Annotated in this window: 463 protein-coding genes, 3 tRNA genes, 1 other RNA gene and 4 pseudogenes (2 of these 471 only partly in view); 333 read left to right on the plus strand and 138 right to left on the minus strand. The window is 63.9% G+C overall.

Annotation, left to right across the window (positions count from 1 at the left end; translation table 11 throughout):
• The 37 genes from MAB_RS08925 to MAB_RS09085 all read left to right on the plus strand — a co-directional run.
• Positions 1-293, plus strand: the end of a protein-coding gene (locus MAB_RS08925; RefSeq protein ID WP_005110240.1) for a helix-turn-helix domain-containing protein. The gene continues 397 nt to the left of window position 1, outside the view; the window shows 293 of its 690 coding nt (coding positions 398-690); its start codon lies beyond the left edge, outside the window; its stop codon occupies positions 291-293.
• Between the two features lie 679 nt (positions 294-972).
• Positions 973-1,206: a hypothetical protein gene (locus MAB_RS08930; RefSeq protein ID WP_005110243.1), complete on the plus strand. Its 234-nt coding sequence runs from the start codon at positions 973-975 to the stop codon at positions 1,204-1,206.
• Between the two features lie 324 nt (positions 1,207-1,530).
• Positions 1,531-1,761, plus strand: a complete 231-nt coding sequence (locus tag MAB_RS08935) for a hypothetical protein (RefSeq protein WP_005110244.1) — start codon at positions 1,531-1,533, stop codon at positions 1,759-1,761.
• Positions 1,758-1,907: a hypothetical protein gene (locus MAB_RS08940; protein WP_005110245.1), complete on the plus strand. Its 150-nt coding sequence runs from the start codon at positions 1,758-1,760 to the stop codon at positions 1,905-1,907. The genes MAB_RS08935 and MAB_RS08940 overlap by 4 nt, the downstream gene beginning before the upstream one ends.
• Before the next feature lie 20 nt (positions 1,908-1,927).
• A complete protein-coding gene (locus MAB_RS08945) occupies positions 1,928-2,101 on the plus strand; it encodes a hypothetical protein (protein ID WP_005110246.1) in 174 nt (57 codons plus the stop codon).
• Positions 2,094-2,291 (plus strand): hypothetical protein, encoded by a 198-nt coding sequence (locus tag MAB_RS25160; RefSeq protein ID WP_005110247.1) that lies wholly within the window; start codon positions 2,094-2,096, stop codon positions 2,289-2,291. Before MAB_RS08945 ends, MAB_RS25160 begins: the two co-directional genes overlap by 8 nt.
• A 136-nt stretch (positions 2,292-2,427) precedes the next feature.
• Positions 2,428-2,562, plus strand: coding sequence for a hypothetical protein (locus MAB_RS25305; RefSeq protein WP_005059202.1), 135 nt, complete (start codon positions 2,428-2,430; stop codon positions 2,560-2,562).
• A complete protein-coding gene (locus MAB_RS08950) occupies positions 2,559-3,761 on the plus strand; it encodes a helix-turn-helix domain-containing protein (protein WP_005110249.1) in 1,203 nt (400 codons plus the stop codon). Before MAB_RS25305 ends, MAB_RS08950 begins: the two co-directional genes overlap by 4 nt.
• Before the next feature lie 121 nt (positions 3,762-3,882).
• Positions 3,883-4,380, plus strand: a complete 498-nt coding sequence (locus tag MAB_RS08955; protein ID WP_005110251.1) for a hypothetical protein — start codon at positions 3,883-3,885, stop codon at positions 4,378-4,380.
• Complete coding sequence (locus MAB_RS08960) at positions 4,377-5,015, plus strand: ERF family protein (RefSeq protein ID WP_005110252.1); 639 nt, start codon at positions 4,377-4,379, stop codon at positions 5,013-5,015. The genes MAB_RS08955 and MAB_RS08960 overlap by 4 nt, the downstream gene beginning before the upstream one ends.
• Complete coding sequence (locus tag MAB_RS25165; protein ID WP_012296462.1) at positions 5,008-5,433, plus strand: HNH endonuclease; 426 nt, start codon at positions 5,008-5,010, stop codon at positions 5,431-5,433. Before MAB_RS08960 ends, MAB_RS25165 begins: the two co-directional genes overlap by 8 nt.
• Positions 5,430-5,846, plus strand: coding sequence for a hypothetical protein (locus MAB_RS08970; RefSeq protein WP_005114191.1), 417 nt, complete (start codon positions 5,430-5,432; stop codon positions 5,844-5,846). Before MAB_RS25165 ends, MAB_RS08970 begins: the two co-directional genes overlap by 4 nt.
• Positions 5,847-5,991: 145 nt before the next feature.
• A complete protein-coding gene (locus MAB_RS08975) occupies positions 5,992-6,252 on the plus strand; it encodes a hypothetical protein (RefSeq protein WP_005110256.1) in 261 nt (86 codons plus the stop codon).
• Positions 6,249-7,352 (plus strand): adenine nucleotide alpha hydrolase family protein, encoded by a 1,104-nt coding sequence (locus tag MAB_RS08980; protein ID WP_005110257.1) that lies wholly within the window; start codon positions 6,249-6,251, stop codon positions 7,350-7,352. The genes MAB_RS08975 and MAB_RS08980 overlap by 4 nt, the downstream gene beginning before the upstream one ends.
• 30 nt (positions 7,353-7,382) lie before the next feature.
• Positions 7,383-7,637 carry a hypothetical protein gene (locus MAB_RS08985; RefSeq protein ID WP_012296463.1) on the plus strand — a complete coding sequence of 85 codons (255 nt, stop codon included), beginning with the start codon at positions 7,383-7,385 and terminating at the stop codon, positions 7,635-7,637.
• Complete coding sequence (locus MAB_RS08990) at positions 7,638-8,573, plus strand: hypothetical protein (protein WP_005110260.1); 936 nt, start codon at positions 7,638-7,640, stop codon at positions 8,571-8,573.
• A gap of 800 nt (positions 8,574-9,373) precedes the next feature.
• Complete coding sequence (locus tag MAB_RS08995) at positions 9,374-9,517, plus strand: hypothetical protein (RefSeq protein ID WP_005110264.1); 144 nt, start codon at positions 9,374-9,376, stop codon at positions 9,515-9,517.
• Positions 9,510-9,815 carry a hypothetical protein gene (locus tag MAB_RS09000; RefSeq protein ID WP_005110265.1) on the plus strand — a complete coding sequence of 102 codons (306 nt, stop codon included), beginning with the start codon at positions 9,510-9,512 and terminating at the stop codon, positions 9,813-9,815. The genes MAB_RS08995 and MAB_RS09000 overlap by 8 nt, the downstream gene beginning before the upstream one ends.
• Positions 9,816-9,946: 131 nt before the next feature.
• Positions 9,947-10,108 carry a hypothetical protein gene (locus MAB_RS09005; RefSeq protein WP_005110267.1) on the plus strand — a complete coding sequence of 54 codons (162 nt, stop codon included), beginning with the start codon at positions 9,947-9,949 and terminating at the stop codon, positions 10,106-10,108.
• On the plus strand, positions 10,105-10,422 hold the full coding sequence (locus tag MAB_RS09010; RefSeq protein ID WP_005110268.1) for a hypothetical protein: 318 nt from the start codon (positions 10,105-10,107) through the stop codon (positions 10,420-10,422). The genes MAB_RS09005 and MAB_RS09010 overlap by 4 nt, the downstream gene beginning before the upstream one ends.
• The gene (locus tag MAB_RS25310; protein WP_005110269.1) at positions 10,419-10,544 is read left to right on the plus strand and encodes a hypothetical protein; all 126 of its coding nucleotides are present in this window, start codon (positions 10,419-10,421) and stop codon (positions 10,542-10,544) included. The genes MAB_RS09010 and MAB_RS25310 overlap by 4 nt, the downstream gene beginning before the upstream one ends.
• On the plus strand, positions 10,537-10,725 hold the full coding sequence (locus MAB_RS25505; RefSeq protein WP_419095318.1) for a zinc finger domain-containing protein: 189 nt from the start codon (positions 10,537-10,539) through the stop codon (positions 10,723-10,725). The genes MAB_RS25310 and MAB_RS25505 overlap by 8 nt, the downstream gene beginning before the upstream one ends.
• 1 nt (position 10,726) lies before the next feature.
• On the plus strand, positions 10,727-11,044 hold the full coding sequence (locus MAB_RS09015; RefSeq protein ID WP_005110270.1) for a WhiB family transcriptional regulator: 318 nt from the start codon (positions 10,727-10,729) through the stop codon (positions 11,042-11,044).
• Positions 11,044-11,358, plus strand: a complete 315-nt coding sequence (locus tag MAB_RS25475) for a WhiB family transcriptional regulator (protein ID WP_021269284.1) — start codon at positions 11,044-11,046, stop codon at positions 11,356-11,358. Before MAB_RS09015 ends, MAB_RS25475 begins: the two co-directional genes overlap by 1 nt.
• A 38-nt stretch (positions 11,359-11,396) precedes the next feature.
• A complete protein-coding gene (locus tag MAB_RS09025) occupies positions 11,397-11,828 on the plus strand; it encodes a DUF7448 domain-containing protein (protein WP_005110271.1) in 432 nt (143 codons plus the stop codon).
• A 276-nt stretch (positions 11,829-12,104) separates the two neighbouring features.
• Positions 12,105-12,473, plus strand: coding sequence for a DUF4326 domain-containing protein (locus MAB_RS09030; protein ID WP_005131124.1), 369 nt, complete (start codon positions 12,105-12,107; stop codon positions 12,471-12,473).
• A gap of 139 nt (positions 12,474-12,612) precedes the next feature.
• Positions 12,613-13,290 carry a hypothetical protein gene (locus MAB_RS09035; RefSeq protein WP_005110272.1) on the plus strand — a complete coding sequence of 226 codons (678 nt, stop codon included), beginning with the start codon at positions 12,613-12,615 and terminating at the stop codon, positions 13,288-13,290.
• A complete protein-coding gene (locus MAB_RS09040; RefSeq protein WP_005110273.1) occupies positions 13,287-13,487 on the plus strand; it encodes a hypothetical protein in 201 nt (66 codons plus the stop codon). The genes MAB_RS09035 and MAB_RS09040 overlap by 4 nt, the downstream gene beginning before the upstream one ends.
• Before the next feature lie 883 nt (positions 13,488-14,370).
• Positions 14,371-14,703 carry a type II toxin-antitoxin system RelE/ParE family toxin gene (locus MAB_RS09045; protein ID WP_012296467.1) on the plus strand — a complete coding sequence of 111 codons (333 nt, stop codon included), beginning with the start codon at positions 14,371-14,373 and terminating at the stop codon, positions 14,701-14,703.
• Positions 14,700-14,951, plus strand: a complete 252-nt coding sequence (locus MAB_RS09050; protein ID WP_005110276.1) for a helix-turn-helix domain-containing protein — start codon at positions 14,700-14,702, stop codon at positions 14,949-14,951. Before MAB_RS09045 ends, MAB_RS09050 begins: the two co-directional genes overlap by 4 nt.
• A gap of 271 nt (positions 14,952-15,222) precedes the next feature.
• Positions 15,223-15,447, plus strand: a complete 225-nt coding sequence (locus tag MAB_RS09055) for a hypothetical protein (protein WP_005110277.1) — start codon at positions 15,223-15,225, stop codon at positions 15,445-15,447.
• A 216-nt stretch (positions 15,448-15,663) separates the two neighbouring features.
• Positions 15,664-15,960, plus strand: coding sequence for a hypothetical protein (locus MAB_RS09060; RefSeq protein ID WP_005110280.1), 297 nt, complete (start codon positions 15,664-15,666; stop codon positions 15,958-15,960).
• A 38-nt stretch (positions 15,961-15,998) separates the two neighbouring features.
• The gene (locus MAB_RS09065; RefSeq protein ID WP_005110281.1) at positions 15,999-16,175 is read left to right on the plus strand and encodes a hypothetical protein; all 177 of its coding nucleotides are present in this window, start codon (positions 15,999-16,001) and stop codon (positions 16,173-16,175) included.
• Positions 16,176-16,322: 147 nt separating this feature from the next.
• Entirely contained in the window at positions 16,323-16,568 is a 246-nt protein-coding gene (locus tag MAB_RS09070) for a hypothetical protein (RefSeq protein ID WP_005110282.1), read from the plus strand.
• A gap of 38 nt (positions 16,569-16,606) precedes the next feature.
• Positions 16,607-16,843, plus strand: coding sequence for a hypothetical protein (locus tag MAB_RS09075; protein WP_012296468.1), 237 nt, complete (start codon positions 16,607-16,609; stop codon positions 16,841-16,843).
• Entirely contained in the window at positions 16,840-17,115 is a 276-nt protein-coding gene (locus MAB_RS09080; RefSeq protein WP_005115852.1) for a hypothetical protein, read from the plus strand. The genes MAB_RS09075 and MAB_RS09080 overlap by 4 nt, the downstream gene beginning before the upstream one ends.
• A 39-nt stretch (positions 17,116-17,154) precedes the next feature.
• On the plus strand, positions 17,155-17,427 hold the full coding sequence (locus tag MAB_RS09085; protein ID WP_005110285.1) for a hypothetical protein: 273 nt from the start codon (positions 17,155-17,157) through the stop codon (positions 17,425-17,427).
• A 480-nt stretch (positions 17,428-17,907) separates the two neighbouring features.
• Here MAB_RS09085 and MAB_RS09090 read toward each other — a convergent pair whose 3' ends face one another.
• Positions 17,908-18,189 carry a DUF732 domain-containing protein gene (locus MAB_RS09090; RefSeq protein WP_005110289.1) on the minus strand — a complete coding sequence of 94 codons (282 nt, stop codon included), beginning with the start codon at positions 18,187-18,189 and terminating at the stop codon, positions 17,908-17,910.
• A 129-nt stretch (positions 18,190-18,318) separates the two neighbouring features.
• Here MAB_RS09090 and MAB_RS09095 point away from each other — a divergent pair, with 129 nt between their 5' ends.
• From MAB_RS09095 to MAB_RS25510, 38 genes are all read left to right on the plus strand, one after another.
• Positions 18,319-19,581, plus strand: a complete 1,263-nt coding sequence (locus MAB_RS09095) for a TylF/MycF/NovP-related O-methyltransferase (protein WP_005110290.1) — start codon at positions 18,319-18,321, stop codon at positions 19,579-19,581.
• A 6-nt stretch (positions 19,582-19,587) separates the two neighbouring features.
• Entirely contained in the window at positions 19,588-20,409 is an 822-nt protein-coding gene (locus MAB_RS09100; RefSeq protein ID WP_005110291.1) for a hypothetical protein, read from the plus strand.
• A complete protein-coding gene (locus MAB_RS09105) occupies positions 20,406-21,101 on the plus strand; it encodes a glycosyltransferase family 2 protein (RefSeq protein WP_005110292.1) in 696 nt (231 codons plus the stop codon). The genes MAB_RS09100 and MAB_RS09105 overlap by 4 nt, the downstream gene beginning before the upstream one ends.
• Positions 21,101-21,346, plus strand: coding sequence for a hypothetical protein (locus MAB_RS09110; protein ID WP_005110294.1), 246 nt, complete (start codon positions 21,101-21,103; stop codon positions 21,344-21,346). The genes MAB_RS09105 and MAB_RS09110 overlap by 1 nt, the downstream gene beginning before the upstream one ends.
• Complete coding sequence (locus MAB_RS09115; protein ID WP_005110295.1) at positions 21,346-21,762, plus strand: hypothetical protein; 417 nt, start codon at positions 21,346-21,348, stop codon at positions 21,760-21,762. The genes MAB_RS09110 and MAB_RS09115 overlap by 1 nt, the downstream gene beginning before the upstream one ends.
• 74 nt (positions 21,763-21,836) lie before the next feature.
• A complete protein-coding gene (locus tag MAB_RS09120; protein ID WP_005110296.1) occupies positions 21,837-22,205 on the plus strand; it encodes a hypothetical protein in 369 nt (122 codons plus the stop codon).
• The gene (locus MAB_RS09125; RefSeq protein ID WP_005110298.1) at positions 22,205-22,423 is read left to right on the plus strand and encodes a hypothetical protein; all 219 of its coding nucleotides are present in this window, start codon (positions 22,205-22,207) and stop codon (positions 22,421-22,423) included. The genes MAB_RS09120 and MAB_RS09125 overlap by 1 nt, the downstream gene beginning before the upstream one ends.
• Positions 22,424-22,619: 196 nt before the next feature.
• Positions 22,620-23,252: a hypothetical protein gene (locus tag MAB_RS09130; RefSeq protein ID WP_012296472.1), complete on the plus strand. Its 633-nt coding sequence runs from the start codon at positions 22,620-22,622 to the stop codon at positions 23,250-23,252.
• A gap of 141 nt (positions 23,253-23,393) precedes the next feature.
• Positions 23,394-23,678 carry a hypothetical protein gene (locus MAB_RS09135; RefSeq protein ID WP_005110299.1) on the plus strand — a complete coding sequence of 95 codons (285 nt, stop codon included), beginning with the start codon at positions 23,394-23,396 and terminating at the stop codon, positions 23,676-23,678.
• A gap of 220 nt (positions 23,679-23,898) precedes the next feature.
• Complete coding sequence (locus tag MAB_RS25170; protein WP_227975875.1) at positions 23,899-24,009, plus strand: hypothetical protein; 111 nt, start codon at positions 23,899-23,901, stop codon at positions 24,007-24,009.
• Positions 24,010-24,141: 132 nt separating this feature from the next.
• Complete coding sequence (locus MAB_RS25175) at positions 24,142-24,597, plus strand: phage terminase small subunit (RefSeq protein WP_005115037.1); 456 nt, start codon at positions 24,142-24,144, stop codon at positions 24,595-24,597.
• Between the two features lie 7 nt (positions 24,598-24,604).
• Complete coding sequence (locus MAB_RS09150) at positions 24,605-26,257, plus strand: large terminase (RefSeq protein ID WP_005110302.1); 1,653 nt, start codon at positions 24,605-24,607, stop codon at positions 26,255-26,257.
• Positions 26,258-26,332: 75 nt separating this feature from the next.
• The gene (locus MAB_RS09155) at positions 26,333-27,640 is read left to right on the plus strand and encodes a phage portal protein (protein ID WP_225580871.1); all 1,308 of its coding nucleotides are present in this window, start codon (positions 26,333-26,335) and stop codon (positions 27,638-27,640) included.
• A 50-nt stretch (positions 27,641-27,690) separates the two neighbouring features.
• Positions 27,691-28,305: a hypothetical protein gene (locus MAB_RS09160; protein WP_005110304.1), complete on the plus strand. Its 615-nt coding sequence runs from the start codon at positions 27,691-27,693 to the stop codon at positions 28,303-28,305.
• A 21-nt stretch (positions 28,306-28,326) separates the two neighbouring features.
• Positions 28,327-29,157, plus strand: a complete 831-nt coding sequence (locus tag MAB_RS09165) for a phage capsid protein (RefSeq protein ID WP_005110305.1) — start codon at positions 28,327-28,329, stop codon at positions 29,155-29,157.
• Positions 29,157-29,729, plus strand: coding sequence for a hypothetical protein (locus MAB_RS09170; protein WP_005110306.1), 573 nt, complete (start codon positions 29,157-29,159; stop codon positions 29,727-29,729). The genes MAB_RS09165 and MAB_RS09170 overlap by 1 nt, the downstream gene beginning before the upstream one ends.
• The gene (locus MAB_RS09175) at positions 29,726-30,061 is read left to right on the plus strand and encodes a hypothetical protein (RefSeq protein WP_012296473.1); all 336 of its coding nucleotides are present in this window, start codon (positions 29,726-29,728) and stop codon (positions 30,059-30,061) included. Before MAB_RS09170 ends, MAB_RS09175 begins: the two co-directional genes overlap by 4 nt.
• The gene (locus tag MAB_RS09180; RefSeq protein ID WP_005110308.1) at positions 30,061-30,327 is read left to right on the plus strand and encodes a hypothetical protein; all 267 of its coding nucleotides are present in this window, start codon (positions 30,061-30,063) and stop codon (positions 30,325-30,327) included. Before MAB_RS09175 ends, MAB_RS09180 begins: the two co-directional genes overlap by 1 nt.
• The gene (locus MAB_RS09185; protein WP_005110309.1) at positions 30,327-30,704 is read left to right on the plus strand and encodes a hypothetical protein; all 378 of its coding nucleotides are present in this window, start codon (positions 30,327-30,329) and stop codon (positions 30,702-30,704) included. Before MAB_RS09180 ends, MAB_RS09185 begins: the two co-directional genes overlap by 1 nt.
• A 66-nt stretch (positions 30,705-30,770) precedes the next feature.
• The gene (locus tag MAB_RS09190; protein ID WP_005110310.1) at positions 30,771-31,358 is read left to right on the plus strand and encodes a phage tail tube protein; all 588 of its coding nucleotides are present in this window, start codon (positions 30,771-30,773) and stop codon (positions 31,356-31,358) included.
• A gap of 94 nt (positions 31,359-31,452) precedes the next feature.
• Positions 31,453-31,719 carry a hypothetical protein gene (locus MAB_RS09195; protein ID WP_005110311.1) on the plus strand — a complete coding sequence of 89 codons (267 nt, stop codon included), beginning with the start codon at positions 31,453-31,455 and terminating at the stop codon, positions 31,717-31,719.
• A 116-nt stretch (positions 31,720-31,835) separates the two neighbouring features.
• Complete coding sequence (locus MAB_RS09200; RefSeq protein WP_005067420.1) at positions 31,836-32,147, plus strand: DUF5361 domain-containing protein; 312 nt, start codon at positions 31,836-31,838, stop codon at positions 32,145-32,147.
• A gap of 10 nt (positions 32,148-32,157) precedes the next feature.
• Positions 32,158-36,171, plus strand: a complete 4,014-nt coding sequence (locus MAB_RS09205) for a phage tail tape measure protein (protein WP_005110312.1) — start codon at positions 32,158-32,160, stop codon at positions 36,169-36,171.
• Positions 36,172-36,174: 3 nt separating this feature from the next.
• Positions 36,175-37,284 carry a hypothetical protein gene (locus MAB_RS09210; protein ID WP_005110313.1) on the plus strand — a complete coding sequence of 370 codons (1,110 nt, stop codon included), beginning with the start codon at positions 36,175-36,177 and terminating at the stop codon, positions 37,282-37,284.
• Positions 37,285-37,286: 2 nt separating this feature from the next.
• Positions 37,287-39,083 (plus strand): Gp37-like protein, encoded by a 1,797-nt coding sequence (locus tag MAB_RS09215; protein ID WP_005110314.1) that lies wholly within the window; start codon positions 37,287-37,289, stop codon positions 39,081-39,083.
• Positions 39,084-39,178: 95 nt separating this feature from the next.
• Complete coding sequence (locus tag MAB_RS09220; RefSeq protein WP_005067425.1) at positions 39,179-39,616, plus strand: phage gene 29 protein family protein; 438 nt, start codon at positions 39,179-39,181, stop codon at positions 39,614-39,616.
• Positions 39,609-40,694, plus strand: a complete 1,086-nt coding sequence (locus MAB_RS09225) for a tail protein (RefSeq protein WP_005110315.1) — start codon at positions 39,609-39,611, stop codon at positions 40,692-40,694. The genes MAB_RS09220 and MAB_RS09225 overlap by 8 nt, the downstream gene beginning before the upstream one ends.
• Entirely contained in the window at positions 40,694-44,818 is a 4,125-nt protein-coding gene (locus MAB_RS09230; RefSeq protein ID WP_005110317.1) for a serine hydrolase, read from the plus strand. The genes MAB_RS09225 and MAB_RS09230 overlap by 1 nt, the downstream gene beginning before the upstream one ends.
• Positions 44,819-44,829: 11 nt before the next feature.
• Complete coding sequence (locus tag MAB_RS09235; protein ID WP_005115856.1) at positions 44,830-45,228, plus strand: hypothetical protein; 399 nt, start codon at positions 44,830-44,832, stop codon at positions 45,226-45,228.
• A 260-nt stretch (positions 45,229-45,488) separates the two neighbouring features.
• Entirely contained in the window at positions 45,489-46,628 is a 1,140-nt protein-coding gene (locus MAB_RS09240; protein ID WP_005114211.1) for a hypothetical protein, read from the plus strand.
• A gap of 15 nt (positions 46,629-46,643) precedes the next feature.
• Positions 46,644-47,075 (plus strand): hypothetical protein, encoded by a 432-nt coding sequence (locus MAB_RS09245; RefSeq protein ID WP_005067432.1) that lies wholly within the window; start codon positions 46,644-46,646, stop codon positions 47,073-47,075.
• A gap of 63 nt (positions 47,076-47,138) precedes the next feature.
• Positions 47,139-47,279 (plus strand): hypothetical protein, encoded by a 141-nt coding sequence (locus tag MAB_RS09250; RefSeq protein WP_005110322.1) that lies wholly within the window; start codon positions 47,139-47,141, stop codon positions 47,277-47,279.
• Positions 47,280-47,337: 58 nt separating this feature from the next.
• Positions 47,338-48,711 (plus strand): glycoside hydrolase family 19 protein, encoded by a 1,374-nt coding sequence (locus MAB_RS09255; RefSeq protein WP_005110323.1) that lies wholly within the window; start codon positions 47,338-47,340, stop codon positions 48,709-48,711.
• Entirely contained in the window at positions 48,708-49,124 is a 417-nt protein-coding gene (locus tag MAB_RS09260) for a hypothetical protein (RefSeq protein WP_005110325.1), read from the plus strand. The genes MAB_RS09255 and MAB_RS09260 overlap by 4 nt, the downstream gene beginning before the upstream one ends.
• Before the next feature lie 50 nt (positions 49,125-49,174).
• Positions 49,175-50,089 carry a hypothetical protein gene (locus tag MAB_RS09265; RefSeq protein WP_005110326.1) on the plus strand — a complete coding sequence of 305 codons (915 nt, stop codon included), beginning with the start codon at positions 49,175-49,177 and terminating at the stop codon, positions 50,087-50,089.
• Positions 50,090-50,424: 335 nt separating this feature from the next.
• Complete coding sequence (locus MAB_RS09270) at positions 50,425-51,552, plus strand: hypothetical protein (RefSeq protein ID WP_005110329.1); 1,128 nt, start codon at positions 50,425-50,427, stop codon at positions 51,550-51,552.
• Between the two features lie 437 nt (positions 51,553-51,989).
• Positions 51,990-52,196, plus strand: coding sequence for an HNH endonuclease (locus MAB_RS25480; RefSeq protein ID WP_225580851.1), 207 nt, complete (start codon positions 51,990-51,992; stop codon positions 52,194-52,196).
• A gap of 2 nt (positions 52,197-52,198) precedes the next feature.
• Positions 52,199-52,423: a DUF7213 family protein gene (locus tag MAB_RS25510; protein WP_012296477.1), complete on the plus strand. Its 225-nt coding sequence runs from the start codon at positions 52,199-52,201 to the stop codon at positions 52,421-52,423.
• Here the strand turns inward: MAB_RS25510 and MAB_RS09280 are convergent, their stop codons facing one another.
• Positions 52,424-52,744 carry a hypothetical protein gene (locus tag MAB_RS09280; RefSeq protein ID WP_005110331.1) on the minus strand — a complete coding sequence of 107 codons (321 nt, stop codon included), beginning with the start codon at positions 52,742-52,744 and terminating at the stop codon, positions 52,424-52,426.
• A gap of 180 nt (positions 52,745-52,924) precedes the next feature.
• Between MAB_RS09280 and MAB_RS09285 the strand changes: the two genes are divergently transcribed.
• From MAB_RS09285 to MAB_RS09295, 3 genes are all read left to right on the plus strand, one after another.
• Positions 52,925-53,167 (plus strand): DUF7427 family protein, encoded by a 243-nt coding sequence (locus MAB_RS09285; protein ID WP_012296478.1) that lies wholly within the window; start codon positions 52,925-52,927, stop codon positions 53,165-53,167.
• Positions 53,168-53,229: 62 nt separating this feature from the next.
• Complete coding sequence (locus tag MAB_RS09290) at positions 53,230-53,577, plus strand: DUF2746 domain-containing protein (RefSeq protein WP_005110332.1); 348 nt, start codon at positions 53,230-53,232, stop codon at positions 53,575-53,577.
• Positions 53,578-54,097: 520 nt separating this feature from the next.
• Positions 54,098-54,171, plus strand: a tRNA-Ile gene (locus MAB_RS09295).
• Positions 54,172-54,214: 43 nt separating this feature from the next.
• Here the strand turns inward: MAB_RS09295 and MAB_RS09300 are convergent.
• A complete protein-coding gene (locus tag MAB_RS09300) occupies positions 54,215-55,384 on the minus strand; it encodes a site-specific integrase (RefSeq protein ID WP_005110336.1) in 1,170 nt (389 codons plus the stop codon).
• Between the two features lie 23 nt (positions 55,385-55,407).
• A complete protein-coding gene (locus MAB_RS09305) occupies positions 55,408-55,620 on the minus strand; it encodes a helix-turn-helix transcriptional regulator (protein ID WP_005110337.1) in 213 nt (70 codons plus the stop codon).
• 840 nt (positions 55,621-56,460) lie between these two features.
• On the opposite strand from MAB_RS09305, the gene MAB_RS09310 reads away from it, so the two are divergent.
• Positions 56,461-56,847 (plus strand): DUF3846 domain-containing protein, encoded by a 387-nt coding sequence (locus MAB_RS09310; protein ID WP_005110339.1) that lies wholly within the window; start codon positions 56,461-56,463, stop codon positions 56,845-56,847.
• 310 nt (positions 56,848-57,157) lie between these two features.
• On the opposite strand, the gene MAB_RS09315 is transcribed toward MAB_RS09310, so the two are convergent.
• Entirely contained in the window at positions 57,158-57,820 is a 663-nt protein-coding gene (locus tag MAB_RS09315) for a hypothetical protein (protein ID WP_005110342.1), read from the minus strand.
• On the minus strand, positions 57,817-58,431 hold the full coding sequence (locus MAB_RS09320; protein ID WP_005110344.1) for a recombinase family protein: 615 nt from the start codon (positions 58,429-58,431) through the stop codon (positions 57,817-57,819). Before MAB_RS09320 ends, MAB_RS09315 begins: the two co-directional genes overlap by 4 nt.
• Positions 58,432-58,716: 285 nt before the next feature.
• On the opposite strand from MAB_RS09320, the gene MAB_RS09325 reads away from it, so the two are divergent.
• The gene (locus MAB_RS09325; RefSeq protein WP_005110345.1) at positions 58,717-62,427 is read left to right on the plus strand and encodes a hypothetical protein; all 3,711 of its coding nucleotides are present in this window, start codon (positions 58,717-58,719) and stop codon (positions 62,425-62,427) included.
• A gap of 202 nt (positions 62,428-62,629) precedes the next feature.
• Positions 62,630-63,529 carry a hypothetical protein gene (locus MAB_RS09330; protein WP_005115857.1) on the plus strand — a complete coding sequence of 300 codons (900 nt, stop codon included), beginning with the start codon at positions 62,630-62,632 and terminating at the stop codon, positions 63,527-63,529.
• Positions 63,530-64,041: 512 nt separating this feature from the next.
• Here the strand turns inward: MAB_RS09330 and MAB_RS25180 are convergent.
• Both MAB_RS25180 and MAB_RS09340 read right to left on the minus strand, forming a co-directional pair.
• The gene (locus tag MAB_RS25180) at positions 64,042-65,067 is read right to left on the minus strand and encodes a hypothetical protein (protein WP_005125064.1); all 1,026 of its coding nucleotides are present in this window, start codon (positions 65,065-65,067) and stop codon (positions 64,042-64,044) included.
• A gap of 198 nt (positions 65,068-65,265) precedes the next feature.
• The gene (locus tag MAB_RS09340) at positions 65,266-65,841 is read right to left on the minus strand and encodes a hypothetical protein (protein ID WP_005110349.1); all 576 of its coding nucleotides are present in this window, start codon (positions 65,839-65,841) and stop codon (positions 65,266-65,268) included.
• A 216-nt stretch (positions 65,842-66,057) separates the two neighbouring features.
• Between MAB_RS09340 and MAB_RS09345 the strand changes: the two genes are divergently transcribed.
• Entirely contained in the window at positions 66,058-67,128 is a 1,071-nt protein-coding gene (locus tag MAB_RS09345; RefSeq protein ID WP_005110351.1) for a DUF2971 domain-containing protein, read from the plus strand.
• 456 nt (positions 67,129-67,584) lie between these two features.
• Here the strand turns inward: MAB_RS09345 and MAB_RS09350 are convergent, their stop codons facing one another.
• Positions 67,585-68,280, minus strand: a complete 696-nt coding sequence (locus MAB_RS09350) for a hypothetical protein (protein ID WP_005110353.1) — start codon at positions 68,278-68,280, stop codon at positions 67,585-67,587.
• A gap of 198 nt (positions 68,281-68,478) precedes the next feature.
• Between MAB_RS09350 and MAB_RS09355 the strand changes: the two genes are divergently transcribed.
• Genes MAB_RS09355 through MAB_RS09385 form a run of 7 tightly spaced genes read left to right on the plus strand, consistent with a single transcriptional unit; the run spans position 68,479 to position 73,561 of the window.
• Positions 68,479-68,874, plus strand: a complete 396-nt coding sequence (locus MAB_RS09355) for a hypothetical protein (RefSeq protein ID WP_005110354.1) — start codon at positions 68,479-68,481, stop codon at positions 68,872-68,874.
• The gene (locus tag MAB_RS09360; RefSeq protein ID WP_012296481.1) at positions 68,874-69,479 is read left to right on the plus strand and encodes a DUF3558 family protein; all 606 of its coding nucleotides are present in this window, start codon (positions 68,874-68,876) and stop codon (positions 69,477-69,479) included. The genes MAB_RS09355 and MAB_RS09360 overlap by 1 nt, the downstream gene beginning before the upstream one ends.
• 25 nt (positions 69,480-69,504) lie before the next feature.
• A complete protein-coding gene (locus tag MAB_RS09365) occupies positions 69,505-70,719 on the plus strand; it encodes a hypothetical protein (protein ID WP_005110359.1) in 1,215 nt (404 codons plus the stop codon).
• 31 nt (positions 70,720-70,750) lie between these two features.
• Positions 70,751-71,068, plus strand: coding sequence for a hypothetical protein (locus MAB_RS09370; protein ID WP_005110361.1), 318 nt, complete (start codon positions 70,751-70,753; stop codon positions 71,066-71,068).
• Between the two features lie 3 nt (positions 71,069-71,071).
• Positions 71,072-72,433 (plus strand): C40 family peptidase, encoded by a 1,362-nt coding sequence (locus MAB_RS09375; RefSeq protein WP_005110363.1) that lies wholly within the window; start codon positions 71,072-71,074, stop codon positions 72,431-72,433.
• Between the two features lie 26 nt (positions 72,434-72,459).
• Complete coding sequence (locus tag MAB_RS09380) at positions 72,460-73,065, plus strand: sensor domain-containing protein (protein ID WP_172527629.1); 606 nt, start codon at positions 72,460-72,462, stop codon at positions 73,063-73,065.
• Positions 73,066-73,084: 19 nt separating this feature from the next.
• Entirely contained in the window at positions 73,085-73,561 is a 477-nt protein-coding gene (locus tag MAB_RS09385; RefSeq protein ID WP_005110366.1) for a hypothetical protein, read from the plus strand.
• Between the two features lie 122 nt (positions 73,562-73,683).
• Here the strand turns inward: MAB_RS09385 and MAB_RS09390 are convergent, their stop codons facing one another.
• Positions 73,684-74,511 carry an RsiV family protein gene (locus MAB_RS09390; RefSeq protein ID WP_005115041.1) on the minus strand — a complete coding sequence of 276 codons (828 nt, stop codon included), beginning with the start codon at positions 74,509-74,511 and terminating at the stop codon, positions 73,684-73,686.
• Between the two features lie 515 nt (positions 74,512-75,026).
• Here MAB_RS09390 and MAB_RS25485 point away from each other — a divergent pair.
• Positions 75,027-75,266, plus strand: a complete 240-nt coding sequence (locus tag MAB_RS25485) for an arylsulfatase (RefSeq protein ID WP_005110369.1) — start codon at positions 75,027-75,029, stop codon at positions 75,264-75,266.
• An 8-nt stretch (positions 75,267-75,274) separates the two neighbouring features.
• Here the strand turns inward: MAB_RS25485 and MAB_RS09400 are convergent, their stop codons facing one another.
• A complete protein-coding gene (locus tag MAB_RS09400; protein WP_005110372.1) occupies positions 75,275-75,538 on the minus strand; it encodes a hypothetical protein in 264 nt (87 codons plus the stop codon).
• 116 nt (positions 75,539-75,654) lie between these two features.
• On the opposite strand from MAB_RS09400, the gene MAB_RS09405 reads away from it, so the two are divergent.
• A complete protein-coding gene (locus MAB_RS09405) occupies positions 75,655-76,425 on the plus strand; it encodes a S1/P1 nuclease (RefSeq protein WP_005110374.1) in 771 nt (256 codons plus the stop codon).
• A 156-nt stretch (positions 76,426-76,581) separates the two neighbouring features.
• Entirely contained in the window at positions 76,582-77,673 is a 1,092-nt protein-coding gene (locus MAB_RS09410) for a GGDEF domain-containing protein (protein ID WP_005110376.1), read from the plus strand.
• Between the two features lie 48 nt (positions 77,674-77,721).
• Here MAB_RS09410 and MAB_RS09415 read toward each other — a convergent pair whose 3' ends face one another.
• From MAB_RS09415 to MAB_RS09425, 3 genes are all read right to left on the minus strand, one after another.
• On the minus strand, positions 77,722-78,546 hold the full coding sequence (locus tag MAB_RS09415; RefSeq protein ID WP_005074730.1) for a glycoside hydrolase family 16 protein: 825 nt from the start codon (positions 78,544-78,546) through the stop codon (positions 77,722-77,724).
• A 66-nt stretch (positions 78,547-78,612) separates the two neighbouring features.
• Positions 78,613-79,152 carry a cytochrome b gene (locus MAB_RS09420; RefSeq protein ID WP_005110379.1) on the minus strand — a complete coding sequence of 180 codons (540 nt, stop codon included), beginning with the start codon at positions 79,150-79,152 and terminating at the stop codon, positions 78,613-78,615.
• On the minus strand, positions 79,152-80,186 hold the full coding sequence (locus tag MAB_RS09425) for a catalase family peroxidase (protein WP_005067306.1): 1,035 nt from the start codon (positions 80,184-80,186) through the stop codon (positions 79,152-79,154). Before MAB_RS09425 ends, MAB_RS09420 begins: the two co-directional genes overlap by 1 nt.
• A 51-nt stretch (positions 80,187-80,237) precedes the next feature.
• Here MAB_RS09425 and MAB_RS09430 point away from each other — a divergent pair, with 51 nt between their 5' ends.
• Positions 80,238-80,906 (plus strand): M15 family metallopeptidase, encoded by a 669-nt coding sequence (locus MAB_RS09430; protein ID WP_005060503.1) that lies wholly within the window; start codon positions 80,238-80,240, stop codon positions 80,904-80,906.
• Positions 80,907-80,990: 84 nt separating this feature from the next.
• Positions 80,991-81,704 carry a hypothetical protein gene (locus MAB_RS09435; RefSeq protein ID WP_005110381.1) on the plus strand — a complete coding sequence of 238 codons (714 nt, stop codon included), beginning with the start codon at positions 80,991-80,993 and terminating at the stop codon, positions 81,702-81,704.
• A 2-nt stretch (positions 81,705-81,706) separates the two neighbouring features.
• On the opposite strand, the gene MAB_RS09440 is transcribed toward MAB_RS09435, so the two are convergent.
• Positions 81,707-82,597 carry a hypothetical protein gene (locus MAB_RS09440; RefSeq protein WP_005110383.1) on the minus strand — a complete coding sequence of 297 codons (891 nt, stop codon included), beginning with the start codon at positions 82,595-82,597 and terminating at the stop codon, positions 81,707-81,709.
• 189 nt (positions 82,598-82,786) lie between these two features.
• Here MAB_RS09440 and MAB_RS09450 point away from each other — a divergent pair, with 189 nt between their 5' ends.
• The 4 genes from MAB_RS09450 (at position 82,787) to MAB_RS09465 (ending at position 86,891) form a co-directional block, all read left to right on the plus strand.
• Positions 82,787-84,373, plus strand: coding sequence for an ABC-F family ATP-binding cassette domain-containing protein (locus MAB_RS09450; protein ID WP_005085191.1), 1,587 nt, complete (start codon positions 82,787-82,789; stop codon positions 84,371-84,373).
• A gap of 94 nt (positions 84,374-84,467) precedes the next feature.
• The gene (locus MAB_RS09455) at positions 84,468-85,502 is read left to right on the plus strand and encodes a M4 family metallopeptidase (protein ID WP_005110387.1); all 1,035 of its coding nucleotides are present in this window, start codon (positions 84,468-84,470) and stop codon (positions 85,500-85,502) included.
• 10 nt (positions 85,503-85,512) lie between these two features.
• A complete protein-coding gene (locus tag MAB_RS09460) occupies positions 85,513-85,776 on the plus strand; it encodes a protealysin inhibitor emfourin (protein ID WP_005060517.1) in 264 nt (87 codons plus the stop codon).
• Positions 85,777-85,847: 71 nt separating this feature from the next.
• A complete protein-coding gene (locus tag MAB_RS09465) occupies positions 85,848-86,891 on the plus strand; it encodes a M4 family metallopeptidase (RefSeq protein ID WP_005110388.1) in 1,044 nt (347 codons plus the stop codon).
• Here the strand turns inward: MAB_RS09465 and MAB_RS09470 are convergent.
• On the minus strand, positions 86,888-87,205 hold the full coding sequence (locus tag MAB_RS09470) for a hypothetical protein (protein ID WP_005087583.1): 318 nt from the start codon (positions 87,203-87,205) through the stop codon (positions 86,888-86,890). The genes MAB_RS09465 and MAB_RS09470 overlap by 4 nt on opposite strands.
• 99 nt (positions 87,206-87,304) lie before the next feature.
• On the opposite strand from MAB_RS09470, the gene MAB_RS09475 reads away from it, so the two are divergent.
• Positions 87,305-88,444 carry an acyl-CoA dehydrogenase family protein gene (locus MAB_RS09475; protein ID WP_005085196.1) on the plus strand — a complete coding sequence of 380 codons (1,140 nt, stop codon included), beginning with the start codon at positions 87,305-87,307 and terminating at the stop codon, positions 88,442-88,444.
• 125 nt (positions 88,445-88,569) lie between these two features.
• Here MAB_RS09475 and MAB_RS09480 read toward each other — a convergent pair whose 3' ends face one another.
• From MAB_RS09480 to MAB_RS09495, 4 genes and pseudogenes are all read right to left on the minus strand, one after another.
• Entirely contained in the window at positions 88,570-89,205 is a 636-nt protein-coding gene (locus MAB_RS09480) for a cysteine hydrolase family protein (protein ID WP_005093220.1), read from the minus strand.
• A pseudogene (locus MAB_RS09485) lies at positions 89,202-89,468 on the minus strand (DinB family protein); the annotation flags it as partial. The gene MAB_RS09480 and the pseudogene MAB_RS09485, both read right to left, overlap by 4 nt.
• A gap of 52 nt (positions 89,469-89,520) precedes the next feature.
• Positions 89,521-92,004, minus strand: a complete 2,484-nt coding sequence (locus MAB_RS09490; protein ID WP_005110390.1) for a glycogen/starch/alpha-glucan phosphorylase — start codon at positions 92,002-92,004, stop codon at positions 89,521-89,523.
• Positions 92,005-92,062: 58 nt separating this feature from the next.
• Positions 92,063-93,040 carry a quinone oxidoreductase family protein gene (locus MAB_RS09495; protein WP_005110392.1) on the minus strand — a complete coding sequence of 326 codons (978 nt, stop codon included), beginning with the start codon at positions 93,038-93,040 and terminating at the stop codon, positions 92,063-92,065.
• A 92-nt stretch (positions 93,041-93,132) separates the two neighbouring features.
• Here MAB_RS09495 and MAB_RS09500 point away from each other — a divergent pair, with 92 nt between their 5' ends.
• A complete protein-coding gene (locus tag MAB_RS09500; RefSeq protein ID WP_005060537.1) occupies positions 93,133-93,645 on the plus strand; it encodes a MarR family winged helix-turn-helix transcriptional regulator in 513 nt (170 codons plus the stop codon).
• Here MAB_RS09500 and MAB_RS09505 read toward each other — a convergent pair.
• On the minus strand, positions 93,642-94,082 hold the full coding sequence (locus MAB_RS09505) for a GbsR/MarR family transcriptional regulator (RefSeq protein WP_005110393.1): 441 nt from the start codon (positions 94,080-94,082) through the stop codon (positions 93,642-93,644). The genes MAB_RS09500 and MAB_RS09505 overlap by 4 nt on opposite strands.
• Positions 94,083-94,154: 72 nt before the next feature.
• On the opposite strand from MAB_RS09505, the gene MAB_RS09510 reads away from it, so the two are divergent.
• The 3 genes from MAB_RS09510 to MAB_RS09520 are packed head-to-tail and all read left to right on the plus strand — an operon-like array spanning position 94,155 to position 96,468.
• The gene (locus MAB_RS09510; protein WP_005130012.1) at positions 94,155-95,021 is read left to right on the plus strand and encodes an ABC transporter ATP-binding protein; all 867 of its coding nucleotides are present in this window, start codon (positions 94,155-94,157) and stop codon (positions 95,019-95,021) included.
• Complete coding sequence (locus MAB_RS09515; RefSeq protein WP_005110396.1) at positions 95,018-95,731, plus strand: fluoroquinolone export ABC transporter permease subunit; 714 nt, start codon at positions 95,018-95,020, stop codon at positions 95,729-95,731. Before MAB_RS09510 ends, MAB_RS09515 begins: the two co-directional genes overlap by 4 nt.
• A complete protein-coding gene (locus tag MAB_RS09520) occupies positions 95,728-96,468 on the plus strand; it encodes a multidrug ABC transporter permease (protein WP_005114222.1) in 741 nt (246 codons plus the stop codon). The genes MAB_RS09515 and MAB_RS09520 overlap by 4 nt, the downstream gene beginning before the upstream one ends.
• Here MAB_RS09520 and MAB_RS09525 read toward each other — a convergent pair.
• Positions 96,465-97,049: a TetR/AcrR family transcriptional regulator gene (locus tag MAB_RS09525; RefSeq protein WP_005093224.1), complete on the minus strand. Its 585-nt coding sequence runs from the start codon at positions 97,047-97,049 to the stop codon at positions 96,465-96,467. The genes MAB_RS09520 and MAB_RS09525 overlap by 4 nt on opposite strands.
• Positions 97,050-97,128: 79 nt before the next feature.
• Here MAB_RS09525 and MAB_RS09530 point away from each other — a divergent pair, with 79 nt between their 5' ends.
• From MAB_RS09530 to MAB_RS09545, 4 genes are read left to right on the plus strand one after another with little or no spacing between them, the layout of a single operon-like run.
• Complete coding sequence (locus MAB_RS09530) at positions 97,129-97,947, plus strand: CoA transferase (protein WP_005110400.1); 819 nt, start codon at positions 97,129-97,131, stop codon at positions 97,945-97,947.
• Positions 97,947-99,107 carry an acyl-CoA dehydrogenase family protein gene (locus MAB_RS09535; protein WP_005074754.1) on the plus strand — a complete coding sequence of 387 codons (1,161 nt, stop codon included), beginning with the start codon at positions 97,947-97,949 and terminating at the stop codon, positions 99,105-99,107. Before MAB_RS09530 ends, MAB_RS09535 begins: the two co-directional genes overlap by 1 nt.
• A gap of 21 nt (positions 99,108-99,128) precedes the next feature.
• Complete coding sequence (locus MAB_RS09540) at positions 99,129-100,337, plus strand: lipid-transfer protein (RefSeq protein ID WP_005067338.1); 1,209 nt, start codon at positions 99,129-99,131, stop codon at positions 100,335-100,337.
• A complete protein-coding gene (locus tag MAB_RS09545) occupies positions 100,334-102,088 on the plus strand; it encodes an AMP-dependent synthetase/ligase (RefSeq protein ID WP_005110404.1) in 1,755 nt (584 codons plus the stop codon). Before MAB_RS09540 ends, MAB_RS09545 begins: the two co-directional genes overlap by 4 nt.
• Here the strand turns inward: MAB_RS09545 and MAB_RS09550 are convergent.
• On the minus strand, positions 102,085-103,458 hold the full coding sequence (locus tag MAB_RS09550; RefSeq protein ID WP_005067341.1) for a styrene monooxygenase/indole monooxygenase family protein: 1,374 nt from the start codon (positions 103,456-103,458) through the stop codon (positions 102,085-102,087). The two genes, MAB_RS09545 and MAB_RS09550, sit on opposite strands and share 4 nt — an antisense overlap.
• A 75-nt stretch (positions 103,459-103,533) precedes the next feature.
• Here MAB_RS09550 and MAB_RS09555 point away from each other — a divergent pair, with 75 nt between their 5' ends.
• Positions 103,534-104,598: a GGDEF domain-containing protein gene (locus MAB_RS09555; RefSeq protein WP_005085215.1), complete on the plus strand. Its 1,065-nt coding sequence runs from the start codon at positions 103,534-103,536 to the stop codon at positions 104,596-104,598.
• A 9-nt stretch (positions 104,599-104,607) separates the two neighbouring features.
• Here the strand turns inward: MAB_RS09555 and MAB_RS09560 are convergent, their stop codons facing one another.
• The gene (locus MAB_RS09560) at positions 104,608-106,359 is read right to left on the minus strand and encodes an amidohydrolase (protein WP_005114225.1); all 1,752 of its coding nucleotides are present in this window, start codon (positions 106,357-106,359) and stop codon (positions 104,608-104,610) included.
• 10 nt (positions 106,360-106,369) lie between these two features.
• Positions 106,370-107,458: an S-(hydroxymethyl)mycothiol dehydrogenase gene (locus tag MAB_RS09565; protein WP_005115042.1), complete on the minus strand. Its 1,089-nt coding sequence runs from the start codon at positions 107,456-107,458 to the stop codon at positions 106,370-106,372.
• Positions 107,459-107,482: 24 nt separating this feature from the next.
• On the opposite strand from MAB_RS09565, the gene MAB_RS09570 reads away from it, so the two are divergent.
• Together MAB_RS09570 and MAB_RS09575 are read left to right on the plus strand one after the other, a co-directional pair.
• A complete protein-coding gene (locus MAB_RS09570; RefSeq protein ID WP_005087566.1) occupies positions 107,483-108,301 on the plus strand; it encodes a serine hydrolase domain-containing protein in 819 nt (272 codons plus the stop codon).
• Between the two features lie 182 nt (positions 108,302-108,483).
• Complete coding sequence (locus MAB_RS09575) at positions 108,484-109,017, plus strand: DUF3145 domain-containing protein (RefSeq protein ID WP_005085219.1); 534 nt, start codon at positions 108,484-108,486, stop codon at positions 109,015-109,017.
• A 5-nt stretch (positions 109,018-109,022) separates the two neighbouring features.
• On the opposite strand, the gene MAB_RS09580 is transcribed toward MAB_RS09575, so the two are convergent.
• Together MAB_RS09580 and MAB_RS09585 are read right to left on the minus strand one after the other, a co-directional pair.
• Positions 109,023-109,409, minus strand: coding sequence for a DoxX family protein (locus tag MAB_RS09580; protein WP_005067347.1), 387 nt, complete (start codon positions 109,407-109,409; stop codon positions 109,023-109,025).
• A 59-nt stretch (positions 109,410-109,468) separates the two neighbouring features.
• Positions 109,469-110,056: a TetR/AcrR family transcriptional regulator gene (locus tag MAB_RS09585; RefSeq protein WP_005067348.1), complete on the minus strand. Its 588-nt coding sequence runs from the start codon at positions 110,054-110,056 to the stop codon at positions 109,469-109,471.
• 93 nt (positions 110,057-110,149) lie between these two features.
• Here MAB_RS09585 and MAB_RS09590 point away from each other — a divergent pair, with 93 nt between their 5' ends.
• On the plus strand, positions 110,150-111,070 hold the full coding sequence (locus MAB_RS09590; RefSeq protein WP_005093230.1) for an NADP-dependent oxidoreductase: 921 nt from the start codon (positions 110,150-110,152) through the stop codon (positions 111,068-111,070).
• Positions 111,071-111,079: 9 nt separating this feature from the next.
• Here the strand turns inward: MAB_RS09590 and MAB_RS09595 are convergent, their stop codons facing one another.
• The 10 genes from MAB_RS09595 to aceE all read right to left on the minus strand — a co-directional run bounded on the left by MAB_RS09595 (position 111,080) and on the right by aceE (position 121,944).
• Entirely contained in the window at positions 111,080-111,919 is an 840-nt protein-coding gene (locus MAB_RS09595) for an alpha/beta fold hydrolase (protein ID WP_005085220.1), read from the minus strand.
• Between the two features lie 7 nt (positions 111,920-111,926).
• Positions 111,927-113,348, minus strand: a complete 1,422-nt coding sequence (locus MAB_RS09600) for an acyl-CoA carboxylase subunit beta (RefSeq protein ID WP_005060587.1) — start codon at positions 113,346-113,348, stop codon at positions 111,927-111,929.
• An 18-nt stretch (positions 113,349-113,366) separates the two neighbouring features.
• On the minus strand, positions 113,367-114,620 hold the full coding sequence (gene kasA / locus MAB_RS09605) for a 3-oxoacyl-ACP synthase KasA (protein ID WP_005060589.1): 1,254 nt from the start codon (positions 114,618-114,620) through the stop codon (positions 113,367-113,369).
• A complete protein-coding gene (gene acpM, locus MAB_RS09610; RefSeq protein WP_005060591.1) occupies positions 114,617-114,925 on the minus strand; it encodes a meromycolate extension acyl carrier protein AcpM in 309 nt (102 codons plus the stop codon). The genes kasA and acpM overlap by 4 nt, the downstream gene beginning before the upstream one ends.
• 118 nt (positions 114,926-115,043) lie before the next feature.
• Positions 115,044-115,976, minus strand: coding sequence for an ACP S-malonyltransferase (locus MAB_RS09615; protein ID WP_005087565.1), 933 nt, complete (start codon positions 115,974-115,976; stop codon positions 115,044-115,046).
• 159 nt (positions 115,977-116,135) lie between these two features.
• Positions 116,136-117,416 (minus strand): PucR family transcriptional regulator, encoded by a 1,281-nt coding sequence (locus MAB_RS09620; RefSeq protein WP_005085223.1) that lies wholly within the window; start codon positions 117,414-117,416, stop codon positions 116,136-116,138.
• A 48-nt stretch (positions 117,417-117,464) separates the two neighbouring features.
• Positions 117,465-118,094: a TetR/AcrR family transcriptional regulator gene (locus MAB_RS09625; RefSeq protein WP_005115862.1), complete on the minus strand. Its 630-nt coding sequence runs from the start codon at positions 118,092-118,094 to the stop codon at positions 117,465-117,467.
• Complete coding sequence (locus tag MAB_RS09630; RefSeq protein ID WP_005098137.1) at positions 118,084-118,566, minus strand: DoxX family membrane protein; 483 nt, start codon at positions 118,564-118,566, stop codon at positions 118,084-118,086. The genes MAB_RS09625 and MAB_RS09630 overlap by 11 nt, the downstream gene beginning before the upstream one ends.
• Positions 118,563-119,003 carry a DM13 domain-containing protein gene (locus MAB_RS09635; RefSeq protein WP_005085226.1) on the minus strand — a complete coding sequence of 147 codons (441 nt, stop codon included), beginning with the start codon at positions 119,001-119,003 and terminating at the stop codon, positions 118,563-118,565. Before MAB_RS09635 ends, MAB_RS09630 begins: the two co-directional genes overlap by 4 nt.
• 142 nt (positions 119,004-119,145) lie before the next feature.
• Positions 119,146-121,944, minus strand: a complete 2,799-nt coding sequence (gene aceE / locus MAB_RS09640; RefSeq protein ID WP_005110416.1) for a pyruvate dehydrogenase (acetyl-transferring), homodimeric type — start codon at positions 121,942-121,944, stop codon at positions 119,146-119,148.
• A gap of 150 nt (positions 121,945-122,094) precedes the next feature.
• Between aceE and MAB_RS09645 the strand changes: the two genes are divergently transcribed.
• The 6 genes from MAB_RS09645 (at position 122,095) to MAB_RS09670 (ending at position 125,764) form a co-directional block, all read left to right on the plus strand.
• Positions 122,095-122,652, plus strand: a complete 558-nt coding sequence (locus tag MAB_RS09645; protein WP_005110418.1) for a hypothetical protein — start codon at positions 122,095-122,097, stop codon at positions 122,650-122,652.
• Between the two features lie 91 nt (positions 122,653-122,743).
• Positions 122,744-123,169, plus strand: coding sequence for a DUF3052 domain-containing protein (locus MAB_RS09650; protein WP_005060606.1), 426 nt, complete (start codon positions 122,744-122,746; stop codon positions 123,167-123,169).
• Between the two features lie 31 nt (positions 123,170-123,200).
• Entirely contained in the window at positions 123,201-123,662 is a 462-nt protein-coding gene (locus MAB_RS09655) for a peroxiredoxin (RefSeq protein WP_005060609.1), read from the plus strand.
• Positions 123,663-123,693: 31 nt separating this feature from the next.
• Positions 123,694-123,768: transfer RNA gene (locus MAB_RS09660), tRNA-Val, on the plus strand.
• Positions 123,769-123,892: 124 nt separating this feature from the next.
• The gene (locus MAB_RS09665; RefSeq protein WP_005110421.1) at positions 123,893-124,336 is read left to right on the plus strand and encodes an acyl-CoA thioesterase; all 444 of its coding nucleotides are present in this window, start codon (positions 123,893-123,895) and stop codon (positions 124,334-124,336) included.
• Positions 124,337-124,414: 78 nt separating this feature from the next.
• A complete protein-coding gene (locus MAB_RS09670; protein WP_005110423.1) occupies positions 124,415-125,764 on the plus strand; it encodes a CoA transferase in 1,350 nt (449 codons plus the stop codon).
• A gap of 47 nt (positions 125,765-125,811) precedes the next feature.
• On the opposite strand, the gene MAB_RS09675 is transcribed toward MAB_RS09670, so the two are convergent.
• The gene (locus MAB_RS09675; RefSeq protein ID WP_005074775.1) at positions 125,812-126,156 is read right to left on the minus strand and encodes a DUF6319 family protein; all 345 of its coding nucleotides are present in this window, start codon (positions 126,154-126,156) and stop codon (positions 125,812-125,814) included.
• A gap of 592 nt (positions 126,157-126,748) precedes the next feature.
• Here MAB_RS09675 and MAB_RS09680 point away from each other — a divergent pair.
• From MAB_RS09680 to MAB_RS09690, 3 genes are all read left to right on the plus strand, one after another.
• Positions 126,749-127,489 carry an MspA family porin gene (locus MAB_RS09680; RefSeq protein WP_005060617.1) on the plus strand — a complete coding sequence of 247 codons (741 nt, stop codon included), beginning with the start codon at positions 126,749-126,751 and terminating at the stop codon, positions 127,487-127,489.
• A complete protein-coding gene (locus MAB_RS09685; RefSeq protein ID WP_005110426.1) occupies positions 127,489-128,763 on the plus strand; it encodes a hypothetical protein in 1,275 nt (424 codons plus the stop codon). Before MAB_RS09680 ends, MAB_RS09685 begins: the two co-directional genes overlap by 1 nt.
• Positions 128,764-128,887: 124 nt before the next feature.
• Positions 128,888-129,484, plus strand: a complete 597-nt coding sequence (locus MAB_RS09690) for an LpqN/LpqT family lipoprotein (protein ID WP_005110428.1) — start codon at positions 128,888-128,890, stop codon at positions 129,482-129,484.
• Here the strand turns inward: MAB_RS09690 and MAB_RS09695 are convergent.
• From MAB_RS09695 to nicT, 5 genes are all read right to left on the minus strand, one after another.
• On the minus strand, positions 129,474-130,532 hold the full coding sequence (locus MAB_RS09695; protein ID WP_005093241.1) for a DUF2235 domain-containing protein: 1,059 nt from the start codon (positions 130,530-130,532) through the stop codon (positions 129,474-129,476). The two genes, MAB_RS09690 and MAB_RS09695, sit on opposite strands and share 11 nt — an antisense overlap.
• Positions 130,533-130,543: 11 nt before the next feature.
• On the minus strand, positions 130,544-131,911 hold the full coding sequence (locus tag MAB_RS09700; RefSeq protein WP_005085236.1) for a hypothetical protein: 1,368 nt from the start codon (positions 131,909-131,911) through the stop codon (positions 130,544-130,546).
• 86 nt (positions 131,912-131,997) lie between these two features.
• Positions 131,998-132,534, minus strand: coding sequence for a DUF3558 domain-containing protein (locus MAB_RS09705; protein ID WP_005085237.1), 537 nt, complete (start codon positions 132,532-132,534; stop codon positions 131,998-132,000).
• Between the two features lie 13 nt (positions 132,535-132,547).
• Entirely contained in the window at positions 132,548-132,916 is a 369-nt protein-coding gene (locus tag MAB_RS09710) for a hypothetical protein (RefSeq protein WP_005085238.1), read from the minus strand.
• A 119-nt stretch (positions 132,917-133,035) separates the two neighbouring features.
• Positions 133,036-134,079: a Nickel transporter NicT gene (nicT, locus tag MAB_RS09715; RefSeq protein WP_005096616.1), complete on the minus strand. Its 1,044-nt coding sequence runs from the start codon at positions 134,077-134,079 to the stop codon at positions 133,036-133,038.
• A 125-nt stretch (positions 134,080-134,204) separates the two neighbouring features.
• Between nicT and MAB_RS09720 the strand changes: the two genes are divergently transcribed.
• Complete coding sequence (locus MAB_RS09720; RefSeq protein WP_012296485.1) at positions 134,205-135,149, plus strand: cobalamin biosynthesis protein; 945 nt, start codon at positions 134,205-134,207, stop codon at positions 135,147-135,149.
• On the opposite strand, the gene MAB_RS09725 is transcribed toward MAB_RS09720, so the two are convergent.
• From MAB_RS09725 to MAB_RS09735, 3 genes are read right to left on the minus strand one after another with little or no spacing between them, the layout of a single operon-like run.
• Complete coding sequence (locus tag MAB_RS09725; protein ID WP_005085241.1) at positions 135,134-135,949, minus strand: SURF1 family cytochrome oxidase biogenesis protein; 816 nt, start codon at positions 135,947-135,949, stop codon at positions 135,134-135,136. The genes MAB_RS09720 and MAB_RS09725 overlap by 16 nt on opposite strands.
• Positions 135,949-136,437, minus strand: coding sequence for a low molecular weight protein-tyrosine-phosphatase (locus MAB_RS09730; RefSeq protein WP_005090730.1), 489 nt, complete (start codon positions 136,435-136,437; stop codon positions 135,949-135,951). The genes MAB_RS09725 and MAB_RS09730 overlap by 1 nt, the downstream gene beginning before the upstream one ends.
• Positions 136,430-137,080 carry an HAD-IA family hydrolase gene (locus tag MAB_RS09735; RefSeq protein WP_012296486.1) on the minus strand — a complete coding sequence of 217 codons (651 nt, stop codon included), beginning with the start codon at positions 137,078-137,080 and terminating at the stop codon, positions 136,430-136,432. The genes MAB_RS09730 and MAB_RS09735 overlap by 8 nt, the downstream gene beginning before the upstream one ends.
• 34 nt (positions 137,081-137,114) lie before the next feature.
• Here MAB_RS09735 and cobC point away from each other — a divergent pair, with 34 nt between their 5' ends.
• From cobC to MAB_RS09765, 6 genes are all read left to right on the plus strand, one after another.
• Complete coding sequence (gene cobC / locus MAB_RS09740; protein ID WP_005129968.1) at positions 137,115-138,134, plus strand: Rv2231c family histidinol phosphate aminotransferase CobC; 1,020 nt, start codon at positions 137,115-137,117, stop codon at positions 138,132-138,134.
• A complete protein-coding gene (locus MAB_RS09745; RefSeq protein WP_005110434.1) occupies positions 138,134-139,273 on the plus strand; it encodes a Nif3-like dinuclear metal center hexameric protein in 1,140 nt (379 codons plus the stop codon). The genes cobC and MAB_RS09745 overlap by 1 nt, the downstream gene beginning before the upstream one ends.
• The gene (locus MAB_RS09750; protein ID WP_005085245.1) at positions 139,270-139,992 is read left to right on the plus strand and encodes a zinc ribbon domain-containing protein; all 723 of its coding nucleotides are present in this window, start codon (positions 139,270-139,272) and stop codon (positions 139,990-139,992) included. Before MAB_RS09745 ends, MAB_RS09750 begins: the two co-directional genes overlap by 4 nt.
• Positions 139,989-141,092 (plus strand): bifunctional RNase H/acid phosphatase, encoded by a 1,104-nt coding sequence (locus tag MAB_RS09755; RefSeq protein WP_005085246.1) that lies wholly within the window; start codon positions 139,989-139,991, stop codon positions 141,090-141,092. Before MAB_RS09750 ends, MAB_RS09755 begins: the two co-directional genes overlap by 4 nt.
• A gap of 9 nt (positions 141,093-141,101) precedes the next feature.
• A complete protein-coding gene (locus MAB_RS09760; protein ID WP_005085247.1) occupies positions 141,102-141,905 on the plus strand; it encodes a HugZ family pyridoxamine 5'-phosphate oxidase in 804 nt (267 codons plus the stop codon).
• A 124-nt stretch (positions 141,906-142,029) separates the two neighbouring features.
• Positions 142,030-143,226 carry an HNH endonuclease gene (locus MAB_RS09765; protein ID WP_005110436.1) on the plus strand — a complete coding sequence of 399 codons (1,197 nt, stop codon included), beginning with the start codon at positions 142,030-142,032 and terminating at the stop codon, positions 143,224-143,226.
• Here MAB_RS09765 and MAB_RS09770 read toward each other — a convergent pair.
• The 6 genes from MAB_RS09770 to MAB_RS09795 are packed head-to-tail and all read right to left on the minus strand — an operon-like array spanning position 143,196 to position 147,600.
• Positions 143,196-143,642, minus strand: a complete 447-nt coding sequence (locus MAB_RS09770) for a hypothetical protein (RefSeq protein ID WP_005093253.1) — start codon at positions 143,640-143,642, stop codon at positions 143,196-143,198. The two genes, MAB_RS09765 and MAB_RS09770, sit on opposite strands and share 31 nt — an antisense overlap.
• Positions 143,639-144,868 carry a DUF58 domain-containing protein gene (locus MAB_RS09775; protein WP_005110439.1) on the minus strand — a complete coding sequence of 410 codons (1,230 nt, stop codon included), beginning with the start codon at positions 144,866-144,868 and terminating at the stop codon, positions 143,639-143,641. The genes MAB_RS09770 and MAB_RS09775 overlap by 4 nt, the downstream gene beginning before the upstream one ends.
• Positions 144,865-145,827: an AAA family ATPase gene (locus MAB_RS09780; protein ID WP_005110440.1), complete on the minus strand. Its 963-nt coding sequence runs from the start codon at positions 145,825-145,827 to the stop codon at positions 144,865-144,867. Before MAB_RS09780 ends, MAB_RS09775 begins: the two co-directional genes overlap by 4 nt.
• On the minus strand, positions 145,824-146,309 hold the full coding sequence (locus MAB_RS09785; RefSeq protein WP_005093255.1) for a hypothetical protein: 486 nt from the start codon (positions 146,307-146,309) through the stop codon (positions 145,824-145,826). Before MAB_RS09785 ends, MAB_RS09780 begins: the two co-directional genes overlap by 4 nt.
• The gene (locus tag MAB_RS09790; protein WP_005110442.1) at positions 146,306-147,223 is read right to left on the minus strand and encodes a DUF4129 domain-containing protein; all 918 of its coding nucleotides are present in this window, start codon (positions 147,221-147,223) and stop codon (positions 146,306-146,308) included. The genes MAB_RS09785 and MAB_RS09790 overlap by 4 nt, the downstream gene beginning before the upstream one ends.
• The gene (locus MAB_RS09795; RefSeq protein ID WP_005060666.1) at positions 147,220-147,600 is read right to left on the minus strand and encodes a VOC family protein; all 381 of its coding nucleotides are present in this window, start codon (positions 147,598-147,600) and stop codon (positions 147,220-147,222) included. The genes MAB_RS09790 and MAB_RS09795 overlap by 4 nt, the downstream gene beginning before the upstream one ends.
• 37 nt (positions 147,601-147,637) lie before the next feature.
• On the opposite strand from MAB_RS09795, the gene rnpB reads away from it, so the two are divergent.
• An RNA gene (rnpB, locus tag MAB_RS09800) (RNase P RNA component class A) lies at positions 147,638-148,042 on the plus strand.
• 17 nt (positions 148,043-148,059) lie between these two features.
• On the plus strand, positions 148,060-149,484 hold the full coding sequence (locus tag MAB_RS09805; RefSeq protein ID WP_075864261.1) for an RNB domain-containing ribonuclease: 1,425 nt from the start codon (positions 148,060-148,062) through the stop codon (positions 149,482-149,484).
• Here the strand turns inward: MAB_RS09805 and MAB_RS09810 are convergent, their stop codons facing one another.
• Positions 149,485-150,924 (minus strand): CYTH and CHAD domain-containing protein, encoded by a 1,440-nt coding sequence (locus MAB_RS09810; RefSeq protein ID WP_005110443.1) that lies wholly within the window; start codon positions 150,922-150,924, stop codon positions 149,485-149,487.
• A 272-nt stretch (positions 150,925-151,196) separates the two neighbouring features.
• Between MAB_RS09810 and MAB_RS09815 the strand changes: the two genes are divergently transcribed.
• Positions 151,197-152,999 (plus strand): fatty acyl-AMP ligase, encoded by a 1,803-nt coding sequence (locus tag MAB_RS09815; RefSeq protein WP_005085257.1) that lies wholly within the window; start codon positions 151,197-151,199, stop codon positions 152,997-152,999.
• A gap of 10 nt (positions 153,000-153,009) precedes the next feature.
• Here the strand turns inward: MAB_RS09815 and panB are convergent, their stop codons facing one another.
• Positions 153,010-153,888 (minus strand): 3-methyl-2-oxobutanoate hydroxymethyltransferase, encoded by an 879-nt coding sequence (gene panB, locus MAB_RS09820; RefSeq protein WP_005085258.1) that lies wholly within the window; start codon positions 153,886-153,888, stop codon positions 153,010-153,012.
• Between the two features lie 181 nt (positions 153,889-154,069).
• Between panB and MAB_RS09825 the strand changes: the two genes are divergently transcribed.
• From MAB_RS09825 to MAB_RS09850, 6 genes are read left to right on the plus strand one after another with little or no spacing between them, the layout of a single operon-like run.
• The gene (locus tag MAB_RS09825) at positions 154,070-155,443 is read left to right on the plus strand and encodes a WS/DGAT/MGAT family O-acyltransferase (RefSeq protein WP_005093260.1); all 1,374 of its coding nucleotides are present in this window, start codon (positions 154,070-154,072) and stop codon (positions 155,441-155,443) included.
• A 23-nt stretch (positions 155,444-155,466) separates the two neighbouring features.
• Positions 155,467-156,996: an alpha/beta hydrolase gene (locus MAB_RS09830; RefSeq protein WP_005085261.1), complete on the plus strand. Its 1,530-nt coding sequence runs from the start codon at positions 155,467-155,469 to the stop codon at positions 156,994-156,996.
• 35 nt (positions 156,997-157,031) lie between these two features.
• Complete coding sequence (locus MAB_RS09835; protein ID WP_005110445.1) at positions 157,032-158,573, plus strand: alpha/beta hydrolase; 1,542 nt, start codon at positions 157,032-157,034, stop codon at positions 158,571-158,573.
• A gap of 19 nt (positions 158,574-158,592) precedes the next feature.
• Positions 158,593-159,933 carry a glutamine synthetase family protein gene (locus MAB_RS09840; RefSeq protein WP_005067488.1) on the plus strand — a complete coding sequence of 447 codons (1,341 nt, stop codon included), beginning with the start codon at positions 158,593-158,595 and terminating at the stop codon, positions 159,931-159,933.
• Complete coding sequence (locus tag MAB_RS09845; RefSeq protein WP_005110447.1) at positions 159,930-162,908, plus strand: bifunctional [glutamine synthetase] adenylyltransferase/[glutamine synthetase]-adenylyl-L-tyrosine phosphorylase; 2,979 nt, start codon at positions 159,930-159,932, stop codon at positions 162,906-162,908. Before MAB_RS09840 ends, MAB_RS09845 begins: the two co-directional genes overlap by 4 nt.
• An 11-nt stretch (positions 162,909-162,919) precedes the next feature.
• Positions 162,920-163,255: a hemophore-related protein gene (locus MAB_RS09850; RefSeq protein WP_005093264.1), complete on the plus strand. Its 336-nt coding sequence runs from the start codon at positions 162,920-162,922 to the stop codon at positions 163,253-163,255.
• A gap of 3 nt (positions 163,256-163,258) precedes the next feature.
• Here the strand turns inward: MAB_RS09850 and MAB_RS09855 are convergent, their stop codons facing one another.
• Positions 163,259-163,627 (minus strand): VOC family protein, encoded by a 369-nt coding sequence (locus tag MAB_RS09855; protein ID WP_005093265.1) that lies wholly within the window; start codon positions 163,625-163,627, stop codon positions 163,259-163,261.
• Between the two features lie 63 nt (positions 163,628-163,690).
• Between MAB_RS09855 and MAB_RS09860 the strand changes: the two genes are divergently transcribed.
• The 4 genes from MAB_RS09860 to MAB_RS09875 all read left to right on the plus strand — a co-directional run bounded on the left by MAB_RS09860 (position 163,691) and on the right by MAB_RS09875 (position 166,878).
• Positions 163,691-164,140, plus strand: a complete 450-nt coding sequence (locus MAB_RS09860; protein WP_005085276.1) for a MarR family winged helix-turn-helix transcriptional regulator — start codon at positions 163,691-163,693, stop codon at positions 164,138-164,140.
• A gap of 161 nt (positions 164,141-164,301) precedes the next feature.
• Positions 164,302-164,844 (plus strand): hemophore-related protein, encoded by a 543-nt coding sequence (locus MAB_RS09865; protein ID WP_005060698.1) that lies wholly within the window; start codon positions 164,302-164,304, stop codon positions 164,842-164,844.
• A 37-nt stretch (positions 164,845-164,881) separates the two neighbouring features.
• Positions 164,882-165,592: a response regulator transcription factor gene (locus MAB_RS09870; protein ID WP_005060701.1), complete on the plus strand. Its 711-nt coding sequence runs from the start codon at positions 164,882-164,884 to the stop codon at positions 165,590-165,592.
• Positions 165,589-166,878 (plus strand): sensor histidine kinase, encoded by a 1,290-nt coding sequence (locus MAB_RS09875; RefSeq protein WP_005085279.1) that lies wholly within the window; start codon positions 165,589-165,591, stop codon positions 166,876-166,878. The genes MAB_RS09870 and MAB_RS09875 overlap by 4 nt, the downstream gene beginning before the upstream one ends.
• A gap of 9 nt (positions 166,879-166,887) precedes the next feature.
• Here the strand turns inward: MAB_RS09875 and MAB_RS09880 are convergent, their stop codons facing one another.
• Positions 166,888-167,391 (minus strand): nuclear transport factor 2 family protein, encoded by a 504-nt coding sequence (locus MAB_RS09880; protein WP_005060706.1) that lies wholly within the window; start codon positions 167,389-167,391, stop codon positions 166,888-166,890.
• A gap of 51 nt (positions 167,392-167,442) precedes the next feature.
• On the opposite strand from MAB_RS09880, the gene MAB_RS09885 reads away from it, so the two are divergent.
• Positions 167,443-168,384, plus strand: a complete 942-nt coding sequence (locus MAB_RS09885) for an endonuclease/exonuclease/phosphatase family protein (RefSeq protein ID WP_005085283.1) — start codon at positions 167,443-167,445, stop codon at positions 168,382-168,384.
• Here the strand turns inward: MAB_RS09885 and MAB_RS09890 are convergent.
• The 4 genes from MAB_RS09890 to glnA all read right to left on the minus strand — a co-directional run bounded on the left by MAB_RS09890 (position 168,368) and on the right by glnA (position 171,725).
• Complete coding sequence (locus MAB_RS09890) at positions 168,368-168,790, minus strand: DoxX family protein (RefSeq protein WP_005090769.1); 423 nt, start codon at positions 168,788-168,790, stop codon at positions 168,368-168,370. The two genes, MAB_RS09885 and MAB_RS09890, sit on opposite strands and share 17 nt — an antisense overlap.
• A 34-nt stretch (positions 168,791-168,824) precedes the next feature.
• Complete coding sequence (locus tag MAB_RS09895; RefSeq protein WP_005093268.1) at positions 168,825-169,235, minus strand: DoxX family protein; 411 nt, start codon at positions 169,233-169,235, stop codon at positions 168,825-168,827.
• A gap of 38 nt (positions 169,236-169,273) precedes the next feature.
• Positions 169,274-170,152 (minus strand): glyoxalase III HchA, encoded by an 879-nt coding sequence (gene hchA / locus MAB_RS09900; RefSeq protein WP_005093269.1) that lies wholly within the window; start codon positions 170,150-170,152, stop codon positions 169,274-169,276.
• A 136-nt stretch (positions 170,153-170,288) separates the two neighbouring features.
• Positions 170,289-171,725, minus strand: coding sequence for a type I glutamate--ammonia ligase (gene glnA / locus MAB_RS09905; RefSeq protein WP_005074864.1), 1,437 nt, complete (start codon positions 171,723-171,725; stop codon positions 170,289-170,291).
• Between the two features lie 141 nt (positions 171,726-171,866).
• Here glnA and MAB_RS09910 point away from each other — a divergent pair, with 141 nt between their 5' ends.
• The 4 genes from MAB_RS09910 (at position 171,867) to MAB_RS09925 (ending at position 175,964) form a co-directional block, all read left to right on the plus strand.
• Positions 171,867-172,331 (plus strand): RDD family protein, encoded by a 465-nt coding sequence (locus tag MAB_RS09910; protein WP_005085293.1) that lies wholly within the window; start codon positions 171,867-171,869, stop codon positions 172,329-172,331.
• Positions 172,332-172,362: 31 nt separating this feature from the next.
• Positions 172,363-173,757, plus strand: a complete 1,395-nt coding sequence (locus MAB_RS09915) for an MFS transporter (RefSeq protein WP_005093271.1) — start codon at positions 172,363-172,365, stop codon at positions 173,755-173,757.
• A 91-nt stretch (positions 173,758-173,848) separates the two neighbouring features.
• The gene (locus MAB_RS09920; RefSeq protein WP_005085299.1) at positions 173,849-174,685 is read left to right on the plus strand and encodes a GNAT family N-acetyltransferase; all 837 of its coding nucleotides are present in this window, start codon (positions 173,849-173,851) and stop codon (positions 174,683-174,685) included.
• Positions 174,672-175,964 carry a lysine N(6)-hydroxylase/L-ornithine N(5)-oxygenase family protein gene (locus MAB_RS09925; protein WP_012296487.1) on the plus strand — a complete coding sequence of 431 codons (1,293 nt, stop codon included), beginning with the start codon at positions 174,672-174,674 and terminating at the stop codon, positions 175,962-175,964. Before MAB_RS09920 ends, MAB_RS09925 begins: the two co-directional genes overlap by 14 nt.
• On the opposite strand, the gene MAB_RS09930 is transcribed toward MAB_RS09925, so the two are convergent.
• Positions 175,847-176,431: a TetR/AcrR family transcriptional regulator gene (locus MAB_RS09930; protein ID WP_225580865.1), complete on the minus strand. Its 585-nt coding sequence runs from the start codon at positions 176,429-176,431 to the stop codon at positions 175,847-175,849. The genes MAB_RS09925 and MAB_RS09930 overlap by 118 nt on opposite strands.
• Between MAB_RS09930 and MAB_RS25185 the strand changes: the two genes are divergently transcribed.
• On the plus strand, positions 176,313-176,570 hold the full coding sequence (locus tag MAB_RS25185; RefSeq protein ID WP_225580866.1) for a hypothetical protein: 258 nt from the start codon (positions 176,313-176,315) through the stop codon (positions 176,568-176,570). The genes MAB_RS09930 and MAB_RS25185 overlap by 119 nt on opposite strands.
• 89 nt (positions 176,571-176,659) lie before the next feature.
• Positions 176,660-177,868, plus strand: coding sequence for a cytochrome P450 (locus MAB_RS09935; RefSeq protein ID WP_005114238.1), 1,209 nt, complete (start codon positions 176,660-176,662; stop codon positions 177,866-177,868).
• Here MAB_RS09935 and MAB_RS09940 read toward each other — a convergent pair.
• Genes MAB_RS09940 through sucB form a run of 5 tightly spaced genes read right to left on the minus strand, consistent with a single transcriptional unit; the run spans position 177,855 to position 182,968 of the window.
• Positions 177,855-178,604, minus strand: a complete 750-nt coding sequence (locus tag MAB_RS09940) for a DUF4191 domain-containing protein (RefSeq protein WP_005074878.1) — start codon at positions 178,602-178,604, stop codon at positions 177,855-177,857. The two genes, MAB_RS09935 and MAB_RS09940, sit on opposite strands and share 14 nt — an antisense overlap.
• Positions 178,605-178,638: 34 nt before the next feature.
• Positions 178,639-179,628: a lipoyl synthase gene (gene lipA / locus MAB_RS09945; protein WP_005060750.1), complete on the minus strand. Its 990-nt coding sequence runs from the start codon at positions 179,626-179,628 to the stop codon at positions 178,639-178,641.
• Positions 179,625-180,317 carry a lipoyl(octanoyl) transferase LipB gene (gene lipB, locus MAB_RS09950; protein ID WP_005085308.1) on the minus strand — a complete coding sequence of 231 codons (693 nt, stop codon included), beginning with the start codon at positions 180,315-180,317 and terminating at the stop codon, positions 179,625-179,627. Before lipB ends, lipA begins: the two co-directional genes overlap by 4 nt.
• Before the next feature lie 4 nt (positions 180,318-180,321).
• Complete coding sequence (locus MAB_RS09955) at positions 180,322-181,245, minus strand: TIGR01777 family oxidoreductase (RefSeq protein ID WP_005110454.1); 924 nt, start codon at positions 181,243-181,245, stop codon at positions 180,322-180,324.
• A gap of 4 nt (positions 181,246-181,249) precedes the next feature.
• Entirely contained in the window at positions 181,250-182,968 is a 1,719-nt protein-coding gene (sucB, locus tag MAB_RS09960) for a 2-oxoglutarate dehydrogenase, E2 component, dihydrolipoamide succinyltransferase (protein ID WP_005110455.1), read from the minus strand.
• Between the two features lie 137 nt (positions 182,969-183,105).
• Here sucB and MAB_RS09965 point away from each other — a divergent pair, with 137 nt between their 5' ends.
• Positions 183,106-183,336, plus strand: a complete 231-nt coding sequence (locus MAB_RS09965; protein ID WP_005091076.1) for a DUF167 domain-containing protein — start codon at positions 183,106-183,108, stop codon at positions 183,334-183,336.
• Positions 183,337-183,372: 36 nt separating this feature from the next.
• Positions 183,373-183,714, plus strand: a complete 342-nt coding sequence (locus tag MAB_RS09970) for a hypothetical protein (RefSeq protein ID WP_005085314.1) — start codon at positions 183,373-183,375, stop codon at positions 183,712-183,714.
• An 11-nt stretch (positions 183,715-183,725) separates the two neighbouring features.
• On the opposite strand, the gene MAB_RS09975 is transcribed toward MAB_RS09970, so the two are convergent.
• The gene (locus tag MAB_RS09975; RefSeq protein WP_012296489.1) at positions 183,726-185,234 is read right to left on the minus strand and encodes a leucyl aminopeptidase; all 1,509 of its coding nucleotides are present in this window, start codon (positions 185,232-185,234) and stop codon (positions 183,726-183,728) included.
• 83 nt (positions 185,235-185,317) lie between these two features.
• Here MAB_RS09975 and gcvT point away from each other — a divergent pair, with 83 nt between their 5' ends.
• A complete protein-coding gene (gene gcvT / locus MAB_RS09980; RefSeq protein ID WP_005085318.1) occupies positions 185,318-186,412 on the plus strand; it encodes a glycine cleavage system aminomethyltransferase GcvT in 1,095 nt (364 codons plus the stop codon).
• A 42-nt stretch (positions 186,413-186,454) separates the two neighbouring features.
• Positions 186,455-187,558 (plus strand): branched-chain amino acid aminotransferase, encoded by a 1,104-nt coding sequence (locus tag MAB_RS09985; protein ID WP_005110461.1) that lies wholly within the window; start codon positions 186,455-186,457, stop codon positions 187,556-187,558.
• On the opposite strand, the gene MAB_RS09990 is transcribed toward MAB_RS09985, so the two are convergent.
• The 5 genes from MAB_RS09990 to MAB_RS10010 form a co-directional block, all read right to left on the minus strand.
• On the minus strand, positions 187,555-189,264 hold the full coding sequence (locus tag MAB_RS09990; protein WP_005110463.1) for a metallophosphoesterase: 1,710 nt from the start codon (positions 189,262-189,264) through the stop codon (positions 187,555-187,557). The two genes, MAB_RS09985 and MAB_RS09990, sit on opposite strands and share 4 nt — an antisense overlap.
• Before the next feature lie 88 nt (positions 189,265-189,352).
• Positions 189,353-190,111 carry an adenosylcobinamide-GDP ribazoletransferase gene (locus tag MAB_RS09995; RefSeq protein WP_005110464.1) on the minus strand — a complete coding sequence of 253 codons (759 nt, stop codon included), beginning with the start codon at positions 190,109-190,111 and terminating at the stop codon, positions 189,353-189,355.
• On the minus strand, positions 190,108-191,130 hold the full coding sequence (gene cobT / locus MAB_RS10000) for a nicotinate-nucleotide--dimethylbenzimidazole phosphoribosyltransferase (RefSeq protein ID WP_005110465.1): 1,023 nt from the start codon (positions 191,128-191,130) through the stop codon (positions 190,108-190,110). The genes MAB_RS09995 and cobT overlap by 4 nt, the downstream gene beginning before the upstream one ends.
• Entirely contained in the window at positions 191,127-191,660 is a 534-nt protein-coding gene (locus MAB_RS10005) for a bifunctional adenosylcobinamide kinase/adenosylcobinamide-phosphate guanylyltransferase (RefSeq protein WP_005085328.1), read from the minus strand. The genes cobT and MAB_RS10005 overlap by 4 nt, the downstream gene beginning before the upstream one ends.
• Before the next feature lie 6 nt (positions 191,661-191,666).
• The gene (locus MAB_RS10010) at positions 191,667-192,341 is read right to left on the minus strand and encodes a DUF3043 domain-containing protein (RefSeq protein ID WP_005085330.1); all 675 of its coding nucleotides are present in this window, start codon (positions 192,339-192,341) and stop codon (positions 191,667-191,669) included.
• 22 nt (positions 192,342-192,363) lie between these two features.
• On the opposite strand from MAB_RS10010, the gene MAB_RS10015 reads away from it, so the two are divergent.
• Together MAB_RS10015 and MAB_RS10020 are read left to right on the plus strand one after the other, a co-directional pair.
• Positions 192,364-193,425 (plus strand): glycerate kinase family protein, encoded by a 1,062-nt coding sequence (locus tag MAB_RS10015; RefSeq protein WP_005085331.1) that lies wholly within the window; start codon positions 192,364-192,366, stop codon positions 193,423-193,425.
• 115 nt (positions 193,426-193,540) lie between these two features.
• Positions 193,541-193,912, plus strand: a complete 372-nt coding sequence (locus tag MAB_RS10020) for a HesB/IscA family protein (protein WP_005060786.1) — start codon at positions 193,541-193,543, stop codon at positions 193,910-193,912.
• Positions 193,913-193,926: 14 nt separating this feature from the next.
• On the opposite strand, the gene MAB_RS10025 is transcribed toward MAB_RS10020, so the two are convergent.
• Positions 193,927-194,469: an Rv0361 family membrane protein gene (locus tag MAB_RS10025; RefSeq protein ID WP_005093287.1), complete on the minus strand. Its 543-nt coding sequence runs from the start codon at positions 194,467-194,469 to the stop codon at positions 193,927-193,929.
• A gap of 150 nt (positions 194,470-194,619) precedes the next feature.
• Here MAB_RS10025 and MAB_RS10030 point away from each other — a divergent pair, with 150 nt between their 5' ends.
• Positions 194,620-195,591 (plus strand): carbohydrate kinase family protein, encoded by a 972-nt coding sequence (locus MAB_RS10030; RefSeq protein ID WP_005074905.1) that lies wholly within the window; start codon positions 194,620-194,622, stop codon positions 195,589-195,591.
• Here the strand turns inward: MAB_RS10030 and asnB are convergent.
• Positions 195,588-197,528 carry an asparagine synthase (glutamine-hydrolyzing) gene (gene asnB / locus MAB_RS10035; RefSeq protein WP_012296490.1) on the minus strand — a complete coding sequence of 647 codons (1,941 nt, stop codon included), beginning with the start codon at positions 197,526-197,528 and terminating at the stop codon, positions 195,588-195,590. The genes MAB_RS10030 and asnB overlap by 4 nt on opposite strands.
• Before the next feature lie 160 nt (positions 197,529-197,688).
• Here asnB and ctaC point away from each other — a divergent pair, with 160 nt between their 5' ends.
• From ctaC to MAB_RS10055, 4 genes are all read left to right on the plus strand, one after another.
• Positions 197,689-198,738, plus strand: coding sequence for an aa3-type cytochrome oxidase subunit II (ctaC, locus tag MAB_RS10040; protein ID WP_005085336.1), 1,050 nt, complete (start codon positions 197,689-197,691; stop codon positions 198,736-198,738).
• A gap of 15 nt (positions 198,739-198,753) precedes the next feature.
• Positions 198,754-199,173, plus strand: a complete 420-nt coding sequence (locus tag MAB_RS10045) for a cytochrome c oxidase subunit 4 (protein ID WP_005060801.1) — start codon at positions 198,754-198,756, stop codon at positions 199,171-199,173.
• 237 nt (positions 199,174-199,410) lie between these two features.
• Positions 199,411-200,277, plus strand: coding sequence for a membrane protein (locus MAB_RS10050; RefSeq protein WP_005093292.1), 867 nt, complete (start codon positions 199,411-199,413; stop codon positions 200,275-200,277).
• On the plus strand, positions 200,277-200,999 hold the full coding sequence (locus tag MAB_RS10055) for a DUF2561 family protein (RefSeq protein ID WP_005110473.1): 723 nt from the start codon (positions 200,277-200,279) through the stop codon (positions 200,997-200,999). Before MAB_RS10050 ends, MAB_RS10055 begins: the two co-directional genes overlap by 1 nt.
• Here the strand turns inward: MAB_RS10055 and MAB_RS10060 are convergent.
• The 5 genes from MAB_RS10060 to ctaE form a co-directional block, all read right to left on the minus strand.
• Positions 200,996-201,433 (minus strand): PPOX class F420-dependent oxidoreductase, encoded by a 438-nt coding sequence (locus tag MAB_RS10060; RefSeq protein WP_005110475.1) that lies wholly within the window; start codon positions 201,431-201,433, stop codon positions 200,996-200,998. The two genes, MAB_RS10055 and MAB_RS10060, sit on opposite strands and share 4 nt — an antisense overlap.
• Before the next feature lie 68 nt (positions 201,434-201,501).
• Positions 201,502-203,142, minus strand: a complete 1,641-nt coding sequence (gene qcrB / locus MAB_RS10065; protein ID WP_005096648.1) for a cytochrome bc1 complex cytochrome b subunit — start codon at positions 203,140-203,142, stop codon at positions 201,502-201,504.
• On the minus strand, positions 203,139-204,308 hold the full coding sequence (gene qcrA, locus MAB_RS10070; protein WP_005093315.1) for a cytochrome bc1 complex Rieske iron-sulfur subunit: 1,170 nt from the start codon (positions 204,306-204,308) through the stop codon (positions 203,139-203,141). The genes qcrB and qcrA overlap by 4 nt, the downstream gene beginning before the upstream one ends.
• A gap of 2 nt (positions 204,309-204,310) precedes the next feature.
• Positions 204,311-205,198 carry a cytochrome bc1 complex diheme cytochrome c subunit gene (qcrC, locus tag MAB_RS10075; RefSeq protein ID WP_005086661.1) on the minus strand — a complete coding sequence of 296 codons (888 nt, stop codon included), beginning with the start codon at positions 205,196-205,198 and terminating at the stop codon, positions 204,311-204,313.
• Positions 205,199-205,819, minus strand: coding sequence for an aa3-type cytochrome oxidase subunit III (ctaE, locus tag MAB_RS10080; protein ID WP_012296491.1), 621 nt, complete (start codon positions 205,817-205,819; stop codon positions 205,199-205,201).
• 190 nt (positions 205,820-206,009) lie between these two features.
• On the opposite strand from ctaE, the gene trpD reads away from it, so the two are divergent.
• Positions 206,010-207,083: an anthranilate phosphoribosyltransferase gene (gene trpD, locus MAB_RS10085; protein WP_005080256.1), complete on the plus strand. Its 1,074-nt coding sequence runs from the start codon at positions 206,010-206,012 to the stop codon at positions 207,081-207,083.
• Here trpD and MAB_RS10090 read toward each other — a convergent pair.
• A complete protein-coding gene (locus tag MAB_RS10090) occupies positions 207,055-208,857 on the minus strand; it encodes a DEDD exonuclease domain-containing protein (RefSeq protein WP_005110479.1) in 1,803 nt (600 codons plus the stop codon). The genes trpD and MAB_RS10090 overlap by 29 nt on opposite strands.
• Before the next feature lie 37 nt (positions 208,858-208,894).
• Entirely contained in the window at positions 208,895-209,623 is a 729-nt protein-coding gene (locus tag MAB_RS10095; protein WP_005080253.1) for a class I SAM-dependent methyltransferase, read from the minus strand.
• Between the two features lie 114 nt (positions 209,624-209,737).
• Between MAB_RS10095 and MAB_RS10100 the strand changes: the two genes are divergently transcribed.
• The 5 genes from MAB_RS10100 (at position 209,738) to MAB_RS10120 (ending at position 214,413) form a co-directional block, all read left to right on the plus strand.
• The gene (locus MAB_RS10100; RefSeq protein WP_005074915.1) at positions 209,738-209,959 is read left to right on the plus strand and encodes a hypothetical protein; all 222 of its coding nucleotides are present in this window, start codon (positions 209,738-209,740) and stop codon (positions 209,957-209,959) included.
• Positions 209,960-210,180: 221 nt separating this feature from the next.
• The gene (gene ripC / locus MAB_RS10105) at positions 210,181-211,287 is read left to right on the plus strand and encodes a peptidoglycan hydrolase RipC (RefSeq protein ID WP_255764541.1); all 1,107 of its coding nucleotides are present in this window, start codon (positions 210,181-210,183) and stop codon (positions 211,285-211,287) included.
• A gap of 32 nt (positions 211,288-211,319) precedes the next feature.
• Positions 211,320-212,492, plus strand: a complete 1,173-nt coding sequence (locus tag MAB_RS10110; RefSeq protein WP_005110481.1) for a hypothetical protein — start codon at positions 211,320-211,322, stop codon at positions 212,490-212,492.
• Positions 212,493-212,511: 19 nt separating this feature from the next.
• Complete coding sequence (locus MAB_RS10115; protein ID WP_005086655.1) at positions 212,512-213,669, plus strand: glycosyltransferase family 4 protein; 1,158 nt, start codon at positions 212,512-212,514, stop codon at positions 213,667-213,669.
• 66 nt (positions 213,670-213,735) lie between these two features.
• On the plus strand, positions 213,736-214,413 hold the full coding sequence (locus MAB_RS10120) for a class I SAM-dependent methyltransferase (RefSeq protein WP_005080245.1): 678 nt from the start codon (positions 213,736-213,738) through the stop codon (positions 214,411-214,413).
• On the opposite strand, the gene MAB_RS10125 is transcribed toward MAB_RS10120, so the two are convergent.
• Positions 214,392-216,203 carry an AMP-dependent synthetase/ligase gene (locus tag MAB_RS10125; RefSeq protein WP_005080244.1) on the minus strand — a complete coding sequence of 604 codons (1,812 nt, stop codon included), beginning with the start codon at positions 216,201-216,203 and terminating at the stop codon, positions 214,392-214,394. The two genes, MAB_RS10120 and MAB_RS10125, sit on opposite strands and share 22 nt — an antisense overlap.
• An 81-nt stretch (positions 216,204-216,284) precedes the next feature.
• On the opposite strand from MAB_RS10125, the gene MAB_RS10130 reads away from it, so the two are divergent.
• Positions 216,285-216,680 (plus strand): hypothetical protein, encoded by a 396-nt coding sequence (locus MAB_RS10130; protein WP_005067531.1) that lies wholly within the window; start codon positions 216,285-216,287, stop codon positions 216,678-216,680.
• Here MAB_RS10130 and MAB_RS10135 read toward each other — a convergent pair whose 3' ends face one another.
• Positions 216,681-217,109 carry a nitroreductase family deazaflavin-dependent oxidoreductase gene (locus MAB_RS10135; RefSeq protein ID WP_005080240.1) on the minus strand — a complete coding sequence of 143 codons (429 nt, stop codon included), beginning with the start codon at positions 217,107-217,109 and terminating at the stop codon, positions 216,681-216,683.
• 82 nt (positions 217,110-217,191) lie between these two features.
• On the opposite strand from MAB_RS10135, the gene MAB_RS10140 reads away from it, so the two are divergent.
• The 7 genes from MAB_RS10140 to MAB_RS10170 all read left to right on the plus strand — a co-directional run bounded on the left by MAB_RS10140 (position 217,192) and on the right by MAB_RS10170 (position 223,709).
• Positions 217,192-217,632, plus strand: coding sequence for an SRPBCC family protein (locus MAB_RS10140; RefSeq protein WP_005060860.1), 441 nt, complete (start codon positions 217,192-217,194; stop codon positions 217,630-217,632).
• Between the two features lie 19 nt (positions 217,633-217,651).
• Positions 217,652-218,923 (plus strand): ArsA family ATPase, encoded by a 1,272-nt coding sequence (locus tag MAB_RS10145; protein ID WP_012296493.1) that lies wholly within the window; start codon positions 217,652-217,654, stop codon positions 218,921-218,923.
• On the plus strand, positions 218,920-219,312 hold the full coding sequence (locus tag MAB_RS10150; protein WP_005110482.1) for a hypothetical protein: 393 nt from the start codon (positions 218,920-218,922) through the stop codon (positions 219,310-219,312). Before MAB_RS10145 ends, MAB_RS10150 begins: the two co-directional genes overlap by 4 nt.
• Positions 219,313-219,628: 316 nt before the next feature.
• On the plus strand, positions 219,629-220,366 hold the full coding sequence (locus tag MAB_RS10155; protein WP_005080236.1) for a lysophospholipid acyltransferase family protein: 738 nt from the start codon (positions 219,629-219,631) through the stop codon (positions 220,364-220,366).
• A 123-nt stretch (positions 220,367-220,489) separates the two neighbouring features.
• Positions 220,490-221,788 carry a glycosyltransferase 87 family protein gene (locus MAB_RS10160; RefSeq protein WP_005080235.1) on the plus strand — a complete coding sequence of 433 codons (1,299 nt, stop codon included), beginning with the start codon at positions 220,490-220,492 and terminating at the stop codon, positions 221,786-221,788.
• 9 nt (positions 221,789-221,797) lie between these two features.
• Entirely contained in the window at positions 221,798-222,301 is a 504-nt protein-coding gene (locus MAB_RS10165) for a polyadenylate-specific 3'-exoribonuclease AS (RefSeq protein WP_005060872.1), read from the plus strand.
• A 19-nt stretch (positions 222,302-222,320) separates the two neighbouring features.
• Entirely contained in the window at positions 222,321-223,709 is a 1,389-nt protein-coding gene (locus MAB_RS10170; RefSeq protein WP_005110483.1) for a class II 3-deoxy-7-phosphoheptulonate synthase, read from the plus strand.
• A 9-nt stretch (positions 223,710-223,718) separates the two neighbouring features.
• Here the strand turns inward: MAB_RS10170 and MAB_RS10175 are convergent, their stop codons facing one another.
• Together MAB_RS10175 and MAB_RS10180 are read right to left on the minus strand one after the other, a co-directional pair.
• Complete coding sequence (locus tag MAB_RS10175; RefSeq protein ID WP_005092429.1) at positions 223,719-224,984, minus strand: protein kinase domain-containing protein; 1,266 nt, start codon at positions 224,982-224,984, stop codon at positions 223,719-223,721.
• 78 nt (positions 224,985-225,062) lie between these two features.
• On the minus strand, positions 225,063-225,503 hold the full coding sequence (locus MAB_RS10180) for an SRPBCC family protein (protein ID WP_005080233.1): 441 nt from the start codon (positions 225,501-225,503) through the stop codon (positions 225,063-225,065).
• 82 nt (positions 225,504-225,585) lie between these two features.
• Here MAB_RS10180 and MAB_RS10185 point away from each other — a divergent pair, with 82 nt between their 5' ends.
• On the plus strand, positions 225,586-225,990 hold the full coding sequence (locus MAB_RS10185; protein WP_005060882.1) for an Rv2175c family DNA-binding protein: 405 nt from the start codon (positions 225,586-225,588) through the stop codon (positions 225,988-225,990).
• On the opposite strand, the gene MAB_RS10190 is transcribed toward MAB_RS10185, so the two are convergent.
• Both MAB_RS10190 and MAB_RS10195 read right to left on the minus strand, forming a co-directional pair.
• Positions 225,987-227,462, minus strand: coding sequence for an alpha-(1->6)-mannopyranosyltransferase A (locus MAB_RS10190; RefSeq protein ID WP_005086651.1), 1,476 nt, complete (start codon positions 227,460-227,462; stop codon positions 225,987-225,989). The two genes, MAB_RS10185 and MAB_RS10190, sit on opposite strands and share 4 nt — an antisense overlap.
• A gap of 91 nt (positions 227,463-227,553) precedes the next feature.
• Positions 227,554-228,609: a polyprenyl synthetase family protein gene (locus MAB_RS10195; protein WP_171512886.1), complete on the minus strand. Its 1,056-nt coding sequence runs from the start codon at positions 228,607-228,609 to the stop codon at positions 227,554-227,556.
• A 118-nt stretch (positions 228,610-228,727) separates the two neighbouring features.
• On the opposite strand from MAB_RS10195, the gene metF reads away from it, so the two are divergent.
• On the plus strand, positions 228,728-229,708 hold the full coding sequence (gene metF, locus MAB_RS10200; RefSeq protein WP_005080230.1) for a methylenetetrahydrofolate reductase [NAD(P)H]: 981 nt from the start codon (positions 228,728-228,730) through the stop codon (positions 229,706-229,708).
• Here metF and MAB_RS10205 read toward each other — a convergent pair.
• Positions 229,683-230,345, minus strand: coding sequence for an LppM family (lipo)protein (locus tag MAB_RS10205; protein WP_005074933.1), 663 nt, complete (start codon positions 230,343-230,345; stop codon positions 229,683-229,685). The two genes, metF and MAB_RS10205, sit on opposite strands and share 26 nt — an antisense overlap.
• Positions 230,346-230,359: 14 nt before the next feature.
• The gene (locus MAB_RS10210; RefSeq protein WP_005060891.1) at positions 230,360-231,019 is read right to left on the minus strand and encodes a GNAT family N-acetyltransferase; all 660 of its coding nucleotides are present in this window, start codon (positions 231,017-231,019) and stop codon (positions 230,360-230,362) included.
• A gap of 314 nt (positions 231,020-231,333) precedes the next feature.
• Between MAB_RS10210 and MAB_RS10215 the strand changes: the two genes are divergently transcribed.
• The 17 genes from MAB_RS10215 to MAB_RS10295 all read left to right on the plus strand — a co-directional run bounded on the left by MAB_RS10215 (position 231,334) and on the right by MAB_RS10295 (position 251,059).
• Positions 231,334-231,738 (plus strand): DUF3040 domain-containing protein, encoded by a 405-nt coding sequence (locus MAB_RS10215; RefSeq protein ID WP_005110487.1) that lies wholly within the window; start codon positions 231,334-231,336, stop codon positions 231,736-231,738.
• A gap of 360 nt (positions 231,739-232,098) precedes the next feature.
• Entirely contained in the window at positions 232,099-232,530 is a 432-nt protein-coding gene (mraZ, locus tag MAB_RS10220; RefSeq protein WP_005060894.1) for a division/cell wall cluster transcriptional repressor MraZ, read from the plus strand.
• Positions 232,531-232,675: 145 nt separating this feature from the next.
• Positions 232,676-233,671: a 16S rRNA (cytosine(1402)-N(4))-methyltransferase RsmH gene (gene rsmH, locus MAB_RS10225; RefSeq protein ID WP_005110491.1), complete on the plus strand. Its 996-nt coding sequence runs from the start codon at positions 232,676-232,678 to the stop codon at positions 233,669-233,671.
• Positions 233,668-234,639, plus strand: coding sequence for a cell division protein FtsL (ftsL, locus tag MAB_RS10230; protein ID WP_005080227.1), 972 nt, complete (start codon positions 233,668-233,670; stop codon positions 234,637-234,639). The genes rsmH and ftsL overlap by 4 nt, the downstream gene beginning before the upstream one ends.
• Positions 234,636-236,564, plus strand: a complete 1,929-nt coding sequence (locus MAB_RS10235; protein WP_005060899.1) for a peptidoglycan D,D-transpeptidase FtsI family protein — start codon at positions 234,636-234,638, stop codon at positions 236,562-236,564. Before ftsL ends, MAB_RS10235 begins: the two co-directional genes overlap by 4 nt.
• 131 nt (positions 236,565-236,695) lie before the next feature.
• On the plus strand, positions 236,696-238,243 hold the full coding sequence (locus tag MAB_RS10240) for a UDP-N-acetylmuramoyl-L-alanyl-D-glutamate--2,6-diaminopimelate ligase (RefSeq protein ID WP_005092426.1): 1,548 nt from the start codon (positions 236,696-236,698) through the stop codon (positions 238,241-238,243).
• On the plus strand, positions 238,236-239,720 hold the full coding sequence (locus MAB_RS10245; RefSeq protein ID WP_005115881.1) for a UDP-N-acetylmuramoyl-tripeptide--D-alanyl-D-alanine ligase: 1,485 nt from the start codon (positions 238,236-238,238) through the stop codon (positions 239,718-239,720). Before MAB_RS10240 ends, MAB_RS10245 begins: the two co-directional genes overlap by 8 nt.
• Complete coding sequence (gene mraY / locus MAB_RS10250) at positions 239,717-240,796, plus strand: phospho-N-acetylmuramoyl-pentapeptide-transferase (RefSeq protein WP_005060906.1); 1,080 nt, start codon at positions 239,717-239,719, stop codon at positions 240,794-240,796. The genes MAB_RS10245 and mraY overlap by 4 nt, the downstream gene beginning before the upstream one ends.
• Before the next feature lie 6 nt (positions 240,797-240,802).
• A complete protein-coding gene (murD, locus tag MAB_RS10255) occupies positions 240,803-242,269 on the plus strand; it encodes a UDP-N-acetylmuramoyl-L-alanine--D-glutamate ligase (protein WP_005080220.1) in 1,467 nt (488 codons plus the stop codon).
• An 11-nt stretch (positions 242,270-242,280) separates the two neighbouring features.
• Complete coding sequence (gene ftsW, locus MAB_RS10260; RefSeq protein ID WP_005086645.1) at positions 242,281-243,855, plus strand: putative lipid II flippase FtsW; 1,575 nt, start codon at positions 242,281-242,283, stop codon at positions 243,853-243,855.
• A gap of 71 nt (positions 243,856-243,926) precedes the next feature.
• Positions 243,927-245,048, plus strand: a complete 1,122-nt coding sequence (gene murG, locus MAB_RS10265; protein ID WP_005110497.1) for an undecaprenyldiphospho-muramoylpentapeptide beta-N-acetylglucosaminyltransferase — start codon at positions 243,927-243,929, stop codon at positions 245,046-245,048.
• Positions 245,045-246,517, plus strand: coding sequence for a UDP-N-acetylmuramate--L-alanine ligase (murC, locus tag MAB_RS10270; protein ID WP_005110498.1), 1,473 nt, complete (start codon positions 245,045-245,047; stop codon positions 246,515-246,517). The genes murG and murC overlap by 4 nt, the downstream gene beginning before the upstream one ends.
• Positions 246,514-247,446: a cell division protein FtsQ/DivIB gene (locus tag MAB_RS10275; RefSeq protein WP_005110500.1), complete on the plus strand. Its 933-nt coding sequence runs from the start codon at positions 246,514-246,516 to the stop codon at positions 247,444-247,446. The genes murC and MAB_RS10275 overlap by 4 nt, the downstream gene beginning before the upstream one ends.
• A 269-nt stretch (positions 247,447-247,715) precedes the next feature.
• Entirely contained in the window at positions 247,716-248,879 is a 1,164-nt protein-coding gene (gene ftsZ, locus MAB_RS10280) for a cell division protein FtsZ (RefSeq protein WP_005080214.1), read from the plus strand.
• A gap of 23 nt (positions 248,880-248,902) precedes the next feature.
• Positions 248,903-249,610: a peptidoglycan editing factor PgeF gene (gene pgeF, locus MAB_RS10285; RefSeq protein ID WP_005080213.1), complete on the plus strand. Its 708-nt coding sequence runs from the start codon at positions 248,903-248,905 to the stop codon at positions 249,608-249,610.
• Positions 249,610-250,329, plus strand: a complete 720-nt coding sequence (locus MAB_RS10290; protein WP_005080212.1) for a YggS family pyridoxal phosphate-dependent enzyme — start codon at positions 249,610-249,612, stop codon at positions 250,327-250,329. The genes pgeF and MAB_RS10290 overlap by 1 nt, the downstream gene beginning before the upstream one ends.
• A gap of 88 nt (positions 250,330-250,417) precedes the next feature.
• Complete coding sequence (locus MAB_RS10295; protein WP_005074951.1) at positions 250,418-251,059, plus strand: cell division protein SepF; 642 nt, start codon at positions 250,418-250,420, stop codon at positions 251,057-251,059.
• Between the two features lie 72 nt (positions 251,060-251,131).
• Here MAB_RS10295 and MAB_RS10300 read toward each other — a convergent pair whose 3' ends face one another.
• Genes MAB_RS10300 through MAB_RS10310 form a run of 3 tightly spaced genes read right to left on the minus strand, consistent with a single transcriptional unit; the run spans position 251,132 to position 252,693 of the window.
• The gene (locus tag MAB_RS10300) at positions 251,132-251,878 is read right to left on the minus strand and encodes a DUF899 domain-containing protein (RefSeq protein ID WP_005086643.1); all 747 of its coding nucleotides are present in this window, start codon (positions 251,876-251,878) and stop codon (positions 251,132-251,134) included.
• A gap of 9 nt (positions 251,879-251,887) precedes the next feature.
• Complete coding sequence (locus MAB_RS10305) at positions 251,888-252,232, minus strand: ArsR/SmtB family transcription factor (protein WP_005074955.1); 345 nt, start codon at positions 252,230-252,232, stop codon at positions 251,888-251,890.
• The gene (locus MAB_RS10310) at positions 252,229-252,693 is read right to left on the minus strand and encodes an SRPBCC family protein (protein ID WP_005110506.1); all 465 of its coding nucleotides are present in this window, start codon (positions 252,691-252,693) and stop codon (positions 252,229-252,231) included. Before MAB_RS10310 ends, MAB_RS10305 begins: the two co-directional genes overlap by 4 nt.
• A gap of 210 nt (positions 252,694-252,903) precedes the next feature.
• Between MAB_RS10310 and MAB_RS10315 the strand changes: the two genes are divergently transcribed.
• From MAB_RS10315 to MAB_RS10330, 4 genes are all read left to right on the plus strand, one after another.
• Positions 252,904-253,197 carry a YggT family protein gene (locus MAB_RS10315; protein ID WP_005060938.1) on the plus strand — a complete coding sequence of 98 codons (294 nt, stop codon included), beginning with the start codon at positions 252,904-252,906 and terminating at the stop codon, positions 253,195-253,197.
• Positions 253,198-253,426: 229 nt separating this feature from the next.
• On the plus strand, positions 253,427-254,254 hold the full coding sequence (gene wag31, locus MAB_RS10320; protein ID WP_005080209.1) for a DivIVA-like cell division protein Wag31: 828 nt from the start codon (positions 253,427-253,429) through the stop codon (positions 254,252-254,254).
• A gap of 45 nt (positions 254,255-254,299) precedes the next feature.
• Positions 254,300-254,764 (plus strand): hypothetical protein, encoded by a 465-nt coding sequence (locus MAB_RS10325; RefSeq protein ID WP_005110508.1) that lies wholly within the window; start codon positions 254,300-254,302, stop codon positions 254,762-254,764.
• Positions 254,765-254,778: 14 nt separating this feature from the next.
• Complete coding sequence (locus MAB_RS10330; RefSeq protein ID WP_005110511.1) at positions 254,779-255,375, plus strand: M15 family metallopeptidase; 597 nt, start codon at positions 254,779-254,781, stop codon at positions 255,373-255,375.
• Positions 255,376-255,387: 12 nt separating this feature from the next.
• Here the strand turns inward: MAB_RS10330 and MAB_RS10335 are convergent, their stop codons facing one another.
• Together MAB_RS10335 and MAB_RS10340 are read right to left on the minus strand one after the other, a co-directional pair.
• Positions 255,388-256,362, minus strand: coding sequence for an MBL fold metallo-hydrolase (locus MAB_RS10335; protein WP_005110512.1), 975 nt, complete (start codon positions 256,360-256,362; stop codon positions 255,388-255,390).
• Between the two features lies 1 nt (position 256,363).
• Positions 256,364-256,927 carry a carboxymuconolactone decarboxylase family protein gene (locus MAB_RS10340; RefSeq protein WP_005080205.1) on the minus strand — a complete coding sequence of 188 codons (564 nt, stop codon included), beginning with the start codon at positions 256,925-256,927 and terminating at the stop codon, positions 256,364-256,366.
• 124 nt (positions 256,928-257,051) lie between these two features.
• Between MAB_RS10340 and MAB_RS10345 the strand changes: the two genes are divergently transcribed.
• A complete protein-coding gene (locus tag MAB_RS10345) occupies positions 257,052-257,651 on the plus strand; it encodes a TetR/AcrR family transcriptional regulator (protein ID WP_005080204.1) in 600 nt (199 codons plus the stop codon).
• On the opposite strand, the gene MAB_RS10350 is transcribed toward MAB_RS10345, so the two are convergent.
• Entirely contained in the window at positions 257,626-258,657 is a 1,032-nt protein-coding gene (locus MAB_RS10350) for a LacI family DNA-binding transcriptional regulator (protein ID WP_017206489.1), read from the minus strand. The genes MAB_RS10345 and MAB_RS10350 overlap by 26 nt on opposite strands.
• Positions 258,658-258,683: 26 nt before the next feature.
• Positions 258,684-258,980 (minus strand): hypothetical protein, encoded by a 297-nt coding sequence (locus tag MAB_RS10355; RefSeq protein WP_021269025.1) that lies wholly within the window; start codon positions 258,978-258,980, stop codon positions 258,684-258,686.
• A gap of 42 nt (positions 258,981-259,022) precedes the next feature.
• On the opposite strand from MAB_RS10355, the gene MAB_RS10360 reads away from it, so the two are divergent.
• From MAB_RS10360 to MAB_RS10435, 16 genes are all read left to right on the plus strand, one after another.
• A complete protein-coding gene (locus MAB_RS10360) occupies positions 259,023-260,828 on the plus strand; it encodes an amidase (RefSeq protein ID WP_005110516.1) in 1,806 nt (601 codons plus the stop codon).
• A gap of 167 nt (positions 260,829-260,995) precedes the next feature.
• A complete protein-coding gene (locus MAB_RS10365) occupies positions 260,996-262,486 on the plus strand; it encodes a purine-cytosine permease family protein (protein WP_005110519.1) in 1,491 nt (496 codons plus the stop codon).
• A 131-nt stretch (positions 262,487-262,617) separates the two neighbouring features.
• Positions 262,618-263,646: an agmatine deiminase family protein gene (locus MAB_RS10370; protein ID WP_005080199.1), complete on the plus strand. Its 1,029-nt coding sequence runs from the start codon at positions 262,618-262,620 to the stop codon at positions 263,644-263,646.
• 697 nt (positions 263,647-264,343) lie between these two features.
• Positions 264,344-264,847, plus strand: a complete 504-nt coding sequence (locus MAB_RS10375; RefSeq protein WP_005092414.1) for an acyl carrier protein — start codon at positions 264,344-264,346, stop codon at positions 264,845-264,847.
• Positions 264,848-264,873: 26 nt separating this feature from the next.
• A complete protein-coding gene (locus MAB_RS10380; RefSeq protein ID WP_005110525.1) occupies positions 264,874-266,187 on the plus strand; it encodes a beta-ketoacyl-[acyl-carrier-protein] synthase family protein in 1,314 nt (437 codons plus the stop codon).
• Between the two features lie 6 nt (positions 266,188-266,193).
• On the plus strand, positions 266,194-267,336 hold the full coding sequence (locus MAB_RS10385; protein WP_005092412.1) for a beta-ketoacyl synthase N-terminal-like domain-containing protein: 1,143 nt from the start codon (positions 266,194-266,196) through the stop codon (positions 267,334-267,336).
• Positions 267,333-268,622 (plus strand): beta-ketoacyl-[acyl-carrier-protein] synthase family protein, encoded by a 1,290-nt coding sequence (locus tag MAB_RS10390; protein WP_005110527.1) that lies wholly within the window; start codon positions 267,333-267,335, stop codon positions 268,620-268,622. Before MAB_RS10385 ends, MAB_RS10390 begins: the two co-directional genes overlap by 4 nt.
• 22 nt (positions 268,623-268,644) lie before the next feature.
• Complete coding sequence (locus MAB_RS10395; RefSeq protein WP_005118792.1) at positions 268,645-269,901, plus strand: beta-ketoacyl synthase N-terminal-like domain-containing protein; 1,257 nt, start codon at positions 268,645-268,647, stop codon at positions 269,899-269,901.
• A 39-nt stretch (positions 269,902-269,940) separates the two neighbouring features.
• On the plus strand, positions 269,941-270,711 hold the full coding sequence (locus tag MAB_RS10400) for an SDR family NAD(P)-dependent oxidoreductase (RefSeq protein WP_005080193.1): 771 nt from the start codon (positions 269,941-269,943) through the stop codon (positions 270,709-270,711).
• A 96-nt stretch (positions 270,712-270,807) separates the two neighbouring features.
• Positions 270,808-271,557, plus strand: coding sequence for a thioesterase II family protein (locus MAB_RS10405; protein ID WP_005114250.1), 750 nt, complete (start codon positions 270,808-270,810; stop codon positions 271,555-271,557).
• Positions 271,558-271,617: 60 nt separating this feature from the next.
• Complete coding sequence (locus tag MAB_RS10410) at positions 271,618-272,559, plus strand: ACP S-malonyltransferase (protein ID WP_005080188.1); 942 nt, start codon at positions 271,618-271,620, stop codon at positions 272,557-272,559.
• Positions 272,560-272,616: 57 nt separating this feature from the next.
• Entirely contained in the window at positions 272,617-273,906 is a 1,290-nt protein-coding gene (locus MAB_RS10415; RefSeq protein ID WP_012296501.1) for a phthiocerol/phthiodiolone dimycocerosyl transferase family protein, read from the plus strand.
• Entirely contained in the window at positions 273,906-274,364 is a 459-nt protein-coding gene (locus MAB_RS10420; RefSeq protein ID WP_005110535.1) for an MmpS family transport accessory protein, read from the plus strand. Before MAB_RS10415 ends, MAB_RS10420 begins: the two co-directional genes overlap by 1 nt.
• 24 nt (positions 274,365-274,388) lie before the next feature.
• A complete protein-coding gene (locus tag MAB_RS10425; RefSeq protein ID WP_005080184.1) occupies positions 274,389-277,268 on the plus strand; it encodes an MMPL/RND family transporter in 2,880 nt (959 codons plus the stop codon).
• A 5-nt stretch (positions 277,269-277,273) separates the two neighbouring features.
• Complete coding sequence (locus MAB_RS10430; RefSeq protein ID WP_005110538.1) at positions 277,274-278,503, plus strand: MFS transporter; 1,230 nt, start codon at positions 277,274-277,276, stop codon at positions 278,501-278,503.
• A 13-nt stretch (positions 278,504-278,516) separates the two neighbouring features.
• A complete protein-coding gene (locus tag MAB_RS10435) occupies positions 278,517-279,497 on the plus strand; it encodes an alpha/beta hydrolase (protein WP_005115886.1) in 981 nt (326 codons plus the stop codon).
• Between the two features lie 342 nt (positions 279,498-279,839).
• Here the strand turns inward: MAB_RS10435 and MAB_RS10440 are convergent, their stop codons facing one another.
• Genes MAB_RS10440 through MAB_RS10450 form a run of 3 tightly spaced genes read right to left on the minus strand, consistent with a single transcriptional unit; the run spans position 279,840 to position 283,043 of the window.
• Positions 279,840-280,418, minus strand: coding sequence for a carboxymuconolactone decarboxylase family protein (locus MAB_RS10440; protein ID WP_005086626.1), 579 nt, complete (start codon positions 280,416-280,418; stop codon positions 279,840-279,842).
• Positions 280,419-280,452: 34 nt separating this feature from the next.
• The gene (locus tag MAB_RS10445; protein WP_005086624.1) at positions 280,453-281,553 is read right to left on the minus strand and encodes a zinc-dependent alcohol dehydrogenase; all 1,101 of its coding nucleotides are present in this window, start codon (positions 281,551-281,553) and stop codon (positions 280,453-280,455) included.
• Positions 281,550-283,043 carry an acetyl-CoA acetyltransferase gene (locus tag MAB_RS10450; protein ID WP_005110545.1) on the minus strand — a complete coding sequence of 498 codons (1,494 nt, stop codon included), beginning with the start codon at positions 283,041-283,043 and terminating at the stop codon, positions 281,550-281,552. The genes MAB_RS10445 and MAB_RS10450 overlap by 4 nt, the downstream gene beginning before the upstream one ends.
• An 84-nt stretch (positions 283,044-283,127) precedes the next feature.
• Here MAB_RS10450 and MAB_RS10455 point away from each other — a divergent pair, with 84 nt between their 5' ends.
• The 4 genes from MAB_RS10455 (at position 283,128) to MAB_RS10470 (ending at position 285,847) form a co-directional block, all read left to right on the plus strand.
• A complete protein-coding gene (locus MAB_RS10455; RefSeq protein ID WP_369816234.1) occupies positions 283,128-283,781 on the plus strand; it encodes a TetR/AcrR family transcriptional regulator in 654 nt (217 codons plus the stop codon).
• A gap of 45 nt (positions 283,782-283,826) precedes the next feature.
• Complete coding sequence (locus MAB_RS10460; protein ID WP_005086620.1) at positions 283,827-284,264, plus strand: PaaI family thioesterase; 438 nt, start codon at positions 283,827-283,829, stop codon at positions 284,262-284,264.
• Positions 284,264-285,175, plus strand: a complete 912-nt coding sequence (locus tag MAB_RS10465) for an alpha/beta fold hydrolase (RefSeq protein WP_005086619.1) — start codon at positions 284,264-284,266, stop codon at positions 285,173-285,175. Before MAB_RS10460 ends, MAB_RS10465 begins: the two co-directional genes overlap by 1 nt.
• 90 nt (positions 285,176-285,265) lie before the next feature.
• A complete protein-coding gene (locus tag MAB_RS10470) occupies positions 285,266-285,847 on the plus strand; it encodes a TetR/AcrR family transcriptional regulator (protein WP_005110548.1) in 582 nt (193 codons plus the stop codon).
• 16 nt (positions 285,848-285,863) lie between these two features.
• On the opposite strand, the gene MAB_RS10475 is transcribed toward MAB_RS10470, so the two are convergent.
• From MAB_RS10475 to MAB_RS10485, 3 genes are read right to left on the minus strand one after another with little or no spacing between them, the layout of a single operon-like run.
• A complete protein-coding gene (locus MAB_RS10475) occupies positions 285,864-287,063 on the minus strand; it encodes an NAD(P)/FAD-dependent oxidoreductase (RefSeq protein ID WP_005086617.1) in 1,200 nt (399 codons plus the stop codon).
• Positions 287,060-288,448, minus strand: coding sequence for a cytochrome P450 (locus tag MAB_RS10480; RefSeq protein WP_005086616.1), 1,389 nt, complete (start codon positions 288,446-288,448; stop codon positions 287,060-287,062). Before MAB_RS10480 ends, MAB_RS10475 begins: the two co-directional genes overlap by 4 nt.
• A 30-nt stretch (positions 288,449-288,478) precedes the next feature.
• Positions 288,479-288,799: a 2Fe-2S iron-sulfur cluster-binding protein gene (locus tag MAB_RS10485; protein ID WP_005086615.1), complete on the minus strand. Its 321-nt coding sequence runs from the start codon at positions 288,797-288,799 to the stop codon at positions 288,479-288,481.
• Positions 288,800-288,913: 114 nt separating this feature from the next.
• Between MAB_RS10485 and MAB_RS10490 the strand changes: the two genes are divergently transcribed.
• The 11 genes from MAB_RS10490 to MAB_RS10540 all read left to right on the plus strand — a co-directional run bounded on the left by MAB_RS10490 (position 288,914) and on the right by MAB_RS10540 (position 298,054).
• Entirely contained in the window at positions 288,914-289,918 is a 1,005-nt protein-coding gene (locus MAB_RS10490; RefSeq protein ID WP_005086614.1) for a helix-turn-helix domain-containing protein, read from the plus strand.
• Positions 289,919-290,200: 282 nt separating this feature from the next.
• Positions 290,201-291,367 (plus strand): thiolase family protein, encoded by a 1,167-nt coding sequence (locus MAB_RS10495; protein ID WP_005110553.1) that lies wholly within the window; start codon positions 290,201-290,203, stop codon positions 291,365-291,367.
• Complete coding sequence (locus tag MAB_RS10500; RefSeq protein ID WP_005061010.1) at positions 291,364-291,801, plus strand: Zn-ribbon domain-containing OB-fold protein; 438 nt, start codon at positions 291,364-291,366, stop codon at positions 291,799-291,801. Before MAB_RS10495 ends, MAB_RS10500 begins: the two co-directional genes overlap by 4 nt.
• The gene (locus MAB_RS10505; protein ID WP_005086613.1) at positions 291,798-292,841 is read left to right on the plus strand and encodes an LLM class flavin-dependent oxidoreductase; all 1,044 of its coding nucleotides are present in this window, start codon (positions 291,798-291,800) and stop codon (positions 292,839-292,841) included. The genes MAB_RS10500 and MAB_RS10505 overlap by 4 nt, the downstream gene beginning before the upstream one ends.
• Complete coding sequence (locus tag MAB_RS10510; RefSeq protein ID WP_005086612.1) at positions 292,834-293,292, plus strand: FAS1-like dehydratase domain-containing protein; 459 nt, start codon at positions 292,834-292,836, stop codon at positions 293,290-293,292. The genes MAB_RS10505 and MAB_RS10510 overlap by 8 nt, the downstream gene beginning before the upstream one ends.
• Positions 293,289-293,714: a dihydroxy-acid dehydratase gene (locus MAB_RS10515; RefSeq protein WP_005086611.1), complete on the plus strand. Its 426-nt coding sequence runs from the start codon at positions 293,289-293,291 to the stop codon at positions 293,712-293,714. Before MAB_RS10510 ends, MAB_RS10515 begins: the two co-directional genes overlap by 4 nt.
• Before the next feature lie 32 nt (positions 293,715-293,746).
• Positions 293,747-294,238, plus strand: a complete 492-nt coding sequence (locus MAB_RS10520) for an FAS1-like dehydratase domain-containing protein (protein ID WP_005115562.1) — start codon at positions 293,747-293,749, stop codon at positions 294,236-294,238.
• Complete coding sequence (locus MAB_RS10525) at positions 294,235-294,705, plus strand: hotdog family protein (RefSeq protein ID WP_005086609.1); 471 nt, start codon at positions 294,235-294,237, stop codon at positions 294,703-294,705. Before MAB_RS10520 ends, MAB_RS10525 begins: the two co-directional genes overlap by 4 nt.
• 43 nt (positions 294,706-294,748) lie before the next feature.
• Entirely contained in the window at positions 294,749-295,516 is a 768-nt protein-coding gene (locus MAB_RS10530) for an enoyl-CoA hydratase/isomerase family protein (RefSeq protein WP_005086608.1), read from the plus strand.
• A gap of 1 nt (position 295,517) precedes the next feature.
• Entirely contained in the window at positions 295,518-296,333 is an 816-nt protein-coding gene (locus tag MAB_RS10535) for a TIGR03084 family metal-binding protein (RefSeq protein WP_005110556.1), read from the plus strand.
• Complete coding sequence (locus tag MAB_RS10540; protein WP_005110557.1) at positions 296,330-298,054, plus strand: acyclic terpene utilization AtuA family protein; 1,725 nt, start codon at positions 296,330-296,332, stop codon at positions 298,052-298,054. Before MAB_RS10535 ends, MAB_RS10540 begins: the two co-directional genes overlap by 4 nt.
• Here the strand turns inward: MAB_RS10540 and MAB_RS10545 are convergent.
• From MAB_RS10545 to MAB_RS10570, 6 genes and pseudogenes are all read right to left on the minus strand, one after another.
• A complete protein-coding gene (locus MAB_RS10545) occupies positions 298,051-298,644 on the minus strand; it encodes a TetR/AcrR family transcriptional regulator (protein WP_005086604.1) in 594 nt (197 codons plus the stop codon). The genes MAB_RS10540 and MAB_RS10545 overlap by 4 nt on opposite strands.
• 213 nt (positions 298,645-298,857) lie before the next feature.
• Positions 298,858-300,295 (minus strand): annotated as a pseudogene (locus MAB_RS10550) (AMP-binding protein).
• 26 nt (positions 300,296-300,321) lie between these two features.
• Complete coding sequence (locus tag MAB_RS10555) at positions 300,322-301,476, minus strand: acyl-CoA dehydrogenase family protein (RefSeq protein ID WP_005086601.1); 1,155 nt, start codon at positions 301,474-301,476, stop codon at positions 300,322-300,324.
• 54 nt (positions 301,477-301,530) lie between these two features.
• Positions 301,531-303,564, minus strand: a complete 2,034-nt coding sequence (locus MAB_RS10560; protein ID WP_005110563.1) for an ATP-binding protein — start codon at positions 303,562-303,564, stop codon at positions 301,531-301,533.
• Between the two features lie 5 nt (positions 303,565-303,569).
• Complete coding sequence (locus tag MAB_RS10565; RefSeq protein WP_005110566.1) at positions 303,570-305,171, minus strand: acyl-CoA carboxylase subunit beta; 1,602 nt, start codon at positions 305,169-305,171, stop codon at positions 303,570-303,572.
• 565 nt (positions 305,172-305,736) lie between these two features.
• Positions 305,737-306,411, minus strand: a complete 675-nt coding sequence (locus MAB_RS10570; RefSeq protein WP_005110568.1) for a TetR/AcrR family transcriptional regulator — start codon at positions 306,409-306,411, stop codon at positions 305,737-305,739.
• 69 nt (positions 306,412-306,480) lie between these two features.
• Between MAB_RS10570 and MAB_RS10575 the strand changes: the two genes are divergently transcribed.
• Entirely contained in the window at positions 306,481-307,350 is an 870-nt protein-coding gene (locus MAB_RS10575; protein WP_005110571.1) for a metal-dependent hydrolase, read from the plus strand.
• Between the two features lie 183 nt (positions 307,351-307,533).
• Here MAB_RS10575 and MAB_RS10580 read toward each other — a convergent pair whose 3' ends face one another.
• Entirely contained in the window at positions 307,534-308,166 is a 633-nt protein-coding gene (locus MAB_RS10580; protein WP_012296506.1) for a TetR/AcrR family transcriptional regulator, read from the minus strand.
• Between the two features lie 128 nt (positions 308,167-308,294).
• Between MAB_RS10580 and MAB_RS10585 the strand changes: the two genes are divergently transcribed.
• The 14 genes and pseudogenes from MAB_RS10585 (at position 308,295) to MAB_RS10650 (ending at position 324,985) form a co-directional block, all read left to right on the plus strand.
• Positions 308,295-309,149 carry an SDR family NAD(P)-dependent oxidoreductase gene (locus tag MAB_RS10585; protein ID WP_005110575.1) on the plus strand — a complete coding sequence of 285 codons (855 nt, stop codon included), beginning with the start codon at positions 308,295-308,297 and terminating at the stop codon, positions 309,147-309,149.
• A gap of 13 nt (positions 309,150-309,162) precedes the next feature.
• The gene (locus MAB_RS10590; RefSeq protein ID WP_005110577.1) at positions 309,163-310,086 is read left to right on the plus strand and encodes a hypothetical protein; all 924 of its coding nucleotides are present in this window, start codon (positions 309,163-309,165) and stop codon (positions 310,084-310,086) included.
• Entirely contained in the window at positions 310,083-311,570 is a 1,488-nt protein-coding gene (locus MAB_RS10595; protein ID WP_005110579.1) for a flavin-containing monooxygenase, read from the plus strand. Before MAB_RS10590 ends, MAB_RS10595 begins: the two co-directional genes overlap by 4 nt.
• 50 nt (positions 311,571-311,620) lie before the next feature.
• Positions 311,621-313,137, plus strand: a pseudogene (locus MAB_RS10600) (flavin-containing monooxygenase).
• Positions 313,134-314,099, plus strand: a complete 966-nt coding sequence (locus tag MAB_RS10605) for an alpha/beta hydrolase (protein WP_012296509.1) — start codon at positions 313,134-313,136, stop codon at positions 314,097-314,099. The pseudogene MAB_RS10600 and the gene MAB_RS10605 overlap by 4 nt, the downstream one beginning before the upstream one ends.
• Before the next feature lie 76 nt (positions 314,100-314,175).
• On the plus strand, positions 314,176-315,705 hold the full coding sequence (locus tag MAB_RS10610; RefSeq protein WP_005110584.1) for a flavin-containing monooxygenase: 1,530 nt from the start codon (positions 314,176-314,178) through the stop codon (positions 315,703-315,705).
• Between the two features lie 115 nt (positions 315,706-315,820).
• The gene (locus tag MAB_RS10615; RefSeq protein WP_005061070.1) at positions 315,821-317,278 is read left to right on the plus strand and encodes a cytochrome P450; all 1,458 of its coding nucleotides are present in this window, start codon (positions 315,821-315,823) and stop codon (positions 317,276-317,278) included.
• The gene (locus MAB_RS10620; protein WP_005110587.1) at positions 317,275-317,928 is read left to right on the plus strand and encodes a transglutaminase-like domain-containing protein; all 654 of its coding nucleotides are present in this window, start codon (positions 317,275-317,277) and stop codon (positions 317,926-317,928) included. The genes MAB_RS10615 and MAB_RS10620 overlap by 4 nt, the downstream gene beginning before the upstream one ends.
• A gap of 26 nt (positions 317,929-317,954) precedes the next feature.
• Positions 317,955-319,574, plus strand: coding sequence for a fatty acid--CoA ligase (locus MAB_RS10625; RefSeq protein ID WP_005110588.1), 1,620 nt, complete (start codon positions 317,955-317,957; stop codon positions 319,572-319,574).
• A 38-nt stretch (positions 319,575-319,612) separates the two neighbouring features.
• A complete protein-coding gene (locus MAB_RS10630; protein WP_005110589.1) occupies positions 319,613-320,758 on the plus strand; it encodes an acyl-CoA dehydrogenase family protein in 1,146 nt (381 codons plus the stop codon).
• Between the two features lie 46 nt (positions 320,759-320,804).
• Positions 320,805-321,863 (plus strand): BtrH N-terminal domain-containing protein, encoded by a 1,059-nt coding sequence (locus MAB_RS10635; RefSeq protein WP_005110591.1) that lies wholly within the window; start codon positions 320,805-320,807, stop codon positions 321,861-321,863.
• Between the two features lie 90 nt (positions 321,864-321,953).
• Positions 321,954-322,364: an SCP2 sterol-binding domain-containing protein gene (locus MAB_RS10640; RefSeq protein WP_005110592.1), complete on the plus strand. Its 411-nt coding sequence runs from the start codon at positions 321,954-321,956 to the stop codon at positions 322,362-322,364.
• A gap of 147 nt (positions 322,365-322,511) precedes the next feature.
• The gene (locus MAB_RS10645; protein WP_005110593.1) at positions 322,512-323,618 is read left to right on the plus strand and encodes an NDMA-dependent alcohol dehydrogenase; all 1,107 of its coding nucleotides are present in this window, start codon (positions 322,512-322,514) and stop codon (positions 323,616-323,618) included.
• Between the two features lie 167 nt (positions 323,619-323,785).
• The gene (locus tag MAB_RS10650) at positions 323,786-324,985 is read left to right on the plus strand and encodes an acyl-CoA dehydrogenase family protein (protein ID WP_005110594.1); all 1,200 of its coding nucleotides are present in this window, start codon (positions 323,786-323,788) and stop codon (positions 324,983-324,985) included.
• Between the two features lie 40 nt (positions 324,986-325,025).
• On the opposite strand, the pseudogene MAB_RS10655 reads toward MAB_RS10650, so the two are convergent.
• Positions 325,026-325,469: pseudogene (locus MAB_RS10655) on the minus strand (DDE-type integrase/transposase/recombinase); the annotation flags it as partial.
• Positions 325,470-325,537: 68 nt separating this feature from the next.
• Between MAB_RS10655 and MAB_RS10660 the strand changes: the two are divergent.
• From MAB_RS10660 to MAB_RS10695, 8 genes are all read left to right on the plus strand, one after another.
• A protein-coding gene (locus MAB_RS10660) for an IS3 family transposase (RefSeq protein WP_225580817.1) occupies positions 325,538-326,700 on the plus strand; the annotation gives its coding sequence in 2 pieces (ribosomal slippage) (positions 325,538-325,822 and positions 325,825-326,700; 1,161 coding nt in all).
• 614 nt (positions 326,701-327,314) lie between these two features.
• The gene (locus MAB_RS10665) at positions 327,315-328,226 is read left to right on the plus strand and encodes a hypothetical protein (RefSeq protein WP_005110606.1); all 912 of its coding nucleotides are present in this window, start codon (positions 327,315-327,317) and stop codon (positions 328,224-328,226) included.
• Positions 328,223-328,966 (plus strand): nucleotidyl transferase AbiEii/AbiGii toxin family protein, encoded by a 744-nt coding sequence (locus MAB_RS10670; protein ID WP_005110607.1) that lies wholly within the window; start codon positions 328,223-328,225, stop codon positions 328,964-328,966. The genes MAB_RS10665 and MAB_RS10670 overlap by 4 nt, the downstream gene beginning before the upstream one ends.
• A gap of 177 nt (positions 328,967-329,143) precedes the next feature.
• Positions 329,144-330,259 carry a CBASS cGAMP-activated phospholipase gene (locus MAB_RS10675; RefSeq protein WP_005110609.1) on the plus strand — a complete coding sequence of 372 codons (1,116 nt, stop codon included), beginning with the start codon at positions 329,144-329,146 and terminating at the stop codon, positions 330,257-330,259.
• Positions 330,246-331,259: an SMODS domain-containing nucleotidyltransferase gene (locus MAB_RS10680; protein ID WP_005110610.1), complete on the plus strand. Its 1,014-nt coding sequence runs from the start codon at positions 330,246-330,248 to the stop codon at positions 331,257-331,259. Before MAB_RS10675 ends, MAB_RS10680 begins: the two co-directional genes overlap by 14 nt.
• Complete coding sequence (locus MAB_RS10685; protein WP_005110612.1) at positions 331,256-333,031, plus strand: ThiF family adenylyltransferase; 1,776 nt, start codon at positions 331,256-331,258, stop codon at positions 333,029-333,031. The genes MAB_RS10680 and MAB_RS10685 overlap by 4 nt, the downstream gene beginning before the upstream one ends.
• Positions 333,028-333,270 (plus strand): hypothetical protein, encoded by a 243-nt coding sequence (locus MAB_RS10690; RefSeq protein WP_005110614.1) that lies wholly within the window; start codon positions 333,028-333,030, stop codon positions 333,268-333,270. Before MAB_RS10685 ends, MAB_RS10690 begins: the two co-directional genes overlap by 4 nt.
• A 349-nt stretch (positions 333,271-333,619) precedes the next feature.
• Positions 333,620-334,156: an HD domain-containing protein gene (locus MAB_RS10695; protein WP_005110615.1), complete on the plus strand. Its 537-nt coding sequence runs from the start codon at positions 333,620-333,622 to the stop codon at positions 334,154-334,156.
• An 8-nt stretch (positions 334,157-334,164) separates the two neighbouring features.
• Here MAB_RS10695 and MAB_RS10700 read toward each other — a convergent pair whose 3' ends face one another.
• Positions 334,165-334,632 carry an NUDIX hydrolase gene (locus MAB_RS10700; protein WP_005110618.1) on the minus strand — a complete coding sequence of 156 codons (468 nt, stop codon included), beginning with the start codon at positions 334,630-334,632 and terminating at the stop codon, positions 334,165-334,167.
• A gap of 6 nt (positions 334,633-334,638) precedes the next feature.
• Complete coding sequence (locus MAB_RS10705; protein ID WP_005110620.1) at positions 334,639-335,439, minus strand: hypothetical protein; 801 nt, start codon at positions 335,437-335,439, stop codon at positions 334,639-334,641.
• A gap of 253 nt (positions 335,440-335,692) precedes the next feature.
• Here MAB_RS10705 and MAB_RS10710 point away from each other — a divergent pair, with 253 nt between their 5' ends.
• The 4 genes from MAB_RS10710 to MAB_RS10725 all read left to right on the plus strand — a co-directional run bounded on the left by MAB_RS10710 (position 335,693) and on the right by MAB_RS10725 (position 340,915).
• Entirely contained in the window at positions 335,693-336,037 is a 345-nt protein-coding gene (locus MAB_RS10710) for an SCO3933 family regulatory protein (protein ID WP_005114273.1), read from the plus strand.
• A 92-nt stretch (positions 336,038-336,129) separates the two neighbouring features.
• A complete protein-coding gene (locus tag MAB_RS10715) occupies positions 336,130-337,575 on the plus strand; it encodes an FtsK/SpoIIIE domain-containing protein (RefSeq protein WP_005110627.1) in 1,446 nt (481 codons plus the stop codon).
• Positions 337,576-337,579: 4 nt separating this feature from the next.
• Positions 337,580-339,079: a replication initiator gene (locus MAB_RS10720; RefSeq protein WP_005110629.1), complete on the plus strand. Its 1,500-nt coding sequence runs from the start codon at positions 337,580-337,582 to the stop codon at positions 339,077-339,079.
• 189 nt (positions 339,080-339,268) lie between these two features.
• Complete coding sequence (locus MAB_RS10725) at positions 339,269-340,915, plus strand: recombinase family protein (protein ID WP_012296512.1); 1,647 nt, start codon at positions 339,269-339,271, stop codon at positions 340,913-340,915.
• On the opposite strand, the gene MAB_RS10730 is transcribed toward MAB_RS10725, so the two are convergent.
• Positions 340,897-340,982, minus strand: a tRNA-Leu gene (locus MAB_RS10730). The two genes, MAB_RS10725 and MAB_RS10730, sit on opposite strands and share 19 nt — an antisense overlap.
• A 178-nt stretch (positions 340,983-341,160) precedes the next feature.
• On the opposite strand from MAB_RS10730, the gene MAB_RS10735 reads away from it, so the two are divergent.
• Together MAB_RS10735 and MAB_RS10740 are read left to right on the plus strand one after the other, a co-directional pair.
• Positions 341,161-342,489, plus strand: coding sequence for a M20/M25/M40 family metallo-hydrolase (locus MAB_RS10735; protein WP_005115891.1), 1,329 nt, complete (start codon positions 341,161-341,163; stop codon positions 342,487-342,489).
• A gap of 25 nt (positions 342,490-342,514) precedes the next feature.
• The gene (locus MAB_RS10740) at positions 342,515-343,036 is read left to right on the plus strand and encodes a YbhB/YbcL family Raf kinase inhibitor-like protein (protein ID WP_005061118.1); all 522 of its coding nucleotides are present in this window, start codon (positions 342,515-342,517) and stop codon (positions 343,034-343,036) included.
• An 11-nt stretch (positions 343,037-343,047) separates the two neighbouring features.
• Here MAB_RS10740 and MAB_RS10745 read toward each other — a convergent pair whose 3' ends face one another.
• Genes MAB_RS10745 through MAB_RS10755 form a run of 3 tightly spaced genes read right to left on the minus strand, consistent with a single transcriptional unit; the run spans position 343,048 to position 345,457 of the window.
• Positions 343,048-344,109 (minus strand): quinone-dependent dihydroorotate dehydrogenase, encoded by a 1,062-nt coding sequence (locus MAB_RS10745; protein WP_005110633.1) that lies wholly within the window; start codon positions 344,107-344,109, stop codon positions 343,048-343,050.
• Positions 344,109-344,369, minus strand: coding sequence for a DUF5703 family protein (locus MAB_RS10750; protein ID WP_005061122.1), 261 nt, complete (start codon positions 344,367-344,369; stop codon positions 344,109-344,111). Before MAB_RS10750 ends, MAB_RS10745 begins: the two co-directional genes overlap by 1 nt.
• Positions 344,366-345,457, minus strand: a complete 1,092-nt coding sequence (locus MAB_RS10755; RefSeq protein WP_012296513.1) for a YncE family protein — start codon at positions 345,455-345,457, stop codon at positions 344,366-344,368. The genes MAB_RS10750 and MAB_RS10755 overlap by 4 nt, the downstream gene beginning before the upstream one ends.
• A 65-nt stretch (positions 345,458-345,522) precedes the next feature.
• Here MAB_RS10755 and MAB_RS10760 point away from each other — a divergent pair, with 65 nt between their 5' ends.
• From MAB_RS10760 to MAB_RS10790, 7 genes are all read left to right on the plus strand, one after another.
• Positions 345,523-345,837 carry a hypothetical protein gene (locus tag MAB_RS10760; protein WP_005061126.1) on the plus strand — a complete coding sequence of 105 codons (315 nt, stop codon included), beginning with the start codon at positions 345,523-345,525 and terminating at the stop codon, positions 345,835-345,837.
• Between the two features lie 56 nt (positions 345,838-345,893).
• Positions 345,894-346,724, plus strand: coding sequence for an undecaprenyl-diphosphate phosphatase (locus MAB_RS10765; RefSeq protein ID WP_005086563.1), 831 nt, complete (start codon positions 345,894-345,896; stop codon positions 346,722-346,724).
• Positions 346,721-347,413 carry a histidine phosphatase family protein gene (locus MAB_RS10770; RefSeq protein WP_005086562.1) on the plus strand — a complete coding sequence of 231 codons (693 nt, stop codon included), beginning with the start codon at positions 346,721-346,723 and terminating at the stop codon, positions 347,411-347,413. Before MAB_RS10765 ends, MAB_RS10770 begins: the two co-directional genes overlap by 4 nt.
• A gap of 19 nt (positions 347,414-347,432) precedes the next feature.
• Positions 347,433-348,020, plus strand: a complete 588-nt coding sequence (locus MAB_RS10775; protein ID WP_005110636.1) for a DUF3090 domain-containing protein — start codon at positions 347,433-347,435, stop codon at positions 348,018-348,020.
• Entirely contained in the window at positions 348,004-348,822 is an 819-nt protein-coding gene (locus MAB_RS10780; RefSeq protein ID WP_005080175.1) for an SCO1664 family protein, read from the plus strand. Before MAB_RS10775 ends, MAB_RS10780 begins: the two co-directional genes overlap by 17 nt.
• 63 nt (positions 348,823-348,885) lie before the next feature.
• Positions 348,886-349,812 (plus strand): LppU/SCO3897 family protein, encoded by a 927-nt coding sequence (locus MAB_RS10785; protein WP_005086561.1) that lies wholly within the window; start codon positions 348,886-348,888, stop codon positions 349,810-349,812.
• A gap of 92 nt (positions 349,813-349,904) precedes the next feature.
• Positions 349,905-350,228: a DUF732 domain-containing protein gene (locus MAB_RS10790; protein ID WP_005086560.1), complete on the plus strand. Its 324-nt coding sequence runs from the start codon at positions 349,905-349,907 to the stop codon at positions 350,226-350,228.
• A gap of 3 nt (positions 350,229-350,231) precedes the next feature.
• On the opposite strand, the gene MAB_RS10795 is transcribed toward MAB_RS10790, so the two are convergent.
• Complete coding sequence (locus MAB_RS10795; protein ID WP_005098166.1) at positions 350,232-351,077, minus strand: LLM class flavin-dependent oxidoreductase; 846 nt, start codon at positions 351,075-351,077, stop codon at positions 350,232-350,234.
• Between the two features lie 55 nt (positions 351,078-351,132).
• Between MAB_RS10795 and MAB_RS10800 the strand changes: the two genes are divergently transcribed.
• The 4 genes from MAB_RS10800 to MAB_RS10815 all read left to right on the plus strand — a co-directional run bounded on the left by MAB_RS10800 (position 351,133) and on the right by MAB_RS10815 (position 354,493).
• Positions 351,133-351,897, plus strand: coding sequence for a 3'(2'),5'-bisphosphate nucleotidase CysQ (locus tag MAB_RS10800; protein ID WP_005061144.1), 765 nt, complete (start codon positions 351,133-351,135; stop codon positions 351,895-351,897).
• A 20-nt stretch (positions 351,898-351,917) separates the two neighbouring features.
• The gene (gene mshC, locus MAB_RS10805; protein ID WP_005110640.1) at positions 351,918-353,156 is read left to right on the plus strand and encodes a cysteine--1-D-myo-inosityl 2-amino-2-deoxy-alpha-D-glucopyranoside ligase; all 1,239 of its coding nucleotides are present in this window, start codon (positions 351,918-351,920) and stop codon (positions 353,154-353,156) included.
• Between the two features lie 9 nt (positions 353,157-353,165).
• Positions 353,166-354,047: an SDR family oxidoreductase gene (locus MAB_RS10810; protein ID WP_005080168.1), complete on the plus strand. Its 882-nt coding sequence runs from the start codon at positions 353,166-353,168 to the stop codon at positions 354,045-354,047.
• Positions 354,048-354,118: 71 nt separating this feature from the next.
• Entirely contained in the window at positions 354,119-354,493 is a 375-nt protein-coding gene (locus MAB_RS10815; protein ID WP_005080167.1) for a hypothetical protein, read from the plus strand.
• Positions 354,494-354,527: 34 nt separating this feature from the next.
• Here the strand turns inward: MAB_RS10815 and nbtC are convergent, their stop codons facing one another.
• From nbtC to MAB_RS10830, 3 genes are read right to left on the minus strand one after another with little or no spacing between them, the layout of a single operon-like run.
• A complete protein-coding gene (gene nbtC / locus MAB_RS10820; RefSeq protein ID WP_005110643.1) occupies positions 354,528-357,560 on the minus strand; it encodes a nocobactin polyketide synthase NbtC in 3,033 nt (1,010 codons plus the stop codon).
• Between the two features lie 55 nt (positions 357,561-357,615).
• Positions 357,616-358,941 (minus strand): beta-ketoacyl [acyl carrier protein] synthase domain-containing protein, encoded by a 1,326-nt coding sequence (locus MAB_RS10825; RefSeq protein WP_005080165.1) that lies wholly within the window; start codon positions 358,939-358,941, stop codon positions 357,616-357,618.
• The gene (locus MAB_RS10830) at positions 358,938-359,702 is read right to left on the minus strand and encodes a thioesterase II family protein (protein ID WP_005080163.1); all 765 of its coding nucleotides are present in this window, start codon (positions 359,700-359,702) and stop codon (positions 358,938-358,940) included. The genes MAB_RS10825 and MAB_RS10830 overlap by 4 nt, the downstream gene beginning before the upstream one ends.
• A gap of 227 nt (positions 359,703-359,929) precedes the next feature.
• Between MAB_RS10830 and MAB_RS10835 the strand changes: the two genes are divergently transcribed.
• From MAB_RS10835 to MAB_RS10845, 3 genes are read left to right on the plus strand one after another with little or no spacing between them, the layout of a single operon-like run.
• Positions 359,930-364,957 (plus strand): non-ribosomal peptide synthetase, encoded by a 5,028-nt coding sequence (locus tag MAB_RS10835; RefSeq protein ID WP_005110645.1) that lies wholly within the window; start codon positions 359,930-359,932, stop codon positions 364,955-364,957.
• Positions 364,954-369,483 (plus strand): non-ribosomal peptide synthetase, encoded by a 4,530-nt coding sequence (locus MAB_RS10840; protein ID WP_005110647.1) that lies wholly within the window; start codon positions 364,954-364,956, stop codon positions 369,481-369,483. The genes MAB_RS10835 and MAB_RS10840 overlap by 4 nt, the downstream gene beginning before the upstream one ends.
• Before the next feature lie 17 nt (positions 369,484-369,500).
• Positions 369,501-372,968, plus strand: a complete 3,468-nt coding sequence (locus MAB_RS10845; protein ID WP_005110650.1) for a non-ribosomal peptide synthetase — start codon at positions 369,501-369,503, stop codon at positions 372,966-372,968.
• A gap of 4 nt (positions 372,969-372,972) precedes the next feature.
• On the opposite strand, the gene MAB_RS10850 is transcribed toward MAB_RS10845, so the two are convergent.
• A complete protein-coding gene (locus MAB_RS10850) occupies positions 372,973-374,400 on the minus strand; it encodes a SagB family peptide dehydrogenase (RefSeq protein WP_005092398.1) in 1,428 nt (475 codons plus the stop codon).
• Between the two features lie 227 nt (positions 374,401-374,627).
• Between MAB_RS10850 and MAB_RS10855 the strand changes: the two genes are divergently transcribed.
• On the plus strand, positions 374,628-375,782 hold the full coding sequence (locus MAB_RS10855; RefSeq protein ID WP_005086552.1) for an alpha-hydroxy-acid oxidizing protein: 1,155 nt from the start codon (positions 374,628-374,630) through the stop codon (positions 375,780-375,782).
• Positions 375,783-375,863: 81 nt separating this feature from the next.
• Here the strand turns inward: MAB_RS10855 and MAB_RS10860 are convergent, their stop codons facing one another.
• Positions 375,864-376,532, minus strand: a complete 669-nt coding sequence (locus MAB_RS10860; protein WP_005110652.1) for a trimeric intracellular cation channel family protein — start codon at positions 376,530-376,532, stop codon at positions 375,864-375,866.
• 30 nt (positions 376,533-376,562) lie between these two features.
• Complete coding sequence (locus tag MAB_RS10865; protein ID WP_005061177.1) at positions 376,563-377,444, minus strand: PAC2 family protein; 882 nt, start codon at positions 377,442-377,444, stop codon at positions 376,563-376,565.
• A 257-nt stretch (positions 377,445-377,701) separates the two neighbouring features.
• Here MAB_RS10865 and metH point away from each other — a divergent pair, with 257 nt between their 5' ends.
• From metH to MAB_RS10970, 21 genes are all read left to right on the plus strand, one after another.
• Positions 377,702-381,469, plus strand: coding sequence for a methionine synthase (gene metH, locus MAB_RS10870; protein WP_021268943.1), 3,768 nt, complete (start codon positions 377,702-377,704; stop codon positions 381,467-381,469).
• Positions 381,470-381,515: 46 nt separating this feature from the next.
• Positions 381,516-382,199, plus strand: coding sequence for an HAD family hydrolase (locus MAB_RS10875; protein ID WP_005080152.1), 684 nt, complete (start codon positions 381,516-381,518; stop codon positions 382,197-382,199).
• A 16-nt stretch (positions 382,200-382,215) separates the two neighbouring features.
• Complete coding sequence (locus tag MAB_RS10880) at positions 382,216-382,497, plus strand: phosphoribosyl-ATP diphosphatase (protein ID WP_005061184.1); 282 nt, start codon at positions 382,216-382,218, stop codon at positions 382,495-382,497.
• Between the two features lies 1 nt (position 382,498).
• A complete protein-coding gene (gene hisG, locus MAB_RS10885) occupies positions 382,499-383,368 on the plus strand; it encodes an ATP phosphoribosyltransferase (protein ID WP_005075024.1) in 870 nt (289 codons plus the stop codon).
• 83 nt (positions 383,369-383,451) lie between these two features.
• Positions 383,452-383,859, plus strand: coding sequence for a chemotaxis protein CheY (locus MAB_RS10890; RefSeq protein WP_005061188.1), 408 nt, complete (start codon positions 383,452-383,454; stop codon positions 383,857-383,859).
• Positions 383,860-384,067: 208 nt separating this feature from the next.
• Positions 384,068-384,454 carry an NADH-quinone oxidoreductase subunit A gene (locus tag MAB_RS10895; protein ID WP_005061193.1) on the plus strand — a complete coding sequence of 129 codons (387 nt, stop codon included), beginning with the start codon at positions 384,068-384,070 and terminating at the stop codon, positions 384,452-384,454.
• 70 nt (positions 384,455-384,524) lie between these two features.
• Positions 384,525-385,079: a NuoB/complex I 20 kDa subunit family protein gene (locus MAB_RS10900; protein WP_005061196.1), complete on the plus strand. Its 555-nt coding sequence runs from the start codon at positions 384,525-384,527 to the stop codon at positions 385,077-385,079.
• On the plus strand, positions 385,076-385,762 hold the full coding sequence (locus tag MAB_RS10905) for an NADH-quinone oxidoreductase subunit C (protein WP_005080149.1): 687 nt from the start codon (positions 385,076-385,078) through the stop codon (positions 385,760-385,762). The genes MAB_RS10900 and MAB_RS10905 overlap by 4 nt, the downstream gene beginning before the upstream one ends.
• On the plus strand, positions 385,762-387,060 hold the full coding sequence (nuoD, locus tag MAB_RS10910) for an NADH dehydrogenase (quinone) subunit D (protein ID WP_005080148.1): 1,299 nt from the start codon (positions 385,762-385,764) through the stop codon (positions 387,058-387,060). Before MAB_RS10905 ends, nuoD begins: the two co-directional genes overlap by 1 nt.
• Positions 387,057-387,800, plus strand: coding sequence for an NADH-quinone oxidoreductase subunit NuoE (nuoE, locus tag MAB_RS10915; protein WP_005110657.1), 744 nt, complete (start codon positions 387,057-387,059; stop codon positions 387,798-387,800). Before nuoD ends, nuoE begins: the two co-directional genes overlap by 4 nt.
• Positions 387,797-389,101: an NADH-quinone oxidoreductase subunit NuoF gene (gene nuoF, locus MAB_RS10920; protein WP_005080146.1), complete on the plus strand. Its 1,305-nt coding sequence runs from the start codon at positions 387,797-387,799 to the stop codon at positions 389,099-389,101. Before nuoE ends, nuoF begins: the two co-directional genes overlap by 4 nt.
• Entirely contained in the window at positions 389,098-391,476 is a 2,379-nt protein-coding gene (locus tag MAB_RS10925; protein WP_005110659.1) for an NADH-quinone oxidoreductase subunit G, read from the plus strand. Before nuoF ends, MAB_RS10925 begins: the two co-directional genes overlap by 4 nt.
• Entirely contained in the window at positions 391,473-392,741 is a 1,269-nt protein-coding gene (gene nuoH / locus MAB_RS10930) for an NADH-quinone oxidoreductase subunit NuoH (RefSeq protein ID WP_005114281.1), read from the plus strand. Before MAB_RS10925 ends, nuoH begins: the two co-directional genes overlap by 4 nt.
• Entirely contained in the window at positions 392,734-393,270 is a 537-nt protein-coding gene (nuoI, locus tag MAB_RS10935; protein WP_005086544.1) for an NADH-quinone oxidoreductase subunit NuoI, read from the plus strand. The genes nuoH and nuoI overlap by 8 nt, the downstream gene beginning before the upstream one ends.
• A gap of 29 nt (positions 393,271-393,299) precedes the next feature.
• Positions 393,300-394,046, plus strand: a complete 747-nt coding sequence (locus tag MAB_RS10940; protein WP_005092390.1) for an NADH-quinone oxidoreductase subunit J — start codon at positions 393,300-393,302, stop codon at positions 394,044-394,046.
• Positions 394,036-394,335, plus strand: coding sequence for an NADH-quinone oxidoreductase subunit NuoK (nuoK, locus tag MAB_RS10945; RefSeq protein ID WP_005061219.1), 300 nt, complete (start codon positions 394,036-394,038; stop codon positions 394,333-394,335). The genes MAB_RS10940 and nuoK overlap by 11 nt, the downstream gene beginning before the upstream one ends.
• A 13-nt stretch (positions 394,336-394,348) precedes the next feature.
• Positions 394,349-396,214 carry an NADH-quinone oxidoreductase subunit L gene (gene nuoL, locus MAB_RS10950; RefSeq protein WP_005110664.1) on the plus strand — a complete coding sequence of 622 codons (1,866 nt, stop codon included), beginning with the start codon at positions 394,349-394,351 and terminating at the stop codon, positions 396,212-396,214.
• A complete protein-coding gene (locus tag MAB_RS10955; protein WP_017206477.1) occupies positions 396,208-397,818 on the plus strand; it encodes an NADH-quinone oxidoreductase subunit M in 1,611 nt (536 codons plus the stop codon). The genes nuoL and MAB_RS10955 overlap by 7 nt, the downstream gene beginning before the upstream one ends.
• Positions 397,815-399,431 carry an NADH-quinone oxidoreductase subunit NuoN gene (nuoN, locus tag MAB_RS10960; protein ID WP_005110666.1) on the plus strand — a complete coding sequence of 539 codons (1,617 nt, stop codon included), beginning with the start codon at positions 397,815-397,817 and terminating at the stop codon, positions 399,429-399,431. Before MAB_RS10955 ends, nuoN begins: the two co-directional genes overlap by 4 nt.
• A gap of 186 nt (positions 399,432-399,617) precedes the next feature.
• Positions 399,618-400,862 (plus strand): fatty acid desaturase family protein, encoded by a 1,245-nt coding sequence (locus MAB_RS10965; RefSeq protein WP_005110674.1) that lies wholly within the window; start codon positions 399,618-399,620, stop codon positions 400,860-400,862.
• 110 nt (positions 400,863-400,972) lie between these two features.
• Positions 400,973-401,626 (plus strand): ABC transporter permease, encoded by a 654-nt coding sequence (locus MAB_RS10970; protein WP_005110676.1) that lies wholly within the window; start codon positions 400,973-400,975, stop codon positions 401,624-401,626.
• 3 nt (positions 401,627-401,629) lie between these two features.
• Here MAB_RS10970 and MAB_RS10975 read toward each other — a convergent pair whose 3' ends face one another.
• Together MAB_RS10975 and MAB_RS10980 are read right to left on the minus strand one after the other, a co-directional pair.
• Entirely contained in the window at positions 401,630-402,307 is a 678-nt protein-coding gene (locus MAB_RS10975) for a nuclear transport factor 2 family protein (RefSeq protein ID WP_005080133.1), read from the minus strand.
• 42 nt (positions 402,308-402,349) lie between these two features.
• The gene (locus MAB_RS10980; RefSeq protein WP_005110678.1) at positions 402,350-403,750 is read right to left on the minus strand and encodes a cytochrome P450; all 1,401 of its coding nucleotides are present in this window, start codon (positions 403,748-403,750) and stop codon (positions 402,350-402,352) included.
• A 129-nt stretch (positions 403,751-403,879) separates the two neighbouring features.
• Here MAB_RS10980 and MAB_RS10985 point away from each other — a divergent pair, with 129 nt between their 5' ends.
• Both MAB_RS10985 and MAB_RS10990 read left to right on the plus strand, forming a co-directional pair.
• Positions 403,880-404,545, plus strand: coding sequence for a TetR/AcrR family transcriptional regulator (locus MAB_RS10985; protein ID WP_005080131.1), 666 nt, complete (start codon positions 403,880-403,882; stop codon positions 404,543-404,545).
• A 36-nt stretch (positions 404,546-404,581) separates the two neighbouring features.
• Positions 404,582-405,232: an MOSC domain-containing protein gene (locus MAB_RS10990; RefSeq protein ID WP_005110680.1), complete on the plus strand. Its 651-nt coding sequence runs from the start codon at positions 404,582-404,584 to the stop codon at positions 405,230-405,232.
• Here the strand turns inward: MAB_RS10990 and MAB_RS10995 are convergent.
• Positions 405,229-406,038: a thioesterase family protein gene (locus MAB_RS10995; RefSeq protein WP_005110683.1), complete on the minus strand. Its 810-nt coding sequence runs from the start codon at positions 406,036-406,038 to the stop codon at positions 405,229-405,231. The genes MAB_RS10990 and MAB_RS10995 overlap by 4 nt on opposite strands.
• Positions 406,035-406,916 carry a RecB family exonuclease gene (locus MAB_RS11000; protein WP_012296515.1) on the minus strand — a complete coding sequence of 294 codons (882 nt, stop codon included), beginning with the start codon at positions 406,914-406,916 and terminating at the stop codon, positions 406,035-406,037. The genes MAB_RS10995 and MAB_RS11000 overlap by 4 nt, the downstream gene beginning before the upstream one ends.
• A gap of 172 nt (positions 406,917-407,088) precedes the next feature.
• On the opposite strand from MAB_RS11000, the gene MAB_RS11005 reads away from it, so the two are divergent.
• Both MAB_RS11005 and MAB_RS11010 read left to right on the plus strand, forming a co-directional pair.
• Positions 407,089-409,056: a CocE/NonD family hydrolase gene (locus MAB_RS11005; RefSeq protein ID WP_005080127.1), complete on the plus strand. Its 1,968-nt coding sequence runs from the start codon at positions 407,089-407,091 to the stop codon at positions 409,054-409,056.
• Between the two features lie 95 nt (positions 409,057-409,151).
• A complete protein-coding gene (locus MAB_RS11010; RefSeq protein ID WP_005110688.1) occupies positions 409,152-410,072 on the plus strand; it encodes an acyl-ACP desaturase in 921 nt (306 codons plus the stop codon).
• Between the two features lie 13 nt (positions 410,073-410,085).
• On the opposite strand, the gene MAB_RS11015 is transcribed toward MAB_RS11010, so the two are convergent.
• Positions 410,086-411,402, minus strand: a complete 1,317-nt coding sequence (locus MAB_RS11015) for a DEAD/DEAH box helicase (protein WP_005080124.1) — start codon at positions 411,400-411,402, stop codon at positions 410,086-410,088.
• 329 nt (positions 411,403-411,731) lie between these two features.
• On the opposite strand from MAB_RS11015, the gene MAB_RS11020 reads away from it, so the two are divergent.
• Entirely contained in the window at positions 411,732-412,568 is an 837-nt protein-coding gene (locus MAB_RS11020; protein WP_005080122.1) for a tRNA (adenine-N1)-methyltransferase, read from the plus strand.
• 8 nt (positions 412,569-412,576) lie between these two features.
• Here the strand turns inward: MAB_RS11020 and lppK are convergent, their stop codons facing one another.
• Positions 412,577-413,161 carry a lipoprotein LppK gene (gene lppK, locus MAB_RS11025; protein ID WP_005118513.1) on the minus strand — a complete coding sequence of 195 codons (585 nt, stop codon included), beginning with the start codon at positions 413,159-413,161 and terminating at the stop codon, positions 412,577-412,579.
• 107 nt (positions 413,162-413,268) lie between these two features.
• Positions 413,269-413,796: an MTB12 family secreted protein gene (locus MAB_RS11030; protein ID WP_012296517.1), complete on the minus strand. Its 528-nt coding sequence runs from the start codon at positions 413,794-413,796 to the stop codon at positions 413,269-413,271.
• Positions 413,797-413,959: 163 nt separating this feature from the next.
• Here MAB_RS11030 and arc point away from each other — a divergent pair, with 163 nt between their 5' ends.
• From arc to MAB_RS11065, 7 genes are all read left to right on the plus strand, one after another.
• Positions 413,960-415,768 (plus strand): proteasome ATPase, encoded by a 1,809-nt coding sequence (gene arc, locus MAB_RS11035; protein ID WP_005086527.1) that lies wholly within the window; start codon positions 413,960-413,962, stop codon positions 415,766-415,768.
• 259 nt (positions 415,769-416,027) lie between these two features.
• Entirely contained in the window at positions 416,028-416,510 is a 483-nt protein-coding gene (locus MAB_RS11040) for a sigma-70 family RNA polymerase sigma factor (protein WP_005061267.1), read from the plus strand.
• On the plus strand, positions 416,507-417,256 hold the full coding sequence (locus MAB_RS11045) for an anti-sigma factor family protein (RefSeq protein ID WP_005110694.1): 750 nt from the start codon (positions 416,507-416,509) through the stop codon (positions 417,254-417,256). Before MAB_RS11040 ends, MAB_RS11045 begins: the two co-directional genes overlap by 4 nt.
• Before the next feature lie 215 nt (positions 417,257-417,471).
• Complete coding sequence (locus tag MAB_RS11050; RefSeq protein WP_005098174.1) at positions 417,472-419,172, plus strand: thiamine pyrophosphate-binding protein; 1,701 nt, start codon at positions 417,472-417,474, stop codon at positions 419,170-419,172.
• Positions 419,159-419,818: a hypothetical protein gene (locus MAB_RS11055; protein ID WP_005110697.1), complete on the plus strand. Its 660-nt coding sequence runs from the start codon at positions 419,159-419,161 to the stop codon at positions 419,816-419,818. The genes MAB_RS11050 and MAB_RS11055 overlap by 14 nt, the downstream gene beginning before the upstream one ends.
• Positions 419,815-420,828 (plus strand): 3-oxoacyl-ACP synthase III family protein, encoded by a 1,014-nt coding sequence (locus MAB_RS11060; protein ID WP_005110699.1) that lies wholly within the window; start codon positions 419,815-419,817, stop codon positions 420,826-420,828. Before MAB_RS11055 ends, MAB_RS11060 begins: the two co-directional genes overlap by 4 nt.
• Entirely contained in the window at positions 420,807-421,865 is a 1,059-nt protein-coding gene (locus tag MAB_RS11065) for an aminotransferase class I/II-fold pyridoxal phosphate-dependent enzyme (RefSeq protein ID WP_005110702.1), read from the plus strand. The genes MAB_RS11060 and MAB_RS11065 overlap by 22 nt, the downstream gene beginning before the upstream one ends.
• 78 nt (positions 421,866-421,943) lie before the next feature.
• Here the strand turns inward: MAB_RS11065 and MAB_RS11070 are convergent, their stop codons facing one another.
• Positions 421,944-422,768, minus strand: a complete 825-nt coding sequence (locus MAB_RS11070; protein ID WP_005080109.1) for a class I SAM-dependent methyltransferase — start codon at positions 422,766-422,768, stop codon at positions 421,944-421,946.
• Between the two features lie 92 nt (positions 422,769-422,860).
• Between MAB_RS11070 and dop the strand changes: the two genes are divergently transcribed.
• The 10 genes from dop (at position 422,861) to MAB_RS11120 (ending at position 431,945) form a co-directional block, all read left to right on the plus strand.
• Positions 422,861-424,357 (plus strand): depupylase/deamidase Dop, encoded by a 1,497-nt coding sequence (dop, locus tag MAB_RS11075; protein WP_005080108.1) that lies wholly within the window; start codon positions 422,861-422,863, stop codon positions 424,355-424,357.
• 90 nt (positions 424,358-424,447) lie between these two features.
• A complete protein-coding gene (locus MAB_RS11080; RefSeq protein WP_005061283.1) occupies positions 424,448-424,642 on the plus strand; it encodes a ubiquitin-like protein Pup in 195 nt (64 codons plus the stop codon).
• A complete protein-coding gene (gene prcB / locus MAB_RS11085) occupies positions 424,639-425,517 on the plus strand; it encodes a proteasome subunit beta (protein WP_005080106.1) in 879 nt (292 codons plus the stop codon). Before MAB_RS11080 ends, prcB begins: the two co-directional genes overlap by 4 nt.
• The gene (gene prcA, locus MAB_RS11090; protein ID WP_005075070.1) at positions 425,514-426,296 is read left to right on the plus strand and encodes a proteasome subunit alpha; all 783 of its coding nucleotides are present in this window, start codon (positions 425,514-425,516) and stop codon (positions 426,294-426,296) included. Before prcB ends, prcA begins: the two co-directional genes overlap by 4 nt.
• A 131-nt stretch (positions 426,297-426,427) precedes the next feature.
• Positions 426,428-426,790, plus strand: coding sequence for a hypothetical protein (locus MAB_RS11095; RefSeq protein ID WP_005075071.1), 363 nt, complete (start codon positions 426,428-426,430; stop codon positions 426,788-426,790).
• Positions 426,787-427,986 carry a hypothetical protein gene (locus MAB_RS11100; RefSeq protein ID WP_005110706.1) on the plus strand — a complete coding sequence of 400 codons (1,200 nt, stop codon included), beginning with the start codon at positions 426,787-426,789 and terminating at the stop codon, positions 427,984-427,986. Before MAB_RS11095 ends, MAB_RS11100 begins: the two co-directional genes overlap by 4 nt.
• Positions 427,987-428,111: 125 nt before the next feature.
• Positions 428,112-428,969: an ABC transporter permease gene (locus tag MAB_RS11105; RefSeq protein ID WP_005086514.1), complete on the plus strand. Its 858-nt coding sequence runs from the start codon at positions 428,112-428,114 to the stop codon at positions 428,967-428,969.
• On the plus strand, positions 428,966-429,994 hold the full coding sequence (locus MAB_RS11110; protein WP_005110709.1) for a taurine ABC transporter substrate-binding protein: 1,029 nt from the start codon (positions 428,966-428,968) through the stop codon (positions 429,992-429,994). The genes MAB_RS11105 and MAB_RS11110 overlap by 4 nt, the downstream gene beginning before the upstream one ends.
• On the plus strand, positions 429,978-430,787 hold the full coding sequence (locus MAB_RS11115; protein WP_005080101.1) for an ABC transporter ATP-binding protein: 810 nt from the start codon (positions 429,978-429,980) through the stop codon (positions 430,785-430,787). Before MAB_RS11110 ends, MAB_RS11115 begins: the two co-directional genes overlap by 17 nt.
• A 9-nt stretch (positions 430,788-430,796) precedes the next feature.
• Positions 430,797-431,945, plus strand: a complete 1,149-nt coding sequence (locus MAB_RS11120; protein WP_005086511.1) for a serine hydrolase domain-containing protein — start codon at positions 430,797-430,799, stop codon at positions 431,943-431,945.
• Between the two features lie 167 nt (positions 431,946-432,112).
• Here MAB_RS11120 and MAB_RS11125 read toward each other — a convergent pair whose 3' ends face one another.
• The gene (locus tag MAB_RS11125; RefSeq protein ID WP_005092361.1) at positions 432,113-433,588 is read right to left on the minus strand and encodes an amidase; all 1,476 of its coding nucleotides are present in this window, start codon (positions 433,586-433,588) and stop codon (positions 432,113-432,115) included.
• A gap of 27 nt (positions 433,589-433,615) precedes the next feature.
• A complete protein-coding gene (locus MAB_RS11130; RefSeq protein WP_005075081.1) occupies positions 433,616-434,860 on the minus strand; it encodes a glycosyltransferase in 1,245 nt (414 codons plus the stop codon).
• 166 nt (positions 434,861-435,026) lie between these two features.
• Here MAB_RS11130 and pafA point away from each other — a divergent pair, with 166 nt between their 5' ends.
• The 8 genes from pafA (at position 435,027) to MAB_RS11170 (ending at position 444,281) form a co-directional block, all read left to right on the plus strand.
• Positions 435,027-436,385 carry a Pup--protein ligase gene (pafA, locus tag MAB_RS11135; RefSeq protein WP_005061320.1) on the plus strand — a complete coding sequence of 453 codons (1,359 nt, stop codon included), beginning with the start codon at positions 435,027-435,029 and terminating at the stop codon, positions 436,383-436,385.
• Between the two features lie 110 nt (positions 436,386-436,495).
• Complete coding sequence (locus tag MAB_RS11140) at positions 436,496-437,383, plus strand: hypothetical protein (RefSeq protein ID WP_005110712.1); 888 nt, start codon at positions 436,496-436,498, stop codon at positions 437,381-437,383.
• Between the two features lie 63 nt (positions 437,384-437,446).
• Entirely contained in the window at positions 437,447-438,439 is a 993-nt protein-coding gene (locus MAB_RS11145; protein WP_005080096.1) for a helix-turn-helix transcriptional regulator, read from the plus strand.
• On the plus strand, positions 438,436-439,392 hold the full coding sequence (locus tag MAB_RS11150; RefSeq protein WP_005080095.1) for a helix-turn-helix transcriptional regulator: 957 nt from the start codon (positions 438,436-438,438) through the stop codon (positions 439,390-439,392). The genes MAB_RS11145 and MAB_RS11150 overlap by 4 nt, the downstream gene beginning before the upstream one ends.
• A 57-nt stretch (positions 439,393-439,449) precedes the next feature.
• Positions 439,450-439,716 (plus strand): Sec-independent protein translocase subunit TatA, encoded by a 267-nt coding sequence (gene tatA, locus MAB_RS11155; protein WP_005115899.1) that lies wholly within the window; start codon positions 439,450-439,452, stop codon positions 439,714-439,716.
• 45 nt (positions 439,717-439,761) lie between these two features.
• Positions 439,762-440,703 carry a twin-arginine translocase subunit TatC gene (gene tatC / locus MAB_RS11160; protein WP_012296518.1) on the plus strand — a complete coding sequence of 314 codons (942 nt, stop codon included), beginning with the start codon at positions 439,762-439,764 and terminating at the stop codon, positions 440,701-440,703.
• A 22-nt stretch (positions 440,704-440,725) separates the two neighbouring features.
• On the plus strand, positions 440,726-443,494 hold the full coding sequence (locus tag MAB_RS11165) for a DEAD/DEAH box helicase (RefSeq protein ID WP_005086507.1): 2,769 nt from the start codon (positions 440,726-440,728) through the stop codon (positions 443,492-443,494).
• A gap of 79 nt (positions 443,495-443,573) precedes the next feature.
• Positions 443,574-444,281, plus strand: coding sequence for a DUF4333 domain-containing protein (locus MAB_RS11170; RefSeq protein WP_005061338.1), 708 nt, complete (start codon positions 443,574-443,576; stop codon positions 444,279-444,281).
• A 58-nt stretch (positions 444,282-444,339) separates the two neighbouring features.
• Here MAB_RS11170 and MAB_RS11175 read toward each other — a convergent pair whose 3' ends face one another.
• Positions 444,340-445,311, minus strand: coding sequence for a 5'-3' exonuclease (locus MAB_RS11175; protein ID WP_005110715.1), 972 nt, complete (start codon positions 445,309-445,311; stop codon positions 444,340-444,342).
• Positions 445,312-445,386: 75 nt separating this feature from the next.
• Here MAB_RS11175 and MAB_RS11180 point away from each other — a divergent pair, with 75 nt between their 5' ends.
• On the plus strand, positions 445,387-446,511 hold the full coding sequence (locus MAB_RS11180) for a M24 family metallopeptidase (protein WP_005080086.1): 1,125 nt from the start codon (positions 445,387-445,389) through the stop codon (positions 446,509-446,511).
• Here the strand turns inward: MAB_RS11180 and MAB_RS11185 are convergent.
• Positions 446,501-446,926 (minus strand): F420-dependent biliverdin reductase, encoded by a 426-nt coding sequence (locus tag MAB_RS11185; protein ID WP_005080085.1) that lies wholly within the window; start codon positions 446,924-446,926, stop codon positions 446,501-446,503. The two genes, MAB_RS11180 and MAB_RS11185, sit on opposite strands and share 11 nt — an antisense overlap.
• A 101-nt stretch (positions 446,927-447,027) precedes the next feature.
• On the opposite strand from MAB_RS11185, the gene MAB_RS11190 reads away from it, so the two are divergent.
• From MAB_RS11190 to MAB_RS11205, 4 genes are read left to right on the plus strand one after another with little or no spacing between them, the layout of a single operon-like run.
• Positions 447,028-447,753 (plus strand): SDR family NAD(P)-dependent oxidoreductase, encoded by a 726-nt coding sequence (locus tag MAB_RS11190; protein WP_005080084.1) that lies wholly within the window; start codon positions 447,028-447,030, stop codon positions 447,751-447,753.
• Positions 447,750-449,006, plus strand: a complete 1,257-nt coding sequence (locus MAB_RS11195) for a bifunctional cobalt-precorrin-7 (C(5))-methyltransferase/cobalt-precorrin-6B (C(15))-methyltransferase (RefSeq protein ID WP_005110717.1) — start codon at positions 447,750-447,752, stop codon at positions 449,004-449,006. The genes MAB_RS11190 and MAB_RS11195 overlap by 4 nt, the downstream gene beginning before the upstream one ends.
• The gene (cobM, locus tag MAB_RS11200) at positions 449,003-449,758 is read left to right on the plus strand and encodes a precorrin-4 C(11)-methyltransferase (RefSeq protein ID WP_005075099.1); all 756 of its coding nucleotides are present in this window, start codon (positions 449,003-449,005) and stop codon (positions 449,756-449,758) included. Before MAB_RS11195 ends, cobM begins: the two co-directional genes overlap by 4 nt.
• 20 nt (positions 449,759-449,778) lie before the next feature.
• Positions 449,779-450,507, plus strand: a complete 729-nt coding sequence (locus MAB_RS11205) for a cobalt-precorrin-6A reductase (protein ID WP_005086499.1) — start codon at positions 449,779-449,781, stop codon at positions 450,505-450,507.
• Here the strand turns inward: MAB_RS11205 and MAB_RS11210 are convergent.
• The 3 genes from MAB_RS11210 to cobG are packed head-to-tail and all read right to left on the minus strand — an operon-like array spanning position 450,479 to position 453,781.
• Positions 450,479-451,978: a precorrin-2 C(20)-methyltransferase gene (locus tag MAB_RS11210; RefSeq protein WP_005086498.1), complete on the minus strand. Its 1,500-nt coding sequence runs from the start codon at positions 451,976-451,978 to the stop codon at positions 450,479-450,481. The two genes, MAB_RS11205 and MAB_RS11210, sit on opposite strands and share 29 nt — an antisense overlap.
• 6 nt (positions 451,979-451,984) lie before the next feature.
• Positions 451,985-452,611, minus strand: a complete 627-nt coding sequence (locus MAB_RS11215; RefSeq protein ID WP_005080079.1) for a precorrin-8X methylmutase — start codon at positions 452,609-452,611, stop codon at positions 451,985-451,987.
• 9 nt (positions 452,612-452,620) lie between these two features.
• Entirely contained in the window at positions 452,621-453,781 is a 1,161-nt protein-coding gene (cobG, locus tag MAB_RS11220) for a precorrin-3B synthase (protein ID WP_005086496.1), read from the minus strand.
• Between the two features lie 33 nt (positions 453,782-453,814).
• Between cobG and cobN the strand changes: the two genes are divergently transcribed.
• The 6 genes from cobN to lnt all read left to right on the plus strand — a co-directional run.
• Positions 453,815-457,438: a cobaltochelatase subunit CobN gene (gene cobN / locus MAB_RS11225; RefSeq protein ID WP_005086495.1), complete on the plus strand. Its 3,624-nt coding sequence runs from the start codon at positions 453,815-453,817 to the stop codon at positions 457,436-457,438.
• A 9-nt stretch (positions 457,439-457,447) separates the two neighbouring features.
• On the plus strand, positions 457,448-457,852 hold the full coding sequence (locus MAB_RS11230) for a PPOX class F420-dependent oxidoreductase (protein WP_005086494.1): 405 nt from the start codon (positions 457,448-457,450) through the stop codon (positions 457,850-457,852).
• A 10-nt stretch (positions 457,853-457,862) separates the two neighbouring features.
• Positions 457,863-458,264, plus strand: coding sequence for a PPOX class F420-dependent oxidoreductase (locus MAB_RS11235; protein ID WP_005080074.1), 402 nt, complete (start codon positions 457,863-457,865; stop codon positions 458,262-458,264).
• Between the two features lie 38 nt (positions 458,265-458,302).
• The gene (locus MAB_RS11240) at positions 458,303-458,815 is read left to right on the plus strand and encodes an FxsA family protein (RefSeq protein WP_005086493.1); all 513 of its coding nucleotides are present in this window, start codon (positions 458,303-458,305) and stop codon (positions 458,813-458,815) included.
• Positions 458,816-459,006: 191 nt separating this feature from the next.
• Positions 459,007-460,542 carry an amidohydrolase gene (locus tag MAB_RS11245; protein WP_050438729.1) on the plus strand — a complete coding sequence of 512 codons (1,536 nt, stop codon included), beginning with the start codon at positions 459,007-459,009 and terminating at the stop codon, positions 460,540-460,542.
• Positions 460,535-461,373, plus strand: partial view of an apolipoprotein N-acyltransferase gene (gene lnt, locus MAB_RS11250; RefSeq protein ID WP_005086490.1) — the start only. Its footprint extends 970 nt past the window's final position; 839 of the gene's 1,809 nt are visible here — the first part of the coding sequence; the start codon lies at positions 460,535-460,537; its stop codon lies beyond the right edge, outside the window. The genes MAB_RS11245 and lnt overlap by 8 nt, the downstream gene beginning before the upstream one ends.

A 461,373-nucleotide genomic window follows, 5' to 3' on the forward strand; every position in this document is an offset into this window, starting at 1 on the left:
AAAGTGTGTCTAGTGACTGGCTTGCGGTTCCAGAAGCGCCCCTGAGGCGTATCAAGGCTCTCCTACAGCGCAGCGTTCGCGCACTGAATGAGGCAACCAGCGACGGCTCCACGGTGGGTAGGAACTACTGGAAGGGCGCGCATGACAGCCTGCGACAAGTGCTACTTGGTCTCGGTCTATCACACATAGACATCGCCGCAGTGGAAGAAGATTCTTACCCCGCACGTCAGGCACAGCGACGCGCGTTCGATGAGTTGCGAGAACTAGACGAAGAGATCGGCCTGGAGCCATGAAGGAATTTTCTGTGGATGATCAGGTTCGGCAGATGATCGAGCGCCTGACACGCGAGGCGGACCGCCTTGATGCGGACAGCTCTGCGCGGATAGCAGCGTTTCATCGCGACGAAACACGCCAGGCCAAGAAACGTAGAGAAGCCCATCTCATTGCCGCCGGCCGACGAATACACAACTGAATAACCCCCGAACGCTGGGGCGGGACATCTTGGCGGAAGACCGCCCCAGCGCCACTGCAACCAACACCTTGGAGGTGTGGCGTGTTCAAGCATAGATCCATCACGGCGGTAGCCGTAACAGTCCTAGCGGTTTCATGTGCTCCACCAGCCCACGCGGACTCGGCTCAAGACCTAGCCGAAAAGTACGGCATCTCGGTGTGCCGCAGTCTGGACGCTGATCCCACGATCGATGGGGTTCTCAACACCGGGATATCACTCACCAAAAAAGCGAACATCGACCCGTATGTAGCGGGACAAGTGTTGGCATACAGCGCCATCTGGTTTTGCCCCACGCACATCACTCTCTTGAAGCGGTTCGCCGACTACTACAAGGGAGGGCGAGAAGCATGAACCCCAGTGGTTTCCATCTTCATTGTGATGGTGCATATCCGTTGCCGCCGTTGAAGATTTACGGGCCTAGAGCTGCTGGAACTCGCAACGTTCTTGACTGCATCGCAGAGATGGATTTGGAGGACATCGAGGAGATGTTGGCCTCTGTCCGTAGCCAACTACCCAACCCGGAGTCGGTGTTGTGGCGGTACGACAAGTGCGAGTTGGAGACCTACACGGCGCTAAGCGCTGAACTCAAGGTCAACCCACGGGCATTGAATGCCGAACTCAAGCACGGATGCGAATTCAACTGGGACTCAGATGGCCCCGAGTATTCCGAAGATGAAGAAGGGGAGGCGGCGTGATGTTCGCCCTACTCATAGCTGTATGCGCGATCGTCTTCCTTGCAGTCATTCTCGGCGGGCTTGGGCTTGGCGGGTGGGCGATGTGGGAGTGCTGGAAAACCGCACACCGTCCTGGCTATCAGTCCCCGCTAGTGCACGGTTGGGAGGACTGATGCGCGAGCTATTCACGTTCCCAATCTGCCACGCACACCAAGTGTTCCACCCATGTAGGCCGTGCGAGAGGGAGCAGGCCCGTAACCAGGTCAAGAACTGGACCGCTATCGGGTGGCTGCTCACGTTCTCGGTGTTTTTCATGGTCGTTCTATGGTACTCGGCAGGTGGGCGATGAACATCCGAGAACTAGGCGCCGTGGACCAGCTGTTCGCGGCAGCCAACGACCACCTTTCCGAAGCGGTGATCACCGTGAAGGAAATGGTTGATGCACATGGACCAGAAGAGGTGTGGGACAGATTCATCCGTGTGCTGACCGAACGTATTGAAGCAGGCGATTCGGATATCAAGACCATCGTCCATATTCACGCTACAGCGTTGATCCGGTTAGCGAGGCAGTCATGAGCCTGTATGAATTCCACTGGCGCAATGGTGTATCCGAAGAGCTGTATGGCGATAGTGCTGCCGACGCTCTCGTCCGTGCTGGTTATGGAAGTGGCGCACTAGCCGCGCTCGACTACTACGAAGAGAAGCGGGGGGCGTCACAGTGAGGGATCAAATCATTGCCGTCATGGTTGTAGCTGTCCTCGCCCTGATGATCGCATGGCAGACATCCGATACTCGGGAGTGGCGTAAGGAAAACAAGGCCCTGCGCCGTGAAATCGCCCGCCTGTCAAAGCATCCCTCTACCTATGAGCCTGAACCACTCCCGTATATGCAGAGGTTGTATGCGGACGATGAGTAGGTACACGATCAATCATGACGAGGCCGATGCGCGGGTGTTGTTGATGTGCGCGGAAATGCTCAAGCACCTTGACCTAGCCGGCCGTGGCGGTGTTGATGTGTCCGCTTCTATTGCCGAGGTTATGGCCAGGCGTGATGAAGTGTTGCGTTCCAGGGGTATTGAGCCGAACGGGCAGGGGACATGCAAATGAGTGGGTTGAGTGATGCGCAGCGCGGGGCGCTCAAGAGTTGCTTGGAAGAGATCTATTTCGGGTACGGCGAGAAGGATTGGGAACGCCTCGCTGGTGAAGCTACTGATCGGATCGCGTCTGCGGTGAGGACGGCGTCATGAGCGACTACATCAAGGATGTTCTTAAAGACGCTATCGAGGAAGAGCTTTCGTTGGGTGGTGATGCGGGGACTGTGATGGCCCGTATCGGTGAGGTGTTGTCAGAAGAGGGCTACAGGGTGGTGGCGTTGTGAAGCTGGAACCGACCGAAGCGCAGCGGAAAGCCATGAGGCACATAGCGGGGATTCGGCTCGATGCAGCCGCGCACCACCGCTTTAAGCCTGATCCTGAAGAGTTCCTTACTGAGCTAATCGCTGCCGCTAACAGCATCCCTGAGGGGCCACCTGTTGGCACCATCGCACGACGACCAGACGGGGAGTGGATTGCATGGCGCACCGAAGACGGTTGGGGGTACCGGTTCATCGGGGATGAGGAACCGAACGAATGGCCTCCCGGTAGTAGCATCGCCGACTTTTGGCCGCAGATCCGCCCCGACGAGTGGCCCGAACAAGTAGGGTTGGATTGGTTCCCACCTGGCGAAGAGCCGATTGTGCCTCGGCCCGACCCAACAGCACAACAGGAACCGGGGGCGTTCAACCGCTTTCCGGGAATTGAGAATCCCACCACCTCCGACTACATCGGGGCGGCTGTTGCCGATGAGCAGCTGAAGTTGGTGTTCGCTCTCCGCGATGTGCGTAAAGAGCGGGGTCTGGAAATAGCGGAAGTGGCAGAGGCCGCAGACGTGCCCGCCTCTGAGATCTCCATGTTTGAGAGCGGTTCGAGTAATCCGACTTTGTCGTTGGTTCGCCGTTACGCCAAGGCGGTGGGGGCGGTTTTCACGGTTGATGTGCGTAAGTGGGAAGACACTCAGCCACAACGGGAACCGGCGCTACGCGAACGGTTTCCCGAGCAGGCATCGGCTTACGTGGCCGACCCCGAGTTAGCCGAGGTTGACGATGAACCACTCCCATCCGGGTCACTGATCACCCCCAAGCCCCGTACACCCCGTGTCGTTGACCGTCTAGGGGTAGACGAGCAGGGATCACGGTGGCGGGATGAGAACGGATTAATCCACTCGTTCACGGAGGGTGCAGACGGTGGGCGATGGAAGACGCAGATTGGTGGGTCCTGGTACCCGTGGGCGAAGGGTGTAGTGCCGCATGGCGGCGAGTACACCGAAATCCTTGAGCCCCGTGTACTAGCCAGCCTGGCCTATAACGAGGCGCGCGAGGGCGCGGTGTGGAGCATCGTCACCAAAGCGGGGGTTAGGCGCCTGTTTCAGTGTCAATCCGACAGGTGGCACACGCGACTCGACCTTCCTGGTACGCACTGGACACTATGCGAGAACTTCGGTGACGGCCCCTACACCGAAGTTCTCGGTGATCCCTCATGACTCGTGGTGTCCGTATGTCCGATTGGCTCGCAACCGATTACCGGCGTCTGTCTGATCCTGGTCCTGCTGTTCCTGACTGGTTTTGGGTTGATGACGAGTACGACGAGAAGGGGAACCCGCGGTGAGTGAGACGGCTAGAGCGGCGGTTGCTTATCTTGCCGCACTGAACGTGTTGGGCAAGGCCGCGCCGGCCGCGAAAGAAGCAGTGAAGGCTGAGCTTGTCCAGGGCGACGGACTGGCCGGGTTTATTGACGGACACAAGGTCGGCACCGCCACATGGGTCACCTCGAACCGTGTCGCCACAGTCGCCGACGAAGCGGGATTTGTGCAGTGGGTCAAAGACCACTGCGGCGAAACCGAAATCGTTGAGGTTGTGCGCGAAGCGTTCCGCAAGCACCTGTTAGTCAATGCCCTTGAGCAGGACGGCCAAGTGTGGCTGCGCGGCGAGGTATGCCCTTATGTGGTGTTCGAACAACTCAAAGAGCCCTACGTGAAGATCACCCCCACTAAGGATGCCGCCGAGATCGTGTCAAACGCACTCGCCAGTGGGCGGCTATCGCTTGACGGAACCGTGAAAGCCCTGGAATCCAACATTATTGATGCGGAGGTTGAATCATGACCACCATCTACCAAGCGCTATCCGAGGTGATGAAGGATGTCGGAGCCGTCCGCAAGGGTGAGCGGAACCAGCAGCAAGGCTTCTCATTCCGCGGGATCGATGCAGTCACATCGGCGGTGTATCCAGCTCTCACGAAGCACGGCGTGATCGTTGTACCGAAGGTCTTGGACTACGAGTACGGGACTGTTGAGGTGGGCCGCAACCGCACCCTCATGGGGCATGCACGGCTGACAGTAGAGTTCACCTGGTATGGACCAGATGGTGACTCGATCACCTCTGTCGCCGCAGCAGAGTCAATGGATGCCGGCGACAAAGCTACCGCTAAAGCGCACTCAGTGGCTTTCCGTACTGCAATGCTACAAACCCTCTGCCTACCAACGGATGAGCCGGACCCAGACTCACAGGTGTATGAGAGGTCATCGGCACCCCCAGAGCGCACCGACGTAGACGACGCACTCGACGAGCTCGCCGCGGCCTGCACCGAGAACGGGTGGGACCAACGTGAGACCGCAGGGAAGTTCTTCTCTGAGCATGGCAAGCCCCCGCGGCAGTGCACCGCAGATGTGATCCGCAAGTTCATTGGCGATTTGATCAAGCCTCACCCCGCGGAGCGAGCGGAGGCCGCTAGTGCCTAGGCCGGATATCGGGGATGTGCGCGCCGGCCTGCTAACAGTGAAGCAGGCGGCCAGGATCCGAGGATGTAAACCCAAATATCTTGAGCAGTTGGTATGGCAGGCGGTAAAGGCGGATGTCCTGGAACGGGATGGGGCCTGTGTTATCTGCTCCCGCCCGGACGGGGTGTTGGACGTTCACCACCGCATGGCCCGCGGGAGCGGCGGAACTTCCGTGGCCCATATCGCTTTCGGTATGGCCAATCTGATCACTTTATGCAGAGAGCACCACATGTGGGTGGAGGGTAACCCCGACGAGGCTCGCGAGCATGGCTGGAAGTTAGACCATGGCGACACCCTGCCGGCGGATCTTGAGGTTCTGAGGTTCGGCGCAACAGTCCGTCTCTTTGACGACGGCTCTTTCTTGGCGGTGGTGGCGTGATGGCAACGTTTGATCCGCTGAATGTGGAGGCCGCTCTTCAGGGATATCCGGTGTCGTTGTCAAAACCGGATCGTGTGGTGGCGGCGAAAGCCCTAACCGCTCAAGGGTTGTCCGGGACAGAGGTGGCGCGCCGACTGAATGTTACCGACCGCCAGATCGAGCGGTATAAGGCTGAGCCGATGCCTGAACCTGAAGGCCCTCCAGAGGTGGATTACGAGTTCTGCGGCAACGAAAACGTTTTGGTTCGTAAAGCCACCGAGTTGATCCGGTCTCTGCGAACCAAGGATCACTTGGAGGTGTTGGGGGATTGTGTGGACTTCTGTGCCTGGCATCCGGGTGTAGCGGCACAGGTTATGTGTGCGTTGGCGTTGTGGGCTGATTCGGGGGAGTGGGCGTTGGGGAGGTCGGCGTGACTGTTTGGCCTACCTACCACTTCTGCCGTTGTGGTCATCAGAGATACCAGCATAACGGTCAATCAGCTGAGTGTTACGGGGCTTTGGATGACGGTGTGACCCTTTGTGATTGCGGAGGGTTTGTTGAAGACAAGAAGGAATGCGCATGAGCGAGCCTAAGAACGCCAATGAGATCATCACGCAAGCCGCGATCAGATGGTACGGCCCCGCCTTCACCCTTGGCAGCGCCGGATTTGGTGGCTTCATCCTTGAAGAACTGAAGGCCAACGGATACGCAGTAGTAGAACTACCGAGATCCCTGCCGGTAACACCGGAGGTGCAATCCGGGTGTGAGCACACATGCCTTATTGGGTCTGATCTTCTCGCCGCTGCTGCTGCGGCTGCACGTGATTCGGAGGAGCGATGAGCGACCTGCGGGAAGGGCTACTTTTTCCCAACCTCCTAACCCGTTCTGAACGTCGTGAATTGGATCGCGAACCAGAGCCCAGATTCCTGTATCAGAGCATGGGCGCGGGGTGGCAGTCGACGGCTATAGCGCTCTTAGCGGCGCAGGGGGTCATTGAGAAGCCCCGGTTTGCGGTATTCGCCGATACCGGCTGGGAGCCACCGGAGGTATACGCGCATCTCGCTCGTCTAGATGAGGAGGTGTTGGCGCCGGCTGGGATAGCCCTGGTGCGCGTTCGGGCAGGGAGTATCTACGACGAGGCTTTGGACCCCCACTTTCCAAGATCCCTGCCGTTGTACACGAGGGACCCAAAGACTGGCGAGCCAGGCGGTATTACCAGCCGGGCCTGCACAACCAACTTCAAGATGATCGCCATCTATCGGTGGTTGCGTGAGCAGTTGGGAGCCAAGGTAAGCGAGGGGTCCTGCACTTTCTGTAGCGGCGAGGGGCAGCGCAATGCCCCCTGGTTGGTGAAGTATGGACACGAAAAACCCTGGGGTATCTGCTCGGTCTGCCGGGGGACTGGCACTGTCCGGAAGGTTGGCGCGCCACCACAAGGGGTGTGGGCGCGCAGCTACGTGGGCTTCTCTGCTGATGAGATGGGCCGGATATCGCCGTCGCGCGTGTCCTACGCCTTCGACACTTTCCCTTTGGTTGGCAGGGATCAAAACGGCGAGGTTGTGCCGCCTGATCTTTCAATGTCTCGGCACGACTGCGGTGAGTACAACACGCGTCACGGATTCCCTGAGGTGATGAAGTCGGCGTGTATCGGCTGTCCGTGGCATTCGGACGCTGAGTGGATCCGCATCAAACAAGATGAGCGGCAGTGGCAGCAGGTTGTTGATCTGGACCGCAGTATCCGAAACACCCCCGGTTTAGACAACGAAGCCTTTCTCCATAAGAGCCGCATTCCTATTGAGGATGTGACTTTCGAGTCGGCGGATGACGTTGAGCGTCCCAGCTGCTCTCCGTACGGATGCCGTAGCGGGCTGGATACCGATTCCGTGGCACCGCCCTCGCTTTTCGATGACGACTGGATCGATCTAGAGGAGACCGCATGACCGACCTTTGTTCCTGCGGCCACGATCTCGATGAGCATCAACGTCACTACGGCACTTGTAAAGCCACTATCCCTGGTTCTTTTGAGCCTCTTTACCGGTACTGCCCTTGTGGGGGATTTGATAGGAGTGACGATGAGTGACGAGCGTCTGGATTCCTTGGCGAAAGAACTCTGCGAGAAGCGTTCTGTGTCCGCGCCGCTGCGATGGGATTCGCTCACATCTGACCAGAAAGACACATGGCGGCGGATGGCTGCGCAGCGCCTCAACGACCAGGAGGCGGTGTAGATGGGCTGGATACGCGTCTCTGATGACTTCTACGACAACGACAAGTTCAGTGAAGTCGGACCACTGGGGGTGGCGCTGCACTTCGCGGCGATGGGTTTCTGTAACCGGAACCTAACGGACGGATTCTTCAAAAAGAACAAGGCTCGACTTTTCCTTGACTTCGACGGCATCGGTATCACCACTAGTCAATCGGATTGCTTCGGTGTTGGCGTCGACGGTGATGACGCGGTGAAGTTGGTCATCGAATGGATGATGGCATCAGAGCTTTGGCACGAGTGTGGCCATGGGTGCGAGGAATGTCATTCCCGCGAAGACGGCGGCGAACCTGGCGGCGATGAGTACCTGATCCACGACTACCTGAAGTTCCAGTTTTCGCGTCAGGAAATCGAGGAGAAGGCCGAGAAAGCTAGGGCGCGCAAGGAGGCCTGGAAGGCTAGGCAGGCGGTAGAACGTAGTTCGGAACAGCGTTCGGAACGGGGGAAGAACGGCGTTCGGAACGCTGCAGGAACGCTGGCGGAACACGACAACCCAACCCCAACCCCAACCCCAACCCCAACCCCAACGAAAGATTCATTCTTCGTTCCTCAGAATGAATCTTTAGGGGGGTCACCAAAACCGGGAACCTCACCAGAGCCCGAGTCGGCGTCAGCCCCGCGCTGCGCGCGCCACCCCTACGGAAATCCCGAAGACGAAAACTGCCGGGGCTGCAAGCGAGTCAAAGACGCCGAGAAGGCACAGGAACTCCAGGCCGAAATCGCAGAGAAGGCGGCACGCACAGCAGCAGCCGAGCGGCGACGCAACTGCAAGCTCTGCGGCGGCAGCGGATGGATCGACCTCCCTGACGATTCCGGCGTCATCGACTGCGAATGCAAGACGCCCATCCCAAATCTCCAGCTTGTCCATGACGCCACAAACCAAAGGAGGTCGGCATCGTGACTACCCAAGCCATAACAGACATCAAAGAACTCGTAGGAGAAATGCCAGCGAGGGGATGTGAGTGGCCCAGCCACGCGTGTGATTCGCAGGCGCACTGGATCGCTCGCTGTCATTGCATGCGCGGATGGGTCTGCGTGTCGCTCGTGCTGGAGTTATGCGACCGCCACAAAGATGAAGCCCTGTCTATTGCGACGGAGGCCGTCACCGAACGTCGTTTCTGCTACAGCTGCGGCGTCGCGGCATTGAGCTCGTCTGACGTGGTCGGTCCGGTGATGCCGCTATGACCGCCTGGTTTAAACGCACACAGCCCAAACCCCAACCAGTGGTGTCACTACAACCCCGAACCGGTGAAGAGACCCCTACGGCGTTCCTAGCCCGATTAAAGATCGAATGCACACCCCCATGCGAAGACTGCTACAGGCCCGCGGACTTCATGGTCACCATCCACCTCGTAGACCACTGCGACAGACCAGCCGTTGAAGTGTTCATCTGTGCTGCGCATGTATCCACGATCGGGAACTGGGTACAAGCCTCGATAGAGACAAGACGCAGAGGACGCTGCACCTGCTGCGGGCATGAAGTAACAGCACCACACGACCTCATAGAAGACGTGGTGAAGCTATGAGCGATCACGTCGGGCGCGGTGGTGGCGGCCGGAACAAGTGGTGGAAGATTCGGAAGCTGGGAACCGGGTGGGAAATATGGCAATTCGAGACTGGAACATCCCGAATTCTCATGATATGCCAAGGGATCTACCCCTCTGGTGCTGAGGCTATAGCAGCATTCGCGGCAGGTGGAAGATGAGCGACCCATCCGAATCCGCAGTGATAAAGCTCATGGGGTACGCCCACGGCTTCATGAACCCCGAGTACATCCACCTGACGAGGGAAGAGGCGCAGGTGATTTTGCAGGCGCTGGAAAGGTTGGCTGATCTAAGTGTCTGATCCTGCAATCGAAGCCGCACGCAAGGTATTCACCGAGTACTGGCCGGATCAAGGCGACTTTGAGTTCAACTACAGCAACGAGGGCCGCTTCGGTATCGAGGTCGCCCGTGAGATGGCTAAGTCGGTACAGGAACAACTGGCCGTCATCCGTGAACGCTACGAATTGGTACGTACGTGGATGCTCGCAGCTGAGACATCAGCGGAACTATCCCGGCACTCAAGCGAAATGGCTGGTCTCAAGTACGCATACGACCTGATAGCACCCACGGTTTACCCAAGTGAGGAACTAGAGCGATGAGTGAGCTTGTAGACCGCGCTAAAGCATCCCTAGAAGGCGTAACCGGAGGACCGTGGGAGACCCGTCCTGGTGCTACCGGTGATCCGACGACGACAAGTGCATCGGTACATTCCGGCCACCGTTCAATTCTCGTGTCTAGTGACGGCTACCACTACGGATATGCCGACAAGGCGGATGCCCGATTCATCGCCGCTGCAAGGCAGTTGGTTCCTGAACTCATCGCGGAAGTAGAGCGGCTGGAGGAACGTATCGCTGAGCAGGACCAAGAGCTTAGGTACTGGAGTAACCGATGAGTGACGAACCTTCGGACGCACAGAAGCTCATAGCGGAAGTGATAGCCACGCACCGCGCTTTATTCGATGGAGAGGCTTGCGACGCCTGCGACTGGAAGTTCACCAATGAGTATTACGGGCACGACGAACACGTTGCCGTAGAGGTGGATAAAGCCCTTGGAGGACTCACGCGGAAGCGGCGGATTGACTATCAATGGCGCGAGACGGGCGAGGTGCATCACGACCGATTCTTTGAAGGGAAGCCCGTCCCCAAGACGCGGCTGCACTATGTGCAGCAGTCCCGTTGGGCGTCTGGCTGGACGGTGACCGAATGAGCTACATCGACATGTTCGGAATCGAGTATGGCGGCTGCGGTGACTGTGATTGTGATCATGGTTGTCAGGGCGTTGGCTCCGACGATGAGGCCAAGTTCTACCCCGAGGCTTCCGATGACTGACTACCAAGACACCGGTAGCCGACGGAAACCTACGGCATACACCGAAACGGGGGCCGCTGAGCGGGTGTGCCCGGACTGTAGTGCCCCAGAAGGACATCCCTGTAGATGGATAGCCATGGATGGGCAGGGGGATTTAGGGAAACCAAGGCATTGGCCGCATGAGACACGTTGGAGGAAATGAAATGCGTGACGATATTCACCCTGGACCGCGCATCATCTCCGGTAAAGCGGAACTACCCTGCCTGAAACCGGAGCCCTGGATGATCCAGGCGTCCTGCGCCACCGCAGACCCGGACGCGTTTTTCCCCCATAAGCGTGGCGACGGTGATAGCGAGTCGATCACCGTGCAGTACCAATACGCCAAGAAGATATGCCGCTCATGCCCAGTCAGGGTTGAGTGTTTGACCTACGCGATCGTCAACGACGAACGCGACGGGATCTACGGCGGCTTAGGCCCTCGTGAGCGCGCGAAGATCATGCGTAACAGGGAGGCAAGCTGATGCCGCACTCAAGCCCTACCGACTGGATAGCCGGTGGAAGTGTCGCCGCAGACATCGTTGGATGCCTCACCGGTCTGGTCGCGGACCTGTCCTGGCAGGATAAAGCGGCGTGCCGTGGACTCCCTACGGAGTGGTGGTTCCCGGACCAAGGCGGCAGCCGGGAATGTAAGCGGGCCAAGGAAATCTGCCACGGCTGCCCAGTCAAACTCCAATGCCTCCAATTCGCGATAGAGGTACACGACCAGCACGGAATTTACGGGGAGCTGTCATTGAAGGACAGGCGCAGGTGGAACCAGGAAAGGAAAGCGGGCTAGACACCGCGAATGTCAGTGTATCGGAGGATAATTGAGGTATGGGAATGACTGATTTACAGAACGTCCACGAGCGCATTGCGGGCAAGCGTATAGCCTCCGTCGAGGCCGACGGTACGAGGCTGGTGCTAAACGATGGCACTGTGCTGCATCTCTACATGTCAGACAGTGACTGTTGTGCTTCCGCCGATGGGAAGTGGGTAATCCAGCCGGACGCGCTGGAGGCGATTATTACCGGCGTTCAGGTTACACCAGACGCGGATCGGAGCGGTTATGACGGTGACGGAAATACCAACTACGCCACCATCTCAATTCTGCACAACCAGAACCCCATTGCCCTTGCAGACTGCTATGCCAATGACGGTAATGGGGGCTACTACTTCTCCGTGCTATCCCTCCGTGTTGTCATGCCCGGTGACGAAGATGACGTCAAGGTGGAAGTCCTGAACTCTGACTCCTCGTCCAGCGATTGAGGAGGTAGTGAGAGTTGAGTGCTGAACCGCTGCAATGGGACCACAACCCAGATATTCGCGTCCCAAAGAATGGGTGCCGCGCCGAAGTTGACGGCGGTGCTTACATTCTGTTCAAGTACGGCGCTAGTTCGTGGCAGGTGCTTTTCAGCACTGGGTGGCATATACCCGATGAGGTCTATCTCGGCGACAGCGAATCAGACGCACTAGCCGCAGCAGAAGCTCACCATATCGCCATTAGGCAGAGAACGATCTACCGTCGAACGGGCAGGAGTGACGATGCCGCAGCGGATTCAGCGGAAGCGCACTAGGGGTTGGCGAATGCCCGAGGGTGCTATCTACGTCGGGCGACCGAGCCAATGGGGCAACCCGTTTCGACCTGTTCTCGTCGGTGGCGAGTGGCTCATAGAGGATGACAACGGCGTCCAGTACGACGGGTTCGGGAGCAAGGTAAGCGCTATCGGTCGGTGCGTTGCGCTCTACCGGTCGCTCGATATGACGTTCATGACAGACGCAGACCTAGACGAGTTCGTCGCGCCGCTACGGGGCCACGATCTCGCCTGCTGGTGCTCTCTCGATTCCCCTTGTCATGCAGACGTGCTGCTTGAACTCGCTAACGATCCACCGTCGAACGGAGAAGCTTTGTGAGCGAACTACGTAGAGCACTGTTGGTAGCCAAAGCGGAAGCGGCACTTATCCCCACCGGCCGACGGGCTGAGCTCGACCGCAGATTCACTGCGGCCCAGAAGGCGGCACAGGCTCACGCCACGTACAGGAGGTCCGCTTAGTGTCCGTCTCCGACAGCTTCTTTCTCGATAAAGGCTCCCAACACAAGCTCCGTGAAGAGTTGGCCAGCATCCCCCGCATGATCGGGGAGCTGTCCGTCACCCTCACCCGCCAGGCTCGCATCCAGAGGCCAGGGTTGAGTATGTCCCGAAGGCCCAAGCCTGAGTCTCAGGTCCCCATCCATATCGGGGCACACAACGCCGCTGACGTACTGCACAACTGCCTAGGTACGTGGGTGAGGCTGGTATGCGAACAACGAGCGATCGTGTGGGATAAGGGCAACGACATCATCACGCTGGCCAAGTGGCTGCGAGTCAACATGATCGCCCTAGCCCTCACTGAAGGTTCAGAAGAAGCGTACGAGGACATCAAAGCCGCTATCGATGACTGCTGGCGACAGATAGACATCCCCGCCGACGATGACATTGTGATCGACCGAGGACGAGTACATGAAGCGAACAAACACATCGTCACCGCCGACACCATCGAACCTATCGCCCGCCGGATAGGGGAGATGGGAAAGAAGCTGAATGCGCAGCGGGTGCACTCGCTTACCCGTGGTGGGCATCTGCGTCCAGTCTCTAGCGACCCGGACACGGGTAAGAAGTTCTACCGACTGGGGGATGTGCTGCACGCGCACAACAACTGCGAGAAACGAGACCGAAAGAAGGGCGCATGAGCGACGGACGCGGCATGTACATGAAGTACCGAGTTGAGCGGATGGACGGCAAGGATATGGGGCCATGTTTCATCCTTGAATACAAGAAGGATCGCCACGCGCGGGTGGCACTTGCGGCGTATGCCGACGCGTGCGCCGAGGACAATCCTGGACTAGCCCAAGACCTGCGGTGGACGCTAGAGGAGCTGGAGCGGTGAGGGTCGGGACCTGTCCGAAGTGTAAGCACTTGGAAGGTCGACACATCCAGTCCACGTACTTCGATGAAGAGACGTGGACTGGCCGATTCGTGTACGCCAGGTGCGATTGTGGCTGCACCCACTACGTCGTAGTGGAGCCGGTCTAGTGTCGGCCCTCGACTGTGAGGGGAGTGACCTAGATCCTGGTTGGTGCTGCACCCATAGATGCGATTTCAGGGACCCTAGGCATCCGCACTGCTGGCAGAACTGTGACGAAGAAGATTGCGCCGCCCCTGAGTGTGATTGGGTTGAGTAGTTCACGCTGGTCGCACATACTGCGCAGGCCAAGGTATCTCACGCATCTTCCACGCCTGCGTAGGGTTGGCCGCAGTGACCCAAACGATAGGCATATCGCGTCCGGGAACTACCCGAGTGGTAGTTAGACACTCAACTTCACCACCGGTTGCGGTGGTTACGTAGACACGCATTCTAGCTTCAATACCCATACGTCTAGCGTCGGTCTTGCCAAAAGATCTGTAAAGAAAAATCTATGCGACACCGCGTTATGGCAGTGCCTTATGGCAAGCCGCAAAGGGAGTGAAACTGATGAACGTATGGATAGTCTCTGCGCATCGGTCCTGGGGCGACAGGATTGAATACCACGGACACAGGGGGGATACCCACCGCTGGATGGGCTGGACGCGACCCATACCCAAGGTGGGGGAAGTTATTGAAACTGAATTGAAGTCCGGACGGGCGGCCCGCTTTCGGATAGTTGAGGTTGAGCGCGGGTACGGCACGGATGATATGTGGTGGGCCACAACCTCGGACGCGCCCATTTATGGAGCGACGACGTAACTGCCTCCACCTTGCATAAGTATATCGGTTCTGATATATTAATGAGGTGACCGACGAAAAGCCTCTCCGCTGGATAGGTACCTCACTTGAGGACCTACGGGACTTCCCCGAAGCGGCACGGCAGGACGCCGGTTACCAACTGGATAGGGTTCAGCACGGCCTAGAGCCCCACGACTGGAAGCCAATGCCAACAGTCGGCAAGGGCTGCCGCGAGATACGCGTACGCACCGAAGACGGCGCGTACCGTGTGTTCTACGTAGCCACCCTTGGGGATGTGGTGTTCGTACTGCACAGCTTCGTCAAGAAGTCACAGAAGACTTCCCAGCAAGACATCAACACCGGTAAGGCTCGATACAAGAAAGCGCAGGAGGAACTATGAGCGTATGGGACGACATCGCCGACACCCCGCGCGAAGCGGAGAACCTTCGCGTGCGGTCTGAGCTGATGATGGCAATCGAAAAGAAGATCAACGAGCGCGAATGGACCCAGGTCCAGGCCGCCGAAGCACTCGGACTGACCCAGCCTCGGGTGTCGGATCTGCTGCGCGGCAAGATCTCCAAGTTCTCCTTGGATGCTCTCGTGGACATCGCTTCCGGGTTGGATGTGCACGTGAAGGTGTGCGTCTGATTGCGACACGCCGACCAGGGGATATACCCCTTAACCGCTGTCAAGTAGTAAACTGCGCATAGGCGCGACTTACACCCATTCTTTTAAACCCCCATCGACATTTGTTCGGTGGGGGTTTTTCTATGCCCAAACGGAGGTTCCCTTATGCCTCTGTCTCGTGTCCGCTGCTGCATCCCCTGTGGCCGTATCCGCTACGCCCCCTGCTCTGCAGGGTGTCGAGTAGATCCCGAGAACGACCCAACAAGCTGGACAGAACAGGTGCCGCCGAGCGATGAAGCTGAGTAAGGAAGCGCGCAATACCGTCGCCGACTGCATCAGTAAGGGCATCCACCTGACGCTGGACGTTCAGTGCGATGGCGAGCCGATGGGCGGCTGGTGCGATAAGTGCGAGAAACCGTCGATGGTCGAAGTGCAACTGCGTGGCATCTCCACTGACGCCGTGTACGACCTCGGACCCGCCGTCGTATGTGCAAACCATGAGGCTGGCGATGATTGAATGTCTTGGTTGCGGCTCGACGGTGGGGCAAGACGGCGATTGCCCGCGCCCCGAACACTGCGGAAACTGCCCACCTTGGGACTGTGACGAATGCGGCCAGCAGTGCTCGATCAACACCCCTTGCGGGTGCTGGATTTTCCTTGAAGGCATGAACCTCGCCGACATCAAGGCGGTACTCGCCGCAGCCGATCTGAGTGTCAATGTGGAGGTGCCGCCATGCTCGACAGATTCTTCGCGGCACTAGCCGGCGCCATGGCCCCTCCACTCGTGGCCATGTGTGAGCGCATCGCGGATAAGAAGATCCCTGACGACACCGTGCCGAAGTTCATGGACGGCCTGCTGGATATCGCCCGCGACGGCGTTGACCGCGCCGTGAGTGTGGTGCAGACGTCCGCTGACGGTATTGCCGGTAGCGCGGAAGCTGAACTAGGTCAGCTCGGCTCGGAGATTAGGGGAGTGGTCAAAGCGGCCAACCCCATAGATATTCTCGGCAGCCTGTTCGGGCGACGCTAGACACCGCTGATGTCGCTGCACCGCAGTAAAATTGAGGTATGAGCATTGAGACCGAGCGGCAGTTGAATCGCCGCTGCATTGAGCTGCAAGACGAGATAATCCGCTGGGGCGAGAAGGCGCAGTGGGCGCTTGAGCAAGATGACACCGGATGGTGGGGCGATGTCCTCGGTGGCATCGTCAAGCGCGGCAAGCTGATGGCAGAGAAGGGCACCTAACGATGTGCCCTCCACGCTGTCAGAACTGCATCCATCCGCAGCATGACCACGAAGGCTGGTTTGGTCGCTGCACCCGCGACGACTGCGAATGTAAGGCAATGCAGGACTGACTTGCCCCTACAGCCTCTCCGTTCTACTATCGAACACATGTTCGACAAGGTGTCATACCGTATCGAAGGTGATGGACCCGTCACAGCGGTACTCACTTACCAAAACCGGGAGTACCGGCACACCTCCCGAACCATGTGGCTCGGACACGAAGACGGCATGCCCCAAGGCTCCATCCAACTCGACGAGCATGTGTGGGCGCGGCTACAGCGCATCAACGGAACCATAGAAGCCACCATCACCGACTCTAAGACTGGTGAAAGCTACACCCTCACACCTGAATAGACACCGCGACTTACGCTGTAGCTCGGTAAAATTGAGGTATGGATGATCCCGAGATTGAAGTCGCTGAGGCGGTGTGTAAACGGCACAACTGGGACGGCATGATGTTTTGCGCTTGCACTGCCGCTGCTCGTGAAGCTTTGAAGCGAGTGGGCGCCGATCTGCAATCCGTCGATGGCGTCTTAGGTCTGCTTCATCATCGAGGGCTTGTTGACTCCGAGCGCAATAGAGCTGATGTGAAAGCTGCCCTCGAAATCGTACAGAGGTACACCCGATGACTGAACCATCTCAAGCCCATATAGACCGGGCACGTGAACTCGGCCTCTCTTTCGATCCTTCTGATACATCGGATGAAGAGTTAAGCCGTGCTATCGCAACGTATGAGCGGGTTTACATCGAGGCGATGACCGAGAATGCTGGTAGGGACACTGATACTCCTACTGAGCGCCGCAAGATGCTGGGCGTATGGACTCAGCGCGATGAAGAAGAGGCCAAGGAAGCCGCTGAACGGCGGCGGATGTTCGGCTCCCGACGAATCCCACCCGCCTAGACACCGCTGATTCCTCTGAAACGTCGGATAATTGAAGGTATGGACATCACCGAGAAGCCATTGACCAACCTGGCTGACACAATACATACAGCCCTGATCGGACACAGGCCGGACGACTACGCCTGCTACTACAAGCAGCTTTTCAATGTGTTTGGAGCGCCCGGCATCCCGAACACCTACGAGGCGGTACTCAAGCGTTACGGCAGGGTAATCCATCGAGAGACATTCTGGCGGCGCAAGAGCGCAGAGAAGCAATGCATCGCATGGAAGCGCTTGTATGACGCCGTCGTACTACCACCTCCACAGTCCTAGACACCGCTGATCCCGTTGAAACGCGGGATAATTGAGGTATGAACGACGAATTGAGCTTCCTGCTTGAGGCGTCGCCGGAAGAGTGGGATACCTTCATTGGATGCCCACATACAGGCAAGTCCTACACGGAAGTGGGACGGCTAACCGGCGAGGTGTTCACGCGCTGCTGCGACTGTCACACGGCTTTGCCTAATCTCCCGTCCTAGCTGAATCCCTTTGGGAGGTAATCATGCTTGATGGTCAACCGTTGGGCGAGTACCCGGAACTGGGGCCGACGCACACCGCCGAGTATTTCGAGCTCCTAACACTGGCCTACTTAGCCAGGCTCATGGGTTACCACATCTAGTGCCATGCCCCTCACTGCTAACCAGCTCCGCATCCTAGAGGCGTTGCAGCGGTTACGTATAGCCCGTACTGAGGGCGATGTTGACGCCGAGCTCGTGGCCTACAGCCGCATGGATGAGCTACTGGATCGTGAACCTAGGGGCATAGGTTCCGTTTCGCCGATCGCGCCATAGCCAACAGATTGGCTGGTGTCGCGTTCGGATAGTTGGAGTGCGAGGCGACCTGCTCGGGGGTTTCCCCGTTGCGCAAGTCATTGCACATGCCGTTCCCGGCGGCCAGTAGGAACGGCCGGGACTGCCACATCACTTGAAAACCCTGCCCGGACAGTTCGTCCAGGTAGGCGTCATCGTCCGCGTACGCCGCGGGCGCGAAAACAATGCTGGCCGCTACGGCGGCTGCAGCTGCGATCTTGATCATTGGCGGATCGTAGACCTCCACCCCGACGGGTACAGGCGAAACGGGAGATCAGATGGCCGTGCAGCACTGCGAGTACTGCGGCCGCCGCCTCCGGTACGACTGCTGCCCGCACTGTGAAGAGGGTGAGTAGTGCTCGGGGTAGCGATCACCACCCACAACCGCCGAGATGTCCTCCTCAACGCGTTAACGCACTGGATCGAGCACACCTCGGCTGATGTGCCAATTGTCGTTGTGGACGACGGCAGCGACGAGCCCCTATGCCTTGAAGGCTGGCGCGGTATCCCGGTGCATCGAGTTCCTAGCGTGAGCGTTGTTCGCCATCCACAACCTATGGGGATAGCGGTGGCGAAAAACCGTTGCATCGCCGAGCTCATGGACTTGGGGTGCGACCACCTGTTTCTCGCTGACGACGATGTGTGGCCCACCGTAGACGAGTGGTGGAAGCCTTACGTTGAGTCGCCGGAACCGCATCTGTCGTTCCAGTGGCCCAGCGGCGGCCGACACAGCGTCACCCACCAAGACGAGCAGCATTTCGCCATCGGATTCCCCCGCGGAGTTCTCCTATACGCCGAACGCCGAGTGATCGACACGGTGGGCGGCATGGACACCGGATATGGGGCGCACGGCGGCGAACACGTCGACTGGTCACAGAGAATCCACGACGCAGGGTTGACGCGATGGCCGTTCGCCGATGTCCGAGGATCACACAACTTGATCTACTCCCGCGACAAAGCCGAAGGAAACCGAACAGGTTCTTCCCGGTTTGAGCTTCCCGAGCGTGCCCGGATGTGTGAGGCCAATGGAAACCGTTGGGGCCACAAGCACCCAACATGGCCGTACTTTCCATTCCGGGGAGGCGAGGGCGTCCAGGACTACCAGTTAGGCCCGTACTTCCCGCCCGCGGAGCATTATTCGCTGCTGCGGCATGTGGTCGGTTTGAGACCTTCCGGTGTGGCTTTGGAGTTTGGGGTGGGTAAAGGCGAATCGACCCGCATCATTGCCGAGCACATGCCGGTGATCGGATTCGACAGCTTCACCGGACTGCCTGAGGATTGGCGCGACGGATTCCCTAAGGGGTCGTTCGCGCATAAACCACCAGCCATCAACAACACTCGCCTAGTGATAGGTCGGTATGCCGACACCCTGCCAGGGTTCACGTTCCCTGAGTGTGGTTTGGTGCATATCGACTGCGACCTGTACTCGTCCACGGCAACAGCTCTGGAATATCTACAGCTCAAGCCTGGAACTTATGTCGTTTTTGATGAGTGGCACAGCTACGACGGCTGCGAAGACCACGAGATGAAAGCCTGGCGCGAATATGCCGACCGCACCGGCATCAACTGGTGTGTGGTTGGGCATTCGCATGAGGCTTGGGCGATTCGGATCACCTAGGGAGTTGTGTTGCGAGTCATCCTCTTTGTGTTCGCGGGCCGTAAAGCCAATATGCAACTCCAGGTACCGTACATCAAACGCATCCTGGCTGAGCATCCGAATGTTGAATACGACATCTGGAACCTCGCCCGCGACCCCAAGGACGCGGAGTATCTGCAAACCATCACGGGCGAGCGGATCACCGTCCGTAACGACTTCCATGGCGGATGCCATTGGACCGGTTTCAACAAGGTGTGGTGGTACTACGCCCAACCCGAGTATCGGGACTGTTTGTTCGTCAAGGTCGATGACGATGACGTGTTCTTCGAGACCGCACGCTTCGGTGAATACCTTGAGGCGATAGACAACAACCGCGGCAGCGTTGTCTCCGCGCTGACCGTGAACAACGGCGCCTCAACATGGTTGGAGCCGCTGATTTGGCGCGGCTTCGAGAACCTGAACATCCCTTTGTTGGATGTGCACATGTCCGGCGACTACGCCCACATGTCACACGAGCATTTCCTGACCAATTGGCGGGATGTGACTGGTCAACCCAACCAGGTCATCCCGACGACGGACTGGTTGTCGATCAACTGCATCGGACTCGACCACCCCACCCTGAAACGCATCGCAGACCTACTGGACACCCCTTCGCCTGCCCATATCGCAGGCAGGGATTGGCCGCACGGCTTCAAGATCGGTGACGAAGGTGCAGCCAATATGCAGCCCCGAGTCATCCATAGAGGGTTTGTGGTGTCGCACCTATCGTTTGGACCTCAAGAACTCCCCGATGAGACGTGGGACCAGCTGCGCGCTGGTTATGCGAAGGTCGCAGGGGAGTACCTGTGAACGTCGCCGTGATCATCCCGTTCCGGGACCGCGGTAAGGACCCTCTAAGGCCCGCGAATCTGCGACGCGTCCTGATGGGCATGGAGGGGCTGTACCGCATCCATGTTGTTGATGACGGCCGCTCAGGCTATGAGTCGTTCAATCGATCCGCCGCATATAACCGCGGTGCCGACATGGTTGACGCCGATGTACTTATCTACTGCGAATCAGATCTGCTGGTCGACCCTATCCAGATTCGGGAAGCGGTCGCGCTGGCTTCGTTGACACCAGGTTTAGTCGTTCCGTTCTCACGCTTCATGGCCATTGCCCCCGAGGACTCGGTTCGCGTCCGAGACCTTGAGTTAGAGCCCGAAGAAGCTGTATCGCATCAGGTCCGAGGCGACCGTCAGTCGATCGGTGCCGTCAATGTCGTCTCCCGGGAATCACTCTCACTGATCGGTCAATACGACGAGTCGTTTGAGGGTGCTTGGTATGACGATGACGCGATGTGCCGAGCGTTTGAGGTGTGCTGCGGCCCAACCCGCTTCATAGACGGCCCCGGATATCACCTGTACCACCTACCCGGCGCCAGCGGCGATCATTTGACCGACGCTGATCGTGCCGCCACTGAACGCAACAAGGCCCGCTACCAGCTGTACCGGCAGGCAACAACACCGGAACGTATCCGCGAACTCACCGCAGGGGGTGTGTGATGGCCGACCATCTCATCACCGGCCCTGACGGCATCCAGTACACCTTGGCGGAGTGGGTGAACTCCCACATCGTTGGAACTTTCGAGCAGATGCTCCCCGGCGGGAAGACCCGCAAGGGCGGTGCCTGCTCGTGTGGGTGGCGCACCCCGCCTTTCGATCCTGTCGGTGATCGCGCTAAAGCGATGGCCGATGAACATAAGCGTCTAGAAGACCTCGCTGATGAGATGCGAAGGGAGAATGGTTAATGGCAGCCTTCGTGTACTTCACTGTGGCCGACACCTATCAGGCCATCGTCTCTGATGGGTCTGATGAGGGTAGCGAGCCGGATCTGAAGATGATTTCCGGCACGGTCACTTTCACTCCGTCGGTGAAGGAAGTGCTGGCCACCATCTCCGATATCCCCACCACGGTGCGTTTGGAGCCGATCATTGGCCGCATCGAGGAAGACGGTGTGCTGAAGACTCTCGATTCCACACCAGGTGTGAAGCTGCTCGCCAACACCGAAGCAATCGGGCCACTGCCTGAGCTGACGTATCGGGTGGACTTCACGAACGTGGTCTACAACCGCAAGACCAACCAGCGCATCGAACCGTTCCGGTTCGCCGCTGCCACAAGCGCCACCACGCTGCGCTTGTCTTCGGTTGAGCGCCTGCCGCTTTAGGCACACGTACTAGGCGCCCCTACCCGTCCAAAGGTAGGACCAGTTAAGTCAAGTCGAGAATTGAGGGAACAACTATGTCTGTCGACGTGATCCATGTGCCAGGCGGTATCGGTGGCCGCTACGAGGATTACTACTTTCCTGTCCAAGCGGCGCAGGTCCGAAACCTGCTAGGCAAGATCCTGACCCATATCGAGGCCATGAACCTTCCACCGCGCGTTGAGAAGGCCAACAAAGACCTGGTCCGCCAATCCATCTGGGACTGGTGGTCCGACGCCATGGAGAACTCCACCACCTCAGCGGGCGGATGCATTGGGCCGATCGAGAACATTCGGGAAGCCCGCACATCTGACGACAAGCCAAACCGATATGTGTGGCACACGACGGTTGGAGAGCTGGCGCCCAAGGCGCCGAAGATGTTCGTCACATACAGAGACAAGCGCTGATGAGCGACGAGCAGTACTTCGGCCCCTTCTGGGTCGGCATCAAGACTCGAGATTTCTGCGGTAAGCGCCTACCGAAGCGAGATCATAAGCCGTGGATCGACGACGGCGTCTATGGGGAGATCTACTGGGGCGATAGCGCGGGGGCCCGCGAGCTCGCGCAACATCTACTCGACGCAGCGGACGCCTATGACGCACTCGCTTCGGAGTTCAACTCATGAGACCCGACGAACGCATGAACCAGCTCCAGCGAAGAGTGGTTAACCATGCCCTGGCGGATCGGATGCTGAAAGTATCGCGGGGCGAGCCGATATCCGTTATGCGGGGATGGGCCAAGGATGGAAAGACCTTTCACTTCCTTGAGCCAGACCTATCTGGCGTGGATTGGCACCATGAGATGCAGAGGCTTTGGTGGGCTTGACCTACCGCATCGGCATAGTTGGCCATAACAAGCGGGCCGCCGCGGCCCATAACCTGATGGAAGCTACTGGTGCAGCGTTCCTGTCGTTAGACAACGGATCTAAGGGCTGCAACGGCAACCACCGCCATGTACTCGAGTGGCTATCCACCAGCCCTACTGAGTGGGTAGTTGTCCTTGAGGATGACGCCCAACCCATAGACGACTTCCGCACACAGCTCGATAAAGCGCTCACCGCGGCCCCTTGTGACATTGTGTCCCTGTATTTGGGGACCAACTATCCGCGTCTATGGCAGCGCGGCATACAACGCGCCACAACCCAAGCCGACCAAACTGATTCGCCCTGGCTGGTATCCGAGCATCTACTACACGCAGTGGGGTATTGCATCCGCACCACCCTGGTACCTGATCTTCTCGACGCCCTACCTGAGATGCCCATTGACGACGCCATCACCACATGGGCCAGAGACCAAGAGCACCGCATCGCCTACACATGGCCAAGCCTCGTAGACCACGAGGATGCGGACACCTTGATCTCCAAGCGCCCCACACGTAACGCCCCACGCAAGGCCCACCGCACAGGCACACGCACCCAATGGGCTGGCCCCACCGTAGAACTGGAGTACTGCTGATGCCCGAAGAGATGACTACGGCCGCCTTTCATGTCGATGCGGGCACGTCCCGTACGGAGCGCACCACAGTAAGTGCAACGTTCGAAGTCGTGGGTTGCGAAGCCGTGATTGATCTAGGTACCTCCTAAGGGGGATTCACTAATGCCCGTCCTAGTCTGCTCACGAGGCAAGGAATACGTACACCCATCAGGCACGCACTACCTGTCCAGTCCCACCAATGTGCTGCACATCTTCAATGGTGAAACCAACGTCGCGTCCTACCGCGAATGGGACTATGCCTGGATACCCAACGGAGAACCCGGCACAGGCCAACACGTCGACAACTCGATCAACTTCAACAGGCCAGTCGGTGTCACCACCGTGGAGGAGCAGCAGAAGCGCGCGCGTCTGCAGTTGTCCCGAGATGGCCATGCCCCGCGCACCTAGAGTCTGCGCACACCCTGACTGCACAGAGCTGGTGCATGGCGCTAGGCGCTGCCCCCAGCATCAGGTAAGCGGCTGGTCCTCTAGTCCACGCACCGCATCCGCAGGACGCACAGGAACCAGCGCATGGAGACGCACCAGAGCCTACGTCCTACACCGCGACAACCACACATGCCAGATACGCGGACCACGATGCACCACCCACGCCACCGAAGTCGACCACATCAAACCAGTCAGCCTCGGCGGCACAGACTTCGCAATCAACTGCCAAGCAACCTGCCACACCTGCCACGCCTGGAAAACCGCACAGGAAGCCAACACGGCCCGGCAATGACCCCCTGGGGACCACCCCCACCCCACCCCACGCCCCGACATCGGCCAGACGCCGTCTTTTCGGCCTGTACGGGTTCCCCAGCTTTTCCGGCCCCGAAACGGGGCGTCCAAGTCCCGAAACGGGAGGTTGATGATGCCTGGACCCACCAAGAAAGATCCGAGTCTGGTTGCTCGGCGCAATAAGACGACGACCAGGGCTGTTTTGTCTGCCGATCACGACATTGAAGCGCCCGAGCTCCCTGCGGAGATCGCGTGGCATTCGATGACGAAGCGTTGGTGGGCTGATATTTGGTCGTCTCCGATGGCTCCCGAGTATGCGGAGTCGGACATCAACGGTTTGTTGCGTGTGGCGATGTTGTACAACGACTTTTGGTTGGCGGAGACAGCGAAAGAGCGGGCTGAGATTCAGGTTCGGCTCGAGAAGGCCGATGTCGACTACGGAACTAACCCGATGGCTCGGCGCCGGCTGGAATGGCAGATCGAGCAGTCGGAGGATTCGAAGGCAAAGGGACAGAAGCGCCGCGGCGTCCCCAACCCCGCCCCGATGCCAGAACCCGACTCCGATCCGCGGCTCAAGCTAGTCCAATAGTCCCGCCATGGCGGTTCTGATTGTTCCGCCGCTCGACCTGTCCTACCCGACATTGGGGCCGCAGGTCTGCCAGTTCATCGAAGAGCGGATGGTGTTCGGCCCCGGATCCCTATCGGGGCAGCCGGCACGCCTCGATGACGAGAAGCGCGGCATCATCTACCGCCTCTACGAGATCTACCCGCAAGGGCACCGGCTTGCGGGGCGGCGCAGGTTTCAGCGTGGAGCCATTGAGGTCCGTAAGGGGCTGGCGAAAACCGAGCTCGCCGCTTGGATATCGGGTTGCGAGCTGCACCCCGAGGCTCCGGTTCGGTGCGACGGGTTCGACGCCAGCGGCAATCCGGTCGGCCGGCCCGTGGAGTCGCCCGTCATTCCGATGATGGCGGTCACCGAGGAGCAGGTGGAAGAGCTCGCGTACGGCGTGCTCAAGTATGTGCTCGAAAATGGGCCTGACGCGGAACTGTTCGTGATCACTAAAGAGAAGATCATCCGAAAGGGCTGGAACGGAACCGAAGACGGCTTTGTCGTCGCGGTATCCAACGCCCCCGGATCCCGAGACGGTGCACGAACCACCTTCCAGCACTTCGATGAACCACACCGATTGTTCATGCAGCGGATGCGGGACGCGCACGAAACGATGCTCCAGAACATGCCGAAGCGGCCCCTCGAGGATCCGTGGACGCTGTACACCTCCACCGCGGGCCAGCCGGGGCAGAACAGCATCGAAGAGGATGTTCTCGCCGAAGCGGAAGCTATCGACAAAGGTGAGGTTGACGACCCCAGCCTGTTCTTCTTCCGCCGATGGGCCGGCGACGAGCACCGCGACCTATCCACTGTGGAGAACCGGATCGCAGCCGTCGCAGACGCCACCGGCCCCGTAGGGGAGTGGGGCGTCGGCCAGTTTGAGCGGATCGCAAAGGACTACGACCGCAAGGGCATCGACAAAGCCTACTGGGAACGGGTGTGGCTGAATCGGTGGCGCAAATCTGGCTACCAAGCGTTCGACATGCTCAAAGTCGAATCCCTGCGCTTCGAGGACGAAGACAAACCGTGGGGTCCGATACCGGACGCCGCGTTCGTCACCGCAGGGTTTGACGGCGCGAGGTTCCGTGACGCCACTGCACTCACCATCACGGATATCGAGACCGGACGGCAGATGCTTTTGGGCTGCTGGGAGCGCCCTGAAAACGCTGAGGACTGGGAAATCCCAGAGGATGAGGTCACGGACCTAGTCACGGACATGATGTCCCGGTATGAGGTGTGGCGCATGTACTGCGACCCGCCCCACTGGACAGAAACCGTTGCTTCATGGGCGGCCCGATTCCCCGATCAAGTTGTCGAGTGGTTCACCCAACGCAAAACGCCTATGGCCGCCGCGGTTAGGGCGTATGTCGAGGCTATCGATTCCGGGATTGTCACTTATGGCGAAAACGCCTGGCAAGAGACGCTGATCAAGCATATGGGAAACGCTGGCAGACACGAGTTGAAGCTCCTTGACGACCAGGGAGCGCCGCTGTGGATCCTCCAGAAGCAAGACGGGCGCCTCGAGGACAAGTTCGACGCAGCAATGTCCGCGGTCCTGTCCTGGACAGCCTGTGTCGATGCTCGACGATCCGGGGCTAAGCCGCGGCCGAAATCTTATGTGCCGAGGCGCATCTACTAAATGACAGAAGGGAGTCCCATGGCGTCTACACCAGAAGAATGGCTCCCCATCCTGACCAAGCGCATCGACGACAACATGCCGCGAGTCCGGCTCCTGGACCGGTATGTGTCCGGCGACGCACCGCTACCGGAGCAGTCGAAGAACACGAAAGCATCCTGGAAAGCGTTCCAGAAGATGTCCCGCACCAACTGGGGCATGCTGATACGAGACTCAGTTTCTGATCGCATCGTGCCGAACGGAATCACAGTCGACGGGTCCGCGGACTCGGAGACTGCTAAGCAGGCGCAACGCATCTACCGCGACAACCGCATGGATGCCGTTGTGCGGCAGTGGCTCGACTACGGGCTGACCTTCCGCGATTCATACCTGACTTGCTGGCAGGGAAATGACGGCCAGGCAATAATCACCGCCGATTCCCCCGAAACCATGTACGCCGCAGTAGATCCCCTGCAGCCTTGGCGAGTGCGTGCCGCGATCCGCTACTGGCGCGACATAGACGAAGAGAAAGACTTTGCGTTCGTTTGGGTGAACGGTGCGCGCCAGAAGTTCTCACGCCCCTGCTACGTGCAGAACATCAACTCCAAGCGCCTCATGACCAGAATCTCGGGCGGTTGGGAGCCTGAAACCGACCTGATCGAGACTGACGGCGCCCCACCTGTGGTTGTGTACACCAACCCGGGCGGTGCTGGGGTTTTCGAGACCCATATAGATCTCATCAACCGCATCAACTCCGGCGTTCTGCAGCGCTTGTCGACGATGGCGATGCAAGCGTTCCGTCAGCGCGCTCTAAAGAAGGAGGGAGACAAGCCCCTACCGGCGGTCGATGACAAAGGCAACGCCATCGACTATGCGGCCATCTTTGAACCAGCCCCCGGAGCGCTGTGGGATCTCCCACCAGGTGTTGACATTTGGGAATCTGCCACAACCGATGCAAGCCCCATGCTCGCCGCGTCGAAAGAAGACATCCGGCATCTCTCGGCGGCCACGAAAACGCCCCTTCCCATGCTGATGCCCGATGGCGCAAATCAGACGGCGGAAGGCGCGATGAACACCGAGAAGGGCTTCATTTTCAAGTGTGAAGCATGCCTAGCGGTAGTGAAACTCGGCCTCGAAGCCATCATCGTTAAGGCGCTAGAGACCGAAGGTGTCGCAGACGTAGGCAATGTTGAGGTGTCATTCGAGGCGCCAGCCCGTGTGACACTCTCTGAGAAGTACTCTGCCGCAGCACAAGCGGCGGCAGCAGGGGAGCCGTGGGGCTCAATTGCGCGGAACATCCTCAAGTACTCACCCGACCAGATTGCACAAGTCGAAAAGGATCGGGCCAAGGAAGAGGCGATGGCGCCACAAGTAGCGCCACCTGCTCCACAAGACTTCCCCCAGTAGGGGGTTCGCCCGTACGGGCGCCACCAATGCGAAACGCAAAGGAATTTCACATGTCTGATGTGACCCCGAATGACATGCCGGGAGCCGTAACGGAACCGGGCGAACCAGAAGGAACCGTAGACGCCATCAAGGCGCCGAAATCCGAAGCCAAAACCGATGGTTTGACCGCTGAGGAACGGCAAGAGCTGGACAGACTTCGCGCCACCCGCGTTGAGGAACGACGCTGGGAAAAGCGCGCGAAGGAAAACTACGACGACGCCACCAAGTGGCGTGAGCTCATCGAGAAGAGCGGCGGAGACAAGAAAGAGTTCGACCCAAGGGCCGAAATCGACAAGATCCGAGCCGAACTGACCACCGAACGCACCGAACGGTTGCGATCAGAGGTCGCCAGAACCACCGGAGTTGACCCTGAGGACATCAAGGGCGGCACCGAAGAAGAGATGCGCGAATCCGCCGAACGGTGGAAGGTGCGTTTCAACGCTCGACTCGAAGAAGCGATCAAGTCGAAGTCCGCACCGGCCGCAGCGCCGGCAGCCGAGGTTACTTCAGACAAGAAAGTCACCGGTCCCAAGCAGTTGACCCGTGATGACCTCAAAAACATGTCCCCCAAGGCGATTCGAGAAGCCCGCGAGAGCGGGCAGCTCGACGAGCTGATGGGGAAGTAAGCATAGGAAGGAGCCAGTCAGATGGCTGTTACCCATTTCATCCCCGAAATCTGGTCGTCCTACATTCTTGAGCGCTACATGGCCAAGAATGTGTTCGCCTCCCTCGTTGACCGCAAGTACGAAGGTGAAGCCCGCAAGGGCAACACCATCCACATCCCCGGTGTGGTCGCCCCGGCGGTCAAGGACTACAAGGCGGCTAGCCGCACCACGTCGGCAGACGCCATCAGCGACACCGGAATCGACATCCTGATCGATCAGGAGAAGAACTTCGACTTCTACGTCGACGACATCGACAACGCGCAGTCGAACGAAAACCTGCTGCCGCTGTACACCGACGCCGCCGGTGACTCGCTGGCCACCGACGCCGACCAGTTCATCGCCAACCTGCTTGTCGCCAACGCCACCGGCATGCCATGGTCGTCCAACCCCACCACGGGAGATGGCGCGTTCAACGTCGTCAAGGACGCCCGCAAGCTGATGAACAAGGCCAACGTTCCTGACGACGATCTGCGTGTCGCGGTTGTGAACGCCGAGTTCGAAGCCTTGCTGGTCGGTGCTGATTCGAAGCTCACCAGCTTCGATTCGTCCGGCGACACCGCTGGTCTGCGCAACGCCACTGTTGGAAAGCTGCTCGGATTCCGTGTGGTTACCTCGAACAACCTGCCTGAGTCTGACTCGCCGCAGGCCGTGTTCTTCCACCAGCGTGCCGCAGCGTTCGTGTCTCAGATTGACGAGGTCGAAGGCATGCGCGCACAGGACAAGTTCGCCGACCGCATCCGCGGCCTGCATGTGTACGGCGGCAAGGTCGTTCAGGCCCCCGGCGTGCTCGTCTTCAACCGGGCCGGCAGCTAGTGCTGGCATCTCCCGCTGACGTCGCCCACGCCCTAGGGCTGGAAGACGAGAACGAGCTCACCGCCTCCCAGCAGGCCCGTGTCGAGGGCCTGCTGGAGAGGGTGTCTCGAAGGTTTCAGCGGGAGGCCGGACGAACCCTGACCGCAGGGGCGGTGACCGTGCGTGCACTCACGGTGGAGGGCCGGGTACATCTACCGGACCCCCCGTCTGGAGACACTGTTACGGTCACCGACCTCTGTGGTAACACGCTCGAAGGTGTCATCGAGGGCGACTACGTTGATGTCACCCGCAACGGGTGCCCTGTCGCCACGGGTGAAATCCTTGTCGTCGAATACACCCGAGATGAGCCGCCCCAGGCCGCAATAGATGCGGTAGCGGCGATGGTCGCGCGCCACCTCACGGTGGAACCCGGTTCACCCGAATCGAAGTCCACCGACCTCACCGCGGGCGCGGATTTTCGGCAGCGTCTTGCCGACTGGGTGTCTGACACATCCTTGTTCACCGACGAGGAACTAGCGGAGGCGAGAAGCTACCGCTACCCCGTCCCTAATGTGATCATCCACCGCCTGTGACCTTCGAATCACTGGCCAGGATCCCGGTCACGTACACCCCATACACGGGTGTCACTCAGGATTCCCTAGGGAACGATGTTCCCTCATTCGGCCCCACAGTGGACCTGAAGGCGTACTCGTATGCCCCGCACCGGACTGAAGACACGGACGGGCACACCTCACGCGATATCGCAGAAGTCGATCTAGCCATGCCCCCCATGACCGTTGATCTGATGTCCCGATTCGGGATCAATGGGAAAACCTACGAGGTGGTGGGTGAACGCGACGAAACAGGCGGATTCCACGGCTGGAAGCCAGGAATCATCGTCGAGCTGAAAAGGGTGACCGGATAGTGGCCAAGTTCAGGCTGAATCGTAAGGCGCAGAGCGAATTGACGAAGGAAATCGTCGAGAAGGTCTGCGTTCCCATGATGCAGCGGGTCGCTGACGCCTGCAACCAAGAAGCGGGACTGGAAGACGGTTTCCGCGTCTCGGTAGAAGGCGATGATCCTTTGGATAAGCGCGACTACCGGGCAACAGCTATCGCCGCAACGGCAGAGGCCATCCGGTACGACCACAAGCACGACGCACTGCTACACAACTTTGGCGAGGCTGGCTGATGTTCGCCTACCACGCCCAAGTGGTCAGGGACTGGCTGGACGAAAACATGCCGGTTCGGGTGTCCACTGACGTGCCGAAAACGCGCCCAGCGCAGCTGATCACAATCGATTCAGCGCCAATCTCTAGCGGATACTCGGGAACCAAAGCCCGCGTACTCGCACGGCGCCGACTGATCATCTACTCATGGGGCGCCAACGAACTGGACGCATACAACCTGATCGAGCAGACGCGTGAATGGCTCCTCAAACTCCCCGGCAAGGGCCGCGGAGTGCACGCTGTAGACATCGCAGGGGAACCTGCCCGCCGCGATGACATCGAAAGCGAAACGCGACGGTTCGTGATGACCGTCGATGTATTAATGCGTTCAAATCCCTGAATTTACAACTAAATACACCCTTTCAAAGGCTCGGCTGCACCGATCTGCTTCTGAAAGGGGCACATCATGGCTGAAGAAGTCGGCAACGTTTTCGCCGCAGAGCCGTCCGCCGCTGGGGCCGCGTTCGTCGCCCCGCTCGGAACTACCCTCCCAACCAGTGTCGACGGAGTGCTCGATGCCGCGTTCGTCGGTCTTGGGTATGTCGGCGAGGACGGTATCACTGAAACATCGGAGCGGTCCACCGATGAGAAGAAAGACATGGGTGGCCGCATCGTCAAGGTGCTGCAGACCGAGTACAACCACTCGTTCAAATTCGTCCTCCTGGAATCGCTGAATGCCGATGTCCTCAAGGCGATCTACGGTGCTTCAAACGTCACCGTCACCCCCGCTGACGGTACTCACGGCACCCAGGTGAAGGTCCGCAAGACCAGCAAGAAGCTGCCCCACCAGACGTGGGTGTTCGACACCATCGACTCGGAGCTGTCCGCGAAGTACCGCAACTGCGTCGCAGACGGGCAGGTCATCTCTGTTGGTGATGTGACCTTGGCTAGCAAGGACACCATCGAATACGAGGTGGAACTGAAGGTCTTCGAGTCGTCCACCGGTGAATACGTGACCACGTACACCGACGACGGGCGGATCGCGGGCTCCTAATAGACGCGGCGGGGCCGAATTCCCCTGCAGCCGAGCGCGGCCCCGCCGCTCTCCAAGCGCTACGGCTGCACACAAACCCCTTGAAAGGGCGCTCATGGCTGCAAAAAACGCAACACCCTACGTCCACATCGTGGAAATCGAAGGCGTCGAAAAGAAGATCAACCTCAAACCCTTCGGGTCCGTTCCATCCGGTGTCATTCGGCGAAACCGCAAGAACCCCGAAGAGGGTATGTGGGAAATCTTTGAGTGGGGCGCGGTCTCGGAAGCCGATCTTGCTGTGTTCGACGAGCTGCCCCTAACTGAGGTGGAAGACCTTTTCACCGCCTGGCAGGAGGCCGGACAGGTCACCGTGGGGGAATAGTCGCGCTTCTCGACCTCATCGAGAAGCATGGCACCGCACTAGAATACGACCTGATCAAAGACGGGCTACGCCTACGTGACTGCCCGTCTGACGAATTCAACTGGCGCGATCTGTGGGTGTATGTCAATCACCCGGAAGAGACAAGCGCGCTATGGAAGTCCAGGAACCCGAAGTATGCGGGCTGGACTCTGACTACCCGCCTTCTGGCGATTATCGCCAATGCGCTGCGCTGGCTGGTGTGGGCGAAAACCAAGGACGGACACCGTAACCGGAACCGTCCGGTGCCAATCGGCCCTGATATGGGCGATCAGCAGTCACGCCCCGGCCTGAAAGTCAAAGCCGCGCCCCTCTCGAAGGTCAAAGAGCTACTCGGCCTTTCAGGCGAAGAGCGGCGCGAGAAGAAACTGCGAAACCTGTTCGGAAATTAGGAGGTGACACATGGCTGTTGAACTTTCATCGGGATATGTGTCTGCCACCGTCAGGTTCGATGGGGTCAACAGGGGCATCAGCAAGCTCTTTGACAACGTCCAGAAGCAGGCAGTCAGCGCGGGAAAGAGGACCGGCTCCGCATACGCTAAAGCCCTTGCCGACGAGGCGAAAACCGCTGCGGATCAAGTTAAAAAGATCTCCGAAACGGTCGCTAAGTCTCGCGACAAAGAAGCTGACGCCGCGGGCAAGCTCAAGGTGGCCCTTGAGAAGCTGAATGAGGCTCGCGAGGCGGGAACCAAGGGCTCGAAGCTCACCGCTTTGTCGGAAGCGCATGCGTCGGCGATGCGTAAGCAGCAGGCCGCGGCGAGTGAACTCGCCAAGGACTTGGATGCGGTAGCACGCGCCCAGAAGCGTGCCTCCGACGCGCAGTCCGCGATCGACAAGTCGTCCAAGCCGATACGTAACCAGGTATCCAAGCTCCTCTCTGGCTCATCTGACGCCGCAGGACGTGAAGGCGGACTTGCGGGGCGCAGGTTTGGCGATTCATTCTCCAGTGCGCTACGCACAACCGGGATTGTTGCTGCGGGTACCGCGGTAGGGAACCTGGCTGCTAATGCGATGACTAAGGCTGCGAGCCTGGCCACGAGCGGTGTTTCAGCGGTTGTCACCAAGGGCTTGGACTTCGAGAAGACCATGAACACCCTCTCGGGTGTCACAGGTGCTTCGGCAGACGTGATGCAGCGGTTCCGCGACACCGCCAAGGCCCTCGGTAACGACATGACGTTGTCGAATACCTCGGCTGCTGATGCGGCGCAGGCCATGACGGAGCTTGCCAAAGCCGGTTTCTCGGTGGATGAGTCAATAACCGCGGCCAAGGGCACCCTGCAACTAGCCGCCGCCGCACAGGTGAGCGCCGGACAAGCTGCCGAGATCCAAGCCAACGCGCTACAGGCATTCGGATTGAAGGCCGACTACGCCTCTAAAGCTGCCGATGTGCTGTCCAATGCCGCCAATGCATCATCGGCAGAGATAACCGATGTCGCGTTCGCTCTTCAGGCTGGCGGTTCTGTCGCACGCCAGACGGGGGTGTCCCTCGAGGACACCGCGGCAAGTATCGCACTGTTGGCCAACAACGGAATTAAGGGTAGCGACGCTGGAACCCTGTTGAAGTCGGCGCTTTTGAAGCTCTCCGCCCCGAGTGATCAAGCCTCGGGGGCGCTGCAAGAACTGGGCGTGAGCGCTTTCGATGCGCAGGGCAACTTCGTTGGCATGGAAGCCCTGTTCGGGCAGCTGCAGGCCGCATCCAAGCGCATGACGCCCGAAATGTATGCGATGAACACCGCCCTCGCGTTCGGATCGGATGCCGCACGTCTGGCAGGTGTGGCGGCCAAGGACGGCGCAGCAGGATTCGACAAGATGCGCGACGCCATGAACCAGGAAGGTTCAGCGTCGAAGCTGGCGGCAGCCCAAAATCAGGGCCTACCTGGCGTAATTGAGCGGCTGAAGAACGCTGCGGAAACCCTCGCCATCACGTTGTTCGAGAAGATCCAAGGCCCCCTGTCAAGCATCGGCGATGGACTGACCGGATTCACGAACAAGATGCAGGACGCTTTCGAGAACCCTGCCGTGAGCCAAGCCGCGGGGAATATCGGTTCAGCTCTGTCGACCATCGGAACCGCCTTCGGAAACGTCCTGTCTGCGGTCGGTCCGTCGTTGGTGAGCGGACTATCCGATGCGGTCAACCTGATCGTCCGGTTCAAAGATTTCCTCATCCCACTAGTGGCCGGTTTGGCCGCCTACAAGACGGTGATGCTCGCCATCACTGTCGCCACTAAGGCGTGGGCTGCCGTGCAAGCACTGTTGAATATTGCACTCACAGCCAACCCGATCGGCCTGATAATCGCCGCAATCGCCGGTTTGGTCGCCGGAATTGTGGTGCTGTACAAGCGCAACGAGACATTCAGAAACATCGTCCAGGCCACGTGGACCGCCATCAAGAACGTTATCGGGGCGGTGTGGGGCTGGCTATCCACCACCGTATTCCCGGCACTGAAAACCGCGTTCACCGCCATCGGCACAGGGGCGATGTGGCTGTGGAACAACGCCATTAAGCCAGCTTGGAACGGAATCAAGGAAGTTATCGGCCTCGCGTGGGAGGTCGCCTCCGATCTGTTCGCGAACTGGAAGCGCGCAATGGACCTGCTGGGTCAGGGCGCATTGTGGCTGTGGAATAACGCGATTTCCCCGGCATGGGAAGGCATCAAGACCGCTATCAGTGCGGCCTGGAGATTCGTGTCACCAATCTTGGATAAGTTCTCCGAGGGGTGGGACGCGCTCAAGTCCGGCATCTCTGGCGCTTCAAGCGCGATTAAAGACGCTGTTACCTCGGCATTCTCGGGTCTCGCAGCGGTCATCAAGGCACCCCTGAAAGTCCTAGGAACGTTCCTCGCCGCAATCCCATCCGAGGTGTTCGGATTCCAGATTCCCGGCGCAGACAAACTCAACTCGTGGGGTAAGTCGCTACAAGGCTTCGCTGCGGGTGGCATGGTCCGCGGCGCCGGCACGGGCACAAGCGACTCCATCTTGGCGTGGCTGTCTAACGGTGAGGGTGTTGTCACTGCCAAGGGGATGAAGAACGGCGGCGCGGGCATCGTCGCTGCCCTCAACTCAGGCTGGGTGCCATCTGCCGCATATCTGCACGACATGATGCGTGCCCCCGGATACGCCCAGGGCCTCAACCCTGGCGCCGACTATCTGCGGTCACTGGTCATGAAGATGTGGCCCCAGATCAAAGACATTGGCGGCCGACGGGCTGAAGATGGCTTCGGGGAGCACTCATCCGGCAACGCCATCGACATCATGATCCCCGGCTGGGACACGCCCCAAGGCAAGGCGCTGGGTGACGCGGTCGCGGCGTTCATCGCCAAGAACGCGTCAGCGCTGGGGCTTGACGGATTCATTTGGCGTCAGCAGAGCTACGGATATGGCGGCTCGCTCACCTCCGGTAAGCAGATGCCCGACCGGGGTAGCAGCACCCAGAACCACATGGATCACGTGCACGTGATGCTAGGCAAGGGCCGGGGTGCCGGCGCCGCGGCTGTGGGGCTCCCGACAAGCAGCATCTCCCTTCCCTCAGGTGGTGGTTCGGTATCCGCTTTGGGATTCGGGGGCTCATCGGGATCTGCGGGGTCCTCGGGTGCCAGCCCGAAGCAGGTGCGCGAAGCCGACGACCGTATCAATGATCTGTCCAACCGCCTGGACGTGACCGAGCAGGAGCTAGCCGACCTCGAGTCCAATCCTAAGGCGAAAGAAACGACCAAGCAGCGTAAACGCGACATGGTCGACAAGCTCAAGCGGGATCTTCAGCAGGCGAAAGACGACCGAAATGCCCTCGGTTCAAGCGGGTCTGGCGGTGGATTCGGGGGCGGCAACAACCCGTACGCCAAGATCGCCGAAGGACTAGCTGAAATCATGCCGGATGCCGGGGGCCTCGCTGACATCGGCATCGGCGGACTCAAAGAGTCCCTTCTGCCGCCAGGATTCTCCGACCCCACCCAATGGGGATTGGTACAAGCGGGCTCAACTCTGCTGAAGTTCTTTGGCGGGCTGCGCAATAACTCGGATGGAAAACCGCTACTAGGTGAGGGCGGGGCGCTGTTCGCCAATATCGCCGGATCTGCCATGACTGGATCTGGCAGCGGAATCGTCGACGCGATCAAGACAATCATTCCGGCCCCGTTCGGGAGCATGGATGCTGCGCAACTCCAAGGCGCCCCAGGGGACATCAACCCCGTCATTGCAGGTGCTCAAATCCCAGGCACCGGCTTCGGCGATATGGGCTCCGCTTTCTCCAGCGGCAGCGCCGGTCCCGCACAGGGCGGAAATGGCGCAAACGTCGACCAGTCCATCAACTTCAACGCCCCCGTAGGAACCGGCGTCGATCAGGCGATGCAGAAGTCGCAATCCGCCCAAAACCAACAGTGGCGCCAGAACTTCGGAACACGAACCGGACCGGTGGGGTAGTAGATGGCTCTGTCTAACCCTTGGATCCACGGCCCGGAAACCGGCGAAGACTTCACACAGCTCCCGCCGCACCTGCAAGGCGTGGAAACGAAGATCGTCTACATCGGCGTCGTGCATCCGATCCACAAGAAGCGGTTCACCTGGAACCTCTTGGGTTCACACAAGGGCCGCGAGGGCATTGTGATGGCGCCCGTCGCCACCGGGTTGTTCCACACCCCGTTCGAAACTCTCATGTCCGAGGGCCCGTACCAGATCGGTGCCGAACCAGAGCGCACCGACTGGAAGAAGCGCATGATTTCCATCGGCGTTCACGTGAATCCCGATATCGCCCCCTGGATAAGCGGCAGTAGTAGCAGGGTCATTGACACCCCGTTCCGGTATCGGATGATTGAGGAACGCTGGTGGGGTTCATGGTCGGCCACCGAAGACGGCTACCTGGGAGTGTTTACCCGCACCCATGGGTGGCGGTGGCTGCGGGTCAGGCTCGCTGAAGAGCCCAAAGACCCGTGGGAACTCGACCCGGTGGCATTCGGCAACAACTTCATGACCTGGAGCATGAACATCGTTGCCACGCAGCCCTATTTCGCTAAGCGAACCGAGTTCAAGACGTGGCAGAACGATGTCGAAACCTCCACCCTGTGGGACAAGATTGAGGACCTGCTCAACGAGTTCATTCCCGGGCTGGATGTGGGTGAAGGCGCCATTCGTGTGCCGAACCGCGGAGACATCGCCGTCTACCCGAAGTTCTTGGTGTCCTCGCCAGGCAAATGCTGGATTCAAGAGGGTGACCGGTGGGTCCAGCTGCCGCTACTGAGCCCGCAAGACGGCTACGTGATGGTAGATACCGACCCGAACGCGCAAACACTCACCGCAACAACAGATCCAGTGGACCCGCTGTTCATGCGGATCCTGCGAAACTCTCAACTCCTAGATGTCCTTCTGCATGACCTGCTTTCCATCACCCTGCCGGTGTGGAGGCGTATGGAGGACCGATTCACCGAAGCATCCAAGATCCCGCCACGCACGCTCGCGGCGGTCAAGGTGCGCCACTCCAACGCTGACGGGCGGGTCACCATGTTTGTTCCCCAACGCTATTCGAAGGGCTTCGCGTAGCAGTGTCGGGTGATTGGTCGGTCGATCTGACCGACTTCACAAGCCTGCAAGGAATCCTGGACCGGCTGCTCCGCGAGACGCAGACCACCCCAGACCTTGGCGACCCCATGGTGGCGTACCGCTACCTCAATGCGCGCCGCAAGGCCATGCGGGACGCCTACAAGCAGCGACCTTTGCTGAGGATCTGGGACAAGCACCACCGCCCGATCGCCGACCTAGCGGGCGAGAAATCGGTTGTTGTAGAGGAAGTCATGGCGGACTCAGGTACCGCCACGGTGGTCATCAGGCATTCGAACTGGCTGTCAAAGTTCCTTCTCTATGACCGCCGCGCTGAAGAAGATATCCAGTTCACGCTAGATCCGAACCCTACTGATCGGTCTTGGAAAACCCGTTGGGGCGGAAAGATCGTGAACGTCAACGCAGTGCGCGACAAAGACGGGTTGCACACCGTTGAGCTCGAGATGATGCACAACCGGGAGCACGCCAAACACATCCTGGGTGGCGCGAATCCTCTGTTACCGCCTGAAATTCAGTTCCCGAAGATGTTCTTCCTTCCCTGGAACATGCGCACTGCCGGTTCGATCATCATGTTCTTGAACCTGGCTCGCCAGTTCTTTCCGCTATTGAGTATCCCCACGAACATTTTCAACCCTGGCGCCTGGCTAGGGGTTCGGGACATCATCGGCGGCCTGAACCCGTTGGCGTGGCCTATCCAGGTCCAATTCGTCAACCCACTGTTCGATCAGTCTCGTACCACGATCCTGTCGTCCCGCTGGCAAGACCTGCACACCGTTTTGGCTGCACCGATGCAGGACGCCGGCTGCATGCTGCGCGCCTACACCTGGCTGACCGAAGATGACACCTCGCCGCACCCAGAACTGGGGGCACTCGGGGATGCGCTGGCGCGCCCCACCCGCAACTGCGTGGTCTTCGCATTCGAAGACAAGTCCGGGGTTACTGGACCCACGGGGACCTTAATTGACGGTCCTCTCCGCCTAATCGCTGAGACCGCCGACGATTTGATCACCAACGCCATCGTCCCGCCCGACATGTACGACGAAGACGGCGACGGCAAAACCGATCCACTGATCAGGAAGTGGTTGGGATTCGCCCCCGCTAAGCCCAAGGTTGTTTTCCGCGAGGGTGAATACACCGGGATCATCGACGCTAAACGGTCCATGAAGGGCTCAACAGCGAAGACCGTGATGACGGGCTCCCGGTCACCGGCCTGGCTGAATCAACTCCAAACATTCGGCATCAAGTACGGGCTGTCCCAGCTATCCGCTGTCATTTCATACGGTTTGGGTGCTTACCAGCAGCCGGGAACCCCCGGTTTGGAGGAGCTGTACCAAGGGCAGCTGGATAACACGCTGTTCGCATGGCAACGATTCACCGATCCGCGCCGCGTACTTCTCATGGGCGATCTGGGGTATCTGGAGCATTTCGAACAAGGTCAAGGGACCGCCTACACGTCAGCGGGAATCCTGGATCTACGGAACGGGCATTGGAAGACAAGGGCGTTCGTCAGCTTCAAGACAAGCATCCGCAACGGGATGCCTTGGATAGCCGATGAGCATTTCACCCTCGGCGACAGGGTGGCCTTCCAGTTGGGAAGCGTCCTGCACGTCGACCAAGTGTCGGCGATCCGCCGCTCCTACGATGCGGACTCGCCACTACTGGTTGAACTATCGCTCGGCCAGGACTTGGACGAAGAAGACCCAGTAGCCAAGTCGATGCGCACCCTCGCGGGCTTCTGGAACCTCGCCGGAACCTTCTTCGGTTCCGACTCAATGTTCTGAGTAAAGGAACGAAATTGGCTGCAGATAAGTACGTTCCGCGTGCCTTACAAGCCTATGCGGAGAAGCAGAAGGCCCAGGACGCGCAGAAAGCGGAGATGGAAAGCGCCTATCAGGACTTTCTGACGGACTGCCACTACCCGCAGGACAAAGACGGAAACCGCATGGACTCGGCGCATTTCGTGTGGCTTGTGGGTTACCACATGATCAGGTGCGGGTGGCGGCGCTCGGCGCAACCCCTCATCAAACCGCGGGCCGTTGAAGCGCCCGGGGTAGTCGAAGGCGCAATCGAATGGGTTCCTATCGACGCACCCGACGACCCCTTAGAGGGCGTCGAGAACATGACGTTCGCACAGATCAACGCCCTACCGGAGTGGCTGAAACGCAAAGCGATACAGCGACTCAACGGCAACCAAGACGCAGATGACGACCTACCCGAAATGGCCGAACCGGCATGGCGGGTGACTCCGAACATCGCCATCAAGGATGAGCGACCCATCGGGGATGACTTCGTGAAGGGAATCGAGAATGGCTGAACCGGGCGATACCCCCTACCTTGGGTCGATCCTTGCGCGCCTGCACTTCTGGGGTGTCGTCTCCGATATGGACGTACCTGGCGGCGTCACAGGCACATTCGAGCTCGCCGACCAAGACGGCGCAGTCACCATGGACGCCCTCGTAGGGCCTCCTGGTCCCGCTGGTGAGAATGCCCCCATCGTCAAGATGCAGTACCAGTCCAGCATCGACGACCCCGCCGATCTTCCCCAAAACCTCACCGACGATCCGATCGATATCGGAAAAGCCTGGTGGGTAGGCAACATCGTCTACCTGTGGGACGGCGAACACTACGTCCAGAAGCAGATGGGCACACAAGGCCCCCCGGGACCGCTGCCGAACATCACTCCCACGGTCCAACTGCTGGACCCGGACAACCCCAGTTTGACCTCGGAGATCATCGTTTCGGGTACCTCCGCCAACCCGACATGGCTCCTGAAGCTCAAAGCACCGCGGGGTCCGCAGGGCGATAACGCCACCATCCGAGACGCAACCGACTATGACGACTCGGTCGCGCCCGCCGCGGGACAGGTCATTGCCTGGAACGGTGTCGACTACGCGCCAGCCGACTTCAACCCCTTGGCGACAAGGTTCTACACCGTCCCCGAGTCTGCGTTCACCGACTTCACGGGTCTAGCCACGCGACAGACGATCGGCTCATTCATCATCCCGCCGATGCCGTTCGACTACGTACCCGTAGTGCACGGGCATTTCAAGGCCAACGGCATCGAACTCGACGCCGACCCATTCATCATCGGCTCCGAGGTCCGCATAGGGAATGCCACAAGCGGCCAGCTGATCGCCAAGGGCGCCGGCAACATGTCCTCCTGGTCCGCCCTGTTCCCGCACGCCTCATCCACGGGCTCCCCGAACACCGCTATCACCCCCGACAACGGGATAGGCATGATCCCGGCATACAGCACCGGTACAACGTCAACTTTGTACGTGAACCTCGTCAACGAGGGCATGGCGGGCTTCTACTCCTTCAACAAAGCAGGCGCACAGCTCTCAATCCTCATCGTCCCCGTCTCTCCGTTGAAGCCTGAGGACGGCTCCTAGTGCCACGGTCTTTCGACCGAATCCCGCTGCCGTTCAACGACCCTAACCAGGGGCTCGAGTTCCATATCGGCACCGCTTTCCAGCAAGGGCTGGAAATGTGGAAGGCAATCATCGATGGAATCATCGAGTACGCCGAAAGCCTGATCAAGGAACTCATCCAGAAACTCCTGGGCTTGGATGTTGACCCGGAGCAGGCGCTCGAGGATCTGTGGAATCTACTCACCGGCTGGGTAGATGACATCCCGATCATCGGCGACATCATCGAGATCATCAAGGACTTCCTGAACGGGAACCTGTTCGGGCGTGACGGATTCATTCTGTCGAACCTGATCCCGGCGTTGTCGTTCAGCTGGATCACTGATGAGCAGCCGAACCTGTTGGTGGCGGGCAATTTCCAGGACGGCTCCAGCATCGCCGACAACCCGTACTGGACCTGGGAATCCGGGGTTACGCATAGTGCGGACAGTTCCGGCAGTGTGAAAGTCACCGCGAATGGTGTCACGAAAGCGTTGCGGTCCAACGAGATCCTTGCCAATCCTGGCCAAACCATGTCGCTGGAGATGTGGGTTAAGTGGTCCGGGTACGCGGGCACTAATTCGCCGATCAAGTTGCAGATGGTCGAGTTCTCCGGTCGCGGGGATAGCGCTGTACAGGTTGGGGTTGAGGACGTTGCGACGCTGAACCCGAACACGTCAACGGGGGATTGGCGTCAAATGGTCGGGAACTACACGGTTCCCGACGGTGTGCATGCGGTGCGTGTGCGGATCCTGGTGACCAAGGACGCCACCTCGGGTGTTTTCAACTTTGATGACGGTGTTGGTAAGAAGACCAACAAGATTCAGCAGGGCTGGATCGACGGGTTGTCGAACACGTTCCAGGAAGTTCTGTCTCGGTGGCAGTTGATCATCGACACCGTAGTCAACGGGATCACGGGATCCAACAACGCGTTACACACCCTGGAAGATCTGTTCGACGCTGTCACTCATATCCCGTTGTTCAAGATCCTCGGCTTCGGTGGCCCGGGGGATGCGAACACAACTTTCGAGGAGTTCCTTTCACATCTTCTCGGGGGAATGTCGGGATCGACTGACCCGAACTCCAATGGCGGTTTCGCTGACCTGTTCAACGTTGCCAAGCTGCTACAGACCGCGGCGGCGATGGGGGAGAGCGCCTTCCAGATCCTCTCTATCCGCAACAACACCCCCGTCAACACCGGTTTGTTGCCGTCGGGTAGGTCGAACTACGGCCTGACCAGCGTCAACACCACCCTGTCTGCCACACAGAGTGCGTCACTGATCGCGACAATGCGCGTGGAGCAAGACATCGCTTTGGGCGTGGTGTCGTGGCTGGGCTGCGGCACCAGCGGCATCACAGCGTTCTACGTCAACATCTGGAAACTCGACGGGGTTTCCGGGGACTGGGCTTTGGTGCATCACTCCCCGAACATCCTGTCCGAGCTGACCGCCGGTACTACACCGAACTGGACGTTCTACCAGCTCGACACCCCAGTTGATCAGAAGGCGGGGGAAATCTACGCCTACGAACTCGTCCCCGTCGGCGGAACCCACAGTGTCCGCGGCATTTCCACCACGGACGATATTCCTGATCACCCGTTCGCGCAGGTCGTTGGCTTGGCCGCGACACGGGATAACTCGTCGTCCCCGAACACACCTCCCTCGACCATCGCCAAGGCGAGCGTTGTTCGGTCCGGGAACATCCCGTGGATTGAAACAGCTATCGACACCGGAAACGGTGTGGGCTACTACGACCCCATCTCGGTGTATGCCGTTGACGATGGCACGATTCCGATCCCGTCGTGGTGCAACTTCGTTGATGTTGTAGCAGTAGGTGGTGCCGGTGGCGGCCAGATGGGGTTCACCGTCGGATTCCACGGAGAACCGGGATCTCCGGGTCTCTACAAGGCCGCAACGTGGCAACGGGGCGTGCACTTCGCCGACGACACGGTTCTCACGTTCACCAAGGGTCCCGGCGGACTAGGTGGACGCCTCGGCCACGATGACGGCGAAGACGGCACGGCTACTAGTTGGTCAATTCCTGACTACAGCATCACGGCGGAACCCGGAATCGGCGGTACTGAACTACAGCTGGGCTACAACCCCATTGGTCGCGGTCCCGGGAATTTCGAGTACAAGGGCGAGAACCATGTCGGTGGCGCGGACCAAAAGATACCCGGCCGCGACGGTGTATCCCCGGGCGGTGGCGGTAACGGCGGCAATGGGCTGACGTTCCAGAACGGCGGTAAGGGGGCCGACGGCGCAGGCTGGGTGAGATTCCGGCAGAACCCACTCGAGGGGGAAGAGGTCATCGGCGGCCCCGGCCAAGTCTTGGTCCCCAGCATCGAATCCACCGCATCGCTGGGCACACCGACCGTCTCGGGTGGGTTGTCGCTGCTTCCGCTGGAGGATCAGGCCGCTATCGACGCGATCGTGGCCGCGAACATGACCGCCCCGGGTGGGGTGTTGGCCATCCAGTCCCCAGACGGGTACTACACGAAGGCGTACGGCAAGGTCTCCACCGCCGCAGGGGCGCGGAACGTGATCCCGGAGGACCACTTCCGTATCGGTTCCTGCACCAAGTCGTTCACCGCAACCATGATCTTGCAGGCAGTTGATCGTGGCTTGTTGTCGTTGGACGATCCGCTGGAGAAGTTCCTTCCCGGCGTTCCGGGCGGCACCAAGATAACGGTCCGCCACATGATGTGTCTGCGGTCGGGTCTGTTCAACGAACAAACCGACCTCGGCATGATGATGCGCTACTTCCTGATGCCGACCTCTGACTGGACGGACGAAGAAACACTCGCGATCGTCAAACAGCACGAACCGTCATTCGAACCCGGCCAAGGTTGGGCGTACGTCAACTCCAACTACTTCCTGCTGGGGATGATCGTTTCGATCGTCAACGGCCGCCCCACGAGAGACGTGCTACAGACGGACATTCTGGATCCGCTGGGTTTGACGCAAACCAGCTGGCCCACCACCGCGAAGATGCCCGAACCGTATGCGAACGGACACGCCTGGGCCACCGGAATTTTCGGTGGCGGGGCCTGGCAGGATGCCACCGAAACCGGGCCGGGATATGCGAGCGCCGCCGGTGTCATGATTTCCACCGCCCACGATCTGCTGCTGTGGGCCAAGGAATTACGCGACGGCACCCTATTGAGTCCTGAGCTGCATGAGCTGAGAACCAAATGCTACTGGCCTGTCCCGTGGGGCAATGATGACCAGCTGACCTATTTCGGGTACGGGCACGGCATGTTCGAGCTTGGGCAGTGGCGCGGCCATGGCGGGTCGTGGCGCGGGTACGAAGTCTCGGTCTACTACCTGCCGAACGGCACCTTGTTCGCGATGTGTGAGAACGCCCAGACACCGACCGTTGAGGTTGAGGTGTCGATGATGTTCAAAATCGGCAAGTACCTTTACCCGGATTCTCTGACGGTCCCTGATTATCAGGCGAATCGGGTGTTCGGTATCCCATCGAAAGCCTCGGTCGGTAAACCGATCGTCGGCAGTATTGATGTCAAGTTCGACAACAAGAGCACCTTGGGTACAAGTCAGGCGACGATCCCGGAATTCACGCTGGACCCCGAAGCGAACATTGTGTTCGCCTATCTGGCAACGCAATCCGGCATTGATCTGTCTGTAGTGACGGCGAAAATCGGCGGCGTCACCATGAACAGGCTACCGATTATGTCCAATGGGTCGAACCAACTGGTGGTGTGGTGGCTGCTCGATCCGCCCACAGGGGCTAGGTCGATCAACCTGCTCAATGCCCCGTATGGGTCGAACTATGCAACCGGTGCGGCGTCCTACAAACTCGCCGCACCTGCAGGGATTGAAACACCCGTGATCACTCAGGGCTACAGCGCGTCCCCATCGGTCAGTGCTACCACCAATAGCCACGGCAGGATCGTCAACGCCTTCCTGTATGGGGGACAGACCAGCGCCTACAACCAAACCGAGCGTGGACATTTGGATGCCGTCGCGTTCGGTGCCGGACTGATATTCGGCGACGCACCAGGCGGTTCGGTGACGTTCACCCAAACCCTCACAGCTGCCGCCCCATGGATCGGTATCGCGATCCCCATCGTCTCCAACGCGGAATAGGGAGAACCTTAATGGTAAACGCTTTGTACGATCACGCCCGAGAAGCATTCCTTAAGGGCGACCTCGACTGGGAAGTGCACAACTTCAAAGTCTGCGGAGTGGACGCCACATACACACCCAATATCGCAACCCACCAGTATCTTTCGCACATCACGGGAATTGTGTGCACATCCTCGAACCTGTCCGGTAAGTCATGGACCGCCGGTGTCGCAGATGCCGCTGATGTCGTATTCCCGACAGTCACGGGTGCAACGATCGTGCGCTGGATCATCTACCAAGACACCGGCACCGCGGGCACATCGCAGCTTGTCGCGTTATACGACACAGCATCCGGGCTGCCGGTGATCCCCGATGGCACCAATATAACGGTCACCTGGGACAACGGGGCTAGTCGGATCCTCCGCATCTAGCTATGGCTGGTGTAACCGGCTGGTGGGCTGAAACATTCAGTGAACCGGCCCCTAAAGTGCTCGCCCTAGCCGGGGGCGTTCCTGGGGTTGCGGTGACGCACGACGTATACGCGTTCACGACCGGGGCAACCTTGACCCTGACGGGATCTGAGCCACCCGTCATTGGTCCACCACTGCGGCCGGGTTCGCCGGAACTCACCCTTACAGGCGGGGTCCCTGGCATTCGGGTCGGCAACGTTCTGTCGCCGGACGACGGCGAGATGGCATTGGCTGGCGATATCCCCACGATCGTTCAGTCCAACAACAACCTTGTATTCCCCACGGCAGCTGCGGGTTCACTCACCGGGGGAACGCCGACGATCATCACCGGCCCAATCCTTATCCCGACCGCCGCCACACCGTCGCTTACCGGCGGAACTCCCGCGTTGGCGCATCGTTTGGTGCCCACCGCTGCCACACCGACACTCACTGGTGTACGCCCGCTGATCAACGTGACCTACCCGCCACCCACGGTGCAGCTCACCCTCACGGGCGGCACCCCACGGATTGCCATCACAGTCACCCCGACTGGCGCAGCCCCAACCGTCACGGGCGGTATACCGTCCATAGCCCTGTCACTGGCCCCCACAGCTTCGCTGACTATTACCGGTGGGACGCCGCGCATAGTGCAGACCCTCGCACCGCCAGCAGCAGCACCGACGCTTACCGGCGGGGCTCCGCTGATTGCCGCGAAGGTAGCACCCACAGGTGCGACCCCATCCTTGACTGGCGGCACACCGGTAGTCACCACCATCCACACAGTCTCTTTCGTTGCCGCCAACGGGAACGCGAGCAGTTCTGTCACCATCCCCACTCATCAAATCGGGGATCTGATCGTCCTGTTCGCGTACAACCCGTTCTCAACCTCCGCGCCCACCAAGCCGTCGGCGGGCGGCACGGTCCCGGACTACACCTATATCGACAACGCCAACAGCGGAAGCGGATCAGGCTGCACCACCGCGTATTTCAAGGCGACAGCTACTAACACGACATCGGGGACTTGGGGCAGTGCGTCCCACATGATCGCGGTCATTGTGCGTGACCAGAACACAAGCTCGCCGATCGGTGGTCATGGCCAAGCTGCGGGAACGAGCGCCTCGTCCACTGCGCCGTCGGTGACGTTGACCCACACCGACGGGTCCTCGGTACTGCTGCATTTCCACGGCCACTCCAGCTTGGGTGCGAGCGGATGGGATGCCGCGCCAGCCGGTTACACACGCCAAGCCTCATCGGGCGCGGCGTTCGGTTCAGCGACCGCCCTCAACACCAAGAACATCACCACCACCGATGGATCTGTAGCCCAGACGGGCGGCCAGTCCGGCCAAAGCTACGCGGCAGCCACTGTCGAAATCATCAACTAACGAAAGGGCACTACCTTGACCGCAGGCACATGGACGTTCCCCAATGGGGCACGCACCAATCTACTTAACGGAACGTTCGACATCGACTCCGACACCTGGCGGGTCGCCCTCGTCACTTCGTCATCCAATATCGGTTCCTCCACCACCACTTGGGCTGGTGTCACCAATGAGGTTGCTCAGGCGAACGGCTACACCACGGGCGGTGTGGCTGTGACCCTCACCCTTTCGGGCACCACGAGTGTTACGGCGTCGTTCTCCACGAACCCAACCTGGACCGCATCAGGCGGCAGCATCACCGCAAGGTGGGCCGTCCTTTACGAGCTCGGCGGAAACGTGCTGTGCTACGTGCTCCTGGACAACACCCCAGCCGATGTGACAACCACCAACGGCAACAGTTTGACGATTGACAGCGATGGGGCACCGGCTCCCGTCTTCACCTTGTCGTAGCACTCTCACCTCCTTGTGGGCCTCGCTAGTGCGGGGTCTTTTTTAATGCCCGAAAGAGGTCGCATGTTCTCTCAACTGCTGCGTTACCCCGCCTACTACGCCGTTATCGGGTTGGCGGGGTTCGGGTTCGGAGTGTGGTTCCGGCGCTCCCGCTGGGTGACGGCGGGTCGACCAGGGCTCGATCCCCGGATCGGAGGCATCTAGTGAATTGGTTGCGCCGCAAGATCAATGAGTGGCTGGCCGCGATCTGGTGGTCGTACTAATGGCCGTCCTACGCGCGAATGTTGAGTTCGCGAAGCGGATTTTCCAGGACCGCGTCGGCAACGACTACGTGTACGGCGGCAACTGGAATCCGTTCAACCTCAAGGTCGGTACCGACTGCTCCGGTCTGGTCATTGACATCTGCGACGCTGTGCGCAACGGGACCGCGATGGCCTGGACCCGGCATGGGATGTCCACCGAGAGCTGGCGTCCGATCGAGGTAGGTCAGACCGGAACGATCTTCAACACCATATGCGTGGCGTCGCCGAATGACTTCCCGGCTGATGCTGCGGTGAAGATCGCCATCCATCACGGCCCCGGCGGTGGGGCGAACAGTCACATGTGGTGTGAGGTTGAGGGAATCCGCATGGAGTCCAACGGCTCCGATGGGTGTGTGACCGGGAACCAGGCGCGGTCCGTGTACGACACGAGCTATGCGAACGACTGGCACTACCTGCCCGGACCCATCACAGGCCAGGTAGGTGTCGATCCCGCAGGAGTGCTGGCACGTGCCACCGGGCTAAGTGTCGCGAGGGCTTCGCAGATCCTACCCGCGGTGTCGGACGGGCTCAAGGCTAGTCAGTGCACGAACGTCAATCGGATCGCGATGTGGCTGGCGCAGGTCGGCCACGAGTCAGCCGGCTTCAATGCCACCGAAGAGTATGCCTCCGGTGCCGCCTATGAAGGGCGTGCAGATCTGGGTAACACCCAACCCGGGGATGGGGTGCGGTTCAAGGGCCGCAGCTGGATTCAGATCACCGGCCGCAACAACTACGCAGCGTTCTCGCGGTGGTGTTCGGGTAAAGGACTCGTTCTGTCGCCAACGGAATTCGTTGATAACCCGAACCGACTGGCCGAACTGCGGTGGGCCGGTATAGGTGCGGCTTGGTACTGGACGGTCGCCCGCCCGGACATCAACGCCCTGTCGGATCGGCAGGACTTAGAGACCGTCACGCGCCGAATCAACGGCGGCACCAACGGCTTGGCTGATCGTCGCGACCGATACAACCGCGCCCTACTCCAGGGCGATGCGCTTCTGCAACTACTCACTGAACCGCTGGACCCGATTGAGGAGCTACTGATGTCAGACCTTCAGGTCGAATCCCTATCCATCTACGCCACCCCAGGTGAGCCGTTGATCCCGATTGTTCGCATGGTGCAGGCCATCGACGCCGCGGAGCACCGCAAGCTCGTCGAGGACTGGGCGCGCACCGGGGATGCAGACGCACTATCCCGTATCGCCCGCACCGCGGCGGGGCAAGGGAAGTTCCGTGACGCCGCCACCATCGCACACGCCAAAGCCGTGCTCGCTGACATTGAAGCCACTAACCCTGCAGTCCTGCAGGAGTTCATCTCTCAGAAGGGACAATCATGACCGCCCAGATTCGCAAGTGGTACTACCTCATCGGCGCACTGGTGACAGCGCTCGTGCCGATTCTGGTGACCTCCGGTGTCGTCAGTGACACCCAGGGCAATGCGTGGATCAACGCCGTTGTAGCTATCGGTGGCGTTCTGGGTGCTGCGGGTCTCGGCACTGCCGGTGTGGTCTTGGGCAAGCAGATCAAGGGAGCCCCCGGTGCCGCAGCGGACAAGGCCGTCACAAGCCTGCAGGACATCCAGGCTCAGCTGAACTCCACCGCGCAGGCCGCGCAGGACCAGCTTGCCGCCGCCACCCAGGTTGCCGTGGACAGCATCACCAAGATTCAGGCCACCGTAGGCAATGTCGTCGGCCCGCAGGTTTCCCTCGGCCCGCTGGCTGCCGAGGTCATCAAGAGCGTGACTGAGTGATCCTCACCCTCGGTTCTCACGGGGAGGTAGTAGCGAGGTGGCAGCGGGTCATGTTGGCCCGCTTCGCCTCCTACGCCAAAGCCGCCGATGGGGGACCACTGAAGGTCGACTCGTATTTCGGGTACGACGACCAAGCCGTCCAGAAGGAATATCAGCGCCGCACGAACCAACCTCAGACGGGTGAGGTCTCGCAAGCGGATCTGGTGAAGCTGGGTTTGACGCCGCTGTTCTTCACGGTCGAGGGACACCTGTCCGACATGTACCAGGGGCCTTGTGCTTTCGTGGCCTCTACTTTGGAGCGTGAAGGGCGGGCGGTGTGGCGGCCCACCGGCTATGACAACGTGCGGTTGCCGTTCAACAACCAGTCCGGTGTGGACGAACTCGTCAACCGTCTGGATACCAAGCTGTTCGACGACGGCACACCCTTCCCTGAAGGAACACCCTGGAATCTGGCGATCTTCAGCCAGGGCGCGATGGTCGGCTGCGAGGTCATGGAAAAGCACGTCCTACCGACTAATGGCAGGTTGCATTACCGGCTCAAGGACTTCCGCAAGGGTATTGCATTTGGGAACCCCTACCGCCTGATCAACCAGTGCGCCCCTTGGGTTCCCGACCCGCCCCAGCCCAACACGCAGGGAATCATGGACTGGCACTTTGACTTCCTGAAATACCCCGAGCTGGCGGGGAAGTGGCAAGAGCATGCCCGCACCCGCGACTGGTACGCCGAGAACCGGTTGGACGAGGCAGGTCAGAACATGACCGCGATCGCAAAGATCATCACCCAATCCTCCTGGACCGGTGGGGCTTCCTCGATAGTTGCCCGAATCATGGACCTATTCATCAACCCATTCGACGGGTTGATCGACATCGTGTGGGCGATCGTCCGAACCTTCCAGGGCATCGCCCACTTGGAGGCCCACGGCACGTACGACCTGAATCCAGTCCTTGACTGGTTCCGTGCTTAACAACTGAATAGAGCCCTCGAAGCGCCCCATGAAAGGCGGTTCAAACAAATGTCCATCCGGGAACAACTGGCCGAGGCCGCCAAGCCGAAGCAGCGCTGCACATGCTGTGCATGGGTCGCTACGCAGAGTGCAGATGACCGTAAGGCTATTGAGGAATGGGTAGCCGAAGGGAAGTCGATTGAGGCGCTTGTCCGCGTGCTGCGGAATGAGGGTCTTCCGGTGGGGCCGGTGCAGTTCCGGCGTCACGTGCGAGAGTGTGTGCGCTCTTGAGTATCCGTGACAGCCTCAATAGTCGCCGCCCCGTGCCGGAAGAGTCGGCACCAGAGCAGGCGAAAATGCGCGCGGAGTGGGACGGCACCGCAGGTTTTATTCAGACGGGCAAGGTCTCAGATGACTTCGATGAGCAGGACTTCGAGGGCATCCTTCGCGAGTTCGCCGACGAACTGCACTACGACCCAGCCAAGGTTGAGATTGCCGGTAACCCACAGGTCGTGGTGTGGGAGACGGGCTTCCGCAACAAGGAGGGGGAGTGGGAGAAGCATAAGCACCACTCCTGGCGGTATCACCTCGCCGTCCGGCGTTGGGCTATAGACCTACCCGCCTTGTATGCGGAGGTCCGCAAGACGAGGCCGGTGCAGCCGAAGAAACCCACAGGGGAGTCGACGGTTGTGGTGTGCTGGGCAGACATTCAAACCGGGAAGGTCGACCACCTCGGCGGCGTCAAAGAGTTATTACTGCGCCTTCAGGAAAAGCGGGAAAACCTGAACGCCTACCTGAAACGTTCAAGGTTTGATCGCATCATCATCGCGGACGTGGGCGACATTGTGGAGGGCTTCGACAACGTCACAGCCCAAACCCGCACCAACGGCCTATCTCTCATGGATCAGGTCGAGGTTGCCGCCACGGAGTTCTGGAAGACCATCACCCTGTGCGCCAAGCACGCCCCGGTGGATGTGCTGTCCATCCCGTCCAATCACGGCCAGTGGCGCCGCGGGAAGGATCTAATCGGGAAGCCCACCGACGACTGGGGATTGGCTATCTCGAAACGTCTTGAATGGCACAACAACCCCGACAACCAAGGCCCGAACCTGCCGGTAGATTTCCACCGGCCGCCCGAGTGGTGCGAGACACTGCAGTTCGATGTACGCGGCACCAGGTTGGGGTTGGCGCATGGCCACCAAGCCTCCGGCGCTGACCGGGTTAAGACGTGGTGGGAGAAGATGACCCACGGCGGCGTCATGGACTGCCACGTCCTCTTGACTGGACATTTCCACTACGCCAGCCTGCGCCCCCATGGGCGGGATCAAGTAACGGGTAAGGCGCGCTGGCACATCCAAGCCTCAACCCTGGACAACGGCTCCGCATGGGTGATGAACAAGATGGGCGAAGACGGAGATCCGGCACTGACGGTGTTCCAGATCAACAACGACGGCTTCGACGTACAGAGCTTCGCCCTCCTATGAAACGTCACGATACGATTCAAGTAGGCGCCAACGCTGAAAAGCGCTGCCCGAGATGCGAAACCGTCAAGCCCGTCACGGCATTCTCGGTTGACCGTAACCGAAAAAGCGGCCGAAACTGTTACTGCCTCGAATGTACGCGTAGGACCAACCGGGCGTCGTATAGCCGGAACTTCGAGGGTGGGAAAGCCCGGAAGGCGGCAGCCTACAAGCGTGACCGTGAGAAGTTTTTGGCGCGAAACAGGCGCTGGCGGGCTGATAATTACGAACGCGAGCTGGAAACGAACCGTAAGTACTACCACGATAACAAGGCTCAAGTTCGGGCCTGGCACAAGCGCTACTACGAAGCTAATAAGGATGCAGCTTTCGCGGCAAGTCAGCGGCGGCGAGCTCGCATGCGGTCCGCTGCTACCGCCCCGTTCTCCATGGACGATCTGCGGATGAAGTGGCGCTACTGGGGTAATAGGTGCTGGATCTGCGGCGGGAATCCCACTGCGACTGATCACGTCAAGCCACTGAGCAAAGGCGGTGCCCATATGCTGTGCAACCTCAGGCCGATCTGCAAACCTTGCAACTCGGCAAAGCATGACAAGTGGCCGTATCAGCGTCCGATACCCGCTGATACTTCCGAAGATGTCGCGAGCTAGCTATGAGTGAACACCCTGACGAACTCATACAGAAGTACGTCGAAGCAATGGATCAAGAACCGGGCTGGCGGGTATCAGATTTCGTGCTCATGGTCGGGTTCGAGAGAGTCCAAGCGGACGGCACCATAGAGCACACTTACGGCGTGCATGAAGGTGAGAACCAATCGCCCTGGGCTACACACGGTTTAGTCGCCAACGGTATAGAACACCTAGAACGAACTGAGTGACTACGGCTGGCTGTTCCAATGGGCTAGGTCTTCATCGTCGATCAGTGTGACGACTATCTGGGCGATCCGCTCATCACTCTCGTCAGTGCCGTAGTCCACGATCCACGCCCAGATGTCGTAGCCGCCGTCGCCGAATCCTGCCGAAAACTGCACCCCGGACCCGTACTTACTGAATAGGTTGTGACCACTACCGATTCCTGGATACTTGGCTGGGGCAAAAGCGGGGTCGGTGATCGCGGCCATGGCCGAGTCGACCGAGACGCCGCCGATGCGTTCCCATCGACCGTTGCGGCCTGGGGCTGGTGTTGGTGGTTCACCCATCCCTCAATTTTACGCCGTTGCAGTCGAAGTCGCGGTGTCTAGGCCCCGCGCGAGGAGAGCGCGCAGGGAACTAGCTCACCGTACCGCGCTCTTTTTTAGATGTATCTGGTGTTGCGTCGAAAAATAGCCCGCTGCCTGCATGTTTCTTTTTTATCCACAACCTAATCGGGGAGGGTTCCCATGGCCTTACATCCATCTGATTGGGCGTGGATCACTATGGCTGCTGGGATCGTCGCCTACGAGATAGCTTGCCCACCCGGGGAACTGCTATCGGACGCCACTGCACGGTACGGGCAGTCCCACATGTTCCTCAGCTCCGCCGTGATCGGGGTAGTGGCCGTTCATCTGCTGCGCACCACCGGACTGCTGCGGTTCATCCCCGAACAGCTCGACCTAATCCATTTGTTGGCTTCACTGAAATGAGAGGACACCGCTATGTGCAGAGTTGAGACCTGGAAGTGTGAGCCGACAGTGGAGACTTCGCGGTGAACATGGCCGACTGGCAGCTGCCGCCACTTGCTCAAGACGGCTGGGGCCTAGCGACCTGGGTAGTAATAGCATTCGTCGTCATGTGTTTCCTCGGCATCCTGTGGACGCTGCAACACTTCGACCTCAAAGCCATCCGGCACCAAACAGAGAACTCCCACGACACCAACCTGCGTGACGACATCGACGAGATACGCGAGATGGTCCGCGACGGAATGGCCGACATCCGCAGCGATATCTCCGGTATCCGAAAAGACATCGGAGGACTGCGCGGAGAGCTGCGCACCGAACGCGAAGAACGCATCGAATCCGACGCCCGCATATGGCGGGGACCCTGGAAGGCTTAGACCCCGCCGTTAGCGCTTACCGCCAATAGAATTGGGGTATGACAGCGGGGCAATGGTTTGGAACCGTTCTTATGATCGTGTTCGGAGTGTGGTTCGTTGGATTCAATATCCTCCTTTGGGTAGGCGACCGCATAGATAAACGGAACCGCGCCGAACTGGCAGACATCAGTCGGGACTTCGACGCGCTAGGCCCAAATCCGAGCCTTGAGGAGATGCAGCCAGCGCTAGATCGTCTCGCCGCCTACCGAATCAGGTTTGAGAACTGGCGCTCGCCCACCAGTAATCCGACCTGAGCCCCCTCGCTTCACAGCCGCCCCCGGCTCCCGTGCTTCCCCCCAGCATGGTTGAGCCGGGGGCTTTTTTGCGTTGTGGACCTGCGGCGATGCTTCCCAGCAACGGGGTGCGGTGGCCCGTAAGGGCTCTCGGTATGCTCTCTAGGCTCGGAGCGAAAACCGTTAGGCTACAGTCTAGGCTACAGTTGGCTTAGGATTTAGTCAGGAAATACGCCCTGAGCAGCGATGGGGCGGTAGCTCAGTTGGTTAGAGCCGTGGACTCATAATCCATTGGTCGCGGGTTCGAGCCCCGCCCGCCCCACTTCATCGGCTGTTTTTGGCGTTTGTAGGGTCCAATCCATCGTTTATTCATCGCTTATGGTGGCGTCTAGCAGGTCTGCGACCTCGTGATGCACCTTGCCCCTGGCCATGTAGCGGTCCTGCGTCATGCTGACTTTCGCGTGTCCGAGCTGATCGGCTCCGACCCGTGCAGACAACCCGTTGTCATCGATCAGGGTGGCCATCGTCTTGCGGAAAGAGTGGGTAGTGACCCCGGGGACGCCCAGGTCGTCGCGTACGGCACGCCACTGTTTCCCGAAGTTGTTCGGGTCGCGCCATGTGCCCGCCGTGGACGGGAAGATCATCAGCTGCTGACCGACGTAATCGCGCCCTTGCCGATGACGAAGCGCAGTGACGGCAAACGAAGGCAGCGCCACCGTGCGCATGCCTGCTGCCGTCTTCGCCTCATCGATCCGCTGCAGACCCGCACCAGTTGCACGGACCAACTTGCCCGTCACTGTGAGGGTGCCTGCATTGGCGTCGAAGTCCGACCACCTCAACGCCAATAACTCGGATCGGCGGAGCCCGGTCGCCATCAGAATGATGAGTGGGTCAGCGAGGTCGTTGCCTGCGCAGTATTCGGATGCTCGGATCTCAGCGAGTAGCGTTCGCAACTGATCAGCGCTCAGGGCTGTTGCGCCCTTTGGCCGTGTCTTGCTTCGCAGCGATTGCACGTCACGTACGGGATTGGCTGGGATCACGTTGGCCATGACCGCAAGCTGGAGGCCACCCTGCAGGATTGTTTTCGCTTGCCTGGCCATCGTTGTGCCGTGGGCGGTACGCATGGACCGTAGGGCCGCGTCCATCCTCGCGGCGTGAGCTTCGCTGACTCGTACGCCGCCGAGGAAGTTTCGGAGTTTGTCCGATGCGAACTTGTACGTAGCGACAGTGGCGGGGGACCGGCCGTCATCTGACAACCGTCCGATGTGTTGATCGACCAGCGCCATCACGAGCGTGTCGTAGCCGATGGTGTCAGTATCAGCTGGAAGCCGACGGTCGGACAGTGCTTCGATGAGCGCATCCTCGGCTAGCTTGCCGTGCTTGTCGAAGTCATCGACCGGACCGCGTCGTTCAACGATTCGTGTGACCCCGTCACTGTCTCGATAGCGGCATCGCGCTACCCAAACGCCGCCGCCGACATACTGTCGGCTGATCTTGCCGTGCTGCCCAATTCGCAGCGGAGGTCGTCCTGCCACAGGTGTTTCTTCCGTTCGTGGTGCTAGCGTGCGTCGAGCACGGCGTCAGCGTCCGACAACAGGGAATTTTCCCATGCCACAACGTCGGACAAGCGGTAGCGGACGTGCCTGCCGAACCGTGCGTAGCGCGGTCCAGTTCGCTTCGTCGCCCACTCCGCTGGAGTCTTCGCCGGTACATTGAGGCGCTCGGCAAGTTCTTTCCTGCTCAGCCAGATCGATTCGTTCGTTTCGCTCATGCAGCCATCGAAACTGGTCCCTGTAATCCCTGGTCGACCGATACTGGCTTCCCTGTAATCGACTCCGGGACAGTGCTTTCCTGATCGTGAAGACACGATCAGGCGGCGATCATCGCCGGGAGAACGATAAGGACCGATCACGGATGGCATCAATGCCCTCACCGCCGAAGCGGAGCATTAACTCATGGCGTAGGACGTACCAATCGGTCTGGGACGAGCACGCGTTGAACTACCGTGCTCATGACGCGTGGTTCCGCGTCTTTGCTTTCGCGGTGGCGAGGGCCGGGGCTAACGGGCATGCACCGTGCCCCCAAGGTGAGATCGCAAAGGTGCTCGGTCGCCCGCGTAACGAAGGTATGTGGATTCCAGCATCTCCCAGTGGTGTTTCGCAGGCAATCTCGCTCGCGAAGGAAAAAGGGTTGTTGCACAACACCTCTCACGCACGGTGCTTGGTTCTCCCTTCGCATGCTTGGGCTGGAGGATTGGGGTCAGCGGTCAGGCAGTGCCCGGTACACGGATAACGCTCGCCACCACATGCGACGTGTGACAAGGCTAAATAGATATAGAACCGGTCGCTGTTTCCGCAGGTAGAAGAAAATTTCCTTTAGGCGGAGCCGCAAGCGGATTGCGGTGCGTCCTTCTGTTCCGCCCGGCGTGGTTTTCGATTGTCCGTCTTGGTCTGGTTGCTGTATCTGCAGGTCGCGGCGATCAGGAGTATTAGGCAATCAGGTACGAAATCTCCTCCCGTGCAATAGAAGACAAAGTCATTCACTGCGTCTACGCTGCGCAAGCAACATCTTTCACCGTCAGCGTGGAGAGGCATAGAGGAAACGAGCAGCCGTGTCTGAATCACGTATACAAGCGTTGGTTATCCGACCTGATCAGGCTTACGAAGTCCGCAAACTTGACGACAAGCCAAGCGCCTACAGAAAGCTGGTCGGCGACACCGATGGGACCTTCGAGGTCGCCAACATCACCATCTGGTGCAGCAACAGGCCGGGCCCGTTCAACTCGATGGCCAGCTTCCTCTGGTGGAAGCTGGAGCCCGCTATCGCCGAACTCGAGCGCCTGGACGGCACTGTCGTCATCACCGGTCTACCCGACGAGGCTGGCTACCCCACGCCCCTCCCTGACAACATCCTGGAGACGTACCGCAACCTGGAAGCCAGCCAACTGCCATGGCGCTTTCCTACCGACGAGGGCGGCGAATCAAGCGACGCTCGGTAGCAACGGATCGGCGACGTACGCGGGGCCGCGACATGCACATGTCAGGTGTGTAGCAGGTTTGCGGCAGGAGGCATGAGCCGAGCTGCGACCGGCTCTCATTGAGCATCGCTTTGCCCCCGAACTGGAAAGTAGGAGCAAAAGTCCTGCCCACCCCAATGACCTAAGGTGTTCCCGAAGCGGATTGAAAATGTAAGCGGTCCATCGAATTCCGCTGGGGAGAGGGGGCCGGATTTGCGTGAGTGTCTGGTGTAACAACGGCTTCAGGGTGCCCCCCCAGGCGACGAAGTAGAGACACTCTAGAGGCAGGAAGTCAATCGTCGAGGTGGTCGGAGCGCATCAGCGTCTTCCTGAGCCCCTTACAGACAAGCCATTCGAGAGCTTCAGTACCGAGAGAATCAGGGCTCGACAGGAGGATGCGGTGCATGACGTCTCGGTCTTGCAGCGCAGGCGGCAGTCCTGGCGGTAGTTCATCGACTGTGTCGAGAAAGGCCGTGACCATCTCGGGCCAATCCGGGCCGCTCCACCAATGCGGCGCAACCAGGTTCGCGAAGGTCACGTACTTCACCAGTACTTCCCTCAGCCCGTCCTCGGAGATCTGGTTTGAAATCCATTCCGCCTTCTTCTGAACCGCGCCGCACCACTCTTCGTAGTACGGTCCTAGCAGGTCAGTGACATCGCGATGGCACAGCTCTGTGCCTTCCCAACGTCCAACGCGCAGCTGACCAGGTTCCGTCAACCGTTGAACGACGCGTTCCAGGTCGAAACCTGATCTGAACTCTTCCAACATGATTCGTGTGACCTTGATGTTGGCCGCGAACATCTCTCCGTCGCTGATTCGCCGTATTCTGTGCGGAGGTCTGTGGATGTGTGCCTCTTCGACGGTTGACCACTGGCCGCGCCAGAAATCGTGGGCTAGCCCGATCGCTATCAACCCGTCAACTTCGTCTGTCGACAATTCCGTCGGCCGGCTCATTGGTCCTCCTTACCTGCGTGAAGATCCTCGGCCAGCACCCGATAGACCGTTGCCCGGCTCACACCGAGTGTGTTCGCGATTGTCAGTACGGGCTCGCCTGCTAGGTGCATACGTTGCGCCAATGCAGCCTTTGCGTTGTCAAGAGCTTTTGGTCGACCGATGTGCTGGCCCCGCGCCCGACGGGACTCTCGTGCCGCAGCTCGGCGCTCTCGACCAAGCTCGAGCTCGAGCTCAGCAAGGCTCGCTAGCACCCCAGCGATCATGCGGCCGGTTGCATTTGAGCTGTCGATGCCTTCACGGAGAGAATGCAACACGATTTCCCGCTCGGCTAGGTCGCGGATGGTGGCCATCACCTCCGCTGCATTCCTACCAAGGCGATCGATGCCAACGACGACGATGCCGTCGCCGGGGCGGGCGTAATCCAGTAGGGCGGCAAGACCTGGACGCTGCTCACGTGTGGAGGTCCCCGACAGTTTGTCTTTGTAGATGCGGTCGGGCCCGACTCCGGCTTCGGTCAGTGCGTCGAGTTGCTGGTCCAGGGACTGATGAGCGGTGGACACTCGCGCGTAGCCCAGCAGTACACCAGTGTCGGCCGTCGTCGATGTGTCCATTTTCCAAGCCTGTCTCAAATCTATCGCACATGCAAGGTTTTGCGACCATTGTTTTGAGGCGAGTTTTGCGACAGCTTGACCTCGGTGTATTTGCGCTGCTGTGATACTCGCCGGTCGCTGTCCGAAACTAAAGATTTGAGACAGAGAGGCAGAGCAGCCTACGAAGCCCGTAGTGCAGTCTGGCTGGTGCCGCCTCATCTGCACTATCCGGAGTTTGTCGAAGCAACCACAGATAGTCCGAGTGGCGATTTGGTGTGCCCAGTTCTCCTAAGGTGATGGTGCTAGATGGCACACGACTACCCCGACGATCACTGTCGAGCGCAGGCGGAAAGAGGTCAACACAGAGTGGATCTGAAGATTGATCATTGGATACGTGGGCAGGACGAGGACGGTGCGGTGTCTTTGGCTCGAACCCTGTGCATGGCCGAGCGAGGGCGCCTCGGACTGCCACTGGATACTGTCGCCATCAGCGGAAGAGTCAAGACAGCCGATGAAGGCATTGATGGGCGCACGAAATTCCCCGAGACGGCTGACACGGACTTCCCGCGAGGGCACAACGTCTGGCAAATCAAGAGCGGAAAGACGGCCCCTTCGGTCTCTAAAGAAATCAATCCGACGAAACACGCGGCGCTCATCGAGGCAATCAAGAACGGCGCTGACTACGTGTTGTTTTGGACCAACGACCCGATCGATAAACAACGAAAGGCAGTCACAACGGCGTTCACAAACGCGGTCAAGAAGATTCGAGCTGACGCTAACGTCGTCACGATTTTTGCCGACGAGATCGAGCAACTCTGCTACCAACATGTTGCTGTACTCGCTCAACATGGGCCGATGCCGATCAGCGGCTTGGTGGGTCTCGAGGTGTGGGCGCGCGGGTTTTCGCCGATTGAATTCGAACCGGACGCGCCACGCCTCGCAGCGATCGACGCTGTCCGCCAACACGTCGCGGTCCGCAACGAACCGAACGCAATTCTCGTCTACGGAGACACCGGCGTTGGCAAAAGTCGCCTTGTCTACGAGGCTCTCGCTCAAGACGGCGTACGTGAACGCGTTCTTGTCGCACGCGACCCAAGCGGATGGAATCAGGGGCTCCTATCTGACATCGCGAACACCCCCGGCAGCTCTCTTATCTTGGTAGTTGACGACTGCGATGCCGACGAGCGGCGCAGGCTCAACAACCTGGTCGGACTGTGCCAAGGCCGCATTAGGCTCATCACGACTGGACCTCGCACGACCCGCGAGCGAGCGATCGAAGACCGTCGCCGGCTCGAACTGCTTCCCCTCGAGGCTCAGGCCAGCAAGAACATCGCGTTGTCGAGGGGGCTCGACGAGCAACAAGCGTCCCTCGTCGCGAGTCTCACTGACGGCTATCCGGGTCTCGCAGATGCGCTTGCTATCGCGCTCGCGAACGGCGGACCAGACTCCACACTGTTGGAGCAAATTCGCGCAGACGATGCTATCGGCCCAGTCTTTGCAACACTGATCAGTGACGACGAAGTTCCCGCCCTTGGGCTGGTGGCTTTATTCGAACGCCTCGGGTTCGAAGGTGACTTGGCACTTGAGTTGCGATTGGCCTGCGAAGTCTTTGACATCGACGAGGCTTCAGTGCGCGGGGTGGCCGACCGAGAATTGCGGCGTTTTGTATCGACTGCCGGACGCTATCGTCGGGTGACCCCGAGAATCTTCGCCGTCTGGCTCGCGGCACGGTTCTTGCAGCTGCGTTCGACCACGATTGCTGACGAGCTCGACAAACTGCCTGAAGTTCTGCGGGAACGGATCGTAGACCAGATGCGACAGTTCGCCGGAGACCCGGTAGTTTCGCGCACCCTTGGGGTGCTTCTGGAGGAAGCCCCTTTTACGGACGGCGCCATAGCTGACGTGGACGATGGCGCCGCTCGACTTTTACACGTCGCGTCCATTGTGGATCCGGCAACTGCGATGCTGACAATCGAACGGATCATGAACGGAGTAACCACCGAGCAACTCGCCTCGGTTCGAAGTGGCCGCCGCGACCTCGTTCAAGCGATCGAGGTGTTGCTCTGGTCTGGTGACCTATTCGAGCGGGCCGCTACTGCAGCTTTGCGACTCGCGATGGCTGAAAACGAGCAGTGGTCGAACAATGCGACCGGCGCGGTTCAGGGCATATACCGAGTCTTCCTTGGCGGAACAGGCGCAGATTACGCACGAAGGATTAGTTGGACACGAGAAGCGCTGAGGGCTCACGGGCAAGCCGCGACACGGATTGTTATTCCCGGCCTCGCATCGGCTTTCGACCCCCACGAAACCCGCTTCGCGACAGACTTTGGTGGCCGAGTGCCGCCGATCGAGTGGCGACCAGCCACGTTCGCGGAAGAGGCTGCTGCACGTATGTCAGCGTGGGAATTGCTAATCGAGATCGCACGTAATGAGTTGGATTCGCGCGATTCGGTTGCACGCTCTCTCGCCCAAGGACTCCGCACTGCGTTGTCGCGCGGCATCCCCACCGAAGCGCTTGCGTCGCTCGGCGAAGTTGAATGGCCTCCGCGCGGGCGCGCAGAACTGATCGAAGCTCTCAATCACGCACGCACATACGACGAGCCAGATCCAGAACTCGACGCCAAAATTTTCGATCGCATCACACATCTAACTGGTGAAGGCATATATCAGCGCGCTGCTTATGTCTTCGCAGCTTCCGTCTGGGAGCTCTCCGAGGACCTCGACGAGCGCGTTGCTGGCCTGCCAGGACCGCTTGTCAATCTCGTTGAGGAAACGGCAGTTGGAGGAGTGGCCGTCTGGCGGCAGATCATCGAAATCGCAAAGGACGGAAACGCGGATACTGCGAGCAGATTCTTTGAAGAGCTTGCGAAGCGGGCCCCTAGCGTTGAGTTCGAGGTTGAGATGGAGACGCTCCCGCAGCCCCCACTTCCGGCGTTAGTGGGTTATCTTCGTGGCCTCGCCATGGTTGATGCGGTAGATCCGGTGGTAGTACTCGAAAGATGGATCACCAGCAAGGACCTGGGAAAGGCGGTACTTCAGGGCATCCACCTGTTACCCGCGACCGATGTGCTTGCCGAGCTCGCGATCAAAGCGGTTAGGCAAGGGTCGGCGCCCGCCGAGGAGGTTGGCCGCTTCCTGTATGGCGGCTGGACTCGTCCGCTCAGCGCCGATGCGGTGGCCGGTCTGCTGGAACTGCTGGTCGAAGCAGCACGGAACCAAATTCGAGATGGCAACGACAACCGCGTGCACCGCACGTTGGATCAAGCTCTTGGCATAGCGGATCAGTGGACTGAAGTCACTCCAGTTCCCCCTGTCGGTTCCCGGCTCAGGTCGGTCTTGACCGATCTACTCACCATCTCGGAAGCAGCAGAAGGCACTCCTGGCGGTTCCACAATGGTGGATCTTCACGTCGGTAACATCCTTCCGCGCCTGGGCCTGACTACCGCGGAACGACTAGAAATGCTGCTGCGACGCCTTCAATCACTGAACTCATTTCCGTCCGATTACGTTCTGAGCGAGCTGGACGAGCTCAGTCGTGCTGAACCGGTCGTGGTGGTGCCAGCGATAGTCGAGTTTTTGGAGGCTAGCGCGGATGGCACCTTTCACCGATGGTCGTTGTGGCTTGACGACGCCAAGGTCCTAAGCCGTATTCAGCGGGTGATCGGGCCCGATCAGCTCCTTCCTCTAGTAGCCGATATCGACGACCCGAAGATCTGGTCTCAACTAATTGGTCATGTCGCGTTTGATACTGACGAGCCCGACCCTTTGCTAGTTGCGATTCTTGGCACGTCCGACGATGCAGAACTGCGTGGAGCGGCGACGGTCCGATTCATGCACCCGCATTCGACCGCGTGGGGACCTGAGTCCGACAATCTCAAAGGTCGACGCGAGACGGCCAGTCAATGGAGTGCCTTGCCTGGACAGCCGCGACTTTTCACCGAATGGCTCGCTGGAGTTGTCGAAGCGCTGGACCAAGCGATCAGTTCGGCGGAGCTGCGCGAAGCCGAGGAACGGTGACAACCATCGAACGCTCGCCATCACCAAGCCATCATTTATCCACCCTCGTATGAGTTCGAGGACACCGCTGGTGGGCGCGATTGCCTCGGTGGTGGCGCGGTTTGCAAGCCACTGATGACTAAGTCGAGGACGAAGCCCCAAGGTGCCATGCTGGTGGGCGGTTACGACAGCTAATTGACTCGGAAACTGCGTGGATCGACCGATGTTGACTGAGAAGATCAGAAGTGTGAGCAGGAACTTGTACTCGGATCGGCACGGCCGCGGAACACCTCAGACTGCCCAGAACCTTTCTTCTACGACGAAGGATGCGCTACTGAACTTCGTGCGATCCCGCGTTGAAGCGAACTGGCTCGCGGAGTCGTTTCCCGAGCATTGCTACGACGGGAACGGCATAACCGGCAGCGATCGCGATGCAGTCGTGTCCTACTTGGGCGCAGTAGTGCCGCAGATCAAATGGCCGTTGTCAGTCAACCGAGACGCCAGCGACGACGCTGTGTTCGATCTCCTTGAAGTAGTAGCGCAGAAGATTTCATTGCCGAAGCGCGCGGAGTGGCATGGCTTCTTCAAGCACCATGAGCTGGAGTTCGACGGAGATGCAGGGAAGATCGATTTCCGCGACGCCGTCAACATGATCCTCAGCGGAGGCGGTTCTGCATTCGCGATGGACATCCGAGGGGAGGTGCAGCGGATCATCCCCGAGGAGGTCGTTCATTCACTCGATTCGCTTCAAGTACCGACGGGCGATGAAGTTCTCGACAATCTACTAGCGGAAGCGCATCGTCTGTACGTGTCGCGCCGTGCAGCGGACCGCTACTTGGCACTAGAGAAGCTATGGGATGGTTTTGAGCGGTTGAAGACAATCGACGGCTGGACCAAATCGACTGGTGCTGATCGGCTTGCCGCGAACGTTGAACCGCCCGAACTGCGCGACTCCGTCAAGGCGGAGATGTTGGAACTAACGCGGATCGGCAACCAGTTCCAGATTCGGCACCATGAAACCGACAAGATCGGTGTCCCGGTCGCGGCTCAGGACTACTTGATGCGACGCATGTCTGCCGTGATTGCTCTCCTCATCGAGGCCCGCGAGCGATCTGTGGGCTAGCACCTGTGCATAGCCGTTGACGGATCGTGAGTGTCAGCGGCCTATGTGCGCGCTTCGCCAATGCCGGACGAGGCAGAAGGCCATCGGTTATTCACCGATAATGGCCGGGAATCGACAGGAATCGTCCGGTGCTCACCGGAGGACGCGACGGTTTATGTGCCTGGTGCGCAAGCGAATCCCGAATCAGTGGGAATAGTCAGGATCCGTGCTCCGGTAATCCCTTGGTCGCGGGTTCGAGCCCCGCCCGCCCTACAAGAGAGACAGGTTTTCAAGGTCACCCATCTTGAGTCGTGGTCTTCATCGTTGTACGGATTGCGCGGTCCAGCAAGCGATGGATGGCAACAGATCCCCCACTGCGGGAGCGTTCGATGATGTCATCCCATCAATGCGCGAGTCCCTCGAAAACAAGAGGCGGAGGACCCGCATAGCGCAAGCGAGGCCTCAAGACCACAGTGTGGTCCGCGGTATAACTGAATGTGGTTATGGAAGTCGGATGCGACTACTTGTCACCTTCAAATTTTGGGCATGAGAAGTGTCGTAGTGAACCATGATTTGCATGTAGTGCACCACCCATCGCGGCCCTCGGCCGTCACCGCTGGGAACACAGTGCCGCATTGGGCGCATCCGAAGTGGGGGTGTTGTGCGCAACCACGGCTGGTCGCTTGTGCGACTTGCAGTGGGAGCGCTTCCGGCTTGAAGTCGACGGTGCCAGATCCATCGTGTTGTTCAATACGATATTTGTCCTCGCGGCTGATCAGGCGCGTGTAGTCAGTTCTGTAAGGCTGAATGGGGACGATCTCGCCCGCAGGCATCAGCTGGGTGACATCGTCCACGCTGAGTCCCTGCCGTGGCACAAATTTGTAGTGCCACCTGCCGCAGAACCCTTTGTCTGAAACAGGGCAGTGATCGAATGCGTTGATGTCGCAGCGCTCGAACACCAGCGTAGAAATTCCGAGGGCAGTTGCCTCATGAGGCTTCGGCAGCGCTTGTGCCCAATAGTCGATCCTTAGTGTGGTACTGAGCGAGGAAATGTGGCCCCACCACTGTGGACGTCTTTCGGCCGTGGTGAACCACAGCGGGTGCCATCCAGCGTTGGCGGACCTCCGAGTACGAGACTTAGCCGCAGCCAAGTGGAGCGCTGATCTCTGTACTTCCACTCCTATATTTACTGTCGCGGTGATTGCTGCGTCCAGGCGCGTGCCGTTGCCTGTAGATAGTTCGCGGGTCACTGCGTAGCCAGCCGATTCAGCGGCTCGAACAAAGTAGTCAGTCTGCCTACGATGCTCGTCGCTCATGGTGGCGATGCGGTGCGGGCCGTGGGCGTGTCCGCTGAAATGGGAGGCAAAATAGTTGCCCTTGGAACTGCGCTTGACGTACAGGCTGGCCTCTTCTGGTCTAGCCCCGAGACACAGTAGTTGCGGCTCGTCATCTCGACGGATTTGCCCCTGCAGCGCAATGACAGACTGATAGTCATCGGAGCTGAGCTTAGCCAGGTCGATCTCTCGGTTCTCGCGGACGAGGAGCGCACGTGTCGTCATGTGGGCGGTCCTCCTCGCCATGCACGTGAAACGGTCTGATGTCGTAGATCATTGCACTGGAGAGTGACAAACGAGATCAGAATCTGTAAGCCCTCGGAAACTCCTGCGGTCCGTGTTGCGGGTTGTCCCATTTTTTGAGAAAGGGCGGTGCCCCAATACCGTCTCGACCGTTGCCGGTCATTCGGGGTTCGAGATGGGCTAGTCAAACATTTCCTTCTGCTTTTCCGTCGCCGCTTCACGTGCGGATTGGTACATCGCTTCGATGCTGAAAGCCTCAACTTTTTCAACTGTTCGCCACTCCCAGGCGAGCCACGTCCCGACAATGAGTGCGCTTATCTGCCAAACGGCTGGCATCGGTAGGGCGACAACGCTCAAAAACCAAAGAAGCAGAGGCGCGCACCCTAGGTCGCGGATCACCCGTTTACGTCTGTCCGCACTGTTACTTGCTGTGATCCGTGACGCCTCTTCCATCTGGTGTCCCTTGGTGATCGCCACCAGCTTCCTCATGTGCCGCAGCCGGTCCCAGAAGACCAGGACGAGTGTGGCCCACACGCCAACCGTGACCGCCAGCGCGATCCAAGCTTCGGCCCCGTAGTCGTTCCAGTCGACTTGGAATGGGTTTAGCTCAGTTTCACGAACTTGCTGGTCGGCAGTGATCGCCCATATGACGGCTGCGGGCACCGCCGGAATGAGCAGCGATTCGGCGGATGTGAGCCAATCAAGCCGCCGCCGGTACTTCTCGACGATGGCAGGCCCGTCTGTGTGCGATTTCATTGTTCGACGTTTCACGGTACGCCGTCGTTCCAGCAGGCCGAGGCTTTACATCGTTAACAGCGGCCTTAATAGGAAAATAGATCCGGCAGGCCCGATTCACTGCAGCCTGGCGGCGTCACCGGATCGCGAACTAGATCTGCGTTGTGGCATTTGTGGTGTGACGGGATTCGGCGGGTTACCCGGGCGCTTTCACGTGCTGCGTCTAGGCTGCGGCCTGTGGTCAGCGCGGAACCAGCAGATGCCGAGGCGTCGACAGCCGAGGCAGCGGATATAGATGAGACCCCGTTTATTGGTGTTGAGGAACCTGCCGGGTACCTGTATCACTACACCAGCGCTGCGGGGTTGATTGGCATCGTGGACAGCCGACGCAACGAGATAGCTTCCCGCCAACTGACCTTTTTCGCATCGGATCTGCTGTTGATGAACGACATCTCCGAACTCGCGTTCGGCTTAGGGATCGTGCGCGAGCACGCCGAGCTTATTGCGCAAGGCGAAGAGTCGATCAAGGCCATCTCGGACTGGTTGTCGACGGTGGATAAGTATCTTAAGGCGCCGACCCTTGATTCGCTTCGCCTGGAGCCACGTCCATCCGTGTGTGCGGCTAGCTTTACGACTAGCGACGATCTCTTGAGTCAGTGGGTCACATATGGAGCGGGCGGTGGGTTCGCTCTCGGGCTGGACTCCCGGACCTTGAGCAAGGGCAAGTACACCGGTCACAACGTCAGGACCGGCGAATCGCACGCGTTCAGGTCCGCCCTGATGCGCGTCTACTACGGCGATGAGGCGCGAAGCAGAATCAAAGAGATTCCGCTCTTCACCGGGCCAGGCACACTCGGACTGCCGATCCTTACGATCCTGCAGTCCTTGGTTTCGGGATTTGAGGCCCTCAGTGACTGGTCCAAAGACCCTCAGAAAAGAAAGCCTGCCAACGTTGTTGAACATGCTTCGACAGCCGTCGGGATCGGATTCGCAGCGCAGTCCAAACACGATGCGTTCGCGGCAGAGAAGGAGTGGCGTCTGCTTGTAGGTGGCGAGAGCCTCGGAGACCTCGTGAAGCTACTTAGCGGGCATTATCCGCCGAACTTTCGCACCTCCGGAACTCGGCTGCTGCCTTATCGGCCGATCACGATCACCGCGACAGACGGCCAGCCTGTAATCCGCGACCTGATCGTTGGCCCGGCACCGGATCAAGTGCAGCATGTTCATGCAGCGCAACAGCTACTTATCGCTAACGGTCACGACCCGAGCGTCGTGCGGGCATCGCCGATTCCGTATAGGGGTTGGTGATCGTGCTATTCAGTGCACCGACGACATCGAGACAGTTCCTGTCGCGCCGACGCGGCAGCACTTGCAACGAAAGATGTTGCAAACCATCATCTTCGGGTGAATGTGTATTCCTGCGCCGTGACATGGCGGGTCGAATTCTGCCTGTCTGGTGGCTCGGTCCAGCAGTTGGGCCGCGCGTTGAGCTGGGGGATTGCCTGTAGCCGCCAATGGCGGCGAGACACAGGAATGCCGTCGAACCTCTTGCACGGGTTGTCGGCCAGCTCGCGGACGCTTTGCCATTCCAACTTGGCGCTACCAATACAAGAAAAACGGCACTGAATAAGTCAGTTCAGCACCACCACCAAGGAGCAATCCGAATCTAATTTCCGTATGCAGAGTAGTTGTCTATCAAATCTTGAATCGACGAATCTAGCTGGGCTGAGCGTTGGGTAAGCGAACCCCGTTTGTAGGCTGCGACTAGAACGCCCTGGCGCCATCGACGTTCACGCTCATCCCGCGACCGGTCGCATCGTTCGTAAATGTGGTGCCCTCACTGGTCGGCGTGATGGTCCAACCTAGAGCGTGATAGAGCGTTCCGTAATTCAAAGTGTGGGTTTGCAGCTGGCCCCCGTCGCCGACTGTCCAATCCATGATCCCGCCGGACGTGATCATCACCACGTTGGTTGGCACGCCGTATCGAATTGGTGTGCGCCCAACGAATCTCACGATGCACGAGACGGTATTTACCGTGACCTGGCAGGCGGTCTTGCCCGATTTGGTGCTCACATACACCGAGTCGCCCGTGGCCGACAGCTCGATGGGCGTGGGGGGTCGGCTTTGCGTTGGTGGCGGCGGTAGCACGACAGCGGACGTCGGTGCTGGCGGGGAGGCGATCAACACCGTGCTCGTCGTAACGGGTGTCTTGCCTCGTTCCTGACGGAGGAAGACGAACGCCCCTCCTGCCGCGAGTCCCGCAACCGCGGCTGTCGCCGCAAATATGGCGCCGCTGATTAGCCAATTGCGCCGCACGGGATCCTCGTACGGATCAATGTCGTCAATTTCGTCTGAGTCGGACCAAGCAGCCGGGGTGATTTCCACGACGCCCGTTTCAGCTAGGGCGGTTGGTGACGCCCTTGTCGGCTCTTGTTCGTCTTCGTCGTCTTCGGCACTCACGGACTATCAATCCTCCATAACTGCCTGCTGACCAGCGAATTCTACGCCGCATCAAGATCGCGTCGCATCCGTTTCGTAGCCCGAATTCTGAGTCCCGCCTAGTTGCTGATTTTCTTGAAGATTGATGGAACCGGATCGCTCCCTGCATCGTCGTATCTAGATGAATGCCAGTTGTGACGACGAAACGCGAGGTCAGCGGTGAGTGTTCGGGACTATCAGTTCGATATGGCCGGGATGAGCCCTGAGGATCGTGAGCGCGCTGCCACGGGAGCACAGGGGATCTTGCACATGGAAGAAGGCGCCGGCAAGACCATGGCACAGAAGCTCCTAGTTGTGCGTGATTCGCTGAACGATGCACTGAAAGCAGCCGAGCGTGCTCAAGAGGTGGCGGGGTTCGGAGAGTTGCAAACCGGTTATGACGTCACCAAGTTTTATAAGGACCAGTCGACGGAGGCACGCGCCAAAATCACGGCTGATAGGGATGCAGTGCAGAAGCAGATTGACCATTTCCTGGCGATGGAGCTGCTGTACAAGAACCAGGACGATTACAACGCTGGCAACTTCGGCGCGTACCAAGCGAGCGTTGTTTACTGATGCGCTGGCCCATGTCGTTGCCCGTAGCCGCCTGCATAGTTGCGTTGACCGCCGCAGGGTGCACCGACACCACCGGGGGCATCGCGAAAACTGATTCACCCGCGAGCAATCAATCAGTCTCAGCCTCGGCTTCGACGCCCGTCACCAATACGTTGCCGGGCCCGCACCCAGCCCCGACGGACAACAACAACGGGACGAGCTTTGATCCCTGCCTTGCGTATTCAGCAGATGAACTGCGGGCATGGGGCGTGAAGCCGGGTTCGGTTGAAGACCTCGCCAACACGCCCTCGCTGCAGCGGGGCTGCGCCTGGTCCGGGGATGGATGGGACGTACAGCAGACAGTGCTCAACCGCCCCGTTACTGAGTACCTCAACCAGGACCTGTTCCCTGGATCCGAACAAGTGACCGTTGAAGGGCTCACCGCGGTGCGATGGCGCGATGAAGTTGACCCACAGCGTGTCTGCTATGTAGAGCTCCCCGCGCAAAAAGCTTCCGTGGGAACGATCGTTGGCGTACGCGATCCAAAGGCGCAGAAAGTGATTCCCGACGCCTGCACCAAGGCGATGAGCATCGCAACAGATACAGCCAAGAAGCTGCCCAAGTAGGGCCTGAACAGGGGAGACGATTTTCATGGCTGACGATGGATGGCAGAGCCGTTCTCATGCTGACATTGTCGGGAAGCTAGGTGCGCTGAAGGCGGACAACGCGTTCACCCTGGCCAACACATGGAGCGATGTATACACGAAGCTCTCTGATGCAGCCGTCTCATACGGCAATGCGAAATCCAAACTGGCAGAGCCTGATTTCTGGACGGGCAAGGGGCCAGAGGCTGCGCTCGATGAGATGACTACCAAGGAACGCGAACTCACTTCGGAGAGTGGGACGTCCGCCAAAGCGGGCAAGATGAGTACAGCCTTGTTCCAGGACGGAGAGGTGCTCTCGCAGTCTTCGCGGGTCGCGCAGGCGTATCCGGTGCCGCCCGATGACACCGATGCTGATTCCAAAAAGAAGCTGCTGGAGGCGGTTAGAGCTGAGGCACAGCGGCTTTACACCTCGCCGTTGGAGGCCGACCGGCCCAAGTTCACGGAAGACTCGAATACCACTGCCAGTGGCCCTATGCCTGCTGGGCCTGGTGGCAATAACGGCGGCGGTGGTGGTTCTGGTTCGGGCGGTTCCGGCAGCGGTACTCAAACCCCGCCGTCATCCTCGGACGGCTTGGCCAGCAAGGACACCAAACCGCAACTGGCCGGTGGTGAGGGTCAGCAGGCTGGCGCAGGTCAAGGACAGGGCGGCCAGGGCAGTGGTTCCGGTGGAGGCACCCCGGGTGGTGGTCAGGGCGCGGGTTCTGGTGGTGCTGGTTCTGGTTTGGGTTCTGGCTCGGGTGGTTCTGGCCTGCCGATCGGTAGCACGACTGCCGCTGGGTTCTCGCCGTCGTCGACGAGTACGGGTGTCGGTGGGTCAGGTTCAGGTGTGGGAGGACCTAGCGGGCTGAGCGCGCTGCGCGGTGGGGCGGGCTTGCCGGGCGGTGCCGCAGCTGGTGCTGGCGGTGGTGGCGTGAATCCCGCTGGTGTGGGTGCTGCCGGTGTACGTGGCATGGGCCCCATGGGAATGATGGGCGGCGCCGGTGGGCACGGTCGTGGGGGCAAGGATGAAGACGATGACGACCATGCGACGCCGCAGATCCTGATCAATTACGACAACACCGACGAGTTCATGGGCGACATGCCAGCAGCTTCACCGGGGGTTATCGGTGACTGGTCCGAGCAGGAGAAAGCCGAAAAGGCCGCGCGGGAACGAGAAGTGCGCCGCTACAAAGCCCTTGGCTGGGACGTGAAGTTCGAGTGACCACGGCCGGTGTGCCGGAAAGGGTACGGCGATGAGTGAGACCTTCAATGTGAGGCCCGAAGATCTTCACCGGCACGGTGAGTCGATTCTTGACGCGGTGAAGATCTCCCGCGACGAGCATGCGGGCCATCACGATCAGATCGAGGAGGCCTCTTCCGGTTGGATCGGTAAATCGGCCTCTGCCCTCGTGGATCTACACAAAGCATGGGTTGACCAGCGTGCGACGCTGCATCACCAACTCAGCCAAGTTGGTATCGGTATGCAGGAAGACGCCAAGACGTTCGCGGCCATGGAGGAGCAGAACCGTGGCTCGATCGGTAAGGCGAGTCCCGCAAATGGGGGAGCTTAGGTCATGGTGACCCCCGCTGATATCGAGAAGTGGAATCCGGACAAGCTACTTGCTGTGATCGGGACCGCTGAGAGCGCCCACAAATCTCTGGAGAAACTTGGCGAGAATTACGACGGCACCAAACGGAGTTTGAGTGACTGGGGTGGTTTGACGGCCGAGGCGTGGAAGGCCCAACACGGTAAACTGCGTACCGACATCGCCGAGCAGGGTCGGCAGGCTAAAGCTGTCGCCGACGCGATGAAGCCCCTCTATGACGAGGTCCTGGCCGTCAAGCGCGAGTACCAAGACATCAAGGGGACTGTCGAGCGAAATGCGTCATTCGACAGCTCGGGTACCACCGTCCACTGGAAACTCAATCCGAACGGCACTATCAACACGGGTGGCGCGTCCCTGGATTACCAGTCCGCGATGGTCAAACAGGACCTCGAACAACGTATGCAGAATGTCTTGGCCAGGGCAACCACTGTCGATGCGGACATCGCAAATGCATTGCGTGCCATTACTTCCGGCGGTATGCCAACCATCGGCGGCCAGGTGCCAGCAGACAAACCAAAGGACGAGCCCAAGCCCGCGCCGCAAGACCCATCGATGTTGGCGTCTGGGCCCGTGGGTGGGCCGGATGGAAACCCGCCATATCCCAATGGGGCCACGCCGACCATGATCCCCGGCAAGACAATTCCGATGGCCGATAACCCGCCTGGGTGGGACCAGAACATGGCTCCCGGACCGCAACGCGATCAGGCGTGGAAGGACTACCTGTCGGGTAAGAATCCGGACGGCAGCCAACGTGCACCCGGAACGCCGCCGCTGGCGTTGCCTAAGCCGGAGGCTGTGAGTGACAAGGGGTTACGTGTTATCGGTGCGGCCGGACGTCAGCAAGGCGTTTCGTACGCCTGGGGTGGCAACAAGTCTGTCGGCGGGCCAACTCAAGGGACGCTTGCGGGGGATCCGCCAGACGGAGGCGCACACCGGTATCACGATGACCAGCGCACAGGGTTCGACTGCGGCGGGCTCGTGCGCTATTCGACTCAACAGGGCGCTGGATACGATGTGTTCCAGCGGGCGGACGGTCTCGACTCTGGTGCAGGCACGGACAGGATCGACAAGAGTCAGCATCTGACGCCGGTATCCGGCGGCGCCAGAATTCCATCCGGGAAGATCTCGAGTATCGCGCAGTCGGGCGACATTCTTGTCTTCGAGACCCCGGGCAGTGGCCATGAAGCATTTAGCGGCAACAACACTCAGCACACCGGTATATATGTCGGTAATGGGTACATGATCAATGCGCCTGAATCGGGAAAGCCTGTCAGGTTGGACAATGCGGACGAGGATAGCCGTATGACAGACGTGTTGAGGCTCAAGTGACGAGGGTGTTGCTTGCCGGACTGCTGATGGTGTTGGTGGGTTGCACGCAAGCACCCACTGCGACAACGGAACCTCCCGCGCCGCCGGACAGTAGCACCCTGACTCTGAGTGTTGCGGAAGTGCGTGAGATAACGCCGCCAGCACTCGAATCAGAACCCGACTTCGACCTGCATAAGCCATACACCGACACGCAGCCTGATTTCGACATGTCCGTCGCGTGCCAAAAACTGTTCAACCAGGACCAGAAGTTCGGTGAGGGGTGGACGAACTTCCGCACCCTCACATATTCCGGGCCGAGCAACATTGGAATCAAGCAGAGCATCGCTGTATACCCAGACCGCAACGCAGCCCAATCGGTCTTCGGCGGAATCCAGGACAACCTGTCGGCTTGCCAGAAAAGCTATCCCGTCGCGCGTTACGGCGCTCCATACACGCTGAGCAAGTTAGCAGGCGATGACAAGACCGTTATGGCCCAGTACGCCGACACCGTCAACGGACCGGGCAGTGTCGAGCTGTATCGACTGGACGAGCAAGTGATCATCGATGTCAGCGCCGCCCACTTTTCCACCGACCCGCATGTGGCTGAAACCGTCCTGCAACGGATTCGAGAGAAACTGCGTTCTCGCGCGTGACCGCCAAGAGGTATGCCCAATGACGAAGCCGCAGCCCCAACTAGATCCGCCGCGGCTGGAGCTGGCCGCGGGCTTGTACGATATGGCGGCCTGGCAGCTCGATGTATTCCTCGATGACGCTGCTGGCTACAGTATTTCGCCACAGGACGCTGCGAGCCTTCAGGCGCTGGTTGATCTGATGCGGTGGCAAGCCGAGGGGTACCGGCGCTATGCGGTGAAGATGCGCGCCGAAGACGAGATGGTGGATGCCTACTTCGCGGGTGACGTGGTGGTGCCGAACACTGCGGCAGCTTTCGAGGCATCGATCACCCGCCCCGACCATCCGCCCTTCCCGAAGCGGTCCGAAGCCATCGATTACCAGCTACTGCGGCCCGTGCGAGAACAACTCGAAGAGGCCCACACAGTGCTCACTCGTGGCTCCAGGCCGGTGATGGCCTATGCGGCCAAACAGGCCGCGGCGCTTTACTCTTGGTGTCATCCGCCGTTGCCGGTGTGACGATCGAAAACGTGCACGGAGTGAGTAGCGGGTAACGGCACCCCGGAAGCCTGGCATCTCCACGCCACACCGGGTGTATGTCGTCGCTCATAAGGCCCTTGAAGAGTTGGGACGCTCCCGCGTCACGCAATCATCGGGTCAATCGCCGACCGCGGCACCAGTACCTGCAGCGCCCCATATGAGTCGGGCAGTATCGCGCCCTGGTCGAAGAAGAACCGAATACCGTCGTTGAGCACCGCGAAGTTCTGGTAGTTGGCGGGGTCGTAGAGCGTCGCCGGTGAGAACGGCAGCGGCGGCGGGGGAGGCGGTGGCGTCGTGGAAGTAGTAGTGGTCGATGTGGTGGTAGTCGGCTGCCCCGAGGTCGTGGTCGGGGTGGGGGTCGCCACCGGCGGCGGGGCCAGCTGCTGCTGCAGCTGCGCCTGCACAATCGGCGCGACGGTCTTCAGCGGATCGTCCACCCGCCACAGCGGCGCATCGTCTTTGTCGTCCTTGGGCACCGTGTAGAGAACCGGTTTGCGATAGCTCTGATCCCAGTTGAACGCCTTGTAGGCGGTCTGCGGCTGCCCGTTCCCGCCGGTTTGGTACACCTTGAACACCACGGTCTGCGTACCGCGCGGGGGCAGGTCGGAGTTGTATTCGGTCGGCTTCATGCTCAACTGGGCCGTCGTGCTGCGGGCCGCACCGGACTTGGCGGCGTTGACGAAGGCATCGCGCGTCTTGGCCACGTATTCGGCGATCGACTTCTGATCCGGGTAGTTCAGCGGAATGGTGACGTCGACGCTGTATCCGGTATCGGAGAGGCGGATCTCACATGTCTTGCCGGTATTGGTGCCCTTCAAGTCGCCGCAGTAATCGTGTGGTGCCGCCCCCGCCACACCAGAAAAACCGAAGATGGAGGCGGCCGTGACCAGCACGGACGCGCTGATCGAGCGCAGAGATAAGTAGGGCACGTCTGCACTTTAACTTCGGAAGGTGAACCAAGTGCCTGGACCGGTGAGATCAAAGGCCTCTCCATAGCCGCACCGCCTCGCTACGATCACACCGTTCTTGGATCTTGAACCCCTTACTAGGGAGCGGCCATGACGGGATCGCCAGACGCCGTTTCCACGGCAAAATCGCCTTGGATATAAGGGATTCCGAACCCGATTGGACTCCGTACGCGGCGCCCACCGCGCCGGAGGGCGCCCCAACATCCTGTACCTCAACGCTGGTTCGACGGGGCCGCCAAGTACAACGGCCTACCGCTAACCGACCTGAACATCCTGGAAACCATGACGCGATGGCGCCCCTACCTGGCAGGGGAGCGCACCTCGTTTTCCTACTACCCCAACAGTGCCGCGGTAGGTCTCGGTGCGATGGTTGAGATTCGCGGCCAATCCTTTTCGATCCTCGCCGAAGTCACCACGAAACCGGCAGCGCAGGGTGTCATCTTCAAGCAAGGTGGCGCGCACGGCGGGCACGTGCTGTGTTCATCGACGAACAGGCCGTCGGCGCACTCAGAGACGTCGAAATCCATCCCGGCACATTCGGTCTGGCCGGGGCCAGCCTGTCCATCGGACGCAACGGCGGCTCGGCGGTGTCCTCGGACTACCCGGCGCGCTACTCGCTTACCGGCGGCACCATCGCCCAGGTGGTGGTCGATATCTCCGGGGAGCCCTACGCCAACCTGGAGAAGAAGCTCGCCATCGTCTTCGCGAAAGACTGAGCCAAAGACTAAGCGGGCCACTCGCTGAGCTGTTCCCACGCACCGAACGGAGGCTTGGCGGCGGCCTCGATCACGATGTGCCCGGTCACTGCCGATCCGGGGTGGTATTCGTCGATCGCGAAGCCGCCCGTGCGGTTCTCGGGGGTCGCGCCGTCCCAGATGTAGATGGGCCCGGGTGCGGCGGCCTCGGCCACCTCGGTGCCGCACTCGGCGGCGGGCTCGTCCCGGCCCACGCCGGTGTGCTTGCCGTCGATACGCCGCCAGATGCTCACGAACGGGATGCTACGCGCTGGTGTGGTTTCGGGGCGGCGACAACTTGACCAATTCATAGATGGAGTAGGCGTCTACCTACGCCGGTACGGCCCCACTGTGTCACCGTGGTGTGGTGATGAAAAGGCTTGGTGCGTTGGTGGTTGCGGCCACCCTGCTACTGGTGACGGCTCCGCTGGCCGCCGCCTGGGGCCCGCAGGGACACAACATCGTGGGCGCGGTCGCCGATGCGAAGCTCTCACCCGCGGCCCGTGCCGAGGTCTCGCGCTTGCTGGCCGGCGAGGCCACCCCGACACTGGCCGGGGTCGCCAACTGGGCCGACCAGGTGCGTCCCAGCCGTCCCGAGACCGCACCCTGGCACTACGCCGATATCGCCGAGAACAACTGCCAGTACGTGCCCGCGGTGAACGGCGACAACGGCAACAACGTCATCGAGGCCATCCGCAGCCAGACCGCGATCCTGGGCGACACCACCAAAACGGATGCCGAACGCACGGAGGCGCTGAAGTTCGTCGTGCATTTCGTGGGTGACATCCACCAGCCGATGCATGATGCCTACGCCCGCGACCGCGGTGGCAACGACATCCCACTGACCTACAACGGCCGATCCACCAACCTGCATTCGGTGTGGGACAGCGGGTTACTGAATACTCGCGGCCTCAGCGATGCCCAATACGCCCAGGTGATCGAGGGATTGCCCGCACCCGATCTCGGCAGCGCCGACCCCGTCGACTGGGCACAGGACACCTGTCAGATCGCTATCGGGGTATACCCCAGTACCTCGACCATCGGCACCGACTACACCAACCAATACCGCCCGGTCGCCGAGGCGCAGCTGCGCCTGGCCGGTGAACGCTTGGCGCGCTTGCTCAATGCCACGTTGACCTAGCGGATGGGACCGGCCTGACGCCGTCAATACCCGTCATCGCAATGGTCTACTATGCCTGGATTGGGGATTGGCGGTGACCACAGTTGGCTGGCCGTCGATTGGGTCGGGCAATGTCGGTTTGCGGTGTGTCGATGGTTGCTTGGGTAGGGGCGATACGTGGTTACCACATATCCGGGTCGGAACGGCTTCGGATCAGAGTCGAACCGGTGTAGTACAGGCGCACAGGTTTACGGGGCCAACAACGACATTCTTGAACGGGTCGGGCTGCGGCGACCGGTCTCGCGGGCGAACGCGGTATTCATCACGGCCGTCGGTGCGGCGGCAATCCTGCTCGCCGCCACGGGAATGTCGACAATTCCCTTGCTGTGTATCTCCCTGTCGATTCCGGCGTTCCTCTGGGGAATTCGTTACGCGAGGGCCCGGGCGGTGACCTATGGGGAGTCGGTCGCGTACGTCCTGTACTGCGATGTGGCCATTCTGATCGGCATCTGCGTCGTGACGACGACCGGCGTCGCCTTTGTGAAGTTGGCGTGGCTACTGGCGGTCAGCGCGTACGTATCCCTGGTCCATGGCCGGGTGGCGGTCGCGATGCAATCGCTGGTGACCACTGCCGGAACCGTGCTGGCGGTAGTGGGAGCGGTATCCCGCGACGAGTACTCGGCGGCCGCTCTCGCCGCGGCGGTGGTAACGATGCTGTTGGCGAATCTGTTTGCCGGATTGGTCATCTACGTGGGTAAGGCGCAGTTCAGTGAGCACGCCGACGGGCGAGATCGCCTGGCGCGCCACGATGTGCTGACCGGCCTGCTGAACAGGCGCGGTCTGCAGGAAGCATATGAGGCCACGGTCGGCGTTCCCGGCATGCACGTGACTGTCGTGGTGGTCGATCTGAACCTGTTCAAGCAGATCAACGATACCTTCGGTCACCATGTCGGTGATCAGGTGCTGCAACGCACGGCGCACCGGCTGCGATCGGTGGTGGGGCCGGATGCCTTGTTGGCCAGGCTCGGTGGCGATGAGTTCGGCATCGTGGTGGTCGGCGACGCGCCACCGCACATCGACTATCAGCGGGCGGTGGAAGAGGCGTTGAACAGTGCGAGCGAGGACGTCCCGGTGAGCGCCAGCGTCGGGGTCGCCGCCGCGATCCTGCCCGAATCGGACCGTACGACGATCCACACCCTGGGGCCCATCGTCACCCACCTTTTGGTCGAGGCTGACGGCGCGATGTACGGCGCCAAGAAGGCGGGATAGTTCGGCGGCGGCCCGGACACCAGGCCGCCGCCAACAACTTCCGCCCGGCTACCAGACGCGCACGTAGTCGACGAGCATCTCCGCCGGGTACGAGCCGCCGGCCGGATCGCCACCGCCGGAACCGGCGACAGCCAGGTTCAGCATCGGCTGCAGCGTGTAGCCCGGATCGTTAAACGGCCAATCGTCAAGGGAATTGGCGTCGACCGTCAGGTACGGCTCCATGCCGTCGTGGTAGTCCATCCAGAAGTACAGTCCGGCCTCGGTCCAGGTGCAGCGCCAGGTGTGCCAGTTGCTGTCGATGGGCACCGGCAGCGTCTCGAAGGAGGTGCCGTCCAGGCGTGCGTGCACCGTGGTGCCCGAGGGCCAGTCGCGGTTGCCGTACCACTCGGCCATGTCGATCTCGCCGCCGCGCTCCGGGTTGTCGTTCAGCAGCCACCAGGCCGGCCAGCAACCGTCGGTCAAGCAGTTGAACTTGATGCGTGCCTCGAAGGTGTGGCCCATGCCGCCGCGGAAGGTGCCGTGCAGCTTGCCGCTGAAGTACTTGTTGCCTTCCTTGGTCGCACGGATCACCAGGTTGGAGTTTCCGTCGAGGAAGATGTTGGTGCGGCTGTCGCGGTACTCGCCCATGTTCTCGGGGCGATCCCAGAACACCGGGTTCTTGATGCGCTCGCGGAACTTCGCGGCCACCCACTTGGAACCGTCGGGCGCCGAACCGGCGGGGCCGTCGAACTCGTCACGGAACACAAAACCGCTGGACTGGGCGTCGGGCGGTGCCGCCGGAGGATGCACCCGATCGGCCTGAGCCTTGGGAAGGGGCAAAGCAGCTGCGGCCATGCCGAAGCCCATGGTCAGTATCAATTTACGGCGATCCATTTCAGGCACCCCGAAACGATAATGGTTGTTCCCCGGCGTTGGGCGCAGCCCCGGCCATTTTGGCTGCTAGTGGCGCGGCAGCATTCTGGAGAGCAGCCGGTCCCGCAACCCGATGGTGTGAAACAGCACGGCGCTGACATGGGCAACTATGCAGGCGAGCAACCCATACGCCACCCACGCGTGCGTCTCGCGCAGTAATCCGTACCACTGCACGCTGGTGGGTGTGATCGACGGAAGACGCAATCCGGCGATCTGCACCGGCACCCCCGAGGCCGATACCAGCGCCCACCCGATCACCGGCTGGGTCAGGAACAACGTGTACATCGCCAGCTCCGAGCCCGCCGCGATGAACCGCTCCGGGCCTGCCAATGACAACGGCGGCGGCCGGTGCCAGATCCGGTTGCCGATCCGCAGCACCGCCAGCACCAGCACCAGCACGCCGATGGCCTTATGCCAGGCCAGCACCATCGGATAGTCGCCGAGCGACCCGACCAGCAGCGCACCCAGCACCAGCATCGCGATGATCGCGACCGCCATCACCCAATGCAGCAGCTGTGCCGCCAACCCGAAACGCTCATCTGCCGGGGGCGCGGTGGTTTCCGTCATCACATGTCCTGCCCGAATTGCTCCACCGGCGCGGGCGTCTCCCGCGCACGCCGCCGAAACGATTCGGCGTAGATTGCCGCGCGCGCCGCGAGAATCGGATCATCGGACAACTCAATTCCCGTGGGCAGCACCGTCGGATCAAAGTTGGTGTCCCGGATGTGCTCCTGCTCCCGCGGAATCGCATGTCCTAGCACCAGCGTGCCGGCGTCGATCTGTCTGCGGTCCGGCGGCCACGGAAGCGTCGGATCATTCGTCGGATCCTGTCCGGGAACACCGATCTGCAGCAGCAGTCGATAGCGCAGCTCACCGAACCGCACCCGCTGGGCCAGGGCCTCGAACATCCAATTGGGCCCGTCCTTGGCCGCCGTACCGGTGGGGTTCCCGTCGGGCACCACCCGCCACCGCACCGGTGTTCGCACACCGTTTTTCGTGACGAAGATGAAGGTGTTGAGGCTCGAATAGCTCGCCGCGGCGAAGGACGACGCCTTGGGCCCGGCTTCGATCAGCTTCTGCGCGGCCGCCGCGGGCGGGTTGTCCCGCATGAAGGCCGCCACCCGGTCCTTGTCGCCGGACAGCCGCGCCGAGAGCAGCCCGAAGAACATCTCCGGCGTGGGGGCCATGAACACCGGGGCCGCGGCCATGGCGGTACGCCATTGCTCTCCACCGGGAAGTGAAAACTCAAGAGCCAGCGCCTGTCCGGAGCCGGTGTCGGGTTGGTGCGGGTTCTGGCCGCCCACCGAGAACCGTCCGGACACCGGATATACCCCCGCGGTGAACACCGAGGCCGACGAGATCTCCGCGCCCGCGCCATTGCTCTCGAAACGGCCCGACACCGCAAGGGCTTTGGCGTGATTGCGGCGATACCCGACGAACCGTCCGCCCGTGGCCTCAAACAGGTCGATGAACGAGCGCCCCGTCAACCGGGAGCCAGCCCGGCCCTCCAATGCCAAGAAGCCGCCCAGACCCGTCACGGTGACGGCTCCGGCAGCGACCAGACCCACAAACATGCGGCGATCCAGCTTGTGTGCGACCACGATGTGAAGGGTAATACCGGATTATGAAGGTCCAATGAAGACAATGAAGAGATGATGAAGCGTCTGATCCTCGGTTTCGGGTACGCAGCTCTCGGTATCGGCTGTGCTCTCGGCCAGGTTGCCCCCGCCAGTGCCGACCCCGACATCCCGCCCGTCAGTGAGGCCGCCCGGGCCGCCGGGCTGGTCGACGTGCGCACCGTGGTGCCCGACGCCGTGATCGACCTGCGCTACGCCACCACCAACAACTTCACCGGTGTGCAGCTGTATCCGGCCGGTGCGCGCTGCCTGGTGCACGAGTCGATGGCGCCCGGCCTCAAGACCGCCGCCGACACGCTGCGCACCAATGGGGAGCGGCTGGTCTTCTGGGACTGCTACCGCCCGCATGAGGTGCAGGTCCGCATGTTCCAGGTGGTGCCCAATCCCAATTGGGTCGCCAAGCCCGGCCAGTACGCCCGCAGCCACGAGGCCGGACGTTCGGTGGACGTCACCCTGGCCAACGCGCGCGGCCTGGTCGATATGGGGACCGGCTTCGACGACTTCTCGCCGCGCTCGCTGGCTTTTGCCACCGAAGGGGTGAGCCCCGACCAGCAGGCCAACCGTGCACGCCTGCGTGCGGCCATGCAAGCCGGTGGGCTGCAGGTGTATTCGGGGGAGTGGTGGCACTTCGACGGTCCCGGCGCGGGTGAGGGGCGCCCGTTCCTGAACGCGCCCGTCAACTGACCGTACGGTGGTACCGCAAACCGGGAAAAATTGGGTAGTCCAGTACCCGGTGTGCGGGCGCCCTGCGGGAGTAATTTCCCTGGCATGGCTGCGTCACCGAATCTTGCTGGACGGCTACATCACAGCGTCCCACTGACGCTACTGACGGCCGCCCTCGCCGCCTGCGGGGGAGCCGGTGAAACGGTCACCCATACCGTGACCCAGACCGTCACCGATCAGACGACGATCATCCATGAGGGCGGCGGATCCACATCCGGAAAGAAGCCCAAGGACGACGGGCTCGCGTGGGTGCCCTACGGCCCCAAGGACCCCGCCTTCCCGACGCCGGGCTGGGACGTATACGTCTACTTCCTCAAACATGACTGCGACAGCCTGAAGAACGTTCAAAACCCCAGCGGCAATCTGTACGACGCCGCGGTGGGGGTGTGCCGTGCCGCGGTGAACGGTGAAGAGAGCCAATGGGATGCGGCGGCCAATGCCTTCGCGGCGCGCGGGGCGGGAATCGAGATCGGCCCGGCGCAGTGTGTGGACGACACCATCGCGGCGATGATCACCAAACTCCTGGCCTGGCATCGGGAGAACCCCGGGCGCCAGCCCGCCTTGACGTTCCCGCAGACCGACGGCCGCACCGCATGCTCGAAGGACAACAACAGCTTTGTGCCGCCGGATGAGAATGGCGATACCGGTTCCTCCACAACCAGTTCCACCACGTCGAGCACCACCTCATCGACGACCACGACCACGACGACCACGACCACGACGACGACGACCACAACGACAACGCCGTCTGCGCGATGAGGTCAGTGCGAGAACTGCCAGTGCACCGAATCGTTCTCGTCCAGCACGATGATGCTGCCGTCGCGGATGGTCCAGCCCTCGGTCATCAGGAACAGTCTGCCCCCGGATTCGGCCAGCAGCCGTAAGCCGGTGGTGCGGTACAGCGTTTTGGGGCCGGCGGCGATCTGCTCGGTACGTACCACGGGAGAGTCGATACCCAACGGGCTTTCGCTGACCGCCGTCGCGCGGGGCAGCGACGACACCGAATCTTCATAGCGCTGCGCGTATCCCCGGCCGACGATATCGGCATATCCCTGCACTGCCCAGAACAGCGCCGCCGCAATCACAATGCCGACCAGCACCGCTTCGAGCACATCGTGCGGACGGGCAATGGCATTACGGGGCCGTGCGCGTTCTCGCCCCTGACGGCTCACATGTCTGCCGTACACCGCCAGTGCCGTGCCGATCGCGATCATCAGCGGCCACACCACCGAACCGGGCTCCCAGTGGCGTGTGAGCGCGGGCATCACCACTCCCAGGATCGCGACGGCTAGCCCGCCGAGCATCGTCACCCGGCAGATCGCCCGGATGGTGTCGGTCATGCCGTCGCGTTCGATCTTCTCGGTCACCGCGCGATGCGCTGCCAGCCAGGCGATTCCGATGACCGCCGTCGCCAGGATCGGCAGGTACAGGGTGCTGATGCTGCGCAGCACATAGTCCTGAGTGCTGAAGCGAAACAGGCTTACCTCGATGCCCATCCACTGGGACTGCGCGTCGCTGCGTGCCCAACCGAAATACAGCAGCAGCGCGGTGATCATCGTCAACGGTGTTCCCACCGTGGTGATCACGGCGATGACGGGGCGAAGGATCGATACCGGATCCTCCGAGTCCTCCGACGCTGTCTCGGCCGGCATGGCAGCATGCTACGCGCGACGGCCCTGACCTGGCGGGAAAATTCCCTTGCCGCTCAGGCCCGTCGCGCCTATCCTGGCTGACGTCCTCGTCCCCGACGAAAGGTACGGCATGGATCTGTGAGGTCTGGCAATCCGCCGGCGCGCCATCGCGCGATTTCGGCGACCCCACCTCACAGGAAGGTTCTTTCCATGTCTGCTGTCATCTCCTGCGGCGCACTCACCTACACACATCCCGATGGCTCCGTCGCGCTCGACGGGCTCGACATGCTGGTTCCGGCGGGGCGTTCCGGACTGGTAGGTGTCAACGGTTCCGGTAAGTCCACGCTGCTCAAACTCATCGCGGGCGAGCTGCGGCCCACCTCCGGTATGGTGCACGCCTCGGGTGAGATTGGTTATCTGCCACAGGATCTCACTATCCGCGCCGATCAGTCGGTGCCCGACCTGCTGGGCCTGACGCCGGTGCTGGCGGCCATCGAGGCCATCGAGAACGGCTCCACCGACCAGACCGACTTCGACACCGTCGGTGACGACTGGGATCTGGCCGAGCGGGTGCGTGCCGAACTGGACCGGCTGGGCCTGCCGGCGGCGGTGCTGGACCGCTCGCTGGGCGAGCTGTCCGGCGGAGAGGTGATTCGGCTGGGCCTGGCCCGGCTGCTGTTGCGGCGTCCCGACGTTCTGCTGCTCGACGAGCCCACCAACAATCTCGACGGTGAATCCCGGCGGCATCTCTACGACGTGGTGTCCGCCTGGCAGCGCACCCTGCTGGTGGTCAGCCACGACCGCGAGCTGCTGGAACACGTTGAACGCATCGGCGATCTGCGCGACGGCGGTGTGACCTGGTACGGCGGCGGATACAGCGATTACGCAGCCGCGGTCGCGGCCGAACAGGAGGCCGCCGCGCAGGCGATCTCCACGGCCAAGGCCGAGGTGCGCCGTGAGCGGCGTGACCTTGCCGAGGCGGAACGGGTGATCGCGCAGCGCCGCCGCTACGGCGCCAAGATGCAGGCCAACAAGCGCGAGCCCAAGATCGTCATGGGGCTGCGCAAGCGGGCCGCGCAGGAGTCGGCGGCGGCGCTCAAGCAGACCCAAACCGACCGGCTGGACAAGGCCCGCGAGAATTTGGGCGAGGCGCAGACCCGCCTGCGTGCGGACCGTTCCATCCGTATCGACCTGCCCGGCACCGAGGTTCCCGCCGGACGCGTCGTGCTCACCACCGAACAGCTGGTGCTGCGCCACGGGGTGCCCGCGCATCTGGATCTGCGGGGACCGCAGCGTGTCGGCCTGGTGGGGCCCAACGGTTCGGGTAAGACCACCCTGCTGCACACCATCGCCGGACGCATCCCGGCCGCCGAGGGTTCTGCGACGGTGCATGTTCCGCTCGGGCTCCTGCCACAGCGCCTGGACCTGCTGGACGATTCGCTGAGTGTTGCCGACAATGTGGCGCGCCGTGCTCCACACGCCGACGTCAATGCCGTCCGGGCCAGGCTGGCGCGATTCCTGTTCCGCGGCAATGCAGCCGACAAACTGGTCGGGGCGCTCTCCGGTGGTGAACGGTTCCGGGCGACACTGGCCGCCGTGCTGCTGGCGGACCCCGCTCCACAGCTGCTGCTGCTCGACGAACCCACCAACAACCTGGACTTCGCCTCCTACGACGCGCTGGTCTCCGCGCTTGCCGAGTATCGGGGCGCGGTGCTCGTTGCCAGCCATGACCTGGGCTTTCTGGAGGACATCGGGGCCGCGCAGGTGGACTGGAGACCCGATCCGGTAATCGGGTAGTGCAATACGCAGGCCCCGCACAACCCCGCCTCCACACACTGAGCTCGTCATGTTTCACGACCGCGAATGCGCGGCCATGTCAAGGAGACTCACGATGTGTTTCATTATCCCTCAAGATGTCCTGCTGCGATTGGCCGACGATGACAGCGTCGCCGACGATTCGCGAACCGCACTGGCGGCCACGGCCGCATCTGAAACCGCCTGGCGCACATTGCGTGAGGCGCATACCGAGGCCACCCAGGCGGGGCTGGTCGCCCGCATAGATGCCTTTGCCGGCGTGGCCAAGGCGCTGGCCAAGGCCCCCGGCACCCCGGTGTTCGACTGCAAGCACACCATGTCGCTGCCGGGGGTCGCGGTGGCTAGCCCGGGCAGCTCTACAGATGCCTCCGCCAAGAGGGCGTTCACCGAAACCGCTGCGGTGGCAAAGTTTTACAAGGAGTGCTTCGGCCGCAATTCTGTCGACGACGAGGGCATGACGTTGGTGTCCTCCGTGCACTACAGCGTGAACTACTCCAACGCGTTCTGGAACGGCTCGCAGATGACCTACGGCGACGGTGACGGGGAGATCTTCGTCGACTTCACCGCGTCGAACGACGTGATCGGTCACGAGCTGACTCACGGCGTCACCCAGTACACGGCGGGTCTGCTCTACAAGAACGAGGCCGGTGGACTCAACGAGAGCATGTCGGATGTGTTCGGATCGATGTTCCGGCAATGGAGCGCGGGCCAGACCGTCGATCAGGCCGACTGGTTGATCGGCAAGGACATCATGGGTCCGCGCGCCGTCGCCAAGGGCTTCACCTGCCTGCGCGATATGGCCGATCCGGGCGCCCGCCACTGCCTGGCGCCGCAGCCGTCGCACTACCGCGACTACGTGCCGGGCAGTGATCCGCACGAGAGCAGCGGCATCCCCAACTACGCGTTCTACCTGGCGGCGACCAAGCATGGCTCGTACTCCTGGCAGGGCGTGGGGACGGTCTGGTACGAGGCGCTGACCAGCCCGAAGGCACGTCCGAACATGAAGATGAAGGCCTTCGCCAACCTGACTCGGGAGATCTCCGCGGCCAATACGGCCACCGAGTCCGTCCACAAGGCGATTGACGACGCGTGGACCGCGGTCGGGCTGTAGCGTCGGCGTCATGGTGGAGTACCTCATCGACAGACGGGGAGGATTCACCGGGCTACCGGCCAGCGGCACGGTTACTGACCAGAGCTTGGACCCCGAGGCACGACGTGCACTGGATGGATTGTTGGACAGCCCCGGGTCGCTTCCGAGCGACCCGGGTGCCGACCGTTTCACCTACACGGTGACCCGCGTCAGCGGTTCCGACCGGACCACCCGCAGCATTCCGGAGAGTCTGCTGCCCGACGCCGTCAGGCAGTGTGTCCAAGAACGGATCTGACGAACCGGACTTGACATTTCACCGCTCGCGCGATCAGCGCGCATGGGCGCGAGCGGGTAGGGTCGGTTGGAATGTGCCAGCGTTTCATCATCCCTCCGGCCGTGCTGTCCCGATTGGCCGAGGACGGCGATATCGCCGAAGACTCACGCGCCGCCCTCTCGGCCACCGCGGCATGCGAATTGTCTTGGCGCACCTTGCGCAATGCGCACACGCGCGCCACTCAGGCCAGCCTCCTGACAAGCCGGGCCGCCGCCCTCGGAGCCGCCGCCACCGGGCTGGCCAAGGTTCCCGAGACGCCCGTGTTCGATTGCCGGCAGACCACCTCGTTGCCGGGCGTGGCCGTGGCCGACCCTGCCACCTCCAAGGACGCCACGGCACAACGGGCGTTCGACGAGACGGTGGCGGTCGCAGAGTTCTACCGGAACTGCTTTGGGCGCAACTCCGTTGACAACGCGGGGATGACCCTGGTGTCATCCATTCATTACGGCGTCAAGTACTCCAATGCGTTCTGGAACGGTTCGCAGATGGCCTACGGGGACGGTGACGGCCAGATATTTCTGGACTTCACCAAGTCCAACGATGTGATCGGTCATGAACTGACACACGGGGTCACGCAATTCACCGCCGGCCTGGATTACGAGAACGAAGCGGGGGCATTGAACGAAAGTGTCTCGGACGTCTTCGGTTCGATGTTCCGGCAATGGCAGGGGCAGCAGAGCGCGGACAAGGCCGACTGGCTGATCGGCAAGGACATCCTGGGACCGCGCGCCCTCGACAAGGGATACACGTGCCTACGCGATATGGCCGACCCCGCCGCCGCGCACTGCCTCTCACCGCAGCCCTCGCACTACCGCGACTACGTGCCGGGCAGTGATCCGCATGAGGGCAGCGGCATCCCCAATCACGCGTTCTACCTGGCCGCCACCAAGTACGGCTCCCACTCCTGGGAGGCCGTGGGAACGGTCTGGTACCAGGCTCTCACCAGCCCGAAGGCAACGAAAAACATGACATTCAAGGCCTTCGCGAAACTCACCCGGCAGATCGCCGCGGGCCGGACCGGGGCAGACTCGCCACAGGCGGCGATCGATGAGGCCTGGACCGAGGTGGGGCTCTAGTCGTCCTGCCAGAAGTCGGGGCAGGAGATGTCGACGTAGACGGTGGTGAAGGAGTCGACTGGCTTGCCCGAACGGTTCGGGTTGTGCACCGCCAGCACCCTGCACATGTCCAGCGGGGTATTGCTATTGCCCATCACATAGTTGATCTGGACGTCGTAACCCTGATCCTCGAGATCGGAGATGGTTTGCGACGGAGACTCCCCGCCGACCGGGAGTGCCGGCGCCGCCGCGGCAACCGCGGGGATGGCCAGGGATAGTGCAATAGCGCCGAGCCACAGCGGCATTAGCGCGATACGGCCTGTCGCCGAAGCCATGGCACACCTCCAACGGACCGCGACGACCGCCGTCCTCCATCATGTTAGCTCGCGTGGCTGAGGCAAGATGGCCAGCGACACCTACACGAGGAGAGACCGATGACGTTCTCGTCCGAACACGACGACTTTCGCCGCACTATCCGCAGGTACATTGAGGAAAAGATCAACCCCCGCGTCGACGAGTGGGAACGCGAGCAGATGATGCCGCTGCACGAGGTGATCGCCGATATGGCCAAGCTCGGATTCGTCGGCCTGGAATACGACCCTGAATACGGCGGACAAGGAGCGGATCACCTCTTCACGCTGGTCCTTGCCGAGGAACTCGGCCGGGTGGATCACGGGTCCTTTCCGATGGCCTTCGGGGTTCACGTCGCGATGGCCACCCCCTCGCTGCACAAACACGGCAGCGATGAGCTCAAGCGCGAGTTCCTGGCTCCGGCCTTGCGCGGTGAGCAGATCGCGGCGATTGCGGTGACCGAGCCCGACGCCGGGTCCGATGTGGCGGGCATCAAGACTCATGCCCGGCGTGACGGTGATGACTGGGTGATCAACGGCTCGAAGATGTTCATCACCAACTCCGTTCAGGCCGACTGGTTGTGCGTGCTGGCCCGCACCTCCGATGAGGGTGGCTACGCGGGCATGAGTCAGATCATCGTTCCGACCAAGGCCCCCGGGTACGAGGTCCGCAAGCTGGACAAGCTGGGCATGCACGCCTCCGACACCGGTCTGATCACCTTCGACGATGTCCGGGTGCCGGTGTCCAACACCATCGGCGAGATCGGCCGCGGGTTTCAGCAGCAGATGTCGCAGTTCGTCATGGAGCGCATGTTCGGCGCGTACGGCATCCCCGCGAGTGTCAACCGGGCGCTACAGCGCACCAAGGAATATGCGTTGGCGCGCCACGTTTTTGGCAAGCCGCTGACCAAGAACCAGCATCTGGCCTACCAATACGCGGGGCTGGCGGCGCGGGCCGACATGCTGGAGGTCTACAACCGTGACATCGCCGAGCGGTACATGGCGGGGGAGAACGTGACCCGCAAGGTCACCATCGCCAAACTGACCGCCGGGCCGCTGGTCCGCGAGGCCGGCGATTGGTGCCTGCAGGTGCACGGCGGCATGGGGTATATGACCGAGACGTGGACATCGCGATTCTTCCGGGATCAGCGTCTGCTCAGCATCGGCGGCGGTGCCGACGAGGTGATGATGCGGGTCCTATCCCAGATCGACGGATTCTCCTGATGCCGCGGGTTTCGGTGTGAAGCACAGTCCGAGTTGCCCGCCTCTATGCGACAAACCGGCGTGCCCGCCGAGTTGTCGCATAGACGCGGGCACCTAGGTGTATGCCCCGGAAACCCGGGGCGCTCCTAGGCTCCCGTCAGCTCCTTTTCCACCGACGCAACATCGCTGATGTTCACGCCGATGAGCCTCAGATCGTGCAGCCGCTCCGGCGTCACCTGCGAGGTGGCGTCCTCGACGACCACGGCGCGGTAGTCCCGCTCGGAGGCGTCGAACAGCGTGGCGCGCGGGCAGTTCGGCAGGTTGCAGCCCGCGACCACCACGGTCGATATGCCGCGCTCACGTAGGTGCTGTTCCAGTTCGGTGCGGTAGAAGGCGCTCCAGCGCGGCTTGAACAGGATGTGTTCGGCGGGCCCGACCTCCTGGAACCCACCCGCCAACAGCAGCGCGGAATCCAGTTGTGCGCCGGTGGGCAGGAGCTCGTGGGGAATCTGTGATCCGTCGGTGCCCGGTGCGGCGATCTCGCGTCCGGCGAGAATCTCCGCGCGACGGGGCAGATCGGTATCGGAACCGCCGGGCACGTACAGCCGCACCACATGCACGATCGGCCGGCCCGCCTTACGGAACGCCGAGGCCAGACGGGCGAGAGCTGGAATGCGGTCCGCGGTTCCCGGCACTGTCATCGCGCCGGAGACAAACTCGGTCTGCACGTCGATGATCACCAGGGCTGAGCTGCCCCACTCGGGAGCGACAAAATCAGTCACCCCACAACAGTAGGTGCCCAATCCGGGGAGCGGCCCAGGTGGCGCAGGACGAGGTCGAAATCGTCTTGACCTTCTGCGCCGGCCAGGGCGCGCGCGAATACCGAACCTTCGTCGGAACGGAAGTCCCCGTCGGGCACCGCTAAGGCGATCGGGACGGCCGCGGCGATCACGTCATCGGGAAGGTCGAACGGCGCACCGATGCTGCGCGCCGCATCCCACCCGTGCACCACGTAGTCGATGAAGTGAAAGCCGATGGCGGTGGCGTCGGCGGACGTCTGTACGGCGGTTTTGTGTACATCTCGAAGATCAGCAGGCCTACACCTGGACGGTGACCGGCCGCACGCCCCAAATCTCCTCGCAGTACTCGGCGATGGCGCGGTCCGAGGAGAACTTGCCGCTCCGCGCGGTGTTGAGGATCGACATCCGCGTCCACGCCGACACGTCATGCCAGGCCTCGGACACTCGTTGCTGGCATTCGATATAGGAGGAGTAGTCGGCCAGCACCAGGAACGGGTCGTGGGCGCGCAGCGCCTCGACAATCGGCGCGAACACCGACGGGTCTCCACCCGAGAAATGGCCCCCGGCAATCAGATCCAGCACCGCTCGCAACTCGTCATTGAGTTCGACGAAATCCTCGGGACGGTAGCCCTCGTGTACCAGGCGCTGCACCTCCTCGACGGTGAGCCCGAACAGGAAGAAGTTCTCGGGGCCTGCCTCCTCGCGGATCTCGACATTGGCGCCGTCGAGCGTGCCGATGGTGAGTGCACCATTGAGCATGAACTTCATGTTCCCGGTGCCCGAGGCTTCCTTGCCCGCGGTGGAGATCTGCTCGGACAAGTCGGCCGCCGGGTAGATCAGATGCGCGCTCTTGACGTTGAAGTTCGGCAGGAACGCCACCTTGATGAACTGGCTGACATGCGGATCGTTGTTGACCGCCTCGGCGACCGCGTTGATGAGCTTGATGATGCGCTTGGCCATGAAGTACCCCGGCGCGGCCTTACCCCCGAAGATGAAGGCGCGCGGCGCGATCCGCAGCTCCGGGTTCTGCTTGAGCCGGTGGTAGAGCGTCACGATGTGCAACACGTTGAGGTGCTGGCGCTTGTACTCGTGGATCCTCTTGACCTGGATGTCGAACATCCAGCTGGGATCCAGGTCCACTCCGGTGGTGGCCAGCACGTATTCGGCGAGCCGGGCCTTGTTGAGGCGCTTGACCTCGCGCCACTGCGTGCGGAACGAGGAATCCTCCGCGTACGGCTCCAGCTCGCGCAGCCGGTCCAGGTCCGCGACCCAGCTCTCGCCGATGGCGTCGTCGAGCAGCTCCCGCAGCCCCGGATTGGCCAGCGCCAGGAAGCGGCGCGGCGTCACCCCATTGGTCTTGTTGCTGAACCGCTGCGGCCACAGCTCGTAGAAGTCCTTGAGCACACTTTCCTTGAGCAGCTCCGAATGCAGCGCGGCAACACCGTTGATGGCGTGGCTGCCCACGGTGGCCAGATGCGCCATCCGCACGCTCTTGCCGCCATCCTCGCCGATGAGCGACATGCGGCGCACGCGGGCCTCGTCACCGGGGAAGTGCGCACGCACCTCGTCGAGGAAGCGCCGGTTGATCTCGTAGATGATCTCCAGGTGCCGGGGCAGGGACTCGGCGAACAGTCCCAGCGGCCAGGTCTCCAGCGCCTCGGGCAGCAAGGTGTGGTTGGTGTAGCCGAACGCGGCGACGGTGATCTGCCAGGCCTCGTCCCAGCCCAATCCGCGCTCGTCGACCAGCAGCCGCATCAACTCCGCGACACCGATGGACGGATGAGTGTCGTTGAGCTGCAAAGCGAATTGCTCGGCCAGCTCGTTGACCGGGCGCTCGGCCACATCTTCCAGGATGTGCAGCACCCGCTGCAGGGAGCAGGATACAAAGAAGTGCTGTTGCAGCAGCCGCAGGCGTTTACCGGCCTCGGGCTCGTCGTTGGGGTAGAGCACCTTGGTGACGGTTTCGGACGACACCTCGTCCTCGACGGCCTTGTAGTAGTCGCCCGCGTTGAAGGCGTCCAGCTCGAAGGACTGTACGGCCCGCGCGCTCCACAGCGTCAGCGTGTTACAAGTGTTCACTCCGTAGCCCTGGATCGGGGTGTCGTAGGGGATGCCCTTGAGGAAGCGCTGCGGAACCCAGCGAGCCCGGAAGTTCCCGTGCTCATCGAGATACTGCTCGGTGTGGCCGCCCCACCCGACAATGAAATTGAGGTCGGGTTTGCCTATTTCCCAAGGGTTTCCGTTGTCGAGCCAGTTGTCGGTCTTCTCGACCTGCCATCCGTCGCGGATCTCCTGGTCGAAGATCCCGTACTCATAGCGGATGCCGTAGCCGATCGCCGGGCGATCCAGGGTGGCCAGCGAGTCCAGGTAGCACGCCGCCAGGCGTCCGAGCCCACCGTTGCCCAGCCCGGGTTCCTCCTCGCAGGCGAGCACCTCATCGATGTCCTGACCCAGCGCGGACAGGGCGTCGCGAGCCTGCTGTTCGATCTGCAGGTTCAGCAGGTTGTTGCCCAGTTGCGGACCCATGAGGAACTCGGCCGATAGGTACACCGCCACCTTGCGGCTCAGGTCCAGATAGGTCTGCATGCTGGCGATCCAGCGCTGCTGCATGCGATCCCGGACCGCCAGGGCCAGCGCGCGGTAGTAGTGCGCGGGGGTCAGCACGCTCGCCGGGCGCCCGATCGAGTACCGCAGATGGTCGATGATGGCTCGCCGCAGAGTGTCGGCATTCAGACCGGTGCGGGAATGCTCGTCGTGCTCGGGCTCGGCGGAGTGGTTCATGAGTACCACCGTGCCATCGAATGGCAGATGGGAAAACCGGAAACGGGCGACCGGCAGGTTACTGGGGAGTGACCACCACCCGCACCCCGGACGGCTCCTTTGCCGCCCAGATGGTTTCGATATCGGCGAGCGGCCGGGCCAGTGTCTGTAGCTGCAGGTCTCCGTTGTTGACCATGGCGAAGAGTTTCGGCAGGGCCTCGGTGCGGGCGTGCTGCAGCGCCTCGGGCGGCACGCTGCCGATCCCGACACCGGACAAGGTGATGCCGGTGCTGCGCAAGGTGGAAGCGTTCACGCTGATTGTTTCCCCGGTCATTGCACCGATCTGGACAAACCGGGTGGCGTGGAAGTGCGCCGACGGGTGACTGGCCGCCAGTGCGCTGAGCGTCTGTTCGGCGGGGGAGCCCCACAGGTAGTCGAGCACCGCGTCGAACGGCCGCGTGGCGTGCCGCGCGGTGATGGCCTCGGTCAGGTCGTCGCTGCCGAGCATGATCGCGTCATCGGCGCCGACCGTCCTCAGCCAGTCCAGCCGCTCGGCATTGCGGCCGGCGACGGTCACATGCCCGGCGCCGAACACCGATTTCGCCAATTGCACGGCAAGTGAGCCGGTGACCCCGGTGGCTCCCAGCACCAGCACGTGCTGGCCGGGCTGCACCGCGGCGCCATGGGACAGGGCTACCCAGGCCGATATCCCCGGATTGGGTATCGCGGCAGCGGTCACCGAGTCGACATGCTCGGGCACCTCCACGGCACCGGCCGGGTACACCACGGTGCGTTCGGCCATCATCCCGTAGGGCGCGAGCGAGCCGGAGTACACCCGCTTGCCATTGGCCAGCCGGGCGACGCCGTCCACGCCGGCGATCGCCGGGAGGGTTATTTCCTTGCTGCTGTAGTGTTTTCCGGAGATGACGGCTCGGGTGAGATTGGTCAACGCGGACGCCTCGACGGTGGCGACCTCGGCGCCGCCGGTGGGCTGTGGGTCCGGGAAGTCGGTGTAGGCGGGCTCCTGCCCCCACTCATGAACGACTGCTGCCTTCATGGTGTCCTCCTCAAAGTTTCCATAGAAATGGTTTCCAATGAAACCATGTCAACACTGTACGGCGCGGGCTGGCGGATGGCAATATGGTTTCCATGAAAACCAAGCCTGCGCTGATCTCCAGCATCAACGCGCTGGTGAGTGCGGTGGGGGACAAGTTCGAACCCGATGAGGATGCCGACGCCGAGCGGGATTTCATGGCCCAGCGCTGCCCACGCCGGATGGAGCGGCTCATCAGGACGCTGCCGACGCTATCGCTGCATCTACTGGCGGCCATCGCCGAGGGGCCGGTCAGTGTGGTGGGCCTGGCCGCGCGCTCGGGTCAGCTCAAGGGCACGGTATCCAAGCATGTGCAGCGCTTGGTGGATGCGGGCTGGGTGGAACGTGCGCCGATTCCCGGTAACCGCAAGGAGATTGAGCTGATTTTGACGGCGGACGGACGTACCGTTGCCGACGCGCACGCGCAGCTGCACGAGGAAATGGATCGTGGTGTGCAGGACTTCCTGCTGCGCTACAGCAATGCCGATCTACAGGTTGTCGAGAAGGTGTTGCAGGACCTGTTGGCCGCTGGGAAGGACGGTGTGCGCATCGTGGCCGCCGGGCGCTAGTGCTGCTCCTGGCGCCAGCGCTCCAGCAGGGTGGGGATCTCGCCCAGTAAGAACGCATAGAAGTCACGCATCTGGGTCAGGCGGGCGCGGGCCAGGCTGTCCTTCTGTGTTCCCGCGATCCCCGCTGCCGCCGCCTCCTGCATGGCGGACAGCACGGCGTTCTGGTTGGTGAACAACACCGCCCATGCGTTATCGCGCAGCCGGTAGTGGTCGCGACGGCTCGCCGGCACGGGCACCCGCTCGGCAAGGCCCACCGAAGTCAGCATGCGTATCGAGGTGGAGATCGCTCCCGAGCTGGCCTGCAGCTGCTCGGACAACTCGCTGGAGGTCATGGTCGGTTGCTCGGTGAACAGCAGCGCCGTAAGCACCCGTGCGGTCATACGTTGCATGCCGTGGGTTGTCAGCATCAGTGCGAGCTGCTCGGCGGATTCATCCACCTCACGAGGGTACTCGACTAGTCGTGATTTCTGAATCTTCAGAAATCACTGAAAGTTAGTTACTGTGAAGGAGTGACCGAGGTGATCCAAGTGCGCGAGCTGACCTTCACGTATCCGAAGACCCCGGAACCTGCGGTGCGCGGCATGGACTTCACCGTCGGTGAGGGCGAGATTTTCGGATTCCTCGGCCCCAGCGGTGCGGGCAAGTCCACCACCCAGAAGCTGTTGATCGGGCTGCTGCGCGGGCACGGCGGTCGGGCAACGGTGTGGGGCAGAGAGCCGGGGGCCTGGGGGAGGAACTACTACCAGCGCATCGGAGTGTCCTTCGAGCTGCCCAACCACTACCAAAAGTTGACCGCGCTGGAGAACCTGCGGTTCTTTGCCTCCCTCTACGCCGGACCGACCCGTGATCCGATGGAGCTGCTGGATGCGGTGGGGCTTGCCGACGATGCGAACACCCGCGTCGGGGCCTTTTCCAAGGGCATGCAGATGCGGCTGACGTTCGTGCGTGCGCTCATCAACGACCCGGAACTGTTGTTCCTGGATGAACCGACCTCCGGCCTGGACCCGGTGAACGCCCGCAAGGTCAAGGACATGGTGCTGGAGCTGAAAGCGCGGGGCCGCACCATCTTCATCACGACCCATGCCATGTCGGCCGCCGACGAGCTCTGTGACCGGGTGGCCTTTGTGGTGGACGGCCGGATTGTCGCGATGAACTCTCCTGCCGAGCTCAAGCTCGAATACGGGCGACGCTCGGTGCGGGTTGAATATCGCGGCGCCGCAGGAGAACTCGCCGGGCAGGACTTTCCACTCGACGGGCTTGCCGACAATGACGCCTTCCATGCGGTGCTGCGTGGCCATCACGTCGAGACCATTCACAGCGAGGAGGCCAGCCTCGACGATGTCTTCGTGGCGGTCACCGGCCGGCGGCTGGCATGAACCGATTTTCCCAGGCGCTGCGCCTGGAACTGACACTGCAGGTGCGGCAGAAGTTCCTGCATGCCGCGGTCTTCTCCGGATTCATCTGGCTGGCGGTGCTGTTGCCGATGTCGCGCTCGTTACGGTCGGCCGCCGAGCCCTACATCCTGATCGGTGACATCTCGATCATCGGTTTCTTCTTCATCGCGGGCACCGTCTTCTTTGAGAAGCAGGAGCACACGCTGGGCGCGGTTATCTGCACACCGCTGCGCTTTCGCGAATATCTGTCCGCCAAACTCGTCGTGCTGCTGGCGATTTCGCTGGTGGTGGGGGTGGGGGTATCCACCGTCGCCAACGGGTTCCACTACCGGCCGCTGCCATTGCTTGTCGGCGTGGTGCTGGGGTCGCTGCTGATGCTGCTCAGTGGATTCCTCACCTCGCTGCCGTTCGCATCGATCAGCGATTGGTTCCTCGCGGCGACCATACCGCTGGCGATCTTGACGCTGCCCATCCTTGGCTTCTCCGGGCTCTGGAACACCCCGGGGCTGTACGTGGTCCCGACCTACGGTCCGCTGCTGCTGTTCGGTGCGGCATTCGGGCAGGTAGAGCTGACCCCGTGGCTGGCCGTGTACGCGGTGGGCTATCCCGTGCTGGGCATCGCCGGGCTCTCCTGGCTCTGCAAGATCGCCTTCGGCAAGTACGTCGTGGCGCAGTCCGGCGGAATGTCATGATGCCCATAAGGGTGTGGGCCGCGTTCGGCCGCAACGATATTCGTGGCACCTATCGCGATCCGCTGCTGATCATGGTGGTGCTGGCCCCGATCATCTGGACCACTGGCGTGGCGGTATTGACCCCGCAGGCCACCGACTTGCTGTCTGCTACCAGGGGATTCGACCTGGTTCCGTACTACCCGTTGGTGCTGACAGCCTTCCTGCTGCTCACCAGCATCATCATCCCCGGAGCGCTGGCGGCGTTTCTGGTCCTGGATGACGTCGACGCCGGGACGCTGACGGCGCTGCGGGTCACGCCGGTGCCGATGTCGGGGTATTTCCTGTACCGGGCCGCCACGGTCGTCGTGATCACCACCGTGTACGTGGTCGCGACCTTGTCCCTGAGTGGCATCTTGGAGCCCGGCGTGCTACCCGCCCTCATTCCCATCGGGATGCTCTCCGGGCTTTCGGCGGTGGTGACACTGCTCTTGGTGATCGCCTTTGCCAACAACAAGATTCAGGGACTGGCCGCCGTACGCGCGCTCGGCATGCTGATCGCGGGATTGCCCTGTTTGCCGTGGTTCATTCACTCCAACTGGGGATACGCCTTTGGCGTGCTGCCCCCGTTCTGGGCGGCGAAGGCCTTTTGGGTGGCCAGTGCCCACGGCATGTGGTGGCCCTTTGTGCTCATCGGGGTTGCCTACAACCTGCTGATCGCATGGGCGCTGCTCCGGCGTTTCCTTGCCAAGAATCTCTAGTCGAGCACCTTGATGGACAATGTGGGTTTGGGGGCATCTCCTGACTGCACCCGATCCCATGCGGCATCGATGAGCGGCTGAAGCAGCAGCGCTCCCATCTGGCGCACCAGCACCGAGACCACCTGGGTTGACGCGGTCCGGTCCGTCGGCGCCATGCCCTCATCGCGCAGCATGGCCACCTCATCGCGCGTGAGGCCGATCAGTGCGTCGAGTAGGTGCATCTGCTCGTCGGACGGTTCCAGCACCGCCCGGCGCACGTAGTTCACGATGGGCGGGTTGGCCTTCAGCATCGAGGTGACCGCGGCGTCCCGGGCGGCAACAAGCTTGCGCGGATCCTTTTCGGCGTCGACCGACCTCAGCGCCTCGACAAAGTAGTCCACCACCAATTGATCGACGGCCTCGCGCAGCCCGGCCTTGGTCTTGAAATGGTGCTGCACCAGCCCCAGCGTCACTCCTGCTTCGGATGCGACCGCACGCAAGGAAATTCGCTCCTCGCCGTACTGGGCGTACAGGTCCAGTGCGGTGTTGCGAATACGCGCCTTCGCGGTCAGGTCCTCATCGCTAGCGCGCGGGTTTGCCATGAGTGCCATCGTACCGCACCCCTTTACAAATGAATTTCAAACGATACGCTTGTATCGTCTCGACGAGGAGGTCTTTGACGTGCTGCCCCTGACCGGCGTGAATGTGGTGTCCCTGGCGATCAACCTGCCCGGGCCCGCGGCATGTGCCCGGCTCGCCGAATTCGGAGCCGCGGTGACCAAGGTCGAACCGCCCGGCGGTGACCCGTTGGCCCGAGCCGCCTCAGGCTGGTATGCGGAACTCGCGGGAAGGCAGACGGTGTTGACGCTGGATCTCAAGGCTGCCGCCGACCGCGCCACGCTCGACGAGCTGCTCACCGGGGCCGACCTACTGATCACCTCGATGCGGCCGACGGCACTACAACGCCTGGGTCTGGCCGCCCCACACGAACAGTTCCCGCGGCTCTCGCTCATCGAAATCGTGGGCCACGATGGCGATCTGGCCGACGAGCCCGGACATGATCTCAACTACCAGGCTGCCCAGGGCACGCTGACACCGCCGCATATGCCCAGGGTGCCGCTGGCCGACCTGCTGGGCGCCGAACGCGCGGTGAGTACCGCGCTGGCCGCCCTGCAGGCGCGTGACCGGAGCGGGGGCGGAGCCGTCTTCCGCGTCGCGCTGGCGGATGCCGCGGCCTGGGCCGGCGGAGCGGTGCGGCACGGACTGATGGGGGACAACGCCATTCTGGGCGGTGCGTTTCCTGGCTACGGAATCTACGAATGCGCCGACGGGCACGTCGCCCTCGGTGCGCTCGAATCGCACTTCTATGTCCGCACGCTGGAGATCTTCGGGGCCGACGGCACACATGAAAGTCTGCGTACCGCGTTCTCCGGCAAGACCATCGCCCAGCTCGAAGCCATTGCGGCCGAGGCCGATATCCCTCTGAATGGAGTGAAGTAATGTCCGAACTGTTCCCTGCCTACCGTGCGTCCTGGGAGACCGACGCGCACCGCGACCTGCGTAAGCATGCCGCCGAATTCCTGCGCAAGGAATCCACGCCCAACCAGGAACGTTGGAGCGCCCAGCATCAGGTGGACCGTGAGTTCTGGAACAAGATGGGCGATGCGGGTCTGTTGGGCCTGGACCTTCCGGAGGAATACGGTGGTGCCGGCGGTGATTTCGGATTCTCGGCGGTGGTGGGCGAAGAACTGGCGCTCGCGCAGGACACCTCGACCGGATGGGCCGTGCACTCGCCGATCGTCGCGCACTACATCAACACCTACGGCAATGAGGAGCAGCGTGCCCGCTGGATGCCGGGCATCATCAGTGGCGATTTGGTCCTCGCCATCGCGATGACCGAGCCCGGCACCGGCTCGGACCTGCAGGCGGTGCGCACCACCGCGATTCCCGACGGTGACCACTACGTCATCAACGGATCGAAAACCTTCATCTCCAACGGAACTCACTGTGACCTGCTGGTCATTGTCGCCAAGACTGACCCATCTCAGGGTGCCGCCGGCGTCTCACTCATCGTCGCCGAAACCAAGGATCTCCCCGGATTCGAGCGCGGTCGGGTGCTGGAGAAGGTGGGTCAGCACGGTCAGGACACGCGGGAGCTGTTCTTCACCGACATGCGTGTGCCGATCGCAAACCGCCTCGGCGACAAGGACGGCCTGGGCTTCTACCAGCTCATGGAACAGCTGGCCCGCGAGCGGCTGATCATCGCCGCCGTCTGCTCCGGCATGGCCGAGGGCGCCTTGATCGAGGCCATCAAGTACACCAAGGAACGCGAGGCATTCGGCAAGCCGCTCATCAAATTCCAGAACACCAAATTCCAGCTGGCCGAGCTCAAGGCCGAGGTGCTGTCCATCAAGACCACGGTGGACTACTGCGTTCAGGACTACATCAACGGGAACAACGACCCGGCAACGGCATCCATGGCCAAGCTGATCGCCGCGGATAAGGCGGTCTCGGTGGTGGACCGTTGTGTGCAGTTCTTCGGCGGTTACGGATACATGATGGAGTACCCGATCGCACGGGCCTACGCCGCGGCGCGCGTCAACAAAATCTACGGCGGTACAAGCGAAATCATGAAGGAAATCATCAGCCGGTCCCTGTAGACGGCGCGAAGGAGACATGCAATGAAGCAGCAGAACAAGGTGTTCGTCGTCGGTGTCGGCATGACCAAATTCGAGAAGCCCGGGCGCAGGGAGGGCTGGGACTATCCGGCGATGGTCAAGGAAGCCGGCACCAAGGCACTCGAAGACGCCGGGGTTCAGTACCCGGAGATCGAACAGGCCTTCATCGGAAACGTCTACGGCGACTCGTGCTCCGGCCACCGCGCGCTCTACGAGCTCGGCCACACCGGTATTCCGATCTATAACGTCAACAGCAACTGCTCGACCGGTTCCACCGCACTGTTCATGGCGGCCAATGCCATTCGCAGCGGCCAGTCCGATGTGGTGATGGCCGCGGGATTCGAGAAGATGGAACCCGGCTCGCTGGGCATGAAATTCAGCGATCGTGAGTCGCCCCTGCAACCGCACATCATGGCGCTCGGTGAGCTGAGTCAGCCGCAGTTCCCGATGACGGCCTGGATGTTCGCCGCCGCGGCCGAGGAGTACATGCGTGAATACGGCCTCACCGCAGAACAACTGGCTTGGATCGGTTACAAGAACCACAAGCACTCGGTCAATAACCCCTACAGCCAGTTCCAGGACGAGTACTCGTTGGAGGACATCCTGAGCTCGCGGACCATCGTGGGCCCGCTGACCAAGCTGCAGTGCTCACCGACCTCCGATGGGTCCGCCGCCGCGATCGTGGCGAGTGAGGAGTTCGTCGACACGCACGGGTTGGCCGATCAGGCGGTGGAGATCGTGGGACAAGCCACCGTCACCGACCGCGAGGACACCTTTGACGGCACCGCCGCCGGCATTGTCGGTGCGAACATGAACAAGGCCGCCATTGCCAGCGTGTACGCGCAGGCGCAGATCGGTCCGGACGATCTGGATGTGGTGGAGCTGCATGACTGCTTCTCCGCCAATGAGATCTTGGTCTACGAGGCACTCGGATTCTGCGAACCGGGTGCGGCCGGCAAGCTGATCGACAACCAGGACACCACCTTTGGCGGTAAGTGGGTGGTCAATCCGTCGGGCGGGCTGATCTCCAAGGGGCACCCGCTCGGTGCCACTGGCCTGGCGCAGTGCGCCGAACTGAACTGGCAGCTGCGCGGCAAGGCGGACAAGCGCCAGGTTGCCGGCGCCGCGACCAAGGACGGCGTGGCCCTGCAACACAACATCGGGCTGGGTGGCTCGGTGGTTGTCACGGCATACCGCCCGGCCAACCGGTGACCGGTCCGGCCACGCTCTGCGCGGCGTTCCAGCGCACCGCCGCGCAGCATCCGGACCGCGTCGCGCTGCGCACTGTAGGTGGCGGTGTGGTGATCACGTGGCGCCAATATCGTGAACGGGTCCGCGAGATCGCTTCGGGCCTTGCCGGATTGGGTGTCGGTCCGGGGGACACGGTGGCACTGATGCTGACGAACCGCCCCGAGTTCCATCTGTGCGATACCGCGGTATTACATTGCGGGGCTACGCCCTTTTCGGTGTACAACACCAACCCGCCGGAGCTGTTGGGCTACCAATTCGACAACGCGGACAACCGGGTGGTCATCTGTGAACAGCAGTTCCTGCCTCAGGTGCGAAGCGCTGTCGGCCTCGGCGGCAAGGTCGAACACATTATCTGCGTCGACGGCGCGCCCGAGGGCACCCTTGACCTGCGATCGCTGCCGCCCGCAGCAGACTTCGACTTCGAGAGCGCCTGGAGGTCGGTGCGGCCCGATGACGTACTGACCATCGTGTACACCTCGGGGACCACGGGCCCACCCAAGGGCGTGGAACTGACCCACACCAACTTCATCGAGAACGCCCGCATCACCGAAGAAATGGGCCCGCTCGGGTTCGACGATCGGGCGGTGTCCTACTTGCCGGATGCCCATGCCGCCAATCGTTGGCTTACGCACTACCAGAATCTGTTGTACGGCCTGCAGATCACCACCGTGGCGGACCCCAAGGCGGTGCTCAGCGCACTCACCGATGTGCGTCCCACGCTGTTCCTGGGGGTGCCCCGGGTCTGGGTAAAGGCCAAGATGGGCCTGGACGCAGCGCTGCAGGAGGCCGGCCCCTTGCGCCGTACCTTGGCGCACTGGGCTATCGGTGTGGGCCGCCGGAAGGCGCGCGCGTCATCGGCCGGTGCCCGGCTGAGTGCGCTCGACAACATGACGCACGCCCTCGCCGATCGCCTGGTGTTGTCTTCGATCCGCGCTCGCATGGGTCTGGACCGGGTGAAGGTGGGTGCCAGCGGTGCGGCGCCCATCCCGGTCGAGGTTCACGAATTTCTTTTGGCGCTCGGCATACCAATCTGCGAGGGCTACGGCATGACCGAATGCACGTGCGCGGGAACGATCAACCGTGCCAGCCGAATCAAGATCGGCAGCGTCGGCATCCCGGCACCCGGCGTCGAAGTCTCGCTGGGGCCCGACGGCGAGGTGCTGCTGCGCGGCAAGAACATCATGCGTGGATACCGCAAGATGCCGGAAAAGACCGCCGAGACCGTCGACCCCGAGGGGTGGCTGCACACCGGCGACATCGGAGAGATCGACGCGGAGGGCTATCTGAAGATCGTCGACCGCAAGAAAGAGATCATCATCAACGAGGCCGGCAAGAACATGTCACCGACCAACATCGAGAACGCCATCACGGCCAATACCCCGCTGGCCGGGCCCGTGGCGGTGATCGGCGACCGGCGGCCCTACAACACCGCGCTCATCACGCTGGACCCCGAGGCATTGGCCCGGTTCGCCGAACGGCACGGCCTCACCGGGCGGCAGTCAGAGCTTGCCGAAAGCCCAGTCGTGCGGGCGGCAATCGACGAGTGTGTGCAGAACGCCAACCGCAGCTTGTCCCGCGTCGAACAGATCAAGACGTTCACGGTGCTGCCGGATGTGTGGGAGCCGGGATCGGAATACCTCACGCCGACAACCAAGCTCAGACGTAAGCCGATCGAGGAACACTACTGCGAGGTGATCGACGCGATGTACTAGGCCGCAGGGGCCAGCCCGGAGCGCGCGAACCGCCCGGCGGGGGAGAACCGCTCCAGGATGGCATCGGCGGGTTCCCCTGCCCATTCGGTGATGAGCTCCTTGGCGGCCTCCACGGAGGTGACCCGCTCAAACGGCTTCGGGTCGTCCAGGAGGCTGAACAGCTTGGAAGCGAATCCTTGATGCACGTGCCCGGCCGCGAAGAACAGATCGCCATAGTCGTGTAGTTCGTCGTCGCCGAGATAGAGCCTGGTGACCAACTGCGCGGCGCGGGCTCGCCGGTCGTAGAACTCCTCGAAAGCCGCGGTGAGCCAAGCGGTATCGAAGGGGCCGTCATGCGCGGCGGCCTTGTGTACCAGCGCGGCGGCCTGTACGAGACCGCCCTGCGCACCCTGCCCGGCAATCGGGTCGTAGGCCACCGCGGTGTCACCGAGTGCCGCGACGGGGTGTCCGCTCGCGGTATGGCCGACACCGTGGCGCACCAGCTGCGTCACCGCGCCGGTGATCCATGAGTGTGGGTCCTCCTCGATAACGTTGAGCGACAAGACCTCCGGCAGATCCCAGTCGATGTATTCGCGGTGTACATCGGTGACGGCCCGCAGCGCCGATGCCGCACTGTCGACCTCGGCGTAGCGGCGCTCCCAGTCGCTGCCGGGCTTGGCCCACGTCAAGAAGGACCATGACGGCCCGGCGTCCTTATGGAGATAGGGCCCCCACCAGGCCTCGCCCTGATCGGTGATGAACGAGAAGGCACTGTGTGCCGCGCCGGCGGTGCCCCGGTGCGCGAAGACGTCGGGCCCGTGGCCCAGACCGGCCACCGTCAGCATCAACAGCCGCCGCTGCGGGCGGTCGTACACCGTGCGGGAGGCATCCACCGGGAACAACGATGACAGCCCGCTACGTCCGGTCGCCACCAAGGTCAGATCATGCTCGGCGGCTATTCCGTCAAGGCGTTCCGGGTGCACCTGCTCCACGACGAATCGACCGCCACGCTCCTGGAATTGGGTGAGGCGGTCATCGGCCTTCAGCCGCGTGTCGACGGCAACACTGCGTGTACCGCCATCGAAGTCGGCGTCGAAGGCGATCACCTCCGGCCGGCCGGGCTCGGTGCCGTCGACAAGGCGCACGCTGAGCCCGCTGGCGGTGGGACCCGGCTCCAGGTAGCTGGTCAGTCCCAGGCTGGCCTCGGCGCGCTGTGCCTGGCCGAAGATGAGCGCGGTGCCGGTCGCGGGCACGTCTTCTCGCAGGCTCCGCTGGTTGCGGTCGCTATAGACGGTGACGTCAAAACCCTTGTCCAGCAGACCCAGTGCTGCGGTCGCGCCGGTTTGGCCCGCTCCGATGATAGCGGCCTTGCGTCCATGTTTCGTCGTCATGACGCCACTATCGGCGTGTGAACTTATGCGCGAAAGGCACCCGCTCACGGTGATTGCAAGGTCCATAATTCCGGTGTGCAAAATCCGCCCTATGTGGAGACGGGATACCAGTACGACCTGGTGACCAATGCTCTGCGTGACACCGGTCAGCTTGGACGGCTCAAGACCGGTATCGGGCTGTTGTGCTTCGTGATCGTGTTTCTGCAGGGAGTGACCCAGTTCTATCCGCTCGGCCCGCACGGCATCTGGCCGCGCGTCGTCCACGGCATCACCGCTGCATCGGCGGTGGTCGCCGGCCTGTGTTGGCTGAGCTTCTCGTGGCCGGGCCGCCGGGCGATGGCCGCGTTCGTGGTGTGGGCGGATGTCGCCCTGGCTGTCGGGGCCGCGCTGCTCTCCGACCCCACCGCCAGAATTTGCGCGATCGTGTATTTGGGTCCGGTCGGCCTACTCCCCACCTTCTTCCTCAGTAGGCGGGCACTGGTGGCGCACTGCGCGTTCGCCACGTCGCTGCTGGGGGCGGTGCTGGCGGTGAATGTGCTGTCCGGTGGGGCGCGGATGTTTGAACAGTTCTTTTACGCGGCTCCGGTGATCTCGGCGATCGTGTTGGTGCCCGCCGTCATCCAATTGGTTCTGGAGGGAGGCCGCGACTCGATTCTGTCCGCGGCATTGGCTGCCGACAGGGACCCGCTTACCGGTCTGTTGAACCGGCGGGGTGTGACCTCCGCAATGGACCTGCTGCATCGGGGCCGCCTGGACGCCATCGACATCGTCGTGGTGCTGATGGATGTGGACGGGCTCAAAGAACTCAACGACACCCACGGCCACGGCGCCGGCGATATGACTCTCAAGGCGGTGGCAGACATGCTCAAGGCCCGGACTCGGGTCGGTGAGATCGCGGCGCGTTTCGGCGGCGATGAGTTTCTGGTGGTCGCGTTTCCGGGCCGCGGGGAGGACATCGAATCGACCATTCGGCGCGTGAGTGCACCGCGAGCCGGTATCGACTACTGGACCGTCAGTGTGGGAGCCGCATGGCAGTCACGGACCGGAAACAAGGTCGACCTGGAATCGCTTGTGCAGCAAGCCGACCATGCGCTGTACGAGGCCAAGAAGACCCGCGGAATGCTGGACCCGCAGCGCTGAGGGTGCGAGTCAGCCGACGGGTGCGGCATAGGTCTGCCGACCGGCCAGGTAGGTGGCGCGCACCGAGATATCGCGCAGTGCCTGCGGGTCTACCGCGTGCGGGTCGGCGGATAACACCACCAGGTCGGCGTACTTGCCCACTTCCAGACTGCCGACCTCGTTGTCGAGATGCAGCTGCCAGGCCGCGTCGATGGTCTGGGCTCTTACGGCCTGCGTGACGCTGATCCGTTGTTCGGGGGCCAGCACACGGCCGGAGCCCTTGGCCGTGCGGGTGACGGCGGTGGCGATGTTGCCCAGCGGGTTCGGCGGGGACACGTTGCCATCGTTGTGAAACGAGATTCTGAGCCCGGCGTCCAGCGCAGATTTTGCCGACATCCAGTGCGCGCCATGGTCTTGACCGAACAGCTCGTCGATGAGTGGGTCGCCCCAGAAGTAGACATGTTCGATGAACAGGCTCGGATGCACACCCAGGCGTGCCGCGCGCTGGAACTGTGCGGGAGTCATCGCGCCCACATGTTCCAGGCGGGAGCGTAGCGAGGCGGGGGACTGGGCCTTCTCATACGCGTCGAGCACCACATCGATCGCGCGGTCACCGTGGACGTGACACGCCAGCTGCCAGCCCTGCTCGATGAAGGCCGTCGCCAGCTCGGTGACCTGGGCCGGCGTGTAGTTCATGCCGCCGTGATGGTGTGGCTCCAGGCCCATGCGGCGCGTAGCCGCGGTGTCCAGGTAGGGGAACGAGGTGAAAATATTTCCCTGCCAGGGTGATCCGTCTGCCCACAGCTTCATGCCGATCTGCGCGAACAGCTGATCGGCGCCGGCCGCCGGCCCGGCGACATGCGTGGGGTCCTTGGCCAGCTCGGGGGCGCCCATCTCATAGGCGCGGATGCGCAGTTTGACACCCGGATCGGCGGCCATCCTGCGGTAGAGGTCGCCCTGCTGCGCGGCGCTGTAGCTGTGCTCGCTGGCGGTGGCGATGCCCACGGCGGCCAGCTGCCCAAACGCCCAGTGCAGATTCTGGAAGGCGTTGGGCTCGGCGACATTCCGTAGATACGGCATTGCCAAGGTGGTCAGCGCGGCGGCCTCGCGAACCTCGCCGGTGAGCTCGCCGTCGGGTCCGTGGACGTATTCGGCGCCGACGGGATTGGGTGTGTCCCTGGTGATTCCGGCGAGCCGGAAGGAAGCTGTGTTGGCGTAGGCGGCGTGTCCGCTGTTGGCGACGATGATCACCGGATGGTCCGGAGCCAGCGCGTCAAGAATTGTGCGCGTAGGTAATTGGAGATCCGGCTGCAGCAGCACGTCGATGCCGTAGAGCAGTACCTGGGTACCCTTCGGGGTACTCCGGACGGTGTCGGCCAGCTTCTGCATGACCTGCTGACCGGTGGGAACGACGAAAGGGCGCACGTCCACGGCGGGCGGACCGAGGGTGGCGGCGATCTGGCTCGGGTGGCTGTGCGCCTCCACGAACGCCGGAAGCAGCGCCAGGCCGTCGAGCTCGATCACATCCGTTTGGGCACCGCGCAGCCTCATCACGTCCTGCCGTGAACCGACCGCGGCGATCTTGCCCTGGGCAACGGCCAGTGCCTCGGTCGTGGTGCCGTGCCCATCGACCGTCACCACCGGGCCACCGACAAAGATCAGGTCGGCACCGGTATCGGGATCGGTGGTGTCGTGGCCGCACCCGGCCAGTGCCGCCAGTCCCGTGGTGGCAGCGGTAGCGGCGGCTCCGCCGACCACGAACTGCCTCCGATTGATCGACATCGGAGTGCGGCTAGAGCACCACTACGGAGCGCAGGACCTCGCCATGGTGCATCTTTTCGAACGCGGCTTCGATGCTTTCGATGCCGATGCGCTCGGAGACGAATCGGTCCAGGGGCAGTCGGCCCTGTTGGTAGAGCGATACCAGGGTGGGGAAGTCGCGCTCGGGCAGGCAGTCGCCATACCAGGAGGACTTCAACGAGCCGCCGCGTGAGAAGAAGTCGATCAAGGGCATCTCGAGCGTCATATCCGGTGTGGGGACGCCGACCAACACCACCGTGCCGGCCAGATCGCGTGCGTAGAAGGCCTGTTTCCAGGTTTCGGGGCGGCCTACCGCGTCGATCACCACGTCGGCGCCGAATTCGTCGGTCAGTTCCTGGATCGCGGTGACCACGTCGTCGACCTTGCGGGCATTGATGGTGTCGGTGGCCCCGAAGTCCTTGGCCCAGGCCAGCTTGGTGTCATCGGTGTCGATGGCGATGATCTTGCGCGCCCCCGCCAACCGGGCCCCGGCGATCGCCGCATCGCCGACCCCACCACAGCCGATGACCGCGACGGTGTCGTCGCGGCCCACATTGCCGGTGTTCACCGCCGCGCCGAGTCCGGCCATCACGCCGCAGCCCAGCAGGCCCACCACGGCCGGATCCGCGGTCGGATCGACCTTGGTGCATTGCCCGGCATGTACCAGCGTCTTCTCGATGAATGCGCCGATGCCCAGGGCGGGGGTCAGCTCGGTGCCGTCGGTGAGTGTCATCTTCTGAGCGGCGTTGAAGGTGTCGAAGCAGTACTGCGGCCGCCCGCGCTTGCAGGCCCGGCACACCCCACACACCGCGCGCCAGTTCAGGATCACGAAATCGCCCGGCTCGACGGTGGTTACGCCTTCGCCGACGGTCTCCACAATCCCCGCCGCCTCATGGCCGAGCAGGAACGGGAACTCGTCGTTGATCCCGCCCTCGCGGTAGGTCAGATCGGTGTGGCATACCCCGCAGGCCTGCACCTTCACCACGACCTCACCGGGGCCCGGATCAGGGATCACGATGTCCACCAGCTCCACAGGAGCTTTTACCGACCGAGCGATCACACCGCGCACAGTTTGAGACATGCGCATGACGCTACAGTCCCAGGCATGGGTGCTCTCGACCTTGTCGCCGACTGGCCGGTATCCACAGTCGCTGCCGCGGTGGTGGCGCCGGAGGGCATCAGAGCCCAAATCGGGCCTGTGACCCAACAATTCGCCCTGGCGTCGGTGACCAAACCGCTGGTGGCCCGGGCCGCACAGGTGGCCCTCGAAGAGGGTGCCGTCGACCTCACGACCCCGGCCGGGCCGTCCGGTTCCACCGTCGAGCACCTGCTGGCGCACGCGTCGGGCCTGTCACTGCTTTCCGGCGCCGTGATGGCCAAACCCGGAACGCGGCGGATCTACTCCAACTACGGCTTTGCCGTTCTCGCGCATGCGGTCGAGGCCGGTGCCACCATCGAGTTCGATGCGTATCTGCGCGAGGCGGTGCTCGAACCGCTCGGTATGAGCAGCACCACGCTGCCCGGCGGGGCCGATACCGCCGGATACGGCGCGTCGTCGACCGTCGCCGACCTGGCGGCCTTCGTGGGTGATCTGCTGCGGCCACATCTGGTCAGCGCCGAAACGCATCAGCGTGCGACACATGTCGTCTTTCCGGGGCTGGACGGGGTGCTGCCGGGTTACGGGGTGCAGCGGCCCAACGACTGGGGCCTGGGTTTTGAGATCAAGGGAAGCAAGCTCCCACATTGGACGGGCGCCGAGAACTCCCCGGCCACCTACGGCCACTTCGGTCAGGCCGGCACGTTTATCTGGGTGGATCCGGCCGTCGACCTCGGACTCGTGGTGCTGACGGATCGGCCCTTCGATGGCTGGGCCAACCAGGTGTGGCCGCAGCTGTCGGATGCGGTGCTGGCCGAATTCGGCTGAGAATCAGATCTCAAACTCTCAGGAAGCCGTTACCTCAAATTCGTCCGTGGGACTGGCGCAACACGCGCACCACAGGGCACAATGGTGTCACAAGGCACATTGATGTAATTCGGTAACACGCTCCAGAAGCTTCGCGAGTCGTTGGGGAAGACGTCCTCGTCGAAGACAAAGGAGCACTACGAATGCACGCGTCGCCTCAGTTCGCCGACTCGACAACCGGCGTGGTGTATATCCATGCCTCACCGGCCGCGGTATGCCCGCATGTCGAGTGGGCGCTTACGTCAACGCTGACGTCGACTCCTTCGGCCCGCGGCCTGGAGACGCTCAAGCTGCGCTGGCAGGCTCAACCGGCCATGGCGGGGCAGTTGCGTGCCGTCACCAACTGGGTTGGCCCGGTCGGTACCGGTGCACGCCTGGCCAACGCGCTGCGCTCGTGGCCGGTGTTGCGCTTCGAGGTCACCGAGGACCCCAGCGAGGGCGTGGACGGTCAGCGGTTCAGCCACGTGCCGCAGCTCGGCATGTGGAGCGGAGCAACCAGCGCCAACGGCGACATCATGGTCAGCGAGATGCGGTTACGTGGGCTGATGGAGTCCGACCCCGGCAGCATCACCTCGGAGCTCGACAACATGCTGGGTACCGCATGGGATGACGCGCTGGAGCCGTACCGCAGTGGCGGCGACGGCGCCGAGGTGACCTGGCTGCGCGGAGTCGGTTAAGAGCCTTAGCTCTTGCTGGCGTTACCGACCAAGCGGCTCACCAGGAAAGCGACGTAGGCCAGGCCGCCGAGGCTGCCCACGATGCGGGTGCGCCGGAATGCCAGGGCCAAGCCGAGCAGGAGCTCGGTGAAACCGTTTTGGTACACCCAGCGGCGTGTGTCCTCCGGGAAGGCGACCTTGGAGATGGACTCGAACGGCTGGGGCGCGACGAAATGCGCCACGCCGGTGGCTGCCAGACCCGCGCCGCCCGCGCGGAATCCGATGCGGATCAGATTCGCGATGAGGACCGAAAGTCGCTCGAAAAGACTCGGGCCGACCTTCGTCGTCACGAGCGTTGCGGTCGGCTGACCGTCGACGAGCAACTTGAGTGCTTTCTTGCGCCGAAGTGCCATTCCCCAGACTCCCTTGTCAATTATGTGAATGAAGCGTCACTCTAACAGTACGGGCCTGGTTAGGAATGGGCTTGCCGGGCGGCGGGTCGGAGTCCGTCCATCAAGAGATTCAGTAGGCGATCGGCCTGGGCTTCCTGCTCGGGCCGGGGGGCCACGGTGAAGATACCGATGAGGGAGGCGGCGATGTCTTCGGCCGTGACATCGGCGCGGAGGTCGCCCGCCGCGTGACCGGCATCGAGGATGGTGGTGACGGCCTTAAGTAGTTCGGCCCGGGTCTCGGCGTGGCCAATGTGGCCGGATTCGATCATCGTGTGCAGTGTGTCGAGCATGCCGTTCTTGGTCGCGATCCAGTCCCCGAACGAGTCCATCCAACGCCGCATTGCCGTGGCCGGAGGTAGCTGCCCGAGCAGCTCGTGGGCGCCCGTGGTCAATCGCACCACCTGGTCCCGGTAGACCGCGTCCACCAGCGACTCGCGGGTAGGGAAGTGCCGGTAGAGCGTGGCGATGCCGACCCCGGCCTGACGGGCGATGGCACGCATCGACGGCTCGGAGTCGGCGGACGCGAACGCTCGGGTCGCCGCCGCGAGCAGTTGGTCGCGGTTCCGGGCCGCGTCCGCCCGCGGCGTGCGCAGCTCAGCCTCGGACAAAGCGGATCACGCTCCGTTTATGTTACGGTCGCTCATGTAAACGGAGCATAGTCCGTTTATCTACGTTTCTTCGATCCCAAGGAGGCGGCGCATATGCGGGCCGTGCAACTCGATTTTTTCGGCGGACCCGAGCTCCTGGCTGTCCGTGAGATTCCTGCTCCGCAGGCCGGTCCGGGACAGATCCGGGTGCGGGTCACCGCGGCCGGCTTGAACCCGATGGACTGGATCATCACCGCCGATGCGGACACCGCCGCCCGCTTCGGCCTGAGTCTTCCGGTCGGGTTTGGGACCGATTACGCGGGCGTGATCGACCAGGTCGGTGACGGGGTGTCCGGCTTCGCGGTGGGCGACCGGGTATTCGGGGGCGCGTTGTCCCGCGCGGTGGCCGACTTCGTGTTGATCAATGTGACCGGGGGGATCGCGGCCGAGGAGGCGCATCACATTCCCGACGGTATCGACGACCGCACCGCCGCAACCCTGGCGATCGCCGGTCGTACCGCGTCGGCGGCCCTGGCCGTGGTGAACCCGGGCCCGGGTGACACGGTGTTGATCGGCGGGGCCGGCGGCGGGGTTGGCGTCTTCGCCGTCCAGTTGGCCCGAATCGCCGGAGCGCGCGTGATTGGCACGGGATCGGCGACATCGGCCGATTTCCTGCGCGGCCTGGGGGCCGAGCCGGTCGCCTACGGTGACGGCCTGGCCAATCGGGTCCGAATACTCGCTCCCGGCGGCATCACCGCGGCCATCGACCTGCATGGAACGGAAACTGTTTATGCCGCAAGGGAACTCGGAGTACCGGAGAGCCGGATTTGCACCATCGCCACACAGGTGGAAGGCATTTCGGCAGCCAACGGCGCGAACGCCGCCGAGGGCGCGCTGGAGGAACTCGCCCGGCTGATCGCCGCAGGCCAACTTCGGGTGCCAATCGCCGCGAGCTTCCCGTTGGCGCAGATCCGCCGCGCGGTTGAACTGCAGGCCGGTCGGCACGTGCACGGCAAGATCGTCATCGACCTCTAGTTGTGTGGCCTAGGCGTCCGCCTGCCGGGCGGTGACGTCGATGCCGAACGTCTCCACCAGGAAGCTCACGATCGCCGGCGTGACCCGTCGCGGCCAAAACCGCAGGGTGGCCAGGGTTCCGGCCGAAACAACTTGCGCACCAACGATATCGACGGCCAGGCTATGCGCGTCCGACGCCGGATGTAGCGGGTCGGCGGTCAGCGAGAGGATCATCGTGGGCACGTTCACCGACCGGCGTACCGCCCGCGGCGGGGCCATCCGGCCCACCAGCATCCCCCGCATGAACGCCGCTGATCGCGCCGGGGGAGCGGTCAGGAAGGCGCGGATCAGGCCCAGGGTGGGTTGTTCGGTCTCCGGGAACGAGCGGGCCACCGCACCGGCCAGCCACACGAGCGGACGGCCCAGAGTGAACAGCGTGAGCCCGGCCGACCACAGATATCCGGCGGCACCGATGCCGTGCTCCAGGAAGGGCCCCTCCAACAGCAGGCCCGCCACCCGCTCGGGCGCCAGCGCCGCGGCCTCGATGGAAATATTCGCGCCGACGGAGGTGCCGCCGAGCACCGCGCGTTCGATGCCCAGGGCATCCAGGGCGCCGATGAGCTGACGGCCCAACGCCTGCGAGTTATACCGGTCGGGCTCCAACGGGCGCTCGTCGGCGGTGGTACCCAGCAGGTCCAGGCAGATCACCCGGAAGCCGCGTGCCGCCAATTCCTGGGCCCACGCGTGCTCCAGGTAGTGCGAGGTGAGAAAGGCGTGAGACAGCACCACGACGCGGTCCCCGGAACCGAACTGGCGATATGCCAGCCGGTGTCCGTCGACGGAGATGGACGTGCGCCGGTGCTCCGACATGCAGGGTCTACAGCGGGATGTTCTTGTGACGGCCGCGGCGCGAGGGCGCCTCGGCCAGCGCGCGGGTCAGTACCGCGCGGGTCTGCGACGGCTCGATCTCCTCGTCGACCACGCCGATCTCGATGGCGCGATCCACGCCACCGGCGATCCGCTCGTGCTCGAGCGCCAGCTCCTCGTGCAGCGCCTCGCGCTCCTCGGGTGCGGCGGCGGCGAGTTGCTTCTTGTGCAGAATGCCGACGGCGGCCTTGGCGCCCATCACGGCGACCTCGGCGTCCGGCCAGGCGAACACCTTGGTGGCGCCCAGCGAGCGGGAGTTCATGGCGATGTAGGCGCCGCCGTAGATCTTGCGGGTCACCAGCGTGACGCGCGGAACGGTGGCCTCACCGAACGCGTGCAGCAGCTTGGCGCCGCGGCGCACCACGCCGCCCCACTCCTGGCCCACACCGGGCAGGTAACCCGGCACGTCCACGAGCACGATCAGCGGGATGCCGAAGGCGTTGCACAGGCGCACGAAACGTGCTGCCTTCTCGGCGCTTTCGGAGTTCAGGCAGCCGCCCAGACGCAGCGGATTGTTGGCCAGCACGCCGACGGTACGTCCGGCCAGCCGGCCCAGGCCGATGACCATCGAGGGGGCCCACTTGCCCTGGAACTCTTCGAACGGGTCGTCCCCGTCGAGCAGCGCGTTGACGATCGGGTGCACGTCGTAGGCGCGCTTGGCCGACTCGGGGAGCAGGGCGCGCAGATCGGTGTGGTCGGCCTCGGCGCGGCCCCGGTCGAAAACGCCTTGCTGGCAGAAGAAGCCGACCAGCTTGCGGCCGCGGGCGTAGGCGTCCAGTTCATCGTCGGCGACGATGTGGCACACACCCGACTTCTTGTGGTGGGCATCGGGGCCACCCAGGGTCGCCATGTCGACGTCCTCACCGGTGACGCTGCGGACCACGTCGGGCCCGGTGACGAACACGCGGCTCTCCGGCGCCATGATGATGACGTCGGTCAGGGCCGGGCCGTATGCCGCGCCGCCGGCGGCGAAGCCCACGACCACCGAGATCTGGGGGATGTAGCCCGAGGCCCGGATCATGGCCTCGAAGACCAGCCCGACGGCGTGCAGAGCCTTCACACCCTCGGCCAACCGCGCACCGCCGGAGTGCCAGATACCCACGATGGGGCTCTGCTCCTCGATGGCGGTGTCGTAGGCGTTGACGATGTGGCGGCAACCCTCGACACCCATGGCGCCGCCCATGACGGTGCCGTCGGTGCAGAAGGCGATGGTCCTGACTCCGTTGACCGTGCCCGCGGCGGCCAGCACACCCGAGCGGTCACGCTCATGCAGCAACTCGACGCTGCCGTCATCGAAGAAGGTGTTAAGCCGTAGCAGGGGGTCACGCGGATCGAGTGATTCGTCGATGGCCTCGGGAGCCAGGATCGTCATCTTCAGCCTCTCTGGTTCTTAATACTTGCCAAAGGCAAGCGCGACGTTGTGCCCGCCGAATCCAAACGAGTTGTTGATCGCATACTTAAAATCCCCGTGACGAGGCTCGCCCGCAACGACATCCAGGTCGATTTCGGGATCAAGGTTGTCAAGATTGAGCGTCGGGGGGATAACACCGTCACGCAGAGCCAGCACAGTAAGCACGGACTCCAACGCGCCGACGGCGCCGATCGAGTGGCCGAGCGCCGACTTTGGCGCGTAGACCGCGGCGTGCTGTACGCCGGCGACGTGAATGGCGTTGGCCTCGGCGACATCGCCGATCGGGGTGGCCGTGCCGTGAGCGTTGATGTGGTCAATGTCCTTGGGGGACAAGCCTGCTGTCTGAATTGCGCGGGTCATGGCCGCGCCGGCGCGAATGCCGTCGGGGCCGGGAGCCACCATGTGGTACGCGTCGGAGGTGATACCGGCACCCATCACGCGGCCGATGATCTGTGCGCCGCGAGCCTTGGCGTGCTCCTCGGTCTCGATGACCATGAGAGCACCGGCCTCGCCGAACACGAATCCGTCGCGGTCCTTGTCGAACGGGCGAGAAGCCTTCTCCGGCTCGTCATTCCGCGTCGACATGGCGCGCATCATGGAGAACGCGGCGATGGGCAGGGCTTCGATCATGCCCTCGACACCACCGCAGACGATCATGTCTGCATCGCCCATCACGATCTGGCGCCACGCGTGCGCGATGGCCTCGGAGCCGGAGGAACACGCCGACACCGGCGTGATGACACCCGCGCGGGCGCCGATCTCCAGGCCCACCACCGCGGCGGCACCGTTGGGCATGCACATCTGCACGGCGAGGGGCGAAACCTTGCGAATGCCATGCTCGTTCATGGTGTCGTAGGTTTCGACGATGCGCTCGCCGCCGCCGAGCCCGGTACCGATGACGACACCAAGGCGGTCCTTGTCGATGTCATCGGGCGAGCCGGCGTTCTGCCACACCTGACGGCCTACGTGCAGCGCCATCCGCTGCACGTAGGCCATCCGGCGAAGTTCCAACCGGGTCATGTGGTTATCGATGGGCTCCTTGAGGTGCCCACCGATCCACACCGGCAGTCCGAACTTCTCGACGAATTCGTCCTCGAGAACCTCGATACCGCTCTCCCCGGCGATCAGTCCCTTCCACGTGCCCTCGATGTCAGGCGCGATAGATGTCGTTGCGGCGAGAGCCGTCACAACGACGTTGGGGAAGCCACCGTTGGCAGTGGAAGGGAGTGTCACTTGTCGGAGCCCTCCAGCTGCGCGCGGATGTTGGCCGCGGCCTCGGGGTTCTCCTGCTCGAGCTTCTCGATGTAGTTCACGACGTCACCGACGGTGCGCAGTCCGGCCAGGTCCTCATCGGGGATCTTCACGCCGTACTTGTCCTCGGTCTGGACGGCGATCTCAACCATCGACAGCGAGTCGATGTCCAGATCGTCAACGAACGACTTCTCGAGGGTGACCTCGGAAGGCTCGATACCGGTGACCTCTTCGATGATCTCGGCGAGACCGGCGACGATGCGATCTTTTTCTTCTGCGGTGGCCACTCGGTGGCTCCCTTCGGTGTTATGGACTGCGGATGCAGCCCTGGGGTGAACTCTGTTATCTGGAACTGGACGAGAGGGCGGCTTTGCCCGCCCATCCGGGGTACTGCTAGTTGGCCGCTTAGAGCTCGGCCAGTGCTTCTAGATCTTCGGGGGTCTTGAGAGCGTGGTTGGGAACCCCGCGCATCTCGCGCTTGGCGATGCCGGACAGCGCCCCCGAGGGCGGCAGCTCCACCACGGCGGTCGCTGCCGGGGTGTCGTTGGCTGTCTTGAAGTACTCGGTGCACAGATCCCAGCGCACCGGCGAGGTCATCTGGTTGACCAGCTTGGCCATGGCGTCGGCACCGGAGGTGACGGGGGAGCCGTCGAGGTTCGACAGCAGCGTGACGGTCGGCTCGGACGGCGTGATGGCGGCGGCCGCGGCGGCGTAGGCCTCCTGCGCGGGGGCCATGAAGTGGGTGTGGAAGGCACCGGCGGTGGCGAGCTGGCGTACGCGGGCCTTGGCCGGCGGATCCTCGGCCAGCTTCTCCAGCGCCGTGATGCGGCCGGCGGCGACGATCTGTCCGACGGCGTTGCGGTTGGCGGGAACCAGTTCGAGGGCTTCGAGGCGCTCCAGCACCTCTGCCTCGTCGCCGCCCAGCACAGCAGACATACCGGTGGGGTCCAGCGCGCAGGCCTTGGCCATCTCGGCGCCGCGGGTGGCGGCCAGGGTGATGGCCTCATCGGCGGAGATGACCCCGGCGATGGCATAGGCGGCGATCTCGCCCACGGAGTGGCCGGCGACGATGACTTCGCCGCTGGCGATTTTCCCGTTGAGGTGACCGCGCTTGTTCAGCTCGTCATAGGCCAGCAGCGTCAGTGCGACGACCAGCGGCTGGGTGATGGAGGTGTCGGTGATCTCCTCGGCGGTGGCGGTGGTTCCCAGGCGCACCAGATCGAGTCCGCTGGCTTTCGACCACTGCTCGACCTGATCCGTGGCACCGGGCAGTTCGAGCCACGGGGTCAACATGCCGGGAGTCTGGGATCCCTGTCCGGGAGCGAGCAGTGCAATCACGTGTTTAAGAGAACACTGTGAAGGGCCGTTCGCGCCGTGTAAGAGAAAATGAATCTTGTCTTAAGTATTTGTGGGATGCCTACAAAAAGTCATCCATTGCGACCCGATCTATACCGTCTCGCAATGTGGGACCTCGCAGGTGACCGGCCAGTAGCCCTTCTAAGTCTTGATGACATTAATTGTGACGGGTGTGACTCCTGGTTCAGGAGTGAAGGCGTCGGCATGGTCCTGGGCCAGTCTGCCGACGGTTGCCGCGACGCGCAACACATAGGCATCACGCGGGGACGTTGGGTCCCTTCCGGTGAAATCGGTGATTCGCTTGAGTCGATAACGGACGGTGTTTGGGTGAACAAACAGTGCCCGCGCGCACGCCTCGATGGCGCCGCCGGAATCTAAATAGGCGTCCAGCGTTTCCGTGAGCGCTGGGCCGGCGTCGGCCAGCGGACGCATCACTTCGGTATTGAGCGCCGCGATGGCGGCCTTATCGCCCAGTAGGGCGCGCTCGGGCAGCAGCTCGCGCGATGAGACCGGGCGCGGCGCGCCGCGCCATCCCGAAACCGCGTCCATGCCCGAGAGCGCTTCCACGGCGCTGGTGTGTGATGCGCTCAGTGATCCGGCGGTCGGGCCCACCACGACGGGACCGTCGGAGAAGACCTTCATCAGGTCGGCCAGGAACTTGTCGTGCGCAGTGATCGGACCCGACACGATGGTCAGCAGTCGGGTGCCCTGGATGACGGCCAGCGCTCCGCGTCCGTGGCGCTGCGCCACCTCGTGTACCAATGTGGTTGCGGTGGCGATGATGTCCGGGCGGGGCGTGCCGACGATGACGGTCGCCGGGGCGTTGGTGTCCCAGTTCAGTGCCGCCGCGCGCGACAGCATGTCCGGTCCGGTGTCGCCGCGCACCACCGCGTCGACCACGGTCGCCTCCAGCCGCGAATCCCAGGCGCCACGGGTCTCGGCGGCCTCGGCATAGGCGCTGGCGGCGCCAAAGGCCAGGTCACGGCTGTAGCGCAGGATGCCCTCGGTGAGCGTCACCAGCTGCTCGTCGTTGCGGGCGAGTAGGGGGAGCACCTCTTCGAAGAACTCCATCGCGGTGCGCACCATGTCCACCGAGTGCCGCAGTGCGATGCGTTTGGCCAGATCCTGCGGCACCACCTCGAAGGCTTGCATGGTGAAGCCGACGGTGCCCTCGGGGTCGCGGATCCACTCGACGAAGTTGTTGATCGCCGTCTGGACCACCAGTGCCACGCTGGCGCGCTGCGAGGCCTCCAGGTCGGTGAAGAACGGCAGCCGGTCCTCCATGACGTGCACGGCCTCGGTGGACAGGCGTCCGGAGTACTGCTTGATCCGGTGTAGCAGCGCTTCGGGGACCTCGGCGCGCTCCCGGGGTTTACGTGCGGCACGAAACCCGCGGGGAGCGGTGGCCGGATTGTCGGGCATCCCTAAAAGATACCCGCGATTCCTAGTGGGAAACTGCTAAATTCTGGGCTAGTCGCGCAGTGCGCGTCGAATGCTGTCGAGGGCCATCTCGAGGCTGTCTCGCAAGACGGTGATGTCCATGGTGGCCCGTCCCATCAGCATGCCGCCCTGCAATGTCGCGAGAACCGCCGCGGCGAGCCGTTGCGGATCTTCATGCGGGTCAAGGTGACCGCGATCCTGCATCCGGATCAGCCCGTCCGCAAGCAACGACTGCCACTGTCCGAACGCCGCGGCCAGCGCCGGCTGATACGCCGGATCGTTCTTGAGTTCGGCGGCCATGCTGCCCAACGGGCATCCGAACGGGCCTCCCGGCACGTCGTGGTTGGCCAGGATCGCCTGGGCCCATTGCTCGACACCGTCCATCGAGTCGATCTGGGTGAGCGTGGGTTGTGCCGCCAAGACCAGCTCGGTCTGACGCTCCACGACCGCCTTTACTAATTCGGACCTGTCCTTGAAGTAGTGATACAGCTGCGATTTGCCGGTGCTCGAGGCGGCCAGGATGTCGTCGAGACTGGTTGCCGCGACGCCCTTTTGGTACATCATCTGCGCGGCCGCATCGATGATGGCCGCGCGGGTGCGGCGGCCGTGTGCGGTCGCGGGGAGCTTGGCGGCGCTTGGTGGTGACGACTTACCTACCATCCCGGACAACATTAGTTGCGGCCCTGGCGTGCCTGAACCGCGCTATCGAATAGTGGCCGCTCGGCGCCGGAAAAGCGATGATGATCGCCGAGAGCGCGGCCATCACCGGGTATTGGCTGATCAGCTGGTCAGAGCTCCAATACGTGAGCAGCGTCAACAGCGAGATGATGGCCGCCGGCTGAGGAAGCAGTCCCAACACCAGGACCGCTCCGAGCGCTACCTCCAGCACCGGTACCGCGACGCCGAAAAGGCCCGGCCATGCGCGCAGCACATTGTCCGAGAAGACGGTGAAGTACTGCGGCACACGCGTATTGGTCTGCGCGCTGTGGGCGATGAGCAGAATGTCCGCGCGTCCGAAATGCGCGCTGTACTTGAAGATTCCCTCGTGCAACCACAGCACGCCCAGCATCACCCGTGCCGCGCCAAGGGTGATCGGCGCGGCACGAGCGATCCATCCTGCGTGAGTTCTCACATCAACGCTGCCGCGCCGAAGGCCTCCTTGGCCTTGTCGCAATTGATCATGACCGTGTCGTACATCGACGCGTCCGTGTCGCTGAGCGTGAATGTCTGATCGGCTTTGTCCGAGGCAACCATGCCGAGCTCCTTGCCCGTGCTCACGGCGTTCTGGTCGGCGCCCTTCGTCAGGTAGATATGCAGGTCCGGGCCCTTGTCAGAAGAAAACCCGGTCAACGTGAGCTGCCCGTTGGCAAGGGTGGCGGTGCCGGCGACGTGCTTGCCGTCGATGCCGTTGAACGAGCCGGTACGCGTCTTGCCGGCCATGGCCTGGGACGTCGTGGCCGGCTGCGGAGATTGGGTGCTGGGCGAGGAGTCAGAGGCGGGCGCGTGACAGGCGGCAACGGTCAAGCCGATGCCCAGAAGTGCTGTGCCAGTAAGAACGGTGAACCGCATGGTGGATTCCTTCCGGGAGATGTGAGCGAGCGCCCTCGACTGTACCGATTAGTACAATTGATGTCGACAAAAAGAGCGAGCATGCTCAAATGTGCGGAAATCGGCTCGAAATCCGCACATTTGAGCATGCTCGCGGGGGGGGCTAGGCGCTGCCGGTGTCTTTATAGGAGACGTCGGCGGCCGACACATCATCGATCTTGTACTGGGCGGCCGCCGTGACGGCGACCTGGCGGTCGACCGAACCCTCGTCGGCCAATGCCTCGAGCACCGCGACGACGACCGACTCGGCGTCGGTGTTGAAGAACCGGCGTGCGGCGGGACGGGTGTCGGAGATGCCGAACCCGTCGGCGCCGAGCGTGCGGTACATCCCGGGCACCCACGGCCTGATCTGCTCGGGCACCGCGTGCATCCAGTCCGAGACCGCCACCTTGGGGCCCTGGGCGCCCTCCAGCGCCTTTGTCACGTACGGCACTCCCTTGGGGCGGTCCGGGTGACGCAGCGCTTGGTGATCGATCGCCAGGCCGTCCCGGTTGAGCTCACCCCAGGAGGTCACCGACCACACGTCGGCCGCTACATCCCACTGCTCGGCCAACAAGTCCGCGGCCCGCAGCGCGTCGGGCACCGACACCCCGGAGGCCAGGATGTTGGCCCGGTGCGTGCGCGCTTCGGGTGCCGCGCGGAACTTATAGATGCCGCGCAGAATGCCCTCGGTATCGACGTTCTCCGGCTCGGCCGGCTGCACGTACGGCTCGTTGTACAGCGTGATGTAGAAGTACACGTTCTCGCTGTTCTCGCCGTACATCCGCTGCAGGCCATGCTCGACGATGTGCGCGATCTCGTACGCGAACGCCGGATCGTAAGCCACCACAGCGGGATTGGTGCTCGCCAGTAGCAGCGAGTGGCCGTCGGCGTGCTGCAGGCCCTCGCCGGTCAGGGTGGTGCGGCCCGCCGTCGCGCCCAGCACGAAGCCGCGGGCCATCTGGTCGGCGGCGGCCCACAGGCCGTCGCCGGTGCGCTGGAAGCCGAACATCGAATAGAAGATGTACAGCGGGATCATCGGCTCGTCGTGGGTCGAGTACGCCGTGCCCACCGCGGTGAACGAGGCGGTGGATCCGGCCTCGTTGATGCCCTCGTGCAGGATCTGTCCCTGCGCGCTTTCCTTGTACGCCAACATCAATTCGGCATCCACCGAGGTGTACAGCTGGCCGTTGCGGTTGTAGATCTTCAGCGACGGGAACCACGAGTCCATGCCGAAGGTGCGGGCCTCGTCGGGGATGATCGGAACGATGCGGTTACCGATGTTCTTGTCGCGCAACAGTTCTTTGAAGGTGCGGACCAGCGCCATGGTGGTGGCGACTTCTTGCTTGCCCGAGCCCTTCTTGATCGAGGCATAGGTCTCCGAACCCGGCAGCGTGAGCGGGCGCGACGTGGTGCGACGCGACGGCACAAAGCCACCCAGGGCGCGGCGCCGGTCCAGCATGTAGCGGATTTCCGGAGCCTCGGGGCCGGGGTGGTAATACGGCGGCAGATAGGGGTTCTCTTCGAGCTGGGCGTCCGAGATCGGGATGCGCTGCTTGTCGCGGAAGTCCTTCAGGTCATCCAGCGTCAGCTTCTTCATCTGGTGAGTGGCGTTGCGGCCCTCGAAGTGCTTGCCCAGCGTGTAGCCCTTGATGGTCTTGGCCAGGATGACCGTCGGCTGGCCCTTGTGCTCGGTGGCCGCGCGGTAGGCGGCGTATACCTTGCGATAGTCGTGGCCGCCGCGCTTGAGGTTCCAAACCTGGGCGTCGGTAAGGTCTTTCACCAGTTCCTTGGTGCGCGGATCGCGCCCGAAGAAGTGCTCGCGGACGTAGGCACCGTCATTGGCCTTGTAGGTCTGGTAGTCGCCGTCGGCGGTGGTGTTCATCAAGTTCACCAGTGCGCCGTCGCGGTCGGCGTGCAGCAGGGCATCCCATTCGCGGCCCCACACCACCTTGATGACATTCCAGCCGGCGCCGCGGAAGAAGGACTCCAGCTCCTGGATGATCTTGCCGTTGCCGCGCACCGGGCCGTCGAGGCGCTGCAAGTTGCAGTTGACGACGAACGTCAGGTTGTCCAGGCCCTCGGTCGCGGCGATGTGTGCCAGGCCGCGCGATTCGGGCTCGTCCATTTCGCCGTCGCCGAGGAAGGCCCACACCCGCTGATCGGAGGTGTCCTTGATGCCGCGGTCACGAAGGTAGTGGTTGAACCGCGCCTGCATGATCGCGTTCATCGGTCCCAGCCCCATGGAAACCGTTGGGAACTGCCAGAAATCGGGCATCAGGCGCGGATGCGGGTAGGAGGGTAGGCCGCCGCCGGGGTGGCTCTTCTCCTGGCGGAATCCGTCCAGCTGATCGGTGGTGAGCCGGCCCTCCAGGAAGGCACGGGCGTAGATGCCGGGGGAGGCGTGGCCCTGGATGAATATCTGGTCGCCGCCGCCCGGGTGGGCATTTCCCCGGAAGAAGTGGTTGAAACCGACCTCGTAGAGGGCGGCCGAGGAGGCATAGGTCGAGATGTGTCCGCCCACACCCACGCCTGGGCGCTGCGCGCGGTGCACCATGATCGCGGCATTCCAGCGGATCCACGCGCGAAAACGGCGCTCGGTGTCCTCATCGCCGGGGAACCACGGCTCGTTCTCGGTGGGGATGGTGTTGACGTAGTCGGTGGACGTCAGCGCGGGGATGGCCACGCGGCCCGCGTTCGCCCGCTCCAGCAGCCGCAGCATCAGGTACCGGGCCCGGGCCGGCCCCGAGCGGGCCAGCAGGCCGTCAAACGACTCCAGCCATTCGCCCGTCTCATCCGGATCGATGTCCGGCAAGTATGACGCGACACCTTCGCGGATCACCCGGACACGTTCTGGATTCTCGGATGGACTTGGCACACTTGAATTTCCGGCCAGATCCTGGCGAGCGAACTCCGTGGTCAACTTTTCTGCTCCTTAGGGGTGGGGGTGCAGATCTCAGTCACAATCAGATCGGTATCCCCATCGTGCCCCAAGTCACTTGCTACTAGCGAGTCTGGTCTCTCAACATGCGGCCTACCGGCCTACGGGGCGCGCAGCGGGTACCGTCGTTACATGCGTATGGCGGCGCTGTTGATCGCGCTGGCGGCCATCTGTGCCGCGGTCGTGGCGGGCTGCACGGTGGCCACGGGAGGGCAGGCGTCGGCGCCCAGTGAGTCGGTGTCGGAGTACCGCACATTCGTCTCACAGTCCGTCGAAGCGTCGCGGTCCGAGGAGTCCAAGCGTCAGGAGACATCGCGTGCGCAGGCTCAGGCCGATGCGTGCGAGACGTTCGCGATGACCTCGGACGCGGCTGTTTCAGCAGGTAATGACCTGATTTCCGTCATGAATGACGAAGGTGGCTACGGATCGAGTGCCGAAGCCAAGGTGGGGCCGGTGATCAATGCGCTCAACACCAGCGCCGGCCAAATTGACTCCGTCAAGGCGAAGGCCCAGACGGACGAGTTGCGCGATGCACTCACGCAGTACGTCGAGCAGTCCCGAAAACTGGCCGGTGCGTTCGACAATCGGTTGAGCAGTAGCACTCTCAACGCGGTGGTGCGCACGTTCAACGACGCGCGGGAGCGTGCCGGGAAGATCTGTGAACCGCTTCTACAAACAAAAGGCCGATAGTGCCTGACGAGGATTGCCATCGGCATGCGACGATGTGAGCATTCATCCCATGTGCGCAAGCACGCACCTGTGAATAAGGAGGGGCCGAACGGTGGTCGCGGCGGCTGACGCCTCGAACTATGCCCGCAAGTTGGGCATCCAGCGTGATCAGCTTGTGCAGGAGCTGGGCTGGGATGAGGACACGGATGACGACATCCGGGCTGACATCGAGGACGCATGCGGTTCGGAGCTCCTCGACGAGGACTCCGACGATGTGGTCGATGTGGTCCTGTTGTGGTGGCGCGATGACGACGGCGACCTGGTCGACGCGTTGATGGACGCCATCACTCCCTTGGCTGAGGACGGCGTGATTTGGGTGTTGACACCCAAGACCGGCAAGTCCGGCCATGTGCAGCCCTCGGAGATCGCCGAGTCGGCGCCGACGGCGGGTCTGGTGCAGACATCGTCTCTCAACCTGGGGGATTGGAGCGCGACGCGGCTGGTGCAGCCCAAATCATCCCGGGGCGGGCGGCGATGAGCGCTCGCGCGAAGAGCAGAAGGTCTCGCTAATGCTGCCTGTTGGCACCGTCGCCCCCGACTTCACCCTGCGCAACCAAAACAACCAGCCCGTCAGCCTTAGCGATTTCCGGGGCAAGAAGGCCGTGCTGCTGGTGTTCTTCCCGCTGGCCTTCACCGGCGTGTGCCAGGGCGAGCTGGACCATGTGCGCGACCACATCGGCGACTTCGAGAACGACGAGGTGCAGATCATCGCGCTGTCGGTGAGCGCCGGGCCGATCCACAAGATCTGGTCCAGCTACAGCGGCTTCACCTTCCCGATCCTGTCCGATTTCTGGCCCCACGGCGCCGTCGCCGAGGCGTACGGGGTGCTCAACGAGAAGGCCGGGTATCCGAACCGCGGCACCTTCGTGGTGGATGCCGACGGAATCATCCGATTCGCCGAAATGCTGGACCCCGGGCAAGCCCGTGACCAGGCGGGTTGGGTACAGGCGCTGGCCGCGCTACATTCGTGAGCTGATTCCCACGTTGGTCACGACGTGGACCGGGCGTGTAGCTCAGTGGTAGAGCTCTGGTTTTACACACCAGCGGTCGGGGGTTCGAAACCCTCCGCGCCCACCAAGGTGCCTGGCTTTTGACGAGCTGACGGCGCACCACATCGACCCTCTGACCGCAGGCAGTTAGCCCAATCACAACTCGTGGTGTCGATTGGCTGCGATTCGATGTATCGGCGAAAGTTAAGGGCATGGGAGTCGAAGTCAAGGTCGAGTTGCGCTGGGCCGATATGGATGCCTATCGGCATGTGAACAACGTGGCCATGTTTCGGCTGATCGAGGAGGCACGCATCCGGTTTCTTGCCGACAAGCTCATGGGCGTGGAATCCGGTCGGATAACCATGTTCGTCGCGCATCAGGAAATCGACTATGTGCAGCCCTTGCTGTACTCGCACGAACCGGCGCGGGTGATCATGCGCGCCACGCGGATCGGCACGGCGGGGTTCGGTATCGGCTACGAGATTATCGGCGCCGACGGAGCCGTTGCGGCGATCGCGGAGACCTCGATGGTGGTCGTCGACGATGATGGTCGCCCCGCCCAGATTCCAGAGCACCTGCGTGCCGTGCTGGATGGTTTGCAGGGAGAGCCAGTTCCCTTCCGCCGCCGCCGCGCCGAGGCGGCGGTAACCCCGTAGCTGCGCGAGCCCTGCCCTTACCTCGCGTGTCGGTTGCTGAAGGGCCACCAAGATCATGACCCATAGCATCGAGGTGTGATGCATTCCGGGGCGGATATCCCGTCGCTATACGAATGGTTGTCGCCAGCTCTCGGTCCGGTTTCTCCCGCGGCGGTGGCGCCTTGTACGGGGCCGCGGCACTGGTGGGGTGGCCAGCTCGACGTTGAAGGACTTGCGCTGGGCAGCGTGCAGGCCGCGCTGACGGCTGCGAACATTGCCTGTACCGGTGAACGTCTTAGCACCGATAGTCGGGCCGTGGCTGCTGCGTTCGCATCCCTGGACCATCTGCGTGTTGACGGGCGCCAGCCGGTCGGGTTCGCCGAGTTGTCCGGTTTCTTTCGCGCCGCTGATGGCTGGGTTCGACTGCATGCCAACTACCCACACCATGCCCGTGTCCTCGTGGAGACATTTGGGGTGGACTCCAAAGATGCTTTGGCAGAGCAGATTCTGCGGCTGGGTGCCGACCTGATCGCGGAGCGTATCACCGCCTCCGGTGGGCTCGCTGTGGCTCTCCGGTCGCCCAATCAGTGGAGAGGCGGCGGCGCTGGGAAGTTCGTCGACACTCAGCCGTGGATTCGGTTCGAGCTCGGTGAGACCCTCGGTGCGCCGCTGGCGCCCGGCCGAAGGCTTTCGGGAGTACGGGTTTTGGACCTCACCCGGGTGATCGCCGGACCGGTCGCGACACGATTCCTGGCACTCCTGGGCGCTGACGTGTTACGCGTAGATCCGCCCTCGAATCCCGAGCTGGTTGACCAGTATCTCGATACGGGTTTCGGTAAGCGCAGCGCTATTTCTGACTTCGCCGATGCCGCGCAGCGCGATCGTATCGAGGCACTGCTGGCCGAGGCCGACGTCGTTATATCCGGGTACCGGCCCGCAGCGTTGACGCGATACGGGTTGGACTCTGCGGCGCTGCGTGAGCGCTTTCCTGCGCTGTCGGTCGTCACCCTGGATGCGTGGGGTGATGGTGGCCCCTGGGGCGATCGGCGGGGATTTGATTCGTTGGTGCAGTCAGCGATCGGGGTCGGGGAGCTGTATGGGCAAACGGATAGCACCGGAGCCTGGCGTCCCGGAGCGCTTCCTGTCCAGGCCCTGGATCATGCGACCGGCTACGGCGTGGCGGCGGCCGCGCTTGCGCTGTTGGCCCGTCGATCGCAAATTGGGGCAGGCTCTGCGCATCTGTGTTTGGCGCGAACCGGGCATCTCCTTCTGGATCTCGCGAGGAGAAACGGAGGGCGGCAAGAGTTCACCGTTGCCCGGGAGAGTGTCGAATCGTCCTTTGGGACTTTGTCTTTCGCTCAACCCGTGGCGTTCTCCGGCGGGGTGCGACTGACCTATCGTTTTCCGCCGGGGCCGTACGGGAACGACCCGCTGAGCTGGGCGCCATGAGCCCGATGGTTCCGGTGCAGCGATTGCCGCTGCGCCCCGTGTCGTGCTCAGTCCAGGCAGGCGAGGGCCTTACGCGCTGCCTCTAGCTCGGCTTCGAGCGCGGCGACCTTGGCTGCCTGCTGGGAGCGTGCCTCTTCGATCACCGCATCGATCGGGGTTGAGAGGTCTTCGTGTAGTTCCCTGGCCGCACGGGAGACCGCGGCGGCTGCGACGGCGAGATCACGGACCAGATGGGTACTGCCTTGCTTGAGCTCGGCGTGCCATTCACCGTCCGCGGTCCCGGTGACGGTGAGGGTCAGCTGCAGCGTCTTGGTTCGCTTGCCGGCCGCCCTCTTGGGCTTGTCCGGGGTATCCGAGGCTTCTGCTACTGGGTTGTCCACGGTCATCGTCATGGCGGCTCCTTCGTGAGTTCATGTCTAGTGGGCGGCGACCGGGGATATTAGAACACATGTTCGACGCCCTGGGGTGTCGTTGCGGCCGCCGCGCTAATGGCGTGTCCGGCCCGGCGGGGTCGGGATTTGTGGTCCTCGCCCTCGTAGGTGCGAGGTAGCAGGCAAACGTCTCATCATTGCCCGTCAGCAACTTTGTCGCAGTGTCTGCCATGAGAGCCGGTGGCGCGAGGCCGGGCACCGCTGGCGAAGTTTTCCCAGATGTGGCGCCTAAGGCTGGCTGTATGGCTTGCGGCTGGCTCCGCGTGCGGCGTCCAGCCAGGGCGTTTGCACTGACAATGTTTTCTGAGATCCGTTGCAGTTGCTCGCATCGACTTTCCCGGTCATCTCTGCAAAGTTCGCGATCTTGAATGTGCAAACTGTCACAAAACGATCTCTGTGTTGACAACGGGAGGTCTCGGCCCTAGATTTTCCGACATTGCCATGTGATGTGTTTTCGCAGTAAAACACGATTGATGGCATTGCCTACATGAAGGCAAGTGAACGGGGGTCCGGCCGGTTGGGGCCAGGACGAGACACGGAGGGGTTCGGTTTCATGAAGTTGCCAGATCTGGCACGTCGAAGCTGCATCGCTGTACTCGCTACATCTGCGACCGTTGCGACGGCGATCTTGACCGCAGCCTCGGATGCTGCGGCGGATCCGCAGGGGATGCCGGATCAGTATCAGCAGTTTGTGACCGACGATGGCTGGACGGTCGGCTTGACGCTGACGAATGAAGTCATCGATCACATCGACAACATCGCCGGTGCGAGCAACTCTTGGCAGGCGCGGGTGTCGTATCGGGCCGAGGCGACGATCACGGGTTCTGGATCTGCTGTGATCCAGGATGCGCAGTTGGAGACGGGGTATTTCGTGGGTTGCCGCACCGATTCGTCGTCGGGTGTGGAGCTGGGCGGTGATCTCGGTTTGACGCTGTCTCAGCAGGTGTTCGGTCAGGGATACGCCGGCGGGTATGGCGGTGGTCAAGGTGGTTCCGGTGGCGGTGGTGGCCAGGGCGGCGGTTTCGGTGGCGCCTCTGCCGGTGGCTCGCTCGGCGCCCAGGAGCACATCGGCGGTTACATGCGCGTGCTGCTCAAGCCGGGTGGTTTGGCGCAGCTGCCGATGGACCGGATCAATTTCCGGAATATGCGTGCGGTTTCTCAGGTGCGCAACCAGAATGTCGAGGCCGATGGCTGTGGTGGTCAGGTGAAGATTCAGTCCTTTGCGACGTTCCGGATCCGTACCGAGAACGGCAATGACACCCAGACCATCTACGGCGAGCCTAAGGACCTGTGATGAGCATCCGCACCCGTGGCGCCGCGTTGTTGGCCGCGTTGGCATGTGTTTCGTTAGTCGTAATCGGTTCTATGCCAAAAACTTTGGCGGATCCTGGGCAGCCGCCTCCGCCCAAGCCCCTTCCCAATCCGGTGGCCCAGCCCGATGATCTTCCGCGCATAGCGCCGATCGGTGGGGCGCAGGTCAAGACGAATACCCCGTTGGGTTTGGGGCCGGGAACCGGGAGGCCGCTGGCGGCGGGCCGTGAGCGTTCCAATGCCACCATCTCACCGTCACCTACCGACGGTACGCATCTGCCGACAGCGATCGCCGGTAAGGATGTTGTCCTGCATCTGCCGCAGGAGCGCGATCTGACTCCGGCGCAGTGGGGCGATGGGGGATCGGCCACCTTCACCTCTCGCGACACCGATTACCGCATTTCACCGTTCGCCGGGGGCGGTGTGGACGTGAACATCATTCGGCGCACCATCTTTACGCCGGAGAACTTCACCTTCGGTCTGCGGGTTCCTGAGGGCACTCATGTGCGCCAGGGCGCCAATGTGGTGTTGGTCGAGTCCGATGCCGCACCGGGTCTGCCCGCCACGACTATCGCAACGTTGTCAGTGCCTGTGGCACGCGATGCCAAGGGCAATCCGGTGCAGGTGACTCCGGTGATCCATGGCGATTACGTGTATCAACAGTCCAACCTGGCGCTGGACCTGGGGCCTGCGGACATCTTCGCTTTCCCGGTGACGATCACGTTGTCCTACCGCGCGTCCTCGGTTCCGGCGAGTGGGCAACTGGCCAGCGACTGGGAGGGGCTGCCCGAGGGTGGTGGTCCGCCGGAGGCTAAGAAGGCGGCCCAGATCATCGGCGCGCCAGGAGATTACGTGGTCGATCCGGGTGGCGCGCATCGGCCGGGGAATGTCGATCCGGTGCTGTATGCGCAGCGGCATGCTGACCGGTGCCTGTCGGGGCCCAACGAATTCCGCTCGGAGGATGGACGCACGGCCGACTTCTGGAGCTCGTGCCAGCGCCAGGCCATGTGCCTAGATGTCACGCCGGGGCAGACGTCGGTCGAGGTGTGCAAGAACCAGGCGTTCGCGAACATGTCGGCCCAGTGCACCGCAACGTTCGGACAGACCGGGCCCGATTACGAGGCATGCCTGAACGTCGCCAACGGACACGCGGCATGGTCCAAGGAGAACCTGTTGGGCGGGGGACTATGCCAGCCCGTCGGGCCGGGAACCAACACCAGATTCTTGCCCTCCAACAACAACCGATATTGCAGTTGACCGTTGAGGCAATCGCTACCAACACCCGCGGCGCCGGTTCACTGTTTGCACGCAATCTTTGCCTTAGGCTGAGCTGGTGATCCGACCACCTCGCTGGATGTTGGCTGCGGTCTGCGCTGCGACGATGCTGACATCGGGGTGTACTGCCGTCGTCGACGGTGCCGCGGTCGCCACTCCGGGTGAGGAGGGCAAGTGGCTCACCAACCCGAAGTGCAGCTCGGTGTCGGTGCCGTTGTTGGATGTGCCCTTGGACAACGATTCCGAGCCGCGGGTCGAGGTACCCCAGCCGACCGGATGGGAACGCATCAACCGCTTTGAAAGTGGAGTGGTCCGCGTCTACCTGGCCGCGCCCGACTTGCAGGCTGGCGGGTTCGTACCCAATGCCACCGTGGCCATCGCGAACCTGTCCGGAAAAGCCGGCACCGAAGAGGCCGCCTTCGCCGCCGAGCGGGGCGGATTGGAGTCCTTCGGCGTCACCGATCTGGTCGAAGCTCAGGGCGCCATCTGCGGGTACCCGTCAAGGACCATGACCTACAACATGGGACTGGGCAATATCCCGGCCCACCGGGTTACCACCACCATCGTGGCGGTCAAGAACAACACCAAGATGTACACCGTCGGGGTGTCGGTGCAGGCATTGGACGATACCGTCCGTGGTTTTGACACGGCGCGCGAGACGATTCTGGCGGGGCTGCAAGTCGGCCCGCCCGCTACAGCCTGATATCAGTTGCCGGAGTGGACCATTGGGCATCGATGACGGTGCTGTGCTCCGGTAGCGCTGGTCGGTAGGTGCTGTCTTGGGCCATACGGTCGGCGACACTGGCGTGAATCCAGGCGCCGTCGGGGATGCGACGTCGACGGAATAACAGCAGTGCCCAGAGCCAGCTGACGCGATGAATCCTGCCCATGGCGTAGGTGGGTTCAACGGAGCAGTAACGTTGGTATTTCTCGATGTTGAGCAGCAGGCCGTGTTCCGCGGCTCCCTCTATCACCCATTTGAGGGCGATGTCGGAGAGTCTGTCGTCATCGGCATAGTCACCGCCGATATCGGAGTGGATGCCCGCGAACCACGCCTCATCGACCAGTCGCTGATCGCCCAGGAATTTGATGAGGTATTCCCGATAGGGTCGGCGTCTCTCGTCGATGGCCACTGCGTGCCGCCCGGCCAATGCGTTGGGAACACTTGGGGCATAAGGCCATTGCATGCTCCGCTTGAAGATGCCCGGAGCGCTGACTGTGTCCCACAGGCCCAGGTAGGCAACAGGGATGGAGAACTTACCGTCCTCGCGGCGGGCCACCGTGCGTGAGAACGAGTGCAGCTCATCCCATCGTTCTGCGGACCAGTCGGTGCATGACTGTGCATACAGACTCACCGCATAGGGGACCAGGTTTTGAGAACCGGCGCGCAGCATGCCGACCGAATTGAGTAGACCCGCAAGACCTCTCGCGCAGAACGCGCCGCGGCTGAACCCGAAGATGAAAATCCGGTCCCCGGGCTCCCAACGCTCAATCAGATAGGTATAGGCCTGAGCCAGCTTGGCGCGCAAGCCGATACCGAATGTGACACCGAGTAGGCGAGCGATGAACTGGCCCCCCGGCGTGTAGGTGCCGACGACGGGATCGGTGCCTACACCGGGGTCGTAATACGAGATCTGTCGGTCGGTGAGGTCATGGACCATCATGTCGTAGCCGCGGACCACATTCGTGTTTCCCGAGGCCCGGATCTGATTACCGGTGCCGTCAAAACAGATGACGATGTTCTTGGCCATCGCCGTTCGGTTTAGTCCTCGCCGTCGTACGGCTTCGGGTCATACGGCGAGGCATGCGGATTCTGATACTCCACATGTTCTTCGTTCCACACGCCGATGACAGCGGGGGACACCTTTGGCAGCGGGCCGACAAGCTCGTTGCCGTTGTCGAGGCTTACCAAGAACTCCGGGGTGAAGTGCTGGTCTTCGTCTTCCTGGCGATGCTGACCGGCCGCGCCCGCCGTCATCATGGTCGGCGGCTGGGCAATACCCATGCCGGACATCGGGGAAGGTGTCGGGGCAGCGGAAAGGCCCATACCCGCACCCGCCGTGTAGGAGCCGGCGATAATCGGCCCGGCAGCGAGTGCCCCGAGGTCGGACTTCTCGTCCTTCTTTTCGTCCTTGTTAGTGGTCGGCTTGCCCCATCGTCCGATCCCGTAGGTGCCGGGTACCGAGCCGGTGTTGGGTCCGGTCGCAGTGGTGTTGCCACCCGACGACGGTCGGGTGCTCGTTCCACCGCCTGCGCCGGCCGCGGCGGCTGCTGCAGCGGGGCCGCCAGCGCCCGCTCCAGAGGCGCCACCCGCCGCACCAGCTGCGGCTGCGGCACCGCCTGCGCCGCTAGCACCGGAAGCGGATGCTTGCGATGGATCGGCCAGGGCCGCAGCGGCAGCTGCACGAACTGAGGCTTCATCGATGGGTTTGACCTGGTCGGGCTTGATGTCCTTGCCGCTGCCCAATCCGGACAACGATGACGCCGCGTTGACCGGCATGGACGCTGCATCGGCGAACTGCGGGGCGGGAGGGAGGGCAGGGAGTCCGGAGCCGGCCTGCTGCGAGACGGGTGACCAGACATTTCGCATGATCATGCGAGCCTCGTCTTGCTTTTGGTCGGCGAGGGCTTGCTGTGCGTAGTACTGCTCGTACGCGGCCTGGGTGTGTTCCTTGGGCTGCTGGACCTGTACAACCTCCGGCATGAGGCCCTTGATCTGCGTCATCGCCGTTTCGACCTCAGCGGGCTTGGTGGCCATGAGTGAGAGGCCGTCGCTGACCTTTTCAGCGTGGCTCTTGTAGTCCGAGATGCCCTGCTTGGCGGCTTCGGCGCCTTCGCCGGTCCACTGAGCGCCTACTGCAACGTCGAAAGACCGTTTGAAGTCGTCTAATGCCTTGCTGAAGCCGGTGGCGAGTTTCTCCCAGTCAGCGGAGACTTCGATTGCTTTGCCGGAATCGAAGGCATCTGATGCCGCCTTGATCTTCGCGTGAGTCCAACTGTTGAAGTCCTCCGTCGGAACTCCGACAGATTCCGTACCGCCATCGATGTTTGCACCATGCTGGCGCTGGTTCGCGTAGACGATTTCACGCTCGCGGTTGCCCCTGGTCCAGCCGTCTTCTTCTCCGGTCATGGCCGCTCCTTCGTATCGTGGCGTGCAACTAGCTCTTTAGATCGGACGTCGCGCGAGGCGATTCGGTTCCGTCATTTTTTGGGGTTTCAAAGTGGGAAATACGAGAGGAGCGCGTCAGTGTTTGCACGGGCTGCTGTCATGCAGTCGGGGTATGGCGTGAAGTCTTCATGCGACGTGTCGACCGCTACTCCATACACTCCGGTGGTCGCTTCCACATTGATAATGCAAGAGTCTTTTGCGGGTTCGGTTCCTCGGTAAGCGAAAAGAGCTCGGCGGCCGCCGACTTCAAGGTCTTGGTACCCCCAGTGGTTGTTTGCCTTCTTGAGCATGTCGAGCGTGTAGTTCGAAGCTGAAACAGTGAGCAAGTATCGAGTCTGCGGGTAGTACTTGCAGAAGACAGTTTCTATCTCCCCGTCGGTCTGGGTATCTGGACGTGGCGGTTTCCTGTCTAGATGCAGTTGCCCGACAACACTCGCAGGGATTTCCTTACACGGGTCAAAAGTTATATGGACGCGGCCCTTGGAATTGGTTGGGAGCTGCGATGTCGTGGGTGCTCCAGTGACGGGACTGGAACACGCGGCGGCTACAAGGACAAGTGAAGCGAGGAATGCTAGGCGAGACACCGTCGTTGCCCTGCTAGCGGCCCTGCTGCCCAAAGCTGTTGGCGTTATTTGCGTCAGTTGCTTTGTAGCCCTTGCGGAGAGCGGCAAACAGGGTCTTCATCTCTTCGACTTGATCGATGTGCGACTGGAATGTGTTGTCGGCACTTGTCGAGCTGCCAGAAGCCTTCTTTTGGAAAGCCTGGGCCAATGCGGCGCCTGACGGGAGTTGTGCCTCGGCGAACCCCAGAGGGTAGTCAGCCAGGTCACGTGCGTCTCGGCGGAGGTCGTCGAGCGCCCGGACGTAGTCGTCACATGCAGCGATGATCGAATCGATCGCACCATCTTCGAGGTGCAGTACGAGCCGGCCGTCAGCAGCATTCTGCTTGAGGTCTTCCAACGACATAAAGCCCCCTCAGATCGTGGCCCGTTTTGGCCAGGTGAGATTCATCGTATGTGTATAGGACGTTGGGCGGCCCGGATCGGTTCCATCGAATTTGGGCCGCTGTTTCCGCAGGTCTGCGCCTACCCACCCCAGCGCCTACGCACCCCGGTGTACCGCCAGCCCAGCGCCGCTGCCGCCCACGTCACGATGAACAGCGCCACGATCACGTAGCCCATCGCGGCCAGATCCAGCTCACCGACGGCCGCCAGTGGCCCCGAGGTGATGTCCAGTTTCTCGGTGAGAATCGAGATGATCTCCTGCGAGCCGATCAGCACGGCCACTGCCACCGACAGCCCGGTGACCACCAGGTTGTAGTAGATCTTGCGCGCCGGCTCTTGAAACGCCCAGTCGTAGGCGAAGTTCATCAGCGATCCGTCGAGCGAATCGAACAAGGACATCCCCGCGCTGAACAGGATGGGCAGCACCAAGATGGCGTACCAAGGCAGGCCGGTCACCGCGGCACCGCCGGCGATCACCAGCAGCGACACCTCGGTCACCGTATCGAACCCCAACCCGAACAACAGGCCCACCGGATACATCTGCCAGGGCTTGCGTATCGCCGCCATCAGCGGTCCGAAAAGCCGGTTCAGCCCACCGCGATTGGACAGCTCGCGCTCCAATGCCGCCTCATCCACCTCGCCGCCACGCATCCGCTTGGCGATGCGGTAGATCCCGATCAGCGATATCAGATTGAGCAGCCCGATGAGCAGCAGGAAAGTGCCCGAGACCGCCGTTCCGAACACGCCCGTCCACTGTTGCAGCGACGAATGCTCGTCGGAAACATTGGCCGCCAACGTTTTAACGCCAAGCGCAAGCAATCCGACCATGATGAACACGATCGAGGAATGCCCCAGCGAGAACCAGAAACCCACCGACATCGGTCGCCGACCATCGGCCACCAGCTTGCGGGTGGTGTTGTCGATGGCGGCGATGTGATCCGCGTCGAACGCATGGCGCATGCCGAGCGTGTACGCGGTGACACCTAATCCGACCCCGAACACGCTGCCCTGCACCGTGAAATGCGCGGGGGCAACCAGGAAGATCAACATGCCCCAGCCGAGAACATGCAGCGCGATCACCGCGACACTCATTCCGATGACGCTGCGCCGCTGACCTATATCCAACCGACGCCAAGCGCTGAGTAACGGCACGGCTGCGAGCCTAGACGACCGCCTTACCCGTCCGCTCGCGTAAGCGCATGTCCCAGGTGAGTACCTCCATTGCGTAGCGAATTCTATAGGGTTGCCGCGTGTCGCGCCGAGGACTTCGCGCCGTGGGTATAGCCCTCGGTTACGCCCTGGATCGCTGCTTCGCCGACCCTCAGCGGTTCCACCCGGTCGCCGGATTCGGCCAGGCGGCCGCCGCGCTGGAGGCCTACAGTTACCGCGATTCCAAGCTCGCCGGGACCGCCCACACGGCCGCACTACTGGTCGCTGTCGCCGCCACCGGATGGGTTGCCGAACGTGCCACACACCGCTCCGCGACAGCAACGGTCGCCGTGACCGCCGTTGCGACCTGGGCCACGCTCGGCGGGACATCATTGATCCGGGTGGGTGCCGAGATGTCCGAACGTCTCTATGACGACGACATCGATGAAGCTCGGGCACTGCTGCCGTCCCTGTGCGGCCGCGACCCGAAACTGCTCGGTGTCGGCGGCATCGCCCGGGCCACCACGGAATCTTTGGCGGAGAACACCTCCGACGCGCACACCGGGCCCTTGGTCTGGGCAGCGCTTGCCGGAGTCCCCGGGGTCCTGGCCTATCGCGCCGCCAACACCCTCGATGCGATGATCGGTCACAAATCCGCCCGCTATCTGCGGTTCGGCTGGGCCGCAGCGCGGTTGGACGACCTGATGAACGTGCTTCCCGCCAGGATCACCGCGCTGGCTACCGCGCTGACCGCGCCATTCCTCGGGGGTTCTGCGGTGGCCTCATTGCGTGTCTGCTTGCGCGACGGACGAAGTCACCCCAGCCCGAATGCCGGCGTCGCGGAGGCAGCCTTCGCCGGAGCCCTGGGCGTGCGGCTGGGAGGCCCCCTGCGCTATCCGTACGGCGAAGAAGTGCGTCCGGTGCTCGGCGACGGCGCACCCCCGCGAGTCGGGGATATGCATGAGGCGGTGCGGCTTTCGCGCGCGGTGCAGAATGTAACGGCCGTCGTGGCAGTGCTCGCCACGCTGCGTCAACGCCGCCCGTAGCGGTCCGCGAGCCTCTCCTCGGTGGTCTGCGGTGTCCCGGGTTTGACGGCCTTGACGGCAGCGGCTGCCGCACGGCGCTGTCTGATCTCGGAGAACACGAAGTATCCCAATCCGATCGGTGCCAGGATTCCGAACGCGATCCACTGAATCCCGTAAGACAGGAATGGGCCGGCATCGAGCTGCGGCAGCGGGATCGCCCCTAGACCGCCCGGCTGCCCCTCGGAGAGTTGCAGATAGGGGCCGGCCAACGGGATTTTCACCAGCGTTGACACCTGAACCGGAACAATCGAATACACCTGGTATTGACCGTTTTCCAGAAATGGGGACTTCTCAGACTGCTGTTCAGGCTCCCGCAGCCGCGCGTTGATGGTGACCTGCCCAGCCGGTGCCGGAGGAATCGGGGGCACGCTGGTGCCCTGCTCGGGCCGCACATACCCACGATTCACCAGGATCGCGGGTCCGTCATCTACCTGAAACACCGTCAACGCCTCGTATGCGGGTTTGGCGTCCACCACCCGCAGCCGCGCCAGCACCTGCCGATCCGGCAGATAGTGACCGGTCGCCGTCACCCGCCGCCACTCCGCATCCTCGGGCATCGAATGATCGGGTCTTAGCTCGTTTTTCAGCGGCACCGGATCGGCATTCACCGATTGCGCGATGCGGTTGTTCTCCCGCGAAGTCTTGGTGTTCTTACCCAGCTGCCACGGCGCCAGCACCGTGAAACACAGGTAGGCGAATGCGACGACCACCAGCGCCAGGGCGATCCACCCCGGGCGTAGGAGAAACGCGAGCCGTCGCATCAGCTGTTCTCACGCTCCGCGAGGGTCTTGTCGACCCACTCGTGCACACCAGGCAGGGCCGCCTCTATCACCGCGAGCACCTCCACGAAATCCTTGCGGTTGCCGTAGTACGGATCCTCGACATCCATCGCGGCGCGGCTGGCTCGTGGGTCGAAGGACCGTAGTAGCCGCACTCGTTCGGGGTCGGCTCCCAGGTGCAACAGCATCCGGGAGTGGTTGCGCGCCAAGGCGATGATGAGGTCGGCGCTCAGATGGTCCTCGTCGACCTGGGCGGCGCGATGGGCCGTCGGGTAGCCGTACTCGGCCAGCACGCTGGACGCGCGTTCGTCGGCGGGTTGCCCGGCATGCCAATCGCCGGTACCGGCGCTGGTGACCCGGACTCGATCGGCCAGCCCGCGTTCGGCCAGCTGATGGGCAAGCATCTTCTCGGCGATAGGGGAGCGGCAGATGTTTCCGGTGCACACGAAGGTGACATGCAGCTCAGACATCGAGTTCCTCCAGCAACTGCTCCGGAGTGCTCACGCGCCCGATGATCCACTCAGCCAACTGACCGGGATCACCTTCGAAATCGGTTGCCCCGTAGCCCCAGTCGACGACGACGGTGCCAATGCCGTGGGCGGCTGCGCCCTCCACGTCATGCACCCGGTCGCCCACCATCACCACACCGGTCGGCGGAACGTCGTCCAGCTGGGACAGCGCATGCTTGATCACGTCGGCCTTGCTGGACCGGACGCCGTCGGGGCTCGCACCGGCAATCACCTGGAAAAACTCGGCCAGTCCGAAATGCTCAAGGATGCGTGCGGCAATCGGCTCGGATTTCGAGGTCGCAACCACCATGGGCACTCCGGCCTCACGCAGCCGGGTCAGCACGTCGCGGATTCCGTCGAACATCTCGTTCACCGCCCAGCCGCGTTCGCCATAGTCGGCGCGGTAGGCAGCGATGGCATCGTCGGCGCGTTCGCCAAGGCCCATGGAACCGAGCGTGATGTGCATGGGCGGTCCCACCACCCGCGACGCGATGTCACCTGTGGGTTCGGGGGCCCCGACATGGCTGAGCGCATGGCGGAAACTCGAGACAATCCCTGGTGCGGAGTCGGTCAGGGTGCCGTCGAGATCGAAGATCACCAGCATCGGAGGGGCCACCCCCTTACATTAGTGTCGAGACATGACTGGGCCGCGAAAGGGAGCGCGCTACCACGGCGACCAGGCGCTGATACCAGGCGTCCTGGACTTCGCTGTGAACGTGCGCGCCGCGGCGCCACCGCCGTGGCTACGGGATCGGCTCGCGTCGCGGCTGGACGAGCTGGGCAGTTATCCGCGCCGCGAGGACGAGCAACGCGCTGTCGACGCCGTCGCCGAACGGCATGGTCGCCCGCCCGACGAGGTGCTGCTGCTGGCGGGGGCCGCTGAGGGTTTCGCGATGCTGCCGCGGCTGAATCCGCGACGGGCGGCCGTCGTCGCCCCGGGGTTCACCGAGCCCGAGGCAGTCCTGGCCGATGCCGGTATCCCTCTCGAGCATGTGGTGTTGCCGCCACCGTTCACCCTCGGCGACACCGTGCGAGTTCCAGATGAGGCCGATCTGGTGGTTGTCGGGAACCCCACCAACCCGACCGGTGTGCTGCATACCCGAGAACAATTGCTTGCGCTGCGTCGGCCCGGACGCATCCTGGTTGTCGATGAGGCCTTCATCGACGCGGTGCCGGGCGAGCCGGAGTCGGTGGCCTCGCTGAGCCTGCCCGGCCTCGTGGTGCTGCGCAGCCTCACCAAGACCTGGGCGCTCGCCGGACTACGCGCGGGCTATGCCGTCGGCGATCCCGAGCTGCTTCGCAGGCTTGCGCGGGGGCGTGCGCATTGGCCTTTGGGCACATTGCAACTGGAAGCGTTGGCTGCCTGCAATACCGCGCAAGCGGTGGGAAGCGCGGTGCTGGATGCGCAGCGGCTCGTCGAGACGCGACACCGGCAGGCCGAGGGGCTGCGTGGGCTGGGTTTGGCCGTGACGGAAGGTGTCGCGCCCTTCCTGCTGGTGGCCGTGCCCCATGCGGATTTGATGCGAAAACACCTGAAGGTCAAAAATATCGCGGTCCGGCGTTGCGACACCTTTGTCGGGCTGGACGGCGACTACCTACGGGTGGCGGTGCGACCGGAATGGCCGGAGCTGGTGCAAGCGATGAAGGAGATCTTGTAGTGGGTGTGCGGCTCGCGGACATCATCGGCGTGCTCGACGCGGCCTATCCGCCGGCGCTGGCCGAATCGTGGGATTCGGTGGGCTTGGTCTGCGGCGACCCGGATCAGCAGATCGACACCGTGACGGTTGCCGTTGATGCAACTGCCGCGGTGGTGGACGAAATGGACGGCCCCGGTGCGCATCTGCTGCTGGCTCATCACCCCTTGCTGCTGCGCGGCGTGGACACGGTGGCGGCCAGCACGCCCAAGGGCGCGCTGGTTCATCGTCTCATCCGTGCGGGCGGCGCGCTGTTCACCGCGCATACCAACGCGGACTCGGCCAGCCCTGGTGTGTCGGACGCGCTGGCGCAAGCCCTCGGGCTGACGGTCACCTCGGTGTTGGCCCCTCGGTTCACCGACTACGACAAGTGGGTCGTGTTCGTGCCCACCGAATCTGTGCACGCCGTGCGGCGGGCCATGTTCGAGGCCGGTGCCGGACATATCGGTGCCTACTCGGATTGTTCATGGAGTGTCACCGGCACCGGCCAATTCCGGCCGTTGGCGGGCTCCGATCCCGCTGTAGGGGAGCATGGTGTGGTGGAACAGGTCGTCGAGGACCGCGTGGAGATGGTTGCCCCGTCGCGGCTGCGTTGCGAGCTTTTTGCGGCGATTCAGGCCGCCCACCCCTACGAGGTTCCGGCCATCGACGTGCTGCCCATGGCGCCGGCGCCGTCCGGCACCGGCCTGGGGCGGATAGGCGCCCTACCCACGCCGGAGACCTTGCGCGACTTCGTATCCCGTGTTCGAGGTGCCTTGCCTGAGACTGTGTGGGGGGTGCGGGCCGCTGGCGACCCCGACGAGTTGATCCAGACCGTCGCGGTCTGCGGTGGCGCCGGTGACTCGCTGCTGGGCGCGGCGGTCAAGTCGGGAGCGGACGTCTACGTCACCGCCGATCTGCGGCACCATCCGGCGGACGAACATGCCCGGACAAGTAGCGTCGCACTCGTCGACGTCGCGCATTGGGCCAGTGAATTCCCATGGTGCGCGCAGGCGGCGCGCGTACTCGACACCGAGTTCGGGGAGAATCTGTCGACGCGCATCTCACCGGTACGCACCGATCCCTGGACGCTGGGCGGCCCAGAGAAAGAAGAAAAAGCATGAAAGCCGATGTGGCACAACAACGCCTATTAGTGGATCTGGCGTCGGTGGATGCCGAGTTGACACGTGTCGCGCACCGGCGCGCAAACCCGCCCGAACGTCAGGAACACGGGGAGCTACAGGCGCAGCAGCGCACCATCCTCGACGAGGTGGGCGCGCTGGCCATCGCGCTGGAAGACCTGGATGAGCAGGTCGCCAAGTTGGACGCCGAGGTGACTGCCGTGCGCCAGCGCGAGGACCGTGATCGATCCCTGCTGGCCTCCGGCAGTACCAACGCGAAGGAACTTACCGAGATACAGCACGAACTCGACACCCTGGAACGTCGTCAGTCCAGCTTGGAAGACTCGGAACTGGAGTTGATGGAGCGCCGTGAGGAACTGCAAAAGCAGCAGGCCTCGGCGCAGGCCAAGGCCGACACGATTGCCGAGAGGCTCTCGGAGATCGAACGTATCCAACGGGCGGTGGCCATCGATACCGATGCCGAGGAGAATCAGGTTCGGCAGCGTCGTGATGGTCTGGCGTCTTCCATCGATGGGCTGCTGCTGGAGACCTATGAGCGGCAGCGTCGTTCGGGAGGTGCCGGAGCGGGATTCTTGCAGGGCAACAAGTGTGGCGCGTGCCGCATCGAGCTGGACCGCGGCGAACTGGCCCGGATCTCGGCGGCCGACGCCGACGAGGTGCTGCGGTGCCCCGAGTGCAGCGCGATTCTGGTGCGCCCGTGAAGGTTCTGGTCGAAGCCGACGGTGGTTCACGCGGCAACCCGGGTCTGGCCGGATACGGCGCGGTGGTGTTTTCTCCCGATCACCAGACGGTGTTGGGGGAGGCCTGTGATGCCATCGGCCATGCGACCAACAATGTCGCCGAGTACCGGGGCCTGATAGCGGGATTGGCCGAGGCGGCACGCCTGGGGGCCACCGAGGTGAGCGTCTCGATGGACTCCAAACTTGTCGTCGAGCAGATGTCCGGCAGGTGGAAGGTCAAACATCCTGACCTGATCACGCTGTACCAGCAGGCCGTCACTGCCGCGATGCAGTTCGAGTCCGTTGACTACACGTGGATTCCGCGAGAACGCAACAAGCATGCCGATCGGCTGGCCAACGAGGCGATGGATCGTGCCAGTGGCATCGAGCCCAAAAAGCCCAAGGAAATCGCAGAAATCAAGGAGACGAAGCCTGCCGATACTGCGCCGGGCTGGACCGGGGCGCGGGGGAAGCCCACCCGGATGTTGTTGTTGCGCCATGGGCAGACCGAACTCTCGGTGCAGCGCCGGTACTCGGGCCGCGGAAACCCCGAGCTAACCGAACTGGGGCGCGAGCAGGCGGCGCGGGCCGCGCGCTATCTGGCCAGCCGGGGCGGCATCGCGGCAGTGATCAGCTCGCCGCTGAGCCGTGCCAAGGAGACTGCCGCGGCAGCGGCCGGTGCGCTGGGAGTGCCGCTGACGGTCGACGACGATCTGATCGAGACCGACTTCGGTAAGTGGGAAGGCCTGACCTTCTCCGAGGCATCCGAGCGCGACCCCGAGCTGCATCGCCAATGGCTCAGCGACACCTCGATAACTCCGCCGGAAGGGGAGAGCTTCGATACGGTGCACCACCGAGTGCGGCGTGCGCGCAACCGGATCATCGCTGAATACGGTGGCGCAACCGTTTTGGTGGTCTCGCACGTCACGCCCATCAAGACACTGCTGCGGCTGGCGCTCGATGCCGGCCCCAGCGTGCTGTACCGGCTGCATCTCGATCTGGCCTCGCTGAGTATTGCCGAGTTCTATTCGGACGGTCCGGCATCGGTGCGACTCGTCAATGAAACGTCCTACCTGACTTAGGCTGTCGCCATGGTTTCTCGTGATCACGGCGATCCTGGCGATGCGCCCACCATCGCTCCACCCCTGGCAGATGTCGCCAACCCGGCCCGGCCGTCGGCGGCCGAGGAGGCCAGGACCGTCGCGGCGTCCACGAACACCGCGACGTTGGCCAGTTTGTCGGCGGACGGTGCCCCGTGGGCATCGCTGGTCACCTACGGGCTGCTGGGCGGCGCTCCGGTGCTGTGTGTCTCACAGATGGCCGAGCATGGCCGCAACCTGGTACGCGACGCCCGGGCCAGTGTCTCGATTGTGGCGCCGAATCCGCCACAGGATCCGCTGGCCAATACCCGAATCACCCTTGCCGGCAAGGTGCGCAGGCCCAATGAAGATGAGTTGCCGGCGGCCCGCGCCGCGCACGTCGCGGGGGTGCCCGCCGCGCGGTTCTACATCGACTACAGCGATTTCTCCGTCTGGATTCTCGACGTCGAACGGGTGCGGTGGGTCGGCGGCTACGGTCGGATGGACTCGGCCAGCGGTGCCGAATACCATTCGGCCACACCAGATCCGGTATCGCCAGAGGCTGCCCGTGCGATCAAGCACCTCAATGACGACCACGGGCAGGCGTTGCTCGCCATGGCGCAGCGGCTGGGCGGATATCCGGATGCCACGGAGGCTCGTTGCGAAGGCGCCGACCGGTACGGCCTCGATATCCGGGTCAGTACGCCGCGGGGGTGGTCCGTGACCCGGGTCGGATATGCCGAACCGATCGACTCGATTGAGCAGCTGCGTGGCGCGACCGTGCACTTGGCGCGGCTCGCCGATCCACGCGCTTAGCCTGCGCGTCTCGGTTTGTCCACTGATCGGCAAGATTGTGGATAACGTGGATGTCGATCGAACGGTTGTGGATAACAACAGAAGTCGCAATATATCGAACTGATGTTCGGCTAACGTCAGGGGTGTGTTACCGCTCGATCCGGCTACCCGCGCCGCCCAACTCGTCGACCGAATCGCCGAATTGGAGCGCGTCAAGGCTGCCGCGGCGGCGGAGCAGGCTCATGCCGCGGTGTTGTTGGACAGGGCACGCCGCGAAGAAGAGGCGGCCAATGGTGTGCCCCGGCGGCGGCAGGGGGCGGGCGTCGCAACAGAGATCGCCCTGGCGCGGCAGGATTCACCGGCGCGGGGCAGCCGTCACCTCGGCTTCGCCAAAGCACTGGTGAACGAGATGCCGCACACCCTTGCCGCACTGGAGTGCGGCGCGCTCAGCGAATGGCGCGCGACGATCCTGGTACGGGAGACCGCCTATCTCGCGGTCGAGGATAGGCAGAAGATCGATGTCGAGATGTGCGCCGAGACCTCGCGGCTTCGGGGATTGGGTGATACCCGGCTGGCCGCGGAGGCGAAGCGTCTGGCGTATCGGCTGGATGCCCAGGCTGTGGTGCGCCGGGCCCGCCGGGCGGAAAGCGAACGCAGGGTTTCTCTCCGTCCCGCACCCGACACCATGACGTATCTGACGGCGTTGCTGCCGGTCAAACAGGGTGTGGCCGTGTATGCCGCGCTCAAACGCACCGCCGACGCGTCGATGGATCCTGTTCGCGGCCAAGGGCAGATCATGGCCGACACCCTCGTGGAGCGCGTGACCGGAGTATCAGCTGCCGCCGCGGTTCCTGTCGGGGTGAACATCACCGTCTCGGATGAGGCGTTGTTGGGCGGAGGCGACGAGCCTGCCACGATCACCGGCCACGGGCTAGTTCCGGCTGCCGTCGCGCGGCGGCTCATCTCGGAAGCCGTCAGTGCCGAAGCTAAAGTTCTTGTGCGGCGGCTGTACCGGCGCTGTACCACCGGTGCACTGGTCAAGGCCGAGTCGCGAAGCCGATTGTTCCCCAGGGGATTGGCCGAGCTGATCGATCTGCGCGATCAGACCTGCCGGACGCCGTACTGCGATGCCCCAATCCGGCACCATGACCATGTGGTGGGCAGTATGCGCGGAGGTCCGACGGCCCTCGACAACGGGCAAGGCCTCTGCGAGCGATGCAATTACGTCAAGGAGACGGCGGGCTGGAACGTGGCTCCGGTGCCCGGCGCCGATCGGCATACCGTCGAGTTCACCACGCCGACGGGAACAGCCTATCGCTCGACGGCACCGCCATTGCCCTGAGTGAAGGGCCGAAGGGCCAGAACATAAATGACGATCACAGCGACCGGAACGGTCAACGGTAACCAGGATGATCGTCCCATGGGTATCGCCGCCGCCAGCAGTGCCGCGCAACCGAATACCAGCGCGGGGACGATCACCTCATATCGGAGGGCATTGACCTGAGGCGGCCAGCGCAGGGGATAGGCGGTGAGCAGATACAGCACCGCGGCCAGTCCCGAGAGCAGCGCCGACACCGGGGAGGAATCAGTGAAGGCGAGGATACCGATGGCGCACAGCACGGCCAGTATTGCGAAGCCCCGCAAGAGAAGACCGGCGATCACAAGGACCGCCGCGCATACCGAGACCGGGAACCCGCCGACGGTCGCGAGCACCATGACGAGCCCGAAGACACCGGCCAACATCGCACGTGTGTTCACCGCCGTCGTCCTCGCCGGGGACGGCGTGGCATCAGGTGCATCGCATGATTGAGCCCGGAGTCATGGCTCCAGCCGACAACGTCGACCCCCGTGACGGCGATATTGCGGTACATCCGCGAGCGTTCCAGCCGCCACCACCGGGCCACGATGGGATCGGGTTCCTCGCGGAATGGCAGGCGATCGAGCACATCGACCACCACAACGGGATGCCCGCGGCGCCGCAGGTCGGTCAGTGCCAGGCCAAAGTCGGCGTTCAGAAGGGTGGAAAACGCGACCACGATCGCGTTGGGTGGCACGGCGGCACGTGGGGCAAGGGCACTTGCGCTGTGCGAATGCCATTCTCCGGCATCGAGAGTGGCGTCAAGCAGCCGATAGAACTGATGGCGGCCGATGTTCGGGGCGAGCCAGCGCGCGGAACTGCCCAGCACGACGACCCCCGCACGGTCACCCCGCTGCAACACCGACTGCACCAGCTGGGCCGCTCCCCGTGCCGATCGCTCGGTCGCGGTGGTCGCCGGGCCGGACGGCTGCGGGTACGTGTCGATGAGTACGACAACATCGGCGGCTCGATCGGTGAGCCGGTCGGTGACATGTAAGCGTCCCCGTTGCGCACTCACCCGCCAATTGACGGTGCGCAGCGAGTCGCCCGGTACGTACTCGCGGATGTCCGCGTACTCGACGCCCGGGCCGTGGTGGCGCGTCAAACGCGTGCCGATCCGGTCGGGCAGATCGGCTGGGGGCAGTGCGACGTCTTGCGGATCGGCCAAGGGATACACGCGCAGCTCGCTGGCAGGCAGCGTCAGCGCGGTACCGGCCCATAGACCGGAGGCCGACACCGACCGAACCTCAACCGGAACGCGGTACCGGCCCCACCGCTGGGCTGATGTCCGCATGGTCAGTTGGTTGGGCGCCGCGGGCCTGTCCGCGTCGATCCGCAGCCCCTCGACGAGTGCCGGGCGTAGTCCACACACCACGGCGGGTCCGGTAGATTCCACCGACACGGCAACGGTTATGGTCTCTGATTCCAGGCACCGCAAGGGTTCTGGCTCATCGGTGACCCACGCGCGGGCCGCCGGCGGTCGCCGCGACGCCCCGGCGAGCGCACCGACGAACGGTGCCGCGAACACCACCAGCTGCCAGCGTCCCGTCATCACCGCGAGTGCCAACGCGGCACCGGTGCATGCCGCCAGCGCCGATATCAACGCAGACGCACGCCAGGTGATCATCCGGAAGCCCGAGGCACCGGCAGACGGTGCAACAGCTCGTCGACCACGTGTGCGCCGGTGATGCGGCGCACCCACATCTCGGGGCGCAGACTGATCCGGTGGGCCACCGCCGGCACTGCTAGCGCCTTGACGTCCTCGGGGATCACAAAATCGCGGCCGAGCAGCAGCGCCCGCGCGCGCGACATCTGCACCAGGTCCAGCTCGGCACGCGGACTGGCCCCCACCTCGACATGGGAGTGACTACGGGTCGCGGCAGCCAACGCGACGATGTAGCGCAGCACATCCGGGTGTACCGAGACCGCTTCGACAGCTTCTCGCATCGCGATGAGGTCGTCGGCGGCGATCACCTGGGACACCGTCGGCAGCGTAGATCCTCGGCTCAATCGGCGCTGCAGCATTTCGATCTCGAGATCTTCGGCCAGGTATCCCAGTTGCAGCCGGACCGCGAACCGGTCCAGCTGCGCCTCCGGCAGCGGGTAGGTGCCCTCGTACTCGATCGGGTTGTCCGTTGCTAGGACCACGAATGGTGATGGGAGTTGCCGAGTTTGACCGTCGAGGCTCACCTGGCCCTCCGCCATCGCTTCCAGCAGTGCCGACTGCGTTTTGGGCGGCGTCCGGTTGATCTCATCGGCCAGGAGAAGATTCGTGAAGATGGGCCCCGTCCGGAATTCGAACGACCCGGAAGACATGTCATAGATGGTGGAACCCAGCAGATCCGCGGGCAGCAGATCCGGAGTGAACTGCACACGTGTGAAATCAAGCCCCAGCGCGGACGCGAACGACCGGGCGATCAAGGTCTTGCCGAGTCCTGGCAGATCCTCGATCAGCACATGTCCCCGCGCGAGGATCGTCAGCAAAATGAGTTGCAGCGCATCGCGTTTCCCGACGACCACCCGCTCGATCTCGGTGAGCACGGCATCCGCGTGCCGGGTCGCGATGGAAATCGGAACCGTTGTCACATCCGCTCCAATCGTTCGAGAATCGATTGCAGTACGGCCCGGCCGGGCGCGGGCGCGGCGCGGTCGGTATCCGAGGCGCCGTTCGGATCGACCCAGCGCCATAGCTCGGGGCCAAAGGTCATGCGTCCGGTCGCGGCGAGTGCGGCCGGATTGCGCGACTGTCGGTGTCCGGCGGCGGTCTCGAAATCCGCGGCGATCAGCGGGCGCAGCTGCCGGTCCCAATCGCCGCGGGTGCGTTCGGCCCAACTGATTCTGGCCTCGGCGCGGGCATGCCATCGGCGCAACGTCTCGTCGGCCGGAAGGCTGGCCGGCGACGACGGCATGTCTGCACGCGCGCTGCGCAGGTTCCCCCACAGCAGACCCAGTGCGGTCCCGACCACCACACCGGTGATCGGAAGAGTGAATGCGCGCAATGGGCTGGCAGCCACACAGGCTTCGGTGAGGACCACCAGCAGCAGCACCGCCGGGACGAGCCATTTCATTGCCGGCTCCGCAGATCGTCCACAACGTCTTGCAGCCACCGTGCGGCGGACTGCCGATGTGCCTGCGTCATCTCATGCGGGCTGAACCGGGCCTCGGAGAACAGCGAGACGAGCTGCGTGCCCGCCTGCGATTGCAGGGCCCCGATATGTACCGCTCGTTGCAAGACTTCCGACGGCGTGTCCGACTCCAGCGGTGCGGCCTCGGGCGCCGCGGTAAGCCCCTGCTCCATGGCCGCGTAACACGCGATGATCGCTGCCCGCGGATCACGGCCCGGTTCGGCAACTTCCGCGAGGCCTAGTTCCACCAGGTGGACTAGCGATCGGGGCGTCGTGGGGGTGGCATCTGGCTCGGCCGGCTGACCCGTGCTGCCGTCCGGCGCGTCCGGCTCGTGGCGCCTGAGCACAAAAACCGCGGCGGCGATGCCGACCAGCACCACACCGAGGATCATCATCGGCACCTCGGAATACCGTCGTGGGGATGGCTTGCCCGGCGCCGGTGGTTCGGCGCCGGGCCGTGTCGGTTCGGCACTGCGTGACGCGGGCTCGCGAACGGGACCTTCTCCCGCCGGCCCGCTCAGGTAGAGCGCCGTCCACACCCCGCCCATCAGGACGAGCACGGTGGCAGCGGCAATGATGGCTTCGCGTCGCGTCAGCGCCGGTAATCGCAGATACGGCGGGTTCTCTTGCGGCAGCGGCATGTTGGGCCGCTGTCGGCGAAGACTCACCAGAATGAGGATGGATACCACGCCACATAGCAAGAGCTGCAACGCGTTTGAATGGGGCTGCGCACGAGGTTTCTCGGGTGGGGGCAGGGCTGCCGCGTCCGGTAGATAGCTACGCAGCGCGACGACCGACAGCGCGATCAGGACGATAAGCCCTGTCGCTCGCAGGAGCGGTCTGTCGGCACCGGTCAATAGGTGCCCTCGGGAATCATGTTGGTGATGCAGAACGGGTGCCCTGCCGGGTCCACCAGCACCCGCCAACCGCTCGGGTTCGGCTGGACCTCGGCCTTGGTAGCCCCCAACCCGAGGATGCGGGCCTCTTCGGCGTCGAGGTCCGACGCCGCGAGCTCGAGATGTAGTTGTTTGGGTACGCCACCTTCGGGCCACTGTGGCGGCTGATGGTCGGCCACCCGCTGGAAGGTCAGCAACACGGCGGCGCCCTTCAACGCGACGAACTGCTCGCTTTCAAACAGCACTTCCAGATCCAGGACCTGTCGATAGAACTGGGCCAGCGCAGCGGGATCTGCACAATCGATCGATATCGCGCCGAGTCGAGCCGTTGTCGTCATGGAGATGAGCTTGTCACGAGTACGATGGCCGCGCGGACGAGTTGGCCGGGCGGCCGCGGATCACGAGAGAAATCTCGCGGTTCGAGGAAAGTCCGGACTTCACAGAGCAGGGTGATTGCTAACGGCAATCCGAGGTGACTCGCGGGACAGTGCCACAGAAAACAGACCGCCACCACTCGTGGTGGTAAGGGTGAAACGGTGCGGTAAGAGCGCACCAGCGGACCGGGTGACCGGTTCGGCTCGGTAAACCCCACCCGAAGCAAGGCCAAAAGGCTGTGCGTGCACAGCTGCGGAAGTGTTCGAGGGCTGCTCGCCCGAGCTTCCGGGTAGGCCGCTCGAGGTACCCGGCGACGGTGTACCCAGATGGATGGTCGCCGCCGCGTGGCCGCGGCTAGCCCGTGGCTGTGCGGAACAGGATCCGGCTTACAGGCCAACTCGTTCGCCTCTTACCCTGAACCGGTGACGTTGAAGCGACTGGTTGCTCGCGACCTCAACTTCGACGGCATTCGTACCGAGTTCGGGTTGCCCGCAGAATTCAGCCCCGAAGCCCAGCGCGATGCTGCCCAGGCAGTGGACCGCTATCGCGCAGCACGCGTCGATCGCACCGATCTGGAGCTGGTGACCATCGACCCGCCCGGATCCCGTGACCTGGACCAGGCCCTGCGCCTGGAACGCACCGCCGACGGCTACCTGCTGCACTACGCCATTGCTGACGTTGCGGCGCAGATCGAGCCCGGCAGCACACTGGATATCGAGGCACGTGAACGCGGCGAGACGATCTACCTACCCGATGGTTCGGTACCGCTGCATCCGTTGGTGTTCTCCGAGGGCTCGGCGAGCTTGTTGCCCCACGAGATCAGGCCCGCCGCCTTGTGGCGGATCGAGACCGACCACGATGCCAACCCGGTGGCGTGGACCGTGCAGCGCGCCCTCGTGAAATCCGTGCGACAGCTGACTTACCGGGAGGCTCAGGACGCGGCCGCCGCGGGCAATCCGCATCCCGCCGTGGCCGTACTCCCTGAATTTGGCCGCAAAAGACGAGATCTCGGGCTAGCCAGGGGCGCCATCGAGCTCAATCTGCCCGAGCAGGATGTGGTGCGCGGCGCCGGCGGTGACTGGGAGCTCGTCATCGAGGCGCGCACCGAAACCGACGGCTGGAACGCGCAGATATCGCTGCTCACCGGGATCTGCGCGGCACGGATCATGCTCGACGGCGGGATCGGCATGCTGCGTACGTTGCCGCCGGCGGACGGCGATGTGCGCCGCTGGATGCGCCGCACCGCCGAGGCCCTCGGGGTTCCATGGACCAACGACACACCGATAGGGGAGCAGCTCGCCGCGCTAGACCCCTGCGCCACAACCACATTGGCGATGATGACGCAGGCCACGACGCTGCTGCGGGGTGCCTCGTATCTGGTTTTCGACGGTGTACGTCCCGACGAGCAGGCCGCTCAACACGCCGGTATCGCCGCCCCCTACGCGCATGTGACCGCACCCTTGCGCAGGCTGGGGGACCGGTTTGTCACCGAAATCTGCCTGGCACTGTCCGCCGGCACCCCGGTGCCGCAATGGGCCCGCGAGGGCCTGGCCGACATTCGATCGTCCTTGCTGAAATCGAACACGTTGGCCAACAAGGTGGAGCAGGCGTGCCTGGATCTCGCCGAGGCCCACATCCTGGCCCCGCAACAGGGGCAGACCTTCGACTCGGTGGTGCTGCGAGGCGCCGAGAAGAAGCGGGCTGCGGAGGTTTTCGTGAGCGATCCGCCGATTCTTGCCCGGTGCGAGGGCAATCCGCCCGAAGGTCAGCGCGCCAAACTCACCCTGCGTGAAGCCGACCCCGTCACCAGGACCGTGCTATTCGGGTTCCCGGCGGACGGCCGCTGATCACTTCTTGTGACGCACCGCCTTGCGGAGCGCCTTCAGTGTCGCCTCCACCTGGTGGCGCGCCGTCTCCGCCGCATCGTGCTCACGCTGGTACAGCACTCCGTAGGTGAAGGTGTCCTCGCCGGCGCTGTGTGCCTCGGCGGCCTGGGTGGCCAGATAGGCGCGGCTGACCGTGCTGTCCTGGTGCTCGCCCAGTAGTTCCTGAATGTCCTTGGCGGCCTGGGAGATTTTCTTGGCACCTTCGGCGCTGGCCACATAGCGCAGCCGCTTGGCCGACTTGCGGATGCGATGCAGCGCCTCGTCCCGATACTCGCCCTCGGCCCGCGCCGCGGCCCGGGCCGCGCGGCGCACCTTGCGGTAGGCGGCGTCGAGTGTGCCGCCCTCATCGGAGTGATGAGTATCGGACGCCGGGCCGGCCGATGCGACCAACTCGTCCAGCGAGTCGAGCAGCCGGAAATAGCGGTGGCTGCGCATTGCCGCCAACGCACGGCGCAACCCTGCCTCATACCGCTGTCTGGCCGCGTCCACCAGCCGCTCGTACACCGGACCGCGGATCAGCGTGTCGGGAAGCTCGGCGAGAGCCTCGTCGTACCGCTGTGCGAGCACCTCGGCGTCCCTGGCCACCCCGAGGATGTTGGCCAGCAGGCGCAACTCGTCGAGCGGTTCCGGGTTGGTGTCCAGACCGAAACGCTCGGGATTGGACTGCAGCAGACTGCGGATACGCCGAATGGTGACCCGCATCTGATGCACGGAGTCGTCAGTGTCCACCCGAACCGCGCGATCCCAGCCCTGGAGTTGGTCCAGCTGCTCGAGCAGTGCCCGCTGGATGGAATCCTTGCCCTTGGGCCGCTCACGTTCGGGCACGTCGAGAACACGGGCCAGTTTGGAGCCGTGCCCGGCGGGCACCGCACCGGCGTCGAGCAGACGGGCGGTAATCCGGTCGAACAGTGCGATGTCGGGGCCGCCCGAGAGCTCCAGCTCCCATTCCCGCCAGCTCAGGTCTCCCGCGGTGACGTGATCGTCGCAGAATTCGGCCAGCTCTTCGCCGTCGGCGCCGATCAGCCGCGACACCAGGCGCACGGTGCTGATCCGCGCGACCGGCGCGAGTTCGTCCTCGCGCACCACAGCCAGCACGGTGTCCCGCAGCTCTTCGGGGACCGCGTCATCGTCCTCGGTGAGGGGCAGACGCAGCTCGGTCCGGGTGTCCGGCCCCGCCGGCAGCTTCAGATGCCACCCGGCATCGGTGCCGCCGGTGCGGCGCCGCAGGGTGATGTGGTGCTGCGCCAGCCGCTGGCCGGGTGTGTCGAAGTACACAGCGTCTAAATTTTGCTGTGGTTGCTGCTCCACGCGCGCGACGACGGAGATCCCCTCAAAGGAGGGGCTGATTGTCGCGTCGGTGACGTCGAACTTCCGCTCGACCTCGACGTGTTGAGATGGCATGGGGTGTGTGCCCTGACGGTCGAAGGGACGGGAGGCTCGGGGTGTGCGAGCTGGGCGAGCACGCGACACGGTGCCACATTCAGGTAAACAATGGTCACGACTTGCCACGGGGTAATCTAAGATTCTCTTAGGGTTCTCATAAGGTCGGGGTATCGGTTTGGGATGCGATATTCGCTTCGCACCGCGCGTGGTGCCGAGTGTGAGTGTTGCCTGGTCGGTATTGTCCCCCTTATGGGACGCCAGTCGTGTTCACAGCTAGACCGAGGTCACCCATGAAGTTGCGTGTTGAGGAGTACTTGGACGGCAAAGGTGCTATCACCTTGCCAGACGGTTATACCGTCAACTACTACCTTGAGCGTGCCGTGGAAGAGCTGGGCGACACGTTCGCCTACCGGTATCTGGACTTCAACGCCAACTCTGACGGCGAACCCAATGATCTCAACTGGACGCAGCTTGGCCAGCGTTCTCGGGCCGTTGCCGCGCGGCTCCAGCAAGTAACCAAGCCCGGCGATCGGGTGGCCATTCTGGCCCCGCAGGGCATTGACTATGTGGTGGGTTTCTTTGCCGCCATCGAGGCCGGGAACATCGCGGTTCCATTGTTTGCTCCGGAGCTTCCCGGCCACTCTGAACGGCTCGACGCGGTGCTCACCGACGCACAGCCGACGGTGGTGCTGACCAATAACGCCGCCGCCGAGTCCGTCAGCCGTTTTGTCCGCGGTCTGCCGCGCGACCGCCGCCCCCGCGTGGTGGCGGTGGACAGCGTGCCCGACTCGGTGGCCGCCACCTACGCCAAGGTGACGCCGGATACCGATGACATCGCCTATCTGCAATACACGTCGGGATCCACCCGGGTGCCCGCGGGCGTCGAGATCACGCACCGCGCGGTGATGACCAATGTTCTGCAGATGATCATCTCGGTCGGTCTGGACGACAGCATCCGCAGCGTCAGCTGGCTGCCGCTGTACCACGACATGGGCCTGCTGATGATTCTGTTCCCGCTGTGCGGTGGCCGGATCACCCTGATGTCCCCGGTGTCGTTCGTGCGACGGCCCGGGCGGTGGATCAAGGAGCTCGCCGCCGAGGGGCATCTGGGCCGAACCTTTGCCGCCGCACCGAACTTCGCATTCGAACTGGCCGCGGAGCGGGGTCTGCCCAAGGACGGCGAAGAGCTGGACCTGAGCAACGTCGCGGGCCTGATCAACGGTTCCGAGCCCGTCAGCATCTCCTCGATCCGCAAGTTCAATGACGCTTTCGGGCCGTACGGGCTGCCGCCGACCACCATCAAGCCGTCCTATGGAATGGCCGAGGCGACGTTGTTCGTCTCCACCATCCCCTCCGACGCCGAGGCGTCGGTGGTGTATCTGGACCGCCGGGCACTGGGCGACGGACACGCGGTGCGTGTTGAGGCCGACGACGAGAACGCGGTGCCGCAGGTGTCTTGCGGGAAGATCGCGCGCAGTCAGTGGGCGGTGATCGTCAACCCGAACGCCGATACCGAGCTGGCCGACGGCGAGGTTGGGGAGATCTGGCTGCACGGCGACAACATCGGCCGCGGTTACTGGGGCAGGCCCAAGGAGACGGACTTCTCGTTCCGCAACAAGCTGCAGGCACGGCTGGATCACGGCAGCCACGCCACCGGTACCGAGCCCGGCGCCACGTGGTTCCGCACCGGCGATCTGGGCGTGTACCTCGATGGTGAGCTCTACATCACCGGGCGGGTCAAGGACCTGGTCATCATCGACGGTCGCAACCACTACCCGCAGGACATCGAGGCCACCGTCGAAGAGGCCTCGCCCGCGGTGCGCCGTGGTTTCGTGGCGGCATTCTCGGTGCCCGCCGAAGGATCTGGGGAGCAGCTGGTCATCGTGGCAGAGCGCGCCGCCGGTGCGGGCCGGGCCGAGCCGGAGCCCATCATCGATGCGATCCGCGCCGCCGTCTCGCGACGCCACAACCTGCCGATCGCGGATGTGCAGCTGGTACAGGCGGGTGCGATTCCCCGCACTACCAGCGGAAAGCTCGCACGCCGAGCCTGCCGCCAGGAGTACCTGGACAACAAACTCGGCGTGCGCGCCTGACGATCTCGATTTAGTACGAGTGCTCGGGAGCGGGGAACACTCCGCGAGCCACCTCATCGGCGTACTGCTCGGCGGCCTTGCGTAGCTCGGCACCGACCTGGCCGAATTGCTTGACGAACTTGGCGGTCTTACCGCTGGTCATTCCGGCCATGTCCTGCCACACCAACACCTGGGCGTCGCACTCCCGGCCCGCGCCGATGCCGACGGTGGGGATGGTGAGCTTGCCGGTGATCTGTGTGGCCAGCTCCGCCGGCACCATCTCCATCACCACGGCGATGGCCCCCGCCTCCTGAACCGCGATGGCGTCGTGAATGAGCTGTGCGGCAGCGTCGTCGCGACCCTGGACTCGGTATCCGCCAAGGCCGTTCACGCTCTGTGGCGTGAACCCGATGTGCGCCACCACCGGGATGCCGGCGGCGGTCAGTGTGGCGATCTGCTCGGCAACCCGTTCTCCGCCTTCGAGTTTCACGGCGTGGGCGCCGGCTTCCTTCATGAACCGAGTGGCGCTCGCGAGCGCCTGAGCGGCGCCGCCCTCATAGGAACCGAAGGGTAGGTCGGCGACCACCAGCGCCTCGGGCGCGCCACGAACCACGCCACGCACCAACGGAATCAGCTCGTCGATGGTGATCGGCACGGTGGTGTCATATCCGTAGACCACGTTCGCGGCCGAATCTCCGACCAGCAGAACGGGAATCCCGGCATCGTTGAATACCCGCGCGGTGGAGTAGTCGTACGCGGTGAGCATCGACCACTTGTGGCCCTCGGCCTTCCACTTTTGCAAGTGGTGCACACGGGTCTGCGATGAGCGTTTTGCGCGAAGAGCATCAGGCTGCGTACGCGGCTCAGTCGATTTTTCGGAAGCAGCGCCATACAAGGCAGATTCGGACATGAAGAAGTCACCTCATCGTTTTGAAATTCCTCAAGGCCCATCCGGGTCCCTGGGTTTCTAACGATGTTCAGTGTGCCACCGCATAGCGAGGAGATGAATATCCGATCGCGTGGACTTGGTCACATCGGGAGTCCCCGCATTCAGGCACGCCGCACTACCCGGCTCGCTTAGCATCTGCGACATGCAGCGACTTTCCGGATTGGACGCCAGTTTCCTATATCTGGAAACACCCACCCAGCCCATGCATGTGTGCGGGGTACTGGAATTAGACACCACAACCATTCCTGGTGGCTACTCGTTCGAGAAACTGCGGACCAAGCTGGCCGAACGCGTCGAGGGCATCCCGTCCTTCCGGGAGAAACTCGCCGACAGCCGGCTGAATCTGGATCACCCGGTGTGGGTCGACGACGACGACTTCGACATCGACCGTCACCTGCATCACGTCGGTCTGCCCGCGCCCGGCGGCAAGGCCGAGATCGCGGACATGTGCGGACATATCGCCTCGCTGCCGCTGGACCGCGCCCGGCCGCTCTGGGAGATGTGGGTCATCGAGACCGGAGACACGAATCGCTTGGTCGTCATGACCAAGATGCACCATGCCTCCGTCGATGGCGTCACCGGCGCCAACCTGATGTCGGCGCTGTGCGGTCTGGAACCCGATGCCGAGGCGCCCGAGCCCGCGCCCGGTGTGGGCGGCGCCAACAGCCTTGAGATCGCGGTGACGGGAGCCCTCAAATGGGCTTCGCGGCCACTGAAATTCGCCAAGCTGCTGCCCGCGACGATCGGGGTGATTCCCGCGTGGCTGGAGCGCTCCAAGCGAGGCGAGGCCATGTCCGCACCCTTCTCGGCTCCGCGTACCTCGTTCAACTCCACGATCACCAGCCGCCGCAACGTTGGGTACGCGCAGCTGGACCTGGAGGATGTGCGCACGGTCAAGAACCATTTCGGTGTCAAGGTCAACGATGTCGTGATGGCGATCTGCGCCGGTGCGCTACGCAAGTATCTGGATGATCGCGGTGAGCTCCCGGACAACTCGTTGGTCGCCATGGTGCCGGTGTCGGTGCACGAGAAGTCGGACCGGCCAGGCCGAAATCAGGTGTCCGGCATGTTTTCTCGGCTCGAGACCAACGTCGATGATCCCGTTGAGCGGCTCAACGCCATTGCTGCGGCAAACAACATCGCCAAGGATCACACCGCGGTGCTCGGGGCGACCCTGCTGCAGGACTGGAGCCAATTCGCGGCTCCCGCGGTGTTCGGCACGGCGATGCGGGTCTACTCCCGCATCCGGCTCGCCGATCGTCATCCGGTGATCCACAACTTGGTGGTTTCCAACGTGCCGGGACCGCAAGTGCCCCTGTACTTTTTGGGCGCTCAGGTGATCGGCATGTATCCGCTGGGTCCGATCTTCCACGGCGCGGCACTCACCGTCACGGTGATGTCGCTGGACGGCAAGCTCAATGTCGGGCTCATTTCGTGCCCGGATCTGATGCCCGATCTTGGCACCTTGACCGACGATTTCGGCGTGGCGCTCGAGGAGCTAAAGGCTCGCATCTAAGTTCGCATGGCAACATGGCTGACATGATGTTGCGTGGGCTTGGTCGCCCTGGGCTGTTGCCGCTACTGGCTCTCGCCTCGGTGGTAGCCGTCGTCTCTGGTTGTGTGCGGTCGGTCGAAGGTGAGGCGACGGCGGCACACCCGTCGGAAACCTCGCTGAGTTGGGGAGATTGCGACGGCTTCACTCCCGAAAACGTCACGGTGCCGGCGAGTACGGTGTGTTCGGAACTCGAGGTGCCCGTCGACTACACCAAGCCTGACGGCGCCAAGGCGCGGTTGGCGATCATCAAGTACCCGGCCAAGGGCAACAAGATCGGGTCGCTGCTGATGAACCCCGGTGGGCCGGGGCAGTCCGGCATCGAGGCCGCGACCGCCATCGTCAAGCAGGTGCCCAAGGAGATCCGCGATCGCTTCGACTTCATCGGATTCGATCCCCGTGGTGTCGGTTCCTCCACACCGGCGATCGAGTGCAACTCGGATAAAGACGTCGACCGGCTGCGCGCGCAGAACGACACCGACTACAGCCCCGAGGGCGTGGCCCGGATGGAGCAGGACTCCAAGGACTTCGTGAAGCGCTGCGTCGACAAGGTGGGGCTGGAATTCCTGGCCAACGTCGGCACCGTGAACGTCGCCAAGGACATGGACCGGCTGCGCGCCGCGCTGGGCGACGAGAAGCTGACTTACCTGGGGTACTCGTACGGCACCCGGATCGGCACCACCTACGCCGAGGAGTTCCCTCAGAACGTGCGGGCACTCATCCTCGACGGGGTCATCGACCCCAATGCCGATCCGACCCAGGCGGACATCGACCAGATCGCCGGATTCCAAAAGGCTTTCGACAATTACGCCGCCGACTGCGCCAAGAGCCCGAGCTGCCCGCTGGGCACCGATCCGGCGCAGGCGACCGCGCGGTACCGGGCCATGGTCGATCCGCTGGTCGATCATCCGGCCAAGACCAAGGACGGCCGCGGGCTGTCGCACAGCGACGCGATCATCGGCACCATCATGGTGATGTACTCACCCACGCTGTGGGAGGCCTTCACCAAGGCGCTGCGCCAGCTCAGCGAGGGGTCCGGCGATATCCTGCAGTTGCTCGCCGACGCGTACATGAAGCGCGACGAGGATGGTCACTACAGCCATGCGCAGGACGCACAGACCGCCATCAACTGCGTCGACGAGCCACCGGAGAAGGATCGCGCCAAGGCCGTCGAGAAGGACCGTCGCATCCGTGAGGTGGCGCCGTTCCAGGACTACGGTGAGTTCACCGGAAACGCACCGCTGGGTGTATGCGCGTTCTGGCCGGTGCCGCCGACCAGCAAGCCGCATCCCATCCACGCCGCCGGACTGCCCAAACTGCTGGTGGTCTCGACGACGTACGATCCGGCGACGCCGTACCAGGCGGGTGTTGAACTGGCCAAACAGCTCGGCGGAGGCCTGCTGACCTACGACGGGACCAAGCACACCATCGTTTTCGACGGCAATCAGTGCGTCGACAAGGCGGCCGAGGACTATCTCATCAAGGTCACGACTCCGCCCGAAGGCGCCCGCTGCTGATCCCTTTCGGGGTGCGACATGGCACGATGTGGCCCATGATGCGGATGCGCCGGGCGTTGCCAGTGATTTTCTTGATGTTGACGGCGGCCGTCCCCGCGATCCCGGCGGCTGCCGCGCCGCTGCCGGCTCCGAGCCCGTCGCTGCAGGCGTTCTACGACCAAAAGGTCGTGTGGGGTGGGTGCGACAGCTTCGTCACCGACACCAGCCGCATCCCGACCGCGCGCTGCGCCAAGGTCAAGGTGCCCGTCAACTACGACAAGCTGATGGGCGCGGTGGCCGAACTGGCCGTGCTCAGGGTGCCCGCCACCGGCAAGCGCGTGGGTGCGCTCCTGGTCAACCCCGGCGGCCCGGGCGGATCGGGTGTGGACCTGGCGGCCGGTATGGGCGCCAAGCTCGGTGATTCGGCGATCGGGCAGAGCTTCGACATCGTCGGATTCGACCCGCGCGGTGTCGGCGGCTCCACTCCGACGTTGCGCTGCCGTACCGACGCCGAGTTCGATGCCTTCCGCAAGGAGCCGCTGGCCGACTACAGCCAGGCCGGGGTGGCCCACATCGAGGACGTGTACCGCCAATACGTCAACGAATGCGCGAACCGGATGGGGCTCGACTTCCTGGCCAACGCCGGAACTGCTTCGGCAGCAAGAGATATGGATATCGTCAGGAGCATCGTAGGGGCCGGTGCGGCGGACACCAGGCTCAATTACCTGGGCTACTCCTATGGCACCGAGCTGGGCACCCAGTACGCCGAATATTTCCCGCAGAACGTGCGCACCATGGTTCTGGACGGCGCGATCGACCCGACCATCGACCCGGTGGAGTCCAACGTGCGGCAGATGACGGGGTTCCAGGTGGCGTTCAACGACTATGCCGCCGACTGCGCCAAAGACCCCAAGTGCCCGTTGGGCCCCGACCCTTCCCAGGCCGTGAAGCGTTTTCATCAGCTGATCGATCCGCTGGTGACCAAACCGGCCAAGACCAACGATCCGCGCGGGCTGAGCTACCAGGACGCCATCACAGGCACCATCCAGGCGATGTACACCCCGCGCTACTGGAAGTACCTCACCTCGGGTCTGTCCGGCCTGGCGGACGGCAGCGGACCCGATGACCTGTTGTGGCTGGCCGACCAGTACCAGGAGCGTGACGATCACGGGCGTTACGACAACTTGCAGGACGCGTTCAACTCGATTCGTTGCGTCGACGGGCCGACGCCGAAGGACTCCGCGCCGTGGGTGGCCGCCGACAAGACGCTGCGCGAGCAGGCCCCATTCTCGAGCTACGGGTCGTTCACTGGCTACGCCCCGCGCGATATGTGCGCCTTCTGGCCCGTGCCGCCGACGTCGACCCCGCACACCCCGTCGACTCCCGGCCTGGCGCCGGTGGTGGTCATCTCCACCACGCACGACCCGGCGACGCCGTATGAGGCAGGAGTGGCGCTGGCGCGCCAGTTGGGTGGATCGCTCATCAGTTACGAGGGCACCCAGCACACCGTCGCATTCAACGGTGAGGCATGTGTCGATGACGTGGTGACGCGCTACTTCGTCGACGGCACCGTGCCTCCTAAAGACGTGCGCTGCTGACCTGCGGCATACTCTCCCCATGGATCGTCAGAAGGAATTCGTGCTGCGCACGCTGGAAGAACGCGATATCCGTTTCGTCCGGCTGTGGTTCACCGATGTGCTCGGCTACCTCAAGAGCGTCTCCATTGCGCCCGCTGAGCTGGAGGGCGCTTTCGAGGAGGGCATCGGTTTCGATGGCTCGTCCATCGAAGGCTTCGCCCGTGTCTCCGAATCGGACACCGTCGCCCACCCCGATCCGTCGACCTTCCAGGTGCTGCCCTGGACCACGAGCGCGGGCAAGCACCACTCGGCGCGCATGTTCTGCGACATCAAACTGCCCGACGGCTCGCCGTCGTGGTCGGACCCTCGGCACGTGCTGCGCCGTCAGCTGGCCAAGGCGAGCGATTTGGGCTTTTCCTGCTACGTACACCCGGAGATCGAGTTCTTCCTGCTGAAGAACCTGCCCGACGACGGGACGGCACCCATCCCCGCCGACGACGCCGGATACTTCGACCAGGCAGTGCACGAGGCCGCGCCCAACTTCCGCCGGCATGCGATCGACGCGCTCGAATCCATGGGCATCTCGGTGGAATTCAGCCACCACGAGGGTGCGCCCGGCCAGCAGGAGATCGATTTACGGTACGCCGACGCCCTTTCCATGGCGGACAACGTGATGACATTCCGGAACGTCGTCAAGGAAGTGGCGATCATCGACGGCGTGCATGCCACGTTCATGCCCAAGCCGTTCAGTGATCACCCCGGCAGTGCCATGCACACCCATATGAGCCTGTTCGAGGGCGATACCAACGCCTTCCACAATCCCGATGACCCGCTTCAGCTTTCGGATGTCGGCAAGTCGTTCATCGCCGGCATCCTGGAGCACGCCAACGAGATCAGCGCCGTCACCAATCAGTGGGTGAATTCCTACAAGCGCCTGGTGCAGGGCGGTGAGGCGCCGACGGCGGCGTCCTGGGGTGCGGCCAACCGTTCGGCGCTGGTGCGGGTTCCGATGTACACGCCCAACAAGTCGTCGTCACGTCGCATCGAGGTACGCAGCCCGGACTCCGCGTGCAACCCGTATCTGACGTATGCGGTGCTGCTGGCCGCCGGTCTGCGGGGTGTGGAGCAGGGCTACACCCTGGGCCCGGAAGCCGAGGACGACGTCTGGGGCCTGACCCGTGCGGAGCGCCAGGCCATGGGCTACAAGGAGCTGCCCAGCACGCTGGAGAACGCCCTCATCGCGATGGAGGGCTCCGAGCTGGTCGCAGAAGCCTTGGGAGAGCATGTCTTTGACTTCTTCCTGCGCAACAAGCGGGCCGAGTGGGCGCGCTACCGCAGCAATGTGACGCCGTTCGAACTGCGTGCCTACTTGGGTCTGTGACGCGATCTTCTGAGCGTTCGAAGGTCCCTGGTGTCGGGCGGCTGGGGCTTGTCGATCCGCGGGCCGCGGCACTGCTCGAAGAGCTGGGCTGGACCACCGAGGCGCATGTGCCGCTGCTGTGGTCGCTATCGCGTTCCCCGGACGCCGATGCCGCGCTGCTCACGCTGATCCGGCTGCGCGAGGAGATGGGTCCCCAGTGGGCCGCGCTGGATCAGGAGTTGAGTGCCAATACCGCACTGCGGGGTCGGCTGCTGTCGGTGATCGGCTCGTCCTTGGCGCTCGGTGATCATCTGGTGGCGCACCCCGACCGGTGGCAGCTGCTGGTCGGTGAGGTCGAACTGGAGTCCAAAGAGACTCTGCAAGAGCGATTTTTGAAGGTTGTCGGCGCCATCGACGGACGTGCGTCGGTCTCGGAGTTCGTCGCGATCTCGGCGCTGCGAGACGCTTACCGGGACCGGCTCTTGGTGCTGGCCGCGCTCGATCTGGCGGCCACCGTCGAGAACGAACCGGTGTTGCCGTTCCCGGTGGTGGGTCAACACCTCGCGGATCTGGCCGACGCCGCGCTGACGGCCGCACTGGCCGTGGCAGTGTCTCTGGTGGTTCCCGAGGGGCAGGAACCACCCCGGCTCGCGGTTATCGCGATGGGCAAATGCGGTGCGCGCGAGCTCAATTACGTCAGTGATGTCGACGTCATCTTCGTGGGGGAGCAGGCCGACTCGCTGACCACCCGTGTTGCCGGGGAGATGATGCGGGTGGGCTCGAGCACCTTCTTCGAGGTGGACGCGGCGCTGCGCCCGGAGGGTAAGGCCGGGGCGCTGGTGCGCACGCTCGACTCGCACGTCACGTACTACCGGCGCTGGGCCAAGACCTGGGAATTTCAGGCACTGCTGAAGGCACGCCCGGCCGTCGGCGATCCGGACCTGGGCAAGGCGTATGTGGACGCGCTCATGCCGATGGTGTGGACCGCGTGTGAGCGTGAGGATTTCGTACCGGAGGTGCAGGCCATGCGCCGCCGGGTGGAGTCGTTGGTGCCCGCGGATCTACGTGAGCGCGAGATCAAACTGGGCACCGGCGGGCTGCGTGACGTCGAATTCGCGGTGCAGCTGCTGCAGCTGGTACATGGCCGGGCCGATGAGTCGCTGCACGTGGCATCGACTGTCGACGCGCTGAGCGTGCTGTCGGCTGGGGGATACATCGGTCGTGACGACGGTGCCAATCTGACGGCATCCTATGAGTTTTTGCGGCTGTTGGAACATCGCCTGCAGCTGCAACGGCTCAAGCGCACGCACACCCTGCCCGCGCCGGAGGACACCGAGGCCATGCGATGGCTGGCCCGGGCGGCGCATGTGCGTCCCGACGGACAGAACGACGCGCTCGGGGTACTGCGCGCCGAGATCAAGCGGCAGGCGTTGCGCGTGTCTCGTCTGCACGCCAAGTTGTTCTACCAACCGCTGCTGGAATCGGTCACCGAGTTCGACAAGGAAGCCCTGGGGCTGTCCAACGAGGCGGCGGTGCGCCAGCTCGCGGCTCTGGGATATCAGCAACCGCAGCACGCCCTCAGTCACCTGGCCGCCCTGACCAAGGAGGGCGGGCGCCGGGGACGCATTCAATCCATCCTGCTGCCAACGCTTTTGGATTGGCTGGCGGATACTCCCGATCCGGATGCCGGGCTGCTGGCCTATCGCCGGGTGAGCGAGGCGCTGGCCGACCAGACGTGGTACCTGCGCACGTTGCGTGACGAGGGCGCGGTGGCCAAGCGGCTCATGCAGATCCTGGGCACCTCGGCGTATGTGCCCGATCTCGTCATGCGCGCACCCGAAGTGATCCAGCTGTATGCCGATGGCCCCAACGGGCCCAAACTCCTTGAGGCGGAACCTGCTTCGGTTGCCAAGGCGCTGATTGCCTCGTCGGCGCGTCATGCCGACCCGGAACGCGCGATCGCGGCGGCGCGATCGTTACGGCGCCGGGAGTTGGCACGAGTGGCCTCGGCGGACCTGCTGGGCTTGCTGGATGTGGTGGAGGTATGTGGCGCACTCACCTCGGTATGGGTGGCAGTCTTGCAGGCCGCCCTGGACGCGGTGATCAAGGCGAGCATTCCGGAGGGCGAACAGGCGCCTGCCGTCGTCTCCGTTATCGGTATGGGCCGGCTGGGCGGCGGTGAGCTGGGCTACGGGTCCGACGCGGATGTCCTCTATGTGTGCGAGGCGCGGGGAGAGGCCACCGATGCCGAAGCGGTCAGGTGGTCGGCGACCATTGCCGAGAAGGTGGGCAAGCTGCTCGGCGCTCCGAGCACCGACCCGCCGCTGCAGGTCGACACGGGGCTGCGGCCCGAGGGACGCAACGGGCCGATGGTGCGCACCCTGGCCGCCTACGAGACCTACTACGCGCAGTGGGCGCAGCCGTGGGAGGTGCAGGCGCTGCTGCGCGCGCACAGCGTCGCCGGAGACTCGGATCTGGGGCTGCGCTTCCTGCACATGATCGACAAGACGCGGTATCCGGCCGGCGGTATCGCCCAGGACGCGGTGCGCGAGATCCGCCGGATCAAGGCGCGGGTCGATGCCGAGCGACTGCCACGGGGTGCGGACCCGAACACCAATACCAAGCTGGGGCGCGGCGGGCTGGCCGACGTGGAGTGGACCGTGCAGCTGCTGCAGCTGCGCCACGCCCACGAGCATCAGTCCCTGCACAGCACCTCGACCCTGCAGACGCTGCGGGCGGCGGCGGAGGCAGGGCTCATCGAGACCGAGGATGCCGAGCTGCTGCGGCAGGCATGGCTGACGGCGACCAATGCCCGCAACGCGCTGGTGCTCGCGCGCGGCAAGCCCACCGACCAGCTGCCCGGGCCCGGGCGGCTGCTCAATACGGTGGCCGCCGCGGCCGGTTGGCCGGACAACGACGGCGGCGAGTTCTTGGACAACTATCTGCGGGTGACCAGGCGTGCGAAAGCCGTCGTGCAGAGGGTTTTCGGGGAGTAGCTTTCTGCTTCATGCGGATCAAGATCCATACCATCATGGTTGTCGGGGTCGTTGCCGGCACTCTGGGTGTGGCGGCGCCGGTCCAGGCGAGCCCGGGTGACTGCACCGTCTCCGAGGAAGCCCGGCTCGACGCGGTCGCGGCCACCAAGCGCGCCGAGTATCTGGAGCGCCATCCCGACGTCAACACCGCGATGAGCGATGCCCTGAAGAACACGCCGGGGGACGGCGGGGCCAAACATGAGGCGGTGCAGGCCTACCTCGACGCGAATCCGGCGGCCAAGACCGATCTGGACGCGATCCGTCAGCCGGTGCGGGACTTCACGAACCGCTGCTGGCCGAACGGCTAACCGTCAGGGGCGGTCGTGGAGCGTCACCTGGTAGCCGTCGGGATCGGCGAAGGTGAAGGTGTGGCCGAAGGGGCCGTCGATCGGCGCGGAGACGATGGTGTGGCCGTCGGCGGCGAGGGCGTCGTGGATGGCCTGAACGTCTGTGGCGTGCAACCAGATTGCGGCGCCGATGCCGGGCTGGGCGACGGACGTGAGATCGGTGCCGGGAATGACATCGCGTAGCGCGAACGCGATCGGTTTCGTCTCGAAGACGACGGCATGTGGTGGTCCTGCCGGCGAGCGGACGAGGCCGAGGTACTGCTCGTAGAAGGCTTGCGACGCACTGAGGTTACGTGCTTGAAGTGAGATGAAATCTGGACCGGTGACCGGCATGGGAACGCTCCTTTTATTCATGTCAGCTTACTGACATGAATAAATGTATGTCAGAATTCTGACATGAGTCAAGATGGTGTGGGTGTCGACTTGGAGACCTCGCTGGGCTACCTGCTCAAAGAGACGTCGAGCGCTTTGCGCACGGCCATGGAGGAGGTGTTGCGGCCGCTCGGGATGAGCATCACGCATTACTCGTGCCTGGAGCTGTTGGCGCAACGCCCGGGGCTTTCGAACTCCGAGCTCGCACGAGGGGCATTCGTGACACGGCAGACGATGAATGTGCTGCTGCAGAACCTGGAACGAGACGGCTACGTGACCAGGCCCGCAGAAGCGCCCGTCGGCAAGGTGCTTCCCGTCCGGCTCACGTCGCGGGGCAGGCGCAGCCTGCAGAAGGCGAGTGCCGCGGTCCGCTCCGTAGAACTCAGAATGCTGGCCGGCATGACCACGACCGAACAGTCGGACGCCTTCCGGCTGTTGCGGCTCATGATTCATGCCCTGCGAGACGGTGCCTAGTCCACCCGGGGTGTCCGACCTCCTGAACTACAGCACTGTAATTTTCAGCACGCTTCTCATGGTTTCTTAACGTTCAGGCCATGACCGTCCAACCAATGCTCGATAGCGTCCCGGGCGGGCCGGCACTTCGCCGGCTGTAACGCTGAACAAGGAGTTACTCCATGAAGTTCACCTCTGCTGTCCTCAGTGGTGTCGTCGGCGCCGGTGCGGTGGCCAGCGCCCTGGCATTCGCGGGTGCTGCCGACGCGGCTCCGAGCAAGTGCACCGCCGCCGAATTCGCCCGTACGCACTCGACCGTGTCGAGCCAGGTCGCGAGCTACCTGGACAAGAACCCGACGATCAACGACGGGATCACCAACGCTGCCAAGGGCGCGCCCGAGGGCCAGCGTCGTGAGGCCATCAAGACCTACCTCGACGGCCAGCCCGCCGCCAAGGCCGAGCTGGAGAAGATCCGTCAGCCGCTCACGAGCCTCAAGAACAGCTGCGGCGCGGACACCGATGACGCCGCCCCGGCCGCGCCCGCCGGCCTGATGGGACAGGCGCCTGCCGCCGAGCAGCCCGCCGTGGAGAACGCGCCCGCCGAGCAGCCGCAGCAGCCGTGGAACCCCTTCGCGCCGCAGCAGCCGGCCCCGGAGACGGCAACCGCCAATACCCCGCAGGCGGCCCCGAACGTCGCCGCGGTGGTTGATCAGCAGGACGTCTAACAACACCTCCGGGCGGGCGGCTTAGCCTTATGTGGCGATGACACAGGAAACTACCGCCCGTCACAAGGTGTTGATGGTCGATGACGACCCGGACGTTCGGAACTCGGTAGCCCGCGGGCTACGCCACTCGGGTTTCGACGTCCGGGTCGCCGTTGATGGCCGCGACGCGCTCACCCAGCTCGCGGCCGATGAGCCCGATGCCCTGGTACTCGACGTGCAGATGCCCGAGCTGGACGGGGTTGCGGTGGTCACCGCTCTGCGGGCCCTGGGTAACGACATTCCGATCTGCGTGCTCAGTGCACGCGACACCGTCAACGACCGAATCGCCGGCTTGGAGGCCGGTGCCGACGACTACTTGACCAAACCCTTTGACCTCGGCGAGCTGGTGGCTCGCCTGCGTGCGCTGCTGCGCCGTCGCGGCGCCGGTTCGGGCGGCCTCGCCGATTCCGCCATCACCGTCGGACAGATCACCGTGGACGTGTCGCGCCGCTTGGTCTTTGTCAACGGAGAACGTGTCGAGCTGAGTAAGCGGGAGTTCGATCTGCTGGTGGTGCTGGCCGAGAACACCGGTGTGGTGCTGAGCCGCACCCGGCTGCTGGAATTGGTGTGGGGGTACGACTTTGACGTCGAGACCAATGTTGCCGATGTCTTCGTCAGCTATCTGCGCCGCAAGCTGGAAGCTGGGGGAGCCGCGCGAGTCATCCATACCGTCAGGGGAGTCGGCTACGTGATGCGGGAAGAGCCGTGAAACGCTCGCTGTCCCTGCGTACCCGGGTCGCGGTGGCGGCCTTCCTCGCCGCCGGCCTGGTGGTCGCCCTGATCGGCATTGTCGCCGGTATTGCCCTGGTGCGCAACGACACCCGGCAGCTCGATCGGCGTCTCGACATGCTGACCGATGCGGTGCAAGCCACCACTCGGCACGGTGAAACCACATTCGTGCTGACGGTCCGTGACACCAAGAGTGGAGGACTGGTGATCTTCCGGGGCGTCGAGCTGCCACGGCTGCCGTTGGGCACTCGGAATGTGACCGTCGGCGACGTGAACTACCGGGTGCGCACCATCGAGAACCCGGAAGAACAGACGGTGATTTCGCTCGGGACCCGGTCGGACACGGTACTGGTCAATCACCGCGGGATCCCGGTATTCATTGCCCTGGGTGTGCTTTCGATGCTGCTGGCCGGTGGTTTCGCCTGGCTGTTCGCCGGGCGCGCGGTGCGGCCGCTGCATCAGCTCACCGACCAGACCCGCCAGCTCGATACCGACGGCCTGCAGGTGGCTGCGGTGCGCGGTGCCCGAGAGTCCGAGGAGCTTGCCGAGGCCATGGCCGCCATGCTGAGCCGAGTCTCGGCGGCACAGTCCGAAACCACCAAATCTCTTCTGGCGGCCCGTGATTTTGCCGCGAGTGCGGCACACGAATTACGCACGCCGCTCACCGCGATGCGCGCCGACCTGGATACTCTGCGCGCACACGACTTGTCGGGCGATGAACGTGTCGAGGTGATCGGCGACCTGCAGCGCGCCCAGCGACGTGTCGAGGCCACCATCACGGCGCTCGGCCAGTTGGCCTCGGGCGACCTCGCCAGGACCGAGGACCGCGAACTGGTGGACATCGCAGACCTGTTGGACCGGGTGGCGGGGGATGCGTTGATGCACCGGGCCGACGCGCCGGAGATCACCGTCCATGCGGACGACTGTGGTGTGGTGCTGGGTTGGCCCGACGGGCTGCGGCTGGCCGTGGACAACCTGGTGCGCAACGCGATCAACCATGGCGAAGCCAGACATATTGTGCTGTCGGCAAATCGGATCGACAACCGGCTGGTTATCGAGGTCGATGACGACGGTCCCGGCCTACCCGAGGCCGACCGGGAGCGGGTGCTCGGACGATTCGAACGCGGCCCCGGCGCTAAGCCGGGCGGGCTGGGCCTGGGGTTGGCACTCGTGGCGCAGCAGGCCGCGTTGCACGGCGGAGACGTGGTGCTGTCGTCAAGCCCGCTGGGCGGGCTGCGGGCGACGCTGACGATCGCCGCGGAATAGACGCGACTATCAGTTCTGGCGCGGCCCGTATTTGGCGAGCCACTCCCTGGCCTCGTCGGGCAGATTGCCGGCAGCCTCGGCCGCCCTACACCAGCGCCGCACCATCTTGACCATGTTTGCGGGGTTGTAGGCGTCTTCCTGCTGCGACCACAGCCCGTCTCCGGCGTAGTGCAGCACGGTCAGGTTCGGCTCACCCCAATGCTGGCCGTCGCCCGGATCGCTCATCACATTGTCGATTTCGCAGACCACCCAACCCTTTTCGGGGTCGAAGACCGTCCAGGTGGCGGGCAGACTCGGCATGTGGTTGCCGGGGAACTCCGCCATGACCGCGGTGATGTACTGCCGAATGGCCTCTTTACCGTGCAGGCGGCCCACCACGTGCTCGATGTACAGAGCATCCTCGGTGTACATCTCGGCGTATGGGTTCCAATCGCCGGTTTCGATGCAGCGATGGACGGTGGCCTGGTGTTGCGCGAACGCTTCTTCGAGCTCGGCGCGGGTAAAGGATGGCATGCTCAAAGACTGCCATAAGGTACCGTCCCTGAGGTGCGAGGACGGACCGCCGTGGGGGCGTTGGGTTGGCTGCTGGCCGTCGTGGCCATCCTGGCCATCGCTTCGCGTTGGGTGCGGTCCAGCTGGTCGCCCCTGATCGGGCTCACCGCCGGCTTTCCGCCCACCTGCCTATTGGCGATCCTGGGGCTGGTGTTCTTCCTGGTGGTCCGGCAGTGGTGGGGCGTGCTCACCGCGGTGGTGGTGATCGCGTTGCAGGCCCTCGCCATCGCGCCGATGTACTTGCCCGACAGCGCCGCCGAGGGAACCACCGTCACCGTGCTGCAGGCCAACCTGCGCGTCGGTGCCGGCGATGCCGGGGCAGTGGTGGCCGCGATCCGTGAACACGATGTGGGTGTGGTGACCATTAACGAGCTCACACCCGAGGCGCGGGCCAAACTTGTTGCCGCGGGTATCGATTCGGCGCTCCCGTATTCGTACACCATCGCCGAACCGATGGCGCTGGGCACCGGGATCTGGAGTCGATATCCGCTGACCCCGGTACATCAGGACGACCAGGGATTCGCTATGCGACAGATCTGGGCGGAGGCCGAAATTCCCGGCGCGGGACCGATCATGCTGGTCGCGGCGCACACCCGCCCCCCGGAGAAGGACATGAGCTCACCGGGCTGGCTCACCGAGTTGGATACCATGGGACGACAGCTGCATGCGCTGCGTGCCGATGTCAAAGTCATTGTCGGCGGAGACTTTAACGCCACCTACGACCACTTCGCGTTCCGGCAGATCCTTACCGGTGGTTTCGCCGATGCCGTGGACCAAGCCGGCGGCGGTTGGCTACCGACCTGGCGTGAAGGCCACTGGTACACCAGGCTGATCGGGATCGACCACGTGCTGACCCGCGGCGCGACCGCGACGTCGGTGAGCACCGAGGAGATCTATGGCACCGACCACCGGGCGCTCATCGCCACGGTGGTCGTGCCTAACTCTTCTTCTTGAGTGCCGCGTCGATCGACAGCGATCCGCCGCCGGTGAAAACCAACAGGAGAAAGCCCCAGCAGAACAGGGCGGCCAATTCGCCATTGTTCTCAATGGGCAGCAGGCCTTCCGGCTGATGCTGAGTGAAGTAGGCGAACGCCATGGTGCCCGAGGCGATGAACGCCGCTATCCGGGTGCCTGCGCCGAACAGAATCGCGACGCCGGTGAGGAATTCGATGGCGCCGGCCCACCAGCCCAGTGACCATGACTCGACAGGGGGCATCGAAGCCAGGTCGGGCCAGCGGAACAGGATCGCCGTGCCATGGATCGTGAACAGTAACCCGAAGACGATACGGAACAGTGACAGGACAATGGGGGTGGCGCCGTCGAGCTTGGCGACCGAGCTGGGCGTGCTGGAGGATGCCATGGTCAGGATGCTAAACCAATTCTGGCGTAACAACTTAGCGCTTAGCTCGGGTAATGAATCGGTCTAGGGACAGGGACCCGCCACCGGTGAACACCAGCAGCAGGAAGCTCCAGCTGTACAGCGCGGCGGCCTCGCCGCTGTTCTGGATGGGCAACAGACCCTCGGGCTGGTGGTAGGTGAAGTACGCGACCGCCATCGCGCCGGATGCCACAAAGGCGGCCAATCTGGTGCCGATGCCGAGGGCGATCGCCGCGCCACCAACGAACTCGATGATTCCGGCCCACCACGGCAGCGTGCCGACAGGCTGCAGATACGAGGCGAGGGGCCAGCCGAACAGGTGCGAGGTGCCGTGCAAGAAGAACAGGAATCCGGTCACGACCCGGAACGCCGACAAGGTGATCGGCGTCAGCGCGGTGAGCTTGTTTTCGATATCAGCGGGAGCCATGTGTCTAACAATAGGACCATGGTCCGCTTTATTCCTGTCTACCCTTCGGTGACCGCCTTCACCAGGGTCTCGGCGGCCAGTAGTCCCAGGTTGTTCGATGCCAGCGGGCTGTCGCCGGTGAGTAGCTTGCGATCGGCGTGGGTTTGCCCAGTGATACCGGTGTTGAGGATCGTGACGCCCTGCTTGCGTAGGTTCTCACCGACCAGCCACGGCATTTTTCCTGGGATGTAACCGATTTCGATGTTCACACCGGTATCCAGCGCATCGGGGAACACGCACAGGCTGTATCCGCGGAAGGGGGATTCGTCCCGGTCCAGGCCGGCGGCGAGCAGTGCGCCGGGACCGTGACAGAGGGTGATGACGTACTTGTCATATTCGAGCGCCCAGTCCAGCACGGTCCGGACTTCCTCGCTATCGGGGATGCCCAGCAGTACGCCATGGCCCCCGGGGATGAAGACCGCCAGGTAGTCCGAATCGGGCCCCAGGGCGTCGGCGATGATATGTGAAAGCTTCTGTGGCTTCTTGAGTTTGGCGGAGAGCTCGGCATACGTGTCCAGCACCGCCTGGTCCTCGCGTGGCATGGCCCACAGCTCGAGCTTGGCCGGATTGCCCGAGACCGTCGCCACATCGATCCCGAAACCCGCGGCCTTCAGATGGTGCAACGGCAGCAGCATCTCCACCGGATGGTTTCCGGTCGAGAACATGGTGTCGTTCTGCATGAGCATGTAGCGCTCTTCGGTGGCGATCATGAGGATCTTCCAGCGGCCACCGGTGTAGGCATTCTCGTACTGAACACCGGTGAAGTCGGTTTTGGACGGCACGTACTGGCTCAGCGAGTACGGGGAGGGGAAGTAGGCATTGTCCTCGGCCGGGTCTGGGACGGGGGTTCTACTCAGTTCGTCGGCTGCGTCAGGCATGAGATTCCACGCTCCTTGAAAAGTTAGACGGGACGTCTACTTTCAACCTACGCCGACCCGCGGTATTCCGTGCCGTGAGTCAGAAAATGACAAGGCCCCCGGGAGGCTTTCCCGGGGGCCTTGTCCTAGAGCCGATTTACACGTCGTAGTAAAGCGCGAACTCGTACGGGTGAGGCCGGATGTTGACCGGCTCGATCTCGTTCTCGCGCTTGTACGAGATCCAGGTCTCGATCAAGTCGGAAGTGAAAACGCCACCCTCGGTGAGGTATTCGTGATCCTTCTCGAGGTTGTCGATCACCGTGGCGAGGCTGGTCGGGGCCTGCGGAATACCGGCGGCCTCCTCGGGAGGCAGCTCGTACAGGTCCTTGTCGACCGGGGCCAGCGGCTCGATCTTGTTCTTGATGCCGTCGATGCCTGCCATCAGCATGGCCGCGAACGCCAGGTACGGGTTACCCGAGCTGTCCGGGCAACGGAACTCGAGACGCTTGGCCTTCGGGTTATTGCCGGTGATCGGGATGCGCACGCACGCGGAGCGGTTGCGCTGGCTGTACACCAGGTTGATCGGGGCCTCGTAGCCCGGCACCAGACGCTTGTAGGAGTTCACCGTCGGGTTGGTGAACGCCAGCAGCGACGGGGCGTGGTGCAGGATGCCGCCGATGTAGTGGCGGGCCAGGTCCGACAGCCCGGCGTAACCGGCCTCATCGTGGAACAGGGGCTTGCCGTCCTTCCACAGCGACTGGTGCGCGTGCATGCCGGAGCCGTTGTCACCGAACAGCGGCTTGGGCATGAAGGTGACAGTCTTGCCGTTGGCCCAGGCGGTGTTCTTGATGATGTATTTGAACAGCAGCACGTCGTCGGCCGCGGCCAGCAGCGTGTCGAACTTGTAGTTGATCTCGGCCTGGCCGGCGGTGCCCACCTCGTGGTGGCCGCGCTCCAGGGTGAACCCGGCGTTGATCAGGTTGGTCGACATCTCGTCGCGCAGGTCGACGTAGTGGTCGTAGGGGGCCACCGGGAAGTAGCCGCCCTTGGGGCGGACCTTGTAGCCGCGGTTCGGGCTACCGTCCTCCTCGTAGGGCTCTCCGGTGTTCCACCAGCCCGACTCCGAGTCGATCTCGTAGAAGGTGCCGTTCATCTTGGAATCGAAGGTCACCGAGTCGAAGATGTAGAACTCGGCCTCGGCGCCGAAGTAGCAGGTGTCGGCGATGCCGGTGCTGGCCAGGTACTGCTCGGCCTTGCGGGCGACATTGCGAGGGTCACGCGAGTAGGCCTCGCGGGTGAACGGGTCGTGCACGAAGAAGTTGATGTTCAGCGTCTTGGCGGCGCGGAAAGGGTCGACGCGCGCGGTCGAGATGTCGGGGAGCAGGAGCATGTCCGATTCGTGGATCGACTGGAAACCACGGACCGAGGAACCGTCGAACGCCAGGCCGTCGTCGAAAACGCTCTGATCGAAGGCCGAAGCCGGGATCGAGAAGTGCTGCACGACGCCCGGCAGGTCACAGAACCTGACGTCCACGTACTCGACCTTCTCGTCGGCAATGAACTTGAATACCTCGTCGGGGCTACTGAACGCCATGCTTCTCCTTGTTTTCCCTCTTGTGCCACGGATAATGACCGCGCGATGCGAACCTATGGAGCCGGTGTTGCCCGCCGGTCAACCATATGTTGCGCGGATGTTACGCGTAACCACGGATCGGTTGGCATTTACGCTGTGAGTATGGCGCGAGACCTGGGTTCATGGTTGTCGGGGCCCGGCTCGGTGGAGGGCGCGGGCAACTCTCGGTATCCGGGGGAGCGGCTTGGTCTGCCCGAAAGCGGCCCCGGGTCGGCGGCGCCGCTCTCACGACGGCTGCTGGCGCTGCTGATCGACTGGTTGATCGCCGGTGGTCTGGCATTGCTCTTTGTCAAGGGAAACCTGTTGTCGCCCAGCCTTTCCTCGGCGCAACTGCTCACCTGGCTGGGTATCGGCGTGCTGGCGGTGCGGCTGTGGAGATTCACTCCTGGGCAGTACATGGCGGGTTTGCAGGTGGCGCCCGCCGACGGAACCGACTCTATCGGCATCGGCCGGGCGTTCATCCGGAATCTGTTGATCGCCCTGATCGTGCCGCCACTGATCACCGACATTGATGGCCGCGGTCTCCATGACCGGGTGACCCGCACTGTCGTGATTCGTGTGCGATGAGCGCTTGCGCGAAGAGCGTGGGCAGCGCTAGATGATCCTGCTCGCCGTCTGCCTGGCGGTGTTCATGTTGCTGCTCGACATGACGATCGTGTCGAGCGCGCTCGCCGACCTGCAGGCATCGTTGGGGGCCGACCTCTCGGACCTGCAATGGGTTATCGACGCCTACGCCCTGCCGATGGCCGGGCTGCTGCTCACTGCCGCCACCCTCGGCGACCGGCTGGGCCGTCGTCGCCTCTACCTGTTGGGCATGGCCCTCTTCACGACGGCGTCGCTGGTCTGTGCGCTATCGGGCAGTGCGGCCATGCTGATCGGGGTGCGCGCGGTGCAGGGGACAGGGGGTGCCATCCTGCTCGCGGTATCGCTGCCGATCATCGCCGCCGCGTATCCGCAGGAGCGCCGCGGTGGCCCCATCGCGATCTACGGCGCTGTCATGGGCGCGGGCAGCGCCGCGGGTCCGCTATTGGGCGGATTCCTTGTCACCCACTTCGGGTGGCAGTCGATCTTCCTGGTGAACCTGCCGGTGGGTGTGATCGCGTTGATCATCGCGGCCCGCCACCTGCCCGAGACACGTGCCGAGCAGACGCGCCCGGTGGACTGGGTGGGCACGATGCTGCTCACCTGCGGACTGTTGACCGGTGTATTCGCGGTGATCTCCCTGCACGGCGGGGGAATCGGCGCCCGTGCCTGCGCGGCCCTCGCACTCTGCGCCGTGGTGGCCCTGGCGTTGTTCCTCTGGTGGGAAGGGCGCACGCCGGCTCCCATGTTGAGCCTGCGGCTGGTCACCTCACCGGGATTCGCCGGAGTGTGGGTGGCCGCCGCGGCGGCCTCGGGCACGCTCATCGGTGCCACCAACTATCTGGCGTTGTATTTCATGAACACCCTGGGTTACAACGCCTTTGAGACCGGGCTACGTGCCGGGCCGCTGACACTGGCCACCATCGCGGGGGCGCCGTTGGGGATTCTCGTGGGCAAGCGGCTCCCCAGCGTGGTGACCATTCCCGGGGGTGTGGCGCTGGTCGCCGTCGGGTTGTGGGCCGCGACCGGGGCCCATGCGGGTACGGTCTGGACCCACTTCATTTTTGGTTCCGCGCTGGCCGGGCTGGGGTTGGGCGCGCTCTCGGCGGTGACATCCGATGCCGCCCTGCAGTTCGTGCCGCTCGACGACGCCGGAATGGCCACGGGATCGGTAAGTACCGGCCGTCAGATCGGCATTCTGCTGGGCGTCGCGGGCATGGGTGTGGCATTCGGTCTGGCCGCCGCGGGCCAGTCCGGACCCCGTGCCGCCGGTGCCGCCGCCATCAACAGCGTGTTGGCATGGGGAGCCCTCGCCGCGGCCTGCGCGGCGTTCGTTTCGCTGATTCTGCTCAGTGTGGCTACGATAAGTCGCTCGCACGATCCGGCCACCGGAGAGTCGCTAGCTATCTAGCCATCGGTGAAGAGCGCCTGCCAGTACGGATGCCCACAGGGATTTGTGCATTGCGGTCGTGCTCCGTAGACAGAGGGAGTAGCTTTCGATCATGGAGAGCGCGGCGGTTCTCATCGCGGCGCCCGGTGTCGGTTCCGATCGGGGGACGGACGCGAACCCGCGGCCGCGGTACAGCATTGTGTTGTCGTCGGATCCGGCTGAAATTGAAGCCGCGCAACGACTTCGATACCAGGCATTTGCCGATGAAATGGGTGCGCCGCTGCCACATGCCGTGCGCGGCCCGCTTACCGGCGAGATGATTGATCTGGACAAGTTGGATCCTTTCTGCGATCACCTATTGGCTCGCGACGAGGACACCGGCGCCATCATCGGCTGTTGCCGGCTGCTGCCACCGCAGGGATACCAGGCTGCGGGGGAGACCTTCACCGATTCGATGTTCGACGCCACGGCGTTGGACCCGTTGCGGCCCAAATTAGTTGAGATCGGCCGGGTTACCGTTGCGCCCGAACATCGCAACGGCGCGGTCATGGGAATCCTGTGGGCCGGGATCTTCCGGTATCAGCAGATGACCGAACACCAGTACGCGATCGGCTGCCTGTCGGTCCGCATGGAGGACGGCGGTCCACGCGGATCGCTGGTGCGCTCGGTGCACGACTTCGCGCAACGATTCGCCGCCCCCGAGGAGTATCGGGTCATACCGCGCCAGCCCGTCGTGGTCGATGGTGTGCCGCTGGAAGACATACCGCCCCAGGAGAAGGCGAAGATTCCTCCGCTGCTGCATGGATGTCTGCGCATCGGCGGACGTATCTGCGGGCCCCCGTCCTTCGACCCGGAGTTCGATATGGCGGACTTCCTGGTGTTGGTTACCAAAGATACTGCGCGTCAACGCTATCTGGAGCGTCTGGAGCGGTCCCTTGCTCTCGGATAGTCACGCGTCTCATGATGTGCTCGGTATCGGGTTCGGGCCGTCGAACCTTGCCCTGGCGATAGCGCTGTCCGAGCACCCGCACCGGCTTTCCGCCCAGTTCGTGGACGCACAGTCGCGGTTCGGGTGGCATCGGGGCATGCTCATTCCCGGGGCGCGGATGCAGGTCTCCTTCCTCAAAGATCTGGTGACCCTGCGGAACCCCAAGAGCCACTACACCTTTGTCAACTACCTGACCGAACGTGGACGGCTGCCGGACTTCATCAATCAACAGAGCTTCTTTCCGACCCGGCAGGAGTTCCACGATTACCTGGATTGGGCGCAAGAGGCCCTTGAGCCCGACGTCAGCTACTCGTCGAGAATGACCGGAATCGAGGCCACCTCCGACGGGTTCGAGGTGCGGCTGCAGGACACGATGGGCTCGCGGCCGGATCGCCTGATGCGTGCGCGTGCCCTCGTGTTGGGCTGTGGCACGTTCCCTGCGATGCCTTCCGGTATCAATCCAACTGCCCGGCAATGGCATAGCAGCCAGCTGCTACACAGGCTCGAGGCTTTGGATGTCCCGCCCGCCCGCGTCGCGGTGGTGGGTGCCGGTCAGAGTGCGGCCGAGGCGGTGGCGTATCTGCACAGTCAGTATCCCGGCGCGCAGGTGCACGCGATTTTCGCGCGGTATGGCTATAGCCCGGCCGACGACAGCCCCTATGCCAACCGGATCTTCGATCCGGCGGCGGTCGATGACTTCTATGGAGCGCCCGCCGAAGTCCGGCGGCAGCTGGTCGACTACCACCGCGACACCAACTATGCGGCAGTAGATTCCCCACTGATCGCCGACCTCTACGACCGCGAGTACCGGGAACGGGTCAGTGGCGAGCGGCGTCTCTGGATGCACAACGCTTCCCGGATCGCGGCCGTCGACGAGACACCCGATCGGGTGCGCCTGGCCATCACCCATCTGCCGACGTCGTCGACCGAATTGCTGGACTGCGACGCGGTGGTCTACGCCACCGGGTACCGGCCGTTGGACGTACGGGCTTTTCTCGGCGCACTGGCCTCGTGTTACGAGTTCGACGAAGAGGGGAGGCCGGTGGTCGAACGTGACTACCGGCTACGGCCGCGCGCGGATGCTCCGGGAGAGATCTATCTCAACGGATCCGTCGAGCACAGTCACGGACTGTCGTCCTCACTGCTGTCGAATGTCGCCGTGCGGGCGGGCGAGATCGTGGATTCGCTTGTCGCCGAGGCGGAGACCCGCGAAGCGGTGGCGTCCTTCAAGACCGGGTAGACGAACCGCTCGATCATCTCCGATTCCTGAGCGGGGTCGCTTGTCGGCCAGAACAGGAGTGCCATCACCACCCGCGAGATCCACTGCGCGGCGGTCTCATCGGCAAGCCCGGTGAATGCGGACGCCGAACGCGGGATTTCGGACGATGCGTTCAGATAGGACCCGAGCGAGGTGGGCGACATGGTCGCGATCATCGTGCTGATGACGGGGTCGTGGCGGATGGCGGTCAGCGAGGCGGTGATGGCGACGACGGCGCGCCGCCGGGCATCTGCCGATTGGACCGCTCGCTGAATGTCCGCGGTGACTTTTGCGATGTTGCGGGCCAGGACGGCGTCGACAATCGCGGTCTTGCCCCCGACATGGCGGTACACCGTCGCGCGGGAACACCCCGCCTCCCGGGCCACCGCGTCAAGGTTCAATCGGTCCAATCCGTGGCGCGCGATCTGCTTGGCCGCGACCGACACGATGCGGTCGGCGGCGATCGTGTGCCGATCGGACCCATGTAGCCAATCTGCGTACGGTGACATCGTCGGTCAAATCTATCGCAGGTTGAGACAAATAGTGCTGAAATTCTCAGAGTTCCCGCAGGTGGCGGGCCTGCCCTGAGACGGCGAGCATCAGGGCCTTGACCTGGCTTTTCTCATTTTTCGGAATGCCTTGACGTGCGGTTTTAAGGTCTGTCAGCCTCGTTGGCGATGAACACCGATGAATTGTTCGACCCGCAGGTCCTGGAGGATCCGTACCCGTTCTATCGGCGGTTACGTGAGACGGCGCCGGTGTGGCCGGTGGGCGACTCCGGCTTCTACTTCGTCTCACGCTGGGATCTGGTGGTGGAGGCCACCGAGCGTGCCGAAGATTTCTCGTCCAATCTCACGGCCGCGCTGATGAAATCGGCGGAGGGCCTGGCCGTCGCGCCGATGGGGCCGCCGGCCGACCCAACCCACGTGCTGGCCACCGGCGATGATCCGCTCCATCACGCCCACCGCAGACTGGTGCTGCCGACATTGGTCGCCAGGCGCATCACGGCTCTGGAACCCGTTATGGCGCAGACCGGTTCGTGCCTGTGGGAGCGGGGCGTCAACGGCGACGGCATCGACTGGATGGCTGCCATGGGCGATGCGCTGCCGATGACGATGGTGGCCCGGCTGATCGGGCTACCCGCCGGCGACGTGCCGCAGCTGGTGCAGTGGGGCTACTCCAGCACCGAGATGCTCGGCGGGCTCAATACCCCGCAGCGGCAGGCCCAGGTGGTCACGGACACCATGCACCTGGTGCTGTACCTGCGTGAACACCTGGAGGAGGAGCTGGCCGCACCGGGTGACGATTTGCTCGGATACCTGGCGCAGGCGTGCAATCGGGGAGATATCTCCCTGGATATCGGGGTGATGATCCTGGTGCAACTGGTCGGTGCGGGCGGCGAGTCGACCGCCGGCCTGATGGGCAACGCCGTACGCATCCTGGGCGAGAACCCGCGACTGCAGCAACGCATCCGCGAAAACCGCGCACTGCTGCCGACGTTTCTGGAAGAAGCACTGCGGCTGGAGTCGCCATTTCGCGGACATCACCGCCATGTGTTGACGGACACCACACTCGGCGGGGTGCAGCTGCCCGCGGGCAGCCACCTCACGCTGCTGTGGGGCGCGGCCAATCGTGACCCGGCGATCTTCGAGGACCCCGATGTGCTGCGCCTCGACCGGCCCAGCCCCCGCGGTCACATCACCTTTGGTAAGGGGCTGCACTTCTGTGTGGGCGCGGCACTCGCGCGCCTGGAGGCACGCACCGCGATCAATCTGCTGTTGGACCGCACGCGCGAGTTCGCCATCAAACCCGATGGTGCGCATTGGGTTCCGAGCATCATGGTGCGCCGGCACCAGAAATTGGAGCTGGAGGTCAGCGCCGCCTGATGGTGCGCTGCATGCCGCCGCGCATCTTCGCCTGGCCGGGCAGCGGGCCCTTCGGCATGGCGGCGGCACGCGAACCCAGCGCCGCCAGCCGCGACTCCAGTGAGTCCATCTGCTTGGCGGTGATGTTGGCGGGAAGCTTGGTGAGGTGGCGCTCCAGCTTGGACAGCGGCACCTGACCATCCTCGTTGCCGACGATGACGTCATAGATCGGCGTATCCCCGACCAGGCGTGCGGTGCGCTTCTTCTCCTGGGCAAGCAATGGGCCGAGTCGGCCGGGGGCGCCCTCGGCGACGAAGATGATGCCCGGACGGCCGATCACACGGTGTACAACGTCCAGTTGCGTGGTGCCGGCCACGGCGGTGGTGACGCGCCACCGTCCGCGCATATTGTCCAGCGCCCAGCCGGCGGCACCCTTCTGGCCTTCGGCCTTGGTGAACACCGACTTTTGCACGCGACGGCCGAAGATGATGAACGCCACCAAGACGCCGAGCACCACACCCAGGATCGGGAACAGGAACGTGCTGATGCCCCCCGAGAAGTATCCGGCGACCGCGAACGCGGCCACGATCACCACGATGGCGCCGATCATGTACGGCAGCAGGCGCTTGTCTTCCTTGCGCTGAATCTGGAAGGCCTGCCACATCTGGGCGCGGCGCGCCTTCGATTCGGCCTTACGGCGCGCCTTTGCCTCGGCCTTGGCGGCCTTGGCCTCGGCGGGACTCAGTGATTTAGCCATGGCTAGAGAATATCGCCCGCCCGCGACGCGCTTCTCATCCGATGAGGTTGATGGCCTCTTGCCGCGCCGAACCCGCCGTCGCCAGGTGTTCCAGTGCGGCAGGCAGCGGACGCCCATGATGAGCCATCGCCTGTGCGTACAGTCGTCCGGCCCGGTAGGAGGAGCGCACCAGCGGGCCGGCCATCACACCGGCGAAGCCCAGCCCCTCCGCGAATTCCGAAAGCTCCACGAATTCCTGCGGTTTGACCCACCGGTCAACCGGGTGGTGGCGTGGCGAGGGCCGCAGATACTGGGTGATGGTGATGATGTCGCAGCCCGCTTCGTGCAGGGCGACCAGCGCTTCACGAATCTCGTCATTGGTTTCGCCCATACCGAGAATCAGATTGCTCTTGGTCACCAGCTGCGCCTCGCGCGCGGCGGTGATCACCGACAGGCTTCGCTCATAGCTGAACGCGGGCCGGATGCGGCGGAACACCCGTGGCACCGTCTCCAGGTTGTGCGCCAGCACCTCCGGACGGGACGCGAATACCTCGTCCAGCTGCGCGGGAATGGCGTTGAAGTCGGGGATGAGCAACTCCACCCCCGTGGCCGGATTGAGGTCCTTGATGTATCGCACCGTTTCGGCGTACAGCCAGGCACCGCCGTCGGGCAGGTCGTCGCGGGCCACTCCGGTAACCGTCGAGTACCGCAGGCCCATGGTGTGGACGCTCTCGGCCACACGTCGTGGTTCGTCGCGGTCCAGGTCGGCGGGCTTACCAGTGTCGATCTGGCAGAAATCGCAGCGGCGTGTGCATTGCTCACCGCCGATGAGGAAGGTGGCCTCACGGTCCTCCCAGCACTCAAAGATGTTGGGGCATCCGGCTTCCTCGCACACGGTGTGCAGTCCGCCGGAGCGCACCAACGACTTGAGTTCTTTGTATTCGGGGCCCATCTTCGCGCGGGTGCGAATCCAGTCCGGCTTGCGCTCGATCGGGGTTTGGGCGTTGCGGACTTCCAGCCGCAGTAGCTTGCGGGGTTCTGTCATGCCGTCGCTCCGACGGGAAGCCGGCCTTCGAGCGCGTCCAAAACCGAGGAAACAACCTGGTCGTGCACCTCATCGACGGTGACGTCGCGGCCCAGCTCGGCGGACAGGGTCGTCACTCCGGCATCGGTGATGCCACACGCCACGATGGGCAGGTAGGCATCGAGACTGTTATTGCAGTTCAGCGAGAACCCGTGCATGGTGACGCCGCGCTGCACGCGTACGCCGATCGCGGCGATCTTGCGTTCCGGCTTGCCGCCGCCCGCGGCCAGCCACACACCCGAGCGGCCCTCGACACGCTTGGTCTGCACGCCCAGTTGCGCGCAGACCGCGATGATCGATTCCTCAACGCGGCGAACATAGTTCACCACGTCGATGGGCTCGGCGAGCTGCACTATCGGGTAGCCGACCAGCTGGCCGGGTCCGTGCCACGTGATCTTGCCGCCACGGTCGGTGTCGATGACGGGCGCGCCGTTGATGGGCCGCTCCTGCGGTTCGGTACGCCGCCCCGCGGTGTAGACGGCGGGGTGCTGCAAGGTCAGCAGGGTGTCGGGTCCGCCGGCGACCCGTGCTTCGACGATGTCACGCTGCAGCTCCCATGCCATCTCGTAGTCGATCACGCCCAGATCCCGTACCTCGACGGGGGCTGCGCTGGACCGGATGGATCCATGGGAGCGGTGCACGGGTTCCATTATCTCACTTCATCGGTCGACTGTTGTTGGCGTAGGCCAGCGCCTCGCCGATGGTGTGGTGCTCGAATTCGAATCCGTGCTGTTCCAACACGGCGGGGATGACACGCATGCTGCTGGTCAGTTCGGCGTCGGCGAACTCTCCGAAGATGAGGCTCAGCGCGAACTGGGGGGCCACCAGCAGGGTGGGTCGATGCAGGACGCGGCCGAGGGCCGCGGTGAATTCTGCGTTCGTCACCGGCGCGGGTCCGGTCAGGTTGACCGGACCCGACACGGCCGGTTCGGCGAGCGCGAACTCGAGGGCACGAATGTGGTCCTCGAGGCTTATCCAGGGCATGTACCAGCGTCCGTTGCCCAGCCGCGCCCCCAGGCCGAGGGAGAACAGCGGCCGGGACCGGCCGAAGAGCCCACCGGCGGGAGACAGCACCAGCCCCGTGCGGACGATCACCACCCGGGCGCCTGCCTGCGCGGCCTCGGCGGTTGCGGCCTCCCAGTCGAGACACACCCGTGCCAGGAAACTGGTGCCGCTGGAGGCGGTTTCGTCGATGATGCGGTCACCGCTGTCGCCGTAGTAGCCCACCGCCGAGGCGTTGATCAGGACCGGCACCCCGGCCTCGGCGACGGCCCGTGCCAGTACCTCGGTCGGGATGACGCGGCTGTCGTAGATCTCCTGCTTGTAGGCGCCCGACCACCGTTTGTCGCCGACACCGACCCCGCACATGTTGACGACGGCGTCGGCGCCGTCGAGGCCGCCGGGCTCGATCTGGCCGCTTGCTGGATCCCAGCGCCGCTCGTCGGGGCCCATCGGGTCGCGGCGAACCAGGCGGACCACGGTGTGGTTCGCGGAACGCAGCGACGCGACAAGTGCCGACCCGATCACCCCCGACGATCCGGCGATGACGATCCGCTTGTGCTGGGATTCAGCGCCCATAGGCCTACAGACCCAGGTCCGCCTCGAAAGCCCCCTCTTCCAGACGGTGTTTGATGGTCGTCAGGAACCGCCCCGCGTCGGCTCCGTCGATCAGGCGGTGATCGTAGGTCAGCGGCAAGTAGCACACCGACCGGATACCGATCGACTCGTTACCGGCGTCATCACGAATAACCCTGGGACGCTTCACGATCGCGCCGGTGCCGAGCATGGCGGCCTGCGGCGGCACCAGAATCGGCGTGTCGAACAAGGCGCCCTGGCTGCCGATGTTGGTGATGGTGAAGGTGCCACCGGCCAGCTCGTCGGGCTTGAGGTTCCCGGAACGGGCCCGTGCCGCGATATCGGCGATCGCGCGCGCCAGACCGGCCAGCGACAGGTCACCGGCGTTGTGGATCACCGGGGAGAGCAGGCCTTGGTCGGTGTCGACCGCGATGCCCAGGTGCTCGGCGTCGAAGTAGGTGATCTCCTTGGATTCCTCGTTGTAGCTCGCGTTGACGTTCGGGTGCGTCTTGAGTGCCTCCACCGCGGCCTTGGCGAAGAACGGCAGGAACGTCAGGTTCACACCCTCGCGCTCGGCGAACGCGGCCTTGGCCCGGGCGCGCAGGGCCGCGATCTTGGTGACGTCGACCTCGTGGGTCTGGGTCAGCTGGGCGGTCTCCTGCAGTGACTCGCGCGTCTTCTTGGCAGTGATCTGACGAATCCGGTTGGCCTTCTGCGTGGTTCCGCGCAGGTGCGCCAGGGACGGTGCTACGGCCGCAGGCGCGGACGCGGCGGGAGCCGCGGGAGCGGGAGCCGCGGCCGGAGCCTTGGCGGCCTCCGCGGCGGCCAGCACATCCTGCTTGCGGATGCGTCCGCCCACCCCGCTGCCGGACAGCGCGGAAAGGTCCACGTTGTTTTCGGCGGCGAGCTTGCGCACGAGCGGGGTCACGTACGGGTTGTCGCCGGCGGCACCGTTCGCTGCCGGGGCCGTCGATGCGGGAGCCGGGGCCGCCGGTGCGGGGGCTGGGGCTGGGGGAGCAGGCGGTGCCGCTGCCGCGGCAGGAGCTGCGGCAGGCTCGGGAGCGGGCGCCGCAGGAGCTGCGGGGGCCGCGGGCGCGGCGTCGGCGGCTCCGACGACGGCAAGCTCGCCGCCCACGGCCACGGTGTCGTCCTCGTTGGCCGAGATGCTGAGCAGCACACCGGCCACCGGCGACGGAATCTCGGTGTCGACCTTGTCGGTGGACACCTCGACGAGCGGTTCGTCCACGCCGACCTCGTCGCCGACCTTCTTGAGCCAGCGGGTCACGGTGCCTTCGGTGACGGACTCACCGAGCTCGGGCATCTTGACCGAGGTGCCCGAGCCGGCCGGGGCAGCGGCGGCGGGCGGCTCGGCAGCGGGTTCGGGAGCAGCCGTAGCAGTGGCTTCGGGGGCCGGTGCGGGTGTCGGTTCCGGAGCCGGTGCGGCTGCGGGGGCGGGGGCGGGGGCGGGGGCGGCGGGAGCCGCCTCTCCGGCCTCGCTGATCACACCGAGCTCGCCGCCGATCTCGACGGTGTCGTCCTCACGGGCGACGATCTTGGTCAACACACCCGAAGTGGGAGCTGGGATCTCGGTGTCCACCTTGTCGGTGGACACCTCGAGCAATGGCTCGTCGACTTCGACCGTGTCGCCTTCTTGCTTGAGCCACCGCGTCACCGTCCCTTCGGTCACGCTCTCACCGAGGGCGGGCATCTGGACGGAGAAGGCCATGGTTTCCACTCCTGAAAACGGTTCGGACAGCGGCACTAACAAAGACGACTCTTCATGGCTTACCACAGCTGCGTGTCAGCCGGGTCAATCCTGTCACTGAGTGGAACGACGCGCCTGCCCGGGTCCAAGATCGAGGAGTGAGCGAGCGCACAGTGGTCTGCGTCATCAAGCCGGGCAGCCGCAAGGGTCCGGCGGTAGAGGTTGCCGACGATGGCGCACTGACGCTGTTCGTGCGCGAGCCGGCCATCGACGGCAAGGCCAACAAGGCAGCGATCGCGTTGCTGGCGGAGTACCTGGATGTTCCGAAATCGACGGTACGGCTGGTTGCCGGGCAGACCAGCAGACTGAAGCGATTCTCGGTCGGATAACAGCACGTTCTCAGAATTAGCTGGCACCATGAGCCCATGGCATGGATCGACGCCTTCCGCGGCAAGCGAGAGGGGCAGACCAAACAGGGCACGAACGATGACCTGCGTTACCTGGCCGCGTGGTCGGCGGCGCGCACCGGCGTAGAGGCCTATGTCGAGCCGCAGACCAACTTCTCCGACGTCACCGTGATCCTCATCGCAGGGGATGGGGAATGGACCCGCCGCCGCGTGGGCGGGGTCGCGGGCGCGCGGAGAATCTCGGAGAGGCTGCAGATCCCGGTGTACGACGTGCACCGCACCGGGTATCCGCAACGCAAACGCGATTACGACGCGCGACAGAAGATCCTCAAGCGCCGGGCCATGGACGAGGGCGCCTAGCGCTCACGGCGTCACCCGTTGGCGGCGATGTCCTCCAGCACCCCAAAGATGGTCCGCACCGGCACGCCGGTGCCGCCCTTGGGCGTGTAACCCCACGGCCCGCCGGTGTTGTACGCGGGACCGGCGACGTCGATGTGCGCCCACTGGACCCCGTCGGCGACGAACTCGCGCAGGTACTGGCCGGCGGCGAGCATGCCGCCGTTGCGGTGATTGGTGACATTGGCCAGGTCTGCCACCCGGGACTTCAGATCGTCGCGCAGCTCCTCGGGCAGCGGCATGGCCCAGCCGTTCTCGCCAACCGACTGCGAGATGGCCGACACCCGGTCGCGGAACTCGTCGGTGCCCATCACCCCGGGGGTGCGGGTGCCGAGCGCCACAACCTGCGCACCGGTCAGCGTCGCGGTGTCGATCAGGTAGTCCGGCTGGTCCCGGCAGGCCCGCACGATCGCGTCGGCGAGGATCAGGCGGCCCTCGGCGTCGGTGTTGATCACCTCGACGGTGGTGCCATCCAACTGGGTCAGCACATCACCGGGACGCTGCGCCGTCGATGAGGGCATGTTCTCGGCCATCGGCACGGTCGCGATCACGTCGATCGGCAGCTGCTGGCGCGCGGCCAGCAAGGTGACGGCGATAACCGCTGCCGCACCGCCCATATCGGAGGTCATGTTCTCCATGCCGCCGGCCGGCTTGATCGAGATGCCGCCGGTGTCGAAGGTGATGCCCTTGCCCACCAGCGCCACCGACTTGGCTTTCTTGCCCTTCGCGCCGCGATAGGTCAGCCGCACCAGCCGTGGCGGACGCGAGGAGCCCTTGCCGACGCCGACGATGCCGCCGTAGCCGCCCTTGGCCAGCTCCTTCTCGTCGAGCACCTCCACCTCGATGCCCTCGGCGGTTGCCAAAGCCTTTGCGCGCTTTGCAAACTCGGCGGGGAAAAGGTGGCTCGGCGGGGTGTTCACAAAATCACGGGCAGTTACGACGGCAGTCGCCACCGCGGCACCGCGTTCCATGGCCTCTTTCTGCGCACGGCCCTTGTCGCCGACGAGCAACGTAACCTTCTGCAGACCCGCGTCCTTGGGGGCGGTCTTGGCGCTGCGGAACTCGGCGAAGCGGTATCCGCCCAGCACCAGGCCCTGCACGGTGGCGTCGACGTCACGTTCGGACAGCGTGGTCACCAGGATCTCGACATTGTCGAGCGAGCGGGCGGCCACTGCCGCGGCGCGGCGGATCGTCTCGGCGTCGTCGGCCTTGCCCAGCCCGACAGCCAGCACGCTGGCCACCGGCAACCCGTCGACCACGACCCGGGTGAGCTGCTCGGCGGAGCCCGTCGCCCCGACCGCCGTGAGCGCGGCTTCGATGGACTTGACGGCCGCCTTGTCCAGCAGTTGCGCGTCGACCACTCTGGGGCTCTTGTCGGAGTCCTTGTCACTGGGGCGTACACCCACCAGCAGCACCGCGGCGGAGACTCCGCGCTGCGGAATGGATGTGGCCAGGGTGAACGAAGGTGCCGTGTATGCGCTCATAGGTTCACAGCCTAGTGAAGGCCGATGAGGCGCCAACCGGGATGAGGCCCTGGTGCGAAGACCATGTGGCTAGGGTGAACGCCATGACGGACCTCTTGCTCGGACCACTGCACGATCGGCACGCCGCTCAGGGCGCAACCTTTGCCGAGTTCGGCGGCTGGAATATGCCGGTGTCGTACGCGGGAACGGTGGGAGAGCACACCGCCACCCGCGCGGCGGTCGGACTGTTCGACGTGAGTCACCTCGGCAAGGCGCTGGTACGTGGACCGGGAGCGGCAGCCTTCGTCAACGCGTGTTTTACCAATGATCTCAACAAGGTTGGGCCCGGCAAGGCGCAGTACACCTTGTGCTGCACCGAGACCGGCGGGGTGATTGACGACCTCATCGCGTACTACGTATCCGACGACGAGATCTTCCTGGTGCCCAACGCCGCCAATACCTCCGCCGTGGTCGCGGCATTGCAGGAGCAGGCGCCGGAGGGGATCGCCGTCACCAATCAGCATCGCGACTACGCGGTGCTTGCGGTGCAGGGGCCCAGGTCCGCGGACGTGCTGCAACGGCTGGGTCTGCCAACGGATATGGAGTACATGGCCTACGCCGACGCCACGCTCGCCGGTCTGCCCGTGCGGGTGTGCCGTACCGGTTACACCGGCGAGCACGGTTACGAGCTGTTGCCGTCCTGGGACGACGCCGGTGCCGTGTTCGATGCCCTGCTGCCCGTGATCACCGAGGCGGGTGGGCAGCTCGCCGGTCTGGGAGCGCGTGACACGCTGCGCACCGAGATGGGCTATCCGCTACACGGGCATGAGCTTTCCCTGGACATCAGCCCCGTGCAGGCACGGGCCGGATGGGCGGTGGGCTGGAAGAAGGACGCGTTCTGGGGTCGCGAGGCGCTGACGCAGGAGAAGACGGATGGTCCACGCCGCACGCTACGAGGCCTGCGCGCGACCGGCCGGGGGGTGCTGCGCCCCGATCTCACGGTGCTCTCCGATGGCCAGTCGATCGGTGTCACCACCTCCGGGACCTTCTCACCGACCCTGAAGACCGGAATCGCCCTGGCCCTGCTGGACACCGCGGCCCAGATCCCGGACGGCGCGAGCGTCGTCGTCGATGTGCGTGGCCGTGAGATCGAATGCGAGGTCGTCAAGCCGCCATTCGTGGACGTCAACGTCGGATAATGGGTTCGGATTCGGCGACGGCAGACGGTTAGACTGCCGAGCATGAATCCGCTTCCCGCGTTCACCCGGCAACTCAACCCGTCACCGGCCAGCCCGGCGCGGCGGGCTGAGGTACTCGCGGCGCCGGGATTCGGGAAGTACTTCACCGACCACATGGTGTCCATCGACTGGAACGCCGAAAACGGCTGGCACAACGCGCAAGTGGTGCCTTATGGTCCGATCACGCTTGACCCGTCGGCCATCGTGTTGCACTACGCACAAGAGGTCTTCGAGGGACTCAAGGCGTACCGGCAACCCGACGGAACCATCGCGGCGTTTCGCCCCGAGGCTAACGGTGAACGGCTGATCCAGTCCTGCCGCCGCATCGCCATCCCCGAGCTGCCGCTGGAGCTGTTCATCGAGTCGCTGCGCCAGCTCATCGCGGTGGATGCCGAGTGGGTGCCGCCGGGCGGCGGCGAGGAATCGCTCTACCTGCGGCCGTTCATCATCGCCACCGAGGCAGGCCTGGGGGTGCGGCCCGCCGGCGAGTACCGTTACCTGCTCATCGCCTCACCGGCCGGTGCTTACTTCTCTCAGGGCATCAAGCCGGTCAGCGTGTGGCTCTCGCACGAGTACGTGCGAGCCGCGCCGGGCGGTATCGGCGCGGCCAAGACCGGCGGCAACTACGCCGCCTCGCTGGTCGCTCAGGCGCAGGCCGCCGAGGAAGGCTGCGACCAGGTGGTGTGGCTCGACGCCATCGAGCGCCGGTACATCGAAGAAATGGGTGGCATGAACCTGTTCTTCGTCTTCGGGCGCGACGGTGAGGCGCGCCTGGTCACCCCCGAGCTGTCCGGGGCGCTGCTGCCGGGCGTGACGCGGAAGTCCTTGTTGCAGCTGGCCTCCGACGCCGGTTTTGCCATCGAGGAACGCAAGATCGATGTCGACGAGCTGGAGAAGAAGACGGCCTCGGGGGAGATCACCGAGGTGTTCGCCTGCGGCACGGCGGCGGTCATCACACCGGTCGGCCGCGTCAAGCACTCGGGCGGCGAATTCACCATCGGTGACGGGGAACCCGGCGAGGTGACCATGGCCCTGCGGGACACACTGACGGGAATCCAGCGCGGTACCTTCGCCGATACGCACGGCTGGATCACCCAGCTCGGCTAGCGCACTGCCGCGTGAACCCGGCGGCGATACGTCACCTTGTCGAACTCCCGGCCATATTCGTCCACGGCGGTGACGTCCATCTCGCTGACCAGTGCTCCGGGACGCACATCGACGCGGATGAACGCGTAGTTGCGATACCTCACCCGCGACCAGGCGACCGCCTCGGCATGCTTGCTGCCATCGGATGCCCAGACAAAGCTATTGGGTACCAGCGTGTCTGAAAGCTCCCTGCCGCGGTACCCCTCCGGCTCGCCGGGCTGAAAGTCGTAGCGTGGCCGACCCGCGGAGCCCACCGTGTAGTACACGGTGCCATCGGTTTCCGGGTCGACGGTGGAGTTGTCCCCGGCCTCCCGGGTGGGCTGTCCGGCACGAATCGGATCGGTGCGCTCGAAGACGTGGTTGTGTCCCTGCAGCACCAGATCGACCTGATAACGGTCGAACAGTGCGCACCACGCGTCACGCACGCCCCCGTCGCTGGCATGCGAGAGCGTCGTGGAGTAGGCGCAGTGATGGAAGAAGCACACGATGAAGTCGATATTCGGGTTGGCCCGGTACGTCGCTAAAGTTCTTCCCACCCAACCGGTTTGGGCGCCACCGGAGTAGCCGGTATTCGCGCGGATCTCATAGGACACATCATTGGCGTCCAGGGAGAGCACGGCGACGTTGCCATAGGTGAACGAGTATGCCGAAGGGCATCCGGTGGGGCCGTTGCCGGGGAACCCGAGGCGGGCCAGATGACCGCCGTAACCGTGGTTGCCATACGCGGCCTCCATGTCGTGGTTGCCGGTGGCGAACATCCACGGTGTGGTTGAGGCGCTGGGCTCAATCGAGGTCAGATAGACGTCCCAGACGAAGGGGTTGTACTTGTCGAAGCCGGACGGAGCTTTGGCACCGGACACGAACTGCGGCGACTTGCCCATCCCGGACGGGTCGGCATAGGCGATATCTCCGGCCAGGATATGGAAATCGGGTCGGCTGGCCACGATCTGATTCATGACATTCTGCGTATGCGGCACCGCCGGATCGTTGTCCGCACCGTAGTAGTTGTCGTCGTATTCACCGGCAGCCAAATTTGGTGGGAGGGCGGGGGTCTCGTCGGTGCCCTGATCGCCCATCATGGTGAAACGGAACGGCGCAAGTGCATTTCGCGCAGCGGGGACGGCTGTGGCGGCCGAGCGGATATCACTCAGGAAACCGTCGGCGGTACGCCACCGGTAGAAATGCCCGGTGCCGCCGGGCAGCCCGTGTACGGGCGCATGGACATAGAACTGTTCGGCCGCCAGCACGCCGTGGTCGCTGGATGGAATTTGGGTGACCAGGTTGCGCACCTCGGCCTCGAGCGAGGCGCCCAGCTCGGGTGTCGGCCCATGATCGAGAAAGATCTTGGTGCCGTGTGGATTCCTGGACAGCTGCGCGGAGAAGCTGAGCTGGCTGGAGGAATCCGCTCCGTATCCGACGCGCCTGCCGGCGACTCCCAGCTGGGCCTCGTCCGCGTATGCCCGGCGTCCGAACGGTGACACTCCCAACGCGGCGACGGCCGCGGCTGCCGCCGAGCCTCGCAGGAAGTTACGGCGCGAGACCGCATGACGACGCAGATACCCGCGATGCCACTCGTACTGTTCGGCCATCGACATCGATCCGGCGATCGACTGCGGGATTCCCATATCCGGTGTCTCACCGGCGGGGTTCAACGGATTGCGCGACATAGATTCGAATGGTGGCCCACGGCGGCCGGTAACGCGACCGCACAGGCCGATGCAACCGCGAACTCCTGATGAATCTTTCCTGGCCGCATCAGTGTGCCGCGAAACCCAGGGCCGCCACGGTCGTGGTTATCTCGATGCTCGCGCCCAAGACGTCGCCGGTGATTCCGCCGAACCTGCGCACACAATGACGTACCAGCAGCGCCCCGGCGATCAGCGCCACCGCCACCACCACCGGTCCCTGCCAGGGACGCCAGGTTTGTGCCAGCAGGCCCACGGCCATCGCCGCCGCCACCCACATGCCCGCCAGCCACAGCGGTTGAGATCCGGCGACCCTAGTCCCGAATCCGCTCGCCGCGGCGCCGGGCACGCCGCGGCGACAGGCCACCACCGCGCTGATTCGCCCCACCGTTATCGCCAGGGCGACGGCCAGCCACTCCTGCCGGGAGGCCAGTACGCCGAACGACAATGCTTGTGCTAGAAGGCAGATGATGAGCACAACCACCCCGAACGGTCCGGCCGAGCCGTCCCGCATCACGGTCAGCGCGCGCTCCGGCGGCCCGTAGCAGCCCAGCCCGTCGGCGGTGTCGGACAACCCATCGATATGTAGGCCCCGGGTTGCGAGGATTGTCGCGGCGACCGCTGCCAGTCCGGCGATCGGCGCCATGTACGCGAAATGCATGACCCAGGCCACGAACGCGGCCAGGACTCCCAGCGCTGCACCCACCACCGGCAGCGCCCCCAGCACCGGGCCGGAAAGCGTGCCAGCCAGCCGGGCCGGAACCGGTGCCACGGTGGCGAATTCGAAGGCGCCGCCCACCGGCCGCAGGATTCGCAGCAGGGCATTCACGCGGTGTCCACCCGGGCCTCATCGAAGGTCGCCATCTGAGCGAGCGTGCCGACCGCGGCCTGTAGCACCGGCAGCGCCACCAGCGCGCCGGAGCCCTCGCCCAATCGCATCTGCAGATCGAGCACCGGGTCCAGCCGCAGGCGTTGCAGGGCGAGGGAATGCGCCGGTTCGGTAGATCGGTGTCCCGCAAGCCACCACTGGCGCGCTCCGGGTGCCAGCTGCTCGGCCACCAGCGCGGCGGAGGTGACCACCAGTCCGTCCAGCAATACGGGTGTGCGCCGCACTGCCGCCTGCGCCAGGAAACCGGTCATGGCGGCGAGATCGGCGCCGCCGGCCACACCCAGCAGCGCAACCGGATCCGTACGTACATCCTTGGTGCGGCGCAGCGCGTCACGGACTGCGGCGGTCTTGCGCATCCATCCGGCGTCGTCGACCCCGGTGCCGCGGCCCACCACCGCCACCGGCTCGCTGCCCGTCAGCGCAGCCACCAATACCGTTGCGGGCGTGGTGTTCCCGATGCCCATATCGCCGGCAATGAGGAGGTCGGCACCACCGTCCACCTCGGCGTCGGCCAGTGCGATGCCCGCCGCGAGCGCCGCGTGCGTCTGCTCGCCGGTGAGTGCGTCCTCGACCGCGATGTTTCCGCTGGGCCGGCCGACTGCCATATCGGCCACACGCACACCCGCTCCGGTCAAAGCCGCCAGTACGTTGACCGCGGCGCCACCGGCGTCCATGTTACGCACCATCTGGGCGGTGACCGACGCAGGATAGGCGGATACGCCAGCGGCGGCCACGCCGTGGTCGCCGGCGAACACGACAACCCGTGGTCGCTGGAATGTCGTAGGGGGGCAACGATTCTGGCAGGCTGCCGCCCACACCGACAGCTCTTCCAGCCGGCCCAACGCGCCGGTGGGCTTGGTGAGTCGGTGCTGGCGTGCGCGTGCGGCGTCGGCGATACCCGGATCGGGTGCCGATACCGGCGCGAATCGCGGCGCCTCTGGTGGTTCGGCCTGTGTCACGAGCGTCCCCCCTTGATGGTCAGCGGCTGACCCGCCACCACCAGCAGCACCCGATCGGCGCGCGCCGCGACCGCCTGATTCAGGGCTCCGAGTGCATCCGCAAAGAGCCGTCCCGCCGCGGTGGCGGGCACCACGGTCAGGCCGACTTCAGGGCTCACGATCACTAAGTCGACGGGGTAGTCGGCGACGGCCTCAACCAGTGCGCCGATATCCGCGCTGACCGCGCCGGCCCCGACATCCCAGGCGCCATGAGCATCCATCGCCGCGGTAAGCCAGCCCCCAAGATCATCGACGAGCGTCGGTAGCGGTGCGCGTGTGCGCAACTCGGTCGCGATATCCGTGGTTTCGGCGGTCGTCCACTGAGACGGACGGCGGGATCGGTGCGCGGCAATCCTTTCCGTCCATGCCGGGTCTCCGGTATCCGGGGATCCGGTGGCCAGATACCGTGCGGGGCCTTCGGCGGGTAGCAGCGATTCGGCGAAACGGGACTTCCCCGAACGAATTCCACCAAGAACCAGCGTGGTAGCCACGTGAGGCTAGACCGGTTCGCCGCGGTTCACCCGGGGGCGCGGCGCGCGCATCTTGCGCAGCTGTGACGCGCGGCTCGCCGCATACCACCCGAGCTTGAATCCGCCCTCGTCACTGGTCGGGAAGCGTTCGTAGACACGCTTGTTCACCAGCCGGCCCACGAAGATCCCGTCGACGATCATCACGATCATCAGCACCAACATGGCTGGTGTCATCCACATCTGCACCTGGACGGACGGCACCGCGAACATGGTGAAGATCAGGAACAGCGCCAGGGGCATGAACAATCCCAGCACGTTGCGCCGCGAATCGACGATATCGCGTGCGAAGGCGCGCACCGGGCCCTTGTCGCGGGGCAGTAGGTACGCCTCGTCACCGGCCATCATCTTTTCGCGATTGTCGGCCATGCGGGCACGCCGCTCGGCGTTCTCCACCTTGCGTTCGGCGCGCGAGAGCTTGGGGCCGCGCAGGGCTTTACGACGCTGACGGGCCTCGGCGCTGGTCAGCGGGGCCGGGGCGACAGGTCCGCGGCGCTTGCCGGCATCCCGCTTCGGGGTGGGGCGGCCCTTTCCGGCCTGCGCCGGCCCGGATGCATCTGTGACGCTCGTCTCACCGGATGGCAATGCGGACGTGGCGGCAGCATCGTCGGAGGGGGCGGATTTCTTTCGGCCGAGCAGATTCACGAGCCCAGATTATCCTGCGCGAATGAGTCAGATTCTGGTGGCGCCCGACAGCTTCGGTGACACGCTTACGGCCACCGAGGCCGCCGGCGTCATCGCCGACGGCTGGGGCAGTGCTCGCCCAGGCGACACGGTGATTCTCAGCCCGCAGTCCGATGGTGGCCCGGGGTTCGTCGAGGTGCTTGCCACGCAGCTGTCCTCGGCGCGGCGGCACACCGCGCGGGTGCGCGGCCCCCTGGACGAGGATGTCGACGCCGCCTGGCTGCTGGATACGCCCACCGCCTACGTCGAATGTGCGCAGGCCTGTGGGTTGCCGCTGCTGCGACGACCACCATCCGTCGATACCGCCTGGCGCGCACACAGCACCGGGGTGGGTCAGCTGATCGCGGCGGCGCTGGATGCCGGGGCGGCTCGCATCGTGGTTGGCCTCGGCGGCAGCAGCTGCACCGACGGGGGCGCGGGCCTTATCGAGGGTCTCGGTGGGATCGAGCAGGCGCAGCGCCGGTTGGCCACCACCGAACTGGTGGTGGCCAGCGATGTCGAACACCCGCTGCTGGGGCCCACCGGTGCGGCGGCCGTGTTCGGACCGCAGAAGGGCGCCGATCCGGACACCGTGCGGCGCCTCGAGGCCAGGCTCGCCCAGTGGGCCGCCGCGCTAGAGGCGGGCACCGGCCGTGGCGTCCGGGACCTCGCCGGTGCCGGTGCCGCCGGTGGCATCGGGGCGGCACTTCTCGCCCTCGGCGGCCGTCGCGAATCGGGGGCACGAATCGTGGCCGAACATACCGGTCTCAAGGAGGCGATCGAGCGGGCCGACCTGGTGATTACCGGGGAGGGCAAGTTCGATGACCAGACCCTGCACGGCAAGGTGGCGGGAGCGGTCGCCGCCCAGGCCGCGGCATCAGGCACACCGGTGCTGGTGCTGGCCGGTCAGGTGACGCTGGCTGTGAGTGCGTATGAGCAGGTGGGTATCGCCCGGGCTGAATCGATCGCCCAGTTCGCGGGCTCGGTACAGCGGGCCATGCGGGACGCGGCCGGTCAGCTCGCCGGACTGGCGGCGCATGTCGCGCAGGAGTGGGCGCCCCGCTAGGCCCGGATAGTCGGGCACAGATGTAGGAATAGCCGCACACGAGGTACCGTTGAGGTCAGAAGACGTCCCTGAAGTGGACGTCCACCCGAGAGCTTCGACCCAGGGGAGATCCCACATGACTGTCCAAGACGAATCGACCGCTACCACCACCGATGAGGGCACGCATGGCGTCGTCTTGACCGATGCCGCCGCCGCCAAGGCCAAGGCGCTGCTGGATCAGGAAGGCCGTGACGATCTTTCGCTGCGTATCGCCGTCCAGCCGGGTGGGTGCGCGGGTCTGCGCTACCAGCTCTTCTTCGACGATCGGACCCTCGACGGAGACCTCACCGTCGACTTCGACGGCGTCACTCTGACCGTGGACCGCATGAGCGCACCCTATGTGCAGGGCGCCTCCATCGACTTCGTGGACACCATCGAGAAGCAGGGCTTCACCATCGACAACCCGAACGCCACCGGCTCGTGCGCGTGCGGCGACTCCTTCAACTGATCGATACCGACTGATCAGTACGCGTTGGCTCCGCGCATGTAGGCGGAGCAGACGTAGATCTTGCCCTCGTTGAGCAGCAGCTCCGCCTGACCCTGCGGGGCGTCCTTGCGCTTCTGGCTGGTGGCGGTGAACAGCACCTTGAGCTGGTACTGGGAGAAGTAGACGATCTTGTCGATCGACTTGACCGTGGCCGTGCCGAATGTCGCCACAAACTGCTGGGCGTTGGCGCGCACGATCGTGTCGTCGGTGTCCTTGTCGCGGACGGCGTCATACAGGCCACAGCCGGCATTGCGGGCCAGCGTGACGGTGTCGAGTCTGGCCATCGCGTCCAGGTAGGCCTGGATGGTCTGTTCGATCTTCGCCTCGCTCGGCCGCTGGGACACGCCCGAATTCTTGGTCAGAAATCCCAAGACCAGCGCCAGTATCAGCAGGGCGGCCACCACCGCGGCGGGCGCGAGCCAGCCGGGTACCTTGCGCTTGCGTTCGGGGTAGTCGACCGGTGGCGGCATGGGCGGTAAACCAGGGTAGGGCACCGTCGAATAACCTGGTTCAGCCATTAATTCTCCTGAAAATCGTGTCCCCGATCTCACTCCCCAACAAACCAGGCTAGCAATCGGAGACAACCGCCCGAACAGTTACGTTAGGTAAGCTTTTGGGGTTGTCTCTCGACTGCCCAACCCGCCCGAATCCTACGAAGGGTCTCACGCGTGTCCATCATCGTCACCGGATCCATTGCGACCGACCACCTCATGAACTTCCCCGGCAAGTTCTCCGAACAGCTGTTGGTTGAGCACCTGCAGAAGGTGTCCCTGAGCTTTCTGGTGGACGATCTGGAGATCCGGCGCGGCGGCGTCGCAGGGAACATCGGCTTCGCCATCGGCGTGCTCGGCGGCAAGCCGACCCTGGTGGGTGCGGTGGGTGCGGATTTCGCCGAATACCGTTCGTGGCTCGAGGACCACGGCGTCAACTGTGACGCCGTGCTGATCTCCGAGACCGCCCACACCGCGCGCTTTGTGTGCACCACCGATCAGGACATGGCGCAGATCGCCTCCTTTTACCCCGGCGCCATGTCCGAAGCCCGCGACATCTCGCTGGCTGATGTTGTGTCCCGCACCGGCACACCAGAATTGGTGATCATCGGGGCCAATGACCCCGATGCCATGTTCCGGCACACCGAGGAATGCCGGAGCCTGGGTCTGCCGTTCGCCGCGGATCCGTCGCAGCAGTTGGCCCGTCTGTCCGGAGAGCAGGCGCGCGACCTCGTCGGTGGTGCGGCCTACCTGTTCACCAATGACTACGAGTGGGATCTGCTGCTGTCCAAGACGGGATGGACCGAGGCCGATGTGCGCGAGCGCGTCGAGCTGCGCATCACCACTCTCGGTGCCAACGGTGTTGAGATCGTGGAGAAGGACGGCACTTCCCTGAAGGTGGGGGTGGTTCCGGAGAAGGGGCAGGTCGACCCCACCGGCGTCGGCGACGCGTGGCGCGCCGGGTTCCTTTCCGCCCGCAGCGCCGGCCTGAACCTGGAGCGCTCGGCGCAGCTGGGATCGCTTGTGGCCACGCTGGTTTTGGAGACCGTGGGCACTCAGGAATGGCTGTGGGAGCGCGACGAAGCGCTGGTCCGCCTTGCCGACGCCTACGGCCAGGAAGCCGCCGACGAGATCGGTGCCGCTCTTTAGAGCTGCACCGGGTAGTGCGGCTCCTGGATCTGGGGCCGCACTGACTGCTCGACGAAGATCGCGTGCCACAGCATGAAGATCAGCACTGTCCACAGCCTGCGGCTGTGATCGCTGGCGCCGGCGGCGTGTTCGGTGAGCATGCGGCCGACGGCGGGCACGTCGATCAGGTGCCCTGCCTGTGTGGTGGAGAGCATCTCGCGGGCCCAGTCGTGCAGTAGCCCGTCGACAAACCAATGCCGGATGGGCACCGGGAAGCCGAGCTTGGTCCGGTGCAGAACATGCGCCGGCACAATGGGTTCCAGTGCCTTGCGCAAGGCGTACTTGGTCGTCCTCTTGGTCGGTTGCCCGTTGATCTTCTCCCGGTAGGGCAGCCGCGAGGCCACCTTGAACACCTCGGGGTCGAGGAACGGTACCCGCAGTTCCAGCGAGTTGGCCATGGTCATCTTGTCGGCCTTGACCAAGATGTCGCCGCGCAGCCAGGTGAACAGATCCAGATATTGCATGCGGGCCACGGGATCCCATCCCGCACACCGCTCGTACAGGGACGCCGTCACGTCCTGGTGGCCCCATTCCGGGCGGTAGTGGGGGAGCACCGCACGCAACTGCTCATCGTCGAAGCTGCGGGCGTTTCCGTAGTAGCGCTGCTCCAGGGTCATCGATCCGCGGTGTAGCAGGCTCTTACCGCGCATTCCGTCCGGGATGGCGGCCGACAATCGCGCCGCGCCGCGCCGTAGTGCGTCCGGCAAGTATTCGAAAGGTTTGAGCGACAAGGGCTCCCGGTAGATCGTGTATCCGCCGAACAGCTCGTCGGCGCCCTCGCCGGAGAGCACCACCTTGACGTGTTTGCGGGCCTCGCGTGCCACGAAGAACAACGGCACCAAGGACGGATCTGCCACCGGATCGTCCAGGTACCACACGATTTCCGGAAGTGCGGAGACGAACTCCTCCTGGCTGACCACCTTGACGATGTGGCGGGCGCCGATTGCCTGCGCCGACTCCACCGCCACATCGACCTCGGAATAGCCTTGCCGCTCAAAGCCTGTCGTGAAAGTGATGAGCTTGGGGTTATGCCGGATCGCCAGTGCGGCGATGGCCGTCGAGTCGATGCCGCCGGACAGGAACGAGCCCACCGTCACGTCCGCGCGCATATGCTTGGCCACCGAATCGGAGAGCACCTCGGTGATCTCGTCGTACCGGGACTGACGCGTGGCACGCGTGAACGGGGCCACCTCGAATCGGGCCGGGAAGTAGCGCGTGATGCGCGGCTCCTGTCCGGGGGCGATGCGGGCGTACGAACCGGATTCCAGGCGGCGGATCTCGGTGTGCAGGCTCTCGGGCTCCGGAACGTATTGCAGCGTCGTGTAATGCTGCAGCGCGCGCAGGTCCAACTCGGTCCCGATGCCCAGCTGTTCGACGAGATCCAGCAGGCATTTCTTCTCGCTGCCGAGTGCGGTGCCGCCCGGGCCGGTCGCCATGAAGAGCGGCTTGATACCGAAAGGATCGCGGGCGCAGAACAACTCGCGTTCCACGGTGTCCCAGATCGCGAATGCGAACATGCCGCGCAGCCGGTGTAGCGCGTCCGGCCCCCAGAAGTGGTACGCCGCCAGGATCGCCTCGCCGTCGCCCTCGGTGGAGAATACGGCGCCATGTTCGGCGGCCAGTGTCGCCCTGAGTTCCAGGTAGTTGTAGATCTCGCCGTTGAAGACCAACACATACCGGCCCGGCGCGTCCGGGGGACCCCAGCGCAACGGCTGATGTGAATGCGCGATGTCGATGATCGACAGCCGGTTGAAGCCGAAGAGCACGTTTCCCTCGTGCCAAACGCCCGGTTCATCGGGGCCGCGGTGGCGCATGTGCACCATCGCGGCATCCACCGCCGGGCTATGGGATTCGAGGGAAGACCCGGGCGGGCCCAGCCACGCCACCAGTCCACACACGCGGCCAAGTATGCAACATCACGGGGACCGTCTCAGGACCTAGGTCCCGATACCGGCCCCGTCGCAGCCCTGATGCGACCGCGTGGTCTACGCTGCGTAGTATTCGATTGCTGCCACTGGTCAGCGATGGATTCTGCAGGCGAAACAGGAGGCTAAAAACGTGACGTCACGGTCCGGCTCACGGCCGTCCCTGCTGGCCACTGTGGTGCTGTTGGGCGCGGCGAGCTTCCTGCTCAGCGGTTGTAGCGTCCAAGAGGTGCTGCGGTTCGGCTGGCCCGAGGGCATCACCCCCGAAGCACACGACTACATGGCCCCCTTGTGGACCTGGGCGGTCGTCGCCTCGCTGGTCGTCGGCGTCATCGTGTGGGGTCTGACCTTCTGGACCGTCGCGTTCCACCGCCACAAGCCGGGCGACACCGAGTTCCCGCGTCAGTTCGGGTACAACCTGCCGCTGGAGCTGGTCCTGACGGTGGTGCCCTTCTTGATCATCGCGGTGCTCTTCTACTTCACCGTCGTGGTGCAGAACAAGGTCATGCACAAGGACCCCAACCCCGAGGTCGTCGTCGACGTCACCGCATTCCAGTGGAACTGGAAGTTCGGCTACCAGAAGGTCGCGTTCAAGGACGGAAGCCTCAACTACGAAGGCGCCGACCCCGAGCGCAAGAAGGCCATGACCTCCAAGCCCGAGGGCAAGGACGCACACGGCAACGAGCTCGTCGGCCCGGTGCGTGGCCTGAACCGTGAGGACCGCACCTACCTGAACTTCGACAAGATCGAGACGGTCGGAACCTCTTCGGAGATCCCGGTGCTGGTCGTGCCCAGCGGCAAGAGCATCGAGTTCCAGCTGGCCTCGGCCGACGTCATCCACTCGTTCCGGGTGGTGCCGTTCCTGTTCACTCGCGACGTGATGCCCGAGCCCAAGGCCAACAACTCCGACAACGTCTTTCAGGTCAGCAAGATCCTGAAGGAGGGCGCGTTCGTGGGGCGCTGCGTGGAGATGTGCGGCACGTACCACTCGATGATGGCCTTCGAGCTGCGCGTGGTCAGCCCCAATGACTTCAAGTTCTATCTGAAGGCGCGTCAGGACGGTAAGAGCAACGCGGAGGCACTGGCCTCGATCGGTCAGTCACCCGTCTCGATCACCACCAGGCCGTTCGATGGTCGTCGCGGCGATCTCGCGCCGGTAGACAACAACGCGGCCAAGAACTAGGCGAGGGAGCGCAGCATGCATATCGAAGCCCGACTCTTCGAGATCCTCACCGGATTCTTCGCCCTGGCCACCGTGGTGTACGCGGTGCTGACCGCCATGTACGCCAACGGCGGCGTGGAGTGGGCCGGTACCACCGCCATGGTGATGACCACGGGTCTGTCGCTGATCATCTCCACGTTCTTCCGGTTCGTGGCCCGTCGTCTGGACACCCGTCCCGAGGACTACGAGGACGCCGAGATCGCCGATGGCGCCGGAGAGCTCGGCTTCTACAGCCCGCACAGCTGGTGGCCGATCATGATCGCGCTGGCCGCCGCCACCACTGCCGTGGGCGTGGCGCTGTGGCTGCCGTGGCTGCTCGCCGCCGGTGCGGTGTTTGTGCTCAGCGCGGTCGCCGGCCTGGTCTTCGAGTACCACATCGGCGCGGAGAAGCACTAGCTCATCTCGCATTTTGCCCGTCAGCCATGGCCGCTCCCGTACTTTGCGGTGGGACGGCCGTGGCTGGTGGGACATTGCCGTGCGCACCATCACGTTTTCGATAACAATCCGGTGGTCAGTTTGTTTTTTCTGGCCTTCGGGATTCGTCGCCCCGGATTGCGTTGGCTATCGTTGCCATGGCCCCTCAGGCAGGTGGCTCGCCGGGGAGCGGGAAGTGACGAAAAGGAACTTGTGTAGATGAGTGGGACGGACAACCCAGGGTCGGGGAATCCCGGGGAAGTTCCGGATCTGGACGGTCCGAATGAGGAAGCTGCGGCTCCCGACTCTTCCGGGGCGGATTCTGCCGCGTTTCATTCTCAGGCGTACTCGGCGCCCGAATCCGAGCAATTCACCAGCCCATACGTGCCCTACGACGAGTACGAGACCCAACTCGTCGATGGCGAGGAGCCGCCGCCGCCGCGGTGGCCGTGGGTCGTCGGCGTGGCAGCGATCATCGCCGCCATCACCCTGGTCGCCTCCGTTGCTTTGCTCGTCGCGGGCCGTTCGGATGAGACCAACGGTGCGGCCAAGAGCAGCACGGTGATACCAACGCCGAGCACCACGCCGTGGAACGAGATCATCACCACCACGACCCCGCCGCCCCCACCGCCGCCGCCTCCACCGACCACCGAGCCGCCGCCTCCTCCGCCTCCGCCGGTGGTGACCGAGACGGTGACGGTGGAGCCGCCACCGCCGCCCCCTCCGCCGGTGACGACGCATGAGGCGCCGCCGCCGGTGACCACCACGACGACACCGCCGCCGCCTCCGCCCCCGACTACCACGACACCGGCCGGGCCACGGCAGATCACGTACTCGGTGACCGGTTCCAAGGCTCCGCTCGATCGCATCTCGATCACCTGGACCGACGGTTCGGGACGCACCCGGGTGAACCCGAATGTGTACATCCCGTGGTCGATCACGGTTACCCCCATTTCGAATTCGGAGATCGGATCGGTGTCGGCGAGTAGCTTCCTGCGGCTGAGTCAGCTCAACTGCACGATCACCACCAGCGACGGTCAGGTTTTGTCCTCCAACAACAACAATTCGGCGCAGGCAACCTGCTGATGCCAGCAGGTCGATTGGCCAAGCCACTGGAGGCAATCGCGGGCCCGCTGCGGCGGTCATCGCCGGAGTCCGTTGACCGGATGCTCATCGGCTTGTGCGCGGTCATCTGGTTGGCGTTCGTCGGGATGTTGGTCGGTGCCATCGTGGTGATCGCCGGAATGGGGGAGGACTCGGGTTCGTCGGGGTCTTCGTGGGGCATCTACATCGTCATCGGGGTATCGCTGGCCGTTATCGTCGGAGCCGTGCCGCTGTTGCTACGTGCCCGCAAGAGCGCTGCCCAGCGCACCGCCCGCGGTGCGTCGAAAACGGCCCCTAAACCCAAGGGCGCCAATTCTTCCGGTGGGGCCACTGCGCCGTCTGGACCGCCTCCCACGGAGGCGTCGACCGAGAAACTCAAGACCTTCGGTGGTCTCGCCGATCACGTGAGCCATGTTCCCAAGGACTACAACGGTCCTGGGTCTCCCGCGTACCGGGCAGCCACTGAGGCGGCCGCGAAGAGAGCCGTGATCAACCGGCTGTGGTTGCGGGCCACGGTGGGGATCGCCGGCGCGATCGGCCTGGCATTGCTGGCGGTGGTGACCGGCACCTATCTGCTGGCAGTGGAAAGCGACACCGCCGCCGTCATCGCGTTCGTCTTCGCCGGTGTGATCACCTGCGCGATGGGGGCCATTCCGTGGGTGACGCTCAAGAAGCTGCGCGAGCTCGGCTCGTCAGGGTCTTAGTCCGCGATGCCGGCGCGGGCGATCACCGTGGTGATTTTCGCCCGGACGAGTGACTCCTCGGGCACCGCGTTGCGCCGGCCGAACTCCTCGGCTTTGTCGGCGCCCATGTAGCGTCCGCCGATGGCGGTCGCCCAGGCGAGCATCTCGTCGTGATCGTTGGTCAGCCGCGCCTCTGCGGTGAACTGCACATAGGAGAACGGCGGCCGCTGATCATCGACCGCCAGCGAGATGCGTGGGTCGCGCCGAATCGCTTTGCCCTTCAGTGTGTTGGTTCCCGTGTTGAAGATCAGCTCGTCTCCCTCGGGTCCCTCATGCAGTACGAACCAGACGGGTGTGACGATGGGTGCGCCGTTGGCACGGACCAGACCGAGCATTCCGGTACGGGTTCCCGCAGAGGCGAAGGCCCACCATTCCTCTCGGCTCATCTCACGCATACAGCCACCCTAAAACAGGTGCGCCCCGCACGCTTTCGCATGCGGGGCGCACCTGTCAGAGCTGCCTTCTAGTGGCCGTGACCGTTGGTCGACGGCTCGCCGTCCTGGTACTCCTTCAGCGCGAGTAGTGACTTGTGGTGCGCCTCGTGTTCGGCTTCGGCCAGTGCGTGTTGTTCGTCGGCGGGGTCGGCGAACAGGAACGAGCCGGTGCCCGGTGCTCCGGCGGACCCGAGCTTGTTCATGCGCTGAGGCACCGGTGCCCCCTGGTACTCCAGCGGAATCGCATGGCCGTGCTCATCGACTCCGGCCAGCGGCTGGTGGATCTCGATGTACTCACCGTGCGGCAGGCGCTTGATGATGCCGGTCTCGATGCCGTGCTCCAGCACCGCGCGATCGCTGCGCTGCAGGCCGATGGCCCAGCGATAGGCGATGTAGTACACCACCGCCGGCAAGATGACCATGCCGATACGACCGATCCACGTCGTCGCGTTCAGCGAGATGTGGAACTTCAGCGCGATGATGTCGTTCATACACATGAGCGTGAACAACATGTAGAGCGAGATCGCCGCCGAGCCGATGGCCGTCCTGACCGGAGCGTCACGCGGCCGCTGCAGCAGGTTGTGGTGGGCATCATCACCGGTGAGCTTCTTCTCGAGGAAGGGGTATGCGATCAGCAGACCGAACACCAAGCCCATTCCGACCGCAACCCACACGGCCTGGGGGATGGTGTGGCCAAACGGGTAGATCTCCCAAGCCGGGATGATGCGCAGCAGGCCGTCGGTCCACATCATGTAGAAGTCCGGCTGGCTACCCGCGGAGATCTGTGAGGGCTTGTAGGGGCCCAGCACCCAGATGGGGTTGATCTGCAGCAGACCGCTCATCAGCGCCAGGATGGCGGTGGTGAAGGCGAAGAAGGATCCACCCTTGAGGGCGAACACCGGGAGGATGCGCACACCCACCACGTTCTTCTCAGTCGCACCCGGGCCGGGGAACTGGGTGTGCTTCTGGTACCAGACCAGGGCCAGGTGGATACCGATGAGCGCCAGGATGATCGCGGGGATCAGCAGGATGTGCATGGCGTACAGACGGGGGATCAGGATGTTGCCGGGGAAGTCGCCACCGAACAGCGCCCAGTGCATCCAGGTGCCGATCAGCGGAAGGCCCATGGTGATGCCGGAAAGCGCCGCGCGGATACCGGTGCCGGAGAGCAGGTCGTCGGGCAGGGAGTATCCGAAGAAACCTTCGAACATCGCCAGGATGAACAGCAGCGCGCCGATGACCCAGTTGGCCTCACGGGGACGCCGGAACGCACCCGTGAAGAAGATACGGGCCATGTGCACCATGATCGACGCCGCGAACATCAGCGCCGCCCAGTGATGGATCTGCCGCACGAACAGACCACCACGCACCTCGAAGCTGATGTTCAGGGTGGTCTCGTAGGCCTTGGACATCTGCACGCCGCGCAGCGGCTGATAGATGCCGTTGTAGGTCACTTCGGACATCGACGGGTCGAAGAACAGGGTCAGATAGACACCCGAAAGCAGCAGAACGATGAAGCTGTACAGCGCGATCTCACCGAGCATGAACGACCAGTGGGTCGGGAAGACCTTGTTGATCTGCCGCTTCATACCGGCAGCGAGGTGATACCGCGAATCCATCGCCTCGGCTTGTTTGGCTGCGCGCGAGGGCTTTTGGGCTGTGTCGCTCATGATTTGCGCTCCCAGAATGCGGGTCCGACGGGTTCAACGAAGTCGCCGTTGGCGACGAGGTATCCGTCCTTGTCGACGGTGAGGGGCAGCTGTGCCAGCGCACGAGCGGCAGGCCCGAAGATGGGCTTGGCGAAGTGCAGTGCGTCGAACTGCGACTGGTGGCACGGGCACAGGATGCGGTAGGTCTGCTGCTCGAACAGCGATGTGGGGCAACCCAGGTGCGAGCAGATCTTGGTGTAGGCGAAGAGGTCTCCGTAGTTGAAGTTCTCTTGCCCCTTGCGCTTGACCACCTTGGGCATATCGGTGGGGCGCACGCGGATCAGCATCACGGGGTTACGGATGCCCATCTGGATATGCGACAGCTTCTCGTGCGATTCGACGGTGGTGCCGTCGCCATCGGACTCGCGCCACGGGAACACGGTCTCCATGCCGCCGGCGTCGATGTCCTCGGGGCGGATCTTGAGCAGCACGTTGGAGCTGCTGCCGACGGCGCGGCCCAGGTAGATGGTCTCACCGTGGTAGCGCGGGGTCCAGCCACTGGTGAGCAGCACCGGCTGCTTGCCGTTGGCGGTGGGAACCACCCTGGCCCACGGGTTCTTGATCATGCCGCCAATGAAGGCGACGGCGGTACCGGCACCCATGGCACCGACGCCGAAGCCGAGGGCCCGGACGATCATCTTGCGGCGCGGCAGGGTCGAGGTGTCCAGGGTGTCCTGCAGCTGGGCGACGATGGTCTTGCGATCCACCTCGGCCGAGCCGGGGCCGTCGTGACGGTCCTGGATGGAGATCTCCTGCGGGATGAACTTCTTGGTGTACAGCACGGCACCGATACCCAGCGACAGCACCGACAGGCCCAGCGTCAGACCGTAGAGCGGAGTCGCCAGGTTGTAGAGCGCGTTGCCCGGGTCGCCGAAGGGCTTGTACTCCCAGGGCCAGAACAGGAAGACCCCGAGCAGGGCCAGGCCGAACACGCCACCGAGTGCGAACCACAGCGCCACCAGACGCTCGGCACGCTTCTCGGCCTTGGTGCCCTCGACGGGCCAGCGCGGCTCGCGGTAGACAATCTCGACGCCGTCGAGGTTGGTGCCGAGCTTGACCAGCTCGTCACGGCTCATGGCCGCGAGCTGCTCGTCGCTCGGGATCTCTGGCTTGTCAGCGTCACTCACGCTCACGCGCGTGCTCCAATCCACAGTGCCGCGGCGATGGCGGCGACGATGCCGATGATCCACATGGCCATGCCCTCGGACGTCGGTCCGAAGCCGCCCAGGCCGTAACCGCCCGGGTCCGGGGTCTCGGACGAGGCGCGGACGTAGGCGATGATGTCCTTCTTCTCATCAACGGTGAGCTGGCGATCCGAGAACTTGGGCATGTTCTGCGGTCCGGTCAGCATCGCGGTGTAAATCTGCTGCTCGGTGGCGGGGTCGAGCTCGGGGGCGAACTTGCCCGACGAGAGTGCGCCACCGCGGCCGGTGAAGTTGTGGCATGACGCGCAGTTGAGACGGAACAGGTCACCACCACGGGCGATGTTGTTGCCGCGCAACGACTCCTGGGCCACTGCGCCGTCGCGGTCGCGGATCACCTGGGGGCCGCCGCCGTTGGCCTGGATGTAGGCGCCCAGGGCGTCGGTCTGTTCCTCGTCGAAGATCGGGTCCTTGCGCTGGGCCTGAGCCTCATTACGCATGGCCGGCATACGTCCGGTGGAGACCTGGAAGTACACCGCGGCCTCGCCCACGCCGATCAGGCTGGGCCCGCGGTCCGGCACACCCTGGAGGTTTGCGCCGTGGCAGGTGATGCACGAGGTCTCGTACAACTGCTTACCGGTGCGCAGCAGAGCCGACTTGTCCTCGTCGGCCACCGCGACCTGCGGGGTGGGCGTGAAGGTAGAGGCCAAGCCGCCGGCAACCACCAGCGCGATCAGCAGCAGCAAACCTGCTGAGACGCGACGGCGGAACTTGCGGCGTGCGCGATTCTTGGCGGCTGTGTCCTTTACGGGCTCCACGCTCACCTGTTGTGCTCCCTTCACCGGGCTGGGCTGGGTCTTTGGGCCGTCGGGCATTTAGCGGACAAAGTAGATGGTGGCGAACAACGCGATCCACACGATGTCGACGAAGTGCCAGTAGTAGGACACGACGATCGCGGAGGTCGCCTGGGCCGGAGTGAACTTACTCATCCGGGTGCGAATCAGCAGATAGACGAAGGCGACGAGACCGCCGATAACGTGCAGTCCGTGAAAGCCGGTGGCCAAGTAGAAGGTTGAACCGTAGGCGCTGCCCGCGATAGTGGTGCCCTCGTGCACGAGGTTCATGTACTCGTAGCCCTGCCCGAGCACGAAGAAGGTGCCCATGATGAGGGTGATGACGTACCAGCGACGCAGCCCGAAGACGTCACCGCGCTCCGCGGCGAACACACCCATCTGACAGGTGAACGACGAGGCGACCAACACCGCAGTCACGGGGATGGCCAGGCCAAGGTTCAGCTCGGTGGGCTCCGGGGGCCAGTTACCGCCGGACTGCGCCCGGGCGGTGAAGTAGAAGGCGAAGAGTCCAGCAAAGAACATCAACTCACTGGAAAGCCAGACAATGGTGCCAACACTCACCATGTTGGGGCGATTCAGTGAATGAACGCGCTGGGTAATGGCGGTTCCCGCCGGCGATCCTGGGGCTGCTGCGGTCGTCACGTCGTAAGTATGACGCTTTGTAGTTGTCGAGAGCCACCCGGGTCCGACATTGATTTGTGACCGACTCTCCACAACACGTGTGGCCTCTGGCGAGAGCGATGCCGATGACCTGCGCCCGGCGTGTCGCGGCAGACCCGGAAGGCATTTAGTCCTTTGTTGTCTGCGTCGCCTCCATGGGAGCATTTGCGGCGTGTTGGAACATTCCTGGCCCCGGGTATTGGGGGAGCTGACCAACCGCCGTGACCTGACGGCGGGGCAGGCGGCCTGGGCCATGGACCAGATCATGACGGGGACGGCCACCCCGGCACAGATCGCGGCCTTCGGGGTGTCGATGCGGATGAAGCGCCCGACCTCCGACGAGGTCGGGGAGCTGGCCGACACCATGCTGTCGCACGCGATCACGTTTCCGGGGGATCCGCAGGGTGCGCAGATCGGCGCGAACGCCGTCGACATCGTCGGCACGGGCGGTGACGGGGCCAACACGGTGAATCTGTCGACGATGGCCTCCATCGTCGTGGCGGCCTGCGGGGTGCCCGTGGTCAAGCACGGCAACCGCGCGGCATCCTCGCTGGCCGGCGGTGCCGACACGCTCGAGAAGCTGGGTGTGCGCATCGACCTGGGGCCCGAGCAGGTGGTACGCAGCCTCGCCGAGGTGGGGATCGGATTCTGCTTCGCGCCGCATTTTCATCCGTCGTATCGCTACGCCTCCGCGGTGCGCCGCGAGATCGGCGTCCCGACAGTGTTCAATCTGCTTGGCCCGCTGACCAACCCGGCCCGTCCGCGGGCGGGTCTGATCGGATGCGCGTTCGCCGACCTGGCCGAGGTCACCGCCGGGGTTTTCGCGGGCCGCGGCTCCAGCGTGCTGGTGGTGCACGGTGACGATGGTCTCGACGAGCTGACCACCACCACGACCAGCACCATCTGGCGGGTGCAGGCGGGCACCGTCGACAAGCTGCGGTTCGATCCCGCGGCCTTCGGTTTCGCGCGTGCCCGACTGGAGGAGCTGGTCGGCGGCGATCCCGAGTTCAATGCCGCCGAGGTCCGGGCGGTGTTGGCCGGCGGCACCGGCGCGGTCCGGGACGCGGTGCTGCTCAACGCCGCGGGTGCCATGGTCGCCCACGCCGGACTGGCCAGCGACGCCCAATGGTTACCCGCGTGGGAGAGCGCGCTCGCCCGGGTATCCACCGCGATCGATTCGGGAGCCGCGGCGGCATTACTGGATAGGTGGATAGCCGTCAGCCAGCGACTCGGGACCGGGCAGTAGGCGCGACCCTAGTCAGCTCGGCCATTCCCCAGTCGTCCTGGTGAAGGGCGGCCGCCATGCGCGCACTGCGTGCCGCCGCGGCCCAATCCCGCAGCGATGCGGCACATCCGGTCGCCTCGGCATAGCCATCCGTCGAGGACACGATGCGGACTCCGGGTTCGGCCAGCCAGCGGGTGATCAGCCCGGTCTCCTCGGGCGCGGCACCGCCGAACGGTTCGGGGGTGGGCAGTACCACCTGTGCGGACGCGGAGGCCGCAGCCACCACCGGCATCGGCGGCACACCCCGTCGGGCCACCGCGGCCCCGGCAAGCTGTCCGTGCCGGACCACCGCGATCTGCCATCCGCCCTCGCCATCAGGGCGGGCGGCAATCAGCTCTTCGATGCGTGCGAGGGCATGCAGACGATGCTGGCGGGCCAGCACCTCGATGAGTGCCGTGGTCGCATCGCGTTGCCGCGCAGCGGTTTCATAGCGCCGCTGGGCACCCAACTCGGCAACCCTGTCGCACATGGCCTGCAGCGGTTGTCCGTGTGTGCCGTCCAGGACGGCGAGCATGGGGGCGAGCCCGTCCCGGTAGACGGTCGCGTCCACCCCGGCAGCAGCGGGGCAGGGCGAGGCAGTGTCGTGTGGATACGACTGGCCGTCACAAGCGGAGCCGTGTCTGCCGCCTGCTCCGATGCGGTTGGTGCAGGTGCGTACACCGGTGAACCGGGCAAGGACCAGTGCGGCGGTTGTCGCGTCGCCGCGCGCGCGAAACGGGCCGAGCGTCGGCCGCCCGTTAGTAGTGCGGACGACGGAGAATCGGGGGAACGGCTCCTCGGTGAGCACCACCCACCACCAGCGGTGCGGGAACCGGGATTTGCGGTTGTACGGGGGTGCGTGCGCACCCAACAACCGCAGCTCGCGCACCGCCGCCTCCAGTGGATGCGCGCAGATGACATGGTCCACCGCGGTCGCGATGGTGACCATCTCACGCATCCGGCCGCGCGGATCTGCCCCGGTGAAGTACTGCTGTACCCGTCGGCGCAGATTGACGGCGGTGCCGACGTACAACACCTCGCCCGATGGTCCACGGAATAGGTAAACGCCTGGGGCATAAGGCATTGCGTCGGCCAGGCGGCGCTTGCCGCGCAGGGCGCTGGGCACCTGGGTGCGATAGCGCCGCAGCTCGTCCATGGTGCCGACGCCCTGGTTGCCGACCCGGGAGATCAGCGCGTGGAGGACATCAACGGTGGCCCGGGCATCGTCGAGAGCCCGGTGGTTGGGTGTGGTGGACGCGCCGAGCAGCTGCGCCAGCGCACCCAGGCTGACGCGCGGGGCCTCATCGCGGGAGAGCACCCGGCGGGCCAGCCGGACCGTGCACAGAACGGCGGGCTGTGGCCAGTCGATTCCACATTGCCGTGCCGCCGCCTTGAGGAACCCGATATCGAAGCCGGCATTGTGAGCGACCAGTACCGCACCACGGGCGAATTCGAGAAAAGCCGGCAGTACCTGTGCGATCGGCGGTGCGTCGACCAGCATCGCCGAGGTGATGCCGGTGAGGCGCACGATCTGCGGCGGTAGCGATCGCTGGGGATCGACCAGGGTGGCCAGTTCCCCGAGTACCTCGCCACCACGCACCTTCACGGCGCCGATCTCGGTGATCGCGTCGTTTTCCGCGCTGCCGCCGGTGGTCTCCAGGTCCACCACCACAAAGGTGGTGTCGCGCAGCGTGCCCACCTCGTCGAAGGTCAGCTGCGATGGGCCGCTTGCGTGCAGAGCATCACGCCGCGTCATGGCCTGAACCGTAGGACGCGGGACCGACATGCCGGGCTCAGGTCACTGGCGTGCAGATCACGGCGAGCGCGTCGTTCTTGGTGTCGACGCCGCCGTCTCCGATTTTTTCCTCCAGCCGAGACCGCAGCTCATCGCGCTGTGCAGGGTCGAGCGTGAGGTGATTGGAATAGGTGAACACCATGTCCAGATATGCCTGGGTGGCGAAGTGCCTCCGCTCCAGGAAGTGCATGTGCTGCACGCGATATCCGGATTTTTCGACGATCGGGGTCACCGTGTCCTCGGTGTCGATGGACGGTCGTCGGGCGGTGTCCATGAAGTCGGCGTAGACGGTGTCCAGATCGTGCTGGGTGGGGACGGTGGGCTCAATGCGGTTCCACACCAGGGCGAGCCGGCCCGCCGGAGCCAGCACGGTCCGTACCTTCTGTAGCGCGGTGGTCGGCTCCACCCAGTGGAAAGACTGGGCGAACAGCACCAGATCGAATGTGCGGCCCTGCGGCTGCCAGTTCTCGAAGGTGGCCACCTCCACCTCGATGCCCTTCGCGGCGGCCACCTGTGCCATCCGGGCATCCGGTTCGACGGCGAGCACCTGCGCGCCGGCCGCCGCCAGCTGCGCCGCCGCGATCCCGGTGCCCGCTCCGACGTCCAGCACACGCGGCCGCCCGGACATGAGCTCAGCGATGAGCGGCTCTGGATAGCGCGGGCGGTGCCGGTCGTACGCGCCGGCGGAACCTCCGAACGACTCGGCCCGGCGGCGGTCGGTGTGCACTGGCTGTTGCTGATCCGTCATACCGCCAGCGTGCCAGGGAGCGGCCACTTGTCGGTGGGCGCGGTTACCGTCCGCTCGAACCCGAAAGAACCACTCAAGGGATTAGGAGGAGCCATGCTCATCGATTGCGACGATTGCGCGATGCGTGGGCCGGGATGCGACGACTGCGTGGTCAGCGTGCTATTGGGGGTACCCCAGACGCTCGCCGATGACGAGCGTGCCGCACTGGCTGTTTTAGCCGAGGCCGGGATGGCGCCCAAGCTGCGCCTGGTGCCGATTCAACGCACTTACGACACGCCTGTTTCGGCGAAGACGCCCGATGCCGGAGTCGCATAAGGCACACTCGGATGAGGCACGTGATGGCCCACCCCGGAAGCGGGGAGGAGAACCGGCGCTTTACGCGACGTTGACGTCGTTCCACACTGCGGTGGACAACGCCGATGCCATTTCGTAACCTATCTGAGACCTATCGGCGCCGTGCTTCGCGGCGATCACATTGCAGTAAAGGGATGTAGTCAGTGAGTGTCGGGCGTCTTCTTCGAAATCACTCGGATCGACTGACGCCCTCTCCGCTCCGGCGCGCCATGCTTGCGGTCACTGCTGCGGCCCTGGTCGGCGGGGTATTTACGGGCGCGCAGACCGCGACCGCGGACCCCAACAACGACGCCGTCAAAAAGCTCAACGAGCTGTCTCGTCAGGCCGAGGCAACATCCGAAGCAGCTAACACGGCGAAGATCGACTTGGATGCCAAGCTGGCCGCTCAGCGCGACGCCGAGAAGACGGTTCTCGCCGATGAGGCCGTCGCGAAGGCCGCACGCATGGCGGTGTCCACCTACCAGGTAGACGTCAACAAGGCGATGGTCGCCGCCTACATGGGCGGTACCACCAGTGGCTACGGTGCCGTGCTGACGTCCAACTCCCCCCAGAACCTGATCGATCAGCTATCGGTACAGCGCACGGTCGGAGGTGAGATGCGCAGCCGGATGGACAGCTACCGCGCTGCCCAGACCTCAGCCGACGAAGCCGAGCAGCGGTCCCGGGACGCCGCCGAGGCGGCGCGGGTGGCCGCCGAGCAGGCCAAGAATGTGCGCGCGTCGCTGCAGGCGAAGCAGAGCCAGCTGCAGGTACAGATCGCCGTCGTCAAGTCGCAGTACAACACCCTGAGCCCCGGTCAGCGTGCCCAGTTGGCCGCACCGGCGCCGGTGCCCCCGCCGCCCGCGGCGGAGCCGGGCGAGGCCGGCGACGCACCCGAGCCGCTGATGCAAGCCGCGGCCGCGGCACCGGCCCCGGAGGCCGCCATCGGCGGTGGCGGATCGCCGGCCGGCGCGGGTGCTGTCGCAGCGGCGCTGACCCGGATCGGCGCACCCTACTCGTGGGGTGGTTCCGGCCCCAACGCCTTCGACTGTTCGGGCCTGGTCATGTGGGCCTACGGCCAGCAGGGTGTGTCGCTGCCGCACTCCAGCCAGGCGCTGGCGCGTGGCGGTACTCCCGTCTCGCTGAGTGAATTGCAGCCGGGCGACGTCATCAACTTTTACGGAGACGCCTCGCACACAGGTATCTATGTCGGCAACGGCATGATGGTGCACGCCTCCACCTACGGTGTTCCGGTGGCGGTCGTGCCGATCACATCATCCGGCCCGATCTACAACGCACGCCGCTACTGAGTCGCTGCGCGCCGCTTCTCGCGGTGGTCTTCGTGACGCTGTGCGGGGGGTGCGCGACACGGCCCGCCGCACCGGCCACTCGGGCCGGCGATGCACGCACATCGATTCAGGCGCTGCTGGGCAGCTACGCCACGGCGCTGCGTAGTAACGATGTCGCGGCATTGCGAGCCGTACTAGTCCCGGACAATCCCACATTCGTCGCGGCGCAACTGCGACTGCAAGCCAATCTCATACATCTCAAGACCGATACGTTCGAGTATCGGACGGCGACTGACGTGCCCGCCGATCCCATTGCTACACACCAGCAATGGACATTGGATGCCGAGCTGTTCTATGCGGTCAGCGGTGTGGACACGGTCGGTGTCCAGCGCCCCGTCACCATCGGGGTGCGGCGCGACAACGATGCCTGGCGGTTATCGGACGTCAGTGCGATAGCGGTGCCCTGGCAGTTCGGGCCGGTGATCGAGACGCGGAAGAACGTCGGCGACAAGAAGGTGGTGGTGCTCGGGCATCCCGGTGCGCAGCTCGCCCCGCGGATTGCCGACGAGGTCGGCGGCGCGATGAGATCTCTGTCGGAGTTTTGGGGGCCACAGGGATATCCGGGAGTGCTCTTCGTCGCGGCGGGTACCGAGGCGGAGTTCGCAGCGCTTGTCGGTGGCGAACACACCGAGGGCATCGCCGCCGCGGCGGTGGCAGACCGGGTTGACGGCGGCATCGCGGTAGGGCAGCGGGTGGTGGTTGCTCCCGGCGCGGCCGCGCTACCGGCCGACCAGTTCCGTGTGGTGCTGCGTCACGAGCTCTTCCATGCCGCGGCGCGCACCGTCACCGGTGATCATGCGCCGCTATGGCTGGTCGAGGGAGTCGCTGATTACAACGGGCGCCGAGGCAGCGGTACCCCGTTCCGGAACGCCGCGCCGACCTTGGCGAATGCCCTTGCCTCCGGCCAGGTCCCGGACCATCTGCCCACCGACGAAGAACTCGACAATGCCGGGACGCGCCGCACTCAGGCCTACGAGGAAGCCTGGTCCGTGGCGCAGTACGTGGCCGAGACGTTCGGTGAACCCAGGCTGGTGCGGCTCTATCGGGACGGAGCCGGGCTTGCCCCGCAGCCCCGGGGGGCGGCGATCCAGCGGGCGCTGGGCGTTGACGAGGCAACGCTGGTGCGTCAGTGGCAGGGCTGGCTCGGCTCTCGCCGACTGCGGTAGGCGCAGTACGGTGGGTGCTGTGACATTTCACCCTGGCGGTCTGCGGCAACGGATCCTGTTGGTCACCAACGATTTTCCGCCCAGGCCGGGAGGCATCCAGTCCTACCTGCAGGAGATGGTGTCCCGGCTGGCCGGATCGCACGAGGTCACCGTCTACGCGCCTCGATGGAAGGGGTGCGAGCGCTACGACGCTGCCGCCGAATATCAGGTGGTGCGGCACCCGACCTCGTTGATGCTTCCGGGTCCCGGCGTTCGTCGGCGCATGGTAGACCTCATCCGCGCGCAGCACGCCGATGTGGTGTGGTTCGGCGCTGCGGCGCCGCTGGCGCTGCTGTCCTCCGCTGCGAAGGCGGCAGGAGCCGCCGTGACGGCCGCCAGCACACATGGCCACGAGGTGGGCTGGTCCATGCTTCCGGTGGCCCGGTCCGCATTGCGGCAGATCGGCGAGAGCACCGATGTGATCACCTATGTCAGCCGCTACACCCGCGGCCGTTTCGCCTCTGCCTTCGGCCCGCGCGCAGCCCTCGAATACTTGCCGTCAGGTGTCGATACCAATAGGTTTTGCCCCGATCCGGCGGCACGTGAAGAGCTGCGAGAGCGCTACGGGCTCGGCGACAGGCCGACCATCGTATGCGTGTCCCGTCTCGTTCCGCGCAAGGGACAGGACATGCTGATCGAGGCGTTGCCCGCGATCAGGGAACGCGTGGACGGTGCCGCGCTGGTGATCGTGGGCGGCGGTCCTTACGCGGAACCCTTGCGGGCGTTGGCAAATCGCTTCGGTGTCGATGAGCATGTGGTATTCACCGGGGGAGTGCCGTGGGAGGAGCTTCCCGCCCATCATGCGATGGGCGATGTCTTCGCGATGCCGTGCCGCACGCGCGGGGCAGGGCTCGATGTCGAAGGTCTGGGAATCGTGTTCCTGGAGGCGTCGGCCTGCGGCGTGCCGGTGGTGGCCGGAAATTCCGGAGGCGCGCCGGAAACGGTGCGCGCTGGTGAAACAGGCGTCGTCGTCGACGGCAGGTCGGTGTCCGCCATCACCGACGCGATTGTCCAGATCCTGGTGGACCCGGCCCGCGCCGCGGCGATGGGAGCGGCGGGACGCGCCTGGGTGACCGAACAGTGGCGCTGGGATCACCATGCCGCCCGGTTCGCCGATCTGGTCAGCGGGTCCGCATAGCCTGGGTCGGTGGACCCTGCAGAGCACGCGCGGCACACGCGCGACGTATACGACAGGCTCGCTCCGGTGTGGTCGGCCACGACCGATGACGGGCCATTCAACGGGCTGCTGGAGCGACCGGCGCTGCGCTCGCTGATTCCGCGTCCGCTGGCCGGCCGCTCGGTGCTGGACGCCGGCTGCGGTTCCGGTGCTCAGTGTGCCTGGCTGCTCGGGGAGGGGGCCGATGTCACCGGCCTGGATCTGAGCCCGGCGATGGTTGACCAGGCGCGCCAGCGCTGTGGTTCGGCGGCGAAGCTGATGGTCGCCGATCTGGCCGACGACCTACCGTTGGAGCCGCGGTCATTCGACGGCGTGACGTGTTCACTTGCCTTGCACTATCTGCGCGATTGGCAGGTGCCGCTGGCATCCTTCGCGCGCATACTGCGCCCGGGGGGTTGGGTGGTCATCTCGCTGGACCATCCCTTCGGCGCGCCACTGCCCGATCAGCGCGGCGGCTACTTTCAGCACCAGCTGGTCAGCGACACCTGGAACAAAGCGGATGTCGAAGTGACTCAGCACTTTTGGAGACGTCCACTCGGCCAGGTTGCCGATGCGTTCGCCGACGCCGGCTTGCTCATCGAGCGGATCTCAGAGCCGCGTCCGTCGGCTGAGGCGATACGGCGGTTTCCCGCTGAGCTGCGCAATGTCGTCGACTCGCCCAGCTTCATCGTCTATCGACTGCGTTACTGGGGTGCTCCCGCGTAGATCGCGTCGATGTCGGAAGCGAACTTCTCCGCCACCACGTTGCGCTTCACCTTGAGTGTCGGCGTCATCTCGCCGGTGGCCTCGGTGAAGTCGACCGGCAAGATCCGGAACTTCTTGATGGCTTCGGCATGCGAGACAACCTGGTTGGCGGCCTTCACGGCGGTTCCGATCTCCGCGAGCAGATCGGAGTCCTCGACCAGGTCGGCGACGGTGGCATCGGCTGGCTTTCCGTTGCGCTGTTTCCAGCCGTCGATGGCCTCCGGGTCGATGGTGATCAGGGCACCGATGAAGGGCTGCTTGTCGCCGACCGCCATGGCCTGGCTGATCAACGGGTGAGCACGCAGCTGGTCCTCCAGCACGGCGGGTGCGACGTTCTTGCCGCCGGCGGTGACGATGATTTCCTTCTTGCGGCCGGTGATCGTGACGAACCCGTCCTCGTCGATCGCGCCTAGGTCGCCGGTGTGGAACCAGCCATCCACGATCGATTCGCTGGTGGCGGTCTCGTTGTTCCAGTAACCGCTGAACACCACGCCACCGGACACCAGCAGCTCGCCGTCCTCGGCGATCTTCACGGCGTTTCCGGGCAAGGGTCTTCCGACACTGCCGATCTTGAGCCCGCCGATGACGTTGACCGCGCAGGCGGCCGTCGTCTCGGTGAGGCCGTAGCCCTCGTAGATGGTCAGCCCGACGCCGCGATAGAAGTGGCCCAGCCGGGCGCCCAACGGGGCGCCACCGGAGATGGAGGCCACGCATTCGCCGCCGAGCGCCGCACGCAGCTTGCCGTAGACCAGCTTGTCGAAGGCGGCGCGCTTGGCGCGCAGCACGATACCCGGGCCGCCCTTGTCCAGCGCCTCGCTGTATTCGATGGCGGTGTCCGCGGCTGCGTCGAAAATCTTTCCCTTGCCGTCGTTCTGGGCATTCTGGCGGGCGGTGTTGTAGACCTTCTCAAAGATGCGGGGCACCGAGACGATGAAGGTCGGCTTGAAGATCCCGAAGGTCGGCACCAAGGTCTTGATATCACTGGTGAATCCCACGCTGACCTTGGACTGGAAGCAGGCCATCGCGATACCACGCGCCAGTACGTGGGCCAGCGGCAGGAAGATCAGCGTACGGCTGCCCTTTTGTAGGTAGTCGGGGAAAACCGCACGCGCGCCCCGAGTTTCGTACACCAGGTTGGAATGTGTGAGTTGGCAACCCTTGGGGCGCCCGGTGGTGCCGGAGGTGTAGATGAGGGTGGCGGGATCGGTCGCCTTGATGGCGGCCAGCCGGCCCTCGAGTTCGGCGGGGTCCACCCCGGCTCCGGCCTCGGCGAGCTCGTCGAGGGCCGCGGGCGCGCTCGTGCTGGCGATGTGGAACACCGTGCGCAGGTTGGGCAGTTCCGGTGCGAGTTCTTCGGCGATCTTGGCGTGGGCATCGGATTCCACGAACAGCGCCACCGCCGCCGAGTCCTGCAGCACCCACCGGACCTGATCGGCCGAGGACGTCTCGTAGATCGGCACGGTGATGGCGCCGATCGACAGCACCGCGTAGTCGATGATCGTCCATTCGTACCGTGTCGCCGATATCAGGGCCACGCGATCGCCGGGGGCCACGCCCTTGGCGATAAGACCGTTGGCCACCGCGCGGATCTGTGCCGCCGCCTCCGCGTAGGTGACGGGCGTCCAGGTGTCGTCGATAAGCCGGGAGAATGCCGCCTGGTTGGGGTCTTCGCGCTCGTAGTCGTAGACGGCACGAACAACCGATGCGTTGTCCTCGACGGTGAACGGGGCAGGAACGCTGAACTCTCGCACCCGCCTAGACTAGTCGGGGCCTCAAGATCGTCGAAGACGTTGCCGCATTTCCTGTGACGGCGAGGCTTAAGCTTGTCCGCGATGAACAGCATTCAGGTCGCCGACCAGACCTTTATCGCGGCAGATCCCGCGGACATCGGCCGCGCCATCTCAAGCCCCGCGGACTGGCGCCGTTGGTGGCCTGACCTGCAGCTCAACGTTGTCGAGGAACGCGGTGAGAAGGGTATCCGCTGGACGGTGGCCGGGCCGCTCACCGGCACCATGGAGGTGTGGCTCGAACCCGCCCTGGACGGGGCGATCGCGCACTACTTTCTGCATGCCGAGCCCACCGGTGCCAGCCCGGCGCAGCTGGCCAAGCTGAATCTGGCCCAGCTGAATCATGCCCGTCGTGTGGCCGGCAAGCGGTTTGCCTTCGAGGTCAAGCAACGGCTGGAGGCCGGCCGCCCGATTGGTGAATCACGGGCCCGGCAGGCCTGATCACGCCGGGGCGAGCACGACTATCGGGATGGGCCGGGACGTCGCGCGCTGATATGCGCTGTAGTGGCCAGAGTTGTTGGTATCAGCCAACTTCCATAGCCGTTCATAATCGGCATCGCCCGGGAGCAGGGCGGTGGCGTGTACGCGGCGTTTCTCGCGGCCCAGCTGAACCTGCACGTCAGGGTGGGCCTTGAGGTTGTGATACCAGGCAGGGTTGCGGCGGGCCCCGCCGTTGGACGCCACGATGACCAGATCCTTGCCGTCGTGGGCGTAGGTCAACGAGTTGATGCGCCGGGCGCCGGACTTGGCGCCGACAGACGTCAGCAACAGGTTGGGAGCCATCCCCGGAACGTGATGACCCAGATAGCCTTTCGAGGCGATATAGATGCGCTGGTGCACACCGAGCACCTTCGCCACCAGTCGGCTCATGGGTGTCCTTCCGTGGTGAGGCCGCGGCGAATTGCCAGGATGGGAGTATCCGAGCGCCATCGAGAAGGGTAGCGTCTGTCAGGTGGCTGAGAAGACTACCCAAACGATTGCCATCGATGCCGAGCCCGGCAAGGTGATGGCGGTGATCGCCGATATCGGCGCCTACCCGGAATGGGTGTCGGAGTACAAGGAAACCGAGGTGCTCGACACCGACTCGGAGGGCAGGGTCAAACGCGCCCGGTTGGTGTTGGACGCCGGTGTCCTCAAGGACACGCAGGTCCTGGAGTATGTGTGGTCCCCGGATGGCCGAAAGGTCACCTGGACCCTTGCGGAAAGTTCCCTGTTGCGCTCGCTGGAAGGGACATACCTTTTGGCGCCCAAGGGCTCTGGCACCGAGGTGACCTACGAGCTGGCGGTCGACCTTCAAATTCCGATGATCGGAATGCTCAAGCGCAAGGCCGAGCGCAAGATCACCGATTCCGCGCTCAAGGACCTGAAGAAGCGAGTCGAATCTGACCGCTAGCGACGTCGGGGAGGAACTCGTGTCCCGTCCCGGAGACGCCGCCCCCGAGGTCCACGCACCTCCCGCAGCCACCATCGGTCTGTTCGTTGGCAAGGGGGGCGTGGGCAAGTCGACGCTGGCCGGCGCCACCGCGGTGCGCCATGCGCGTGCCGGGCAGCGGGTATTGGCGGTATCGACCGACCAGGCCCATTCCCTGGGCGATGTCTTCGGTGTGCGGGTCGACCCATCCCCGGGCGCTCATTGCGTGCGGGTGATCGAGGATCCGTACGGGGGCGAACTCGATGTCATGGCGCTGGACACTCTGGGCTTGCTGGAACGACGTTGGGGTGACATCGCCGACACTATTGCCGCGCAATATCCGGAATCGGATATCGGATCGCTTGCCCCCGAAGAGCTTTCCGCGTTGCCGGGCGTGCAGGAGATGCTCGGACTGCATGAGGTGCAGCAGCTCGCCGATACGGGCGAATGGGATGTGGTGGTGGTCGACTGTGCCTCCACGGCCGACGCCTTGCGGATGCTCACTCTCCCTGGAACTTTCGCGATGTATTTGGAGCGGGCCTGGCCTCGGCATCGCAGGCTCGGCGGAGTCGGCACACCACGCGCGCTGATATTGGCCGAACTGCTGGAACGCATTGCGGCGTCGGCCGATCGGCTGGCTGTCTTGCTCTCAGACGCCGAACGGGTGGGGGCTCATCTGGTGCTGACTCCCGAACGGGTGGTGGTGGCAGAGGCCATCCGCACCGTGGGAGCGCTGGCGCTGATGGGAGTGCGGATCGACCAAGTGATCGTCAACCAGGTTCTCATTCAAGATGATTCGTACGAATATCACAATCTTCCGGATCATCCCGCCTTCGACTGGTATATGCAGCGCATCACGGATCAGTCCGCCGTTCTCGACGAGATGGGGGAGGCGATCGGAGATGTCCAAATGCTGTTGGTGCCGCATCTGCCCCGCGAACCCATCGGGCCGGACGCGCTCGGGGAACTGGCCGAGTCGGTACGCCGCCGCGACGGCGCCAAGCCGCCCGCGCCGCTGGCAACCGTCGTCGAACATGAATCCGGATCCGGAGCGGACACCGTCTATCGGTTGCGGCTAGAGTTACCGCAGATCGACCCGGCCACGTTGAGCCTCGGCCGGGTGGGAGATGACCTGGTCATCGGCGCAAACGGGATGCGCCGGCGGGTCCGGCTGGCCTCCGTGCTGCGGCGCTGTGTGGTTGTCGATGCCCGGCTCGTCGGTGGCGAGCTGACCATACGGTTCAGAGCGGATCCGGAGGTGTGGCCGACGTGACGGGTACTCATCCGGAGCTCGGCCCTGAGCTGCGTGCGTTGGCCACCTCGATCCTGGACAAGCTTGATCCCGCGTTGCGTCAGGCCGCGCGTGCCGCGGCGGACGGCGGGACGCCCGGGAAATGCAACCAACTGTTCTGCCCGGTGTGCGCGCTGGCCGCTCTTGTCGAGGGTGAGCACCATCCGCTGTTGGCGACGATCGCCGAACATAGCTTGGCCCTGGTGATGGTGGTGCGGGCGATGCTGGAGGCAGAGGGTGCGGGCGATCCGAGTGGCCCGGACGATCCCGACGGCGGTGGAACTGATCCCGAGTATCGCAGTCCCTTCCCGCCGCCGCCGAGCTCGCAATCGACTGGCTACCAACCGATTCCGGTTGATATCGGAGAGTAGCTAGCGGCTCAGAATCTGGGACGTCGCGTCCCATATATCGGCCTGTTGCCCGCTGTCGGGGAACCTGACGCGTTATAGGCCTCTACCAGCGTCGGGGAGTTTCACAATCCTGGTAAACACCGGGGCACCGGTGGTGTCACGTGCCCAGCAGACACGCTCGGTCCGTGTCGATCGATCGCGCGGACTCCAGGCGCGGGCACGTTAGTTTCCGGGACCTTAAACAGTCCACGGAGTTTCGCAGTCGCCGAGGGTAAGCTCGGCGCCAGCCCCATGGGATTCATCGGGGATTGGCATGGGGATCGGGAGAGGATGCGCGATGTTCTATTGGCTGCTGAAGTACATCTTCATGGGGCCGATCCTGCAGCTGATGGGCCGGCCGAAGGTGGAAGGCCTGGAGAACATCCCGTCGTCCGGGCCGGCGATCTTGGCCGGAAACCATCTCGCCGTGGTGGACAGCTTCTTTCTCCCGTTGGTCTGCCCGCGCCGGGTGACGTTCCTGGCGAAGAGTGAATACTTCACTGAGCCCGGTTTCAAGGGCTGGCTCAAGAAGGTCTTCTTCGGCGGTTCGGGACAGGTGCCGATCGACAGAACCAGTGCCGACGCCGCCGAGAACGCCCTGAGCACTGCCAAGCGGCTCCTCGGCGAGGGGAAGCTGTTGGGCATCTACCCGGAGGGCACGCGCTCGCCCGACGGTCGTCTGTACAAGGGCAAGACCGGGCTGGCGCGTATGGCGCTGGCAACCGGGGTGCCGGTCATTCCCGTCGCCATGGTCGGCACCAATGTCATGAACCCGCCGGGGACCGCGCGCTGGCACTTTTCCAAGGTCACCGTGAAAATCGGCAAGCCCCTCGATTTCTCGCGATTCGACGGGATGGCCGGTAACCGATTCATCGAACGAGCGGTCATCGACGAAGTGATGTACGAGCTGATGCAGTTGTCCGGTCAGGAGTACGTCGACATCTACGCGGCCTCCCTCAAGAAAGACGCAGACACGCCAAAGCCTGCGGGCCCTGCTCAGCAGCCCGATCGCATGCCGGAGAGCGCCGCCGGTTAATTCGGTGTTCAAGCATCTTGCCTGCGTCTGAGGCGCCACCTCGTCGTGGGGCGTTGGTCAGCTATCCGTGCCGGTACCGCTACTCTTGATCCACCGGCGGGAGAACTGAGAGATGCGAGGGCCGTGCCGAATTCAATAGATGCAACCACCATCGCGGACGGCGGCTCCACTCGTCGAGTCGCCCGATGGATTACGTGGGGTGGCCCGCTCGTCCTCGCGATTGCCTTGTTGTTGCACGCGATCGTCTTCATCCACTGGCCCACATATGCGCTGCAGATCGATGTGTTGGTGTACCGATTCGGCGGCACACGGGTACTCGACGGCCTGGACCTGTATTCGATCGGGCGCAACGGCGAGATCGACGATCTGCTGTTCACGTACACCCCGTTCGCGGCCTTGGTCTTCACCCCGCTGGCGTTCATCACCGACTTCACCGCCCAGGTCCTGTCGCTCATGGTGTTCCCGGCGCTACTGGTCTATTCGGTCTGGCGCATGCTGAATTGGCTGAACATCTCCGCCAAGGCGGGGCTTTGGGGGCTATTGGCCCTGCTGGTCGGGCTGGTCTCGTGGCTCGAGCCGGTCCGGCTCTCCATTCAGTTGGGGCAGATCAATCTGTTGATCCTCGCGGTGGTGGTCACGGACATCCTGGCTCCCAAACGATGGAGGCTGGCAGGCATCGGCATCGGCATCGTGGCCGGGATCAAGCTGACTCCGATGATCTTCATCGTCTTCCTGTTCGTGGTGGGACGGATCCGCGCCGCTGTCGTCGCCACGGTCACCCTGATCGCCACCGTCGGACTGGGCTTCATTTTTCTGCCCTCGGCCTCCCACTACTACTGGGTGGATCGCTCCTTCGAGAAGATCAGCCGCATCACCCGGGACCCGACCGCAAGCACCAGCATCAGCGGGCTGTTCCTCAGGCTGGACCTTTCCGCCGGAATCGCCACGGCGCTATCGGCCCTGGTGATCGTGATGAGCCTGGTGGTCGCGACCCTGGCCTACCGGCGAAATCAGCTATTGCTGGCGATATCCATCGTCGGCATGGCCTCGGCGGCCGCCTCCCCGTTCAGCTGGAGCCATCACTGGGTGTGGTTCGTACCGTTGGTGGTGCACCTGGGCTACCGCGGCTACGTGCTGGGCAAGCGCGCATCCGCGATCACCATGTGGGCGTTCTGCGTGGTGTTCGCGGCCTGGTTCACGAGTTTGAGCGGAAAGACGCCGGATTCGGGCGCGCTGACGCTGCGGCCGGGCGGCGTGCTGAACGAGGTGATCCCCAGCCTGTACGTGTTCGTTCATCTGGTGGTGCTGGTGGCCAGCTGGATATGGCTACGGCGCGATACGCCGGGTGTGAACGATGTTGCGGGCGAGGATGAATCGCCACCGGCCGATGAGCTCGCGCCGGCGTCGCCGGCGCATAACTAGGCGGCTTGCGTGCGCTATTTCTACGACACCGAGTTCATTGACGACGGCCGCACCATCGAACTCATCTCCATCGGGATGGTGAGCGAAGACGGTCGCGAGTATTACGCCGTCTCCACCGCGTTCGATCCACAGCAGGCGGGCCCCTGGGTGCGTCAGCATGTGCTGCCCAAGCTGCCGGCGCTGTCGTCGCCGCTGTGGCGTTCCCGCGGGCAGATCCGTGACGAGCTGGCCGAGTTCATGGGACTGAGCGGGGGCAGCGGGCCCGCCGACCCCATCGAACTGTGGGCCTGGGTGGGCGCCTATGACCATGTGGCGCTCTGTCAGCTGTGGGGGCCCATGACCGCGCTGCCGCAGCCGGTCCCACGGTTCACCCTCGAACTCAAGCAGCTCTGGAACGACCTAGGGCGCCCGGCCATGCCGAAACGGCCCGCCGACTCCCACGACGCGCTGGTCGATGCCCGGTTCAACCTGGCTCGCTACCGTGCGATGGTCGGGGAAAAATCCGCTGGTTAAGGCCGGTTAAGATGGGTTCGTGAACTGGACAGTCGACGTCCCCATCGACCAATTGCCGGAGCTGCCGCCGCTCCCGGCGGATCTGCGTGAGCGCCTTGATGCTGCTCTGGCCAAACCTGCTGCTCAGCAGCCGAGCTGGCCCGCGAATCAGGCCGCCGCGATGCGCACCGTGCTGGAAAGCGTGCCGCCGATCACGGTGCCCGCGGAGATTCAGCGTTTGCAGCGTCAGCTGGCTCAGGTGGCGCGTGGCGAGGCGTTCCTGCTGCAGGGCGGCGACTGCGCCGAGACTTTCGCGGACAACACCGAGCCGCATATTCGCGCGAACATCCGCGCGTTGCTGCAGATGGCTGTGGTGCTCACCTACGGGGCGAGCATGCCGGTGGTCAAGCTTGCCCGCATTGCCGGCCAGTACGCCAAGCCGCGCAGTTCTGACACCGACGCGCTGGGCTTGAAGTCCTACCGCGGTGACATGGTGAACGGTTTCGCGCCCGACGCGACCCTGCGTGAGCACGACCCATCGCGGTTGGTGCGCGCCTACGCCAACGCCAGCGCCGCGATGAATCTGGTGCGGGCACTGACCGGCTCCGGGATGGCCTCATTGGCCCTCGTGCACGACTGGAACCGCGAATTCGTCCGCACCTCGCCGGCCGGGGCCCGGTACGAGGCGCTGGCCGGCGAGATCGATCGTGGTCTGAAGTTCATGAGCGCCTGCGGTGTGGTCGATTCGAACCTGGACACCGCGGAGATCTACGCCAGTCACGAAGCGCTGGTGCTCGACTACGAACGTGCGATGCTGCGCCTGGGTGAGGACGAGAACGGCGAGCCCGCGCTGTATGACCTGTCGGCGCACTACCTGTGGATCGGCGACCGCACCCGACAGCTCGATCACGCGCATGTCGCGTTCGCCGAGATCATCGCCAACCCGATCGGGATGAAGATCGGCCCGACCACCACACCCGATCAGGCGGTCGAGTACGTGGAACGTCTTGACCCGCACAACAAGCCGGGCCGCCTGACCTTCGTCTCCCGCATGGGCAATTCGAAGGTGCGCGATCTGCTTCCACCGATCATCGAGAAGGTGCGGGCCACCGGGCACCAGGTGGTCTGGCAGTGCGACCCAATGCACGGCAACACCCATGAGTCGCCGAGCGGTTACAAGACAAGGCATTTCGACCGGATCGTCGATGAGGTGCAGGGTTACTTCGAGGTGCACAACGCCCTCGGCACCCACCCGGGCGGCATCCACGTCGAGATCACCGGTGAGAATGTCACCGAGTGTCTCGGTGGCGCACAGGACATTTCGGACGACGACCTCGCCGGTCGCTACGAGACTGCGTGCGATCCGCGGCTGAACACCCAGCAGTCGCTGGAGTTGGCGTTTCTCGTGGCGGAGATGCTCAGAGACTAGGGCCGCGGCCTAGAGCAAGTTGGTGATGTTGGCGCCCAGCGACCAGCATCCCGCCGCCACCGAGCTGGTGAGGATCAGGACGATCACCAGCCAGATGAAGATGGCGCGGCGGCTCTGTTGGCGTTCGTATCGGTAGTCCGAGTCGTCGATATCGGCAAAGAACGCCGATTCATCTGGTTCGCCGTCGAATTCCTCGTCGTAACCGGCGTCGTACGCAGGGACGGGGTCCATCATCCGCGTGGGGTTGGGCACTCGGGGGCGTGGCGGGGTGCTCGGCCGTGCCGAAACGCCCAAGGCGGCCGCGGCCGAGGCGGCGTCGGCGGCATCGGCCTGGCCAGGGGCGCTGAGGTTGCCGGTGGTATTGCCGCCAGAATCGATCAGCCGGCTGCGGTACAGCTGCTCGGCGACATGCTGTTTGGAGTCGCGGGGGGCCGGCACCCGAAACGGCGGCAGTCGTAGTTCGGAGGAGATCGCGTCCAGTTCTGCCCCGAACTGTGCGGCGTCGGCATAACGTGCGTCCGGGTCGCGGGAGGTGGCACGCAACACCAGCTCATCGAATTCCTCCGGGACACCGTCGATCGCCTCGCTGGGTGCCTGCACATCGCGATCGATGCGCTGGTAGGCCAGCGCCAGCGGGGTATCGCCCGTGAATGGTGTTGAGCCGGTGAGTAGTTCGTACATCAGAATGCCAGCCGAGTAGACATCGCTACGCGGGCCGGCCGACCCGGTGCGCACCTGCTCTGGGGACAGGTACGCCGCGGTGCCCAAGATCACGCTGGTCGACGTGATGCCTGCCTCGGCCACGGCACGGACCAGTCCGAAATCGGCGAGTTTGACCTCGCCGTCATCGGAGATCAGCACATTCTCGGGCTTGACGTCGCGGTGAACCAATCCTGATCGATGGGCCACCGCCAAACCACCCAGCAGGGGATTGAATACCGCGGCCACCGCGTGCGGTGGCATCGGACCGCGTTCCCGCAGTAGCTCGCGCAGGGTGCCGCCGTCGATCAGCTCCATCACCAGGAAGGGATGCCTACCGTCCATGCCTTGGTCGAAGACGGCCACCAGTCCCGGATGTCGCAGCCGGGCCACCGCACGCGCCTCCAGCCGGAAGCGTGCGAGAAACCCGCTGTCGGACGCGTAACGACTATCCATCACCTTGACGGCCACGGGGCGATCCAGCCGGGTGTCCAGCCCTCGGTACACGGTCGACATGCCGCCCGTCGCGATCGGAGCTTCGATGCGATACCGGCCATCGAGCACCGCGCCGATCATCGGATCGAGGCGGCCGGTCGGGGACTTGGGCGATGTCATCGCACCGATCGTATCGAGTGATGCGGGCACCTCCCGCCGTCAATGCCGCTTATCGAGCATTTCGCGCAAAGAGTTGAGGATCGGCCCGGCCCCCGAGAACAGCATGGTGCGCCACTGGCGGTGCAGCGGGATGGACGGGTCGAACCGGCTGTAGGTGACGCGCAGGCGGGTGCCGCCGGGCTCGGGGAGCAGGTTCCATCGGGAGGTCACTTCGATGCCGGGGGCGGTCAACACCTGCTCGATGTGTTCGTAGGGCTCCACGCTGGTGTAGGTGGTGCACACCACACCGTCGAATCCGACGGCAGGTTGAGGGTGGGTGACCATCACGCGAGTCGATCCGACCTCGACCGGTGCGTCGCTGACTTCCTTCACCTGTGAGGCGGTGAGCTCGCGAGAGACGAGCACATCCCACACCTTTTCGACAGGGTAGGGGTAGTACTCGCTGTGGGTGATCGATGTCGGATCGCCGGAACTCGTCACCGTCCGAAGGTTACGCGCGTCACCACACCCGGAGGACACTTTTCGACGACGGTGGCGCTCGGGGCGACTAGCGTCATTTGTCATGAGCGCAATTCCGTACGTTGCCGACACCCTTGACGCCGATGAGCCGCTGTTCACCCTCAAGGAGGTGGCCGCGCGCCTACGAGTGCCGGTGAGCAAGGTTCAGCAGTATTTGCGCGACGGTGAGCTGATCGCGGTCAAACGTGACGGCGAAATCAAGGTTCCCGTCATCTTTTTCAGCCCGGAGGGGCCGGTGGTGAAGCACTTGTTCGGGCTGTTGTCCGTGCTGCGGGACGGTGGGTACCACGAGCCCGAGATCCTGCGCTGGCTGTTCGCGGGCGATGAGTCGCTCACGGTGAGCAGGGATGGCACCACGGAGCGAATCGAGGCGGCCCGCCCGGTCGACGCGCTGCACGGACATCAGGCACGTGAAGTGCTGCGCCGGGCGCAGGCCATGGCCTACTAGGCGGCCGGCGCCGAGCCGTCCGGTTCGGGAGCGGTATTGATCATCCGCCAGGCGATGGCAGCGCACGTCGCAGCGATCAACACGTGGATCCATACGTACATGCCGTGGGAGCCATCGGGTTTGAAGATCACCATGATCCACGTGGAGAACCCGGCGATCGCCGCGATGGCGCCGCGCGATTGCAGTAGCGGCGCCGCGATGGCCAACGGCCAACTGTAATACCAGGGTAGGGCGGCCGGCGCCATGAGGACCACGATCGACATCGCCCACAGGATGCCGAACATCGCGTCACGCTCGTTGTGCCGATGGCGCCACCACACCACCGGCAGGCTGACCGCGATAACCAAGACGCCGATGATGCGCATGACCTCAAGCACGGCATCGAAATTGACGGTGACGAAGAGACCGGCCACTACGTTGATGACGTTGGCGACGGCGGTGGGGATGGTCAGCCAGTTGATGATCTTGACGGCTGAGCCCGCGAAGGCGGTGAGCCAGCCGAAGCCGACACCGGTGATCCAGGACATGAGGGCGAACGTCGTCAGGGAGATCGCCACCGAACCGATTGATGCAAGGGCAAACGCCGCCGGCGGGCGGCGCGGTGGTGCACCGTCCACGTGGTCGGAAGCCAGGCGGCGCATCCAGATCCACACCAGGAAGGGCAGCGCCAGGCCGGCGCTCGCCTTGACCATGACACCGAGCGCCACCACTGCGATACCCCAAACATGATGCCGCTCAAGGGTGAGCGCGATGCCGGCCATCATGAGACCGACCATCAGCATCTCGTTGTGCACACCACCCATGAGATGGATGATCACCAGCGGGTTCAGCACGCAGATCCACAACGCCTTGCTGGCGCTGGCCGAGAAGAATTGTGCGACTCGGGGTGTGGCCCACACCAGCAGCGCCAGCCCGGGCAGCATGCACAGGCGCAACAGCATGGTGCCCGCCACCACGTCGTCACCGACGATCTGCGTGACGAACCGTGCGATGAGCAGGAACAGCGGTCCATACGGCGCCGTGGTCGTGGTCCAGATCGGGCTGACGTTCTCCAGCAATGCGTTCGGATTCTCGACCGGTCCCACCAGATAGGGGTCGAATCCATCGCGCAGCAAGGCACCCTGAGCCAGGTACGAGTAGGCGTCCCGGCTGAACACCGGAACCGAGGCCAGCAGGGGTAACAGCCAGCACGGGATGACGATCAGCAGAGACTCTTTGGTCACCTTGCCCGCGATGACATGTCGGCCCAGCCCCAGCCAGGCCAGCAGCATGAGAACCACCCCGAGCCACATGCAGATCGAGGACACCACCAGCCCGTGGCCGAAACGCAGCCAGGACAGTCCGGCCGATTCCAGCAGCGGGTCGTGCTGGCGCGTGCTTCCCGCACCCAGTCCGCCGATGGCCACGAGGATCGCGCCACCGAATCCGATCGTGGCCGCACGCCCGGCGGGGGAGCGCAGGAACGAGGACACCCATCCGGGGGCCGGTGCGGGCGCCGGACTGTCGGGATCTGGTTTTGGTTCTTGGGAAGGCTCCAAGGCCTTTGACGATGTACTCACGTGATCATGCGCTCCGGTTGGACACCAATCGGACCAGGTCTGATAGTGCGGCGCGGGCATCGTCGGCAATATCTGCGCCCGCCAACTGGTCCAGGGCGCGATGCGTGTGTTCCTCGATGCGAGATTCCACCGCCCCGAGCGCGCCCAAGTCGACTATGAGTGAACACATCTCGGCAACCTGCTGGTCGGTGAGCGGGGTACCGATCCAGGAATGCAGCAGATCCTCGGCGGCGCTGTCGCGCTGGCGGGCCAACCGGAGGGCTTCGGCCAGGAGTACGGTGCGCTTTCCGGAGCGCAGATCATCTCCGGCGGGTTTTCCGGTCACCTTCGGATCCCCGAACACGCCGAGGACGTCATCGCGCAGCTGGAACGCGATGCCGATATCGAGCCCGACATCGCCGAGGAGACGTGAGATTTCCGCATTCTCGCCTGCGATCGCGACACCGAGCTGCAACGGTCGCTGCACCGTGTACCCGGCGGTCTTGAATCGGATTACCCGCAGGGCGGTTTCGACGGATTCGTCACCGGAAGATTCGGACAGGATGTCCAGATATTGGCCGCCGAGCACCTCGCTGCGCAGGATCGACCAGACACCACGCGCCCGCACGTGCGCTTCGGGCGAGAGCTGTGCGCCGACCACCATGTCGTCGGCCCACGTGAGCGCCAGGTCGCCGAGGAGGATCGCGGCCGATATCCCGAACTGCTCAGGGGAGCCCGACCAGCCATTCTCGCGGTGCAGCGCGGCGAACTCCACGTGGATGGTCGGTTCGCCCCGCCTGGTCGCGGAGCTGTCGATGACGTCATCGTGGATGAGCGCGCAGGTGTGGAGAAGTTCCAGCGCGGCACATACCCGGAGAACTTCGGGGTTCCACGGGTCTGGGTCGTCGGTGATCGCGCGCCAGCCCCAGTAGGCGAATGCCGGGCGCAGCCTCTTACCGCCGCGCAGCACAAACCGGTCCAGGGCGGTGATGGCGTGCTCATAGTGCTGCCCGATGTGCGCGGTGTGCTCGCGGCATTCGGCCAGGAACTGGCTTAATTGGTCGCTTACCGCATCGGTCAGGTGCCGGGCGTTGGCAGCGGCTACGTTGACACTCAGCGCGGCGTCCTTTCACGGTGCGGTAATTCAGTCCCGGATGTGCGGGGAGTGAACCTAGAGTAATCCCACCTATCCTGAACAGGTGACAACCAACCCGCTCGACCGCGATGGACCGGTCGCCGAGCTGCAGGATCCGGGGTCGATCGCCGATCGGCTCACCGCGGTCCAGCCCGGCGAGATCGCGTTCTCGGTCGAGTTCATGCCGCCCCGGGACGAGGCGGCTGAGGCTCGTTTGTGGCGGGCGGCAAGAGTTTTCGAGCGGTACCGGCCAGTGTTCGTTTCGGTCACCTACGGTGCGGGCGGTTCCACCCGTGACCGCACGGTGCGGGTGACCGGTGAGCTTGCCGAGAACACCACGTTGCTGCCGGTCGCGCATCTGACGGCCGTCGGACACACCGTCGATGAGCTGCGCGCCATGGTGGGTGCGTATGTCGATCGCGGTATCACCAATATCCTTGCCCTGCGCGGCGATCCGGCCGGCGACGTGAACGCCGAGTGGGTACCGCATCCGGGCGGACTGACCTACGCCGAACAACTGGTGCGGTTGGTCCGCGACCTCGGCGATTTCCATGTCGGGGTCGCCTCTTTCCCCGAGGGGCATCCGCAAGCGATCGACCTGGAAAGCGATACCGCCAATCTGGTGAACAAGTTGCGTGCGGGTGCCGAGTACTCCATCACGCAGATGTTTTTCGACGTCGACGACTATCTCAGGCTGCGCGACCGGGTGGTAGCGGCAGATCCGGAGCAGGGGGCCAAGCCCATTGTCCCCGGCCTGATGCCCATCACCTCGCTGCGTTCGGTACGTCGTCAGGTGGAGCTTTCCTCGTCCACGCTGCCCACGGCATTGGAGGAGCGGCTGCTCAGGGCGGCGGGCGACGGTCCGGAAGAGAACCGCGACGAGGTCCGCAAGGTGGGTGTCGAGGTCACCACCACGATGGCTTCGCGGCTGCTGGCCGAGGGTGTGCCGTGTCTGCACTTCATGACCCTCAACTTTGCGCGGGCCACCTCAGAGGTGTTGGAGAATCTCGGGGTGAGGGTTACTCCGGGAACTGCTCGGGGGTAAACCGCGGCGATTGGTCGCGGTCTAGCCACGCCATGGAGGCGACGAGGGCGCCGACCAGCAGAGCGGCGATCGATACGAAGATCGCGGCACCATTGAACGAGCGGGTGCTGGGATCGGTGTAGCGGGCGGTGGCGGTAAAGGAGCTGACCACACCGGGATTGAGTTTCCACTGCACGGAATCCGAGCCGAGCATCTCTCCGTTGGTGGATTCGATATCACCAGGGAAGGAAACCGCCAGCGAGACGTCTGCGTTCGAGTTGTCGCCCAGCGCGGTCAAGTCGGCACGACCTTCCAACACAACCACGTCGCCATTGCGGCGCAGGGTCAGGTCGAAGCCGGCCGCGTTCTTGTTCATGCCTGCCAGCTGAGGGACCTCGGAGAAGGTGAGGTCGTTGAAGATGGCGCGCGACCCGACCATGCCATTCTCTTCGTACTCGCTCACCTGAACCTTCTCGGCGAAGGACATGTTGCGATCGAGCTGGGGCCCCTTATCGTTCTTGCCCTGGGGTTTGGCGACGGCGATCAGCTGGCCGGAGACGTGATCGTCGGTGGTGACGGTCATCGAAGCCTTGACGCGTACGCATCCTGATAGCAGCGGAAGCGTCGCCAACAACAGCACGGCGGTGATCCGTGCCACCCGCCCTCGTCTAGTCATCGCGGATTATCGTGCCAGACGGCTGACACGCCCGGCTGTCGATATCCGGGCTCCAGGGGCAAAGCACGACCCAACACCGCGAATCGCCTGGGATCTCCTGCGAACTGGTGCTGCCGGATGACATCAGTGAATCCGAGCCGGCGGTACAACCGCCATGCGCGGTTGGATTCCCCGCTGATCTCGGGAGTGGACAGCAGGACATGTGACTCTGTGCGGCCCGCGAGCAGCCGTCGCGCCAGGGCCTCACCGTACCCGTGCCCCTGCAGACCGGGGTCGACATGCAGTTCGGTCAGCTCGAAGTACTGGTTGAGCAGGGCGTTTATCCGGTCGCGCGGCAGCCCCGTCTTGCGTAGACCCTGGCTGACCTGCTGATGCCACCACTGATCGGCCGCGCCGCGGTAGCCGTACGCGATTCCCACGATGCGGGCCTGCTCCGTCAGGTCCTCGGCGGGGCCGGTGATACCGGACGGGGCGGCTGGAGTATCAAAGATGGCAGCCGCCTGCCAGCCGGGCCTGCGGCTGTGCTCCAGCCACATGGGGGCGCGCTGATCCTCGGTGCCGTGCGGGTAGCCCATGGCGATGACGTAGACACGAAGGGCTTCGCTGAGCCGACGCTGCATATCGCGTTGCGACAGGTCGGCCAGAAATGTCGTCAACGTGGGTCCTCTGGGGTTCCGGTGGGAGGCTTCGGGTGTACTGCCCGGGTTTACCACGCCCGGCTGATTCCCGGGTGCAGTCGCGGCTTTCGCCCGGTTGTCGGCGCGCCGCGCTGCGCGTTGCCGGTGGGGAGTGGCTGGGAGATTGATGGGTGAACCGGGTGGTATGGCGGGTATTCACCTCGTATTATGAACGTGAGGGTGTTGTAACCACGGCACCCTTGATAAATAAGACATTCGGTGTCAGCGCTGCCCCGGCACTGATGCCAACACGACATAGCCAACCGGTTGCGGTGCGCCAGAGGGAGGGACCGATGCCACTCTCCGAGCACGAGCAGCGCATGCTCGACCAAATTGAGAGCGCGCTGTACGCGGAGGATCCCAAGTTTGCGTCGAGCGTGCGCGGAGGACGGCTGGGTGCGACCTCCGGCCGTCGCCGCTTGCAGGGTGCGGCACTGTTTTGCATCGGATTGGCCATGTTGGTGATCGGTGTCGCGGTACCTGCTACTCAGGTCGGAAACTTCCCGGTCCTGAGCGTGACCGGATTTGTCGTCATGTTTGGCGCGGCTGTCTTCGCGATCATCGGAAGCCGGCGCTCGGAGGCAAACCCGGCGGGACAGGGGGCGGGCGGCGCCGCCAGCCGTGTCCGCAAGAATCGCGCGGCCGGCTCCTTCGCGCAGCGCATGGAAGAGCGATTCCGCCGCCGCTTCGACAACTGACCAACATCCGCTAAGCCACTCCACATCACAGACCCGCGCAATCAGCGCGGGTCTGTTGCTGTTTGTGTTGCTGTCTGAAGCCGGCGACCGCGCCGCTCCATGTCATGGGACGAGTATGCGCAAGCGCGGTGGGCCGGCCAGGCCAAATCGTTATCAACTCGTCTAGATACCGGTGCCCCACTCGTCCCCACCGGGTTTACCTGCGAAAACAGTGTGCTGATGCGGCGCGACCCCCCTGGCGTGGGTGCAGGGTGGGGAGACACGCGGCAAATCAGATTCAAAGTGGGGGATTGTGGGGTAAAGTGGCGCATATCGGAGGGAAGGGTAGCTCCGAAGGGCCTTGGGCAGGGAGGTGGCGAGATGTTTCTCGGTACCTACACGCCCAAGCTCGATGACAAAGGGCGACTGACATTGCCTGCCAAGTTCCGGGACGCACTAGCGGGAGGGTTGATGGTTACCAAAAGCCAGGACCACAGCCTCGCGGTGTACCCACGGGCCGAGTTCGAGCAGCTGGCACGCAAGGCCGCCGCGGCTTCCCGGAGCAACCCGGAGGCTCGGGCCTTCTTGCGTAACTTGGCGGCGGCAACCGACGAGCAGCATCCGGACGCGCAGGGCCGCATCACCCTGTCCGCCGACCACCGGCGGTACGCGGACCTGTCCAAGGACTGCGTCGTTATCGGATCCGTTGATTACCTAGAGATTTGGGACGCTGCGAAGTGGCAGCAGTACCTGGAGGAACACGAAGAGAACTTCTCGACGGCCAGCGATGAATCTCTCAATGGCATTTTCTGAGCGGACCCGCGCAGCGCGGCCTCTGTCCGATACGACCCTGGCGTACTTCCCCGACGCCAGGTTCGCACCATCGGACAGGGACCGGGCGGCGCGGGTTCGTTGCACCTACCAGTGCTCCCATACCCGCTCCTGGAGGGCTGTTGCCGTGTCTGACAACGATTCTCGGTATGGTCACATTCCGGTCATGCTCGACCGCTGCTATGAGCTACTCGCCCCTGCGCTGACCGCCGATTCCACCGACGGCTCGGGCGCGGTTCTGGTCGATGCCACTCTGGGCGCCGGCGGGCATACCGAACACTTTCTCACCATGCTGCCCGGTCTGACGGTCATCGGCCTCGATCGCGATACCAATGCCCTCGATATCGCCCGCTCGCGGTTGGCGCCGTTCGGAACACGATTTGTCGGTGTGCATACCCGCTACGACGGTCTGGCTGACGCCCTTGATGGGTTGGGTTACCGCACAACGTCTTCGGTCGACGGAGTGCTGTTCGATCTGGGTGTTTCCTCGATGCAGCTCGATCAGGCCGAGCGCGGATTCGCCTATTCGGTCGATGCCCCGTTGGACATGCGGATGAATGCCCAAGATGAACTCACTGCTGCCGATATTCTGAACACCTACTCGGCCGTTGAGCTGTCCCGGGTGCTCAGCAGGTTCGGTGAGGAGCGCTTTGCGCGCCGAATCGCCGATGAGATCGTTCGGCGGCGAGCCAACGAACCCTTCACGCGCAGTGGACAGTTAGTCGAATTGCTGTACGCCACCATCCCCGCGGCCACGCGCCGTACCGGTGGCCACCCGGCAAAACGGACCTTCCAAGCACTCCGGATCGCGGTCAACGCCGAGCTGGAATCCCTTGCCACGGCAATACCGGCCGCGATGGCGGCACTGAGACCGGGCGGTCGCGTCGCGGTCATGGCCTACCAGTCGCTGGAAGACAAGATCGTCAAGGCGGAATTCGCGGCCGCCACCGCGTCCCGGTCGCCGATCGACCTACCGGTCGAACTCCCCGGTGATGCGCCGGAGTTCACGGCAATCACGCGTGGGGCAGAGCGCGCCAATGATGAGGAAATAGAAGTCAATCCACGTAGTGCGCCGGTGCGGTTGCGGGCAGTCGAACGAGTTGCGGACAGGAGGAACGCATGATCGGTGTGCGCAAGAAGGCAGGCGAGGCGCCCAAGAAGACCAAGCCCGCCAAGTCCGCAAAGCCCACCAAGCGCCGCAACGGTGCGTCCAAGGCAACCGCGACGGGACCCTCAGCGCGGCCGCGTCGCTCTGCTCCGCAGACCATGCCGATCCCGGTGCAGCGCCAGGCTCCCGAAAAGATCCGCCCCGCCACCAGCACGCGGCAGGCCAAGGCGCGCGCGAAGGCCCGTAAGGCTAAGGCACCCAAGGTAATCCGGGTACCACTACGCGAACGAGTACTCGCCCGTCTCTCTGAAGTGGACCTGCGGCCACATGTCTGGATCACCAGGGTCCCGTTCGTCGTCTTTGTCATCGGCGCCCTCGGTGTCGGCCTGGCGATCACCCTGTGGTTGTCGACCGATGCTGCGGAACGTTCGTATCAACTGGGTACGCAGCGGCGGACAAACGAAGAACTGTTGCAGCGCAAAGAAGCGCTTGAGCGTGATGTGCTGCGCGCGGAATCGGCTCCCGCGCTGGCCGATTCAGCGCGCGATCTCGGCATGATCCCCTCGCGTGATATCGCGCACCTAGTGCGCGACCCCCAGGGCAACTGGCTTTTGGTGGGTGCGCCCAAGCCTGCCGAGGGTGTGGCGCCGGCCCCGTTGAACTCCGTGATTCCCGATGATGCCGACGCCGTTCCGAAGGCTGGAAACTCGGTCGAGGTGCCGGTTCAGTTGCCGCCGGTGCCGCCGCCGGTGGCCGTCGTACCGCATATGGCTCCGCCCACCGCGGCGCCCGCGCCGGTGGTAGAGGCTCCTATCGGACAAGATCCGGCGGCGGTGCCGCAGGTGGCTCCGGTGCCGGCGGTCCCGGCCGATGTACCGCCCCCCGTGGCCGACGCGCCGCAAGCATCAAATATCACGAATTCTCCAGTAACCGGGGAACAATTCAATCCCGTGGCAACAACGAGTCCCCTCCCGGCGGCGTGAACCGGCAGGATCGGTCCCGGCCGGTCGGCGCCCGTCGCACCCGGCGGCCGGCCGCTGCCGTTTCGCGGACGGCAGGGTTCGCCTTTCGCCACCGCACGGGCAACATCATCATTTTCTTGACCTTGGCCATCGCGGCCATTCAGCTGTTCACCCTGCAGGGCCCGCGTGCGGCGGGTCTGCGTGCGGAGGCCTCGGGGCAGCTCAAGGTCACCGAGACCGAGAAGGCGCTGCGCGGCACGATCGTGGACCGTGCGGGCAACAAGTTGGCGTTCACCATCGAGGCTCGCGCACTGACTTTCCAGCCGAAGAAGATCCGCGAACAACTCAACAAGGCGTGGGAGAAGAGCCAAGAGATCCTCAAGGATCCCGGGAAGAGTGACGCCGATAAGGCTGCTGCGGCGAAAATCAGGTCCGTCGAGCCCGAGCGCCGGCTGCAGGACATCGCCAATGGGGTTTCGGCCAAGCTGGGTAACAAACCCGACGCCAAGAGTCTGCTGAAGAAGATCCGCAGTGATGACACCTTCGCCTACCTGGCGCGCTCGGTCGACCCGGGTATCGCCGCCCAGATAACCAAGGAGTTTCCCGAGGTCGGCGCCGAACGTCAGGATATTCGCCAGTATCCCGGTGGCTCGCTGGCCGCCAACATCGTCGGCAGTATCGACTGGGAGGGTTACGGCCTTCTTGGGCTTGAGGATTCACTGGACAGTGCGCTGGCCGGCAAGGATGGATCGCTGACCTACGATCGCGGCTCCGACGGTGCGGTCATCCCCGGCAGCTACCGGGACCGCCATGACGCGGTGAACGGGTCCACCGTTGAACTCACGCTGGACAACGACATTCAGTTCTACGTGCAGCAGCAGGTCCAGCAGGCCAAGGACTTGTCCGAAGCGCGCAGTGTGTCCGCGGTTGTTCTTGATTCCAAGACCGGTGAGGTCTTGGCGATGGCCAATGACAATACCTTTGACCCGTCGCAGAACCTGGGTAAGCAGGGCAACCGCGAGATGGGAAACCTCTCGGTCTCCTCGCCGTTCGAGCCGGGATCGGTCAACAAGGTCATCACCGCGTCGGCGGTGATCGAGAATGATTTGTCCAATCCCGATGAGGTGCTGCAGGTTCCGGGTTCCATCAACATGGGCGGGGTCACGGTCCGCGATGCGTGGCCGCACGGGACGGTGCCCTTCACCACCACGGGTGTTTTCGGGAAGTCGTCCAACGTGGGCACGCTCATGCTCGCCCAGCGGGTCGGGCCGGAGCGATTCATGGACCTGGTGGACAAGTTCGGCCTGGGACAGCGCACGGGTGTCGGCCTGCCCGGGGAGAGCGCCGGTATTGTGCCACCGATCGAGCAATGGTCGGGCAGCACGTTCTCGAATCTGCCGATCGGTCAGGGCTTGTCGATGACACTGCTGCAGATGGCCGGCATGTACCAGGCCATCGCCAACGACGGGGTGCGGATCCCGCCGCGCATCGTCAAGAGCATCACGGCGCCGGATGGGTCCCGTAAGGAGGAGCCACGCCCGGAACCCGTCCAGGTGGTCAACGCCGGAACCGCGCGTACCGTCCGGAACATGCTGCGCGCGGTGCTGCAGCCGGATGCGCGCCAGATTCAGAACGGCACCGGCGCGTCCGGCGCGGTCGACGGTTATCAGCTCAGCGGCAAAACCGGCACCGCCCAGCAGATCAATCCGGCCTGTGGGTGCTACTTCGATGACGTGTACTGGATCACATTCGCGGGCATCGCCACCACCGACGATCCCCGATACGTCATCGGCATCGAGATGAACGCGCCGAAACGAGGCTCGGATGGTAGTCCGCACATGACAGCCGCGCCGTTGTTCCACAACATCGCGTCCTGGCTGATGCGGCGCGAAAACGTGCCACTATCACCTGATCCCGGACCGCCACTGATCCTGCAGGCGACCTGAGCCCGTCCTCGTCTGATCGGCGGCAGCCTGCCCGCCCGGTAATGTCGTTTGACGCCCGAGGACGAGCAGCCGGCGCGAATACCGTCGAGCCAGGGCATGGTCGGCAGAAATACGGCAGGAGGTGACCGCAGGTGGCGGCATCCGGAACCCATCGGTTCCTTCCCCGGACGCACCAGCACCTGGTCTCCGACCTCGCGTCATTGGTTTCGGCCGAGCTACACGGGCCAAGCGCCACCACGGTGGGGGGAGTCACGCTCAGGGCGCAGGACGCCCGTACGGGTGACCTCTTTGCCGCGCTGCCGGGCACCAGCACCCATGGCGCGCAGTTCGCCTCTGAGGCGGTCTCCGCGGGCGCGGCGGCCGTGCTGACGGACGCCGCCGGCGCCGAACTGGTGGCAGGACAGGGTCTTGATATCGCGGTACTGGTTCATCCCGTCCCGCGCTCGGTGCTCGGTGAGCTGGCCGCGACCGTGTACGGGGAGCCCTCCCGTCATCTACAGGTAGTGGGAGTCACCGGTACCTCCGGCAAGACCACGACCACCTACCTGGTCGAGGCCGGGCTGCGGGCGGCGGGTAAGAGGGTGGGTCTCATCGGGACCGTCGGGGTGCGGATCGACGGCGAGGATGTGCCGAGTGCCCTGACCACGCCCGAGGCGCCGGCGTTGCAGGAACTGCTCGCCGAGATGGTCCAGCGCGGGGTGGACACGGTGGTCATGGAGGTGTCCAGCCATGCGTTGGCCCTCAATCGTGTGGACGGCACCCGTTTTGCGGTAGGCGCATTCACGAACCTGTCACGCGATCACCTGGATTTCCATCCCGACATGCAGGATTACTTCGCCACCAAGGCTCGCTTGTTCCGGCGCGATTCGCCGCAGCGCGCGCACCGCAGTGTCGTCTGCATCGACGATGATGCCGGCCGCGCCATGGCCGAGCTGGCCCGTGAGGCGGGACCTGATGTCACCACCGTGAGCTCGCTCGACGGCGGCGTCGCGGACTGGAGATGTTCGAATGTGGCGGTCGGTCATGATGGTGGCCAGCGGTTCGTCGCGAATGGTCCAGACCGCGATACCGAGCTCACAATCGCGTTGCCTGGGCATTACAACGTGGCCAATTGTCTTGTGGCCATTGCGATCTTGGATGTTCTCGGAGTTTCGGCCGCGACCGCCGCGCCTGGAATCGCGACCGCGGGTGTGCCGGGGCGTATGGAAGCCGTGGCGGCGGGGCAGCCATTCCTGGCTGTCGTGGACTATGCCCACAAGCCCGGCGCGCTGCGGGCAGTCCTGGAAAGTCTGCGCAGTCACCGCGATGGCCGCCTGGCCGTGGTGTTCGGTGCCGGAGGCAACCGTGATCGCGGCAAACGGGCCGACATGGGCAAGGTCGCCGCGGAGCTGGCCGATCTGGTGGTGGTCACCGATGACAATCCGCGCAACGAGGAGCCGGCGGCGATCCGTACCGAGATCATTTCCGGGACTACCGGTTCGGAGGCTCAGATCATCGAAATCGGCGACCGTAGAGCTGCTATCGACTTCGCCACGTTGTGGGCGCGGCCGGGCGATACCGTCCTTGTCGCCGGCAAGGGGCATGAGAGCGGTCAGAAGACCGGCGATGTCACGGTGCCTTTCGATGATCGTGTGGAGTTGCGCGCAGCCCTCGAAGCGCTTGGGAGCCTGGATGATTGAGATGACTGTGGCCGAGATCGCCGAAATCGTCGGTGGGCGCCTTGACGGAATCAGCGCGCAGGAAGCTCGGCAGGCGCGCGTCACCGGCACCGTGGAATTCGATTCACGTCAGGTGAGTCCCGGCGGTCTGTTCTTGGCCCTGCCGGGAGCCCGGGCGGATGGCCACGACCACGCCCGAGGTGCCGCGGAGGCCGGGGCGGTCGCGGTGCTGGCCGCCAGGCCGGTGGGCGTACCCGCCATCGTGGTGCCGCCGACCGGGGTGGCACGTACCGAAGTATCTGCGCTGGAACATGATTCGGATGGGTCTGGCGCAGCGGTGCTCGCCGCGACGGCAGCGCTCGCGGCCGAGGTCGCCCGTCGGCTGACGGCGCGGGGGCTACGGATCGTCGGGATCACGGGCTCGTCGGGCAAGACCTCGACAAAGGATTTGATCGCCGCCGTGCTCAGCCCGCTCGGCGAGGTGGTGGCTCCTCCCGGGTCGTTCAACAACGAGCTCGGCCATCCCTGGACGGTGCTGCGGGCGACGGAATCCACCAAGTTCTTGGTGCTGGAGCTTTCGGCCCGGCGTCCGGGCAACATCGCGGAATTGGCTGCCATCGCGCCGCCGTCGATCGGGGTCGTTCTCAACGTCGGTACCGCTCATCTGGGTGAGTTCGGGTCGCGGCAGGCCATCGCCGATACGAAGGGGGAACTGCCGCAATCGCTTTCCGGTGGCGGCGTGGCGGTGTTGAACGCCGATGATGCCGCGGTGGCGGCGATGGCGGCCAAGACTCCCGCCCGCGTGGTACGCACCAGCGTGCACCATCCCGCCGATATCTGGGCGACCGAGGTGAGCGTCGACGACCTGGCCCGGGCCCGTTTCACGCTGCACGCCGGGCAAGACTCGGTGCCCGTGCAACTGGCGGTGCACGGCGAGCACCACGTGAGCAACGCGCTGGCCGCCGCCGCCGTGGCGCTGGAATGCGGCGCCACCCTCGCACAGGTGGCGGCGGCGCTCGCCGGGGCGGGGCCGGTCTCTCGCCGCCGCATGGAGGTCAGCACCCGAGATGACGGGGTGACCGTGATCAACGATGCCTACAACGCCAACCCCGACTCGATGATGGCGGGCCTGAAAGCCCTGGTCTCGATGGCGCGGCACGGGGGCGAGCCCCGTCGCAGCTGGGCGGTGCTGGGGGAGATGGCCGAGCTGGGACCCGATGCGATATCCGAGCATGACCGCATCGGGCGGGCCGCCGTGCGATTAGATGTCAGTCGATTGGTAGTCGTCGGGACTGGGAGGTCACAGCGGGCAATGCATGCGGGTGCGGTGATGGAGGGGTCGTGGGGGTCCGAGGCGGTGCTGGTGGACGATCCTGCGGCGGCCGCCTCACTGCTGGCCAGTGAGCTGGCCGCGGGCGATGTGGTGCTGGTCAAGGCGTCACGGTCGGCGGGCCTCTGGGTGGTGGCCGATGAACTGCTGAAGGTGGGTGACGCATGAGGCAGATCATCATTGCCGCCGGTATCGCGATCCTGGTCTCGATCATGCTCACCCCGGTACTCATCCGGGTGTTTTCACGGCAGGGATTCGGCCAGGAGATTCGCGACGACGGCCCGCAGCATCATCAGAAGAAGCGGGGCACCCCGTCGATGGGTGGTGTCGCGATCTTGGCGGGCATGTGGGCCGGTTACTTCGGGTCGCACCTGGTCGGCATCGCGTTCGGGTCCGATGGCCCGTCGGCATCGGGTCTGCTGGTGCTCGCGCTGGCGACCATGCTCGGGGGCGTCGGCTTCATCGATGACTTCATCAAGATTCGCAAGGCGCGCAACCTGGGTCTGAACAAGACCTCCAAGACGGTCGGACAGATCCTCTCGGCGCTCGTATTCGGCGTTTTGGTGCTGCAGTTCCGCAACACCGACGGGCTGACCCCAGGCAGCCCGCAGCTGTCCTACGTGCGTGAGATCGCCACTGTCGCCATGCCCGCCGCGATCTTCGTGCTCTTCTGCGTGATCCTGGTCATGTCCTGGTCCAATGCCGTCAACTTCACCGATGGGCTCGACGGGCTGGCCGGCGGCTGCATGGCGATGGTGACGGGCGCCTACGTGATCGTCACCTTCTGGCAGTACCGCAACGCGTGCTCCACCCATCCGGGCATCGCCTGCTACAACGTGCGTGACCCACTGGATCTGGCGGTCATCGCCGCGGCGACGGCGGGCGCATGCATCGGATTCCTGTGGTGGAATGCCGCCCCGGCCAAGATCTTCATGGGAGACACCGGATCGCTGGCCCTCGGTGGGGTCATCGCGGGCCTGTCGGTGACCACCCGGACCGAGTTACTTGCCGTGGTGCTGGGGGCACTGTTCGTCGCGGAGATCGTGTCGGTGGTTTTGCAGATCGCGGCATTCCGGACCACGGGCCGCCGGGTCTTTCGGATGGCGCCCTTCCATCATCATTTCGAGCTACTGGGGTGGGCCGAAACAACCGTCATCATTCGGTTCTGGTTACTGACCGCCATCGCCTGTGGCTTGGGCTTGGCACTGTTCTATGGCGAGTGGCTCGCCACGATCGGTGACTAGGCGACCATGACCACGTGTGAAGTCGCCGAACTGACCGGCGGAACAAGGGTTCTGGTGTGCGGTGCGCGGGTCACCGGCGACGCCGTGGTCGCGGCGTTGACCGGGCTAGCCGACCTCGGTCTGCGCATTACGGTCTGCGACGACGATGAGGACGCCCTGCAACGCCATCGTGATGCCGGGCACGGGGCACTGACCACAGCAGCAGCGCAACGTCACATGGCCGATCAGGACCTGGTGATCGTCAGCCCCGGATTCGGCCCCTCGGCACCGGTGGTGCAGGCCGCGGTACAGGCCGGGCTGCCCATTTGGGGTGACGTCGAATTGGCTTGGCGTTTGGACGCTTCCGGTAGGTACGGGCGGCCCAAGCGGTGGGTGGTGGTCACCGGGACCAACGGGAAGACCACGACCACGGCCATGGTCCACGACATGCTGACGGCGGCCGGTGGCACCAGTGCGTTGTGCGGGAATATCGGCGATCCGGTGCTCAACGTGCTGGATCGTGACGTCGAGTTCCTGGCCGTCGAGTTGTCCAGCTTTCAGCTGCACTGGGCGCCGTCGGTGCGACCGGTGGCCGGCGCGGTGCTCAACGTGGCCGAGGATCACCTCGATTGGCATGGGGGCATGGAGGGCTACACCCGGGACAAGGCCCGGGCGCTCGATGGCGAGGTCGCCGTTGCCGGTCTAGATGATGCGATCGCCGGGGGTCTGCTTGCCGCTGCCGCGGCACCGGTCAAGGCGGGATTTCGTGCCGGGGAGCCCGCGGTGGGCGAGCTGGGGGTGCTGGACGGTTGGTTGGTGGATCGGGCATTCGGTGTCGACATACCGCTGATCGAGGTGTCGAAGCTGCCGGTGGGGGGGCCGATCGGCGTGCTCAACGCGCTGGCGGCCGCCGCGCTGGCCCGTGCCGTAGGTACACCTGCGGTGCACATTGCCCGGGCGCTGGAAGTTTTTCAGGTGGGGCGGCATCGGGCCGAGCTGATTGCCCGCGTCGCCGATGTTGCCTACGTCGACGACTCGAAGGCCACCAATCCCCATGCTGCCGCCGCGTCCATCGCGGGGTATCCGCGTGTCGTCTGGATTGCTGGAGGGCTGCTCAAGGGAGCTGCGGTCGATGATTTGGTGCGCGATTGTGCCGACCGGCTAGGTGCGGTTGTGCTGATCGGCCGGGATCGGGCACTGATTGCTGAGGCTTTGGCGCGACACGCGCCGGATGTCCCCGTAGTTGCGGTTGTGACGCGCGAGGATGCTGGGGTGCAAGAGGCAAATGTGGTTTATGTGACTGATGAGGCGGATGGGGGTGGCGCTGACCTGGGTACCCGAGTCATGGCCGCGGCCGTCCGGCACGCCAGCTCACTGGCCCGGCCTGGCGACACCGTGCTTCTGGCTCCGGCAGGCGCGTCCTTCGACCAATTCAGCGGGTATTCCGAGCGTGGCGACCGGTTCGCCGCGGCGGTGCACGCACTTACCGGTTAGGTGATTGCGTCGTGTCCACCCTGACTGCTCCATTCGCCAGGATTTTCCGTTCCGAGAAGCGCGACGAAGCAAAGACCTCCGTCACGTCGGTCAAGAAGTCCGGCGCCAAAAACGACGGGCTGATCGCGCGCACCCGCTTGGGTGCCTGGCTGAACCGGCCGATGACGTCGTTTCACCTGGTGGTCGCGACGGCGGCGTTGCTCACCACGCTCGGCCTGATCATGGTGCTGTCCGCCTCGGGCGTCGAGTCGTACTACGACGACGGGTCCGCGTGGACGATTTTCGGCAAGCAGGTGCTGTGGGTCTGCGTGGGTCTGGTCGGCTTCTACATCGCCCTGCGCACCCCGGTGGCGGTGATGCGCAGGTACTCGTTCCCCGTCTTCGTCTTCACGGTCATCTTGATCACCCTGGTGCTCATTCCCGGAATCGGCACGTATTCCAACGGTTCTCGGGGGTGGTTCGTCTATGCCGGTCTGTCCATGCAGCCCTCCGAGCTCACCAAGGTCGCGTTCGCGATTTGGGGAGCGCATCTGCTGGCCTCACGCCGCATGGAGCAGGCCAGCATGCGGGAGATGCTGGTCCCGCTGGTACCCGCGGCGCTGATCGCGCTGGTGCTGATCGTCATCCAGCCCGACCTCGGGCAGACGGTTTCCTTGAGCATCATCTTGTTGGCCCTGCTGTGGTACGCGGGTCTGCCGTTGAAGGTCTTTCTGAGTTCGGTGGTGGCGGCCGTGCTGGCCGCGGCCATCCTGGCGGTATCGGCCGGGTACCGGTCCGACCGGGTCAAGGCGTGGCTGGACCCGTCCGCTGACCCGCAGGCGACCGGATATCAGTCGCGGCAGGCACGTTTCGCGCTCGCGCAGGGCGGTTTCTTCGGCCAGGGTCTGGGGCAGGGATCGGCGAAATGGCATTACCTGCCGAACGCGCACAACGACTTCATCTTCGCCATCATCGGCGAGGAGCTCGGATTCGTCGGCTGCATCGGAGTGCTCGCCCTGTTCGGTGTCTTCGCGTACACCGCGATGCGCATTGCCCGACGCAGCGCGGACCCGTTCTTGCGCATGATCACCGCGACCGCCGGGCTGTGGATGATCGGCCAGTCCTTCATCAACATCGGATACGTCATCGGTCTGCTGCCGGTGACGGGTATCCAGCTGCCGCTGATCTCTTCCGGCGGAACGTCGACGGCAACGGCGCTGTTCTTCATCGGTTTGATAGCCAATGCGGCCCGCCACGAACCCGAGGCGGTGGCGGCCCTGCGCGCTGGTTCCGGCGACCGGATGAACAGGCTGCTGCGGCTCCCACTGCCGGAGCCGTATGTGCCACCGCGGATCGACGCCGCGCGTGACCGCCTGCGCGCCAAGTCGGCAGCGCAGAGCGCCGCAGCGGCCCGGCCGCAGCCCGAGCGCAAGCGACAGTCCGCGTCGGCGCCGGGGCCCAAGCGCACGCCGCGTGCACGCACCGATAACGAAGCAGGGCATCATAGGCAGGTACAACAGGCGCGGCGAGGCTCCGCCACGCGCGCGAGCGGCAGGTCCCGTGATCAGTCACGGACCGCGGGCTCACGCGCCCGAAGCTACCGATAGCCGCTGACATGTGATCGCCGCCAGACCGAAAGGATGCTCCCGGAGTGAGTGATGAACTTCGGCCGCTTTCGGTGGTGCTGGCCGGTGGCGGCACCGCGGGACACGTCGAGCCGGCCATGGCGGTTGCCGACGCGCTGCGCGAGATTGATCCCACGGTGCGGATCACCGCGCTGGGTACCGAGCGCGGCCTCGAGACGCGGCTGGTTCCCGATCGTGGTTACCACCTGGAACTGATCGTTCCGGTGCCGCTGCCGCGTCGCCTCACCGGCGATCTGGTGCGGTTGCCACTGCGGGTGCGCCGGGCGGTTCGGCAGACGCGCGCCGTGTTCGACGGCGTCCAGGCCGACGTCGTGATCGGTTTCGGTGGCTACGTCGCCTTACCCGCCTATTTGGCGGCTCGCCGCGGTCCGTTGCGCCGCCGCCGCGTGCCGGTCGTCATCCACGAGGCGAACGCCCGTGCCGGCCTTGCCAACCGGGTCGGAGCGCGCGGAGCGCAGCGGGTGTTATCGGCGGTCCCGGACTCGGGCCTGCGTGATGCGGAGGTAGTGGGAGTGCCGGTTCGGGGGTCGATCACCGCCCTGGACCGCGCGGCCCTGCGGCACCAGGCACGTGCTCACTACGGGTTTGATGACGATGCCCTGGTGCTATTGGTGTTCGGCGGTTCGCAGGGAGCGGTCTCCCTCAACAACGCGGTTTCCGCAGCGGCCAATGACCTTGCCGCCGCCGGTGTTTCGGTGTTGCATGCACATGGCCCAAAGAACACGATTAAATTGCCGGAGCGCCCGCCTGGCGCACCCAGATATGTTGCGTTGCCGTACCTGGACCGCATGGACCTGGCGTACGCGGCCGCGGATATCGCGGTGTGCCGATCCGGTGCTATGACCGTCGCGGAGGTTTCGGCGGTGGGGCTGCCCGCCATCTACGTGCCTCTACCGATCGGCAACGGTGAGCAGCGGCTCAACGCGTTACCGATTGTGGACGCCGGTGGAGGTGTCATCGTCGCGGACCGCGACCTGACCCCTGAGTCATTGGCGCACATGGTGATTGAGATGGTGTCCGATCCCGCCAAGCTCGCCGCCATGACATCGGCCGCGGCACTGTCCGGACACCCGGAAGCCGCTCGACAGGTGGCGCAGGTGGCGTTGGATGTCGCGCGTGAGCGGCGTTCGCGGGAACGGGGTGGCCGTCGATGAACGCAGGTCCGCTGCCGGAGCATCTGCGCCGCGTGCACATGGTCGGTATCGGTGGTGCCGGAATGTCCGGTATCGCCCGCATTCTGCTGGATCGCGGCGCCCAGGTGTCGGGGTCCGACGCCAAGGAATCTCGTGGTGTGCTGGCATTGCGCGCCCGTGGGGCGCTGGTCAACATCGGCCACGATGGTGACGCCCTGGATCTGCTGCCGGGTGGCCCCACGGTGGTCGTGACCACCCACGCCGCCATTCCGAAGACGAATCCGGAGCTGGTGGAAGCGAATAGGCGTGGGATACCGGTGCTGCTCCGGCCCGTGGTGCTGGCGGACCTGATGGCCGGATATCGCACCCTGATGGTTACCGGCACACACGGCAAGACCAGCACGACGTCCATGCTCATTGTGGCGCTGCAGCATTGTGGATACGACCCGTCCTTTGCGGTCGGCGGTGAACTCAATGAAGCCGGTACCAATGCCCATCACGGCAGCGGCGATGTATTCGTGGCCGAGGCGGACGAAAGCGACGGCTCGCTACTGCAGTACCGGCCGAACCTGATCATCGTGACCAATATCGAGGCGGATCACCTGGATCACTTCGGCAGCGTGGAGGCTTACTCCGCGGTGTTCGACGAATTCGCCGAAACCCTGGGTTCCGAAGGGGTGTTGGTGGTGTGTCTGGATGACCCGGGTGCCGCGGCGCTGGCCCGCCGGGCACATGAGCGCGGTATCCGGGTGCGCGGCTACGGCAGCGCCGACCAGGCCGAGGCGGGCGATGTCCCGGTGGCGGGGCAACTGCGGGATTGGCAGTTCAAGGACACCGGGGCCACCGCGCAGATCCAGCTGGCGGGGGAGAGCGCGCCGCGGACCATGCGGTTGTCGGTACCGGGCCGGCATATGGCCCTGAACGCACTGGCCGCCGTGGTGACGGCCGCCGAGATCGGGGCGGCCGTCGACGATGTCCTGGACGGATTGGCCGGATTCGAGGGTGTGCGCCGCCGATTCGAACTGGTCGGGTCGGTGGAGTCGGTGCGGGTTTTCGATGACTATGCGCACCATCCCACCGAGGTGCGTACGGTGCTGCAGGCCGTTTCCGGCATTGTGGCTCAGCAGGGTTTTGGGCGTTCGGTGGTTGTCTTCCAGCCCCATTTGTATTCCCGCACAGCGGCTTTCGCTACAGAATTCGCCGACGCGCTAAGCATCGCCGACCTGGTGTTCGTGCTCGATGTGTACGGCGCGCGAGAAGCGCCACTGCCGGGCGTCACCGGCGCGCTGATCGTGGAACAGATCGCCGGGGCGCCGGTGCACTATCTGCCCGATCTTTCGACGGTGGCCCAGCAGGTCGCCGCGGCAACCGCGCCCGGTGACCTGGTGATCACCATGGGTGCGGGCGATGTCACCTTGCAGGGCAAGGAGATTGTGCGCGCACTGCGTGCCCGTGCCAACGACTGGCCGCCGCCGGGAAACGGTCGATGAGCGAGCCCGAGAACACCGCCGAGGACAAGGATGCGGAGGCGGCGATATCGGCGGATGCCGTCGAGTCCGAAACCACCGCGGATGGCGGCGAAAATCCCGCGGAGGGCGAGTCGGCCGAAGGGCCGCGGATGCGGGCCAGACGCGAACGGATGGAACGCCGTGAAGCGCAGCGGCGCGCGATCGCCCTGGAGCAGGCTCGGCGTGAGGCGAAGGCCGCGGCCAAGGGTAAGTACGTCGAGCAGGGCAAGGGTGCCGGTCGCGGCAAGGTTCAGGGTCTGCAGACCCTGCTGTTGGTGGTGCTGCTGGCGCTGATCGCGGTGGGCCTGGGGTCCATCCTGTATTTCACGCCGCTGATGTCGGTGCGCCAGACGGTGGTCACCGGTACCGGCGTCGTCACTCAGGAGGATGTCCTTGGGGCTCTGAGCATCCCGAAGGGGACCCGGCTGCTACAGATCGACACTGCCGCGGCGGCCGATCGGGTGGCCAGCATTCGCCGGGTGGCCAGTGCCCGGGTGCAGTGCGAGTACCCGTCCACCCTGCGGGTGACGATCGTCGAGCGGGTCCCGGTCGCGGCGTGGACCGGTGCCGATGGCACGCACCTCATCGACCGTGACGGGGTGGACTTCGCCAACGAGCCGCCGCCGCCGGGCATTCCGGCGCTGGATGTGGTGGCGCCGGCCCCGCAGGACCCGACGACCAAGGCCGCGCTGCAGGTGCTGACCTCGCTGGCACCCGATTTGGCCCGGCAGGTGGCCAAGATCGCGGCGCCGTCGGTGTCGTCGATCACGCTGACCCTCGACGACGGACGCACCATCGTGTGGGGGACCACCGAACGCACCGCGGAAAAGGCCGAGAAGCTCGGGGCGCTGCTGACACAGCCCGGCCGCACCTACGACGTCTCCAGCCCTGACCTGCCCACCGTCAAATAGGCGGCTTGTCGCGCGAACATGCCGATATGTGCCCATTTCGGCCAGAATCCGGCACATTTGAGCATGCTCGCCACACGTGAGTCGTGAAATAGCCACGGGAAAATCGGGGCATCCTTCGGCGCGCCTCCCGTGCGCGGTATACCGCGCCCCCTACCGTTCTGTTTCAGCGGGACAACCTGACATAACTCTAAGCCTGAGGTAGAGGTTGAGAGTTTGCAGAGAGCCCCTCGCTACCTAGACCACAGCAGCAACCAGGGAGGAAGGCGACCATGACGCCTCCACACAACTACCTCGCGGTGATCAAGGTCGTCGGCATCGGTGGCGGCGGTGTCAACGCCGTCAACCGGATGATCGAGCACGGCCTCAAGGGGGTCGAGTTCATCGCCATCAACACCGACGCGCAGGCGTTGTTGATGAGCGATGCCGACGTCAAGCTCGACGTCGGTCGCGATTCCACGCGGGGCCTGGGTGCCGGCGCCGATCCCGATGTGGGCCGCAAGGCCGCCGAGGATGCCAAGGACGAGATCGAGGAGCTCCTCAAGGGCGCCGATATGGTCTTCGTCACCGCGGGCGAGGGCGGTGGTACCGGCACGGGCGGCGCACCCGTGGTCGCCAGCATTGCGCGCAAGCTCGGCGCACTGACCATTGGTGTGGTCACCCGGCCGTTCTCGTTCGAGGGCAAGCGGCGCAGCGGACAGGCCGAACTCGGCATCACCTCGCTGCGGGAAAGCTGCGACACCCTCATCGTCATCCCCAACGACCGGCTGCTGCAGATGGGTGACGCCGCGGTTTCCCTCATGGATGCGTTCCGCAGTGCCGACGAGGTGTTGCTCAACGGCGTCCAGGGCATCACCGACCTCATCACCACACCGGGCCTGATCAACGTCGACTTCGCCGACGTCAAGAGCGTCATGTCGGGAGCCGGCAGTGCCCTGATGGGTATCGGCTCGTCACGCGGCGACGGCCGCGCGCTCAAGGCCGCGGAAACCGCCATCAATTCGCCGCTGCTGGAGGCCTCCATGGAGGGCGCTCAGGGCGTGCTGATGTCCATCGCCGGCGGCAGCGATCTGGGGCTCTTCGAGATCAACGAGGCGGCCTCGCTGGTGCAGGAGTCCGCGCATCCGGAGGCCAACATCATCTTCGGAACGGTGATCGACGACTCCCTCGGCGACGAGGTCCGGGTCACGGTCATCGCCGCCGGCTTCGACGCCGGTGGCCCCAGCCGCAAGCCGATCACCCCCGGCGGGGCGGCGGCACCCGGCACTGTCGCGCCCGGGAAGGCCGGCCAGGTCAACGGCGGTGGCTCGAACGGCACCAGCATCTTCGACACCATCGACGCGCAGAGCCTGCCCAGGGACACCAACGGATCCACGGTGACACTCGGCGGTGGCGACGAGGACGATGTCGACGTGCCGCCCTTCATGCGGCGATGAGCGTACGAACTACCCTCTGACGTATGGGTTTTCGAGTTCGGCGTGTCACCACTACCCGGCGTGGCGGGGTATCGCGCGCTCCGTTTGACAGTTTCAACCTCGGCGATCACGTCGGCGACGATCCCGGTGCGGTGGCCGCCAACCGGTCCCGTCTCGCCGCTGCGCTGGGAGTGCCCGACGATCATTTGATCTGGATGCAGCAGGTTCACGGAGACCACGTGCACCTGGTCGAAGGGCCGGGCACATCAACCATTCCGGAGACCGACGCGCTGGTGACCACCGAACCGGGTATAGCGCTGGCGGTGCTGACGGCCGACTGTGTTCCGGTGCTGTTCGCCGATGCCGCGGCCGGGGTTGTTGCCGGTGCTCACGCCGGACGGGTGGGTGCCAAACTCGGTATCGTGCCGCGGACCATCGACGCCATGGTGGCGGCCGGGGCACAGGTGGAACGCATCTCCGCCTTCCTCGGGCCCGCGGTCAGTGGTCGTCACTACGAGGTGCCGGCCGATATGGCCGCCGATGTGGAGCAGTCGCTGCCGGGCAGCCGTACCACCACATCCGCCGGAACTCCGGGCCTGGACTTGCGTGCCGGAATTGCCCGGCAGCTCTCTGGTTTGGGTGTGCGCGCGATCGATATCGACCCCAGGTGCACGGTCGAGGACCCGGATCTGTTCAGTTATCGTCGGGAGCCCCGCACGGGCCGACTGGCGTCGGTGATCTGGCTCGGCTGATGACGCGCGCCGAGGAATTGAGTGCGGCACTGTGCTCGGTGCGGGAGCGCGTGAGGCGGGCCGCGGAAATCGCTGGTCGAGATCCGGGCGAGATCCAATTGCTGCCCGTCACAAAGTTTTTCCCGGCCAGTGACGTCGAGGAACTGTATCGGCTGGGCTGTCGCGAGTTCGGGGAGTCCCGCGACCAGGAAGCGGCGGCGAAGGTGGCTCTGTTGGATCAGGCCGGGCACGCCGATATCCGCTGGCACATGGTAGGCAACCTGCAGCGTAACAAGGCGAAATCGGTTGCGCATTGGGCGCATTCGGTGCACTCGGTGGACAACGCGAGGCTGGTGACGGCGTTGGACGGCGCACGCGGTGCGGGGGAGAAGCGGGAACCGCTGGGCATCTATCTTCAGGTCAGCCTCGACGGCGACAACGCACGGGGAGGGGTGGATATCGCGGCTGCCGACGAGATTGACCAGCTGTGCGCGCAGGTGGTTGCCAGCGAGCATCTGGAGCTTGCCGGGCTGATGGCGCTGCCGCCCCGGGAGGCCGATCCCGACCAGGCCTTTCGCCGACTCCAGCAAGAACATGAACGTGTCCGTGACCGTTATCCGCAGGCGAACCGTTTATCGGCGGGAATGTCCAACGACCTGGAGGCCGCCATTAAATATGGGTCCACATGTGTGCGTGTCGGAACGGCGTTGATGGGGCAACGACCGCTAACGTCACGGTAGATCGTCACTCCAGTCACATTTGCAACACAGCTGTAGAGACCGAGCGAACAACTGAACTCCATTTAGCCCAAGCACGGAAGGTCACGCGATGAGCACGCTGCACAAGGTCAAGGCCTACTTCGGCATGGCTCCAATGGACGACTACGACGATGAGTACTACGACGACGTCGACGCTCCCGCGCCCCGCCGCGCACCCGTCGAGGATCGCCGGTACCCCCGTCGTGGCGAGCGGTTCGCCGATGATGCCGAGTACGGCTACGACGAGCCCGGCTACCGCGCCGGTGGCCCGGCCGGGTACGCCGACGAGGACCGCTTCGTGTCGCGTCATGCGCCGTCGCGTGAATTCGACCGTCCGGCACCGCGTCTGGGCTCTCTGCGGGGTAGCGCCCCGACTCGCGGCGCGCTTGCCATGGACCCCCGCCGTGCCGCGATCTTCGATGAGGGCAGCCCGCTGTCCAAGATCACCACCCTGCGCCCCAAGGACTACAGCGAGGCGCGCACCATCGGCGAGCGCTTCCGCGACGGCACCCCGGTCATCATGGACCTGGTGTCGATGGATAACGCCGATGCCAAGCGAGTCGTGGACTTCGCGGCCGGGTTGGCCTTCGCGCTGCGCGGTTCGTTCGACAAGGTCGCCACCAAGGTGTTCCTGCTGTCGCCGGCCGATATCGACGTGAGCGCCGAGGAGCGCCGCCGGATCGCCGAGAGCGGCTTCTACTCCTACCAGTAACCAAGCTTGGCTGAATGCGAGCCTGGCACGGATTTCGATGACTGATCTCCGCGCCCGGCTCGCATTCGGCGTTTAGTGGCAAGCCTTGGTGGGCCGCGGATCGTATGGGTCGTCGGGGTCAGGCTCGCCGAACCACCGTGAGGGCTCATGCGTGCCGTATTGGTCGTGCCAGTCCCACCATTCATACGCGGGGGACTGCGGGTAGCCCTCCGGTGAGTCTTCCCAGGTCTCCTGGCGGCCGAGCGCCGTCATATCCAGGAAAGTCCAGGTGTTGTTGAAGGCCTCGTCTCCACGGTTGTTGATGAAGTAGGTGCGATAGACGCGGTCGCGGTCGCGGATGAACGCGTTGTGGCCATGCCAATCCTGTACGCCGAAGTCCCTGTCGAAGCTGCTCTCGGGAACCATGGTGTACCAAGGGATCTGCCAGCCCATCCGGGTCTTGATGCGCTGCAGGTCGGTCTGCCGTCCACGCGAGACATAGACAAGTGTCGTGTCCCGTGCGTTCAGGTGGGCCAGGTTGCCGATGTGGTCGGCCATCAACGAGCAGCCGATACATCCGTGCTCGGGCCAGTCACCGGTGCCCGGGTCGACGAAGGCGCGATACACGATGAGCTGGCGGCGCCCCTGGAACAGGTCGAGCAGGCTGACGGCGCCGTCCGGTCCCTCGAACCGGTAGGAAGTGTCCACCTCGGTCCAGGGCATGCGCCGGCGCTTGGCTGCCAGCGCGTCGCGGGCCCGGGTGAGCGCCTTTTCTTCGACGAGCATCGCCCGGTGCGCGGTTTCCCATTCCTGCGCCGACACGATCGCGGGTGTCTTCATCCTTTTCTCCTAATCTTCGGCTTTCTGTGCACTGCTCAGGCTTTCTGCGATCAGCTTGATCCGCGCCAGCCGTCGATCCCATGCGGCGCCCACTGCGGTGAGCTGTTCGGCGATGCGCGCCACCTGTTCGGCATCGGCGCGATACTGCTTCTCGCGCCCGTGGGTGGTGGCGTGAACCAAACCGGCCTTATCCAGGACGGAGAGATGTTTGGTCACCGCCTGGCGGGTGACCGGCAGCCGATCGCTCAATGTCGTGGCGGTCGCCATGCCGTGGGTAAGGATGAGGTCGAACACCCGCAGCCGGGTCGGATCGCCGACGGCGGCCCACAGGTCGTCGTCGATGACGGCCGTCATGACCGGCTCGCCAGGGCGTCCACGCACGGCGCGAGGCGCGGCAGGTGCCGGGCCCAGCCTTCCTCATGCGCCGCGTACTGCTCGGCGATCTCGGCTTCGGTGCGGCCTTGGTCGCGGAAACCGATCTCGGTCATGCGCACCCGCGTGCCCGTGCCCTCCTGGGTGAGGTCAAAAGTCACCAGTAGCGAATTTTCGGGGTTCGCGGTGTGCCCCTCGGGATAACACCAACGGAACGAAAATCGCCACGGCGGATCCACCTCGACAAGCGTGAGCCCGAAGACGTGGATCTGACCGGCCTCGTCGCCGTTGAAGGAGATCTCGCCGGTCGCGCCGGGAGCCCGGGCGAACTCTGCCTCGTCGGGCCACCACTGCTTCATGTGTTCCGGACGGCTGATGACAGAGAAGACGATTTCCGGTGTCGCTTCGATGTGAAGCTCCCGCTCGATCCGCTCGTATGACATGTCTCTCCCAACTCGCAACAATCGGTTGCGTATCACCGTAGTGCCGACTGCCTCGACATGCAACCACTAGTTGCGTGTCGGACCTTGGCTCGGCACGGTCCAGGGGATTCGTTGTGCGCCAAGCCGTCCGAAGGGGCCTGACGGTAGGCTGGGGCTGTTGTTATCAGAAGCCCGCGCGTGGTAGTTCACGCTTGGCCGGTGAGGGGTCCGTTGGCGCTGTTCTTTGAGATCATTGGTTACGCGCTTTTGCTCTTCTGTTTGCTGCTGTTTGCGCGCATAGTGATCGAGACCATCCAGTCCATTAGCCGCGACTGGCATCCCAGGGGTGCCACGGTGGTGATTTTGGAGCTCATCTTCACCATCACCGACCCGCCTGTGCGGTTATTGCGTCGTCTCATTCCGCCGCTCTCGCTTGGTGCGGTGCGATTCGATTTGTCGATTACTTTGCTGCTTTTGGTCGGATTCTTTGGCATGAAGGTGGCGTTCGTGATGGCGGCTGGCTAAGCCGTTAGCGACGCAGAATTTCGGTATTCAACTCACATCGATCTGGATACGAATGCGCGTCATATGCAAAGCCTCAGAGTATTTTTATGCACGTCAGAGGGATACTTAACGAGCTCTGCTGCGACCGGCGGGTCTGATGTGACAGGATGGACGCCAGTTACAGTGAGACCGCACGTTCGTTTTACACTGCAATACGATTCCAGACGTCGAGACTTGATAGGGGCAGGCAATGCCGCTTACACCAGCTGATGTACACAACGTCGCGTTCAGTAAGCCACCCATCGGTAAGCGTGGATACAACGAGGACGAAGTTGATGCCTTCCTCGACCTGGTGGAGAACGAGCTGGCCCGCCTGATCGAGGAGAACTCGGATCTGCGTCAGCGGGTTCAAGAGCTTGACCAGGAGCTGGCCGAGGCCCGCAAGGGCGGCGGTGCCGCGCCGGTCTACGAGGCACCCAAGCCTGAGAAGAAGCCCGAGCCCGCTAAGCCGGAGCCCACTCCGGCGCCGGTGGTGGCGGCGGCTCCGGCCGGAGCCTCGACCGAGGAGCATCATGTGCGCGCGGCCAAGATTCTGGGTCTGGCACAGGACACCGCGGACCGGTTGACTGGTAACGCCAAGTCCGAGTCGGAAAAGATGCTCGCCGATGCTCGCGCAAACGCGGACCAGATTGTCAGCGAGGCGCGTGCCACCGCCGAAAAGACGGTCACTGAGGCGCGGACCAAGGCCGAGGCGCTACTGTCGGATGCTCAGACCCGTTCCGAGACCCAGCTGCGCCAGGCGCAGGAGAAGGCCGATGCCCTGCAATCCGACGCCGAGCGCAAGCACTCGGAGATCATGGGCACCATCAACCAGCAGCGCACGGTGCTGGAAGGGCGTCTGGAGCAGTTGCGTACATTCGAGCGCGAGTACCGCACCCGGCTCAAGACGTACCTCGAGTCTCAGCTTGAGGAGCTCGGCCAGCGCGGTTCCGCAGCGCCCGTCGACGCCGGTGCCTCGAATGAAAACGCATCCAAGGAAGCCGGTTTCGGCCAGTTCAACCGTGGGAACAACTACTGATCTAGATCGGTCTATGCTCGCGGCACGTATGAGGAGTGATTCGCGATGCTGATCGTCGCATTGGTGTTGGCTGCCGTCGGTCTGGCGGCACTGGTGACCGCCGTGGTCACCAGCAACGAGGTTCTTGCTTTCGTCTGTATTGCCGCGGCAGCCGTCGGTGTGGTGCTCATGATCATCGATGCCATCCGGGATCGGCATGCGGGCGCTCTTGATGCCGACGAGGAGTCGGACGAAGAAGCCGATGTGGACGCGAGTGAGTCCGACGATGCGGATTCTGATCTCGACGCCGACGCCGACGCCGATGCCGACGGGGACGTGAAAGCCGATGCGGCGGAAGCTGATCCGAGTGAGACGTCGGTGCTTCCGCAGGTGTCAGAGAAGTCGGCCCCCGCTGCCGCGGTGAGTCTCAAGGAGGCCGCGACGGCCGCTCATCACCATCCGTCTGCCGAAGAAACGTACGAGCAGTTCGATATCGATGATGAGGACGAAGACGAGCCGCACCGGCCTTGACGGCGAAGCCTCCGATGTCGCGTAGTGCAGTCCTGAGCCTGGCCGCCGTCGCGGCGCTCGCCCCATCTGCTTGCCATTCCGCGGATTCGGTCGCAGGGGACCGGCCGAATGCCACCATCGTCTTGGTGACGGCTCAGACGACGGTGCCCCCGCCGTCCACCCCCAGCACGCTCGGCGAGGAGCCGGATGGGGGCGCTTTGTCGGCTCCGGTCAGCCCGTTCGATACTTCCTCTCTTGCCGTCATCCGGTTGGATCCTTCGCTACTGCGCGCCGTCCAGGACGCTGCCAACAGTGCGGCGGCCGACGGGGTAACCCTTCTGATCACGTCGGGCTGGCGTTCCCGGGCTTTTCAGCAGCAGTTGCTCGACGATGCGGTACAGACGTATGGAAGCCTGGCGGTCGCCCGGCAGTGGGTGGCCACCCCGGATGAGTCGCATCATGTGTCGGGCAAGGCTGTCGACATAGGTCCGGCAGCCGCGTATGGCTGGATGTTGGCGCACAGCACGCAATTCGGCTTGTGCCAGGTCTTTGCCAACGAGAAGTGGCACTACGAACTCACCGCGGATGCCGAGGGGCAATGTCCACCGTTGCGTACCAACGCAGCAGGCTAGCCAGACACGCTTCTACTTCGGGCCGGCGGCGGCCTTGGCGAGCTGACCTGAGATGGATTCGAGTGCCTGGGTGAGGCTTTGGAAGGGGATCTCGGGGTTGCGTTCGTGGTAGATCGCGGTGACGATGATCGGCAAAGTGACCATCGCTTCAGGGTATTTTGCGATATCGATGAGAGCCGTGGCGTCCTGGGCGGGGACGCCCTGGTCATAGAGTCGGTTCGCTTGCTCGTGTAAGTCCGACCAGAACGCGATGCCGCGATCGATGGCCGCGTCGACCTCGGCATCGACGAGCAATGGACCGTGCCCGGGCACAACGATTTTGGCGCCGAAAGCGCGGATGCGCTCCAACGCCACGATCCAGTTGGGGATAGAACCCGACCAGACAACCTTCACGATTCCGCGAGTCAGCAGGTCGCCGGAGAAGAGCACCCTGTGTTCGGGGAGGAAGGCTACTGCGTCGCCGACGGTGTGGGCCGGACCGAGCTCATGCAGTTCTACATCGAGTTTGCCCACCCGAAGCGCCCGCTCGCCGGAGAACGTGGTGTCCGCGGGGCGAACGCGCACTTCATTGAAGTGGAAGGGCTTGGCGAGTGGCGCCAACACGTGCATGTTCGATGCGGGGTCGGAGCTGCCGCCAAGGAGTTCGGCGGTCAGGTCCGCGTGCTCCTGCACCATGAGTGCGCGCGCGGCTTCGGTGGTGATGATCTCGACATCGTCGGCGAATACCTGATTGCCGAAGAAGTGGTCGCCGTCAGTGTGGGTGTTGAACACATATCGCACCGGGGCGGTGGCCGTGTGCCGGCCGAACTCATCAAGCATCTCCCGTGCGTGCCGCACGTCGTAAAGCGTATCTACGACCAGTGATTCGTCATCGCTGACCACCAGGCCCGCGTTGGCCAGTCCGAAACCCTCGTCACCAGAGAGGAAAACGTGTGCGCCGCCGCCGAGCGGGACGAGCCCCTTCTGGAACGCGAAATCTTGTGCCATGTCAGTTCTGCCCTTCGTCTGTGCGCAGTTTGTTCGTAGCGCTGGTGAGGATGTCTCGCGTCTCGCCCTCTCCCTCGGGGCCGATGCCCAGTGTCTTGAGGAAGAGTGCTGTCATCACGTAATGCCCAGTGAGCAGTATGATTTCGGCGATTTCGTTGTCTGAGTAGAACTTCTGGATCACGGCGGTGTCTGCGGGCGCGTTGGTGATCCCGGCGACTAGGTCGCCGACGAAACCGATCAGCGCGTCGAGGCGCTCGTCGCCGAATGAATCTGCTCCAGACACCACGGCGTCGATCACCTCGGCCGGCACCCCCACGCGCTGCGCCTCCGGGGCATGGTGGTGGATCTCGTACTGCGCGTTCGTAATCGCGCCGACACGCAAGATGACCAATTCCCTGGTCTCCGGTGCCAGCCCGCCATCTCTGAAGGAGAGGCCCAATGCGAGATAGGGCTTGGCGCTATTTCTCGTCATCACCAGGCCCCGGGTCAGATTGGCCGGGAACAGATCGAATGCTTCCCGTTGGGTGGGGTTCAAATCGGCCACGGTGGGCAGAACGACGCTCATGGTTTCCCCTTCCTGGGCGGCCTGGCGGCAACAGTAATTCGTAAGAAACGGCCCGTATCTTGCGTGGTTCGATCGTATCACGAGTAAGATACGCAACGTGTCTAACGGAGGCTTGAAGGGAAGTGTGGCCGCGCCACGGGCGGACGTGGGCACGCGGCGGCGCGACGACGCGCTGATGTCAGCCATCCGCGATGCGACGTACGCGGAGCTGCAGGACCACGGCTATGCCGGGGTCACTTTCGAGGGTGTGGCCCGCCGTGCCAAGACCAGCAAGCCGGTGCTGTACCGACGCTACCGATCTCGCGCGCACATGGTCGCCGACGCGCTGCCGACGCTGCGATATCCACCCACGCGGCTCGCATCGGCCACCTCTCTGCGTGAAGACGTGTTGGCACTGTTGGGGGCCTTACTCCGGGAGCTGCACCGGATCGGGGTCGGCAATTACCGCTGCCTATTGGCCGAGGCCGACGACGGGTTGGCCGACGATATGACGACGGCAATCGCCGGATGGGTCGATCAAACGGTCCTGAGGGCCCTGGCCGATGCCCGCGAGCGCGGCGAGATCGGTCCGGAGGACATCCCGTTGCCCGTTGCGACGAGCATCCTCGCGCTCATGCGTCACGAGCTGTTCTTCACCCGCAAGCCTTTTGGCGAGAGCAAGCTCGCGGAATTGTTCGACACCGTCTATCTGCCACTGATCAATCTGACATCGCGCGGCGGATAGCGGGCGGAGATGAAACGCCGGCTATTTTTAGCCGCGCTTGATGAGTTCTCCGGTCGTTCGCAGAGGCCCGCCCTGCGATGATGTCGTGTAGGAATGTCACGGCTTGGTGTCCGAACTCGCGGGGGCGCAGGTCCACGGCGTGGATGTCGGGGTTGGTGAGCTCTGTCGCAGGATCGCCGACAAGGGTCCCGAGATGAAAGTTGCTCCCGACTTCGTGGCCCAGGGACTGTAAGACGGGGAGTGATCGAGCGGCTAGGCCTTGCGCTCCGACCACCAGAGCATCGATTCCCTGGTGCTCCACTATTCCCCGGATGGCTTGCGCCAGTTCAACATCGGTGGGTGTCGCGGAAAGGCGCGTCGCCAGCGGGACGACACCGGCCTTTGCGCACCACTCCTGGTATCCCCGCGAAACATCGAAGACATACGATGAATCGGCCCCCTGGTCGAGAGCCGCCAGGGCGGGACGCTTGCCGCCGGCGGCCCGGATCGCATCGAGTAACAAGGTGACCATTCGGTAGTGGTCGATTTCAATCTCGGCCGCATGGTGGGAAACATCTTTATCCAAGATGCGCCCCACCGTCACGATGGGGACGTTTGAAGTAAGCAACGACTCGAGTGCGGCGTCCCCCGGGACGGGATCAACGGCGATGATTCCGTCTACTTGCGGTGGGCGGCTGCGGTTTTCGCCGGTTAGATGGCGGCCTATGAGCGTCAGGTCGAGGCCCAAAGCTGCCGATTCGTCTGCGGCGCCGAATGCTAACTCCATGTAGAACGATAGATTGCGCACGTCTCCGGGGATGTAGAGGCCGAGGGCGCCGGTCTCGTTGCGTCGCAACAAACGCGCCGCCCTGTTTGAGACATAGCCCATCCGCTCCGCGACGAGGCGAGTCTTCTCCCGTGTTGCCTCCGAAACCCGGCCTGAGCCGCCGAGGGCATCGGCGACCGTCGTCTTGGATAACCCCATTTCCCGCGCTATGTCCACGATGGTTACCGGAGCGCGAGGCATACCTCAGTGTATGCGTTTGAGGCCAATCAGTACCCGGTGACTGAACTGGAACCGGTGCGCTTGTCCGGTGCCCGTGCCACGTAGGCGTTGGCACAAGCCTTGACCGGAAACGTGATGTACCGCATACTTTCGACAACCCGGTGCCGGAACGTTCCGGCATCGGGTGTGAGACGCGGCGCGTACCTCATATCGGGAGGAAAGATCCATGACCTTGGCTTGGCTTCTCGCTGACGGTCATGCGGCCGGCTGCGGAACGGGCATGAATCGATGAACAGCCCGGATCGCTGCGGGAACTGGGGATGGACGTCATCCCGGTCAGACACCGCCGAAGCTATACCGCCCCACATACATTGAGGAACCACACAATGAACTACTCCGGATTCACCGCACAGCCCACTTCCTCGACACGGCGCCCTGACGCTGCCCGTAACGCGGGGGAGTGCCGCGGAAGACCGCTCTTTGAGGTGGTTGAGGCCTCGATTGCCGAGCTTCGCGCCGCACTGGAGTCGGGTGAGACGAGCAGTGCCGAACTCACCCGCGCGTATCTGGAGCGCATCGATGCGTATGACAAGAGCGGTCCGACGCTGAATGCGCTGGTGGTGATAAACCCAGACGCGATGCTCGAAGCTCGCGCATCCGACGCGCGCCGCGGCCGCGGTGAACTGCTCGGTCCTCTGGACGGCATCCCGTATACGGCCAAGGACAGCTATCTGGTGAAAGGCCTCACCGCTGCCGCTGGCTCGCCCGCTTTTGAACACCTTGTCGCGCAACGAGATGCGTTCACGATCGAGCGGCTGCGTGCCGGTGGCGCGGTATTGATCGGGCTGACAAATATGCCGCCGATGGCGAACGGTGGCATGCAGCGGGGAGTGTATGGGCGCGCGGAGAGTCCTTACAACGGTGATTTCTTAACGGCGGCGTTTGGTTCCGGTTCATCCAACGGTTCTGGCACTGCCACCGCTGCCAGCTTCGCGGCGTTCGGGCTCGGTGAAGAGACCTGGTCGAGTGGCCGTTCGCCGGCTTCGAACAACGCTCTTTGTGCCTACACTCCGTCGCGCGGCGTGATTTCAGTGCGTGGTAATTGGCCGCTGGTCCCCACCATGGACGTGGTGGTGCCGCATACGCGTTCCATGGCCGACATGTTCGAGGTGCTCGATGTGATTGTCGCCGACGATGCTGAAACACGCGGTGACTTCTGGCGCATGCAATCGTGGGTCGAGATTCCCGCCGCATCCACTGTGCGACCGGCGTCCTACCCGACGCTTGCCCCCGCGAGTGCGGCGAAAGCCCGTGCGGCTTTGAGGGGCAAGCGGTTTGGGGTGCCGCGCATGTATGTCAACGCTGACCCTGAGGCTGGCACGGGCGAAAGCCCTGGCATCGGCGGGTCCACGGGGCAGCCCATCGTCACGCGGTCGTCCGTGATGGATCTTTGGCGTGTTGCCAAGCTGGATTTGGAAAGGGCAGGGGCTGAGGTGATTCTGGTCGATTTTCCCGTGGTGTCGAACTACGAAGGAGACAGGCCCGGGGCACCGACGATCGGCACACGTGGACTGGTGTCCCCGGAATTCCTTCGTACCGAGACCGGACTGCTGGCAGCCTGGTCGTGGGATGACTTTCTGCGGGCCAACGACGACCCGGCCCTGAACCGTCTTGCGGACGTGAATGGAGAGATGATCTCTCCTCATCCGGCAGGGGCGTTGCCAGATCGCTATGCCGGATTTGACGATGACATCGCTGAATACCCAGCGTGCATTCGGGAAAATGCTGTCTCCGGGCTGGGCGCGATCCCGCACCTTCCGGAGGGTCTGCGAGGACTGGAGGAGACCCGCCGTCTCGATCTGGAGGAGTGGATGGACGGACACCGGCTGGATGCCGTGATATTCCCGGCCTCCGCCGATGTGGGGGCTGCGGATATGGACGTTGACCAGGAGTCGGCTGATAGGGGATGGCGTAACGGGGTCTGGGTGGCCAACGGCAATCTCGTACCGCGTCACTTGGGCATCCCGACCGTGACCGTTCCGATGGGCACTATGTCGGATATCGGCATGCCTGTCGGGCTCACTTTCGCAGGGCGCAGCTACGACGACGCTGCTCTGCTCACCTTGGCTGCGGCGTTTGAAGCAACCGGGATGCGCCGAACCGTGCCTCCGCGCACCCCGCGGCTTGGCTAAGTACTGGGCGGGGGCAGGTAGCACCTGCCCCCGCTCGTGTGGAGGTGCGGAACTACCCGACTCGCTCTTTCAACCCTGGAAGGGAATTTCCATGACTGTGCGCGAATTGCGCGGCATCGCCATCGGCGGCCAGCTGCGTAGTTGTCAAAGGTGCTGGGAGAAGTCCCATGGATGAGATTCAAGCATGTTGCAGCGCAACGTCCTTAATCGCAAGCCGCGAATCGGTCGGGCGGGATCGCGTTGGGGCCATCGAGAGAGCCGGCATTGACTATCTACCAGAGGCGGCCAGGGGATCTTCGCCGAAGAATCTATTCGCGGTCTTCGTCGGAGGGAACCTTGCCTTCTCCACGATCATCTTTGGTTGGCTACCGATCGTCATGGGCCTGACCTTCTGGCAGGCCGTCTCATCGAGCGTGACCGGCCTGCTGATCGGCCTGATGCTCACGGCACCCATGTCGCTGTTTGGGCCCCGTACCGGCACCAACAACCCTGTCTCTTCGGGTGCTCATTTCGGTGTTCGGGGACGTCTTATTGGCTCATCGCTTACCCTGATGTTCGCTCTGGTGTATGCGGCGATCGCCGTCTGGACATCGGGTGAAGCGCTCATTGCCGGTGCCAGCCGGCTTTTCGGCGCACCCCAGAATCACGTAGCCTTCCTTCTCGGCTATGGAGTCATTGCGCTAGAGGTAATCCTGATTGCGCTATACGGTCACGCGACCATCGTGTGGGCTCAGAAGATCATTATCCCTTTGGCGGTCGTTGTTCTCGCTCTCGGCGTGCTCGCGTACGCGCCAAACTTCCATCCGATGGGCAGCGCCCAACACGGGTATGCACTACAAGAATTTTGGCCGACTTGGCTTTTCGCCGTGACGGTCTCGGTCGGAGGGCCGCTCTCGTACGCACCGTCGGTAGGTGACTACACGCGGCGGATTTCACGTAGCAGATATTCCGACCGGCAAATTGCTGTCGCGGTTTCCGCGGGGATTTTTCTGGGTCTATTCTCGACCGCTACGTTTGGGGCGTTCACCGCGTCCACATTTTCCGCACCGACCGCGTCGTATGTCGCGGACATGGTGGCTACTGCCCCCGGTTGGTACGTCGTTCCGTTGCTGATTCTGGCTGTGCTTGGCGGCTGTGGCCAGGGGGTGATCAGCATTTACTCAAGCGGTCTCGATCTTGAGTCGATTGTGCCGCGTCTCAACCGCACTCAGACCACACTCATCGCCTCGGGGATCGCAGTCGTGCTTATGTATCTCGGTGTCGTCGTCACTGATGCGATTGACTCGGTCACGGGCATGACCGTGGTGCTCAATTCCTTTGCAGGATCCTGGGTTGCCATCAATATTTGCGGTTTCTTCAAAGCGAACCGGGGCCAGTACGACCCAAAGGCGTTGCAACGCTTCGGGCAGGATGGCCGCGGCGGCTTGTACTGGTTCTCCCATGGATTCAATGTGCGCGCCGTCGTGCCGTTCATCGCGGGTTCCGGGCTTGGCCTGCTCACTGTGCAGAACGATCTATACCAGGCACCGTTCGCCAATATTGCCGGGGGCATCGATGTCAGTCTGTTGTTGTCAGTTGTGGTTGGCGGCGGCTTGTACTGGCTCGCACAAGTGTCGTGGCCGGCACCGCGCGTCGTGTCGTCCGGAAGTTCCGCGTAGGGCCACGAATCATGTCCGGTTCCCATCGAGACGACGCCCCCGTCGTTACGAAACATTTTGCCCAAAGACCACCTGTTGTAGTGACACCCTCCGGCGTGAGCACCACGTCGGACCATCCCCAAAGGAGTAGCATGACCCCCTTCAGTACATGGCGTATGCCGAGCGAGACCGCTCCCCAGGAGCGCATCTTCATGGGCTTCCCACCTCTTGGCGAGCTGTTCGGTGCCACGCACGATGAGGCGCTAGTTGCCCGTACCGCCTGGTCTGAGGTCGCCAACACTATCGCTGGCTTCTTGCCAGTCGAGATGGTCGTCGCGCCAGGGGACCAAGAGGTCGCACGATCCATGTTGACCTCATCGATTCAGTTACATGAGGCCCCGCTCGATGAGGCCTGGATGCGGGATTTCGGGCCTACGTTCGTGGTGGGAGAGAATGGACAGCTGGGTGCAGTTGACTGGGGTTTCAACGGCTGGGGGCAGCAGCCATCATGCTGGGCAAATGATGCGAAGATTGGTGCCTTTGTGGCGAATCTCGCGGGCGCAGAGCTGGTGTCGTCCGACCTCGTCAACGAGGGTGGCGGAATCCATGTCGATGGTCGTGGCACCGTGTTCCTCACCGACACCGTCCAACTCGATCGGTTCCGTAACCCTGACTGGTCCCGGACGCAGATCGAGCGGGAACTTACCCGCACAATAGGCGTCACATCGTTCGTATGGCTTCATCGCGGGCTGTTTCGCGATGCGCTGCCGGGGGCGACAAGGGGCCACATCGACATTCTCGCTGTGCCTTCCGATGACGCGACATTGCTGCTGCATCGACAATTTGACCCATCCCATCCCGATTTCCACCTCTACAGTGAGTGTCGATCTGTACTGGACGCGGCCCGCACGGCCGACGGTGGGGCCTGGCGGATTCTTGACCTGCCCGCGCCACTGCGGCTCCGGGATGAAGTGACATGGGTTGACTACAGCTACGTGAATCACGTCGTGACAAATGGCGCCGTCATAGCCTGCACCTATGACGATCCAAACGATGAGATTGCCCTCGACGTACTCGCTGAGGCCTACCCCGGACGTGAGGTTGTTGGCGTCGACGCGCGGAACATTTTTCGATACGGCGGCGGAATCCATTGCATTACACAGCACATGCCTGCGGTATAGCGCACGGCAGCGAGGCCCGGTACCTCCGCTTGAGCTGGTACCGGGCCGCGCCCTCAATCCCCTCGGGCGCGAGGCGGATTTATCCACGTATGCAGTGCCGCGGCGAGGGCACGCCAGCTGGGCAAAATGTGTCCGAGGATGAGTTGGTCACCTGCGACACGAGTTGAGATGTTTGATTTGAGTTGTTAACCCGCAGTTTCCTATGGCTGCGGATACGCGGACTCGTCACCGATCACTAGCGCCTGCGCATATGATCCCGTTCTTCTCCTGCTGCGATGCGGTGGGCTTTCTGGTATCAGTGTCGACGGGACGCCGGTTTGTCGCCTACATCTCAAAGAATTTGTCGTGCAACAAATTCAGTCGAGGGATGTAAAAATCGACCGTGGTGCGGGGCCTGCGTCCTTCCTGCATGATCACGGGGTGGGGCAGGGTGTCGCGGGCGTCACAATCACGCTGCGGTAGTGACCCATTCGGTCCGTAGGCGCCGGCCATCGACCTATGGCGCGGGGCGGTCAACCTATAGATGACAGATTTCGTCTACCAGTTGCGAAGGCTATCGGCCGGTCTTATCGTTTGTGGTATCAGGTTCACGGCGAGTGATCGCCAAGTGCCAACGTTGTCACCTGATCGAAGTTCGAATCTATCGCCAAGTGGCAGAGCAGTTTTCGGCTCGCCCGGAGCGAACCAGACGGCAGAGATGAAAGGCACTCTGATACTCATGAGCAATCCGCTTAGCTATGACGAGGTTCACGCTATTGTGCGTGAGGAATTGGCCGAGGTGCTGGGAATCGAGGCCGATGAAGTGACGACGGCGCCGATGTCTGATCAGGGCGTAGAGTCGCTCGACATCGTCGAACTCCGGCGCAATCTGGAGTCGAAATTCCGCGTTACCTTCCCGCGCAGCAACGTTCTGAGCGCTCTTGCCGATGAGCTTGGGGGTAAGGATCGCGTGTACGACGCGGAAGGTCGAATCACCAAACTGGCTGAAAGTGCGCTGTATCAATCTGCGTTCGGCTACACGGCTGCCGACTTCCAGGCCGGTGCTTGGCCGCACGAGGTTTCGGGAGCGACGACGACTGCTCATTGGGCGTCCATGGCGTATCGCCTGCTCAATCCTTCGGCTGGGCAGATCACCGGCGATGAACTTCTGGTCGCCGATGTGCGAGAAGCGCTTACTCAGGCCAACTCGGTTGTCGCATAGCGCCTTTAGCTAAAGCATCATCACAGATGGAGCTACAGAAACAGTCACCTGACGACGACGATGTAGTCATCACAGGGATTGGACTTGTCGCGGGGACGGTTACTGATCCCGAGGAGCTATTTTGGCAGTTGGCTGACGGTGCCTCCTTCATCCGGCAACACCAAGAGCATCGCGATGCTGAGTTGCCCGCGTCGGTTTCTGGGCATGTCGATGAGGAGACCGTGCGCAAGCTGGCGCGCGCGCTGCCCGAGCAGGCGGCTCGGGTTGGTGCGGCCGGCGTGCTCGGATGGCATGCGGCAGTACAGGCTTGGAAGCGCAGTGGCCTGCCTAACCTTGCGGGCAGCGACCGGGTCGGCGTGTTTGCCGCGTGCAACAAGCTGGCCTTCGCGCCAGACACGCTCGCGGATCTGTCTCGGCTCTATGACCGGCAAGCCGGCACGTTCGATCTCGACGCCTACCTGGACCACCTCGAGGCCGTATCGGATCTTCCGGATGATCTTCTGCAGTTTCTTCCGGATACGATGACCGCCTCTCTGGCCGAGTATTTCGGCCTTGGTGGGCCGCTGGTGACGCATGCGGAGGCTTGTGCCGCGGGCGGTGTGGCGATCGGCAGCGGTTACCGGCATATTCGCTCAGGCGAATTGGATGTGGCGCTGGTCGGCGGCGCCGAGCGGCTGACCACCTACAGCATCGTCACGGCTTTCGCCGCGCTCGGCGCGCTCGCTCCCACCGGTGACAAACCAAGCGCCGAGATAAGCAGGCCATTCGACAAGGGGCGCAACGGTTTCGTCATCGCGGACGGCGCCGCGTTCCTTGTGCTGGAGCGACGCTCGCATGCCGAAGCACGTGGTGCACAGGCGCTGGCAAGAGTCGCCGGCTACATGGGTACCGCCGAGGCGGTACGGATAACCTCAAGCGAGCGAGACGGCGCGACATACGCGGAATGTATGCGGGCCGCGATCGCTGATGCCGGTCTGAGTCCGTCAGACATACATCATGTGAACGCGCACGGGACGGGCACGCAAGCCAACGACGAGTGCGAAGCTGCAGCCCTGCACTTGGTGTTCGGTGCCGGTGCGGCCTCAATTCCGTTGACCAGCACCAAGTCTTCGCTCGGCCATGGTTTTGCGGCAAGCGGCGCCATCGAAGCCGTGCTGTCTGCGATGAGCTTGCGTGAACAGATTATTCCGCCCACGCTGAATTTCAGCGAACCGGACGATGTCACGAAAGGGCTCGACGTAGTCACCAAGGCCCGGCACCACGAATTTGACACCGTGCTCTCGAACTCCTTCGGCTTTGGCGGCATGAACTGCACACTGATCCTGGCAAAGGAAGCGTGACCCTCAATGAATCAACGCTTGGCGGTAGGACTGTGTAATCCAGGCTTGTATTCGGCAACCGGGCTTGGCGTGGAGACCGTATGGGAAGCACTGCGAGTAGGAAAAAAGAACACTGTCCCAAACGAATTCATGTTCGGATCGTGGTCCGAGCTTCCTGAAGTCTTCGCAGTTCCCGATCCAGATGCATCGACGCTTGGCATCCACCGAAAAGCGTTGCGCACGACGGTGAAACAAACTCGCTTGGCGATGTATGGGGCCCAACTGGCGCTGAAGGGCATCTCAGATGTTGGCCGCCCTGAGTGGGGCGCCTATCTCGGACTGCCCATGGTTCTCAGTCCGCTACTGCCGCAATGTGATACGCCTAACCTTGGCGAGGTGGCGAAAGATCCCGAAAAGATCGCCGAGCTGTATCTTCGAGATATTCCACCGTTCTTCGCGCTGACAGATTCGAACAACACGGTGGCCGGCCATATCGCAATCCTGTTTGGGTTGACCGGCCCTACATCGGTGTATTCGCCCTTCTCCGATGCAGGCATGCAGGCACTGATCGAAGGCGCACTCGCAGTTGCCGAGGGCGACTGTGAGACCGCGTTGGTCGGCGCGGTGAGCCCGTCCATATCCCCGTGGCTGGCATTGCAATACGAAGATCTGGGCTGGAACGGAGCGATCCCAGGCGAAGCGGCGGCATTCTTTAGCGTCGGACAGTCCAGCGATGTTGTACTCACGGGCTACAGCCGCGGGTTCGCCACCAGTCAGACTCGCCCCGAGGTACTCGCGGAGACACTACGAAATGCGTTGCGCGTAGCTGAATTATCGGTTGAGGACGTGGGCTGGATCCTGGCCGATAGTCCATGGACGGACGAGGTAGCCCACGCGCAGCATGCCGCGATTGGCAGCGTGTTCAACGACCAGGCACCGGTGTTCTCCGCGGAGCAGGCTATCGGAGTAACCGGGCCCGCTCAGCCCTTGGTGCACGTGTTGTTGGCCCGGCATGGACTGCTGCGCGGGCTACGGCTGCTCCCGGTGAACGGCAACGGCGACGATGCCGTGGCCGAAGAATCACTGTCAAACAATCAGGCGGTTGTGGTGCTCAGTTGCGGTGTCCAAGGACAGGTTTGCGCTGTCGTAGTGGAAAAGGTGGCGCGATGAGCGATGTGAACCAGCCCAGACACGGCAATCGTGTACTGGTGACGGGCCTTGGCGTGGTCTGTGGCCTTGGCATGAACTGGCAGTCCATGTGGGACGGATTGGTCAACGGACGCTCGGCAATACAGGCATGGTCGCCGCCCGATGTTCCGAACTTTCCCGTCGGCTACGCGGCACCGGTAGACGATCAAGCGTTTACCGCGTTGTTTCCCGATTTCGGTGCGCCGATGGAGAAGCGCACCCGGTTCGGCCTCGCCGCCGCGCAGCAAGCACTGGAGGACGGCGGTGTGACGAATGCCGCGGCACTGGCCCGCGTTGGTGTTTCGATCGCGTCGGAAATGCCAGAACGTGAATCGGGAGAGTTGTTGAGTGCGTATGTCGATGGCGTCGTGGACTGGAAACGCGTACACGAACAGCAGATCGGCCTTGACCGGTCCCACGCGCCGTTGGCCACTGGCGATGCCTTGGCGACCGAAATCGCTACGCGCTCCGGCCTAGCTGGTCCCACGCTCAACCTCAATACGGCGTGCGCCGGAGCAACACATGCACTCGGGCACGGCTTCCGGATGATCCGGCGTGGGGAAACAGACGCCGTGATCGCCGGGGGAGCGGTTAGCCCCCTGAATCTGCCGATAATGACGAGTCTGTACCTGCTCGGCGCCCCATCAACATCAAAACTTTACGGCGACCGGCTATGTCGAGCGTTTGACCGCGATCGCAGTGGGATGGTCACCGCCGAGGGGGCGGCAATGGTGCTGTTGGAGAGCGAGTCGTCGGCACTGGCGCGCGGTGCGCACGTGTACGGCGAGGTGGCGGGATTTGGCAGCTCGCTGGACGCATATCAGGTGACCGCACCGCACCCGCAAGGAGGCGGGTCGGTTTTGGCGATGCAGCGTGCCCTCGCCGATGCTGGAGTCGCCCCGTCCGAAGTGGGTTATGTCAGTGCGCACGGTACATCCACCCCGCTGAGCGACGCGGCCGAGACAGCTGCGATCAAAGAAGTGTTCCGCACCGGTGAGCATTACCGCTCACTCATGGTCAGCTCTATCAAGACGATGCTGGGTCACATGCTCGCCGCGGCAGGTGCCCAACAGCTGATATCTACGGTGCTGTCGTTACGCGACGGGATCATTCCGCCGACGCTCAACCTGGAGAACCCCGACCCGGCCTGTGACCTTGACTATGTGCCGGGTCAGGCCCGCAAGGCTGATATCGAGGTGGCAATCAACAACTCGCTCGGGTTCGGTGGGCTCAACGCTGCTTTGGTGGTACGCCGTTATGACAACTGAACATTCAGGTCAATCAATAGTCGTGACAGGAACCGGCGTGGTGCTGCCGACGGGTCGTCACATCACACCCCTGTGGGACGCCTGGACTGACGGGAAACCGGCTATCTCGCCGTACCTCGATCCGCTGGTCTCCACGCGCCGGATCACGCATTTCGGCCATATACCCGCCGAGGTCGTGGAGCAAAGCCGTGAAGCAGTGCCACACAGACAGCGGAAATACGGCACCCCATACACCTTCAACGCGGTGTTGGCAGCTCAAGATGCGATCGCCGAGGCTGGACCTGGCTGGGCGAGGGTCGAGGACCGTCGACGAGGACTATTTGTCGCACAAGACAATTCCACTACTCCCAGCATCGGAACCTTCGCTCGAGGACTGACGCAACTGGGTGAGGGCCGCGAAATCGATTTCGGCGCATTGACAAACGAGCTACTCATGAACGGAGGGCTTGATCCGTTCACCATCATTCATGCCCTTAACAACAACACGCTCGCGCTGGTAAGCATCGTCCATGAGCTCCGCGGTGATTGCGCAGCGCTGGTCCAGGGCGAATCCGCGGCGGTCACCGCACTGCAACGTGCCACGTTCAGTCTGCGTAACGGGCATTGCGATATCGCACTGGTAGTGGGTGCGGGCAGCTACAACGAACCACTCACGCTGGCCGGGCATTACCGCCTGGGCCATCTCAGCAAGGACGCTGGCGGCGATGGCCAGCTGCGGAGCTTCGATAGTGCGCAAGACGGAACGGTCCTGAGCGAGGGCGCGGTAGCGCTGGTGTTGGAACGCTCGCGAGACGCGACCGCGCGCGGTGCCACACCGCTGGTCCAATTATGTGACACGGTTGTTGTTTCGGGCAGCCGCGGCGCCGGGCCCGCCCACATCGCTCAGCGTTACGACGACATGCTGCACCAGAACGGGATCGGGACAGAGCAACTCGGCGCGGTGCTGGCCGACGGCAAGGCGGCCCCCGGCTACGACACCGCCGAGATCGAACTGCTCACCACCTTGTTCAAGGGCAGTGCGATACCCGTATCGACCGTTCGACCGATAACCGGCACGCCGGGAGCGGCCGGCCCGCTGGTCGATCTGGCACTCGCCGGGCAAATTTTCACCGAAAGTACTCTGCCGGCAATCACCCATCTCGGGGATCCACTGTCTGATCAGCTCGAGTTCGTCCAGGGCGGACCCCGAAAGCAGCGGATCGACTCAGTTCTGGGCACCTATACCAACTTCAACGGAATCTCCAGTGCGGTACTGGCCAAACGTCCAGACGCGGCGTGACCATCAGGACCACTTGAGCATCACAAACCAGGGAGAAACGTGTCTTTGAGCGGCAAAGAGTTTGAGGGTCAGGTCGCGCTTGTCACCGGGGCCTCACGCGGAATCGGACGTTCCATCGCGTTGGCGCTTGCCGAACATGGGGCGGATATTGCGTTGCACTATGGAAACTCGAAACCAGCAGCAGAAGAGGTCGCCGAGAAAATATCCGCGTTGGGTAGACGGGTCCTCCTCTGTCAGGGCGACATAGCCGATCCGGCAGTACCCGAGCTACTAGCAGATACCGTGCACGCCGAATTCGGCCGGATCGATGTCCTCGTGAACAATGCGGGCACCCACGGAGCCGGACTGCTCCTTGACATCGCCCCGGACTATCTCGAGGAGACGGTGGCCACCAATCTGCTGGGCCCCATCCGGATGACGAAAGCTGTCGTCGCACACATGCTGGGCCAGCGATACGGACGAATCATCAATATCTCCTCGGTGGCCGCCGACAAGCCCGACAGCGGTCAATCTACTTATGCCGCAACCAAAGGTGGCTTGGAGTCGTTTACCAAAGCCATAGCGGTCGAGTTCGCGTCGCGAAACATCATCTCGAACGCGGTGGCACCAGGCGTTGTCTACACCGACATGGCAGAGATCACGCGTACACACGTTCCAGCCACCTTCGAACGCTTGAAGGCCCAGATACTGGCCAAAGACTTCGCGAAGCCGGAAATAGTCGCCGATGCCGTCCTGTACCTCGCGAGCCCCCACAACACCTACATCACGGGCGAGGTTCTACATATCGATGGCGGGTACAAGATGAAATAGCGCTCAAACCCGAAGAGCGCGAACGCATCAGGCATTCTCAAACAGCGTCCGCCGGTTTCATCACCGACGGACGCCTCGACAGACTAAGGAGGACAGGTGCGCAGGACCGATGAGTTACTGCCTGGCAATCCTTGGCTGCGCAGGCTCCGCGACGGGAACGGTGCGACGCGGGTGATCTGTTTCCCTCACGCAGGCGGTTCCGCCAGTTACTTCAGGCGATTGGCGAAGATGCTGCCGGCCGACACCGAAGTGCTCGCCGTGCAATATCCGGGACGGGGAAATAGATTGCGCGAGCAGCCGATAGCGTCAGTGCCCCTGCTCGCAGAAGGCATTGCATCGGCCCTGCCCGCCAGCGACAAGCAAGACGTACTTTTCGGTCACAGCCTCGGTGGTCACATCGCGTTCGAAGTGGCGCAGAGGCTGCCCGTTCGCAAACTTGTGGTGTCCGGGATAGTGGCACCGTCCAAGGTGGTCGATCTCGGTTACCGCCTGCTCAACGAAGCCGAAGGAATCGAAAGAATAGCGGCTTTGGGCGGCCTGCCACCCGAGATCCTCGACGACCCTTCGGCCCTCAGCGCTCTTTTCCCGGTGCTGCGTAGCGATTTCACTGCCGGCGAGACATACACTCCACCGCCGGATGCGACCGTCGCCTGCGATATCACCGCGCTCATCGGTGACAAGGATGTCTTGGCCCCACTGGAGCGGGTGAGTTCGTGGCGCGAACACACCCGCGCCAATTTCGATCTGCAGGTATTCCGCGGCGGTGGGCATTTCTACTTGGAAGACCACATCGACGAAGTAAGCGCCTGTCTCATCCAGGTGTGCAATGTCAGCCCAATCATCTAGGCGGCGATGCAAAAAGCTAGTGCCGGAGAATATCTGACCCCACTGGGAAAGCGAGGAAGTGTGTACAACTACATCGTCACGTCCCCTGGGCAAGGTGTGCAGAAGCCGGGCATGCTCGATCCTTGGCTGACCCTGTCCGCTGCGCGCGATCGCATCGCGATCTGGTCTGACGCGGTCAAGTTCGACCTGGTGACCGCCAGCAGAGATGAGAACTCCTTGCGTGATACCGCCGTCGCTCAGCCCGTCATCATCGCGGCGGCCCTGCTGTCACTGAGCGTGCTGCGCGAGAAAGTCGATATCTCCGGAGACGGCGCACTGTTCGCCGGCCACTCGGTGGGTGAGCTCGCTGCCGGGGTTGGGGCGGGCTATCTGACTGATGAGGCCGCGCTGACGTTGGCCGGCGTGAGGGGCGGCGCGATGTCGTCGGCATGCGCCCTGGCCGCCACCGGTATGGCCGCGGTGATGCCGACGAAGAGGGGCGGCGCGTCAGATGACGAGATTGTGGCTAAAACGCATGAACATGGCCTCTCGACGGCCAACCGCAACGGCTGCAACCAGTTCGTCGTCGCCGGGCCCCTCGACGCTGTCGAACGTTTTGCCGACGCGCCACCCGAGGGCATGCGCGTCATGAAACTGGATGTGGCGGGTGCCTTTCACACCTCGGCGATGGACACCGCGATATCGCCGTTCGCAGAAGCAGTGAACAGCTGTCCGGTTTTGACCCCGTCGTCCCCCATGATCGGCAATCGTGACGGCGCGATCATCGAAGGTCCCATGGACTTCAAAAAGCGGTTGATCGCCCAGATCAATTCGGTGGTCCGTTGGGATCTGTGTGCCGCCACGATCGCTTCGGCAGCAACCGCCGACACCGTCGTCATCGAACTTGCGCCGAGTGGACCGCTGACCCGTCTCGCCGAACGTCTCAACGCAGAATTTCAGACCGTTGCCATCCGGGAGCCAGGGGACGTGGAGTTGCTTTCCGGCGAGTTTGCGATTGATTAGCCGAGTTCCGTGCGAACACTATGCGTAACAGGGCGAATAGCCGAGAAGGGAGGCAACGTGACAGACACGCGACCGCATCAGGACACGGTGGACGCGCCTGGCGAGCCAATTCGTCCACTTAGCCGCCTGGAGACATACTTCACTTTCGGGTTTGGTCATTTCGGCGGGCAGTCAATGCTTATCTCGGGGGATTTAGATATCGAGGCGCTGAATGACACTTGTATTGAGATGCAGCTCCGCCACGAATCCCTGCGAAGCATCATCCGTAAGAATGATCAAGTCCCCGAGTTTGTGGCGACGCACCGACCGCCCAAATCGATCCGCGTATTCGAGGGAGAAGACCTTGGGGCCCGGTCCACTGGGCGTGAGGCCGTATTCGATCAGACGCAGCAGCTTTTCTACGTCGATCTGCTGCTCGGGGACGGCCAGGCCCGCGTAACGTTCTTCGTCCACCACTCCATTGCGGACGGTCGCCACGGATCTGCGATCCTCATCGAGTTTTGGAGCCTTTACGTTCAGCGCGTCGAGGAAGGGCAGTTCCCGCCGATCCTCACCCAAAAATTCCCACAGTCGGGGGAGTACTTCCTGAACCGCACTCAGTATCCGGGCGCGGATCCGAGCGTGAAGGCGGATGAAGTATTGCGTGTGCCGCTGTGGGATGAGGCCGCGCTTGCCCAGAAACTCCCGCCCCCTCGGGAGCCCGCGCTCGCCAAACAGATGACGTTGGAAAAACTCGGCAGAGCAAGCCTCGCCCGCCTCGGCAATATCGAAAGCATCTCGATCAACGCGCTTGTGTCCGCAGCTCTGATTCGTGCGCATGTCCGCGCTGGCGACCCAGTCCCACTGTATTTCTATCCGGTAGATCTTCGCGACTGTGTAACGCCTCCGGTTGCCCCCACCGAAGCGACCAACTTGCTCTCCAACGCATGGTTCGGCGATGTTGAGATCGGGCCGGACCTCGTCACACTCGCCAGAAAGATACATGTCCAATTCGACAGGGACTTAGCGGACGGCACAATTCACCGAACGCGCGTCAGAAATGAGCCAACGAAGCTTCTCGCTGATAAGTCTTTTGGTGGCGCAATTCATGCCACCCAGCTAGGTCGAATTCGTGTTCCCCGCCTACCGGGGAATCTGGTCGTAGACGACATCACGTCCAGTCATGCATCGGCATTGGGGCCAGCTATTTATACGTTCTTGTACGGTCGGGAAGTTTCGGTGTACACGATTGACTCGCTGAATCAACGACTGCGGGTGGGTTTCCTAGCCGGAAGTTACGAAAAGAGCGATGAGCTTCTTGCGTACATCGAAGACGAACTGACCGCGGCGATAGACGCTCGCATCTGATGGCGTTCCCTCGAGGGCTCGGTGCGTTCGGGCGCAAGGTCATCCGACACGGCTGGTTGGTCGTGGTGATAGCGGTCGTGGCCTCGCTTGCGTCCGTATCCGTGATGAAGGTGCGCGCGCTATCTGCCCCGTCGGGGCCGGTGGTGAGTCCGAAGGGCGCGCCGAAGCTCCCGTCGTTCGCTCCCAAGCATGTGGTCTACATGGTGTTCGGGGAATCCGCGGGCACAGGGACGCTCACTTACCTAGACGTCGACAGCAGACCACACCGTGTCGACTTCACGACGTTGCCTTGGACGCACGAAGAAGTCACGACGCGTACGTCGATGTTGGCCAATCTCATGGCCCAGTCAACGGGAGATGAACTCGGTTGCAGGATCATCGTCAACGGCGAGGTTCGCGACGAACAGGTCCAGAGTCGCGAGCAGGGATCGGTCGCATGCAAGGTGAAGTCGGCATGACCACCGCACGAGACGACGTGACACGTGGGTAACAAGCATGTGGGGCGCGACCGCGGCGAAAGGCGCCCTTTCGTCGCGCACGCTGTTCGGGTGCTCGCGATCCCGATCGTCCTCTTCTGGGTCGGCGTCGCGGTGCTGCTCAGCGTGTTGGTCCCCAAGCTCGATGGCGTGACAAAGCAACACGCGGGGCCGATGGTTCCCCTGGATGCGCCTTCGCAGCGCGCAATGCTGCACATTGGTGAGAAGTTTCAAGAATCGACTTCCACGAGCCTCGCCTACATCCTGCTGGAGACCGAGGGCCGAATACTGGGGGATGCCGACCACAAGTACTACGACGAGTTAATCCGTTTGCTCGACGCGGACAAGCAGCATGTTCAGTTCATCATGAACATGTGGGGTAAGCCGATCACGGCCGCGGGCAGTCAGAGCCCCGACAACAAGGCCGCCTACGTGATGCTGCGTTTGGTCGGCGATATCGGCGAGGCCGCCGCCAACGAGTCCACCATCGCACTGCGCAAGACGGTGCAAGATACTCTTCAACGCACTCCGCCTCCGCCCGGACTACGTGTATACGTCTCGGGGGCGGCGCCGCTGTCTGCGGACCTGCTTGACGCCGGCGACAAAAGTATGAAGCGGGTGCTGCTTTTTACGATTGCCGTCATCATCATCATGCTCGTCCTGGTTTACCGCTCCATTGCATGCGTAGTGCTGATATTACTCACCGTCGCCTTCGAATTCACGGTATCCAACGGCATTGTTTCCTTTTTCGTGGTGCACAACATCATTGGCATATCGACATTCGCGACCAGCATGGTCGAATCACTTATCATCGCGGCCGGAACAGATTACGGCATCTTTCTGCTCGGCAGGTATCACGAGGCACGCAATGCGGGCGAGGATCGGGACCGTGCGTTTTACACCACGTTTCACGGCGTATCGCACGTCATTCTGGGGTCGGGGCTCACCATCGCGGGGGCATGTCTATGCCTCGGTTTTGCGCGACTTGGCTACTTCAACACGATGGGGCCGGCCTGCGCCATCGCGATGTTGGTGACGGTCGCGGCAGCTTTGACGCTCGGCCCGGCCCTGCTGGCAATTGCCAGTAAATTTGGCCTTCTCGACCCGAAGCAGACCGGGCAATCCCGGGGATGGCGCAGGGTAGGCACGATCGTCGTGCGCTGGCCAAAGCCGGTCCTCGTTGCCTCAAGCGCAGCAGTGCTGGTGGGGGCCGTCTTTCTGCCGTCCTACCGGGTGAGCTATAACGAGCGGGCCTTCCAGCCGGTGAACACTCCAGCTAACGCCGGATTCATGGCCTCGGACCGACATTTTGCGGGCGGGAAACTGAACTCGGAAATGCTCTTGATCGAGTCCGATCACGATATGCGAAACCCCGCCGATTTCATCTCACTCGATCATGTCGCCAAGACCATCTTCCACACTCCGGGGATTGCCCAAGTTCAAGGCATCACCCGGCCGGAGGGCCGTCCGATGGAGCGCGCGTCAATCGCCAACATACTGGCGGGGCAAGGCAGCAGCAGTGGTCAACAGCTGCCATTTACCGAGAACCAAGTGGCAGATTTAGACAACCAAGTGGCCGTCATGGATCACACCATCTCGATCATGCAGACAGTTATTGGGCTCATGGATCAAATGACGCAACTCACCCATGAGATGGTGGGGACAATGGAGGAGATGAAGGCACTCGCTGACCAGGTGGAAGTAAACATCAGTGCCGTCGACGATTTCCTCAGACCTATTAAGAACTATTACTACTGGGAACCGCACTGCGCGGACATCCCCATTTGCTGGATGGGGCGGTCGATGTTCGAGTCGATGGACAGCATCGACGGGATGACGGCACTAACAGCGGAGGCGCTGGCCTCCATGCAGGTCATGGATCAGCTGCTGCCCCGCATGCTTGCGCAGACACGCATGGCATTAAGTGACATGACCATCATGCGAGGGATGATGGTCAAGTCGCGCGGCACACAGGCGCTGAACACCTACACTGCGGCCGATGACGCAAACGACATGATCGATATCGGTCAGGATTTTGACGATTCTCGTAATGACGACCTCTTCTATGCGCCGAAATATATCTTCAGTAATACTGACTTTCAGGTCGCTCTACGGTTTCTTGTCTCGCCGGACGGCACCGCGGCCAGGTTCATCATCAACCATGACGGTGAGGCCCTGAGCCCCGAGGGGGTGGCCCATGTTAATGCCATCGAAAAGGCCGCCTATGAGGGGCTGAAAGGCACATCTCTCGCCGGGGCGAAGATCTACCTCGGAGGCTCGGCCTCGAATTATCGAGACATCGAACAATATGTAAAGTCCGATCTGCTGATCGCGGCTATCGCCTCATTCACCTTGATCTTCGTCATAATGCTGATCATCACGAGGAGCCTCATCGCCGCGTGCACCATTATCGGCACAGTGGCGTTCTCCTTCTCGGGAGCATTCGGGTTGGGCATATTGATCTGGCAACACATAATTGGCCTCAACCTGCACTGGATGGTCCTCCCACTCACCTTTATCCTCTTGGTCGCGGTGGGCTCAGATTACAATCTTCTGTTAATCGCACGAATGAAGGAAGAATTACAGGGCGGAATCCAGACTGGAATCATACGGTCGGTGGGATCGACCGGTGGCGTTGTGACAGCCGCTGGTTTGGTTTTCGCGTTCACCATGCTGTCCATGGTGCCGAACGATCTACGTGCCATCTCGCAAGTGGGCTCGATTATCTGCGTAGGCCTCCTGCTCGACACTTTGATTGTGCGTTCGTTCATTGTCCCAGCAATCGCCAGGATTTTGGGCCCATGGTTCTGGTGGCCGCGGGTCGTGCGTTGGCGCCCGGCGCATGCATCTGGGGCGGTGCTCACGAGCGCGCCGAAAGGAACGTGATTCCTATGCCTGCCGCCGAATCACAGCAGGATGACACCGCACACAGAATCCGTGCCGAGTCCCGAGAGTTTCGGATCGCGGCTGTGGGTCTGCTCCTGGCCTCGATGATCGGCCCCGCACAGCTGTATTGCATTCAGGGAATTCTGCCGCAGATCGCGCAGGGACTGCATATCTCTGAGGGTGACAGCAGACTGGTTTTCCTGGCTGCCTTTGCCGGTTTCGCCGTCGGATTGATCCCCATCAGTCTATTGTCTGAACGCTATGGTCGGCGCAGCATTCTCTTGATGTCGTCAACGCTTGCGACGTTGATCTGCCTACTTCTGGTGTTCTGCCATGACCTCACGGAAATCGTCTTACTCAGAGGGCTCCAAGGCGTCCTCTTGGCCGGTGTTTCCGCCATTTTGATGGCATACATAGGGGAGGAGTTCGAGCCCCCGGCCGTTACCCCCGCGATGGGGATCTACGCTGCCGGAAATGCTCTCGGGTCGCTCTTGGGTCAAATGCTGCCAGCTTGGATCGTGGGGGGTACGGGTTCATGGAGGCTGGCGCTTGGCGTGCTGGCCGTGCTCTTGCTTGTGGTCGTCATGATTTCTGGCATGACACTCCCGCGTTCGAAATTCTTCGTACCCAGCGCGATTTCCTACATCAAAGAATCTGGACTCTTCCTCTCTCACCTTTCAAACCGCCGGTTACTCGTCATCTACCTGCTGGTTTTTTGCTTCATGGGCGCGATTATTTCTATATTCAATGCCTTGCCCTTTAGAATGGAATCGCCACCGTTCAATATATCCCCGAGTGTGTACGGCACATTTTTTCTGGTTATCCTGGCGGGCGTTTTCGCCGCGAAGGCCTCGGGCGCCGTGGCCGCGAGAATCGGAATCAGAATAACGCTGCTGCTGTCTGTTGTCTTGATGATGGCCGGAGTTGCGCTTCTAGCTATTCCCACTGTCTGGATCATTGTTATCGGAGCAGCGCTTGTCACCGCAGGCGCTTTTGCCGGTTACACGTGCCTGACTAGTCTGTCGGCAAAAATCGCGGATAGAGGTAGGGCTCAGGCATCGGCGCTTTTTCTCGCGTCGAGCTTCACGGGGAGCGCGATGTTGGGACTAATCGGTAGCCGTGTGCTCACTGATACAGGGTGGAACGGCCTATTGGCATACATCAGCGGGCTGATGGGGCTTGGTTTCTTTTTGGCGCTGACCGTCCGCGACACAACATCCGAGGACACCGAGTAGAAGGTAGGAAATCGTGACCAGCCCCGTTGACCCGCTCCTGATGTCAGTCCTCGAGGCGAGCCCAGCGGTACAGCTCGATCGGCCCGAGGATTTGACCCTGGCACGTGAGTCCCGCCGCCACGCTGCCCCTAGCGATGCGCAGTTGCCCACGGTGGGTCGTGTGAAGGACACCTCGATTCCTGTCACCGATGCACCCCCTATTGCGGTGCGCATCTACTGGCCAGCGGGCTTTGAAAGCGCCGGAGAACTCCCACTTGTCCTCTACTATCACGGCGGCGGTTTCGCGTTGGGCAGTATCGATACTCACGACTGGGTGGCACGGTCGATATGTGCACATATCGAAGCGGTGGTGGTGTCGGTGGATTACCGACTCGCACCGGAAAACCCCTACCCAGCCGCTGTCGATGACGCATTTGCCGCACTCAGCTGGGCGGCAGAACACGCCCCCGAATTGGGGGCGGACCCAGCCAGAATCGCCGTAGCTGGCGATTCTGCCGGTGGCAACCTCGCCACCGTGGCCGCTCAGCTGGCCGAAATCCGCGGCGGCCCACATCTTAAGTTTCAACTGCTCTGGTATCCGGGCACCACCAGCGATCTTTCCTTGCCGTCGGTCGTCGAGAATGCCGACGGTCCGGTCCTTTCCCGGGACATCATGAGGATCTTTGGCCAGGCATATCTCGGTGAGCTATCGGAAACCGCTGACCCGACAGCATTACCGTTCACCGTTGCGCCGGTCAACGGGAAGCTCGATGGTCTGCCCCCCGCATATATCGCCACCGCGCAACACGACCCGCTTCGAGACGACGGCAAAATCTACGCGACGCGACTGGCAGATGCGGGGGTGCCGGTCCAGCTTCGCAACGCCGACACTCTGGTCCACGGCTACCTTGATTTCGCCAGGATTGTTCCGGCCGCGAATGAGGAGTTTCGGCTTTCCCTCGACGCTTGTAAAACCGCGTTGCAGGCATCTCCTCGCCCGAAAGCCGGGCCCTGAGATCAGAATTCGAGCAAGTTCCACGTTGAGGCCGCAGCTGAGCAGGGTGGCTTGGCGGGTGCTGGGGAGGCCAGCCGGGGCAGGACATGCCGAGGTCCGTGGGCAAGCCCGGCGCCCCGCGGTCTCGATTACGGCTCGCTTAAACCAGCGAGAGTCGTATCGCTGGGTGTGATCGCGGCTTCGCCGCTCAACACACTTCATCGGCGCGGAAATGAACACGAGCGTTCATTTCGGTCGCCTCAGTCTGTGTCCGAGGGGGGACTTGTCCGTCTACGACACGGGTCGTGGTCTGGCGATTGGGGCGCTGACCGCTTCGGTCAAGCACCGGTCCACCTTTTTCGCTCAATCGCGACGCCGAGGAGCTCGCCCATCGGGCGGCCAGCCGTCGGTACCGGACTCAAGCGGAATATTCAGAGATCGAAGCAGGATCGAAAAGAGCCGCCAATTGGCGATTGCTCCGACAAGTTCGACCAAAACCGCGTGATCGCTATTGAACGCCTTCTGGCACCCAGCCCAGTTTTCCTCGGAGATGACCCCGTCGCGTACCACATCATCGGTCGCTGCGAGGACCGCACGCTCGACTGGCCCGAGGCTTTCGGAATTCTGCCAGTCGCGCACCGCGAGGAGATCACGCTCAGGCACGCCGAGCAGTGTGGCGATTCGCCAATGTTGAGTCCATTCGTATTCGGAGCCAGTGATCCAGCCGATGCGCAAGATGACCAGCTCGCGTAGCCGCGCGTCAAGGGAACCGCGGAAGAGTAACGCGTCCAGCAGCCCATACAGCGCAACCGCCACACGCGGCTGATGAAGTGCCACGCGGAATACCGACAGCTCTGCCAACTCTTCGGGCAACCCACATTCGGCAGCTCGCAGCTGGGCCTGCTCACGGTCGAGCATCGGTACGCGTTCCGCCATGGTCACGGGTGGCCCTCTCTGTTGAACCTCTGCACCGCCGTTAGGGCGTGGGCAAAAAGACGTTGTGGAGCGCCCCACTTGATCGGGCACTTTCATCTGCAAGCGAAGTGAGCAGCTGTGCGAGCCCAGCGAATCCGGTTGATTCTCTGGTGATCCGGTCGAACGGCCAGCGGCCCATGGCGAGAATCTCGAGGGCTGCCCGGTAGGCGGGATACTCCACGCCGAGTGCGCCTACGACGTGTAATTCTTTATAGACCAACAAGTCTGGTTCAAACCGGGGCGCGCCGCCTCCTCCGCGGGTGCCGGCCACCACAATTGTGCCGCCGGGCCTGGCAAGGCCGACGGCATCGGCGAACGCGGAGGGTGCTTTGGCGGTGACGTCGACGACCACGTCGGCAAGCCGTCCGCCTGTCTCACGCTGAAGCGCGGTCGCTGCATCGTCCTGCGATACATCGATGGGCAGGTCGACACCGAATGATCTGGCGATGGCCAGTCGTTGTTCGTCGCGTGGGCCGACGCCGGTCATCGCGACGAACGCGGCTCCCGCCTCTTTGGCCGCCACCGCCGCACAGATTCCGCGGATGCCGGGCCCCAGGATCGCTACGACGTCCCCGGCCTTGGTGTCGGGAAGAGTCGCCCCCCATTGGATACCGGCCCCGAGAGGGTTGAACAACGTGGCGAGAACGGGGTCCATGTCTTCGGCAATCGGGAGCAGCATCGCGTCCCACGGAAGCTCCACATGGGTGGCGTATCCGCCCCATAAGCCCGCGCCGATCTCCACGTCGACGAACCCGAACATGGTGGCGATGCCGTTCACCGCGCACCGCCGGTATTCGCCGCGGCGGCACTCGGGGCAGTCTCGGCAGGACCGGAACACCTCAACGGCCACGCGCTGGCCGGCTTGTACACCCCAGCGTTGGCCGGCCGCAGCGCCGACATGTTCGACGATGCCGACGATTTCGTGCCCTGGAACGAATGAGAAGCCGGCAGGCAGGTGTCCGGTGAATTGTTCGTGATCTGTTCCGCACAGACCGCATGCTTCAACTCGCAGGATCGCACCCCGGTCGCCGACGTCGGGGATGATCATCTGGCGCCGCTGCAGACTCCGCGGTCCGGTCAGCACCATCGCCTCGGCGATCATGGAAGCTCGAATCCGGTGAACGACCCTGTGTTTCGGAGGCACACCGTTTTACCTACATACATTTCCCCGCCCATCGCCTCGGCAATCTGCGGATCGTCGCTGCGTGCGACGACTCTTCGCCCGTCGGACAGGTGCGCGATGATCGGAGTCCATCGAGGTTGCCCGTCTCGGTCGTAGACGACGGTGTATCCGTCCACTGTCGCGCAACCGGTCGCCTCGTCGACGCCTGCGACACCCAACCTCGATGAATCGATCTGAGCTTGCTCGACCGCCGTGTCGAGCAGTCGCCACCCGGTTGGTGGCGGGGTGGCCGACCACAGACCGACCGAATGCTTCGTCGAATACCACCCGAGGCCGGTGACGAGTCCGACATCGGTTGGGTCGCGTCTACACCGTCGGACCATCTCAACGATCGAGTGGCTGACGTAATTGTTTCCGGGACCGCCGTGATACGGCAGGCCTCCGGTTACTGTGAGGCCTCTGTCGTCGAGGGGGTCCAAGTCGAGAGCCTCGGCAGTCATCTCAATTGCCGACGGGAAGCAGGAGTAGAGATCGAACCACCGGATGTCGTCGATGGTCAACCGCCCCGCATTGAGAGCCTTCCGTGCCGCTACCTCGATACCCGATGAGCGACTGAGGTCCGGCCGTTCCACGGGGAAGTACACGTCGTTGCAAGTCGCTGCTGACCAGGGAAAGACCCAACGATCGCGCGCGACGCCCAATTCGTCCGCCACCTCGGCCGCCATGAGAATGAAGGCGGCAGCCATGTCGACGGACATGATGCTGTTGAGCAACTTGGGATAGGGCAAGCAGACCATGCGGTTTTCCGCGGTGACTTCGCTGAGTTCGGTGGCACTTCGTGCGCGTGGGAACCAGGCCTGTTCCGGATGGCGTGCCGCCTCGGCTGTGAACGGTGCCATCAGCGTGCCCAGCCACTCCCGTTGAGCATCGAAGTCGCGGCCGTGGCGCGCGGCGATCGCGGACTCGAAGATGGGATACACCTCGTGCGGCCAACTCAGACCCACCGACAATTCGGCTTGACTCAGCCCGGGGCGGGCGTCGCCCAGGGATTCGTCGCCGGAGCGGGGTGGGGGCGGCGAGTCGAGAAGTGCCCTGCCCTGAAGCTTGCGTGCGGAATGCCCGCTCTCCGCCCCGACGACCAGGACGACATCTGCACGGCCTTCGCGTATTTCGCCACCCAACACCTCGACGAGATACTGCGGGGTGTTTCCGCCGACGGGACAGCTGATGCGGCGGGCGGGACTGATGTGCATCGCTTCGGCGATCCTGCTGGCGGGATTGTCGCGCGGTATGACCAGGATGCCGGGAGTCGCGACGGTGTCGATGCGCCGCTCGACCGGGCGACCTGCGTCTTTGACCGCGCGGCGTGCGGCTTCTACCGCCAAGTCGATCGGGTCCACGAAGTCGTTCCCGCGATGGGTAACTTCGCCCACGCCGACGACAACCGGGGTACGCGCTTCTACCAACATCGGCATCGGCATCCGCTCAGGGCCACGGGGCTGACTTGAGACATAACTGCGATGGTGTCATGTGCGTGGGCAAGTCACAATGGTGTGCGCGCGCGGCATACTGGCTGTGTGTCGACGAGGTTGTTGAGATGGGGCGCCGCCGCGCCGACAGATCGTGGGTCCGCTCGCGACCGGTTGCTCGATGCTGCCGAGCGGTGCCTCGAGAGTTGCGGTGTGGTGGGCACGACTATGGAGGACATCGGCAGAACAGCGGGTGTGTCCAGGGCAACGGTGTATCGCTACTTCCCCAGTCGGGAGGCGGTGATGTCGGGCGTCATCATTCGCGCCGCCGAGCGCTATCTCGACCGCATCAGCCCGCGGATCGCGGCGCACGCCGACCTGGGCTCCGCGCTCGTCGACTTCGTGGAATACACGGTTGAGGCCGCGCGCCGCGAAGAGATCATCGGATTGTTGTTCGGCAGCGACGAGGAACTAGCCGGCGTGGGTCTCGCGGCGGGGACCTCGACGTCCCTCTTCGAAATCGTCACCGAATTTCTGCGTCCCATCTTCACCAGACACTGGAGTTGCGTGGAACCGGGGGTCTCCGTCGACGACGCCGCCGAGTGGGTTGTCCGCACGATACTGAGCCTGCTGACTGTTCGAGGGCCGCGGGAGCGCAGTCGTGACGGACTCCGGGCGTTTCTGTCGAGGTTTCTCCTTCCGGCGATCCTGGCGGGTGACCACGCTCGACCGATGTGACATCTATGGAGTAATGTCTCGACGGCAGATGAGGTAGGAGGGCCTGTGCAATTCACCACGTTCAACGAACAGGTCGCTGAGCAACTCAAGAGCGCAGCAGAAACCACGGGCGGGTTGGCCGGTTACCTCGGCTTCCGTCACACCGAATTCGCTGCGGGACGGCTCGTCGCGGAGATGGACGCACGCGACGACCTGAAGACGCCGTTCGGCAACCTGCATGGGGGCTGCTTATCGGCCATGGTCGACCACTGCCTCGGCGTGGTGTTTTATCCCGTGATTCCACTGGGATCTTGGGTCGCGACAACGGAGTTCAAACTGAATCTGCTTCGTCCGGTCTCCAGCGGCACCTGTGTAGCCACAGCTGAGATCATCGCGCTGGGCAGAACCAGCGGGGTGGCGCGGATCGACATCTGCAACGACGGCAGAGCGGTGTGTGCGGCCCAGGGAACCGTCACCGTCGTCGCACCGAAGACGAGCTCCTGATGTCGGCAAAGAGAACAGGCGATTCGTCGGCTCCTGTGGTCGAGCGCGTGCCCACGGCAGACGGGCTGGCGCTGGCCGTCGACCTCTACCACTGTGACGCACCGCGGGCGGTCGTGTTGCTCCTTCACGGCGGCGGTCAAAGCCGACACGCCTGGGACGTCACCGCCCAACGCCTGCACCAGCGGGGATACACGGTGGCCGCGTACGACACCAGGGGACACGGGGACAGCGACTGGGACCCCGACGGACGCTATGACATGGACCGGCTGGGGTCCGACCTATTGGCCGTGCGCTCATACGCCGATTCCGGCCGCCCCGTCGCCGCGATCGGCGCATCTCTGGGCGGGTTGACCATTCTCGGAACACACTTGCTCGCCCCGCCGGATCTATGGCAGGCCGTCGTGCTGGTTGACGTCACTCCGCGAATGGAGATGGACGGCGCCCGACGAGTCGTAGCGTTCATGTCGGCACACCCCGAAGGTTTCGACAGCCTAGAGTCGGCCGCTGACGTGATCGCCGCCTACAACCCGCACCGCCCTCGCCCCGAAAACCTCGACGGGCTCCGAAAAGTCCTCGCCCGTCGCGAAGACGGTCGCTGGTCCTGGCGATGGGATCCAGCCTTCGTGACGTCGAATTTCCAGTTCCTGCAGGGTGATCCAGACGAGGGCGCTGAGTACTTCGAGATGATGAGCGCCTTCCTTCTCGATGGTGCGCGGCAGGTGTCCGCGCCAACGCTGCTGGTCCGGGGCCTACTATCTGACATCGTCTCCGAAGAGACAGTAAGGCATTTCCTGACCGTCGTTCCGCACGCGCAAACCGTTGACGTGTCGGGCGCGGGACACATGATTGCCGGCGACAACAACGACGCATTCTCGACGGCGGTCGTCGAATTCCTCGACAGGACCATATGAACCCTGCTGTCGGTTGACTGCCCATGTAGGGCTGGCGCCTATCCTGCTCCTATGCCAACTGAACCAGTGCGGGTGTCTTTCCGCCGGCATGTGCGCGAAAAGGTTTTGAGGGCGACACGAGAACTCGCCATCGAGAAGGGCTGGGATCAGGTCCGGATGAGCGAGGTTGCCGAATCGGTCGGCGTCTCCCGCCCGACGTTGTACAAAGAGTTCGGCGACAAACAGGGGCTCGGCGACGCGCTTGTGGTGTCGGAGGGCCAGCGCTTTATGGAAGGCATTCTTGCCGTCCTTGCCGAACACGTGGGCGACGTGCGGGGCGGCATCACCGCAGCGGTGCAATTCACCCTCTGTGAAGCAGAAGACAGCCCGCTCCTCAAGGCAGTTCTGACGTCCAACCCTTCGGGGAATGATCGCGGTGGCTCGTCGTCTACTGGAGTCCTACCTCTTCTGCCGACGTCGGCTTCCCTGCTTCAGCTCTGCTCCGCGGCTCTGATCACGTGGTTTAACGACCACTTCGACGATCTCGATCCCGAAGACGTTGAGGAGGTCGCAGATGTTCTGGTGCGACTGACAGTGAGTCATGTTGTACTCCCCGCCGCGGACATCGCCACCACCGGTGAGCGGATCTCCCGCGTAGCACTCAGGTACCTGGGAGTTGTCCACAGTTTGTAGCCAGCAAGCTCTCGTGTCAGATCGAGCCGGCGAGGAGCTCTGAGCGGTCAACTCGGAGCTGCTGGCTGATGGCCCGCTTACTGGACATGAAATCGCGAGGACGATTGACGCAGTCGGCGGCGATGAGTTCGCCCTCGCGGAAGTAGAAGCAGCTGAAGTCACGGTCACGCGACGGGTCACCACTGAGCAACAGTTCGTCGTATCCGGCGTTGAGACCGGCAATCTGGAGTTTGAGATCGTACTGGTCGGACCAGAACCACGGAAGCGCAGCGATTGCGCTGTGTTTTCCGCAGATTGTCGCCGCAGCGATCTTGGCCTGCTCGCCGGCGCTCGATACGGATTCCAAACGAATACGCGAGCCGTATCGAGCCATGGTGTGGCTCGTGCAGTCGCCGGCGGCCACGATGTCGGGGTCGCTGGTGCGGGCCTGGTCGTCGATCACGATGCCGTTGTCGACGGATAATCCTGCGGCCGAGGCGAGCTCGGTGTTCGGCACCACACCGACGCCGACGATGACCAAGTCGGCGGGGATCGATTCGCCGTCAGCCAGCACGACCTCCTGCACCCCACCGTTACCGGAGAAGGCTTCGACGAGGGCGTGTGTTCGGATCTCCACTCCCTCGCCGCGGTGGATTCGCGTGTAAAACGCGGAAACCTCCGGCGCGGTGACCCTTTCGAGTACACGCTCGGTTGCCTCGAGGACGGTGACGTTCATGCCGAGCGAACACAGCGAGGCCGCCGTTTCCAACCCGATGTAACCGCCGCCCACGATCACAACCCTCCGACCCGGTGTGGCGGCGGCACGGATCAACTCGACGTCTGCAGCGGTACGCAGGTAGTGAATTCCGGGAAGATCCACCCCTGGTGTGGGGAGTCGTCTGGCCCTTGCGCCGGTGCACAACGCGAGCTTGGTGTACGTCAGCGTGTCGCCGGTGCTCAGAGACACACGCTTGGCACTCCGGTGGATCGCCTCCACGGTCGCATTCAAGAGTCGAATGTGCTGCTTTTCGTAGAAATCAGCGCCGCGAATCAGGAGGTCGTCGAGGCCGTTCTTGCCGGCCAGGTATCCCTTCGACAACGGAGGCCGGTGGTAGGGCAGTCCCCCCTCGTCGCCGATGAGCACGACCTCCCCAGACCACCCCTCCCTTCGAAGATTAGCTGCCAACTGCGCGCCGGCGTGGCTCGCGCCGACGATCACCGCTCGTTCGGGAGTCATGCACTCGGCCTGGGAGTGAGGCGAACCATCAGCTTGCTGATACCCCTGACGAAATTCGATTGCACATACTCGGGTTCGCCGACCACCTCGATGTTCTCAAAGCGAGGGAGCAATTCCTCCCACAGGATTCGAAGCTGCAACTCAGCAAGTCGGTTTCCCATGCACCTGTGCACGCCGAACCCGAACGAGATGTGATTGCGGGCGTTGCTCCTATCGATGATCAACTCATCGGCCCGCTCGAAGACACGCTCATCGCGGTTACCAGAGGCGTACCACATCACGACCTTGTCGCCCTTGCGGATGAATTGCCCGTTCAACATGATGTCTTTTTTCGCGACTCGGCGCATGTACGCCAACGGGGTCTGCCAGCGAATGATCTCGGACACCATGTTGGGAATCAGGTCAGGGTTCGCCTTCAACTTCTCGAACTGATCGGGGAACTGGTTCAAGGCGAGAACCCCTCCGCTCATCGAGTTGCGAGTCGTGTCGTTTCCCCCGACGATCAGCAATACCAAATTGCCGAGGAATTCCATCGGGCGGTCGATGAGATCCTTAGTGTCCTCGTTGGCCTGCAGCATCGTGATCAGATCGAAGCCCGGTCGCTCCCCGTTGGCGGTACGGGCCGCCTTGTCATGCCAGAGAGCGCTGAGCCCCTTCGCCATGTCGACCATGCCACGAAACACTCTGTCGTTGTCGGAAGGACCGCCATTGGCTTGCTCCATGGAGGTGGCGAGGTCCGACCATTCCACGAGCTTGTGCCGCTGCTCGTACGGGAAGTCCAGCAGGGTCGCGAGCATGCGCGCTGTCAGTTCGATGGAGACGTGGTGCACCCAATTGAACGGCTGATCCACCGGTAGATCGTCCAGCACTTCCTGGACACGCGAGCGGATCAGCCCCTCCATCTCGCGCAGGTTCTTCGGCGCGACAACCCCTTGGACGGAAGCGCGCTGCAAGTCGTGTTGTGGCGGATCCATCGCGATGAACATGGCGATGTCCATAAAACGAGGCGGTCTCCCGATGATGATGAACGGCTCTGCGGAGAAAGCCTCGTGGTTCTTGTCGACGGCGATGATGTCCGCGTGGCGGGTCACCGACCAGAACGGGCCGAACGGACTGCGAGCCTGGTAATGCACCGGCGCCTCGTTGCGCACGCGTTCGAAGTAGGACTTCCAGCGGCCTTGGCGGTAGAGGAACGGGTTGCTGAGATCGATGTCGGCGATATCGACGTCCTCGACCGGAGGAATGGGCGTCTCGGTGAAGATCTTCTTACCATTGGTTCCGGTTACCCACCGACGTGTCTTGTCGTAGAGGTGTGCGCCGCGGATTTGCAGCTCCAGAGGCACGGCAGACTGGGCTTTGGCGGCCACTGCCGCGGGAATACTCATTATTGTTTCCTCCAAATCCATGACGTTGTTTCAGAGCTGGAACTCAGGTAGCTCGACCGTCAAGCCATCCCATGCCTCGGAGGCGGCCATCTGGCAGGACAGCCTCGACGTCCGCTGACGCTCGGGGTTCATCGCGAGCATCTCCTCTTCGTTGGCGCCGCAGAGTCCCACCGTGTCCGACCACTCGGGAGCGACGATCACGTGGCATGTTCCGCATGCGGCTTCCCCTCCGCAATCGCCGTCGATGCCGGGCACCGCGTTATTGACCGCAATCTGCATCAAGGACTGCCCTTCGGCCAAGGGGGCTTCGTACTTCTCGCCGTCATGAGAGACGAAGGTGACGACTGCCATGATTAACTCTCCTCAATCTGGAACTTCTCTTTTTAGTGTTGTCGCGCGTGACCAGCGTCGCTAGACTCGCAGGAGTCAAAGAGTTGTGTTTTTAGCTCACGCGCAGGGAGGCACGTGAAACTCGACGACTCGGGTATGCCAGCGCTGGCTTTCCTGCAGATGCTGGACAGTGAGGCGCTGGGGCATGACGCCAGCATTGCGCTGCGCAGCATCATGGTTCGCGAGCACGTCACCGAGTCGATGTTGGTGGGCCGCGACGCGCAGGTCCCCTTACGGTGGTTCAGGGAGATATATTCCGATTTCGATTGTGATCAGGGAACCCGTCTGGGTTTCGCGTTCGCTGAACACGCCAAACTGACGTCCTTTGGGGCACTCAGTGTTCCCTTGGTCAGCGCGGGCTCGGTAGCCGAGGTTGTCGAGTTGCTTGCTTATCTGCCGGTGATCACCACAGCCCTCAGCCCGTCGTTCCATTCGACGGAACGCGGCCTCACGATCGGGCTCACCGGTCGCACCGGTGACGCGGGCCTGAACTGCCTGGCCGTCACCTACGGTGGGCTGGCGCTGTTGCGTCTGCTCGACATGCTCGCGGGTGCCGTACCGAATATTGAACTGCATCTGAGTCATTCAGCGCCGGAGTCGTGGGTTCTTCATGACGAAGTGTTGGCGGGTCGGATCTTCTTCGACGCCCCCAGCTCGTTCGTCCACGTTCCCGCGGCTACGCTGGAGGAGGTCTGTCGATTCTCCGATCCTGTGGCGTACCGGATTGCCGTCACCGATTTGCAGCGAACTCTCGATCAACGACGTGACACGTCGGTCTCCGAAAAAGTAAGGGACCTGCTCGAGAAAGATCCCGGAAAAACGAACATCAGCCGGACGGCGGGCGAGCTCTCGATATCCCCGAGCACGTTGAAGCGGCGCCTGCGCGAAGAGGGGACCACCTTTCGAGAATTACGTCAGTCGTTCTTGCAGGAGCGAGCAATTCTGCGAATTCTCGACAGATCGGTGTCTGTAAGCGAGATCGCGGCAGAACTCGGGTACGCGGACCTCACGAACTTCACACATGCGTTCAAACGGTGGACCGGTCGGTCACCGCGCCACTTCAGAAAAACGCGCGACTGAGCGCGCAAAGTTCCGCCCGGGCGCGTGCCGGGCGTCCACCGGAACCAGCGGGCTTCGCGATCGGCCTCATCTGTCACCTGGACATCGTCGAGAAACGACACGATCGGCGCGGGTTTCGGTCATCGCAGCACCCTCTTGGGAAGAGGCGCAACGACATCCAGAGAATCCATACCGCGCTGGCGGCGGGTGCGGGCCGGGGGTGACGCGGACCCCCTAGTCACGCTATGCTAACCGTCGTTCACGTCGGGACCGGCGTTGAACGCGTGGTCGGAAGGAGTCCGGATGCCACACGACCAGCCGGCCATCATCGGTGCCGCCGAAGTCGCTCCAGGAAGAAACGTTCCGTACACCTCCACTGAATTGCATGTGCGCGCCGCGGTCGCGGCTCTCGCCGACGCAGGGGTGGTCCCAGACGAGGTCGACGGTCTCGTGTGCGCCGGGCCGATGACGAACGAGGGTTCGATCTTCCTGTCCGAGGACCTCATGGACTATCTCGGGCTGCACAACCTGAAACTTCAGATGACCTGTCAGCTTGGCGGCGGGACCCATCTGGCCATGACGCGCATGGCGAGTAACGTCATCGCCCGGGGCGAGGCCGAGACGGTGCTGGTCGTGTCGGCGGGCAAGTTTCCACCGATCCGCGATGGCGGGCGCGAACTGATGGCGCTGGTGTGTGACCACGCGTTCGAGATGCCCTACGGACCCTCCGTGCCGGCGCTGTACGGTTTGATCGCGCAGGCCTGGATGCACGAGACGGGACAGGGCAAGGCGGACATCGCCGAGGTCACCGCGTCGCAGGACCGGTGGGCCGCGCTGAATCCCGCGGCGATCGCGCACCGCTCACAACGCCTGACTGTGGAGGACGTGCTGGCGTCCCGCCCGATCGCCGGGCCGTTCCACTTCTACCACTGCTCGATTCCCTGCGAGGGCGGTGGCGCGCTCGTGCTGGGCTCGGCCCGCCGGGCTCGCGCGGGCAAACACCGGCCGGTACACCTGCTCGGGTTTGGAGAGGGTCACACCCACGGTTTTCTGACCTCGCTGGCCCGCCCGGGTCGTACCGGGGCCGCCCGTTCGGGTCCGATGGCCTTCGAGCGCTCCGGACGGGCGCCGGCCGACATCGACATCGCCTTGCTCTACGACGCCTTCGCCTCAAACCCGGCGATGATCCTGGAGGAGGCGGGCTTCGTGAAGCCCGGCGGGGCAGGCGATTTCTACCGTGACGGCCGCGCCGATCCGGGGGGCGACCTTCCGGTGAACACCGACGGCGGCCTGATCCGGTTCGGGCACACCGGGACCTCCTCTGGCATTTCGCAGATCCTCGAGGGTTATTGGCAGTTGTCCGGTCGCGCCGAGGGCCGTCAGGTCTTCGGGGCGGACACCGCGTTCGTGCACAGCTACGGCTCGATGCTGTGCAGTCACGTCAGCATGGTGATGGAGGGAGCGTCATGACCGCAGCTTCGAGTTCCCTCGACGGTCTGCACGATCCTGAGGCGCTGCCGCCGCTGACCGATGTCAACCGTCCCTACTTCGCAGCAGCGGCCCGCGGCGTACTCGTCTTCCAGCGGTGCGCGAACGGCCACCCGTTCCTCTACCCGCGGCTGGTGTGTCCCGTCTGCCATGACGGTGAGTTGGCCTGGGAGACCGCGGCGGGTACTGGTGAGATCGTCAGTTTCGCGCCGGTGTACCGCCCCCCGTGGGACTCGTTCCCGCGCAGCGAGCCGTACGTCGTCGTGCTCGTTCGTCTGGACGAGGGGCCGCAGTTGTTGGCCAGTCTCGAGGGCGTGGCCCCCGATGAAGTTGCGATCGGCGCAAGAGTGCGCGCAGTGTTCGAGCGGGTGAACGAGGACCTTGGGCTGGTCCGATTCAGGCCGGCGGCGTCGTGAGCACGTACGGGGTCTCGGTGCTCGGCGCGGACTTGGCCACCCTTGTCGAGACCGCCGAGGCTACCGACCTCGCCGGCTTCGACGCCGCCTGGGCCTCGGAGTTCTACTCGCGCTCCGGCTCGATCTCGATGGCCGCGATGGCCGCGCGCACAAAGCGCTGCCGCATCGGGTCGTCGATCCTGTATGGCGTCGGGCGCAGCCCGCTCGTGCTCGCCACCGAGGCGCGTGACCTCGACGAGCTTTCAGGCGGGCGCGTCGTGCTCGGGCTCGGCAACGGCACACGCCGCATGATGAGCGACTGGCACGGCGTGGAGGACACCTCCGCTCCCGCTCTGCGCATGGAGGAGCTGGTCCCGCTCGTGCGTCGGATCTGGAACCTGCACGAGGGCCCCGTGCGCCATGAGGGTCGCTTCTATCGGATGAATCTCGTCCCGACCGGCGACGTCGCGCCGCCGCAGCGGGCCATCCCGATCATCACCGCGGGCGTGCGTCCGCGGATGTGCGAGGTGGCAGGGCGCGTCGCCGACGGGTTGGCCGGTCATCCGCTATTCACCACGACCTACGTCGAGGAGGTCGCCCGCCCAGCCGTCGTGCGCGGTGCGGAGCGGGCCGGACGCGATCCCGCCGACATTGAGATCGTCTCGATGGTCATCTGCGCGGTGCACGACGACCCACAGATCGCACGCCGTGAGGCCGCGCAGCAGATCGCGTTCTACTCCTCGGTGAAGACCTACGAACACGTTCTCGATGTGAGCGGCTTCGCCAGGCAGGGGGCGGCGATTCGCGACGCGTTCGCGCGGCGTGACCTGCCGGCCATGTTCGCAGCCGTCACCGACGACATGATCGACGCGATGGCGGTGGCCGGCACCGCCGCCGAGGTCCGAGAAGGGCTGCGCCGCTACGAGGGCGTGCTGGACCACATCGTTCTCTACTCACCCTCGATCGGCCTCGCGCCCGAGCGCATCGCCGAGAACCTAGGCAGCCTCATTCGCGATTGTGCACCGGCCTTCGCCGGCGGGAAAGGTGACCAGAGTGGCTGACGCATCGCTCATCGGGACGCAACTCGGGAGCACCACATTTCCCGTCGACCGGTCCAAAGTGCGCGAGTTCGCGCTGTCCCTCGACGACCACGACCCGATCTACCAGGACGCCGCAGCGGCCCGCGCCGCCGGCTTCGGCGCGATCCCCGCTCCGCCGACCTTCGTCGTCTCCTCGGCTCACTGGCGCGCCGACGACGACATGTTCGGCGCCCTCGGGCTCGACCTGCGACGCGTACTGCACGGTGAGTGCGGCTGGGAGTATTTCGCGCCGGTGGTCGTCGGCGACGAGCTCACCGAGACGCGTCGGGTGTCGAACGTGACCAGCCGCGAGGGCAAGCGCGGCGGCACCATGACAATCGTGACGATCGAGACCGACTTCACCAACCAGCGCGACGAACTCGTCGTGCGCCAGACCGACGTCTTGATCGAAACCGGAGGCTCCACCCAATGACGACATCCCCCGCGCCGGTGGCGTTGGCCGCCGGCGACGAGATGCCGAGCTCACAGTTCGGCCCGCTGACGCGCTCGCACATCGTCCGCTACGCCGGGTCCGGCGGCGACTTCAACCCGATCCACCATGACGAGGAGTTCGCCCGCGCGGCCGGCATGCCCGGTGTGTTCGGTATGGGACTGCTGCACGGCGGTGTGCTCGCCCAGCGGCTGACCGCCTGGGTGGGGCTGGCCAACATCCGCTCGTTCCGCATCCGGTTCACCGGTCAGGTATGGCCCGGTGACCTGCTCAGCTTCGGCGGCAGGGTCACCGGCGTGCGCGAGGCCGGAGGGCAGCAGGTGGCAGACCTCGAACTCGTGGTCACGCGCCAGTCCGGCGAACCCGCGATAAAGGGGAGCGCCGTCGTGCAGGTGGCCCGGTGAGCGCGCCAACGAGCGACGTCACCGGCCTCGGGATGACATTCGGGACCTTCGACGAAGGCCGGGCGTGGGTCGGTCATCGCTCCGAACCGCGGCGTGCGTGGTTCCCGATCGACCGCTCGATGGTGTTGTACTACTGCTCGCTCGTCGAGGACGCGAACCCCCGTTACTGGGAGGGTGAGGACTGCCCGCCCGGGCTGCTGATGAGCCTCGGCTTCGCGCCGCAGTGGGTGCCCGGGTACCTAGCGCGTGCCGACATGATGTTCGCGCTCAGCGTCCCGTTGCCGGGCCACCACATCATCAACGCCTCGACGACGACGGAGTTCGAACGCCGGCCCCGGGTAGGCGATCACGTGTCGATCGTGGAGGAGATCGCCTCGATCTCCGAGCCGAAGACGACGCGGGTGGGCACCGGCGTGTTCATCACCACGGTGAGTACGTTCTCCGACCAGCACGGTGAGGTCATCGGCCGCAACACCAACGTGCTCTTCCGATACGACACCGCCGATAGTGAAGGCGCATCATGAACGGATCCACCGAGCACAGCATGGTCCGCTTCCCCGTGCGGTTCGAGGACATCGCCGTCGGCGACACCCTGACGCCCGTCTCGATCGAGATCAGCTACAAGCGCATCTGCATGAACGCGGCTTCGACATGGGACTGGTTCCCCGGTCACCACGACCCCGACTACGCGCGCAGCCAGGGCCAGCGCACAATCTACCTGTCAACCCTCTTCTTCCATGGCTTCATCGACCGCGGCCTCAACGAATGGGCCGGACCCGACGCGCTCATCCGGCGCCGCAGAATCTCAATGATCCGGTCGATCTACCCGGGCCAGACCGCGACCCTGAGCGGCAAGGTCGTGGCCAAACGCGACGATGGCGGACGGCGCCTCGTCGACCTCGAGTTGCTCGTCTCGAGCGAAGATGGTCCGTGCGTGCCGAGTGAAGCCACCGTTGAGCTGGCCGACCCGTTTGTCGAGGTGCCGGGGTGAACTGCCACTCACATGCGAGACGACGGTGAGGGACGGAGGCTCGGTGGCCGAGCAACCGATTCGCTACGAGGTCGTCGACAGCGTGGCCTGGCTGACGATCAACCGGCCCGAGGCGCGCAACGCGCTGAACAACGCTGTGCGCACGGGGCTTATCGACGCGGTACTCCGCTTCAATGACGACGACGCGGCGAAGGTGCTCGTCCTCACCGGCGTGGGCGATAAGGCGTTCTGCGCCGGCGGGGACTTGAAGGAGATGGCGCAGAACGCGCTCAAGGTGCCCCCGAAGGACTTCGCTCCGCAGTTCGGCCGCAACATCGATGTCGCGAAGCCGACGATCGCGGCCGTCAACGGTGTCGCGTTCGCCGGGGGCTTCCTGCTCGCGCAGCAGTGCGACCTGGTCGTGGCCGCCGAACACGCGACCTTCGCCGTCAGCGAGGTCAAGGTCGGCCGCGGTTCGCCGTGGGCGACACCCCTGTCGTGGCTGGTGCCCCCGCGCGTTGCCATGCAAATCCTGCTGACCGGCGACCCGATCACCGCCGCGCGCGCCCACCAGGTCGGCTTGGTCAATGAGGTGGTGCCGGCCGATCAGTTACGCGAGCGTACCCAGCAGTTGGCGCTCAGCATCGCCGCGAACGCACCGCTGTCCGTGCTCGCGTCCAAGCGCACCGTGTACCTCTCGGCGCAGCACCACCTCGCCGCCGCGTACGACCTGGCCGACGAGATATGGGAGCCGGTCTATCTGAGCGACGACGCGCAGGAAGGCCCGGCGGCGTTCCGCGAGAAGCGCGCGCCGCAGTGGAAGGGACACTGACATGGCGGTGAGCATGCAGTCGGTTATCACCGACATCGAAGCGGAGACGGCAGCCCTACGCGGATTGGTCGCGCCGCTGACCGAAGGTCCGCGCGGCTGGGACGCGCCGACTCCGGCCGTGGGCTGGACGATCCGCGACCAGATCAGCCATCTGGCGTTCTTCGACGACGTCGCGGTGCGCTCGGCCACCGACCCCGACGGGTTCAGCAGCGACTACCTGCCGATGATGGCCGACGGAGCCATCTCACCCGACGTCATCGCCGAGCGCTACCGTCAAATGCCGGCTGCCGACCTGCTCGCGTGGTTCGACACGTCGCGTGCCGCCCTCGTTGCGGCGTTCGCGGACATTGCCCCGGCGACCCGCCTGCCGTGGTTCGGGCCGCCGATGAGCGCGGTCTCGTCGCTGACAGCGCGACTCATGGAGACCTGGGCGCACGGCCAGGACGTCGTCGACGCGCTCGGCGCGACCCGCGAGGCCACGGCACGGCTGCGTCACGTGGCCCACATCGGGGTGGGTGCACGCGCGTTCAGCTACCTGGCCAACGGTCTGGACCTGCCCGCGGACCCGGTACGCGTTGAGCTGACCGCTCCGGACGGCAGCGTCTGGACGTGGGGGCCAGCCGACGCGGCCAACCGCGTGAGCGGGCCGGCGCTCGACTTTTGCCTGTTGGTCACCCAACGCCGCCACCGCGACGACACCGCTTTGGTCGCCGACGGCCCGCTGGCCGACCACCAGTGGCTCGCGATCGCCCAGGCCTTCGCGGGGCCCCCTGGCGGCGGGCGCGTGGCGGGCCAGTTTGCAGGGCGTCAGCGGTGAGCGTCCCGGTCCGCATCGGCAACTGCTCCGGCTTTTACGGCGACCGCATCGCCGCAGCCCGCGAGATGGTCGAGGGCGGACCGATCGACGTCCTGTGCGGTGACTATCTGGCCGAGCTGACCATGCTCATCCTGGCCAAGGCCCAGGCCAAAGACCCGTCCGGCGGGTACGCGCGGACTTTCCTCACCCAAATGGAACAGGTGCTGGGCACCTGTCTCGATCATGGCATCAAGGTCGTCGCGAACGCGGGCGGGCTGAATCCCGCCGGCTTGGCCGCCGCGTTGCGCGAGCTGTCCGCCCGTCTCGGCCTCACCGCGCGCGTCGCTCACGTCGAGGGCGACGACCTACGTGGCGACCTCCACGCAATCACGCCGCCCGTCGGCGACATCAAACCGGTATCGGCCAACGCGTACCTCGGCGCCTGGGGCATCACCGAGGCGCTGCGTTCGGGCGCCGACGTCGTCGTGACCGGCCGGGTCACCGACGCATCCCTGGTCGTCGGTCCAGCCGCCTGGTGGCACGCCTGGGCACCCGCCGACTGGGATCGGCTCGCGGGCGCGGTCGTCGCCGGGCACGTGATCGAGTGCGGCCCTCAGGCGACGGGCGGCAACTACGCGTTCCTGGACGAGATCACGGACCGCCGCTACCCGGGGTTTCCGATCGCCGAGGTCGCCGAGGACGGCTCTTCGGTGATCACGAAGCATCCCGGCACCGGGGGACTGGTCTCAGTCGGCACGGTCACCGCCCAGCTGCTCTACGAGACCGCTGAACCTGCCTACCTCGGCCCCGACGTCGTCGCCCACTTCGACACCATCCGGCTGGCTCAACAGGGTGAGCACCGCGTCGCGATCAGCGGTACGAAAGGCAGTCCGCCGCCGGACACGTTGAAGGTGGCGTTGAATGAGGTGGGCGGCTTCCGTAACACAATGACCATGGTGCTCACCGGCCTCGACATCGGGGCCAAGGCGGCTTTCGCCGAACAGCAGCTCTTCGACGTTCTCGGCGGACGCGACGCCTTCGACGAAGTCGACGTGAGGCTGTTGCGTTTCGACGTCTCCGACGCACCGACGAACGAGCAAGCCTGCGCGCACCTGCGTGTGACGGTGAAGGACGCCGACCCGCGCAAGGTGGGCCGAGCCTTCTCCGGGGGGGTCATGGAGATCGCCCTGGCTGGTTTCGCCGGCTTCCACACCACCACGCCACCGTCCTCGGAGACCGCCTTCGGCGTCTACCGGCCGGCCTACGTAGCGCGGTCGGCCCTCACGCACGTACTCGTCGACGCCGACGGCACACGGCACGAGATCCCCGACCCGCCGACCGGTGCCGTCCCGCCGGCTAGGATCGCCGCGCTCGCGAAGCTGCCAGTGCCGTCCGGGCCGACACGTCGCGCGCCGCTCGGGTCGGTACTCGGCGCGCGGTCCGGAGACAAGGGCGGCAACGCTAACCTCGGCCTGTGGGCACGGGATGACCCTGGGTACGCGTGGGCGCGTGACTACCTCAGCGTCGAGCGGCTGCGCACTCTGCTCGGGCCGGAGACGGCGCACCTGCCCATGGAGCGCTTCGAACTGCCGAACCTGCGCGCCCTCAACGTGGTGGTGCACGGCTTGCTCGGTGACGGGGTGGCCTCCTCGACCCGGCTGGACGCACAGGCCAAGGGGCTCGGGGAATACGTGCGGTCCCGCATGGTGGACATTCCCCAGTCGCTGCTCGACACACACTAAATCCGGTGCGGGGCGCCGTCTACCTGCTGTGTAACCGCGCGGCTGAACAGCGCCGCAACGGCCGCGGCGGCCAGCATCGCCTCAATCGTCGCGTCGTCCAGCGACGCCGGCATGTACGCGGACGCGTTGAGCAATGACAGCACGGCGGCGACCAGGCCCTGTGCGCGCTCACGGTCCAGATCGCCCCGTGCTCGTACGAGTGCCTCGACCCAAAAGGACTCGTAGCTGTGCTGTCGGCGTCGCAGGGCACGGGTCGCCAGCGGCGACAGCGAGCGGTGCTCGCGGGCGTAGACGGCCAACAGGCCGCGTCGTCGCGCGCCGAAGGCCGCGTGCAGGTCGACAAGGGCGTGCAGGACCTCCGTCGGTGTGCCGGCCGTGGTGGCGCGCCGGGCGCCGGCCAGCAGCTCAGTCATGGCGGCGTCGCATAACTCGCGAAGGATCGCGTCCTTGTTCTGAAAGTGCCGGTAGACGGCCGGCCCGCTCACCCCTGCTGCGGCACCGATGTCGTCGATGCCCACGGCGTGAAAGCCTTGCCGCGCGAACAGGTCGGCGGCGGCCTCGAGGAGCAGTTTGCGGCGCAAACCGGCCACTTTCAGGCCTCCTGTCGATTTGTGGTTACGTTGTTCGCCGTCCGATCCGCTGGGCTGGGATCCTACCGACGCTGGGGTTGCCTGCGTCGGCACCCGCCGCACCGAATCGAGGGAGGTGAACGAAACCGCTAGCCCCCGCCGATGCTGTCGATCCTTTTCTCAGTTCATGATTTAGGGGCCCTGCTCCGAACCCGCGATGTGCAGCGGCACGACTCAGCGCAAAACGACTCCGCCCTCGATGCCCGTGAACTGCGCGCGCAGCTCGGTCTTGAGCAGCTTGCCGGTGGCGTTGCGCGGCAGTTCGGCGACGAAGTGCACGTCACGCGGACACTTGAAGTGTGCCAGCCGCTCCCGGCACCACGCCACGATCTCCTCGGCGCTCGGCGCCTGCGTCGCCGGGTCGGCAACCACGACCGCGACGACGCGTTCGCCCCACTTCGCGTCCTTACCGCCGATCACGGCGGCGTCGAACACCGCCGGGTGGCGGAAGAGGACCTGCTCGACCTCGATCGGGTAGACGTTCTCGCCGCCGGAGATGATCATGTCCTTCTTGCGGTCGACGAGGGTGATGAAGCCCTCCGCGTCCATGCGCCCGAGATCGCCCGTGTGGAACCAGCCCCCGCGCAACGCCGTCGACATGCATCGCGACGCGGCCGATCGACCCGGCCCGCGTGCTGATGTTCTCGGCGTCGAGGACGGTCACCAGGGGAGCGGTCTCGGTCATGCCGAAGCCCTCGGTGAAGGGCACGCCTCGCTCGCGCATGAAGTCGCTGACCGTGAGGGGGACGGGCGACCCGCCGCCCATGGCGAAACGCAGCGCAGACAGGTTGAAGGAGTCGAAGTCGGACACCTGTGTGAGAGCGGTCCACATGGCCGGCACCATGAACTGAACCGTGACGTGGTGGTCGGCCATCGCCTGCAGCGTAGCTCGCGGCTCGAAGGACGGCATGATGACGCTGGTGCCGCCGACGTAGAGCAGCGGCAGGGTGTGTACTCCCAGCCCGCCGATGTGGAACATCGGCGCCACCGCGACGGTGACGTCCTCGCCCCGCAGGCCGATGTCGGTGCCGAGGACGTTGATCGCGTTCCATAGCAGGTTGTCGTGGGTGAGGATCGCGCCCTTGGGTCGGCCCGTCGTCCCCGACGTGTACATGATGAACGCGGGGTCGCTGCCGTCGACGTCACCGTTGAGCGGTTCGGGCGCGGCGCCCGAGACGACGTCTTCGTAGCCGAGCTCGCCCGGCGCCGGCGCCCCACCGGCGCGTACGACATGGCGCACGCGGACTCCGGACTCGGTGACGGCGCTCTTGGCCTGCGCGGCGAACGGCTCGTGGAAGACCAGAACATCGGCGCCTGAGTCGGCCAGGATGTAGCCGATCTCGGGTCCGGCAAGGCGCACGTTGAGCGGAACTGCAAGTGCGCCGATTTTGGCGCAGCCCAGCAGCACCTGGATGAACTCGGTCGAATTGACCAGCAGCATCGCGACCCGATCGCCCTTGCGCACGCCGAGGGCGATGAGTGCGGCGGCGACCTGGTTGGTGCGCCGATCGAGGTCGGCGTAGGTGATGTGCGCGCCGTTGCTGATCAACGCGGTGCGCCCGCCGTTGAGGAAGGCGCGCCGGGTCACCCACTGACCGATGCCGAGTTGCATGCGATTCCCTTTCCGTCCGCGGCGACTCAGTAGGACGCGGGCAGTTTCAGGCTGTGCTGCGCCACGAAGTTGAGGATCATTTCGCGGCTGATCGGCGCGGTGCGCATGAGCCGGGCCGGACCCCACAACGTGGCGAGGCCGTACTCGGTGGCCATGCCGTTGCCGCCGTGGGTCTGAATCGCCTGGTCGAGCGCCAGGATGCCCGCCTCGGCTGCGGCATATTTCGCCATGTTCGACGCCTCACCCGACCCCGGATCGCCGGCGTCGTGCAGGGCGGCGGCACGCTGGGTCATCAACCGGGCCAGCTCGACCTGGATCTTGGCGTGGGCGAGGGGGTGCGATACGCCCTGGTGCGAGCCGATCGGCGCTCCCCACACGTGGCGGTTGCGGGCGTAATCGGCGGCTTTATCCAGCGCGTAACGGCCGATGCCGTTGCCGAGCGCTGCCCCCATGATTCGCTCCGGGTTCAGGCCCATGAAGACCTGGCGCAGGCCCTCGTTCTCCGTGCCGATAAGGTTGGCGGCCGGCACGCGGACGTCATCGAAGAATAGAGTGAACTGCTTCTCTGGAGTGACCGCCTGGACCGGGATGAGTGACTTGGTGAGCCCGGGGACATCGGTGGGCACGACGAGCAGGCTGAGTAGTCCGCGACCACTGTCGTTGGTAGACGTTCGGGTGACGACCAGGATCGCTTCGGCTTCGTCGACACCGGAGATGTAGTACTTGGTGCCGTTGATGACCCAGTCGTCGCCGTCGCGTTTCGCGGTCGTGGAGATGTTGTGCGAGTTCGAGCCCGCGTCCGGCTCGGTGATTGCGAATGCCATGATCGTCTCGCCGCTGGCGATGCCCGGCAGCCACTGCTGCTTGAGTTCCTCACTGCCGAATGCCTGGATGATCGTGCCGCAGATGGTTGGCGAGACGACGGTCATCAGCAGCGGGCAGCCCGCCGCGGCGAGCTCCTCACCGACGATCTGCATGTCGTAGATGCCGCCGCCGCCGCCGCCGTACTGCTCGGAAAGGTTCACCCCGAGGAAGCCCTGTTTGCCCACGGCCTGCCACAGCTCGGTGCTCTTCGCGCCGGCCAGCGATTTTTCCAGGTAGTACTCGTGTCCGAAGTCCTTGGCGATCTCGGCGACCGCCTTGCGCAGGTCCTGACGTTCCTCTGTCTCGTGCAATTCCATGACACTCCTCACATCGGTATCGACGCGCCACCGATCGGGAGCGCGCCGGGTTCATTAGAGCTCGGTGGCGTCCGACGCCACTTCACCGCCGTCCACCGCCTCGACCACGGCGAGGACGTCACCGCTCGAGACCTGATGGCCGACCTGGACCGGCAGGGCGCTCAGCACCCCGTCGATCGGGCTCGCGACGGTGTGCTCCATCTTCATCGCCTCCAGGACGACAAGGGTTTGGCCCGCCGAGACCGTCTCGCCCTCGGCGACCGGTAGTCGGATCACCGAGCCCGGCATCGGCGCGGTGAGCGACCCGGGCGGGTTGAGAGTGCTCGGGTCGACGAAGCGTGGCGCCAGCCGCAGGGCGGAGTAGCCGGCGACCGAGTCGAGGTGGGCAACATCGCCGTCGAGGACGACATCATAAGTGCGGCGCACCCCGTCGACGCGCAGCACCACCCGCTCGCTACTGCCCTCGACAACCTCGACGTCGGCCAACGGCTCGTCGTCGACCTGCAGGCAGGTCCCTGTCGAACCTAACGTGTACCCGACGCGCACTTCGCGCCCACCCTGGGTCTGCCAGGTCGTGGTCTGCGGCTGCGAAGGGTTGTTGCGCCAGCCGGCGGGCAACGTGGCCTGCAGAGTTGCGACGGCACGCCGCGCGGCCACCCCGGCCACGGTCGCCGCGACGGCGTGCAGGCGCTCGGACTGCGTGTCTGGGAGGGCAGCGCCGAGTTGGGCGACGTCGTGTCGCTCAAGGAACCCAGTGTCGGTGCCCCGCCCGGCGAACTCGTCATGGCGCAGGACGCGAACAAGCAGGTTGCGATTGGTGGTCACGCCGTGAATACGGGCGCCGGCCAGCGCCGCCGAGAGGCTGGCAAGTGCCTCGTCGCGCGTTGGTGCCCACGCGATGACCTTGGCCAGCAGCGAATCGTAGTAATGACTGATGACCGAACCGGCACGAAAACCCGAGTCAACCCGCACGCCGGCAAGCGCCGGGACATCCAAGGTGCGCAGGGTGCCGGTACAGGGCCGGTAGTCATCGGCCGGATCCTCGGCGCACAGACGGGCCTCGACCGCGTGACCGCGAATTCGCGGGTTGTGCATCTCCTCAGGCAGCGGGCGGCCCATGGCTACGAGCAGCTGGGCACGCACCAGGTCGAGGCCGGTGATCAGCTCGGTAACCGGGTGCTCGACCTGCAGCCGGGTGTTCATCTCGAGGAAGGCGAAGGAGTCGGCTTTGCCATCCTGAGCGGCGTCGTAGACGAACTCGACCGTCCCGGCGCCTACGTAGCCGACGGCGCGCGCGGCGGCGATGGCGGCCTCGCTCATCCGAGCGCGCAACGCGTCGTCGACGACCGGTGACGGCGCCTCCTCGATCACCTTCTGGTGTCGACGCTGCACGGAGCACTCGCGCTCGAACAGAGAGACGACGTTTCCGTGCGTGTCGGCCATGATCTGGATCTCGACGTGGCGTGGGCGCTGGACGTAACGCTCGAGGAAGACGGTGCCGTCGGCGAACGCGGCGGCGGCCTCACGCGAAGCGGAGGTGACCGCTTCGTCGAGCTCGTCCGGCGACGCGACAATGCGCATGCCTCGGCCACCGCCGCCGGCGCTGGCCTTGACCAGCACGGGGTAGCCGACGTCGGCGGCCAGCTTCGCCAGCTGCTCGGCCGATAGCCCCGTCGTGTCGCCACCGGGCAGCACAGGCACCCCCGCGTCGGACATCGTCTTCTTGGCCTGCAGCTTCGAGCCCATCGCGTCGATCGCCCCGGGCGGCGGACCGATGAAGACGAGGTCGGCGGCGGCACAGGCGCGCGCGAACCCGGCGTTTTCCGAAAGGAAGCCGTAGCCGGGGTGTACTGCGTCCGCGCCGGTGAGCGAGGCAGCGGCGATGATCCGGTGGATGTCGAGGTAGGTCTCAGCGGCAGACGAGCCGGGAAGGTGCACGGCCTCGTCGGCGTCGGCGACGTGCCACGCGTCGGCGTCGGCGTCGGAATAGACCGCGACGGTGGCGATGCCGAGATCGCGGCAAGTGCGGAACACCCGCCGCGCGATCTCGCCACGGTTGGCGACCAGGACCTTGCGGATCTTGGGCATCGCCATCACATCCGGAACACGCCGTAGCCACGCTGGCCACGGACCTCGCCGTTGTGGATCACCGACAGGCAGAACCCGAGAACGGTCCGCGTATCGCGGGGATCGATGATCCCGTCGTCGTAAAGTCGGCCGCTGTTGGCCAGTGCGACGGATTCGCGCTCGATCTGTTCCTCGACGGCGGCGCGCATCTGGGCGTCGGCCTCCTCGTCGAAGGGCAGCCCGCGGTCGGCGGCGGACTCGCGCGCCACGATGGACAGCACTCCGGCCAGTTGCGCCGGACCCATCACGGCCGACTTCGAGTTAGGCCAAGCGAATAGGAAACGCGGCGAGTACGACCGTCCGCACATGCCGTAGTTCCCGGCACCGTAGGACGCACCCATGGTGATGGTCACGTGCGGAACTGTGCTGTTGGACACGGCGTTGATCATCTTGGCGCCGTCCTTGATGATGCCGCCCTGCTCGTACTCGGCACCGACCATGAAACCGGTGGTGTTCTGCAGGAAGATGAGGGGGGTGTCGATCTGATTCGCCAGTTGGATGAACTGCGAACCCTTCTCGGCCTCCTCACTGAACAGGATGCCCCGTGCGTTGGCGAGGATGCCGACCGGGAAGCCGTGGATCGAGGCCCAGCCGGTGACGAGTGACGTGCCGTAGAGAGGTTTGAACTCGTCGAAGGTCGAGCCGTCGACCACTCGGGCGATGACGTCGCGGGGGTCGAAGGGCACCTTCGGATCGACCGACGCGATGCCGAGCAGCTGATCGGGGTCGTGCACCGGCGGGTGCGGCGGCGTGGTGGGTCCGGGGCCGCTCTTCCGCCAGTTGAGCCGCGCCATGATGCGACGGCCGATGCGGATCGCATCCTGCTCGTCCTCTGCCATGTAATCGGCCAGCCCCGAGGTGCGGGCGTGCATGTCGGCGCCGCCGAGCGACTCGTCATCGGAGACCTCGCCCGTGGCCATCTTGACCAGCGGCGGACCGCCGAGGAACACCTTGGAACGGTTGCGCACCATCACGACGTAGTCGCACATGCCCGGGACGTACGCACCTCCCGCGGTCGAGTTGCCGAAGACCAAGGCCAGTGTCGGCAGCCCCGCTGCGCTGTGCTGTGTCAAGTCGTGGAACAGCTGTCCGCCGGGCACGAAGATCTCTGCCTGTGTGGGCAGGTCGGCGCCGCCAGACTCGACGATGTTGATGATGGGCAGTCGGTTCTCCCGCGCGATGGCCATGCCGCGGAACACCTTGCGGAAGGTATAAGGGTTCGATGCGCCGCCGCGGACGGTGGGGTCGTGGGCGATGATCATCGACTCGATGCCCTCGACCACGCCGATGCCTACCACCACGCTACCGCCGACGGGGAACTTACTGCCCCAGGCGGCGAAGGGGCATAGTTCGAGGAACGCCGTGTCGGGGTCGAGCATCAGCTCGATGCGCTCGCGGACAAGCAGCTTGCCCCGCTTACGGTGGCGCGCAACGTATTTCGCGCCGCCGCCGCCGTTGACCAGCGCCAGTTGCTCCGCGATGGTGTCGAGTTGCGCGCTCAGTCCTTCGCGGTTCTTGAGATAGCCGGGCGCGGTGTCGTCGACCCGATCGGGCAGGACCTGTACCAAAGTTTTCCCTCCAAGCGACCATCGACGTCGATCTACTAGGCGCTGATGTTAGCCGCAATTAACATCAGGTGACAACGGTGCGGGGCGGGCGTCGGATTTGTTCCGCGCCATGGTTCCGTCGAATGGCGAGGGATCGAAGCGGTGCGTTTCGCTGCAGATCGAGCGATCGAAGGAATTGACTGGGGAGGGACGGCACACACGCCGCTGGAGTTGCCCCTGGCTCGGATGTGTTACCCAGCGATGTCGCGAATGTCTTGCATCCACCGGGAACCGGGAACCCGCGCGAGCGAGTCGCAGTGACTCCGTAAGAACGGGGTCGATAACCGTCATCTGAAGGGATAGCTCTTGACCCCGTAGAGGTCTCACAGCGGAGAACGAACTGACGGCCCTCCGCTGTGAGCCTCCAGCCTGGCAGTGTGGCTCCTTGCGAGGTCGTATCGAGTTCCTCGACTGGAGCGTTGAGTCTCTACGGTCGCGATCTCAGATGAACGCTCGCAGTGATTGTCAGTGTCGCGCCATGCCCTTCAGCCCAACCGAGTAGTGCATAACGCCGGTCGGCCAGAATCTATCGGGTCTCCTCGGCTTTGGCCAGCGGCGGAGCGGCCTGATCAGGCGCCTGTCCGAGGGTATATAGGCCGAGAATGCCGAGAAAACCCGCACAGTGCTCGATAAGCATTTCAGTCGAGAGGTTCAGTTGTCCGTCGATCCAGCGACGGAGTATCTCGAACAGACCCCCGACACCGTAGGTAGCGGCGAGATCTGCGACTTGGAGCACATCGCTGGGTATATCGAGGTGCAAGCGGGCCTCTCTGAGCACCAGCTCCGCAAAATCGGTCATCAGTTCGCTTCGCAGTTGCCGAAGGAGGGATTCTGCGCCCGATTCGACAAACAGTATACGGGCCATGCGGGGATCGTTCTCGATCAGCTGAACCAGGGCCTTGATCGGAGCGTAAGCCAGTTCTTGAGGAGCTACGGTGTCGTCCGGAATGGCGCTGGTTATCACCGCTTGGAAGGTGGCGGAGATCTTGGCAAATACCGCGCGCAGGAGCGCGTCTCGGTCGCGAAACTGTTGGTAGAAGTACCGGCTCGTCACTCCTGATTTCGCACACACCGCGGTCACGGTGCACGCGGTAGCTCCGTGGGTGCCCATGATTGAGACCGTGGCATCAATCAACCTCACGCGGCGCTGCGCATCGCGTTGAGTTGCGGACAGCCCGCCATAAACACGTGCTGGACTCATGTCCTACAGTCTGGCAGTCTTATCTGACAAGGTATAAAGTCAGATCCAAATTTCAAGGAAGGACCTCAAATGTCGGACGATCAAGCCCCGACCCGGACCCGGGTGCTGCCAAAGCCCAGGCGTGTTCGGTTTCCGATGCCGACCTCCACGAAGCGGCAACACTTCGTCGATGGCGACCTGGTGATGAGCCATTTCATCGCGGTGCTTTCTGCGACGTTCCCGGAAGGCGAGGATTTCTTCATCCGCTCGGTCAGGAACTTCCAGAGTTCCATCGACGATCCCCAATTGGAGACAGCGGTCAAGGGTTTCATCGGACAAGAGGCCACACATCGACACCAGCATCGTCTCCTCAACGAGCGACTCCAGGTCATGGGGTATCCGACCGCGCGAATCGACCGTCATGTCGCACGCCTGATCAAGCGATTGGAACGGCGCTTTTCGCCGGAAATGCGGCTGTCCATGACCTCCGCGTTGGAGCACTACACCGCTACGCTGGCAGAAATCATTCTTACCAGCGAAGACGCCCAGAAGCTCATCGGCCAGACAGAGGTTCGACCGATCCTGCTGTGGCATGCCTTCGAGGAGTCGGAGCACAAAGCGGTTGCCTTCGATGTCTATCAGCTGATTGGAGGAACCGAGCGCACCCGTGTACGGGGCATGCGGATCGCTTCAGTAATTCTGTTCGGCGAGCTCATTCTGCAGACTGCCTTGTCCATGGCCGCCGATAGAGCCTCATATAACCCGGTCACGTTGGTGCGCAGTCTGTACCGCTTCAGTCGCACCCCGATGTTCACCGCCGATGCGCTGCGGCGTTTCCGTTCCTACAATCGCCCGGGTTTCCATCCTGATGATTGGGACAGCGCTGCGGTCCTGGAGCGTTGGAGCAAAGAACTGTTCGATCAAGACGGTTCACAGCGAGTTATCGCTCAGTCGGGATAGCAAAGGTACGGAAGTGCGGCGACGCAGGAGCATCGTTCCTGCGTCGCCGCTTTCGAACAGGGCGCGACGCGTCGGTCGACTGACGGATTCGGTGCTAGGTGGCCGGTGAAGGCGGTGGTCGGGACCGCAAATGCAGTTCGCAGCGATCGCCACGGGGCTGGCTGGCCCTGTCGTGAGCCTCGATCAGTCGCTGACGACATAGCGTTGAGCCAGGGTTTCAGCAAGTCTGCTGGTGTGCGCGACCACTTCTTTCTCGGTCACCGCAAGCAAACCCGAGTGCCAGGCGGTGATGACTTCGACGAACCCCCCGACGGCGATCAGGGTGTCCATGCGAAGGGCCATCTCGTCGGCATCGTGTCGGAGGTGTGGCCGGCTTGCCTCAACGACCAACTGCGTTGCCTCCTGGAGCGCCACCGCGCGGCGGTCTTGTAGCGGTGAGCTACCGACATGCTGAGCGAGGAGGATGTGCGCTCGGCCGGGATCGCGTGCGATCCCATCGACCACGATGGCTATCGCTGCGGTGATTGTCTCGATCGGCGGCCGATTCGCACGCTCGGTGAAGAGCGCGGCGACCTCGCCGAGCATGTCATTGCGGACGCCATCCCACGCAGCAACGAGCAGCTCGTCGCGCGTCTTGAAGTCCTCGTAGAAGTACCGATCGTTCAGGCTTGTGCGGGCGCATACTCCGCGCATAGTGACCGCGGCCCAACCGCTCTCACTCCAAATCTCGGTTGCGGCCTCGATCAATTGCTGCCGTCGTTCTGCACGACGCTCGGCCCCGGTCCGACCACCCCAGCGCTTATTTCTCGACCGCACCTCTCCATCTTGACAAAGCGCCCGGTGCATGACAAAACTGGTGGCATGCGACACCAATGGTGGCTGATGCCCCCAGATGAGAGTTCCCCCACATCACACGTCAATGTCGCGACCCGGAAGGCAGACAGATGAGATTGCTGCCATTCGGCGGCGCACCCGGCAGAACGCACCGAGCCGATGCAGTCGTCACGGGCGCAGGAAGCGGTATCGGCCGCGCATTCGCCGTGGAGCTTGCACGCCGAGGCGGACGCGTGGTGTGCGCCGACAGAGATCCCGTCACCGCAAAAGAGTCGGCAGAGTTGGTGAGGCAGGCTGGCGGCGAAGGCTTCGACATCGCATGCGACGTCACCGATCTTGAGCAGATCCGCAACCTCGCTGATGTGAGCGAAGACTGGTTCGGGAAGGCCGCGAGCCTCGTCATCAATAACGCCGGAATCGGTGCAGGTGGTAACCGAATCGGCGCGACGTCAATCGAGGACTGGAAAGCGGCGATTTCGGTCAACCTCTGGGGCGTTATCTACGGCTGCGAGACTTTTGTGCCGCGGCTCCGCAGCAGTGGGCATGGCGGAGTCATCAATGTGGCGTCCGCAGCGAGCTTTGGCTCGGCCCCTCGAATGGCGGCTTACAACGTGAGCAAGGCCGGAGTCCTCGCTCTGTCGGAGACATTGGCGGCCGAACTGAGCGGTACTGACGTCAAGGTCACAGTGCTTTGCCCCACCTTCGTGAAGACGAACATCGTCAAAAATCCTCAAATCGACGAGGCGGCTGCGAGGCTCGCGGCCAACCTGATGAAATGGACTGGCATTTCGCCACAGCACGTTGCTCGAACGACGTTGAACGCGCATGATCGCGGACAAATTTATGTAGTGCCCCAACTCGATGCCAAAGTCTTGTGGCAACTCAAGAGAGCCCTACCCGGTCCTTTTACACGCACGCTGGGCCTCGTGGAGCGCATGGCCTCATGGAACGATTCAGCCGAGTAGAGGAGAAGGAAAAATGGCTTTCGCATACAGCGACATGCTCGAGACAATCAAAAACAAGCAATGGGCTCTAGCCGATATCGATTGGGACGCCCCTGGCGCGGAACTGATCACCGATGAACAGCGCCCCAAACTCAAGCAATTCATGTCCGACGTGGTGTGGATTGAGCATGTTGGAGCACGTGCCTTCGCCGCGATGGCTCCGAAGGCGCCATTCGAAGCGCTCGGAGACATTTACCGTTACTTTCACGCCGAGGAGCAGCGCCACGCCAATGCCGAACTTGCCCTGATGCGCCGGTGGGGCATGCTCGAGGAAGGCGAGAAACCGGTCCCGAACAAGAATATTCGGTTGGTGATCGAATGGCTGGACCGTTATGCCGAAGCCCTGCCCCTGACCGTCATCGGGGCCGCGATTCCGGCACTGGAGACTGCGCTCGATGGAGCGCTGCTGAAGTTTCTCCTCGATGAGGTTGACGACCCTGTGTGCGGGGAGGTGTTCAACAAGGTCAACAGCGACGAATCGCGGCATCTCGCGGTTGGCTTCCAAGTCTTGAATGACCTGGGCGCCAGCCCCATGCGAATCCACGCCATTCAAACTGCGGGTGCTCTGGTCGACCCGCGCATTCTCACCGGCGCGTTGCTGTATATCCCGCTCCTGACGCGCATGTTGATGAATCTCAACGCTATGGGTCTGTCCGAGGAGAAGTTATACAATGCAGTGACGCGGTATGCCAATGTCGGCGACCGGAGTGAGCACACGCGGAGGGTGCCCGGCTATCACATCTTGAAGGCGCACATGTCGTCTTCCATCAAGCGGTCCCAGCCTCTGCACTTCGTGTCTCAGCGCCTTGGCAATGCGATCGATGTCTTCCCTGTTCAGATTTTCGGCCGGCCCCCATCATGGACGGACGAACTGACCTACGAACCGGTGGCCAAATGACAGGCACCACCACGACGTTGATCGTCGGCGCCGGTTTCGCAGGTATCGGTACGGCGATCAGACTGCTTCAAGAGGGTACAGATGACTTCGTCATTCTGGAACGGTCAAATCGCGTCGGAGGCACCTGGCGAGACAATACTTACCCTGGTGCGGCCTGCGATATTCCCTCGCTTCTCTACTCCTACTCGTTCGAGCCGAATCCGGGCTGGACTCATACCTACTCGGGGAGCGCTGAGATCCTCGAATATATCGACACGATCGTCACCAAGTACGACCTTGCCCGGTTCATCCAGTTCGATACCGATGTAACCGCCTTGGAATTCGATGAGGGTGCCGGCATCTGGGTGGCCGACACGGCTGACGGAAAGCGTTATCAAGCTCGTTCAGTCGTGATGGCCAGTGGACCACTTGCCGACGCCAGCTTTCCGGATATTCGGGGTATTGACTCGTACGAGGGAAAGAAGATCCACAGCGCTCGATGGGACCAGGGCTACGATCTCGGCGATAAGAGGGTTGCAGTCATTGGGACAGGCGCGAGCGCGGTGCAGATCCTTCCTGAGCTCGTGAAGTCGGCTGCGTCGGTCAAGGTCTTCCAAAGAACGCCCGGCTGGGTGTTGCCCAGGGTGAACCTCAAGCATCCGGCTTGGGCGCGTTCGACCTTCAAACAATTGCCGGTGAGCGAACAGGCGCTCCGTGACGCCTGGTTCTGGGCTCACGAAGTGATGGCAGTGGGTATGGTCTGGAACACCGCTGCGACGTCAGCGATACAACTGGCGGCGAAGGCTCATCTCCGTCGGCAGGTGAAAGACCCCTGGTTGAGACGTCAGTTGACGCCCCATTTCAGACCTGGCTGCAAACGTATGCTTATGACCAGCGATTATTACCCGGCGCTACAGTCGGATAACTGTAAGCTGATCAGCTGGCCTATCGCCACACTGTCACCCAACGGTGTTCGAACCGCCGACGGTGTCGAGCACGAGGTGGACTGCATCGTTTTTGCCACCGGCTTCGATGTGTGCAAACGTGGCACCCCGTTCCCGATTAGCGGCCTCGGTGGTCGGAAGCTTGGGGACGAATGGTCTCAGGGGAGATACGCCTTCAAGAGCGTGAGCGTGGCCGGCTATCCGAACTTGTTCTTCACTTTCGGACCGAATTCCGGGCCAGGCCACAACTCGGCGCTCGTATATATGGAGGCAGTAATTGACTACGTAGTCAAGGCGATCAAACTCCTTCAGCAAAATGACATCGGTACTTTGGATGTGAGGGAGGATCGTCAGGGCCGCTATCACTCCGAAATTCAGCGCCGCCTTCGACGAACGACATGGAATTCGGGGTGCAGCAGTTGGTATCTGACCGAGGACGGCTACAACGGCACGATGTACCCGGGTTTCGCGACCCAGTTTATGAGAGAACTTTCCCGCTTGGATCCTCGTGATTATGTGATCACCCGGCGCGATGATGCACACCTCCGGCTGACGCAATAACTCTGAATCTGAACTGAGAAGGCTGACCGTCAGAACGGTGAAATTGAGCAATGGATCGTAAGTTTGACCCAGATCACGAAATCATCATCATTGGAGCTGGATTTTCTGGCATCGGTTGCGGCATTAGTTTACTAAAGGCGGGTTTTACCGATTTCTTGATGGTTGACGACGCCGACGGCGTCGGAGGTACGTGGCATTGGAACACCTATCCCGGTATCGCTGTCGACATACCGTCGTATAGTTATCAATTTTCATATGAAATGCGCCCCGACTGGTCGCGTACATACGCCCACGGCAACGAGCTCAAAGGCTATGCGGAGCAATGCGTTGAAAAGTACAAGCTTGGAGACCATATTCGTTTCAATACAACCATCACTGCAGCTTGCTTTGACGAAAATGCAACATTTTGGCGTCTGACGACCGCAAAAGGTGAGGAGATCACCGCACGCTTCGTGGTCAATTGCTCCGGCGTTCTCAGTCGGCCGAAATGGCCTGAAATCCAGGGGGTGCGAGATTTCGCCGGCGTTACTCTGCATACGGCTAGGTGGGACGACTCCGAAGATCTCAGCGGGAAGAGGGTTGCTGTAATCGGTACTGGTGCGTCAGCCGTGCAACTGATACCCGAAATCGCAAAAAAGCAGGGAGTCTGACGGTCTTTCAGCGAACTCCAATTTATTGTTTGCCGAAGCCAGACATCCCCATACCGACGTGGGCTGGAAGGCTTCTACATTTCCTGCCGGGGGCGCAATTGGCGACCCGGACCGCGAGCCAGGCGTTCGTAGAAATCACTTTCCCAATCGCCGCTCACTTTCATACGGTGATACCGTTCGCCGATGTCATGGAGAGCGCCGCAAAGCGGTACATGCGGCGTGAAGTCCATGACCCGACGACGAGAGAACAACTCATTCCGCGCTACTCGTTGGGCTGTAAACGACCCAGCTTCCACAATTCCTATCTCGCAACGTACAACCGGTCCAACGTTTCGCTCGAGACGAGCGGCATAACCCATATCGACCATGCATCCGTCCATTCTCGAGACGGCAAAGCTCATCCCATTGACGTCTTGATCCTGGCCACCGGCTTCAAAGTGATGGAGTCGGGCAACATGCCAACGTACGTGTTGAAGGGACGCGGCGGGCTGGAGCAGGCTACATGGTGGGACGAGCATCGACTGCAGGCCTTCGAAGGGGTCAGTGTCCCCGGATTCCCGAATCATTTCAACATCTTCGGTCCCTACGGCTACAACGGTTCCTCGTACTTCACGCTGATCGAGGCGCAGAGTCGGCACATCGTCCGCTGTCTTCGTCGTGCGCGGGCACTGGGTGCGAACCTCGTCGAGGTTAAGAAGGAGGCGAATGACCGTTACTTCGCCGAAGTGCTGAGTCGTCGTCACAGGCAGGTTTTCTGGCAGCCGAGCTGTTCCGGTGCCAATAGTTACTACTTCGACAAGCACGGCGACGTTCCACTGCGTCCCTCAACGACTTTTGAGACGTATTGGCGAAGCCGCACCTTTCGCCTCTCGGATTACCAATTCGAGAATCGGGCCGAGGTGGTGGGTGCCCGATGACCAGGATGGATGCCCCCGACTGGCAGCCCAGTCTTGCCAGTCATCTCGTCGCGATGTCCTCGCGAACCACGCTGCGGCCACTGGCGCAGCTGATGCCATCAAACGCCTACGGACTTGCGGTGATGGATCGCGTGCTTCGAACAGCGCTCGTAGCCTCACGGCCTCGGCGCGGCGTCACAGTGCGCAAGGTTGACACTGTATTCGCCGGAGGCCCGGTTCGTGGGGACTGGATCACCACGCCTGCCATTAATCCGCATGCCAACCCTTTGCTGTACATCCACGGCGGCGCCTATTCTATGTGCTCGCCGGAGACGCACCGCGGTCTTCTCGGTGAACTCGCCTCGGCGAGCGGGCGCCCCATCTTCGCAGTGAAGTATCGTCTTGCCCCGCGGTATCCCTATCCCGCAGCCGCGGACGATGCGCTGAATGCGTATCGCTGGCTTACCAGCGGAGGGTCCCCGGGTTCTTGTCAGCGCACCGTCGCGGTTGCCGGCGATTCAGCGGGCGGTCAGCTCACGATGGCCACGGCCTTGGGCGCACGTGCAGTTGGATTGCCGCTCCCTGATGCGATGCTGCTGATGTCTCCCGTCCTGGATCTCAGGTGCGAACTTGCCAGAGCGCGTGAAATTCGCCGCCGGGATCCTTTTGCCTCCGCTCAATCAGCGGCGCGCGCTCTTGACCTCTACGTAGGTGGCGCAGATCGCGGAGATCCGCGCCTCAGCGTGCTTGACGCGGACCTCACCTCGATGCCGCCGATCCTCATTCAGGTGGGCGGGAGAGAAATGTTGATCGATGACTCGCGCCGTCTCGCCGAGCGACTTCAATCAGCTGGATCCCACGTCGAGATCCAGGTATACCGGGGACAGATCCATGTATTCCAGGCTATGTTCCGGATTCTTCCCGAAGCCCGAGACGCGATTCATCGAGCGGGACGCTTCCTTGAAGCCTCGGAAGTCAGGTGAAAGTGTCCGAACAGGCAATGCTCCTACACCTACACCACCTCGACCGCCGCAGCGTGAAGTCAGTCGTCTCTGCCTCATGAGCAGCAACTTCGCGACGGCCTGTCGCGCATACGATCCGTCGATCGTGATCATCGGGGCCGGCTTCGCCGGGGTTGCGATGGCCCACCGGCTGAAGAAGGACGGGTTCACGAACTTCACGATCCTGGAAAAGGCTGCAGACATCGGGGGTGTTTGGCGTGACAACACCTATCCGGGAGCGGCCTGCGACGTGCCGTCAGCGTTGTACTCACTCTCGTACAAGCCCAATCCTCGTTGGTCACGGCGATATGCCGAGCAACCCGAGATACTCAAGTACCTCCAACAACTCGTGGAGAGTGGCGGACTGGCCGCGCATCTGCGTACCCAGACCGAAGTTGTCGCAATGACCTTCGATGACCAGCTAGGGCGTTGGACCCTGGTTACGAACTCGAACGAGACAATAACCTGCGATGTCGTCGTCTCGGCCGTGGGTCAGCTCTCCTTGCCACACGTACCCGTTATTGCCGACGCAGACACCTTCCAGGGGCCGCGCTTTCATTCGGCGCGTTGGGACCGATCGGTTTCGCTTCGCGGCAAGCAAGTAGCCGTCATCGGCACAGGAGCTAGTGCCATCCAATTCGTGCCACACATCGTCCAGGAGGCGGAGCATGTCACGCTATATCAGCGCACGGCTCCGTGGATCTTGCCGAAGTGGGACAGCAGGTATGGAGTCCTTCACGACAGGGTGAGCGAGTTATTGCCGATGGCGCTGCGCCTCGAGCGTTTCGCGGTATGGCTAATTTTCGAGTTGCTCGCTGTGACGCTAGTCGACGCGAAGCCCCTCTCACGCGTCCTCGGTGCGATCGCGCGCCGCCACCTACATCGGCAGGTTGCTAGCCCATCTTTGCGCGAGCAATTGATGCCTTCGGACGCGCCAGGGTGCAAGCGAGTGCTGTTCTCGAATGATTACTATCCAGCAATCGCGAGTGATCGCGTGTCGTTGGTGCCGAAGGCTATCGCAGAGCTCTGCGACAACGGTGTCAAGACCGTGGATGGAGAGTTTCGTCCTGCAGATGTCGTGATCTACGGAACCGGGTTTCGCGCCACCGATTTTCTCGCCCCGATGTCCGTGCGCGGCTCTCGCGGAGTCTCCTTGGCCGAGGTGTGGAAGACCCAGGCGTACGCATATCTGGGCATCACTGTCCCCATGTTCCCGAACCTGTTCCTGCTTTATGGTCCCAACACGAATGTGGGCTCGGGGTCGATCCTCTACATGATCGAGTCACAAGTCCGTCACATCGCAACGCTCATCAAAGCCGTGGCCGCTCATCCGGGTCATGCGATCGATGTCAGGACGGAGAGCGCGCAACGCTACAACACGCGCTTGAGAAGGCGACTACGGAGGTCGGTGTGGGCGCTGTGTGCGAGCTGGTATCGAACCTCGAGCGGGGAAATCCCGACGAACTGGCCGGGGCCTACCTTGGTTTATCGACTCCTTACCCGGAAGCCGCACAGCGGCGATTACGTCTTGAGAAACGTCGGGCGTCTAAAGGTCGGAGACCCTGCAGAACCGAGCCTGGCCGACTAAGGGCACGAGACGCGCACTTAACCGCTAGGCCAATAATGTCTAGATATTGACATCAATGGCATCTTTGTAAAGACTGGTGGACGCCGTCGAAGCGGCCCAGCGTCCAGGAGGAACCATGACGAATCACCTTCTCGCACCTGCGCACCACGTGAAGGAGCGGTTGTCCTCTGTGATCATGGTCCCCGCGCCTCACGCCGTCGACGACAGATGGCGTCGATGGAGCCGGGACTGGCCGGTTCGTGAACTGGCACCGGCACCCGCGGGCAGTGGATTGAAAGCCGTCCGGGGGGATGCCGGACTGCCCTTCGTGGGTCACACGCTCGACTACATCCGATTCGGCTCGGATTTCAGTCGAGAGCGCTACGACCGTCTGGGTTCGGTGTCGTGGATGGGCGCGTTCGGCACCAAGATGGTGGTCATCGCCGGCCCTGACGCCACTCGAGAGGCGTTCACGAGCGAAGCGAAGGCATTCTCTCAGGATGGCTGGTCCTTCCTGATCGACGCCTTCTTCCATCGCGGTTTGATGCTCATGAGCTTCGACGAGCACTTGATGCACCGGCGCATCATGCAGGAGGCGTTTACGCGTCCGCGCCTGACCGGATACGTCGAACAGGTAACGCCATGCGTTCGCTCGGCAGTGCCTGCGTGGCCGGTGGGCCCGTCGGTTCGAATCTACCCACTGTTGAAGGAACTCACCCTCGACATCGCTACCGACGTCTTCATGGGCGGCCGCGGCAAGGACGAGAGCGATGCTGTCAACAAGGCGTTCGTCGCTACGGTCCGGGCGGCGAGTTCCCTTGTGCGTGCTCCGCTTCCGGGAACCAGATTCCGCGCTGGTGTGCAAGGGCGGCGCGTTTTGGAGGACTACTTCTTCCGGCATCTGCCGGCCGCGCGAGCCGGTGAAACGGAGGATCTGTTCGCTGCTCTCTGTCAAGCCACGACCGAAGACGGGGAGCGGTTTTCCGACGAGGATGTGGTGAATCACATGATCTTCTTGATGATGGCGGCCCACGACACCTCGACGATCACCACCACAGCGGTCACCTATTTCCTTGCCAAGTATCCGCAGTGGCAGGAGGCTGCGGCTGCGGAAGCCGCGGCCATCGGTGACGGGTTGCCGGACATCGAGGCCCTGGAGAAGATGACGGTCATCGACCGCGTGATCAAGGAAGCGCTCAGACTGCTTGCACCTGTTCCGCTGGTGATGCGCAAGACGGTTCGAGATGTCGCCATCGATGGATATCACATCCCCTCGAACACGTTATGCGCTATAACGCCTGCCGTGAATCACTTCGATCGAACGATCTGGAATGATCCGGAGCGGTTCGATCCCTCACGTTTCGACGAGCCTCGGCGCGAAGACCAACACCACCGATTCGCCTGGGTTCCGTTCGGAGGTGGAGCGCACAAGTGCATCGGCATGCAATTCGGGACGCTCGAGGTCAAAGCAATCCTGCACAGGATGCTGCGTTCGTTCACTTGGAAGGTTCCGGAGAACTATCACGTCCGATGGGACAACACCTCGCTGCCCATTCCGGTGGACGGACTTCCGTTGGAGATGAAGCGCCGATGACCGTCGACCACAGCCCCTACCTCGAACCCACGGAGTTTCTTGACTGGCAACAAGATTCGGTACGTGACTTCGTGTCATCGGCGATCCGTGGTGCCTGCGGCGACTCCGAGAAGGCCATCGCCATCTTCACCGCGGTCCGTGACTCCATTTGGTACGACCCCTACACGGTGACCGACAACCCGCACGCGTATCGCGCCAGCACCGTCGCGACCGCAGAACGGGCCTACTGCGTCCCGAAGGCCGTGCTCTTGACTGCAGCGTGCCGAGCGGCGGGAATCCCGGCGCGGCTGGGGTTCGCCGACGTCCGAAACCACCTCCAGACCAAGGCATTGCGCGAGCGGATGGGTGGTAGCGACGTTTTCGTCTACCACGGCTACAGTCTCATGTTCCTCAACGGTGCGTGGGTAAAGGCCACCCCGGCGTTCAATCGCGAGCTGTGCGCACGCTTCGGTGTCTCGCCGATCGAATTCGACGGCCGTAGCGACGCGCTACTCCATGGTTTCACCGCTGACGGCACCCAGCACATGGAGTATCTGCGCGACCGGGGAGCCTACGACGATCTACCCCTAGCAGACATCCTGCAAGCACTGAGAACGCATTACGGCACATTCATCGATCAGCCGAACAGCCGTCCCGACCTCTTCGCCTGAAAGGGCACTACACGATGCAAAGCACAATGCAAAATGTTCCGCTCACGGTGTCGGCGATCGTCCAGCATGCGGCAGCCATACACGGTGACAGCGAGGTCGTCACTCCGACCGGAAATGGATATCGGAGAACGCCTTACCGCATTGTGCTGGCGCGAGTGGCTCGCCTTGCCAATGCGCTGCGCAGTCTTGGCGTCACGGCAGACCAACGCGTGGCCACCTTCCAGTGGAGCAACCAGGAACATCTGGAGGCCTACTGTGCGATTCCCTCCATGGGCGCGGTCCTGCACACGCTCAACATTCGTTTGGCCCCAGAGCAACTGGCGTACATCGCCAACCACGCGAGCGATCAGATCGTCCTAGTCGACGCTTCGGTTGCCCCGTTGTTGGCGCGCGCGCTCCCAGCGATGGCGTCGGTGCACACCGTCATCGTCACCGGAGAGGGCGACCTTGCCCCGCTACAGGGATGCGGGAAGACCGTTCTGCGTTACGAGGAAGTGCTTGCCGGCCAGGAAGAATCATTTGACTGGCCTCGGCTCGACGAGCTGTCCGCCGCGGCCATGTGTTATACGAGCGGCACCACCGGAGATCCCAAAGGCGTCGTCTACAGCCACCGTTCGACGTACCTTCACTCCCTGACCGCCTGCACAGCTAACGCTTTGTCAGTCAGCGAGGCCGACCGTGTGCTGGCCATCGTCCCAATGTTTCACGCCAATGCGTGGGGGCTTATCTACGCAGCGTTGATGTCCGGTGCGGATCTGGTGCTGCCTGACCGCTATCTCCAAGCCGAACCGTTGGTGTCGATCATCGAAGACACCAGGCCGACCGTGGCCGGTGCAGTGCCGACGATCTGGAACGATGTCGACCGATATCTGGATTCGCACCCTGAGCGGGACATTTCTTCGCTACGGCTGGTCGCGTGCGGGGGATCTGCTGTTCCGCTTTCCTTGATGCGGGCATTCGAAGAGAAGTACAACGTGCCCATTGTGCAGGCCTGGGGTATGACCGAAACCTCTCCGTTGGCGACCGTTGCACGTCCGGCTCACAGAGCCGACGCGACGCGACGATGGGAGATGCGCGCATCCCAGGGCCGGCCGATCTGCGGTGTCGAAATCCGGTTGCGGGATGACGACGGGAAAGATGTGCCGTGGGACGGGCAATCAGTCGGGGAAATCCAGGCGCGCGGTCCTTGGATCACCGGGTCCTATTTCGGAGACAACGATACGGAGAAGTTCGACGAAGGATGGCTGCGTACCGGTGATGTGGGCAAGATCGACGCCGAGGGCTATCTGACCCTGACCGACCGCTCGAAAGACGTCATCAAGTCAGGTGGCGAATGGATCTCCTCGGTGGAGCTGGAAAACACGCTGATCGGCCACCCTGCCGTGTACGAAGCGGCGGTAGTCGGCGTCGCGGACGATAAATGGCAGGAAAGGCCGTTGGCGCTTGTCGTCGTCCACCCCGGAACCGACGTTGACATTGACCAACTCCGATCGTTTCTTGCGGACAAAGTCGCCAAATGGTGGATTCCTGAGCGATGGAGCTTCGTGTCCGATATTCCGAGAACGAGCGTCGGAAAGTACGACAAAAAGGCCATCCGTGCCCGCCACTCTGCCGGCGAATACCTCATCGAAATCGAAACGTCATAACGTCGAATCCCAGGAATTCCAACAGTCGGAAGGTAATCATGTCCTCACCAATCTCTCCCTGGATGAATGCCGAATTACTCGAGCTTCGTGACCTCGCTGCGAAGTTCTTCTCGGCCGAATTGGCGCCGCATGCGAACCGCTTTGCAGACCAGCACCACGTCGACCGAGAACTGTGGAACCGAGCAGGCGAGCTTGGCCTGCTCTGCATGTCTATACCTGAGGAATACGGCGGAGGCGGTGGCACTTTCGCGCACGAAGCGGTCGTGCTCGAAGAGCAGGCCCGCATAGGTGACAGCTCATGGGGCGCGGGACTGCACAGCGGAATCGTCGCCCACTACATCCTGCAGTACGCGACTGAAGAGCTGCGCGCGCAGTGGCTTCCCAAGATGGCGTCCGGTGAAATGATCGGGGCGATCGCCATGACAGAACCGGGGACCGGGTCCGATCTGCAGAGCGTCAAGACGAAAGCCCTCCTGGACGGTGACGAGTACGTGATCACCGGCTCCAAGACTTTCATCACCAACGGCCAACAGGCCGACCTCATCATCGTTGTTGCCAAGACAGATCCGAGCCAGGGCGCTGCGGGCATCTCTTTGATCGTTGTCGAGGCTGACCGGGCGGGATTCCGGCGCGGCAAGGTTCTCGACAAAATCGGCCAGCGCGGCCAGGACACCTCCGAGTTGTTCTTCGATGAAGTGAGAGTTCCGCGCTCGCATCTACTGGGCCAGGCTGAGGGACAGGGCTTCATTCAGCTGATGACGCAGCTGCCACAAGAGCGACTCATCGTAGCGGTGGGGGCTGTCGCAGCGATGGAACTTGCCCTGGAGCAGACGCTCAAGTATACCCGTGAGCGGGAGGCGTTTGGTCGGCCTGTCTTTGGCTTTCAGAACACCAAGTTCACGCTGGCTGAAGCCGCGACCGAAACGCGCATCGCACGAGTGTTCCTCGACTACTGCATCGACCTGCACCTTGCGGGTCAACTCGACGTGCAGACCGTCGCCATGGCGAAGTGGTGGACCACTGAGCGAGCGATGAAGGTACTCGATGACTGTATGCAGCTTCACGGCGGATATGGCTACATGACCGAGTACCCCATCTCGAGATTATGGGTGGATCAGCGCGTGCAAAAAATCTATGCCGGCACGAACGAGGTGATGAAGGAAATCATCTCGCGTTCCCTATGACTCAGATGAGTTGCCGCCTGCACGTTAGTCACCTGGAGGAGGATTGATGGCATCGATGGTGGTGCCGTATCGCCACGACATGGGCGGCCATTGCGGATCGGGGGCTCTTCGGGATTTGACCGAATGGGCCGGGATCCGTTGGGGTGATGACACCCCGGACGAAGGTATCGTGTTTGCTCTCGGCGGGGCCCTCGACTTCTCGTATGTTCGCTCGGCGCACCTACGTCCACCGATCTACCTCGTTGGACGTAGCGCGGACCTCGAAGACGAATACTTGACCCGGTTGGGCGCGCGCTTCGAGCGCCGTTCGACAGACGACCCCGATCTTGGTTGGAAATGGGTGACCGAACAGATCGATTCCGGCAGGCCGGTCATGGTGTGGACTGACATCGCCGAATTGCCCTATCTGAGAACGCGTCTGAGTATGAGCCGGCACGATGTCGTGATCGTAGGGTACGACGACGACGAGGAACTCGCCTTCGTGGTCGATAACGATCGCGATACACCTCAAGCCGTGCCTTACGAGAATCTACGGAAGGCGCGGGCATCGACGGGATTTCCCGTCCCCACGCGGCACACCACCTACGTGGTCGAGTGGCCCGGAGCGGCACCAGATCTCGGCAATGCTGCCCGGTCGGCCTTCTGTAGGTCCGCGGACGCGATGCAGGGTTCGTGTGTGAGCGCGCCGATCACCGAGGACTCCGATTGTGAAATTCAGGTGCGTGGGCTACCAGGGGTATCGACTTTTGTGGAGGATCTCAGGCGGTGGCCGAAGATCTTTGACGACGACACCCTCGACGGAGCCTTGTTTGCGCTGAGCGCCTTCATCGAAAAAGCCGGAACCGGAGGCGGTCTGTTCCGAGATCTGCAAGCACGTGGATGTCGGCGCGTCGCTGAAGAGTTGAGTTTCGAACCTGCGTTTAGAGCAGCGGAGGCTGCAAAGACCGCATCTGAGTTGTGGACCGCGGTTGCGCACGCCGCTTATGACCGCGGTGCAGATCCGCACCGAAGAGCGAGCGGCGCCGCGTCCGTGGCTGCGCAATTGCCGACAGCCGAACGTCGACTCGCGGAGGCGCTGAGGGAGGCAGCAGATCTACTCCTATGAGTTCTGATTGCTTCGGAGCAAGCCGACTGGTTGCGACCCAGCAGATTTATTTGAGCGCTTTGAATTGTGTCATAAGAAGGGAGAATCACGATGGCTGTCTTCGCTGATGCGGAAGAGGTTTACCGCTACCTCGCCGGCATCTTTCGACGAGGTTTGGAGAACGAAGACCTTGCGAACAGACTTGCCGGGTCCGGGGTGGTGTTACGGATCCACTACACCGATCCGGATGCGGTAGTAACCGTGGATATGCCGGAGAAGGTCGTAGAGACCGGCGCGGACAGTGGCGTTACACCGAATGTCGAATTGTTCATGTCCGCGGATACCGGCAACAGGTTCTGGTTGGGGAAGGTGAACTTGACCATGGCGATGGCGAAAGGAACTGTACGAGCGAAAGGTCCTGTCACCAAACTGATCAAGCTCATACCGCAGGCAAAGAACCTCTTTCCGGAATACCGGGCAATCCTTGAGGCCGACAAGCGTCACGACCTGCTCAATGTGTGATGTCGTGCGGTACCGCGCCCGGGCCCGGGTGAGCGGCGCGGGCCTCTGGGCGATGTGCCCGGAGATCATCCAGGACAGTTCGCGCGACCACCGTGCGCGGTCGGGACAACTACTTCAGAAGCGTCATTAGATAGAAGGGACTTCAACATGAAGACACGTGCGGCTGTTTTGTGGGGCTTGGAGCAGAAGTGGGAGGTCGAAGAAGTCGATTTGGATCCGCCAGGTCCCGGGGAGGTCCTCGTGCGGCTGGCGGCCACCGGCTTGTGCCATTCCGACGAACATCTGGTGACCGGCGACCTCCCGATCCCATTGCCGGTAGTGGGGGGTCATGAGGGTGCTGGCACAGTCGTGGAGTGCGGCGAAGGGGTCGAGGATCTGTCCGAAGGTGATTCTGTCATCTTGACCTTCCTTCCCTCGTGTGGGCGCTGCTCGTACTGCGCGCGCGGCATGGGCAATCTCTGTGAGTTGGGAGCGGCGCTCATGATGGGACCGCAGATCGACGGCACCTATCGCTTTCACGCACGAGGCGAGGACGTCGGGCAGATGTGTTTGCTCGGAACGTTTTCCGAGTACACAGTGGTGCCGCAGGCATCCGTGGTCAAGATTGACGGCGGAATCCCTCTGGATCGGGCAGCCTTGATCGGGTGCGGCGTCACGACCGGCTACGGATCTGCGGTGCGGACTGGGGAGGTGCGCGCCGGGGACACCGTCGTGGTAGTGGGAGCAGGCGGAATCGGAATGAATGCGATTCAGGGTGCGCGAATCGCGGGTGCGCTAGCAATTGTGGCGGTCGATCCGGTGAACTTCAAGCGAGAGCAAGCGAGCGGGTTCGGCGCGACGCATACCGCCGCCTCGATGGATGAAGCTTGGTCGCTGGTCAGCGATATGACGCGGGGCAAGCTGGCCGATGTCTGCATCCTCACCACTGATGTAGCTGAGGGCTCTTATACCGCCGAAGCGCTGGCCTTGGTCGGAAAGCGCGGACGCGTCGTGGTTACGGCCATCGGGCATCCCGACGAGTCGTCGATCTCAGGGTCACTGCTGGAGATGACGCTTTACGAGAAGCAGATTCGTGGCGCTTTGTATGGCTCATCCAATGCGCCACACGATATTCCGCGGCTGGTCGAGCTTTACTCCGCCGGGCTGTTGAAGCTCGACGAGTTGGTCACCCGCGAATACTCCCTCGACCAAATCAATGAGGGCTACCAGGATATGCGTTCAGGAAGAAACATTCGAGGGCTCGTCCGGTTCTGAAGAGAACCATGCTCCACTGCTCGTGTTCATGTCCTTGCGCCGCTGCAGATTACACGCCGCCGGACCGCTTAGGCTGCCGCGCGTCGCGTCCTCGTTTCCCGTCCTGAGGACGGCAAGCATTAGACACCTTGTAATCAATCATCCATCAAATTCTCTCGGAGGCTGAGATGACGGACGCTGGCACGACCACGGCAAGCGAGGATGGGGCAGCTCGTTTCGTTGTCGCCCCGGAGGCGTGGACCACGCCGGAGCGACGAGCGCTGAGCCAAATGGCGCGGTCTTTCGTGGAACGTGAAATCGCGCCGAAGCTAGCGGAATGGGAGCACGTGGGTGAGATTCCACGCGACCTGCATCTCAATGCTGCCGAGGTGGGGCTTCTCGGAATCGGGTTCCCGGAAGAAGTCGGCGGCAGCGGCGGCAATGCGATTGACTCTGCACTGGTCACTGAGGCCATCCTGGCCGCAGGCGGGTCCACTGGCGTCTGCGCCGCCTTGTTCACCCATGGCATTGCCCTTCCCCACATTGCCGCCAATGGCTCCGACGCCCTGATTGAACGATATGTCCGTCCTACGCTCGCAGGAAAGATGATCGGCTCGCTGGGCGTTACCGAGCCTGGGGCAGGCTCAGATGTCGCGAATCTGCGCACACGCGCGGTGCGCGAGGGGGACACCTACGTGGTCAACGGAGCAAAGACGTTCATCACCAGCGGAGTTCGAGCGGACTTCGTTACTACGGCGGTACGCACCGGCGGACCGGGTTACGGTGGAGTTTCATTGCTTGTGATCGACAAGAATTCGCCTGGATTCGAAGTGTCCCGCCGGTTAGACAAGATGGGGTGGCGATGTAGCGACACCGCCGAGTTGTCTTTCGTCGACGTTCGCGTACCGGCTGACAACCTGGTGGGGGCAGAGAACAGTGGGTTTTTGCAGATCATGCAGCAATTTCAGGCTGAACGGCTCGGCATCGCCGTCCAGGCGTACGCGACGGCGGGTCGGGCTCTCGACCTTGCCAAGAGTTGGGCGCGGGAACGTGAAACGTTCGGTAGACCCTTGACGGGGCGCCAGATCATTCGCCATAAGCTTGCGGAGATGGCTCGACAGGTCGACGTGGCGTGCACCTACACCCGTGCGGTCATGCAGAGGTGGCTAGCGGGGGAGGATGTCGTTGCCGAGGTGTCGATGGCCAAGAACACCGCTGTGTATGCGTGCGACTACGTGGTCAATGAGGCGGTTCAGATCTTCGGTGGGATGGGCTACATGCGTGAGTCTGAGATCGAGAGACACTATCGAGATTGCCGAATTCTCGGAATAGGCGGCGGCACCAACGAAATCATGAACGAGGTCATCGCCAAACGTATCGGACTCTAGCTACTTGATTGAATCGCCCTGACTTTCCCGGAGGCTCGGGTTATTGGATTCCGGCCAGGGGTTGGTCGGTCCCATGTGCATCGTAGAACGCGGCTTCGAACTCGGTGGGTGGGATGTCATTAAGGTAGCTGTGTAAGCGGCTGGTGTTGTGCCAGTACACCCAGCTCAGGGTCGCGAGTTCGACGTCCTCGACGGTCTTCCACGGCCTGGTGCGGACTGGCCCGTAGATCAGCTCCGCCTTGTAGTAGCCGTTCACCGTCTCCAGGGCATTATCGTAGCTGTCTCCGATCGTGCCGATCGAGGGGACCGCTCCGATCTCGGCGAGCCGTTCGCCATAGCGGATAGAGGTGAATTGCGATCCGGCATCGGAGTGACATGTCAAGCCCGGCAACGTGTTTCCGCGTCACCAACGAGCCATCTCCAACGCATCCAGCACCATGGTGGTACGCATGTGCGACGCTACCCGCCAGCCCACGATCATCGGGTCTGCTGCACCAATAGGTGACATCTGAGTTGGCTTGCCCAAAGCGGGCGGGCTGGAAGGATGTCAGTGTGCCTAGGCCCTACCCCCGTGAATTTCGCGACGACGTCGTCCGCGTTGCCCGTAACCGCGACGACGGGGTGACGATCGAGCAGATCGCCACCGATTTCGGCGTGCACCCGATGACGTTGACCAAGTGGATGCGCCAAGCCGACGTCGACGAGGGCGCCAAGCCGGGTAAGAGCACCAATGACTCCGCTGATCTGCGCGAGCTACGACGCCGAAATCGGTTGTTGGAACAAGAGAATGAAGTCTTACGGCGGGCAGCGGCGTACTTGTCGCAGGCCAATCTGCCGGGAAAAGGGTCTACCCGCTCGTAAGTGAGCTCGCCGCCGACGGGATTCCCGTCGCGGTGACGCGCCGGGTACTCAAGCTCGCCCGCCAGCCCTACTACCGCTGGCGGGCAAATCCCATCACCGATGCCGAACTCGTCGAGGCATACCGCGCCAACGCCCTGTTCGACGCGCACGGCGAGGACCCCGAGTTCGGCTACCGCTACCTCGTCGAGGAGGCCCGTGAGGCCGGCGAGCCGATGGCCGAGCGCACCGCCTGGCGCATCTGCTCACAGCAGCAGTTGTGGAGCGTGTTCGGCAAGAAGCGCGGCAAGAACGGCAAACCAGGACCGCCGGTGCACGACGATCTGGTCCAGCGCGACTTCACCGCTGAAACGCCAAACATGTTGTGGCTCAGCGACATAACTGAGCATTACACCGGCGATGGCAAGCTCTACCTCTGCGCGATCAAGGATGCATTCTCCAACCGCATCGTGGGTTATTCGATCGACTCCCGAATGAAGTCACGCCTGGCGACCGCCGCGCTGCGCAACGCGGTCGGCCGCCGTGGGGTGGTCGCCGGCTGCGTGGTTCACACGGACAGAGGGTCGCAGTTTCGAAGTCGAAAGTTCGTCCAGGCCCTGCACCATCACGGCATGGTCGGCTCAATGGGACGTGTCGGCGCGGCCGGCGACAACGCGGCGATGGAGAGCTTCTTCAGCCTGCTGCAGAAGAACGTCCTCGACCGCCGCCGCTGGGCCACCCGAGAGGAGCTGCGGATCGCCATCGTCACTTGGATCGAACGCACCTACCACCGACGTCGCCGCCAAGGCGCCCTCGGCCGGTTGACCCCCGTCGAATACGAAGCCATCATGACCACGACGGCCAGTCAGGCCGCGTGACCGAAATTGTCACCTGATCGTGCAGCAGACCCACTTCCTGATAGAGCTTGGCACAGGCCTCTTTGGTAGGTGCACCGTCCTCGCGTGAGTCAGATGCATCGGGGTCGGGAGGCATATTAGACACGGCACGACCTTAGGACGGCGGTCTCACATGTCACGCCGACGCGCCGTTTGCTGTGGTGGGTCTGCTCCCGCAGCGCGGGGACAATATGGAGACCTTTCGGTCACATCGGTCACATCTGTCACAGGCAGCAAACACTCCGAAACGACAACAACCCTGCCTGAGCAGTGCGTTTGCATGGTGCGCCGTCAGGGTTTCGAACCCCAGACCCGCTGATTAAGAGTCAGCGGCTGTCAGCGATGCCTGGGCTACCGGCGTCGCCGCGAAAACGTCAGAGTAGCCCTATCTGCTCAGGTTCCTCGACGCTAGACCCGTTAAACTCCACCAGCGTATGACGGAACAATGGACGGTGTTTACGCCACTGGTTGGTCGAAGTCAAACAACCAGAACGCTATTTATCGACAATAGGTTGTTTGACAAGTAGTCACTGAGTAGAGTAGTAGACGTGCTCTCTGCTTCGATTCCTGCCCGCTTGGTCGACGCAGGCGTGCGGATGGTGACTGGTGATGCACACAGCATCACATACCGAATCGATGGCCGCGCCGTAGTAGCGGACCTGGTTCTGGCAGAACGTGTGCCATCTCCGGCCGCAGTCCTTAGTCGTGTGCGCCGCCATCCAGGCCGCCGCGTATTCGTGGTGTGCGAGACCATCTCAGATGAGGCACGTTCAGCGCTCCTGGCTCAGGCTGACGTGGATCTCAGCGTCGGCAGCACCGGCGAACTGGTGCTCTCCGGGCGAACCTACCGAACGCCAACACCAGGACGGCCGCCCCGCGCCGCCAGCGAGCGCAGCTGGCGGCGGCGGGCGGCTGAACGGGTCTGTGTGCTTACGCGCGGTCACCTCCGCCAACGCGACATTGCCGCGGCCATCGGAGTTAGCCAGCAGGCGGTGTCCAAAATGACCGAGAAGGATCCGCTGCCGGACACGCCGATGACCGAGGCTGCGCGCCGGGAGCTCCTGGTGAAACTGGCATTGGTACCTGCGGACAGCGGACTTGTCGAAACGTACTGGTATGGAATGGATCCGGTAGTGGAGCAGGTGCGCAGTGCGACCCGACTCGGCGCCGAGCTCACCGTGCCGATCCTTGCTGGCGGCGAGGTCGCCGCCGACGTCCTGCGACCGTGGCGGGTACCAACCAGAGGTCTGGTCTATGCCAAAGAACTGGTCGACCTCTCCGAGTTCGGTTTGGTGGAGGCCACCGCCGAGGAAGCGACCTTGACTGTGCGGGTTCCCGCCGACCCGACCGTCTGGACGACCGCGGCCTGGTGGCGGCGGGTTCGTGATACGCAGCGTTCCGACATCATCACTGTGGATCCAGTGATTGCGCTTCAGGACCTCAGCGGCGGTGCCGATCTTGGCGACGGTGCACCGCAGCATCTCAGCGACTGGATCGTGCACCGGTGACCGGAACAGCATCGGTGCAAATCGCCTGCACTGCGGTGGCCGACGACAACGGAATGCGTGCACTGCGCGACGTGGCCGCAGTCACTGCCGACATCGAGTACCGCGTCATCGGCGGTCACATGGTGCGACTGCTGCGGCACGTCTACAACGTGTCGGGCATACCGCGACTGACCTCCGACGCAGACACCGGGATCGACGTCAACGTGGCGTCCACCGGGAACCTCCACGATCGACTCACCGCACTGGGGTACACCGCTGAATGCGGCAACCGCTACGAGCGGGGTGAGCAAGCGGTCGACCTCTTAGTTCCCACCGCAGCCAAACCAGGCAAGCGGATCATCGGCGAACGAGCCTTCGACGGAGCGCCAGGGCTGCGGTTGGCGCTCGCCCTACCGCCGATCGAAGTCGCCGTCACAGCCCGACTCACCGACGGCGACACGGTTGAGTTCGAAGTTCCGGTTCCCGACGTCGAGGCAGCATTCGTGTTGAAGATGCTGGCACGTACCGTTCGCGACTCCGAACGTGACCTCCAGGATATCGAGACACTACTGGAGATCGTCGCGTCACAACCCGATTACCACGCTTCGCCGTGGCGCCTGGGCGACCCCAAGATCACAAAGGCCGGCGAGCGCGGCGACGCTGCGCGTGTGGCAGCGCAGATGATCTCCAGTCCGCCGACGAGGGTGCCGGCCAGAGTGCGGGCGCTGCTCCGGCGCCATGTCGCCATCGTGTCGCGATGACGCACCAGCAGACAGTCGTTCGTTTCCGTGCGGCTACGCCGAGCGAAACGGTTTCGGTCTCGACGGAGCCGACAAATGCTGAGCCGGAGCATTGACATGGCTGCTGGCTGCGCGGGTCCCCACGCCGGTGGCAATAACGGCTAGGTCGTTGTCGGCGGAGCGGCGTAGTCTAGTTACATGGATGTAGTTCCCGCGACGCCTGCCAACCTTGGTAATGGTACGTCCTCGCCGGGACCTGGCGAATTCGCCGCGCAGGTCTATCCAGCAGCCGAGCGCGAGGCGGCTGGCCCGCGCCCCGAGCGCTTCCAGGTCCTCGCTCTCGATGGAGGGGGCGCCAAGGCGTTGTTCACTGCGCATGTGCTTGCACGTCTGGAGCAGGATCTGGGCGTTAGGATCACCGATTCCTTCGACCTCATTGCTGGCACGTCGGCGGGCGGCATCGTCGCACTGGGTCTCGGTGCGGGCCTCACGCCGAAGGAGATTGTCTCCCACTACGAAGAACTGGTCGAGAAAGTCTTTCCGGCGTCGAGGCGGCGAGGATGGCGCCGACCACGGCAGCTGAGATCGCCCATCTATGACGCAGAGGCGCTGCGGCAAGCGTTGACCGGCGTCCTCGGAGCCCGACTCCTTGGCGACAGCACGAAGCGACTCGTCATTCCCGCGTGGGATGTACAACGCGGGGCCGTGCACATCTTCAAGACTCCGCACCACACACGGCTGACCCGCGACTGGCGCATACCGATGGTGGACGTTGCACTGGCGACCTCGGCGGCGCCGCTGTACTTCCCCGCGGCGTACGTCGACGGACACAGGCTCATTGACGGCGGAGTATGGGCCAACAACCCGGCTGTCGTCGCGATCGCCGAGGCCGTCAGCATGCTCGGTGTTCCTCTCGACGCGATTACCGTCCTCAACGTCGGCACCATTGATCAGCTGACCGATCACCCCAAGCGCTTGGACCGCGGCGGACTCTTACACTGGGCAAGACCGATTGCCCCGCTGATCCTTAACGCCAGCAGCCGTGGCGGACAGGGCCTCGCCGAACACTTGATCGGCAAATCCAACTACACGCGCTTCGACGCTCTAGTGCCCGGCGGCCTCTACGCACTGGACTCGGCGGGCCCAAAGGACGTGGCCGGCCTCGCTGCCTCAGTCAGCCGAGAACTCAGCCCTAGCTACACCGCGAAATTCGCTGACCACCAGGCGCCCGCATACACACCGGTGAACGGACGCCGACACCGCGACGATCCGGGCAGCATTTCACACACGGAGGCCCCCAATGCAACTCGCTGACCACTTCAACGTCTTGCTGAAAGACACGGTCAATCTCAGCCAGTTCAAACTGGACCTACTCAACCAGCGCGTCGAAGCCATCTATAAGGCACTCAAAGCCGACGTCGAAATCGGTGCGCTGATCACCGGCAAGACGCCGCAAGGCTCCTGGGCACACCGCACGATCATCAACCCCGTCGGTGACAACGAGTTCGACGCCGACTTCATGCTCGACATGAGCCAGAACCCGGACTGGGCCGACAACCCCAAGACCTACATCGATGAGGTCTACGCAGCCCTGCATCGGCACAGCACCTACGGCACCATGCCGCACTCACGTAAGTGCCGCTGCGCGCGGCTCGTCTACGCCAACTCCATGCACGTCGACATCGTCCCTCACCTCAACCTGGCCGACGGTCGAGAGGTCATCGTCAACCGCGACGACAACGAGTGGGAGCTGACCAACCCGCAGGGTTTCACCGATTGGATGAAGAAACAGGACTCTATCGCCAGCGGGAACTTACGCAAAGTGATCAGACTCATGAAATACCTTCGTGATCACAAGAATTCGTTCACCGGCACACGTTCAGTCCTGCTGACCACCATGCTGGGGGAGCAGGTAACAGACTTGCGCAAGCTCCTGGACCCGAGTTACTACAGCAACGTCCCCACAACTCTTCTTCATGTCGTGCAAGACCTCGACACCTGGTTGCAAGCGAACCCGATCAAGCCCTCCATCGCCGACCCGTCCGGTTCCGGCGTGACGTTCGACCACCGGTGGGGACCAGACCCCGAGAGCGCTCAGGCGACCTACAGCTACTTCCGTGACCGAATCCACGTGCATGCCGCCGACATCGAAGCGGCCTACGAGGAGAAAGACAAAGACCGCAGTGTCCAGCTGTGGCAGAACATCTTCGGCGACGGATTCAAGGCGCCGGCCACAACAACCGCTAGCGCGAAGTTTCCAGCAGCCACCTCTGCCGCGGACTCAACAGTGGGGCGCTCTGGTCGGGCAGGGTGACCAGACGCCACCAGCCCACGCTGACGGGCTGGCAGAAGCATCTCCTCGCCGAACTCAAAGCGCTAGCGCAACAACGTCCCAACGAAATCCAGGTCCGAGGAAGACCCACGCTCGACGCTAGCGGCGAGGCGTCGCTCCGCATCTCGCTACGCACGGCCGCCATCCCGCATCATCCGGGTGGCCTGCAACTTCAAGAGACCGAGGAGTTCATCCTTCAGCTTCGCCCCTCTTCGTACTCGCTACCGGCTATCGACGTTGATCACACTCGGTTTCTCGGCTACCCCCATGTGCTCGCGGGTCAACGACTATGCATCTATTTGGATCCTTCACGGGAATGGCAGCCGACGCTTGGTGTGGCCGGCCTACTCACCCGCCTTTGGGACTGGCTCGTCGACGCGGCCGCCGGAAACTTCCACGCCGCCACCGCCATGTACCACGCTGTTGGCGGAGTGCCGCATCAGGCACATGACACACCGACGATCGTTACCCGAGAACCCGGACCGGCGAAGCGCCACCAAACGGCTCACCTGATCGCCCGGTCAACGCACCGATACGACCTGACGTACTCGCCTGGAGCTGCCGGGCATCGCGTACCGGTAATTACCCTGGCCACCGCGCTGCCGTTCGGTGCCGCATCCACATTCGCGCTACTGCTTGCTCTCCTGGACGACCCCTACCTTGACCGCCTCGAAGGACGGGCTCCCCGGATCGCACCGCAATCGCCGGCGTTCCTCACCGCCCTCCTGGCGAGTGCGTTACGAAATCACCACGACGCCGAGCAATACTTCGTCCTCGCCGTGCCGCACCCCGCTGGAGGCCCACCCCACCTCTTGGGCGGACGGCTCCCCACCCCAACGGCGAATGCGCTCCGCGAGGTCGCGCAGCAACGGGGTGTGGGGATTGTTCTCGACCCCGCGAAGATCAACACTGAAATCCCGATTGAGTGGTGCAGGATGTCCGACGAACGACCCGAAGTGACAACCCGTCGCGACGACGGCCGCCCCGTGAACGGATTTCAAGGAAAGACTGTCCACATCTGGGGCTGCGGCGGGCTCGGATCATGGATCGCCGAATTCATCGCTCGCGCAGGAGCATCGGAGATCACCGTGTGCGACCCTGGCATCGTCACCGGCGGCTTGCTCGTCCGACAAAACTACGTCGAAGACGACATTGGCCGTTCCAAAGCCGAGGCACTCGCTGGACGGCTCCGCGCGATCCGTGATGACCTGACGGTCACCGTCGCAGAAGGGCACCTCCCAGAAGACCACACGTCATGCCTGGCAGCGGATCTCATCATCGACGCCACAGTGAACAACGGCATCACGAGCTGTCTCGATGCGTTGGCAACTGCGCCGACGCGAAAGGCATTGATCGCTCAGGTCGCCACAGACGCTCGCTCTGGCACGCTCGGCCTAGCCGTGCTGTGCGCCGCAAGCGCAACAGCGACAGTTTCCAGCATCGATCAAGACGCTGGCCGAACAATCCAGGGCGACAGCGGACTTGAGCTCTACCACACGCTGTGGCAAGAACCCAGCGATGACGAACTTATACCAACCAGGGGCTGCTCGGTCCCCACATTCCACGGCTCGGCAGCCGACCTCGTAGCGGTCGCAGCCACACTCGTCAACCTGATCGGAAGCCACCTCCAACAACCGGACTCCGCGGTTTCGGGCACACACCTCATCGCTCTGCCGCACGCGGCCAGCGGCCCCCGACACCACTTCCTCCCCGGTGTAACGCACCCCATGGATCACACAGCAGGGACAGAATGAGGGCAACGGAACGTCAACGCAATGCCCCATCAGAGGGCGTCATTGTCGAGCGTCTTCGCACCGAGGCAACCAACTGGATCAACGCCGTGGCGCTCCAATCAGGACGCATCGACCGACGCTTCAACAAGCGGCACGCCGACCACGTGGAACTCCAAACTCTTGAACGTGACCTGCACTTCTTCCTGTTAGCGGCGGTACGCCTTCGCCGCTGTATCGAGCAGGTGTCTCGATACCAGTAAAGAAAGTTCTCACATCGCAGGTCAGCGACGGTCAGGCTATTGGTCCGGCCTGCCGCTCGCGGCGTCTCGATGCGGCGAGCAGCGAGGGCAGCTGCGCCTCGTCGTGATGCCAGCGCTGTGGCCTGCGACTTAGTTCCGGCGCCGGTCGTGGGTGCATGTATGCGTGGCGGCGGACGGAGGGCGGAGCGCAGGGAGCGGCGCGGACGGGAGCGCCAGCGGACGGGAGCAGAGCGAGCGTAGCGAAGCCTGCTGGTGGCCGCCGGTTCCTGCGGGTCGCGGGTGTCCAGGATCTGCGCCATCAGCCGCGACGGGGCTGCGGCATGGTGCTGGGGCTCGTAGGCTGGCGGTTGTGAGCGTAGTTTTGGCGCAGCGTGCACGGCGCGAGGCCGAGGCGCGGCTGGCTGAGCAGCCGCGGCGGTTGGCGCATGTCCGGGGGGTCGCGACGACTGCCGAGCGGTTGAGCCGGCGTTTCGATGCTCAAACGGCGGACTGTCTGGTCGCGGCGGGGTGGTTGCACGATATCGGTTACGCACCGTCGGTGCGCCGGACCGGTTTTCATCCCCTTGATGGAGCGGAGTTCGTGCGATCGGCGGGTTTCGGGGAGCTGGTCGCTTCCTTGGTGGCCTTTCATACCGGAGCGCACGCGGAGGCTGCCGAGCGGGGCTTGTCGGGTTTGTCCGCGTTCAGCGATCCGCCCAGCAATGTCCTTGATGCGTTGACTTTTTGCGATCTGACGACTGGACCTGACGGGGCGCCGATATCACCGCGAGATCGACTACGCGACGTGTTGGCGCGTTATGGATCCGAGGACCCGGTGCACCGGGCGGTCGACGCGGGCCGCGACGAATTGTTGGCGGCGGTCCGGCGAGTACGCGACTGGCTGTAGCCCAGCGGTCAGCCGAGGTAGGGGCTGTCGCGGCGTTGCAGGTAGTGCTCGACGCGCAGTCGCATCGACGGATGCATATCCAGGCCAGCGATGTCGTCGGGGGCAGTCCAGGCGATGTCGGTGCTTTCGTGGTCGATGGCGAGGGTCCCGCCGAGCACCGTGGTGGCGAACAGTAGCGAGAATTGTTGGCGCACTTCGCCATCGGTGAACGCGACCACGTGGTGGGGGTTGGTGTAGACACCGACCAGACCCGTGACTTCGACGTCGAGCCCGGTTTCTTCTTTGACTTCCCGCACGGCGGTGTCGGCGATGGTTTCGCCGATGTCGTGTCCGCCGCCGGGTAACGCCCACAGGGTGTTGTCGCGGCGTTTGATCAGCAGAATACGACCTTGTTCGTCGGTGACGATGGCCGAGGCGGACGGAACGACACTGTTGGGCGCCGGGGCGTTGGGGTCATTGTAGTAGTCGGTGCGCATCGGGGGTCAGCCTTTCGCGGTCAGCGGTCTGGCGCGGTTCCAGACCTGGGTGAAAGCGTCTTCGAGGGTGGTCCAGAGCCTTGGCTCATGGTGACGTGACAGAACCAGCACAGGGTTGTTGCGCCCGGGTGAGCCGTAGATGTGGAAGTTGACAATCATGGCGTCATCGACCCGAAAGATCGACGTGTAGAGCGCGGTGTCGTGGGTGCGAATGTCCAGCCCCGGGGTACAGGCGTGAGGGGCGAGCAACTCCACCGACGTGCGGCAGCGGGCGATGACAGCCTCGCCGATCCCTTCCTCCTCACCGCGCAAGATCGTGGTCGCAGTGTCGGGATCCCCGACGAGAAACCGCACCGACACACCGCGGGCGGCGGCGGCGAGCAGGGTGTCGAGGAATCCGTCGAGGGTGTCGAACAGGAACGTGGCCGCGAGCACGAGGATGTCGATGCCGGTGGTGGCGTCGGCGAAATGCTGCTGCCACGTCGTGATCGGCAGCTGAGTACGGCTGGCATACAGGGTCGCGGTGAATGGCCCACCCGCAGACGCTGTTGTCACTGCACGGGCGGTAGCGGCCGGGTACTGCTTGGGCCACAGGTCATGCGGAGTGCAGTCGAGCACCTCGCTGGCGCTGCGGGCGTTGTGTTCGCGAATTCTGTAGTCGCTATCGGCCAGCCAGCGTCGCACCGACTTGATATCGACACCCACCGCGGTGGCGAACCGCTGCGAGGACAGACCTTTGGCCTGTAGCCGCTGCGCGAGGCGATCGTTGGGAGTGATGGCGGCCTCGGTGCCGTCCTGCTCGTCCATCGTGTCAGCGCACATCTTCCCGTGTCGTCCGTATCCATCCTTCAGCGCGTGGTGTCTAGTTTGCCATGCGATTGCCGCCACCCTGCGGCGATAGTGTCGGTGTGATGTCCGTGGGTATGTCCGGCCGTGTCCGAAATGCCCGTGGATGTGTCGGAAATGTCGGCACATGTCTCTCGCAACGTCCGTGATGTCCACGTGAACTGAATCCAGCGCCGGACCGGCGTCAACATCTCACGAAAGGACTAGTAGGACAATGCGTTTGAGAATCGATACGTCTGGAACTCGTTTTATCGTCACCCGCGCTCCGGAGCCACGGCTGAACTTCGAAACCGGCGCCCCGAAAGTCGACACCGCCACCGGGATGCCGATGTACGCCACCCAGGTCCTCGCGCTGGATGACTCCGGCGGCGAAGTACTCAATGTCACCGTGGCAGGAGACCCCAAAGTTACAGTCACGCAGTCTGTTTCGGTGGTTGGTCTGGTGGCCATCCCGTGGGCCCAAGGTGATCGCAGCGGGGTGGCGTTCCGCGCTGATGCCCTCACCCCCGCCACCGCCAGTGGTGCTGCGCCGAGTGAGCAGACACGCCCGCAGAAGTAACCCCAAGCGGGTGTGGGGTGCGGTGAACCGATCACCGCACCCCGCCACCCCGGGCATTGCTGTTGACCACACGCTCACGGAGGGCATCTCTCATGACATCGAACAATAAGAACACCACCAACAGTGGATCAGGCGATGACGACTGGTTCGGAGAACTGGTCATGTCGCTGTTCACCGCAGCCGGGTATGTGCTCTGGTGGGCGGTGCTGTTCCCGGCGATCAGCGTGCCCATCATCGCCAGCCTCGTGCTTGCCATCAGCCACGGCCCACGCGTGGGCCTGATCTGCGCGATCGTGTGCAGTGCCGGGTATGCGGGCTGGGCCTGGCTCCAACCGGGGTCATTTCGCGCCTGGGTGACCGAACCGGTACGGCGGCGCTGGCTCACGTGGTCGCGCTACACCCGCACCTGGGAATCGACCTGCACCTTGCACGGCCTGACGGCCACACTCGGCGGACGCACCCTCACTCCCACCCTGCGCACGGTGACAATCGGTAAAACCACCGATGTGCTGGCGGTGCGCATCGTCACCGGCCAGTCCGTGGCAGATTGGCATAAACAGTCCGACGCGCTGGCCGCCGCGTGGCGCGCCGACCGCATCAGCATCACCGCCACCTCGCCTGGCGAACTGCGCATCACTTTAATGCGGGCAGACGTGCTCGCTGAACCGATCGTCCTGCCCATGCCCGCCCCGGCAACCCCGGTGGACCTGGCGCTGGTGCGGGTCGGGATCACCGAAACGCGGCATTGGTGGCAAGTGCCGCTGCTCGGTCACCATGTGCTGATCGCCGGGGCAACCGGCGCAGGCAAAGGCTCAGTGCTGTGGTCGTTGATCGCCGGCATCGCCCCCGCGGTGAAGACCGGACTGGTGCGGTTATGTGTCATCGACCCCAAAGGTGGCATGGAACTCGGTGCCGGAGCACCCCTGTTCACCGTGTTCACCCACGACGCCACCGACACCACCCTGGAGCTGCTACGCCAGCTCGTCACGGTGATGCACGCCCGGGCGAATCGTCTGCGCGGCCACACCCGACTACACACTCCCACGACGTCGGAGCCGTTGTTCGTGGTAGTGATCGATGAAATCGCAGCACTGAGTGCGTATGTGACCGACCGCAAGGTCCGCACCGAAATCGAACAACTCCTGGGCCTCCTGCTCTCGCAAGGCCGCGCAGTCGGCATCAGCGTCGTCGCCGCGGTGCAAGACCCCGCCAAAGACACCCTGCCGTTAAGGCAGCTGTTCACGGTGCGGATCGGGTTGCGCCTGACTGAAGCCACCCAAACCACTATGGTCCTGGGACAGGGAGCACGCGATGCCGGCGCCGAATGTGACCGCATCCCCGACGCGACACCGGGTGTTGGCTACATGATGGTTGACGGCACCGCCTACGCCCAGCGGGTGCGGGCCTTCCACGTCACCGACCACGACATCACCGCGCTGGCCACTCGGTTCCGCCGACCCCCGAGCCGACCGAACAAGACCCACCAGCCACACAACACCGATACCGGGCACACCGTGGGTGAGGGCAGCGGTGAATAGCTCCATGACATCGGCGCAGCTTGCCCTGCCGGGTGTTCCGGATACAGTTGATACCACCCGAGTGGTCGAGCAGATGGTGCGCCGGGCCGCGTCGATGGGATACCAATCCTGGTGGCGACGAGCAGAATCCGTCGGATTCTGCGCTCACCCCATCCAGCTGATCGGTACCGATGAGTACGGGCGTCAGCGGGTGGTGTGGACGCGGTGCAACAACCGTCGCGCCCACATTTGCCCGTCGTGTTCAGATCTCTACGCCCGCGACACCTGGCAACTCGTGCACGCCGGCGCTGCGGGAGGCCACCACGGCATGCCCACCGCGGTGGGCGATCATCCGCAAGTTTTCCTCACCCTGACTGCCCCCAGCTTCGGGGCCGTCCACACCGCCACGACGTCGGGGGACAAGAAAGCGCAGGTATGCCGAGACCAGCACCGGATCGGCGGCTACCGCCGCTGCCCGCATGGAAAACAATTGTGGTGCAGCATGTCCCATGATCATGGCGACGAGCGGGTCGGTCAGCCGCTCTGTCCGGAGTGCTACGACTATGCCGGGCATGTCCTGTTCGCCTGGCATCTTCCCGAACTGTGGCGACGCTTCACCATCACCATGCGGCGCACCCTCCGCAAAGAACTGAAAGCCACCGGTGTGGATCCGGATGCGGTGCGGGTGAGCTTCATCAAAATCGTCGAACTGCAAGCCCGCGCCATCCCACACATCCACGCCCTGATCCGCCTGGACCCCCAAGACGACCCCGATCAGACCGATTGGGAATCACCCATCGGTGCAGTCGAACTCGCCACCATCATCCAACACGCCGCCCGCACCGTCACGCTCACCATCGACGATCCGACCGCTGATACCGATGCGCGGACGATACGTTTCGGCACACAGATCGACACCCAACCCCTCGCCGCATCCGCAAAACCAGTGAAAAGTGCTCCACCAGAACCAGAACCAGAACCAGGGTCAGGCTCAGGACGGTCCATGTCTGGCCGGCTGGTGGCACGCTATCTCGCCAAGTATGTCACCAAATCCTTGGTAGACCTCGGAATCAGCGCGCGCCGCCTATCTACGGAAGCCATACCCGACCTGGACGTGTCAGAGCATGTGCGGACCATCCTGACCACCATCAGCGATCTCGCGGACAAAGGACTGTCCGGCATCGGGCGGTGGTTGCACACCCTCGGATTCCGCGGCCACATCACCAGCAAATCCCGCCGTTATTCCACTACCATGACCGTGCTGCGCGAACAGCGCGCCATTTGGACGCGTGAAGAACGCTTGAAAAGCACTGCATACCAATACGATCCCAACTGTGACTTCGCCGGTCGCGATGATCTGGTGGCGTGGGAGTTCGAACGTGCCGGCCTCGGCAGCCTCGGCGATCGCAGTCTCGTCTATTCCGCGGCCCTCCAACGCATCCACTCCCGCCTCATCGGACTGGTAGAAGCACGTCGCCAAGCCCACAACGAACAATGGGATCCGCTAGGGGCAAGCGATGGCTGAAAGATGCCCGACTACGACACATGCTCGCTCCGAGTGTGACGTTCGAGTCGATGCTCCGAACATGTCAGAGGGAGGTGTTGAAATTGACCTGCCGAACCGGTATCGGCTCCCGCGCGAGGCCAACCGCGCGCTGGTAAACGTCATACTGGCTATGCGGGACCGGACGCCTAGATCAGGGAGGGGAGTGGCATGAGCCTCAGGTTCGCCTTCTATGGCCGAGTGAGTACCGAGGACGCCCAAGATCCGGAGGCGAGCCGCAGCTGGCAGAAACGTCGTGCCATCGATCTGATCAGTCCGCATGGCGGCGTCCTCGCCGCCGACTACTTCGATATAGGACAGAGCCGGTCGCTTCCCTGGAAACGCAGGCCGGAGGCTTCACGTCTGCTCGCAGATGTCACTTCTCGTGACCGTGGCTTCGATGCCGTCGTGATCGGGGAACCTGCTCGCGCGTTCTACGGACCGCAATTTGCGCTCACCTTCCCGGTGCTCACGCACTACGGGGTCGGCCTATGGGTGCCTGAAGTTGGCGGAGCGGTTGATCCCGGATCCGAGGCACACGACCTCGTGATGACGCTCTTTGGCGGAATGAGCAAGGGAGAACGTGCGCGAATCCAGATGCGCGTGCGTACCGCGATGTCGGCACTCGCGCAGGACACAACCAGATACCTCGGCGGTCGCCCACCGTACGGTTATCAACTCGTCGATGCCGGCCCGCACCCAAACCCCGCCAAGGCAAGTCTTGGGCAGCGTCTTCACCGCCTGGAGCCTGACCCCGAGACCGCCCCGACCGTCGAGCGGATCTATCGCATGTATGCCGATGGTGCTGGCTTGCGCTTCATCGCACAGCAGCTCACCGACGATGGAGTGCCATCACCGAGCCAATACGACCCGGCACGGAACCGGCATCGTGACCCACGTGGATGGTCCCATTCGGCGATCCGCGCCATTCTCGACAACCCTGCGTACCGCGGTATCCGTGTCTGGGGCAAGCAGGAGAAGTATGAGGTCCTTTTGAACCCCGATGATGTCGCCGCGGGATATGAGACTCGCATGCGGTGGCGCGATCGGGCCGACTGGATCGCACCCGATCGACGCACGCACGAAGAGCTGATCCCTGATGAGCTGGCGCAGGCTGTTCGTCTCCGGATGCAGGCGCGGCGTGGTCCCGGTCGCGTGTGCAGCAGAGAATCGACAGTGCCGTATGCGCTGCGTGGGCTGCTGTTCTGCGCCGCATGTGGACGGCGAATGCAGGGCGCCGCCCGGCCGGGGAAGCAAACAACGCGGATCCTCTACCGTTGTGAGTTCGGCAAGTCACGTTCTGTACCTGTGGACCTGAGTGATCATCCGCGCACCGTCTATCTCCGCGAAGACGCAGTGACAGCGCGACTCGACGAATGGATCGCCACTCTGGCCGATCCAGAAGACCTCGCACGCGGGCAAGACGTGGACCCGGCGGCCGGACCTGGCTACGCCGCCTTGCAGCGCCAGCTGAGCGAGGCGAATGCCAAAGTGGCTGCCTTGATCACCGCCGTGGAGTCTGGCGTGGCCGTTGAGGATCTAACTGCTGCGTTGCGTCAACGTACCGCCGAGCGCGACGAGCTGAGGGCACGCGTTGAGCGAGTGGAGCGGCCCCGCGCCATGTGTGCCGCCGAGATCAGTGAGTTAGTTAAGGAGTTAGGCGGACTGTCGGTCATCCTCGGCGCGGCAACCGGAGCTGAGCGCGCCGAGGTGTACGCAAGCTTGGGCCTGCGTCTCGACTACGACCCGCATCTTCGGCGAGTCACGGCGACTGCCGACCTGAGTCGTGTCGCCGGATGTGTCCGAGGGGGGACTTGAACCCCCACGCCCGTTAATAGGGCACTAGCACCTCAAGCTAGCGCGTCTGCCATTCCGCCACTCGGACCTCTTGCTCCAGTTTGGGCACGTGGGCGGAATTTCCGCGCTGTGCTCAAACCAAGTGCGGGCACTATGGCCCGTGGTTGCCGTCATAGGCTAGCGGAAACCCTGCACAGAGCCCAAACCGGTCATCGCAGCCCGGTGCGTCGCCACCGACGATGGTAGGAAAGGTAGTTGTGACTTCTGTGAACCCGGCACCCGAGGATGAGGTCGTCGATCTGGTCAGCACGCTGATCCGTTTCGACACCTCCAACACCGGAGAGCTGGAGACCACCAAGGGCGAGGCCGAATGCGCGCGGTGGATTCAGCAGCAGCTGGAGGAGGTCGGATACACCTGTGAGTACGTCGAGGCCGGCGCCCCGGGGCGCGGAAACCTCTTCGCGCGGCTACCCGGGGCGAGCTCGGATCGCGGTGCCCTGCTGATTCACGGTCACCTCGACGTCGTGCCCGCCGAGGCCCCGGATTGGAGCGTGCATCCGTTCTCCGGGGCGGTCAACGACGGCTACGTGTGGGGCCGCGGCGCGGTCGACATGAAGGACATGGTCGGGATGATGATCGCCATCGCCCGGTACTTCAAAAGATCCGGAATCGTCCCGCCGCGAGATCTCGTCTGGGCATTTGTCTCCGACGAGGAAAACGGTGGCAAGTGGGGCTCGCAGTGGCTGGTGGACAACCGTCCCGATCTGTTCGAGGGCATCACCGAGGCCATCGGTGAGGTCGGCGGCTTTTCACTCACCGTGCCCCGTCGGCAGGGCGGCGAGCGGCGCCTGTACCTGCTGGAGACGGCGGAGAAGGGCATCGCGTGGATGCGGCTGACCGCCAAAGCCCGCGCCGGCCACGGCTCGATGGTGCACGAGGACAACGCCGTGACGGCGGTGGCGGAGGCGGTCGCCAAACTGGGACGGCACCGGTTCCCGTTGGTGCTGACCGAGGCGGTCACCCAGTTCCTCGGTGCGGTGGCCGAGGAGACCGGCTACGACTTCGACCCGGACTCGCCGGACTTGGAAGGCACGGTCGCCAAGCTGGGCTCGATCGGCAAGATCGTCGGCGCCACGCTGCGCGACACCGCCAACCCCACCATGCTCAAGGCCGGGTACAAGGCCAATGTCATTCCGGCGACCGCCGAGGCCGTCATCGACTGCCGCGTGTTGCCCGGACGGTTGGAGGCCTTCGAGCGTGAGGTCGACGAGATCATCGGGCCCGATGTCGAACGTGAGTGGGTGCAGCTGCTCCCGGCGTATGAGACGACGTTCGACGGCGACCTGGTTGACGCGATGAACGCGGCGGTGCTCGAATTCGATCCCGAAGCGCGCACCGTACCCTACATGCTGTCCGGTGGTACCGACGCAAAAGCGTTCGCCCGGTTGGGTATTCGCTGTTTTGGATTTGCCCCACTGAAGCTGCCGCCGGAGCTCGATTTCGCCTCGCTGTTCCATGGCGTAGACGAGCGGGTACCGGTTGACGCACTGACGTTCGGCACCAAGGTTCTCCAGCATTTCCTGCTCAATCACTGACCGCACTCGAACGAAAGGACATCGCATGGCTTCCCCGTACGACGCTCTGCCGCAGTTGCCGACCTTCACCCTGACCTCCGCCAGCGTCACCGACGGTCAGCCGCTGAGCCTGGACCAGGTCAGCGGGATCATGGGCGCTGGGGGACAGGATGTTTCGCCCGAGCTCAGCTGGTCCGGATTTCCGGAGGAAACCCAGAGCTTCGCCGTCACCGTCTACGACCCGGATGCCCCGACCGCGTCTGGCTTCTGGCACTGGGCGGTGGCGAACCTACCCGCCACGGTGACGCAGTTGCCCGCCGGAGTTGGTGACGGCAGCGGATTGCCCGGTGACGCCATCACTTTGGCCAACGATGCCAGCCTCAAGCGGTACATCGGGGCCGCTCCGCCGGCCGGACACGGCCCGCACCGGTACTACATCGCGGTGCACGCGGTCAGCGTGCCGAAGCTGGAGCTGCCGGAGAACGCGACGCCGGCCTACCTGGGCTTCAACCTGTTCGGGCATGCGATCGCCCGCGCCGTCATCCACGGCACCTACGAGCAGCACTAGCTGCTCGTAGGTCAGGTGGCCGACCCGACGGCGTCCTGAAGGCTGGCGAAGCCGCCCGCCCGCAGGCGCTGGGCGATGCCGTCGTGGATGCGTTTGGCGTAGAAACCACCCCGGTAGATGAAGCCCGTGTAGCCCTGCAGCAGCGATGCCCCGGCGATGATCCGTGCCCACGCATCGTCGGCATCCTCTATTCCGCCGACGCTGATGAGCACCAGACGATCTCCTACCCGTCGGTACAACCGCCGCAGCACCTCCAGTGAGCGTGCCGCCACCGGCGGTCCGGAAACGCCTCCGGCACCGAGGTCCTCGACGCCGGTCGTCTTCAGCGCGGCGCGGCTGATGGTGGTGTTGGTGGCCACGATTCCCGCAAGGCCCAATTCCACTGCCAGGTCCGCGATCTCGTCGATGTCGGCGTCGGACAGATCCGGGGCTATCTTCACCAGCACCGGCGCGGTGGTCTCCTCCAGCACGGCGGAGAGGATCTTGCGCAGTTCGCCGATTGCTTGCAGATCGCGCAGCCCGGGGGTGTTGGGGGAGCTCACGTTCACCACCAAGAAATCGGCCGCGGGCCCTACCTGCCGGGCGCTCACCCGATAGTCCGAGGACGCGAAGGCGGGCTCCACGATCTTCGATTTGCCGATGTTGGCGCCGATCGGCACTGTCGACGTGCGGGTGGCCAACCGGGGGGCGAGGGCTGCCGCGCCGTGGTTGTTGAAGCCCATGCGGTTGAGCAGGCCACGGTCGGCCGGGAGCCGGAACAGACGCGGCTTCGGATTGCCGGGCTGGGCGATTGCCGTCACCGTGCCCACCTCGGCATAGCCGAAGCCCAGGGGTCCCCACACCTTCAGGCCCTCGCCGTCCTTGTCGAATCCGGCGGCCAGCCCCAGCGGGGCGGGGAAGTGCACCCCGAACACCTCGGTGCCGAGGATCGGATCGGTGGGGGCGCAGAGGCGATTCAGCAACCATCGTGTGGGTGTGAAGGCGGCGATGGCGCGCAGGGCCGCGAACACCAGGGTGTGTACGCGCTCGGGCGACACCAGGAAGAACAGTCGCAGCAGGATCTGGTACAGCACTACATCACCGGTGCCGTCAACGGGCCGGCGCCCAGGCTGCCACGTAACTTCTTGCGGCGCAGGAGAACTCGTCGGCTTCCATCGGTGTAGAGCCGTACACGGGTGAGTTCCCAGCCGCCGAACTCGGCCTGTATGGACAGCCGTAGTGAGGCGGTGATCCTGGTGATCTCCGGCGGTAGCCGCAACGGGTAGTAGTCGTAGTCGTCATCGGGCTCGCTCTCCCAACTCGCCGGAAAGCTGCCGCGCCCGGCGCGGCTCATCCGAGGCTCCTGATGTCGGTCGCCTGTATTCCGTCGCCCGCCCCGGATGCCACAAATAGTGTGGATCCGTCGCTGACCAGTGAATTAGGTTGCCGCACAGTCGCGAATCGAGCCCTTTCCTCGGGGATGCCGGTGGACAGATCGTAGCCAATAACCGTGTTTGTCGCCGTCTGCGACACCCAGATCAGCGTGGCCGAGTACGCGAGCCCGTAGGGGGCGCCGGGCACCGGATAACGCTGGCGCAGGATGAGTGAATCCGCCAGTCCGAACGCCAGTAGCGCACCACCACGGGTGTCGGCCACCAAGAGGCGGCCCTTGTCATCGGCGAGCATCGTGGTGGCGCCCTCGCCGGCCCGCAGGGCATGCGCGGTGCCATCGCCGGCCGCGGTCAGTGTGGTCACCGAGCTTTGCGCGCGATCCAGCACCGCGACGGTATTGCCTTGGTAAGCAAGGGAATCAATATGTGCGAAGCCCGCCGCGTGGGCGATGACCTGGTTCTGGAGGTCGAGGGTAAAGACGGTGCCGTCGGCGCTTCCCAACACGATTCGGCCGTCCGGGCGCCGGGTGATCGCCGAGAACTCGGTGTTTTCGTGGCCCGAGATGTTGACCTTGTCGGCGCGACCCGAGGCGATGTCCAGGGCGAAATAGCCGCCCGCGGTGGACAGGTACACGGTGCCGCGGTCATCGCCGACGGCCGCGGTCGCGGGCGAGGGAAGTCTGGTGACGCGGCGTACCGTGTCGAGGTCGTCGCGTGTGACCGTCGTCACTATCTGGCCTTCATCGGCCAGAATCGACACCGTCTTGGTCGAGGTGTCGAACAACACGGCGCTGGCCTGCCCGGCGATCCGGTGCACCGTCCCGGCCGGCGCTGTGGTCACAGGGGGCGACTGCGCTGCGGAGGCCGGGGTGATGACCCGGGGATCGGCGGAATTTTCGCTATCGCCGCCGGATGAGCAGCCCGAGGAGGCGGCTGCGGCCGCCGTGATGACGACTGCTAGCGCGGCGACGGTGCCCCTTATACCGCGCATCCCGCGGCGAGGTAAACGATTCATCGCGTCCATCATCGCAATCGAGCTGGGATTGCCCACCGGGAGATGACTTTCTCGGCGCGTTCGGTGCTAGCAGTCGGTAGCTGAGGGCTATCGTAAGGACCATGACGCTTGCCGACAGTCCGGTCTTCACCGTCGAGGTCCTGGTGACGGGCGTGCACGCGAATGGGTTTGGTGAGGTAGGCGATGGTCGTAGCTTCGCTTTCCGCATCGAGGATTCGTTGCTGCGTGTCGAGATCTACCGGGCATTTCGCACCGAGCTGGTGCCCGACGACAGCGATGTGGTGGCGGGCCGCACCCGGCCGATCACCGATATCGACGTTACCGACGAACGCAGCATCGTTGCCGCGGTGCGCGATCTGGTCGCCGACGCGCAGCCGGTGAGCACCAGTCGGCTCGCCCGGCTACTGGCCGGCTAGGGCGATCCGCCGCTGCGTCCAGTACGGTCGCTGTCGTGGATTCGGCAGTAGCGGCAATGTCCTGGTTGCAAGTGATCGTGCTGGCGGTGGTGCAAGGGCTTACCGAGTTTCTGCCGGTCTCCTCATCCGGTCACCTGGCCATCGTGTCGCGGGTGTTCTTCCACGACGACGCAGGCGCGTCTTTCACCGCAGTCACTCAACTGGGTACCGAGGCTGCGGTGTTGCTCTACTTCGCCAAGGACATCTGGCGCATCCTTCGAGCCTGGTTTGACGGACTTTTTGTGAAGGCGCACAGAAGCTTTGATTACTGGATGGGCTGGTATGTCATCGTCGGCACCATGCCCATCGGCATCCTGGGCCTGGCGTTCAAGGATCAGATCCGTTCCGGTGCAAGGAATTTATGGCTCATCTCGGCTTCGCTCATCATTTTCGCGCTGGTGATCGCCGCCGCTGAGTATTACGGCCGCCAGGTGCGCCACACCGAACAGCTCACCATGAAGGATGCCGTGATCGTCGGTAGCGCACAGGCTTTGGCCCTGATACCGGGGGTCTCCCGATCGGGCGCCACCATCAGCGCGGGGCTCTTTCTCGGGCTGGACCGGCCCGCCTCAGCCCGATTTGGATTTCTGCTGGCGATCCCGGCCGTGCTGGCCTCTGGGCTGTTCTCGCTGCCCGACGCGTTCCATCCGGTGACCGAGGGCATGAGCGCGACGGGCCCGCAGCTGTTGGTGGCCACCCTGATCGCGTTTGTGATTGGCTACGCCGCCGTCGCGTGGTTGCTGCGATTTATCAGTAACCACAGCATGTATTGGTTCGTGGGCTACCGCGTGATCCTGGGCCTCGCGGTGATGGGCCTGTTGGCCGCGGGAGTGGTGAGCGCATCATGACGGTCATCCTGTTACGCCACGGACGGTCCACGTCGAATGTCGCGCACACCCTTGCCGGGCGCAGCCCAGGGGTCGAGCTGGACGAGAAGGGGCAGTCCCAGGCCCGCGGCGTGGTGGATCGTCTGAGTGCGGTTGCCGTGCAGGCCGTCGTCACCTCGCCGCTGCTGCGCTGCGAACAGACGGTGGCTCCATTGGCTGCCGCGCTCGAGCTGATACCGATCGTCGAGGATCGGCTCGCCGAGGTCGACTATGGACAGTGGACGGGCCGCGAGATCGCCGAACTGCTGGCCGAACCCCTGTGGAAGATAGTCCAGCAGCAGCCCAGCGCCGCGCGATTCCCCGATGGTGAGGGTCTGGCGCAGGTCCAGGCACGCGCGGTGGCCGCGGTGCGCGAGCACGACCGGCGACTGTCCGAGGAGCACGGCGGCGACTGCATCTGGGTGGCTTGCACTCACGGAGATGTCATCAAGTCGGTGTTGGCCGACGCCCTGGGCACTCACTTGGACGCCTTCCAGCGCATCGTGGCCGACCCGGCCTCGATGAGCGTGGTGCGGTATACCGAGCTACGGCCCTTCGTCCTGCACATGAACCACACCGGTCCGGATCTGTCGAGCGCGCTGAGCGCCCGGCCGCCCGAGAAGTCCGCCGGGGATGCATCCGACGCGACAGTCGGCGGCACCACCGACTAGCGGTAGTTTTGGAGGCACCATGCCGCGATCGATTCACGTATTCCGCAGCCCGGACCGTTTCGTCGCCGGGACAGTCGGGGAGCCGGGGAACCGTACCTTCTACCTGCAGGCTGTCCACGAAACCCGGATCGTCACTGTGATGCTGGAAAAGCAGCAGGTGTCGGTGCTCGCCGAACGCATCGGAACACTGCTGTCTGAGGTCCATCGTCGATTCGGAACGCCAATTCCGCCCGAGCCGGACGTGGTCGACGATCTCAATCCGTTGGTGATGCCCGTAGATGCGGAGTTTCGTGTCGGCACGATGGGCCTGGGCTGGGATGCCGAGGCCAATTCGGTGGTTGTCGAACTCCTCGCGGTCAGCGAGCAGGAGTTCGACGCCTCGGTGGTGCTGGATGACTCCGAGGAGGGCCCGGACGCGGTTCGGGTCTTTCTGTCTCTGGAGGCGGCGCGACAGTTCGCAACCCGCTCCACCAGGGTTGTATCGGCGGGCCGTCCTCCCTGTCCGCTATGCGAGGAACCGCTGGACCCGGCCGGGCACATCTGTGTCCGCACCAACGGCTATCGCCGCGGGATGGTGCCCGGGACAACAGATGACCCAGATTCCTAACGGGAGTGCCGACACCGACCGTGCCGCGATCCGTGACAGTGAGCTCACCGTCATCGGTCGCATCCGGTCCGCGAGCAATGCCACGTTTCTCTGCGAGGTCCAGAACACATCGGGTGAGGGTGTGCACTGTGTCTATAAACCGGTCAGGGGAGAACAGCCGCTATGGGATTTCCCGGACGGCACCCTGGCCGGCCGCGAGGTAGCGACCTACCTGATATCGGCCGAGCTGGGTTGGAACGTGGTGCCCTACACGGTATTTCGTGACGGCCCGGCCGGGGTCGGCATGGTGCAGCAGTGGATTCATGAGCCGGAACTGGCCGAGGGCGCCCTGGATCTGGTCGATATCTGCCTGCCTGAAGCGATCCCCTCCGGCTACCTGCCCATTCTGCGGGCGCTGGACGCCGACGGCGCGGAGATTGTGTTGGTGCACGCCGATGACTCCCTGCTGCGCCGCATGGCGGTATTCGACACCCTGGTCAACAACGCCGATCGCAAGGGCGGCCATATCCTGCGGGGCGCCGACGGCGGCGTCTATGGAGTCGATCACGGGATCTGCCTGCATGCGCAGGACAAGCTGCGGACCGTCCTGTGGGGATGGGCGGGCAAGCCCGTCGAGCCCGAGTTGCTTGCCGATGTCGTTCGCCTCGAGGAGGTATTACGCGGCGAATTCGGCACTGTTCTGGAGGCCCACGTAACCACCGAAGAAGTGGCGGCATTGCGCCAGCGCGCTGCGATGATGCTGGACGAGCCGGTGATGCCGACGCCCGATCGCAACAGGCCCATACCGTGGCCCGCCTTTTGATTGCCGATCGTCTAGCCTGGTCGGCAACGCGTCCGTGGGAAACGGGGCAGAGGGGGTGCGAACATGACGGGGCCGAATGACCCGTACCAGTACGGCGGAACCGGACAGTGGGGTGCACCGGAGGGGCAATGGCAGGGTGCACCGCCGGCGCAAGGCCAGTACGGATACGCACAGGAGTACTTCGGGCAGGCGCCCGCGGACTACCCAGACGATTCGATAGGCCGGCTGTATGACGGAGTGCCGCAGGGCTATGCGGTCCCGCCCATGTATCCGGGGCTCCCGGGCCAGGACCCGTTCGGGCCGCAGAAGAAATCCAAGCCATGGCTTCTGATCGCTTCCGTCGCGGGTGCGGTCGTTGTCGTCCTCGCGTTGGTGTTGGTGCTGATTCTCAACCGGGATAGCGATCCGCGACAGGCAGCCAGCTCGCCGACCACCACCACAGTGTCGTATGCGAACCCCGAGCTGCCGACGGCAGGCGGCGCACCGACCTACCACCCGCCCACTGCCCAGCCACCCACCGCGCAGATACCGCCACCGGCGCCACCGCAGATGCCGGTGCCGCCGCCCGCGCCGACGGGCCCGCCCAGGGCGCCCGGACAGGTCGCGTCCGTCGGTGACTGCATTGCTTTGGCGGCTCCCTCGGACTACAAGACGGTGGCGTGTACCGACCCCACGGCGGCCTGGCGCGTGATTGAGGTGGTTCCGGGCGGCAAGTGCCGACAGACGTACACGGGATTCACCGCCGGTGATTTTTCGTACTGCATTGCTCCGCAGCTACGTGTGGGCTCCTGCTATCAGACGGCCGTGGTGATGGGTAGCACGGTCTTTGTGGCCGCCGACTCGTGTCAGGCGCCCAAGGCGTTCGTCGTGTTGTTCGTCATTCCGGGGACGAAGGAGGCATCGCAGTGCAAGGGAAAGCCCGGCGTTGTGCACTCCTTCGCGTTCCCCGATCCGCCGATGGCGATTTGCACCGGCGAATTCGCGCCGTGATCTTGAAAACTGGGATCAGTCGACTATCGGGAAATGGCTTCCCGCCAGCGCGAATGGACTCATAAGATCGTCTCCTTGCCAGAGGGGAAATTATGATCACAAACTTCCGCCGGTTCTCGGCTGCCGGAATTCTTGCCGCTTCGGCCGTCGCCCTGGCGGCGCCAGCGCACGCCGACGGAGAGGTCGAATTCCTGCAGATGTTGAATGACACCACCCCGGGCATCGCGATCTTCGGCGGTGCCTCTGCTCGATACCTTGCCAGCGGCTACCGGGCGTGTGACGCGCTGAGGTCGGGCGCGTCGAAAGACGATGCGATTGCCGCCGCCACGGTCTTTCCCGGTATTCAGCCTCGCTGGGAAGTGTCCTCAATCGTGGATATCGCCCCAAAGACTCTGTGCACCGACGTCAAGCACTGATCGCTAACGTGGCGGCCCGATCTCGACGCGGGCACGTAGTGCGGCCAGGGGATCGTCGTGCTCGGTGTGCCAGTCCGAGTCCAGATACCAGGTGTAGCCGCCGTCGTGCAGGGTCGCGATCTTCTCCCGAGTGGCATCGAGGTTGCTCCAATCGGTAGTCGCTTCGTACACCACGTCGTAGCCGTCCCCGTATCCCAGTTCACTTCGCAGTGAATGAATTTCACGGGCGGCATCCGCCCATCGATCCAGCGGTGGATTGAAGTCGAACCGTCCGTCGGCGGTGGTGATGTTCGGCAGCAGCCCATCGCAGCGGGCCGCGCGGGACATGGACTTCGCCGATCCGAGCAGACCCACGCACCAGGTGGTGATGCGTGGCGCTTGGACCGGTGGATCGGGTACCAAATGCGCAGTCGGCGTTACCTGATAGTGCTTGCCCTCATAACTGAAGGGTTGCCCCTCCCAGAGGCCGAACAGGACGTCTAGGCCCTCATCGAGCAGCTCGGCGCGGGTCCTGCGGCCCTGATCGCGTTCGAAGGCCAGCCAATTGTCGTGCAGCGCACCCATGCCCACGGAGAGGATGACGCGGCCACCGGAGAGCCGGTCCAGCGTTGCGGTGGTGGACGCCAGATCCCATGGTTTGCGGCGTGACAGGGGAGTCAGCATGGTGCCGAGCTTGATCCGGCTGGTGCGCATGGCGGCGGCGGTCAATGCCACCCAAGCGTCGACACCCCAGACGGGTTCCCAACCGAAGATCGCATCCCATCCCGCCTCTTCGGCCAGTGTTGCCAGCTGGGCGACGTCGGCGGCATCTCCTGTCGTCAGCACAATTCCGTATCGCATGGGAGCCATGCGCGTGAGTATGCCGACGGGGTGCGACAAATTCCGATCGGGTAATACTGACCGGGTGACTGTTTCCGATGCCGCGCTCGCCGCGGAGCTCGCCCACGAGGCCGGACAACTGCTGCTGCAGGTGCGTACCGAGCTTGGGTTCGACGACCCCAAGGGCCTCGGTGCGGCAGGCGACAAGCGTTCCAACACGCTGCTGCTGGAGCGGCTGGCGGCAGAGCGCCCCGCCGATGCGGTGCTCTCTGAGGAAGCCGTGGACGACAAGGCGCGTCTGGGTGCACAACGGGTGTGGATCATCGATCCGCTCGATGGCACGCGCGAGTTCGGCATGGAAGGCCGCAACGACTGGGCGGTGCATGTCGCCTTGTGGCAAGCCGACGGAGACGGCGGTTCGATCACCGACGCCGCGGTGGCGCTGCCCGGACTGGACACCGTGTTTCGTACCGACGAGACCAGGGTGACGGCTGCGGCGCGCGCTGAGGCGGATCCGATCCGGATCGTGGCCAGCGCTAGCCGGGCGCCCAAATTCCTCACCGATATGGCCGAGCGGCTCAACATCGAGCTGATTCCGATGGGTTCGGCGGGGGCCAAGGCCATGGCGGTCGTGCGTGGTGAGGCCGACGCGTACCTGCATGGCGGTGGGCAATGGGAATGGGATTCGGCGGCTCCCGCGGGAGTGGTGCTGGCGGCGGGGCTGCACGCCTCCCGGCTCGATGGATCTCCGCTTCGGTACAACGAGCCGCATCCGTACCTGCCCGACCTGATCATGTGCCGGCCGGATTTGGCGCCGGTGCTGCTGGACGCGGTCGCCGGGCGCGCCTAACGACCCCATAAGGTGTGGGTATGCAGTCGTGGGCGTCGGCGCCGGTTCCTGAACTCGACGGTGGTGGGCCGCAGCTGCGGCTGTATGACACCGCCGACCGTCAGGTACGTCCGGTCACCACCGGGCCGACCGCGACCATGTACGTGTGTGGCATCACCCCGTATGACGCTACTCATCTGGGCCATGCCGCAACATATCTCACGTTCGACCTGATCTATCGGCAGTGGCTGGACGCGGGCCTGGACGTGCATTATGTGCAGAACGTCACCGATATCGATGACCCGCTCTTCGAGCGGGCCGATCGTGACGGCATCGACTGGCGCGAGCTGGGGGACCGGGAAACAGAGCTGTTTCGTGGCGACATGACCGCGCTGCGGGTGCTACCGCCGCGGGAATATGTGCGTGCCACCGAGTCGATCGCCTGCATCATCGAGCTCGTCGAGAAGATGCTCGCGTCCGGGGCCGCGTACGTGGTGGACGACCCCGAGTATCCGGACGTGTACTTCCGCGTCGATGCCACCGAACAGTTCGGCTATGAGTCGGGGTACGACATCGAGACCATGTCGCGGCTTTTTGCCGAACGCGGGGGTGATCCAGGCCGTCCCGGCAAGGCCAACGAGCTCGACGCGCTGCTGTGGCGGGCCGCCAGGCCCGGGGAACCGAGCTGGGAGGCCTCGTTCGGGCCCGGCCGGCCCGGGTGGCATGTCGAATGCTCCGCGATTGTGCTGCGTGAGTTGGGCGCCGGTATCGACATCCAGGGGGGCGGCAGCGACCTGATCTTCCCGCACCACGAATACAGCGCCGCGCACGCCGAAGCTGTTACCGCGCAACGCCGTTTCGCGCGACACTACGTACACGCGGGGATGATCGGGTGGGATGGCCACAAGATGTCCAAGAGCCGGGGCAATCTGGTGAAGGTATCCGGGCTGACGGCGCAGGGGGTGGACCCCGCCGCGGTAAGGCTCGGGCTGCTGGCTGGTCACTACCGGGCCGATCGGTCCTGGAGTGATGCGGTGTTGGCTGACGCGCAGGGCAGGCTGGCCCGTTGGCGGCACGCGGTGGCACTGTCCGCCGCGCCGAGTGCCCGCGACGTGGTGGCCAGAGTCCGCCGCTACCTGGCCGATGACCTTGATACGCCTAATGCGCTTGCTGCCCTGGATAACTGGGTGACCGATGCACTGGCATACGGCGGTCACGATGCTGCGGCCGGCGCGCAGGTGCGCGATGCGGTGGATGCCCTGCTGGGAGTGCAGTTGTAGCGTCGTCGCATGGGTTCAACGGCGAACGGTGTTGCGGGCAAGACGGTCATGATCACCGGCGGTGCCGGCGGAATCGGTGTCGAGGTGGCGCACCGGCTGTATGCCAAGGGCGCCAACGTGGTGCTCACCGACCTGGACGAGGCCAAACTTGCCGCGATAGCGGACGAGCTGGGCGGTGATCGTGTACTGGTGGCGGTCGCCGATGTGTGCGACCTGACGGCCATGGAGAAAGTTGCCGCGCAGGCTGTCCAGCGGTTCGGCGGAATCGACGTGGTAGTCGCGAACGCCGGTCTGCTGACTTTCGGTTCGGTACTGCAGATCGATCCGGCCACCTTCAAGAAGCTGATCGACGTGAACGTGCTGGGTGTATTTCACACGGTGCGCGCCGCACTGCCGTCGGTGATCGAACGACGGGGGTACGTGCTCGTCGTGTCCTCGCTAGCCGCCTACGCCGCCTCGCCCGCGGTCACCGCGTATAACGCCTCCAAGGCGGCCGTGGAACATTTCGCCAATGCTTTGCGGCTGGAGGTCGCACATCGCGGTGTCGATGTCGGTTCGGCCCACATGTCCTGGATAGACACCTCGATGGTGAATGACCAGAAGTCGAATCTTTCGGCGTTCTCCGAGATGTTGACGCGACTGCCACCGCCGCTGCGCACAGTGACGTCCGTGCAAGCCTGCGGTAGGGCCTTTGTGAAAGGGATCGAACGGCGCAGCCGACGCATCAACTGTCCGGGCTGGGTCGGTATCACGCGGTGGCTCAAGCCTGTGCTCTCGACCCGACTGGGCGAAATCCCGGTGCGGGGCATGATTCCTGAGATTCTGCCGCGTATTGACGCGGAGGTGGCCGAGTTGCAACGGGCTGCCCGCGACGCCATCGAGCGGCCGTAGCGGCACTTTCTGCTGTGCGAGACCTCATTGGATACCCGCTACGGGTATGGGGTTAGGTGTAGGGTGGCCTCATGTCGCTCAGCGGTCTCAAGGACACGATCACCGTGACATCACAGTTTTTGTCTCATGGCCCGGCTGCCATGTGCTTCGCCGCCGTGGCCTTGGCGGTGGGGCTTGCCGCCGCCGTATTGGCTATTCCGGCCGCCGCGGGTCCCGCGCAGCCCGGGCCACAGGCTCCGGGTAACGCGCAGGACCTGATCGCCGCGCTCAAGAGCCGCGGAGATCAAGTCATCATCAACCGCAGCGGACCCGTCAAGCCTCTGTCGGAGTGCGTAGCCACCTCGGTGCGTGTCGGTCGGCACATCTACAAACAGGTTCCACAGCGTAAGGGGCCGGCCATCCGTTCGCTGGACTCACACGTCATGTACGTCATGGTGCAGTGCTAGGGGATTGCGATGCGCCGCAACGCTTGTCTCTGAGTTAGCGCGACTGGGCGGTGAGCGCGTCGATCACGTGGTCCACGGAGGCGCCGCCGAGCAGGTCCTGCACGGGCAGTTCGAAGTCGAGCTCGGCCTGCACGCGCCGACGAAACTCCAACGCCTGCAATGAATCCAGCCCCATCGCCACCATCGGCATGGCGGTGTCGATGGAGTCGGCATGGTCGGCGCCGATGACCTCGGCCAGCAGTTGCACCAGATGCCCGGATCTGTTTTCAGATACCACGGGGGCCGGCCGGGTGGTCTCGGCGGGCGCCACGGGACCGCCGTTGTCCTCGAGCTCCGAAAGCAGCGGCCCATACCCGAATACGCCCAGCATGGCGCGGGCTTGAGTCAGATCGAACGCCCCGACAAGGGTGTTGCCGTGGTGGTGGCCCATGCCGACGGCGAGCGCATCGGCGGGGCGCATCGGGTGCACCCCCGCGGCGGCGAGCTTGGCGATACCGGCATCACCGAGATCGAGGTGCACGGTCCACTGGCCCCACTGTATGGACGTGCAGTCCAGCCCGGACGCCCGCCGCGTGGAGGCCAGCACGTCCAGCATCCTGTTACCCGCCGCGTACATCAGCTGTCCCTTGCCGCCGATCGTTGCGGCCAGGGACGAGCACAACATGACGCGGCAAGAATCGGTGCGGGGCACCGTGTCCAGAACATTCGAGATCCCAATGACCTTGGCGCGTAACGCGTCCTGAAATTTGTTGGTAGTTACCTCGGACAACGGGGTATCCGAGTAGTCCACCGCGGCATGGACGATGAGGTCTGCCGGCGTGTCCCGGAGCTGATCGGCGAGCGCGGTGACGGCCGCCGTATCGGTCACGTCACAGGGCAGCGCACGTACCTTGGCGCCGGTGCTGCGCCGGATGGCATCCAGGCGCCCGGTCACCGCGTCGGTTTCGCCGGAACGGCTGATCAACGTGATCTGGCGGGTACCCATCCGGGCGTAGTGCTCGCAGAATTCCTGGCCGAGTTTTCCGGTGCCGCCGGTGATCACCACATGGGCGGGCGCCACGACGCGGGATGATTCATCCCCGTCCTGATCGATGTCGAGGACGCGCTTGGCGTACATGCCATCCGCGCGCAACGCCAGCTCCGATTCGCCGGCCGACTGCAGTGCGGCCAGGATGTTGTCAGCCTTGTCAGGGCTGGCGATATCGGACGTGAGATCCAGATGCCGGAAGGCGATGCCGGGATGTTCGGTGCCCATGCACCGGAAACCGGCGGCGATCGCGGCGTGCACCGGGTGCGCTGGTCCGTCGTCGGCGATGGCTTGCTCGCCGCCGACGGTGACAAGCCAGCAGCCGGTGACCGTGCTCGACAGCCTGGGCCACCAGGTCCGGTTGCCGAAGAACCGCGCGACCGCGTCGGCGGCCTCGTGATCATCGAGCAGCGCCGGGGAGGGCAGCACGATGACCACCGTGTCGGCATCCCCGATGCCGGATTCATCCGTCCCGGTGACGATTCGGGCCGAGGAGCCGAAGTTGGGCGCGCTGTCACGAAGGGCCTCAACAAGGGCACCGGCATCGCCGGTGCCATCGATGAAGGCGTAGGACCTGGGTGGCATCATCGATCGCCGGGTCACCTTGGCCCACGCCTCACGCAGCAGTCGGGGATATGCCCGGGAATCGTTGCCCATCTCCACGCGGCGTTCGGCCTCGGGGGTGACGATCGGCTGCTTCGGCACCGCGACCCCGCTGGTGTCCGCGCGGTACGAGAGCCATAGCGGGATGTCATTGTTCTGCACGTTCGGGAAATCGCGCAATGGCAGCGATACCCGGTCGGGTGCCTCGGTGCGTAGGGCATCCCAGTTGTAGTCCAGATCGTGCACCGCGATCTTCGCGAGATTGGCGGTGAACTCGCCGAGATCCGTCGCGTTTCGGTGGGACGTACCCACTACGCAGGCAGTGCGTTCGGAGCCCAGCGCTGCCAGGTTCTCCCGGAGAGCCAGCTGCAGCGTGGGGTGCTCGGCCAACTCCACAAAGGTGTCGACGTGAGCGGCCGCCGCGGTCGCGACGGCGCGGTCGAAACGCACGGCATTGCGCAGATTCCAGAACCAGTACTGGTCGACGGGCATCTCGGGGCTGATTGCGGTCCCGAGTGTTGCTCCGATGCAATCAATTTCGGAGACCGTGAACTCACCGGCGTCCAGGTTTTCAGTCAGTGCATGGCGAATCTGAGCGCCGATGGAGGCGATCATGCTGGTATGTGCCGGATAGCGGACGGGGATCACGCGCGCGAACACACCGTCCTCGATGAGGTGCTCGACGATTTGGTGAACCGTCTCGCGCTGGCCGGAGATGCCCACCATCGAAGGAGAGTTGATGACCGAAAGCTCGGCCCAGCCAGAATTCCGGGCAAGAAGCTCTTCGCAGGTATCGCGGTCGGTCGCGATGACCGCCATCGCGTAGTCATCGGCGGGGAACTCGTCGGCGATTCCGGCCCGGGTGCCGACAACGGTCACCGCGTCGTCGAGGGACATGACGCCCGAGACGTAGGCCCCGGCGATCTCGCCCTGGCTGTGCCCGACGACTGCCCGCGGGGTTACGCCCACCGTGCGCCACAGCGCCGCCAGCCCCACCATCTGGGTGAAGAGGGCAGGCTGAACGACAGTCGCACTGTCATTCGTGGGCAGTTGATCGTCGAGCAGATAGCTCAGCGGTGAACGGCCGAATTGCTTGTCGAACAAGTCCGCGCAGCGTTCTACCTCGGCACGGAAGCTGGGGAACGCGTCGTAAAAGAGCCGGCCCATTCCGGGGCGTTGCCCACCCTGCCCGGGGAATACGAACCCGTGGCGGCGCGCGGTAGCGGGCTCGGAATTGCGCACGACGAGCGGATGCTCGGTGCCGGCGACCACGGTACGTAGCGCGGCGACGAGTTGATCATGATTCTCGACGGTGGCCAATGCCCGATACCGGCGTGCGACGCGGGTGCGAAAGATCATGCCCGCAATGCGGTTTGGCGCGATCCGCGGGTGATCAGCGACGTATGCGAGAAGCGCCGAAGCCTCGCGGCGAAGCACCTCTGGTGTATCTGCGGAGAGCAGGACCGGGATGGTTCCATTGGGTAAGCGGTGGCTAGAAATCGTCCCCGTCCTCTCCCTGTGCGTCCATGGCGGGCATCGCGATGATGGCATGAGCGTTGGCGCCCCCCGCTCCGAAGGACGAGACCGAGCCGTAGCGGATGCCGTCTTTGGGTTCCCACGGGTGCAGCTTCGTGGCCAGGCGAATCCCGGTCATCGACCAGTCAATCTTGGTGGTGGGGTTGTCCGCGAAGAGCGTCGGCGGGATATGCCCGTGTTGTCCGGACAGCAGGAGCTTTATCAGACCCACCATGCCGGCGGCGGATTGTGCGTGTCCGGCATTGGATTTCGCGGACCCTAGCAGGGCATTCGAGCCGCCCGCGCCGTATGTGCTTTGCAGCGCCAGGATCTCCAGCGGGTCGCCGGCACGCGTTCCCGTGCCGTGCCCCTCGAGCATCCCGACATCGGCCGGATCCACACCGGAAGCGGCGATGGTGGCGGCGACCAGCTTGGCCTGTGCCCGTCCCCGTGGCACGAGAATGGGTTTGCCGCCGCCGTTGTGGTTGGTGCGTACGGCCATGATGCGTCCGTACACCCGGTGTCCCAGGGCGCGCGCCCGTGACTCGCGCTCCAGTACGACCATTCCCACGGCCTCGCCCCAGAGTGTGCCGTTGGCCTCGTCCGAATAGGAGCGGCAGTGCCCGTCGGGGTCGAGCGCGTGCATGCGAGAAAATTCGTAAAACCCTCCGGGCGAGCCCATGACACAGACTCCGCCGGCGATGGCCCACTCGCATTCGTCCGCACGAACGGCGGACGCCGCGAGATGCAGCGCCGCCAACGACGAAGCACACGCGGAGTCGACACAGACGGATGGGCCGATGAGGCCCAGGCCGTGCGAGATTCGGCCCGCGGCACCCAGCTGTCCGCGGCCGACGACACGCATTCCGCTGTGCGCGTTGACTTCACCGACTGGCGGCCCGTATTCGTTAGGGGAGATGCCGATGAAACAACCGGCTTCCGATCCGTCGACTGCTCCCGGATTGAGCCCGGTGTTTTCCAGCGCCTTCCACGCGACCCGCATGGCTACCCGCTGCTGCGGATCCATCGCCACGGCCTCACGCTGCGTGATGCCGTAGAAAGTGGGGTCGAAAGCGCTTGCGTCGGTGATGAATCCGCCGGCATCGGAAATGCGGCCCCAGCCGTCCAGGTTCGACAGCGATAGCAGCTCGTCCACTGGCCAGCCACGGTCACGGGGGAACGCCGAGATGAGTTCGCGACCGTCGGCCAGCGCATTCCAGAATGCCGCCGGGGTGTCGATCCCACCCGGCGCCTCGATCGCCATTCCGGAGATGACGACGGGGTCAACGTGAACGGCGGTCATCGTTGTGGCGAGGACGCGGAGGCAGAGTTCGCGACCAGCAGCTCGGCCAGTGCCTCGGTTTGCGAGTTCAGGAAGAAGTGGCCGCCGTCGAACAACGTCACCTCAAGTGCGTCGGTGTGCTGAGCCCAACCGTATAAATCGCGCATCGTGATCATCGGGTCCTGGTCTCCGCCGATCGAATGGATGCGTGCCGCAACCTTGGCGCCGTCGGCACACTGGTACGCGTTGAAGGCCTGGTAGTCACCCTTCATGACGGGTAACGCCATCCGCATCACATCGAGATTGCCCATGACCGTGGAGTTCGTGCCCTCAAGGGCACCCATGTGGGCCAACACCGCGTCATCATCGGTGGGCAGCGCGGGCTTATCCGCGATATTGCAGGGTGCCACTGCCGAGGAAACGGTCAGCTGATGTACATCCAGGCCGGCGGCCTCGGCCAGCCGGGCGAACTCGAAGGAGACCACGGCCCCCATGCTGTGGCCGAAAGTATGGATGGGTACGCGTCGATTGTGTTCCGACGACTGGAACTCGGCGAAGGCACCCGCGGCAATATCGGACAGGGTCGGGAGGGCCGGCTCACCTGCCCGATCCTGCCTGCCCGGGTATTGGAAGACGAGCACATTGAAATTTGCTGAAGAAGCCTTGGAGAGCGTGCGATAGGCCGAGGCTCCGGCCCCTGCATGCGGAAAAATCAGCAGCAATGGTGCATCGGGTGACTCCGGCTTATGAAACTGCCTGATCCATCCGAGTTTGCGATCCACGTCGAGCTTCCTTCCAACTTGCAGATAGTTAGATTAGCCTAACGTAACCCGTTCGGAGGTATGTGGCTCATCCATGTGCGGGTGATGCACGGCACCCATGGGGCGTTACGCGGCGTGTCCGACAGATATTAAGGTAAGGCTAGGCATAGTTCCTAGATTGAGGTGGTTCATTTCATGCGCGCGGAGTCGTTCGGATTCCAGGCTTCTGTCATGAGCGGAGACGCTCGGTGACCGGCGATCAGCTGTCCGCCCTGGACCGTAGGCGGGAACTATTGCGCAGGCGGCTTGCCGAGAGTGGCGTGGCGGCGCAGGCTGTGGAATCCGCGCCCCGTGTGCAAGCGGGGGAGCGCCGTGGACTCGCACCAGGCCAGCGGCGCATGTGGTTCATGCAAACCAAGGACCCAGCGGACACATCGCTCAATATCTGTGTCGCGCATCGAATGCGGGGTGCACTCGATCAAACGCGCTTGCGTGACGCCGTCGCGGCGGTAATTCGGCGTCATGACGTATTGCGCACCGTCTATGGGGTCGACAGTGCCGGAGAGCCGTATCAGCTTTTTGTCGAGGAATTCGAAGTTCCTTGGACCGCAGTAGATTTAACAGACCTGACGGGCGATGCTCAGGACAGGCAGGTCCGGGCTTTGGCGGACAGTGAGTTCGGACGGCCCTTCGACCTGGCTGCCGATCGGCCGCTCCGGGTCACGCTGCTGCGGCTCGGTGCCGAAGACTTCGTGGTCCTGTTGGTGGTGCACCACATTTGTTGGGATGACAATTCGTGGGAGGTCTTCTTCGCCGAACTGAGCGAGTATTACCACGGTCGTCCCGTCCAGGGCGAGGCGCCGCAGTTCATGGTGGTGAGTGCGGACACAGAACCGTCATCGGACGCCGATCTCACGTATTGGCGCCGGGCACTGACTCCGCTCCCGGACCCGCTGGAGCTTCCCGGAGCCGCGAGCACGTATTCCTCTCGCGCCGCTCGGCGTCTTGCGGTGCCGATGCCTGCCGAAACCGCTGCTCGCATCGAGGAGTTCGCCCGCGAACATTCCGCTACACCATTCATGGTGCTCCTGGCGGCGTTCGGGGTGCTCGTTCATCGGTATACCGGATCGCGTGATTTCGTGACCGCGATTCCGGTGGCAGAGCGAAAGTCCAATGCGGAAAAAGCAATCGGCTATTTCGGTAATACGCTGTTACTGCGTACGGTGGTGAACCCGGACGATAGCTTCGCCTCGCATGTGGCTGCGGTACGCGAGGTGTGCCTGGATGCGTTCGGCCACCAGAATGTCGGTATCGACGAGGTGGTCCGCGAGGTAAATCCGAGCCGCTCTATCGGTCATGACGGGATGGACGAGCTGGTCCGGCTGGGCTTCAGCATGCGTAAGGACGCCAGTGGGTATCGGCTGGAGGGCGTCGATGTCACGCAACTCGACCTGGCCGCGGTAAGCGCGCAATTGCCGTTGTCGTTGGCGATCGCCACCGAATCCAGCGGCACGATCGTCGAATTCGAATACCAGACAGATGTGCTGCCGCAATGGCTTGTTGGTCAGCTCCTGGTGCACTATCAAAGGCTCCTTGCGGATGGTTTGAGTCGGCCGGAAGAAACGCTCGCACGCTTGGAGCTGTTCGATGCCGAAGAGCATTCGGCTCTGCTCGATCAGTCTCACGGAGTCTTGACGCGGCCTTCCGCCGCCACTTTGGTAGATCTTCTGGACGCGGCTGCCCGGGCGACGCCCGAGGCACTGGCAGTGGTATCCGATGACGTGGAGCTCACCTACGAGCTGCTGCAGCAGCGCTCGAATCGCTTCGCCCGCTGGCTCGTCGCGCAGGGGGCGGGCACCGAGGATGTGATCGCGCTGCAGATGTCCACCTCGGTCGAGTTCATCGTCGCGATGCTCGGAGTTCTCAAGTCGGGTGCGGCCTACATGCCTATCGATCCCGCATTGCCCGAAGAGCGCATCGAATATCTGATTGCCGACGCGAAACCGCGGATTGTGATGCGCCCGCAGGAGTTTCGGGTAGCTGAGGCGGCGGCCACCGGGCTTGGCGACGCACCGATCACCGACGCAGATCGTTTGCGTCCGTTGCTGCCCGACAACCTGGCGTACGTGATCTACACATCGGGATCGACAGGGCGGCCGAAGGGTGTTGCCGTGGCACATGCGGCGATTGCCGAGCATGTGGTGTCCTTCACCGCCGAGTGGAGCATGACCGCGGATGACCGGATGCTGCAATCCACGTCGGTCAGCTTCGATGCGTCGCTCGCGGACATCTTGTGCCCGCTGTCCCTGGGGGCGCAGCTTGTCATCCCGAAGCCCAACCCGTTCTCTGATATCGGCTACGTCGCCGATTTGGTGCGCCGTCGCGGCGTGACAGTGCTGCACATGGTGCCCTCGCTACTCGGTTCGGTATTGCTGTTACCGGAAGCCCGTGAGCTGCGGGGACTTCGGCATGTTCCGGTGGGTGGTGAAGCCCTTCCGGGCGAGGTGGCCGACAAGTTCGCGACCATGTTTGATGCCGAACTGCGCAACCACTATGGGCCCACCGAAGCGGTGGTGTGTTCGACATACATGTCTGTCCGGGGACCCCAAGGTAATTCGATCGTGCCGATCGGTCGGCCCAATCAAAATGTCTATGCCTACGTGCTGGATCAGGCGCTGAAACTGGTCCCCGCCGGCGTTGTCGGCGAGTTGTATCTCGGTGGTGCACAATTGGCGCGAGGCTACCGCGCCCGGCCGGTGCTCACCGCCGAGAGGTTTGTGGCCGACCCGTTCGGTTCGGGTGGGCGGCTCTATCGCACCGGTGACCTGGTGCGGCGCAATGCCCGGGGTGAATTGGAGTTCGTCGGCCGCGCCGACGAGCAGGTCAAGGTCCGGGGATACCGCATCGAGCTCGGCGAGATCGAGGCGGTTATCGGTGCCGACCCACGCGTCGGGCACTGCGTTGCGACGGTGGTAGACGATCCGCAGGTGGGCTCGCTGCTGGCCGCGTACGTAGTACCTGCTGGTGGCACCCGGGAAATCGATCTGGACGAACTGCGCGCTCGTGCGCAGGAAGCATTGCCCGCATACATGGTGCCCACCGCATTCGCGGTCATTCCGGAGATTCCGTTGACCACCAGCGGTAAGCTCGACAAGCGGGCGCTACCTACCCCGGACGCGTTGACGGAGCGGGCATTTCGGTTGCCGGTGACGCCGACCGAGCGCCGGATGTGCGCGATTTACTCGCACCTGTTCGGGAAAGAGCGTGTGGGACTGGATGATTCGTTCTTTGAACTGGGTGGGCATTCGCTCCTGGCCGCCCGTTTGGTGGCACAGATCCGGGCACAGTTCGGCATCGATCTGACGGTGCGTGCGGTGTTCGATCGCCCCACCCCGGCCGGGCTGGCCGAGCAGTTGGTCACCTACTTCCGCGAAGAGTTCGAGATCGAGCTCGATGAACTTGACCTTGACGAGTCGGACGAGATGGAGGCCGCGCCGCAGGACGGCCGACCGGATCTCGTTGCGGCAGAGCGGCCGGAGCGTTTACCGCTGTCTTCGTCGCAGCTGTCCATGTGGTTCGAGTGCCAGATGGAGGGCGTCACCGATATCGGCAATATGTGGCTGGCATTGCGATTCGACGGACCGTTGCAGACTCCTGCCTTAATTGCGGCTCTCAACGATGTGGTAGCCCGTCATGAGGCGCTGCGGACCAATATCGCGATCCACGAAGGTGCGCCGTATCAGATAGTGCATCCCTCGCGTGAGCTGGCGGTCCCGATTCTGCGGTCTTCTCCGGAGGGCCTTTCGGACACGCTGGCCGAGCTGCGGCACCATATTTTCGGCCTCGAAACGGAGTCCTTGATCAGGCCCGCCATCATCGAATTGAGTGCGCAGGAGCATGTGCTGGCCCTGGTGGTGCATCACATAGTGGTGGATCACGCTTCGTTCACGGTGATCGTCGACGACCTCATCGCGGCCTATCGGGCCCGCCTCGAGGGCCAGGCCCCACAATGGGATCCGCAACCGGTACAGTACGCCGATTACGTTCTGTGGCAACGTGATGCGTTTGCCCCCGATAGTGAATTCGGGCAAGCAGAGGTGAATTTCTGGCGCCAGCAACTGGCCGGTGTGCCTACCGAGATCGCGGTGGCGCACGATCGTGCTCGGCCGCAGATCCTCGGAAAGCGAGGTGAGGTCGCCAAATTCGTCATGGAGCCCGAGCGTAGACAGGCGCTGACCCGGATGGCCGAACAGCGTGGCGTCACCGAGTTCATGGTCTATCAGGCGGCGCTGGCTGTTGTTCTGCATCGGCTGGGTGGCGGTACCGACATTGTGATCGGCAGCCCGGTGGCCGCACGGGTGCATCCACATGTTGCGAAGCTCGTCGGGCTGTTCGCGAACATGGTGGCGTTGCGCAATGACCTGTCTGGTGATCCGTCGTTGCGTAGCGTGCTGGAGCGAAGCCGGGATGCCACACTCAACGCACACGCTCACCAGGAGCTACCCATCGAAAAACTGGTTGAGGCTGTCAACCCGGTGCGCTCGCTGTCGTGGAACCCGCTGTTCCAGACCATGGTCAATTTCCGCGGTGCGGACTGGGGTACCGCCGCGCGGGACGTGACGGTTTCCGGCGAGACCACTGTGGTGCCGTTGCCCATGGAAGTGGACGTGTCCTATCTGGACTTGAACTTCGCGTTGAACGTCACGCCGTCGGGCGGTCTCGACGTGTCGGTGGTCGCCAACGCTGATCTCTATGATCACGAGACCACCCGGATGATCGCGCAGGCCCTGGACACCGCATTCGATGCGTTCGTAAACAACCAGGAATCAAGGGTTTCCGAGATTGTGCTGCTTCCGGCTGATGCCATGGCGCAGCTGATGGCGCCGCCGGCCGCCGCTGTCGAGCCTGTCACCACCCCATCGGTGGAGGGCTCGGAGGAAACCAAGCTGGTACTTATCTCCATTCTGGAGGAACTCCTGGAGATCAGCGATGTCGACCCCGAGGACAATTTCTTTGCCCTCGGCGGCGATAGTGTCATCTCTATCCAATGGTCCACGCGTGCGGCCGAGCGTGGACTGGCGATGACTCCGCAAATGGTCTTCGAATGCGCCACCATCGCTCAGCTGGCGGGGGCCGTGGACGCCGCTGATCGGGTTGTGACAGAAGGCGATTCGCATCTCGTCACGCCGCCGGTGCAGAGCGCGCCGATGAGCGCTTCTGGTTTGAGCGCCGACGCATTGGCCGAGCTCACCGCATCCTGGCAGGCGCAGTCGTGACGGGTACCGAACAGCAGCCGCAGATCGAGGACGTGCTGGCGCTGAGCCCCTTGCAGGAGGGATTTTTCGCGCTGTCTCAGCTCGCCGACGAGAGTGTCGATCTGTACAGCATGCAGTTCGTCGCGGACATCGATGGAGGCCTGGACGTTGACCTGTTGCACCGCAGTGCGCAGGCCTTGCTTACCCGGCATCCCAACCTGCGTGCGGCCTTCTGGGACCGTGGGCTGCCCAAGCCCGTCCAGATTGTGCCGACACATGCGGACATCCCGTGGGAAGAACGTGAAGCGCAGCCCACGGAGTTCGACGAGATCGCGTTGCGCGAGCGGCTGCGCCCCTTCAATCTGGGCAAGGGGCCGGCGATTCGCCTCGTGCTACTCACCGTCCCCGGTGAGTCACGCCACCGAATGATTGTCACCAGCCATCACATCCTGATGGATGGCTGGGCCATCGCGATCTTCTTCAGCGAGTTGCTCGCCGTCTACCAGGCAGGAGGGTCCCTAGCCGGGCTGCCAGCGGTGCGGCCCTATCGCGACTACATCGCCTGGCTCAACGCTCAGGACACCACCGAGGCCACCGCCCGGTGGACCCGCTATCTGGGCACGGTATCCGGCCCCCTGATGCTGGCAGACGGAGCCGTAGCCGCTCACGACAACGTGCCCGAGAAGTCGCAGTTTCTTTTGGCGCCAGAGGAAACCGCACGGCTTCGGCAATGGGCGGCGGCCAACGGGCTGACGCTGAACACCGTGACCGCATTCGCCTGGGCGCTTGTCCTCGGCAGGCTGACCGACCGCACCGATGTCGTCTTCGGCACGATCGTGTCTGGACGGCCCAAGGAACTACCTGACGTCGAGCGGATGGTCGGACTCTTCATCAACTCGGTGCCCATGGTGCACCACATCGATTATTCGGCCTCGGTGGTCGAGCAGTGCGTGCAGCTGCAGCGTGAAGCGGCGGCGATGCGCGATATCGGTTATCTGAGTCTGTCGACACTGCAGCGGGCAGAGGGCAGCGCCGCACTGTTCGACACCCTGTTTGTCTTCGAAAACGCCCCGATCGGCGACGTCGTCCAGGAAGTCGAGATGGCCGACGGTGCCCGCTTCCGCCCGGTCGAAATGGAGAGTTTGGCGCACTACCCGCTGACGGTGGTGTCGCATATGCACGGCGACTCACTGTTGGTGCTTATCGAAGCGATTCCCCAGGCGTTACCTCATGTTTCGGGCGCCAGCGTTGGCGAACGCCTGGTGTCGGTCCTACGGCAGCTTCCGGATATCGGCGGCGGAACGCCGGATGCTCTCGAGCTGTTGACGGCACGGGAACGCGCCGAGATCGTTGTCACGGCCTCGGCGGCCGATCCATCGGTGGTATCGGTGTGGGACCTATTCGAGAGAGAGGCACAGGCACACCCCGAGTCGCTCGCACTCGTGGCGGACGCCGGGACGCGTTATACGTATGCGCAGTTGCGTGGTGCGGTGTCGCGGCTGTGTGCGGAATTGATCGAGAGCGGGGTGACTCCGGAAACGACAGTAGCGCTGGCACTTCCGCGCTCAGCCGACTCGATCATTGCCATTCTCGCGGTGTTGGCGGCGGGTGCTGCCTACGTCCCGGTGGATATCGGGCTACCCGCCGCACGCGTTGAATCGATTCTGCGGCAATCCAATCCCACACTTGTCATCACGGTCGACCGGCATCGCGATATTGCCGGTCGGGGATATCAGGTCCTGATCCTCGATGATCCCGAGACCGCCGCGCGGATCTCCGGTCGTTCGGAGTCCGGCCACGCGGTGGTCGTACACCGCGATCAAAGCGCGTACCTGATCTTCACCTCCGGATCGACGGGAGAGCCCAAGGGTGTGGTCGGCACGCATGCCGCACTGATGAGCTACTTCGCCGACCACCGGGATCGTGTATATCGGCCCGCTACGGCGCGACTCGGCCGCAAGCTGCGTATTGCGCACGCCTGGTCGCTGAGTTTCGACGCATCCTGGCAGCCGATGATCGGCCTGCTGGATGGGCACGCTGTGCACCTATTCGATGCCGAAGCCATGCGGGATGCCAGCTTGCTCGTGCGGGGTATGGCCGAGCGTGGTGTCGACATGATCGATACCACGCCTTCGATGCTGGCGCAGCTGTCCGCCGCGGGGCTTCTGGATCATGAGCTGGCCGTGCTGGCACTCGGTGGCGAGGCGATCGAAACCGCGTTGTGGGACCGGCTGCGCTCGTTGAGCGACACTGCCGTCTACAACTGCTACGGCCCCACCGAGACGACGGTCGAGGCGGTGGTGGCTGCCGTAAAGGAGTACCCGGCGCCCACCATTGGTACGCCGAACCAGGGCATGGTCGGATACGTGCTTGATTCACGCCTACGGCCGGTGCCCGATGGTGCCGTCGGCGAGCTGTATCTCGCGGGCGCCCAACTGGCCCGCGGTTACGCGGGAAAGCCTGCGGTGACGGCGGCCGCCTTCGTGGCCGATCCGCGGCGGGCAGGCCAGCGGATGTACCGCACCGGCGATCTCGTACGCCGATTGCCACACGGTGGTTTCGCCTATCTGGGACGGGCCGACTCGCAGGTAAAGATTCGTGGCTACCGGGTCGAGGTCGGTGAGATCGAGTCGGCGCTGCGCCTGCAACCGGATATCCAGACCGCCGCGGTGACTGTCGTGCGTCGTGCCGGGGGTGCGAGCCTCGTTGGATTTGTTGTCTGTGAAAAAGATACGTTCGACTCTGCCCGGACCATGATGCGTCTGGCCGACCGGTTGCCGTCGTACATGATGCCCTCGCGCCTGGTGCCTCTTCCGCAGTTGCCGGTCACGGTGAACGGCAAGCTCGACGGCGGCGCGCTGGAGCGCCTCGCACGCGAGGCATTGTCCGGCGGTGCGGTCGGCGAACAGGCACAGCCGGCCACCGCAACCGAATGCGTGCTCTGCGAATGCTGTGCAGAGCTGTTTGACGGAACCGCGCCGGGTATCGACGAGGACTTCTTCTCTCTCGGAGTGGACAGTATTGTCGCGATTTCCTTGGTCAACAAGGCACGTAAACGCGACCTGGTGATCACCCCGCGCATGGTGCTGGCCGCGCCGACCATCCGTCAGCTCGCGGCGCTTGTCGACACTCGTGGTCACGTGGATTCCCTGGCGGGAGAAGCTGATTACGGTGAGGTGCCACCGTTGCCGGTGGTTTCGTGGATGTATGAGAGCGAGATCTATCGTCGACTCTCGTTGTCGGTCCTGGTTCGGCTGCCTGCGGGAATCGACCGTCCGGGGATCGAACGGATGCTTCAGTTGCTTCTCGACGGATTCACCATGTTGCGGTCGACCCTGGTCGACACTCCCGACGGCGCCCGAGTCGTCACCCGCGAACCGGGAGTGGTGCGCGGCGAAAGTGTGCTCAGCAGAGTCGAGTTGCCCACGGGTGAATCCGCTCATGCCGCCATCACCAATGCCGCACGGCAAGCCTTTGACTCCTTGGACCCGCGCTCGGGCGCGATGATGCGGGCAGTCTGGTTGGCATCTCGCGATTCGGGTGATGTGCTGTTATTGACCGTCCACCATCTGGCCATGGACGTGGTTTCTTGGCACATCGTGCTCGGTTATCTCGCCGACGCGTGGATAGCGGTGCGATCCGGTACAGCGCCCAAGGCGCCGATGGAATTCACGTCATACCGGCAGTGGAGCCAGCTCATGCACCAACGCGCGTCCAGCCACGACGTACTGCGCCAGCGTGATTACTGGGCCGAACAGGTTTCGGGTGCTGATCCAGAGCTCGGTTCCAGGCATGCCGATCCTTCCCGGGACACCTGGGGGACACTGCAGACCACCGCGGTGCCGACCCCGGTAGCGGTGACCACACGGCTGCTGGCCTCGCTGAACAAGCCCGAAGGTGTCTACAGCTTTTTGTTGTCCGCCCTGGCGGTCACGGTGGCAAGTTGGCGAAAACTGCGCGGACAGGACTCCACCGCAGGCACTTTGGTGTCGTTGGAGGGGCACGGCAGAGCGGATGGCGAGCTGGATACCGATACCAGCGGCACCGTCGGGTGGTTCACCACCGTGTATCCGGTGCGAGTTGCCGCGGGTGAAGCGGCGATAGATGTCGACCGGATGGAGAACGACGTCAACGCGGCCCGACAGTTGCTGGCCGGGGTGGCGCGACACATCGACGAAATCCCTTATCAGGGATTAGATTATGGGTTGCTTCGCTATGTGCGGGGCTGCGAGGAGCTGAGCTCTGCGCGCGACCCGCAGATCCAGTTCAACTATGTGGGCCGGATGGATATCAGTGGGATCGACGATCAACCTTGGTCGCTTATCACCGACGCCAGGAGTCTGGCGGTGCCGCCGGACTCGGAACCGGATCTACCGCTGCGGTTTGCCATCAACATCGGTTCGGCGGTGATGACGACACCTGAAGGGCCTCAGCTGCTCACGAACTGGCAGCTGAGTTCAGCACTGTTCACCCCGGCGGATGCCAGCCGGCTGGCGCAGTTGTGGCAGCGCAGCGTGGCCGCACTGGCCGGGGCACTCGACGGATAGCGACGGGAAGAATACGGATGGAAGCAATCAGTAGGGACGAGATCAAGCTGACGGTCGCCGACCTCATCGGGCTTACAGCCCAGGATATTTCGGATGGCGATGACCTCATCACACTCGGATTGGACTCGATCCGCATGATGACTCTGGCCGGTGGATGGCGCAAACGGGGCAGCCGTGTCACCTTCGCTCAGCTGGCGGCCGAGCCTTCGGTGGACTCCTGGTACGCGCTGCTGCGGGCGGATGACGAGGTGGCCCCGGATGAGGAGGCCGCGGCGGACGAAACAGATGGTCAAGACGGCGAGGACGCGCCTTTCCCGCTGGCCACCATGCAACACGCGTACTGGATCGGCCGATCGGAGGATCAGGAGCTCGGTGGGGTAGCGGCACACCTGTACGTCGAATTCGACGGAGGAGCAATCGATCCCGACCGACTCAAGGCTGCGGTAGAGCGCTTGGTGGCCGCCCATCCGATGTTACGCACCAAGTTTCTGCCCGACGGCACACAGCAGACCATGGCGGCTCCCGGCCGTGACGTGTTCACCGTGGTGGATCTGCGCGGACGTGCGGCCGGCGAAGTTGACGCGGCACTTGCCGAACTGCGGGAGCATAAGACGCATCAGCGCCTGGCCATAGAGGACGGGCAGGTGCTCGACGTCACGCTGACCTTGCGTGATGACAACAACAGCAGATTGCATCTCGACGTCGACATGCTTGCCGGCGACGCGATGAGCTACCGGGTCTTGATATCTGATTTGGCGGCGCTCTATCACGGTGGCGCGCAACCTGAATTGGGATATTCCTACCGGCGGTACCGCACCGAGGATCGTGGCGATGCGGCCGCGCACGAGCGTGACAGGCAATGGTGGCAGGACAGGCTGGCGGACCTGCCGGGTGCTCCGGAACTGCCGGTTGTCCCGGTGAGCGAACGCACCGATCAGCACCGCACCGTCCGGTACAACTACTGGCTTGAACCTGAGGCCAAGCAACAGCTGCTGGTCGCCGCCCACCAGCGCGGCATCACCCCCGCCATGGCGATGGCCGCTGTCTTCGCCGAAACCATCGGCGGATGGTCGGCGCAGAGCCGATTCTTGTTGAATGTCCCCCTATTTCATCGCGAGTCGGTGCATCCTGACATAGATCGGGTGATCGGTGACTTCACCTCCTCGATCATGCTCGACGTCGACCTGACCGAGGACATGTCGGTGGCCGACCGGGCCCGTGCGTTGCAGCGCACCATGTATGAGAGCGGGGCGCACTCGGCGTACCCGGGATTGAATGTGCTGCGCGACCTGGGTAGGCACCGGGGCGAACCGGTGCTGGCACCGATCGTGTACACCAGCGCGCTAAATCTGGGGGAACTGTTCGCCGAGCCGGTCATGCAGACCTTCGGGGAACCGGTATGGATCATCTCGCAGGGACCGCAGGTGCTACTGGACGCTCAGGTCACCGAGGTGCGGGGAGGCTTGCTGTTGAACTGGGACGTTCGCGAATCAGCGTTCCCGCACGGCATGGTGGCCGCGATGTTCGAGCGGTACACCGATGCGGTGGCCGCCTTGTGCACGGGAGCGGACGGCTGGAACAGCGATGCGGCTGTGCGACTGCCTGCTTCCCAGGAACGGGTGCGGCGCGCCGTCAACGCGACGGCTGGCCCGGTAACCGGCCGGCGACTGCATGAAGGCTTCTTCGACTTCGCCCAGTCGAACCCCGGGATGCCCGCGGTGGTCTGGGGTTTTGGCGACGAGGATGGTGTGTGGTCCTACCGCGATGTGGCGGCCCAGGCCCTGGCGGTGGCGGGCGCCTTGCGGGAGCGGGGGGTACGCCCGGGTGATTGTGTTGCCGTGCAGTTGCCCAAGGGGCGCGACCAGATTCCCGCGGTGCTCGGTGTGCTGGCGGCCGGCGCCACGTATGTACCGATCGGATTCGATCAGCCGGCCCAGCGCCGCGCGGCGATCCTTGAAACCGGCGGAATCTCCGTGGCGTTGACCACCGCTGACTCCGATATGCCGATTGATCATCTGTCGATTGACGCGGCCCGTCAATATCCGGAACCGCTCCGGGAGCCGGTGCTGCCGGATGCTTCGCAGATCGCATACGTCCTTTTCACATCGGGCTCTACCGGAACCCCGAAGGGTGTCGATGTCTCACATGCGGCCGCTATGAACACGATTGACGCCTTGAACGATGAGTTCGAAGTGGTCACCTCGGATCGTGCGCTCGGACTGTCGGCCCTCGAGTTCGATCTGTCCGTATACGACATCTTCGGCATGTTCTCTGTCGGCGCCGCCGTGGTTGCGGTGGACGCCGCGCAGCGGGCCGAGGCCACCACATGGGTGGAATTGATACGGCGACATAGGGTTTCGATTATCAACTGTGTGCCGGGACTGCTCGACATGATTCTGGCAATGGGCGGGGGTGAGCTGGGCGATTCCCTGCGCGCGGTCATCCTGGGAGGTGACTGGGTAAGTTCGGATCTGGCGCGCAGGCTCGCCGCGCAAGTCCCGGGCTGTCGCTTCACCGGCCTGGGTGGGGCGACCGAGGCCGCCATACACAGCACGATTTGTGAGGTGCTGGGTGACCCGCCGCAGCACTGGGCCACAATTCCTTTCGGTGTGCCGCTGCGCAACGTACGGTGCCGTGTCGTTTCGCAGGCAGGTCGTGACTGTCTGGACTGGGTGCCCGGCGAACTGTGGATCGGTGGCGACAGCGTCGCGTCCGGTTACCGCAATGACCCGGAGCGCACGGCAGAGCGTTTCGTCGAGCACGACGGTCTACGTTGGTACCGGACGGGCGATATGGCGCGCTACTGGCCCGATGGCACCATCGAATTCCTGGGCCGCGCCGACCATCAGGTGAAGATCCGCGGGTACCGCGTGGAACTGGGCGAAGTCGAGAGCGCGCTGCGCTTGATACCGGGCATACGGCACGCGGTCGCCGCCGTCGTGGGGGCGGATGCTCCGAATCTTGTTGCCGCGGTGGCGGGTACGCCCGACCCGGCGGCCGACTATGCGGCGCTGCTCGGCGACTTACTGCCCGGCTACATGATTCCCGCCCGGATCGAGCTTCTTGAGCAGATGCCACTGACGTCGAACGGCAAGATGGATCGACGTGCGGTGACTGCGCTCCTGGAGCAAGTGGCTGTTGGGGGTGCCGATGCGGGGCCGCGGCACGACCTCGATGCGGCTCTTGTCGATCTGGTTTCCGGTGTACTTGGCATCGAATCGATGGGCGTACATGACGATTTCTTCGCTCGCGGTGGCGATTCGGTGTTGGCGACCGCTGTGATCGCCCGAGTACGAGACTGGCTGTCGGTCGACCACGCGCTCGTCGGGGACTTCTTCGCCACCCGCACCGTCGCGGGGCTGGCCGACAGGTTGTTGCAGCGTGAAGCCGACCGCGGTACGCCGGACCGGCTGGCCGTCGTCGCGGGCCACTATCTCGAGATCGCGGCGATGACCGACGAGGAGGTCTTGGCCGGGACCGTCTGATAGGTCAGGAGGCAGCGGGTGTGCCGAGCACCATGCTGCCCACGCTGCACTCCTGTAGCTCGGGCACGGCGGCGGCCGCGGTGAATGCCGCGGTATCGCCGAAGCCCTGGGCGCACGCGCCCAGACCCATCGCGGTGGCGGCCAGGTAGATGGTTTGCATGAGCACGCCGACGTGCTTGAGGATGGCCGAGTAGGCGACCTGCTCGTAAGTCCACATCACCCGTCCGGCGCGTGCCGCCATCACCAGCAGCACCTGTGGCTCGGCGCCGCCCTCCAACGTGGCCGACGTCGTCTTCAACAGCTGTTTCACCGCGACAGAGTCCGCGTCGGCCACCGGGCGGAGTACGTGCTCGAAAGAGTCGTAGTGGTACATGCCGGCCGCCAGCCCCGCGACATGTCGAACCACCGGATAAAGCTCGAGTTCGTACACGCTGCCCCCCGACGGATATGGGCGGGACAGAAGCTCCTCACCGTCATCGGGTGAACTGATAGCACGGGTACGGGCTGTGCGATACAGCAGCTCGGAAAGCTGTTCGACGGTGATCGGATCGGCATCGTCGAAGGCGCGCACCGATATTCGATCTTCGATCACCGTGGTGAGGGTCGGGTCGCCGGCGCGCAGGGCCGCTAGGTCCGGGGCAGGCAACGAGACGGGGCTGCCTGGGTAGTCTCGCCGGCGAGCCGCGGGTTGTGGGAACTTGCCCTTCGCCCACTTCGTCGGGCCGAAATGGTCCCAGGTGACGGTGCGTTCACCCAGCGTGCTGCGGCGGTGGAACCACAGATCCGGCGCGCTCCAGCTGATCGAGCTGAATTCATGGCTTTCGTCCGAGCTGTCGGTGACGAGAAATCCGCCCCAGCGCAAATCAGCCAGGAATCGCGCGACAAGTTCCTCGGGAACACCGGCATCGGTCTGTCCTGGGCCGTCGAGCAGCGGCAGCAGCCGCAGATCCTGGATGCGGATATCGCACCAGCCGAGCGGATTTTCAAGCACATATCCCCGCGTATCGCGGTGCAGTACTGAGAATTTCGAGAGATGAAGGGTGGCGGGCGCTGCCCCTGCGGCTTGTGGGCCGGGAACTCCGAAACCTTCGATGGCATAGAGCTCGCGTCCCTCGTCGCGTACCGATACCGACAGCCAGCCACCGTTGAGTAGCCGAGTGACGAGCGCTTCGATGTCGTCGCTGTCGGCATCGGCGACAAGCTCGGCGAGTGTGGCCGGGCCACTGTTGAGGGTCTTGAGGGCGCGCCGTTGCTGACCGGTGAGTCCGGTGAGTTTCTCGTTGCGCGGCGGGTTCAGGAGTATCCCGCCCGCCGCCGTGACGAGGCACGTTGCGCCATCGCGCAGGCTGAACCGGGTCCCGGCGGGGTAGGTGAGAGCGGACAACGGAAGCCTTCCGGAAGATGTGCCGACGCCGTATGCGCATGCGTTCACGCACGATCATAAGGAACCCCGGTAAGGTACCCCTAACATGGGCTCCCATTTGCTAGACAGGTCGATTGCTGCCGCCGGGGCGGATGTGTGGGCTACCTGCATCGGGTGTTGCGGCGCATGCTCGAGGAATTGACATGCCGGTTCGTCTGCGGGCTCGTGCCGTCTGCGGCCAAAGGTGCCCAGTACGCTGAACATCCAGCGAAAGCCCGAATGGTGAGGAGTGCCCGATGAACTTCGGCGATTTCCAGCTTCAGTTCTATGCGGCAGGTGCGCTCGGCAAGGTTTCCACCCTTCCGTTCAACTTTGCCGAGCTGGAGAGCCGTGCCGAGCAGACATTGGGTGAGGGGATCTTCGGCTATGTGCGCGGCGGTGCCGGCGACGAGCACACCCAGGACTCGAATGTCACAGCGCTGCGTCGCTATGGACTGGTGCCCCGGATGCTGCGGGATCGCACCGTTCGGGACATGTCGACCTCATTTCTGGGGCGCACGTTCACGAGCCCGGCCTTCATCTGCCCGGTGGGTGTGTTGGGTGCGGTTCGTGACCGTGGCGATCTGCTGACGGCCGCCGCCGCGCGCGAGCTCGATATGCCCGCGATGTATTCGACACTTTCCGCGGCCACCCTGGAAGAGGTCGCCGCCGCGCGCGGTGATTCCTATGGGATCTTCCAGCTGTACCCGTCGTCGGATTCAGAACTGACCGACAACTTCATCCGGCGTGCCGAGGCTGCTGGGTACGACGCGCTGGCAGTGACTCTCGACACCGGCACGCTCGGTTGGCGGCCGCGCGATCTTAAGCATGGGTATCTACCGATGCTGCACGGGCACTGTCTGGCGAATTACACGTCCGATCCCCGGTTTCTGGAGATCGCGGGGGTGCGTTCCGCCGGGGAACTGACGCCGATGCATGCCGGGCTGGTGTGGGCCTCGCTGTTCAGTCATCCTGGGCTCACCTGGGCGGACATCGATCACTACCGGTCGATCACCAAGCTTCCGATCATCCTCAAGGGGATCTGCGACAGCGATGATGTCCGGCAAGCGGTGGACCGCGGCGTGGATGCCATCGCCTACTCCAACCACGGTGGGCGCCAAGCGAATGGGGGAGTTCCCGCGATCGATGGTCTGGCCGCGGCGGTCGAGGCGGCAGGTTCGGTTCCGGTCACATTCGATTCCGGGATACGCGACGGCATCGACATCTTGCGGGCCGTGGCGCTCGGCGCCAGCCTGGTGGGGGTTGCGCGTCCCTATGTATACGGACTCGCCCTGGACGGTACCAACGGTGTCAAACACGTCATCCAGTCGCTACTCGCCGAGGCCGACCTGACCATGGCGGTGAACTGCTATCTTTCGCTGAACGAATTGGCGGTGCAGCGGCTTTCCTGAAGACGCGGTAGCGGGCTAGCCGATGCCCGCCCACCGACCGAGTCGATGGGCGGCGGTCACGATCATCGTGGCCGGCCAGTTCTAGGCCCGGCGCCGGGCCTGTGGCGCGTGCCAATGGAAACGCATTGCGAGCATGCGCAGCCCGAACGCCGCCAACGCGGCCGCCAACCCCGTCAGATCGGTGTAGAGGCCGACGTGGATGAGCAACGCCGTGATGCTGGCGCCCAGCATGGCAGGGACGGCGTATAGCTCGCTGTCGGGGCGCAGCAGCATCGGGGTCTCCCCGGAGAGTAGGTCGCGGATCACACCGCCGCCGATCGCGGTCATGGCCCCGAGTAGCGCGGCCGACGGCTCGGCCAGCCCGCTGTGGGCGGCGATGGCAGTGCCGGTGACACAGAAGACCGCCAGCCCAAGTGCATCGGTGACTTGCAACGGCCACCCGGTGAGCTTGGCGGGGGGCTGCCACAGGAAGACCAATCCCGCTGCCGCAAGCGCGATTCCGATATGGGAGAAGCCGGTGAATGCGGCGGGCGGGTGTTGGCCGATGATGACGTCGCGCAGCACACCGCCGCCGATCGCGGTCACCATGGCCAGCACGGCCAGTCCCACTATGTCGAACTTTTTCTCTACCGCGACCAGTGCCGCAGACATCGCGAACGCCAAGGTGCCCAGGTAGTCAAGAATCGCGTGGCTGATCGATGCGAACGAGTGCAACTCCACGGCGCTCGCCAGCAGCGCACCAGACGTCAAGTCAATCCCTCCCGCCGGGCCCAACGGTGTCTAGCCACCGAAACGAGGCCCACGGCGACGCAGATATCGCTCGAACTCGGCGGCCAATGCGTCGCCGTCGATCTTGCTCAGCATCTCGGTGGTATCCACCTCGGCGTCACCGCGTTCCTCGAGTGACTGCACGTACTCGGCAATCTCCTCGTCCTCGGTGGTCATCTCGGTGACCGCCTGCTCCCACTCCTCGGCCTGCTCGGGTAGATCTCCGAGCGGGACCTCCACGTCGAGCACGTCCTCGACCCGCTGCAGCAGCGCGACCGTCGCCTTCGGATTGGGCGGCTGCGAGACGTAATGCGGTACCGCGGCCCAGAACGCGACGGCGGGTATACCCGCGTTCACGCAGGCGTCCTGGAACACACCGGCGATACCGGTGGGCCCCTCGTACCGGGTTTCCTCCAGGCCGAAGAACTTGGCGGCCTCGGGGGAGTAGGCGGTACCGCTGACCGGTACCGGCCGCGTATGCGGGGTGTCGGCCAGTAGCGCGCCCAGGATCACCACCGTGGACACGTCGAGACGATCCGCGATGGCCAGCAAGCGGTTGCAGAACGTGCGCCAGCGCATGTTCGGCTCGGCACCGTGCATCAGGACCACATCGCGCTGCGAGCCGGGGGGTGAGCAGTAGGAGATGTGCATGCCAGGCCACTCCAGCTCGCGAGTGACGCCGTCGACCAGCCGTACGACGGGCCGGTTGACCTGATAGTCGTAGTAATCCTCGTCATCGATGGTCATCAATGGGGTGGCCTGCCAGGTGGTGTCCAAATGCTCCAGCGCAGCGCTGGCGGCGTCGCCGGCGTCATTCCAGCCCTCGAACGCGGCAACCACTATCGGGTCGCGCAGCACGGGTAGGCTGTTCTGGGCCATATCCGACAAGGTCACGGTGTCAGCGTAAGCCCTGCGTGGCGGGGGCGAGTCGCGGCCGGCGGAGAATGGATTGGATAGCCGGATCACGTTGTTGATAGGACCGCACCCAGAAAAAGCCGTACGACACCCCACAGGACAAACTGGGCGTTCGCGCGACTGTTGAGCGACGACGTAGACTTCATCTGGTCGAGAGGCGTTGCAACGGTTCGGGGATCACAGCCCCGTGACCGCCACGCTCGGCAGAGTTAAGGACGCCTTCCGCTCTGGAAGGAATGCACGTGACCAATCTGCAGCCGAATGTCCGACCCGACTGCACAGAGGCGCTGACGGCTGCTCTCGAACAGCGGATCCTGGTGATCGACGGCGCGATGGGCACCGCTATCCAGCGCGACAGGCCCGACGAAGCCGGATACCGCGGTGAGCGTTTCGCCGACTGGCCGAGCGACCTTGTCGGCAACAACGATCTCCTCACGCTGACACAGCCGCACATCATCGAGGGCATTCACCGTGAGTACCTCGAGGCGGGCGCGGACATCCTCGAGACGAACACGTTCAACGCAAATGCCGTGTCACTGTCCGACTACGGCATGGAAGAGCTGAGCTACGAGCTGAATTACGCCGGTGCCGCGCTGGCGCGGGTTGCCGCCGACGAGTACAGCACCCCGGCCAAGCCCCGCTATGTCGCCGGAGCGCTGGGACCCACCACCCGGACCGCGTCGATTTCGCCGGACGTCAACGACCCCGGAGCCCGCAACGTCTCCTATGACCAGCTGGTCGCCGCCTACCTCGAAGCAGCCAACGGCCTGGTCGACGGTGGTGCCGACATCATCCTCGTGGAGACCATCTTCGACTCGCTGAATGCCAAAGCGGCGGTGTTCGCCATCGAGACGCTGTTCGAGCAGCGCGGGCGGCGCTGGCCGATCATCATCTCGGGCACTATTACCGATGCGTCCGGCCGGACGTTGTCCGGCCAGGTCACCGAGGCATTCTGGAATGCCATCCGGCACGCCAGGCCCATCGCGGTGGGTCTCAACTGTGCCCTGGGCGCCCCGGAGATGCGGCCCTATATCGCTGAGATGTCGCGTATCGCCGACACCTTCGTCTCCTGCTATCCGAACGCGGGCCTGCCCAACGCCTTCGGCGAGTACGACGAGTCGCCGGAGCACCAGGCCGGTTACCTTGCCGAGTTCGCCGAGGCCGGTCTGGTCAATCTGGTCGGCGGGTGCTGCGGTACCGCGCCCGCCCATATCGCGGAGATCGCCAAGGTTGTCGAGGGCGTGAAACCGAGGGATGTGCCGAGCATCGACGTCGCGACTCGGCTATCCGGACTGGAACCCCTCAACATCACCGATGACTCGCTGTTCGTGAACATCGGTGAGCGCACCAACATCACCGGTTCGGCCCGGTTCCGCAATCTGATCAAGGCCGAGGATTACGACACCGCGCTATCGGTGGCGCTGCAGCAGGTAGAGGTGGGCGCGCAGGTTATCGACATCAACATGGACGAGGGCATGATCGACGGCGTCGCCGCGATGGACCGGTTCACCAAGCTGATCGCGGCCGAGCCCGATATCAGCCGCGTCCCGGTGATGATCGATTCCTCCAAGTGGGAGGTCATCGAGGCGGGTCTGAAGAACGTACAGGGCAAGCCGATCGTCAACTCGATCTCCATGAAGGAGGGCGAAGAGAAGTTCATTCGCGAAGCGCGGCTGTGCCGCAAGTACGGTGCTGCTGTCGTGGTGATGGCTTTCGACGAGAAGGGGCAGGCCGACAATCTGGAGCGCCGCAAGGAGATCTGTGGACGCGCCTACCGGATCCTGACCGAAGAGGTCGGCTTCCCGGCCGAGGACATCATCTTCGACCCCAACTGCTTCGCGCTGGCAACCGGTATCGAGGAGCACGCGACCTACGGGATCGACTTCATCGAGGCCTGTGCCTGGATCAAGGAGAACCTGCCCGGAGTGCACATCTCCGGCGGTATCTCGAATGTGTCGTTCTCGTTCCGGGGCAACAACCCCGTCCGCGAGGCGATTCACGCGGTGTTTCTGTTCCACGCCATTAAGGCCGGCCTGGACATGGGCATCGTCAACGCCGGTGCGCTGGTGCCCTACGACTCGATCGACTCCGAGCTGCGGGACCGCATCGAGGACGTCGTGCTGAACCGTCGTGCGGACGCGGCCGAACGGCTGTTGGAGATCGCCGAACGATTCAACAGCACGGAGAACTCGGGCGGAGGAGACGATCGAGCTGCTCAAGAGTGGCGCAGTCTTCCTGTGCGCGAACGTATTACGCACGCCTTGGTCAAGGGAATCGACGCCCATGTGGATGACGACACCGAGGAGCTGCGGGCCGAGATCGCCGCTGCCGGGGGTCGCCCGATCGAGGTGATCGAGGGCCCGCTGATGGATGGCATGAACGTCGTCGGCGACCTCTTCGGCTCCGGAAAGATGTTCCTGCCCCAGGTGGTGAAGTCGGCCCGGGTGATGAAGAAGGCCGTCGCGTACCTGCTGCCGTTCATCGAAGCCGAGAAGGAAGATAACGGCACCGCTGGGGATTCCAAGTCCAAGGACACCAACGGCACCATCGTCATGGCGACCGTGAAGGGCGACGTGCACGACATCGGCAAGAACATCGTCGGGGTTGTCTTGCAGTGCAACAACTTCGAAGTGATCGACCTTGGTGTGATGGTGCCCGCTCAGAAGATTCTGGACGCGGCGAAGGAACACGACGCCGACATCATCGGGCTGTCCGGCCTGATCACCCCGTCGCTGGACGAGATGGCCAACTTCGCTGTCGAGATGGAACGCGAAGGTCTGGAAATCCCGCTGCTGATCGGTGGCGCGACCACCTCACGCGCCCACACGGCGGTGAAGATTTCGCCGCGTCGCAAGGGTCCGGTGGTGTGGGTCAAGGATGCGTCCCGTTCGGTGCCGGTTGCCGCCGCACTCTTGGACGACAAGCAGCGGCCGGGACTATTGGAGGCCACCGAGAAGGACTATGCATCGCTTCGCGAGCGGCATGCGCAGAAGAACGAGCGGCCGACGCTGACGCTGGAAAAGGCCCGAGCCAACCGGACACCGGTCGAGTGGGACGGATACACGCCGCCCGTTCCCGCTCAGGGCCTGGGCGTGCGGGAGTTTCTGGACTACGACCTCGCCGAGGTGCGCGAATACATCGACTGGCAACCGTTCTTCAACGCCTGGGAGATGAAGGGCAGGTTCCCCGACATCCTCAACAACCCGGCGACCGGTGAGGCTGCGCGCAAGCTGCACGACGACGCGCAGCAGATTCTCGACACCCTGATCAAGGAGAAGTGGCTGACGGCCAACGGGGTGATCGGTTTCTTCCCCGCGAACGCGGTCGGCCCAGGTTTTGAAGACATCGAGGTCTACACCGACGACACCCGCACCGAGGTGCTGACCACGCTGCATAACCTGCGCCAGCAGGGCGAGCACCGCGACGGCATCCCCAACCGGTCGCTGGGCGACTACATCGCGCCCAAAGAAACGGGTCTCCGGGACTACATCGGCGCCTTCGCCGTGACCGCGGGGCTGGGCAGCCAGGACAAGATCATGGAGTTCAAGGCGGATCTGGACGACTACAGCGCGATCCTGCTGGAGTCGATCGCCGATCGGCTGGCCGAGGCGTTCGCGGAAAGAATGCATCAGCGGGTGCGCACCGAGTTCTGGGGTTTCCAGCCGGACGAACAGCTGGACAATGAGGCGCTCATCGGCGAGAAGTACCGGGGAATCCGCCCGGCGCCCGGTTACCCGGCCTGCCCCGAGCACACCGAGAAGGTGACGCTGTTCGATCTGCTGGACGTCACGAAGCGGACCGGCATCGAGCTCACCGAATCGATGGCGATGTGGCCCGGCGCCGCGGTGAGTGGCTGGTATTTCGCGCATCCACAGTCGCAGTACTTCGTGGTCGGACGGCTGGCCCAGGACCAGGTCGCCGACTACGCCAAGCGCAAGGGCTGGACTCTGCAGGAAGCGGAGCGCTGGCTCGGCCCGAACCTCGGCTACAACCCGGAGGACTGAGCACCAGCATCATGGGCGGCAGAGGACCTCTGACAGAATTGATCGCATGAGAGCGGTGCTGTGGGATATGGACGGCACCCTCATCGAATCGGAGAAGCTGTGGGACATCTCGATGGGAGAGCTGTGCCGCAAGCTAGGCGGTGAGATGACGCCGGAGCTGCGTACCGCACTGGTAGGCGGCGCCGCGGATGCCACCATGCGGATGATCTTCACCGCGCTGGAGCTGGAACCCGACCCCGTGCGGATGGCCAGTGAGAACGATTGGCTGCACCAGTACACCGGCGAGTTGTTCGCCACCGGTCTCATCTGGTGCGATGGCGCCCAGGAGATGCTGGGGCAGCTTGCCGCGGAGCAGATGCCGATGGCCCTGGTAACCAACACCATCAGGTCATTGACCGATCAGGCACTCAAGACCATTGGCACGCATTGGTTCACCGAGTCGGTCTGTGGTGATGAGGTGCCCGCTGGCAAGCCGGCCCCCGATCCGTACCTGCGCGCCGCCGCGCTACTGGGCGTCGAGCCACGCGATTGCCTGGCCATCGAAGATTCGGTGACCGGAGCAGCCGCTGCCGAGGCAGCGGGATGCGCGGTCCTGGTGGTGCCCAACCATGTCGAGGTGCCCGCCGGAGCGCGGCGCAGACATGCCGCCAGCTTGTCTGGCCTTTCCGTGCGCGACCTGCGGGATGCCCACGCCGACGTGCTCGCCGCGACCACCTGCAAACCCATATGACTCGCCGGGCAGGGTCGTGACAGAATCGCCACCCGTGAAGACCTTCGATGAGCTGTTCGCTGAGCTCAGTGATCGCGCCAAGACCCGCCCCGAGGGGAGCGGTACCGTTGCCGCTCTCGACGCCGGGGTGCACACCCTGGGCAAGAAACTGCTCGAAGAGGCGGGTGAGGTGTGGCTGGCTGCTGAGCACGAGAGTGACGAATCGCTTGCCGAAGAGGTGAGCCAGTTGCTCTATTGGGCGCAGGTGCTGCTGATCGCGCGCGGCCTCACCCTCGACGACGTCTACCGAAAGCTCTGAGATGACCAGTACCAACGGTGCTCTGCGCGTCGCGGTCCCCAACAAGGGGGCGCTCAGTGAAGCCGCATCGGAAATCCTGTCCGAGGCGGGCTATCGGCGGCGTGGTGACGCCAAGGACCTAACCGTGCTCGACCCGCAGAACGACGTCGAGTTCTTCTTCTTGAGGCCCAAGGACATAGCCATCTATGTCGGTTCGGGTGAGCTTGATCTCGGCATCACCGGCCGCGATCTCATGATGGACTCCGATGCGCCGGTGACCGAGCGGCTCGCGCTGGGATTCGGGGGCTCGACCTTCCGGTACGCCGCGCCCGCAGGGCGGGACTGGACGATCTACGACATCGCGGGAAAGAGAATCGCCACCGCGTACCCCAACTTGGTCCGAAAGGATCTGGCCGCCAAAGGCATCGAAGCCGAGGTCATCCGGCTGGACGGTGCCGTCGAGATTTCCATCCAGCTCGGGGTGGCCGATGTGATCGCCGATATCGTCGGCACCGGCCGCACCCTGCGCCAGCATGGGCTGGTTGCCTTCGGTGAGTCGTTGTGCGATTCGGAGGCGGTGCTGATCGAGCGGGAGAACGCCGATCCGGCAACGGAATCGGCTCGTACACAGCTGACGACGCGTATCCAGGGGGTGGTGTTCGGCCAGCAGTACCTCATGCTCGACTACGACTGCCCGCGCGCGGTCCTGGACGAGGCTCTTAAGGTGACGCCGGGCCTGGAGTCGCCGACGTTGGCACCGCTGGCAGACGAGGCATGGGTGGCGGTCCGCGCCCTCGCCCCGCGCAAGGGCGTCAACACCACCATGGACGCGCTGGCCGCCATCGGCGCCAAGGCCATCCTTGCCTCGGAGGTCCGCTTCTTCCGGGCGTAGTTTTCATTCGTGAACAGACGCCTGGTGCGGGGCATCTTGGCGTTTTGGTGCACTAAGCGTCTGCTCGGCAATACGATGGCGCTATGGCGTTGCAGGTCCTCGTCTACAGCGATGACATCACGGTCCGGCGCAAGGTAATTCAGGGAATCGGTGCCCGGCCGGATTCCGCACTGCCGCCGCTGGAGTTCGTCGAGGTCGCCACCGGCCCCATGGTCATCGAGCGACTTGCCGCGCCGGGCTCACTGCCCGGCATCGATCTGGCCATCCTGGACGGCGAAGCGACGCCGTTCGGCGGGATGGGTGTGGCCAAGCAGGTCAAGGACGAGGTTGATGCGCCGCCTCCGATTGTGATTCTCACCGGACGGCCGCAGGACAACTGGCTGGCGAGCTGGTCCCGCGCCGAGGCCGTGGTGCCCAGGCCCATCGACCCCATGCGGTTGACGGCTACGGTGATCGATCTGCTGGGTTCGGCAGCCGCATCCCGCCGCTGACTGGGTCCGCCTTCGGGTGGTTCGCATCCGGTACTTAATTGCGCAAAACACCGTCAAACGGTGGCATGGATCCGGCGCCAACCGATAGTGTGTTTGTTAGGTCACATCTGTACTGGTCGGCAGCCCTCGACCACAAACAGCACTGACACGGCAATGTTGCCGATCCAGCACAGGGACCCGATGGCTCTATTCGGGAGGCTGGTCTGCGATGGACGCATACGTACCGATCTTGGTACTCGGCGCCATTGCGGTGGTCTTTGCCGTTTTCTCCGTTGGGGTTTCGTCGTTTGTGGGTCCACGCCGGTACAACCGGGCCAAACTTGAGGCGTACGAGTGCGGCATCGAGGCCACCCAGCATTCGATGGGGCGCGATCATCACGGTGCCGCGGCCGGGGGTCATCGGGTGCCCGTGAAGTACTACCTCACCGCGATGTTGTTCATCATCTTCGATATCGAAATCGTCTTTCTGTATCCGTGGGCCGTGCACTTTGACGCCCTCGGTGTATTCGGACTGCTCGCAATGGCCTTGTTCATCGTCAACGTGTCGGTGGCGTACGCGTATGAATGGAGGCGCGGTGGCCTGAGCTGGGATTAGCCCCGTGCGATTGATGGGGCAGCTGGAAGTCCTTGCAACATCACGAATAAGCACGCTTGTCGGGAGAGCCATGGGTCTTGAGGAAAAACTGCCGAGCGGATTTCTGCTGAGTACCGTCGAGACACTGGCGGGGTATGTGCGCAAAGGCTCGCTGTGGCCCGCCACCTTTGGTCTGGCCTGTTGCGCCATCGAGATGATGTCCACGGCGGGCCCCCGATTCGATATCGCTCGCTTTGGCATGGAACGCTTTTCGGCCACACCGCGCCAGGCGGACCTGATGATCGTGGCAGGCAGGGTGAGCCAGAAGATGGCCCCGGTGCTGCGCCAGATCTACGACCAGATGGCCGAGCCCAAGTGGGTGTTGGCCATGGGGGTTTGCGCCTCCTCGGGTGGCATGTTCAATAACTACGCCATCGTCCAGGGCGTCGATCACGTTGTGCCCGTGGATATCTATCTTCCTGGCTGTCCGCCGCGGCCGGAAATGTTGCTACACGCGATCTTGAAACTGCATGAAAAGATCGCGCACATGCCGCTCGGGGCCAATCGCGAGGAAGTCATCCGGGAGACCGAAGCCGCCGCATTGGCCGCGACGCCCACCATCGAGATGAAGGGACTGCTGCGGTGACCGGCGGCGAGCAGAAACCGAATGAAATAATCGGGGTGCGGCGCGGGCTCTTTGGGGTGCGGGGGAGCGGCGACACATCCGGCTACGGCGGTCTAGTCCAACCGATTTCCTTGCCGGTTAGCTCGAACCGTCCGTACGGCGGGTACTTCGACCAGGTGGTCGACAGGCTGGAATCGGTTCTCGCAGAGCAGGAGAACGTTACCTACGCGGATGCTGTCGAAGGTGTGGTCGTGTATCGCGATCAACTGACCATTCACGTGAAAGCCGAGCATCTGGTTCAGGTCGCCCAATCGCTGCGCGATGATCCGCAACTGCGCTTCGAGCTCAGTCTCGGTGTGAGCGGGGTGCACTATCCCGATGACTCTGCGCGGGAATTGCATGCCGTTTACCCGCTCATGTCCATCACCTGGAATCGCCGGATCATGCTGGAAGTAGCTGTACCGGAAAGCGATCCGCACATCCCTTCGCTCAATGCCGTCTACCCGACCACGGATTGGCATGAACGCGAAACCTACGACTTCTTCGGAATCATCTTTGATGATCATCCCGCACTGACGCGCATACAGATGCCCGACGACTGGGACGGGCACCCGCAGCGCAAGGACTACCCGCTGGGTGGTGTGCCGGTCGAGTATCACGGAGCAACCATTGCACCGCCCGATCAGCGGAGGTCTTACAACTAATGACAGCACAGCCCGAAATCCATCTCATGGCGGGTGGCCAGGACTGGGATGAGATTGTCACCGCCGCAGGGCAAGCCACCGACGAACGGATCGTCGTCAACATGGGTCCGCAGCATCCATCCACGCACGGTGTGCTGCGTTTGATCCTGGAGATCGAGGGCGAGACGGTGACCGATGTGCGCTGCGGTATCGGCTATCTGCATACGGGCATCGAAAAAAACCTGGAATACCGCACCTGGACACAGGGCGTCACCTTTGTCACCCGGATGGACTACCTGTCCCCCTTCTTCAACGAGACTGCCTATTGCTTGGGCGTAGAGCAGCTATTGGGTATTGCGGACGAAATTCCCGAACGTGCCAATGTGATTCGCGTGCTGATGATGGAGTTGAACCGCATCTCCTCGCACCTGGTCGCGCTGGCCACCGGGGGCATGGAGCTCGGCGCGATGACTGCCATGTTCCTCGGTTTCCGCGAACGCGAAATGATCCTGAAGGTCTTTGAGGCGATCACCGGCCTGCGTATGAATCACGCCTATGTGCGGCCCGGTGGCCTCGCGCAAGATTTGCCCGACGGCGCCGAGCAAGAGGTCCGGGACCTGCTCGAGATCTTGCCCGGCAGGTTGCGCGACATGGAAAACCTGTTGAACGAGAACTACATCTGGAAGGCCCGCACCCAGGGCGTTGGGTACCTGGACCTCACCGGGTGTATGGCCTTGGGTATAACCGGTCCGGTGCTGCGTGCCACCGGGTTGGCGCACGACCTACGGCGCGCCCAGCCGTATTGCGGCTACGAGAACTACGATTTCGACGTCGTTACCCACCAGGATTGCGATTCCTATGGCCGGTATCTCATCCGGGTCAAAGAGATGCACGAATCCATCAAGATCGCTCAGCAATGTGTGGATAGGCTGCGCCCCGGGCCGGTCATGGTGGATGACAAGAAGATCGCCTGGCCAGCCGATCTGGCGTCTGGTCCCGACGGCCTGGGTAATTCACCCAAACACATCGCCAAGATCATGGGCACCTCGATGGAGGGACTGATACACCATTTCAAACTGGTGACGGAGGGGGTGCGGGTGCCCGCCGGACAGGTATACGTGGCGATCGAATCGCCGCGTGGAGAGCTGGGCGTGCACATGGTCAGTGACGGCGGAACCCGGCCCTACCGGGTTCATTTCAGGGACCCCTCGTTCACGAACCTGCAGTCCGTTGCCGCCATGTGTGAGGGCGCGATGGTGGCCGACTTGATCGCCGCGGTGGCGAGCATTGATCCGGTGATGGGGGGAGTGGACAGGTGACCGAGGTATTTGTCGAACTGGGTAGCCGTCCGTCAGAGGACGAAGGTCGATTCGCTGGGCGTAAACACTATCCGGCGGAGGTGGTTTCACGGCTGGCCATCGACGCCAAGGAGATCCTCGATCGCTATCCAAGCCGTCGGTCGGCATTGCTGCCGCTGCTGCATCTGGTCCAGTCCGAAGACGGATACGTGACCACGGCAGGCATCGAATTCTGTGCCCGACAAGTGGAATTGACATCCGCCGAGGTGACCGCAGTGGCGAGTTTCTATTCGATGTACCGGCGCGAACCCACCGGTGACTACCTCGTGGGTGTCTGTACCAATACGTTGTGCGCGGTGCTCGGCGGCGACGCTATTCTGGCGCGATTGGCCGGGGAACTCGGTGTGCGTCCGGGCGGCACCACCGAGGACGGCAAGGTCACCCTCGAACACATCGAGTGTAACGCCGGCTGTGACTACGCGCCGGTCCTGATGGTCAATTGGGAGTTCTTCGATAACCAAACCCCGGATGGGGCAGCGGCTCTGGTCCAAGGGCTGCGGCGTGGTCATGTTCCCGCGCCCAGACGAGGCGCGCCACCGTGCACATTCAAGGAGACGGCCCGGATCTTGGCGGGGTTCGCCGATGAGCGGCCGGAAGCGGTCGCCGCAGCACAGCCGGGGGACTCGACACTTGCGGGACTGCGGTTGGCCCAGGACGTACAGCGGAACGTTCAGTACAAGGCAGACGGGATGAGGCCATGACTTCGTCGATTCTCTCTCCGGTCCTGTCGGAGCATTGGGACGAGCCTGATGCCTGGACCTTGGATGGGTATCTGCGTCATGGCGGATACCGCGGCCTGCGCACCGCGCTGGGGATGGATCCCGATGCGGTGATTGCGCTGGTGAAAGAGGCGGGACTGCGCGGGCGTGGTGGGGCAGGATTCCCGACGGGCGCCAAATGGTCATTCATCCCGCAGGGAGACGGTAAGCCGCACTATCTGGTGGTTAATGCCGACGAATCCGAACCCGGCACCTGCAAAGACATTCCGCTGATGCTCGCGACACCGCACACACTGATCGAGGGAATCGTGATCGCCGCCTTTGCGATTCGTGCTTCACAGGCCTTCATCTACGTGCGCGGCGAGGTCATCTCCGTGATCAGGCGGTTGCATGCAGCGGTGGCACAGGCCTACAAGGCCGGATATCTGGGCCGCAATATCCTCGACAGCGGTTTTGATCTGGAGCTGGTGGTGCACGCCGGTGCCGGTGCGTACATCTGCGGGGAAGAGACCGCGCTATTGGATTCGTTGGAGGGGCGGCGCGGACAGCCTCGGCTGCGACCCCCATTCCCGGCCGTTGCCGGCCTGTACGCCAGCCCGACCGTGGTCAACAACGTCGAATCCATCGCGAGTGTGCCGGTGATCTTGCGCCGCGGCGCCGAATGGTTCCGCACGATGGGAACGGAAAAGTCGCCGGGATTCACGCTTTACTCGTTGTCCGGGCATGTGCGTACGCCCGGACAGTACGAGGCGCCGTTGGGCGTGACGCTGCGACAGCTGCTGGAGCTGGCAGGCGGTGTGCGCGACGGGCGCGCGCTGAAGTTCTGGACTCCCGGTGGCTCCTCGACACCACTGTTCACCGCGGAGCAGCTTGATGTACCGCTCGACTACGAGGGTGTCAGTGCTGCCGGATCTATGCTGGGCACCAAGGCATTACAGATATTCGACGACACCACGTGTGTTGTGCGCGCGGTACTGCGATGGACCGAGTTCTACGCGCACGAATCCTGCGGCAAGTGCACTCCCTGTCGTGAGGGCACCTACTGGCTGGTGCGTATTCTCCAGCGACTTGAGTCCGGCGAAGGTAAAGCCGAAGACCTGGACAAACTTCTCGATATCTCGGACATCGTGCTGGGCAAGTCCTTCTGTGCGCTCGGCGACGGCGCAGCGAGCCCGATCATGTCCTCCCTGAAATACTTCCGCACCGAATACGAGGCCCACCTGGACAACGGGTGCCCCTTTGATCCGGCGGCCAGCACCGTATTCGGGGAGGTGTCCGCATGACCGCGGTACAGCCAGACACCGATCTGGTCACCGTCAACATCGACGGAACCGATATCTCGGTTCCCAAGGGCACCCTGGTCATCCGTGCCGCCGAACTCATCGGTGTGCAGATTCCCAGGTTCTGCGATCACCCGTTGCTCGATCCCGTCGGCGCGTGCCGTCAATGCCTCGTGGAGGTGGAGGGGCAGCGTAAGCCGTTGGCGGCATGTACCACCACCGTCGCCGACGAGATGGTGGTGCGCACACAGATCACCTCTGCGGCCGCGCAGCGGGCGCAGAGCGGCGTGATGGAATTGCTGCTGATCAATCACCCTTTGGATTGTCCTGTTTGCGACAAGGGCGGAGAGTGCCCGCTGCAGAACCAGGCGATGTCCACCGGTCGCGCTGAAACCCGGTTCACCGAGGCCAAACGCACTTTCCCTAAGCCGATTCCGCTGTCCACCGAGGTGCTGCTGGACAGGGAGCGATGTGTGCTGTGCGCGCGCTGCACCCGGTTTTCCCAACAAGTCGCCGGTGATCCGTTCATCGAGCTGCTGGAACGTGGTGCGCTGCAACAGGTTGGCATCGCCAGCGATGAGCCCTTCCAGTCGTACTTCTCCGGCAATACCGTGCAGATCTGCCCCGTAGGTGCGCTTACCGGCGCTGCGTACAGATTTCGGGCCCGCCCGTTTGATTTGGTTTCCACGCCGAGCGTGTGTGAGCACTGTGCCAGCGGATGCGCACAGCGCACCGACCATCGGCGGGGCAAGGTGCTACGGCGCCTGGCCGGTGACGATCCCGAGGTCAACGAAGAATGGAACTGCGATAAGGGACGCTGGGCGTTCACCTATGCCACGGCGGGCGACCGCATCACCGAACCGATGGTCCGCGACGAGCACGGAAAGCTCGTGGCGGTGTCGTGGCCGCAGGCGCTTGACGCCGCGGCGCGGGGCTTGGCGCATGCGGGAGCCAACACCGGGGTGCTTGCCGGCGGACGGCTGACGGTCGAAGATGCCTACGCCTACGTCAAGTTCGCACGCATGGTGTTGGGCACCAACAACATCGACTTCCGGGCTCGCGCGCACAGCATGGAAGAGGCGGCCTTCCTCGGTTCGGTGGTCGCCGGTCGAGGGATGTCCCAGACCTATGCGGCGTTGGAGTCGGCGCCGGCGGTCTTGCTGGCGGGATTCGAGCCGGAGGAGGAATCGCCCGTCGTCTTCCTGCGGCTGCGTAAGGGAGTGCGCAAGCGGGGGCTCAAGGTGCTCACCATCGCGCCTTGGGTGAGTCGTGGATCTACCAAGCTATCTGCCGAGGTGCTTGTCGTGGCCCCCGGAACAGAGCCGGAAACCATTGCGGGTCTTGCGGGTTCTGAGCTGCTGCGGCAGCCGGGAGCGGTGATCATGGTGGGGGAGCGGCTCGCGTCGGCGCCGGGCGCGTTGTCGGCGGCAGCGCAGCTGGCCGACAAGACGGGCGCCGCCTTGGTGTGGGTTCCGCGCCGGGCGGGCGAGCGCGGGGCCTTGGAGGCCGGGGCACTGCCGCGCCTGCTGCCGGGCGCACATCCGGTAGCGGACAGCACGGCACGTCGCGCTATCGCCGAGAAATGGGGAGTAATCGCATTGCCCGACAAGCCCGGGCTGGATGCCGCCGGCATGCTGGACCCGGGAAGCGGTCTCGATGCCTTCCTTGTCGGCGGGGTCGAACTGGCCGATCTGCCGTATCCCGCCGCTGCCATAGGCGCTCTCAAGACGGCATTCGTGGTGAGCCTGGAGATGCGCCATGGGGCCGTCACCGAACTCGCCGATGTCGTGCTCCCGATCGCGGCCGTCGCGGAGAAGTCCGGCAGTTTCCTGAACTGGGAAGGCCGGCTGCGCCCGTTCCGCACCACCCTGGAGACCAGCGATGCCTTGGACGACCTCCGGGTGCTTGCCGCGCTTTCACAGCGGATGGATCGCCCGATTGGCCTGAACCACGCGAACCAGGCGCTTGCCGAGCTCGCGGACATCGGTCCGTGGGAAGGAGCACGGGAAACGCCGGGCGCGGTGCGTGCCGCCGGCAGGCCGCAGCCCGAAGCGGGAGAGGCGGTATTGGCCTCGTGGCGGCTCCTGCTCGATATCGGCCGGCTGCAGGACGGCGAGCCGTACCTCGCCGGGACGGCACACGAGGCCCAGGTCCTGCTGTCCGAGGCGACGGCCAACGAAATCGGGGCGGCCGAAGGTGAATCGGTGACCGTACGCAGCCTGTCGGAATCGATCCGGGGCGCAATTACCCTGCCGCTGAGGATAACCGAGATGCCGGACCGGGTGGTCTGGGTGCCCATGCGCTCGACGGGGTCGGAGCTTCATCAGCAACTTGGCCCGGCGCTCGGCCAAGTGGTGAGAATCGAGGTGGCCCCGTGACCGGCAGGACCGACCTTTCACAATTCGGGATCGACCCGTTATGGCTGGTCCTTGTGAAATGCGTGGCGGTATTCGCCTTTCTGGTTCTCACTGTGCTCATCGCCATCCTCGCCGAACGCCGGGTGCTGGCCTGGATGCAGCGCCGCATAGGACCCAACAGGGTGGGCCCCTTCGGTCTGTTGCAGAGCCTGGCCGACGGGGTGAAACTCGCTCTCAAAGAGGGCTTGACTCCGGCTGGCGTCGACAAACCGATTTACCTGCTGGCACCCATCATCTCCGTGGTCCCGGCGATCGTCGCGTACGCGGTCATCCCGTTCGGGCCGGTCGTCTCTGTTTTCGGGCATCGCACACCTCTGCAACTCACCGATCTACCTGTGGCGATTCTCTTCGTGCTGGCGGTGACATCGGTCGGGGTGTACGGGATCGTGTTGGGAGGCTGGGCATCCGGATCTACCTACCCGCTGCTCGGAGGGTTGCGATCTTCCGCGCAGGTGATCTCCTACGAGATCGCGATGGGTCTGACCTTCGCGGCGGTTTTCTTGCTGGCGGGCACCATGTCGACATCGGGAATCGTGGCGGCGCAGGAGGGCCGCTGGTACCTGTTTCTGTTGCTGCCCTCGTTCTTGGTCTACGTCACCGCGATGGTGGGCGAGACGAACAGGGCGCCTTTCGACCTGCCCGAGGCCGAGGGGGAGCTGGTCGGCGGTTTCCACACCGAGTACTCCTCGCTTCGTTTCGCCATGTTCATGCTCGCCGAATACATCAACATGGCAACGGTTTCCGGGTTGGCCGCCACCATGTTCCTGGGCGGCTGGCACGCACCCTGGCCGCTGAGCCTGATCGACGGGGCCAATACCTCGTGGTTGCCGGCGCTGTGGTTCGTGGCCAAGGTCTGGGGGTTCATGTTCCTGTTCATGTGGCTGCGCGCTACCTTGCCGCGTCTACGTTATGACCAGTTCATGCGGTTGGGCTGGGAGGTCCTGATTCCTGTCGCGCTGGTGTGGATCGTCGTCGTCGGCGTGGTGAAGGCCATGGGGCTGTACGGATATGGGAATCCTTCGATCATCCTTGGGATCACCGGGGTGGCGGTCTCGCTGGGCAGCATCGGCCTGGTCGGCGTTCTCTCCCGGCGCACACAACCGCCGAAACCCGTGCTGCCCGCACGTTTCGATCCGATGGCCGGCGGATTCCCGGTGCCGCCGCTGCCGGGACAACGCGTCGACACCGGGGCGCACCCGAGCACCAAGGAGGACGCAGATGCCTGATCTTCTGCGACGTTCGGCCGATGCCATGGCCGGGTTCTGGGTCACGTTCTCGTCCATGTTCAAGAAGCGGCTCACCGAGCAGTACCCCGAAAAGAAGCAGCCGACCGCACCCCGATATCACGGGCGGCACCAGCTCAATCGCTATGCCGACGGCCTGGAGAAATGCATCGGTTGCGAGTTGTGCGCTTGGGCTTGTCCGGCCGACGCGATATTCGTCGAGGGCGCAGACAATTCCGAAGAGGAGCGGTTCTCACCGGGGGAACGGTACGGCCGGGTTTACCAGATCAACTATCTGCGGTGCATCGGTTGTGGACTGTGTATTGAGGCGTGTCCCACGCGGGCGCTGACCATGACCAACGACTACGAGATGGCCGACGACAACCGGGCCGATCTCATCTACGGCAAGGACAAGCTGCTCGCGCCGCTGCAGCCGGGCATGACGGCGCCACCGCACGCGATGTACCCCGGGGCCACGGACACCGACTATTACCTGGGTAACCTCCCGAAGGCCGGGGAGGAAGTCAGGTGAGTCTTGGTTTTTGGGCCAGCCACGCGACAGTGCTTGCGGCCGAGGGGCTATCGCGCACCCCGACATGGGAAGGGGTGACGTTTTGGGTGCTCGGCGCCATCGCGGTGCTCGGTGCGCTCGGTGTGATCGCCGCACCGAAGGCCGTGTATTCGGCCATCTTTCTGGCCATGACCATGGTCATCCTGGCGGTGTTCTTCGTGGCGCAGGGAGCGCTGTTTCTGGGCGTTGCTCAGGTGGTGGTGTACACCGGCGCGGTCATGATGCTGTTCCTTTTTGTTCTGATGTTCGTGGGCGTGGATTCCTCGGATTCTCTGGTGGAGACTCTCCCGGGGCAGCGGGTAGGCGCTGTCGCGGCAGGCCTGGGATTCGGGATACTCGCCATCGCGAGTATCGGAAATGCCTCTACCACAGTCTTTGTGGGTCTTGGCCAGGCCAATAGCCGCGGCAATGTCGAAGGTCTGGCCGAACGCATCTTCATCGACTATCTGTGGGCCTTCGAACTGACCGGTGCGCTGCTGATCACCGCGACGATCGGGGCGATGGTCCTGGCACACCGCGAGAAACTGGGGCAAACCGGCGGCCAGCGCGAGCTGGCCATTCGACGGTTCCAACACGGGGACCGTGCCACACCGTTGCCGAATCCCGGTGTGTATGCCCGGCATAACGCGGTCGACGTACCCGCACTGCTGCCCGACGGATCGTTCTCGGAGCTGTCTGTCAGCGCAGTACTCACACCGCGGGAGATGGAGGCAGAGGTGGGCAGGCGTGAATCCTGACAATTACCTTTATCTCGCGGCGCTCATCTTCACCATCGGCGCTGCCGGTGTGATGTTGCGGCGCAACGCGATTGTGGTCTTCATGAGCGTGGAGCTGATGCTCAATGCCGCCAACCTGGCATTCGTCACCTTCGCCCGGATGCACGGGAACCTCGACGGCCAAGTCATCGCGTTCTTCACCATGGTGGTTGCGGCCACGGAAGTGGTGGTGGGGCTGGGAATCATCATGACGATCTTCCGCACCCGCAGGTCGGCCTCGGTCGACGACGCCGATGTGTTGAAATTCTAGGAGGGGAGTACTCGTGACATGGCTCATGCCGGCGCTGCCTCTTGCTGGTGCGGCTGTGCTCCTGCTCGTCGGCCGCCGGGGAGATGCCCGGGGGCATTTGGTGGGCTGTGCGGCGTCCCTCGGGTCGTTCCTGGTGGCCGTGGTGGCATTCCTCGGCATGCTCGGCAGGGCCGGGCCCGATCGAGTGATGCACGAGGTGCTTTTCAACTGGGTCCCGGTAGGCGGATTGCACATCGATTTCGGGTTGACCCTCGATCAACTGTCGGTGTGTTTCGCACTGCTGATCACCGGGGTTGGTTCGCTGATCCATGTTTACTCGATCGGCTACATGGCACATGATCCGGACAGGCGACGGTTCTTCGGATATCTGAATCTGTTTCTCGCCGCCATGCTGCTGTTGGTACTCGCCGACAACTTCCTTGGTCTGTACCTGGGCTGGGAGGGGGTCGGTCTGGCCTCCTATCTGCTGATCGGTTTTTGGTATCAGAAACCGTCGGCTGCCGCGGCGGCCAAGAAGGCCTTCATCGTCAACAGGGTCGGTGATATGGGCTTGGCGCTGGCGATGATGCTGATGTTCTCGACGTTCGGCTCCGTCGGTTTCGCACAGGTGTTGGGGTCGGCGAGCGCGGCCGGTGAGAGCCGCAATACCGCAATCGGATTGGCGCTGTTACTGGCGGCCTGCGGTAAGTCGGCCCAGGTGCCGTTGCAGTCCTGGCTCGGCGACGCGATGGAAGGGCCCACCCCCGTCTCTGCGCTGATTCATGCGGCGACGATGGTGACCGCGGGTGTCTACCTGATCACCCGCTCCGGGCCGATTTTCGAACACGCTCCCTACGCCCAAGTGGCGGTGGTGCTGGTGGGCGCCGTCACGCTGCTGTTCGGGGCCATCATCGGCTGCGCCAAGGACGACATCAAGAAGGCGCTTGCCGCCAGCACCATGTCGCAGATCGGGTACATGGTGCTGGCGGCGGGTTTGGGCCCCGCGGGCTATGCGGTGGCCATCATGCACCTGCTCACCCACGGGTTCTTCAAGGCTGGGCTGTTCCTCGGCGCCGGTTCGGTGATGCACGGGATGAACGAGGAAACCGATATGCGTCGTTACGGCGGGTTGCGTGCCGTCATGCCGATCACCTTCGTCACCTTTGGGCTGGGATATCTTGCCATCATTGGTGTTCCGCCATTCGCCGGCTTTTACTCCAAGGACAAGATCATCGAGGTCGCTTTCGGTCACGGTGGTGCGGGCGGATTCCTGTTGGGTGCGGCGGCCCTGTCGGGCGCCGGTATCACCGCCTTCTACATGACCAGGGTCATGCTCCTGACCTTCTTCGGCAAGCGCCGTTGGCACAGGGATGTGCATCCACACGAATCGCCGTCGGTGATGACATGGCCGATGTTGGTGCTCGCAGTCGGTTCGGTGGCGGCCGGATTCTTGCTGAGCCTTGGTGGGGCACTACAGAACTGGTTGGCGCCTGTGGTTGGTATGCATCATGGCGAGCTACCCGTGCCGGGCTGGGTGATCAGTGCCATCACGGTCGCGGTGGTGCTCTGCGGAGCCGGTATTGCCTACCGGATATATCGCGCGGATGTCCCGGAGACCGCACCACAGGGCTCCACCCTCACCGTCGCCGCGCGCCGGGATCTCTACGGAGACGCCTTCAACGAGGCGGTGTTCATGCGTCCTGGCCAACGGCTGACTCGGGGCATGGTGCTGGTCGATGACCGTGCGGTCGACGGCATGGTCAACGGTGTGGCTTCAATCCTCGGTGCCGTATCGGGTTGGGTACGGCAGTTGCAGACTGGCCACGTCCGCTCGTACGCGTTGTCCATGTGCGCAGGCGCGGCCGTGGTGGTCGCGGTGTTGATGGCAGTGAGGTGGTGAGTGCGGTGGGTGCCGTGACAGCGCTATGGCTCATTCCGTTGGTTGGTGCCGCCGCGATATTGGTGCTACCGGCCCACCAGCGCACCTTGGCGAAGTACACCGCTCTGGGCACTTCGCTGCTCGTGCTGATCGTCGCCGTCGGGGTGGCAATCGCCTTCGACCCCGTCGGCCCGCAGTACCAGTTCGTCGAATCGGTGTCCTGGATACCGGCATTCGGAATGAAGTACGCGGTTGGTCTTGACGGGATCGGCCTCGCCTTGGTGCTGCTGACCACCGGGCTGCTGCCGGTGCTGCTGCTGGCGGGATGGAACGACGGGGCAGAGGCCCCGGGGTACGGCCACCGGCCGCTGGCGCAGCGCTATATGGCGCTGATGTTGATTGTGGAAGCCATGGTGCTGCTGTCCTTCTCGGCCCTGGACGTACTGCTGTTCTACATCTTTTTCGAGGCCATGCTCATCCCGATGTACTTCCTGATAGGTGGATTCGGGAGCACACATTCCGATGTCAAGCAACGCTCCCGCGCGGCGGTGAAGTTCTTGATGTACAACCTGTTCGGCGGGCTGGTGATGTTGGCGGCCGTGATCGGGCTCTATGTGGTCACGGCCCAGAGTCCGGCCGGTGAACACGGTGGCACATTCGATCTGCGTGATATCACCGAAATGGTCGCCACCGGCACGCTCGGTATCGATCCGGGTTTGGCGAAGGCGCTCTTCCTGGGGTTCATGTTCGCGTTCGCCGTGAAGGCTCCGCTCTGGCCGCTGCACACCTGGCTGCCCGACGCCGCCGTGCATGCCACACCGTCCAGCGCGGTGCTCATGATGGCGGTCGTGGACAAGGTGGGCACGTTCGCGATGCTGCGGTACTGCGTCCAGCTGTTCCCCGATGCCAGTAGATATTTCACTCCGGTGATCGTCACACTGGCGGTCATCGGCATTGTCTACGGCGCGGTCGTGGCCATCGGCCAGACCGATGTGATGCGTTTGATCGCCTATACGTCGATATCGCATTTCGGCTTCATCATCCTGGGTATCTTCGCGATGACAAGTCAGGGCCAATCGGGCTCGACGCTATACATGGTCAACCACGGCATCTCCACCGCGGCGCTGATGCTGGTCGCAGGATTTCTGGTCACCCGCAAGGGCTCTCGACTCATCGCGTCCTACGGAGGCGTGCAGAAGGTGGCGCCTGTACTCGCCGGATCATTTTTGGTGGCAGGTCTGGCCACTCTTTCGCTGCCGGGGCTAGCGCCGTTTATCAGCGAATTCCTGGTCTTGGTAGGCACTTTCACGCGCTATCCGGTCGCGGCAGCGTGCGCCGTTGTCGCCCTGGTACTGGCGGCCATCTATGTGTTGTGGATGTATCAGAGGATGATGACAGGGCCGTTGGCGCCGGGAAACGAAACCATCGGAGATCTTAAGCGCCGTGAGCTCACCGTGGTGGCGCCGCTGGTCGCGCTTCTGCTGGTATTGGGCATTTATCCCAAACCATTGCTCGACATCGTCAACCCCGCTGTCGAGCAGACCTTGCGCACCGTCAACGAGAAGGATCCGCCGCCCACCGTGGCCGATATCGCTCTCCGACACGGCGAAGGCGAGCAGCGATGACCGATATCGGAATTCTTCCTGCTCCCGCGATCGCGTACGGCGCACTCTCTCCCATGCTGATCATGTTCGGGGTGGCGGTGGTGTCGGTACTGGTGGAGGCGTTCGTTCCGCGGGGACATCGGCTCCGCACCCAATTGGCCCTGGCGACGGTCGGAATTCTCGGCGCCTTTGTGGCGGTGGTGGCGCTGAGCGGTTCACATCAGGTCGTCATGAACGGCGCGGTCGCGATCGATGGCCCGACGCTGTACTTACAGGGGCTCATCTTGGTGGCGTCCGGATTGGCTTTGGTGGTGATGGCACAACGCAGAACAGTCGCGGCGGTGCCCAGTGCCGTCGGCGCGGGGGCCGGCGGCGGGCTGGACTCCTTTGCCGCGCAGGCGTCCAGCGTGCCCGGAAGTGAACCGGAGCGGGTATTGAATCGCACCGGTATCACGCAAACGGAGATCTTCCCGCTGACGTTGTTCGCGATCGCGGGCATGATGCTGTTTCCGGCCTGTAATGACCTGCTGACGATGTTCGTCGCACTGGAGGTGTTTTCTCTTCCGCTCTACGTGATGTGTGCTCTGGCCCGGCGCCGCCGACTGCTGTCCCAGGAATCGGCGCTCAAGTACTTTCTGCTGGGGGCGTTCTCCTCGGCGTTCTTTCTTTTCGGATCGGCGTTTGTGTACGGATACGCGGGGACGGTCGAACTCGACGCCGTCGCGCGTGCCGTCGATGCCGATGCGGGGGAACGGTCCTTTCTGCTGCTCGGTGTCGCCATGTTGTCGGTGGGGCTGCTGTTCAAGGTGGGTGCGGTGCCGTTCCATTTCTGGGTCCCCGACGTGTACCAGGGGGCGCCCACACCGGTGACCGCGTTCATGGCGGCAACCACAAAGATCGCGGCATTCGGTGCGCTGCTGCGGGTGCTGTATGTCGCGCTGCCGGGAATCACCACCGATTGGCGGCCGGTGCTATGGGGGGTGGCCATTGCCACCATGTTGATCGGATCGATCGGTGCGGTGACACAAACCGATGTCAAGCGAATGCTGGCCTACTCGGCGGTGGCGCATACCGGATTTCTGCTTACCGGCGTAGCCGCCGCCAACGAGCGTGGTGTCTCCTCGACATTGTTCTATTTGGCGGCATACGGTTTCAGCACTGTAGGGGCGTTCATCATCGCCGGTCTGGTGCGTTCGGGCAACGCAGATGACGGGGCCGATGGCGATTACAAAGACGACGACGAGGTAACCGATCTGCGGCGGTGGGCCGGGGTCGGTCGGCGAGCGCCGGTGTTGGGCATTGTGTTCGCGTTGTTTCTGTTGGCGTTCGCCGGAATCCCCTTGACGAGCGGATTCGTGAGCAAGTTCGCTGTTTTCGAGGCCGCGGCAGCCGGGGGTGCCATGCCTCTGGTGGTGGTGGGCGTGATGTGCAGCGCCATCGCGGCCTACTTTTACGTCCGCGTCATCGTGGTGATGTTCTTCGCCGACCCGGTCGAGGATTCCGGGGTACTGCGCATTCCGGGTCCCGCGGTGACGGTGTCGATCGCGGTGAGCGCACTGATCACCGTGCTGCTTGGCGTGGCTCCGCAGCCGCTGCTCGATCTTGTCGAGAATCTCGCCGACTTCGTCACGTGAGCCCAGTCACCCCCCACGGGTGTTCGACACGCCGCGTCGTGTGTCCGACACGCCTTCGAGTCGCGCAGAAAACGGCGTGTCGGCGCATACCGTGGCCTGGTTGTCACCGCCTGTGGCGTGTCCATTTACCGACGAGTAACCTACGGGACCGTAGGGTAAAGGTATCGTGGGCGCGAAAGGAGGCCGATGGCAATCACGGACATCTCGGCATTCGCGCATCTCACCAGCGAGGACGTCGAGAACCTGGCCGTCGAGCTCGATGGGCTGCGACGTGAGATCGAGGAGTCGCGCGGTGCGCGCGACGCCCGGTATATCCGGCGTACCATCGCCGCGCAGCGCGCCCTTGAGTTGGGTGGCCGCGTATTGCTCGCCGCGAGCACCAAGCGCGCCGCATGGTGGGCCGGAACGGTCACATTGGCCGTCGCCAAGATCATTGAGAATATGGAGATCGGGCACAACGTCCTGCACGGTCAGTGGGACTGGATGAACGATCCCGAGATTCACTCCTCGACATGGGAGTGGGACATGGCAGGCGCCGCCAAACACTGGCGTATCACGCACAACGTCGAGCATCACAAGTACACCAACATTCTCGATCTGGATGACGACGTCGGCTACGGGCTGCTGCGCGTCACCCGCGATGAATCGTGGAAGATTCGCAACCTGTTCAACATCCCCTTCAATTTCATGCTGGCAGCCGGCTTTGAATGGGGAATTGCCTTGCAGCACCTGGAACTTCGCAAGATCTGGAAGAAGGAGACACGCGAGGCCACCAAGCAGCGACTGCGTGAGCTGGTTCGGTCGGCGGCCTCGCAGCTCTTCAAGGACTACGTGGCATTCCCGGCGATCACCGCAGCATCACCCGGAGCCACCTACCGGTCCACACTGACCGCCAATGCGACGGCCAATTTGCTGCGGAACTTCTGGTCGAATGCCGTGATCTTTTGCGGACATTTCCCTGACGGGGCCGAGAAGTTCACCGTGACGGACATGGAGAACGAGACACGGGGTCAGTGGTACCTGCGTCAGCTGCTGGGCAGCGCGAACTTCAACGCCGGACCGACGATGCGACTGATGAGTGGCAACCTGTGTCATCAGATCGAGCACCACATCTACCCGGATCTGCCGAGCAACCGGCTGCACGAGATCTCGGTGCGGGTGCGGGAGATCTGCGAGCGTTACGACCTGCCCTACACCACCGGGTCGATGTTGTTCCAGTACGCGAAGACATGGCGCACCATCGCCAAACTCTCACTGCCGGACCGGTTTTTGCACGCTACTGCGGATAACGCGCCGGAAACCCGCAGTGAGCGGATGTTCGTGGTCCTGGAACAACCTCAGGTGCCGGGGGTGGAGTCGGTTCCGCGGCGCGGACTCAAGACCGCGATCGCCATGGTTCGTGAACGCCGCCGCAACAAGGTGGCCGTCTAACCGCGGACCGGCGATGGCCAGGTTCCCAGCTAATCGGCTGTTTCGCGCTGCCCCGGGCGATCTTGCGCATTCTCCCGCGCAGACGGGCTGAACGCGATATGTAGAGAGATGTGACCACGTACGTAGCGGCCCCGGCAATGACGCAAGCGGGCCCGAGCGATGACCTGACGCTGGTGCCCGCACGAAAACCGGCTCGCTCGCTGACCGGCTTTCTGTCGATGACCGGGGGCGTGCTCGTTGCCGCCCTGACTCGCCCGCCCGCAGTGCGCGAGTTCTTTCGGCAAGCGGGCGCGATAGCCAGAGTCTCGGTGCTGCCGATGTGCATGGTGGCGATACCGTTGGCGGTACTGATCGTGCTTGTGCTCGAGGCCTTGGTGTTCGGTCCGACGGGTTTCCCCACCCATGCTGTCCTGGTGGCCGCGGCCGCAGGCGCGACAGTGGTATTCGCCGAGGCCGATTCGGCGCGGATTCAACGGGACATTGGTGCGATGCGCAGCAGAGGTATCGATATCACGCACGGGTTTGTCGTGCCGCGTGTGCTCGCCACCGCGGTTGCGGCGGTGCCGTTGGCGTTCATAGCCGTTGCGGCGGCGGGCGTCTACTTCTTCTCGGCCTTCGGTAAGCACACCCCGCTGAGCCTTTTCATCGGGAACCTGTTGCAGCTGATGAGCCCGCTGAACATTCTGATTGTGGTGATCGAGGCCGCGAGCCTTGGGCTGATCGCGGGTCTCATCGCCTGCTATCGGGGCGCCACCGCGACATAGCGGCTACCGTGCGGTCAACAGGGTCGCCAGGCGGAACGCGGGCGCCACCAAACCGGCTGCGCGTAGTCCGATCTTCTGCAGGCTGCGGCTGCGCACCAGGGGCCCCAGTCCCGTTAGCTGCGCGGCACCGTAGAGCATGTCCCAGTCGGTGTCGATGTGGGTGATCTTGAAGTCTTCGGTCAACGTATACCGGTCAATACCAATGAAATTCAGGCAGCGGCCCGTTCCCTTGAGCCTGGCCCCGGTGGTGGGTTCGATGGTCTGGCCAATCATGCGGCCGATACCCCGCCAGGGAATGGTCACCCGCCACTGATTGTCGAAGTAGTCCCAGTAGGGCAGTGACCTGTTGGAGCCGTCCTGTGGGTAGAAGGCAAAATCGGGAAAGACATCAAAGGCGGCCTGGCAGTTGTCGATGGTGAACTGACGCCCGAGCCTGTTCTCCTGAAATGTCGTGCTGTCAATGTAGCTGCAGTCCTCGGCAATGCAGTAGTCGATTTTCTTGATGTCTTGTTCGGCCCAAGCGTCAAACCATGTAGAGGCGAATTCCGTCCTGCCTTGAGCGGGGAGCCCGCGCTCGATGTCGTTCTGTTCTTGCTGCTGTACCTTCTTCCAGAACTCGGGCATGAGCGCCTGGTATTTCGCGTGTTCCGGCGAGGGACCTAACTTTTCCAATCGGCTCATCGTGTTCCTTTCGTGAATGGGTAGGTGTTGCGGGGTCTGACGTCATCGGGCGAACAGCCGTGCCGGTAGACCGCCGGCGAGCCCGGTGGATACCCGGACTCGATGCCTGGGCGTCCAACCGTCGCGGATCTGGAATGCGTAGCGCTGCAGGATGGCTCCCAAGACCAGGGTTCCCTCGATGTAGGCCATTCGGGTCCCCATGCATTTGCGTGGCCCGATGCTGAACGGCAGGAAGGTATTCCGATTGATCCTGTCGGTCAGGAATCGATCGGGATTGAATCTTTCCGGTTCGTTCCAGAACCGGGGGTCGCGCTGTAACGCGTATTGCGTGATGATGACCTGCGAGCCCCGCGGAATGAAGTAGCCGCCGACCTCGTCGTCTTCGATGGCTGTTCGGACATTGGCTGGTGCGGCCTGAAACCGCTGCGCCTCATCAAAACAGGCTCGCAGATACTTCAGGTTCTCCAGGTCGTCGTACGCCAGCGTCTTGCCGCCGAGTGCGTCGACTTCCGCGTAGGCCTTTCCCAATGCGATCGGGTTGCGGCAGAGCAGCGCGATGGTCCAGGCGAGTGCGGCTGCCGTGGTCTCGAAGCCCGCGAAGACCAGCCCAGCGGCCTCCGAGCGCCGTCTCCGTTCCCGGATTTGGGGGCAGCCATCGAATTCCAGCGCGAGCAAGGTGTCTACCAGGTCGGGCGTGCCGGTCGATGGGCAACCCGCCCGCTCCTGGACGAAGCGGTCCAGGATGCCAAATAGCTCAGCCTTGGCCTCTTCACCGCTGCGGCGCAAGGGGTTTGGTAGCCATCTGGGCAGGAAGTGCATGGCTACTCTGCTGATGACGTAGACGCCGTAGCGGCGGGCTCCGTCCACTGCGTGATCGATTTCGGCAGGCCTGAGCCGAACCTTGAACATCGATCGCATCAGTCCGTCCATCACGACAGCGCCGAGTTCGTGTTCGAGGTCTACCAGTTCGCCGCTGTGCACATGCCGCGACCAGGCATCGACTCGCTCGGTGATGCCCTCCATCATCAATGGGGTCGCTTGTGCCAGTGCGCGCTCGCCGAAGTACGGGTTGAAGGCGGAACGGACTCGTTTCCACTCCCGCCCCTCAAGCAGGGGGAGGGCGACGGGTTCTCCGGACACCAGCTCGATGGTGGCCTCGTGCTTGACGTAGCGGTCGTGGTGTCGGGTGAACACATGGTCGACGTAGTCGGGATGGTTGATCAGGGTGAGGGTGAGCGCGGGCGTTGGGCCCGTGAATAGGCGGACGATATCGCCATACCGATTCGCGATCTTGGGCAGCAGCAGATAGGGCAGGCGAGTCGGATCGCCTAAGCAGCTCAGTCCTAGGAGCGCCGCCTTATGAATCGGCAGTCGTGGTGGAAGTCGGGGTACCGGGGGCTTCGGTACTGCTGGAGCCACGGAATCGGTGTCAATGGACCGCATACGCCCGTCCTCTCCGGTTGATCACGGTTCTGGTGGCGAAGTGTAGGGCGGATCCGGCGGGCGTGCAATACTGAATCAAAAGTTATTCATTGATTCAAACCGCTGGTAGATGGTGAGGGGGCGATAGCCATGAGTCGTGTCGACATGGCATCGGCGCCCGCCGCTACTATCGGCTCCGTGGTAGAGCTCGACTCGTTGTTGCGGCAGCTAGCCACGGGAACCCTGTCGGAGACGAATGTGGCTACTTCCCGTCTATTGGATGCCGCGCGCGAGGAATTCGTCGCTCATGGCATCGCGCGTACCGCTGTCGGCGATATCGCCAGACGCGCCGGTGTGTCACGGCCGACGCTGTACCGGAAATGCGGAGACAAGGAAGACATTGTCGCGGCTGTCTTGGTAAGGGAAACAACGGAATTCTTCGTCCGCGCGCAAGCAGTGCTCGCGCCGCTGTCCAATGCGGAAGACCGGATGGTCGAAGCATTCGTCATGGGGATGCGCGAAGCGCGCCACCACCCGTTGGTGGCGGCGCTGAAAGAATTCGACTCCGAATCTTTTTCGCGGAATGTGTTCGATGTGAACACGGCGGGATATCAAGGTCTCTTGGCGGTCATCGCCGAACTGTTGTCCGATGACTCCTATCCTGTCCCCGCGGTGAAGCGCGCGCTGGATTTGGCGCTGCGCCTGACGTCGACGTTCTTGGTCAACCCCTCCGACCTGCTGCCGACCGACACCGACACGAACACGCGGGAGTTCGCGATCAGGTATCTGTTGCCACTTATGCGTGCGGCCCGCTAGGGCGTTGCTAGCGGTGGGGCTTCGTATCCTGTACGGGTGACCAAAGTCTTGACGGTGAATGTGGGGGAGTTGCGTGTGAACCCGGCGGGCGGTTCGGTGCCGACTGGGATCGACAAGCGACCAACGGATTTGGCGATAGCCGTCCGTGCACCGCGGGAGGGAGCGGACAGCGGACTTGCGGGTGATGCCATTGGCGATCGCAGTGTTCATGGCGGAGACGATCAAGCCGTGTACGCCTATGCCCGGGAAGACCTCGACTGGTGGCAGGGTGAATTGGGCTGCGACCTTGATAATGGACAGTTCGGCGAGAACCTCACGACCCGTGACGTCGACGTGACCGGGGCGCGGATCGGCGAGCAATGGCACATCGGCACCGAGGGGCTGGTGCTGGAGGTCTCCTCGCCGCGGATACCGTGCCGCACCTTCGCGGCTTGGCTGAACCGGCGGGGTTGGGTTAAGACCTTTACCGCCAAGGCGATTCCGGGCGCATATCTGCGGGTGATCTCTCCCGGAGTGGTGCGTCAGGGTGACTACATCACCGTGCGCGACATTCCGCGGCACGAGGTAACCATCGGGCTGGCCTTCCGGGCGTTGACCCGTGAGCCTGGGCTGTTGCCGCGGCTGCTGGAGGTGCCTGCACTGCCGACGCACATCAAGGAAACGGTGCGGCGCAGAATCGGCGCTTAACGCCGCTGAACCAGCACGGTCTGCGCGCTGGAACCGATATGCCCCTGGCGGTCGAAGATTTCCGCGGTGGTGACGCCCACTCCGTCCGGACCAACCGACATGCGGGCGCGGACACCGAACTCGTCGCCCTGTGGGATCCGGTGCACGTGCATCACGGTGTCGGTGTTCATGTAGACAAATCGCAGCGGGTTCAGCACCGCGCCGATGCCATTGGCCGAGTCGATAACGGAGGCCAGCCGCTGCCACGGCGTGGTGGGTTCGGTATCTACGATGTGGACGTGCGGCCGCATCCAGGCCACCTGCGGTTCCCCGTTTGGCACCGTAAACCACTGGAAATCAACCGATTTCGAATAATTGGAGCCCTCGAATCCGAAGGCTTGAGGCGTCGGGCCCGCCGGATATTCGGGCAGTGGCGGGAATCGATCACTGGCCTTGTCGGCCGTCACGGAGGTTGCCAATAACCAGGCGCTGGCCCGCGCGACCGCGCGGTATCCGCCGTTCGCACGTGCCTCCATCTCGGCGACTGCGAGCGCGATCCGCCGGCCCGGCCGTTCGATCCAGGCCCGCACGCGTACCGGCTCCAGTGGCACCGGGCCCAAGATATCCAGTGCGACTCTGCCGATTCGCAGGTTTTCACGCGGCTCGGGCAGCTCCTCGATGGCCTTGAGCAGCAGCGCCATCGGGGGCGAGCCGTGTTGCAGGTTAGGCCCCCAGCCGCTGGCGGTGAGTTCGGTCGACTCGAACACCTGAAATTCGCCGTCGGCATCCAGACGCCGGTAGTAACAGCCCGTCAGGTCCAAGGTCATGCGGCATCTCCCGAGATTGAGGTCGCAGTGTCTTCGATATCAGCGTCGGCGACACCGTAATCTGCAGGCCATCCCGGGTAGGGCGGCGGTGTGCCGCCGAACGCCGGACACAGCGATTGGTGGGCGCACCAATCGCACAGCCGGGACGGATTGGGCCGGAAATCGCCTGTGGTGCCGATGTTCTGAATCGCTCGCCAGATCGCCATCAACGTCTTCTCGAACTTGAGTAGCTCGGCTTCATCGGGGGCGTAGTCGAGCACCTCGCCATCAGACAGGTACAGCAGGCGGAGCCGCCGGGGAACCACGCCGCGGGTGCGGTACAGGGCGACGGCATAGAACTTCATCTGAAAAAGCGCCTTGGCTTCGAACAAGGCGCGCGGTGCGCGTCCGGTCTTGTAGTCGACGAGTCGCATCGCACCGCCGGGCGCGATGTCGATGCGGTCGATGAAACCGCGCAGCATGGTTCCGTCGGCGAGCTCGACCTCGACGCGTTCCTCGCAACTATCGGGATCGAATCGGGTCGGGTCTTCGAGCCGGTAGTAGCCCGACAACAGGTCCCGTGCCTCGTCGAAGAATCGGGGAAGGCGCTCGGCCTCGACCACCTCGGCCAGCTCGGGGTTCGATTCCACCAGGCGTTCCCAGGCAGGTTCCACCAGTCCGGCAGCGGTGGCGTACTCGCGTTCGGCGGCGGGCCGTGTGTACAGGTCCTCCAGGGCGGCGTGCACCAGGCTGCCGCGGGCCTGTGCGGCCGAGGGTGGTTCGGGGAGCCGATCGATCGCGCGGAGCCGATACAGCAGCGGGCACTGTTTGAAGTCGCTGGCACGCGAAGGAGACAGCGCGGGCCGGCGCACCGGCCGGTCTCGCGTGGTCTCACTCATAGCTGGCAGCCTAGGCAGGGACTCCGACAGGCGCCGACGCCACGCCGGGCACAAAACCAGCGAGCCTTGTTCAACACATGTCACAAGTCGTCCCCAAAGTACCCGTACTGCAAGTAACGTGCATCTCCAAGCGAGCCAGGGCAACGATGCCCCCGTCCGGGAGGAAACCGCAGTGACCACGGCAAAGCATCGAAGCGTCCGGGATGCTCTACCGGCTCTCGATACCGCACTGACCGGAGTGGATCTGGCCGAACAGTGGACCGCGACCGCCGACGGCCCCGGCCGATACCCACGCGTCTCCTTCACTCCGAACGTGTCCATCGCGCTGTCAGACGGCACCGTCCTCAAGGCTCAGGTGTTCCGGCCGGCCGATGCCGACGGCACCCCGGTGGCCGAGCGGCTGCCGGTGCTGTTGAACCTCACCCCATACAACAAGTCGGTCACCCACCTGGCCGCCTGGCTGCTGCGCGGGCTGCGACGCCTCGGTGTCACGGTGCCGGACGCGCCACCCAAGAATCCCCGCCTGTTCGAACTCTCGGAACTGGCGCGCGCGCTTCCGGGCGGCGGCCTCGCCACGTTCGGAGTCGACGACGCACTGATTCGCAGCGGATACGTGCAGGCGGTGATTGATGTCCGCGGCACCGGGGCATCCAGCGGCGACTGGGGCATGTTCGATGATGTCGAACAGCGGGACACCGCAGAGGTTGTTGCCTGGGCCCAGGCACAGCCATGGTGCGACGGCTCGGTCGGGATGTACGGCATCTCCTACTGCTCGATCAACTCGTTGCAGGCCGCTGGCAACCGAGTACCGGGTCTGGGCGCGGTTTTCGCTGTCGAGCCGGTGAGCGATATTTCCCGAGATCTCATGAAAACAGGTGGGGCGCAGACCTTCTTCATGCCCCTCTGGATGCTCGCGGTGGCCTTGGGCAAGTGGCTGCCATCGCCCTCGGACGTGGTGCGCGGCGGTATCGCACCGGGCTGGCTCGCGGGGCGGTTGCGGGCGCCCCTGAACCGGGTGATCCGCTATATCTTCGAGGGTCTGCGCGGTCGCGGCACACTGATCGACAACGACGAGTATTTCCGGCAGATCAGTCCCCGATTCGAGGACATCGAAATCCCGACCTTCGTCTACGGGGCGTGGGACGACATCTTCGGCCCGGCAGCACTTCGTATCCATCGCCGAATCTCGATGCCGGACGGCATGTTTCAGGTGATTATCAACGAGGGGTACCACGGCTCGCCGGGCTCCCAACTCGGACGGCCGGACGGGCCGCCCCGGCTCGATGTGTTACAGCGTGCGTGGTTCGACAAGTGGCTCAAGGGTATTGACAACGGAATCGATCGTTACGGTCCGGTCACCCTGCAACAGCAGAATGGCGGCTGGCACACCCTGGAGACTTATCCGCGCCCGGAGGCCGTACCGCAACGGTTCTACCTGGATGCCGAGCCGTCAGGTTTCGCGGCGCACACCTCCCTGGATGGGTCTCTTGGTGCTGCCGCGCCGCGGGGCCGAACCGAGCACCGACTGCGCCGTCGGCCGGGACTGCTGAAATCGCCCACAACCTCCCGGCTGATGTCCGGCATGACCGCGGTGCTGGGCACCTCTGGGCTCAAGGACTCGCGTTACTTCGAGCGCGGGGCGCTGACCTTCACCAGCGCCGCCGCCACGGCACCGTGGGTCGTCTCCGGGCCGCTCAACTTGCACCTACGCACCAGGGCGAACGGTGCTGAGGCGTTTTGGGTTGTCTCGGTGACGGACGTGGCTCCCGACGGCTTCTCCCGGATGCTGGCCGAGGGGGCGCTCCTGACATCGCGTCGCGCGGTGGACGAGGCCAAGAGTGTGCGCGGTGTCGACGGGGACTACCTCTCGCCCTGGCATCCGACCGGTAAAGGGCAGAAAATGCCAGTAGAGCCAGGGGTGTCAACAACTCTCGATATCGACCTGACCGAGGTCGACGCGATGATCAAGACCGGTCATCGGCTGCGGGTCGTCATTTCGGCCGCCAGCTTGCCGCGCTACATTCCGTCGATTCCCGAGCTATGGGCCAGCCGCCACGGCCAGTCGGTGGTGCTGGACCCCGACCAGCCGAGCTATCTGGTGGCGCCGGTGGTCATCGGCGCTCGCGCCGGAGCCGCTTAGTCCTCACAAGTTCACCCATCTCTAACCTACTTGAGCGTAACTTACGGTACCGTAGGTTACGGATCGTGATCAGGTCGTACAGAGAGGTGGACGAGATGGTGACTGGACTGCAAACGCGACTACTCACCGAACTGGAGCCCGTTGTCGAGGAAAACCTCGAACGGCATTTGCGTGCCGTAAGGCCTTGGGCCCCACACGATTACGTGCCCTGGAGCCGGGGCAGGGACTTCGCCTTCCTTGGGGGTGAGGATTGGAAACCGGAGGACAGCCCCCTGGATCCGGTCGCCCAGGCGGCCCTGGTGGTCAACCTGCTCACCGAGGACAACCTGCCGTCGTATCACCGAGAGATCGCCACACGGTTCGGACGTGACGGTGCCTGGGGGACATGGGTGGGCCAATGGACCGCCGAAGAAGGGCGGCACAGCATCGCGCTTCGCGACTACCTGGTGGTGACCCGCGGTGTCGATCCGGGCAATTTGGAAGCGATGCGCATGGCGCATACCGTGGCCGGCTACGACTCGGGCGACAAAACGCCGCTGGAGGCATTGGCGTATGTGTCATTCCAGGAGCTGGCCACACGGATATCCCATCGCAACACGGGCAAGGCATCGGGCTGCCCGATTGCCGATCAGCTGCTGGCCCGGGTCGCGCTGGACGAAAACCTACACATGGTGTTCTACCGCAACCTCATGCTGGCGGCTCTCGATATCGAGCCCGACGCGGCTATGCAGGCCATCTGCAAGGAGATCGTCGGTTTCGCGATGCCCGGCATGGGCATGGAAGGTTTCGCGCAGAACGCCATAGCCATCGCCAAGGCGGGAATCTATGACCTGCGCATCCATCACGATGACGTGCTACAGCCCATCCTGCGTTTCTGGCGCGTGTTCGAACGTGCCGACATCGGACCCGAGGGTGAGCAGGCGCGGGATACCTTAGCGAAATTCCTTGCCGCCGTGGATGAACGCGCAAAGTACTACGAAGAGAAGGCGGCATCACGCGCCGCGGCGCAGGTGTAGGTGGCTTGTCGGGCTACCGGGAGCCGCTATTTCCCGCCTTGCGGGTGGGGCGCTGCTGACCGCGGCCGCCGCCACGCCGCGGCGTACGTGCCGGACGGCCTTCGCCGGCCTCGGTGTGCTTGCGCACCCGACGGGCGGGCCGGTTGTTGGTCGCCGCCGGTTGTGAAGTCTTTTGCGCTGGCACAGGTTTCACGTAGGGTGCGACCTCACCCACCAAATTGGCGACCTCAACCGAATCGGCGGTCACCTGGCGTGGGGTGGCCTTGATGGCGGCTTTGCGCAGCAGTGCGTCGACATCGCGACGTTGTTCGGGCAGAACCAGCGTCACCACATCGCCGGTGCCACCCGCGCGGGCCGTCCGCCCGGACCGGTGTAGGTATGCCTTGTGTTCTGCCGGAGGATCGACATGCACCACCAGGGCGACATCGTCGACGTGAACCCCACGGGCCGCGACATCGGTGGCCACCAGCACCCGGGCTTCGCCGTTGGCGAATGCGGCCAGGTTCCGGTCGCGTGCGCCCTGGGATAGATTGCCGTGCAAGTCAACCGACGGAATGCCCGACTGGGTGAGTTGACGGGCAAGCCGCTTCGCATGGTGCTTCGTGCGCATGAACAAGATTCGGCGCCCAGTACCGGAAGCCAGGGTGTTGATCAGCTCGCGTTTGGCGTCGGGGCCGGCGACCGCGAAAACGTGATGCGTCATTGCCGCGACGGGGGAGTCGACGGGATCAACCGAATGCTCGGCCGGGGAGTGCAGGAATCTCTTGACCAACTTGTCGACATCGTTATCCAGCGTGGCTGAGAACAGCAGACGCTGACCGGAGCTCGGTGTCGCGGCCAGTAGGCGGGTGACGACCGGCAGAAATCCGAGATCGGCCATGTGATCGGCCTCGTCCAGGACGCTGATCTCGATACCGTCCAATGTCAGGTGGCCCTGCTTGAGCAGGTCGTCCAGCCGGCCCGGGCATGCGACCACAATGTCCACTCCGGCCTTGAGCGCCTGGACCTGCCGATGCTGCGAAACCCCGCCGAAGATGGTGGTGACTTTCATCCGGTAGGCGGCCGCCAGCGGCTCGATGACGGCACTGATCTGGGTGGCCAGTTCGCGAGTGGGGGCCAACACGAGCGCGCGCGGCCGGCCCGGCACGCGCGTGCCGTCGGCGATTCGCGCGACCACGGGGATAGAAAAACCGAGGGTCTTGCCGCTACCGGTCTTGCCGCGCGCCAACACGTCGCGGCCGCCGAGAGTATCCGGCAGAGTAGCCGCCTGGATCGGGAAGGGCGCGTCAATACCGCCCCGAGTCAGGACGTTGACAAGGGGTGCCGGCACCCCGAGTGAGGCGAATGTCGTTGTAGAGGTTGAAGTTGTAGAGGTTGAAGACACAGCAGTGATACGCCTTTCGAGGCTTGGAAGTGGCGAGATTGCCGATGGGCAAAATCGATCGCCGTGAGAAAAGCCTGAAATCAGCGAGGCTGACGAAGAAAGTTCTACGACGCGTGCGCGCAGTGGCGCGCTTAACGACAACAGTACGGGCCGCGGGCCCTGGGAGCTAATCGTGTGTGCCGAAACACATTGGGTTGGCGTCTTCTTCAGCCCTGCTCAACCCGGGAAACCTGCCCCATTCGCGTCGGGCGGTGCGCACCTGGCAAGGTGAGCGCATGTCTCGAACCGGACCGTTCATCGTCGGCGATCGCGTGCAACTGACCGACGCCAAGGGGCGTCACTACACGATGGTGCTCGAGCCCGGCAAGGAGTTCCACACACATCGTGGGGCCATCGTGCACGACGAGGTGATCGGTATACCCGAGGGCAGCGTGGTGAAATCCACCAACGGCGACCAGTTTTTGGTGCTGCGTCCGCTGCTGCTCGACTATGTGCTGTCGATGCCGCGCGGTGCTCAGGTGATCTACCCGAAAGACGCCGCGCAGATCGTGCACGACGGTGACATCTTCCCTGGCGCCCGGGTGCTGGAGGCCGGCGCCGGATCCGGGGCGCTCACCTGTTCGCTGTTGCGAGCAGTGGGGCCGCAGGGAGCAGTGATCTCCTACGAGATTCGTGAGGATCACGCCGAACACGCTGTGCGTAACGTCACAACGTTCTTCGGGGAGCGGCCGGACAACTGGGACCTGGTGATCGGCGATCTCGCCGAGCGACCGGCGGACGCCGGCAGCGTCGATCGCGTGGTCCTCGACATGCTGGCGCCCTGGGAAACTTTGCCCGCAGTGGCCGAAACGCTGGTGCCCGGCGGCGTCCTGATCGTCTATGTCGCCACCGTCACGCAGCTGTCGCGTGTGGTCGAGGCGCTGCGTGAGCAGCAATGTTGGACCGAGCCCCGGTCTTGGGAAACGATGCAGCGCGGCTGGAACGTGGTGGGACTGGCGGTCCGCCCGGAACACAGCATGCGTGGACACACCGCGTTTCTGGTCAGCGCGCGCCGTCTGGCCCCGGGCACGATCACCCCGACACCGCTGCGGCGCAAGCGCCTGCCGAGCTAGCGGATTAGCTACGGGGTAGGTGCCGGTGCCTGCGGGCTAGGGGCGTCGGCGGGCGGCGCCTCCTTCGGGGTCCCTGTGCCCGCCAGCGATGTTCCGGTCTTCAGGAGCAGATCCGACGTTCGCTTCGAGAGCTTCCAGCCTTCACCCTCCGGTGAGAACGACATCGGTACCGCGAAGCCGCCCATCTTGGGGCTCGGGCTGTTGATGGTGACGACCGCTTCGACATCGCCCGGTGTCTCGGTCGACCACTTCGGATCCTTCACCGTGAACGACAGCGGAGAGAATCCGGCATCGCCGATCGCCTTGGTGAACTTGTCGAGTTGCTCGGGCGTTGCACCCTGAACGGCGGTGACCTTCTCCGCACCCGGCAGGTTCGGATCGGCCAGCCGGTTGAGGACGTCGGTCAGCGCTGCCGGATCCGGCAGCGGATGGTCCGGGGCCGCCGCGGCAGCCGCGGAGGATGCCGTGGACTGTGGCGCGGACGAGCTGGTCGGGCTGGCCTTGTCGCTCGAGCTGCTGCAGGCGCTCAGGGCGAAAACGGCTGCCCCGGCGGCGAGCACGACAAGACGGGCGACGAGGCGGTGGTGGACCATGATCCAGGTGACTCCCATTCGGCGTATCGGCTAAGTCATTCGGCCAAGTGCGGTGACGATATCGGCGAGTGAGGTTTTGGAGATCGTCCAATCCTCCTCATCCACGTCTACCTTCCAGACTTACCGGATGCTGCCTGAATCAGCGAAATGGCCGAGGCCTTGCTGATCTTCCAGCCGTCCTGATCCACGAAGTTGATGTTGGTGGTGTAGGCCTGGGTTTTGGGGCCGGTAATGGTGACCGCGGCCGCGGCGAGGCCTGGCCCGGTGGACTTGACGTTGGACACGGTGAAGGCCAGCGGCAGGAACCCGTCACGGTTGGCGTTCTTGAAGGCGCGATCGGCATAGATGGCTTCCCCGGCACCGATGCCGCCCTCCACCAGACCGCCCTTGGCGAGCGCCGACACGCCCGGATCGGCGAGCGAATACAGCAAACCGCTCAGCTCGTCGGGCGTGGGTGTCCCGTCGGCGGGCTCGGCGGGCACATCCAGGGGCACATCCCATGACGCGGGGGCGATGGTGAAGGACGTCACGGTCGTTGCTGTTGGGCTAGCAGAGCTGGCTGTCGGCTCGCCCGTCGGCACTGCCGAGCCAACCGCCACGGCCGCGAGTAAACCCAGCATGGCGACCCCCGTCATACCGGTTCGTGAGCTCACGGTTGTCCTTTCGATCGGCCTGAATGTGACGAACGCTAACAGCGTAGACGTCCCCATGAACGGGTAGACCCCGCACGCGTAGCCAATCGCCGGTAGCGTTGAAGCATCCACCGCACCAACTCTCGGTGTGGGAAAGGAGGACATCATGAGTGAGTCGGAGCGTTCAGAGGCGTTCGGCACACCGGATGCCGCCGAAGTGGAGCGGCTACGCCGAGAGGTTGCGGCGCTTCGCGAACAGCTGGAAGGCAGTGCTGCTCGCGGGCCCGGAGATTCCGGTCGTCTGCGCGACCTGAACCAGCTCGAGGCACGTATCGACTCCCTCAACGCGCGGAACGCCAAGTTGATGGACACCCTCAAGGAGGCCCGTCAGCAGCTTCTGGCGCTACGGGAGGAGGTCGATCGGCTGGGGCAGCCGCCGAGCGGTTACGGGGTGCTGCTGGCCGTGCAGACCGATGAGACAGTCGATGTGTTCACTTCGGGACGCAAGATGCGGGTGACCTGCTCTCCCAACATCGAGACCAGCGAGCTGCGCCGTGGCCAGACCGTGCGTCTCAACGAGGCGCTCACCGTGGTGGAGGCCGGAAACTTCGAATCGGTGGGGGAAATCAGCACCCTGCGCGAGGTGCTCGATGACGGCCACCGCGCGCTCGTGGTGGGGCACGCGGACGAAGAGCGCATCGTGTGGCTGGCCGATCCGCTGATCGCACCGGACCTCTCCGAGGTGTCCGAGGACGCCGACGGCGCAGACCTCAAGCCGCGCAAACTGCGGCCGGGTGATTCGTTGCTGGTCGACACCAAAGCGGGGTACGCCTTCGAACGTATCCCCAAGGCCGAGGTCGAGGACCTCGTGCTCGAAGAGGTGCCGGACGTCAGCTACAGCGATATCGGCGGTTTGGCGCGGCAGATCGAGCAGATTCGTGACGCCGTGGAGCTGCCGTTCCTGCACAAGGACCTGTACCAGGAATACTCGCTGCGCCCGCCCAAGGGTGTGCTGCTCTACGGTCCTCCCGGATGCGGAAAGACACTCATCGCCAAGGCGGTTGCCAACTCGCTGGCCAAGAAGATGGCCGAGCTACGCGGCGATGACTCACGCGAGGCGAAGTCCTACTTCCTGAACATCAAGGGTCCCGAGCTGCTCAACAAGTTCGTCGGTGAGACCGAGCGGCATATCAGGTTGATCTTCCAGCGGGCGCGGGAAAAGGCTTCCGACGGAACGCCGGTCATCGTGTTCTTCGACGAGATGGACTCGATCTTCCGTACCCGCGGTACGGGCGTCAGCTCCGATGTGGAGACCACCGTGGTGCCGCAGCTGTTGTCGGAGATCGACGGGGTTGAGGGCCTGGAGAACGTCATCGTGATCGGCGCCTCCAACCGTGAAGACATGATCGACCCGGCGATCCTGCGGCCCGGCCGTCTGGATGTGAAGATCAAGATCGAGCGGCCCGACGCCGAATCGGCGCAGGACATCTTCTCGAAGTACCTGACTGTCGACCTGCCCGTGCATTCGGAGGATCTCGCCGAGTTCGGGGGCGACCGCGGTCTGACCGTCAAGGCGATGATCGAAAAGGTCGTGGACCGGATGTACGCCGAAATCGACGACAACCGGTTCCTGGAGGTCACTTACGCCAACGGTGACAAGGAAGTCATGTACTTCAAGGACTTCAACTCCGGCGCCATGATCCAGAACGTCGTGGACCGTGCGAAGAAGAACGCCATCAAGTCGGTGCTGGAGACAGGGCAGAAGGGCCTACGGATCCAGCATCTGCTCGACTCGATCGTGGACGAGTTCGCCGAGAACGAGGACCTGCCCAACACCACGAATCCGGATGACTGGGCACGGATTTCGGGCAAGAAGGGCGAGCGGATCGTCTACATCCGCACGCTGGTCACCGGCAAATCCTCAAGTGCCAGCCGTGCCATCGATACCGAGTCGAGCCTGGGGCAGTACCTGTAACACGTCAGGCCATCTTGCACCAGGGCCGCCGTGCCATCGGACGAAAACGCGCGTATCTTGAACCAATCGGGCGGTTGGATCGTGTAACCGTCGGAGGTGTTCCATGGCGGATGGGCAGGCTAGGCCTGACCGGGTGAGCGTTGACGGCTCATCGGGGCGCGATGATGCGCGTGCAAGCGGCTCATCCCAACCCGACACTCTTCGCGCAAGCGGCTCATCCCAACCCGACACTCTTCGCGCAAGCGGCTCATCGTCGCTGATGAGGGCCTTTTACGACGAGTACGCCGGCCCGTTGCACCGTTATGTCATGCATCTGACCCACGACTCGGCGCTCGCGGAAGACATCGTGCAGGAGGTGCTGCTGCGCGCCTGGCGCCATCCGACGCTGGTGAATCAGACCGAAGGATCAGCGCGGGCCTGGTTGTTCACGGTGGCCCACAATCTGGTCCGCGACAACGCGCGCAGCTCGCGCTTCCGCAGCGAGATAGCGACCGCCGAGACGCCCGAGTTCGCCTCCCCGGATCAGGTGGACGCCACGTTGGACGCATGGCTGGTCGCCGAGGCGCTGCGCACCTTGTCCACCGACCATCGCGCCGTCATCCTGCGCGCCTACTACCGCGGGAGCTCGGTCGCCGACATATCCGCTGAGCTGGGGGTGCCGGAGGGCACCGTCAAATCACGCCTTCACTATGGTGTGCGCGCACTTCGGTTGTCGCTGCAGGAAATGGGGGTCACGCGATGACTATCGAACATGTCTATGCCGACTGGGACGCCGCGTATGTACTCGGCGCGTTGTCGTCGACCGAACGGCGTGAATACGAGCAGCATCTGGTCGATTGCGTCAGCTGCCAACGCGCACTGTCTGAGGTGACCGCCATGCCCGGTCTGCTCTCGAAGGTTGATCGAGGCTATGCCGAGAAGATGGAGCTCGAGGACCCACCGGTACTCGCCAAGCCGGCCACCAGCTGCCCGGTGCAAGCGCTGTGGCCAAAGCTGCAGGCCCGTTGGCGGCGACAGAGCGCCGTGCGCCGACTGGCCTATGTGGGCGCTGTCGCGGTGGCCGCGGCCGTTGCACTGACTGTTTCGTTGGTGCCGCCTCCGTGGTACCACCGGCCCGCACCGATGAATGTGGCGGCGGGCTCACTGCCCGCAGGAGAGCATTGGCAGCCGATGCGCCAGGTCACACCCTCACCGTTGAGCGCGCAGGTCGCACTGGTGCGGGACGGCACCGGCACCCGCATTGAAATGTGGTGCAGCTATCCGGTGTACGGCGACGATGCCGATGACTCGGCGGCGGCACCGTACGCGCTGCGGATCGGCACGCGCACTGGCCAGAGCATCATCGCCAGTTCGTGGACCGCCAAACCCGGCTCGACGCTGATGACGTCGACGACTGTTCCGATGGCGCAGGACCAGATCGAGAGCATCCAGGTGATCGACAATCACGGCGACGCGTCGCCGCTCGTGTTCCTCGAATTGCATCGCTGACGTCTTCCCTGTCGCGCACGTGAGGCTTTGACGTGCACATCTTCATTAACCTGAAACTCGATTCATGTTGTGCCATCACATGATTGAGATAACTCGATCACGTTTTCTGCGAGATTGTTGAACCCGTCACGTGTGACAGTCGTGTACTAGTCATGACCACCCCGATGTGCGCCCGGAGTCGTGCGGTCGGCGACCTTCCGCCCCGGAGCGGGAACGTGCGAGTGGTTGACTGGCTTGTCTCGGAGCTGCGTCGTCACGCCGTCGACTTCGTCTTTGGCGTAGACGGCGCCAACATCGAGGATCTTTACGACGCCGTGCACTACGCGCCGGGCATGCAAGCCGTAGTTGCCAAACACGAGTTCTCGGCTGGGACGATGGCTGACGGATATGCGCGTGTCACGTCGCGGATGAGCGTGGTGGCCACCACATCCGGTGGTGGGGCAGTCAATCTTGTTCCAGCGCTGGCGGAATCATATGCGAGTGCGGTTCCCGTGCTGGCGATCGTAGGCCAGCCGCCTCGGTCGTTGGAGGGCAATGGCGCGTTCCAGGACGGCAGCGGGCGTGCCGGCAGCATGGATCTGCGGGCAGTATTTCGGCCCGTCTCCGGCTATTGCGCCAGGGTGGAGCATTCCGGAGAAATCGCGGAGGCGCTTTCCGGCGCTCTGGCCGCCATTCGTGATGGCCTACCTGCGGTTCTGTTGATCCCCAAAGATGTTCAGCAGGCACGGCTGGCGGTGGAACCGCAGCTGCGGGAGCCGCTTCCGCGTTTGGGGACGGTACCGGTACAACTAGCCGACTTCGCCGGGCATCTGATCAAGACACCCGGCAGAATCCTGGTGGTAGCCGGCCCCGAGGTGGCCCGGCAGGACGCCCGCGAGGAGCTGGCAGACCTTGTCGATCGCCTTGATGCCCTTGTGGCTGTCTCGCCTGACGCCAAAGATACTGTGAAAAGCGAGAATCCACGACTGCTCGGCGTCATTGGTGTTATGGGCCACCCCGCCGTGGAGCAGGTCATGCGTCATGGTGTTACATGCGTCTGCGTCGGCACCACCATGCCTGTGATGACGCGAGGGGCAGTTGACTTCTCGAAAATCCCGGTGCTGTCCATCGGCTCCGCGGCGCCACATGTCGCCTCGCGACATTTGCAGACGCACGATTTGGTATCGACGTTGGCGGGCCTCGCGGCGGCTCTCCCGGCGCGACCGGAGACTTCCGATAGTGAAACACTCTACGCACCAGCTCATCTCGAGCCTCCGGCGCACGATGGTGACGGTGTGCGATACCACGATGTCATGCACGTGCTGGACCGGGCTATTCCTGCCGGGGCCGATATCTTCGTGGACGCGGGCAACACCGGTGCCGCCGCCGTGCATTACCTGGGAGCGCGACAGCACGGTCGTTACGTCGTCGCGCTCGGCATGGGTGGCATGGGATATGCCTTCGGTGCAGGTATTGGCTGTGCGTTCGCGCGGCCGGGCCGTACCGTTGTAATTGCAGGTGATGGCGCGTTCTTCATGCACGGCATGGAGATTCATACGGCCATCGAACACCGACTGCCGGTGACATTCGTCATCGTCAATAACAACGCGCATGCCATGTGCGTCACTCGCGAACAGCTCTACTACGGGGGGAGCTACAGCTTCAATCGGTTCGCGCCTTCACACATTGCCTCCGGACTGGGCGCGATGTTCCCCGGCCTGATGTGTCATTCGGCCGATACGGTGGCCGATTTGGAGGCCGCCATGCAGCAGGTGATGACGCACCACGGCCCGTCCGTGGTCGAGGTCATCTGTTCCACCGACGAGATACCCCCGTTTGCTCCATTCTTGTCACCCGAAATCGCTAAGGAGAGAACGCATGACCGACACGATTGCAAAAACGGCCAATCCTGGCCTCAAAGCCTTGCCCGCGCTTAGTGATATCGCTGCCGAAGCCGGCACCGAAGACGCGCTGCCCGGAGTGCACCGCATCGAGACCTCGCCACGCGAAAAGGCGACACCGATCATCATGGACATGATGCGGTCGGTATACCCGCACGATCAGGTGTTCGGCCCGTACTGCACCGTCCAAGAGTATGTAGATTGCCCGCCCGATGACTTGCACCGCTATCTGTCGGACACTCGGTGCCTGGAGGAGTGGACCTACAGCTTGCGCGGCTTCGCGGAGACCGCCGAGCCGGGGCTGTGGGTTGCCCACGATCGCCTGGGTTCCGACACGCTGATCTACACCCGTACCGAGTCGAACGCCGAGGCCGGAACCGTCGATTACCACTGTGCCTGGGACCAGGGTGATCACCTGTGGATGATCTACCTGATGCGGGTGGTCGATGCGCAGGTCGTACTCAATAAGCCGGGATCGGTCGTCCTGTGGACGAATTGTCATCACCCCTTCTATGACGAAAATCCGTATCCGGAAACCGCTCCACCGCAACGTAAGCCGTGGGTAGGCGACTTCTGGGACATGTTTGGCGCCGGGCACATGCTGGAGCTGCTCAATCTCAAGGCGATCGCCGAGTACCGCCATAGCCACGGGCTGCCGATTGTTCCGGAGTGGATGAAATGAGCGTCAGCATCTTCGATATTTCCAGTTATCTCCCAGAGAATCGGGTCAGCGCAGAATATTTCGCACAGTATGCAAAGGACGATGACCTGGCTGAGAACGTCATGTTCCGCAGCCCGGCCTATCGGCATCATGTAGCGAACGACGAGTCGGCGGTTGATATGGCCGAGCGCGCGGTGGCCGGTCTTCGGGAAAGGCACGGCGCCACGGTGCTCGACGAGGTGGATATTCTGCTGACGCACACCCAACTGCCGGATCTGCCGTTTGTGGGCTGTGGTGGGGAGGTGGCGAACCGATTGCAGATTCGCCCCGAGTGGATTCTGGATGTGCACAACGGTGGTTGCGTGTCGTTCGTCTTGATGCTCAAGCTGGTCCAACAGATGATGGTTTCATCGAGCGCGCGTTCGGCGCTGATTGTGAACATACAAAATGCGGCGGGCCAGATCTTCGTGCAGGAACAGGTGCGCTCCACCGCTCAGGCCTCGATACCCGGAGACGGCGCCACGGCGACGCTGATCACCCGTGACGGAGGATCACCGGTCCTGGGCATCGAGACTAGGAACTTCGGGGAGTTCGCCGGAGACATGACCTATGCGGTGACACCACACCGCAAGTACTGGGAAGCCGGGAGCGGACAGGGCCGAGTGGCCTTCACAGAACACAAGATCAGCAAGGTCTTGGCTCGTGGCAACCGAATGGTGCCGGAGGTGGCGCTGGCCGTCTGCGACCGAATCGGGATTGCGTCAACAGATCTCGACGCACTGGTGACCAATCAGCCCAACCGGATATTCCTGCGCAACTGGCGTGATGCCTTGCAACTGCCCAAGGAGAAGCATCCCGATACTTTTGACGAGTGCGGGAATCTCTTCGGGGTGGGTATTCCACATACACTCGATAAGGCGATCGCCGAACGGCAGGTGCGCCCGGGTGACGCCGTGATGCTGGCCGGATTCGCCCATGCCGGCGACTACGCGGCCGCGGCGGCGGTGCGATGGGGAGGGAGGGGCCAGTGACAGTGAGCCCGCTGCGGTTGGCGTTGAACGAGAACCCCTATCGTCCACTGCCGTCGGTGCGTGACGCGCTCAGGCACGACCTCGCCGAGGTGAACCGCTATCCCGAATTCTTGCCGGTGGTGTTGCCGCGGCTGATCGCGGATCGCGTGGGGATGACGCCGGAGGAAGTGGTGGTGGGCGTAGGTGCCACTGGGGTTGCACTGCAGGTGCTGCAGGCGTTGTGCAAGCCGGGTGACTCGCTCGTCTTCGCGCACCCGACGTTCGACGGCTACCCGATACTGGCCGATATCGCCGGGCTCATTCAGGTTCCGATTCCGTTGGCGGACAACGGTATGACCGACCTCGACGAACTGCTGGGAGCCGCTTATGACGCCGATGACGCAGCATTGGTACTGTGCCGGCCGCATAATCCGACGGGAACACTGATACCGGCCGACCAGGTCTATGAGTTTGTCCGTCAGGCGCCGCCCACCAGCGTGGTGGTTCTGGACGAGGCGTATATCGAATTCGTGGATCCCGACGAGCATCTCGATATTCCCGGACTGCTGCGGTTGCACCCGAACCTGGTTGTGTTGCGCACCTTCTCAAAGGCGTATGGGTTGGCCGGACTGCGCATCGGGTATGGGCTGGCCGCGCCCGCGGTCTGCGGTGTCATTCGTCGATACCAACTCCCGTTCGGTATGAATCGCGCGGCCGCGGTAGCGGTTGCCGCATCGTATGCGGCGGAAGGTGAACTGCGAGTACGTGTTGATTCGATTGTCTACGAACGTGATCGGCTCCGCGCTCGACTGGCTCAGATGGGTGCGCACATCCCCGAGTCTCATGCCAACTTCGTGTACCTACCGGCACGCGGTGACGGTGAACGTTGGATGTCGATCCTGGGAACCGGCGATGTGGTGGCCAAAGAATATTCCGATGGCGGTGTGCGGCTCACCGTTGGCGATCCGCGCGAGATGGCGATAGTCGCGCGGCGGCTGTTGGAGGTGGACGAGATTGGTGAAAGCGCAGTGTCCCGGATGAGCAGACCTGCGTCATAGACAGGTTGGCCGCGGCGATCCGTCCCCCCGATTGCCGACCCCGAAACGGCAAGGACCGTCGCGGTCAACCCTCCCTCCTCAAAATGCGTAGCGGTGGTATTGCGCCATGTACCGAAGGGTTGGTGACAGCGACATCGCCCTGGCCAGCAGCCGGTAGCCTGCCTTGGTTCGTTGGAAGGTTTCCGAGTCGAACGGCGACTCCCATTCCAGCAATTGCAATTTCGGTATGGCGCGAATGAGGTCCTCGGGGCGGTCTATGCCCCAATACAGCGTCGCACCTGAGCGCCGGACCACCGCGTTGGACCACTGTGTCTTGATGCCGAACTTGTTGAAGGCGTCGAATTGCAATTCCCCGTAAGGAAAGTGGTCGACGATCCGGCGAAAGAGTGCGATGCCGTCATCTTCCTTCAGGTACATCGTGAGCCCTTCGCCGATCGCCAGCACCGGGCGGCTATCGGCGATGTTCGCGAGCCACGCCGGATCGGTCACCGACGCCGACACGACGTGGTAGTGATCACGCGTCGGATAAAGCTGGCTGCGTAGCCTGGCCACATCGGGATAGTCGATGTCGTACCACTCGATCCCGGGACCGGGATTCAGGCGGAAGTATCGGCCGTCGAGACCGCAACCCAGATGCAGCACAACAGCCTCGGCGTGTCTGGACAAAAAGGCGCGGCACCATTCGTCGAAATGCGCCGAGCGTGTGGTGACGGCGGGGGATCTGCCGGCGGTGATCGTGGTTTTGGACCAGTCGTAGTCGATGCGTTGCGCGATGTCGCGGGCCAACTGGTCGCCGAGGATGGGTTCGGGCAGGCCGGCGTCGAGTGCCTTGGCGTAGAAGGTCGCCAGCATGGTCTGCGGCGCGCCGCTGAGATCGACATGAATCTTCTCGGAATGGCTCATGGACGCGACGCTAATGTCGTTTTCGGGGCACGCGCAGGACTCTGAACGGTCCCCGGCGTGGTGTTCAGCGTCGCCTCTCTAGGCTGAACACCATGCAACGGATCATCGGTACCGAGGTTGAGTACGGCATTTCGTCGCCCACGGACCCCGCCGCCAATCCGATCCTCACGTCGACGCAGGCGGTGCTGGCGTACGCCGCGGCAACGGGGATTCAGCGTGCCAAGCGCACCCGCTGGGACTATGAGGTGGAGTCGCCGCTGCGCGACGCTCGCGGATTCGACCTGGGGCGTACCACCGGCCCGGCGCCGATCGTCGATGCCGACGAGGTGGGGGCGGCCAACATGATCTTGACCAACGGGGCCCGCCTGTACGTCGATCACGCGCACCCGGAGTACTCGGCACCCGAGTGCACCAATCCATTGGACGCCGTCATCTGGGACAAGGCCGGAGAGCGCGTCATGGAGGCGGCGGCGCGCCACGTGGCCAGTGTGCCGGGCGCGGCACGGCTACAGCTGTACAAGAACAACATCGACGGCAAGGGTGCCTCTTACGGCACTCATGAGAACTATTTGATGGATCGTCAGACACCGTTCTCGGCGATTATTGCCGGGCTGACCCCGTTCTTCGTCTCGCGCCAGGTCGTCACCGGGTCTGGCCGCGTGGGCATTGGGCCTTCCGGTGACGATGCGGGCTTCCAGCTTTCCCAGCGTGCCGACTACATCGAGGTCGAGGTGGGTCTGGAGACAACACTCAAGCGCGGCATCATCAATACCCGCGACGAGCCGCACGCCGACGCCGACAAGTACCGGCGCCTGCACGTCATCATCGGTGACGCCAACCTTGCCGAGACCTCGACATTCCTGAAGGTGGGCACCACCTCACTGGTGCTCGACCTGATCGAGTCCGGTGTGGACCTGTCGGATCTGGCATTGGCCCGCCCGGTCCATGCGGTGCACGTGATCAGTCGCGACCCCTCCCTGCGGGCCACCGTCGCGCTTGCCGACGGTCGGGAGCTGACCGGGCTTGCACTGCAACGCATTTACCTGGACCGGGTGGCCGAGCTGGTGTCCTCGCGTGACCCGGATCCCCAGGCCGACCAGGTGCTCCAGGTGTGGGCCAAGGTGCTTGATCTGCTCGAGCGCGACCCGATGGAATGTGCGGACCTGCTGGACTGGCCCGCGAAGCTGCGGCTGCTGGAGGGGTTCCGGCAGCGCGAGAACCTGAGCTGGTCGGCGCCGCGTCTGCACCTGGTAGACCTGCAGTACTCCGACGTCCGGCTGGATAAGGGGCTCTACAACAGGCTTGTCGCCCGCGGCTCCATGCAGCGGATGGTCACCGAGCAGCAGGTGCTGGACGCGGTGACCCGGCCTCCCTCGGACACCCGGGCCTACTTCCGTGGCGAGTGTCTGCGCAAATTCGGCGCCGATATCGCCGCCGCGAGCTGGGACTCGGTGATTTTCGACCTGGGCGGGGATTCGCTTGTCAGGATTCCAACGCTGGAGCCGCTGCGCGGAAGCAAGAGTCACGTCGGCGCGCTGCTGGATTCTGTCGATTCAGCCGCTGAACTGGTCGATCAGCTCACCACGTAACCAGTTGGGCGACGCACACTTGTGAAACGTCACCTCGTCGGCGTTGCCCGGTAGGCTGAACAGAACCGACCTATGAGTCAGGAGGCAGCGATGGCGCAGGAACAGACCAAGCGCGGTGGTGGCGGAGACGATGACGACGTCACCGACCTGGGAGGACCCGCAGGGCAGGAGCGCCGAGAAAAGCTGGCGGAGGACACTGACGATCTGCTCGATGAGATCGACGATGTGCTGGAAGAGAACGCCGAGGACTTCGTGCGGGCGTACGTCCAAAAGGGTGGCCAGTGATCTGGCGCGACGACGCGATCGCCAGCCAGCCCGCCGGACAGCACTTCCGCAATTCGCACCTTTCCTCGTTCTCGGAGTATCTGAGGGCCCAGGCCCCAGAGTTGCTTCCGGCGCTGGGGAAGGCGTCTGCTGACGTGATCGGGAACTTGCCCCATGGCACCACCATTGTCGCGCTCACCTACCGCGGTGGGGTGCTGATCGCGGGCGATCGGCGCGCTACCCAGGGCAACTACATCGCCAACCGCGACATCGACAAGGTGCAGATCACCGACAACTACTCGGCGACCGGTATCGCGGGAACCGCCGCTATCGCGGTCGAATTCGCACGGCTCTACGCCGTGGAATTGGAGCACTACGAGAAGCTGGAAGGGGTGCAGCTGACCTTCAACGGCAAGGCCAACCGGCTCTCGGCACTGGTGCGCGGCAATCTCGCGGCGGCCATGCAAGGCTTGGTGGCAGTGCCGCTGTTGGTGGGCTACGACCTCGACGATCCCAACGGGGAAACCGCTGGCCGCATCGTGTCTTTCGACGTCGCCGGTGGTTGGCATGTGGAGAGCGACGGCTATCAGGCGGTGGGTTCGGGCTCGGTCTTTGCGAAGTCGTCCATCAAGAAGCTGTACAGGCCCGGCGGCGATGCGCTGACCGCGCTCGCGGTCGCGGTAGAGGCGCTTTACGATGCCGCCGACGATGATTCGGCAACGGGCGGGCCGGATCTGGTGCGCCGGGTGTTCCCCACGGCCATTCGGATCGACTCCGGGGGAGCGGTTCGCGTCCCCGAGGCCGATATCGAGAGGATCGCGCGCGAAGTCATCGCGAAGCGGACCGAGGCGGCACGGGAAGAAGCTGACTTGCGTGAATCGGGTGGTGACTCATGACCTTTCCGTACTACGCCTCGGTCGAGCAGCTCATGCGCGACCGTTCGGAATTGGCGCGCAAGGGCATCAGCCGGGGCCGTTCGGTAGTGGCACTGACCTATACCGACGGGGTGTTGTTCGTCGCCGAGAACCCATCGAACTCGCTGCAGAAAGTCAGTGAGGTCTATGACCGGGTGGGCTTCGCCGCGGTCGGAAAGTTCAATGAGTTCGACCGGCTGCGCCGCGGTGGTATTCAGTGGGCCGATATGCGTGGCTACGCGTACGACCGCCGCGATGTGAGCGGGCGGCAACTGGCCAACATCTATGCCGAGGCATTGGGCACCATTTTCAACGAGCAGGCCAAGCCCTACGAGGTCGAGCTGTGCGTCGGCGAGGTGGCCCACTATGGTCGCGACACCGAGCCGGTGCTGTACCGGATCACCTATGACGGGTCGATCGCCGACGAGCCGCACTGGGTGGTGATGGGCGGAAACACCGAGCCCGTGATCAACTCGCTCAAGGAGAGCTACGTCGAGGACTCCGCGCTCAAGGATGCGGTGGGTTTCGCGGTGAAGGCACTGCAGGCGGGGACAGCCGGCGCCAACGGCTCCGAGGGCAGGGCGCTGGGCGGACTCGAGGTCGCGGTACTGGAGCAGAGTCGTCCGCGCCGGGCCTTCCGGCGGATCAAGGGCGCCGCGCTGGAAGCGCTGTTGCCCGAGGATTTCTCGCCGGGACAGACCGAGGGCGGGGGCGACCCCGCACCGGAATCCGGCGATTCCAAGGACGCCAAGGACAACTAGCTCTTTCACACGCCGACACCAACGCGCTAGTCACCGGGCACTTATCCACAGCCTGAAAAATGACGGAACCGCCGGGGTATACCGGCGGTCCTACCTGCTATCGAACCCGTTTAGCCCAGGTAGGAGCCGCCATGTTCGGCGACGAACAGGAAACATACATCGATCTCGCGACGCTGCGGCTTGCCGACGGCGCGTGCGAGGAGCTGGCCGTGCGCTGCGAACTGCTGCGGAGCGCGTTCGCCGCTGTCATTGCGCGCCTGGACACCTTCGCACCGGCCAACCACGCGATTTTCGGCGATTGCGAGGAGGGACGGGGCTGGTGGCGAGTCGTTCACGATGCGGTCCGAGCGCCGACGGGATCGCTGACCGCGATCCTCGAACAGCATCGCTCGGTGCTGACCGAGTTCGCCGAGACCTTCCGGCGCATCGGGGACGCCTATGCGCAGGTTGACGCGGGTTCTGCCGGCAACTCTCGCGACGAGGTGGCGCGGTGACGCAGACCGTACGACCCGACGAATGGCACAGCGATAAGTGGAGCCATGAGTCGATCATGGACATGCAGGCGCGCATGGCGCCGGATGACATCCGGCGTATCGCCGACGAATGGAAAGTCACCCTGCGGGCGTTGGATGCACTGTTGGCAGGCTTTCTTGAGGATGTGACGGCGACGATCGGGGACGGTTGGAGCGGCCCCGGGGCACGGGCGGCGCTGAGCACCATGCGCGAATACGTTGAAAATTCGCGTACCGCTCTCGATACGGCGTTCACGCTATCTTCCGGCCTCGATGTGCTGGCCCAGGCGACGAGCGAGCTACAGCAGAAGATCGCACCCCCGCCTGTCCCGGTGCCGGCCTACAAGTTGGGTGAAATCCCGCGCTGGGGCACTCCGTTTGCCGAGCAGTTGGCCCTGTGGGAGCAGGCCGTGAACCAGGTAGAGACCGTGTACAGCGCTCCGGCGATACGGGCTGCTCATGCCGTCGCCGAGCTGATCGGCCCCCGGGAAAGCCTGCGTTTCGGCTCCGGGCCGGACGCGGACGTCGCGGTGGCGGGCCGGCGCATACCAGACGAACAGGCCGAGCGAGCCGAAGAATTTCTGGCGCGCTGGGGTCTCGGTGAGAGCGAGGGGAATCCGCCGCAGGGGACGTCCCCGAACAACGTCGGCACGCCACCCCAAATACCGGTCATGGTTCCGGTGATGGCGGGTAATCCTTTCTCAGGTAAAGGCTTTGGGATCGGATCGGCGCCAGGATCCAGGGGCGACGAACTCGGCGAAGACGATGTCTACGCGAGTCAGAACTGGATGCGTGATCCCCTTGGGCGCGAGAATCCCACCCGCAGTGCCGGAATCGAATCTGCGGTGCCCGGCCTGCGGGGAGCCTTGTCTCCCGACCGGATTCCGGGGTTCGGCACCGGAGCACATGTGGCAGGTCCCGGTGGTATCGGTGGTGCTGCGGCGAACCGGTCCTGGGGCGCGATGATGCCGATGATGGGTACGTATCCAGCGCATGCAGGCCAGCGGCGGGGTGACGAGAACGAGCACTACAGTCCGCCATACCTGGTGAACGCGGACAATACGCGCGAGCTGCTCGGGGACCTGCCCAAGGGGTGGGCCCCGGTCATCGGCCTGTGGGAGAGCGACAGCGACGAAGAATTCGGCCCAACGCCGCGGCGCGGGTTTCGTTCGCGCTGAGTCGGACCCTTGAGGGTGCGGGTTTGCGCCGGTATCAATACCGGGTGCCTTCGACGCTATCTGCTGATTGCTGCTGTTGTCTGACGCCGTTCCCTAGCGCCTAGTCACAGAAAGTCCTTCGCATAGTGTCTGTATTTGTCGACATCGTCCCCGAGGAATCGCGTGGGACGCGCGCCGTCCCACGCCCTTCGCAATGGCGCGTTCGGCTCACCCGCGCCGCTCTTCCGCTGCTCTCGGTGGTCGTGTTCATCGGAGTCTGGCAGCTGGCGGCGGCCAGCGGAATCTGGAACCAGACCTTTGTGCCGTACCCCAGCAGTGTCTGGCACGCATTCGTCGAAGTGTCCACCGACCACGACGGCGTGCACGGATACGGCGGCTATCTGTTGATCGAGCACTTGTATATGACGTTGCGGCGCTTGCTGTTCGGTGTCCTCATCGGTATCACCGCCGGGGTGCTGCTCGGCCTGCTGATGGGGTCGGTCGGGTGGGTGCGCAGTGTCCTGGAACCCTGGCTCACCTTTCTGCGCACCTTGCCACCGCTGGCTTACTTCTTTCTGCTGGTGATCTGGCTCGGTATCGACGAGGCCCCCAAGATCACGCTGCTCGCACTGGCGGCCCTGCCGCCCGCAGCCGTCGCCACCACGGCCGCCGTGGTGGCGGCCCCGGTGGGATTGGTGGAGGCCGCCCGTGCGCTGGGTGCGTCGCGCTGGCAGGTCACCCGCGACGTGGTGATTCCCGCAGCGCTGCCGGAGACATTCACCGGTGTGCGGCTCGCGGTGGGCATGGCCTACTCGTCGGTGGTCGCCGCGGAACTCTTCAACGGCATACCTGGTGTCGGCGGCCTGGTGAAGGACGCCAGCAACTACAACAACACCCCAGTGGTGCTGGTCGGAATCTTCTCGATCGGCATCTCGGGACTGGTGATCGATGCCGCACTGCGCGCGGTTGAACGCCGGGCGGTGCCGTGGCGGGGAAAGATATGAGACTGAACTATCTCGCCGCCGCACTCGCTGTGGCGATGACGATGCTGTCGGGGTGCGCCATCGACCATTCGGGCCTGCAGAACGGTAAGCCGACCATTCGGATCGGATACCAGAACTTCCCCAGCGGTGATCTTGTGGTCAAGCAAAACCGTTGGCTGGAAACGGCATTGCCCGATTACAATATCAAGTGGACGCGATTCGACTCGGGCGCCGACATCAACACGGCCTTCATCGCCCGGGAACTGGATTTCGGGGCGCTGGGCTCGAGTCCCTTCGCGCGGGGGCTCTCGGCACCCCTGAACATCCCGTACCGAGTCGCCTTCGTGCTTGATGTGGCCGGTGACAACGAGGCGTTGGTGGCCAGCAATCGCAGCGGCGTCAGCACGATCGCGGGCCTCAAGGGCAAACGCGTGGGGACCCCGTTCGCCTCCACGGCACATTACAGCCTGCTGTCCGCGCTGGCCCAGAACGGCTTGTCGGCCAGTGATGTTCGGCTTGTGGATCTGCAACCGCAGGCCGCACTGGCTGCCTTCGATCGTGGCGACGTCGATGCCGTCTATACCTGGCTGCCGACGGTCGACCAGGTGCGTAAGAACGGCAGAGATCTGATCACCAGCCGCCAGCTGGCGGCCGACGGCAGACCCACCCTGGATCTTGCCGTAGTGGCCAACGCGTTCGCCGACGCGCATCCCGAGATCGTCGACGCGTGGCGCCGGCAGCAGGCGCGGGCTCTCAGGCTCATTCACGATGATCCGAGCGCGGCGGCCAAGGCGATCGCCGCCGAGAACGGTCTTACTCCGCAGGAGGTCGCCGATCAACTCAAGCAGGGGATCTATTTGACTCCGGCTGAGGTCGGCTCGGCGAAATGGCTTGGTGAGCAGGGCAAGCCGGGACATATCGCAGTGGATCTGCAAAGTGCCTCCCAGTTTCTCGCCGACCAGAAACAGATACCGGCCGCAGCGCCACTTGCCACGTTCGAGAATGCCGTCTATACGAAGGGCCTGCCCGATGCCATTGGTCGATGAAGCGGAAACCGCTGTCCAAGAACGTGATACCGGGTCCATCCGGATCAGTGGGGTCACCCACAGTTATGGCAGTGGTGCGGGTAAGACCACGGCGCTGGGTCCGGTGGATCTGACTGTCGAGCCGGGCACATTCCTGGTCTTGGTGGGGGCCTCCGGCTGCGGCAAAAGCACGCTGTTGCGCCTGCTGGCCGGGTTTGAATCACCGAGCGAAGGGGCGGTACGGGTGGCAGGTGGCGTGCCCACGCCGGGCATCACCTCCGGCGTCGTGTTCCAACAGCCGCGGCTGTTTCCCTGGCGCACTGTGGGAGGAAATATCGAGCTGGCCTTGAAGTACGCGAAGGTTCCGCGCGAGCGATGGGCGCAGCGCCGAGACCAGTTGCTGGCCCGAGTTGGCCTGGAAGGCACTGCCGGGCGACGCATCTGGGAGATCAGTGGTGGTCAGCAGCAGCGGGTGGCCATCGCTCGGGCGCTCGCTGCCGAGACGCCGCTGTTCCTACTGGACGAGCCGTTCGCGGCGCTCGACGCGCTTACCCGCGAGCGTCTGCAGGAGGACGTTCGTCAGGTCAGCGCCGAGTCGGGTCGCACTACGGTGTTCGTCACGCACAGCGCAGACGAGGCTGCCTTCCTTGGCTCGCGCATTGTGGTGCTGACCCGTCGGCCGGGTCAGGTGGCATTGGATATCCCGGTGGATCTGCCCAGGACCGGTATCGATCCCGATGATCTACGCCGCTCGCCGGAGTATGCCCAATTGCGCACCGAGGTCGGCCGGGCCGTGAAGGCCGCGGCCGCCTAGAGTTTCTCCATGGGTAGCGATTCCACACTCGCAGAACGTCTTGACGAGGTCTTTGGCGCCGCACTGCGGGAACGCCGGGTCGTGGGCGCTGTGGCCGTCGTCGCACGTGATGGCCAGGTCCAATACCGTCGCGCCCATGGCCTCGCGGACCGCGAAGGATCCCTGCCGATGCGCGAGGACACGCTGTTCCGGCTTGCCTCGGTGACCAAGCCGATCGTGACTGTGGCGGTGCTGCGGCTTGTCGGCGATGAGCTCATCCGGCTCGATGATCCCGTGACGCGCTGGCTTCCCGACTTCACGCCGAGGCTTCCCGACGGCAGCACCCCGGCGCTAACCATTCATCACTTACTTACTCACACAGCGGGTTTGAGCTATGGGTTGCTGGAGGAACCCGACTCGCCATTCCATGCTCTGGGCATATCGGACGGCATCGATGTGGTCGACTTCGATCTGCGGGAGAATCTGAGGCGCCTCGCCTTGGCGCCCCTACAATTCGCGCCGGGCAGTGCCTGGCGGTATTCGTTGGCACTCGACGTGCTGGGCGCGGTGGTGGAGAACGCTACCGGTCTGCCGCTGGATCTGGCGGTGGAGAAACTGGTCACCTCCCCACTGGGCATGCACGAGTCGGGGTTTGTGGCCCGTGACCTGACCCGCTTTGCGGTGCCCTATGCCAATGGCGAACCCGAACCGTTTCGGATCGCCGACAACGTCAATGTGCCGCTACCGCAAGGGATCGGTGTCGCAGTGCGTTTCGGCCCGGCGCGGGTGACGCGCGGCGACGCATATCCCTCCGGCGGTGCCGGGATGTACGGCACCGCCGATGATGTCCTGCTCCTGTTGGAAGCGATCCGTGCCGGCGACGGCTTCCTGGCGGAGGAGCTACGCACGTCCATGCGGACCGACCACGTGGGCCCGCAGGCCCAAACCAGAGGGCCAGGATGGGGATTCGGCTACGGCGGTGCGGTATTGGCGGACCCGGCAGCTGCCGACAGTCCCCAGAGTGCGGGAACAATCGGCTGGGGCGGAGTCTATGGGCACAGCTGGTTTGTGGATGCCGCGCGCGGATTGTCGGTGCTGCTACTGACGAACACCGCCTACGAGGGTATGACGGGTCCATTGACCGTCGAGATGCGGGACGCGGTGTACGCGGCGGACTAGTTCTCCGCACGGTTACGCAGCAGCTCCGCCGCAGTCAGCTGATAGGCATGTTCGGCCCATTCCAATGGTGTTGTCCCATACCGTAAGTCGGTGATCGTGGGATCGGCACACAGCCTCTTCGGGCGGACACCGGGCGCTCCTGCACGCCCGGCGTCCACATTACCGCGCTATAGGGTTGGGCGCCGGTGTGCCCACGGTTCGGTTGCCTCGAGCTGGGCAGCCAGCCGAATCAGGAGTGATTCGCCGCCGAGCGGTGCGACAAACTGCACACCGAGGGGCAGCCCCTTCGGTGTCTGATAGAGCGGCAATGAGATCGCTGGGCGCCCTGTCAGATTCGCCAACTGGGTGTAGGGGACCCAGCCGAGGTTGTCGTTGATCATGCTGTCGACAATGTTCGCGTATTTGAGGACGCGGGCGGTCTTGGTGCGCAGCAACAGATCAGACACGGCGGCGAGTGGCGCGGGGAGATTGAACTCGCCGATCCGCGGCGGCGCCTTCGCGAGTGTCGGCGTGAGCAGCAGATCGTAGTCGCCGAAGAAGGTCGCCAGCTCCCGTACGTAGTCGTGTCGGCGTTCCACGGCCGCAACATATTCGGGTCCGCTGGTGGTGCGTCCTAATGCCGCGATGAGGAGCGTGTCGCGCTCAAACCCCTCGTCTCCCGCTCCGGTCAGCCGCTTGGTGTAGTCCACCTCGTAGGCGGCATGCACGAACCACGTCAACAAGAAGTCGCGGGCGAGCTGACCATCGTCATAGGGTGCGCTCACCTCCTCTACCTCGTGCCCCAGATGGGTCAGCAGACGGATGGCGGTCTCGACCGCGGCCACCGCGGCGGGATCGGGGTTCGGAGTGATCACGGTTGGCACGCGCACCCCGATACGGAGCCTGCCAGGATCACGTCCTACTTGCGATGCGTACGAATCCTGGGGCATCGCAGACAAATACGGCGAGGTGGGCTCGGGCCCGGCGATGATATCGAGCATGGACGCGGTATCGCGGACGGTTCGGGAGACGGTGCCGTTGACCGCCGCGCCATGCATCGGCTCGCCGGCTGTGGGACCCATCGGGGTGATACCGCGGCCGGGCTTGAGCCCAACCAGGCCGCAACATCCGGCGGGGATCCGGATCGATCCGCCGCCATCGCTGGCTCCCGCCACCGGCACGATTCCGGCGGCGACCGCGGCGGCCGAGCCGCCCGAGGAGCCGCCGGGTGTGCGCCCTAGGTCCCACGGGTTACGGCTCGCCCCAAACAATTCCGGCTCGGTGATGCCCTTGGACCCGAACTCCGGGGTGTTGGTCTTGCCGAAGATGACCAGGCCGGCATCGAGCCAGCGTCGCACGATGGTGGAGTGCTCCGGCGCGGGGAGTGTGGACAACGCCCGGCATCCTCCCGATGTGGGATGGCCCTTGTAGTCCTGGCCGAGGTCCTTGATGAGAAACGGCACCCCGGCGAACGGCCCGGTCAGGTCGCCCTGCACTTGCTGGTCGGCTTCGGGGAGAGTTCGGACTATCGCACCGATCTTGTTGTTGACGTCGGCAGCGCGAGCGCGGGCCGCGGCCAGCAGCTCGGCTGGGGTGACCTGTTTGGTGGCGACCAGCTCGGCCAGGCCGGTGGCGTCATGTTGGGAGTAGTCGGAGAAATCCACCCGATCAGCCTATGCGGCCTCACCGGGTCAAGCGTTGGCCTTCTTCAACACGTCGTTGTAGATCGCGACGATCTTCTCGGTCTGGAGCGACTGCCGCGGCTCGTCGTGGTGTGCGGCGACAACCTCGGTCATCTGCCGCAGCTTGCCACGGTCATCGGCCAGTGCGCGGATGGCCTTCGCGATGGCCTCGACGGATTCGTTCTCGGTCACCAGGCCGCCGCCCTGGGGCACCGACTCGCCAAGGATCTCGTCGCAGAAGATCACCGGGGTCGACATCGAGATCGCCTCCAGCAGAACCAGTCCCTGGGTGTCGAAGCCGTACGAGGTAAACAGCAGGGCGCTGCTGGCGCCCATCGCCGCCAGGCAGCTGTCCTGACTGACGCGGCCGCGCAGCCGGATGCGGTTGGAGGCGCCGTGTGAGTCGACGTACTTCTTGATCGCCCCTTCCAGATGCCCGTCGCCGTAGATGTCCATGACGCAGTTGTGGACCTGCGTGGCCGCTTTCACCGCCTCCAGCACGCGTTTTTCGGGAGACAGCCGCCCGCACCAGATCAGTCGCAGGGGCTCGTCATCGGAGGGCTTGTCGTCCGCGGCCTCACGGGCGATGTCCACCAGCTCGTCGTCGACGCCGTTGGAGACCACCGACACGGGGCGCCGCAGGCCGCGGTCGGTGAGTGCCTGCGCGAAATGGGTCGTCGGGGTGATCTCGTGATCCACCGCCTGCGCTTGCGCCATCATCAGCTGCCATGCCCGGCGTGATGCGGCGGATTCCGGCACCGTCGTCAGGTGGAAGTCCTTGGGCAGGTGGCGTTCCTGCATCTGGCTGAAAATCCAGGCCAGCAGCAGGGGATTGGGGCTGGCCTTCTCGAAGTACACGTCGTAGCGGGTGTGCTTGGTCTGCACCACGGGGATGCCATTGCGGCGTGCGGCCTCCACACCGGCGATGCAGACGCCCAGGTCACCCTGGCTGTGGATGATGTCGATGGGGCCGCGGGCGCGCAGCTCCCGGTCGATCAGCTCCTTGTTGGCCGCGCCCGGCCATACGAAGGTGAAGTCGTCGTGCTTGCCCAGCTTGCGCATGGCCTCGGCGACGAACGGCACCGGCTTGACCTCGACCACGTTCGGATCCGGATCGACGGTGTGCGCCAGCGGTGCGGTGAACACCGTCACCTTGTGTCCCAGCCGTTCCAGGCCGTGACGTTGCCGGGCCACCGAGATCTGTGCCCCGCCCAGGCTCTCGGGGTGAAGATCGGTGAACAGCGCTATATGCATCGTCGAAACCTGTCGTTGTGTGCCAATACGGCATGCGGAAACCGGGGCCCAACCCGTCCCGAACCGTATCGGATCGCCGGTGATGCTGCTGAGATACCCAGACAGAAGCGCCCGAGAAACGCCAGCCTCCCCGCTGTCGGTGGCCTCAACCAGTAGGCTCGATGGCGTGCAACGTCGAATTATGGGGATCGAGACCGAGTTCGGCGTTACGTGCACTTTTCACGGCCACCGGCGGCTGAGCCCCGACGAGGTCGCTCGGTACCTGTTCCGCCGCGTGGTGTCCTGGGGTCGCAGCTCCAACGTCTTTCTGCGCAACGGCGCCCGGCTCTACCTCGACGTGGGCAGCCACCCGGAATACGCCACCGCCGAATGCGACAGTCTGGTGCAACTGGTCACCCATGACCGTGCCGGCGAGCGTGTTCTGGAAGATCTGCTCGTCGATGCCGAGCAGCGTCTCTCCGACGAGGGCATTGGTGGCGACATCTATCTGTTCAAGAACAACACCGACTCCGCAGGCAACTCGTACGGCTGCCACGAGAATTACCTCATCGTGCGGGCGGGCGAGTTCTCCAGGATCTCGGACGTACTGCTGCCATTCCTGGTCACCCGCCAGCTGATCTGCGGCGCGGGCAAGGTGCTGCAAACGCCCAAGGCGGCGACGTACTGCTTATCGCAACGTGCCGAACATATTTGGGAAGGTGTGTCGTCGGCCACCACCCGTAGCCGTCCCATCATCAACACCCGCGACGAACCGCACGCCGATGCCGAGAAGTACCGGCGCCTGCACGTCATCGTCGGCGACTCCAACATGGCGGAGACCACCACCATGCTCAAGGTGGGCACGGCGGCGCTGGTGCTGGAGATGATCGAGTCCGGCGTCGCGTTCCGTGACTTCTCGCTGGACAACCCGATCAGGGCCATCCGCGAGGTCAGCCACGATCTCACGGGCCGCCGGCCGGTCAGGCTGGCCGGGGGCCGTCAGGCCAGTGCCCTGGACATCCAGCGCGAGTACCACGCGCGTGCCGTCGAGCATCTGAACACCCGCGAACCCAACGAGCAGGTCGAGCAGGTCGTCGAGCTCTGGGGCCGCACCCTTGATGCCGTTGAAAGCCAAGATTTCTCGAAGGTCGATACCGAGATCGACTGGGTGATCAAGCGCAAGCTTTTCCAGCGCTACCAGGACCGCTACAACATGGAACTGTCCGATCCGAAGATCGCCCAGCTGGACCTGGCCTATCACGACATCAAGCGGGGCCGCGGCGTCTTCGATCTGCTGCAGCGCAAAGGCCTGGCCGCCCGCGTCACCACCGACGAGGAGATCAAGGCCGCCGTCGACCAACCGCCGCAGACCACTCGCGCCAAGCTGCGTGGTGACTTCATCACCGCCGCTCAAGAGGCCGGCCGCGACTTCACGGTCGACTGGGTACACCTCAAGCTCAATGACCAGGCGCAGCGCACAGTGCTGTGCAAGGACCCATTCCGGTCGGTCGACGAGCGGGTGGAACGCCTCATCGCCAGCATGTAGTCCCCGCGGCCATCGCTCGCCCAGACCTGCCTTTTGCAGGCATCTACCCGTACTTTCGCTGCGAAACGTCGATCTCGAGGAATGTCGGTCGTGTAGGGCAGCATGCGTGCATGGCAGCGGTTTTTGTCGGTAGCGAGGCGGTCTCGGCAGGTCAGCTCACTCGCCATGAGCTTCAGCGCTTTTATCGGCCCATCTTTCGTGGTGTGTACCTTCCGAAATCTGCCGAACCGACCCTGCGGGACAGGACCGTGGCGGCATGGCTGGCCTCGGGGCGCCGGGGAGTGGTCGCGGGATTGGCGGCGTCGAATCTGCACGGCGCGAGCTGGGTCGATCACGACGTGCCGATCGAGTTGGTCGGCGTGAAATGCCGGCAACAGGAGGGACTCATCGCCCGAAACGAGCGCATTGGTGCCGATGAGATCACCCGCATTTCGGGTCTACCAGTGACACACCGGGTACGCACCGCGTTCGACCTGGGCCGTTATCAGCCACGGACCCGGGCCATGGGGTGTCTGGATGCGCTGATGCGGAACCAGGTTTTCGCGCTCGATGAGGTCGCGGGATTGTCGCAGCGTTATCCGAAGGTGCGCGGTGTGCGGCAGCTGCGAGAACTGCTCCCGTTGATCGATGCCGGCGCGCAATCACCGCGCGAGAGCCTGATTCGGCTACAGCTGCGCGACGCGGGGCTGCCGCGGGCACAGACCCAGGTGCCCGTGTTCGACGGATACACGCCCATCGCCTTCCTGGATATCGGCTGGCCGCAATATCTGGTCGCTGTCGAGTACGACGGCGACCACCACCGCAGGGATCGCCGCCAGTACGTCAAAGACCTGGCACGACTGCGCATGCTCGAGGAGCGTGGCTGGACCGTCATCCGCGTAATCGCCGAAGAATCGCCCGGAGCATGGATCGCGCGGACGACCGCAGCCCTGCGGAGCCGGGGCTGTCACATCGAGATCGACGAAATGCAGCGATCTACTCGACCTTTCGCTGCATAACGCGGCTCCGGGTGTTCGCGCGTCCTCTCGAACAAACTTTCGCCGTCCTCTAAGCTTTCCGCCGTGGCGATCTCCAAAGTCGAGCGGTTGATGAACCTGGTGATCTGCCTGCTGTCCACTCGTACCTACGTCACGGCCGAACGGATCCGGACCTCGGTGGCCGGGTACTCGGATTCGCCGAGTGACGAGGCCTTCAGCCGGATGTTCGAGCGCGACAAGAACGAACTGCGCGATTTGGGCATCCCGCTGGAGACGGGCAAGGTGTCGTCCTTCGACGCCACCGAGGGCTATCGGATCCGGCGTGACGCCTACGAGCTGCCGGATATCACGCTTACCGCAGACGAGTCCGCGGCCGTCGCCGTCGCCACCCAGTTGTGGCAGTCGCCCGAGCTGGTCACCGCCGCACAGGGTGCGCTGATGAAGCTGCGTGCGGCGGGCGTCGACGTCGACCCGGCGGCCGAGAATGTCTCCGTGGCCGCACCGGCCGCCATGCCGGGCGGACGCGGGTCGGAATCGGTATTACGGATTCTGTTGTCCGCCATCGACTCCGGGCAGGCGGTGCAGTTCGGGCACCGTCCTTCGCGCACGGAGCCATACGTCACCCGTACGGTCGAGCCCTGGGGCGTGATCACCGATAGGGGACGCTGGTACCTGGTCGGACATGATCGGGACCGGGACGCCACCCGTACCTTTCGCCTTTCCCGTATCGGCGAGGACGTCACCAAAATCGAGAAGCCGGGAACGATCCGCCGCCCCGAGGGCGCCGACCTGCGTGCCATCGTCGCCGCCGCCGTGGGAGACGGACCGGTGCGGATCACCGCTCGGGTCTGGATCGCCGAAGGGCGCGCGCAGGAACTGCGCCGGATGGGCGTCGTGGTCGACTCACGCCGTCTGGGGGAACGTGACGGGGACATCGTCGAGATCGACGTCGCCTCACCGGATCGGCTCGTCCGGTCCATCGCCTCACACGGTGCCGACGCCGTGGCGCTGGAACCGGCACAGGTGCGCGACGAGGTCGTGGCCCGGCTTCAGGAGCAGGCAGGAGTCACCGCATGACCGAGCTGTCGAACAGGCTCACGCGACTGCTGAACATGGTTCCGTACTTCCAGGCCAATCCGGGTATCAGCGCGGCCGAGGCCGCCGCGGACCTGGGTGTCACCACCAAGCAGCTGATGGCCGATCTGAACCAGCTGTGGATGTGCGGGCTACCCGGGTACGGGCCCGGGGATCTGATCGATCTGTCCTTCTCCGAGGAGAGCATCGAGGTGACCTTCTCGGCGGGCATCGACCGGCCGCTGCGCCTCACCTCGCCAGAGGCCACGGCACTGTTGGTCGCGCTGCGCGCGCTGCTGGACATGCCCGGCACCGTCGATCCAGAGGCCGCGCGCAGCGCCATCGCCAAGATCGAGGAGGCCGTGGGCGCGCTACCTACCGACGCGGCGCCCGCGCCGTTGTCCGCCCGCACCGAATCCGAGGCGGTGACCGCGGTGCGCTCGGCGGTGCGCAACCGGCAGGCACTGCGTATCGAATACTATTCGGCATCGCGAGACACGTTGTCGGAGCGAATTGTTGACCCGATTCGTATCGCGGTGGTGGGAGACCACAGCTACCTGGAAGCCTGGTGCCGAGGGTCCGAGGGTGTGCGGTTGTTCCGATTCGACCGCATAGAGCAGGCCGAGGTTCTCGACCAGCGCGCCGCCCCTCCCGCCCCAGCGGTCCAGACGGCCACCGATACGGGCCTGTTCGAGGCGGATCCGTCGCTACCGGCGGCGACCGTGATCGTGGGCCCGAGTGCGTCCTGGGTTTTCGACTACTTCCCGATGCGCCCGACCGGTACCCAGCATCCCGACGGATCGCTGGAGGCCGCAATGACCTACGCCTCAGAGGACTGGATGGCACGGTTGATCCTCGGTTTTGGATCGGCGATCCGGGTGCTGGCACCCGAGTCGCTGGCGCGCCGGGTTCGTGCCGATGCGACCGCGGCACTGGCGGCCTATCAGGCCAGCTGACCGCCCCGGGGCCTGGGGTAGCATTCAAGGCATACACGACGTCTGGAGGTGACCACATTGGGCGGTCTACAACCCATGCACTGGGTGATCGTAATCGTCGTATTCGCGCTGCTCTTCGGAGCTAAGAAGCTGCCCGACCTCGCGCGTTCGCTGGGTAAGTCGTTGCGGATCTTCAAATCGGAAGTCAAGGAACTGCAGAACGAGGGAAACGCTGCGAAGGCATCCGACACCCCGCAGGCTGTGGAACAGCCGCAAGTGCCCCCCACCGTCGCGGTGGAAGCGCCCCCCATCGAATCGACTCCCGGCCACAAGCCCACCGCCTAGCCGCGTCCCGCCGCGGGATAGGCCGGCCGGACAGGTCATGCGTTTATGAACAAAGTTCTGGGTGCTCTTCGGCTGCCTGGACGTCCTCGACAACCCAAAAATCCCGACGGCACCATGTCGCTCGTCGAGCATCTGCAGGAACTGCGTACCCGCCTGCTCATTTCGGTGGCGGCCGTCCTGCTGACCACGATCGTCGGTTTTGTCTGGTACGAGCACACGTTGTTCGGCATCGAGAGTCTCGGTGAGTGGTTGCGTGAACCGTACTGCTCATTGCCGGCGAGTGCGCGGGCCAATCTGAGTGTCGACGGCGCCTGCCGGCTTTTGGCCACGGCGCCTTTCGAACAGTTCATGTTGCGCCTCAAGGTCGGGCTGACGGCCGGCGTGGTGCTGGCCTGCCCGGTGTGGCTGTACCAGATCTGGCGATTTATCACCCCCGGTCTGTACCGCAACGAACGCAAGTTCGCGATCATCTTCGTGACCGCGGCGGCGGTGCTGTTCGTCGCCGGCGCGTTGTTGGCCTACCTGGTACTGGCCAAGGCCCTGCACTTCCTGCTCACGGTGGGTAGCGATGTGCAAGTCACCGGGCTCAAGGGTGACGAGTACTTCAGCTTCCTGATCAACCTGCTGCTGGTCTTCGGCGTCAGCTTCGAGTTTCCGTTGCTGATCGTCATGCTGAACTTCGTCGGGATTCTGTCCTACGACAAGCTCAGAAACTGGCGCCGGGGTCTGATCTTCGGTCTCTTCGTTTTCGCCGCTTTCGCGACGCCGGGATCCGATCCGTTCTCCATGACCGCGCTGGGACTCGCGCTCACGTTGTTGTTGGAGTTCTCCATCCAGGTCTCCCGGGTGCATGACAAACGCAAGGCCAAGCGCGAGGCGGCGCAGCAGCTCAGCGATGACGAGGCTTCTACGCTCGACGCGCCCGAGGCCATCGACGCACCCGAACCGATCGGGCCCGCCGAGCGGTTCGACAATAGGGGCAAGTGATGAGCCTCTTGAGCGAAGAACGTTGACCACAGTCCCGCCGCCGCAGTTGCGCGCGTTCTCCGAGGGGCTGAGCTTCGCGCTCGATCCGTTTCAGGTGCGCGCCTGTACTGCGCTGGAGAACGGGCATGGTGTGCTGGTCTGCGCGCCCACCGGCGCGGGTAAGACCATCGTCGGGGAATTCGCGGTGCACCTGGCCCTCGCGGCGGGGCGCAAGTGCTTCTACACCACCCCGATCAAGGCCCTGAGCAACCAAAAGCACAACGATCTGGTGTCTGTATACGGGCCCGAGAAGGTCGGCCTGCTCACGGGTGATTCGTCGATCAACTCGGATGCTCCGGTGGTGGTGATGACCACCGAGGTACTGCGCAACATGTTGTACGCGGATTCGCCCGCACTGCATGGGCTTTCCTATGTGGTGATGGACGAGGTGCATTTCCTGGCCGACCGGTTCCGCGGTGCGGTGTGGGAAGAGGTGATTCTGCACCTTCCCGAGGACGTCGCGCTGGCCAGTCTGTCGGCTACGGTCAGCAATGCCGAGGAGTTCGGTGGCTGGATCAAGACGGTGCGCGGGGACACCACGGTGGTGGTCGATGAAACACGCCCGGTTCCGTTGTGGCAGCACGTCATGGTCGGGCGGCGGCTCTTCGATCTGTTTGATGGCGATGAGCCTCTTGGGCGAAGAGCATCAGGCGGAACGGGAAATCCTTCTCGAGTCGACCCGGGTCTTACGCGCTACATCGCGCAGCGCCGTCAGGCCGATCGTTTCGCCGACTTCGATCGGCCGCGGCGGCGCGGACCGCAGCAGCGCACTTCCAGGCCGCCCACGCTGTATCGCCCGCCGTCGCGCCCCGAGGTGATCACCCGACTCGATGAGGATGGTCTGCTGCCGGCGATCACATTCATCTTCTCGCGCGCCGGATGCGATGGTGCTGTGGCCCAATGCCTTCGGTCCCGGCTACGGCTCACCACCGAAGAGGAACGGCGGGAGATCATCGCCATCATCGACCGGCGTACCGAAGGGTTGCCCGAGGCCGATCTCGATGTGCTCGGTTACTGGCAGTGGCGCGAGGGGCTGCTGCGTGGCATCGCCGCGCACCATGCGGGCATGCTTCCGGTGTTCCGGCACACCGTCGAGGAACTGTTCACCAAGGGGCTGGTGAAGGCGGTATTCGCCACCGAGACATTGGCTTTGGGAATCAACATGCCGGCGCGCACGGTCGTGCTGGAGCGATTGGTCAAGTTCAACGGTGAGCAGCACGCCGCGTTGACGCCGGGGGAGTACACCCAGCTGACCGGCCGGGCGGGCCGCCGTGGAATCGACGTCGAGGGACACGCCGTCGTGCTGTGGACACCGGAGGTGGAGCCCACCGAGATAGCCGGCTTGGCGTCCACACGTACCTTTCCGCTGCGCAGTTCGTTTGCGCCGTCGTACAACATGACGATCAACCTGGTGCACCGCATGGGTCCGGACCCTGCGCGAGAGCTGCTGGAGCGATCCTTCGCCCAGTACCAGGCCGATCGCTCCGTGGTGGGTCTGGTGCGCGGTATCGAGCGCGGCCGGAAGATGCTTGACGAGATCGCCGGTGAGCTCGATGGACACGATGGCTCGGTGCTGCAGTATGTCCGGCTGAGGGCCGGCCTCACCGAGCGGGAGCGCGCCGCTGCGCGGGCGTCCCGGCTTGAGCGCCGGGGTGCGGCCAACGACGCCTTGGCGGCCCTCAAGCGCGGCGATGTGATCGCGATTCCCCATGGCCGGCGTAACGGCGTGGCCGTGGTGCTGGAGCCTGCCCACGACGACGAAGACCCGCGGCCCTTGGTTCTCACCGAACATCGTTGGGCCGGAAGGATTTCATCGGCGGACTACTCGGGTGGTGCCGAACCTCTCGGGTCCATCGCGCTGCCCAAACGCGTCGAGCACCGTCAACCCAAGGTGCGCCGTGACGTTGCCTCGGCATTGCGCTCGGCGCTCGATGAGGGACGGGTCCGTAGGCCGCAGCCCGGTAAGCGGCGCACGGACGGCAGGCATGGTGACGCCGACGCGGACCTCGAACGGCTGCGCCGCGAAATCCGTGAACATCCGGTACATCACGCCCCCAATCGGGAGGAGTTGGCGCGCACCGGCGAGCGCTATCTGCGCATCGAACGTGACAACGCGCAACTGCAGAAGAAGGTGGCGGCCGCGACCAACTCGCTCGCGCGCACCTTCGACCGCATCCTGGCGCTGCTCGCCGAACGCGGATACGTCGAGGACAGTGCCGAGCTCGGCATGAAGGTCACCCAGGACGGCATGCTGCTGGCCCGCATCTACAGCGAGAGCGATCTGCTGGTAGCCGAATGCCTGCGGCGCGGCCTGTGGGCGGGGCTCAAGCCCGCCGAGCTGGCGGCGGTGGCTTCGGCGGTCCTGTACGAGTCGCGCGGCGACACGGTATCGGCGACAGGCGAGGCGCCGACGGCCGCGCTGCGTGGGGCGCTGGCCGAGACCCATCGGGCGCTGGCACGGCTGCGGCGCGATGAACAGCAGCATCATCTTTCCCCGACACGCGAGATCGACGAGGGTTTCGTGGCGGCCGTGTACCGGTGGGCGACCACAGGAGATTTGGCGGCGTCGTTGGAGGCCGCCGGCGATACCGGTACCGCGCTGCCCGCGGGTGATTTCGTGCGGTGGTGCCGACAAGTGGTGGATCTGCTCGACCAGATTCACAAGGCCGCGCCGGATGCCGAGGTGCGTTCGGCGGCGAAGGCGGCGGTCGGTGACGTGCGGCGTGGCGTCGTTGCCGTTGATGGCACATAAGGTCGAGCAAACGCTAAGGTGGAGCGTCAGCACGCTCTTACACACCGGTAAGAAACAAGGTCGCGACACGGGAGGAACGATGAGCGGTCCACAGGGAACGGAACCCGGCGGACAGTGGGCGCCGCAACCTGGGCAAGGCCAAGATCCCTGGCAGACACCGCAATCGTCAGATCCGGCGCAGCAGGGTGAGCAGGGCTGGCAGCAGCCGGCCTACGGACAGGGACAGCAGTACCCGCAGTACCAGCAGCCCGGTTTCCCGGGCGGTGGTTTTGGGGATCCGAGCCAGTTCGGTCAGCAGCCCGGCCAGGGATTCGGCGAGCCGAGCCAGTTCGGGCAGCCCGGTGCCTACGGCCAACAGGGACAGTACGGACAGCAGGGTGCCTACCCCGGGCAGTACGGGCAGCCGCAGGGACAGCCGTTCCCTCAGTTCGGCGCCGGTAAGCCGCAGCGGTCCACCAAGACCATCGCGATCATCGGCGGTATCGTCGCCGCGGCGGTGGTCTTGATCGTGTTGCTGGTCACCGCGTTCCTGGCTCCCGGCTGGGCGGTCACCACCACCCTGGACGTGAACAAGGCCCAGGACGGTGTGACGAAGATCCTGACCGACGAGACCAACGGTTACGGCGCCAAGAACGTCAAGGACGTCAAGTGCAATGACGGCAACAACCCCGAGGTGAAGAAGGGCGCAACCTTCACCTGCGACGTCAGCATCGATGGCACCAAGCGTCAGGTCACCGTGACGTTCCAGAACGACAAGGGCACCTACGAGGTCGGTCGCCCCAAGTAATCGGTTCCCTCCTCAACAACGCCGAGTGTGCAGATCCGCACACTCGGCGTTGTTTGTACTACCGGGGCAGGCCGTCAAGCGCCTTTTGCAGACGGGTGACCGCCGACCCGATGCCCAGTTCGGCGCCCAGCTCGGCGACTCGCCGCGGATCGCGCGCCGTCAGCGGCAGCGCGTCGCTGTCGCGGTCGACAATTACCGGCGCGTCCACCGCGACCCGCACCACCGGCTCGGCGGCGGCCATGTAGACGGTCGCTGCCTGCAGCTTGGCGCGAACGGCCTTGGCCAGACCGGATTTCGGATCATCGGCTGCGGTGAGTATGCCGTCCAGCGACCCAAACTCGGCGAGAAGTTTGGCCGCGGTCTTCTCGCCCACGCCCGGGACGCCGGGTAGACCGTCGGACGGGTCGCCACGCAACAAGGCCAGCTCGGCATAGGCCGCGCCGGCGCGCGCGAGGGGCACACCGTACTGCTCGGCCACTTCGGTCGGGCCGAACAGGGTGGCCTTGGCGAATCCGCGGCCCATGTAGAAGACGCGAACGGGCACCGGGACGTCGGCGACGACCTGCAGCAGGTCGCGATCGCCGCTGACCACGATGACCGGGTCCCGGCGCTCATTGGCCGCAAGGGTTCCCAGCACGTCGTCGGCCTCGAAGCCGGCAGCTCCTGCCGATGCGATGCCGAAGGCATCGAGTATGTCGGCGATCATGTCGACCTGAGGGGTCAGCTCGTCGGGCACCTCCTCGATATCGACAGTCTGCGCGCCCACGGTGTCTGATGGTCTTCCCGCAAGCGGATCATCCGTGACCACGCGGTGCGCCTTGTACGACGGAATCGCGGCCACTCGCCATGCCGGGCGCCAATCCAGATCGAGGCATACCGCGAGCCGGTGAGGCCGATACAGGGTGATCAGCTGTGACACCGTGTCGAGGAAGCCGCGGACGGCGTTGACCGGTCTGCCGTCGGGTGACGTGATGGAATCGGGAACCCCGAAGTAGGAACGGAACCACAGGCTGGCGCCGTCGAGCAGCAAGACGGGTCTGGCGGGAACGGTTCGGGCTGGGTCTTCTGACACAGCACTCAACCTATGCCAGATAGCCTGGACCGTATGGCACCCCAGCGTTTCGAATCCGACGTCTACGCCGACCGACTGCGACGCGCGGCCCAGGAGGCCGAGAAGGTGGGAGTGACGGGTCTGGTGGTCACCCCCGGATACGACCTGCGGTACCTCACGGGATCGCGCGCGCAGACGTTCGAGCGGCTCACCGCCCTGGTGGTGCCGGCGACGGGGCAGCCCACTGTGGTCGCTCCTCGGATGGAGCTTGCGGCGCTGCGGGATTCAGCTATCGGCGACCTGAACATTCCCATCAGCGATTGGGTCGACGGGGAGAATCCCTACGAGCTGGTGCGCGCGGCACTGGGGACCGCCGGAACTGTGGCGGTGACCGAGTCGATGCCCGCACTGCACCTGTTGCCGCTGGCGCAACTGGTCGGAACGGTGCCGGTCTTGGCAACCGGCGTGCTACGCCGGTTGCGCATGGTCAAAGACGCCTCCGAGATCGACGCGCTGCGTAAGGCCGGCGCCGCCATCGACCGGGTGCACGCCCTGGTACCCGAATTACTGATTCCGGGGCGCACGGAGGCGCAGGTGGCCGCGGATATCGCTGAAGCGATTGTGGCCGAGGGGCATTCGGAGGTGGCTTTCATCATCGTCGGTTCCGGCCCACACGGGGCCGACCCGCACCATGAGTGCTCGGATCGTGAACTGCGGACCGGGGACATTGTGGTGGTGGACATCGGCGGTAGCTACGAGCCGGGTTATAACTCCGACAGCACCCGCACCTACAGTATTGGTGAGCCTGACCCCGATGTTGCTCAACGGATTTCGGTGCTTGAGCGGGCGCAGCAGGCGGCGGTACATGCGGCCCGTCCCGGTGTGACGGCGGAGTCGGTGGATGCCGCCGCGCGCCGGGTTCTGACCGAAGCGGGGATGGGTGAGGCCTTTGTACATCGCACCGGACACGGCATCGGGCTGTCGGTACATGAGGAGCCGTACATCGTCGAGGGCAACGAACTGGTACTCGAACCCGGTATGGCCTTCAGTATTGAGCCGGGCGTGTACTTCCCGGGCCAGTGGGGTGCGCGGATCGAGGACATCGTCGTCATCACCGAAAACGGTTGCGAATCGGTGAATTCGCGGCCCCACGGCCTGACGGTGGTGCCTACTCGCTAGGACTGTCGGCCCGGTTCAGCAGATCCGAAGAACCCAGCACCCGCTCGATCTTGACCTCGATGACCACCCGCTTCGGGTTGACACGCGGGGTGCGGTAGCGCTGCGCATAACGCAGTTCGGCGTCACGCACGGCGTCCTTGTCGGTGACCACGGTGGCCGAACCCTCCAGGGAGAGCCAGCGGGCGCCGTCTACCTGACTTAGCACCGCGACGCCGCCGCGCTCGGCGTTGACGGCCTTCTGCGAGCCGCCGGTGGTGATGACGCGCGCGATATGGGTCGCGGGGTCGAAGGTGAAGCCGACAGCCACCACATGCGGGCTGTTGTCTTGCCTCAGCGTGGTCAGCATGGCCAGATGGCGCTCGGACAGGAACGCCAGCGCATCATCGGTAAGTCGGGTTGTAGGGGTGTTCGGCATCAACCATCACGCTAGCGCAGGACATAATCGCTGACGTGACCGACACGGTGCGACACTCCGGCCAGCTGGGGGATAAGCCGCTTGGGCGAAGACCGTCAACGGTGGTGATCTTTGGGGGCCGTAGCGAGATCGGACTCGAGGTGGCGACCCGATTGGCGCCGGATAACACGGTGGTGTTGGCCGCGCGCCGGGCAGATGACCTGCGCGAAGAGAAGCGGCGCATACTCGAGGCAGGCGCTACCGGTATCGACTGCGTTGAGTTTGACGCGGGCCGGCTTGACACCCATGAGTCGGTATTGGATTCCATCATCGAGCGGTACGGGGCCATCGACGTAGCAGTCCTTGCGTTCGGACTGTTGGGTGACCAGGCGCGGGCCGAGACCGATTCCGAACATGCCGCCGCGATAGTGCACATCGACTATGTGGCTCAGATCGCGCTGCTGACCAGCCTGGCTGTGCGCATGCGCGGCGTCGGCCGCGGTGCCCTGGTGGTCTTTTCATCGATCGCCGGCTGGCGCGTGCGCCGGGCCAATTACGTGTACGGATCGGCCAAGGCGGGACTGGACGGTTTCGCGAGCGGACTTGCCGACGCGCTCCATGGATCCGGAGTCCGCCTGCTGATAGCGCGGCCGGGTTTCGTGATCGGCCGAATGTCGGCGGGTATGTCACCGGCGCCTTTGTCGAGCACGCCGCCCCAAGTGGCCGCAGCGACGGTGCGGGCGTTGCGCGGCGGAAAGCGCACGGTGTGGATACCCCGGCCGCTGGGTGCGCTCGCCTTCGTCATGCGGTGGGTACCGTCGTCGGTATGGCGCAGGATGCCGCGATGAGCCCGTCGGGCGAAGAGCATGGAGCACCGATGAGCCCGTCGGGCCACGAGCCTGAAGCACCGACGGGCCGGATCACCGTGGTCGGGATAGGCGCCGACGGTGTTGATGGGCTGTCGGCGCGTTCCCGCCGTGAATTACACCGAGCGTCAGTAATTTTCGGTTCCCTGCGCCAGCTGGAGCTGCTAGCCGAAGAATCCCTGGTGGCCGAATGCCGGGTGTGGCCCTCGCCGCTGTTGCCCGCGTTGCCCACCATGTTCGATGGTCTTGGTGATGTTCACGTGCTCGCGAGCGGTGACCCCATGCTGCACGGCATCGGTACCACACTCACCCGGCTGTTCGGTGCGCAGCGGGTCGATGTCCATCCGCACATATCCAGCGTGTCGTTGGCCTGTTCCCGCATGGGATGGGCCGTAAACGATATCGAGATCATCAGCCTGGTGAACGCACCCGCCCGTTCGGCCCGCAGATTCGGTGGGCGCGCAGTGGTGTTGAGTCGCAACGCCGGAACGCCGCGGGAGCTGGCGCAGACCCTATCGGAGTCCGGCCTGGGTGATTCGCGTTTGACGGTATGGGAGCAGTTGGGCGGCGCGGGCGAGCACTCGTTCGGAGGTGTCGCCCGGAGCTGGGATCACCCGCTCGGCGATGCCTTGAATGTTATTGCCGTCGAATATGTTCCGGCAGAAGAAGTGGCCATCCTGCCGTTGGTTGCCGGCCTGCCCGAGAGTGTGTTCGAGCACGACGGTCAGATCACCAAGCACGAGATTCGGGCGGTTACCCTGGCGGCACTGGGGCCACGGCCCGGCCAGCGGCTCTGGGACGTCGGTGCGGGATCGGGCAGTATTGCGGTTGAATGGTCGCGCAGCGGCACCGGCTGTAGCGCCTCGGCCTTTGAGATCGAGCCGTCACGGCGGGCCTCCATCGCCGCCAATGCGACGAAATTCGGCGTCGATATCGATGTATTCGGCGCGGCCCCGGACGATTTCGAACAGGCTGTCGCTCCGGATGTGATCTTCGTGGGTGGCGGCGTGACCCAGCCGGGTCTGCTGGAGGCATGCTGGGAACGGCTGCCGATCGGGGGCCGGATGGTTGTCAACGCTGTTACCGCGGAATCCGAAGCGTTGTTGCTGCGATGGTATTGCCGCTATGGGGGAGAGTTGCGCAGGTATCGTGTCGAAGACGCCGCCCCGCTCGGAGGCTTCACCAGTTGGAGATCTCGTCTGCCCGTAGTTCAGTGGAGCACCGAAAAATCATGACCGTCTATTTCATCGGTGCCGGACCGGGCGCGGCCGACCTCATCACGGTGCGTGGACAGCGGATCCTGCGGCAGTGCTCTGTGTGTCTGTATGCGGGATCGATCATGCCGGATGACCTGTTGGCGGAGTGCCCACCGGGAGCTCGCGTTGTCGACACCGGTCCGCTGACCCTGGACGCCATCATCGAGGAGATATCCGCGGCCGATGCGGAAGGATTAGATGTTGCCCGACTGCATTCCGGTGATCCTTCCCTCTACAGTGCGGTCGCCGAACAGTGTCGGCGGCTCGACGTGCTGGGTATCGATCATGAAATCGTGCCGGGTGTGCCGGCTTTCGCGGCAGCCGCTGCGGCGCTGGGTACCGAACTCACCGTTCCGGGCGTCGCGCAGACGGTCACGATCACCCGCGTTTCGACGTTGTCCACCGCGATGCCCGAGGGTGAGGATCTGCGCACGCTGGCCGCACCCGGGGCAACACTGGCATTGCACCTGGCGGCGGCCCAGATCGATACCGTGGCTGCCGATCTCGTCGCCGGGGGATATCCGTCCGATACTCCGGTCGCCGTGGTGGCCTACGCCAGCTGGCCCTCCGAGACGATCCTGCGTGGCACCCTTGCCGACATAGCCGGGCAGCTGAAGGAGGCGGCTGTCACCAAGACTGCGGTCATTTTCGTAGGCAAGGTGCTTGCGGCAGAGGGGTTTACCGATAGCTATCTGTATTCCTCGGGACGTCGGAGAGGGGCTTCGCACTGATGCCAGCACTAAGGAGAGTCTTGATCCTCGGGGGCTCGGCGGAAGCACGCGAGTTGGCCGAGCGGCTAGCACCCCGATTCGACGTCACCACCTCCCTCGCGGGACGTGTGAACAACCCCGCGGTCCCCGCCGGTGCGCTGCGGATCGGTGGTTTTGGTGGCGAGGTGGGATTGCGGAAATGGTTGTTGGACAACGCTATTGATGCAGTGGTAGATGCCACACACCCGTTTGCGGCGACGATCACCGAGAACGCGGCGGCCGCGTGCGCGCGGCTGGGCATCCCTCATCTCATCGTGCGGCGTCCACCGTGGCCGGCCGGGGATGCCACCGTGGTGAGCTCGGCTGCCGAGGCCAAGGATGCGGTGGTGGCGCAGGGCTTCTCGCGAGTGTTTCTCACGTCCGGACGCTCCAGCGTCGGGGCTTTCCTGTTCTCGGATGCCTGGTTTCTGATCCGGGTGGTGGAGCCGATGTCCGCCGACGAGCTACCCGAAAGACACCACCTGCTGTTGTCACGCGGGCCCTACACGGTCGCCGAGGAAACCGAGCTGATGCGCCAATACGAGATCGAGGTTCTGGTCACCAAGAACAGTGGTGGCACCATGACCTCGGCCAAGTTGGAAGCGGCAGCGGCGCTGGGCATTCCCGTCGTGATGATTGACAGGCCCGCGTTGCCGGAGAACGTGTCCACCGTGTCCACCGTGGATGCGGCGCAGCAATGGGTTACCGAGCGGGATAACGCCGGGGTGTAAAGACCTGCGGGCCAGAATCGGTGTCGTGCCATTGGGTCTGCGACGAGCCGATGATCAGTAGGGTACGCATGTCCACCACGGTGGGGTCGAGCTCGCCCAGGGTGGTAACCCGCACGGATTCCCCCGCGCCGCCGACATCGCGCCCCAACACCACCGGTGTCGCCGGATCGCGATGTTCCAGCAGCACGTCACGCATCGATGCCACCTGCCAGGTCCGGGACTTCGATGCCGGGTTATACACGGCCAGCACGAGATCGGCCGCCGCGGCGGCGCGTAGCCGAGACTCGATGACCTTCCACGGCTTCAGGCGATCGGATAGCGAGATCACCGCGTAGTCGTGTCCGAGGGGAGCGCCCACTCGGCTGGCGACGGCCTGTGCGGCCGTCATCGCGGGCAGTACCCGGACCGTCACATCCGGCCACGCCCTCGCCTCCTCCAGTACCGCCGCGGCCATCGCGAACACGCCGGGGTCGCCGGACGAAACGACGGCCACCCGGCGGCCACCGGCAGCGAGCTTGAACGCCAACTCGGCACGCGCCGGCTCGTCGCGGTTGTCGCTGGCATGCCGAACTTGGCCGTCCCGGGCGGGGATCCGATCCAGGTACGGGCCGTAGCCGATGAGGTCGGTGGCCCGCGCCAGCTCCTGGCGCACCTCGGTGGTGGTCCAATCGTGATGCCCCGGGCCCAGGCCGAGGACCGTGACCATCCCGTCCGGGTCGGTGTCGATGTCGGTTGCCGATTGTGCTCCGGGGACCAGGACCAGCGAGAAGTACGGCACCGAGGCGGGGTCCACCTCGGCGGCGGGAAGTACCCGCTGGCCCGGGGTACTGGCCCGTTCCACGTAGTACGCGCGATCCAGCAGGCCGGAGGCGTCCAACGCCTGGCGCACGGCGCCGTAGGACCGGCCCAGTTTCATGATGACCGCGGCATGGGAATCGCCGAGCCTGCGGGTGATCTCGTCGGCGGGCAGGGTGCCGGGAATCACGGTCAAAATCTCGTCCCCCTCCACCAGTGGGGTGCCGGTGGCGGCCGAGGCGGCGCTGAACGATGTCACGCCGGGGATGATGACGGCGTCGAATCTGTCGGTCAGACGGCGATGCATATGCATATAGGAGCTGTAGAACAGCGGATCGCCCTCGGCCAGCAATGCCACGTTCCGTCCGGAATCGAGATGTGCGGCAATCCGGTTCGCGGACTCTTCGTAGAAGTCGTCGATCGCGCCGCGGTAGCCGCCCGGGTGATCGGTGGTTTCGGTGGTGACCGGGTAGACCAGATGCTCCTCGATCTGGCCTGGTCGCAGATATGGCTCGGCGATCGAACGGGCGATGCTGCGACCATGCCGTGCGCTGTGAAATGCCACCACATCGGCATCGCCGATCACCCGTGCGGCCTTGACCGTCACCAGCTCGGGATCACCGGGGCCGAGTCCCACGCCCCACAGCACCCCGCGGGGTTTGTTCGCATCGGTCATGCTCCGTTAGTCCTTATCGCTCGCAATCGCATTCACCGCGGCGGCCGCCATCGCGCTGCCGCCGCGCCGCCCCCGCACCAGCAGATACTCCATGCCACGCGGGCGGTCGATCAGTTCTTGTTTTGACTGGGCTGAACCGACGAATCCGACGGGGCCACCCAGGACGGACACCGGGGGAGCCAGGCCCTCGTCGATGAGTTCGAGGATGCGGAACAGTGCGGTGGGAGCGTTGCCGATGGCGGCGACCGAACCGGGGAGCCGATCGGCCCAGAGGTCTACGGCGGCAGCCGATCTCGTGGTCCCCGTGCGCTGGGCCAGCTCCGCTGCGCGCGGGTCGGCAACCAACGAGACCACCTCGTTGTCGGCGGGCAGGCGCAGCCGGGTGATGCCCGCCGCGACCATCGAGGAATCGCACAGGATGGGCGCCCCGGCATCCAGCGCGGCACGGGTGCGTGCGACCACACCGGGGGTGAAAGCGATCTCGCCGGGCAGGTCCACCTGCCCGCAGGTGTGGATGAGCCTGACCACCACACGCGCCACATCGTCGGGAAACGCCGACAGATCGGCCTCAGCCCTGATGGTCGCGAACGACTGCCGATAGATCTCGGCTCCGTCTCGTACGTAGTCCAGCACGCGCTAACCCTACGGGTGCCGCTCCAGCGGCCGATAACCCAGCTCCGTCGCCACCAGCACCTGTCCCGTGCTGGGGGAGCCGCAGGCTCGCGGGCAGCCCACCCAATGCCGATGCACCGGTGAATGGATACCGCTGGCGATCTCTTCGGCCACCTCGAGGCGCACGTCGGCATGTACATCGGTCCGCGAACGCCCGCACCCGGGCAGCCCGGTGCAGGAACTGGCGTTGAGCCAGGGGGAGCGCTCGTCGAAGACCAGGCCCAGTGGTGCCAGCACACGCAGCACCGCGTCGGCGTCCCCGTGAGGTAGGTCGCACAGCAACACGGACCGCCACGGGGTGACGATGACTGGTTTTTCCACCGCCGCCAGTAGGGCCGCAACTCTGGCCGGCAGCTGCCCCAGCGGAACCGCGGCGCCCAGCGTCACCAGCTCACCCGGGGATTCGCCGGTCCGAAGCTGCTCGATCCACCCCACCGGCGCGCGTGGCGCAGGCGTGGGATCCGGCGGTCCGTCGATGAACACCGCATCGATCGCACGCGCAAGCGTGCCCGCGCCTTCGGGCAGCTCTGCGACCCGCCAGGCATTGCCGCGGATTTCCACGAACTTCCGGGCGGCCGTGAGCATCCGTTCGACTGCGTCGACGGCGTCGCCGTCGCACACCGAGGTGGTGCGGCCGCCGAGGAGCAGCCGCCATCCCTTCTGATCGTGGCGCAGCCCGATGTCGGCGCCCATGGCCGCCATGTCGCCGCGCCCGTCATCAAGGCTGAACAAGAATCGGCCGGGCAGCTCGGCGAGGGTGGCGGCGGCCGTCAGCCCGCGGTCAAGCGCGGAAACCAGGGGGCGTGCGTCCGGGAACTCGCCGGCCCGTCCCGATAGCGGGGAGGCGACGATGTTGCGGACCCGCTCATGACGTGGCGACGGCAGCAGTCCGGCCTCCGACAGTAGTGCCCCCACTGCATTCGCGTCCCGTACCGATCGCAGCTGCACATTGCCGCGAGAGGTGAGCTCCAAGATCGGCGCGCCATGGTCGCCGGCGGCCTCGGCCAACGCGGCCAGCTGCGCCGATGACAGCATCCCGCCGGGCAGGCGGATACGCGCCAACGCTCCGTCGGCCGCCTCATGCAACCGCAACGCACCGGGGCATGCGTCGTCGGCTGAGGAGCGGGTCACCTACTCACCGTAGGACTACGGTACGAATGTCTTGTGAGCGATGCCCCGATCTTGATCTTGTCGACGTCCGACACCGACCTGTTGAGTGCGCGCGCCAGCGGAGCGAACTACCGGTGGGCCAACCCTTCTCGCATCCACGTCGACGACCTGCCCGGCCTGCTTGACGGGATGGGTGCCGTGGTGGTTCGGCTGCTCGGCGGGCGTCGCGGCTGGGAAGAGGGCATCGACGCGGTAATCGCATCCGGCGTACCGGCAGTCGTCGTCTCCGGAGAGCAGGCACCCGACGCCGAGCTGATGGAATGTTCGACCGTCCCGGGTGGGGTGGCGTTGCAGGTGCACCGGTACTTGGCTGAAGGCGGGACGACGAACCTGCGCCAACTGCACGCCTTCTTGTCGGACACCATCTTGATGACCGGCATCGGATTCGAACCGCCGGCGACCAACCCCGCGTGGGGGGTGCTGCAACGAGAAGGCGCGCGTGCTACCCCGGACGGCCCCACGGTCGCGGTGCTGTACTACCGCGCCCAACAGCTCGCCGGAAACATCGCGTACGTCGATGCCCTGTGCACGGCCATCGAAGACCATGGCGGGAACGCTCTTCCGGTGTATTGCGCGTCGCTGCGTACTGCCCCGCCGGAGCTGCTGGAGACACTCGCGGCCGCCGACGCCATGGTGGTCACGGTGCTGGCGGCTGGCGGTGCCATTCCGGCGGCCGTGGGCGCCGGGGGAGCCGATGATGAATGGAGCGTGGCTCATCTTGCGGCTCTTGATATCCCGATCTTGCAGGGACTGTGTCTGACCAGCCCCCGTGAGGATTGGGACGCCAACGACGACGGCATGAGCCCGCTGGATGTCGCCACTCAGGTGGCGGTCCCGGAATTCGACGGACGCATCATCACGGTGCCGTTCTCCTTCAAGGAGATAGACGGCGACGGGCTCATCACCTATGTTCCCGACACCGAGCGCTGCGCGCGGGTGGCGGGTATCGCCTTGCGGCACGCGAAACTTCGATCGATACCGCCCGGTGAGCGCCGGATCGCCGTGGTCTTCTCCGCGTATCCCACCAAGCATGCACGGATCGGGAATGCGGTGGGACTGGACACCCCGGCGAGCGCGGTGGCGTTGCTGACCGCCATGCGCGATGCAGGCTATGACGTGGGCGCTGATGGTGACATTCCGGGTCTGCCCGCCACGGGTAGGCCCGCCGGGGATGGCGATGGCGACACCCTGATCCACGCACTCATCGAGCGTGGCGGTCAGGACCCAGACTGGCTCACCTCGGACCAGCTGGCGGGCAACCCGATTCGTGTGCCGGCGCGGCAGTATCGGGAGTGGTTCTCCCGGCTCGCTCCCGGGCTCGCCGAGCAGGTTGTCGAACACTGGGGTCCGCCGCCGGGAGAGCTGTTCGTCGACACCAGCGCCAACCCCGACGGCGATATTGTGATTGCCGCACTACAGGCAGGCAACACAGTGCTGCTTGTGCAACCACCCCGGGGATTCGGTGAGAATCCGGTTGCCATTTATCACGATCCCGACCTGCCCCCGAGTCATCACTACCTCGCCGCGTACCGCTGGCTGTCGGCTTCCCGTGACGAGGGTGGCTTCGGCGCCGACGCGCTGGTTCACCTTGGCAAGCACGGAAACCTGGAATGGCTTCCCGGGAAAACTGTCGGGCTGTCGGCAGATTGTGCCACCGATGCCGCGATCGGCGATCTGCCGCTGATCTATCCGTTCCTGGTCAACGACCCGGGGGAGGGCACTCAAGCCAAACGGCGTGCTCACGCGACCCTTGTCGATCATCTCATTCCGCCCATGGCGCGTGCCGAAACCTACGGGGACATCGCGCGTTTGGAGCAACTGCTGGATGAGCACGCGAATATCTCGGCGCTGGATCCGGCCAAACTGCCCGCCATCCGCCAACAGATCTGGACGCTGATGCGGGCGGCGAAAATGGACCACGACCTGGGCCTGGATGAGCGCCCCGACGAGGAGGTCTTCGACGACATGCTGCTGCATGTCGACGGATGGCTCTGCGAGATCAAGGATGTGCAGATCCGGGATGGCTTGCACATCCTGGGCAGTGCTCCCGAAGGAGGGGCCCAGGTCGATCTGGTACTGGCAATTCTGCGGGCACGCCAGATGTGGGCCGGTGAGCAGTCGGTACCCGGATTACGTCAGGCGCTGGGCCTTGCCGAAGACGGCACCGACGACCGCAGCCGTGTGGATGAGATCGATCAGCAGGCACATTCGTTGTTGACCGCTCTGCAGTCCGCATCGTGGAGTCCGGATGCGGCCGACGAGCTCACCGACGACCCGCAGGTAGCGCAGATCTTGCGGTTCGCGGCCACCGAGGTGGTGCCAAGGCTCAACGGCACCGACGGTGAGATTGATGCGGTTCTTCGTGCGCTGGACGGCAGATTCATCGAGGCCGGCCCCTCCGGTTCACCGCTGCGCGGGTTGGTCAACGTGTTACCGACCGGGCGCAACTTCTATTCGGTGGATCCCAAGGCGGTGCCGTCGAAGCTGGCCTGGGAGACCGGCCAGGCCATGGCCGATTCGCTGCTAGACCGCTACCGGTCCGACTACGGTGATTGGCCGCGGTCGGTGGGGTTGTCTATCTGGGGAACGTCGGCAATGCGGACCTCAGGCGACGATATCGCCGAAGTGCTTGCGCTGCTGGGTGTTCGACCGGTGTGGGACGACGCCTCGCGGCGCGTGGTGAGTCTGGAGGCCATACCGCTGGCAGAACTGGGGCGCCCGCGGATCGATGTCACCGTGCGCATCTCCGGATTCTTCCGCGATGCCTTTCCGCACGTGGTGACCATGCTCGACGATGCCGTCGCGCTGGCCGCCGGTCTGGATGAACCCGCTGCCCAGAATTATCTGCGTGCGCACGCCGAGACGGACCGCGCCGAACACGGCGATTGGCGGCGCGCGACCATGCGGATCTTCGGCTCCAAGCCGGGCACCTACGGCGCCGGGCTGCTGCAGCTGATCGACAGCCAAAACTGGCGCAATGATTCCGATTTGGAGCAGGTCTACACGGCGTGGGGTGGGTTCGCCTACGGCCGCGGGCTCGATGGTGCCGCCGCCAGCGAGGACATGCGTCACCAATATCGGCGAATCGCGGTGGCCGCCAAGAACACCGATACCCGCGAACACGACATTGCCGATTCCGATGACTATTTCCAGTACCACGGCGGTATGGTCGCGGCGGTTCGGGCGCTCACCGGCAAGGCTCCGGCCGCCTACATCGGTGACAACACTCGACCCGACTCGGTGCGTACTCGCACGTTATCCGAAGAAACCACAAGGGTTTTCCGTGCGCGTGTGGTCAACCCGCGATGGTTGGAGGCGATGCGCCGGCACGGGTACAAGGGTGCCTTCGAAATGGCAGCCACCGTTGACTATCTGTTCGGATACGATGCGACCGCGAACGTGATGGCCGACTGGATGTATGAGCAGCTGACCAACAGCTATGTGCTCGACGAGCAGAACCGCAAGTTCATGCAACAGTCAAACCCCTGGGCGCTGCACGGTATCGCGGAGAGACTGCTGGAGGCGGCCAGTCGTGGATTGTGGGAGAAGCCCGATCAGCAAGTTTTGGATGATTTGCGAAATGTCTTCCTCGAAACCGAGGGCGAGCTGGAGTCGTAGCATCGGGGGATGGCCCGGGACAAAGGCTTAGACATCGCCACGGTTGCGATGGGCCGTTACATCTTGTTGACCACCTTCACCAAGGACGGGATACCGAAGCCCACCCCCATGTGGTTCGTCACCGAGGGCGACGAGCTACTGATGACCACGGGGGGCGACTCCTGGAAGATCAAGCGCATCCGGCGGAGCCCCAAGGTGACGGTGGCCGTATGCACCCAACGCGGACGGGTGATCAGCCCGACGGCCGAGGCCACCGCCGCCGTGGTCGAGGACCCGGCCTCGGTCGAACGCATCCGTGCCACGGTGATCAAGCGTTACGGGTTGTTCGGCCGGATGGTGTCCGCCTTCAACTCACGTCGCGTGGGCGTCAGGGTCGGAATTTCGGTGACGCTGGGCGCGCCGGAAGGTCACTGACCTCCCTACGATGGTCGGCATGGGTGCGAACCTCACGGTGCCGACGTTCGACGACATCTGCGCCGCCAAATATGTCTTGTTGACCACCTACACCAAAGACGGCCGGGCCAAGCCCGCCGCGGTGTGGGCGGCCCCGGAGAACGGCGAGCTGCTGGTGTGGACCGAGACCAACTCGTGGAAGGTGCGGCGCATCCGCAACACCCCGCGCGTGACGCTGGCCGTCTGTGATGTGCGGGGCAACGTTCGTAGCGGTGAGATCGAAGGAACTGCGAGGGTGCTGGACGCTGACGGCACCGAACGGGCTCGCGCGGCCATCACCCGCAAGTACGGCGTACTGGGCTGGCTGCTGGTGAAGGCGAGCATCCTGCGTCGCGGGCGCAGCGGCACCATCGGGCTGGCCATCACCGGCTGACCCGGGAACCTGGCGGCCGGCCGGCTCGTTGACGCGATATGTGGCCAGGCCTGTTTCTGCTGTACGTGATTGTCGAGGTGTCCGCCCTCGTGGCGTTGACCTCGACGGTGGGCATCGGCTGGACCATCCTCGCCGTGGCAGGAGCCTTCGTCATCGGTCTCGTGCTGGCCGGTTCACAGGCCAGGCGAGCCCTTGGCCAGTTGCGACGCGGTGGCAGGTCTCCCGGTGGGGCCATCGCCGACGGCGCGCTGATCGCGCTCGGCACCATTGCGGTGGTGATCCCCGGACTGGTGTCCTCGGCCCTCGGACTGCTGTTGCTTCTGCCGCCGACCCGTGCGGTGCTGCGGCCGCTCCTGGCATTCGTCGCGGCACGGCAGCTGAGCCGGCGTGCACCCCTGATCGGCGTCATCCCGACCGGATATGGCGCGTATCAGCGCACCGCACCCCGGCCGACCACGGTCGACTACATCGACGGCGAGGTGATTGACGTCGCCGACGAATCCGGCCCGCAGACCTATAGATATCGCCCCGGCCACGACCTGCCCGCGTAGACGTCGCCGAAACCCGGCAGAATTACCGAGTGCAGACTCGTTCGGATGCTCTTCGCGCAAGCGGCTCATCGCGGCCTGATGCTCTTCGCGCAAGCGGCTCATCGCGGCCTGGCGCTCTTCGCGCAAGCGGCTCATCGCAACTACTCATCAACGCCCGCGTGTACAGCCCGTCGCATCCGGCCGCGACCGCTATGGCGGTGACCGGCGATGTCATCAGCTGGATCGGCGAGGACGACCTCGGTCGGGCCGAGTTTCCGGATGCCGAGATCGTGGACCTGGAAGGTGCCTTCGTCGCGCCCGCGTTTGTCGATGCCCATGTCCACGTGACGGCACTCGGGCTATCCCTCATCGGGCTCGACTTGTCGGATGTGACCGCGCGCGAACAGTGCCTGGACCGGCTGGCCGCGTACGCGAGGGAGCATCCCAACGAGGTGATTTGGGGCCATGGCTGGGACGAATCGCGGTGGCCGGATGGCCGTCCGTTGACCACCACCGAGCTCGACACGGCGGCATCCGGCCGGGCCGTTTACCTCGCCCGCATCGACGTGCATTCGGCCGCGGCGTCCACGGCACTGCGGCAGCAGGTGCCCGGACTTGCCGAGGCGGCGGGCTTTCACCCCGAGTGGCCACTGATCGGGGCGGCGCACCATCTGTTGCGGGCTCATGCGCGCGGAGCGTTCTCGGCCGCTGGGCGAGCACAGGCGCGTCGGGCGGCCCTGGACGCCGCCGCGTCGCTCGGGATCGTATCGGTGCACGAATGCGGAGGGCCCGAGATCGGTGGGTTGGAGGACTTCCGTGAGCTGTTGGCCACCGAGCACGGAGTGCAGGTCACCGGGTACTGGGGAGAACCGGCCCGCGACCCTGACCACGCGGGTGAGCTCGTCGCCGCCACGGGGGCGGCGGGTCTGGCCGGGGACCTCTTCGTCGATGGGGCGTTGGGATCGCGTACCGCCTGGCTACGGGAGCCCTATCACGACGCGCCGCATACCTGCGGAAGCAGACATCTGGACGCCGAAACAGTTGAAGCGCATCTGGACTCGTGCACGCGGGCCGGCATCACGGCGGGGTTCCACGTGATAGGAGATGCCGCCGTCACCCAGGTTATCGACGCCCTGGGCCGGGTTGCCGAGCGGCACGGGGTGCCCGCAGTGGCGCGGTGTGGCCACCGCCTGGAGCACCTCGAAATGGTGTCCGCCGCGCAGGCCGGACAACTTGGTCGTCTCGGGGTGATTGCCAGCGTGCAACCGGCCTTCGACGCCCTCTGGGGCGGTCCAGACGGCATGTATGCCGACAGGCTCGGCGCGGACCGGGGTACTCAGCTAAACCCGCTGGCGCTGTTAGCATCCCAAGGCGTGCCCCTAGCGTTCGGTTCCGACGCCCCCGTCACGCCCATGAACCCGTGGGTGACGGTGCGGGCAGCAGCACATCACCGCACCCCGAGTAGTTCGGTATCGGTGCGCGCGGCATTCGGCGCCGCTACCCGAGGTGGCTGGCGCGCGCAGGGGGTTCACGACGGTGTGACCGGCACGCTGACCCCGGGAGCGCTTGCCAGCTACGCGATCTGGGAGACAGGGGACTTGACCATCAACACCAGTCAACCGGGAGTTCAGCGCTGGTCCACCGACCCGCGTTCGCGTGTGCCGGCCTTACCGGATCTGTCGGACGGCGCCGCAGCGCTCCCCACGTGTCTTCGAACCGTCCACCGCGGCAAGGTGATCCATGGCTGACGAAACAGTCGAGGAGTCTGTTGCCGAGACTCGTGGCGATGAAGTGGCTGACCTCGGCGGCGAGCGGACCGAGGATTCGATAGCCGACGAACCCGAGGCTCCCGCCGAGACTGGTCCCTCGCGCGGCAAGCTTTTCGCGGCGGCGGTAGGTGCCCGCATCGTCGCATTCGGTCGGGCGTGGATGCGAACGGCCACCCGCCAGGGCGCGGCGCTTATCGCGGGCCTGGCATTGTGCGCGAGCTTCCCGCCGTGGGGTTTCTGGTGGGCGGCATTTCCCGCGCTGTCGGTCCTGGGGCTGGTGCTCTGGTCGCCGAGAACCACGCTGCGCGGTGGACTCGGGTACGGGCTGCTCTTCGGTCTCGCGTTCTTCATCCCGCTGCTGCCCTGGACCGGGCAGCTGGTGGGTGCCGTGCCCTGGTTGGCGCTGTCCCTGCTATGCGCGCTGTGGGTGGCACTGTTCGGGCTGCTTGCCGTCGCGGTGCGGAACCTGCCCGGTTGGCCGTTGTGGTTCGCCGCGGCGTGGTCAGCCACGGAGTGGGGCAAGGCGAGCATCCCATTTGGTGGATTCCCGTGGGGCCGTGTTGCATTCGGACAGGGCGACAGCCCAATGTTGGGCCTTGCGCGGTACGGGGGAGCGCCGCTGGTGTCCTTCGCGGTGGCCCTCGGGGCATTCGCGGTGACCGCGCTGGGCATCGAGATGTACCGCTGGTGGCGCAGCCCTTCGGTGGGCCCGGATGGTGCCCGCCCCATGCCCTCGGTGCTACTGCCGGGAGTGTGTGTATGTCTTGTCCTGTTCGCGATGGCGATCAGCTGGCAGCAGGTTCGGCACGC

The organism is Mycobacteroides abscessus ATCC 19977, assembly GCF_000069185.1.
GTDB classification, from domain to species: domain Bacteria; phylum Actinomycetota; class Actinomycetes; order Mycobacteriales; family Mycobacteriaceae; genus Mycobacterium; species Mycobacterium abscessus.

Excerpts from the sequence above, each read along its gene's own strand:
- MAB_RS09580 (WP_005067347.1), bottom strand. The coding sequence starts at position 109,409 with ATGGCACTTCGGCGCAAGAAAGCACTCAAGTTGCTCGTCGACGGTCAG.
- mraZ (WP_005060894.1), top strand. The coding sequence starts at position 232,099 with ATGTTTCTCGGTACCTACACGCCCAAGCTCGATGACAAAGGGCGACTG.
- MAB_RS25475 (WP_021269284.1), top strand. The coding sequence starts at position 11,044 with ATGCCGCACTCAAGCCCTACCGACTGGATAGCCGGTGGAAGTGTCGCC.
- MAB_RS10130 (WP_005067531.1), top strand. The coding sequence starts at position 216,285 with ATGAACAGCATTCAGGTCGCCGACCAGACCTTTATCGCGGCAGATCCC.
- MAB_RS09520 (WP_005114222.1), top strand. The coding sequence starts at position 95,728 with ATGATGCCCATAAGGGTGTGGGCCGCGTTCGGCCGCAACGATATTCGT.
- MAB_RS10385 (WP_005092412.1), top strand. The coding sequence starts at position 266,194 with ATGAATCAACGCTTGGCGGTAGGACTGTGTAATCCAGGCTTGTATTCG.
- MAB_RS10675 (WP_005110609.1), top strand. The coding sequence starts at position 329,144 with ATGGATGTAGTTCCCGCGACGCCTGCCAACCTTGGTAATGGTACGTCC.
- MAB_RS10690 (WP_005110614.1), top strand. The coding sequence starts at position 333,028 with ATGAGGGCAACGGAACGTCAACGCAATGCCCCATCAGAGGGCGTCATT.
- MAB_RS09260 (WP_005110325.1), top strand. The coding sequence starts at position 48,708 with ATGACCGCCCAGATTCGCAAGTGGTACTACCTCATCGGCGCACTGGTG.
- MAB_RS11180 (WP_005080086.1), top strand. The coding sequence starts at position 445,387 with ATGGCACCCCAGCGTTTCGAATCCGACGTCTACGCCGACCGACTGCGA.
- MAB_RS10680 (WP_005110610.1), top strand. The coding sequence starts at position 330,246 with ATGCAACTCGCTGACCACTTCAACGTCTTGCTGAAAGACACGGTCAAT.
- MAB_RS25310 (WP_005110269.1), top strand. The coding sequence starts at position 10,419 with ATGAGCTACATCGACATGTTCGGAATCGAGTATGGCGGCTGCGGTGAC.
- MAB_RS09825 (WP_005093260.1), top strand. The coding sequence starts at position 154,070 with ATGCAGCGACTTTCCGGATTGGACGCCAGTTTCCTATATCTGGAAACA.
- tatC (WP_012296518.1), top strand. The coding sequence starts at position 439,762 with ATGAACAAAGTTCTGGGTGCTCTTCGGCTGCCTGGACGTCCTCGACAA.
- MAB_RS09325 (WP_005110345.1), top strand. The coding sequence starts at position 58,717 with ATGGCACACGACTACCCCGACGATCACTGTCGAGCGCAGGCGGAAAGA.
- MAB_RS10635 (WP_005110591.1), top strand. The coding sequence starts at position 320,805 with ATGGCATCGATGGTGGTGCCGTATCGCCACGACATGGGCGGCCATTGC.
- MAB_RS09025 (WP_005110271.1), top strand. The coding sequence starts at position 11,397 with ATGGGAATGACTGATTTACAGAACGTCCACGAGCGCATTGCGGGCAAG.
- MAB_RS09935 (WP_005114238.1), top strand. The coding sequence starts at position 176,660 with ATGAACACCGATGAATTGTTCGACCCGCAGGTCCTGGAGGATCCGTAC.
- MAB_RS09050 (WP_005110276.1), top strand. The coding sequence starts at position 14,700 with ATGAGCGTATGGGACGACATCGCCGACACCCCGCGCGAAGCGGAGAAC.
- MAB_RS10605 (WP_012296509.1), top strand. The coding sequence starts at position 313,134 with ATGACCAGGATGGATGCCCCCGACTGGCAGCCCAGTCTTGCCAGTCAT.
- MAB_RS10750 (WP_005061122.1), bottom strand. The coding sequence starts at position 344,369 with ATGAGCCGCGCCGGGCGCGGCAGCTTTCCGGCGAGTTGGGAGAGCGAG.
- MAB_RS09560 (WP_005114225.1), bottom strand. The coding sequence starts at position 106,359 with ATGTCGATCAATCGGAGGCAGTTCGTGGTCGGCGGAGCCGCCGCTACC.
- dop (WP_005080108.1), top strand. The coding sequence starts at position 422,861 with ATGCAACGGATCATCGGTACCGAGGTTGAGTACGGCATTTCGTCGCCC.
- MAB_RS10890 (WP_005061188.1), top strand. The coding sequence starts at position 383,452 with ATGGCGTTGCAGGTCCTCGTCTACAGCGATGACATCACGGTCCGGCGC.
- MAB_RS09125 (WP_005110298.1), top strand. The coding sequence starts at position 22,205 with ATGAGCGACGAGCAGTACTTCGGCCCCTTCTGGGTCGGCATCAAGACT.
- MAB_RS09375 (WP_005110363.1), top strand. The coding sequence starts at position 71,072 with ATGGTGACCCCCGCTGATATCGAGAAGTGGAATCCGGACAAGCTACTT.
- MAB_RS08960 (WP_005110252.1), top strand. The coding sequence starts at position 4,377 with ATGACCACCATCTACCAAGCGCTATCCGAGGTGATGAAGGATGTCGGA.
- MAB_RS10525 (WP_005086609.1), top strand. The coding sequence starts at position 294,235 with ATGAACGGATCCACCGAGCACAGCATGGTCCGCTTCCCCGTGCGGTTC.
- MAB_RS10810 (WP_005080168.1), top strand. The coding sequence starts at position 353,166 with ATGGGTTCAACGGCGAACGGTGTTGCGGGCAAGACGGTCATGATCACC.
- MAB_RS09195 (WP_005110311.1), top strand. The coding sequence starts at position 31,453 with ATGGCTGCAAAAAACGCAACACCCTACGTCCACATCGTGGAAATCGAA.
- MAB_RS09550 (WP_005067341.1), bottom strand. The coding sequence starts at position 103,458 with ATGACGACGAAACATGGACGCAAGGCCGCTATCATCGGAGCGGGCCAA.
- MAB_RS10100 (WP_005074915.1), top strand. The coding sequence starts at position 209,738 with ATGCTCATCGATTGCGACGATTGCGCGATGCGTGGGCCGGGATGCGAC.
- MAB_RS09135 (WP_005110299.1), top strand. The coding sequence starts at position 23,394 with ATGCCCGTCCTAGTCTGCTCACGAGGCAAGGAATACGTACACCCATCA.
- MAB_RS09320 (WP_005110344.1), bottom strand. The coding sequence starts at position 58,431 with ATGGACACATCGACGACGGCCGACACTGGTGTACTGCTGGGCTACGCG.
- MAB_RS25175 (WP_005115037.1), top strand. The coding sequence starts at position 24,142 with ATGCCTGGACCCACCAAGAAAGATCCGAGTCTGGTTGCTCGGCGCAAT.
- MAB_RS10570 (WP_005110568.1), bottom strand. The coding sequence starts at position 306,411 with ATGAGTCCAGCACGTGTTTATGGCGGGCTGTCCGCAACTCAACGCGAT.
- MAB_RS10900 (WP_005061196.1), top strand. The coding sequence starts at position 384,525 with ATGGGTCTTGAGGAAAAACTGCCGAGCGGATTTCTGCTGAGTACCGTC.
- MAB_RS09855 (WP_005093265.1), bottom strand. The coding sequence starts at position 163,627 with ATGCCGGTCACCGGTCCAGATTTCATCTCACTTCAAGCACGTAACCTC.
- MAB_RS09460 (WP_005060517.1), top strand. The coding sequence starts at position 85,513 with ATGGTGGAGTACCTCATCGACAGACGGGGAGGATTCACCGGGCTACCG.
- MAB_RS10330 (WP_005110511.1), top strand. The coding sequence starts at position 254,779 with ATGTCGCGTAGTGCAGTCCTGAGCCTGGCCGCCGTCGCGGCGCTCGCC.
- MAB_RS10495 (WP_005110553.1), top strand. The coding sequence starts at position 290,201 with ATGCCACACGACCAGCCGGCCATCATCGGTGCCGCCGAAGTCGCTCCA.
- MAB_RS09495 (WP_005110392.1), bottom strand. The coding sequence starts at position 93,040 with ATGAAGGCAGCAGTCGTTCATGAGTGGGGGCAGGAGCCCGCCTACACC.
- MAB_RS10555 (WP_005086601.1), bottom strand. The coding sequence starts at position 301,476 with ATGGAATTGCACGAGACAGAGGAACGTCAGGACCTGCGCAAGGCGGTC.
- MAB_RS09010 (WP_005110268.1), top strand. The coding sequence starts at position 10,105 with ATGAGTGACGAACCTTCGGACGCACAGAAGCTCATAGCGGAAGTGATA.
- MAB_RS10625 (WP_005110588.1), top strand. The coding sequence starts at position 317,955 with ATGCAAAATGTTCCGCTCACGGTGTCGGCGATCGTCCAGCATGCGGCA.
- MAB_RS09535 (WP_005074754.1), top strand. The coding sequence starts at position 97,947 with ATGTCCGAACTGTTCCCTGCCTACCGTGCGTCCTGGGAGACCGACGCG.
- MAB_RS10845 (WP_005110650.1), top strand. The coding sequence starts at position 369,501 with ATGGAAGCAATCAGTAGGGACGAGATCAAGCTGACGGTCGCCGACCTC.
- MAB_RS10445 (WP_005086624.1), bottom strand. The coding sequence starts at position 281,553 with ATGATCGCCGAGGCGATGGTGCTGACCGGACCGCGGAGTCTGCAGCGG.
- MAB_RS10135 (WP_005080240.1), bottom strand. The coding sequence starts at position 217,109 with ATGAGCCGACTGGTGGCGAAGGTGCTCGGTGTGCACCAGCGCATCTAT.
- MAB_RS11040 (WP_005061267.1), top strand. The coding sequence starts at position 416,028 with ATGAGGGCCTTTTACGACGAGTACGCCGGCCCGTTGCACCGTTATGTC.
- MAB_RS09955 (WP_005110454.1), bottom strand. The coding sequence starts at position 181,245 with ATGGGCGCTGAATCCCAGCACAAGCGGATCGTCATCGCCGGATCGTCG.
- MAB_RS09595 (WP_005085220.1), bottom strand. The coding sequence starts at position 111,919 with ATGTCGGAGCACCGGCGCACGTCCATCTCCGTCGACGGACACCGGCTG.
- MAB_RS09500 (WP_005060537.1), top strand. The coding sequence starts at position 93,133 with ATGAAAACCAAGCCTGCGCTGATCTCCAGCATCAACGCGCTGGTGAGT.
- MAB_RS09655 (WP_005060609.1), top strand. The coding sequence starts at position 123,201 with ATGCTGCCTGTTGGCACCGTCGCCCCCGACTTCACCCTGCGCAACCAA.
- MAB_RS10700 (WP_005110618.1), bottom strand. The coding sequence starts at position 334,632 with ATGCGCACCGACTACTACAATGACCCCAACGCCCCGGCGCCCAACAGT.
- MAB_RS11150 (WP_005080095.1), top strand. The coding sequence starts at position 438,436 with ATGACCGAGCTGTCGAACAGGCTCACGCGACTGCTGAACATGGTTCCG.
- MAB_RS10975 (WP_005080133.1), bottom strand. The coding sequence starts at position 402,307 with ATGAGCCGATTGGAAAAGTTAGGTCCCTCGCCGGAACACGCGAAATAC.
- MAB_RS25160 (WP_005110247.1), top strand. The coding sequence starts at position 2,094 with ATGAGTAGGTACACGATCAATCATGACGAGGCCGATGCGCGGGTGTTG.
- hisG (WP_005075024.1), top strand. The coding sequence starts at position 382,499 with ATGACCAGTACCAACGGTGCTCTGCGCGTCGCGGTCCCCAACAAGGGG.
- glnA (WP_005074864.1), bottom strand. The coding sequence starts at position 171,725 with ATGGCGTTCAGTAGCCCCGACGAGGTATTCAAGTTCATTGCCGACGAG.
- MAB_RS09475 (WP_005085196.1), top strand. The coding sequence starts at position 87,305 with ATGACGTTCTCGTCCGAACACGACGACTTTCGCCGCACTATCCGCAGG.
- MAB_RS11230 (WP_005086494.1), top strand. The coding sequence starts at position 457,448 with ATGGCCCGGGACAAAGGCTTAGACATCGCCACGGTTGCGATGGGCCGT.
- MAB_RS09570 (WP_005087566.1), top strand. The coding sequence starts at position 107,483 with ATGGGTGCTCTCGACCTTGTCGCCGACTGGCCGGTATCCACAGTCGCT.
- gcvT (WP_005085318.1), top strand. The coding sequence starts at position 185,318 with ATGACGGACCTCTTGCTCGGACCACTGCACGATCGGCACGCCGCTCAG.
- MAB_RS10825 (WP_005080165.1), bottom strand. The coding sequence starts at position 358,941 with ATGACCGCCGTTCACGTTGACCCCGTCGTCATCTCCGGAATGGCGATC.
- MAB_RS10790 (WP_005086560.1), top strand. The coding sequence starts at position 349,905 with ATGATCACAAACTTCCGCCGGTTCTCGGCTGCCGGAATTCTTGCCGCT.
- MAB_RS09075 (WP_012296468.1), top strand. The coding sequence starts at position 16,607 with ATGGATGATCCCGAGATTGAAGTCGCTGAGGCGGTGTGTAAACGGCAC.
- MAB_RS10535 (WP_005110556.1), top strand. The coding sequence starts at position 295,518 with ATGGCGGTGAGCATGCAGTCGGTTATCACCGACATCGAAGCGGAGACG.
- MAB_RS09940 (WP_005074878.1), bottom strand. The coding sequence starts at position 178,604 with ATGGCTAAATCACTGAGTCCCGCCGAGGCCAAGGCCGCCAAGGCCGAG.
- MAB_RS09430 (WP_005060503.1), top strand. The coding sequence starts at position 80,238 with ATGATGAAGCGTCTGATCCTCGGTTTCGGGTACGCAGCTCTCGGTATC.
- MAB_RS08975 (WP_005110256.1), top strand. The coding sequence starts at position 5,992 with ATGAGCGAGCCTAAGAACGCCAATGAGATCATCACGCAAGCCGCGATC.
- MAB_RS10980 (WP_005110678.1), bottom strand. The coding sequence starts at position 403,750 with ATGCGGTCCATTGACACCGATTCCGTGGCTCCAGCAGTACCGAAGCCC.
- MAB_RS09635 (WP_005085226.1), bottom strand. The coding sequence starts at position 119,003 with ATGCGGTTCACCGTTCTTACTGGCACAGCACTTCTGGGCATCGGCTTG.
- lipA (WP_005060750.1), bottom strand. The coding sequence starts at position 179,628 with ATGACAGAACCCCGCAAGCTACTGCGGCTGGAAGTCCGCAACGCCCAA.
- MAB_RS10215 (WP_005110487.1), top strand. The coding sequence starts at position 231,334 with ATGCCACTCTCCGAGCACGAGCAGCGCATGCTCGACCAAATTGAGAGC.
- MAB_RS08995 (WP_005110264.1), top strand. The coding sequence starts at position 9,374 with ATGAGCGACCCATCCGAATCCGCAGTGATAAAGCTCATGGGGTACGCC.
- MAB_RS09070 (WP_005110282.1), top strand. The coding sequence starts at position 16,323 with ATGTTCGACAAGGTGTCATACCGTATCGAAGGTGATGGACCCGTCACA.
- MAB_RS09370 (WP_005110361.1), top strand. The coding sequence starts at position 70,751 with ATGAGTGAGACCTTCAATGTGAGGCCCGAAGATCTTCACCGGCACGGT.
- mraY (WP_005060906.1), top strand. The coding sequence starts at position 239,717 with ATGAGGCAGATCATCATTGCCGCCGGTATCGCGATCCTGGTCTCGATC.
- MAB_RS09015 (WP_005110270.1), top strand. The coding sequence starts at position 10,727 with ATGCGTGACGATATTCACCCTGGACCGCGCATCATCTCCGGTAAAGCG.
- MAB_RS09155 (WP_225580871.1), top strand. The coding sequence starts at position 26,333 with ATGCCGCGAGTCCGGCTCCTGGACCGGTATGTGTCCGGCGACGCACCG.
- MAB_RS10770 (WP_005086562.1), top strand. The coding sequence starts at position 346,721 with ATGACGGTCATCCTGTTACGCCACGGACGGTCCACGTCGAATGTCGCG.
- MAB_RS10815 (WP_005080167.1), top strand. The coding sequence starts at position 354,119 with ATGTCGCTCAGCGGTCTCAAGGACACGATCACCGTGACATCACAGTTT.
- MAB_RS10175 (WP_005092429.1), bottom strand. The coding sequence starts at position 224,984 with ATGATCGGCGCGGTGCTCGATGGCCGGTATCGCATCGAAGCTCCGATC.
- MAB_RS09220 (WP_005067425.1), top strand. The coding sequence starts at position 39,179 with ATGGAAAGCGCCTATCAGGACTTTCTGACGGACTGCCACTACCCGCAG.
- MAB_RS25305 (WP_005059202.1), top strand. The coding sequence starts at position 2,428 with ATGAGCGACTACATCAAGGATGTTCTTAAAGACGCTATCGAGGAAGAG.
- nuoD (WP_005080148.1), top strand. The coding sequence starts at position 385,762 with ATGACAGCACAGCCCGAAATCCATCTCATGGCGGGTGGCCAGGACTGG.
- MAB_RS09865 (WP_005060698.1), top strand. The coding sequence starts at position 164,302 with ATGAAGTTCACCTCTGCTGTCCTCAGTGGTGTCGTCGGCGCCGGTGCG.
- arc (WP_005086527.1), top strand. The coding sequence starts at position 413,960 with ATGAGTGAGTCGGAGCGTTCAGAGGCGTTCGGCACACCGGATGCCGCC.
- metH (WP_021268943.1), top strand. The coding sequence starts at position 377,702 with ATGCACGTGACCAATCTGCAGCCGAATGTCCGACCCGACTGCACAGAG.
- MAB_RS10610 (WP_005110584.1), top strand. The coding sequence starts at position 314,176 with ATGAGCAGCAACTTCGCGACGGCCTGTCGCGCATACGATCCGTCGATC.
- MAB_RS09850 (WP_005093264.1), top strand. The coding sequence starts at position 162,920 with ATGCGGATCAAGATCCATACCATCATGGTTGTCGGGGTCGTTGCCGGC.
- MAB_RS10360 (WP_005110516.1), top strand. The coding sequence starts at position 259,023 with ATGAACTACTCCGGATTCACCGCACAGCCCACTTCCTCGACACGGCGC.
- MAB_RS10620 (WP_005110587.1), top strand. The coding sequence starts at position 317,275 with ATGACCGTCGACCACAGCCCCTACCTCGAACCCACGGAGTTTCTTGAC.
- MAB_RS09540 (WP_005067338.1), top strand. The coding sequence starts at position 99,129 with ATGAAGCAGCAGAACAAGGTGTTCGTCGTCGGTGTCGGCATGACCAAA.
- MAB_RS09225 (WP_005110315.1), top strand. The coding sequence starts at position 39,609 with ATGGCTGAACCGGGCGATACCCCCTACCTTGGGTCGATCCTTGCGCGC.
- MAB_RS10795 (WP_005098166.1), bottom strand. The coding sequence starts at position 351,077 with ATGGCTCCCATGCGATACGGAATTGTGCTGACGACAGGAGATGCCGCC.
- MAB_RS11110 (WP_005110709.1), top strand. The coding sequence starts at position 428,966 with ATGAGACTGAACTATCTCGCCGCCGCACTCGCTGTGGCGATGACGATG.
- MAB_RS10335 (WP_005110512.1), bottom strand. The coding sequence starts at position 256,362 with ATGGCACAAGATTTCGCGTTCCAGAAGGGGCTCGTCCCGCTCGGCGGC.
- wag31 (WP_005080209.1), top strand. The coding sequence starts at position 253,427 with ATGCCGCTTACACCAGCTGATGTACACAACGTCGCGTTCAGTAAGCCA.
- MAB_RS09915 (WP_005093271.1), top strand. The coding sequence starts at position 172,363 with ATGATCCTGCTCGCCGTCTGCCTGGCGGTGTTCATGTTGCTGCTCGAC.
- MAB_RS10740 (WP_005061118.1), top strand. The coding sequence starts at position 342,515 with ATGGCTTCCCCGTACGACGCTCTGCCGCAGTTGCCGACCTTCACCCTG.
- MAB_RS10090 (WP_005110479.1), bottom strand. The coding sequence starts at position 208,857 with ATGACGCGGCGTGATGCTCTGCACGCAAGCGGCCCATCGCAGCTGACC.
- MAB_RS09685 (WP_005110426.1), top strand. The coding sequence starts at position 127,489 with ATGAGCATCCGCACCCGTGGCGCCGCGTTGTTGGCCGCGTTGGCATGT.
- MAB_RS10050 (WP_005093292.1), top strand. The coding sequence starts at position 199,411 with ATGAGTGGGACGGACAACCCAGGGTCGGGGAATCCCGGGGAAGTTCCG.
- MAB_RS10480 (WP_005086616.1), bottom strand. The coding sequence starts at position 288,448 with ATGAGTATTCCCGCGGCAGTGGCCGCCAAAGCCCAGTCTGCCGTGCCT.
- MAB_RS09085 (WP_005110285.1), top strand. The coding sequence starts at position 17,155 with ATGGACATCACCGAGAAGCCATTGACCAACCTGGCTGACACAATACAT.
- MAB_RS09625 (WP_005115862.1), bottom strand. The coding sequence starts at position 118,094 with ATGGTAGGTAAGTCGTCACCACCAAGCGCCGCCAAGCTCCCCGCGACC.
- MAB_RS10855 (WP_005086552.1), top strand. The coding sequence starts at position 374,628 with ATGAACTTCGGCGATTTCCAGCTTCAGTTCTATGCGGCAGGTGCGCTC.
- MAB_RS10295 (WP_005074951.1), top strand. The coding sequence starts at position 250,418 with ATGAGCACGCTGCACAAGGTCAAGGCCTACTTCGGCATGGCTCCAATG.
- MAB_RS10500 (WP_005061010.1), top strand. The coding sequence starts at position 291,364 with ATGACCGCAGCTTCGAGTTCCCTCGACGGTCTGCACGATCCTGAGGCG.
- MAB_RS09695 (WP_005093241.1), bottom strand. The coding sequence starts at position 130,532 with ATGGCCAAGAACATCGTCATCTGTTTTGACGGCACCGGTAATCAGATC.
- MAB_RS09380 (WP_172527629.1), top strand. The coding sequence starts at position 72,460 with ATGGTGTTGGTGGGTTGCACGCAAGCACCCACTGCGACAACGGAACCT.
- MAB_RS10485 (WP_005086615.1), bottom strand. The coding sequence starts at position 288,799 with ATGGCAGTCGTCACCTTCGTCTCTCATGACGGCGAGAAGTACGAAGCC.
- MAB_RS11245 (WP_050438729.1), top strand. The coding sequence starts at position 459,007 with ATGGCGGTGACCGGCGATGTCATCAGCTGGATCGGCGAGGACGACCTC.
- nuoN (WP_005110666.1), top strand. The coding sequence starts at position 397,815 with ATGACCGATATCGGAATTCTTCCTGCTCCCGCGATCGCGTACGGCGCA.
- MAB_RS10305 (WP_005074955.1), bottom strand. The coding sequence starts at position 252,232 with ATGACGGCCGTCATCGACGACGACCTGTGGGCCGCCGTCGGCGATCCG.
- MAB_RS10965 (WP_005110674.1), top strand. The coding sequence starts at position 399,618 with ATGGCAATCACGGACATCTCGGCATTCGCGCATCTCACCAGCGAGGAC.
- MAB_RS09185 (WP_005110309.1), top strand. The coding sequence starts at position 30,327 with ATGTTCGCCTACCACGCCCAAGTGGTCAGGGACTGGCTGGACGAAAAC.
- MAB_RS09150 (WP_005110302.1), top strand. The coding sequence starts at position 24,605 with ATGGCGGTTCTGATTGTTCCGCCGCTCGACCTGTCCTACCCGACATTG.
- MAB_RS09255 (WP_005110323.1), top strand. The coding sequence starts at position 47,338 with ATGGCCGTCCTACGCGCGAATGTTGAGTTCGCGAAGCGGATTTTCCAG.
- MAB_RS09465 (WP_005110388.1), top strand. The coding sequence starts at position 85,848 with ATGTGCCAGCGTTTCATCATCCCTCCGGCCGTGCTGTCCCGATTGGCC.
- MAB_RS09910 (WP_005085293.1), top strand. The coding sequence starts at position 171,867 with ATGGCGCGAGACCTGGGTTCATGGTTGTCGGGGCCCGGCTCGGTGGAG.
- MAB_RS10775 (WP_005110636.1), top strand. The coding sequence starts at position 347,433 with ATGCCGCGATCGATTCACGTATTCCGCAGCCCGGACCGTTTCGTCGCC.
- ftsZ (WP_005080214.1), top strand. The coding sequence starts at position 247,716 with ATGACGCCTCCACACAACTACCTCGCGGTGATCAAGGTCGTCGGCATC.
- MAB_RS09450 (WP_005085191.1), top strand. The coding sequence starts at position 82,787 with ATGTCTGCTGTCATCTCCTGCGGCGCACTCACCTACACACATCCCGAT.
- MAB_RS25480 (WP_225580851.1), top strand. The coding sequence starts at position 51,990 with ATGAAGTGGCGCTACTGGGGTAATAGGTGCTGGATCTGCGGCGGGAAT.
- MAB_RS10560 (WP_005110563.1), bottom strand. The coding sequence starts at position 303,564 with ATGCCCAAGATCCGCAAGGTCCTGGTCGCCAACCGTGGCGAGATCGCG.
- MAB_RS10615 (WP_005061070.1), top strand. The coding sequence starts at position 315,821 with ATGACGAATCACCTTCTCGCACCTGCGCACCACGTGAAGGAGCGGTTG.
- panB (WP_005085258.1), bottom strand. The coding sequence starts at position 153,888 with ATGTCCGAATCTGCCTTGTATGGCGCTGCTTCCGAAAAATCGACTGAG.
- MAB_RS09810 (WP_005110443.1), bottom strand. The coding sequence starts at position 150,924 with ATGCCATCTCAACACGTCGAGGTCGAGCGGAAGTTCGACGTCACCGAC.
- MAB_RS10715 (WP_005110627.1), top strand. The coding sequence starts at position 336,130 with ATGACATCGAACAATAAGAACACCACCAACAGTGGATCAGGCGATGAC.
- prcA (WP_005075070.1), top strand. The coding sequence starts at position 425,514 with ATGACCTTTCCGTACTACGCCTCGGTCGAGCAGCTCATGCGCGACCGT.
- MAB_RS25180 (WP_005125064.1), bottom strand. The coding sequence starts at position 65,067 with ATGACGACACGTGCGCTCCTCGTCCGCGAGAACCGAGAGATCGACCTG.
- MAB_RS10630 (WP_005110589.1), top strand. The coding sequence starts at position 319,613 with ATGTCCTCACCAATCTCTCCCTGGATGAATGCCGAATTACTCGAGCTT.
- MAB_RS09250 (WP_005110322.1), top strand. The coding sequence starts at position 47,139 with ATGTTCTCTCAACTGCTGCGTTACCCCGCCTACTACGCCGTTATCGGG.
- MAB_RS11185 (WP_005080085.1), bottom strand. The coding sequence starts at position 446,926 with ATGCCGAACACCCCTACAACCCGACTTACCGATGATGCGCTGGCGTTC.
- MAB_RS10020 (WP_005060786.1), top strand. The coding sequence starts at position 193,541 with ATGACTGTCCAAGACGAATCGACCGCTACCACCACCGATGAGGGCACG.
- MAB_RS10765 (WP_005086563.1), top strand. The coding sequence starts at position 345,894 with ATGTCCTGGTTGCAAGTGATCGTGCTGGCGGTGGTGCAAGGGCTTACC.
- MAB_RS10390 (WP_005110527.1), top strand. The coding sequence starts at position 267,333 with ATGAGCGATGTGAACCAGCCCAGACACGGCAATCGTGTACTGGTGACG.
- MAB_RS11120 (WP_005086511.1), top strand. The coding sequence starts at position 430,797 with ATGGGTAGCGATTCCACACTCGCAGAACGTCTTGACGAGGTCTTTGGC.
- MAB_RS25505 (WP_419095318.1), top strand. The coding sequence starts at position 10,537 with ATGACTGACTACCAAGACACCGGTAGCCGACGGAAACCTACGGCATAC.
- MAB_RS09210 (WP_005110313.1), top strand. The coding sequence starts at position 36,175 with ATGGCTCTGTCTAACCCTTGGATCCACGGCCCGGAAACCGGCGAAGAC.
- MAB_RS09690 (WP_005110428.1), top strand. The coding sequence starts at position 128,888 with ATGCTGACATCGGGGTGTACTGCCGTCGTCGACGGTGCCGCGGTCGCC.
- MAB_RS09435 (WP_005110381.1), top strand. The coding sequence starts at position 80,991 with ATGGCTGCGTCACCGAATCTTGCTGGACGGCTACATCACAGCGTCCCA.
- MAB_RS10645 (WP_005110593.1), top strand. The coding sequence starts at position 322,512 with ATGAAGACACGTGCGGCTGTTTTGTGGGGCTTGGAGCAGAAGTGGGAG.
- MAB_RS11095 (WP_005075071.1), top strand. The coding sequence starts at position 426,428 with ATGTTCGGCGACGAACAGGAAACATACATCGATCTCGCGACGCTGCGG.
- cobM (WP_005075099.1), top strand. The coding sequence starts at position 449,003 with ATGACCGTCTATTTCATCGGTGCCGGACCGGGCGCGGCCGACCTCATC.
- MAB_RS09205 (WP_005110312.1), top strand. The coding sequence starts at position 32,158 with ATGGCTGTTGAACTTTCATCGGGATATGTGTCTGCCACCGTCAGGTTC.
- sucB (WP_005110455.1), bottom strand. The coding sequence starts at position 182,968 with ATGGCCTTCTCCGTCCAGATGCCCGCCCTCGGTGAGAGCGTGACCGAA.
- MAB_RS09815 (WP_005085257.1), top strand. The coding sequence starts at position 151,197 with ATGAAGTTGCGTGTTGAGGAGTACTTGGACGGCAAAGGTGCTATCACC.
- MAB_RS09330 (WP_005115857.1), top strand. The coding sequence starts at position 62,630 with ATGTTGACTGAGAAGATCAGAAGTGTGAGCAGGAACTTGTACTCGGAT.
- MAB_RS09040 (WP_005110273.1), top strand. The coding sequence starts at position 13,287 with ATGAGCGACGGACGCGGCATGTACATGAAGTACCGAGTTGAGCGGATG.
- MAB_RS25510 (WP_012296477.1), top strand. The coding sequence starts at position 52,199 with ATGAGTGAACACCCTGACGAACTCATACAGAAGTACGTCGAAGCAATG.
- MAB_RS09270 (WP_005110329.1), top strand. The coding sequence starts at position 50,425 with ATGCGCGCGGAGTGGGACGGCACCGCAGGTTTTATTCAGACGGGCAAG.
- MAB_RS10720 (WP_005110629.1), top strand. The coding sequence starts at position 337,580 with ATGACATCGGCGCAGCTTGCCCTGCCGGGTGTTCCGGATACAGTTGAT.
- lppK (WP_005118513.1), bottom strand. The coding sequence starts at position 413,161 with ATGGTCCACCACCGCCTCGTCGCCCGTCTTGTCGTGCTCGCCGCCGGG.
- MAB_RS09970 (WP_005085314.1), top strand. The coding sequence starts at position 183,373 with ATGGCATGGATCGACGCCTTCCGCGGCAAGCGAGAGGGGCAGACCAAA.
- MAB_RS09470 (WP_005087583.1), bottom strand. The coding sequence starts at position 87,205 with ATGGCTTCGGCGACAGGCCGTATCGCGCTAATGCCGCTGTGGCTCGGC.
- MAB_RS10045 (WP_005060801.1), top strand. The coding sequence starts at position 198,754 with ATGCATATCGAAGCCCGACTCTTCGAGATCCTCACCGGATTCTTCGCC.
- MAB_RS10895 (WP_005061193.1), top strand. The coding sequence starts at position 384,068 with ATGGACGCATACGTACCGATCTTGGTACTCGGCGCCATTGCGGTGGTC.
- MAB_RS11235 (WP_005080074.1), top strand. The coding sequence starts at position 457,863 with ATGGTCGGCATGGGTGCGAACCTCACGGTGCCGACGTTCGACGACATC.
- MAB_RS09830 (WP_005085261.1), top strand. The coding sequence starts at position 155,467 with ATGATGTTGCGTGGGCTTGGTCGCCCTGGGCTGTTGCCGCTACTGGCT.
- MAB_RS11065 (WP_005110702.1), top strand. The coding sequence starts at position 420,807 with ATGGGGAGGGAGGGGCCAGTGACAGTGAGCCCGCTGCGGTTGGCGTTG.
- MAB_RS09515 (WP_005110396.1), top strand. The coding sequence starts at position 95,018 with ATGAACCGATTTTCCCAGGCGCTGCGCCTGGAACTGACACTGCAGGTG.
- MAB_RS10640 (WP_005110592.1), top strand. The coding sequence starts at position 321,954 with ATGGCTGTCTTCGCTGATGCGGAAGAGGTTTACCGCTACCTCGCCGGC.
- MAB_RS09285 (WP_012296478.1), top strand. The coding sequence starts at position 52,925 with ATGGCCTTACATCCATCTGATTGGGCGTGGATCACTATGGCTGCTGGG.
- MAB_RS10375 (WP_005092414.1), top strand. The coding sequence starts at position 264,344 with ATGAAAGGCACTCTGATACTCATGAGCAATCCGCTTAGCTATGACGAG.
- MAB_RS10475 (WP_005086617.1), bottom strand. The coding sequence starts at position 287,063 with ATGACTCCCGAACGAGCGGTGATCGTCGGCGCGAGCCACGCCGGCGCG.
- MAB_RS11030 (WP_012296517.1), bottom strand. The coding sequence starts at position 413,796 with ATGACGGGGGTCGCCATGCTGGGTTTACTCGCGGCCGTGGCGGTTGGC.
- MAB_RS09165 (WP_005110305.1), top strand. The coding sequence starts at position 28,327 with ATGGCTGTTACCCATTTCATCCCCGAAATCTGGTCGTCCTACATTCTT.
- MAB_RS10340 (WP_005080205.1), bottom strand. The coding sequence starts at position 256,927 with ATGAGCGTCGTTCTGCCCACCGTGGCCGATTTGAACCCCACCCAACGG.
- MAB_RS10420 (WP_005110535.1), top strand. The coding sequence starts at position 273,906 with ATGGCGTTCCCTCGAGGGCTCGGTGCGTTCGGGCGCAAGGTCATCCGA.
- MAB_RS10710 (WP_005114273.1), top strand. The coding sequence starts at position 335,693 with ATGCGTTTGAGAATCGATACGTCTGGAACTCGTTTTATCGTCACCCGC.
- MAB_RS11080 (WP_005061283.1), top strand. The coding sequence starts at position 424,448 with ATGGCGCAGGAACAGACCAAGCGCGGTGGTGGCGGAGACGATGACGAC.
- MAB_RS10985 (WP_005080131.1), top strand. The coding sequence starts at position 403,880 with ATGAGTCGTGTCGACATGGCATCGGCGCCCGCCGCTACTATCGGCTCC.
- MAB_RS10875 (WP_005080152.1), top strand. The coding sequence starts at position 381,516 with ATGAGAGCGGTGCTGTGGGATATGGACGGCACCCTCATCGAATCGGAG.
- MAB_RS09600 (WP_005060587.1), bottom strand. The coding sequence starts at position 113,348 with ATGACGATCCTGGCTCCCGAGGCCATCGACGAATCACTCGATCCGCGT.
- MAB_RS10780 (WP_005080175.1), top strand. The coding sequence starts at position 348,004 with ATGACCCAGATTCCTAACGGGAGTGCCGACACCGACCGTGCCGCGATC.
- MAB_RS10310 (WP_005110506.1), bottom strand. The coding sequence starts at position 252,693 with ATGTCATACGAGCGGATCGAGCGGGAGCTTCACATCGAAGCGACACCG.
- MAB_RS09525 (WP_005093224.1), bottom strand. The coding sequence starts at position 97,049 with ATGGCAAACCCGCGCGCTAGCGATGAGGACCTGACCGCGAAGGCGCGT.
- MAB_RS08935 (WP_005110244.1), top strand. The coding sequence starts at position 1,531 with ATGAACATCCGAGAACTAGGCGCCGTGGACCAGCTGTTCGCGGCAGCC.
- MAB_RS11070 (WP_005080109.1), bottom strand. The coding sequence starts at position 422,768 with ATGAGCCATTCCGAGAAGATTCATGTCGATCTCAGCGGCGCGCCGCAG.
- MAB_RS10465 (WP_005086619.1), top strand. The coding sequence starts at position 284,264 with ATGTCGGCAAAGAGAACAGGCGATTCGTCGGCTCCTGTGGTCGAGCGC.
- MAB_RS09315 (WP_005110342.1), bottom strand. The coding sequence starts at position 57,820 with ATGAGCCGGCCGACGGAATTGTCGACAGACGAAGTTGACGGGTTGATA.
- MAB_RS08930 (WP_005110243.1), top strand. The coding sequence starts at position 973 with ATGGATTTGGAGGACATCGAGGAGATGTTGGCCTCTGTCCGTAGCCAA.
- MAB_RS09565 (WP_005115042.1), bottom strand. The coding sequence starts at position 107,458 with ATGTCTCAAACTGTGCGCGGTGTGATCGCTCGGTCGGTAAAAGCTCCT.
- MAB_RS09280 (WP_005110331.1), bottom strand. The coding sequence starts at position 52,744 with ATGGGTGAACCACCAACACCAGCCCCAGGCCGCAACGGTCGATGGGAA.
- MAB_RS09420 (WP_005110379.1), bottom strand. The coding sequence starts at position 79,152 with ATGACGGAAACCACCGCGCCCCCGGCAGATGAGCGTTTCGGGTTGGCG.
- MAB_RS10760 (WP_005061126.1), top strand. The coding sequence starts at position 345,523 with ATGACGCTTGCCGACAGTCCGGTCTTCACCGTCGAGGTCCTGGTGACG.
- MAB_RS09895 (WP_005093268.1), bottom strand. The coding sequence starts at position 169,235 with ATGGCTCCCGCTGATATCGAAAACAAGCTCACCGCGCTGACGCCGATC.
- MAB_RS09190 (WP_005110310.1), top strand. The coding sequence starts at position 30,771 with ATGGCTGAAGAAGTCGGCAACGTTTTCGCCGCAGAGCCGTCCGCCGCT.
- MAB_RS10585 (WP_005110575.1), top strand. The coding sequence starts at position 308,295 with ATGAGATTGCTGCCATTCGGCGGCGCACCCGGCAGAACGCACCGAGCC.
- MAB_RS08940 (WP_005110245.1), top strand. The coding sequence starts at position 1,758 with ATGAGCCTGTATGAATTCCACTGGCGCAATGGTGTATCCGAAGAGCTG.
- MAB_RS10275 (WP_005110500.1), top strand. The coding sequence starts at position 246,514 with ATGAGCGAGCCCGAGAACACCGCCGAGGACAAGGATGCGGAGGCGGCG.
- MAB_RS10350 (WP_017206489.1), bottom strand. The coding sequence starts at position 258,657 with ATGCCTCGCGCTCCGGTAACCATCGTGGACATAGCGCGGGAAATGGGG.
- MAB_RS09340 (WP_005110349.1), bottom strand. The coding sequence starts at position 65,841 with ATGAAATCGCACACAGACGGGCCTGCCATCGTCGAGAAGTACCGGCGG.
- MAB_RS10380 (WP_005110525.1), top strand. The coding sequence starts at position 264,874 with ATGGAGCTACAGAAACAGTCACCTGACGACGACGATGTAGTCATCACA.
- MAB_RS09440 (WP_005110383.1), bottom strand. The coding sequence starts at position 82,597 with ATGCCGGCCGAGACAGCGTCGGAGGACTCGGAGGATCCGGTATCGATC.
- hchA (WP_005093269.1), bottom strand. The coding sequence starts at position 170,152 with ATGCCTGACGCAGCCGACGAACTGAGTAGAACCCCCGTCCCAGACCCG.
- MAB_RS09990 (WP_005110463.1), bottom strand. The coding sequence starts at position 189,264 with ATGTCGCGCAATCCGTTGAACCCCGCCGGTGAGACACCGGATATGGGA.
- MAB_RS10300 (WP_005086643.1), bottom strand. The coding sequence starts at position 251,878 with ATGAAGACACCCGCGATCGTGTCGGCGCAGGAATGGGAAACCGCGCAC.
- MAB_RS10325 (WP_005110508.1), top strand. The coding sequence starts at position 254,300 with ATGCTGATCGTCGCATTGGTGTTGGCTGCCGTCGGTCTGGCGGCACTG.
- nuoF (WP_005080146.1), top strand. The coding sequence starts at position 387,797 with ATGACTTCGTCGATTCTCTCTCCGGTCCTGTCGGAGCATTGGGACGAG.
- lipB (WP_005085308.1), bottom strand. The coding sequence starts at position 180,317 with ATGGAACCCGTGCACCGCTCCCATGGATCCATCCGGTCCAGCGCAGCC.
- MAB_RS10705 (WP_005110620.1), bottom strand. The coding sequence starts at position 335,439 with ATGGACGAGCAGGACGGCACCGAGGCCGCCATCACTCCCAACGATCGC.
- MAB_RS11130 (WP_005075081.1), bottom strand. The coding sequence starts at position 434,860 with ATGCATATAGCGCTGTTCACCGATCTTCACCCCGAGAGCCTGGGCGGG.
- MAB_RS09700 (WP_005085236.1), bottom strand. The coding sequence starts at position 131,911 with ATGACCGGAGAAGAAGACGGCTGGACCAGGGGCAACCGCGAGCGTGAA.
- MAB_RS10015 (WP_005085331.1), top strand. The coding sequence starts at position 192,364 with ATGAGTCAGATTCTGGTGGCGCCCGACAGCTTCGGTGACACGCTTACG.
- MAB_RS09840 (WP_005067488.1), top strand. The coding sequence starts at position 158,593 with ATGGATCGTCAGAAGGAATTCGTGCTGCGCACGCTGGAAGAACGCGAT.
- MAB_RS10025 (WP_005093287.1), bottom strand. The coding sequence starts at position 194,469 with ATGGCTGAACCAGGTTATTCGACGGTGCCCTACCCTGGTTTACCGCCC.
- MAB_RS09880 (WP_005060706.1), bottom strand. The coding sequence starts at position 167,391 with ATGCCATCCTTTACCCGCGCCGAGCTCGAAGAAGCGTTCGCGCAACAC.
- MAB_RS10515 (WP_005086611.1), top strand. The coding sequence starts at position 293,289 with ATGACGACATCCCCCGCGCCGGTGGCGTTGGCCGCCGGCGACGAGATG.
- MAB_RS10590 (WP_005110577.1), top strand. The coding sequence starts at position 309,163 with ATGGCTTTCGCATACAGCGACATGCTCGAGACAATCAAAAACAAGCAA.
- MAB_RS08990 (WP_005110260.1), top strand. The coding sequence starts at position 7,638 with ATGGGCTGGATACGCGTCTCTGATGACTTCTACGACAACGACAAGTTC.
- MAB_RS11020 (WP_005080122.1), top strand. The coding sequence starts at position 411,732 with ATGTCTCGAACCGGACCGTTCATCGTCGGCGATCGCGTGCAACTGACC.
- MAB_RS09835 (WP_005110445.1), top strand. The coding sequence starts at position 157,032 with ATGATGCGGATGCGCCGGGCGTTGCCAGTGATTTTCTTGATGTTGACG.
- MAB_RS11195 (WP_005110717.1), top strand. The coding sequence starts at position 447,750 with ATGAGCCCGTCGGGCGAAGAGCATGGAGCACCGATGAGCCCGTCGGGC.
- MAB_RS10650 (WP_005110594.1), top strand. The coding sequence starts at position 323,786 with ATGACGGACGCTGGCACGACCACGGCAAGCGAGGATGGGGCAGCTCGT.
- cobC (WP_005129968.1), top strand. The coding sequence starts at position 137,115 with ATGACTGGGCCGCGAAAGGGAGCGCGCTACCACGGCGACCAGGCGCTG.
- MAB_RS09975 (WP_012296489.1), bottom strand. The coding sequence starts at position 185,234 with ATGAGCGCATACACGGCACCTTCGTTCACCCTGGCCACATCCATTCCG.
- MAB_RS10365 (WP_005110519.1), top strand. The coding sequence starts at position 260,996 with ATGGATGAGATTCAAGCATGTTGCAGCGCAACGTCCTTAATCGCAAGC.
- MAB_RS11170 (WP_005061338.1), top strand. The coding sequence starts at position 443,574 with ATGAGCGGTCCACAGGGAACGGAACCCGGCGGACAGTGGGCGCCGCAA.
- MAB_RS09760 (WP_005085247.1), top strand. The coding sequence starts at position 141,102 with ATGGTTTCTCGTGATCACGGCGATCCTGGCGATGCGCCCACCATCGCT.
- MAB_RS09735 (WP_012296486.1), bottom strand. The coding sequence starts at position 137,080 with ATGCTGGTGATCTTCGATCTCGACGGCACCCTGACCGACTCCGCACCA.
- MAB_RS09110 (WP_005110294.1), top strand. The coding sequence starts at position 21,101 with ATGGCCGACCATCTCATCACCGGCCCTGACGGCATCCAGTACACCTTG.
- ftsL (WP_005080227.1), top strand. The coding sequence starts at position 233,668 with ATGATCGGTGTGCGCAAGAAGGCAGGCGAGGCGCCCAAGAAGACCAAG.
- MAB_RS10450 (WP_005110545.1), bottom strand. The coding sequence starts at position 283,043 with ATGTTGGTAGAAGCGCGTACCCCGGTTGTCGTCGGCGTGGGCGAAGTT.
- MAB_RS09115 (WP_005110295.1), top strand. The coding sequence starts at position 21,346 with ATGGCAGCCTTCGTGTACTTCACTGTGGCCGACACCTATCAGGCCATC.
- MAB_RS09055 (WP_005110277.1), top strand. The coding sequence starts at position 15,223 with ATGAAGCTGAGTAAGGAAGCGCGCAATACCGTCGCCGACTGCATCAGT.
- murD (WP_005080220.1), top strand. The coding sequence starts at position 240,803 with ATGACCACGTGTGAAGTCGCCGAACTGACCGGCGGAACAAGGGTTCTG.
- MAB_RS09240 (WP_005114211.1), top strand. The coding sequence starts at position 45,489 with ATGGCATTGGCTGGCGATATCCCCACGATCGTTCAGTCCAACAACAAC.
- MAB_RS11045 (WP_005110694.1), top strand. The coding sequence starts at position 416,507 with ATGACTATCGAACATGTCTATGCCGACTGGGACGCCGCGTATGTACTC.
- MAB_RS09030 (WP_005131124.1), top strand. The coding sequence starts at position 12,105 with ATGCCGCAGCGGATTCAGCGGAAGCGCACTAGGGGTTGGCGAATGCCC.
- MAB_RS10595 (WP_005110579.1), top strand. The coding sequence starts at position 310,083 with ATGACAGGCACCACCACGACGTTGATCGTCGGCGCCGGTTTCGCAGGT.
- murC (WP_005110498.1), top strand. The coding sequence starts at position 245,045 with ATGAACGCAGGTCCGCTGCCGGAGCATCTGCGCCGCGTGCACATGGTC.
- MAB_RS10520 (WP_005115562.1), top strand. The coding sequence starts at position 293,747 with ATGACATTCGGGACCTTCGACGAAGGCCGGGCGTGGGTCGGTCATCGC.
- MAB_RS09060 (WP_005110280.1), top strand. The coding sequence starts at position 15,664 with ATGCTCGACAGATTCTTCGCGGCACTAGCCGGCGCCATGGCCCCTCCA.
- MAB_RS10785 (WP_005086561.1), top strand. The coding sequence starts at position 348,886 with ATGACGGGGCCGAATGACCCGTACCAGTACGGCGGAACCGGACAGTGG.
- MAB_RS09405 (WP_005110374.1), top strand. The coding sequence starts at position 75,655 with ATGAAAAGGCTTGGTGCGTTGGTGGTTGCGGCCACCCTGCTACTGGTG.
- MAB_RS09415 (WP_005074730.1), bottom strand. The coding sequence starts at position 78,546 with ATGGATCGCCGTAAATTGATACTGACCATGGGCTTCGGCATGGCCGCA.
- MAB_RS09385 (WP_005110366.1), top strand. The coding sequence starts at position 73,085 with ATGACGAAGCCGCAGCCCCAACTAGATCCGCCGCGGCTGGAGCTGGCC.
- MAB_RS10060 (WP_005110475.1), bottom strand. The coding sequence starts at position 201,433 with ATGCGTGAGATGAGCCGAGAGGAATGGTGGGCCTTCGCCTCTGCGGGA.
- MAB_RS08945 (WP_005110246.1), top strand. The coding sequence starts at position 1,928 with ATGGTTGTAGCTGTCCTCGCCCTGATGATCGCATGGCAGACATCCGAT.
- MAB_RS10665 (WP_005110606.1), top strand. The coding sequence starts at position 327,315 with ATGGTGACTGGTGATGCACACAGCATCACATACCGAATCGATGGCCGC.
- MAB_RS10995 (WP_005110683.1), bottom strand. The coding sequence starts at position 406,038 with ATGACCTTGGACCTGACGGGCTGTTACTACCGGCGTCTGGATGCCGAC.
- MAB_RS09890 (WP_005090769.1), bottom strand. The coding sequence starts at position 168,790 with ATGGCATCCTCCAGCACGCCCAGCTCGGTCGCCAAGCTCGACGGCGCC.
- MAB_RS09120 (WP_005110296.1), top strand. The coding sequence starts at position 21,837 with ATGTCTGTCGACGTGATCCATGTGCCAGGCGGTATCGGTGGCCGCTAC.
- MAB_RS08980 (WP_005110257.1), top strand. The coding sequence starts at position 6,249 with ATGAGCGACCTGCGGGAAGGGCTACTTTTTCCCAACCTCCTAACCCGT.
- mshC (WP_005110640.1), top strand. The coding sequence starts at position 351,918 with ATGCAGTCGTGGGCGTCGGCGCCGGTTCCTGAACTCGACGGTGGTGGG.
- MAB_RS09365 (WP_005110359.1), top strand. The coding sequence starts at position 69,505 with ATGGCTGACGATGGATGGCAGAGCCGTTCTCATGCTGACATTGTCGGG.
- MAB_RS09775 (WP_005110439.1), bottom strand. The coding sequence starts at position 144,868 with ATGATCACCTGGCGTGCGTCTGCGTTGATATCGGCGCTGGCGGCATGC.
- MAB_RS10725 (WP_012296512.1), top strand. The coding sequence starts at position 339,269 with ATGAGCCTCAGGTTCGCCTTCTATGGCCGAGTGAGTACCGAGGACGCC.
- MAB_RS09590 (WP_005093230.1), top strand. The coding sequence starts at position 110,150 with ATGCGGGCCGTGCAACTCGATTTTTTCGGCGGACCCGAGCTCCTGGCT.
- MAB_RS09710 (WP_005085238.1), bottom strand. The coding sequence starts at position 132,916 with ATGTCGTTGGAAGACCTCAAGCAGAATGCTGCTGACGGCCGGCTCGTA.
- MAB_RS11060 (WP_005110699.1), top strand. The coding sequence starts at position 419,815 with ATGAGCGTCAGCATCTTCGATATTTCCAGTTATCTCCCAGAGAATCGG.
- MAB_RS09730 (WP_005090730.1), bottom strand. The coding sequence starts at position 136,437 with ATGTCTGAGCTGCATGTCACCTTCGTGTGCACCGGAAACATCTGCCGC.
- MAB_RS09670 (WP_005110423.1), top strand. The coding sequence starts at position 124,415 with ATGCATTCCGGGGCGGATATCCCGTCGCTATACGAATGGTTGTCGCCA.
- MAB_RS11115 (WP_005080101.1), top strand. The coding sequence starts at position 429,978 with ATGCCATTGGTCGATGAAGCGGAAACCGCTGTCCAAGAACGTGATACC.
- MAB_RS11140 (WP_005110712.1), top strand. The coding sequence starts at position 436,496 with ATGGCAGCGGTTTTTGTCGGTAGCGAGGCGGTCTCGGCAGGTCAGCTC.
- MAB_RS08985 (WP_012296463.1), top strand. The coding sequence starts at position 7,383 with ATGAGCATCAACGTCACTACGGCACTTGTAAAGCCACTATCCCTGGTT.
- MAB_RS10370 (WP_005080199.1), top strand. The coding sequence starts at position 262,618 with ATGACCCCCTTCAGTACATGGCGTATGCCGAGCGAGACCGCTCCCCAG.
- MAB_RS09360 (WP_012296481.1), top strand. The coding sequence starts at position 68,874 with ATGCGCTGGCCCATGTCGTTGCCCGTAGCCGCCTGCATAGTTGCGTTG.
- MAB_RS09785 (WP_005093255.1), bottom strand. The coding sequence starts at position 146,309 with ATGAAATGGCTCGTCCCGGCGGTGCTGCTGCTGGTGGTCCTCACCGAA.
- MAB_RS09090 (WP_005110289.1), bottom strand. The coding sequence starts at position 18,189 with ATGATCAAGATCGCAGCTGCAGCCGCCGTAGCGGCCAGCATTGTTTTC.
- MAB_RS10185 (WP_005060882.1), top strand. The coding sequence starts at position 225,586 with ATGAGCGCAATTCCGTACGTTGCCGACACCCTTGACGCCGATGAGCCG.
- MAB_RS11000 (WP_012296515.1), bottom strand. The coding sequence starts at position 406,916 with ATGAGTGAGACCACGCGAGACCGGCCGGTGCGCCGGCCCGCGCTGTCT.
- nuoI (WP_005086544.1), top strand. The coding sequence starts at position 392,734 with ATGCCTGATCTTCTGCGACGTTCGGCCGATGCCATGGCCGGGTTCTGG.
- MAB_RS09065 (WP_005110281.1), top strand. The coding sequence starts at position 15,999 with ATGAGCATTGAGACCGAGCGGCAGTTGAATCGCCGCTGCATTGAGCTG.
- qcrC (WP_005086661.1), bottom strand. The coding sequence starts at position 205,198 with ATGCCCGACGGCCCAAAGACCCAGCCCAGCCCGGTGAAGGGAGCACAA.
- MAB_RS11210 (WP_005086498.1), bottom strand. The coding sequence starts at position 451,978 with ATGACCGATGCGAACAAACCCCGCGGGGTGCTGTGGGGCGTGGGACTC.
- MAB_RS09795 (WP_005060666.1), bottom strand. The coding sequence starts at position 147,600 with ATGACGACAACGGCTCGACTCGGCGCGATATCGATCGATTGTGCAGAT.
- MAB_RS09750 (WP_005085245.1), top strand. The coding sequence starts at position 139,270 with ATGAAAGCCGATGTGGCACAACAACGCCTATTAGTGGATCTGGCGTCG.
- MAB_RS10430 (WP_005110538.1), top strand. The coding sequence starts at position 277,274 with ATGCCTGCCGCCGAATCACAGCAGGATGACACCGCACACAGAATCCGT.
- MAB_RS09620 (WP_005085223.1), bottom strand. The coding sequence starts at position 117,416 with ATGCCCGACAATCCGGCCACCGCTCCCCGCGGGTTTCGTGCCGCACGT.
- MAB_RS09725 (WP_005085241.1), bottom strand. The coding sequence starts at position 135,949 with ATGCGACGGCTCGCGTTTCTCCTACGCCCGGGGTGGATCGCCCTGGCG.
- MAB_RS09160 (WP_005110304.1), top strand. The coding sequence starts at position 27,691 with ATGTCTGATGTGACCCCGAATGACATGCCGGGAGCCGTAACGGAACCG.
- MAB_RS09575 (WP_005085219.1), top strand. The coding sequence starts at position 108,484 with ATGCACGCGTCGCCTCAGTTCGCCGACTCGACAACCGGCGTGGTGTAT.
- MAB_RS10245 (WP_005115881.1), top strand. The coding sequence starts at position 238,236 with ATGATTGAGATGACTGTGGCCGAGATCGCCGAAATCGTCGGTGGGCGC.
- MAB_RS09235 (WP_005115856.1), top strand. The coding sequence starts at position 44,830 with ATGGTAAACGCTTTGTACGATCACGCCCGAGAAGCATTCCTTAAGGGC.
- MAB_RS09985 (WP_005110461.1), top strand. The coding sequence starts at position 186,455 with ATGAATCCGCTTCCCGCGTTCACCCGGCAACTCAACCCGTCACCGGCC.
- MAB_RS09305 (WP_005110337.1), bottom strand. The coding sequence starts at position 55,620 with ATGAGCGAAACGAACGAATCGATCTGGCTGAGCAGGAAAGAACTTGCC.
- MAB_RS09675 (WP_005074775.1), bottom strand. The coding sequence starts at position 126,156 with ATGACGATGACCGTGGACAACCCAGTAGCAGAAGCCTCGGATACCCCG.
- MAB_RS10055 (WP_005110473.1), top strand. The coding sequence starts at position 200,277 with ATGCCAGCAGGTCGATTGGCCAAGCCACTGGAGGCAATCGCGGGCCCG.
- MAB_RS10155 (WP_005080236.1), top strand. The coding sequence starts at position 219,629 with ATGTTCTATTGGCTGCTGAAGTACATCTTCATGGGGCCGATCCTGCAG.
- MAB_RS09680 (WP_005060617.1), top strand. The coding sequence starts at position 126,749 with ATGAAGTTGCCAGATCTGGCACGTCGAAGCTGCATCGCTGTACTCGCT.
- MAB_RS09490 (WP_005110390.1), bottom strand. The coding sequence starts at position 92,004 with ATGAACCACTCCGCCGAGCCCGAGCACGACGAGCATTCCCGCACCGGT.
- MAB_RS11240 (WP_005086493.1), top strand. The coding sequence starts at position 458,303 with ATGTGGCCAGGCCTGTTTCTGCTGTACGTGATTGTCGAGGTGTCCGCC.
- pgeF (WP_005080213.1), top strand. The coding sequence starts at position 248,903 with ATGGGTTTTCGAGTTCGGCGTGTCACCACTACCCGGCGTGGCGGGGTA.
- MAB_RS10925 (WP_005110659.1), top strand. The coding sequence starts at position 389,098 with ATGACCGCGGTACAGCCAGACACCGATCTGGTCACCGTCAACATCGAC.
- MAB_RS09665 (WP_005110421.1), top strand. The coding sequence starts at position 123,893 with ATGGGAGTCGAAGTCAAGGTCGAGTTGCGCTGGGCCGATATGGATGCC.
- qcrB (WP_005096648.1), bottom strand. The coding sequence starts at position 203,142 with ATGAGCGACACAGCCCAAAAGCCCTCGCGCGCAGCCAAACAAGCCGAG.
- MAB_RS09860 (WP_005085276.1), top strand. The coding sequence starts at position 163,691 with ATGAGTCAAGATGGTGTGGGTGTCGACTTGGAGACCTCGCTGGGCTAC.
- MAB_RS11010 (WP_005110688.1), top strand. The coding sequence starts at position 409,152 with ATGGTGACTGGACTGCAAACGCGACTACTCACCGAACTGGAGCCCGTT.
- MAB_RS09080 (WP_005115852.1), top strand. The coding sequence starts at position 16,840 with ATGACTGAACCATCTCAAGCCCATATAGACCGGGCACGTGAACTCGGC.
- MAB_RS09870 (WP_005060701.1), top strand. The coding sequence starts at position 164,882 with ATGACACAGGAAACTACCGCCCGTCACAAGGTGTTGATGGTCGATGAC.
- MAB_RS09265 (WP_005110326.1), top strand. The coding sequence starts at position 49,175 with ATGTTGGCCCGCTTCGCCTCCTACGCCAAAGCCGCCGATGGGGGACCA.
- MAB_RS09920 (WP_005085299.1), top strand. The coding sequence starts at position 173,849 with ATGGAGAGCGCGGCGGTTCTCATCGCGGCGCCCGGTGTCGGTTCCGAT.
- MAB_RS09455 (WP_005110387.1), top strand. The coding sequence starts at position 84,468 with ATGTGTTTCATTATCCCTCAAGATGTCCTGCTGCGATTGGCCGACGAT.
- MAB_RS09645 (WP_005110418.1), top strand. The coding sequence starts at position 122,095 with ATGCGTATGGCGGCGCTGTTGATCGCGCTGGCGGCCATCTGTGCCGCG.
- MAB_RS10575 (WP_005110571.1), top strand. The coding sequence starts at position 306,481 with ATGTCGGACGATCAAGCCCCGACCCGGACCCGGGTGCTGCCAAAGCCC.
- MAB_RS10290 (WP_005080212.1), top strand. The coding sequence starts at position 249,610 with ATGACGCGCGCCGAGGAATTGAGTGCGGCACTGTGCTCGGTGCGGGAG.